Here is a 375,192-nt window from a genome sequence, read left to right as displayed (position 1 = left end):
ACCCATGGCAATGCCCTCCAACCGGCACCCATAGATTCAGACATTCATCGCTTTGGGAATCCCCAACGTGAGTCAGGATCATTGGAGGTTGGTATTAGGTCAGAGTGCGAAGCATAGGCCCATGAGCAAGCTGACCCTCCGCTATCAATACGATGCCAGTTTCTTCGACCCTAAGCGGCTGACAGACGATTTCGGTCGCCTGTCCATCGACGTTGAAAACGATCGCTTTTCAGGCAAAGGAGGATTCTGGGTTCAATGGCAGGACGTGAAGGAGTTTGGCGAGGCTTTGAGCGCCTTTCCTATCACGATAGATCATCCGATCGCAGTGCAGTGGGGTTATGAGATGCAGGAAGGGGACGACTTAATCCTGCGCCTTGAAATTGCCCCTGCGAACAATCGTGGCGACCTTGCGGTTCGCTATGAGATTGCTGATGACCATGAGCCGACCTGCCGCATACGAGGGTGGTTCAATACCAACTACCCCGACCTTGACTTATTCCGTGTCAGCATCGCGCGCTTAATCAATCGGGAGGCCGAAGAAGCAGTTTTGATTGGGCGGTAATGCCAGCTTCGCAGAATTTTTCTCTGATAGCTGCCAGTCCGCTTGCCACCCACCCCGGCGATTCCTTGAATGGGTCGGTGTCAGGTCTTTTGCGTGCCGAGGAACCCGGCGACGCTCCTTTCCCCACGGGGTTGGGCTACGCCGACCGCGCCGCCGGGCAGCGGTGCCAGATTGACAGCGCCGGTCGCCGGTCCTAGCGCGGCGCGACCATGGCCAGCGTCCCGATCCCCGATGACAGCCGTTTCGGCCTGCGCCGGCAGACATGCCTGCCCGGCCCGCTGCCCCTGTCCAGCGGCGCGCGCCTGGGGCCGGTCGACATCGCCTATGAAACCTACGGGGCGATGAACGCGGACAAGTCCAACGTCATCCTGATCTGCCACGCGCTGACCGGCGACCAATATGTGGCGTCAGACCACCCCGTCACCGGCAAGCCGGGATGGTGGTGGCGCATGGTGGGGGAGGGCAGGCCGGTCGACCCGGCGCGGCATTTCATCGTCTGTTCCAACGTCATCGGCAGTTGCATGGGATCGTCCGGCCCGGCGAGCGTCGACCCCGCGACCGGCGACCCGTATGCGATGCGCTTTCCGGTGCTGACGATCGCCGACATGGTGCGCGCGCAGGCGGCCCTGCTCGACCATCTGGGGGTAGAGCGGCTGGCGGCGGTGATCGGCGGGTCGATGGGCGGGATGCAGGCGCTGACCTGGCCCACCCTTTTTCCCGACCGGGTGGAACGCTGCGTCGTGATCGCATCGACCGCGCGCCACAGCGCGCAGAATATCGCGTTCCACGAAGTCGGCCGGCAGGCGATCATGGCCGACCCGAACTGGCGCGGCGGCGATTATTATGCCGATGGGCAGGTGCCGAGCGCGGGGCTGGCCGTGGCGCGGATGGCGGCGCACATCACCTATCTGTCCGAGGCGGGGCTGACCGAGAAATTCGGGCGGCGGCTTCAGGGGCGCGACGCCAAGACGTTCGGATTCGACGCGGATTTCCAGGTGGAAAGCTATTTGCGGCATCAGGGGCTGAGCTTCGTCGACCGGTTCGACGCGAACAGCTACCTCTACATCACCCGGGCGATGGATTATTATGACATCGCCGAGGACCATGGCGGGTCGCTGGCGCGGGCCTTTGCCGCGACGCGCGCCCGTTTCTGCCTGGTCAGCTTCGACACCGACTGGCTGTATCCGACCGCGGAATCGCGCGTGATCGTCCATGCGCTGAACGCCGGCGGGGCGCAGGCGAGCTTCGTGGAGCTGTCCAGCCCCTTCGGCCACGACGCCTTCCTGCTGGAAAGCCCGGAACTCAATCGCGTGGTGGACGGGTTCCTGCGCGGCGGGCGGGCATGAGCGGGGCGCTGCGCCCCGACCTGGCGCTGATCGCGCGCACGGTGCGACAGGGCGCGCGGGTGCTGGACGTGGGATGCGGCGACGGCGCGCTGATGGCGGCGTTGCGCGACGACAGCGGCGTGGACGCCCGGGGGCTGGAGATTGACGGGTCCAACGTCGCCGCCGCCGTGGGACGCGGCCTGTCGGTTGTGCAGGGCGATGCCGACACCGACCTGGCCTATTATCCCGACGTCAGTTTCGACTATGCGATATTGAGCCAGACGCTCCAGACGACGCGGCGGCCCGACCGGGTGGTGGAGGAATTGCTGCGCATCGGGCGGCAGGCCTTCGTGTCCTTTCCCAATTTCGCCCATTGGCGCGGGCGGCTGTCGCTGATGTGGGGCGGGCGGATGCCGGTGACGCGGCTGTTGCCCGACACCTGGTACGACACGCTGAACATCCATCATGTGACGGTGGACGATTTCCGCGCGCTGGTGCGCGAGCGCGGCTGGCATATCGACGGGCAATGGTTCCTGAAGGGCGACCGGGAAACCACCCATGCGAACGCCAACCTGTTTGCCGAACATGCGGTGTTCCTGCTGCGCAAATGACCGCAGGACGGGGGGCGCGGCCTGCCCCTCAATAATCCTTCGAATAGCGCAGGTTGGCCGACGATCCGGCGTTGGTGCCGGTCTTTGACAGCAGGCTGAGCGTTTTCGACAGGGCGATTTCCAACTGGGTGGCGGTAAAGCCCTTGGAGTCGGTGATGACCTCCACATAGATATTGTTGGAGATATGCTGGCCGACCGCCAGCGACGTGCCGCGCCCGGTCGCTTCGTCGCCGCCGACGATGCCGATCCGGTCGATGCCCGACGCGTTCTGGAGCTTGCCCATGGGGTTGAGCCCGCCGCTGCCGCCGCGCAGGCCGTTCAGCGCGGCGGCGAGCTGGACCGCCTGGAGCGCGGACAGGTTGGCGACATTGTCGCCGAACAGGATGCGCGAAAGGATTTCGTCCTGCGGCAGGGTGGGCGTGGAGATGAAGGCGATGTCGGGGCGCTGGGCGCTGCCGGTCACCTGGATACCCGCAGTCACGGTGTCGATGCGGGTTTCCGCCTTGATCGCCAGGGTCGGGTTGGTCATCGGCCCGTTGAAGCTGATCAGCCCCTGTTCGAGGTCGAACTGATGGCCCGAGAAGCTGTAGCGGCCGCGCAGCACCTGAACCTGGCCGACGACGCGCGGGTCGGTGGCCGTTCCGGTGATCCGCATGTCCGTCTTCCATTCGGAATCGAGGCCCATGCCGGTCACGTAGATTTCATTGTCGGCGCGCACGCGAAGGTCGAGCTTCCACGGTTTGGGCGCGGCGGCGGCCTTGCGGTCCGCGATCCGCTGGTCGAGCAGGTCGGTGCCCTCGCCCTTGCGCCGCACGCCGGTAAGCTGGCGGATTTCCGTGCCGCCCTGCCAGGCAACGCGGTAGCGGGTTTCGGGCAGGCGCAGGTCGCCCTTGATCAGTCCGCCGTCGGCCGCGCTGTTGGTGATGGCGAGCGTGCCGCTGACGACGCTGGTGATCGCTTCGCTGCGGGCCAGGCGGGCACGGTCGAGCTTGATCGCGATGTTCATCGGGAAGCCGCTGTCCGCCGCCAGCCCGACATCGCCCGAAGCCTGCACCGTGCCGTCGCCCGCCCGGCCGGAAAAATAGCGGATTTCGAGGCGGTCGTTGGTGAAGCGGCCGTCGAGCCGCATCTGCGTCACGCGGGTGCCGAAGCTTTCATTCTCGTAGGTGAGGCTGTTGGCGCGCACCACGCCGGTGAGGCGCGGATCGCCCAGCCGGCCGCTGAAATCCGCCGCGACGGCAAGGCCGCCGGTCAGTTGCTGGTCGGCGAGACCCGCGAAGGAGAAGAGCACGTCGGCGGGACCGGCATAGCGGATGCCGCCGCCCAGCGGCGCGTTCTGCAACCGTTCGGTCCAGTCCGCCCCCGACCCCGGCGGCGCCAGAGTCGCGGTGAAGCGGCCAAGCGTCGTGCCGCCACGGCGGATGAGCCCGCGCATGTCGCCGCCCGCCGACGACAGCGTCCCTTCCACGTTCATCGACACCGGGTCGGACACGGCGGTGAGGCTGGACCGGCGGAAATCGTTGATGGCGAGGCGCGTCGTGGCGGTCGGGAAGGCGTTGCCGGTCTGGCTGTAGTCGAGCGTGCCGGTCGCGCGGCCGCTGATGCCAAGGCCGGGCGCGGCGATGTTGGCGATGGCGAGATCGAAATCCTTGAAGCGGGCCTGCATGGCGGTGGTGCCGCCGAAGCGGCCGGCCAGGTCGACCTTGCCCTGCGGCAGGACCAGCGTCGCAGGTTCGAGGCGGTAGCCGCCGGCTTCGGTGCGGATGATCGCGGGCCGGGCGAGGCGGAAGTCGATATTGGCCGCCTTGCCTTGCAGGGCCACGGCGTAAAGATCGGGCCGCAACGCGGCGTTCAACGCGATGGAGAAGGGTATCCCGCTCGAGCCGTCGGCGACCAGTTGCGCCCGCCCGCGCCCGCCCTGATAATTGAGCCTGGCGCGTGCCTTGCGCACGACATAGTCGCCATAGGCGGCATTGCCGATCTGCGCATCCGCGCGGATCTGCGGCTGATCGGTCAGCACCATGGACGCGGTCACGATCGCCCGGCCGATGACGACGTCGGTATCGCCGGGCAGCTTCGCATTGCTGGCCGTGGCGTTGACGTCGACACCCTGCGCCTTGCCCACGGCTGCCAGGCGCACGTCGCCGGTTATGCCGGACCCGTTCATCGCAAGCTGCCCGGTGAAGGGACCGGCCGCGCTCTGCTGGATACGGCCCTGCATGTCGACGCCGGCGAAGCGGGCCTTCGTCACGTCGATGGTCAACGGCCCCTGTGCGGAGTGGATCAGCACATTGGCGAAGAAGGGACCATAGGGCGATCCGCCGGTCGCTTCGAGGCGATAGCCGCCCGTTTCGCCGTTCAGCCGGGCGACGACGTCGGTCAGCTGCACGCCGACATTGGGACGGGCGGCGCGCAGCACCGCCTGCGGCCGCTCCGCCGTCCCGCGCACGGTCAGCGCCAGCGGGCCATATTGTTTCGAGAAGGCGCTCGCGTCGAAGGCGATCTGCCCGTCCGTGTCATAGCTGCCCGACCCTGACCGGATGGTGAAATTCGGCGCCGCTCCCTTCAGTCCGGCGAGGGTGAACTTGCCTTCGGGCGTCATGCCGATCTGCCCGGACATGACCGCATTGCCGCCCAGGAAGTCGCGCACGGACGCATTGTCCCAGCGCGCGGTGCGCACGCCGAAGCGCCCGGACAGGCCGAAGCCGCCCCTGGGCCCGGGCACCAGTTCGACATCGGTGTTCAGATTGACGATGCCGACCCCGTCGATCCGGTAGTCGTTGACCCGTCCTTTCAGCGCGCCGCGATAGACGGCATTGTCGAGGTCCGCGAGGACGATCGCAGTGGCATCCACCTTGTCGCTGTCGATCTTGAGATTGTCGCTGATCAGCTTGCCGGCGGCATAGGCGAAATCGCCCTTCACCCGCAGATTCCGGAGCAGGCCGCCCGCCGCCGCGTTGAGGCCGGTCACGCGGGTCGCGGTCGCGTTCACCGGAATGCGGATGCGGTCGGCGTCGATCACAGCGCGCCCGCCGGCCTTCAGATTTTCGATGCCGCTCGCGTCGAAGGCGAGATATTTGGCGCTGAGGTCATAGTCGATGAACGGCGTTGCCATCGGCCCGTCCAGTATGACCGACGCGCGCACGTCCCGGCCCTTCACCTTGTCCATGATCGCGCCCGGCGTCAGCAGCGCGGCATTGATCCGCAACGCGCTGAACCGGCTCTTGCCCAGGTCGACAAGGCCCTGCGCATCGGCCGACATCGCGGGCGAGCGCAGCGTGCCCTTGAGGTTCACGCGCCGTTCGTTCAGGCCCGCGAACAGGTCCACGTCCAGTTGCGGAGCGGTCAACCGGTCGACCGTGCCGGCGAAAACCAGCCCCGGGCGCAGCGGTCCCCGCGCGGTGAAATTGCCGTCGCGGGCGGCCAGCGCGATATCGGCCAGCTCGCCCTTCGGCGAGGTGGCGACGATCCGTCCGTTCCAGGCCTGCCAGCTGCCCTTGCCGTCCAGCGTCGCGGTCACGCCGTCGGTCAGGCCCGACATCGCGGCGATGACGCCGCCGCGCGGCGCGGTCAGCGTGCCGTTCATGGCAAGGCGGTTCTGCGACGGCACCGCGTCCAGTTTCGCCTGCAATCGGTCGCCGCTGTCGACGATGGCGCTCGCTTCCAGCTGGGCGCGGCCGTCGGCGATATGCGTCACGCCGTCGATGGCGATTTCCCGCTTCTGCCCGATGACCGGCTTTGCGAGCAGAAACTTGCCGATCTTCAGCCGGTCGACGTCGATGTCGAGGTCGGGCAGGATCGGGGCGTTGGGGTCGCTTTCCGTCACATTGAACTGCGGGCTGCGCGCGAGCACCACCAACGGGGTTTCGAGCAGGCTGACCGACAGATGGTTGTTGGCGTAACGAAACGGTTTCCAGATGACATGGACGCGCGGGCTGACCGCGAACACGCCCTTGGGATCGCGCAGGATCAGGTCGTGGATCACCATGTCGCTGTAGATCGAACCTTCGATCCGCCCGACCTCAATCTGCATGCCCGATTGCATCTGGAGCGCGGCGATCTGGCGGATCAGGAAGGATTTGCCCTGCTGGGTATTGAGGCCGAGCAGCAGGCCGGCGACCAGCACCAGCAGGAAAACGACCAGGCCCGCGAATCCGAAGGCGATTTTTTGCCAGAGCGGGCGTCGTTCGCGGATCACCACCGTTTCGCCCGGTGCTTCGCCGGTCGCATCGGTGGCGGGGGGCGGGGTGTCGTCCTGCGCCATCAGAAGGCCTGCCCTATGCCGATATAGACGGCGAATTTGGATTCGCCCGGTTGCCGGTTGATCGGCATGGCGATGTCGGCCCGGAACGGCCCGAAATCGGTGTAGAACCGGCCGCCGACGCCGACGCCGTACCGCATGTCGGAAAATTTGGGGATCGCGCTGTCATAGACCTGGCCCGCGTCGACAAAGGCCACGACGCCGTAATTGCCGAAGCGATAGCGTCCTTCGACCGCGAATTCGTTGACCGACCGGCCGCCGATGGGATCGTTGTTCACATCCTTCGGCCCCAGTTCCTGATAGCCGAAGCCGCGCACCGATCCGCCGCCGCCGGCATAGATGCGGCGCGACGGCGCCACGTCGTCGCGGCTGACGCCGCTGATGGTGCCCAGCCGCGTGCGCGCGGCGATGACCAGGCTGTCGGACACGGGATAATAGCCCGAAAGGTCGAAAGTGGCGCGCAGATAAGGCGAGAATTTGCCCTGGAGCGATCCTTCCGGTTCGGCCCGCAGATTGGCGCGGAACCCCTTTGTCGGGTTCAGCAGGTCGTTGGACAGATCATAGCCGATCTGCACCGGCAGGCCGGCGATGAAATAGGTGCGCCGGTCCTTTTCGCCGGTGGCGGGATCGATCACCACCTGTTCGTTCGTGCCCAGTATTTCGGCGCCGTAGCTGTAGGTCCACCGTTTCTGGAATATCGGCGTCGACTGGCGCGACCAGCCGATGTTGATGCCGGCGGTGAAGGCTTCATAGGCGTCATAGTCCTGATGGTTGAGCATCAGGCCTGTCTGGAACGTCCTGTCGCGCTTGCCCGCGTTTGACCGGCGGAAGGTCGCCGAGGCACCCTGTTCCTGCGTGCCCGCGATCAGGCCCAGGATCAGCGCGCCTTCGGGCGGGAAAAGGTTGCGGTGGGTCCATGTGCCTTCGGCGCGGAAGCCCTGACCCGTGCCATATCCCGCTTCTGCGGCCAGCGTGCGCGGCGGCCCCGCCTGCTGGTCGACATGCAGGTCGACATATTCGGTGCCGTCCGGTCCGGCTTCGCCGGTGCGCACCGGGTCGACCGCGACACTGGAAAACAGCCCGGTCGCGACCAGTGCCTTGCGCAGGTCGTCGACCTTGCGGCTGTCGTATATCTGGCCCGGCTTGTACCGCTTCATCACCTCCATATGGTCGGCGCCGAAGGCCTGCTTCTCGCCGCTGGTGGTGATGGCGCGGAACGTACCGCGCGGGCCGGTCTCGACCGGCAGCGTATAGTCGCCCGTGACGGTCGCGGGGTCGAGCAGGATGTCGCGCTGCCCGACCTGGGCGAAGGGATAGCCGTTTTCCGGCAGCTTGACCCCGATGTTCGCTTCCGCCCCTTCCACGTCGGTCGCGACGATATAGTCGCCGGTCTTGAGCGGCAGGCTGTCGCGGACCAGCCCGGTCGGCCCGGTCGGCCCGGAATTGATCACGATCGCGCCCAGCTTGTAGCGCTTGCCCGGCGTGACGGAGACGATGGCGTTCAGCGTGCCGTCGCCCGCCTGGTCCAGGCTGGCGAGCGCGGTCGCGTCATAATAGCCCTGCGAATAGAAAAGGCGCACGGCCAGCTTCTCATCCTCCTGCGCGCGGGCCTGCACCATGGCGGCGGTGTCCGCCCGGCCCTTGCCGTCGATCAGCGCGGATTCGGCGCGGAACTCGTCCTCCAGCCCGGTCTTGCCGAACCCTTCGATGCTGGTGGCATACCTGATTTCGGGCAGCTTCTCGTCAGGGTCGTCGTCCGATGCCGCATTGGCCGGCACGGTCACGCTGTCGAGCGGCGGCAGCGGCAGGGCCAGTTCCTGTTCCTCGGCCGGATCGACGGCGGGGGGAAGATCGACCGGCCCGGTCGATTGCTGCGGCATCTGCTGGTCGATCCAGTCGTCGATCGAGGGTAGCGGGGCATTCGGGTCCGTCCCCTCCACCTTCGGCAGGCGGGCTTCGAACTGGTCGTCGGGCAGGATCGGCTCCTCGGCTGCCGAAGGTTCGGCCGTCGCCGGCGGCGTCTGGGCGGCCAGGGGCAGCGGCGAGACGGAAAGCAGCAGGGCGGTCACTATGCGCCGGACATAATATCCCTGCCGTCCCGTCATTATAGTGCGCAGCCCCTTTCGCGCCGCGCCCTGTTCTTTGCCCGGCAAAGAACCCATACGCTCAACGGGTTGCGAGGGTTCCGCAGATGGCATGTTTTCCTGTGCTTTCCACCGGGCGGACCGACGTCTAGAAGCGGATCATGACATTTGCGCTCAATATCTCGCGATCCCTGTCGGGCCAGCCATGGCGGTGGCGCGGTGCCGGCGCGAACGATCCGGCCGGCCGTCCCGACGACCTGGTCGCGCAACTGCTGCTGGCGCGCGGCTGCCCGCGCGATGCGGTGGACGCGCATCGCAACCCGACGATCCGGGACTTCATGCCCGATCCCAGCCTGTTCCGCGACATGGACGCAGCCGCCGAACGGATCGCCGACGCGGTGCAGCGCGGCGAGGACGTGCGCATCTTCGGCGATTATGACGTCGACGGTGCGACCAGCGCGGCGCTGCTGATCCGGCTGCTGCGCGACCTGGGGCTGGATGCGCGGCCCTACATTCCCGACCGGCTGATGGAGGGCTATGGCCCGTCCGGCGAGGCGCTGGTGCGGCTGGCGCGGGAGGGCGCCAGCCTGATCGTGACCGTCGATTGCGGCGCGCAGGCGTTCGAGGCCCTGGCCATGGCCAGGGCGACGGGCGTCGACGTGGTGGTGGTGGACCATCATAAATGCGCGACGGAACTGCCCGATGCCTTTGCCCTGGTCAATCCCAACCGGCTGGACGAAAATGAAGAGGCCGCGGCGCACGGGCATCTGGCGGCGGTGGGTGTCGCCTTCCTGCTCGGCGCGGCGCTGGTGCGGGTGCTGCGCGGGCGCGGCTGGTTCGCGGGTCGTGCCGAACCGGCGCTGATGGCGCTGCTCGACATCGTCGCCCTGGGCACCGTGGCCGACGTGGCGCAGCTCAAGGGGCTCAATCGCGCGTTCGTGGCGCAGGGGCTGAAGGTCATGGCCAAGCGCGGCAATATCGGCCTGTCGGCGCTGATCGACGCCAGCCGGCTGACCCGTGCGCCGCTGTGCCACGACCTCGGCTTCGCGCTCGGCCCGCGCATCAATGCCGGTGGCCGGGTGGGTCAGGCGGATCTGGGCGTGCGGTTGCTGACCACGGACGATCCGGCCGAAGCGGCGCGCATCGCCGCGCAGCTCGACCAGTATAACGAGGAACGGCGCGCGATCGAAGCGACGGTGCAGGAACAGGCCGAAGCCCTGCTGGCCGCGCAGGGCAACCGCGCCGTGGCGGTGATCGCGGGGGCAGGCTGGCACCCCGGCGTGATCGGCATCGTCGCCGGGCGGATCAAGGAAAAGGCGGGCCGTCCCGCCATCGTCATCGCGCTGGACGAAGCGGGACAGGGCAAGGGGTCGGGCCGCTCCATTTCCGGCGTCGACCTGGGCGCGGCGGTGCTGGCGGCCAAGGACAGCGGGTTGCTGGTGGCGGGGGGCGGCCATGCGATGGCGGCGGGGCTGACGGTCGAAACCGACAAGGTCGATGCGCTCGCCGATTTCCTGGACGACCGGTTGTCGGCCGCGGTGGCCCGGGCGCGCGACGACCGCGCCCTGTTGATCGATGCGGTCCTGGCACCCGCCGGCGTCAATCCCGACTTCGTGGCGGCGATCGAGCAGGGTGGCCCCTATGGCGCGGGCTGGCCGGCGCCGCTGGTCGCCGCCGGTCCGATGCGGGTGGTCAAGGCCGATATCGTGGGCAATGGCCATCTGCGCGCGATCATGAGCGGCGAGGACGGCCGTTCGATCAAGACGATCGCCTTCCGCAAGGCGGAAAGCGCCATGGGACAGGCCATATTGGGGGCGCCGCGCGACCGGCGCCTGTGGGTCGCGGGCAAGGCGAAGATCGACGATTGGGGCAGCCGCCCCGCGGTCGAACTGCATCTGGAGGACGCGGCCTGGGCGGATTGAGACGACGCGCAATTTCCTTGCGCATTAGGGGTTGACCGCCACGGCGTCTGCTCCTAATGCCCGCCTCGCTTCATCGCGTCGCCCATTGGACGGCGCGTCGAGTGGCCCCTTCGTCTAGCGGTCAGGACGCGGCCCTTTCACGGCTGAAACACGGGTTCGATTCCCGTAGGGGTCACCAGCACTATCAAGGACTTACATGTACCTTGACCAGAACCATCAAATATCCGTCAAATATATCAATGCGGTCGCTGGCGGTTTGCCGCGGACAATTCGAGCGTTGGCTCCTAACATGCTCACCAACTTCATTGCTTGCTTTCCCCGATGCAATATGGTCGCCGTGTCCAATCGCGCCGTACCGTGCGCGAATGGGAGACTAATTAAAAATGTCATCGGAAGCAGACTGGATTAACGCATACGATGCCCTCAAACTTCTACGCCCGCATCATGGTGGATCGGTACTTACCAAGGCGATGTTGGCAGAAGCGCTGAAAGATGGTGAACTCACAGCCCATGCTGATCGGATTTGGGAGAGCGATATCGGGCCGCTGAACTTGGCCTGGAAACAACGCGCGGATGCTGATGCCGAGTAGCCCCTAGATTTCTGGACGCCTTTGGTCCTAATTTTGAGGACAGGAGGCGACGATGGGGAAGCCCAACGTCAGTGATGAGTTCAAGCGTGATGCGGTGGCCCAGATCACCGAGCGCGGATATCCGGTAGCCGAGGTCTCGCAGCGGCTCGGCGTCAGTCAGCACTCGCTGTATGCTTGGAAGCGGCAGTTGGGCAGGCAAGTGTTGGGCGATGCCAGCAAGGATGCTGAGATCGGCCAGTTGAAGCGTGAGCTGGCCCGGGTGACCGAGGAGCGCGACATCCTAAAAAAAGCCACCGCGTATTTCGCCAGGGATGCAAAGTGAGATACGCGTTTGTTGCCGAGCATCGGAACCAGTTCAGGGTTCGGTTGATGTGTCGGTGCCTGCGCATCCAGCCCAGCGGCTTCTATGCCTGGCAGAAGAGCCCGCTTAGTCAGCGGGCTCGAGAAGATGCACGGCAGACCGATCTGATCCGCAAAGCTTGGAACGACAGCGGCAAGGTCTATGGCTACCGCAAGCTGCATGATGACCTGCTGGATCAGGGCGAGACTTGCTGCCCGAACCGCGTTGCCCGGCTGACCAGACTGGCGGGCATCAGGGCACAGATCGGCTACAAGCGCAGGCCCGGCAGCTACGGTGGCAAGCCGTCCCTGGTGGTCGACAACACGCTGGATCGCCAGTTCGACGTGGCTGCGCCAGACCGGGCCTGGGTGACCGACATCACTTACATTCGTACCCTGGAAGGCTTTGCCTATCTGGCTGTCGTGATCGACCTGTATTCCCGCCGCGTGGTGGGTTGGTCGATGCAGAGCCGACAGACCAGCGATGTGGTGCTGCAGGCGTTGCACATGGCGGTATGGCGGCGCAAACCAAAGCACCGGGTGCTGATCCACTCGGACCAGGGCTCGCAGCTCACCAGCATGGACTGGGCTGCGTTCATCCGCGCTCACAATCTTGAGCACTCAATGAGCCGGCGCGGCAATTGCCATGACAACGCGGTTGCCGGGAGCTTCTTCTCCTCGCTCAAGCGCGAGCGCATCCGGCGTCGAACATACAAAACCCGCGAGGAAGCCCGTCAGGACGTGTTCGATTACGTCGAGATGTTCTACAACCCGGTGCGCAAGCAGGTCAGGAACGGCATGCTGTCGCCCGTCGAGTTCGAACGGCAGCAGATTTTTGAAAGTGGAAGGCGTCTAGAAAACTAGGGGCTACTCATCGCCATTAAAAAACTGGAAACGATATCAGCACCTGCAAGATGAGCAAAACGACCTACTGTATTCATGTATGACGTAGTGTCAACGTACCGCTCAATCGCATAGCCATCGAGTTGAGAAGATCGAAGTCTCTGATCTGGCGACAGTGGCATCTGCTCATCGCCATACAAGTAATTATTTATTATGTATTGATATGTTATCTGATTCATTGATAAAATCTTCCTTCAAATAATGCGTTTCCGAAATCTGGCTCAATCTTTTCAGGCATCTATTGAAGATTATTCTAGATGTTCGGACCTTTCTGCCATCTTGGCCGTCAAAAACAATCCGAGTTTGCAGAATGTATGAAGCTTGATAATATGGACGTGTGAATATCCGTGAGTAAACGCTCGATTTGAGAGGATGAACAGAGCAGCAGCCATTTACAATATGATTTTCCACATTACCATCATTTGGGGGGACCTCCGCGATTGGTAGCCATATCTCTCGGCTTTCTTGGGCCATATCTCTAACGCTCGGAAGTGCTTGTTCACTTGCTCTGCAAGTAGGATCCTTGGAAAGTCCACAACCTCCAAGCAAAAATACCACTAATATAACACTTGCTGCGAAAATATTAATTTTAACTTTTGGGTAATTTTGACAGTGCAAGGTGAATTTTGCCATGTGCATTTGCCTTTTCTTGTCAAGATAATCAGCACTATTTTATCTATCTTTCATGCACTGATTCGAGAACTGTTTCATTTATGGGACTAATAAGATAATTTAGAATGGATCGTCGGCCCGTTCGTATATCTGCCGTAGCCGCCAAGCCGGCATCCAATTTGAAATGGCCAATAACGCTCTTGGTATTAGGCGGCGTGGACAAATTCTCCTTCCATTTTTCAGCGCGTGATCGTTGCAAGGCGCACTCAGGTGCGTAAGATCGAAGGATGAGCAATTGGAACGACAGCGGCTGCGAAGCTTGTCGGCGCGGGATTTTGTCGGGTCGCAGCGACCTGCCTGAACATGTCACGACAAGTCTGAAGGCTCACGCGCATTTGCGACGATGCCAGACATGCGGGGCATGGTGGGAAGAGAATGAGCGTGAAGCGCATGTCATTTCGGACAGCGAGGCAAGAACGACTTTTTCGGCGCATTTCGAAAACGGTCTGTAATTGCCAAGCCATACGAGATCCGTTGACGTAGCATCGGGGGCTTGATTCAAGGCTGCTTTTTGGAGGCAGGTTTAAGGAGGGGCGATCTCACCGAAGCAGAATGGCGCGTTCTGAAGGGCTTGCTGCCAATTGAGCCTGCGAACCGTGGCCGAGGCAGGCGCCCCGAGCAGAACCGCTCGATCATCAACGGCATCCTCTGGCGGCTCCGCTGTGGAGCGCCGTGGCGCGACGTGCCGCCCAAATATGGCAGTTGGAATACCATCTATCGCCGGTTTCGGCGATGGAGCGAAGCCGGTGTTTGGGAGGCCGTGGCGGTAACGCTGGCCGAGATCATGGCGGACACCGGCCACTACAGCATCGACAGCACCACGGTCCGCGCCCACGTCTCGGCAGCGGGCGGAAAAGGGGGGCTCATCGACGCGCTCTTGGCCGCTCGCGGGGCGGGTTTACCAGTAAACTTCACTGCCTGGCTGACGCCCTTGGACGACCGCTCGCCTTCCACCTAACGGTTGGCGAAGCGGCAGACTGCAAGGCCCATGACGACCTGATCGACCTGCCCGAACGCGCACCGGAGGCGCTGCTTGCCGACAATGGCTATGACGCCGACGCAATCCGTGCCGACCTTGTTGAACGGAAGATCGAGGCCGTCATTCCCGGCAGATCAAACCGCCGCGTGAAGATCGAGCATGACCGAGCGCTCTACAAGCAGCGGAACCGCATCGAGCGCATGTTCGGCCATCTCAAAATCAACCGCGCCATCGCCACACGCTACGACCAACTGGCCGACAGCTTCCTCGGCATGGTCCATCTGGCCACGGCCAGATACTGGCTCAAATTTGTCCACGCGGCCTAGCGCGCTGCAACCATGGCGTCCCAACGGCTCCATTCGATGCTGCGCCCGGGATAAGCGACATTGACGAACGGCCAATCCCTTCGGACCCATTGGGTCACCCATTGATAAAGCGCCGCATCGAAGCCCGCGTCATATTCGGGCCTGGTCACCCAAAGCCTGACCACCGCATCATAGCCCTCCACGTCACTGGGGGAAATGTACATACAGCCGCGTTCCCGGCTGCCGTCGGGCGTAAGCACGGCATAGGCGAAGGAGGTGCGGTTCCTGAATCTGGCCTGTTCGGCCTCCATGTCGCGCATGGCGTCGGCGTCGGAGATGCCTTCATGCGGCCAGTCGGTGCTGCGCGTGAAGGTTTCCTGCAAATGTCTGATCGACGACATGTAAGCGGCGTAGTCTATTTTCGCCAGGTCGGGGCCGAGCGGCACAATCTTGAAATCCGCCGCTTCGACGTGCGTGGGAACTTTGAAGTCTTCCGGCACAAGGTAAGCTGCCGGTGCGGGCGCCCGGATTGCCATCGGGGCCTGTCCAGAGGACTGGGCCAACTCTTCAGATACCGCAGGCACCTGAGCGGATGCGGAACCCATCACCGTGAGCAGCAGTGTCGCCCCCAGGCGCGCGCCTTTGCATGTCAGACCCGTCATGTCAGCGGCGGCAGCTGGTTAAGATGCTTGTCGAGGGTGATCGGATAGTCGCGCACGCGGACGCCGGTGGCATTGTAGATGGCGTTGGCGATGGCCGCGGCGACACCGCACAGCCCGAGTTCCCCTACGCCCTTCGCCTTCATCGGGTTGGCCTTGTCGTCCGCCTCCTCCAGGAAGACCACGTCTTGATGCGGGATGTCGGCATGAACGGGCACTTCATAGGAAGCCAGATCGTGGTTCACGAAAAAGCCGAAACGACGGTCGACGGCCAGTTCCTCCATCAAGGCGCCGCCAACCCCCATGGTCATCGCGCCGATCACCTGACTGCGCGCCGACTTCGGGTTGATGATCCTGCCGGCTGCACAGACCGCGAGCATCCGGCGGATGCGCGTGGCGCCGGTATAGGCATCGACGCCAACCTCGACGAAATGCGCGCCGAAAGTGGAAATCTGCCACTTTTCCGCCAGTTCCCCGAATTCGATGCGGTCTTCGGCCGTCAATCTTCCTGCCGCAGCCGCCTTGCGAAGTTCCGTCGATCGGTTGCCGCTGCGCACATGGCCGTCTTCGAACAGGGCGTCCGATGCGTCGAAGCCCAGACTTTGAAGAACCGCCTCCCGCAATTTCACGCAGGCCGCATAGACGCCTGCCGTGGCATTGGCCGCACCCCATTGGCCACCCGAACCCGCAGCGACGGGAAAGGCTGAACTGCCGAGCTTCACTTTGACCGAAGCGATCGGGACGCCCATCATCTCCGCCACGGTCTGGGCAATGATAGTATAGCTGCCCGTGCCGATATCGGTCATGTCCGTTTCGACCGTCACAAGGCCATCGGGGTCGAGATGGACGCGCGCGCCACTGGTCCGATTGATGTGGTTGCGAAAGGCGGCTGCGACGCCCATGCCGACCAGCCAGCGCCCGTCGCGCACCTTGCCCGGGACGGCATTTCTGCGCGACCAGCCAAATTGTTCGGCGCCTTCCGAAAAGCAGCGGACGAGCTGGCGCTGCGAAAACCGCCGCTCGGGTCTGGCGGGGTCGACCTGGGTGTCATTCTTGATCCGGAAGGCGACGGGATCCATTCCGAGTTTTTCGGCCATTTCGTCCATGGCGACTTCAAGCGCCATCATGCCCGGCGCTTCCCCCGGAGCGCGCATGGCGTTGCCTTCGGGCAGGTCGAGCACCGCCAGCCGCAACGCCGTCAGCCGGTTCGCACCCGCATAGAGAAGTTCGGTCTGTCCGGTCGCTGTTTCCGGGCCGCCGCCGGGCTGATCGCCCGAACCGCTCTCATGCGCGATGGCGGTGATCGTACCATCGGGCGTCGCCCCGATGCGAATGCGCTGGCGCGTTGCCGGGCGGTGTGTGCTGTTGTTCGCGATGAAGGGCCGCGGCAGCGCGACCTTCACCGGGCGTGCCGCCGCCCTGGCGCCCAGCGCGGCGAGGACGGCGTCTGTTCGCAGGAACAATTTGCCGCCGAAGCCGCCGCCGATATAGGGTGACAGGAAGCGGATTTTTTCCTTCGGCATGCCGAGCGTGCGGGCAAGATCGCCCCGACCCCAGTCGATCATCTGGTTCGATGTCCAGATCGTCAGTTCATCGCCCTGCCACGCCGCGATGGACGCGAACGGCTCCATCATCGCATGGGTCTGGTCAGGCGTCGTATATTCGGCATCGATCTTCACCGGCGCGGCGGCGAAGGCGGCCCCGAAATCGCCGACCGTCGCCGGCTGGCCGCCATTGCCGACGATAGGAGCGGCCTTCAACGCCCGGTCCAGATCGAACCGCCCTTGCGCGCGGTCATAGTCGACCCGCGCCATGGCGGCGGCGGCGCGCGCCTGTTCAAATGTCTCCGCAACGACGATGGCGATGGCCTGGTGATAGTGATCGACCTCCGGCCCGCCGAGCAGCTTCACCGTGTTGAACTGTCCTTTGCCCAGCGTGCCGGCATCCTCCGCGGTGACCACCGAGATGACGCCGGGCGCTGCCCTGACAGCGTCCAGGTTCAGCCAGCGGAAACTGCCCTTGGCTATCGCCGCGCCGATCACATAGCCATAGGCGGGGTTCGCCGCTTCGCGATGTTCATAAGCGTAGGGCGCAAGACCCGTGGTCTTGAGCGGACCGTCGATGCGATCCTGCGCGCGGCCGACGACGGACATCCTGTCGATGGGATTGTTGGTGGCGGGAACATTGAACTTCATGCGATCAGGCCTTGGCTTGCGCGATGACGTAGGCCAGCGCCCGTGTCGCGAGCGGCAGCTTGAAGTCATTGTCCTTGGTCGGCGTCGCGCCTTCAAAGGCCTGCCGGGTCACGGCATCCGCCCCTTGGGGCAGCAGCGCCTCGGCGGCTTCGACGCGCCAGGGTTTTGGCGCAACCCCACCAAATGCGACGCGACCGGTGCCATCGGGCTGGATCACGGCGGCGACCGATACGAGCGCGAAGGCATAGGATGCGCGGTCGCGCACCTTTTCATAGAAATGCTGGCCGCCCAGTGGAGGGGGCAGCGTGACGGCGGTGATGAGTTCGCCGGGCGCCAACACCGTATCCTGTTGCGGCTTGTCCTCCCAAAGGCGGTGGAAACCGGCAATGGGGATGGATCGCGTCTGCCCGTGCGCGTCGATCGTTTCCACCATGGCGTCGAGCACGCGCAGGGCCACGGCCATGTCGCCGGGGAACGTCGCGATACAGGACGTGCTTACCCCCACGACGCCGAGCTGGCGGGAATAGCCGCCGATGGCAGCGCATCCCGAACCTGGCCGTCGCTTGTTGCAGGCCATGTTGGTGTCATAGAAATAGGGACAGCGGGTGCGCTGGAGCAGGTTGCCGCCGGTCGTCGCCTTATTGCGCAACTGTCCCGAAGCGCCGGCAAGGATCGCGCGTGACAAAACGGCATAGTCGCGGCGCACATGGTCGTCGGCGGCCAGATCGGTATTGGTGACGAGCGCCCCGATCCGCAGGCCGCCTTGGGGCGTCCTTTCGATCCTGGTGAAGCCCAGGTCCTGCACATCGACGAGATGTGTCGGCGTTTCCACCTCCAGCTTCATGAGGTCCAGCAGGTTTGTGCCCCCGGCGATGTACCGCGCACCCGGGCGTTGCGCCACGGCCCTTGCGGCTGCGACAGGGTCGGTCGCGCGTTCGTAGGTAAAGGCTCTCACGCATTGTCTCCAGCCACGTCCGCCATCGCCTCGGCGATATTGGAATAAGCGCCGCAGCGGCAGATATTGCCGCTCATCCGTTCCCGCATTTCTTGGGCCGTGGCGCGTGGGCTGGCGGTCAGATCGTCCTGAACGTGGCTGGGAATCCCGCGCGCAATCTCGTCCAGAACCGCGACCGCCGAACAGATCTGGCCGGGCGTGCAGTAGCCGCACTGATAGCCGTCATGCCTGATGAACGCCGCCTGCATCGGATGCAGCCTGTCCGGCGTGCCCAGTCCTTCGATCGTGGTGATTTCGTGGCCTTCGTGCATGACGGCGAGGCTGAGGCAGGAATTGATCCGCTTGCCCTGGACGATGACCGTGCAGGCGCCGCACTGGCCATGATCGCAGCCCTTCTTGGTCCCGGTCAGATGAAGATGTTCGCGCAGGGCGTCGAGCAAGGTGGTGCGCGGGTCCAGCGCCAACCGCCGCTCGCGTCCGTTGACGGAGAAGGTGACCGACGCCGTGGGAACAGGCTGGGCGGCCGGAGGTGCGGATGCTTCCGTGAAGGCGGGCGCCCCTACCGCCACAGCCGTGACCGTCGTTCCGGCGAGAACGCCGCGGCGCGATAGCTTCAGCCTGGGCCAGTCGACCATGAGTGTCAGTCCTTTCGGGCGTCTCGTCAGTTCGGTCGCGGGGCAACCGGGTAGATGATGAAATGGTCGTGAACCTGCGGCCGATCGGGGGTGTCCAGCGGCGCCCGAAGGCCCTTGTGCAGTTCGTCGATGCTGCGCTTCGGCAGTTCCAGCGGATGTTCGTCCGGGTGCGCCGGTGCCTCGTGCGGGTAATCCTGGCCATGAGTGCGCGTCATTTCGATATGGGCGCCGAGCACCGCGCGGATCGGGTGGCTTGCCGCAAAAGCAGCCACGCGATCCACGCTGGCGCGGTTTTCCGCCAGGAAGTTGACAGGGACGTAAAGCCGGCCGGGATACAGCGTGTCGCCCGACAGCAGGATATTCAGTCGGGGGTCATAGATCATGATGGCGGCGGCCTGATGCCCGGGTGTCGGTATGACGGTGAGGGATCGCCCGCCAAGGTCAAAGCGAGCCAGCTCCTCCGGCCACTTTGCTATGCCGAAGAACCGAGCCACATCCTGCGCCTCCAGGCCGATGACGGTGGTATCGGGCCGATCCCGAAATGCTGCGTCGCCAGCGACATGATCGCCATGGCTGTGACTGTGCGCCACCACGAGCGGAATTCGCGTGCGCCCTTTCGCTGAGAGCCATTGCGCGACCAGGCGGTCGATTACCGGCCTGATTTGACCGCCCTGCGCGCCCGTGTCGACCAGCAACGCCTTGTCCCGCCCGAAAAGAAGATAGAGGAAGGGGGCTTCGAAGTTGGTCTTGATCGACTGCCGTATGACGAAGGTGTCGCCGTCGAGCGCCTGAACCTGGACTTCAGGCTCCTGCGCCAGCGTGCCGTCGATCCAGCGCTCGGGGAAAAGTCCGGGAGGCTTTGCCGTTGCAGCCGTGACCGTTGGCGTACCACAAAGCAGCGTGGCTGCCACGACCGCTCTGGCAATCTCCACCAACATGAATTTTCGTCTCCATCGATGCGTTGCGCTTCCGTCATCCTTGAAATCAAGTGCGGAATGAGGAGGGCTGTTTCGACAGAAGGGGCGCAATCCTTCGAAGAATGCGCCCCGCCCTTTCGTCAGCTTCAGTATTTGATCCGCGCTTCGATGCCGAATGTGCGCGGATTGATGACGGTTTGCCTGTAGTAACGGAGCAGAACGCCATCATTGAGGCCCACCCGCGACCGGTCATTGGCGACTGAAGCCACCGCATATTTGTCGAAGATATTGTTCGCGAACAGGCCGACGCTGTATTTGTCGGTTTCGTAATTCAACGACGCCCGATGCAGGACATAGCTGGGCAGCTTGTCGCCGTAAGCGCGATCCCAACCCAGCCGGGTCACGACATTGCCGCGATAAGTCGCCGTCCAGTTGGCGACTATGCTGCCGTCCCTGACAGGATAGGCGTAGGTCGCGCCCAGGCTGCCGCTGTTCTTGGCCGATCCGGGGAGGCGATCGCCGGACAAGGCATCCAACTGAATGGGGTCGCTGGGATAAATACCGGCGGGATCGTTGACCGCGATGACTTTCGATACGTCCTCGGTCAGCTTGGCATTGACGTAGGAATAGGTTCCCTGGATCGACAAACCGGGAACGGGGTGAAGCTGGAATGACGCTTCAAACCCTTCGGACTTCGCCTTGCCCCCGTTGACCGTAATGCCGACGATGCCGTTCAGAGTCGCGGAATCGACCTGGATGCCATCCCATTTGATCTGGAACACGTTGAAGTTGAAGGTCAGCTTGCGATCGAACAGCTGGGTGCGGATGCCTATTTCCGCATTCTTGGTGGTGTCCGGCCCATATTGAAGCTCGTTTGGCAAGGCGCAGACATTCTGCGCAGGAGGCGGGTTCAGAACAGGCGGGCAGGGCGCGACCGAGTTCGGACCACCGATGCGATATCCCTTGCTGTAAGTAGCGTAGAGCATGACGTCGTCGGTGAAGTTGTAGGACGTGTTGAACTTCCACACGGTGCCGCTTTTCTTTGCTGAGCCGCCCGCCGGTTCGGCATCATAGGGGCTGAGCGGATCGCCCAGCAGCGGGATGACCGCGCGTCCCTTGATGTTCGATTTATACTGGAACCAGCGGCCGCCCGCCGTTACCTGCCATTCCGGCGTGATGCGGAACGTGCCTTCCCCGAACACCGCCTTTTCGGTGACCTTCGAAGTTGTGTAGGACGCATATTCGATCTCTTGGGGATTCGTCGTCAGATCGACCCAGGGATGGCCGGGAAGTATCTCGTGGTAGTCGTTCTGCAGCTTCTGTTCGTTGTAGAAGCCGCCGATCACCCAACTGAAAGGACCGCCATGGTGTGAGACGAAGCGGACTTCCTGGTTGAACTGCTTCCGACTGTTCACGCTTTCATTGTAGCTCGAGAAAGCCGGGAAGCTTTCATAGCCATAGTCGAGGTCCAGAAGAAGGTCCGTGTTGTCCGAACTGCGGACATTGCGAACATCGGTATAGGCGGTCGTCGCCACCAGGTCGGCAAAGTCTGCAATATTCGCATTGACTTCCATGCTGCCCAGATGGGCCCGGCGGTTCACCGGTTCGATATAGCGAGCACCATTTTCGTACTTGCCGGTCCCCAGTACACCGGCGCTGTTATACTGGCCGCCGTCGGTTTTCGTCCGCTGGAATGCGTAAGTAAAATTGACCGAGAGATCCGGGCTGAACTGGACGAGCAGCTGATTGCGCGTGGTGAATGTCTTTTCGAAGTTGACGTCCTTGCGCTTGGTCAGGTTCGCGGCATAATCCGCATCCGTGACGCCGCCCGGCCCGCTGGGCTGCGGTAGCGAGACGCCGGGTTCCTGCAGCAGCAGAGGCGAGTCAATGAAGCCGGGATCATAATAATAGCCGGTGGCCGAACGGAACGCGACATGATCGCGGATGATCGGGATGTTGATGACCCCGTCCATCTGGAAGCCCGCCTTTTCGCCATGGTTTTTGGCATAGAGGCGGCTATGTACTTCGCCGCTGATGTCCGTCAGGTCGGGGCGATTGGGTATGTTGCGGATGGCGCCGGCCAGCGTGCCGAGGCCATAGAGCGTGCCTTGCGGCCCGAGCAACGTTTCTACCCGCGCGATGTCGAGCAGCTTGAAATCGTAATAGAGCGGAACCTCGCCCAGATAGACGCCAAGCGCATCGTCATAGGATGCGCCGGTCGCATCGCCATCCGACGCGTTGAGGCCGCGCAGCACGATTGTCCCCGTGGAGCCGGGGCCGGTATCGGAAATCGTCATGCCGGGCGTGAAGTCCGCGAGATCGCGAACGTCGTCGATCCGTTGCCTCGACAATTGTTCAGCGCCGATCGCGGTGATATTGATCGGCACGTCTTGAATGGTGACTTCGCGGCGTGTGCCCGTCACCACAATTTCGTTGGCGTCGCCGCCATCTTGCGTAGCGCCTTGCGCGAAAGCCGGAGTGGTTCCGACGCCCATGAGAATGGTCGCGCCTAACAGCGTGTTCCGAAATAATTGCATAGTCACTCCGACCCCCTTGCCGTTAAGCCTTAAGTGACATCTCTCCTATTGACGCTCTCGCTAGGCGGGCGCCTTGTCATATTCGCCATCGGTTGACGGGCCGTGGTCCCGGCTATTCCCGCACCCGCCGTTTTCCGGCTGGCATGCTGTCCATTCCGATGAACCGGCGAGGCAGAAGACGCCGGGCATGTCGCCCGACATTGCTGCATCGCTGACTCGACGTCGATCCACTTGCCCTCGCTTAGAATCATTCGTCCCAGGGGATTCTTTCCCCGTTCCGGCGCAACGCCGTTTCAACCCTTGATACGGTATGGATATTACCCAACGCGTCAAGCGTAATATTTCCGCACCTGCTCAGTATGAGCGCATGTTATGCTGCACTGCGTAAATCCGTTGGTTTTTCGCCGCTGATCGGTGACCCGGGCAGCGCCATAGCGGTGGCAATCCTGTGTCGCCGGCGATCCGCCGCCGTGATGGAGTGATTGAACTGATTCGCGACTGCGCCGGCTCGGCAGCCGCAAGCGAGGTAAACGGAAAGCTCCGATTCGCTGGCCGATCGCCATGGCCGCGCCGTCTGAAGGAGCGGGCGGCAGCCCCGGAACAGGGCGCGATTATCAGGTCGGCGCCATATCGGTCGTTATTACTGTTCTTTTCACTTGTAATATTTTTGCATGGACATCAGAATTGAAGCCTGTGATGCTGCGATGCGAAAGGGGATCGAATCATGGTAAGGCTGATTGGCAAGGCTGGCAGGATCGCAATGCTTGCCGGTGCCCTATTGCTCATGTCCTGTTCGAAGGGGCCGGACACCGGCGCGGAGCAGCGGAAGGAGTTCAGCATCGGCTGGTCGATCTATGCCGGCTGGATGCCATGGCCCTATGCGCAGCAGGCAGGCATCGTGAAGAAGTGGGCCGACAAATACGGGATCAAGATCAACGTCGTGCAGGTGAACGACTATGTTGAATCGGTCAATCAATATACGGCGGGCAGATTTGACGGCGTGACCGTCACCAATATGGACGCGCTGACCATTCCCGCCGCCGGCGGCAAGGACAGCAGCGCCATCATCGTGGGCGACTATTCCAACGGCAATGACGGCATTTTGCTGAAAGGCGCCAACCAGCTGAGCGCGATCAAGGGGCAGCAGGTCTATCTCGTCGAGCTGTCCGTCTCTCACTATCTGCTGGCGCGGGGGCTTCAGACCGCGGGCCTCAAGCCGACCGACGTCAGAACCGTGAATACGTCGGATGCGGATATCGTGGGCGCGTTCGGGAGCCCGCAAGCCAAGGCGGCGGTTGCCTGGAACCCGCAGCTTTCCGTGATGAAGGATCAACCGGGGGTCGCCCAGGTTTTCAGTTCCGCCCAGATCCCGGGCGAGATACTCGACCTGATGGTCGTCGATACGGCAACGCTGAAGGCCAATCCAAATCTGGGCAAGGCGCTGACGGGCATCTGGTACGAGACTGTTTCGCTGATGCAGCGGCAGGACGCCGAAGGAAAGGCGGCCCGCGCCGCGATGGCGAAGCTGGCCGGCGCGACGCCTGACAGTTTCGATAGCCAGCTGTCGACCACGCACCTCTATGCCGATCCCAAGTCGGCGCTGACCGCCACGACGGCTCCGGCGCTGGTCAAGACCATGACGCAGGTGCGGGATTTCAGCTTTTCCATGGGGTTGTTCAAGGGTGCATCATCCGCCGACGCCGTGGGCATTGCCTTCCCCGGAGGCAAGACGCTGGGCGATCCGCAACGCGTGACGCTGCGGTTCGACGACAGCTTCATGAAGTTGGCGGCCGACGGGAAGCTCTGACCGGTTCGTTTCGATCCAATCGAAAGTGATGTGAAGATGCGTTGGGTAAACCGCCATCCGCGCCAGGGTAACCGGATACTACTGGGCGCGCTGCCTATATTGTTGCTGCTCTTGCTCTATCTTGTGCTGGCAGCGCAGCGCCATGCCGAAAATCCCATGGACAAGATCCTGCCGCTGCCCGGCAGCATGCGCGATGCCATGGCGGCGCTGCTGTTTCAGGCGGATCAGTTGACGGGCCAGTTCGTCTTCTGGGCCGATACGGTGGCAAGCCTTCAGCGGCTTGGCATCGGACTGGGCATCGCGACGCTCACCGCTCTGGTCGCCGGTCTGGTGCTGGGCGTGCTTCCGCCCGCGCGCGCCACCTTCGGCCCCCTGGTGACGGCGATCGCCGTCATCCCGCCCATCGCCCTGCTGCCCATTTTGTTCATCGCATTGGGCTTGGGCGAAACGGCGAAGGTTGCCCTGATCGTCATAGGCATAGCGCCGGTCATGATGCGCGACATCGCGGCGCATGTTTCGGACCTGCCGCGCGAGCAGATCGTCAAGGCGCAGACGCTGGGGGCGAGTTCCTGGCAGATCATGATCCGGGTTGCGCTGCCGCAGGCGATGCCCCGGCTGCTGCACGCGATGCGCCTGGCGCTGGGTCCTGCCTGGGTCTTCCTGATTTCTGCCGAAGCCATCGCGTCCGACGTCGGCCTTGGCTACCGGATTTTCCTGGTCCGCCGCTATCTGTCGATGGACGTGATCATCCCCTATGTTGCCTGGATCGCGATCCTGGCCATCCTGATGGACGGAGCGTTGACCCTCGCCAGCCGACGGGCGTTCCCCTGGGCGCATGGAGCCGGCCGTTGAGCGCGCTCCTCTCCCTCCGCAACATCTGGGTCGAATATGGCGACAAGATCGTGCTCGAAAAGGTCGACCTGGACATTGAGGCCGGTTCCTTCGTGTCGATCATCGGGCCATCCGGCGCGGGAAAGAGCAGCCTGCTGCGCGTCGTGCTGGGCCAGGAAGTGCCCACCCGGGGAACCATCCTGCTCGACGGGGAGCCGCTGACGCCGGAATGCGGCCCCGATCGCGGCGTGGTGTTCCAGCGATATTCGGTTTTCCCGCACCTTTCGGCGCTGCGCAACACGATCTTCGGCCTGGAATGCGCCAAGGCGCCGCTGACCGCGCGCCTGTTCGGCGGCGCGCGCCGGGCGGCCGCTGCGGAGGCGGAGGAGATGCTGCGAGCGGTGGGGCTGGGCGACGCGCTGCACCTGTATCCTGCACAGATGTCAGGGGGCATGCAGCAGCGGCTGGCCATTGCCCAGGCGTTGATCAAACGGCCACGCATCCTGCTGCTGGACGAGCCGTTCGGTGCGCTGGATCCGGGCATCCGGGCAGATATGCATGCGCTGATCACGCGGCTGTGGCGCGACTATGCACTGACGATCATCATGGTGACGCACGATATTCGGGAAGCCTTCACATTGGGAACGCGGGTGCTGACGCTCGACAAGCGGCGCCACGATCCCCACGCCCCCCACCGTTTCGGCGCCACTGCGGTCTATGATCTGCCGCTCCGCCGCACTGAACCCGCGGCCGGCGAAGATGTCGCAGACGACGCGAGCCCGCAGGATGATGAGGAGGCAATTGGCAATGGCTAGCGAAGGCGCAAGCCTGGCGAGGCTCAGCATGAGCTTGCCCAGCGATCTGTTCCGCCAGCTCGACGCGATGGTGACGGAGCGTGGGCTACCCTCGCGCTCGCAACTCATCGCCGAGTTGATCCGCCACGCGTTGGCGGAACATGAGGCGCTGACCCGGCCTGACGAGATGCTGGCAGGCACGATCACCCTGGTCTACCGGGGTGACAGGGGCCGGGTCCGGCATCAGCTTGCCCAGACCCAGGCCGACTATCTCAAGGAGGTGATCTCCTCCCAGCATGTGTTCCTTGAGGGGGATCAGTCGCTCGAAGTGCTGCTGGTCCAAGGCCCTGCGACATTGCTGAAGGAGTTATGCGACGCGCTGCGCCGGGTGCGCGGCGTCCAGCAACTCCAACTCGTCACGACCACCGCGCTGCTTCCGCCGCTGTATGAGCAGGAAGAAAACGGCTGCAAGGAGAATGCCGCATGACCGAAATTCTGGCCAGTCCATCGGACGCCCGCGATCATGCCCGTGCCATGGCGGGCAGGGTGGTCGAAGCCATGCCGGTGTTGCCGCCGGTGGCGGATGACCTTCCGCCCGGTGTCGCCGCGGCCGACCTGCTGTGGGAAGAAACCGTCGCGGCCGGCGGCTATGCCACCAGGCGGCTACCGCGCGGCGCGCGCCTGCGGCTGATCGACCCGGCGGGCGACGCTTGCGCGTCGATCCTGCTGTTCAACGCGGACATGCCGACCGAACGGCTGAACGTGGCCGATACCGTGAAGGTGCAATGGAACGCCTATCTGGGCGAGGGCAAGCTTCTCCTTTCGGACATGGGCCGGGTGCTCATGAGCATATCGGAAGATGGCGCCGGCACGCACGACACATTCTGCGGAACGTCGAACGCGGCGACCAACGCCGCCAAATATGGCTCCGGCGCGAACAGCGGACCTTATCCGAACGGGCGCGACCGCTTCCTGCTCGGCGTGGCGAAGCATGGGCTCCAGCGGCGCGACGTTCACCCCTGCATCAATTTGTTCAAGGGCGCGAAGATCGAAGCCGACGGCGCGATAACGCCGCTCGTCGGGCCCTTTCCTGCGGGCCGCAGCGTCCTGCTGCGGGCGGAGATGGAGGTGATCATGGTTATCGCCAACTGCCCGCACGTCCTGGACCCGAGGGATGCCTACACGGTCACTCCGCTGCGGGCGACGGCCTGGCGCGGGCCGGTGACGTCCGAGGACGATCCCATACGCAACGCGACGCCGGAAGGACTGCGCGCCTTCCTGAATGTCGAAGACTATTACCGCTGACAGGAAGGAACAGCTTCCCACATGAGCATCGATCCCCATTTGTCGGGCCTTTCGGGCCCGGTCGTCCACGATGTCATCGTGCCTGCGCGGGCGCCATGGCTGCACCATGTCGCTGCCGGCCAGACGCTGCGCATCGTCGATCTGGAGGGCAATCAGGCGGTCGACTTTCTCCTCTATGCCGCGGAGGACGATGCCGAACGCTACAGCGCGCAGGACACCGTGTCGGCGCAGGGGAACCTGTTCCTGCGCGAGGGAACGGTGCTGCGGTCGAACGAGGGGAGACCGATGATGACCATCGTGTCCACGTCGGTCGATTATCATGACACGATCGGCGGCGCCTGTTCGTGCGAATCCAATACCCTGCGCTATGGCCACCACACCAAGGCGGAACATGCGTGCGTCGAGAATTTTCTGGAGGCGAACCTGCGGGAGGGGCGCGGCAAGCGCGACATCGTCTCCAACATCAACTTTTTCATGAACGTGCCGGTCGAGGAGGACGGATCCCTGGGGATCGTCGATGGCATCTCCGCGCCCGGCCTTACGGTGGATCTGAAAGCGGAAATGAACGTCATCGTCGTCGTGTCGAATTGCCCGCAGATCAACAATCCGTGCAACGGCTTCAATCCCACCCCCGTCCGCATGATCGTGACCGCATGAGCGTCGACACGGTTCTGATCGCCAACCGCGGGGCGATTGCCACCCGCATCATTCGCACATTGCGGCGCATGGGCCTGCGTTCCGTCGCGGTCTATTCCGAAGCGGATGAAGGCTCGCTGCACGTGGCGCAGGCGGACGAGGCGGTCTGCATCGGCGCGGCGCGGGCGTCCGACAGCTATCTCAACATCGCCGCCATTATCGAAGCCGCCCGCGCAACCGGCGCGGGGGCGATTCATCCCGGCTACGGCTTCCTTGCCGAAAATGTGGAGTTTGCGGAGGCCTGCGCGGCTGCCGGCATTATCTTCATCGGACCCACGCCGGACAATATCCGCACCTTCGGCCTCAAGCACAGCGCACGCGCTCTGGCCGCCGCGCATGGCGTTCCGCTGGCGCCGGGCACCGGACTGCTGACCGGCGAGGAAGAGGCGGTCGCCGCCGCCTGCGAAATCGGTTTTCCCGTGATATTGAAGGCGACGGCCGGGGGCGGCGGCATCGGCATGCGCATTTGCGAGGACGAGGCCGCGGTCCGCGAAGGTTTCGCCGCCGTTGCCCGGCAGGGGCAAAGCAATTTCGGCGACGCCGGCATCTTCCTTGAACGCTACATCCGCCGCGCGCGCCACATCGAAGTGCAGCTGTTCGGTGACGGGCAGGGCCGGATCATGCCGCTCGGCGAGCGCGACTGTTCGCTTCAGCGCCGTAACCAGAAGGTGGTCGAAGAAGCGCCCGCCCCGTTGCTGCCCGACGTCGTGCGCCACGATCTGATCGCGGCCGCAACGCGCCTTGGTCAGGCTGCGAACTACAGATCGGCGGGAACGGTCGAGTTTCTCTATGATGCGGAGCGCGAGGAGTTCTTCTTCCTCGAGATGAACACGCGGCTTCAGGTCGAACATGGCGTTACCGAAGAGGTGATGGGGATCGATCTTGTCGAATGGATGATCCGGGGCGGCGCGGGCGATTACGCCTTTCTCGATGCCGATCCGCCCGTGCCGCAGGGACATTCGGTTCAGGTGCGGCTCTATGCCGAAGACCCCGCGCTGGACTACCGGCCCACTTCGGGGGCGCTGACCGCAGTCGAGTTTCCGGCGGGCATACGCGCCGAGACATGGTGCATGGCGGGCAGCGAGGTCAGCAGCTGGTACGATCCCATGCTCGCCAAGCTGATCGTCCATGCACCGACCCGTGCCGAAGCCATCGAAAGGATGCAGTCCGCGCTTGATCAGAGCCGGGTGGACGGAATCGAGACGAACCTGCGCTGGCTGCGCGATGTGGTCCGCGCCCCCGCCTTTGTCAGCGGAGAGGTGTCGACGCGTCTGTTGGAGGGTATCGCCTCCAACAGCCGCAGCGTTCGCGTCATCAGCGGCGGCACCGCTACCACCGTGCAGGACTGGCCCGGACGCCAGAAGCTCTGGGCGGTCGGCGTGCCCCCGTCGGGACCGATGGACGACCAGTCTTTCCGCCTGGGGAACAGGCTGCTGGGCAACCCAGAAGGGACGGCGGGCCTGGAAGTCACGGTCACCGGCCCGACGCTGGTCTTCACGGCGGATGCGCGCATCTGCCTGATGGGCGCCGATTTCGGCGCGACGCTCGACGGTGAACCGGCTCCGCGCGGCGTGGCGATCGCCGTGCGCGCGGGTCAGACACTGGCGCTCGGTCGCGCTTCGGGCGGGGGGTTGCGTGGCTATATCCTGTTCGCCGGCGGCCTCGACATCGCGCCCTATCTGGGCAGCCGCAGCACCTTTGAACTCGGTCAGTTCGGGGGGCATGCCGCGCGCCGCTTGCTGGCGGGCGATACGTTGCACCTGGCAGATGGCGAGACGGATGGGCCGCTGCCTTCGATCACGCTGCCCGACCTTCCCACCGAATGGGCGGTGCGTGTGCTCTATGGCCCGCACGGCGCGCCCGACTTCTTCACCCAAGCCGACATAGCGGCAATCGTGTCCGCTGAATGGCAGGTCCATTACAACAGCAATCGCACGGGCGTGCGCCTGGTCGGCCCCAAGCCGGAGTGGGCGCGGGCAGATGGTGGGGAGGCGGGCCTTCATCCGTCCAATATCCACGACAACCCCTACGCGATCGGCGCCGTCGACTTTACCGGCGACATGCCGATCATCCTGGGTCCCGATGGACCGTCGCTGGGAGGCTTCGTCTGCCCCTTCGTCGTGATTGCCGCTGACCGCTGGAAAATCGGCCAGCTTGCGCCCGGTGACAAGCTCCGGTTCGTGCCGGTCAACATTGGTGACGCTGCCGCGGCGGACAGGCTGCAGAAGCGCCGGATAGCCTGGGGAACGGCGGACGATCTGGGTCCGGCTCGGCCGATCGACGTGCTCTCGCCCATTCTCGCCGATATCCCGGAGGTGCCGGGCCGTCCTCGCACCGTTTATCGACAGCAGGGCGACCGTAATATCCTGGTCGAATATGGCCCCATCGTCCTCGACATCGAGCTGCGGATCCGGGTCCATGCGCTGATGATCGAGCTGGAGCGGCTCGCGCTCCCCGGCGTGGTCGACGTGGTGCCGGGCATCCGGTCGCTACAGCTTCATTTTGACGGCGAGAGGCTGGAGCAGCGCGCCGCGCTGGCCGCTCTCATCGCTGCCGAAGAGCGGCTGGGCGACCTTCAGGATTTCACCATACCGTCCCGCATCGTGCATCTCCCGCTGAGCTGGCGCGACCCGGCCACGATCAAAACCATCGAGAAATATATGAGCGGCGTCCGCGCCGACGCGCCGTGGTGTCCCGATAATATCGAGTTCATCCGCCGGGTGAACGGCCTGCCCGACGTCGATGCGGTAGAGAAGCTGATCTTCGATTCCAACTATCTGGTCCTGGGGCTGGGCGACGTCTATCTCGGCGCGCCGGTTGCGACCCCGGTCGATCCGCGGCACCGGCTGGTCACCACAAAATATAATCCCGCGCGGACATGGACTCCGCCCAATGTCGTGGGCATCGGCGGCGCCTATATGTGCATCTACGGGATGGAGGGGCCGGGCGGCTATCAGCTATTCGGCCGGACCATTCAGGTGTGGAATACGCATCGCCAGACCGATGCGTTCGTCGAGGGTAAGCCCTGGCTGCTGCGCTTCTTTGATCAGATTCGCTTTTATCCGGTCAGTGCGGAAGAGCTGGTGGAATGGCGTCGCGACTTCCCCAGCGGACGGCGCTCCATCAGGATCGAGCAATCGGAATTTCGCCTGGCCGACTACCGCGCCTTCCTCGCGGACAATGCCTCGTCCATCGCGGAGTTCGAGGCGCGTCGACAGGCGGCTTTTGATGAGGAACGCGCCGAATGGCAGCGGAGCGGCGAGTTCGACCGCATCACCGACCTTTCAGAAGCCGATGCGCCCGGATCGCAAACGATCGCGATTCCGGACGGGGCCGCGCTGGTCGAAACACCCTTTGGCGGGAGTATCTGGAAATTGCTGGTCGCTGTCGGGGACGAAGTGAAGGCCGGCGACACCATCGCCATCATTGAGGCAATGAAAATGGAATGCGCAGTGCAAAGCCCCGGCACGGGGACGGTGGTGGCTCTCTACGTGCAGGAACGGCAGTCGTTGCAGCCGGGCGCGCCGATGCTGGCGCTGGGGGCTTCGGCATGACCGCGCTCGACCGCCGCAGCGCGACCGCCATCGTGCGGGACATCAGGACCGGGCGGACCAGCGCCCTTGCCGTGATGGAGGAAACGCTTGGGCGGCTCATCGCCTATGACGCCGTCCAGCCGCAGATATGGATCAGCAGGCCGAGCGCCGACGATCTGATTGTCGCGGCCAAAGCCATCGACGCTCGGCTGGCAGACGGCGAAGATCTGCCGCTGGCCGGCGTTCCATTCGCGGTGAAGGACAATATCGATGTGGCCTGGGCGGAAACCACCGCTGCCTGTCCCGCCTTCGCATACAGCCCCGTTGCATCCGCAGCTGTCGTCGATCGCCTCGTCTCAGCCGGGGCGATCTGTATCGGGAAGACCAATCTCGATCAGTTCGCGACCGGGCTGAACGGGACGCGCAGCCCCTATGGCAGTCCCCGGAACGCCTATAACCTCGCCTATGTGAGCGGGGGATCGAGCTCGGGGTCTTCAGTAGCGGTAGCGGCCGGGCTGGTCGCGTTCGCACTGGGAACGGACACAGCCGGGTCGGGCCGGGTGCCTGCCGCGTTCCAGCATTTGATAGGCTTCAAGCCGACAAAGGGGCGGTGGAGCAATTCGGGACTGGTGCCGGCCTGCCGCACGCTCGACTGCATTACCGTCTTCGCCAATGATAGCGGCGACGCGCGCCTGCTGGACGGGATCATCGCCGGCTTCGATCCTGCGGATGCCTATTCAAAGCCGTTGGCGGACCGACTGCTCGCTTGCAAGCGGATCGGCGTGCCGCGGCGCGACCAGCGGGTCTGGTTCGGTGACGCGGAGTCGGAATATCTGTATGATCGCGCGCTGGAGCGACTTGGCGGTCTGGCAGAACTGGTCGAGATCGACATCGCGCCGCTGCTGGAAGCCGCGCAGCTCCTCTATGGCGGGCCGTGGGTCGCGGAGCGCGCCGCCGCTCTGTCCGGCCTTCTGGCCGACAATCCCGACGCCATCGATCCGACCGTGCGGGCGGTGGTGGAGCCTGGCCTGGGGATCAGCGCGGTCGATCTGTTCAATGGCATCTATCGCCTGGCCGAACTCAAGCGCCATGCCGACACGCAATGGTCGGAGATCGACCTGCTGGCGTTCCCGACCACGGGCACGACTTTCCGGATCGCCGAATTGCTCGCCGCGCCTGTTGCGCTCAACAGCGCCCTCGGGCTCTACACCAATTTCGTCAACCTGCTCGACATGGCGGCTGTCGCCATTCCTGCGGGCAGTCGTGCCAATGGCACGGGCTTTGGCATCACCCTGATCGGGCCGGCCGACACGGACCGTGCCCTGCTCGATGTGGCGGACGCCTATTTCGCCGCCGCCGATCTTCCTTCCCCACCGCCACTAGACCTGGAGGGCAAAATGCAGACCGTGAAACTCGCCGTCGTGGGCGCACACCTGAAAGACATGCCGCTGCACTGGCAGCTTACGTCGCGAGAGGCGCGCTTCGTCGGCGCCTTCGAGACCGCGCCCAATTACAGGCTTTACGCGATGGCGGACAGCGTGCCGCCCAAGCCCGCGCTGGTGCATAGCGACGAAGGCGGTCCCATCGCGCTGGAAGTCTATGAGCTGGGCGTTGCCGAATTCGGCAGCTTCGTCGCCGAAGTGCCCGCGCCGCTTGCCATCGGCACGGTAACGCTGTCGGACGGCAGCAGCGTCAAGGGTTTCGTGGCCGAACCACGCGCGATGACGGGGGCGGAAGACATCACGGCCCTTGGCGGCTGGCGCGCCTATATCAACCGGGAAGGATGATCATGGCAAAGCTTCCCATCATAGGGGCCATGCTGGTGGCGGGCTGTGCCACGGCGGCTGCCGCATCGCCTGCTCACGGCGAACAGGTGATCCAGGTGCCGGGCTTTGCCGATTTTCTGGCGGTCGATGGCGACAGCGTCTGGGCGACCAATGACGCCCGCGTCGAACGCTGGTCGCGCAAGGGCCGGATCGCTTCTGTGCCGATGGCCAAACCCTGCGGCGCGATGGCGATACTGGGCGATGCTTTGTGGGTGGCTGACTGCAAGGAAATGGCGCTCGTCAGGATCGACAGAATCAAGGCGGAAAAAAGCGCCACCATCCCCACTGGCATCGCCAATCCCATGGGCGAGCTCAATGTCGTCGCGGGGGCGGGATCGGTCTGGGTCGCAAGCGATCACAAGGGCGTGGTCTCACGCGTCGATCCTGACAGCAACCAGGTCACGGCCACCATCCCGGTCAGCGCGGGAACCCATTATCTCGCCTTCGGCTTCGGTTCTCTGTGGGCGGTCAGCAGCGAGGCGGGCACGATCCAGCGCATCGATCCCGCGACCAATATGGTGGCCAATACCACGGCGCTCGGCAAAGAGCCGGCCTTTCTGGCCGCCGGAGAAGGGGCCGTATGGGTTCAGGAGCAGGGTGACGGAACCGTCGCGCGCATCGATCCGGTAACGGGCGACGTCACCGGTCGCGTCAAGGTCGGCGAAGTGCTGAAATATGGCGACATCGACACCGGGGCAGGCATGGTGTGGCTGCGGACCACGGAAGACCAGACCTTCGTTGCGATCGACCCCGATACGCTTACGGTCAAGGCACGCGTCGGCGAGGCAGAAGGCAGCGGGGCGCTGCGCTTTACGAAAAAGGGATTGTGGACGTCAGCGCATGATGTGCACACGCTGACATGGTGGCCCAACCCTAAGAAGCTGGCAAAATAACCAGGCTTTTCCTCCGTCGCCCCAGCAGACCGGGGCGGCGGAGGTGAACCAGCCAAGCCATTAGCGGGCGGCGACGCGCACCGGCTTTGCGTTCATGGCCAGGCGTGCTTCGATCTGGGAGCGGATATCGGCCAGTACGGCGGCACGGCACCCCTGGGCTTTTGCTTCGGCTGCGAGATGCACGCCGGCGAGGCGGTCGCCACATACGGCGCCGGCGGCCTGATTCATGCGGATGGCAAGGCGCTGCTGCCCGTCGGCCGAAGCAAGGTCGAGACCCTTGAGGTCGAGAGTCGCCTGATCCTGAGCGAATGGGTTGTCGGCGGCGAAGGCCGAAGCGGGGATCGCGCATGCGAAAGTGGCGAGAGCCACGAGGCCAATCTTCATCATTGTCTCCTGTGCGTCAGACGAGCGCCGCTCTCCGGCGGCTGCGGATCACATAGAAGCAGGCAATGATTATTTCAAGACGGCAATAAAGTTTGTTCGATTATTACTGACTTATTATCTCAATATTACTTGGGCCTGATGACGAGCATCGTCAATTCCTCCGGCCGGACAAACATGCCGACGGGCAGCCTGGCCTCCGCCTCCCTGCCGTCCACGGAGACTGTCACCGTGCGTGCATTGGGTGCGGACCATGCGCGGAATGTTTCGACCGGCAACCGCGTCTGCCAGCGCAAAGCGCCTTTGACCGCAACCTTGTGGCCATTGATGCTGACCGGGGCGTGCCGGTCGTCGCGGCGGCCGGTCACAAGCAGGCAATCTCCCGTTGAACATTCCACCAGCCGCGTGCTCGGCTCCGACGCGGCGAAGGCCGGTGTGGCCGAACCGAGGAGCATGGGGATCAACATCCATCTGGCGGCTGGCGGCATGACCCGGTTCCTTTCTGTCATGATATGCCGACCCCGGCCTGCTCGAAAAAGCGGCGCACCGGTTCCAGAACGTCGGCATGCCGCTTCCATCGCCCGACCGAGTCGGCATAGATGGGGCGGCGCACCTGGGCGGCGCTGGGCGTGGAAACGGGGGCATGGTTGGTGTGGAAGGACAGGCAGCTGTCCGACCAGTCGAGCCCGCAATGGGCGAGCAGCCGACGGCTCTCCCCTTCCTGATCGGCAACCAGATCCTCATAGCGCAATTCGATCAGGCGGCCCGGCAGCGCTTCGCGCCACAGGCCCATCAGCCGGTCGAAGCGGGCATAATAAGCGGCGATGTCCAGCAGGTCGTAGCTATAGTCATAATAGCGGGAGCTGACCGCGAAGAGGTTGCGGAAGTTGCTGAGCACCGTGTCCATGGGATGCCTGCGCAGGCAGACGATCCTCGCGCCGGGCAGCGCCCGGGCGATGAATCCGGCATAGAAGAAGTTGCCCGGAAACTTGTCGATAAAACGCAATCGGGGCTGCCGGCGGTGATGGGCCGCGCGCTCCAGATAGTGGCGTCCGATCATCCCCATGTCAGCGCGTGCGGCCGCCGCAATGGTGTCGGCGTCCATGACCGTGGGGGTCTTCGTTCCGGCCGCCTTCTTCACGGCAAGCGGCATGGCCTGCAATTCGCCGGCGCTTTCGACCAGGGGATGGGAAGAAAGGATGCGGTCGACCAGCGTGGTGCCGGTGCGCGGCATGCCGATGATGAAGATGGGCGCGTCCTCCGGAGCGTCGGACGCGGCGGCAATCGGCCACGCGCCTTCCACGGCGTCGAACAGCGCCGCATCGCGGGCGAAGGCATAAGGCAGGTTTCGACGATGCTCTGCATTGGTCGCGCAAAGCTGCTTCAGCGCCTCGTCCGGCCGCCCGATATCCTCCAGTTCCTTGGTCAACGCATAGCCGACAAGCAGCCTGCTGCGGCCGTCCTTCGCGTCGGCAAGCGTGCCGGCCAGGCGATCTACATGATTATTGTCCGGCCTTTGTTTGCGAAGCGCCGAGAGAAGGTGATGCGCCCGCGCGTCCTGCGGGGCGAGTGCTATCAACGCCTCCAATACTGTCTCTGCCTCGTCGCCGCGACCGAGAAAATTGAGCGTCGTTGCCAGATTGTAGCGGTAATTGATATTTGGCGGATCGAGCCGGACCGCCTCTTCGAAATGGGTTAGCGCGGCGCCATGGTCGCCCAGGCGCGCATAGACGCAGCCAATCGTATCGCGGCTCAGTGCGTCCGAGGGCGGGGCCTTTTCGGCATCGTGCAGGATCGCCGCGGCATCGCCGTCGCGGCGCATCATGACGAGCAGCCGGGCGAGTTGAGCCCGGTATTCCCCTTGAGGGTCCAGCGTCACGGCCCGATCCAGATGCTGGATACCCGCGCCAATCCGGCCATCAGTGGATTCCGCGAGGCCGAAGATAAAGTGGCCTTCGGCATCGCGGGGATCGTTGGCCATCATCCTGGCAGCGAACTGCCGCGCCGCCTGGACGTCGCCTCGCGCCAGCGCATTGCGTGCCGGACTGACCCGCAAGGCGCATGTGGCCGTCATGCCGTGACCGGACTCTCTACGGATTCCGGCACGGGCCGTTCGACCGCTGCCTTGGCTGGGGCGCTGCTGTCTCCGCCCGTTTCCGCCGAACCCTTGCGCGCCCTATATCGGGCGATCAGCGGCTCGAACGGGAAGATCGTCTGTTCCCAGATCGACAGGCGGCGGCGTTCGTCCTGGCCTACCAGTTCCGCTTCGCCCTCACGATAGGTGCCAAAGATGCGGTCGAGGAAGATCAGCGAATTACCGTAGTTGCAGCGGGTGCTTTGATAATCGGTCGAATGATGGAGGCTGTGGTGCCGGATCGTCGTGAAGACGTAGGAATAGAAGATCGGAGGATCGGACCGCACATTGGCGTGCGCAAAGGTCGAAATGACGCCAAGGACATTGATGGCCGCAAATATTGCCGTTGTCTGCAGGTCGAACAGCGCGACGATGCTGAGGCTGATCAGCACCAGCTCGATCGGATTTCCGACTGCGCCTTTTGCGGCATTCAGCTGCGTCAGATGGTGATGCGGGGCGTGAGTGAGCCAGAACGGCGTCACATTGTGCATCAGCCGATGCATCCAATATTGGCCGAATTCGATCAGAAACACGACGAGGGCGACTTGTGCCAGCCAAGGCATGCGCATGGCCCATTGCGTCGTGATGCCAAGCGAAGCCTTGGCCGCTACCAGCGGGTCATCGCCGATCTTGCGCGACACCCATGCGATGACGGTGGCGCTGAGGATCGAGTAGAAGAGGTCGGTGACAAATTCCTGCCGGTTCATGCGCCAACCGGCATGGCGCTCATGGACCTGTTCGAGCAGGAGCACGCTGATCGTGATGAGCGCGGACATTACCGCCAGGGTCGCTTCATGGTTCAGCAGCGCCGTCGGGCCATAGGCCCAGAAACACAGGACCGCTGCAATCATGGCTGGCGGCAGGTAGTTGAAGATGGTGTCCTTCATGCTGCCTGCCGATCCGGTGGTCATGGCCGCGTCGATCATGGCTTTTGACGGCCCGACGCTGACGCGAGGATGACCTGCCCCCTGGCCGCGACCCATGCGAGCGGCAGACGGTCAAGCGCTGCCGCGACCCCGCCAAGATAATTTCCTGCATTCCGGCGGCCTGAAGGCGCCGTGCACCGTTGTTTCGCCCACATGATTCAGCTCCATGGTCTGGCATGAAGCTGTGCTGCGGCGCGTCATTGGGGGAGGGGTAAAATTCCGATGCAAGTCATTTATGAAATCTATGCCCTGCCCTTTGCGCGCAAACGCCGGATCACCTCATCCCAGAATAGCTGGGTCGCGGTGTCTCTTGCGGGCTCGGAACGCGACAGGAGGAAAATGTCGTAGGACGGCTCCATATCCGTATCCAGGATAGGCCACAGCCGCTCCTTGGCCACATCCTGCTCAGCCGCCAGGACGGGCAGGAAGCCGATGCCCACCCCCTGGACTATCAGACGCTTCGCCTCGTTGATGTCTTCGGCCAGGCCACTGACCCTGGTGCCGAGGCGGTAGCGGCGGCGCAGATGCGTGATCGCTTCGATCTCATCATCGCCCGTCAGGACGAAGGCTTTATCCTTCAGGTCATGCAGGCGGCTGAGGCGATAGCCGAAATAAGGACTGTAGCGGGAGCAGTAAAGTTGCTGTCGTTCCACCAGCAACGGCTCGTACATCAGGCTTCCCCGAACGCTGCTGTCATAACCCACGCCGATTTCGACCTCGCCCTGTTCCAGCGCGTCAAGCACCTGACGCCATGGGGACACGCGGATTTCGATATGGATCGCGGGGTTGCGTCGATGGAAGCTGGCGATCGCCTCGTCAAACTCGGGCGACATCAGGCCGGATATGATCTGGATGCGAACGAAACCTTCAACGCGCTTGGTCGCCTGCGCGATCTGATGCGGCACCATCTGCGCGGATTCGAGCATGTCTTCGCAAAGCACCATCAACGCCTTGCCCGCCGTTGTCATCTCGACGCCGGTGGCGGTGCGGTGAAGGAGCGTGGCGCCGACATGATCCTCCAGCCGCTTGAGTGCGGCGCTGATGCTGGGCTGCTGGCGATTGAGTTGCCGGGCCGCCGCGCCAATGCCTCCGGCCCGGACGATGTCGACGAAAGTGCGCATCAGGTTCCAGTCCACCCGGCTTGCGAACTTCCGATCTATCAACTGTCCCCTGTCCGTCATGGGCCGCCTTTCCATCACTGTTCATCGCCCCCGGCATAGATCAAATCAATGTAAATCATCGCCATGTCGCAGCTTACCCTTATGACCTGTGTTTCATAACAGGGTGGCATGCGTTCGCTGCCCATCATCGACATATCCGATTTGGTAAGCCCCTCGCGCGATGACCGGATCGCCGTAGCGCATGCTCTCGATCGCGCCTGCGCGGAGTCGGGCTTTCTTTATATCTGCGGCAAACAGCTCGACTGGGCGTTGTTTCGCAGATTGCATTCCCGGGCGATAGCGTATTTTGCGCTGGAGCAGGCCGACAAGATGAAGAGCTATATCGGCCTTTCGCAAAACCATAGCGGATATGTGCCGGTCGGAGAGGAGTGTTTCGGCGAAGGCGTCGGCGACCTCAAGGAAGCCTATGACGTCAATTGCGACTATCGTCCTGCCGAGGGTCGGCGGCCGCTGCTCGGCCCCAATCTCTGGCCGGAGATGGCGGGCTTCCGGGACGATGTCATGGCCTATTATGCCCACGTCATGGACATCGGCCGTCAGTTGTTCGGAGCCTTTGCGCTGGCGCTGGGCCTGGATGAAGATCATTTCGACGCAAATCGTTTAAATCCGCCCAGCCAGTTGCGCCTCATCCACTATCCCCGTGACGACAGTGCGCAGGACCGACCGGGCATCGGCGCGCATACCGACTATGAATGCTTCACCTTGCTCTTCGCGACGGCGCCCGGATTGCAGATCGTCAGCAGGCAAGGGGGATGGATCGATGTGCCGCTGGTTGAAGGCACGATGATCATGAACATTGGCGACATGATGGAAATCCTGTCCAACGGGCGATATCTGGCGACCAGACACCGCGTGAAGAAGGTCCGGCAGGAACGCTATTCTTTCGCCATGTTCCACACCTGCGATTATGATTATGTCGTCGCGCCGTTGACGAAGGGCGAAAATCCCCGCTACGCGCCGCTCAAAGGCGGCGAGCATCTTTTCAACCAGACCGCGCAGACATTCGCTTATCTGAAGCGCCGCATCGCGGCCGGCGATCTTGCCCTGACCGATGCGATGCCGCTTCATTCTTTCGGGCAGCGGGACGTCTAGAGCATTTTCGAAGCGGACGGCATCATCTGCTGGCTAGGAAAATGCGGAAAACAAAAGAAAAAAGAGCGTAAACCGGTTCAGCATGAACGGATTACGCTCTAGAAGGACACGCGGCCCGCGCGTTCACACGCCCAGAAGCTTCCTGCGGAACAGCGACTTGACCAGCCGCGCTTCAAGGATGCGCCCGACAACGTAGAGAGTGGCGAACAAGGCTGCGAACACATAGGCCGCCGTCGGCGAAGGCTTGTCTTCGTCCTCGGCGTTTTTCTCCTTGTCCTTCTTCGGCTTTTCGGGGGCCGGTGCGCCCAGGAAAGCGTCAATGGGATGCTGCGGCAGCGCCACGTCCTTCTTCTTCTCCGGCTTTTTCTCCGTCGATTGCGCCGAAGCCTTTTCCCACTGGCCGATCATCACCGTTGCCTGAGCAAAGCCCAGGAACAGCAAGGGGGCAAGAAAGCAGAAGAGCAGCGCACGGCTTTTCAGGCGATAGTGGAGCACCGGGCCGGCTGCATCCTCCCTGACCTGGAGGATGCCGGCATCGAAGACCGCCATCTTGTCCTGAGCTGCCTGATTCTTCTTGCGGAAGGTCAGCGTGTCGGCCGACCGTTCATGCCTGGTGCCCGCTTCCTGGAATAGCGGATCGAGCCGGCGAAAGGCATCGTCGCTGGACTGTCCCGGAACGAGCGTCAGGCTACCCCGGATGTTCCAGATCCAGTCGATGAAGCGCCGGTTCATCGCATTCCCCCATTCCCGCGCCACTGTCATTCCGCGGGCACTATCGTCGGCCCGTCGAAACGATCCCCGCGCAGCTTTGCCTTCAGCGATTTCCAGGCTTCCGTGAAGGGGAAGGTCATGGTTTCACCGACCGACATCCTGCGGCCGCCCTCCATGCCCAACAGTTCCGCTTCGCCGTCCACGCAGGTGCCGAACATGCGGTCGATGATGATCCAGGTGCTGGAATAGTTGCTGCGGCTGCCCTCATAGTCCTGGGAATGGTGCACGCTGTGATGCTCGGTGGTGTTGAACAGGAAGCGCCACCAGCGAGGGGAGTTGAAGCGGACATTGATGTGCTGGTAGGTCCCGACGGCAAGCCCCAGCGTGCCCGCAAGCAAGGCCGCGCGGGGCAGGAAGTCAAAGAAGCCGCCGATACCGAGCCCGATCAGGAAGAGTTCGACCGGGTTTCCGACCGCTCCCTTGTTGATATTGAGCTGCGTGATGTAGTGGTGCGGCGCGTGCGTCAGCCAAAGCGGATGCCAGTTATGCATGCCGCGATGCATCCAATATTGCCCGAAATCGAAGATGAACGATATCAGCAATGCCTGGAGGAGCAGCGGCAGGCCCATGAACCAGGCGATCTTTTCCCAGTTGAAATTCTGCTGCACGGCATCGATCACCACGTCGGCGCCGATATAATGTTCGACAATGTTCAGCAGCGTGTAGCCAAGCCCTACATAGAAGAGATCGGTGATCAGCTCCTTCCAGGTCAGCCGCCAGCTTTCGTGACGCGGATTGACCCATTCCAGGGCGAGCAGCAGCACTCTTAAGCCAATGCCGATACCGATGGCGGTAGATGCCTTTGCGATCGAATTGGGCGCATAATACCAGAATGCGATGAGCGCGAGCAGCACCGCCGGCTGGAACCAGGTGAAGACGAAGCGCTTCGTCGGCCCGCCCTCCACGCGCGGGATGTTTTCCCACCCTACCGTTACCGGCGATTGCGCGCCTATCAATCGTTTACCTACGCGGACTCCGTCCATACCGTCCTCGTCTTGCTTACCCGTTTCACGGGCCCCTGAAGCGCGCCCGGAAAGACGACGTCGTTGACGTCAATCAGGCGTCCGGTCGGTTCAACATCGCGAAACCCCGTCACCGCGCCAGCCGCTATTGCGCTATTGATGTCATAGATGCGATCTATGTGGAGGGTGGCTCCTCGTATGCCCGTCCCGACATAGCATCGGTGCCGCCCTTCGCCTTCCTTTCCTGCCCTAGCCGCCGGTCATCCTTCCCCGGTCGCTCTGGACCCCGGCCTACGTCGTCAAAGTGACCGGCGTAGGTCGGGGCTTCGCCGTTGAACTATATACCTTCGCCGTATTGAGGTGACGGAATGTGGGCAATATCAACGATGAAATGACGCAAAATCAACGACGTATTTCACCACCAAGATTTCGGTGTAAGGTTGAGCAGGGGGTGGACAGGTTTCGAAAGCTGAAGTAGCACAAAGCAAGAACACTTGCATGCGCGGAGTTCGCACGATACGAACCAATACGAAACTGAAAAGCGGGAACTCGTCGATGTGGATAGAGGTGCGATGAGCTATCGAATGATTGATCTGTTCGCCGGAGCCGGTGGCATGACACTCGGCTTTACCGATCGGCGGTTTTGTGGCGGCTTTGAAAGCGTTTGGGCGCTGGATAATGATAAATCAGCAGTCGCAACACACCGTCGAAATTTCGGCGAACATGCCGTTTGCGGTGACATAGAAGAATGGGTTTCATCGGGTCGTCCTATTCCATCGGCAGACGTTGTGGTCGGTGGACCGCCCTGCCAAGGCTTTAGTCTTCTCAACAAACGTCGCGATGGCGACGCGCGTCGCGCCTTGTGGCAGCCATTTCTCGACATTGTTGAGCGTAGCGGTGCTTCTGTTTTCGTTATCGAAAATGTGGCGGAACTTCGATCTTCGCCGGAATATGATGCGATCCGCGAATATGCCACGTCCCTTGGCTTTGACGTTACGTGCGAAGTTTTGATGGCGGCTGACTACGGCGCACCGCAAACGCGCCGTAGAACCGTAATTGTTGGCTACAAGCGCGATCTGGCGTCGGCGGTTAGCTTCCCTCCGCTGCGGACCAATGCTGCTCCGGGGTCGCTTAACAATCTTCCGGTTTGGAAAACTGTTCGTGATGCGATCGGCGATCTTCCTCCGCCTGTGGGCACGGAGATTCGGATTAAGAAAGCGCCGCTCAATCTGCACTTCGGGCGAAATCCAACGGCAAAAAGCGCGCTGCGCTATCGCGCAGTTCCGCCCGGTGGCAATCGGTTCGACCTTCAACGCAATGCTCCAGAAATCACGCCTGACTGCTGGATTCGAAAGACCTCTGGCGGGACCGATCTGTTCGGCCGCCTTTGGTGGGACCGTCCGTCGGTTACAATTCGAACCGAATTTTTTAAGCCGGAAAAGGGGCGTTATCTGCACCCGGACCAACATCGGCCAATCACCCACCGCGAAGCCGCGCGGTTGATGGGCTTTCCTGATGACTTCACTTTTGAGGGTTCAAAGGTCGAGATTGCTCGGCAAATCGGGAATGCAGTTCCGCCGCACTTGGCAGGCGCGATTGGGAACGTCGTTCGGCAGATATTAGATGCACGGATGCGTGCTGCCGCTTAATCGACGTGGAGTTCGCCGGTTCGATGAACTTCATCGTGGTGAAGGTTGCAAAGCGTTACCAAGTTATCGACGGTGTTGTTGCCGCCTTGTGCATGATGTTCGATGTGATGCGCTTCGAGAAAGCGATGATCTTGTTCGGGGAAACCGTGCGGCCAGCCACACCCACGCCACCGGCAGGACCAATTATCTCTTCGCATCACTTCACGGCGCACGATTTCAGGAATTTGGCGATCATGTTGCGGCGCTTGTTCGTCCCTCTCTAAGACGTAAGTTCCTACCGGAAGCGTCGGATCGCCCGTGTTTCTCGTGATGACTGGCCAGCCGAACTCTGTTCGCAATTCACGAGTTCGCCGCGCCCATTCGGTTTTGTCACCCGCGACATATCGAAGTTCTTCCGACGTAATACGCTGGCCAACATTTTCTCGAAAATAGCGAATGATTTTGTCTCTAACTCCCGCATCACTACGGCGAATTTGATTTGCCCGATTCCAACGATATGCGGCGTCTCGATCCTGCCGATCTTCCAACAATAGATACTGCGATGGCCGCATCGCGGGGAACGGTTCTTCATTTTCACCTTGCATACGACCTTCGTCGTTCGTCTCACGCATTTCGTTCGCCGTTATCCCCGATAAGATCGGCCAACCTTCCTCTTTCCGCAGTTCGCGTATCCGGCGCGCGTATTCGCTAATACCGGCAACGATCATCAATTCGTCGCCGTCAATTACAATGCCGGGAAATCGCCGAAGATAAGACAGGATGCGTTCGCGCGCGGAAAGGCGCGCGCCTTCGGGTAGGAGCGAACTGCCTAAATCGCGAAGTAGGTGGTTGGCTGGAATGAGCGCGCGGACCTGCTCGCGCAGTTCAGATTCCAACAAATGCTGTTCAAAATTGGTGAGTAGTTCGATCAAGCTACGACGAAGGGAGTCGGGTTCAAGCTGCCTTGGTCGCCTCGCCATCTTTTGCGTTGTCCCTTTTTGTCGCTTCAACGACCTGCTGCATTATCGTGGTATCGTCTTTAAGCTGACATTCCCACAGTGTCACGACTTCCACGCCCGCTGCCTGAAGGAGTGTTGTCGCTTTGACGTCTCGCGCGCGGTTTGTCTCAATCTTGTTCGACCAAAATTCCGTGCGCGTTTCTGGCAATTTCGATCGCTTACATCCTTCGTGGCCGTGCCAAAAGCATCCATGGACGAAGATCGCAACCTTGTATTTCGGCAAATAAATGTCTGGCCGTCCGGGCAAATCGGTCCGTTGTAAACGGAAGCGATACCCTTCGCGATGCAACAGCTTGCGAACGCGAAGTTCAGGGCCAGTGTCCCGATTGCGAACCCGGCGCATATTGGCGCTACGCGCTTCAGGTGTGATTCGATCTGCCACAGAGGGAATATAAGGCGGGATCGCTAGGCGCGCGATCGGAACTGCAACGCCGCCTGTCCATGAGCTACCCGCGCCGCAATTCGCAGCGGGTAGGTGTGGCTAAGTCATTGAAATATTGGTCGGGACGAGAGGATTCGAACCTCCGACCCCCACACCCCCAGCCCGCCTTTTTGATGGTTCCTAATGCACCGAAATTAAACGATAAACCTTGAAAAATGGGGCCTTTTCTGCCAGTCTGTTGACATCTCTGGTGGTGCAGATTGTCCCGTTATGTTCCGCTCTGTTGCAGCAAGTTGCACCATCAGCGCACCACCAGAACGATGCGATTCGGGATTTAATTTTTGGCAGGCGAGGCCGGAATAATGCGAACTCCTTTGACACAATCCATGGTCGATAGATTTCCCATATCCGTTAAAGTCAAAGATTATAGGGATGCCCGGCTGAAAGGCTTGATCCTGCGCGTAACGCCCGCCGGCGTGAAGTCGTTCTATTGCGAATATGCGCGGGGCAAGCGGGTGTGGCTGGGCAGGGCCGATGCGGTGGGTTTGTCCGAGGCCCGCGAAAGCGCCCGCGTCATACTCTCTGAAGTCTATCGCGGGATTGATCCTATCGAAGCGCGCAAGCCCAAGCGGGAGGTGCCGACTTTCCGCTCCTTTCTCGATGGCGACTATGGGCTTTGGGCCAAGGCCAATCAAAAAGCGCATAAGCAAAACCTCAACCGGCTTGCGACCGCGTTCAAGGTCCTGCTGGACAAGCGCCTCGATGCAATCACGGCTCTGGATGTCGAACGCTGGCGTGCAGGCGAGGTCGAACGCGGGTTGAGCCTCGAAACCATCAACCGGGATATTTCCTCAATCAAGGCCGCGTTCAACCGCGCGGTGGAATGGGAATTGCTCGGGACCAATCCGCTCGCCAAGGTCAAGAAGTCGCGTACCGACGATTGCCCGAAGGTCCGCTATCTCTCCTACGACGAAGAGGCCCGCTTGCGTGCGGCGCTCGATGTTCGCGAGGAGCGCCGCCGCGCCGAGCGCGATTCGGCTAACCGTTGGCGGAGCGAGCGCGGGTATGAATTGCTGCCGAGCTTGCGGCAGTTGGCCTTTACCGACCATGTAAAGCCGCTGATCCTGCTTTCGATCAACACGGGCTGCCGTCGCGGTGAACTTTTCGATCTCACCTGGGCTAATGTCGATCTCGACCGGCGTATTCTGACCGTGACGGGTGCGACCGCGAAGTCGCGGCGAACGCGCCATATCCCGCTCAATCTGGAGGCCATGTTCGTTTTGCAGGGCTGGCGGGCGCAAGCGGAAAGCACCGACGGGCTGGTTTTTGTGAACGACGCGGGCCAGCGGTTTGATCGCGTCAATTTCTCGTGGCGGCATTTGCTCAAGGATGCGGGCATCACCGCGTTCCGCTGGCATGACATGCGCCACCATTTCGCCTCGCGGCTGGTAATGGGCGGGGTCGATCTCAACACCGTGCGCGAACTGCTTGGGCATAGCGATTATGCGATGACGCTGCGCTATGCCCATCTCGCGCCCGAACATAAGCTGAAAGCCGTAGAAGTGCTGGTCAGCACCTCGCCATTTGCAGCGGCGGCATGATGCTGCACGCGGATTGACCTTGTTGGCAGATTTGACTACATATGGCGAAATCACGTAACACGCTCGGCACTGTCTCTTGGATCAAGGCGGCGCGAAGAGATTTTGAGGCGTTCCCTGCGCGTGCCATGGATCGGGCATTGGATGCCCTGACGGTGGTCGCCGATGGCGGAACGCCGGACATTGCCAAGCCGCTTGCCGGTCTGGGTGCCGGTGTATGGGAATTGGCGATCAAAGAGCGCGGCGATGCCTTTCGGGTCGTCTATGCGCTGCAAATGGGCGATGACATTTGGGTGGTTCATGCCTTCCAGAAGAAATCGACCAAGGGAATTGCGACGCCGCGCCACGAGATGGATCTCGTGCGCGAGCGGATCAAGCGGCTGAAGGAGATGCTCGATGGCTGACCATGATGACGATTTCGAACTGGTTCGCGGTTCGGGCAATGTCTTTGCCGACTTCGATCAGCCCGATGCCAGCATTCGCCAGTTTCGGGCGATCCTTGCCGCTGAAATCGTCAAAACGCTCGATGCCGAGCGGCTGACGGTTCGGGATGCCGAAGCGCGCACCGGCATATCGGCCGCCGATTTTTCGCGCATCCGCCAGGTCAAACTGGAGCGATTCACCATCGACCGGCTGTTACGGCTTCTCGACCGGCTCAACCGGGACGTTCGGGTGAAGATTTCCGTCGCGCCGCGTGCGGGTGGAAAGCGGGCTTCGGTTTCGCCGCTCGCTGCCTGAAACGAAATGGCCGCGATCGAAGGGAGCGGCCCACGCGCGGGGCCGGTGGGTGGGAAAAACGAAGGGGCCGCCCTGCTTGGGGCGGCCTCATCACAATTAGTCTAAGCCGCTTCTTTGACCGCGTCGGGGGCCGCCACTTGGTGCAGATAGGCCACCGCGCGTTCGGCATGGGCGGCTGCTTGCACGATGGCGCGGGTGTCGTTTTGCAGCACCTTGATCCAGCTTGCGATATAACTGGCGTGATCGGGGCGTGGCTCGATGCAAAGTCCGAGATCAGCGGCAAGGAAGGCAGCCCCTAACTCCGCCACCAATTCCTCACGTGCGTAGCCTTCATCACCCCATTTCTCGCGCCCGAATGAGCGATCAAGGCGGCTCTCGTGCCGAGTCCAATGCAGGGTTTCATGGCCCCTGGTGGCGTAATATCCGTGGGCATCATGGAAGGCGGCGAAAGGTGGAAGCTGGATGCGGTCGGCTGACGGGATGTAATAGGCCTTGTCACCGCCGTGGTTCACTGTTGCGGGGATGCTGGCAAAGAATGCCTCGGCGGCTTCGATGCGCTCCACCTCCGGCGCAGGCTCCGGTATGATATGGAACCGTTCGGGCAAGCCGTCAATCTGCCCCACGTTGAATACGGTATAGGTCTTCAGAAAACGGAAACCCTGTTCTCGATCCTCGCCGCTGACATCGTCATGCACGGTCTTGGTGCTGTCGCCATAATAGACGACTGTCGCACCATGCTCCCCCTTGCGCACCTGCGCGCCCAAGGCTTGCGCCTGCTTGTAGGTCATCCATGATGGGCTGACGAAACCGGACGCCTGTGCCTCGATCCACAAGAGAAGCACGTTGATCCCGCGATAGGGCTGGCCGGTGGCGCGCAAGGGGCGAACCTGGCCGGACTTGGCCATGTCGCCGCCGCTCCACGGCTTCAGCCAGGGGCGGGTGCCTTGCTCAAGCTCGGCCAGGATGCGGTTGGTAATACGGCTGTGAGGGTCTTGCTTGCCGGTGTTCTTGATCATTGCTGTTACTCCCTTCCAATCCGCGCAGCGGGTCATGCCGCGCATGACCCCTGCCGACCCGGCGAGGGGCGGAGAGAGTGGGGGCAAGGTCCGGTGCCGGGGGTGGTGCGGGCGCAGCGCAGCGAGCCACGGCCCCAAAGCGGCACCTTGCAGGGAGAGAGAGGCAGAGCCTCTTTCTCCTTCAAGAACTGTGGCAATATCGCGCCGCTGGCGGCGCTCAATCGCGAGCCTAGGAAGCCATTCTACAATCGATGCACAGAAGCCGTCCTGCGGCACCGTGCCAGGGCACGCGTCATATGATATTCGACGCCAGCGTAGCCGATGCCGACCTGCTCGGAGATCTCCGCATAGGTCATGCATTTCAGGCGGTGCATGAGGAAGATGCGGCGGGTCTTGCGTGGCATGGCCAGCAGTGTCCGTCGATAGACCCTCCGGATGTCTCCCTCCTCGATTCTCCAGGTCTGCTCGGGAGGCGCCGGTGCATCCCGGCCTTCGTCGATGGGACAGGTGACGATGTGTGCCGACGCCCTGCGACGCGCACGGCTGATGAGAAGGTTGCGCGCGCATCGGGTGAGATAGGCTGGCGGATTGTCGATATGTTCGACAACGCCCGCAGCGAACAGCTTCACAAAAACCTCCTGCGCGAGGTCGGAGGCATCGTCTCCGCCCACCCGCTTTCGGAAGAAACGCAGAACCCGCGAATACTCTGCTCGGTAAAGTGCCTCGAAGGCTGCCGTAGAACGGGAGGGGGTCATTGCCTTGCCTCCCGACGTTCGCGTTCATTCAGTGGCGCGTCGCGCGAGGCGCGGTAGAGCGTGATGCCCGCCTCGATGCGATCGAGGACGAAGGTGTCGCGCTCGATCCCGGCGATGCGGATGTCGGCCTTGGAGTAGATGTCGAAATCGACCGCGCAACGGTTGCCCAGTTCGCTGTCGATGACCTCGTGCACCCGCCGCCAGCAGCGCTCGTCCTTGAAGGCGGGGTGGTTGACGACGATCCAGAATTCATAGTCCGAGAACTGGATTGTGTGCCGGTCCTCGTACCATGATCGGCGCGCATAGGGGCCGATCAGGATGATCCGCCTGATCTTCCCCGGTCGGGGTGCTTGGACCTTTTCGGGCTCGAAGCAGGCGCGAATGATCCGCGCGATGCGCTCGATCTCATTCTGTTTGCGCCGGACCAAATGATTGACGCGCGCCATCACCACTTCGCGCGCGTAAACGTCGGTAGAGGGTGTCATTTGCAGCTCGCACACCAGCGGTCCGCGCATTCGGGCGCGGATGGTGCAAGCGGTGTCCACTGTGAGCCGCCATCGCGGCTTGCAGCAACTGCCCGACCTTGGCGGCCGGACCTACATGATGCCTGGCAGGGTTATCCGCGAGATGGCCGCCAGTCTTTCCATCCCGTGCCGCCGAATATGCCAGACAGGAAGAGTCCGGGCAAGCTGTCTAGCGGGATCGCTATTTCTCGGCGGCGGCTTCCAGTTCGGCGATCCGTTCCAAGCAGACCTGATGGACTACGCGGCCCAGTTCCTCGACCCGTTCACCGAGCCATGCCAGTTCTTCGGCACTTATCCGGTAGTGCTTGGAATAACGGGCTTTGGTGTAGGCTTCCTTCAGCTTCTGGAATTTGGCGCGTTCGGCGTGTGTGGTTTCCGGCCAGATGCCGTAGAGGCGGCGGTCCAGCCCTTCTGCCAGCGAGCGGAGAAAGGCGATGTTGTGGTTGTGGGGCGCATAAAACGTCAACGTGAGCAGCAAGGCGGAGTATAGACGTTCAGTCGCTTGGTGCAGCATGAAGGCTGCATCCCGATGCTCATGCTGAGAAAGAAAAAACAAGAAGCCTTTTTGCGCACTGGCGGCTTGCGGCATCCAGTCCTCGAAATACTCCCGCGCGGCGTCCAGCGCTTGCTGCGGTGTTTTCGGTTTCGGCGTCGTTAGTTCGCGGTCGTCCGCCTCGTAGAGGGCGATCCCATCCTTTGCGACTTCCATGAAGAAGACGCGGCCATGCGCCAGGCCGTCATTCACCTCGTGCAACGAATGGACGATGAAATTGACCGGCGTGCGCAGCGTTTTCTCGATTGTGTAGGCGCGAATTAGCCGTTCCTCGGCCTTTGCCCAGTGCGCCGCCCGATCAGTCAGTGCCTTCTGGCTGACAATGATGAGGAGATCGTAGTCGGACTTGTACTGGTTCGCCGACAGCGGCGCATCGACCCAGTTGCCCCGCGCGTGGCTGCCAAACAGCACGATCTTGAGGATCCGCGCGCCCTTGCGAGGCCCGGTGGCATTCCCGATCGCGTCACGAAATTCCTCGAAAATGACCTGGACAATGCGCTCAAGCTCGCGCTGCTTGGCCGCAGGAAGATGGTCGATGTCGGTGCGCATTGCCAAGATTCTTTCGGCATTCGCGGTTGTTTGGCAAGCGCAATCGTTGCAAGGCTATGGCTTAATGATCAGGCCGTTCGAAACCCCTGTCCGCAGTCCATTCATCGGGACGGCGGAGTATGAACGCCTGGGGCTGGGACTTTGCCGCCGTTCGGCCCTGCGACTGGGAACGTCCGGTCACGCTGGTACCAGTCATTCGTGGATCCGCTTGACACTGTCCAGAAAACGGACTCCACCTCATAGGCCACGCGGAGCGATGCGCGGGCTTGCCCGTGGAGCGACATGATATTGGCTATGTCTGGACTGACTCGCTAGAAGCAATCATGCATCGGACCTCTCTTCGTCGCCTGGAAGTTTTCGTTGCGGCTGTGGAGGCAGGTAGCTTTCAGGCTGCAGCGGAGCGGCTTGGTATCTCGCAAGCATCGGTCAGCAAGCAGATTCGCGCCCTTGAGGAGCAGATGAGCAAGCAGCTGTTTACCCGCAGGCGCGGCTCCACGGGCAATCTGACCAGCGATGGCGGCATTACGTTCGAACTCGCCAAGGAATTGATCGAGAAGGCCGAGCGGCTCGCCGGCGGCGCGCTTGGCGATCGTCTGATCAAGGGGCGCCAACGGATCGTGCTGGCCAGCCACCCTTTCCTCGCATGGGCCATTGCCCGACCACTTGCCAGTTACGCCGCAGATCATCCCGACACGTATTTAAGCGTTCGGGCGATGAATTATGAGCAGCTTGTAACCGCTTACGCGCAGCAGCGCGTGGATGTAGGCATTTTTCTTGCGCCCTCGCATACGCCTGAGCTTCCGTCATCGCATCTCTGGACCGAGCCGGTAGGTCTATATGCTTCGGCGTCCCACCCGCTGTCGGCATTGGACAAAGTAGGGTCTTCCGACTTGTTGAAATTCGGGTTCATTCCCGCCCATTCCGACAGGCTTTTCCAAGATTTGGTGGATCGCTCGCTCGCGCAGATCGGCATCCAGGATTACCCGGTTGCCCTGGAGTCGGAACATCCCGCGCTTACCATCGAAGCCTTGCGCCGGGGGCTGGGTTACACCGGCAGCTTTCCGCGCGTCGTCGCTGGCGAAGGCATTCAAGAAAGCGACGTGAAGCGTTTGCCGGTTCAAATGAGCGGCTTTGAAGTTCGTCTGTGTGTTCAGGACACTTTACGTCACGATCCTAAGATCCAGCGGCTCATCGACTTCATCACGCATCAATGTGCTCCAGCGGACGATTTCAGGGCGATATGACCGGCCCATCGACGACAACCATTTAACCAAAAGGTTATAACCTCGAGGCCGGCTGGGGTCTTGCTTGCGCGACCAGATTCGCGGTTGATAGCGGCATGTCTCGCGTTCAAGCGAACTGGTCAAACAAGTGGAGAGGATTAGCGATGTTCTTGAAGAGCGCCTGGTATGTAGCCGGCTGGACATCGGAATTTGAAACGGGAAAGTTATACACCCGTCGGATCATCGACGAACCGCTTGTGATGATGCGGCGGGAGGATGGCACGCTCGTCGCGCTGGAGGATCGCTGCCCGCATCGTTGGGCGCCCTTGTCGCTCGGACGGATCGAAGACGACACGATCCGCTGCATGTACCATGGCGTACGCTTTGGAACGAACGGCCGCTGCGTGGAGGTGCCCGGTCAGGCAAGCGCGCCGGGGGCGCTCAAGGCGCGCACCTACCCGGTGGTTGAGCGTCACCAATGGGCCTGGATATGGATGGGCGAGCCTGAACAGGCGGATATGTCGCTCATTCCCGATGTAAGTCTGCTCGATCGCGAGGATGTCTATATGCATCGCGGCGAACTGAACTATGCCGCGAACTACAACCTCATCAACGACAATCTACTCGATCTGTCGCACGTCGCCTTCGTGCATGAGAAGACGATCGGGCGTAAGGTTGAAGGGGACGACGAGCCCAATGTGGTGACCGGCGCCGGCGCTCAGCCCTTGCCGCGCGGTGTGAGCAACAACAACTGGTCGATCGGGCGCACCGCAATGCAGGCGCCGGACGCGCCCATCACCGACCAGTGGATGTGGTTTTCGTATCTGGTGCCCGGCATCTTCATCAATCATTTCCGGACCTATCCGGCCGGCACCGCGGAGCGGCTGAACTTTACCGAGCCGTCCAAGGATCTGGAATGTATCAGCGACACGTTCAGTATCCAGGCGGTCACTCCCCTGACGGAGCGATCGACACGATACATCTATTCGGGTGCGCACCGGAAAACCGACATGAGTCCGGAAGCTGCCGCGGCCATATTCGGGATGGTCGACGAGGCCTTCCGGGAGGATACCGCCATGATCGAAGCGCAACAGCGCATGATCGACACCGGGCCGCCGGGCACGATGGGCTGGATCCAGGCGGATCGGGGCCTGTCGTTGTTCCGCAAGGTCTTGGATCAGCTGAGCGCGGAGGAACGAGGGGCCACTGCCGCCAGGCAGACCGAGTCCGCCTGACCCAAGCTCAGAGATAAGGCGATACCATCATGTTCAAGGTCACATTTCTGTATCCCCGTCCAGACGATCCTCAGGCGTTCAGGAAGCATTATATCGAACGGCATGTGCCGTTATGCCGGGCCATCCCCAACGGGGGTCGTGCTTCCTACGCGTTTGAGCCGCAGACACCCGCCGGACCGAGCGAGTGGTTCTGCATCTTCGAGGTCGAATGCGATTCTCGTGCGCAGTGGGAGGCTTCGATGAAGTCGCCAGAAGCGGTCGCAGCGCAGGCGGATGCGAGCAATCTACCGGTGCAGCCCGCCATCATGTTTTACGAAGCCGAGGTGCTACAGGACAGTCGCTATGGAACGAGCCAGGCTTAGGGCCTGTTAAATCGCTTGCGGTCTTGCGGGTGGATCAATTCAACGGTCGCGCAAGGCGAGGTTGTGCTCTGCCACGGCAAGTCGCGCGCCTCTTTATCATTGCGGGGGAATGAGATTGGCGGCGCCGAGAAGGGCTGCTGGTAGCCGGATGGCTAGCCGTTTGTCATCGTTTTGCGCCGGAAGCGCATCATGTGGCCGCTCTCCGGCGTTTCTTACAGCGCTTCGTCATGGTGCAGCGTGCAAGCCGCGTCGCTCCCGGAAAAGGGCAGGCACGTGCGCGCCCTGCGGCCGGGCCGGATCATCGTCGCCCGCAGGATCGTCCGTCACGCCCTTTCCGCGCGGCGAGGCGTCGGGCGCGACAAAAACGAGGCGAGGTCGGCGCACGCCTGCCGCCGAAAGCGTCGTTGGCGCTGATCTGCTCTGTCAGTAGAGAACGACCGAGCGGATGCTTTCGCCTGCGTGCATCAGGTCGAAGCCCTTGTTGATCTCCTCCAGGGTCAGGACATGGGTGATCATGGGGTCGATCTCTATCTTGCCGTTCATATACCAGTCGACGATCTTTGGGACGTCGGTCCGGCCCTTCGCGCCGCCGAAGGCCGTGCCCTTCCACACGCGGCCGGTCACGAGCTGAAACGGACGGGTGGCAATCTCCTTGCCGGCTTCGGCGACGCCGATGATGATGCTCTCGCCCCAGCCGCGATGGCAGCATTCGAGCGCGGTGCGCATGACTTCGGTATTGCCGGTGGCGTCGAAACTGTAATCCGCACCGCCGTCCGTCACTTCGACGATTTTGGCGACAGTCTCCTCGCGCGACAGATCCTTGCTGTTGATGAAGTGGGTCATGCCGAAACGGCGACCCCATTCCTCGCGTTCGGGGTTGATGTCGATACCAATGATCTTGTCCGCGCCCACCATCTTGGCGCCCTGGATCACGTTGAGGCCGATGCCGCCGAGGCCGAAGACGACGACATTCTCGCCCACCTGCACCTTGGCGGTATTGACCACCGCCCCGACACCGGTGGTGACGCCGCAGCCGACATAGCAGCTCGACTGGAAAGGCGCGTCCTCCCGGATCTTCGCCACCGCGATTTCGGGCAGTACGGTGAAGTTGGAGAAGGTCGAGCAGCCCATGTAATGATAGATGGGCTGGCCCCTGTAGGAGAAGCGGGTCGTGCCGTCGGGCATCAGCCCCTTGCCTTGCGTCGCGCGAATGGCGGTGCACAGGTTGGTCTTGCCCGACAGGCAGCTTTTGCACTGGCGGCATTCCGGCGTGTAGAGCGGGATGACATGGTCGCCTGGCTTCACCGACGTGACGCCCGCGCCGACCTCCCGCACGATGCCCGCGCCTTCATGGCCGAGGATCGAAGGGAAGATGCCCTCGCTGTCGAAACCTTCGAGCGTATAGGCGTCGGTATGGCAGATGCCCGTTGCCATGATCTCGATCAGTACCTCGCCGGACTTCGGCCCTTCCAGGTCGAGTTCGACGATTTCCAAAGGCTTCTTGGCTTCAAAAGCGACGGCAGCACGGGTTTTCATTTTGTCTCCAGCTCTTTGCGGGACCGGGCGTGAGGCCTCGACGGGCTGACTGGATACTCGTATAGCTTTCCGGGGATAATATAGTTTTTCTGAAAACCATTTTTTTCTATGTGGGATAATCATGTCGAAGTGGGACGGCATAGATGAGTTTCTGAGCGTCGCGGTCACCGGCTCTTTCACCAAGGGAGCGCGGGCGCTCGGCATGTCCACTACCCATGTCAGCCGCGCGATCATGGCGCTGGAGCGGCGGGTCGAAGCGCAGCTGTTTCATCGCACCACCCGCAACGTTCGGCTCACCGATACCGGACAGGCCTTTTTTGAGCGGTGCGAGAGGATCGCGCAGGAACGGGACGAAGCGATCGCGCTGATTTGCGAACGCGGCGAACCGCAGGGTGAATTGCGGGTGACCTGCTCGACGGCCATGGGCGAGCGGTTTGTCGCGCCGATCCTGCGCCGCTTCGCGGGACAGCATCCGCGCCTGTCGGTGTCGATCGACCTGTCTAACCGGGTCGTCGACCTGGCGAGCGAAGGCTATGATCTCGCGATCCGCACCGGGACGGTCGCCGACCCCCGTCTGATCGCGACCCGGGTTGCGTCGCGTACGCTCTACACCTGTGCCGCGCCCAGCTATCTGAGCAGCGCCGGCCGCCCCGATGGGGTCGAAGCTTTGGCTGACCATGATTGCATCGTCGGCACGGCGACGACCTGGCACTTCAGGCATGGCAACCGGGAGATCGTCCACCAGGCCAAGGGGCGGTTCCGCTGCAACAGCGGCCATGCGGTGATCGAGGCGTGCGTCGCGGGGTTCGGCGTCTGCCAACTGCCCGACTTCTACATATTGCCCTATCTCAAGCATGGCATGGTGGAGTTGCTGCTGGAGGATGCGCAGCCTGACGACGAGCCGATATGGGCCGTCTATCCCCAGCGCCGGCATCTGCTGCCCAAGGTGGCGCAAGCGGTCGAACTGTTGCAGCGCGAGCTGGGACGGGCGATGAACCGACCAAGCGCGTCGTAGCGCGTCGGTAAAACGGCGAGCACCAAGTACGCGAAGCTAATCAGTCCAGTAAAGCGTGGTGGGGTTCGTTATGAGAAGGCGATGCTGGAGGTCGGCGGTGGGCGCGATCTGCGGGATCATGTCGACGAGATGTCCGTCATCAGGAATTTCGGTCTCCATGTTTGGATGCGGCCAATCCGTTCCCCACAGACAGCGATCCGGATAATCGGCAACAAGCGGCGCGACCGAGCGTGCAAAATCGGACCAGGGAAATCCCTTGCCGCCTTCCTTTCTGGCATCCAGCCGGTCGGGACAGGTCGCCTTGAACCAGATGTCCGGCCGCGAGTCGAGCAGGCGCCGGAACGCCGTCATATCGGCCCCATCCGGGCCCTGGCGCACGTCGGGCCGGCCCATATGGTCGATGACCAGCGGCACCGGGACCGCGTCGATGAATGGCCGGAGTTCACCGAGTATATCCGCCTCGAAATAGATCACCACGTGCCATCCGGGCGGCAGACGGCGAGCTACCTCAAGGAACTTGTCCTTGGGCGCATCATCGACGAGGCGCTTGAGGAAATTGAAGCGGACACCGCGGATGCCGCCTTCATGCAGCCGGGACAGTTCGTCTTCCGATATGGCCGGATCGACGACGGCAACGCCGCGAGCGAGGGGAATGCCATCCGGGTCTCGCGATCGCGCGATGGCGTCGAGCATGGCTGAATTGTCGGTGCCATGGCAACTCGCCTGGACGATCACATTGCGCGAGAATCCGAGACGATCGCGCAAGGCGAACAGCATTTCCGGTCCGGCATCCTCCGGAAGATATTTTGCCTTGGCGCTGAACGGGAACTGCGCCATCGGTCCGAACACGTGGCAATGGGCATCCACCGCGCCCGGCGGAGGAGCGAAAGCGGGCCTTGAGGGGCTTGGGTGCCATGAGACGATGCGTCGGGTCATGTGGGTCATCCGATCAGACAGTGGTTCAACGATGGTCGGACTGATGATCGGGCCGGCCAAACACCCGGCCATCCATCAACTTACGGGCGGTGCGGAGCAGCGCGGCGCTCACGACATCTCCTATGTCGTTGGTTTCCAGCACGCAGCTCATTTCGCCGGTGGGATGCTCGACCGAAATTGTCTTGCGGGAACCTTTGGGCACCACCGCCACGTCTGCTGCGGGTGAACCGGGAACCAGGCAAGCCGTGGCCACGGAAACGGCGCCAAGAACCCCGATGGTCGCGTGCGCTCTGTGTGGAATGAAGCTGCGCACGCAGACTGCGCCGCCATCTTTCGGCGGCGCGACCAGCATCATCTTGGGCACGGACTTTTCGCGCACGTCGCCGAGGTTCATCCGCTCGCCCACTGCAAGGCGGATCGCCTCTATCCTTGCCTTGAGTGCACTGTCCGCGTCGAGCGTTTCACGGTCCTCATAGCCGGTGATCCCGAGATCCGCCGCCTTCATCACCACGCAGGGCATGCCATTGTCGATCAAGGTTACCGGAACGCCGTTCACCACCTCGACCGGGCGATCGCTCGGCAACAAGGCGCCGCAGGATGATCCGGCGGTATCGCGAAACTCGATAGGGATCGGTGCGTGCGTGCCAGGAACGCCATCGATCGCCGCGTTCCCGTCATATGTGACCACCGCTCCGGGGGTCTGGACCGTCGCCACTGCAACTTGCCCGGTGTTCTCCATGAAGATGACGACGCGGGTTTCGTCATCTTGTGCCGAGACAAGCCCGCGCTCGATAGCGAACGGGCCCACGCCGGCCAGGATGTTGCCGCAATTCTGAGCGTCGGTAACGATCGCCTGATCGACGAAAACCTGAAGGAACAGGTAATCGACATCGATCCCCGGACGCGTCGACCGGCTGACGACGGCGACCTTGCTGGTCAGCGGATCGGCGCCGCCCATGCCATCGATCTGGCGAGGGTCGGGGCTGCCCATGACAGCCAGCAGAAACGCGTCGCGCGCCGCTTTGTCCTGAGGCAGATCGGCCTTGAGGAAATAACCGCCCTTGGATGTGCCGCCGCGCATCCACATGCAGGGGACGCCGTCTGCCATCATGAAAGCTCGCGAGCGTAGGGGACATCACACATACTTCAAACCCTGGTCGGCAAGCCTCTCGCGCATCTTGTAGATGTCCAGCCCGAGCACGCCGGAGGTGAGCTTGGTTCGCTTCTCTACTTCCTTGGCCTCCCGCTTCCGCGCTGCCTCAAGGACGGCTTCGGTCTTTTCCCGAGGAACGACGCAGACGCCGTCATCGTCGGCGACGAGCACGTCTCCGGGATTGACCAGCGCGTTGGCGCAAACGACCGGCACGTTCACCGAACCCAGCGTGTTCTTGACCGTGCCCTGCGCGAAGATGGCTTTCGACCAGACCGGGAATTTCATCTCGGTCAGATCCCGAATGTCGCGAACCCCGGCGTCGATGATGAGGCCGCGGCAGCCGCGGGATTGCGCACTGGTGGCGAGCAAGTCGCCGAAATAGCCGTCTTCGCAAGGGCTGGTGGGGGCGAGAAGGAGGATGTCGCCCGCCTGAAGCTGTTCGATCGCGACATGGACCATCCAGTTGTCGCCGGGCGGGGCGCTGATCGTAACGGCGCTGCCGGCGATGCGAGCACCCGTATAGATCGGCCGAATATAGCTCGCGAGCAGGCCCGTGCGGCCTTGCGCCTCGTGAACCGTGGCGACCCCGCAGGCGGCGAGGCCATCTATCACTTCGGGATCGGCTCGCGCTATGTTCTGAACGACGATACCGCTCATGGACCTGCCTCCAAATGAAAGTCTTGGAACAGCCGCCTGTGTGAAGGCATGCGTTCGAAGGGGGAATACCGAACCTTGGCCAGGCGATTAGTTTTCGCTAAACGTGGCGGCATGCGGCTCTGGGATTTGAATCTGCGACATCTTCGGGGGGTCGTCAAAATCGCCGAACTCGGCAGAATGAGCGCGGCCGCACAGGCCGTCAACCTGACCCAGCCCGCGATGACGCAGGCTCTCGCGAGGATCGAGGGGGTGCTGGGCACGCCGTTGTTTGACCGGTGCCAAGATGGCATGGTGCTGACCGATGCAGGCTTGCTGTTAGTGCCGCGCATCCGTGCCGCGCTGGAATATATCGCCAACCCGCACGTTACGATGTCACGAATGCGCGCCGTGCTCGCGCTGGCCGATAGCGGAAGCTACACTGGGGCGGAGGTTCTCACCGGACTGTCCGTGCCATCCCTCCATCGCGCGGTCAGCGACTTGTCGCTGTCGTTGCGACGCAAGCTTGTCGACCGGCGCGGCAGGATCGTCGTCATGACCGAAGCAGGAGCGGCGCTGGCGCGATCGTTTCGCCTCGCACGCGTTGAAATCGAGGCGGGTCTGGCCGAACTCGACGCCTTAAAGGGATATGAGACGCGGCGGATCGTGGTTGCCGCGATGCCCCTTTCACGCGCCAAAATTGTCCCGGCCGCCGTCGCCCGATTTTTGCGGCGTCATCCGCAAGTGCAGATTTCGATTGTCGAAGGCTCGCGCGCGGAACTGGTCGAGCCGCTGCGTAATGGGGCGGTCGACCTGATGGTCGGCGCGCTGCGCGAGCCGTTGATAGAGCCCGACCTCGTACAGGAGCCGTTATTTCACGACCGGCCGGCGGTCATCGCACGTAAGGGGCATCCGCTTGAGGGGGGGGCGCCAACGCTGGAACGGCTTGCAGAGCACCCCTGGGTCATAGCGGCGCCGGGCGCGCCCCTGCGCGAAAGCTGGCGACGGATGTTCGAGGATGCCGGAGTGGCCGTGCCGCCGGTGCCGATCGAATCCGGTTCGGTGATGGCGATCCGGCAATTGCTGATCGAAAGCGATCTGCTGACCATGCTCTCGCCAGATCAGGTGGCTGTCGAGCTGGAGGCTGGATGGCTGGTCACGCTCGGGAACGCGCCCACTGCGCAGGAGCGAACGGTCGGCGTGACCAGCCGCGCATCTTGGCGACCGACCACGATACAGGCAGAATTTCTCGCGGATCTTAGAGCTGTGTCTGGTTGAGAAATCCGCGAGGATTGAGTGTCCTGGCGCGCTCTTGGCGCAACAGCCGATCATCATACTAAAATGCGGCCGGGATGCTTAACGCAATATCAGGTTTAGCCTGAGCTTATCACCGGGCGCGCTTTTCGATTTGTGGTTCAAGCGCTGGAGAGCCACCCTCCAGCCATGCAGCGCACCCACGCCTTGATTGGATATGGAGAGGCCGGATCGACCTTCGCTACGGCGGGCCGATGGCTGGATGGGGTGGCAGTTTGGGACCATATCCCTGAACGGCGGGAGGCCGCAGCGTCGTCAGGTCTCCATACTTCGGCCGCACCGGCAGAAGTTCTCGCTAGCGCGCCGCTGGTGCTCTCTCTGGTCACCGCCGACCAGTCGCTGCACGCTGCGGAGACCTATGCGCCGCTGTTGGCGCCGGGTGCCCTGTGGTGTGACATGAACTCGGTAGCGCCCGAAACCAAGCGGGCAGCCGCCAGTGCAATCGAAGCGGCAGGGGGGCGCTACATCGACGTAGCGGTTCTGGCCCCGGTCGAGCCGGCACGTTTGGGCGTACCGCTGCTGATTTCCGGCGACGCTGCGGAGGAGGCTCTCCGGATGTTGCGCGGCATCGGTTTCGAAAATCTGCGCGTGGTGGGGGCGGAAGTGGGGCGCGCCAGCGCCATAAAGATGATCCGGTCGGTGATGGTCAAAGGGGTCGAGGCGCTGACCGACGAAATGATGGCCGCTGCGGAGCGCGCCGGGGTCACCGAGGAGGTCCTGGCCTCGCTCGACGCCAGCGAGAAACCCAGACCGTGGGCCGAGCGGGCCGCGTACAATCTGGAGCGCATGGCAACGCACGGTCTGCGGCGCGCCGCGGAAATGGAAGAAGCGGCGAAGACGCTGACGGCGCTGGGCGTTGCGCCGCTGATGACGAACGGCACCGTGCTGCGCCAGCGCGCCGCAGCGTGCAAAGGACAAGAGCAAGAGCCATGATCATCGACTGTCACGGTCACTACACGGTCCTGCCAGCGGCGCACGACGCCTGGCGCGAGCAGCAGAAGGCAGGCTTCAAGGCAGGCGAGGCGGCGCCTGCCTACCCGACGATTTCGGATGCCGAAATCCGCGAGACGATAGAGGCCAACCAGTTGCGCCTGATCAAGGAGCGTGGCGCCGACCTGACGATCTTCTCGCCCCGTGCCAGCGCGATGGCGCCGCACGTCGGCGACCAGACCGTCGCGGTCAAGTGGGCGCAAGTGTGCAACGACCTGATCGCGCGGGTGGTCGGCCTGTTTCCCGAGACATTCGTGGGGGTTTGCATGCTGCCGCAATCGCCCGAAGCAAGCATGGCGAGCTCCATCGCCGAATTGCGGCGCTGCGTCGACATGGGCTTTATCGGGTGCAATCTCAATCCGGATCCGGGCGGCGGCTATTTCAGACACCCGCCGCTGACCGATGCTTACTGGTTTCCGTTTTACGAGGCGATGTGCGAGCTAGACGTTCCGGCGATGATCCATGTGTCGGGCTCCTGCAATCCGGCGATGCACGCGACCGGCGGCTATTACATCGCCGCCGACACCATCGCGTTCATGCAATTGCTGGAAGGGGATCTGTTCAGCCGCTTTCCAACCCTGCGCTTCATCATCCCGCATGGAGGCGGCGCGGTGCCTTACCATTGGGGACGGTATCGGGGCCTGGCCGACATGCTGAAGAAGCCGGACCTGCAGACCCACCTGATGAACAACGTGTTTTTCGATACGTGCGTCTACCACCAGCCGGGCGTCGATCTGCTGGCGGATGTGATCGACGCCAAGAACATCCTGTTCGGCAGCGAGATGATCGGCGCGGTGCGCGGAATCGATCCGACAACGGGGCACTATTTCGACGATACCAAGCGCTATGTCGATGCGCTGGATATTTCCGAGGCCGAGCGGCACGCGATCTTCGAGGGGAACGCGCGCAGGGTTTTCCCGCGGCTCGATCGGCAGCTCAAAGCGCGAGGGCTTTAGAAAATGGCGGTGGAACCAACCTGGATCTCAAATGCCTGGTATGTTGCCGGATGGGACGCGGAGATCGACACCGCGCCGCTCGCGCGGACGATCTGCGGCGTGCCAATGGTCTTTTACCGCCGGCTCGATCGATCGGTGGTGGCAATGCGCGACGCCTGCCCCCATCGGCTGTTGCCGCTGTCGATGGGGCTGCGCGAAGGCGATTCAATCCGTTGCAAATATCACGGGCTCAAGATTGGGCCCGACGGTGTGGCCGAGGAGATGCCGCTCAAATCCGAGGCGGTCAACCGCAGGATTTGCGTGGAAACATATGTCGTGGCGGAAAAGCACCGCTTCGTGTGGGTTTGGATCGGCGACAGGGCGCAGGCGGACCCCGCACTTATTCCTGACCTTTGGCCTTGTTCCGCCGAAGGCTGGGTGTTCGACGGGGGTTATTACCATGTCGCTTGCGATTATCGCCTGATGGTCGACAACCTCATGGATCTGACCCACGAAACCCACGTCCACGCAGGATCGATAGGTCAGCCCGAAATAATGGAGGCACCGATCGCGACCCGCGTCGATGGAGACGAGGTCGTGGTCGAACGATGGATGCCGGGAATCGAGGCGCCGCCTTTCTGGAAGGAAGCGCTCAAGCGTGAAGGGCCGGTCGATCGCTGGCAGATATGCCGCTTCCTCCTTCCGAGCGCGGTCATGATCGACGTGGGTGTGGCGCCATCGGGAGCCGGGGCAACCCTCGCGGACCATGACCATGGCGTGCGCGGCATGGTGGTCGACTTCATGACGCCGGAAAGCGCTGATACGCACCATTATTTCTGGGGCATGGCCCGGAATTTCGATATTGGCGACGCGGGCTTCACCGCCCGCTTCAAGGCCCAGCAGGGCGGCGTCTTCGCGCAGGATAAGGTGGTCCTGGAAGCACAGCAGCGGGCGATCAAAGCCAACCCCGAACTCAAACTCTCGGCTTATCGTATCGACGAAGGTGGAACCCGGTCCCGCCAGATGATCACCCGAGCGATCAAGCGCACAACCACCGGCTTCGAGCGGGAACTGGCATGATCACGCATGGGCGCGCCCACACGGCATCGGCTGATCGGTATATCCGGCAGCTCGTGAAGCACTGGGGGCACAAATTCGCGACGAGCTATGCGGATGGTCGCGGCACGGTGCCGTTCAGCGCGGAGACCCAAGCGACTTTCGATGCCAAGGATGGCGGGATCGCGATTACCCTGGTGACCGCCGACACGGCGAGCGCGGAACAGATGAAGGAGGTGATCGCCAGTCATCTCAATCGTTTCGCCTTCCGGGAAGGCGAGCTGGCGTTCGAATGGAGCGGGGCATGAGCGAGAAGGCCGACATCCACGACTATCTGGCCGAGTTCGACGATATACCCGGAACGCGGGTCTACACTGCGAAGCGGGCCAGGCAGGGCTATCATCTCAACCAGTTTGCCATGAGCCTGATGAAGGCGGAAAACCGCGAGGTGTGGAAAGCCGATGAGGCGGCCTATCTCGACCAGTGGCCGATGAGCGACGAGCAGAAGCAGGCTGTGCTGGCCCGCGACTACAACCGGCTTCTCGATCTTGGCGGCAACATCTACTTCCTCGCGAAGGTATTTTCGACCGATGGCCTCAGCTTCGTCCAGGCGGTGAGCACGATGACCGGCATGAGCGTCGAAGATTATCAGGCGATGATGAATACAGGGGGGCGCTCGCCCGATGGTGCCCGCTCGATCAAGGATTCGCGCTGACATGGCCCGCATCAGCGCCGGAATCGCCACCAGCCATGTTCCCCTCCTTGGCGTCGCCGTGGATCAGGACAAGACGCGGAATCCTTACTTCGATCCCATTTTTGCCGGCTATGAATGGACGAAACGCTGGGAAGCGGAACGGAAGCCGGATGTCATCCTGCTGGTCTACAATGATCACGCCTCCGCATTCGACGCCAATATCATCCCGACCTTCGCGATTGGCACCGGCGAGCATTTCAAACCTGCGGATGAGGGCTGGGGCCCTCGCGCCGTGCCGGACGTGTTCGGGCATCCGGACCTCGCCTGGCACATCGCGCAAAGCCTGATTCTCGAAGAGTTCGACATGACCATCATCAACCAGATGGATGTCGATCACGGGCTGACCGTTCCGCTGTCCATGATGTTCGGGACGCCCGCCGCTTGGCCGGCGAAGGTCATTCCGCTCGCCGTAAACGTCGTCACCTATCCCGTTCCTTCGGGCAACCGCTGCTGGATGCTGGGTGAGGCGATCCGGCGGGCAGTCGAAAGTTTCCCGGAGGAACTCGATGTCCAGATCTGGGGCACTGGCGGCATGAGCCACCAGCTTCAGGGGCAGCGTGCCGGCCTGATCAACGCCGCGTGGGACAACAAGTTCATGGACAGCCTCATCGGCGAGAGCGAGGCCGCTCGCCACATCCCACACATCGAATATCTGCGCGAGACGGGATCCGAGGGGATCGAGATGGTGATGTGGCTGATCATGCGGGGCGCGCTGGGCCCCCGGACCCGGCTGCTCCATCGTCATTATCATGTTCCGTGCAGCAACACCGCTATCGGGCATCTTGTGCTCGAACCATGCTGAGAGACTAAGCCCGGCGAGCCGGAGGATTTGCGTCTGGCCCGCTTTTGCAAACACTCTTGAAGATAAGGATTGAACGGACATGCGTATCGCTCTGGTCGGCGCCGGTGCATTCGGCGAGAAACACCTCGACGCGCTGAAAGCCATAGAGGGCGCGGAAGTCGCGGTGGTCGTCAGCGCTTCGCACGAGGAAGCCCAAAGGCTGGCCGCGAAACACGGTATCGCCGATGTAAGCGACAGCTACGACGAGGTGCTGAAACGCGATGACATCGATGCCGTGATCCTCACGACACCTACGCCGCTGCATGGGCGGCAGGCGATCCAGGCAATGGATGCCGGCAAGCATGTAGAGGTGGAAATTCCTGTAGCGGACTCTTGGGACGAAGCGCAGGCGGTCCTGGCCAAGCAGCAGGAAACCGGGCTCGTCTGCATGGTCGGCCACACGCGCCGCTTCAATCCCAGCCACCAGTGGGTGAAAAAGAAGATCGACGCCGGCGAGTTCACGATCCAGGCGATGGACATCGAGACATTCTTCTTCCGTCGCAAGAACATCAACGCCAAGGGCGAGCCGCGCAGCTGGACCGACCATCTACTGTGGCACCATTCGGCGCATTCAATCGACATCTTCCAGTATATGACCGGCGCCAAAGTGGTAAAGGCCAATATCCTGCAAGGTCCTCGCCATCCGGAACTCGGGATTGCAATGGACCAATCGATCCAGCTGAAAACCGACAGGCGCCAGATCCTGACCCTGGCGCTGTCGTTCAACAATGACGGTCCGCTGGGCACCTTCTTCCGCTATATCGGCGACACCGGAACCTACATCGCGCGCTACGACGATCTCGTGAATGGCAAGGAAGAGCCGATCGACGTGTCGCAGGTCGATGTCAGCATGAACGGCATCGAATTACAGGATCGCGAGTTCATCGCCGCAATCCGCGAAGGTCGCGAGCCGATCGGCTCCGTCGCCAGCGTGATCGAATGTTATCGCGTGATCGGCGAACTCGCCGCCAGCTTGGATGAGCAAGATGGCTGGTCCTGAGCCGTGAGCATTACGGCGACCTGCCACCAACAATGATTATCCAGTTGAGGAGCAGTGGCTACCCGCAAGGCTGATTAGGAGCATGAGGCGAGGATCGGCGTATGCGTGATGAATATACCGGGCGGCGGCAGGGCGCATGACCTCGCCCAAGGCGCCCTCAGGCTGGGCGCAGACCGGGCTGGCGCGAATTGCGCGGGGGGATCGCGCACGTAAAGCTCATGTCATGCGCGACACGAAAGCGCCTTTCGTTCTTCTAGACGATGCGCGCAGCGATGCCCGCGGCGATGCACACGCCTTTCTGTTCACCGAACCACAGGGGATCATTCAGGCTGAGCGGATGGATGATGTCGCGCCCTGTTTGGATCGGATGCGTTTCGCGCTCTCGCGAGGCCGATATCTCGCTGGTTATCTTGCCTATGAGGCAGGAATGGCGTTCGAACCGAAAATGTCTCAGTTGGCTGTGCAATCGGACACCCCCTTATTGTGGTTCGGAGAGTTCGATACGCCAAGGGTGTACGAGCCGCACACTTTTCGGCGGCGCCCCCGCTATGAACCGCCATTGTTTCGTCCCCTCACCGACGCTGCGCGCTACAACCAAGAGCTGAAAAGGATTGCGACCTATATCTCTGCAGGCGACATTTATCAGGCCAATTTCACCTTCGATGCGGTCGTGGATGTTCCACCCGACGCCCTGGCGGAACTATATTGGCAACTTCGACCCAGGCAGCGGGCAGGCTGGGGCGCACTGGTTGAAACCGCGTCTCAGACGATCGTAAGCTTGTCGCCCGAGAACTTCTTCACCTTGGATCAAGGCAGGGTTTGCGTCAGGCCGATGAAAGGCACGGCTGCACGGCAACGTGAGGTTGTAGCCGACATGGCGGCTGCCCGGCTTCTCGCCGCAAACCCGAAAGATCGGGCAGAGAACCTGATGATCGTGGATTTGTTGCGAAACGACCTGTCGCGGGTGTCAACGCCGGGAAGTGTGAAGGTGACATCGCTGTTTGACGTCGAAACTTATCCGACGGTTCACCAGATGACTTCCACCATCACTTCACGTCTTGCAGGCGATTGCGACGCGGTCAGGTTGTTGACGTCGATGTTTCCCTGCGGATCGGTGACAGGTGCCCCAAAAATCCGCGCCATGGAGATCATCGCCGAGACCGAGCGCAGGTCGCGCGGAATTTATACAGGTTCGATTGGATATCTGGCGCCGGACGGCTCGTCCGCCTTCAACGTCGCTATACGGACCATCGATTCCAGCTTTGGCCGACCACCCCACATGGGAATTGGTTCGGCCATCGTCGTAGATTCAGTCGCCGAGGATGAGTTGGCCGAATGCCTGGCGAAAGCGCGTTTCCTCACGGATGCGAGGAGCGGCACAGGCGCTTGACACAGCACGACCCTTCGCTCGTTCCGCCGTCATACAGTCACGCCCGCGTGAAGGTCTGCTCGGCCAACCGGAGAGCATCACGCACGTCTTGAAACCGGAGCGCCGTTCGCCGGGTCATTCGACGAATTTCCAATGGCAATATCGGCGTCTCGCAGCGTACGATCGACAGGCCCGTCGCTTGCTTTTCCTCCCCTTGGATGCTCTCGAACATGCAGGTGAAGCCCAGGTTGCGATGCAGACTGCTCAGGATCAGCCCGAACTCCGATGTTTCGACGACATGATTTGAATGGACGACGCCGTGCCGACGGAGCGCTTCGTCGACCATGTGCCGCAGCGGCTTTTCGGGTGCCAAGCCGATGATTGGCGTCGCGTTCAACTGCGCTGCGGTTACGTTGATCTCAGCAGCCAGAGGATGACCCTCACCGACATAGATCGCCAATTGCTCATGACCGACGGTCTGGCCAAGGCCATATGCGCCTTCGACCGCGTAAAAATAGGCCGCGTCCAATTGGCCCGCGATGACGCGGCGGTGCAGATCCTCCGGTGCGCCATCGTCACTGATAAAACTCAGCTGGCGCTCATGCACCGCATCGAATGCAGCCACCGCGCTCGCCAGATTGCGCATCATGAAGCCGTGCATTGCGATGCGGATAGGCTCCTGCCGTGCGCTGTCGCCCACCACGAAGCTGATAAAGTCCTGAACGTCGGCCAAAAGCTCGTGAACTGAGTCGAACGCCCGCGCGCCCGCCGCCGTGGGCGTAACCGCGCCGCCGGGGGACCGGACGAACAGCTCGACGCCCAACTGCGTTTCAAGCGCCCGCATATGCTCGCTTACCGATACCGGCGAAATATTCAGCTTCTGCCCGCATCGCCGGAAGCTACCATGCTCGATCACGGCGGCGAGAATCTCGAGCTGACGTACGGTGATCATCTTTTCTTGACGCCTGGTATTCGGAATTTCCGTACACCCAATAGCCCGCAGCCGTATTCCCGACAAGGGCTGTACCAGCCTATGCCTGTTTTGCTGACGAGACGAGCAAGTCGTACCGCAGTTTGGAGAGGCATAGTGCGTTTTTCGCCCGTCTTTTACTTTGGCAAAGGTCGCTGAGGCGATGCGTCGTCCTGACGTGATCGTGATCGGTGCTGGTAGTGCCGGCTGCGCCTTGGCGGGTCGGCTTGCAGCATCGGGCGAGCGGCGCGTGTTGCTGCTCGAAGCGGGCAGCGGCAACCGCCACCCGCTGATCACGGCTCCTGTCGCCTGGCCGATGGCATCGATCGATCCGCGCTTCGGCTGGGGCTATCAGGGGGAATCAGAGCAGCAACTGGGCGGACGCGGTCTGGATATGCCGCGCGGGCGGCTGATGGGCGGCACCGCTTCGATCAACGGCATGATGTATTCTCGCGGCCAGCGTGAAGATTATGACGGCTGGCACGCGCAGGGTCTCGATGGCTGGAGCTATGCCGATGTTCTGCCCTATTTTCGGCGCAGCGAAGCGAATTGGCGCGGCTCAACGCAGTGGCATGGCGGCGGCGGCCCGGTGGCTGTCACGTCGAACCGCCGCGTTCCTCGGCTCTACGACTCCCTGCTCGCCGCTGCGCGCGAACTAGGCTTCGACGAAAATCAGGATTTCAACGGCGCTAGCCAAGCCGGCTTTGGCATTCCGGACTTCACCGTGCGCCGCACGCGCCGTGAAAGTTCGGCGACCGCTTATCTGAAGCTGCCGCAGGTCGAGCGCCACCTCGCGATCCGCCGTCAGGCACAGGTTTCGCGCATCATTGTGGACCATGGCAGGGCAACTGGCGTTGAATTGCTTCAGCCTCAGGGACCGGAAGTCTTGCAGGCGGATGAGATCGTGCTTGCGGCCGGAACATTCAATTCGCCCCATCTTTTGCTGCTGTCAGGGATCGGCGCGGCTGATGCCTTGCGTCGCCATGGTCTCGGCGTCGTAGCCGATCTGCCCGCGGTCGGATGCAATCTGCAGGATCATCCCATGGTGCAGATGGGCTATGCCGCATCCGCGCCACTGGGGTTCGAGCAACGGCTGCGGCTCGATCGGCTCGCGGGATCGGCGTTGGCCTGGCTGCTGCGCATCGGTGGATTATTGGATGAGGCGCCGCTTGGCATCCAGGGCTTCATCAACCGCAATGATCCGGCCGCGCGTCCGGACACGCAGTTTCAGGTTTCATTCGGCTCGCCGATGAGCCGGCCCTGGCTACCGGGATGGCGCAAGGCATCACCGGACACGATCGGGGTAGGCATCCTGCAGCTTGATCCGCAGGGGCGCGGCGTGGTCGAGCTCAAATCCAGCGATCCGCTGCAGTCGCCGGCAGTAAAATCCAACTTCCTGCTGGATGCTCGTGACCGCCAGGCGGCCCGTGAAATGTTCGCGTTCGTCCGGCGCTTTTTCGGCAGCGCCGCCATGCAGACGCTGGTCGGCCCAGAGTTGATGCCCGGCGCCAACGTTGCGGACGAAGCGGAAATCGACCGGTTCATTGCGAACTCGCTGGTGTCGAGCGCCCATCCGGTCGGCACGTGCGCGATGGGGAACGACCCGGCCTCGAGCGTAGTCGATAGCACGTTGCGGGTTCACGGTATCGACGGCCTTCGGATCGCCGACGCCTCGATCATGCCGACCATCATCCGTGGCAACACCAGCGCACCTGCCATGATGATCGGCGAAAAGGCTGCCGACATGATGCTCGGGCGAAATCTGCCCCGCGCCGAACTGCCACCGTCGCGGAGTCCCGCAGACATACAATCGCATCTGGAGACCTTCTCGTGACCACCCGCATCGATATAGCCCACCCCGACAAGTTGTTTATCGGCGGCGAATGGGTATCTGCCACCGGCGGCACGATAGACGTCGTCTCCGCGCACAGCGAAGCGGTCATCGCGCGAATAGCCGAAGCCAGTGAGGACGACGTGGACCGAGCGGCGATCGCTGCGCGCAAGGCATTCGACGACGGTCCCTGGCCGCGCCTCAGTCCGCAGGAGCGCGGCGAATATCTTCGGCGTCTGTCAAAGGCTCTTGAGCCGCGTATGCCGGAGGTGGCACGTGCCTGGGTCGATCAGATCGGCGCACTCGCATCGGCCGCGCCCTTCGTCACGGGCGGCGGCAAATTCTGGTTCGATTATTACGCCGGTCTGGGCGACGACTTCGACTGGGTCCGTGAAACTACCCGGATCGACGGCAGCGCCAAGGCCATGGTGGTGCGCGAGCCGGCCGGCGTCGTCGCGGCGATCGCGCCTTGGAATAACCCCTTCGGTATCCTCGCCGGCAAAGTCGCACCTGCGTTGATGGCCGGCTGCACGGTCGTCATGAAGCCGGCGCCGGAGACGCCGCTCGAAGCGTATATACTTGCCGAGGCCGCCGAAGCGGCCGGCCTGCCGCCGGGCGTCGTCAATCTGGTCTGCGCCAATCGCACCGCATCCGACCGGCTGGTGCGGCATCGGGCGATCGACAAGGTGAGCTTCACCGGCAGCGTGGCGGCCGGCCGAACGATCGGCGTGGCTTGCGCTGAGCGGTTCGCGCGCTGCACGCTGGAGCTTGGCGGCAAATCTGCAGCCATAGTGCTCGAAGATGCGGACATCGCCCTCACGGCCGCCACGCTGGCGCAGGTCATCACGCTTTCGGCCGGGCAGGTCTGCGCTACGCTGAGCCGCGTGGTGGCGGTCCGCAGCATTCACGAACGACTGGTCGAGGCGTTGCAAGCCGAGCTTGCCAAGGTGACGGTCGGCCACCCCGACGATCCGGCGGCGCGCATGGGGCCGCTGGCGATGCGGCGCCAACGCGATCGCGTCGAACAGTTTGTCAGCGACGCTCAAACCGAGGGCGCCACACTGGCGCTTGGCGGCAGCCGCACCAGAGGCATGGACGCAGGCTGGTATTTCGATCCGACGTTGTTCGTGCGGGTCGATCCATCGATGCGGATTGCCCGGGAGGAAATATTCGGCCCGGTGTTGACGGTGCTGGAGGCTGATGACGAGGCGGCGGCGATCGCCATCGCCAATGACAGCGACTTCGGATTGTACGGCGCTGTGTTCTGCGCCGATCCGGATCGCGGCTATCGCGTCGCCCGCGCGGTGCGCACGGGCACGGTGGCGCATAACGGCTTCCTGTTCGATCCGTCCCTGCCATTTGGCGGATTCAAGATGTCCGGAATCGGACGCGAAGGGGGGCGTGAAGGCATGGCAGCATTTACGGAGCTGAAATCACTCATCTTCTGACCGACTGACAACAACACGAAAAATAAGGGAGAGGGCAATGTTCATAAAAATCACGAAGGCCGCGCTGGCGGCGGGCACGATGCTGGTTCCGGCTGTAGCGAGCGCACAAACGGCGCCCGCCGATCCTGCCCCGGCAACGCAAGGACCCGACGATCAACTGGCCGACATCATCGTTACCGCCCAGCGTCGTCAGCAGACGCTGCAGGACGTGCCTGTCGCGGTCGCGGTGCTTGGCGCCGACCAGCTCGCGGCGCAGAAAATCAACAGTGTCGAGACGCTTGGCTCAGCCGTGCCGAACCTCGTGGTGCAGCGCTCGCCATTCCAGCCGTTCGTTGCCATCCGTGGCCTTGGCTCGGGCGCCGGCGGCCGCGCGTTCGAACAGTCCGTCGCGACTTATGTCGACGGCATCTATGCCGGTCGCGCCAATCAGTTCCTCAACCCCTTCTTCGACGTCGAGCGTGTCGAAGTAGTGCGCGGCCCCCAATCGGTGCTGTTTGGAGTCAACGCGAACGCCGGCGCGATCAATATCGTCAACAAGCGCCCGGGTCGCGAGTTTGAGGGCTACGTCACCGCCGGATACGAAGCGGCTTATGACGGGTATAATTTCGAGGGCGGCATCAGCGTACCGCTCGGCGACACGTTCAGCGTGCGCTTCGCCGGCAAGCTCAACCGCGATGGCGGATATGTCTACAATACCGTCACCGATAAGGATGATGGCCGCGCCGACAGCGGCCTCGGCCGGGTGATCGCCAGTTGGACGCCGAACAGCGACCTGCGTTTCGATCTGTCTTACGAGCATGGGCACAAGCGGGTGCATGGGACCACGTTCCAGTTGACATCGCTCGGTGCCGTGACCTTTCCCCCTGCTATTGAGGACGGTGTCTTCGACTTCCGTAAATCGACGCCCGACGATCGCGCCTTCACGCGGATCACCTCCGACAATGTCGCGCTTAACATCAATTATGATCTGGGCAGCGTGACGCTGGCGTCATCGACCGGTTACTCGACGTTTGACTTCTCTCAGTATGTGCAGGGATCGAACCATCCGGTGCAGATCGGCGGCACGTTCGCGAACGAAGACTTCAAGCAATTCTATCAGGAAGTACGGCTGGTTTCGAACGGCTCCAACTTCATCGACTACATCGTCGGCCTTACTTATTATCATCAAAAGGACAAGATCGACCAGGGAACCGACATCGATTTCGCCGGGTTCGGCGTACCCGGGCTGACTGCCGGGGCACGCAATGGTCTCGACCAGACCACCAACGGCTATTCCGCGTTCGCGCAAGGCACGATCAACCTCACCGACAAGTTCAACGCTGTGATCGGTGGTCGCTACTCGTCGATCCGCAAGCAGGGCGACTATGTGATCGCGCCGACATCGTTCGGGCAGCCGCTGAGAGGCTATAACTTCGACCCGGCGAGCCTGTTCATCCTCGCTGGACCGCCGTTCGGCTTTTTCCAGTGGTTCAACCCCGCCGACACCACCACGTATCGTCCCACCAGCATCTCGCGTTCGCGCACGTTCAAGTCGTTCAATCCCTCGGTCAGCCTCAACTACAAGTTCGATCGCGGATTGTCCGTCTATGGTTCATACACCACTGGGACCAAGGCAGGGGGGTTCAACGACCAAGACAAGTCGGGCGTCGTGCCTGAGAACGGCTTTGCGACCGACATTTTCGAATATTCCGCCGAACGCGCGTATAATTTCGAAGTCGGCCTGAAATATAGCAGCCCGACGCTGCGGCTCAACCTTGCTGCGTTCCGCACCAAATACAAGAACCTGCAGGCAACGATATCGCTGCCGAGCGGCGCGCTGCAAACGACGAACGCGGCTGAAGCGACATCGAAGGGCATTGAAGGCGACCTGACCTGGATCGTCGCACCGGGCCTGACGTTCAGCGCCAACGCGGCGTACCTGCATGCACGCTATGGCGACTATCCGGGCGCCTGCCCGATCGGCAGCACGTTCTGCGCGGACCCGGCTACCGGCAATGCGCGGGGCGGACGCCTCGATGCCGTTCCCGATTTCTCGGGCAGCGCTTCACTCGCATACAATGTGCCGTTGAACGATGATTGGGCGTTGCGTTTCAGCGGGCGTGTCTATCACCAGAGCAGTGCGCAATATCAGTCGGCACAAAATCCGCTCGACCGCACGCCGGGCTACGAACTGTTCGACGCATCGATCGCGCTGGCGCAGACCAAGGGGCTGACATTTTCGGTGTCAGGCAAGAACCTCGCGAACAAGGCCGTGCGCGGCTTCAGCGGCCCTTCGGTGGGCGACGCATTCTACGGCCATTATTCGGCGACACTGCCCGGCCGTCAGGTCTTCTTTGACCTGCGCTACGACTTCTGAACCCTCAATCTAAGGAACGGCTTGTGAGTGATCTCTTCGAAAAAGGCATGCAGGTGCGCCGCGACATGTTCGGTCCGGAACTTGCCGAGTTGGCGGTTGCAAACGCGAGTGATTTCGCCAAGCCGTTCCATGACATCATGACCCGCTACTGTTTTGGCGAAACCTGGAACCGCGAGGGAATGGGCAGGCGAGACCGGAGCTTGGCGACCCTGTCCATGCTGATCGCGATGGGCAAGGAAGTCGAGATCAAGATGCACGTCAAAGGCGGGATCGCCAACGGCCTTACCGTCGATGAAATCCGCGAGCTTGTCCTGCACGCGATGATCTATTGCGGTGTGCCGGCATCCTTCACGGCCCTTAGGGCTGCCGAAGCGGCACTGGCCGAGCTCGATGCGGCGAAACCAGCATGAGGATCGCCTTTATCGGATTGGGCGCGATGGGCCGGCCGATGGCCACCCATTTGCTGGCGCAGGGGTTCGATCTTCGAGTCAATGACGCCAACACCGACCTTGCCGACACGTTCGGCGATGCATGGGCGTCAAGCCCGGCCGAGGCGGCGCGCGGCGCGGCGGTCGTCGTCACGATGCTTCCGAACGGGCATATCGTACGCGACGTGATCCTTGGGTCGGGCGGGGTCGCCGATGCGCTGGGGGAGGGCGGCATCGTCGTCGATACCAGTTCGTCCGACGCCGGAGGCACCGTTGCACTTGGCGAAGCACTCAAGGAGCATGGCATTTCGCTGATCGACGCGCCCGTTTCTGGCGGTGTGCCGCTCGCGGCTGAGGGGAAGTTGACCTTGATGGTCGGCGGGACGGACGAGGCGGCATTTGCGACCGCGCAACCCTTGCTTGAAGCACTCAGTGGGAAGCTGATGCGGGTGGGCGGCCTGGGCGCTGGCCATGCGGCAAAGGCGATCAACAATGCGATCGCCGCAGCGATCTTCGCCGTCACGTCGGAGGGTGTCGACATGGGCGCCCGCTTCGGGCTCGATCCGGCGGCGTTGCTGGAAGTCATCAACGCATCGAGCGGTCGCAGCGGTATTTCCGAGGGCCTGTTCCCGAGCCAGGTGCTGCCGGGCAAGTTTGCGCTTGGCTTCGGCCTCCCGCTGATGGCCAAGGATGTGGCGCTCGCTGACAAGCTGCGCGATGAACTTGGTCTCAAGCTGCCAATGATCGAGGCGACGCATCGTCAGATGCAGGCTGCACTCGCCGCGCTGGGCCAGCAGGCCGACTTCACCGACTATTTCCGCTTCAACGAGCAGGCCGCAAACGCGGGCTGATGGAGAGTTTCGTGACCGTCCAGCCCACATATCCCGACACGGTGCACTACACCGGCTTGAACCGCCCGACCCATCTCGAGGCGACCGCCCACGACCTCTATGTCGAGGGCGAGATACCGGCGGAGATCGACGGCGCCTTTTTCCGCGCACTTCACGACCCCGCCTATGTCCCCCTGCGCGCGGACGATGTCGTGCTGTCGCGCGACGGGGTGATCGGCAAGGTCGAGTTCAAGGACGGCCGCGTGAGCTGCGGCGTCCGCTACGTCCAGACCGAACGGTTTCTGGCTGAGCGTAAGGCGGGGCGCAGTCTGTTCGGCGTGTATCGCAATCCGTTCACCGATGATCCCAGCGTTGCGGGCGTCGATCGCACCGTGGCCAATACGACACCCTATTACCATGCCGGCCGCCTGTTCATGTCGAAGGAAGACGGCCTGCCCTATCGTATCGACCCGACGACACTGGAGACGATCGGCCGATGGGACTATCGCGGCCGGCTCCGTTCTCAGACGCTGACGGCGCACCCCAAGATCGATCCCGTGACGGGCGAGCTGTTCCTGTTCGGATACGAAGCGGCCGGGCTGGCGACACCGACGATCGCCTATTGCATCGTCTCGCCAGAGGGTGAGCTTGTGTCCGAGCAATGGTTCGATGCGCCCTATTGCTCGATGATGCATGATTTCGCGATCACCGAGGAACATGCGATCTTCATGGTCTATCCGACCAAGTCCGATCTTGAGCGGCTGCGCGCTGGCGGCCCGCACTGGGTGCACGATCAGCAAGGCGAGAGCTTTATCGGCGTGATGCCGCGCTACGGCCGCGTCGAGGATATGCAGTGGTTCAGCGGTCCTCCGGGGGTCCACAGCTACCATGTGATGAACGCCTATGCCGAAGGAACCAAGATCCATCTGGATCAGGCAATGGCCGTCACCAACCTCATCCCCTTCATCGCCGAGCATTCCGGCATCAATCTGCCTGTCGATGGCGGACTGACGCGGTGGACCCTCGATCTTGCCAATCCCGGAGCAGGCATTGCCGAAACCAAGATCGGTCCGTTCGGCGAGATGCCGGTCATCGCGCCGGGCGATCTGGGCCGCGAATATACACGCGGATGGTATCTTTCGGTTGATCCCACAAAGCTGACACTGGTCGCCAACGGCCCGGTCGGCGTGCTGTTCAATTCGCTGATACGGGTCGACTGGCGCGATGGATCGCTGACAAACTTTTCCGACGGGCCAGGGCTCGGCTTCAACGAGCCGGTGCATGTTTCGGCGAATGATCCGACGCATGGCGGTTGGCTGCTGATGATGGTCGATCGGGTCATCGCGGAAGGTCATTTCGCGCAGGAGCTATGGGTGGTCGAGGCCGATCGTGTGGAAGCCGGGCCGATCGCGAAGGTGTTCATGCCGTTCGTCACCTGTGAGCAGGTGCACGGCAGCTGGGTGCCGCGGGCACTGCTCGATGCGGCAAAAGGGGACATCTGAAATGAAGAAAATCGTGATCACCGGCGCGTCGGGTCAGTTTGGCCGTGAAGCGACCCGTCTTCTGATCGAAGGCGGCGTCTCGCCCGATCGCTTGATCCTCGTGACGCGCAGCCCGGATAAGCTGGCCGACCGCGCCGCGCAGGGCGTCGATGTGCGGCGGGGCGATTTCGACGACGCGGATGGGCTGATAGAGGCGCTGGCCGGCGCGGAACGAATGCTGATGATCAGCGGTACGCGGGTGGGCTTTCGCGAACCGCAGCACCGCGCCGCAATCGACGCGGCGAAACGCGCCGGTGTGCAGCACATCGTCTACACATCCTTCATCGGTGCGGTGGAGAGCAATCCCTCGCTCGCGGTCAAGGATCACGTCATCACCGAACGGATGCTGCGGGACTCGGGCCTTGCCTGGACGGTGCTGCGCGACGCGCAATATGCCGAGGCTGTGGTTGAGGCGATGGCGCCGCTGATGCTCGCGAGCGGCGAAATGACGAGCCTCGCCGGCGATGGCCACATGGCGTTTGTCTGCCGGGACGATTGCGTGGCGGCGGCCGTGGCCGTGCTGCAAGGCGATGGCCACGAAAACCAGGTCTATCAAATCACCGGCCCCGAGCTCGTCAGCTACCGAGAAGTGGCGGCGCTTGTCTCCGAACTCACCGCGATCCCGGTCAGGTTCACGCCGACCGACGAGGCCGGGCTCTACGCGATGTTTGATGGGCTGGGCATACCGCGACAGCCGGTTGACGATCTTTCGGTCAACAATTTCCCCTGGAATTCCGACGACATGGTCAGCTTCGAGGTTGCGGTGCGCGACGGCGATTTCGCCGTCATCAGCGACGATTTTGAGCAGCTGACCGGCCGCCGGCCCAAGGCGCTCCGCGCGCTGCTCGAGCAACATTTGGAGACCATTCGCACGGCGGCAACTCGGATCAGCCTGCCGCCTGCCGCAGACATGGAGGATGTTTCAGATGCTTGAGAATGTGAACGAGGGCGTATCGACGTTTCTCAACGCGGGCGGTCTGTATGTCGCGCCGCTGGAATATCAGGGCTACCGGAACGAAATCCTTGCTTCGAAGACGAGCGCCTGGATCGGGACGCCGCTCAACGAATCCCCGATCTATGACGTGCAGGGGCCGGATGCCGCCCGCTTCCTGACATCGCTGTGCATCAACAACTTCATGAAGATGAAGGTCGGCTCGATCCGCCATGCTGTCATGTGCAACGACAAGGGCCAGATGCTGGCCGATGGCGTGGTCATGAAGATCGGCGAGGATCATTTCCGGACCTATTGGCTCATGCCGATCATCGATTTCCATGTGTCGCGAACAGACATGGACGTCTCGGGTACGAACCTTTCCGGCACCGAATTCTTCATCCAGATCGCCGGCCCCAAATCGCTGGAGATTCTGGAGCGGGCTTCCGGCAGCGACATGCACGACATCAAATTCGCCGCGCACAGGGTGGTGGATTTCGGCGGCATCGAGGTGCGCGTCCTGCGCCTCGGCATGGCCGGGTCGCTCGCCTATGAACTGCACGGCCCGATGGACCAGCTGGACACGGTGTTCAAGAAGCTGTGGGACGTCGGCGCACCGCTGGGCGCCAGCAAGCTCGGGCGGATGGCCTATCTGCTGAACCACACCGAAGCCGGCTTCGCCAACATCTTCATCCACTTCCCGATGCCGTGGTTCGAGGAGCCGGAACTCGCGGCCTATTGCATGACTCAGCCGATGGCGATGTTCTTCAATTATAATCGACAGCTGGTCGGCAGCATGGGTGACGAACTGGAGGCGCGGTTCAAGACGCCTTACGATGTCGACTGGGGATCGCTCGTCCGGTTCGATCATGACTTTCCCGGCCGCGCCGCGCTCGAGCGGATTGCCGACAATCCGCCGAACGCGATGGTGACCTTGGAATGGAATGCCGAGGATGTCGCCGATATCGTCGCCTCGCAATATCGCGGGCGCGATGCCGTGGCTTACGAGCCAATCGACGACCGTCCGTCCGACAATTACTTCGTGAACCCCAACGGCTTCCACTATCATGCGGACAAGGTCTTGTTCGATGGGGCTGCGATCGGCTCATCGGCCGGGCGGATCCGCAGCGTATACTACAAGCGGATGATCTCGCTCGGTTTCATCCAGCGCGAGCACGCCGTCGAGGGCAAGCAACTGACCCTGCTATGGGGAGCGCCGGGCGGACCGCAAAAGGAGGTTCGCGTCACTGTCGCGCGCACGCCCTATATGGACCTCGCCAACAACAAGGACATCGATGTCAACGCGATCCCGCGGCTGTCAGTCGATGCGTGAGGAAGCGCCATTCGTCCGTTCGCAGACGCCTGGAGCGAACGGCGTGAAGAATTATACGCCGATCGAACGGGCCAATCTGGCCCTCGTCCGAACCGTTTATGACGAGGTGCTGGAACCGCTCGACCCGGCGCATGTCGATCGCTATTTCCGCCCCGACTATATCCAGCACAGCCCGATGGCGGAAACCGGCGCTGCGGGGCTGAAGGCGTTCCTGGTGTGGGCCAACTCTGTTTCGCCCGACGCCCACCATGACGTGAAACGAATGTTCGCCGATGGCGATCATGTCATCGCGCATGTGCATGTGGTCATAACACCCGGCACGCCCGGCGTCGCCGTGATCGACATCTTCAGGGTTGAGGACGGCCTGATCGCCGAGCACTGGGATGCGTCGCAGGAACTGACTGGCCGCTCCGCAAATAATAACGGAGTGTTCTGAAATGGAGCCCGTCTCGAGCGGTTGTAAACGGTTCGCAGGGCGAACGGTTGTTGTCCTCGGCGGCAGCAGCGGTATTGGCCGCGCCAGTGCGCTGGCCTTCGCGCAGGAAGGTGCCTTCGTGATCGTCACGGGCCGCGATCCCGATACATTGGCACAGGTCCGGTCCGATCTTGGCGACGACGGCCAGGTCTTTCGTTCCGACATATCCGACATCGCCGCCACGCAGGCGCTGATGCAGCAGATCAAGGCCGAACATGGCCGCATCGATGTGCTGTTCGTCAACGCCGGCATCGGCGCGTTCCGCACCATCGAACAGGTCGATGAAGCCTTCTACGACCAGATGTTCGCCGTCAATCTGAAGGGGCCGTACTTCGCGGTCAAACACGCGATCGAACTGATGGGGGAGGGCGGATCGATCGTGCTCACCTCCTCGATGGGACATTGCACGGGGATACCCGGCAACAGCGTCTATGGCGCGAGCAAGGCCGGGCTGCGCGCGCTCGCCCGTACCTTCGGGGCTGAACTGGTCAAGCGCGGCATCCGGGTCAATTGCTTCAGCCCGGGTCCGATCGATACGCCGCTGATTACGCGCGGAGAAATGAGCGAGGCGGAGATAGCGGACTTCCGGCAGATGATCTGCGAACAAGTCCCGATGGGTCGTTTCGGCACGGCGCAGGAGGCGGCGCGAAGCGTACTTTATCTCGCCTCCGATGACTCCTCCTACGTCACCGGCATCGACCTGCTCGTCGACGGCGGTGCGGTGAGCTTTTGAAGAGATAATTGGAGACATCGCTTGGCCTATTTCGCTGAAACCTCGCTGCCGGACGCGCCGCGTTTCGAGTTCCTCTTTGAGATCGCGCTGACCTGGCGCGACGTCCAGACCATTCATGATACGCCGGCCGGGTTCGGTCGCGGCGCAACCTATGTCGACGCCGGCATCATCCGCGGACCGCATCTCAATGGCCGCATCGTGCCGCAAAGCGGCGCGGACTGGGCGCAGTTCCGCCCCGACAAGGTGCTTGGGCTCGACGCCCGCTATATGCTCGAAGCCGATGACGGGACGCTGATCCTGATGCGCAACGTCGGCTATCTCGCCGGTCGTGCGCCGGACGTCCTGCCGCGCATTCAGAAGTGGATGTTCGAGGACGGGCCGGAAGTGCCGTTCGAGGACTATTATCTGCGCACGACGCCAACCTTCGAGGTGAGCGCCGGCCCTTATGACTGGCTGACCCGCACCGTCGTCGTGGGCATCGGCTCACGCCAGAAAACCGGCAACACCATCCGCTATTTTGCTCTTCTTTGATTGACAGGAAGGTCCCAATGACCCGCGATTTCATCCTATCGCTTTCGTGCATCGACCGCCCCGGCATCGTGGCGGCCGTGGCCGTGGCGCTGCGCAACTCGGGCGGCAACATCCGCAGTGCGCAGCAGTTCGACGACCCGGAAACGGGCAACTTCTTCATGCGCGTTGAATTTCGCATCGACGCTCGCCAGGAGGATGAATGCCGCGCGCTCATCGCCGCGGTCGGCGCCGATTTCGGACTGCAATGGACGATGCGGCCGAGCGACGCGCGCAAGAAAGTGCTGCTGCTCGTCAGCAAGTTCGATCATTGCCTTGGCGATTTGCTGTATCGCCAGCGCATCGGCGAACTGCCAATGGATATCGTCGGCATCGTCTGCAATCACCCGCGCGAGGCGTTGAGCCTGTCGATCATCGAAGGCATCCCGTTCCATTATCTTCCCGTGACGCGTGACACCAAGGCGAAGCAGGAAGCGCAGATCAAGCAGATCGTCGACGAAACTGGCGCCGACCTGATCGTGCTGGCGCGCTACATGCAGATCCTGTCAGACGATCTGGCGGGATTTTTGTCGGGGCGCTGCATCAATATCCACCACAGCTTCCTGCCCGGGTTCAAGGGGGCCAAGCCCTATCACCAGGCCCATGCGCGCGGGGTCAAGATGATCGGCGCGACGGCGCACTTCGTTACTTCCGATCTCGATGAGGGGCCGATCATTCATCAGGATGTCGAGCCGATCAGCCATGCCGACAGCCCGGACGAACTGGTGCGCAAGGGCCGGGATATCGAGCGGCGCGTGCTCGCCCGCGCGGTCAGGGCCTATCTGGAGGATCGCGTGCTGATCAACGGCCACAAGACCGTTGTGTTCGAGCAATAGCGCCATGGAACTGATCGACGGCAAGGCGATAGCCGCTCAGCTCGTCGCCGAGGTCGGCGCGGGCGTGGCGGCATTGCGCTCGCGCAGCGGCATCGTGCCGGGCCTCGCGGTCGTGCTGGTCGGCGACGATCCGGCCAGCGGCATCTATGTGCGCCGCAAGCTGGCGGCGACGGCGGCAGCCGGCATACGCTCGTTCGAATACCGGCTGGCTGTCGACACGCCGCAGGCCGCGCTGCTCGTCCTGATCGACGAGCTTAACGCGAACGCCGATGTGCACGGCATCCTCGTCCAACTGCCGTTGCCGGCGCAGATCGATCCGCTGCTCGTGCTGGATCGCATCGCGCCGGAAAAGGATGTCGACGGATTTCATCCCGTCAACGTCGGTCGCTTGTCGTCGGGCGGCGGCGGGTTGGTGCCCTGCACCCCGCTTGGCTGCATGAAGCTGCTCGATCGCGTGATCGACGACTATCACGGGCTGAACGCCGTCGTGATCGGCAAATCCAATATCGTCGGCAAGCCGGTCGCGCTGCTGTTGCTCGAACGCGAGGCGACGGTGACGGTGACGCACATCCATACGCGCGGGCTACCCGACATCGTGCGCGCCGCCGACATCCTGGTGGTGGCCGCCGGCAGCCCGGGGCTGGTTCGCGGCGACTGGGTGAAGCCCGGCGCGGTCGTGATCGATGTCGGCATCAATCGCATCATCGGACCAGACGGCCGTCCGATCATAGTTGGCGACTCGGTGATGGACGCGCTTGGCCATGCCCGCGCGGTCACCCCCGTGCCGGGGGGCGTCGGGCCGATGACGATTGCCTGTCTCCTGGAAAACACGTTGCGCGCTGCGCGCTCTATCATCGGAGAGGAATAACCATGGAATTCAAGCTACTGATCGATGGTGATCTGGTGGACGGCGCCGATAGCCTGGCGGTGATCAACCCGGCGACGGGCGAGCCTTTTGCGACGTGCGCGCGCGCCGATGCAGCGCAGCTGGAACGCGCGATCGCGGCGGCGAAACGTGCCTTTCCGACCTGGCGCGACGGCGGTCAGCCGCGGCGGCAGGAATTGCTGCACAAATTGGCCGATGCGATGGAAGCGCGTTTCGAGGACTTTGCGCGACTGCTGACGCAGGAGCAGGGCAAGCCACTCGCCGAAGCCCAGTTCGAGGTCGGCGGCGCCATCGCGGCGTTCCGCCATTTCGGCGCGCAGGTGCTGCATCCCGAAACACTGGTCGATGAACCCAACGCGCTGGTCGTCGAACATTATGCGCCGCTCGGCGTGGTCGGCTGTATCGTGCCGTGGAATTTCCCGATGATCCTGCTGGCGATCAAGGTATCGATCGCACTCAGCACGGGCAATACCGTCGTCGCCAAGCCCGCCCCGACCACTCCGCTCACTGCCGCGTTGCTCGGCGAGGTGGCTGTCGGCATCCTGCCGCCGGGCGTGTTCAACGTCATCGTCGATGCGAACGATCTGGGCGGCATGCTGTCCTCGCATCCCGATGTCGCCAAAATCAGCTTCACCGGATCGACCGCCACCGGGCGCAAGGTAATGGCGAGTGCTGCGTCGACGCTCAAGCGGCTGACGCTGGAACTGGGTGGAAACGACGTCGCCATCGTGCTTGACGACGCCGATCCGGCCGAGGTCGCTGCCAAGATCTATGGCGCCGCCACGTTCAACGCGGGGCAGACCTGCATGGCGGCTAAGCGGCTCTACGTGCCTAACGCGATGCTCGATGACATTGGCGAGCGACTGGCGGCGCTGGCTTCGGCGACCGTGCTTGGTGACGGGCTTGAGCCCGGCACGAAGATGGGGCCGATCCAGAACAAGATGCAGTTCGACAAGCTGCAGGATCTGATGGCAGCGACGCAAAGCGAAGGCACCGTCCTGACCGGCGGCGCGCGGCTCAACCGGCCGGGCTATTTCATTCAGCCGGCGATCGTGCGCGACTTGGCTGACGACGCGCGGCTGGTGACCGAGGAGCAGTTCGGGCCGCTGGTGCCGCTGCTCAGCTATGACACGATCGAGGACGTGATCGCACGCGCTAACGCCAGCGACTATGGGCTGGGCGGGACGGTTTGGGGCAAGGATCTGGACAAGGCTGCGGCCGTCGCGCGCGGGATCGAAACCGGCACGGTGTGGATCAACAAGCATCTCGACCTGCGGTTCGACGTGCCGTTCGGCGGGGTCAAGCAATCGGGGCTGGGCCGCGAGCAGGGCCAGGCCGGACTCAAGGAGTTCGTCGACGCCCGCATCGTCAACATGGCGCGCTGATCCGACCATGCGTGCGCACCTGCCCCATTTCGATCTTTCGCAAAGCGCCGAGCAGTTGCGCGCTTCCTTTCGCTTCGACGAGGTCGTGCGCCTGCGGGAAAGCTATGCCGTGCTCGACGAGGGGACCATCGTCGCCATCCTAGAACAGGCGGCGGCGTTCGCCACCGATACGCTGGAACCGCTCAATCGCGCGATGGACGCCCAAGGTGCGCAGCTTCGGGGCGGGCGCGTCCACACGGCGCCAGGCCATCGCGAGGCCTGGGCGGCATTCGTCGCCAATGGCTGGTCCTCGATCGATCATGAGGCGGGCTATGGCGGCCAGCAACTGCCGCTGCCGCTCTGCCTTGCGGTGCAGGAGATTTTCGACCGCGCTTGCCCCGCCTTCGGCATGCTTCCCGTTCCGCAGCGTTCCGCCGCCCGGCTGATCGCGGCCTTCGCCGCGCCGGACGTCAAACAAGCCTTGCTCCCTGCTCTGGCCTCGGGCGAGTTGGGCGCGACGATCTGCATTTCGGAAGCGGGGGCGGGAAGCGATGTCCTTCAGATGCGCACCCGTGCGCGCGCGGCGCCGGATGGTTGGCGCATCTCGGGTGAAAAATGCTGGATCAGCTATGGCGATCACGACCTGACCGACGCCATTGTGCATTGCGTGCTGGCACGCAGCGACGATGGGACGGCGACGCGGCCGGAGATCAGCCTGTTTCTGGTAGATACGCGCGTGGCCGGGCAGGACGGCGTGCAAGTGCTGCGCATCGAGGACAAGCTCGGCCTGCATGGCTCCCCAACCTGCACGCTGGCGTTCGACGAGGCGCCAGCGACCTTGATCGGCGAGCGTGGGCGCGGGCTCGCGCAGATGTTCGTGATGATCACGCAGATGCGCCTGGCGGTCAGTGCGATGGGGCTGGGTATCGCTTGTTCCGCGTCGGACGTGGCGCTCTCCTATGCGCGCGAGCGGCGGCAGGGCGGCAAACCCGGCGATCCGCAGCCGATCGTCGCCCACGCCGACGTTCGCCGGCAACTGCTCGAACTGACCGCGCACACGCAATTGCTTCGCGGCTTGATGCTGAACATCGCCAATCTTGCCGAGCTGGCCGCCCATAGCGAGGATCCGGCCGATCGCGAGCGCTGTGCCGCGCTGGTCCAATGGTTCCTGCCGATCGCCAAGACGTTCGGTGCGGACTGCGCGTTCGCCAATGCGAGCGGCGCGATCCAAGTGCTGGGCGGCGCGGGCTACACCGCTGAATGGCCGGTCGAGCAGGCGCTGCGAGACGCCCGCGTGCTGTCCGTGTTCGAAGGCACCTCCGGCATCCAGGCGATCGACCTGCTGCAGCGCCGCGTGATCCGCGACGACGCCGGGCTACAGGCGTTTCTGGCGGTGGCCCGCGCCGATGGCGCAGAAACGCCGTTGGCACGCTGTCTTGACTTGCTGGAGGGTGCGGCATCGACCTTGAAGGCGGCTGACCCCGCTGACCAGGACGCTGGCGCTGCCGCGTTCCTTGACCTCGCCATGCTGGCCAGCGCCGGATGGATCGCGGCGCGCTTCGTAGCGCAACTGGGAGATCATGAGGCCTCAGCCCGTATGCGTGCCGCGGGCCGCTATTGGCTGGACCGGATCGAGGGACGAGCCGTATTGCACCATGCCGAGGCGGTGCAGGGCGCCGGGCCTATCGCCCATTTCGCGGCCTTCGCGTGAACGTGCAGGTTCCCCGATTGGCTCAGGATCCCGTCGAGATCCTCAAGCGCTCGCCCATGTCGCGCATGCAGTGGGCGGTGGTGGCGGTGATGTTCGGCCTGAATGCGCTCGATGGCTTCGATGCGCTGGCGATCAGTTTCGCGGCACCCGGTATCCTTGCGGAATGGGGCCTCACACGCGCCGAACTCGGGGTCGTCATGTCGCTGGAGCTGGTCGGCATGACGCTCGGCTCGCTGTTGCTCGGCGGCCTGGCGGATGCGCGTGGCCGCCGCTGGACGATCCTGCTTTGCCTTGCCTGCATGAGTATAGGGATGTTCGGATCGGCGTTCGCGCCTGACGTGGCTGTGCTGTCGATCGGCCGCTTGCTCACTGGCTTCGGCATCGGCGGGATGCTCGCCGCAACCAACGCGGGCGTTGCCGAAGCGGCCAATGAACGGCGGCGACCGCTCGTCGTCGTCCTGATGGCGGTCGGCTTTCCGATCGGAAGCGTGCTGGGCGGCATGGTCGCGGTCCAGCTGCTCCGCGCCTATGGCTGGCACGAGGTGTTTCTGTTCGGTGCGCTCTGTACGACGCTCATGGCGCCGCTCGTGCTCTGGCTGGCGCCGGATTCGATCGAGTTCGAGGTTCACAAGCGCGGCCATGCTGCCTTGCCGCGCGTCAATCGGCTGCTCGCCCGCATGGGGCATGAGCCGCTTGCAGCGTTGCACATCCCTGAACGTCCAGCCGGTGCGCGCAAAACGGGGTTTGCGGAGATTTTTGCGCCGGCGTTTCGCTGGACCACGATATTGCTGACGATCGCCTATCTTACCAATATCACCACCTTCATCTTCCTGTTCAAGTGGACGGCGCCCGTCATCGTCGACATGGGCTTCAGCGCGCCGCAGGCCGCTTCGGTGCTCGTCTGGGCAAGCAGCGGCGGCATTGTGGGTTGTCTGCTGTTCGGTCTGTTGACGGAACGCCTATCGGTGCTTGGCTTGACGATCGCCATTGCGGCGCTTGCATCGATGGCGATGGCAGGCTTCGGTTCCATGCCGGCGGACCTGACGATCCTCTCGGCCGGGGCGTTTGTAGCGGGTCTATGTGCCAACGCGGCAGTTGTCGGCCACTATAGCCTCGTCGCGACGCTGTTCCCGACCCACCTGCGTGCCGGCGCGACGGGGGCCGTGATCGGCGTGGGCCGGGGAATCTCGGCCGCCGCGCCGGCGCTTGCCGGTCTGTTGTTCACGGCTGGATACGGCTTCCCGATCGTCGCGCTCGTCATGGGTTCGGGCTCGGCGATTTGCGCCGTGACGCTGACCGTGCTGCGAGCGCGGCTACGCGAGCAGCACGAATGACCGGCGCCGTCCATGACGAGGGTATCGAAGTCAGGGTCCACGACCTGCGACTGGCGGCGCGTATCGGCGCGCATGCCCATGAAATGGATCGCCGCCAGATGTTGCGGGTGATGGTTTCGCTCCGGCTGAAGCGCGCGCCCACCGATCAGCTCAGCGCGACGATCGACTATGAAGGCGTGGTCGCCTTGGCCGAAGCCCTGGCGAATGAGCATATCGTGCTCATCGAAACCTTCTGCGCGCGCCTTGCGGGCGGCTGCCTCGCCGCCGGATCGGTCGATCGAGTCGAGGTCATCGTCGAAAAGCCCGGCGCATTGGTGAACGGCGTCGCCAGTGCGCGTGCGGTGTACCGCGCCGGCTGATCCCCCCATCAAGCCCGGAACGCGAACCCCGCACCAGCGCGCTGAGCCCTGCGTCGAAACCAGCGTCGAAATCGAACAATTGCGATAGCGAGTGGTTTGGAGGTCGCACGATCTTGCCAAGGTGGGACCCCGGCTGCCACTGTCCGCCTGAAAGGTCAGGCAGACAGTGCCGAGCCTGGTTACGCCTCGTTGTTCCGTTTCTCGTCAAGATAGGGGAACCGGTCGACCGTCACGCGCACATCCTTGATGCGCTTGCCGTAATCGCCCCACTGCACGATCAATTCCGTGCCTGGCTCCGAGTGGCTGACATCGACGCAGCCCATCGAGAGATTTTCTCTGAAATAGTAGCTGTAGATCGAGCCTGAGGACATACCCACCAGTTTGTCCCCGGCGAGCAGACGATCGGCATGTTCGAGCATGCCATGCCCCCAGGTGGGCGTTGTCGGCAGATCCATCGTCCGATACTCCTCGCCCGGACGATAGAGCGAGGCATAGATGTCTATCACGTCATCAGCATTCCAGCGGAGCGTCACCGTGCGCCGCTGATCGGGGGAAGCCGCGACCTGTTCGAGCGCCTTGCGGCCGATGAATTCGTGATCGAACCGCACCGCCTTGTCCCAGTTCACCTCGAACGGATTGCGCTGGCGTGCGCGAAGGTCGGCGGGATCGTAACTGCCCGTTCGCTGGGAGTGGAGCGCGAAATGGTCCTCGCCTACCCAGTCGCGGAAGCCCTGATCGTTGACCACGGCCATGCCGAAGGTCCAGTTGGCCTGCGGAAAACCGCCTTCGACATGATTGACGAGATAGGTGCGCCAGCCAAGGCGCTCGATCCCGATATCCTTGTTTGCCTGATAGATGGCGTCGTACACCGCCGGACCATCCGCGATCGGCCCGCGCACCTCATAGGCCAGGTTGCCCGACATACCGATGCGGCCCACCTCGACCGTCTTGCCCGCGATCTGCGTCTTGCGATAGCGCAGGAACTTGATGTCGCTGAGATCTTCGCCGGTGGCCCGTTGCAGCGCCTCCAGCGACCGCGGCCCGGCAATCTGCGTCAGATAGCTGTCCTCCATCCAGACCCGCACGTCGAACTTGCCCTGAAGACCTTGGTAGAGTGCCCATGGTCCGCCCGCGAAGTGGCGGTAATGCCCGTCGTCATAGCGCTGCAAGATTCCGTGCGCGGCGATCAGTCCTTCCTCGGTGCACATCACCGCGTGTCGCATCGTCCCTTCCGGGAAGGTCGCCAGGTTGTTGGTGCAAAGCTGTGCCACGAAGGCGTCGGCGTCCGGGCCGTCCACGCATACGACGGGGCCCGAGAGACCGGTGTGGATATAGCAGCTCTGCTTCCAGGACAGGCTCTCGGGCTTCCAACCGTTATATTCCCATGGCCGCAGCACATCACCAACGGCCACGTACAACGTCGGCTCGGCGTAATAGGGGAATGCAAGTATCTGGTTGAAGGGTGTGGTCATGCTTCTCTCCTGAATTTTATGGGGCACCGAGTCGAAAAACTTGTGAAGTTGGGGCCCTGACTCGTTAACCGAGCGCTTTTTATGCGCCTCCGACGCCGACACGATGCCGTGTCAGTCAATTGAGCCCTTACATCCTTTCATCTGAGCAAGGCCTGCAGCGCGGGGACCAGGTGCGGCCGGTGATCCGCGGGAATGCGGGCAAGCAGATCATTCTCGAACTCCCGCGTGATGGTGTCTACCCGGGCGCGGCAGGTTCGGCCTTCATCGGTAAGCAGGATCGCCAGCGACTTCCGATCGAGCGGTTCGCGCCGTATCAATCCCGCGCCTTCAAGACGTGCGAGCAGCGGCACCATGTTGGCGCGCTGGATGTCGAGTATCTTCCCTATATCCGCAGAGGTCAGGTCCGTTCGGGCATCCAGCAGCAGCAGCACGGTCGCCTCTGAAATCCGCAGGTCCAGGGCGGCAAGGCGGGCGGCGAGTTCCGTCATCATAGTATTTGCCGCGCGGCGGAGCAGGTAGCCGGGCAGGGTCGACAATGGATCGACCAGCGACGCGGCAGCCCCGCCCTCCGACAATTCATTCACCGCATCATTCTTTTCCATGGCCTTGCCTAACTCCAGATATCGCTATTGACTATAGCAAAATTAAAGTTATGCAACATAGCAATTCAGATTTGCATGAGAGAGTGAGATGACCGAGCGCGCAGAAGAGGATACTGTCGCCGTCCACGTCGAGGCGCGGGTTGCGTGGGTCTCGTACAATCGGCCGGAAAAGCGCAATTGCATGAGCCCGAAGCTCAATCGGCAGATGATGCGCGTGCTGGAGAGCCTTGAGTTCCGCGAAGATGTGGGCGTGCTCGTACTGACCGGCGAGGGCGACGCCTTCTCGGCCGGTATGGACCTCCAAGAGTATTTCCGCGAGAATGAGGCGCTCGGGATCGGCGCGATCCGCAAGAGCCAGCGCGAGGCCTATTCCTGGTGGGACCGGCTGCGCTGGTATGAAAAGCCAACCATCGGCATGGTCAATGGCTGGGCCTTTGGTGGCGCCTACGGTCCGCTCCACGCGCTGGACATCGTGGTCGCCGCCGATGATGCGACTTTCGGTCTTTCCGAGATCAACTGGGGCATTTTGCCGGGCGGCGGCGCCAGCAAGGTGGCGCAGGAACTGATGCCGTTTCGCAAGGCGATCTACCACGCCATGATGGGCGAGAATCTGACCGGGAAACAAGCGGCCGAGCAGGGTCTGGTGACTGAAAGCGTGCCCGCGGATCAACTGCGCGCGCGCGTGGAGGAGATCGCCGGCGTCCTGCTCAAGAAAGATCCCAACGCGCTGCGCGCCACCAAATGGGCGATGCGCCGCATGACCGAGATGACCTTCGACAACGCGATGGACTATCTGATCCGCGCGCAAGAGGCACTGAACGGCATGGGCGGGCTGGAGGCACGCAAGGAGGCGACCCGCCAGTTCCTCGATGCAAAGACCTTCAAGCCGGGGCTGGGTGCGTTCGACGCATCGAAGGTGGCCAAGTAAGCAGGAGCGGGGAGAAGGGCATATGGGAGAAACGCTCAGCGCTGCGATGATAACGCGCCTGCTGCGGCCGCGATCCATCGCGGTTGTCGGCGCCAGCGACAAGCCCGGGGCTCTGGGTGCGTCCTTATTGGGGAATCTCGACCGTCACGGTTTTTCAGGCCCAATCTATCCGATCAACCCGAACCGGGACACGATCGGCGGGCGCGCGTGCCTTAGTTCGATCGACGATCTGCCCGAGGGAGTGGATGCGGCCGTGCTTGCCATCCCGCGTGTGGCTGTGCTCGACGCGATCCGCAGGCTTGCCGAACGCAAATGCGGCGCCGCGATCGTCTTTTCCGCCGGTTTCGCGGAAGGCGGCGAGGAAGGGCTGATCGAACAGGCGGAGATCGCCCGGATTGCGTCGGAATCGGGCATGGTGCTGGAGGGCCCCAATTGCCTTGGCATGGTCAACCATGTCGACAGCGTTCCGCTGACCTTCGTCGAAACACGCTGCCTCGCTCCGGCAGGGCGCAAGGCGATCGGGATCGTGTCGCAATCCGGCGCGATGGCGGCCGTGCTGGGCACGACGTTGCAGGCGCGCGACGTTGCCCTCAGCTATTCGGTGTCCACCGGCAATGAGGCGGCGTCGACGGTCGAGGATTATGTCGACTGGCTGGTAGACGAACCCAACACCGACGTGGTGGCGATGATCGTCGAGCAATTCCGCGATCCTCGCCGCTTCCTGGAGGTGGCGAAGAAAATTCGCGCTGCGGGCAAGCAGATCGTGCTGCTCCATCCGGGCAAGTCGAGCGCGGCGCGCGAAAGCGCCGCGACCCACACCGGCGCCATGGCTGGCGACTATCCGCTGATGCGGGCAAAGGTGCGGCGTGCCGGCGTGATCTTCGCCGAGACGATCGAGGAACTGGGCGACATCGCCGAACTGTTGGTGCGCTGCCCTGCGCTGACCCGCCCTGACCTTGCCGTGCTCGGAGAGTCCGGCGCCTTCAAGGCGCTGACGCTCGACCTCGCCGAAGAGCTTGGCTTGCCGCTTGCCGCGCTGGGCGACGACGACAGCCCCGCGCTGCGCGCCGCACTGCCGCCCTTCGTCCCGGTCAGCAATCCGCTCGACATAACCGCGCAGGGGCTTAGCGAACCCGCGATCTACACCCGGGCGCTGTCTGCCTTGTTCGATGATCCTCGCGTCGGTGCGATCATATGCGGGATTATCCAGGGCGATCCGGTGACCAGCGGGATCAAGGTTCCGGCAATCCTGGCATCGCTTGGTGGCGACGAGTTGGCCAAACCTTTGGTCTTTGCCGGCCTGGACGAGGGAGCGGCTATTCCCCCTGATTTCATCGCCGACCTGCGCGCGCGCGGCATTCCGTGTTTTCCGTCGAACGAACGCGCTTTTCGCGCACTCGCCCGGCTGGGGCGGCAGGTCGGGCGGATCGACGTCGATAACAGCCCGACACCGACAGCTTTGCCGGGGTTCGATGCCTATCAAGGCGTCATTCCCGAATATCGCGCCAAATCCCTGTTGGCGCAGGTGGGCGTGCCTTTCCCTCAGGGACGGTTTGCGGCCGATGCTGACGCAGCGGTAAGCGCGGCCGAGGCGCTGGGCTTTCCGGTTGCGATGAAGGCGCAGGCGGCCGCGCTCAGCCATAAGAGCGATGCTGGCGGCGTGGCCCTTAACCTGCTCGATGCAGCCGCTGTGCGCGCGGCCTGGGCTCGGATGCACGACGCCGTGGCAGCTTACGACGCCTCAGTCGTTCTGGACGGTGTTCTGATCGAGGCGATGGGGCTGCGCGGGGTCGAGATGATCGTGGGCGGGCGCAATGATCCCGAGTGGGGGCCGGTAGTTTTGGCCGGGTTCGGCGGAGTAACCGCCGAAATCCTGCATGACGTGCGGCTGATCACGCCTGATCTGTCGGAAGCGGAGATCGAGAGCGAGCTCATGCAGCTCAAGAGCGCGGCCCTGCTGAGCGGCTATCGCGGCGCGCCTGCGCTCGACGTTCTGGCGCTGGCTCGGCTGATCCGCACGGTTAGCGCCGTCCTGCTCGCGGAGCCCGACCTTCAAGAGCTCGATCTCAATCCCGTCATAATCGGCCCGGTCGGCCAAGGCGTGACCGCGCTGGACGCGCTGATCGTGCGAGGGTGATCGCGGACAACTGCCGAACGGCACAGTGGGGCTGAACCTTCGGGTCGATCCCTTCCGTCCCGTCCATAATCGATCTTGGGAGAGTGTCATGGAATTCAACCGCATCAATCCGATCACCGGCGAAGTCGCCTCTTCCGCGCCCGCGCTGAAGGCCGCCGACGTGCCGCCGATCGCCGCGCGCGCGGCGGCGGCGTTTCCCGCCTGGGCGGCGCAGGGCCCCAATGCCCGCCGCGCCGTGCTGATGAAGGCGGCCGATGCGCTGGCGGCGCGCAAGGACGATTTCGTCGCGGCGATGATGGCGGAGACCGGCTCGACGGCGGGCTGGGCGATGTTCAACCTGACGCTGGCGACCGGCATGGTGCGCGAGGCCGCCGCTATCACCACGCAGATCGCAGGCGAGGTAATCCCCAGCGACAAGCCGGGTTGCCTCGCCATGGCGCTGAAGGAGCCGGTCGGTGTGATCTTGGGCATCGCGCCCTGGAATGCCCCGATCATCCTGGGCGTGCGGGCGATCGCCGTGCCGCTGGCCTGCGGCAACTGCGTGATCCTCAAGGCCAGCGAACTATGCCCGCGCACCCATGCGCTCATTATCGAGGCTTTTGCCGAAGCCGGGTTCCCGGAGGGCGTCGTCAATGTGGTGACGAATGCGCCCGAGGACGCCGCCGACGTGGTCGGCGCGCTGATCGATGCGCCCGAAGTGAAGCGGATCAACTTCACCGGGTCCACCAATGTCGGCCGGATCATTGCCAAGCGAGCCGCGGAACATCTGAAGCCCTGTCTGCTCGAACTGGGCGGCAAGGCGCCTCTGCTGGTGCTGGAGGATGCCGACCTTGAAGAAGCGGTGAAAGCAGCAGCCTTCGGCGCCTTCATGAATCAAGGTCAGATTTGCATGAGCACGGAACGGATCATCGTCGTCGAGGCGGTGGCCGACGCCTTCATCGAAAAGTTCGCGGCGAAGGCGGGCAGCATGCCCTCCGGTGACCCGCGCGAGGGCACGACCCCGCTGGGCGCGGTGATCGACCGCAAGACCGTCGATCACGTCAACGGCCTGATCGAGGACGCCGTCGCCAAGGGAGCGACCGTCGCTGCCGGCGGCAAAGCGGACAGCGTGTTGATGCCCGCTACCGTGGTGGCCGGGGTTACGGCAGACATGAAGCTGTACGGAGAAGAGAGTTTCGGTCCAGTCGTGGCAGTGATCCGCGCGCGGGACGAGGCCCATGCCATCGAACTCGCCAACGACAGCGACTATGGCCTGTCGGCGGCCGTGTTCACGCGCGACACCGCGCGCGGCCTGAGCGTGGCACGCCAGATCCATTCGGGCATCTGCCATGTCAACGGGCCGACCGTCCACGACGAGGCGCAAATGCCCTTTGGCGGCGTCGGCGCCTCGGGTTACGGCCGCTTCGGCGGGCGCCAGGGCATCGACAGCTTCACTGAAACGCGCTGGATCACGGTCGAAACCAAGGCCGGACACTTCCCGATCTGATTTCCGTCAAAAGCGGCGTTTGAGGCTATCGTCGCTTGAACCGTTTTTGCACCGGACCAGTACGGCATAGCTTTTCAATAAGCGCCTTCTTCCGAGGAATCCCGCTCGACTTGTGGACCGAACGGAACGACAACGAACTCATCAAATCGCGCCGCCCGAGTTGAACGCTTGGCGCCTAGCCCGACCAACTATTGATCAGGGCTCCAGGCGGTGGGGGCGGCATAGGGCCGCTCCACCACGGAGCATCGTCCGTTGCCGAGCGATCCCACCTTCAGTCGGATCGCTCGGCAATCATTCTTCTCTCGACCTCTTCGGCATTCGACAGCGACAGCCTCTATCCCTCCCCCGACGGCTCCGCTCGCGACGGCCGCTTCTGATAAGCGCATCCGAATCTTGACCACAAAGTGGCGGGCGCACATCTGGTCCGGCCGCTCGATTGAAGTGAATGACCGGTTTCGACGCGGACAGACTTTTAAAAGCGGACCGCGGATTGTCTCAAGCTGGTCGCGAGCCGCCGAGCAGGTCCGCGGCGGCTAGTGCCCAAATTCCGGACGCTGAATCGGCTCACGCTCTTCCAGGCGCCGGCCATTCGTACATCGCGAGGGTGCAGAACTTTCGGTGGGTGCTATGGTCGCTGAATGGCGGCGGCACATCTTGGCGAGATCTTCATAGGCGATGCCATCGACGAATGGTCCGAACGGCGCGCGCTCGCACAAATCCATACCGCACTGACAGCGGCAGGAGAGCCGTTCATCCTCCTTGCCAATTTTCAACTCGCCGGCCGACAGATCGACAGCGTTGTCATTACAACGCGCCATGCCGTGGTGGTCGAAGTGAAAACGTCCCGCCTCCCGGTACGTGGTGGCCTCGATGGAGATTGGGAACGGCTTCATGTCTCCGGCGAATGGCGACGCTATACCAACGGATATCAGCAAGCGCTCGGGCAAAAGAACCGCCTGCGGGACGCCATGCGCGAAAGCGCAGACGTCGCCGACTTCTACCCGGACGCAGCCGTGGTCTTCGCGACGCCGCTGCCGCAAGGCTCAGCGCTCACGGACGGCGATTTCAAAGTCGTGATCACCGACCTTGACCGGTTCGATCCGACAGCCTCTGGCAAGCCGCAAAATCCCTGGACTCTTGACGATTGGCGCGCCTTCGCGACACGCCGGTCGCTGCGGGCCGCAACGCTCGCAGAGGTGATGGGCGGTCAAGCGCTCGGCCCCGCTTTCGCCGTGATGCGAGACTATCGCGACAGGATCGCGAGCGAGCTCGCGCGCGACGGCGAGGCCTGGCTGCCGGAGAGCGAGGAACAGCGCGCAACGCTCCTGGCCGCTCTCGACCAGGCACCGGGATGCTATATCGAGGGCCCGTCGGGCTGTGGAAAAACATTGGCGGCACGGTGGCTGGGAAGCCAGGCCGCCCGAGCGGGCCAATGCGTCCTCTACCTCGTGGCGAAAGACTTCGACGGGGCCTGGTCGAGATTGATCAAGCGCGAATTGGCCCTCGTCATCGACGTGCGCGCTGCAGCCATCTTTAAAGCGGTCCGCGTGACTGGCACGCCGGTTCTGATCGTACTCGACGGGATCAACGAACTCGCAGCGCCGCGCGACGCGGCGCTGCGCGGGCTCCGCGCAATCGCTCGGCAACTCGATGCCCGCGTCATCGTCACGGGGCAGGCGTCAGTGCCGCCACAGCTGTCGGGGCTGAAGGCAATCGCGATCCGCGCGCCAACCCTCGCCCTCAAGGAACGGATTGCCAAGGCGCACCTTGGATCGCTCGGCGCGAATCTTGGTGCGTTGCTGAATGCCGTCGTCAGCGGGTTCGAGGCGACGATCGTTGCCGAAATCGGCGCTTCTGTGTCCGCCGACGCGTCGCGCCAGCTTCTGGTCGAACAGTTCATCCGGTATCGTTTGGGCAACGCGCAGCGATCGGGTTCGGCAGGTATGCGCCTCCTCGCGCAGACGTTGATCGAAAGCACCAGCTTCTCGATCAATGAGACTGCCTTCGACGAGCTTTTGGCGGCGAAGGGCGTCGGGCACGCGGAGATCGACGCGATTTTTGCCGCCAACCTCCTCGTCAGGCGCGGCGGCCGCGTCTCATTCGCGCACGAGATCCTTCTCAATGCCTGCGCTGCCTTCGCCTATGCTCAATTCGCCGCCACAGCGGGCGAGAAATTCTCGCTCATGCTGGCATTGCCCGCGCTCGAAGCGATCGCGGCCGATATCGTGTCGGTGATCGAGGATACGGCGATCGTGAAGACGGTGCTCGAAACGACGAGCGATTCAGCGCTTCTGTACGACGCTGCCCGTGGCTTGGCAGGACCGATCGCGGCGCAGGTCGCGGACAATCTGCTCACCCAGACGGAGAGCGAGATCGACGCGGAGATCGCCGGTCTGCGTTTGATGCTTGTCGCCGGCGACAATCCATCGGTCGACTGGGAAGACGGTTCGGTCCGACTACGCTCGGCGCCCGAGGAAGCGCGGATTAATGCGCTCGCGCGGGAGGTGGGCACCGGGCATCGGATCGAGCGCTTCTTCGACCTGTGCGCGTCCATGGATGCCGTGCTCCTCGATGAGCGACGGCGCCTGTCCGATGCCGCGACCGCAGCCGGGATAACCGCGCTGAAGAGCAACGCGTTCCGGCTGGCCTATTCCGGGTTCGGCAAACAAAGTGGCCTTGCCCAGATTAGCCAGATGGCCGGAAGCGGAGTTTTCGACATCGTCGATTCGCCACTGCACAACACACCCCATGACATGATGCGCCTCACGTCAGGGCAGCTGCATTTTTATCTCGAGCGACGGCGCCTGTTTCTCGATCACTTGGATGTCGACGACGTTGCCGACGGGCTTGCGCGACTGGTCATCGAGCGGTTCCGATGGGAGCCGGCCCAGGTGAAACTCGCGATCCTTCACGCCGCGACATTCGTGCGGCAGGCAAGTCCCACCCGGCTCAGCGCCCTCATCGAAGCGATAGAGACGATCGATGCCAACCGCGAAGGCATCTGGATCAGCACGGCGGTCATTGACGCGCTGAAATTTCTAGGAGGGCTCGAGGATTCGGCTGAGGGGGCCAGGGAGGGCATTCGAGACGAGTTCGAACGGGCAACCGGACCGTACGAGGATGAATTTATTCTCGGCCTCGCCCTGACCGTCGCCGTAGCGATGTTCGATCACCCTTATGATCATATCTATGGCGACGAATTCGAGGCTCTGACCACGGAAAAGCGTCGCCTGCTGCTCCGCCGGGCCGCGCGCTGCGAGAATGCCCGAAAGTGCGTCAACCTGTCCTGGGTCATCCGAGAAATCGCATCGTTCGATGACCCGATCGATGGCGTGATCATGCAGGAGTTCGCCCGCTTGCCGGACTCGCAAAATGTATTCCCGCAAGAAGAGTGGAGCGCCTTCACGGTGGCGACGCGCTTCCTGGGCCGCCATCAGCTAGCACTGCCGGCGCAGGACGGGCATACGGATACGCGACACGCCTTGATTCTGCTGCGCGCCCTGCTTTACGCGACATCCGGTGGCGTGGGACGCGAACCGCCTGCGCAAATCTGGGTAACGCTGAATCGGTTGCCCCCGGGCGTAGTCATGGGGTGTTTCTGCGAACTCGAGCAAAGCCTCATCGAACATCATTGGAGCGAACCGCCCGCTACGCCCCGACCGAGCCTGCTCCGCGCCTATACGCCACAATGGCTGGCAGTCGCGAGACGCTTTCTCGACGAGGGCGGGGAGCCGCAACATTTTCGCTTTGCGCAAGCGCGCGACAGCGCGCCTGGCTACGCGTTCCAAATCTTAGAGACGTTCGGCGATCGCAGCGACGTCGCCCGCCTGCAACGGCTCGCAGATGACCCCCGCCATGCACGGCGCGCGCTCGAGGCGCTGCGGAGGCTCGATTCGGCCTGAGCGCTCGGGTTTAGATGCCGACTTCATGCCACAGCGCCGCATCGCGTTCGGCTTCGAGCACCTCCAACTCGACCGGAATCTTACCGAACTGAAGATTGTACATCGGCAACTGCCAGTGGCTGTTGAGCTGCCAGACATGATCGTCGGTCGCATCGTCGGACGGCAGTTTCGCGGCGAGCAGCTTATCGAGCATTTCCCGAAACAGACGGCGATGGTCGTCGAAATGCTGGATGTCGATGAAATCGAGCGCCTGCCAAGTCTGGTGGACGATGCGCACGCCCTTCACCGTGAACATGCCAAGCGCCGCCATTGCTTCGGTTAGCAGCAGCGGAAGCGGTGGTCCGCCAAACATCTGCAGCGAGCACCCATCGCCGCGCGGTGCAGACCATTGTGGCTTGCCGTCCTCATGGACCTCGATGTCGGCGTACATCGTGGACTCGCGGCTGTAGAGCCTCCAGTTTGGAACGATATATTCGCCGACATAGCCTTCAAGATAGTGCCCCTGCCGCTCCTGATCGACATAGGTCTGAAGCTGGGTGACATCGACCGGCCGCCAGCCTTGGGCGTCGGCGTAGATCATTCGGCTGAGATGGTCGTAGAACGTCTTCACGATCCCCTTGACTCGCCGCGCGATGTGCTTCGATGGGCAGCGCACCAAGTCCACCAGGATCAGCACTTTGGCGGCTTCCTCGACCGCGAAGCCTTCGAGGACATTCTGCTCGCGTGAGCCTTGTTCGAGCAGCTGCGCCGCATCCCAGAAACTTCGCGCGCTGGCCGCGATGATCGGCAGGCCTTCAGCGATAAACACCAGCCTTTCCCTCTGGGAGAGCTGGGTGAGGATGTCAGCGCGGCGGTTGCCATAGGGAATGTCGGCCATTGTCGTTGTCCCTTTCCCGGCCTCAATAGTCCATGTTCACGTGCCGCTCCCAGAGCCGGCCGAGATGGTCGACCAGCGCCTCGACTGCTGCACTGCCCTGGCTGATCGCCTCGCCATATTCGGCGATACTCTTCGCGTCGAATTGCGGGTCGATGCCCCAAAGCACGAACTCGTTGGGCAATGCGAACGGGCCGCTGGTCAGCATCGCGTCAACATCATCAAAAAGCCGACAGGTCTGTTCATGCGTGCTAGCGGCAATCGGAAAGAAGCTCATCTCCAGCCGCCCGCGATAGCGCGACAGATTGGCAGGGATCGCACCGATCTTGGGAAGATGGAAATAGAAAGCGCCGCCATCATTTTCGACGCCGCCGTGCGCGAGTGGGTTGCGGATCACGGCCTTTACATCGCGGAGCTTGCCGAGCAGGCTCCCGGCGAGGGCGTCGACCCCGCCGGCGAACAGCATTGCGAACCGTTCGTCCCATTTCGCGGAGAGGAAAGCCGGAAACGCACCATTTGCGAGCGGCTGGCCGAGGAACGCGCGCAGTAACAGCATGCGGTGCTCGAGCCCGCTGAACCAGGCGTCGACCATCGCACCGGAGGCGTAGAAGCCGTGGCTGTCCGCTTTACCCTTCCGGTTGATACTCGCCACCGCGGCCTGAAGGTGGCCGACGTCGTTCGCCTTGTTCCCTGCTACCGTTGCGATCTCTGGCGGTTCGAAAGCGAAGGCCTCGTCCGCCAGGGCGCGGAAATAGCGATACCGATCCTCGTACATTCGCCAGCGGTTCTGTAGCGTCAGATTGCCTTCGGCGATCTGTGCCGTTGCATAGAGTTTGAGTAGCGGTTCCAGTAGCTTCAATGAGCCCGACAATTGCCCCGACACACGCGCCAGAAGTTTGGGGGTCACATCGCGGGGTGCGAGGATGCGGAAGCCGAATTTCCGAAGCGTGAAGCCGAACGGCTCTCCATCGACCGTCGCGAAGACGGTCCAGCGCACCTTTTCCCAGGGCCCGCTCGCGCGAAAGCCCATGATCGTGTGCAGCCCGAAAAGCACCAGCTCGGGAACCGGAAACAGCGCGCGATCGGGTGAATGGGCCATCATGGCGCGTTCATTGGCCCCTTTCGGATATTCGCTGCTGAAGCCCTTCAGGGCCTTGGCCATTCGACGCTTGATCGTAGCCAATTGCTGCTGGATATCGGGGACGGGCGTCTCGGTCATTCCGGCTCTCTATCCGATGCGATCTCTCGTGGTCGCCGTGCCCAGGTCGCCGAAAGTTCGAACGGCGGAAACGGCCCCGTCGAGCTCAGCACAACTCGCTTCGCTTTCCAAGGAGCCCAGCGGTCTGCACAGCAGCGACGATGGCTAGGACAACAAGTAGCGCCTAGGTTAGCACGAACAGTGCCTTCACATCATCGAATGGTCTGTCGGCATGAAGCTCGTATATACGCCGCGCTTCCCATTCACGAGCCGGGTTCAAGCGTGATAAATGAAGGACAGCTTGAGCCAATCGGCGCCTGGAAGGGGACAAACCGGATTGTCCGACAACCTCGCCGAAATCAGCCCCTCAACAATTGCGCGCGCCAGCCCTGGTCACACCGTCCCCACGCCGTACCCACACCCGCCCCATTGGCATGAGAACCCGGCTCTTTCGTCCGCAGCCCCGGTCATTCCTTCGATGAAGCAAACAAACGGTGGGTTAGAAAAACGGGATAAGACAACTGATTTACGGCGCCCCTTTAGGCTTGTGGGCGTAACCCAAGCCTCACACAAGACCAGCTCCCTTCGCGTTGCCCGCCGCCAGCCCGGATGCCGCCGCCTGAGCGATGGCAGTTTGCACCTGCCCGGCCCGTTCACCAATCGCGGCAACCAGCTTGCCACGATCGTTGGTGAAGATAGTGGCGGTTTCCTTCGCCCGGGATATCCCGACGTAAAAGGACTTCTGGTCCACCAGATTGGCCGCCTTACTGTCGGCATGGATGATGACATGATCGGCGGTGCGCCCCTGCGCGGCAAAGGCGGTATCGACATAGCCATGGGCAATATGCCGATCGCGGGCGGAATCGAGACGGAGCGTTTCGGTCGCTCCTCGCCAGGTCTGGATGGTGGCTGTGCGAGCCTGCTGATCCACGGCGATCACTTCGGCACGCGCGCCATTAATTCGCCCCGCCTCACGGTCGTTGCGGGTGAAGCGGATGGCATCACCGGCTTTCAGGTCGATCGGTTGGGCCGAGAAGGCCTGGGCATGACCCGCACCCCATTGCCGCAAGCGCCAGTCCACCTCACGCCCGTCCTCCGCCTTGAGCGCTATGGCGGCCGTGGCCGGGTCGATGAGCTCGACGCGATAGGCTTCACCCCGCACAACGCCCTTGTCGGCATAGCCACGGGTGAAGCGGACCACATCGCCCTTGTCGTAACTCAAGGGATCGCGCGCCTCCGCGCGGGTCAGCCCCTTGTTGACGAGGGCTTCCGCCGGTACGGCTGGCCCGGTCAGCGCACCCGATCGGGTAAGCGCCGCGCGAATGTCGGCTGTCAGCGCATCGCGCCCCTCACGGGATGGCTCGATCACGATCGTGCGGGCACGTCCTGCCTTGTCCAGCGCCGCAAACCGCTCTGCGATAGCGGCGAAGCGTGCAGCCCGATCGACACTCTCGATGATCTGCCCACCACTCCGGTCCAGCGCGGCCAGCGCCTTCCTGGCATCCCCCTCGATCGACGCCAGCACAGCCTCCTTGGTGGCGAGATTGGTTTGCCGCACGATCTCGGCCAGCCTGGCGGTTTCCATGCCAGCGCCTTGCAACTGGGCAAAGGCAGCACCCGCCTCGACCGACCCCAGCTGCTTCACGTCTCCGACCAGCACGATGCGGGCATCATGCTTCGCGGCGAGGTCGAACAGCCGCGCGGTATCGCGCGCCGACAACAGGGACGCCTCGTCCACGATCCACGCAGTGGGCCGGGTGGGATCGCCACGCTCTGGCGACAGCAGGTGCCCGGCAACGGTATCGCCGCGCGTGCCCAGCGCCTCGCCCAATACCATCGCCGCCGACGCGGTCGGAGCCAGGGCCGTCACGGCTATCCCGCGCGCTTCGGCCTCGCGGGCGAAAGTCGCCAGCACGGTCGTGGTCTTGGCGGTGCCGGCATAGCCCTGAACGGCGGTGATCCGGTTGCGGCTGGTCAGCAACTGCGTGGTAGCGGCCCGCTGATCAGGATTCCAGCCATGACCTGTACGCTCGGCCTGCGCCGCTGTGCTGGCAACCGCCCTGGCGGCGGCAAGCGGCGAGGCGATAGCGGCAAGCGCATTGCGCCCCTCCGCCTCGATCCTGATCATCCTGGCTTCGGTCTCGACGTTCTGCCGCGTGGTAAACCCGGCGAACTCCGCCCCGCGCCGGTCGATATGGATGCGGTCGATCAAGTCACCCTGTTTCGTCGCGGCATCGATGGCCGCCCCGATCTGGGCGTACCCGATCCGCCCCAGTCCGATCCGTCCCGCTTCCTCCTGCAAGGCGGCAGCGGAAAATACCGACTGCCGCTCACCCAGCTTGTCGGCGGCATGGGCGACAGCACGGGCTGCGGCGCTGTTGTCCTGCAATTCCATGGTTGCGCGATAAGCCGGATCGGCGGCCCTGGCTTCGGCCTCCCGAACCATCGCCAATCTCGCTTCGATACCGAACCCTACTTTGGCCGCTGTCTCCCGCCACTCCGCCACAAGGGCGGCAGGATCGGCAGCAATCTTGGCCTCACGGGTGTCGAGCGTGGCAACCTGCTTCTCGATGGCGCTGGCGGTCTCGCGGGACGTACCACGCTCCGCCAGCGCCGCCGCGATCTCGGCGCTGCGGGTGCTGAACGCCTCGATGACTTGGTTGGAGACACCCCTGACCTCGAACATGGACTGCTTGTCCACCTCGATCTCATAGCCCAGTTCCCGGACCTTTAAGGCCAGTTCCTGCCGGTAGATCGCCCCGATCTGCTTCTGAAGCTGATAGATCGCGCGCGGTTCGAGGCTGCGCCAGGCACCGTCCTCGCCCTGCGTCGCGTTCATGATGACATTGTGGGTATGAAGCTGCGGGTCCTGGGCGCGGCTGGTGCCGTGCTGGAAGCTGGCGATCACCAGATTGCCGGTCGCCTCGCGGGCGACCGTGCCGCCATCGCGGATACGCGTGGCGGCCATATGGCGTTCGACATGGGCCATGGCGGTTTTTACGGCCTCACCATGCGCCTCGATCAAGCGCCGGTCACCCGCGACCTCGGCCATGATCGACACCGACTTGGGCGCGCTCAAGGTCACGTCCCAACCGGGACGATGCTCCAACTGCCCGTCGCGGAAGGTGCCAAGCTGCTGGTCGCCGATCCTGCCGTCGAGCAGAGCGCGGAACTCATCGCGATCCACTTCGCCCGACAGGCCCAGCGCCTCCGCGCCAGCCCCCTGCCATTGGGAGGGCGATAGTCCGCCCTCGGCATAATAGTCGTCGGCCTCGTAATAGCTGCTGGCCTGCGCCGAACTGGTGAGGGCAGAGGCGGAAGCCACCATCACACCGGTCCCTGACTGTCAGGCTTCGGGGAGGGTGAGGACGGCGCTGGTGACGGCGGCGCTGGGTGCGCAGCCTGTCCCCAGAGCATGGTCGCCGGATCGGCGGCGATAAACCCCGGCTGGTGGGGTTTGCCCCGCCTCGCGATATGATCGGCGGTCAGCCTGATCCTCGCCACCGGCAATCCGTCGGGGAGCAGGAGATATCCCTCGTGCCGCGCAAGGCGGAGCTGGCTCTCCATGACGGCAGGCCGCACCTCGCGCATCCGCCCCAGATTGATGCGGTGGCCTTCGTCGCCATCGCCTAGCATGTCGGTCTTGGTCCGGATTTCCATCTCTGAAGTACCGATGGTCTGGCTAGCCCATTGGCGGGTGTCACTGTCGATGGTCTGCAGGAACAGCTTGGTGTTGCAGCAGCCCAGCATGGATTCCGCAATCTGCGGTCCATAGCGATGCTGCATCTGCCCCAGTGCCTGGAAGGTCAGCACGACCGCCGCGCCGAACTTGCGCCCCTCGGGCAGAAGCCGCGCCAGATTGTCGACACGGGGCAGGTCGGCAAGCTCGTCCAGCACGAACCAGATGCGCCGGTCCTCGGAAGGGCGGAGGCCCAGCACCGCGCTGGCCGCGCATTCCAGCCAGCAGGCGAGCAGGGGTTTCGAGGCCTCGAAATAGTCCTCCTTCCTCGGCACGAATATCCAGGGTCGCGCACCGGGATGCCGGTCGAGCGCTTCAATGAAGCTGCGGAAGGCAAAAGGCTTCGCCTTGCCGTCCTCGGCACGCAGGAATTGAATCAGGTCCGCTGCCTTTGCCAACATGAACAGCACGCTGCCCGTGGCCCGGTCGGCATCGTCGGCAAAGGTGCGGGCCGACGAACTGGTGGCGAGCCATTCCTTGAGGTCGTCCTTGGGCCGGTTCTTCAGGGCATGGAGCAGGTCGGGGAGGGTGCGCCTGTTCTCCAGCCACAGAGCCCGGATCATATTGGCGACCAGGATGCGGCTGGTATCGAGCCACACATCGCTGTCATGTTGCCCGGTCTCGGTGATCAGCTGGTGGGCGATGCGGTCGGCGTCCGCCGGATGTGCGATCTCGGCAAAGGGCGACCAGAAGGCGCAGCGGGCATCGAACGGGTTGAGGATCACGTCGCCGCGCGCCGGATCATAATAGTGCGCAATGAACTCGCCGCTGGTGTCGTAGACAAGGGCGGCTTCGCCGCGCGCCTCGATGCGATCGAGCAATTGCCGCAAAGCCGTGGTCTTGCCACTGCCGGTCGTGCCGATCATCGCCATGTGGCGTGTTTCCAGACGAGCGGGGATCGGAACCTTGCCGATCGACAGGGTGCGGGCGTCAGCTTGCCTGCCGGTCAGCTTGGCAAGCTGCTTCTCGTCCACCACTTGCGTTCCGCCGATCCAGCGATCGGCCAGCAGGCGCTCGCGCCGCCGCGCCAACGCGCCGCGCAAGGCGATCAGGCCCACAAGCCAGGTGCCGAAGCCAAGCCAACATCCCCGCCTGGCCCAGGCCCAGACCAAATCGACGCGCCGCCGGAAATAGGGATGGGCAATGATCTGGCGCGCTGATCGTCCTTCTTCGATATGGTCGGGATAGTGAACGTCGATCCCTGTGTCCGCCTCCCAGCCGGACACGGCCCAGAGCTTGGTCCTGGCCCAGTAGTAGGTGCTGGTGGCGAGCATCGCGTCGCGGCCCAGCATCACGTGGGGCACTGCCAGTCCCCCGAGTGCAACGGAGGCCAGCATGACAAGCGCCTGCCGCTTGAGGCGGGCGCCTTGGGTGCTGAGATGATGCTTGTGCAGGGCATCGGCATGGTTGCGGCGATCGTCGGGGCGGGTCACGGCCGGCTCTCCCGCGCAAGGCCCCGCTGGCGATTGTAGGCGGCCGTGATCTCCTCGGTGAGGATCGCGTCGCTCTTGCGCGCGCCACTGGCGGCGCTGCGGGCGTAGCAATAGGCCGCGCAGGCGGTGAACAGCGTGCGGTCCAGCATCCGTTCCACGTCCACGATGCGGGTGCTGACCGATGCCAGTTCGGTCACGATCTCGCGGGTGTCGATTGTGCTGCCCGTCCCCTGGACGAGCGCCGCGAGTCCAGTGTCCACCACGCGGGCGAGCATGGCATATTCGCTGAGGCCACGTTGCCTCGCGAAGCCGGCAAGGGTGCGGTGCTGGGCCGGAGAGAGCCGCACGGTCTGGGCGCGGGCGCTCATCGCGCCGCTCCAGCCGAGATGCTATTAGCCATCGCGTGAAATGGCGGATTTGCGCTGTTTTGGCCAAGCCGCGTTTGGCGAGATGCTATCCGCATCCCGTCAAACTCGCAGAAAAGCTGGATGCACCCGTGCGTGAGGTGTGTATCTGAATTGTCGGCTCGATGCGTAGCATCGCAGCCCTGCAACCTTGTCCTTTGGGCGACCGGATCAGGCATGGTCCGATCCTTCCCGGCAGGCTTCGCCTGTGGCGTCAGCGGTAGCGTCGGACACCCAGGCGGCGATGATCCGCTTGGCTTCGCGGTCGGCCCTGGGGCGATCGATCTCCCGGCGGTGACGCGGTTGGTCGTAAAGGCCGTGTTCGATTATCCAATTCTGGATCACTTCGTCGATGGCATCCTGCAACCGGCTGTCGAGCTGCCTTGCCGCGATGGGATCGAGATGCGCGGTGACATGCGGGGCTTCGATCAGCCCACCCAGTGGGAGACAGATCCTGCCTGCATCCTGCAGGGGGCCATCCACCCGCAGGGTTGATATGACGCCCCGGTGGGTGTGCAGAACGGGACGTTTGCTGAGCGTCCAGTGGCTGATCGAACAGCGGTAGGTTTCACCATCGTCATCGAAGGTTAGCAGCCGCTCGATCAGCGGTTCGACGATGGGCGCTAGCCGCTGATGGACCGTGAAGCGCAGCGTGACATGGGACCGGCTCCGCAGCCGTGCGGCCAGCCGATCGATGCTGTTGCGGATTGAAGGCATGATTCATCCTTTCGTGAAACCACGATTGCGGTGGTTGATCGTTCGCGAGATGCAGACGCGACGGGCCCGCCCAGCCATTAGACCGGAGCCGGGAAGCGACTGCGGTTTAGTTCAGTAGCGGCGGGGCTGAAGGCTGTTCAGCCAATCCTCGACATCGCCGGATCGCCATCGAATTTTGCCAGAGCCAATGTGGCAGGGACTGGGAAAGCTGCCGTTGCGGGCACGGCGATAGAGGGTGGTCCGAGATTTGAAGCCGGTGACGTTGAGCACGTCCACGACAGTCAGAAGTTGGTTGCGATCAGGGGGCATGAAGGCGTCCTTTCCACTGGTTGGAGTGCAGGACGTGGCTCCGGGAGGCGCTGGACGCTATTCAGTTCCGCATTCACGGGAATTCATGCATGGGCAATTGGCGCAGATAATTGTTGAAGGCTGGATAGACGCCAGCATGGATTTTCTCCAGCCGGCTATCGCTAATCCTCTCTTTGCCAAGGATTTCCTTCTTTCGTTCGAACGTCAGTCCGTCGAGTTCGGGGCGTCGCAAAGCTATGATGATCTGGATCGCCTCGCGGAAGGAGTTCGCGCGTGGGTCTGCTTCGCAATGGGCAAGAAGCCACTTCATGCGGCGGTCGAATAAGTCGCGGTCGGTGGTGTCGAGCAATGTTCTGGAGGTGACGAGGGCAGGGGCAACGCGACCGCCCAGCTTGACCAGCAATTCGCTCATGGGAATGGGACGGTGCGGGATGCATTGCCAAAGATTTTGATCCCGGCTGACAATAAGAAGCGTACCATGATCGGCAAGAAATGCGCGAAGGGCGCTCTTCGTAAGGGGCTTAAGGTGCCCATCGGGTAGTCGCTCGACGCATGGGATGTCGCCGCTGGCGATCTGTTTTCGAAAGTCGTCAAGCGCCCGCAGATTACGCGCCAGCGTTTCATCCGGCTCGGTGAGGATTTCCTCGATTTCCGGTTCATCGCGCACCTTGGCGCGTTTACGCGCCCATATAAAGGTGCAGCCTCCGGCAAAAAGCAGAACCCAGCCGCCGCCGTGTGTGATCCGATCCTGAGCGGCGATCAAGACCACGGCTAGCAGTACGACGACCACCGAGGCCAATTGCGCAAAGTGGAGTCCGTTGCGACGTTTGCGTCCGCGCTTCGCCGCCAATGCCATCGCGCCAAGCACAGTTGTCGGAATGATGGCAGTCAGGGCCGTTCCTGCTGGCCGTTTCAGAAACCCAACATAGCCATCCCGAATTTTGACGAACTCGGCGGGGCGAAGAGGCATCAGCTCTCGCATCTACCGACTGGCATAAGCAGAGGGAGGCGAATCTTCAACCCGAAGGGTGCCGGACGCCTGCGATATCGACGCGTTGCGTTGCATTGCGCGGCCATCGCCAAAATTAAATTTTGCACCACCAGCGCACCACCAGAGCGAATTTGGTGGCCCCTGGCGGGGTGAAAATATCGGCTAAGGCATTGAAATATTGGTCGGGACGAGAGGATTCGAACCTCCGACCCCCACACCCCCAGTGTGATGCGCTACCAGGCTGCGCTACGTCCCGACCGGAGCGCGCCCTTTAGAAGCAGCCGCGCGAAGTTGCAAGGCCCCTTGCCGACCTTTTGCCGCGGTTGCGCTCAACCTATTCATATTGCCTCCCGCCCCTTATCTGTGTTAGCCGCCCGGCCTTGATCGGCGGGCGGGCGCGATGTTCCGCTTCGCACAGAAACCAAGGCGAAAGTCCCACCCATGTTCATTTCCCCAGCCTTTGCCCAGACCGCGGGCGGGCAAGCCTCCGGTGCCAGCGTCCTGGTGCAGATGGCGCCGCTGGTCCTCATCTTCGTCGTCTTCTATTTCCTGCTGATCCGTCCGCAGCAGAAGAAGATGAAGGAGCACAAGGCCAAGATCGACGCGGTCAAGAAGGGCGATCAGGTCGTCACCGGCGGCGGCCTGGTCGGCAAGGTGACGCGCGTCGACGACCTGTATGTCGACGTCGAACTGGCGCCGGGCATGAAGGTGAAGGCGGTCCGCACGACGCTGACCGACGTCATCGATCCGATGACCGCCAAGCCCGCGAACGACTGAGCCCGCGCGATGCTGAACTTTTCGCGCTGGACGGTCGCCGCGATCCTCCTGCCGCTCCTGATCGGCGTGCTGTGCGCGGTGCCGAGTTTCCTGCCCGACGCGACCGTGGCGCACCTGCCGCGCTTCATGCAGACGCGGGTCAACCTGGGGCTCGACCTGTCGGGCGGCAGCCACCTGCTGCTGGAAGCATCGACGCAGGATGTCGCCAAGCAGCGGCTCACCAATATGGAGGAGCAGGTCCGCACCGAACTGCGCCGGGGCGATCCGCGCATCGCCATCGGCGATATTTCGGCCCGCGACGGCAGGCTGAGCTTCATGGTCCGCGATCCCAGCCAGGTCGACGCCGCCGTCGAACGCATCCGCCCGCTGACGCAGGGCGCGGGCCTGACCGGGCAGCGCGACTTCAATGTCGAGGTGGTCAACAGTTCCTCCATCGTCATCACGCCGACGCAGGCGGGCATCGACAATGCGGTCAAAAGCGCGATGGAAGTCGCGACCGAGGTGATCCGCAAGCGCATCGACGAAATGGGCACGCGCGAACCCACGATCCAGCAGCAGGGCGGCAACCGCATCGTCGTGCAGGTGCCGGGGCTGCAAAATCCCAAGGCGCTGAAAGACCTGCTCGGCCAGACCGCGAAGCTGGAATTCAAGCTGGTCGACGCGACCGCCAATCCGTCCGAAGTGGCGCAGGGCCGCGCCCCGGTCGGCAGCGAGGTGCTGCCCTATCCCGACAATCCGTCGGGCGTGCCGGCGATCGCGGTCAAGCGGCAGGTCATGGTGTCGGGCGAGGACCTGACCGACGCCACGCAGGGCTATGACCAGCAGTCCAACGCGCCGGTCGTCAATATCCGTTTCAACGGATCGGGCGGCCGCAAGTTCGGGCAGGTGACGTCGCAGAATGTGAACCGCCCCTTCGCCATCATCCTGGACGGCAAGGTGCTGTCCGCACCCAATATCAACGAACCGATCCTGGGCGGCAGCGCCCAGATCAGCGGCAATTTCACCGTCGAAAGCGCCAACCAGCTCGCCATCGCGCTGCGGTCGGGCAAGCTGCCGGTGGCGCTGACCGTGGTGGAGGAACGCACGGTCGGACCCGGGCTGGGCGCCGATTCGATCCGCGCCGGCCTGATCGCATCGATCATCGCCGTGGTCGCCGTCGCTGCCTTCATGTTCGCGAGCTACGGCCGGTTCGGCATGTATGCGAACATCGCCGTCACCATCAACGTGCTGGTGATCCTGGGGGTCATGGGCATATTGGGCGCGACGCTGACGTTGCCGGGCATTGCCGGTTTCGTGCTGACGATCGGCACCGCGGTCGACGCCAACGTGCTGATCTACGAACGCATCCGCGAGGAACGGCGGCGCGGCCGCAACGTGGTGCAGGCGATCGAACATGGCTACAAGGAAGCGAGCCGCACCATTTTTGAAGCGAACGTGACCCATGCCATTGCCGGCGGCATCATGCTGGCGCTCGGGTCCGGGCCGGTGAAGGGCTTTGCGATCGTGCTGCTGATCGGCATCGCCACCAGCGTCTACACGGCCGTCACCTTCACGCGTCTGCTGGTCGCGCGCTGGGTCCGCACCCATCGCCCGACCGAGATCCACATCTGACGGGGCGGGAGAGAGAAGACATGAAACTGCTCAAGCTTGTCCCCGACAACACCAATATCGGCTTCGTCGCGCTGCGCAAATGGGCGTTCGCGCTCACCGCCCTGCTGACCCTGCTGGCGGTCGGCGCGACCGCCTACAAGGGGTTGAACCTTGGCGTCGATTTCGTCGGCGGCCTGATGATCGAGGCGAAGTTCACCCAGCCGGTGGAAACCGACAAGGTGCGCGCGACCATCGCCGCGCTGGGGGTGGGCGAAAGCTCGCTGCAACAGTTCGGGGACGCCGACACGGTGCAGATCCGCCTGCCGCTGCCCGAACAGGGCGGCGCCGGCGCGGCCAACGCGGTGGTGGAAAAGACGCGCAAGGCGATGGAAGCCAAATTTCCCGGCGTCACCTTCTCCCGCTACGACACGGTGTCCGGCAAGGTGTCGGGCGAACTGATCCAGAACGGCGTGCTGGCGGTGCTGCTCGCGGTGGTCGGCATCGCGATCTTTTCCTGGTTCCGCTACGAATGGCAGTTCGGCGTATCGACCTTCATTTCGATCATGCATGACGTGCTGATCACGCTCGGCTTCTTCGCGGTCACGCAACTGGAATTCGACCTCAACATCGTCGCGGCGGTGCTCACCATCGTGGGCTATTCCATCAACGACAAGATGGTGATCGACGACCGCATCCGCGAAAATATGCGCAAATATCGCAAGATGGACATGAAGGCGCTGATCGACCTGTCGGTCAACGAAACGCTGCCGCGCACGGTCATGACGTCGCTGACCATCCTGCTGGCGCTCGGGTCGCTGCTGCTGTTCGGCGGCCATGTGCTGCGCGGCTTCACCGCCGCGATGATGCTGGGCGTGGTGGTGGGCACCTATTCGTCCATCTACGTTTCCTCCTCGCTGCTGATCACGCTGGGCCTGACCCCGCAGGCATCGGAAAAGCGGGCGAAGAAGAGCAGCAGCTATGCCGGACAGGCCGAACGCGTCGGTCCGCGCGACGAGGGAGCGCGACCCTGAGCGATACCGGCATCCGCCTGCGCCGCGACGACAGCGGGCAGGGGCCTGTCGTCACCGGGTTTCAGGGGCGGGGCTTCCGGGTACGGGACGATGTCTTTCCCGAAGGCCTGCTACTCAGCCCCGTCCGTGCGCTGGCCTGGGCCGATGCGCCGGCGGTGGGCGCGCTGACGCCGGCCGTGCTGGGCGACCTGATCGACCTGGACCCGCTTCCCGAATTCCTGCTGCTGGGCACCGGGCCCGGCCTGCGCCAGCCGCCGCGCGCCTTCGTTCGCGCGCTGGAGGCGCGGGGGGTCGGCGTGGAGGCGATGGACAGTCGCGCCGCCGCGCGCGCCTGGGGCGTGCTGCGTGCCGAGGAACGGTGGATCGTCGCGGCGCTGCTGCCGCTCTAGGGCTTGCCCTCCCGTCCCGGCTTCGCCACTCTGCCCCCCTTCGATAAAGTGAGGGGCCATTCATGTCATTTCGCCGTCCCGCCGCCGCCGCCGCGCTTTCCATCGCGCTGTTCGCGACCGCCAGCGTCCACGCCGCTGCGCCCGACCAGCAGGCGCGCAGCGGGGAAGCCGAATTTCGCGGCCTCTACAAGGAACTGGTCGAAACCGATACGAGTTGGCCGGACGGCAGCTGCACGCTGGCGGCCCAGCGCATGGGCGCGCGGCTGAAGGCGGCGGGCTTCGCCGATGGCGACATGGCCGTGATCGTCGATCCGGCACACCCCCGGGAAGGCAATCTGACCGCGATATTGCGGGGCACCGACGCGAAGCTGCCGCCGCTGCTGCTGCTCGCCCATATCGACGTGGTGGCGGCCAAGCGTGCCGACTGGGCGCGCGACCCCTTCACGCTGGTCGAGGAAGGCGGCTATTTTTACGGCCGCGGAACGTCCGACGACAAGGCGATGGCCGCGGCCTTCACCGACGCGATGGTCCGCTACCGGGCCGAAGGCTACAAGCCCCGGCGCACGATCAAGCTGGCCCTGACCTGCGGCGAGGAAACCGAAAAGGCGCTGAACGGCGTCGAATATCTGCTGAAGAACCACCCGGACGCGTTGTCGGCGGGCTGGGCGCTGAACGAAGGCGGCGGCGGGTCGCTCGACGAAAGCGGCAAGCCGGTGGCGCAGGGCGTGCAGGCGGGCGAGAAAGTCTATCAGGACTTCACCTTCACCGCGACGGCGCCCGGTGGCCACAGTTCGCGCCAGACGCCCCGTGTCAACGCGATCGGCTGGATGGCGGCCGCCCTGTCGCGCATCAACGATTATGATTTCCCGGTCGACCTGACCCCGGCGGCCCGGGCCTATTTCGGCGCATCGGCGCCGCTCTATCCGGGCAAGGTGTCGGCCGCGATGGCGGCGATCGGCGCGGGCAAGGCGACCGATGCCGACTATGCCGCCGTATCGGCCGAAAATGCGAGCTGGAACGCCACGCTGCGCACCACCTGCATTCCCACGCTGATCAGCGGCGGCCACGCCCCCAATGCCCAGCCGCAATCGGTAACGGCCAATGTCAATTGCCGCATCATTCCGGGGGAAAGCGTCGAGTCCGTCCTGGCGAGGCTCGCCGAGATAGCGGCCGATCCGAAGGTCAAGGTGACGCTGGCCGATCCGCCGCAGCCCAAATCGTCCGCGCCCGAACTGACGCCGCAGATCATGGGACCGATCGAGACGCTGACCAGGGAAATGTGGCCCGGCGTGCCGGTGATCCCGCGCCTTGCCACCGGCGCGACCGACGGGCGTTTCACCAATGCGGCCGGCATCCCGACCTATGGCGTGTCCGGCATGTTCGCCGATCCCGACGGGCAGGGCGTCCATGGCCTGAACGAGCGCATCCGCGTCAAATCGCTGATGGACGGGCGGGCGTTTCTCTACCGCTTGGTCAAGGCCTATACGCGGTGACCCGTTACGGGAACGCCCCTGCCCGGAGCGTTCCCGCCTTCGCCTTGCGTAACGCGCCTGATCCGCTTAAGCAGGAAGGCAAGTTCCGCGCCCGTCATGGGATCGGCGATCAAAGTGAGTAACGGCCCTGGTGCAGCACAGCCGCCCATCGCCGCAGAGTTCCGGCCCGACCGGCCGTCCCGCGGGTCAGAATGCCCGCCCCGGTCCGGGCAATGGGAGCAAGGCTGCGGCCATTCCTCCCCCGTCGAAGCAGCGGGGCCTTTCCGCCCATGGTACGCGTGGCCGCAAATCCTATGCCGCGATCGACCTGGGCACGAACAATTGCCGGTTGCTGATCGCCAAGCCGTCGGCGGACGGGTTTATCGTGGTGGATGCTTTTTCGCGCATCGTGCGCCTTGGCGAAGGGCTGGCTTCGACCGGGCGGATCAGCGACGCCGCGATCGATCGCGCCATCGCCGCGCTGTCCGTGTGCGCGGACAAGCTGCGCCGTCGCCATGTGACGCTTGCCCGCTCGGTCGCGACCGAGGCCTGTCGCCGCGCAGCCAACGGCGCGGAATTCATCCAGCGCGTCTACCGCGAGACGGGCATCGCCCTCGATATCATCAGCGCGCAGGAAGAGGCGCGGCTGGCGGTGATGGGATGCCATGCGCTGCTGGAGCCGGGCGACGGCCCCGCGCTCATCTTCGACATTGGCGGCGGGTCGACCGAACTGGTGCTGGTCGATTCCCACGGCGACGGCCCGCCGCGCATCGTCGACTGGGTCAGCGCGCCCTGGGGCGTGGTGTCGCTGACCGAAAGCGAGGCTTTCGACCATGCCGATCCGGGGCAGCGGCTCGCCGCCTACGGGCGGATGCGCGAACGGGTTAGCGGTGCATTCGCAGGGCTGGCGCGCCGTCTGCCGCGCGGCGCGGACGGCATCCGCCTGCTCGGCACGTCGGGCACGGTGACGACGCTCGCCAGCCTGCACCTCAACCTGCCGCGCTACGACCGGCAGGCGATCGACGGGCTGATCGTGCCGTGCGAATCGATGCGCGCCATCTCCGCGAGCCTGTCCGCCATGCCGCTGGCCGAACGGCAGACATTGCCCTGCATCGGCACGGAACGGGCCGACCTGGTGGTGGCGGGTTGCGCAATCCTGGAATCGATCCTCGACATCTGGCCGGCCGAGCGCCTTGGCGTGGCCGACCGGGGCATCCGCGAAGGCATATTGCGCGGCCTGATGGACCGTGACGGAGTGGTGATGTGAGGGGCTCGGGCGTCGGCAAGATCCGGGTCAAGACCGCGAAAGGCCGCACCGCGCAATCGGTGCGCTGGCTGGAGCGGCATCTGAACGACCCCTATGTCCGCCAGGCGAAGGCCGAGGGATGGCGCAGCAGGGCCGCCTTCAAGCTGATCGAGCTGGACGAGAAATTCCATTTCGTGAAGGGATCGCGCGCCGTCGTCGACCTGGGCGTCGCGCCGGGCGGCTGGGCGCAGGTGGTGCGCAAGATGGCGCCCAAGGCCGCCGTGGTCGGCATCGACCTGCTGCCGACCGATCCCATTCCCGGCGTCACGCTGTTCGAAATGGATTTCATGGACGACAAGGCGCCCGACCTGTTGCGCCAGGCGCTGGGGCAGGAACCCGATCTCGTCATTTCCGACATGGCGGCCAATACCGTGGGGCATGCGCGGACGGACCATCTGCGCACCATGGGGCTGGTGGAGGCGGCGGCGCTGTTCGCGGTCGAAAACCTGCGCAAGGGCGGGACGTTCGTGGCCAAGGTCTTCGCAGGCGGCACGGACGGCGACCTCCTGGTCATGCTCAAGAAGAATTTCACGACCATCAAGCACGCCAAGCCCCCGGCCAGCCGCAAGGGCAGCGTCGAATGGTATGTCGTGGCGCAGGGGTTCAAGGGCAGGCCGGACGAACAGGCCTGACCGGCCGGAAATGGGGGGCATTTGGTCGCAACGGTTTCGACGGTCGCCTATCTGGGGCTGGAGGCGCGCGGCGTGGAGGTCCAGTGCCAGCTCGTCCCCGGCCTGCCCAACTTCATCCTGGTCGGTTTGCCGGACAAGGCCGTGGCGGAAAGCCGCGAGCGGGTGCGCAACGCCATTGCCGCGATCGGCCTGTCGCTGCCGCCCAAGCGCATCACGGTGAACCTGTCGCCCGCCGACCTGCCCAAGGAAGGATCACATTTCGACCTGCCCATCGCGCTCGCGCTCCTGGGCGCGATGGGGGTCATCGATGCCGAAACCCTGTCGGGCTATGTCGTGGTCGGCGAACTGGGACTGGACGGGCGCACCGCGCCGTCGCCCGGCGTGCTGCTCGCCGCGCTCCATGCCGGGGAACGGGACATGGGGCTGGTCTGCCCGGCGGCGCAGGGCGCCGAAGCCGCCTGGGCCGGGCAGGTGGAGGTGATCGCCGCGCCCGACCTGCTGGGCCTGCTCAACCATTTCAAGGGGACCGCCGCGCTCTCGCCGCCGCAGCCCGGCGCGGTGGACGCGGCCGTCCGCGCCGCCGACCTGCGGCAGGTGAAGGGACAGGAAGTCGCCAGGCGCGCGCTCGAAATAGCGGCGGCCGGCGGGCATAATCTGCTGATGATCGGTCCGCCCGGCGCGGGCAAGTCGCTGATGGCGAGTTGCATGCCGGGCATCCTGCCGGAACTCACCCCGGCCGAAGCCCTGGAAACATCGATGGTGGCAAGCGTCGCGGGAACGCTGGAGAGCGGCCGGATCAGCCGCGCCCGACCGTTCCGCGCGCCGCATCACAGCGCGTCCATGGCCGCGCTGGTCGGCGGCGGTTTGAAGGCCCGGCCGGGCGAGGTCAGCATGGCGCATCTGGGCGTATTGTTTCTAGACGAACTGCCCGAATTCCAGCGCGCGGTACTTGATTCGTTGCGCCAGCCGCTGGAAACGGGCGAAGTGACGGTGGCGCGGGCGAACGCCCATGTCACCTTCCCTGCGCGGGTCCAGCTGGTGGCCGCCATGAACCCGTGCCGCTGCGGCCATCTGGGCGATCCGGCGCTCGCCTGTTCCCGTGCGCCGCGCTGCGCGGCGGACTATCAAGCCAAGGTGTCGGGGCCGCTGCTCGACCGCATCGACCTGCATGTGGAGGTGCAGGCGGTGACCGCCGCCGACCTGGTGCTGCCGCCGCCGGCGGAAGGATCGGCCGAGGTCGCGGCGCGGGTCGCTGCGGCACGGGCGGTGCAGACGGCGCGCTATGCCGGCACCGGCACGCGCACCAATGCGGAAGTGGACGGCGACGCGCTGGAAGCGGCAGCCGGGCCGGACGATGCGGGACGGCAGTTGCTGGCGCAGGCCGCGACCGCGATGAAGCTGTCCGCGCGCGGCTACACCCGCGTGCTGCGGGTCGCGCGCACGATTGCGGATCTGGCGGGCGCGCAGAAGGTGGGGCGCGTCCATGTGGCGGAAGCGCTCAGCTATCGCCGCCGGCCGCCGGTGAATTGATCGATCCGGCGCGATGAAGACTCAGGGCATGGGCTCAGGGCAGGGGCCGGACGCTGACCAGCGTGTAGAGACCGAGCATGACGCCGCCGCCGGCGAAGCCGATCAGGAAGCGGCGTATGTCGGGCCAGAAATCTGAACGTTTCATCGCGCACCTTTCCCGGTTGGGGTGAGGTGCGCCCGATACGGGCCGTGCCTGCGGACGACCAGTGACAAATATCGTTAGGCCGCGCCCTCATTGGCGATCAGCTTCAATTCGCCGCCTCCGGCTGCCGCGTCCTTGGGTGTGAAATGTCCCTCGATACGGCTGCCCGGCTCTATGGTGATCCGTTCGTAGCGCACGTCGCCGGTGATGCGGGCGGTGCTTTCCACCACCAGCTCGTCGGCGCTGATGGAGCCGTCCACCAGCCCGGCGAGCCGCGCGCTCCTGGCCGTCACATGGCCGCTGATCCGGCTGTCCGCGCCCTGCACCAGCGACGCGCAGCTGATGTCGCCGTCGACAACGCCGTCGACATGCAGGTCGACCGACGCCGCGATATTGCCCGTGATGGTGACGTCGGTGCCGATCAGCGAGAAGGGCGTATGCCTAGCTCCGGTTGCCGATGTCGGCGAAGCGGGCCTTGGCGAGCTGCTGGACTTCGAGAACATCTTCGCGGGCCTCCAGGAAACGACGGGGGTTGATGGCCTGGCCGTTCAGCCGGACCTCGAAATGCAGGTGGGTGCCGGTCGACCGGCCGGTCGATCCCATCCGGCCGATCGTCTCGCCGCGCAACACCTTCTGGCCGACGCGGGCGCCGAAGCCCGACAGATGGGCGTAACGGGTCATGATGCCGTTGCCATGTTCCACCTCGACGACATTGCCATAGCCCTGGCGCTGGCCGACGAAGCTGACGCGGCCCCGCGCGGCGGCCTCGATCGGCTGGCCGTAGCGGCCGGGGAAATCGATACCCGCGTGGAACGCGGCGCGTCCGTTGAAAGGGTCCCGCCGATAGCCGTAGGAACTGGTTTCCATCGGCGCCGCCGTGGGCTTGCCCGACGGGATGGCGATCAGGCTGCGCTCCAGATATTCCATCCGGTCGAGCGCGTCGGCCAGTTTTTCCAGCTCCCCGGTCAGGGCGCTCTTTTCGCCCTTCCACGGCAGGAAGGGACCACCCTGCGCCCGCGCGGCGCCGCGCATCAGCGTATCGGGATTGAGGCCGAAGCTGCGGATCGCGGCCGCTGCCTTGTCAGCGCGGCGGTCGACCGCGGCGGTCAGGCGCTGCGCGAACTGGCGCTGGCGCTGTTCCAGCCGGATCAGCGGCGCGGCTTCGGGCGCCATGCTGATCTTGGTCTTGAGTTCGGGGCCCTTGTCCGCCTTGGCATCGCCAACCAGCCCCGTGGCCGTCGCCTTGCCGCCATCCGACCCGAAATGGGTGCGATAGACGTCTTCCATGAAATCCTGGCGCGCTTCCAGGTCCTCGGCCAGATCCTCGACCGACCGGCGATAATCGGCGACCTTGCTGGCGGCCTTCGCGACCGTTTCGCCCCGTTTGGCCAGGGCCGCCCGTTCGACCGCAACCGACGCGCTGTTGACGGCCATGGCCAGCGTCGCGCCGCCCCAGCCCAGCAGGGCGGCGCCCAGCGCGGCGACGCCCAGCATCTGCGCCCGGCGCGATACGCGGATGAACTTCACCCGTCCGCCCGATCGCAGGAATATTTCGCGCTCGGCGAACAGCGCGTTCATGCGCGTTCGAAGAGCCGCCGCTCTCGACCCGTTTTTCTGCGACAATGCTGACCCCATGCTCTTTTCGACTCGGGCGCGTAGCAAAGGCGGCCCTGCGGGGCGAATCCATCGTTGCGAAGACGTGACGAGTCGAGCGGGTGGCGGGACGAAATGAGCAAGCGTCGATTTTGTTCCGTGGCCTTGAAATTATTTTATGGCTATCCCGCCGGCGCGTCGATGCCTGCGCGCGGCCGGCCCCGGCCTCGCTTGACCGCCCGGCCGCGCATCGCTATAGGCGCGCCAGCCCAGCGGCCTGCCGTGCGAAGACTCGTCTCCTCGCGTCAATTTTCTGGGCGAACATTAGAGCTGAACATTGCCGGGTGCTCTTGCGGCTCCAGGGGGCTTTCGCCCACCGGGGCCTTTGCCGTTTGGAGGAATGTCCTCCGTGCGGCATGGAACACGGGAATGCCCAGGTAAAGTAACTGAAAAGGTGAAGGGCTTCATGCCAACGATCAACCAGCTGGTCCGCAAGGGCCGCGAACCGCAGAAGGCCAAGTCGAAGGTCCCTGCGATGGAAGCGAACCCGCAGAAGCGCGGCGTTTGCACCCGCGTCTACACGACGACCCCGAAGAAGCCGAACTCGGCGCTTCGCAAGGTGGCGAAGGTTCGCCTCGTCAACCAGCGCGAAGTCATCACCTATATCCCGGGTGAGGGCCACAATCTTCAGGAGCACTCGGTCGTGCTGATCCGTGGCGGCCGCGTGCGCGACCTTCCCGGTGTGCGCTATCACGTGCTGCGCGGCGTTCTGGATACCCAGGGCGTCAAGGACCGCAAGCAGAGCCGTTCCAAGTACGGCGCGAAGCGTCCGAAGTAAGAAGGGGAGACCAGTAAAATGTCACGTCGTCGTCGCCCCGAAAAGCGCATCATCCTTCCCGATCCCAAGTTCGGGGATGTCGTGCTTTCGAAGTTCATGAACAGCATCATGCAGGACGGCAAGAAGGCCGTCGCCGAACAGATCGTCTATGGCGCTCTCGACACCGTCGAGGCCCGTGCCAAGAAGGATCCGATCGGCATGTTCCACGATGCGCTGAACAATGTGAAGCCGGGCATCGAGGTCCGCAGCCGCCGCGTCGGCGGTGCGACCTATCAGGTCCCTGTCGAAGTGCGCCCCGAGCGCGCCCAGGCGCTGGCCATCCGCTGGCTGATCACCGCCGCGCGCAACCGCAGCGAAACCACGATGGCCGCGCGCCTGTCGGGTGAGCTGCTGGACGCCGCCAACAACCGCGGCAATGCCGTCAAGAAGCGCGAAGACACGCACCGCATGGCGGAAGCGAACCGCGCCTTCTCGCACTACCGTTGGTAAAGAGGGGCGCGGGCGCCTATATGCCCGCTGTCTCCAACAGGTTCTGAAGATCGGTCCGTTCGTCAGGGGTGCTACCCATGGCGAACGGATTGGTTTAGGGGCCACGCGCAGAACAACCGAATCCCCAACCGCCGGTGCGCCGGCAACGGAGAAGCATCATGGCCCGCAGCCATCCGCTTGAACGCTACCGCAATTTCGGCATCATGGCCCACATCGACGCCGGCAAGACCACCACGACCGAGCGTATCCTTTACTACACCGGCAAGTCCTACAAGATCGGCGAAGTCCATGACGGCGCCGCCACCATGGACTGGATGGAGCAGGAGCAGGAGCGTGGCATCACCATCACGTCGGCTGCGACCACCTGTTTCTGGAACGACCACCGGCTGAACATCATCGACACGCCCGGTCACGTCGACTTCACGATCGAGGTCGAGCGCTCGCTGCGCGTGCTCGACGGCGCGGTCGCCGCGTTCGACGGCGTTGCGGGCGTCGAGCCCCAGTCGGAAACCGTGTGGCGCCAGGCGGACAAGTACAAGGTGCCGCGGATGTGCTTCATCAACAAGCTCGACCGCACCGGCGCCGACTTCTATTATTGCGTGCAGACGATCATCGATCGCCTGGGTGCGACCCCGGCTGTCCTGTACCTGCCCATCGGCGCCGAGTCGGACTTCAAGGGTCTGGTCGACCTGGTCGAAAACCGCGCGATCATCTGGAAGGACGAGAATCTGGGTGCCGAGTTCACCTATGAGGAAATCCCCGCCGATCTCGCCGACAAGGCCGCCGAATATCGCGAAAAGCTGATCGAACTCGCCGTCGAACAGGACGACGAGGCGATGGAAGCCTATCTCGAAGGCAACCTGCCCGACACCGCCACGCTGAAGAAGCTGATCCGCAAGGGCACGCTGGACCAGGCGTTCACGCCGGTGCTGTGCGGCAGCGCGTTCAAGAACAAGGGCGTCCAGCCGCTGCTCGACGCGGTCGTCGACTATCTGCCTTCGCCGCTCGACATTCCCGACGTGCAGGGCATCAACCCCGACACGGACCAGCCCGACAGCCGCGCGACCGCCGACGATGCGCCCTTCTCCGGCCTGGCGTTCAAGATCATGAACGATCCCTTCGTCGGATCGCTCACCTTCCTGCGCGTCTATTCGGGCACGCTGACCAAGGGCACCTATCTGAACTCGGTCAAGGACAAGAAGGAAAAGATCGGCCGCATGCTGCTGATGCATGCCAACAGCCGTGAAGACGTCGATACGGCCTATGCCGGCGACATCGTCGCGCTGGCCGGCATGAAGGAAACCACCACGGGCGATACGCTGTGCGCCGAACGCCAGCCGATCATCCTGGAGCGCATGGAATTCCCCGAGCCGGTCATCGAGCTGTCGGTCGAACCCAAGACCAAGGCCGACCAGGAAAAGATGGGCATCGCGCTCAACCGCCTGGCCGCGGAGGACCCGTCCTTCCGCGTATCGACCGATCACGAATCGGGCCAGACCATCATCAAGGGCATGGGCGAACTTCACCTTGAAATCCTGGTCGACCGCATGAAGCGCGAGTTCAAGGTCGAGGCGAATGTCGGCGCGCCGCAGGTCGCCTATCGCGAATATCTGAGCAAGAAGGTCGACATCGACTACACCCACAAGAAGCAGTCGGGTGGTTCGGGCCAGTTCGGTCGCGTCAAGGCGACCGTGGTCCCCGGCGAGCGCGGCAGCGGCTTCCAGTTTTTCGACGAGATCAAGGGCGGCAACATCCCGCGCGAATATATCCCGTCGGTGGAAAAGGGCTTCCGCGAGACGGCCGAGACCGGCCATCTCATCGGCTTTCCGATCATCGACTTCGAAGTCCATCTGACGGACGGCGCCTACCATGACGTCGACTCGTCGGCCCTGGCCTTCGAAATCTGTGCCCGCGGCGCCATGCGCGAAGCGGCCGGGAAGTCGGGCATCAAGCTGCTCGAGCCGGTCATGAAGGTCGAGGTCGTGACCCCGGAGGAATATCTGGGCGACGTCATCGGCGACATGAACAGCCGTCGCGGCCAGATCCAGGGCACCGACACCCGCGGCAACGCGCAGGTGGTGGAGGCCATGGTGCCGCTGGCCAACATGTTCGGCTATGTGAACACGCTGCGGTCCTTCACCCAGGGGCGTGCGAACTATTCGATGATCTTCTCGCACTATGACGAAGTGCCGCAGAATGTGGCGGACGAAGTGAAGGCGAAGATGGCCTGACGATTTTCCCGGTCCGGCCCGCGCAAATGGGTCGGATTGGGGCTGGTATTCTCGAAATTTGCTGCTATGGACGCGCCTTCGCAAGGCGCGGCCGAGCGGTCAAACCCCATCGGATTTGATTAGAAGGTAGGAAAAAATGGCTAAGGCTAAGTTTGAGCGGAACAAGCCGCACTGCAACATCGGCACGATCGGTCACGTCGACCATGGCAAGACCTCGCTGACCGCCGCCATCACCAAGGTCCTCGCCGAAACCGGCGGCGCGACCTTCGTCGACTATGCCAACATCGACAAGGCGCCCGAAGAGCGCGAACGCGGTATCACCATTTCGACCGCCCACGTCGAATATGAAACCGAAGCGCGTCACTATGCACACGTCGACTGCCCCGGCCACGCTGACTATGTGAAGAACATGATCACCGGCGCCGCGCAGATGGACGGTGCGATCCTGGTCGTGTCGGCCACCGACGGCCCGATGCCGCAGACCCGCGAGCACATCCTGCTCGCCCGCCAGGTCGGCGTGCCGCAGCTCGTCGTGTTCATGAACAAGGTCGACCTGGTCGACGACGCCGAAATCCTCGAGCTGGTCGAGCTGGAAATCCGCGAGCTGCTGAGCAGCTACGATTTCGACGGCGACAACATTCCCGTCATCCCCGGCTCGGCCAAGGCTGCCCTGGACGGCGTCAACGAAGAGCTCGGCCGCGGCGCCGTGCTGAAGCTGATGGCGGCCGTTGACTCGTTCATTCCGCAGCCCGAGCGCCCGGTCGACAAGCCGTTCCTGATGCCGATCGAAGACGTGTTCTCGATCTCGGGCCGCGGCACCGTCGTCACCGGCCGCGTCGAAACCGGCATCGTCAAGGTTGGCGAGGAAGTCGAGATCGTCGGCCTCAAGGACACGCAGAAGACCACCGTCACCGGCGTCGAAATGTTCCGCAAGCTGCTCGACCAGGGTGAAGCCGGCGACAACATCGGCGCGCTGATCCGTGGCGTGAAGCGTGAGGAAGTCGAGCGCGGTCAGGTTCTGGCCAAGCCCGGCACGATCACCCCGCACACCGAATTCGACGCCGAAGTCTACGTGCTGTCGAAGGAAGAAGGCGGCCGTCACACCCCGTTCTTCGCGAACTATCGTCCGCAGTTCTACTTCCGCACCACCGACGTGACCGGCGAAGTGATCCTGCCCGAAGGCACCGAGATGGTCATGCCCGGCGACAATGTGAAGCTCGGCGTCAAGCTGATCGCCCCGATCGCCATGGACCAGGGCCTGCGCTTCGCGATCCGCGAAGGCGGCCGCACCGTGGGTGCAGGGGTTGTCGGTACGATCTCGAAGTAATATAGGACCGCAGCGGCGCGAATCGCCTGATTCGCGCCGCTCGGCTTTTTCGCCGCCCCGGATCGCCTTTCTCCGGCTCGCATGAGCTAGAAGGGCCAGAAACGGGGCGGTAAATTTTTGTTGGCGCATTTTCACAAATCATCGGCTGCTCCGGCTGGTTTTTGAAAATGCTCCGGGTTTTTGGCTCTTTCGCATCGGTACAGGAACAATGGACAGCAACATCCGCATTCGCCTCAAGGCGTTCGATCATCGCGTGCTCGATCAGGCGACCGGCGACATCGCCGACACCGCCCGCCGCACCGGCGCCCTTATCCGCGGTCCCATTCCCCTGCCGACGCGCATCGAAAAGTTCACGGTCAACCGCGGCCCGCACATCGACAAGAAGTCGCGCGAGCAGTTCGAGGTCCGCACCTACAAGCGCATGCTTGACATTGTGCAGCCGACGCCGCAGACGGTCGACGCGTTGATGAAGCTGGACCTCGCGGCCGGCGTGAACGTCGAGATCAAGCTGGCCTGATAGCCGGCAAGTCCCTGCCTTCCTGACCGGAGGCAGGGTATCGGGTATTTCGTCCCCGGACGAAAACTCAAACGACACAAGGGATACCGCACGGCCCCACCGGTGAACCGGGACGGCGCGTGGTCCTGGTCCCCCGTCGCCTTTCCCGGGAGGGATCGGCATCCAACCCGGACGGGGTGATCTATATTTTGGGTTGGGCCGCGAAGGAGTGATCCTGAGCGGTTTTTTCGTTGGATACGCCCGCTGCCCATTTTCTGGAAAAGAGGTGGGGCGGGCCTCTATGGGAGTAATCGGTGATGCGCACAGGCGTGATCGCTAAGAAAGTCGGGATGACCCGTCTGTTCCAGGAGGACGGACGTCATGTTCCCGTTACGGTTCTGGCCCTTGAGGGCAATCAGGTCGTGGCCCGCAAGGAAACCGATCGTGACGGCTATGTCGCCGTCCAGCTCGGTGCCGGCGTTGCCAAGGTCAAGAATGTCGCCAAGCCGCAGCGCGGCCACTTCGCGAAGGCCGAAGTCGAGCCCAAGGCCCGTCTGGTCGAATTTCGTGTCGCCGAGGACGCGCTCCTCGATGTCGGCGCCGAAATCGCCGCGGACCATTTCGTTGCCGGCCAGCTGGTCGACGTCGCCGGCCATACCCAGGGTAAGGGTTTCGCCGGTGCGATGAAGCGCTGGGGTTTCGGCGGCATGCGCGCCACCCACGGCGTCTCGATCAGCCACCGTGCCCATGGTTCGACCGGTAACCGCCAGGATCCCGGCCGCGTCTTCAAGAACAAGAAGATGGCCGGTCACATGGGTGATCGCGAGCGGACCCAGCAGAATCTCGAGATCGTGCGCACCGACGTCGAGCGCGGCCTCCTGTTCGTCAAGGGCAGCGTTCCGGGTGCCAAGGGCACCTGGCTGACGGTCAGCGACGCGGTGAAGGTGCCGCGCCATGCCGACGCGCCCTATCCGGCCAGCCTGAAGGCGGCCGCCAACAGCAATAACGCTCCGGCCGAGACGCCCGCGGAAGACGCGGCCGCTCCCGAAGCGACCGAAGGCCAGGAGGGCTAAACCATGAAGGTCAATGTACAGACCCTCGACGCGCAGGCCGCCGGCGAGCTGGAGCTGAACGATGCCGTGTTCGGCGTCGAGCCCCGCACCGACATCCTGCACCGCGTCGTCACCTGGCAGCTGGAAAAGCGTCGCGCTCCGGCCCGCGCCACCCGCGAACGTTCGGACGTTGCCCGCACCGGCAAGAAGTTCGGCCGTCAGAAGGGTGGCGGCACCGCCCGTCACGGCGACCGCAAGGCGCCGATCTTCATCGGCGGTGGTAAGGCGCACGGCGCCCGCGCCCGCGATTTCGGTCACGACCTCAACAAGAAGGTCCGTGCCCTGGGCCTGAAGATGGCGCTGTCGGCCAAGGCCAAGGACGGTTCGCTGATCGTTCTGGACAGCTTCGACGTGGCGGAAGGCAAGACGAAGAACCTCGTCGCGCACCTCGCCAAGCTGAACGTGTCGAAGGCGCTGTTCATCGACGGCGACGCGGTGAACGTCAGCTTCGCGAAGGCATCGGCCAACATCATCGGCGTGAACCTGCTGCCGGCCGTCGGCGCCAACGTCTACGACATCCTGAAGGCCGATTCGCTGGTGCTCACCCGCGCCGCGGTCGAAAAGCTGGAGGCCCGTTTCAATGGCTAAGAAAGAAGCCGCGACCGTGGACAACCGTCATTTCGACGTCGTTGTCGCGCCGGTCATCACCGAGAAGTCGACCCTTCTCTCCGAAAACAACGCCGTTGTTTTCAAGGTCGCCAACAATGCGTCCAAGCCGGAGATCAAGGCGGCTGTCGAAGCCCTGTTCGGCGTGACCGTGAAGGCGGTCAACACGCTGGTCCAGAAGGGCAAGGTCAAGCGCTGGAAGGGCAAGCCCTACAAGCGCAACGACGTGAAGAAGGCGATCGTGACGCTGGCCGAAGGCCAGTCCATCGACGTCACCACCGGAATCTGAGGCGGGATAGATGGCACTCAAGCACTATAATCCGACCAGTCCCGCGCAGCGCGGCCTGATCCTCGTCGACAAGTCGAGCCTGCACAAGGGCAAGCCCGTCAAGGCGCTGACCGAAGGCAAGCGCAAGACCGGTGGCCGCAACAACAAGGGCCATGTGACTTCGCGCGGTATCGCCGGCGGTCACAAGCAGCGCTATCGCATCATCGACTTCAAGCGTCGCCTGTGGGACGTGGAAGGCACGGTCGAGCGTCTGGAATATGACCCCAACCGCACGGCCTTCATCGCGCTGGTCAACTATCCCGACGGCACCCAGGCCTATATCCTGGCGCCGCAGCGTCTGGCGCCGGGCGACAAGATCGTCGCGGGCAAGAAGACCGACGTGAAGCCGGGCAACGCGATGGAGCTGGGCCAGATGCCGGTCGGCACCATTATCCACAATATCGAGATGAAGCCGGGCAAGGGCGGCCAGCTCTGCCGTTCGGCGGGCACCTATGCCCAGCTCGTCGGTCGCGATCGCGGCATGGTGATGGTCCGCCTGTCGTCGGGCGAGCAGCGCTACATCCGTTCGGACTGCATGGGCACCGTGGGCGCCGTGTCGAACCCCGACAACGCCAACACGAACCTCGCCAAGGCCGGCCGTAACCGCTGGCTGGGCAAGCGCCCGCTGACGCGCGGCGTTGCGAAGAACCCGGTCGACCACCCGCACGGTGGTGGCGAAGGCCGGACCTCGGGCGGCCGTCACCCGGTTACCCCCTGGGGCAAGCCGACGAAGGGTGCGCGCACCCGTCACAACAAGGCAACGGACAAGTTCATCATCCGTAGCCGCCACGCGAAGAAGAAGAGGTAAGCGAGATGGCTCGTTCCGTCTGGAAAGGTCCGTTCGTGGACCTCAGCCTTCTGAAGAAGGCGGAAGCCGCGCAGGACGTTGGTTCGAAGGCCGGCCCGATCAAGACCTGGTCGCGTCGGTCCACCATCCTGCCGCAGTTCGTCGGTCTGACGTTCAACGTCTATAACGGCCGCAAGCATGTTCCGGTGTCCGTCAACGAGGATATGGTGGGTCACAAGCTGGGCGAATTCGCCCCGACCCGCTACTTCCCCGGCCACGCCGCCGACAAGAAGGGCAAGCGCTAATGAGCAAGGAAAAGGCTCCCCGTCGCGTCGCCGACAACGAGGCGCTGGCCGTCGGCACGCAGATCCGCGGTTCGGCGCAGAAGCTGAACCTGGTCGCCACGCTCATCCGCGGCCGCAAGGTCGAGGACGCGCTGAACATCCTCGCCTTCTCGAAGAAGGCGATGGCGGTCGACGTGCGCAAGGTGCTGGCTTCGGCCATCGCCAATGCGGAAAACAATCACAATCTGGACGTCGACGCGCTGGTCGTCGCGGAAGCATCGGTGGGCAAGAGCTTCACCATGAAGCGCTTCCACGCCCGCGGCCGCGGCAAGTCGACCCGGATCCTCAAGCCCTTCAGCCGCGTGCGCATCGTCGTGCGTGAAGCTGGCGAAGAAGCGGAGGCGTAAGCACATGGGTCACAAGAGCAACCCGATCGGTCTGCGCCTGCAGATCAACCGCACCTGGGACAGCCGCTGGTTCGCGGAAGGCCAGGATTATGGCCGTCTTCTGCTGGAGGATCTGAAGATCCGCCAGTATATCATGAAGACCCTGCCGCAGGCCGCGATCTCCAAGGTCGTGATCGAACGCCCGGCCAAGCTGTGCCGCGTTTCGATCTACGCCGCCCGCCCCGGTGTCATCATCGGCAAGAAGGGCGCCGACATCGAAAAGCTTCGCAAGAAGCTGGGCGCGCTGACCTCGTCCGACGTGTCGCTGAACATCGTCGAAATCCGCAAGCCGGAAGTCGATTCGAAGCTGGTGGCGCAGGGCATCGCGGATCAGCTGGAACGCCGTGTCGCGTTCCGCCGTGCGATGAAGCGCGCGGTGCAGTCGGCCCTGCGTCTGGGTGCCGAAGGCATCAAGATCACCTGCGGCGGCCGTCTGGGCGGCGCGGAGATCGCCCGTGTCGAATGGTATCGCGAAGGCCGCGTTCCGCTGCACACGCTGCGCGCGAACGTCGACTATGCCGAAGCCGAAGCCCACACCGCCTATGGCGTCTGCGGCATCAAGGTCTGGATCTTCAAGGGTGAAATCCTTGGTCATGATCCGATGGCTACCGACCGGCTGATGCTGGAGGCTCAGACCTCCGGCGTGCGCCCGGCGCGCTGAAGATAAGAAGGTAATAGCGTCATGCTGCAACCGAAAAAAATGAAGTTCCGCAAGACCTTCAAGGGCCGGATCAAGGGCGACGCCAAGGGCGGTTCGGCTCTGAACTTCGGCGCCTATGGTCTCAAGGCCCTGGAACCCGAGCGCGTCACCGCCCGCCAGATCGAGGCGGCCCGCCGCGCGATCCAGCGCCACCTTCGCCGTCAGGGCCGTCTGTGGATCCGCGTCTTCCCCGACGTGCCGGTGTCCAAGAAGCCGGCCGAAGTCCGTCAGGGCAAGGGCAAGGGTTCGGTCGAATATTGGGCGGCCCGGGTGAAGCCCGGCCGCATCCTGTTCGAACTGGACGGCGTGCCTGGCCCGCTGGCAGCAGAGGCTTTCTCGCGCGCCGCGATGAAGCTGCCCATCAAGACCAAGGTCGTCGCCCGCCTCGGCGACACCTCGCACCTGGAGGGTTAAGCCGTGGCGAACGTCGCAGACCTCAAGACCAAGACGGACGACGAACTGTCGACCGAACTCAACAACCTGAAGCGCGAGCAGTTCAACCTGCGTTTCCAGGCGGCCACCAACCAGCTGGAAAAGCCCAGCCGGGTGCGTGAAGTCCGCCGGTCGATCGCTCAGATCATGACGCTGCAGGGCGAACGCGCCCGCGCCGCGAAATAAGGAAGGAAACACGATGCCCAAGCGCGTGCTGACGGGAACGGTCGTTTCCGACAAGACCGACAAGACGGTGGTGGTTCGCGTGGAGCGCAAGGTAAAGCACGCGCTCTACGGCAAGATCATCCGTCGTTCGAAGAAATATCATGCCCATGACGAGGGCAACGCCTACAAGGAAGGCGAGACGGTCCGCATCGAGGAGACCGCCCCGATTTCCAAGCTCAAGACCTGGAAGGTCATCGAGCGGGTGGACACGCACAAGTCGCCCGAAACGGCGGCCTGAGGCCAGTCACCGCCGGAAGGCGTGAAATTTCGGACGCGGGGCTGGCCTTTTCGGTAGGAAAGGGTTACAGGCCCGCGCTTCGTGTTTCGAATCTTCCGGTCGAACACGAAATTCGGAACCGCCGGGAATGACCTCGGTAGGCCAAATGAGAAGGAACCGGATCCATGATCCAGATGCAATCCAATCTTGACGTCGCTGACAATAGCGGCGCCAAGCGCGTCCAGTGCATCAAGGTGCTGGGCGGCTCGAAGCGGCGCTTCGCGGGCGTGGGCGACATCATCGTCGTCTCGATCAAGGAAGCCCAGCCGCGCGGCAAGGTGAAGAAGGGTGACGTGCACCGCGCCGTCATCGTGCGCACCGCCAAGGATGTCCGTCGCGCCGATGGCAGCGTCATTCGTTTCGACGGCAACGCCGCCGTGCTCATCAACAAGAACGAGGAGCCGATCGGCACCCGTATCTTCGGCCCGGTCGTTCGCGAACTGCGCGCCAAGAAGCACATGAAGATCATCAGCCTTGCTCCTGAGGTGCTGTAATGAGCGCTGCTAGAATCAAGAAGGGCGACAAGGTCGTTGTGCTGGCCGGCAAGGACAAGGGCCGTACCGGTTCCGTCCTGCAGGTGATGCCCAAGGACGACAAGGTGCTCGTCGAGGGCATCAACGTCCACGCGCGTCATCGCAAGCCCGACCAGTCGAACCCGCAGGGTGGCATCGACCGCAAGCCGGCGCCGCTGCACATTTCGAACGTCGCTGTCGCCGACAAGGATGGCAAGCCGACCCGCGTCCGTTTCGAGGATCGCGACGGCAAGAAGGTCCGCGTCGCCGTCAAGTCCGGTGAGGTGCTGTAATGGCCGACAAATATATTCCCCGCTCGAAGGCGCTGTACGACGCCGAGATCGCCAAGGCGCTGACCGAGAAGTTCGGTTACAAGAACGTCATGGAAGTCCCCCGGATCGAGAAGATCACGCTCAACATGGGCGTGGGCGAGGCGACTCAGGACAAGAAGAAGGTCACGTCCGCCGCGGAAGAGATGGAACTGATCGCCGGCCAGAAGCCGGTCATCACCAAGGCGAAGAAGTCGATCGCGCAGTTCAAGCTGCGTGAAGGCATGCCGATCGGTGCCAAGGTCACGCTGCGCCGCGAGCGCATGTATGAATTCCTGGACCGGCTGATCAACATCGCGCTCCCCCGCGTGCGCGACTTCCGGGGCCTGAACCCGAAGAGCTTCGACGGCCGTGGCAACTATGCCTTCGGCATCAAGGAGCAGATCATCTTCCCGGAGATCAACTATGACCGCATCGACAAGGTGCGCGGCATGGACATCATCGTGACCACCACGGCGAAGACGGACGATGAAGCGCGCGAACTGCTGCGCCTCTTCGGCTTCCCCTTCCCGATCGAAGAGAAGCAGGCGGCCTGAACGGGTCCCGCTTCTCTCCCGAAACGCTTAAGCTAAGGAAGAGAACTTAAGTCATGGCGAAACTGAGTTCGATCAACAAGAATGAGCGCCGCAAGAAGCTGGTGAAGAAATATGCCGGCCGCTATGCGAAGCTCAAGGCGATCGCGAACGACACGTCGGCGGACGATACCGACCGGCTGATCGCGCGCCTGAAGATGGCGGAAATTCCCCGCAACGGCAATCCGACCCGCGTGCGCAACCGCTGCGAGCTGACGGGCCGTCCCCGGGCTTATTACCGCAAGTTCCGTCTCTGCCGCGTGCAGCTGCGCGATCTGGCCAACAAGGGCCTGATCCCCGGCGTCACGAAGTCGAGCTGGTAAGGATATCATCAGATGGCATTGACCGATCCCCTGGGTGATATGCTCACCCGCATCCGTAACGGGCAGCAGGCGAAGAAGGACAGCGTGGTCACCCCCGCCTCCAAGCTTCGCGCCCGCGTCCTCGACGTGCTTCAGCGCGAAGGTTATATCCGCGGCTATTCGGAAGAAGCCGTGGGCAGCCATCCCGGCCTGCGCATCGAGCTGAAATATTTCGAGGGCCAGCCGGCGATCAAGCATGTCGCCCGCGTGTCCAAGCCCGGTCGCCGCGTCTATTCGGGGTCGAAGGACCTGCCGATCGTGCGCAACGGCCTGGGCATCACCATTGTTTCGACGCCCCGCGGCGTTCTGTCCGACGCCGAGGCGCGCGACCAGAATGTCGGCGGCGAAGTGCTGGCGGAGGTGTTCTGATGAGCCGGACTGGCAAGAAACCGGTCACCATGCCGTCGGGCGTGACCGCACAGATCGCCGATGGACAGCTGTCGGTGAAGGGGCCCAAGGGCACCCTCGCCATGCCGCTGTCCGACGAGGTGAGCTACAGCATCGAGGATGGCGTCATCGCGGTGAAGCCCGCCAATGACGGCAAGCGCGCCCGTGCCTTCTGGGGCATGCAGCGCACCCTGATCCAGAATCTGATCACCGGCGTCACCGACGGCTTCTCCAAGAAGCTGCTGATCACCGGTGTCGGCTACCGCGCCAATGCCCAGGGCAAGACCCTGAAGCTTCAGCTCGGCTACAGCCACGACGTCGATTTCCCGGTGCCCGAGGGCATCGAGATCAAGACGCCGGACAACACCACGGTCGAGATCAGTGGTATCGACAAGCAGAAGGTTGGCCAGGTGGCCGCCGAGATCCGTCGCTGGCGCAAGCCCGAGCCCTATAAGGGCAAGGGCATCAAGTATGACGGCGAGTTCATCTTCCGCAAGGAAGGGAAGAAGAAGTAAGATGGCCAAGCTTTCCCTCTTCGAGCGGCGTCGTCGCCGCGTTCGCACCACGCTCAAGGCGCGTTCGGGCGCTAAGCCCCGTCTCAGCGTCCATCGCTCGGGCCGTCACATCTACGCCCAGGTCATCGACGACGCGGCCGGCAAGACCGTCGCCGCCGCCTCGACCCTGGACAAGGATGTCGGCGCCAAGGCTCTGGGCAAGACCGGCGCTACCGCCGAAGCCGCTGCCGATGTCGGCAAGCGCGTCGCCGCCGCGGCGACCGCTGCGGGCGTGACCAGGGTCGTGTTCGACCGTGGCGGCTTCCTTTTCCATGGCCGCGTCAAGGCGCTGGCCGATGCCGCCCGCGAGGGCGGGCTGGAGTTCTGATATGGCTGACGAAAACGAAATCCAGGCCCAGCCGGGCGCACCCGCCGCCGTCGAAGGTGGCGAGCAGCAGCAGCAGACTGAAGGTCGTGGTCGTGGCCGTGGCCGTGGCGGTGATCGCAACCGTGGCGAACGCGGCGGCCGTGGCCGTCGCGACGATCGTCGCGGCAACCGCGACGAGGAGCAGGGCGAGGAACTGATCGAGAAGCTGGTGCACATCAACCGCGTCTCGAAGACCGTCAAGGGCGGCAAGCGCTTCGGTTTCGCCGCGCTGGTCGTCGTGGGCGACGGCAAGGGTCGTGCCGGCTTCGGCCATGGCAAGGCCCGCGAAGTGCCCGAAGCCATCAGCAAGGCGACCGCTGCGGCCAAGAAGGCGATGGTTCGCGTTCCGCTGAAGGAAGGGCGCACCCTGCACCATGACGGCAAGGGCCATTTCGGCGCCGGCAAGGTGACCGTGCGGTCGGCTCCGGCCGGTACGGGCATCATCGCGGGCGGCCCGATGCGCGCCGTCTTCGAAAGCCTGGGCGTCGCGGACGTGGTGACCAAGTCGGTCGGTACGTCGAACCCCTACAACATGATCCGGGCGACCTTCCAGGCGCTGGGCGAACAGACCAGCCCCAAGTCGGTGGCGCAGCGTCGCGGCAAGAAGGTCGCCGATCTTCTGCGTCGCGGTGGCGCCTCGGCCGAAGTCGCGCAGGCCGACGCCGAAGCGATTGCGGAGTAAGACAGCATGGCGAAGATCAAGATCAAGCAGATCGGTTCGCCGATCCGTCGCCCCGCCGACCAGAAGAAGATTCTGATCGGTCTGGGCCTGGGCAAGATGCATCGTGTGGTGGAACTGGAAGACACGGCGGAAGTCCGCGGTGCGATCCGCAAGCTGCCGCACATGGTGGAAGTGGTCGAGTAAAGACCGTCATCCCGGCGAAGGCCGGGATCTTAAACCGCCGGGTGTGACCCTGACAGGATGCGCCCGGCCTCACGAGGCCCCAGCCTTCGCTGGGGCTCCGGCCCGATCCGTAAGGATCGGGCCTTCGCGCGACAAAAGCGAAAGCGAGTGCAAGACATGAAACTGAACGAAATCAATGACAATGCCGGTGCCCGCAAGGGCCGGATGCGCGTCGGCCGTGGTATCGGCTCGGGCAAGGGCAAGACCGCCGGTCGCGGCCAGAAGGGTGCCAAGGCACGTTCGGGCGTCAGCATCAACGGCTTCGAAGGCGGCCAGATGCCGCTCCACATGCGCCTGCCGAAGCGCGGCTTCAACAACATCTTCGCCAAGGATTACGCGATCGTGAACCTGGGTGAAGTGCAGAAGGCGATCGACGCCGGCAAGCTGGATGCTGCCGCCACCGTCGATCACGCCGCGCTCAAGGCCGCCAATCTTGCCCGCGGCGGCAAGGACGGTGTGCGTCTGCTGGGCAAGGGCGAACTGACCGCGAAGATCGGTTTCCTGGTTGCCGGCGCGTCGAAGGGGGCTGTCGAGGCCGTCGAGAAGGCGGGCGGCAAGGTCGAGGTGATCGCCGTCGTTCCCGCCGCCGAGAAGGCCGCAGCCAAGAAGGGCACCGCCAAGGCCGCCAAGAAGGCCTGATAGGCGCCTTTGCAGTCTTGCAAGCTTGACCCCGCTGCCCGATATGGGTCGGCGGGGTCATGCGCATCGGGGGACGCTGTTTGTCGCACAGGCGGCAATAACCGGTTCGACAGCGCCCCGTCCCCCCGTTAAGGGATAGTCGATTCCGCGCCGGACCCGATCCGGCTAGAGTGATTTGAAGGGCAGCCACATGGCATCGAGAGCCGACCAGCTCGCATCCAATCTCAGCCTCGCGAAGTTCAGCCAGGCGACCGACCTCAAGAAGCGCCTGTGGTTCACGCTCGGCGCGCTGATCGTTTTCCGGTTCCTCAGCTTCGTGCCGCTGCCCGGCGTCGACCCGACCGCCCTGTCTCAGCTCTACAGCCAGACCAACGGCGGCATTCTCGATATCTTCAACACCTTCTCGGGCGGCAGCCTGTCGCGCATGAGCCTGATCGCGCTGGGCGTGATGCCCTATATCACCGCGTCGATCGTGGTGCAGCTGGGCGCATCGCTGTCGCCGCAGCTCGCCGCGCTGAAAAAGGAAGGCGAGAGCGGACGCAAGAAGCTCAACCAATATACGCGCTACGGCACTGTCGGCCTGACCGCGGTGCAGGGCTATTTCATCGCCGTGGGCCTCGAAAGCTTCGGCGCGCAGTCGGGCGTGCAGGCGGTTGTCGACCCCGGCCTGCTGTTTCGCCTGACCGCCGTCGTGTCGCTGATCGGCGGCACCATGTTCCTGATGTGGCTGGGTGAACAGATCACCTCGCGCGGCATCGGCAACGGCGTGTCGCTCATCATCATGGCGGGCATCGTCGCGCAGCTTCCGGTGACGCTGGGCAATCTGTTCAAATCGGGCAGCGAAGGCTCGATCTCGGGTCTGCTGATCATGCTCGTCGTCGTGCTCGCGCTCGGCCTCATCCTGCTGATCTGCTACATGGAACGCGCGCAGCGCCGGGTGCTGATCCAGTATCCCAAGCGCCAGACGCGGCAGGGCCTGATGCAGGCGGACCGCAGCCACCTGCCGCTGAAGGTCAACACCGCCGGCGTCATCCCGCCGATCTTCGCCAGCTCGCTGCTGCTGATGCCGCTCACGGTGTCGCAGTTCGCCGGCCAGACCGTCGCGGGCGAAAGCAAATGGGGCGACTTCGTTCTGACGCTCAACCAGTATCTGTCGCACGGCAGCCCGGTCTATATGGGCCTGTACGGCCTGGGTATCGTCTTCTTCTGCTTCTTCTACACCGCCGTGGTGTTCAATCCGGAAGAAACGGCCGATAACCTCAAACGCAATGGCGGGTTCATCCCCGGCATTCGTCCGGGGAAGAATACCGAAAATTACCTGGATTATGTGTTGACGCGCATCACCGTCATCGGCGCGGCCTATCTGGCCTTCATCTGCCTGGTGCCGGAATTCGCCATCGCGCGGGCGGGCATTCCCTTCTACCTTGGTGGGACTAGCCTGCTGATCGTGGTCAATGTTACGGTCGATACCGTGACCCAGATCCAGAGCCATCTGCTCGCCCATCAATATGGCGATCTCATCAAGAAGGCGAAGCTCAAGGGCCGCCTGCGCTGATCGGCGCCTGACGCCATAGCGCACAACAGGGGAGAATGCGCGCAATGAACATCATTCTGCTTGGTCCGCCGGGCGCGGGAAAGGGTACGCAGGCCACGCGTCTGGTCGACAGCCGCGGCATGGTGCAATTGTCCACCGGGGACATGCTGCGCGCCGCGGTCAAGGCGGGCACGCCGATCGGGCTCAAGGCCAAGGCGGTGATGGAAGCGGGCGAACTGGTGTCGGACGAGATCGTGTCGGGCATCATCGGCGAGGCGCTGGACGCGCTGGCGCCGGAAACCGGCGTGATCTTCGACGGCTATCCCCGCACCGAAGCGCAGGCCCATTCGCTCGACACCATCCTGTCCGAGCGCAGCCGCACGCTCGATCATGTGATCGAACTGGAAGTGGACGAGGACGCGCTGGTCGAACGCATCACCGGCCGCTTTACCTGCGCCACCTGCGGCGAAGGCTATCATGACAGTTTCAAGCAGCCCAAGGTGGAGGGGACCTGCGACAAGTGCGGCGGCCACGATTTCAAGCGCCGGCCGGACGACAATGAGGAAACCGTGCGCACCCGCATGGCCGAATATCGTGCCAAGACCGCGCCGATCCTGCCCATCTATGAAGCGCGCGGCATCGTCAGCCGCGTCGACGGCATGGCCGACATGAACGATGTGACCGCCGCCGTCGCCGCCGTCTTGGACGGGACGGCCGGCTGAGCTACGCTGTAGCCTCCGGCAAGAGGGGGCGAACCATGCTTTGGTACGGGATAATGGCGGGAATAGGCATGGCGATGGTCATGCCGGCGCAGGCGACCGTGGAGGCCAGCGGTGAACAGGGGTTCGTGACGCTGCAAAGCGTCGTGATCGACGCCGACGCGTCCACGGTTTACGGCCTGCTCGCAAGTCCCGGGCGATGGTGGAGCGACAGTCACACCTTCAGCGGCGATTCCGCCAATATGACGATGGACCTGCGGGCCGGCGGCTGCTTCTGCGAGACGCTTCCCGGTGCTGGCGGACCGGCCGGCAGCGTCGAACATGCGCGTGTCGTCTTCGTCCAGTCCGGCAAGAGGCTGCGCCTGACTGGCGCGCTGGGCCCGCTCCAGACGGAAGCTGTGACCGGCGCGCTGGACCTGGCCCTGGAACCTGTCGGCAAATCGGTGCGTGTCTCCATGACCTATGTGGTCGGCGGCTATTTCCGGAGCGATGCGCGGGCGCTGGCACCGCTCGTCGACCATGTGCTGGGCGAACAACTGGCGGGGCTGAAGCGGGCGGCGGAGGCGCCCCCGTCCTGATCCCGGCGCGGAGCAGGCAACCGGGCGATTATCGTGGTTAATGCCGCGTTGTTAACCACGAACTTAACGGATTTGTTGCTGCGGCGTTGCTATGACGTGGCATGACCGGACTCGCGTCGCCCAAAAAAAGGTTAACGGAACTGGACGCGCTGCGCGGCATCGGCGCGCTGTGCGTGCTGGTTTTCCATTATTCGACGCGCTTTCACGAGCTGTTTCCGCAGGCCAGCCATGTGCCTTTCAGCTTTCCCGGCGGCAATTACCGTGTCTTGCTGTTCTTCACCATTTCCGGCTTCGCGATCTTCTTCACGCTCGACCGGATCGGGTCGGTCGCCGATTTCATCGTCAATCGCTTCGCCCGCCTTTACCCCGCCTATCTGGTGGCGATGCTGGTCACCCTGTCGATCGAATATATTGCGCAGGCGACGCAGTTGCTGGTCGGTCCCTTCGCGATCCTGGCCAATCTCACCATGCTCCAGGGCTTCGCCTTCCTGCCGGAAGTGGACGGTGCCTACTGGACGCTGACGGTCGAGATCGCCTTTTATGTCTGCATGATCACGCTGTGGCGCTTCGCCGGACTGAAGCGACTGGAGCCATGGCTGGCGGGCTGGCTCGCGGTGCGTTGGCTATACTGGGTCTGGCCGGACATGCCCGAGCGGGTGATCATGCTGCTGGTGCTGCGCTACGTGCCCTTCTTCATCCTGGGGATGCTGTCCTATCGGGTATGGCGGGGATTGCGTAGCTGGCGCCAGCAGGCACCCTATGCCCTGCTTGCCCTGATGTCGGTAGCGACGATGGAAACATGGGATGTCCTGCTCGTCGCCTGCGTGCTGCTGGCGTCCTTTGCCGCGCTGATCGCGGGACGGATGCGCTTCCTGGCCTGGCGTCCGCTCGTCTGGCTGGGCGGGATCAGCTATTCCTTCTACCTCATTCACCAGCATGTCGGGTTCGTCATCATGCTGGAGGCGGCGCGGGCGGGGTATAGCCCGTGGGTCGGTTTCTTCTCGGCCTTCTTGACCGCGCTGCTGCTGGGCACGCTGATCAATCGCGTCGTGGAGCGGCCCGCGGGCGAGGCCATCCTGGCCTGGTGGAAACGGCGGCGGATCCCGGTGGGGGCCGCCGCCGCGACCTGACCCAACGGAAAGGGCGCCGCCGGACAAACCGGCGACGCCCCTTATTCCTTCGGTCGCCTATGCCTATTGCGCGACGGGCGCCGCCGCCGCCGCATTGTCGGGCAGGCCGCCCAGTTGCGTCACCAGCTTGGTGTAGGCGTCCAGATAGGCCAGCACGATCACCTGGCCGATTTCGGTATTCTGGTAGCCGCCACCGCCGGCCGCGGCGAAACCGCCCCACCAGCCGCCGCCCCCGCCACCGCCGAAGCCGATGTCGGTCTTGCGCGCATAGCCTTCGGTCAGCGCCTCTTCCTCGGTCGTGCGGGCGTTGACGATCGACAGGGTGACATTGGCTTCCTTCTTCTTGATATTGAGGCCGCCGATGATCGCACCGCCGAAACCGCCCATCAGGCCGCCCAGCATCCCGCCGACGCCGCCGCCGCCCGAATTGCGGTTGGACGACACGATGTCGGGCTCCAGATAATAGTCCGCGGCCTTGACCTGGCCCTTGCCCAGATTGCTGCCCGCCTGCAATTCACCGGAATCCGCCATGGCGCGTTCCATGGCGCGGCTCTGCATCGACCGGCCGCGATTGACCATGCGGAAACAGCCCGACTGCTGGACGAAAACCTTCAGGATCGCCTCCGGGCTGCCCAGGTTCAGTTCGCGCCACCACTGATTGTCCGGCTCGACGATGGCGACCGTGCCGAGCAGCCGGGTGCAGTGCGGAATGTCGCGCTGGCCCTTTTCCTGTGCGCGCCGGCCCGAGGAGGCGCCCTTGGTCGTACCGTCCTTATATGTCTTGCCCGACGAACTCATGTTCGTCTGCGCGCCGGCCGTCACGGGCATCGCGACGAGAGCTGCGGTGGCGAGCAGCGCGGAAACTTTTTTCAACATTGCCCCAATTTCCTCTTAAGCGGTTAGGTTCAGCCGTTTCTGGTTCTGGTGCGACCCCGCAAAGGTGGCGGCGTCTTAGCATAGAGCAAGCCCCTTGCCTACAGATGCCGGTCACACCGTTTGTCGTGCTGACAGGCGCGTTCAGCCCTGCTATCGGCGCGCAATCATGACCGATCTCTCCCACATCCGTAACTTTTCGATCATCGCGCATATCGACCATGGGAAATCGACCCTGGCCGACCGGCTGATCCAGCGCACCGGCGGCCTGACCGACCGCGAGATGAGCGCGCAAGTCCTCGACAATATGGACATCGAGAAGGAGCGCGGGATCACCATCAAGGCGCAGACGGTGCGTCTCGATTACACCGCCAAAAACGGCGAAACCTATGCGCTGAACCTGATGGACACGCCGGGCCATGTCGACTTCGCCTATGAGGTGAGCCGCAGCCTCGCGGCGTGCGAGGGCGCGCTGCTGGTGGTCGACGCCGCGCAGGGGGTGGAGGCGCAGACGCTGGCCAATGTCTACCAGTCGATCGAGCATGATCATGAGATCGTGCCGGTCATCAACAAGATCGACCTGCCCGCCGCCGAACCGGAAAAGGTGAAGGCGGAAATCGAGGAAGTGATCGGCCTCGACGCGTCCGAAGCGGTGCTGGCCAGCGCGAAGTCCGGCATCGGTATCGACGACATATTGGAAGCGATCGTCGCCAAGATACCGGCCCCCAGGGGGGATCGCGACGCCCCGCTGGAGGCGATGCTGGTCGACAGCTGGTACGACCCCTATCTGGGCGTGGTCATTCTGGTGCGCGTCATGAACGGCGTCATCAGGAAGGGGCAGCAGATCAAGTTCATGATCGGCGGGACCGAACATCTGATCGACCGGGTCGGCTGTTTCCGTCCCAAGATCGAGCAGCTGGCCGAGCTGGGGCCGGGCGAGATCGGTTTCATCACCGCGCAGATCAAGGACATCAGCCAGACCCGCGTCGGCGATACTATCACCACGGTCAAGAACGGCGCGACGAAGGCACTGCCGGGCTTCAAGGAAGTCCAGTCGGTCGTTTTCTGCGGCCTGTTTCCGGTCGATGCCAATGATTTCGAAAAGCTGCGCGACAGCATTTCCAAGCTGCGGCTGAACGACGCCAGCTTTTCCTTCGAGATGGAGACATCGGCGGCCTTGGGCTTCGGCTTCCGCTGCGGCTTCCTGGGCTTGCTGCACCTGGAAATCATCCAGGAACGGCTGACCCGCGAATATGATCTCGACCTCATCACCACCGCGCCGTCGGTGGTCTATGAAATGCACATGAAGGACGGGGAGGTGAAGCATCTTCACAACCCCGCCGACATGCCCGATCCCAATCATATAGAGGTGATCGAGGAACCATGGATCGAGGCGGTGATCTATTGCCCCGACGAATATCTCGGCTCGATCCTCAAGCTGTGCCAGGACCGGCGCGGCATCCAGAAGAACCTGACCTATGTCGGCGGCCGTGCCCAGGTCACCTATGAACTGCCGCTCAACGAGGTGGTGTTCGACTTCTACGACCGGCTGAAATCGATCAGCAGGGGCTATGCCAGCTTCGACTATCACCAGATCGGCACGCGCGAGGGCGATCTGGTCAAGATGAGCATCCTGGTCAACAACGAACCCGTCGACGCGCTGTCGATGATCGTTCACCGCAGCGCGGCGGAATCGCGCGGGCGGCACATGTGCGAGCGGCTGAAGGACCTCATCCCCCGCCACCTGTTCAAGATCCCGATCCAGGCGGCGATCGGCGGCAAGGTGATCGCGCGCGAAACCATCGCCGCGATGCGCAAGGACGTGACCGCCAAATGCTATGGCGGCGACATTACCCGCAAGAAAAAGCTGCTGGAAAAGCAGAAGGAAGGCAAGAAGCGGATGCGCGAATATGGCAGCGTGCAGATTCCGCAGGAAGCCTTCATCGCGGCGCTGCGCATGGGCGACGAAAGCTGACCATCGCGGCGGGCATCGGCGCGGTCGATGCCGGTTTCGTGATGACCGCGCTCGCGCTGGAACTGACGCCGGGCGTCAACATGACATGGCTGGCGCTGCTCAGCGCGGCGGAGGGGCGGCGTGCCGGCCTGGCCGCGGTGGCGGGCATCGCCATCGGCTTGTCCCTGCTGGGACTGGTGGCAGGGGTCGGCGCATCCACCTTGCTGACCGGCCATTCCTGGGTCCTTGCCGTCCTGCGCGGTGCGGGGATCGCCTATTTGCTGTGGATGGCATGGGATGCCTGGCCGCGCGGGGACGGCGGCGTGCCGGTGCGCGCGGGCGTGGCGGCCGGGTTCCGGCGCGGGTTGCTGATGAACATGCTGAACGCCAAGTCCGCGCTGGTCTTCGTCACGCTGTTGCCCGGCTTCGTCCATGGCGCGGCGGCGGTGCGATCGCAGCTCGCGGCGCTGACGATCGCCTATGTCGTGATCGCCACGACGGTGCATCTGGGCATCGTCGCATTGGCCGGCGGCGCCCATGCGCTGCTGGCGGACGCCCGGCGGGTCCGCCGGGTGCGCACGCTCTTCGCACTGGCGCTGGTGGTGCTGGCCATCATGTTGGCACTGCGGCGGGGGTAAGCCCGGTCAGCGCACCGGCGCTTCCCGCCATGTGCCCGGGGCGATGCCGTCCAGCGTCCAGTCGCCGATGCGCCAGCGTACCAGCCGCAGGGTCGAGTGGCCGACCGCCGCCGTCATCCTGCGAACCTGCCGGTTGCGGCCTTCGCGGATCGTGAGGCGGATCCAGCAGTCGGGCACGCTCTTGCGGTAACGCACCGGCGGGTCGCGCGGCCATAGGGCGGGATCGTCGATCCGCTCCGCCTGCGCGGGCAGGGTCGGGCCGTCCTTCAGCGTGACGCCGCGCCGCAGCGCGTCCATCGCGGCGGCATCCGGCTCGCCCTCCACCTGGACCAGATAGGTTTTGGGCATCTTGAACCGGGGATCGGCAATGCGTGCCTGCAAGCGGCCGTCGTCGGTCAGGAGCAACAGGCCCTCGCTGTCGAGGTCCAGCCGCCCGGCGGGATAGACGCCGGGCCGGTCGACAAAGGCGGCCAGCGTCGGGCGCGGCGGGCCGGTGCGTTCGGCGCTGAACTGGCACAGCACGCCATGGGGTTTGTTGAAGAGCAACAGGGTCACGCCACCGCCTCGTCGATCGCGATCGCGCCGGAATTGATGAGCGCGGCCAGCAAGGCGCTGACCGGTGCCGATCCCGCCAGCGCCGGCGGCAACGCCAGTGTCGCTGTTGCGCAAAGCCGTTCGGCCAGTCGCGCGGTATCGCCGGTGCAATCGAAACAGGCCCCGTCGACGAACAGCATCAGGCCGTCCGCCTGCCGGATGAAGGCGAAACGGCAGGCCGGATTGCGGACGATGGGCGCGCCGCGCGCCAGCAGGGCACCGACCGCCCCTTCGTCGACCGGCAGGTCCGGCCGCCAGTCGGCATCGGGATATTTGGAGCGGCTGTTGCTGGTGCCGAACCAGCGGGCGAAAGCCGCCCGGTCGGACAGGGCATCGATCATCATGGCGTGCAACCGGTCGACAGCGGCGGCGCCGATTTCGCCCGGATTGGCCTGCGGCATCAGGTCGGGGTCGGCGTAGCGGTCCTCCTCCGGCAGGATGTCGACACAATGCTCGCTCCACCCCTCGACCAGTTCCGCGCGCGACGGTGCGCGAAATCCGATCGAATAGGTCATGCAGTCGTCGCCGGTCGCCACGCCGTCATGGGCGTAGCCGGGCGGAACATAAAGGATGTCGCCCGGTTCCAGCACCCACTCGCCGGTGGCGTCGAAATCGGCGATCAGGCGCAGTTCCTCATGCGGCAGCAGCGGCGTGGTCGAATCGCATTTCGGTCCGACGCGCCAGCGTCTTGTGCCCAGCCCCTGTATGAGAAACACGTCATATTGGTCATAATGCGGCCCGACACCGCCGCCGTCCGTCGCATAGCTGACCATGATATCGTCGATGCGCCAGTCGGGCACGAAGCGAAAGGGCGCGATCAGCGCCGCGACGTCGGGCGCGTGATGATCGACCGCCTGCACCAGCAACGTCCAGGGCGTGCTGCCCAGCGCGCCGAAACGCGCTTCCGGCAGGGGGCCGTTCTCCACCGTCAGCCTGTCGTCCTTGCGGACCACCAGGCGGGACTCGACTCCTTCCTCGCAGGCCAGACCGGCCAGTTCGTCCGGCTCCAGCGGGTTGACCCAGTCCGCCCATGGATTGCGAATCAGCAGCGGCCGCTTCTGCCAATGGTCGCGCAGGAAGGATTCGACGTCGAAAGTGGCGAAATGCATGCGGCGCCCATGCGCCCGTGCGCGGGCGCTGTCAAAGTTGCCGGGGCCTTGTCAGCTTTCCTTGCACCAGTCGACCGGAGTCGGCGACCAGGCAACGGCGTAGCCCTTCAGCACCATCAGCTGGCCCAACGACACGCCGTCGCGGATCAGCAGGCGGGCGGCCGGATCGTGGTCGGCCGGATCGGGGCGCGCGTCGAACGCGCCGCCGTTCATCATCGCCAGCAGGCTCGCGCGGCCGCGCCGCGCCAGATCCGCTTCCGTCGGGCATTGCGCGCCGGGTTCGCGCGGCACGCTGATGTCGGACAGATGATAGGCGCGGCCGCGCCAGGCATAGCTGTTGGCGGACAGGACGCAGGCATCGCCCCGGACATCGTCGCATGCCCAGAACTGGTCCGAAATGCGGGTGGGGCTGTTCTTCGCCTGACCGTCGCCCCCCATCGGCAGGGCGTCTTTCATGATCAGCAGCACGGCCGCGCCGAGCGCGAGCGCGACGAGCACGGCACCGATCGGCACGATCCGACCCTGTCGATCTTCCTTTTCGTTGAGCCACGCTCCAGAAACGTCCGGGTGGCGATCACCGACATCGTAGAGATTGCGTGCCATCAGAAAACCTCGAATATGCGTAAAACCATAGCGGCGGTATGGAAATTTTCCGTTAACCAGGCGCGCTTGACGGCCATCGGGCCGCATGGTGAAAACAGGCGCGACCCCTTGAAACGGAGGCTGGCATGAGCGAAACCTGGCTGTATGACGAGCATCCCGCGATGTTTCGCGCCCATCCCTTCCTGTTCCTCCTGCTGCTGATCTCGGTCGTCGGCATTCTTGCGATCGGGATCTGGTGGATACGCATAAAGGGGGAAAGGCTGGCCCTGTCCGACCGCGAAGTGCTGCTGGAGCGCGGCCTGCTGTCGCGCCAGCGCACGGAGATCGCCCTGTCCTCGATTCGGTCGGTGCGCATCACGCAGACGCTGGGACAGCGCATTTTCGGGGTCGGCCATGTCGAGTTGTTCAGCGCGGGGGACCTGGCGGAAATCGCCATCAAGAACATGCCGCGCCCCGATCGCATCCGTGCCCTGGCGGCTTCCCGGCAGCTCGACCTTTTGCCCCAGCGCTAGCTTGTTGCACGCAGCCCCTTGACTTCATCGCGTATATTCCAACGATAAGGGAAAGGGCACGGCAAGATAGCCCGCACGCAAGAGGACGTCTGATCGTGACGCCATCCGCAACGGGGCGGGGGGCGAGCCAAGGGGGCGTGGCGCGTGGTGGGCTTACGAGTAATGCCGTCATTGCCGGACATGACCGCTGAGCAGAAGGCGACGGTTCGCCACGCCTGCGGTTTTGCCTGCGTCCGGTGCGGGGTCACCATCTACCGCTATCTCGGCTTGCCCGATGCGCCTGGGGCGACGCTGCTCTGCCCGACGTGCCACGGGCTGGTGGAGGAAGGGCGGCTGACGCCCAGCCAGGTCCATAGTTTCCATGCCAACCCGGTCGTGCGCCAGCGGCATTTCGCGCGCGACCGGCTGCCCTTTTCCGCCGAACTGCCCCATCTGGTCGTGGGCGGTTCGCGGATGCTGCGCGATACGCCGATTCCGTTCACGCTGGAAGGCGAGCCCGTCCTGATCTTCGCGCCGCCGCGCCGGACCAACGGCGCGACGCGGATCAGCGTGCGGCTGGGCGGCGCCGATGGGGAGGCGACCCAGGTGATCGACGGCAATGAATGGAAACCGGCCGATGGAAGCTGGCATTTCCTGCTGCGCGGCGACCGCTATTCGATGATGGCGGCGCGCGGTGACGGGCTGTGCGTGCTGCGCATCGTGGCGCGCAACCGCATCGCCGTGGAACATCTGCGCACCACCATTGGCGGGCGGCGGCTGGAAGTTACGCCCGACTGGCTGGAAATCGACGGCAAGCGCTATATCGACCGGATCAGCAGCGGCACGCTGATCGGGCTGGAACTGTAGCGCGTCAGTCCGGATCGAGCGGGACCGGCCGGAACGCGGCCTTTTCCTCCACCCCGTCCGTTTCCATGATCGCAAAGCCGGCGGCCGCCAGCCGCTCGCACAGATGGCGCACCGCGCGTTCCGGGGTGGAGGCGGCGGCGGTCACGCCGATGGTGCGGGCATCGACCAGCATCGCCGGGTCGACGTCATCCCCGTCGCGCACCAGCATGGACCGGGCGCATCCCGCCGCGCGGGCGACCTCGACCAGCCGGCCGGCGTTGGAGGAGAGCGGATCGCCCACCACCAGCACAGCATCGCTCCGCGCGGCAATGGCTTCGATCGCGGCCTGCCTGTTGGTCGTGGCGTAGCAGATATTGCCGGCGCGCGGCCCGGCCATGTCGGGGAAACGGGCAACGATCGCCGCAACGATTGCCGCGCTGTCGCGGACCGAAAAGGTGGTCTGCACCGCATAGGCGACGGGCGTCGCGGCGGCGAGCGGCAGCGCCGCGACATCGTCGGCGCGTGTGACCAGGCTGATCGCGCCGGTGGGCACCTGTCCCAATGTCCCGGTGATTTCGGGATGGCCGGCATGGCCGATCAGGATGACATGGCGCCCTGCCGCATGATGTGCCGCCACATCGCCATGCACCTTCGCCACCAGCGGACAGGTCGCGTCGATCAGGCGCAGGCCCCGCGCCCGCGCGTCGCGCCGGACCGACGGCGCGACGCCATGTGCCGACAATATCGCGATATCGCCCGGCGGAATGTCGCCCACCTCCTCCACGAAACGGGCGCCCAGACGTTCCAGCCGGTCGATGACGGCCTGGTTATGGACGATGCGATGGCGGACATGCACGGGTGCGCCGTGGCGCGCGATGGTCTGTTCCACGGCCTCGATTGCGCGCACGACCCCGGCGCAGAAACCGCGCGGATTGGCCAGCAGCACGCGCCGGGCGGGCAGGGGGTCGCGCGTCATGGTCTTTCCGCCTGGGCTGCGGCCATGTCCGCGGCGATCTGGATGGCCAGCCGCCGGCCCGACAGCCAGGCCAGCTCGACCCGCGGTCCCAGCAGCCAGTCGCCGCAGGCGCCCAGCGCCAGACGGTCGTTCCACAGCGGTCCGTGATCGATCCCGCGTGTCATCGCGAAGCGCCAGCGATGCGCGGACAGATGGGCCAGCGGCGGCAGCAGGCCCGAATCGCTATGGTCGCGCAGCGCCTCCAGCAGCAGCGGCGCGACATCCGCCGCGTCCTGTTCCAGCCGGTCGGCCGACCATCCGCCCGTAGCCTGGATCACCCAGGATTCCGGACCGCTGCGTTGGGGCTTGGCATTGTTGCGCGCGGCCCATCCGATCACCGGGCCGCTCGGCAGATGATCCGGGCGGATGTCCACCCTCTGGGTGAAGGCGGCCATGGCGGTCCAGCAGGGCAGCGACCGGGCCGTCGTCGCCGTGCGGGCCATGTCCAGATCGTGCAGCGCCAGCAGGGCGGACGCCTGTTCGGCGGGTATGGCCAGCACGGCAACGTCGAAAGGCCCTTCGACGACGCTATCGTGCCGGACCCACCATCCCGTATCGTTGCGCTGGATTCCCGCGACATGGCATCCGAAGCGGACGTCATGCGCCGCCGCCATGGCGCGGATGGGGGCGTTCATGGAAGGAACGCCGACCCAGGCATCCTTGCCCGCCTCCGGCCAGGGCGCAACGATGCCGGCCATCGCCCATTCGGCGACGCGGGCCCGGAACTGGGGATCGCGGGCGGTGAAATATTGCGCCCCATGGTCGAAACTGGCCGTCCCCGCCGGTGTCTCCACCCGGCGGGTGGACATGCGACCGCCCGGCCCGCGACCCTTGTCGAACAGGGTCACCGAACACCCGTTCCCGACCAGCCTGTCGGCGCAGGCCAGTCCCGCCATGCCGGCACCGATGATGGCCAGCTGCATGCAGATTCTCCCTTGTACAGCTGTGACTTGCGGCAAGCGGCTGCTTTGGGGCAACATGGCCCAAGGGGCACCGGCTGATCGGGTCGCCCGTCCAGTCAGGTTGTCACTCCATGTCCCTAGCCGATATGATCGCCAACAGCGCCATCGCGGCGGTCATCAGCAATCCTCGCCTGCCCGACAACCCCATCGTCGACTGCAACCCGGCTTTCGTCGCGTTGACCGGTTATGACCGGGGGGACATCATCGGTCACAATTGCCGTTTCCTGGCGGGCGCCGATACCGAGCCGTGGCTGAGCGATGCGCTGCGTCAGGGCATTCGCGAGCGGCGCCCGGTGATGGTGGAACTGCTCAATTATCGCAAGGACGGGACGCCGTTCCGCAACGCCGTGATGGTCGCGCCCATTTTCGGCCCGGACGGTACGCTGGAATATTTCCTGGGATCGCAGATGGCGATCGAGGACGGCGATGGCCAGGCCGGGCGGCGGTCCAGCGAAGCGCGCGGCCGGGTCGACGCGCTGACGCCGCGCCAGCGCGAGGTGCTGGTCGCCATGGCGAAGGGGCGGCTGAACAAGCAGATCGCCTACGATCTGGGGCTGACCGAACGCACGGTGAAGATGCACCGCTCCGCCATGCTGCGCGGGCTGGGCGTGCGGACCGCGGCGGAAGGCATCAGGCTGGCGATCGAGGCCGGCTATTAGGACGCAACGCTGATGTGGGTGCTGCTGGGCATCGCGGCGATCGTGGCGGGCTTCCTGCTGCGCTTCCATCCGTTGCTCGTCATCCTCGTTTCTGCGGCGGTGACGGGGGTGGCCGCCGGGCTGGACCCGGTCGCGATCCTGGCCGCGCTGGGCAGGGCGTTCAACGACGCGCGCTATGTCAGCATCATCTGGATCGTTCTGCCGGTCGTCGGCCTGCTGGAGGCGAACGGCCTTCAGGAAAGGGCGCGGGGCCTGATCGGGCGGATGCGCGGCGCGACCGTGGGGCGGTTCCTGATCTTCTATCTGCTGGTGCGGCAGGGGCTGGCGGCGGTGGGCCTGACATCGATCGCGGGCCATGCGCAAACCGTGCGCCCGCTGGTCGCGCCAATCGCAGAAGCGGCGGCGGAAGCGCAGGGCGGCGCGCTGGACGAGGCGGATCGCGAGGAGATCAGGGCCTGGGCGGCGGCGACCGACAATATCGGCCTGTTCTTCGGCGAGGACATATTCCTGGCCATCGGCTCGATCCTGCTGATCAAGGGATTGCTGGAACAATATGGCATCATGCTGGAGCCGCTCCAACTGTCCGTCTGGGCTATCCCGACGGCGATCGCGGCGCTGGTCATCCACGGATTTCGCCTGTGGCGACTGGACCGGCGATTGAAACGGCGGGGCGCGGGGCCATGATCACCCTGCACTGGGTCTATGCACTGACAGGTGCCGTGTTCGCCGCCTTCGCCCTGCTGGGCGTGACCGACCGGCGCCTGGCCAATGCCGCCTTCTGGGCGCTGCTGGCGCTCAGCATGTGGGCGGGCGACGCACTGGGCGACGTGGGCAACGGCGTGCTGGTTTTGGGCCTCGTCGGGCTTGGCGCCTTCGGTCGCATGGGCCGGGGCGGTTCCGAAGTCCCTGCGGCAGAGCGTCAGGACCGCGCCGCGCGCTTCGGCAACCGCCTGTTCGCCATCGCCCTGATCATCCCGGCGGTGGCGCTGATCGGCACTTTTCTCTTCAAGCAGGCGCCGGGATGGTTCGACGGGAAGCAGGCCACGCTGATCGCGCTGGCGCTGGGTGTGCTCGTCGCGCTGGCCGCCGGATGCGCGCTGCTGCGCGCGGGGCCGCTGGTGCCGTTGCAACAGGGGCGGCGATTGATGGACAGCGTGGGCTGGGCCGCCATCCTGCCGCAGATGCTGGCCAGCCTGGGCGCCGTGTTCGCGCTGGCCGGGGTGGGCGATGCGGTCGGGTTGCTGGTGCGGCAGACGATCCCGCAGGGCAGCCTGCTGGGCGCGGTCGCTGCCTATGGCGTGGGCATGGCGCTGTTCACCATGGTCATGGGCAACGCCTTTGCCGCCTTTCCGGTGATGACCGCCGCGATCGGCGTGCCGCTGCTGATCCGCGCCTATGGCGGAGATCCCGCGATCGTGTGCGCGGTGGGCATGCTGGCGGGCTTCTGCGGCACGCTGCTGACGCCGATGGCCGCCAATTTCAACCTGGTGCCCGCCGCGCTGCTGGAACTCAAGGACAGGCATGGCGTCATCCGGCGCCAGGTGGGCACCGCCATACCGTTGCTTGTCGTCAACATCCTGCTGATCTACTGGCTGGCCTTTCCATGACGCTGCTGACCGCCGACATCGCCGCCCGTTTCGCCGGGCTGACCCTGTCCCACATCGGGCGCGAATATCCCTTCAAGATGGACCTCGTGCTGAACGGCCCGCACGACGCCCGCCCTCCGCGCGATCATCATCCGGTCTTTCACGGCAGCTTCGACTGGCACAGCTGCGTTCATGGCTGGTGGCAGGTGATGCGGCTGGCGCGGCTGTTTCCCGACATGGCGCCCGCCGCCGCCATCCGCGCGCGCGCCGACGCGATGCTGGTGCCCGGCAAGGTGGCGGGGGAACTGGCCTATCTGGACCGGCCGCTTTCCGCCGGGTTCGAACGCCCCTATGGCTGGGCCTGGGCGTTGGCGCTGCACGACGAACTGGCGCGCCACGACGCACCCTGGGCGGCGGCGATCACGCCGCTGGCGGATGCGTTCGCGGCCCGGTTTCACGGCTTCCTTCCCAAACTCACCTATCCGTTGCGCGTGGGGACGCATTTCAACATCGCCTTCGCGCTGGTGCTGGCCGGCGACTGGGCAAAGGCGCGCGATCCCGCGCTTGTCGCCCTGATCCGCGACCGGGCACTGGACTGGTTCGGGCAGGACCGGGGCTGCCAGGCGTGGGAACCGGGGGGCGACGAGTTTCTTTCGTCCGCGCTGACCGAGGCGCTGCTGATGAGCCGCGTGCTGGACCGGGCGGCCTTTGCCGACTGGTTCCATGCCTTCCTGCCGGACCTGGCCGAAGGGCGGCCGGCGACCCTGTTCACGCCCGCCATCGTGTCCGACCGCAGCGACGGGAAGATCGCGCATCTCGACGGACTGAACCTCAGCCGCGCCTGGTGCTGGCGCGCCATCGCGGCGGCCCTGGGGCCGGACGATCCCGTGGCGGCCCGGGCGCAGGCGGCGGCGCAAACCCATGTCGCCGCCAGCCTGCCCCATGTCGCGGGCGACTATATGGGTGAACACTGGCTCGCCACCTTCGCCCTGCTCGCGCTGGAATGACGGGGAAGGATCGGCGGATCGCCTTCCCCGGCCGCTTCAGTCGCGCAGCAATTCGTTGATGCCGGTCTTGGACCGGGTCTGCGCGTCCACCCGCTTGACGATCACCGCGCAATAGAGGCTGGGGCCGGGCGTGCCGTCGGGCAGCGGCTTGCCGGGCAGCGATCCGGGCACGACCACCGAATAGGGCGGCACCTCGCCGATGAAGACCTCACCTGTGGTGCGGTCGACGATCTTGGTCGACATGCCGATGAAGACGCCCATCGACAGCACCGATCCCTTGCCGATGCGCACGCCTTCCACCACTTCGGACCGCGCACCGATGAAGCAGTCATCCTCGATGATCACCGGGTCGGCCTGAAGCGGCTCCAGCACGCCGCCGATGCCGACGCCGCCCGACAGGTGGACATTCTTGCCGATCTGCGCGCAGCTTCCCACCGTCACCCAGGTGTCGACCATCGTGCCTTCGTCGACGAACGCGCCGATGTTGACGAAGCTGGGCATCAGGATCACATTCTTCGCGATATGCGATCCGGCGCGGGCAAAGCTGCCCGGCACCGCGCGGAAGCCGGCGGCGCGGAACGCGGCCTCGTCCCATCCGGCGAACTTGCCGGGCACCTTGTCCCACCAGTGGCTGGCACCCGGGCCATTGTCGATCAACGCGTTGTCGTTCAGGCGGAAGGACAGAAGGACGGCCTTCTTGGCCCACTGGTTGACCTTCCAGCCCGCTTCGGCCGGCTCGGCGACGCGCAGTTCGCCCGTGTCCAGCATCGCCAGCGCCCGGTCCACCGCCTGGCGGACGTCGCCCTGCGTCTGAAGCGAGATGTTCGCCCGGTCTTCCCAGGCGGCGTCGATGGTGGCGATTAGGTCTTGGCTCATGGTCAGGTCCCCAGAATGTCGGCCAGAAATGGCGTCAGATGGTCGGTTTCGAAATCGATGAAGTCGGGATGATGATCGTGATTGCCCGCTTCCGATCCGTTGTTGACCCATATGGTCGTCATGCCGATCGCCTTGGCGGGGCGCAGGTTGCGGGCCATGTCCTCGAAAAAGGCGGCGCGGGACGGGTCTATGCCGTGGACGCGGCACAGCAGGTCATAACCCGACGGATCGGGCTTGGGCACATATTGGCAGGCATGGATGTCGTGGATCAATTCGAACGCATCGGCCAGGCCCAGCCGGTCGAGCACGCGCGCTGCATAGTCCGCGTCGCCGTTGGTGAAGATCAGGCGGCGGCCCGGCAATGCGGCGATGTGCCGGTTCAGCGCCTCGTCCACCTTCAGCCGGTCCATGGATATGTCGTGGACATAGGTCAGATAGTCGGCCGGCTCGATGCCATGATGATGCATCAGGCCCGCCAGCGTCGTGCCATGCTCCATGAAATAGCGCTTCTGCGTGTCGCGCGCGATCCGGGCGTCGCATCCCAGCAGCCCCTGGATGAACTCGCCCATCTTCACGTCCATCAGCGCGAACAGGTCCGCTTTCGCCGGATACAGCGTGTTGTCCAGATCGAAGATCCAGGTGTCGACATGGGCCAGATCGCCAAGCATGGCCGCGCCCTAGAGCGGGACGACAGGGAGGGCAAGGGTGCGTGGCCCTATGATCCGTCCTGCGCTCAGTCGCAGCCGGGCATGTCGTCGTCGGCGTAGAAGCGCTGCACCGCGGACCATCCTTCCTCGGCCGTCTCCACCCAGGTGATCAGGTCGAGGTCTGCCGGCGAAATGACGCCTTCCTCGGCCAGCGCCTCGAAATCGATCACGCGGGTCCAGAAGTCGCGGCCGAACAACAGGACCGGGATCGGCTTCATCTTGCCGGTCTGGATCAGCGTGAGCAGCTCGAAAAATTCGTCAAACGTGCCGAAACCGCCCGGGAACACCGCCAGCGCCCGGGCGCGCAGCAGGAAATGCATCTTGCGCAGCGCGAAATAATGGAACTGGAAACTCAGATCCGGCGTGACGAACCGGTTGGGGGCCTGTTCGTGCGGCAGGACGATGTTCATGCCGATGGTGGTTTGTCCCACATCGTCGGCGCCGCGATTGGCGGCTTCCATGATCGACGGGCCGCCGCCCGAACAGACCACGAAATGGCGGCACCCCGCCGGCGTCACCGGATATTCGGCGGCGATCCGGGCCAGGCGGCGGGCTTCCTCATAATAACGCGCCTTGCGGCCCAGATTCTCGGCGATGCGCCGTTGCTGCGGCGTGACCGCCGCGTCGATGCGGGCCTGCACCTGGTCGGGTTCGGGAATGCGGGCCGACCCGTAGAAGACGAAGGTCGATTCGATCCGCGCTTCGTCCATCAGCAGTTGCGGCTTCAGCAGCTCGAGCTGGAAGCGTACCGGGCGCAGATCCTCCCGCAGCAGAAATTCGGTGTCCTGGAAGGCGAGCCGGTATGCGGCACTCTGGGTCTGCGCCGTTCCGGTCTGCCGGGCTGCGTCGCCGGCTTCCTCGCGCGCCGGGCGAAATTTGCGTTCTTCGATCTCTTTCTTTGTCATCAGGGCCAATTAGGCATCGGCGATGACAATGCCAAGACGCGTCAGCGACAGAAGCCGCCGTTGCCGCCCATGTCGAAATGGAAATGATCATGGTGGGCGGCATTATAGTCGGGGCTCAGCACGGTCTTGAACCGCTTGCAGGCGCTGGCATGGATCAGCGTCAGGAACTGGCGGGTCTGCCGGTCGCCGTGCCAGCCCTGTTCCACGGTGATGCGACGGCCGTCGGACAGGACGAAGGCGGCGACGTCGATGGCGTTGCTGTGCCCATGTTCGGACAATTTGCCGCTGCCTGCGATCGGGCGGCAATTATAGGTGCCGAACGTTTCGACCTTTTCCAGTTCTGCGCCGAAGATCAGTCGCGCCGCGGGTTCCACGCCATAGCGCGTCCATGCCGCGAAATTGGCGGCGAGGTTGCACGTCATCGCGCCCAGATTGGTCGCCGGAACGCCGATGTCGAGCAGCTTGACGCTGCCGATCGCGCTGCATCCGCCGCCGAACGTGCGATCGGGCAGCGCGGTGAAAGATACCGATTGCGATTGCAGCCGCGCGAAGCACTGGCGCGTCTCCAGCGCCGGTTGCGCGGGCAGGGGTTGCACCACCGGCCGGGACATGCGCGCCACCTTGCCGCGCGGCACCAGGTCGCCGCCGCATGCCGCCAATGCCATCGTACCCGCCAACAGCGCGGCGCGGGCCGCGCCGCGTCGAAATCTCGTCGCCCGCTCTTCCATGAATCGAAGGTCTAGCAGCACAAATTAGCCTGATGGTTAACGGCCCGCTCGGTTCGTCGCGTTTCGCCTTTCGCCTTGACAGGCACGGCAAAATCTCTAGGGCGGCCGACGGGCCACGCGGTCCCAACGCCGCGCGTGCTCTCTGCAAGGAGACGCATTACATGACTGATCTGACTGCCGTTGACGCCACCATTGCGCCCGCTGAAAAGCCGGCAAGCCGTCCGGCCCGCCCCTTTTTCTCTTCGGGTCCCTGTGCCAAGCCTCCGGGCTGGAGCGCCGACAAGCTGGCCACCGACTCGCTCGGCCGCTCGCACCGCGCCAAGATCGGCAAGACCCGCTTGGCCTATTGCATCGACCTGATGCGCGAACTGCTCGGCCTGCCTGATACGCATCGCATCGGCATCGTGCCCGGCTCCGACACCGGCGCTTTCGAAATGGCGATGTGGACGATGCTGGGCGCGCGCCCGGTCACCACGCTTGCCTGGGAAAGCTTCGGCGAAGGCTGGGTGACGGACGCCGCCAAGCAGCTCAAGCTCGATCCCACCGTGATCCGCGCCGACTATGGCCAACTGCCCGACCTGGATGCCGTCGATTTCAGCACCGACGTGCTGTTCACCTGGAACGGCACCACGTCGGGCGTGCGCGTGCCGAACGCCGACTGGATCCCGGCCGACCGCGAAGGGCTGACCTTCGCCGACGCGACCAGCGCCGTGTTCGCCTATGACATCGACTGGGCGAAGATCGACGTCGCCACCTTCTCCTGGCAGAAGGTGCTGGGCGGGGAGGGCGGCCATGGCGTGCTGATCCTCGGTCCGCGCGCCGTCGAGCGTCTGGAAACCCACACGCCGTCCTGGCCGCTGCCCAAGGTGTTCCGCCTGATGGCCAAGGGCAAGCTGGCCGAAGGTATTTTCAAGGGCGAGACGATCAACACCCCGTCCATGCTCGCGGTCGAAGACGCGATCTTCGCGCTGGAATGGGGCAAGTCGATCGGCGGCGGTTGGGGCATGATTGCCCGCTGCGCAGCGAATGCTGAAGCGTTGGACAAGATCGTTTCGGAACGGGACTGGCTCGGTCATCTCGCCGTCGATCCCGCCTCGCGCTCGAACACCAGCGTCTGCCTGACCGTCGCGGGTGCTGACGAAGCCTTCATCAAGGCGTTCGCCGCTCTCCTCGAAAAGGAAGGCGCGGCCTATGACATTGCGGGCTATCGCGATGCCCCGGCGGGCCTGCGCATCTGGTGCGGCGCGACCGTCGACACCGCGGATATCGAGGCGCTGGGTCCATGGCTCGACTGGGCCTATGCCCAGACCAAGGCCGCTTAAACTTCTTTTCCCCGATATACCCGTCATCCCGGCGAAGGCTGGGATCTCGGGCCTCCAGGTCCGACCTGGCCGCCTGAGATCCTGACCTTCGTCAGGATGACGCATTGCAAAGAAAGGCAATTCGTCATGCCCAAAGTCCTTATTTCCGACAAGATGGACCCCCGCGCCGCCGCGATCTTCAAGGACCGGGGCGTCGATGTCGACGTCATCACCGGCAAGACCCCCGATGAGCTGAAGGCGATCATCGGCGACTATGACGGCCTCGCCATCCGCTCCTCGACCAAGGTGACGAAGGACATTCTCGACGCCGCGACCAATTTGAAGGTCATCGGTCGTGCCGGCATCGGCGTCGACAATGTCGACATCCCCTATGCCTCCGCCAAGGGCGTGATCGTCATGAACACCCCGTTCGGCAACAGCATCACCACCGCCGAACATGCCATCGCCCTGATGTTCGCGCTCGCGCGCCAGTTGCCGGAAGCGAACGCCCAGACGCAGCAGGGCCTGTGGCCGAAAAACGGCTTCATGGGCGTGGAAGTCACCGGCAAGACGCTGGGCCTCATCGGCGCGGGCAATATCGGTTCCATCGTCGCCAGCCGCGCGCTGGGCCTGAAGATGAAGGTCGTCGCCTTCGATCCGTTCCTGACGCCTGAACGCGCGGTCGAGATGGGCGTGGAAAAGGCCGATCTCGATACCTTGCTCGCGCGGGCGGATTTCATCACGCTGCACACGCCGCTGACCGACCAGACGCGCAATATCCTCAGCAAGGAAAACCTCGCCAAGACCAAGAAGGGGGTGCGCATCATCAACTGCGCGCGCGGCGGCCTGATCGATGAGGCGGCGCTGAAGGAAGCCCTGGATTCGGGTCATGTCGCGGGCGCGGCGCTCGATGTGTTCCAGGCCGAGCCGGCCAAGGAATCGCCGCTGTTCGGCACGCCGGGCTTCATCTGCACGCCGCATCTGGGCGCGTCGACCGACGAGGCGCAGGTGAATGTGGCGCTTCAGGTGGCCGAACAGCTCAGCGACTATCTGCTGGACGGCGGCATCACCAACGCGCTGAACGTGCCTTCGCTCAGCGCCGAGGAAGCGCCCAAGCTCAAGCCCTATATGGCGCTGGCCGAAAAGCTGGGCTCGCTGGTCGGCCAGCTTGAAGGCGACGCCATCACCGGCGTCGCGGTCGAGGTGGAGGGCCATGCCGCCGAACTGAACCAGAAGCCGATCACCGCCGCCGTCCTCGCCGGCCTGATGCGCGTCTATTCCGACACGGTGAACATGGTCAACGCGCCCTTCCTGGCGAAGGAACGCGGCCTCGACGTGCGCGAAGTGCGCCATGACCGCGAAGGCGACTACCAGACGCTGGTGCGCGTCACCGTTTCCACCGAAAATGGCGACAAGTCGGTGGCGGGCACGCTGTTCGGCCACGCCCAGCCGCGCCTTGTCGAACTGTTCGGCATCAAGGTGGAAGCCGACATCGGCGGCACCATGCTCTACATCGTCAATCAGGATGCGCCCGGTTTCATCGGTCGCCTGGGCTCGACGCTGGGGCAGGCGGAGGTCAATATCGGCACCTTCCACCTGGGCCGCCGCAACCAGGGCGGCGAGGCCGTGCTGCTGCTGTCGGTCGACGGCACGGTGACGGAGCCGCTGCGCTGGGAAATCTGCAACCTTGCCGGCGTCAAGCAGGTGAAACTGCTGCGCTTCGCCTGATGTCTTGAAAGCCCTCTCCCCGCCGGGGAGAGGGTTGGGAGAGGGGGGCAGCGATGCGGATCGATCCGACGTTGAAACAGCGCGCCGGACAGATGCGCGCCAACCCCACGCCCGCCGAACAGAAGCTCTGGTTCGCCCTGCGCGCCAATCGCTTCGAAAATCAGCAATTCACGCGCCAGACGATCATCGCGCCCCATATCGTCGATTTCGCGTCAAAGGCCGCGCGCCTCATCATAGAAACAGATGGGGATACACATTCCGCCCAGGATCGCTATGACGCGCGGCGAACAGGGTTTCTGGAATCGCTGGGCTATCATGTGATCCGTTTCGGCAATCCCGATGTGATGGGAAATATCGAAGGGGTGCTGGGCATGATTGCGCAGGCGTTGCATGAAACCCCTTCTCCCCAACCCTCCCCCCATGGGGGGAGGGAGTCATAAGGTGCCTGCCATGATCCCGCCAAGCCTCCTGCCGGAAGGCCTATCCGACCGCCTGCCGCCGCAGGCCGAATCGTCAGCGCGGCTGGTTCGCCGCGTGCTCGATACGGTCGCGACCCATGGCTATGAACGGGTCATGCCGCCGCTCGCGGAGTTCGAGGATACGCTGACCCGGCGATTGAAATCCATGCGCCCGCAGGATCTGGTGCGGGCGGTCGATCCGGTGTCGCAGCGCAACCTGGCCTTCCGCCCGGACATGACCGCACAGGTCGGCCGCATCGCCGCCACCCGCCTGTCCGCCGCGCCGCGCCCGCTGCGCCTCTCCTATGCCGGGCCGGTCATCCGCCTGAAGGCGAGCCAGCTCCGCCCCGAGCGCGAGAAACTGCAACTGGGCGCCGAACTGATCGGCAGCGACAGCGCGGCCGCCGCGGTCGAGATCGTCAATGTCGCGATCGAGGCGTTGCAGGCGGCGGGCGTCACCGGCATCACCATCGATTTCACCCTGCCCGATCTGGTCGACATGCTCGCGGCGGGGCCATTGCCGCTCGATCCGAGCCAGATCGAGGCGGTGCGCGCCGAACTGGACGCCAAGGACGCCGGCGCGCTGGTGGCGATCGGCCCGGAAGCGGCCGCCTACCTGCCGCTGATCGAAGCGACCGGCCCGTTCCACGCCGCCATGACCCGGCTGGAGGCGTTCAGTGCCAGCGTCGGCGGCGCGATCGACAGCCGCATCGCGGGCCTGCGCGCCATCGCGAAACCGATCGGCTGGGACATCACCCTGACGCTCGACCCCACCGAACGGCACGGCTTCGAATTCCAGAACTGGTTCGGCTTCTCGATCTTCGCCGAAGGCTTCATCGGCGAAATCGGCCGCGGCGGCAGCTACGCCATTGCCAGCGCCGACGGCGCGGATGAACCGGCGATGGGCTTTTCCCTCTATCCCGACCCGCTGATCGACGCGGGTTTCGGCGGCGACAGCCCGAAACGCCTGTTCCTGCCCTTGGGCCACGACCCCGCCCGCGCGGCGGAACTACGCGGCGAAGGCTGGCACACCATCGCCGCGCTCAGCGAAGGCGAAGACGGCGCCGCCCACCGCTGTTCCCACTGGCTCGATGGCAGCGAACCGCGCGCCTATTGATCGCAAGGATGGGCGGCACGAAGGCTCAGGCCAAACCGCCGCCTGACCGGCCACGGGCCGCCATGAAGATTGCCTACCCCATCCCGTCATGCCAGCGAAGGCTGGCATCTCAGGCGGAGGCGCAGAGCAAGAGGGCATGGTGCGCCGCGGCGACCCCTCCATCATGACGCTTGCGCTCAAGAGCACGCTCCATCGTCAGCCCCGCGCAAGCGGGGACCCATTTCGCCAGCGTAGCGTCGGGCATTGCCGTCAGGAAATGGGTTCCCGCGTTGGCCTGCGGCCGCCTTCGGGTCGTGGGAATGACGGAAATGGGTGGATAGCGGACCGGCAGTTTTGGGTTGATTTGTGAGGGTTAGTTGCCACTTGCGCTATTGATGATGATACGGACTATCATCCTGTCGCCCTGATCGCGGATGCTCATCCATTTGTTGCCGATCTTTCCTTGGCAAAGGCTTTCCTTGCTGCATTTGACATGCGCTCTTCGCTCAAATTCCACTCGAAGTTGGTTTAGGCATTGTCGGTCTCCGAAGGCTTCGGCACCATAGCTGAAACCGCCCAGCATCCCTGTTTCTGTCGTGATGCTAGGATTGCCTCCTATCTTAGCAGTAGGGCAAACTGGAAGATCGAACATTTCGGTAAAACGATCTGAGTCGGTTGGCGCGTGGCATGCCGATGCCAGCCCAAGAAATACCCATGAATGACGTATCACCTGTTTCATCAGGTGACTGTGAGCGATCCAAGCAACGTCTGTAAATGGGCAATCTGACAAGGCGCTTGAGCGGCAGAAACTGGTCGATTGCCGATAGGCAGCTTCGACTGGATTATTCGTGTCCACCGTCCGGTTCTAATACGCCGTGATGATCTAGGCCTTTTTGGCGGTTGCGGCTGTCAAAAATGATGTGGAGGAGAACGCATAGTGCGAAAGCGCCGACGGCCCAAAGCGCCAAAGTATCCTTGGCTCTGCCCGATACTATGCAATACAAGGTTAAAGCCCAAGCCGGATAAGCGATCAAAACCGTTGCGAGTTTTAGCCACAGCGGCAGCGGCTTCCACCAGATCGCAAAGGAGCCTTTCCTCTTCATCCGCGCGATTTAGCCGTCTCACAGCTATGTCTGCAATGGGGAAACTCATTTGCTGCCGCTAACGGCAAAAGCTGGTCGCTCCCAGACCATCCTCCTCTGCAAGGGGAGGTGGCTGGCCGTAGGCCAGACGGAGGGGTGTCCCCCTCTCGATAAGCCGCTCCCGGCCCTTCCCACATAAATCCCGTTCGCCCTGAGCCCGTCGAAGGGCCGCCCAGCTTCTCCGACCCGTGGCCGGGCCGCCGGGCGACCGCTAAATCCCTCCATCCCCCTTCCAATGTAGGATTTTCTCTGATCTACCGAAGGGGATGACGCCCGCGTCCTTCCCCTGCGGCCCCGCCGCCACCCCCTGCCCGCAACGCGCCGCTTCCCCGCGCCGCGCGCCCATCGTCGGGCCGTCGACGCTGTCTTTGCCAGGTGTCGCTTCGTGGTCGCCTTATGGTCGCGTCGCGGTCGCTTCATGGGCGCATAGGCCCTGCCACACTGTGAACTTCGGCCGAAGGCGACACGTTCTTGCGCCCCACTATCCCGACGCTCCGGCGCGGCCAGCCTTGACGCGGCGGCCCCACGCGGCTAACCCGCGCCCCGCATTCGGACGCCCCCGCGTCCCTCATCCCACCGGCATGTCGAGTCCCGTCGAAGGGCATGGCCGGTCACCGCGGCGGGCGGAAGGATTGTATCCATGGCAAATGTGACCGTGATCGGCGCCCAATGGGGTGACGAGGGCAAGGGCAAGATCGTCGACTGGCTGTCCGAACGCGCCGATGTCGTCGCCCGCTTCCAGGGCGGTCATAATGCCGGCCACACTCTGGTCGTGGGGGACAAGGTCTACAAGCTTTCGCTGCTCCCTTCGGGCATCGTGCGCGGCACGCTGTCGGTCATCGGCAATGGCGTGGTGCTCGACCCCTGGCATTTCCGGGACGAGGTCGCCAAATTGAAGGGGCAGGGGGTGGAGATCACGCCCGACAATCTCCAGATCGCTGAAACCTGCCCGCTGATCCTGCCCTTCCACCGCGACCTTGATGGTCTGCGTGAGGATGCAAGCGGCGCGGGCAAGATCGGCACCACCCGGCGCGGCATTGGCCCCGCCTATGAGGACAAGGTCGGTCGCCGCGCCATCCGCGTGTGCGATCTCGCCCATCTCGATGACCTCGGCCCGCAGATCGACCGGCTGACCGCGCATCATGACGCGCTGCGGGCGGGCTTCAATGAAGCGCCGATCGACCGCGCCGCGCTGATCGCCGAGCTCACGGAAATCGCATCCTTCATCCTGCCCTTCGTCAAGCCAGTCTGGCTGACGCTCAACAAGGCCAAGAGCGAGGGCAAGCGCATCCTGTTCGAAGGGGCGCAGGGCACCTTGCTCGACATCGATCATGGCACCTATCCCTTCGTCACCTCGTCCAACACGGTGGCGGGCACGGCGGCGAGCGGCACCGGCCTTGGCCCCAGCGGCGCGGGCTTCGTGCTCGGCATTACAAAGGCCTACACCACCCGCGTCGGCTCCGGCCCTTTCCCCAGCGAACAGGATAATGACATTGGCCAGCGCCTGGGCGAGCGGGGCCATGAATTCGGCACCGTCACGGGCCGCAAGCGCCGCTGCGGCTGGTTCGACGCCGTGCTGGTGCGCCAGTCGGTCGCCGTGTCGGGCGTCACCGGCATCGCGCTCACCAAGCTCGACGTGCTCGACGGGTTTGAGGAACTGCAAATCTGTGTCGGCTACAAGATCGGCGAGAGGACATTCGACTATCTCCCCGCCCATGCGCAGGACCAGGCGCGCGCGGAGCCGATCTACGAAACGATCGGCGGCTGGAGCGACACCACGGCGGGCGCGCGCAGCTGGGCGGACCTGCCGGCGCAGGCGATCAAATATATCCGCCGGATCGAGGAGCTGATCGGCTGCCCGGTCACGCTCGTCTCCACCAGCCCCGAGCGCGAGGACACGATCCTCGTGCGCGATCCCTTCGCGGACTGATCGCCATGGCCGGAGATCGCTTCGAGCGCCACAAGCAGCCCTGGACCCAGGACGAGATTCAGAAGCTGCACACGCTGGCGAAGAAGGGCATGGCGCTCAAAGCCATCGCCAAGGCGCTGACCCGCAGCGAGGAATCGACCAAGGCGCGGGCGAAACAGGATGGGCTGAACATCGCGAAGCTGCGATAAGGTGAGGATATGGTTCGGGGATTTCTGCTATTTTGGTTAGCGGATTTTCCTGTTTTCCTCCCATTTCATAGACGTGTCGTTCCCGATGGACGGCAAGCGAGATTTTCCTGTCCTACAGATGACCGGACGGGCTAGGTTTTCGCACATCGCCGGAAGTCCGGATGGGGATGCCGCGGGCATCGGTCCGGGCTTCGTGCAAGGATGCAGTCGCGCCGCGGTCGGGCTGGGTTCGGATGGAACGGGGCGCGGATATTGTCGAGGGGATGGCAGGGAACGACCAAAGATTGCCATTGGAAGTCGCACAGTTGGTATCTGGAAGCGGCCACTCCCCTGCCGTCACCCCAGCGAACGCTGGGGTCTCAGGCGGTCAGAGGATAACGCCTGACATATCGCGCCAATCTGGATTATTTTCTTCGGCCAGCCGGATTTTCCATTCCCGCTTCCAGGCCTTGAGCGCCTTTTCGCGGACATCTTTCATGTGCTTCCGGCGCGCGCTGGACGTCACCGTGCCGACCTGCGACAAGCCCTCCCATGGCACTCGACATCCTCGTCCTTTACGGCTCCTATCGCAGCCACCGCATGGGCATCCGCCTGGCCGACTATCTGATCGGGGGCTTCGAAGCGCTTGGTCATCGGGCCGAGCTGGTCGACGCGAAGGCGGTCGATCTGCCGATGCTCGACCTGCGCCACAGCGACTATCCGCCCGGACAGGCGCCCGGGGCGATGGCGAAACTGGCGCAGCGGCTGTCCGCCGCCGACGCCTTCGTCTTCGTCGCCGGGGAATATAATCGCGGCCTCCAGCCCGGCCTCAAGAATCTGGTCGATCATTATCTGACCGAGTTCGACAGGCGGCCCGCCGGCATCGCCAGCTATTCCGCCGGCCGCTTCGCCGGGGTGAACAGCCATGCCGCCTGGACGGTGACGCTGAACGCCATGGGGATGGTGGTGATCCCCGAACGGCTGTCGGTCGGCCAGATCGGCGACACGCTGGACGAAGCCGCGACGCCGCAGGGTCCGGCCGGCGCGGCGCTGGAGCGCGGGTTCAAGGCTTTTGCCGAAAGCCTGACCTTCTGGGCGGAGGCGGCGAAGGCGCGGCGCTGAGGCGTCGGGGCGATTACCCCTTGCGGTCGTCGTCCACCATGTCCGACGCCAGTTCCAGCCCCGCGCGGCCATGCGCGGCACCATGGGCGGGCGCCTTGGGATGCGGCACGTCGATCGGCTCCTCCACCTCCAGCATTCCTTCCCACTTGGTGATGACGGACGTGGCGATGGCGTTGCCCAGCACGTTGGTGGCGGTGCGGCCCATGTCCATGAAATGATCGACCGCCAGGATGAAGGCGATGCCCTCGACCGGCAGGTCGAACTGCGCCAGCGTCGCGGCGACCACCACCAGCGACGCGCGCGGCACGGCGGCGATCCCCTTGCTGGTCACCATCAGCACCAGCAATATGGTGATCTGCTGTGCGATCGTCAGGTCGATATTATAGGCTTGCGCAATGAACAGCGTGGCGAAGGTCGCATACATCATCGACCCGTCGAGGTTGAAGCTGTAGCCCAGCGGCAGCACGAAGCTGTAGATCCGGCGGGGCACGCCGAAACGGTCCAGTTGCTCCAGCATCTTGGGGTAGGCCGCTTCCGACGATGCGGTGGAAAAGGCGATCAGGATCGGTTCGCGCACATAACGGATCAGCTTGACCATCCGCTTGCCCAGGAAGATCGACCCCGCCAGGACCAGCAGCGCCCACAGGCACAGCAGGGCGATGTAGAATTCGCCGACCAGTTCGCCATAGGTCTGGAGCACGCCCAGCCCCTGCACCGTCACCGACGACGCCAGCGCGCCGAACACCGCGAGCGGGGCGACGCGCATCACATAGCCCGTCACTTGCAGCATCAGTTCCACCATCGCCTCGATGACGGTGACGATGGGCTTGCCCTTTTCGCCGATCGCGGTCAGCGCGACGCCCACGAACAGCGAGAATACGACGATCTGGAGGATGGAATTTTCCGCCATCGCGCCGACCATCGACGTCGGGAAGACGTGCAGCACGAAATCGCGGAAATTCAGGGCTTCGGTGCTGACGCCCGAATCCGCACCCGACCGCACGAGGTTCAGGCCCTCGCCCGGCGCGAAGAAATTGACGAAAATGACGCCCAGCGTCAGCGAGATCAGGCTGGCGATGATGAACCAGGCCAGCGCGCGGCCGCCGATCCGCCCCAGCGCCGCGCTGTCGCCCATATGGGCGATGCCCGCCACCAGCGTGGAAAAGACCAGCGGCGCGATGATCATCTTGATCAGATGCAGGAAGATGTCGGCGAGCAGATGGAAATAGCCGGCGACATCCTTGGCCAGCGCCTCGTCACCCCCCACCCACAGGTTGGCGGCAAAGCCCACGATCACCCCCAGGACCATGCCGATGAGGATGAAGGCCGTCAGTCTGTTTCGCATCAAATCCCTCTAAGGGCGCGCCAGCGCACCCCCCACCGATATTGTACATTTGTCAGGCGAATACCTAACAGGCGCATGACCACCCCGCAATGCGCACGGTCACGCTCAAGGGAGAAGACGAAGCAGCCGGCGGTATCCACGCCCCGTCTGCCGCATTCAGGGGTAGAGCAGGCCTTCGCGCCAGCCTTGTCCCGCAAGTTCGAACAGCCGGCGTTCGTGCAGCCGGTGCTCGCGATCCTGCCAGAATTCGATGCGTTCGGGCGTCAGCCGAAATCCCGACCAGTGGGGCGGGCGGGGCACTGGCCCCCCTTCGAAACGGGCGCGCACCTGTTCGAAGCGATCCATGAACACGTCCCGTGACGGCAGCGTGCGCGACTGGTCGGAAGCCCACGCCCCGAGCTGGCTGTCGCGGCTGCGGGACGCGAAATAGGCGTCGGCGGTCGCGTCGTCCACGGGGCCGACCGGCCCTTCGATACGGATCTGGCGCCGCAGCGATTTCCAGTGGAACAGCAGGGCGGCATGGGGATTGGCCAGCAGGTCGCCCGCCTTGCGCCCTTCGAAATTGGTGTAGAAGACGAACCCGTCGGGACCATGGCCCTTCAGCAGCACCATGCGGACCGACGGGCGCCCGCGCGCGTCGGCGGTCGCCAGGGCCATCGCGTTGCTGTCGTTGATTTCGGTCTGGCGGGCTTCGGCATACCAGATGTCGAACAGGGGGAACGGGTCGGTCATCCGCCTGTTCTTAGGGTTCGGCCCGGCGCCTGTCGATACGGACAAGCCGCGATGGACAGGAACGACATCCCCGTCTTGAATGTCGGCGCCGCTTCCGCCACATAGGGCGCAAGTGATGCTTTTTTGCAACAGGTAGAATGAATGGCCGATCCCTATTCCACTCTGGGCGTGGCGCGCGGCGCTAGCGAGGCGGAGATCAAGTCCGCCTATCGCACGCTGGCCAAGGAACTGCATCCCGACCGGAACAAGGACAATCCCAACGCGGCGGACAGGTTTTCCGCCGTGACCAACGCCTATGACCTGCTGTCGGACAAGGACAAGCGGGCGAAATTCGACCGGGGTGAAATCGACGCGGACGGCAATCCCACCGCGCCATTCGGCTTTGGCGGCGGCGGCGGCTTTCGCGGGCGGCCGGGCGGCGGTCAGTCGGGCCAGTTCGACTTCAACGAAGGCGGTGCGGATTTCGGCGATATCTTCGAAGGGCTGTTCGGCGGCGCGGGCCGGCGCGCAGGCGGGGGCGGGGCCGGCGGCGGTTTCGGCGGTTTCGGGCGGCAGGCGCCGCCGCCCAAGGGCGCGAATGTCGCCTATCGTCTCACGGTGCAATTCACCGATGCCGCCACGCTCGCGCCCCAGCGCATCACGCTTCAGGACGGCAAGACCATCGACCTGAAACTGCCCGCCGGGGTCGAAACGGGCACGCAGATGCGCGTGTCGGGCAAGGGGCAGCCGGGGCCGGGCGGCGCGGGCGACGCGATCATCACGATAGAGATTAATTCCCACGGCTTCTTCACGCGGGACGGCGACAATGTGCTGCTCGACCTGCCGATCACGCTGGACGAGGCGGTAAGGGGCGCCAAGGTCAAGGTGCCGACCGTCGACGGGCCGGTGATGTTGGGCGTGCCCGCCGGCGCGACATCGGGCAAGACGCTGCGGCTGCGGGGCAAGGGGTTCACCGGCAAGGACGGCGCGCGCGGGGACCAGCTGGTGACGCTGCAACTCGACGTGCCGGCCGACGATCCCGCCATCCAGGCGCTGGTGGAAAATTGGCGGGACAGCAGGAGCGTGCGCGCCCATCTGGGCGTGTGAGGCGTTGACGGGCGATGCCGATCCCCTCGCCCTACACGCCCGAGGCGCGCCGCAGGATGGCGGAGCAGGCGCGGGCGCGCTTCCACCGCCACATCGACAGCGTCCGGCCCGGGTCGCACCTGTTCGAAGTCGCCAAGAGGGTGATCGTAGGCACATACAGCGACGGCTTCATCCATGCGGGGAACCTTGCCTATCTGTCGCTGATGACGCTGTTTCCCTTCTTCATCGTCGCTGCGGCGGTGGCGAGCATCTTCGGCCGGACCGACGACGGCATCCAGGCGGTGAACGCCTTTCTCTACACCGTGCCGCGCGGCGTCGCCGACGTGGTGCGGCAACCGATCGCGGACGTGCTGACGGCACGGAGCGGGCCGCTGCTCTGGCTGGGCGGGCTGGTCGGGCTGTGGACGGTGGGCAGCCTGATCGAAACCATCCGCGACATATTGCGCCGGGCCTATGGCACGAAAAGCACCAAGCCGTTCTGGCGCTACCGGCTGGCGGCGATCGGCATCACGCTCGTCAGCGTGTTCGCCGTCATGTTCGCCTTCTCGCTCCAGGTGGCGATTACCGGCGTGGACGAATTCCTGCACCGCATCCTGCCCTGGGCGGACCAAGCGATCGGGCTGGTCGCCTCGGCGAAGCTGGTGCCGATGGCCATCACCGGCATCGCCCTGTGGTCACTGTTCGTCGCGTTGACGCCGGGCGCCTACAAGGACCGGCGTTTTCCCAAATGGCCCGGTGCGGTCGCGACCGCGCTCTGGTGGTACGGCACCACCCTCCTGTTGCCGCCCACCCTGTCCCTGCTGGGCGGATATGGCCGCACCTATGGCAGCCTGGCGGGCGTGATGATCACCCTGATTTTTTTCTTTCTCGTCGGGCTTGGCGTGGTAATTGGCGCGGAACTGAACGCGGCGCTGGCGGAATTTCCGGACGAGGAACGGGGCGCGGTAGCTGAAACGCAAGACAACGGGACAAAAGAATGAATGGCTTGATGACAGGGAAGCGCGGCCTGATCATGGGGCTGGCCAACGACAAGTCGCTGGCCTGGGGCATTTCCAAGGCGCTGCACGCGCAGGGTGCGGAACTGGCCTTTTCCTATCAGGGCGAAGCGCTGGCGAAGCGCGTGCGGCCGCTTGCCGAGCAGCTGGGATCTGATTTTCTGATCGATTGCGACGTGTCCGACATGGCGCGGCTGGACGAGGCGTTCGACGAGATGCGCACCCGCTGGGGCACGCTGGACTTCGTGGTCCATGCAATCGGCTTTTCCGACAAGAATGAACTGCGCGGCAAATATGTCGACACCAGCCTCGACAATTTCCTGATGACGATGAACATTTCCGCCTACAGCTTCGTGGCGGTGGCCCGGCGCGCGCGGGACATGATGCCCAACGGCGGCAGCCTGCTGACGCTCAGCTATTATGGCGCGGAAAAGGTCATTCCCCATTACAACGTCATGGGCGTCGCCAAGGCGGCGCTGGAAACCAGCGTCAAATATCTGGCGATGGACCTCGGCCCGGAAAATATCCGCGTGAACGCCATCTCCGCCGGTCCGATCAAGACGCTGGCCGCCAGCGGCATCGGCGATTTCCGCTACATCATGAAATGGAACGAGCTGAACAGCCCGCTGCGCCGCAACGTAACGATCGAGGATGTGGGCGGGGCGGGCCTCTACCTGCTGTCCGACCTGGCATCTGGCGTCACGGGCGAGGTCCACCATGTCGACGCGGGCTACAATGTCATCGGCATGAAAGCCGAAGACGCGCCCGACATCGCGCTCGACAAATAAGCGCCGCGCGGCCGGATCGGAATCAGCATGAGCTTCAATATCTTCGGGCGGGTCTTTCGCTTCAGCACCTGGGGCGAAAGCCACGGTCCCGCGATCGGGGCCGTGGTCGACGGCTGCCCGCCGGGACTGGCGCTCAGCGAGGCGGACATCCAGCCCTGGCTCGACCTGCGCAAGCCCGGAACGTCCAAATTCACGACCCAGCGGCGCGAGGCGGACGAAGTGCGCATCCTGTCGGGCGTATTCCAAGGGCGCACGACCGGCACCCCGATCAGCCTGATGATCGAGAATACCGACCAGCGGTCGAAGGATTATTCCGACGTCGCCAATGCCTATCGCCCGGGCCATGCCGACTATGCCTATGACGCCAAATATGGCTTTCGCGACTATCGCGGCGGCGGGCGTTCCTCGGCGCGGGAAACCGCCAGCCGCGTCGCGGCCGGCGCGGTGGCGCGGCTGGTGGTGCCCGATGTCGACATTTTCGCCTGGGTCAGCGAAATCGGCGGTGACGCCATCGATCCGCGCAATTTCGACGCCGAACAGATCGGCCGCAATCCCTTTTTCTGCCCCGATGCACGGGCCGCCGCGCGCTGGGAAGCGCTGGTCGACGGCGCGCGCAAGGACGGATCGTCGCTGGGTGCGGTGGTGGAATGCGTCGCGTCGGGCGTACCGGCCGGCTGGGGCGCCCCCCTCTATGCCAAGCTCGACAGCGAATTGGCCGCCGCGATGATGAGCATCAACGCGGTCAAGGGCGTCGAAATCGGCGACGGGTTCGCCGCCGCGCGGTTGCGGGGCGAGGACAATGCCGACCCGATGCGGCCGGGCGCGGACGGCCTGCCGCATTTCCTGGCCAATCATGCCGGCGGCATCGCGGGTGGCATCGCCACCGGCCAGCCGATCCGGCTGCGCGTCGCGTTCAAGCCGACCAGTTCCATCCTGGTCCCGGTCGATACGGTCACGCGCGAAGGCGACGCGTCGCAGATCGTCACCAAGGGTCGGCACGACCCGTGCGTCGGCATTCGCGGTGTGCCGGTGGTGGAAGCGATGATGGCGCTGGTGCTCGCCGACCAGAAACTTCTCCATCGCGCCCAGTGCGGCGGCGACTGACGCGCCGAACCGCTCCGCGCATGCGCTGAAACAGCAAGACGACTCGCCCATGTTGCGCTAGGATGGCGTTGCACCCGCGGGAGGGTGAGCGGCAGCGCGTAAGCCAGGGGAGCGTCACCACGCATCGCGCGGATTGACGGTCAAAGCGTCCCCTCAACGCCGCGACACGGGCCAGCCATGCAACCATGGCTGGCCCATTTCGTTGTCGCCCGTTACAATGCGGGTTCACGCGGATTTTCGGGGGTCACCGCCAGATGCATTTCCTGTCCGCGCTGCTGGGCGTCTATCGCGCGGAAATAGGCCTTGTCATCCTTGCGGTGATGTTCGTGGAATTTGTGCGCGAACGCTATTCGCCCACGGTGGTGTCGGTGCTGGGCGCGTGCGCCTATGCGGCACTGGGCCTGATCGATGAAAAGGGCCTGTTTTCGGTCTTTTCCAACAGCGCCCCGCTCACCATCGGGGCCATGTTCGTGCTGGCGGGCGCGCTGATCCGCACCGGCACGATCAATCGCGCGGCCGATTTCGTCATGGCCCGCGCGGAAAAGCATCCGCGCCTCGCCATCGTGGAAGTGATGCTGGGCGCGACCGTGGCGTCGGCCTTCCTCAACAACACCCCGGTCGTGGTGGTACTGATCCCCATCATCTTCAAACTGGCGCAGGTCACGGGCGTCCCGGTCAAGAAACTGATGATGCCGCTCAGCATCGTCGCCGTCCTTGGCGGGTGCATCACGCTGATCGGTACGTCCACCAACCTGATCGTCGCGGGTATCGCCGCCGACCAGGGCATGCGTCCGTTCGGTATCTTCGACATCGCGCCGTTCGGCATAGCGGGGACGCTCGCGGGGCTCGGCGCACTGGTCGGTCTCGCCTTCCTGCTGCCCAGCGACCCGCCCGCCATTTCCGGCGCGGAAGGGGGCAATGCCCAGGATTATCTGACCGAACTGGTCGTGCCGCAGGACAGCGAGCTGATCGGCGATGCGATCGGTTCGCTGCATATCTTCGGCCGCTCGGTCGTCCTGATCGGCCTGAAACGCAGCGGCGCGATACGGCGCGGCGACCTGGACGAAGAGGAATTGAAGGCGGGCGACCGGCTGATCGTGCGCGTCGACGGCACCGCGCTCATGACCCTGCGCGAACAGGGGCAGTTCGAACTGGGCATCGCCGCCGATTCCGCCACCTCCGCCCGCGAGGGCACGGTGATAGAGGCGATGATCGCACCCAGCCATCCGTCGATCGGCGACCGGCTGATGGACATACCCTTCCTGCACGCCCTGCGCGTGCGCATCATCGGCATCAACCGGTCGCGGCATCTGCCCGGCCCGGACCTGGCGGATGCCCGCATCCGGGGCGCGGACCGGTTGCTGATCGCGGGCAGCGACGATGCCATGCGATCGCTGCGCGACAATCACAACCTGATGGGTGTCGACATCAGCCGGACCCGCGCCTTCCGCCGCAACAAGGCAGGGATTGCCATCGTCGCCATGGCGGCCGTGATCGTCCTGTCGGCGCTCAACATCCTCAGCATCGGCCTGGCCGCCTTCATCGCCGTGGGCGTCATCCTGGCCGCCCGCTGCATCGACGCGGAGGAAGCGTGGGGCGCGATAGACGGCGACGTGCTGGTGCTGATCTTCGCCATGCTGGCGGTCGGCGTCGCGCTGGAACAGGCGGGCAGCGTCGCGATGATGGTGGGGTGGATCACCCCGCTCATGAAGGTGGCGCCGCCCTGGGCGCTGATCTTCATCGTCTATTTCGCCGCGCTGATTCTGTCGGAACTGCTCAGCAACAATGCGGTCGCGGCGCTGATGACGCCGATCGTCATCGCCCTGGCGCATCAGCTCGGCACCGAGGCCCGCCCGCTGGTGATCGCGCTGATGATCGGCGCGTCGGCCTGTTTCGCGACGCCGATCGGCTACCAGACCAATGCGCTGGTCTATGCCGCCGGCGACTATCGCTTCGCCGATTTCGTGCGCATCGGCGTGCCGCTGAACCTGATCGTCGGCTTGACCGTCTGCGGAGCGCTGGTGCTGCTGGGATGAACGGCCAATAGGGCGCGGCCGGCCCTTTCCGCGCCGCGGGGTCGCGGGCAGGAGGGGCGCGAAAGGATTTCCCGCCATGCCCGCTCTCCCCTTCACCCAGGTCGACGCCTTCGCCGATGCACCCTTCACCGGCAATCCGGCCGCCGTGATGCCGCTCGACGCATGGCTGGACGACGCGACGCTTCAGGCGATCGCGGCGGAAAACAACCTGTCCGAAACCGCCTTCACCGTGGCCTGCCCGGACGATCCGGACGCAGACCATGACCTGCGCTGGTTCACGCCGACGGTGGAAGTGAAGCTGTGCGGCCATGCCACGCTGGCGAGCGGCCATGTGCTGATGGGCGATGCCGGCGCGGTGCGGTTCCGCACGCGGCATGCCGGCATATTGACGGTCAGGCGCGTGGATGCCGGCTATGCCTTGTCGCTTCCGGCCTGGACCATGACGCCGCGCGCGCTGCCCGATCTGGCGGCGGGCCTTGGCGGGGCGCCCTTGGAAAGCCACTGGCGGGACGGCGGCTACAGCCTTTTCCTCTTCCCCGACGCCGCCGCCGTGCGCGCGCTGGCGCCCGATTTCGGCGCCTTGCGGGCGCTGGGCGACGTCATGCTGATCGCCACCGCCCCGGCGTCCGGACCGGGCGAGGACAGCGACATCGTCAGCCGCGTGTTCGTGCCGGGCGGCGGCGTGGACGAGGACCCGGTGACGGGGTCGGCCCACGGACTGCTGACGCCTTTCTGGGCGGAACGGCTGGGCCGCACGGAATTGAGCGCGGTGCAGGCTTCGGCGCGCGGCGGGCGGCTGGGCTGCCGGCTGGAAGGCGACCGCGTCGTCCTGACGGGCGCGTGCCGCACGGTGATAGAGGGCCGCTTCCTGCTCTGACGGGGCGAATCGGCGAAGACCGGCAGTGCGCGCCGTCCACGATCGGGGCATGACGCCGTTCTTGGATATAAGCCGATGCGCCGCCGCGCCCTGAGGCGCGAAGGGGACGGCGTTCAGCTCGGGAACAGCCCGACCAGCTTCGCCAGCGCGGCGCGGACGGCCCGGCGCTGGTCCTTGCCGGGCGACATGCCGATGCGCACGACGGTCAGCCGCTGCGACGGCGACACCAGTATATATTGCCCGCCATGCCCCACGCATCCGAACAGGCTCTGCGGCGCCCGGCCTGGTATCAGCGCGCTTTGCGCGCTGTCCCTGTTCAGCCAGATGTGCAGGCCGTAGGCCGCGTTGCGCGGCGATGGCGTCGTCATCAGGTCGATCCATTTTTCCGGCAATATCTGGTGCCCGGCGGGCGACCGGCCCCGCCGTCGCAGCAATTCGCCGAAACGGCCGTAATCGCGCGCGGTCATGTGCATCATGCTGCCGCCGATCATCGTGCCGCGGGCATCATATTCGGGCGTCAGGCTGGCAAGGCCGGCCGGCGCCTTCAGCCGCCCCTCGATGAATGTCGCCATCGCCCGCTGGCGCGCGGCGGGGTCCTCGCTGCCGGTCAGCATCCGGGTCATCAGGTCGGACAGGATCATCGTGTTGCCGGTCGAATAGGAAAAGGCGCTGCCCGGCGCCCGCGCGAGCGGCTTCGCCTCGGCATAGGCGGCCACGTCGCGCGCACCGTCGGTGAACAGCATCCGCACCGTGTCGCCGCGTTCGATCGGCTCGCCATCCTCGACATGGTCCAGGCCGCTCGTCATCTGCAACAATTGACGCAGGGTGATGCGCCCGCGCGGATCGCCCGGCTGGCTCCACGCATCGACCGGCACCGGCGTGTCGAGCGCCAGCCGCCCGTCGGACACCATCAGTCCGACCAGCACCGCCGTCACGCTCTTGGCAATCGACCAGGACAGCAATTTCGTGTCCGGCCCGAAACCGGGGGCGTAGCGTTCGGCCACCGGCTTGCCGTCGCGCAGCACCAGCAGCGCGCGGGTCTGGCCCATGGCGTCGTCGTCGAACAACGGGTCGATGGCGGCGCGCAGCGCATCCTCGCTGACCGGCGCATCGCGCGCGACACGATACAGCGGGTCGGGCGCCTGCGCCCCGCGTCCCGCGAGCGTCCCGCCCAGTGCCAGCAGGACGGCGATGCCACCGGCCAGCCCAAGACGCTTTACGATTCGGCTTTTGATCTGCATAGGCGGGCGCCCTTACACAGCGACGGGAAAAAGGGCCATGGTGCTCGCGCGGAAATGGTGGACGATGGCGGCGGTGATCGCGCTGGTCCTGCTCGGCCTGTTCGCCTGGCAGGCCCCCGGCCTTGTCGCCCGCGCGCGGCTCGGCGCCGCCTATGGCGCGCGCATCACCTGTTCCTGCCGCTATGTCGAGGGACGCGAAATGGGCAGTTGCGGGGACGACAAGGAACCGGGCATGGCGCTCGTGCGCCTGACCGACCGGCCCGACAGCCGCGCGGTCGAAGCCACCGTCCCGCTGCTCGCCACCCGCACCGCGCGGTTCCGCCCGGGCTGGGGCTGCCTGCTCGATCCGCGCTGACGCACGCGGGCTTGCGTCTGGTCGGGACGCGTTCCAGCCGCTAAGGCCGCTCGCATGACGCGCGACATTTCCACGCTTCTCCATGATATTTTCGGTTTCACCACCTTTCGCGGTGTGCAGGAACAGGTGGTCGGCCGCGTCATGGCAGGTCGGCCGACACTTGCCATCATGCCCACGGGCGCGGGCAAGTCGCTATGCTACCAGTTGCCCGCCGCCGCGCTCGACGGCTGCTGCGTCGTCGTATCGCCGCTGATCGCGCTGATGCACGACCAGTTGCGGGCCGCCAATGCCGTGGGCCTGCGCGCCGCGAGCCTCACCAGTGTCGATGCCGACTGGCGCGAAACGCAGGACCGGCTGCGCGGCGGTGACCTCGACCTGCTCTATGTCGCGCCCGAACGGGCCAGTCAGGAAAATTTCCGCAACCTGCTGCGCACCGCGAAGGTCGCGCTCCTCGCCATCGACGAAGCGCATTGCGTGTCCGAATGGGGGCATGATTTCCGCCCCGACTATCGCTTGCTGCGCCCGCTGCTCGACGAATTTCCCGACGTCCCGCGCCTTGCCCTCACCGCGACCGCCGACGCGCATACCCGCGCCGACATCCTCGTCCAGCTCGGCATTCCCGAGGACGGCCTCATCATCTCGGGCTTCGACCGGCCCAATATCCGCTACGCCGTCCACCCCCGCGAAGGGCTTACGCGCCAGCTTGCCGATCTGCTCGCCCGGCATTCCGGCCCAGGAATCGTCTATGCCCAGACCCGCGCCGCGACCGAGAAGCTGGCCGAAACGCTGGGGCGCGGCGGGCGGGCGGTGCGCGCCTATCATGCCGGCATGGACCCCGCGACCCGCGCCGCCAACCAGGCCGCCTTCATCGCCAGCGAGGATATGGTGATGGTCGCCACCGTCGCCTTCGGCATGGGCATCGACAAGCCCGACGTGCGCTTCGTGGCCCATGCGGGCCTGCCCAAGTCGATCGAGGGCTATTACCAGGAATCGGGCCGCGCGGGCCGCGACGGCGAACCGGCGGTCGCGCATCTCTTCTGGGGGGCGGAGGATTTCTCCCGTGCCCGGATGCGCATCGCCGAACTCGAACCCGCGCGCCAGCAGGGGGAGCGCACCCGCATCGCGGCATTGGGCGCGCTGGTCGAGACCGCGACCTGCCGCCGCGCCATATTGCTGCGCCACTTCGGCGAAAGCCCGCCGCCCACCTGCGGCAATTGCGACAATTGCCTTTCGCCCCCGGCCAGCATCGACGCGACCCAGACGGCGCGCAAATATCTCTCCGCCGTCTATCGCACCGGGCAGAGTTTCGGCGCAGGCCATATCGAGGCGGTGCTGACCGGCGCGCCCAACGACAAGGTGCGTGAGCGCGGGCACGACCGCATCTCGGTCCACGGCATCGTCGATGGCGAGGAAGCCGCGCTGCTCCGCCCGGTGTCGCGCGCGCTGCTGGTCCGCGACGCGCTGGAAACGACCGAGCATGGCGGCCTGATGCTCGGCCCCAACGCCCGCCCGATCCTGCGCGGGGAGGAGGAGGTGCGCATCCTCCTGCCCCCGAAACGCGAAAAGCGCAGTCGCAATGCCCGCAACGGCGCGGACGCCAACCCGGTCGGCGATCCCCTGTTCGACGCGCTGCGCGCCTGCCGCCGCGAACTGGCGCAGGAAGCGGGCGTGCCGCCCTATGTGATCTTCCACGATTCGACCCTGCGCGAAATGGCCGAGCAGCGCCCGTCCTCCATCCGCGAGATGAGCCACATTAGCGGCGTCGGCCAGAAAAAGCTCGACGCCTGGGGCGACGCCTTCCTGGCGGCGATCCGGCCGTTTCTATGAGGGATAAGTGGGGTGGTGCGGACTGTCGCCTTGGGGACCAGAACGTCAGAGAGCGGACATGAAATCCACCGTCACCCCAGCGAAGGCTGGGGTCTCAGGCGTTGACGCGCTACGGTGGGGCATGGCGCGAGGCGGCTACACTTACATCATGACCAACAAGCCGAGGGGCGTCCTGTACATCGGCGTCACAGCCGACATCGCAGCACGCGCCCAACAACATCGCAACGGCACGGGTTCGGCTTTTTGCAAACGTACGGGCTGACCCGCTTGGTTCTCGTTGAGCCACATGATGACATCACGCTCGCCATCGCCCGCGAAAAGGCGCTCAAAGCCTGGAAGCGGGAATGGAAAATCCGGCTGGTCGAAGAAAACAATCCAGATAGGCGCGATATGTCAGGCGTTATCCTCTGACCGCCTGAGACCCCAGCCTTCGCTGGGGTGACGGCAGGGGAGTGGCCGCTTCCAGGCACCAACTGTGCGACTAGCAGGCATCTCCATTGCATCTCGCGAACATGCCTGGGGCAATATTGGCCGAGGACCGGCTGCCCAATGCGCGTAAACGTCGGAGACTGCGCGCGCCCCTTGCGCTCAAACTCCCCCTTGCAACCCGGCCCGCCGCGTCGCATGGCTCTTCGCCAAAGGAGACGCCCATGTTCCGCCCGTTGACCGACCGCATCCTCGTATCCCCGCAGATCAGCGTCGCGGACGTTGCACAGGCAAAGGCGCAGGGCGTGACGATCATCGTCAACAACCGCCCCGACGACGAGGAACCGGGGCAGGTGAACGGCGCGGAGATAGAGGCTGCGGCGATGGCGGCGGGGCTGGATTATGTCGCGGTGCCCGTCGCCCATGGCGGCTTTGCTCCCTGGCAACTGGACGGCATGGCGCAGGCGCTGGAGCAGGCGGGCGGGGGCAGGATGCTGGCCTATTGCCGGTCGGGCACGCGCAGCACGCTGCTGTGGGCACTGACGCGCGCGCGGGCCGGGGACGATGCCGACGCGCTGGCGGCGCAGGCCGCGACGGCGGGTTATGACATCACCCCCGTGCGGCAGATCATGGACGCGCTCAAGCCGCAGTAGCGCAAGACGCGTCGGCCTTTTTCAGACCGGCGCGCCGTGGCTTTCCCTGTCCCGCCGGATCAGAATTTCTGGCCGAAGCGGATGCCGAAAAATTGCGGCTTGATCGGGAAGGTGCGGGACGAGCCCGAACAGAAGGCAATCGAGCAGAAGGTGTTGCGGGTCAGTTCGCCGCGCTTGTCAAATGCGTTCTGGATGAAGATGTCGACGCTCCAGTTCGCCTTCTTGATGCCCGCCGAAAAGTCGAAGGACATGAAACCCGGCGTCGCGCAGGAGACATTGGCGTCGGTCTTTTCGGCCGCCACGTCCGGGCAGACCAGCAGATTATTGTCCGATACGTTGAGGTCCTGCGTCGCGCTGCTCTGGTACAGCGCCGCGCCCTGGACATAGGCCGCATAGTCGCCGATCATGGTATCGTAACGGATTGACGTCGTGCCCTTGAACTTGGGCTGGCGCGGCAGGCGCGTGCCGTTCGCGGCGGCGACCTGCGGTGTCGGCGGGCTGGAACCCGCCACGACTTCGCCATAGGTGCAGCTTGGCAATTGCGAGATCGACATGCTCGCCGCATCGAAGGCGAAGTTGCAGAAATCGCCCTTCAGCTTCGCGTCGTTGAACGCGCCGGATGTGGAGACGGTAAAGGCGCCCAGTTTCAGATGGGCGTCGAATTCCACGCCCTTGACTTCCGCCTTGCCCGCATTGCCGGTCATGCCCGCGCCCTGCGCGCCCGACACGACGACGCTATACTGGATATTGTCCCATTTCTCGTAATAGACCGCCGCGTTGAAGCGGAAGATGTTGTTCCAGGTGGTCTTCACGCCCAGTTCGTAGTTGGTCAGCGTTTCCGATTCGAACGGCGGCACCGTCGCGATGCCGATGGAGCGGATGCGCAGCGGCCGGTTGAAGCCGCCGGGGCGGAAACCGGTGGAGTAGGTGAAATAGGCCATCTTGTCCGGCTGGAACTGCCAGTCGATCGCGACCTTGTGGGTTTCGCCATTTTCCTTGTAGCGGCCGACCTGGTCCGCCGCCGCCGCGTTGGTGTTGAGGCAGGTGAGGCGGCCGGGCAGCGGCACCGGGCAGCCGAATGTGCCGGTCGGGACATAATAGGATGTCGTGGTGTTGCGCGCCGATCCCATCACCCCGCTGAAGCCGACCGTGCTGAATTCGGTCCAGAAGAAGCGGATGCCGCCGGTCAGCTTGACCGTGGGGGTGATATTGTAATGGCCTTCGGCGAAAATCGCCTTGTCCTTCCAGCGATTGTCGCGTTCGGACAAATAGAAGGCGTCGCGCCGCACGGCGGGCGATCCCAGAACCATCGTGCCGCCATTGTCGACGGGTATGCCCCAGCCATCGGGATTTTCGTCGCTGCCGCCCGATTGGGTATAGCCCATGATGTCGTCCAGCCCGTGAATGGCGTAATCGCTGTTCGTTTCCTGCTTGCGCGATTGGTAAAAGCCGCCGACCGTGACGTCGAAGGGCCAGCTCTTGGGCGTGGTGATGCGCAATTCCTGGGTGAACTGCCGATCCTTGGTCAGGCCGCGATAATATTGCGTCGGGTTGATGAGCGTCGAACATTGCACCGTCTCGCCCGATCCGGTGCAGCCGGCCTTGTCGAAAAATTGCAGGTAATTTTCGTAATAATTGCCAAAGCCGTCATAGGTGACCGTGTAATAGGTATAGTCGTTGCGCAGCTTGACCTTGCGGCGATAATAGCCGGTCGCCGAAACGATGTCGAAATCGCCGATATGGCCGTGGATCGACAACTGCGCCTGATACCATGTGTCGACCTGTCGCGTGATGTCATAATCATGCACTTCCAGATCGCCGACTTTCGGGTCGAAACCGAAATAGCCGTTGGCGGTCTGCTTCTGGGCGGTGATCTGCGGCATGATCTCCCAGTCCGGAGTCACTTCCCACAGCAGCGCCAGGCGACCGCCGAATTCGCGGATCGTGTTGTAATCGTCCTTGGCGATGTCGCTATTGTCGAGCGCGTAGGATGTTTCGGGGTGGTCGTCATAGGGCGTTGCCAGATTGTCGTCGCCCAGCGTCAGCACCGATGGTGCCCCGTTGTTGAACATGCCGTTGTTGGGCGTGTTGTCGACATAGCCGCCGTCGCGGCGATAATAGCCCATGGCGCGGATCGCCAGCGTGTCTGTCAGCGGCACGTTGATATAGGATTCGATCTGGCCGCCGAAGTCGCCCGATCCATATTTATTGCCCTCGACATCATAGCCGAACTCGAACCTGTCGGTCGTGGGCTTGTTGGTGATGAACCGGATGGTGCCCGCCAGCGATCCCGCGCCATAGAGCGTGCCCTGCGGTCCCGACAGCGCTTCCACACGCTCGACGTCATAGACATGGATGTCGGGCAGTCCGGTCCCGGCGATCGGAATGTCGTCCAGATAATAGCCGACCGATGCGTAGGAACCGCCCGCCGGCACGATCCCGCGGAAAAAGGCGGTCTGGCGACCGGGGCCCAGGCCCTCGAAGGACACCGATGGCAGCAGCGCGGCGAAATCGCTCAGTCCCTTCACCTGCCGCTGTTGCAGTTCCTCGGCGCCCAGCGCCTGCATGGAAATCGGCACCTTCTGGATGCTTTCGGCGCTGCGGGTCGCCGTCACCACGATTTCGCCGAGCCCCTGCTCGTCGCCGGGTGGTGCGGTGGCGTCGGCCGGCGTCTGCGCCAGGGCGAGGCCGGGCATCGCCAGGCCCGCGAGCATGGTCGTCATGCCCAGTGTCTTCATCCGTTGCGACCGGCGACGAGGCTGGATTTTCATCGACTTGCGACTCCCCCTTCTTGGAAAATGACGTCTCCTTCTCCTCTCCGGGCAAGACGGTTGAACCGCTCGTTTTTGACGCGCCGCACCATGCCGCGACGCGGCACAGGTCGACCGTGCCCCGCGCGAAGATACAGCGTCTCCGCACCCGGGCACCCTTGCCGCGCCCGGTCCAGCCGCCCGAAAGCGGCGCTGATATTGCCGTTGCTACCCCGTTGACCGCACCCTATTCAGGACGCACGTCCAACTTTGATAATGCGTCAAGTATTGCAAGAGTCAACACCCTTATTCGCAATCGCAACATGGTCCGGGGCGCTATTGCGCAACTGCGAAATCCTGTCATGCTGGCTGGCCTTGGGAACGGGGGGAATATGGACGCTGCCCGCGCTGACGACCGGCCGACCAGGCGTGCGCTGTCGCTGGAACAGGCGCTGGATCATGCCGCCTGGCTGCTTGATCGCGATGCGCGCGAGGCACTGGCGCTGGCCGATGCCATTGTCGCACGCGTCCCCGGACAACCGCAGGCGGCCCTGATCGCGGGCCAGGCGCTGCGCCGGCTGGATCGGCCGCAGGAGGCGCTGGACCGGCTGGCGGCGCTGGACCGTGCCCGCCCCGGCGTGCCCGCGGTGCTCTGGGAAATGGCGCAGGCCGCCAGCGCGGCGGATGCGGGCGACCGGGCCATCGCCGCGCTGGAGGCGCTGACCCGCAGGCAGCCGGACATCGCCGATGGCTGGTTCCTGCTGGCACGCGAATTGCGCAAGACGGGGCGCGGCGAGGATGGCTGGCGCGCCGACCTGTCCGGCGTTCACGCGGCCGCGCGCGACCGCGTCCTCATCGACGCGGCGGCGGCCATGCATGCCGGGCGGCTGGACGATGCGGACGCTATGCTGGCGGCGCGGCTGGAACAGGTGCCTGACGATCCGGCGGCGACGCGCCTCGCGGGGGAGGTCCACTGGCGGCGGGGCGACATGGCGGCGGCGCTGGAGCGCGTGGAGCATGCCGTCGATCTGGCGCCCGGTTTCGACCTGGCGCGCGATTTCCTGATCCGCCTGCTGCTCCAGCTCAATCGCCTGCCCGAAGCGCTGCACCATGCCGACATCCTCGCCGCCTCCCCGGTCGGCGGGCCGGCGCACGACCTGCTGCGCGCGTCGGTGCTCGTGCGGCTGGGTGACCAGGACGGGGCGCGCGCCCTGTATGAGCGGCTGCTCGCCGCCAGGCCCGATCAGCCCAAGGTCTGGCAGAATCTGGGGCATGCGCTCAAGACGCTGGGGCATCAGGCGGATGCGATCCACGCCTATCGGCAGGCCGTCGCCCGCCAGCCGACCATGGGGGAAGCGTGGTGGAGCCTCGCCAACCTCAAGACGGTGACGCTGGACACCGCGGACATCGCCGCGATGGAACAGGCGCTCGACCGGCTCGCGCCCGACGCCGAAGCGCGGAAGGAGGATATATTCCACCTCCATTTCTCGCTCGGCAAGGCGCTGGAGGATGCCGGCGCCTGCCAGGCCGCCTTTGGCCATTATGCGCGCGGCAACGCGCTCCGGCGCACGCTGGTGGCGCATGATGCCGATGATTTCGCGGCGGAGGTGCGGGCCACCGCGGCGACCTTCACCGCGCCCTTCCTGGCGGCCATGGGCGCGGGCGGCTGCCCGGCACCCGACCCCATCTTCATCGTCGGCCTGCCGCGCGCCGGATCGACCCTGGTGGAACAGATATTGTCGAGCCACAGCCGGATCGAAGGAACGATGGAACTGCCCGACCTGATGGCGATTGCCGCGCGGTTGCAGGGGCGCGTCGACGACGGCGAATTTCCCGACTTCACGACGATGGTCGCATCGCTGACGCCTGCCGACCGGACCCGGCTGGGCGAGGAATATCTCGACCGCACCCGCATCCACCGCCGAAGCGGCAAGCCGCTGTTCATCGACAAGCTGCCCAACAACTGGCAGCATGTCGGCCTGATCCACCTGATCCTGCCCAATGCCCGGATCCTCGACGCGCGGCGGCATCCCATGGCCTGCTGCTTTTCGGGATGGAAACAGCATTTCGCCCGCGGCCAGTCGTTCAGCTACGACCTGACCGAGATCGGCCGCTATTACCGCGCCTATGCCGGCATGATGGCCGCGTTCGACGCGGCGATGCCGGGGCGGGTCCACCGCGTGCATTATGAGGATATGGTCGTCGACACGCCGGGGCAGGTCGCCCGGCTGCTCGATCATCTGGGCCTGCCGTTCGAGGAGGAATGCCTTGCCTTCTGGCGCAACAAGCGCGCCGTGCGCACCGCCAGTTCGGAACAGGTGCGCCAGCCGATCTTCACCGACGGCGTCGATCACTGGCGCCGTTTCGCGCCGTGGCTGGGGCCGCTGGAAACGGCGCTGGGACCGTTGGCGACGGTCTATCCGGACGTGCCGCCCGGCCTCTAGGCGGGTGCGAAAACGCCTCATGATCACCGGCGCGGGAAGGACTATCCACCCGGCCGGTGCGCCGGTCGGCCCATTTTATCCTTGCCCCGGCGCCAATCCCATGCACAAAGCTTGCCAAATGCCTGAGCCATGCCAATTTTATCCCGCGCGCCACAGGGGCGCAAGGAACAGTTGATGCACGACATGATCGCCCCCGACCGGCCCGCCGCGCCGCAGACACCGCACGAACTGGGCGATGGCCTGTCGGTCATCTCGATTGCCAAAAGCTACGACCGGCGCGTCGTCCTGTCGGACGTGTCGCTGACCGTGGGCAAGGGTGAGGTGGTCGGATTGCTCGGCCCCAACGGCGCGGGCAAGACGACCTGCTTCTATTCGGTGATGGGCCTCGTGCGCCCCGACCATGGCCGTATCGTGCTGGACGGGCAGGACATTACCGGCCTGCCCATGTACCGGCGCGCGATCCTGGGGCTGGGCTATCTGCCGCAGGAAACGTCCATCTTCCGCGGCATGACCGTCGCGCAGAATATCAGCGCGGTGCTGGAACTGGCCGAACCCAACCGCCCTGCGCGCGAGGCGCGACTGGAACAACTGCTGGATGAATTCGGCCTGACGCGCCTGCGCGATTCCGCCGCGATGGCGCTGTCGGGCGGTGAACGGCGCCGCTGCGAGATCGCCCGTGCGCTGGCCGCCAACCCGTCGATCGTGCTGCTGGACGAACCCTTCGCCGGCATCGACCCGCTGTCGATCGCCGACATTCGCGATCTGGTGAAGCAGCTCAAGACGCGCGGCATCGGCGTGTTGATCACCGACCATAATGTGCGCGAGACGCTGGAAATCGTGGACCGCGCCTGCATCATCTATGACGGGCAGGTGCTGTTCGCCGGCAGCCCCACCGAACTGGTCGCCAATGCGGACGTCCGCCGCCTCTATCTCGGCGAGAATTTCTCGCTGTGACATGACCCGCGCGCCTGTCCTTCGACCCCGCCGGAATGGCCGCTGATGGCATTGAGCCCGCGCCTCGACATCCGGCAGAGCCAGTCGCTGGTCATGACGCCGCAGCTTCAGCAGGCGATCAAGCTGCTGGCGCTCTCCAATCTTGAGATAGAGGCGTTCGTCGCGGGCGAACTGGAGAAAAACCCGCTGCTCGAAACCGGCGGCCCGGCCGATGCCGCCCCCGTGCCCGACGGCATCGACCGCCCCGACGATCGTCCCGCGCTCGCCGCCGAAACCGGCGCGAGCGACGATCTGATCGCGCAGGGGCGGGGCGGGGAGGACAGCCCGCTCGATGTCGATCATGGCGCCGATACCTTCATCGATGACGGGCCGGGCGACCGGATGGCGAGCGCCATGGGGACGGGCGGCGGCATGGAAGCCTATGCCGGCGGCGGCTATGGCGACGAAGCGCCCGATTTCGACAGCTTCGCCGCCCCCGACATCAGCCTTCAAGAACATCTGATGGACCAGGCGCGCGCCACCCTGTCGGGCATGGACCTGACCGTCGCGGCGCAACTGATCGGCCAGATCGACGAGGCCGGCTATCTGGAGGCCAACCTGCTCCAGACCGCCCATGCGCTCGGACTGCCGTTGCATCAGGTGGAACGGGTGCTGGGCGTGATCCACACATTCGACCCCACCGGCGTCGGTGCGCGCAGCCTGGCCGAATGTCTGGCCCTCCAGGCGAAGGAGGCGGACCGGCACGACCCCTGCATCCAGAAGCTGCTGGCTAACCTCGACCTGCTGGCCCGTGGCGCGTTGCCGCAACTGCGCCGCATCTGCGGCGTGGACGAGGAGGATCTGGCGGACATGATCGCCGAACTGCGCTCCTATGATCCCAAGCCCGGCCTGCGCTTTTCCGGGACCATGGCCGCGCCGGTGACGCCGGACCTGTTCGTGCGGCCGACCGTCGACGGCTGGGGCATAGAGGTGAACGGGGCCACTCTGCCGCGCGTCCTGATCAACCGCACTTATTATGCCGAATTGTCGAACGGGCCGCAGGACAGGGCGTCGAAGGCCTGGCTGACCGACTGCCTCGCCAGCGCCAACTGGCTGGTCAAGGCGCTGGACCAGCGGCAGAAGACGATCATCAAGGTGGCGAGCGAGATCGTCCGCTCTCAGGAGGATTTCTTTCGCAAGGGCGTCGCACATCTCAAGCCGCTGACGCTCAGGGCCGTGGCCGATGCCATCGGCATGCATGAATCGACCGTCAGCCGCGTCACCTCCAACAAATATCTCTCCTGCCCGCGCGGTCTTTACGAACTCAAATATTTCTTCACCAGCGGCGTCGCGGCGTCGGGCGGCGACGGCGCCGTCTCGGCGGAGGCGGTCAAGAGCCACATCAAGGCGCTGATCGCGGCGGAGGAGCCCCACGCCATCCTGTCCGACGACACGCTGGTCGACCTGCTGCGCGCCAAGGGCATGGACATCGCCCGCCGCACCGTGGCCAAATATCGCGAGGCGATGGGCATCGGCTCGTCGGTGCAGCGGCGCCGGCAAAAGGCGCTCAAGGGCAGGGCGGCGTAGGGCAGCCGGTTCGTGGCGCGCCGCCCGGCACCGCGGCAGGGACGGGTTTGCCGGGAATTTCCCCGGCGCTGCCTGCCTCTGCCGGTCCAGTCCGGCGTGCCAGCTTTCAATGTAGGATTTTTCCTGATCTACGCGTGGGCATGGTCCCCCGCCCGCGCCGCACCGTGCCCCGCCGGTCATGCCCCGCCGGTCATGCCCCGACGCCCATGTCGCCGCCCTGCGTCCGTGGCGCGTCGGCGTGACCCTGGACACGCGTCGGCAACGCGTGCCTGTGCCCTTCCTGCCGCGCGGATGGCGCGTCACGGGCGTGTGGGCGTCGCGCCGGCCCGCGTCCTGCACCGAAATGCGCGCATCCGCGGCGCCTGCGACACCATGAACTTTCGCGCGGTAACCAACCATGACCCTGCATCGCCGGCGTCGCGCCGCCTGCCGCATCGCGACCGGCTTGACCGGGTGCCGCCGACCGGCAAAAACTGCCTATGCCATCATCGACAAGGACCGAGCCCCCATGTCCGTCGCCTATCTGAACGGTCGTTACCTGCCGCTCGACGAAGCCCGCATCTCGCCGCTGGACCGGGGCTTTCTGTTCGCCGAAGGCATATATGAGGTCGCGGCCGTGATCGACGGCGCGCTGGTCGACAGCGCCAGCCATCTTGCCCGGCTGGAACGGTCGACCGCCGCCATCGGCATCGCCCTTCCGATCGGCCTTGACCGGGTGGAAGCGGTGCAGACGGAACTGGTGCGGCGCAACAGCCTCACCGAAGGGCTGGTCTATCTTCAGGTCACGCGCGGCGCCGACGTCACCCGCGACTTCATCGCGCCGGACGGTCTGGCGCCCACCCTGTTCCTGTTCGTGCAGGGCAGGGCCTTGCTGGACGTGCCTGCCGTCCGGGACGGCATCGCGGTCGCGACCATGCCCGACCTGCGCTGGAAACGGCGCGACATCAAGAGCACCGGCCTCCTCGCCCAGGCCATGGCCAAGCAGGCGGCCCGGAACGCGGGCGCGCAGGAAGCCTGGATGGTAGAGGATGGCTTCGTCACCGAAGGGGCTTCCTCCACCGCGTTCATCGTGACGGACGAAGGGATCGTCACGCGACCCTACAGCCAGGCGGTGCTGGCCGGCTGCACCGGCGCCGCGCTCTCGGCGCTGGCCGGGGACAGCGGGCTGGCCGTCGTGCACCGCCCCTTCACCGTCGCGGAGGCGCAGGCGGCCGGCGAAGCCTTCGTCACCAGCGCGTCAACCCTGTGCCTGCCCGTGGTACGGATCGACGGCCGGCCGGTGGGGGACGGGCGGCCCGGGCCGGTCGCCCGGCGGATGCGCGCGCTCTACATCGACTTCGCCCGCCGGACCGGGACCCGATAGACAGATCCATTATGGATCAGTTTTCGACCGACGACGACCGTAGGAAAATTCTTGTTCCCCCGTTTCGGCGGGAAGGACTACTCTGAAAAAGGGCAATAGTGGCGGATTGGCGCGCCGGGCGATCCGGCATCGGTCCGATATGGGCGAACAATATGCGCAATCCGTCCGTTCTTGCTTTATTCACGGGAACGAAGCTAGAACAGGATTCGGACCATGATCGAAGACTTTTCCTATTCCCTGCCGTTTGGCGACCCGGTCGATGCCTTTCCCGCGCGCGATGATCGTGCCGGCATGCTGGTCGTGGGCGACGGGCTCGACCCGCAGGATCTGGAACCTGTGGCGGACGCGGCCGGCCTGCGGCTGCTGGGGACGACGAGGCTTGCCGACGCGCCCGCCCGCCTCGACGCGCAGGCCCGGTGCGACGCGCTGCTGCTTGTCTGCCCGGACGCCACGCCGTTGCTCGAACGGCTGCTGGTGCATGTGGAAACCCAGGCGATCCAGACCGGCATGGCGGTGGTGATCGTTGCCGGCTGGGACACGATGGATCTGGTCTTCGCCTGTTCGCGCAACCCGCGCACCATATTGCTGTGCGATCCTGACCGCACGGAACTGGCTGCCGCGCTGATCGCCGTGGGCGACAGGACGGCGCCGGTCGGCATGGTCCAGGAAATCGACCGGGAAAGCGCGCGGCTCCAGCAACTCAGCGAAGAAGTCGGGCGCCTCGCGCGCACCATTGAAGCGTTGACTCACCGGTCCCGGCTGGCGGCCCCGTCCTTCGATCTTGGCGTGCGTATTTCCGACCGGGCGAGCGACTATGTCGGGATGCCGGCGCTGGCGCCGATGGGGGCCGGGCGGGGCGCGGACACGCCCGCGATGGCTCCCGCGCAGGTCCGCGACCTGCTCCGCGCGCGGCGCATTCGTGCCGATTTTCTGCCCGGCGACCTGTTCGCCGATCCGGCATGGGACATGCTGCTCGATCTGCTCGCCGCGCGGCTGGAGCAGGAACGCGTGTCGGTGTCCAGCCTGTGCATCGCGGCGGCCGTGCCGCCGACCACCGCGCTGCGCTGGATTCGCACGCTCACCGACCGGGGGCTGGTGGAACGGCAGGCCGATCCGCAGGATGGCCGCCGCGTGTTCATCGCGCTGACGTCCGACACGGCCGAGGCGCTGACCCGCTGGTTCATCGCCAGCCGCCGGTTCCTGACCGGTTGATTGACGGCTTGACCAACGGCGCGATTGCCTTAGATAGGCGGCTCTCCTGCAAGAGGGGCGATTAGCTCAGTTGGTAGAGCGTCTCGTTTACACCGAGAATGTCGGCGGTTCGAGCCCGTCATCGCCCACCATAAAACCCGCGGAAAAGCGCGGAACAGCTATCGGCCGCTTGGCGATTATTCTCCAGCATACCCAGCCGGCGCTGGGGCGTCTCCTGGCTGCCGTCCATCGCGATGCGGCGATCGATCGCCGGGTTCGCAAACCGCGCCAGCAGCGCATCGACACGGGCATTCAATCGGACTTGCCATAGCCGCAGCCGCCATTCCGCGCATTCAGCGTGAAAATTGCGCCGGCCCGGCTTATCCCTTCCTGTCCGGGACGAAACCAGGTGACGCTCGGGATCGAGATCGATCAAGATGTCCGCGGCATCGGCGACGCGCCGCCGTGAAAGGAGAGAGGATGACATTTAGGGTCAAGGGCGCCGTGCTGGCGGCATCGATGCTGGCCGGGGCGTGCACCACAGTGCCGGCCGGACGGTCCGGCCTTGCAAGCCTGCCGAAGGTCGCGACGGTCGACGCGCGCTTCCAATCCTATAATGTCGAGATGGTGGAGGTAACCGGCGGCCGCTTCTGGGCGCCCTATGGCGGCCCGGCCGATGAAATATATCGCTTTCGTCCTCCCGTCGATCTTCGCGATGCACGACTGATCGCGCTCGCCAGGCATCTTGGCCCTGCCTATGTGCGCGTGTCGGGAACATGGGCGAACAACACTTATCTGCCCGCAGAGGGAGAGTCCGTTTCAAAGCCCCCCAGCGGGTTTCAGCAACTTCTCACCCGCGACCAGTGGAAGGGGGTCATCGCCTTTTCCAAGGCGGTGGACGGGGCGATCGTCACCAGCTTCGCGGCAAGCATCGGAACGCGCGACCGGAACGGCGACTGGCAACCCGGGCAGGCCCAGCGCCTCTTGGACCTCACCCGCCAGGCGGGCGGGCGCATCGATGCGGCCGAATTCTTCAACGAACCGAACCTTCCCGCCGTAGCCGCCGACATGCCCGAAGGATATACGGCCCAGCGTTACGGCAAGGATTTTCGCGCATTCAAGGCCTGGGCTGAGGCAGCAGCCCCGGACATGAAGCTGATCGGTCCGGGCAGCCTGGGCGAGGGGAGCATGTTCGACGCGCCACCGCCGGTGGCGTCCGGTTTCACTTACGTGCCGACGAAGGACATGCTGGCCGCGAACCCTGGCAGCCTGGACGCCGTCAGCTATCATTTCTACGGCGGCGTTTCCCCGCGTTGCGCGAAGTCGGGTGGCGTCGTCGCGCGCAAGGAAGACGCTTTGACGCCGGGCTGGCTGGACCGCACGCTGCTGGATTATGACGCCTATGCCGGCCTGCGTGACCGGTATGAGCCCGGCAAGCCGATCTGGAATACCGAAACAGCGCAAGCGGCCTGTGGCGGCAGCCCATGGGCGTCGACCTTCCTCGACAGCTTCCGTTATCTCAACCAGTTGGGCGTCCTGGCGCAGAAGGGCGTTCAGGTCGTCATGCATAACACGCTGGTCGCCTCCGACTATGCGCTGATCGACCATGACGGCCTGACCCCCCGGCCCAATTACTGGGCAGCCCTGTTGTGGCACCGGACCATGGGTCGCACGGTGCTGGCGCCGCCGTCGACCCCATCGCCCGACCTGCGTGTGTTCGCCCATTGCCTGCCCGCGGGTAGGGGGGGCGTGGGGCTTGCGATCCTGAACCTCGGCACGGTGGCACGGTCGTTTCCGGTGGGAACGACGGCGATGACGTGGGTGCTTTCCGGGCAGCCTGTGGATACGTCCTCCATTCGTATCAACGGCTCCGTCCCTGCCGTGACCGAAGGCGGCGGACTGACCGGGCTCGCCGGCGTCCCGGCAAAGGGTGGTCTGTCGATCCCGGGACAGGCGATCGCCTTTGTCGCCGCGCCCGATGCCGGCAACGCCTATTGCCGCTGAAGACATGCGCGCGTCAGCGCCGAACATGGTCCTGAAAAGACGGTACGATTGCGTAATGTTCATGTTGCAGCAAGCATGCTTGCCGTAGATGTCATTGCATGTCCTTCGCATTATTCCTCGGCGGGTCTGTCATGCCGGTGCTGCTCATGCTCTCGCCGCTGGCGGTGATGGCGACCAGCGAATGCGACGACTGGAAACCGGCGGCCTGGACGGTCAGGGACAAGCCGGCCGAACCTTGCGCCCGCCCGCGCTGGCCGCTGATGTGAAGCGTCCCATCCGGCATATTGCGGCGCAGCGCCGCCGCTGCTAGGGCCGTTTTCCATGATCCAGCCGCCCGAAATCATCCGAGTCCCCAAACCCCGCGTCTCCTGCGACGGATCGGGCGACATACCGGCCGCGCTCGGCCACCCGCGCGTCTTCCTGGAAATAGACGAGCATGGCTATGTCGATTGCGGCTATTGCGACCGCCGCTTCGTGCTGATCGGCGGCGTGGCGGACACACCCGATGTCGCGGGCAAGCCGGACATCGCATCGGGCGCCAGCCTCTGACGCTTTTTCGTTTGGGTTGGGCCGCGCCCTCCCTATATCGGACGGCATGACCGATCTTTCCGCCCAGTTCACCGATGCCCGCGGCCTGCTTTACCGTCCGGGCCTGCTAGATCCCGACGGCGCGCGCCGCCTGACCGCCGAAGCGCTCAAGGCCTGCGACGATGGCGAGCTGTACCTGCAATATCGGGCGAGCGAGAGCTTCGGCTTCGATGACGGGCGGCTCAAGACCGCCGACTATTCGACCGACGCGGGCTTCGGCCTGCGCGGCGTGTCGGGCGAGATGACCGGCTTCGCGCACGCCAACGACATCAGCGAGGGCGCGATCCGCAAGGCGGCGCAGACGCTGGCCCTGCTCGATCCGGCGAAGGGCCGGCCCGCGCCGCCGCCGCTCGGCACCAATCGCCACCTCTATACCGATGCCAATCCGCTGGAAATCGTGCCCTTTGCCGAAAAGGTGACGCTGTGCGCCGCGGTCGATGCGGCCGCCCGCGCCCGCGACCCCCGGGTGGCGCAGGTGTCCGTCAGCCTGGCGGGAAGCTGGTCGGTGGTCGAGATCGTCCGCGCGGACGGGTTTACCGCGACCGACATTCGTCCGCTGGTACGGCTCAATGTCTCGATCATCCTGGAGGAAAATGGCCGGCGCGAAACGGGCGTGTTCGGCGTTGGCGGGCGTTATCTCTACGATCAGGTGATGGCCCCCGCGATGTGGAACCGCGCGATCGACGAGGCGCTGGCCCAGGCGCAGGTCAACCTGCGTTCGGTCGCTGCGCCCGCCGGTGAGATGACGGTGCTGCTCGGTCCCGGCTGGCCCGGCGTGCTGGTGCATGAGGCGATCGGCCACGGGCTGGAGGGCGATTTCAACCGCAAGGGCACCAGCGCCTTTTCCGGCAAGATCGGGCAACGTGTCGCCGCGCCCGGCGTCACCGTCGTCGACGACGGCAGCATCGCCGATCGCCGGGGTTCGCTGTCCATCGACGACGAAGGCACGCCGACCCGCGAGAATGTGCTGATAGAGGACGGTATCCTGCGCGGCTACATGCAGGACCGGCTGAATGCCCGGTTGATGGGCGTGGAGCCGACCGGCAATGGCCGTCGCGAAAGCTATGCCCATGCGCCGATGCCGCGCATGACCAACACCTTCATCAAGGGCGGGCAGGACGATCCCGAGGAATTGCTGTCGCGCATGAAGAGCGGGATCTTCGCCAAAAGTTTCGGCGGCGGCCAGGTCGACATCGTGTCGGGCAAGTTCGTCTTTTCCTGCACCGAAGCCTACAAGGTCGAAAATGGCCGGCTGGGCGACCCGATCAAGGGCGCGACGCTGATCGGCGACGGCCCGACCGCGCTGACGAAGGTGGCGGGCGTCGGCGACGACTGGGCCCTGGACGAAGGTATCGGCATGTGCGGAAAGGGCGGGCAGAGCGTTCCGGCGGGCGTCGGTCAGCCGACGCTGCTGCTCGAAGGGCTCACCGTGGGCGGCACGGCCGCCTGAGCCATTTGTCGGCATGAGCGGAGGAACCCATCCTACGCCCGGTCATTCTCGTTCCATGAACATGCTGACCGACAGTCATGACGCCGTGACCGCCGACTGGGCGGCGGCACTTCTCGATTTCTGGTTCAACGAGGTCGGGGAGGCGGGATGGTGGAGCCATGATCCCGCGATCGACGCGGTTTGCGTCGACCGGTTCCGCGGCGACTGGCAGGAAAAGCGCAACCGGCCGGCCGAAAGCTTCCTCGACCGTGCGGACGACGCGCTCGCCGCCATATTGCTGTTCGACCAGTTGCCGCGCAACATGTTCCGGGGAACGGCGGATGCCTTTGCTACGGACGATCTTGCGCGGGCCATCGCGCGCGGTTCGGTCGCGCAGGGCTATGACGTGCAGATCGGCGGGGCGGGACGGCCTTTCTTCTACATGCCGTTCATGCACAGCGAGGCGCTGGAGGACCAGGCCCTCTCCGTTCAATTGTTCACGGGCGCGGGCGATTCCGAATCCCTGAAATTCGCCCGCGAACATCATGCAACCATTGCCCGCTTCGGTCGTTTCCCCCATCGCAACGCCATTCTCGGCCGCCAGACCTTGCCTGAAGAGGCGGAGGCGGTTGCTGCTGGCGCCGGTTGGTAGAATTGCTGCCCAAAAAATGTGCAAATGCACGGCGCTGCCCAAAAATTTGGCTGCGTCTTTCGGCGCAGCGTGCACAAAGCCCGCATCAACCCGTCTTTAGCAATTTGGCACGCCTCTTGCTGGTAGTCGTCCGCACACCAGTAAAGGGGGCGACATGAAACTTGTCATGGCTATCATCAAGCCGTTCAAGCTTGACGATGTCCGCGAGGCACTGTCCTCGCTCGGCATCGCCGGCATGACGGTCAGCGAAGTGAAGGGCTTTGGTCGCCAGAAGGGCCAGACCGAAATCTACCGCGGCGCCGAATATTCGACCAACATGGTTCCGAAGATCAAGATCGAGGTGGTCTGCGACGACGACCTCGCGCCGCGCGTCGTGGAAGCGACCCAGGCGGCCGCCAATTCGGGCGCCATCGGCGATGGCAAGATCTTTGTCCTCGATGTCGGTCAGGCCGTGCGTATCCGCACCGGCGAAACCGGCGAAACCGCGCTGTAAGAAGGGGGGAATAATGACCTTTTTCAAGAAACTCGGCGGCGTGGCGGGGGCTGGTGCCCTGTCGCTCTTCGCCGCTTTGCCCGCCTGGGCACAGGATGCGGCCGCCGCCGCACCCACGCCCGACAAGGGCGATACGGCCTGGATGATGGTGTCGACCATCCTCGTCCTGGCGATGATCCTCCCCGGCCTCGCCCTGTTCTACGGCGGCCTGGCCCGCACCAAGAACATGCTGTCGGTGATGACGCAGATCGGCGCCGTGGCGGCTTTCGCCATGCTGATCTGGGTGATCTACGGCTACACCATGGCGTTCGGTGACGGCGGCAACGCGATCATCTCGGGCTTCGGCAAGCTGTTCCTCGCGGGTGTCACGCCCGACAGCACGGCGGCGACCTTCACCGACGGCGTCGTGATCCCCGAATATGTCTTCATCTGCTTCCAGATGACGTTCGCGGCGATTACCGTGGCGCTGGTGCTCGGTTCCGTGGTCGAGCGGATGAAATTTTCCGCCGTCATGGTCTTCGCGCTCGTCTGGCTGACGCTGGTCTATTTCCCGGTCGCGCACATGGTGTGGGCGGGCAACGGCTATTTCTTCGGCTTGGGCGCCCTGGACTTCGCGGGCGGCACCGTGGTGCACATCAACGCGGGCGTTTCCGCGCTGGTGGCCTGCCTCATCCTTGGCAAGCGCATCGGTTTCCCCAAGGAACCCATGCCGCCGCACAGCCTGACGCTGACCGCCGTGGGCACCGGCCTGCTGTGGGTCGGCTGGTTCGGCTTCAACGCCGGTTCGGCGCTGGAAGCCAATGGTTCGGCCGCTCTTGCGATGATCAACACCTTCGTCGCCACCGCGTCGGCCGGTCTGTTCTGGATGCTCGCCGAGCGTCTGAACGGCCACAAGGGTTCGGCCCTGGGCTTCTGCTCGGGTATCATCGCCGGTCTGGTCGCCGTCACGCCGGCTGCGGGCAATTCCGGTCCGTTCGGCGCGATCATCCTGGGCGCGGTTGCCTCGGTCATCTGCTTCTACGCCGTGACCCTGCTCAAGCCCAAGCTCGGCTATGACGACAGCCTGGACGCCTTCGGCATCCACGGCATCGGCGGCATGGTCGGCGCGATCGGCACCGGTATCGTCTATGCCCCGATGTTCGGCGGTCCCGGCGACGGTTCGGTCGGCATCGGTGCGCAGCTCGTCATCCAGATCGAAGCGGTCGTCGCGACCATCGTCTGGGCATCGATCGGCACCGCCATCGCCATCTTCGTCGCCAAGGCCCTGACCGGCCTGCGGGTCAGCCAGGAAGTCGAACTGGAAGGCCTGGACCTCGGCGAGCACGGCGAGCGCGCCTACAATATGTAAGATTTGGCAGGGCGGCCCGCCCGATGGGAAAGGGCCGCCCGCCTGCCGATGTTCCTCCTGCGAACATGCCTGGGGCCGGTGCGAAAGCATCGGCCTTTTTTTTGGTCGGTGCTCCCATGCCGGCGAAGGTATCGGTCCATGGTCGGGCCGCCGGACGGCGCGGGACGATGGCCTGTCCTACAGGTGCGGCGTCATGATAGTATCGCTGCCGTTCTTTCTCATTGCCGGCTTGTTTTGCCCGTGCCGCAATTCGCGCCGGCACGGGCCGACTTCGCAAAAAATCTCCTATTGCGAAATCGACGCCACAGGTCCGTCCCCGCGCTTTCGCGTCGGCCACGACCGTGTGAACTTTACAGGATTTGCATAGTTGCGGAATGCCGGTCGGGATGGCGCGTCAGCGACCCGGACGCTTCCATAGCGAAGCCGGCCGACCCTGACCCGAAGGCCAGCGGCGTGCCCGGCCCGGCACCTGAGCGCCCGCGCGCACGACCCAGCCAAGCTTTTCCCGCCTGGGCGTGACGACGCGGCGGTCCCAGGCCTTTTCCCCCCGACGCCCGACTTCGCGGGCGATGTCGCCGTAGATGCCTGCTGCCGCCAGCACCGCCCATGCGGCGCGCGGGGGCAGGGCCCCAGTGCCGTGGCGTGCACTGGCCTCGTAGGCTGCGGCCATGTCGGCCAGCCGCCGGGACAGGATGGCCAGGCGGGGACGGGCCCATGGCTTCATATGCTCGCCCGGCGGTATATCCATCTCGACCAGCCATTCGACCGGCAGATAGCATCGGTCGGCAGCTTCGTCCTCGCTGATGTCGCGCGCGATGTTGGCGAGCTGGAAGGCGAGGCCGAGGTCGCAAGCCCGGTCGAGCGTCGCCTCGTCCGCCGGATCGACGCCCATCAGCACCGCCATCATGCACCCGACCGCGCCGGCGACATGATAGCAATAACGCAGCATGTCGGCTTCGCTGCGCGGACGCCAGTCGCGGGCGTCGAGTGCGAAACCCTCGATCAGGTCCTGGGCATATTGCTCGGGAATGCGGCATTCGCGCATGACGAGGCCGAAGCCGTCGAAGGCCGGGTCGCCGGTCGGCTCGCCGCGCAGGGCGGTCGCGGTCAGCACGCGCATCGACGACAGCCGCGCCTGCGCGTCGCCCGCCGGATTGAGAGCGCCGCCATGATCCTGCCCGTCGGCGATGTCGTCGCATTTGCGGCACCAGGCATAGAGCAGCCAGGCCCGCTCGCGCGTCACGCGGTCGAAAAGGGTCGATGCCATGGCAAAGGATTTGGAACCGCGCGCTATGGCATTGCGGGCATGGGCGACAAGGGCGGGGCGGTCTGGCATCACGGGCGACATCGTTCCGACATGCCCCGCGTTACGTCGAAAGTCATCCACTGCCGTCGCGATCCGCTACAGCCGCGATGCCTTCATCGCGAATATCGTCTCATGCGGCCGATAGGCGGCCATCGCGTCGAGCAGTCCCTCTATGCTGTCGTCATGGATCAATATGCCGCGATGCTGCGGCCGGATGAAGCCCGTGTCCGCCATGTGCCGGTTGAACGCGATCAACTGGTCGTAAAAGCCGGCGACGTTCAGCAGGCCGACCGGCTTGTCATGATAGCCAAGTTGGGACCAACTGATCGCTTCCCACAGCTCGTCCATCGTTCCGACGCCACCCGGCAGGGTAACGAAGCCGTCGGACAGGTCGGTAAACAGCTGCTTGCGCTGATGCATCGTCTGGACGACGTGCAACCGGGTGCAGCCGCGATGCGCGACCTCCGCGCCGACCAACGCTTCGGGGATGACGCCGATTACCTCGCCCCCCGCCTCCAGCGCCGCGTCCGCGACGGCGCCCATCAGGCCAAGGCGCCCGCCACCGTAGACGACGCCGATGCCGCGCTGCGCCAGGGTGCGCCCGACATGGCGCGCGGCGTCGATATAGGTCAGGTCGGCGGGGGTCGCCGATCCGCAATAGACGGCCAGTTTCGTCATGGGGTCAGACCAGATCCTCTATCATCAGCGTTGCCGTCGCCTTGGCGCTGCCCACCACGCCGGGGATGCCCGCGCCCGGATGCGTGCCGGCCCCGACCAGATACAGGTTGGGGATCACATCGTCGCGATTGTGCGCACGGAACCAGGCGCTCTGGGTCAGCAGCGGCTCCAGGCTGAAGGCGCTGCCCAGATGGGCATGGAGGTCACGGCCGAAATCGCGCGGCGTATAGTGAAACCGCGTCACGATCCGCGAACGGATGTCGGGTATCAGGCGATGCTGGATTTCGTCCAATATGCGTTCGGCATAGGCTGCGCCGAACTGGTCCCAGTCGATCGGCAGCTTGCCCAGGTGCGGCACCGGGGCCAGCGCATAGAAAGTCGAATGCCCCTCCGGCGCCATCGACGGGTCGGTAACGGTCGGATGGTGCAGATAGAGGGAGAAATCCTGCGGTAGAACGCCATGGTCGTAGATGTCGGTCAGCAACCCCTCGTAGCGCGGACCGAACAGGATCATGTGGTGCGGGATGCCGGGCCAGCTGCCCTTGATGCCGAAATGCAGGACGAACAGGCTGGGCGACCAGCGCTTGCGCGCCAGGCCCTGCGCCTGCTTTTCCCCCCTGGGGTGATGGCCCAGCAGGTCGCGATAGCTGTGCATCAGGTCGGCGTTGCTGGCGATCGCGTCGGCCTCCCCGCGCCAGCCGGACGCGGTGTGCACGGCCGTCGCCTTGTCGCCATAGGTTTCGATCCGGGTGACGGCATCGCCCAGCCGCAGCGTGCCGCCCAGCCGTTCGAAATGCGCCGCCATCCCCTGCACCAGCCGATTGGTGCCGCCCTTGGCGAACCAGACGCCGCCATCCTTTTCCAGCTTATGGATCAGGGCGTAGATCGCGCTGGTCTTCATCGGATTGCCGCCGACGAGGAGCGTGTGGAAACTCAGGGCCTCGCGCAGTTTTTCGCTTTTCACGAAGGACGAGACCATCGAATAGACCGAACGCCACGCCTGATGCTTCGCCAGCGCGGGCGCTGCGCGGATCATGGACGCGAAATCGAGGAACGGGACGGCGCCCAGCTTGCGATACCCCTCCTCGAACACGCCCGCCGAATAATCGAGGAAGCGTTCGTAGCCCGCGACATCGGCCGGATCCAATTTGGCGATTTCCGCGCGCAACGCCGCTTCGTCGTTGGAATAGTCGAAATTCGTGCCGTCTCGCCAGTTGAGGCGGTAGAAGGGCATGACCGGCATCAGCGTCACATCCTGCGCCATGTCGTGGCCGGACAGGCGCCACAGTTCGGCGAGGCAGTCCGGATCGGTGACGACGGTCGGCCCGGCGTCGAACGTGAACCCGTCCCTTTCCCACATATAGGCGCGGCCGCCGGGGCGATCGCGGGCTTCCACCAGGGTCGTGTCGATGCCGGCCGATTGCAGGCGGATGGCGAGCGCGAGGCCGCCAAAGCCTGCGCCGATGACAATGGCTTTCCGGTTCATCGGAACGAAGGGTCCAGCAATGCGCGCATGGCGCTCCTTATGGGCACGGGCGGGCGTCCGCACAAGATGCGGATGCGGTCGACGATGGTGGAGCGACCGGAATAGAAGCGTTGGATGAGCGGCGCGGGAAGGCGGTAGAAGCGGGCGAAGATGCGCCAGCGCAGCGGCGGCCGCGCCGCGCCGAACAGCATCCGGCCCAGCAACCGGTAATAGCCGCCATGCCGCCAGCAGGTCCTGGCATGGGCGCGCGTGGCGGCGGGCAGATCGTCGAGCGGCCGTCCCGCCAGCCACAGGGCGAACCGCACGGCATCGGGCAGGGAATAACCGGTCATCGGCTGAAACAGGCCGGCGCGCACGCCCGCACGCGCTATCGGGTCGTCCGCCGGCCAGAAGCGGTCGAAGGCACCGCCATGGACCACCGGCAGAACGCCCTGTTCGCGATGGACGATCGTCCCGTCCCAGCCCCGTGCCGCGGCATAGGCCGCGATGCGGGCCGCGATGGCAGGGACGTCCAGGTCGGGCGTGTCGCTATAATATGTGTCCTCGATGAAGATTGTCCGGTCGTCGCGGGGAAGGAGATAGACGAAGCGGTAGCCATCCACCTGGTCCACGGTCGCGTCCATGATGACGGGGCGGTCCACGCCGTGCGGCGCGTCGAGGTGCAGGCTGTGGCCGACGAATTTCTGCCACCCGCATCGCAGGGCGGACAGATCGACCGCCCCCCTGGCGTCGATCACGGCCCCGGCCCGGATGACGCGCCCGTCGGCCAGGGTGACCTGATCAGGTGCGATGACGGCCGCGGATGCTCCGGTGAGCAGGCGCGGACCCAGAAGGGCGGCGAGAGTGGCGTGGAACCGACCCGATTCGATGCTCTGATACCCGCAATCGAGGGTCCGTTCGAAACCGGGGAAGCGCACGTCATGCCCCTGCGGCCATCGGTGGGTGATGAACGGATCGACCAGCCATCTGTCGCTGTCGGCGACGTCGCCGTCGAAGAAGGACCAGAGATGGTTGCCGCCGGCTTGCGGTCCGCTTTCGATCAGCATCAGCCGCACCTCCGGCCGCAACACGGCGAAGGCATGGGCCAGAAGGCCGCCGGCCAAGCCGCCGCCGACGATTGCCAGGTCGCATTCCATCTCGCCATTCATCCTGTCCTGTTAGGGGACGGCGCGACGCATGACCATGGGCCAAAGGGGAAGCCTTGCAACATCGACCAGGATAGTATAGGGGGGTATATTATGCATGTGGTGGTCAATCGAGACAAGTTGCTGGCGCGTGTCCGGCGGATCGCCGGGCAGGTGGCCGCCGTGGAGCGTCAGCTTTCGGGCGAGGCGGACTGTTCGGAGACGTTGCAACTCGTCGCCTCGGTGCGGGGCGCGGTCGGCAGCCTGATGGAGGAACTGATCGAACAGCATATGCGCGATCATGTCGCGCGGCCCGGCCTGTCGGACGCACAGCGCACCGCTGCTACCGAGGAAATGCTGGCGCTCATTCGTCGCTACGGGAAATGACGATGCACGATCATGACCATAGTGGCCACGACCACGTCCACGACCACGACATGGGCGCGTCCGTGCCCGACGCGGCGCCGCATCCCGTCGATGACGACGGTGAGGAAAGCCATTATTTCGATCATATCTACCTGTCGGCCGGACATGACAGCAATGCCCGCCGCACATTGTGGGTGGTATGGCTGACGGCCGCGACGATGGTCGTGGAAATCGCCTTCGGCTGGCTGACCGGTTCCATGGCCCTGCTGGCAGACGGCTTCCACATGGCGACCCACGCAGGCGCTCTGGCGGTCGCGGCCGCCGCCTATGGGTATGCCCGCAGGCATGCCCGCAATCCGCGCTTCACGTTCGGCACCGGCAAGGTGGGGGACTTGTCGGGCTTCGCTTCGGCGTTGCTGTTGCTGGTCACCGCGCTGTTCATCGCGGTCGAATCGGTGATGCGCTTCTTCGATCCTGTCCGCGTGGCCTTTGGCGAGGCGACCCTCGTCGCCGTTATCGGCCTGATCATCAACATCGTGAGCGCCTTCATGCTGGGCCATGATCACAGCCATGATCATGGCCATGGCGCGCATGCCCACGCGCATGGCCATACCGACAATAATCTGCGCGCGGCCTATGTCCATGTGCTCACGGATGCGCTGACATCCGTGCTGGCGATCGCTGCTCTGCTGGCCGGCCGCTATATGGGCTGGTCGTGGCTCGACCCGGCGGTCGGGTTGCTCGGCGCGGTCGTCATAGCGCGCTGGGCCTGGGGCCTGATGGCGGACACGGCGGCGATCCTGCTCGATACCGCCGAGCCGGCGTTGATGGCGCGAATACGCGCCCTTGCCGAAAATGAGGGCGCGACCATTCGCGACCTGCACGTATGGCGGATCGGACCGCATGCCCATGCCGCCATAGTGAGCCTGGCGCCCGGTGCCGACAGCGGTAAGGTTCGGGCTCGCATCCGGGCGTTGCCGGGAATGGCGCATATCACTGTCGAATGCGCCTAGGTCCATCGCGGCTCGGGCGCTTCGCGCTGTTGTGACCGCCTTGCTTGTGGATCGGAGAAGTCATTTTTTCCAGTATGTTATTCCGTTCACAAGAGCGCCTGTCATCACTAGAATGAGCTTCCAGCGACGCGCAACGCTGCCTCGGATCGGGGCTTGGCGATGGCCGAAACGCAGTGTGCAGACGTAAAGCAAGGATCCCGACGACGCATGAACAAGGTCAAAAGCATCCAGGTGCCGGTGGCTGAAGACATTGCGCTGACCATCGATGTCGGAGGACAGGCGGGAGCTCCGACCATCGTTCTTCTGCACGGTGGCGGGCAGACGCGTCATTCATGGGCGGATGCCGTTTCATACCTGATTGCCCGCGGGTATCGCGTGATGAACATCGATGCGCGAGGTCATGGAGAAAGCGACTGGTCGCCCGATGGCCGATATCGTCTGGAGGATCTGGCCGACGACCTGGCGGCGGTGCTCGCAACCGTGGACGGCCCTGTCGCCCTGGTCGGAGCATCGCTGGGCGGATTGACCGGGCTCTGTGCAGTCGGGCAGGGGCTGGTTCCCAATGTTCGCGCGCTGGTGCTGGTCGACATCACGCTCAGTCCGGTGGAGGCGGGCATACGGCGTATCGTGGCCTTCATGACCGCGAATGAGGGCGGATTCGCGACGCCGGAACAGGCGTCGGACGCGATCGCGACCTATAATCCTGCGCGCGGCAGGCCCGCGAGTACGAAGGGCCTTGCCAAGGTGTTGCGGAAGCGATCCGACGGCCGCTATCACTGGCATTGGGACCCGGCCTTCCTGCGCCAGCCCGCGGAAGGGCGTCCCTGGACCATGGCGGCCGTTTCCGCCGCCCCCAATGTCGGCATCCCCACGCTTGTCATCCGGGGCATGGACAGCGACATCGTCGACGATGCGGGGGTCGCTGAACTGGCCGCAACAATTCCCCAGGTGGAAGTGCGTGAGATTGCCGGTGCCGGGCATATGGTAGTGGGTGATCGCAATGATGCGTTCATGGGCGCGATGGCCGATTTTCTGGCGCAGACATTTCCGAGCGAACCGGATCGCGCCGGACACATGGACGACTGAGCCGGTGCCTTACGGAGCCGCCCGGTCGTCACGCCGGTGTGCGACGGGAGATATGCGCATCGAGCGACCAGCGGCCGCCGCCGCGGAGCAAGAGCGGCATCAGCAGTCCGGCCCAGCTCAGATGGGTCGGCCACGCATCGGGATAAACGAAGATTTCAATGATGGCGGTCATGCCCAGAAGGCCCGCCGCGGCTATACGGGTGCCAAGCCCGACGACGAGCATGGCGGAAAACAGATGTTCCGCTATCGCCGCCGCCCACGCCGCCACCAGCGGTGGCAGTAACGGGAGGGCATATTCGGTGCGGAACAGGTCGACCGTGCCTTCGGTCAGGGTGAACCATCCTTCCACCTTGGTGCGGCCGGACAGGAAGAAGATGGGCGCGATCGACAAACGCCCGAGCAGGAGAAGCAGTGCGTCCGTGCGCCGGCCAAAGGGGTCGTTCGTGGTAAGGATGCGGATCATACGGGACATGGTCGTCTCCATGCGGGTCGGCCCGGCCGGCGGGGATGTGGGAAGTCCGGCCGGGCCGGGGGCTTCAGGTGCGCGGGGTGAGGGACCCGAAGCCCTTTGGGGTCTTGATGCTGGTGCAGGTGCCGGCCTTCACCAGCTTCCAGGCGTCGCCTTGATAGTCGACCTTCGACGTTCCGGCGCAGCTCGTTCCGGCGCCCGCCTTGCAATCATTCTTGCCTGCCTTGGCCACGCCATAGCATTTTTCGGTCTTGGGCGTGTCGGCGGCGTGCGCGACGGCGGCGGTGGAAAGCGCGACGGCAACGGCCATGGCGGCGTGTCTGGCGTTCATAGGGATGTCCTCTTCGGGGTTGCGTGGATGGGCGGGCTGCGTCGGCACCCGTGTCCCCTATTCGGCCGGGAGCCGGAGCCGGTTACGCTAAAAATTTTTCCGCTCGCGACAGGGATGCTGTAACCATCCGGTCCGCTGCTTCGAATGGGGTCTTGGGGTGAGCCTATGCGACCGAGCGAAGATTTTCTGAAACAGCTGATGACAAAGGGGCTGGATGGCGACGCGGCGGCCCATGCGCAGTTGCTGCGCGCCCTGCTTCCGCTGTTGCGGGGCTTCTATCGCCGGCGCATGGCGGGCCAGGATGCCGACATCGAGGATCTGGTCCAGGACACGCTGATCGCGGTGCACCAGCGCCGCATCACCTATGACGTCGCTCGCCCCTTCACCAGTTGGCTGTTCGCGGTAGCACGCTACAAGATGATCGACCATTTCCGGACGCGGGGACGGAGCTTTTCCATAGAGGATCTGGACGAGATCCTGGTGACGGAGGGCTTCGCCGAGCGGAGCGATGCCAGTGCTGATGTCGACCGCCTGCTGCGCGCCATACCGCCCAAGCAGGCCGCGGCGATCCGCGCCACGAAGATCGAGGGGCTGTCGGTCACGGAGGCGGCAGCGCGCTTTGCCCTGGGCGAATCCGACATCAAGATATCGGTACACCGTGGCCTCAAGGCGCTCGCGAACCGGGTCAAGGACAGTTTGAAATGAAAAGCGAAGACCTGATCGAAGCCCTGGCGCATGATGTCGGCCCTGTCCGGCGGCGCGCCCTGTCCTTGCGCCTGACCATGGGCCTGATCATGGGGGCCGTCGCGACGGCGGCTGCCGTCGGCCTGGTCCTGGGCTTCCGTCCCGACCTGTGGATTGCCATGCAGGGTACGATCTTCTGGATCAAATGGCTGTACACCGGCAGCCTGGCGATCTGCGCGAGCTTGGCGACCGTCAAGCTGGCGCGTCCGGATTCGGGATCTTTCGGCTGGCTCTGGATCGCGCTGCTGCCGGTGCTGTGCCTCGCTCTGCTGAGCACGCTGGAGCTGGCATCGACGCCGTCGTCGCAATGGCTGGCCATGTGGCTCGGCGGCAGCTGGAAGGTCTGCTCGCGCAATGTCGTCCTGCTGTCGGTGCCGATTTTCGGCGGATTGCTGTGGTCTTTCCGCAGGCTTGCGCCGACGCGGCTGCGGACGGCCGGGGCGGCGGCCGGCCTGACCGCGGGCGCATGGGCCGCGACGCTCTATTGCCTTCATTGTCCCGAAACCTCGCTGATCTTCGTGCTCACCTGGTACACGCTGGGGATGGCGCTGGCGGCCTTGGCGGGCGCGGCGCTCGGACCCAGGCTGCTGCGCTGGTAAATCACGATGGAGATGTAACCGGCTGAGGCCGCCATCCGAATGCAGAAGGCCAACAAGGCACCTCATTTGGAGACTATCATGACCATCCTCACCAAACATGCCGGTTTTGCCGCCGCCGCCGCGCTGATCGCCGTCACGTCCGCCGCGACCAGTACGCCGGTCTTCGCAAAACATGCCGCCGCCGAAAAGGTTGCCTGCTATGGCGTCAACGCATGCAAGGGCCAATCGGACTGCAAGTCGGGCAATCATGATTGCAAGGGCCAGAATGATTGCAAGGGCCAGGGATTTAAGGACCTGACCAAGAATGCCTGCGCCAAGGCGGGCGGCAGCCTGACCGCCCCCAACTGACGGATAGGCAGCGCGCCGGTTTGTTCCCGCGGATCGGACCAGCGCGTTGCCCCCAGCATCAGGATCTTTATCCAATGACACGTCATGCCCATCTTTTTGGCCTGGGTTTGCGCAAACCGCATTATCGGGATTTCCTGGCCGGATCGGTCGCCGTCGATTTCGTGGAAGTGATTTCGGAGAACTTCATGGTTCCCGGAGGGCGGCCGCGCGACATCCTGCGGCGGGTGCGGCGCGACTATCGGGTGGCCATGCATGGCGTGTCGATGTCGGTCGGGTCGGCCGATGGGCTGGACGAGGACTATCTGCGCCGACTGAAGGCGCTGGCGGACGAGATCGAGCCTTTCCTTCTGTCCGACCATCTGTGCTGGACCCGCCTGGGCGCGCATAATGCCCATGACCTGCTGCCGATGCCTTATGACGACGAGGCGCTCGACCTGATATGCGACAATGTCGATCGCGCCCAGGAAGTGCTTGGCCGCACGCTGCTGATCGAAAACCCTTCCAGCTACGTCACTTTCGCGACGTCCCGGATGACGGAGTGGGAATTTCTCGCGGCACTGTGCCGCCGCACCGGATGCGTGCTGCTGATCGACGTCAACAATATCCATGTCAGTGCGATCAATCATGGCTTTTCGGGCGCCGATTATCTCGCCGGCATTCCCATGACGCATGTCCGGCAGGTTCATCTCGCCGGGCACATGGCTGGGCGCGACCTGTTGATCGACACGCATGACCAGCCCGTATCCGCGCCGGTATGGCAGCTTTTGCAGGCCCTGCTCGGTCAGGTGCAGGATGTGGCGGTGATGATCGAGCGCGACGACAATATCCCGCCGCTGGACATATTGCTGGCGGAATTGGACTTGGCGCGTGACATTGCGGCGCGCGTCGAGGCGGAACGGTCGGTACCATGCGCCTGAAGCGGATGCAGCGCGATTTCCTGAGCTGGCTCGCTGGCGAGGAGTCGGAATCGGCCGCGATGCTGCCGCTGGCCGACCGGCGCGGCCTGGCCGTCTACCGCAACAATTACAGGGGAGCGTTGATGGCCTGCCTGGCCGAGAGTTTTCCGATAACCCGCGCCTGGCTGGGGGAAACGGCGTTCGATGCTGCCGCCGCGCGCCATGTCGACCGCGTTCCGCCGTCCAGTTGGACGCTGGATGCCTATGCGCGGGATTTTCCGGCCGGCCTGGCCGACGACTATCCCCGGGATATGGAGGTCGCCGAACTGGCGCGGCTGGAACTGACGCTCTCCGATGTCTTTACGGCCGCCGATTCCAGCCCCGTCACGGTCGGGGACCTGAGCATGATCGATTGGGACGGCGCCCGGCTGTCGCTGGTCCCGGCCGCCAGCATCCTGTCGCTGCGGTCGAATGCGCCCGACATCTGGAGCGCGCTCGCGGATGACGAAGCCGATCCGCCCGCCGGGAGTTGGGGAGCGGAGCCGCGACAACTGTTGGTCTGGCGACAGGAATGGCTGTGCCATTTCCGACCGGTCGACGATGACGAAGCGAGCGCGCTCGCGATGATGGGCGCTGGCGGACTGGATTTCGCCATGCTGTGCGAGCGCCTTGTGCGGCGCCTGGGTGAAGCGGCCGGCGTCGCGCAGGCGGGCGAATGGCTCGGGCGTTGGGCGCAGGAAGGCCTGCTATGCCATTCCCTACCCTCCGGTCCCGGCGGTTGCCCGGCTCATACGCCCGACGAGGGATAGGGGAACGCAGCCGCTGGGGTGCCGCCTGACAGGACATGGCCTCGAACCGCAGCGTCGCACGCCGCATAGCCCCAATTGATCAGCCTCTCCTGAAGTTCGGACGAAAGGCGCTTCAGACGCGTCGGCGTTGCCGCCAGCTGCCGTGTGCGTTCCAGCGGCGCGGGAAGCGGAGACGTGGCGCCCAGGTTGGCGATATCGCTTCTGATGCCCCAATAGGCTCCCTTTCTATCTCCACGGTCGAACGCCTGGATCAACTGGCGAACGCGTACGCTGGATACCTGGCCGTGAATGATGTCGAGTACACGCTTGGCATGTTGTGCCCAGTCGGCAGGCGGCGACGGATCGGGTTGCAGCGCGCCGCCGGCGTCGGCCACCAGCAAGGTGCGATAGCGCTTGTACACGGTTTCCAGGCCGAGATTGTCATAGACGCCGCCGTCGGTAAGGGAGACATCCTCCAGCAGGCGCTCATCCACGCCGGGCTCGATCTGGGTGAAATCATCGGCGCCGACGCGCAGCACATAGGGGGAAAGCACGGGCGGGAAGGCCGAAGAGGCCGTCACCGCCTCGGCGAGGGGAACGGTTGGGCGTTCCACGGTTCCGACCCGCCAGTCGCGCATATAGGGTTTGGAAAAGCGCCATAGCGATCCGGTTTCGACATTGGTCGCGTTGATCACGAAGCGCGGCGCGTCAGGCAGGTCCTGTAATGTCGCGTCGCCGAAGAGGTGGCGTCTATATTGTTCCGCGACCCTGTCGGCCACGCTGCCGGGCAGCAACAGCCCGCCGACGATGGAGGGGATGTCGATGGTGATCGCCGTGAGCTTGCGGATCGGCGCAACGACATGGGTCATGAAGGCGTCCCGATCCGTCAGGCGCGGCCATTCGAGCGCGACCTTGGCCGATGTGATCGATCCGCCCGATACGCTGGAGATGCGCGCGGCCTTCATCAGCAGGCCGGCTTCGAACAGGCGCAGAAGCCCGCCCAGATGGAACAGGGTCGCCCGGTATCCGCCGCCCGACAGGGCGATGCCGATACCGTCCTCCAACTGTTCGCCGCGATCCTCGGTCGATACCGGCTCTTCGATATTGCTGCTCATGTCATGGCCTCCCTGCCGATGGCGTAACGGTCCGGCGGTGCGCCGGTCCTAGCGTTGGGTGATGGGGCGCAGCGCGATCCAGGGGGCCGGAAGGGCGGCCTTGCTCTTTCCGAAATCGCGCAGGCAAGCCATGAAGCCGGGGTCGAACATCGCGTCCGGATTAGCTTTATGGCAAAATTGACCGGGTGCGGCGGGGTCGGGATGGTTGTTCCAGCCCTGGGCGGTGATCAGCGATATCGGTTCGCTCGGCCGTTCCAGCCGCAAGGCGGCGATCGATCCCACCTCCAGTTGGTTGACGATGATCGCCTCCGCACGCAGCGCGTTGGTCAGGGCATCGGCCGCGTCATTGGCCTTGGCATCGGATGCCAGGGTCGTGGGGCCGTTGCGCACGACATAAAGACGGCCTGCCGGTATGCCGCCACGATCGCGCGCCACGGCGCGCTCGGCGCGGCCGATCCCCTCGGCAATACGCGATTCGAAGACGGACTGGCGGACGCCGCCGTCATAATAGGTGACGCCGTTGATACGCACTTGCTGGAAAAAGACCGGCATCGCCGCCGATGCCAGCGCGGCGGCGGTGAGGCACGCGCGGGCTTCCCGTCGGTCCGGCAACCGGGCGATGCGGACCGCGTCGACATAATAGAAGCTGCCTGAATCCGCCTCCACGAACCCTATCAGTATCTGCTTTCCCGACTGCGCCAGCGCATCGATGAAACAGGGGCGCGAGGGATCGGCGCAGATGCGCTGCTCGATCCTGCGCTTGAGTGGTTTCAGGCCCGCGATCGCCCCGCGGATCGCCGCTTGCCATTGCGGATGACGGTCGACGATTTCGGCCTCGCCGGACGGACTGTAAGCGGCAACGAGCTGGTCGAATGCCTCGTCGGTTCCGACGCCCAGGAACAGGGACTGGAGGCCGCCGGTGCTGACCCCGGTGATGATCTTGAACGGCGGCAATGCTCCCTGGCGATGCTGTTCCGCCAGAAATTGCGCGCCGAAGGCACCCCACTGACCGCCCCCGGACAGCAACAGGTAACTCGGTTTGCGCGGTGTGCTTTCGGCGCCGCTGGTTGCTGCCGGCATCAGTGCGGCTTCCAGTGCCGCATCCAGCGGCGCCCGGGCGGGAGCCGCTTCGGCTCCGCCGCTCTGTATCTGCTGTTCCAGTGCGCTGGGCGGCAGCTTCTGTCGCAGGCTGCGCTGCGGGTCAGGATTGTCGAAATCCCGGCAGGCAATGTCCAGCGCACCCGATGTGGCGCACGCCGCGAGCGGCATTGCCAGCATCGCGACCAGGGCGTTCCTCAATCCGCGTCCCATGCCTGTCCCCCTTCAATCCTTCACCACCAGCCTGACCGGCGTCATTTCGCCTTCGACATCAATGGTGACCCGGCCATGCGCATCGCGATGATGCGCCTCCAGCGTGAAATGACCATCGGGCAGCGCCAGCCGGAAACAGCCCGTCCGATCCGTTCGCGCGGCAATGTCGGGCGACGGACTTGTCCCGCCGGTCACCATGACGAACGCGCCCGCCACCGGCGCGCCATTTCCCGATAGGACCTGTCCGACAACCGCATGGCGCGTCATGGGATCACCCCGCGTCGGCCGCGATCCAGCCGGCAATGCATTCCGTCAGCTCCGGGATCATCCGGGGCCCTGAATTCAAATCCTGACCTGCGGCCGCGGAGCCGCCGACGCCATAGGCATGGACGCCGATCACCACGGGCGGCGTGCGCGCGTCCGGCAGTACATAGACCGGGGCGCCGCTTTGTCCGCCCATCGTGTCGACATCGTAGAATATCCGGCGCGGCGCCAGGCGGTGGATGCGGTTGCGCGCCCACCATTGTTCGGTGCCGTCGCCCCGGTCGCCGGGATAACCGCTGACGTTCACGCTCATTCCCGTCAATTTGTCGTTGGGATAGGCAGCCACGCCGAACCAGCCGATGTCCGCCGGCACTGCCGCGTCGGCAGGCAGGTGGATGGCGGCCACATCGAAATCGGGGTCCTGTCGCTCGATCCAGGCATCGGTGCTTGAAAATTTGGTGGCGCGCATCTGGCCAAAGGGCTTTTCGGCGCCGTCGCGGCCGGGGGTGACCGTGATCGTGCTGGCCCATCCGCCCATCTGTGCGCGGTCGAATACGCAATGTCCGGCGGTGATGATCGTGCGCGGACCCGCGAACCAGCCGGTCCCGATGAAATCGCCCCAGGGGCTGGCGATCTCCAGCGCGCAGATCATCCGCCAGGGCGCCTCTTCCGTGGCATGGATGCGCGTGCGTTCGTCCGAGCCGATAATCGAGCGGATGCCAAAACCCATGCCGCGTGCCGCCGATACGGGCGATCTGGCAAGGGTCGCCAGCCGTCGCACCGTGCCCGGTTTGGATGGCAGGGCGGCCGGTGCGCCTGGCAGGATGATTTCCTCGGTCAAGGCCCGGGGAAGCGGCGTCGCCGCTTCTCCCCCCATTTTCGTGATGGACGTCAACCGCATCGATACCGCCCCGCTTCTGAAATAATGCCTGTATACACGATTTGGTTTTCCATCACCAGTTCATTACGATGCCAGATGGTATGACATCCGAAACGGAATCAACTGGTCATGCCTAAAGTCGTCAATTGATTTGACTATATGCGCTACTTCGATCAAGGTTAAAGCAAGTTACATTTTCATTGTTTCTATGGACGATTCGGGCGGGGAAGGCATTTTTGCCAACCTTTCCGTGACTTCGTTGCTTTGCGGTAGAGGGGTGCCATGGGGGGCTTCCGATCCTGGGGAAATGGCAAGGCGACGGCATCCATGTATATGGTGCCGGCGCAGGGAGCCGTTGGCTGGCGTGCCCGTGGCGGGAAGCCCGCGATCGTCTGCATGACCCTGCTGCTTTCCGTTCTGATGGCGGGTTGCGGCATGAATCGGGTGCGTGTCGAAACGGCGGGCAATGTCAGTGCCGCCTCGTCTGCCGTGGTAGCCAAAGCCAGGTCGGCAATCGACGATGCCGAGGCGCGTCGCGCCCGTGCCTATCTTACCTTGATCGCCAGCGACCCGCATTGTTCGCCGGTGGACCCCGTCTATATCTTCGTGCCCTTGCGTCCGCCGGTGCCGAATGATCCCAGGGCGCCGTTGTGCGCCAATGGCGCGGACGCCGTCCTGGCAAATTACAGGGTCAAGTCGGTCAGCTTCAGTCCTGCCAGTTCGGAGGCGTTGAAGCCTACCGTGCTGCTGATCGGCGCGATCGGCGATTATGGCGCCGCGCTGGCCCGTATTGTCGCGGAGCCCAAACCCGACATCCGTAAGCAGATGGACGACATCGCCGCCAAGGCGGCCGAGGCCAAGACCATCGCCGAAGGGTTGACGGGCACCTCCTTGCCCGCGCTGCCCGACCTCAAGTCCAAGCAGGTCGAAGCCGCGGTGGCGCTGCTCGATTTCGTGGCGGCGCTGTCGCACGAAGCCGGACAGGTGCGCGATATCAGGGCTGCCCTGCGCGCGCATGGCGACAAGGTTGAACAGGCGATCGCCAGCCTGCCCGTGCAGATCCGGCAATGGCAGGAAGTGGCCACCGCGGGATATTCGCAGGTCACGGTCGATAATTTGCGCACCGCCTATGAGAATGAACGCGGCAAGCTGGATTTCGACGGACGCCTCGCGTTGCTCACGCTGTATCGCCAGTCTGTCAGCGACCGCGAGAAGGTGAAGCCGACCACGGACGCATTCCTGAAATCGGTCGAACAACTCGACAGGGAGCAGGCGGACCTGCGCCACGCTCTGGACAATCCGACGGATGCACAACGCGCGAAGGCGGCGGACGAGTCCGGCAAGCGCATCATCGACGCGCTGGGCCTGGTCGCGAAGGCCGTTTCTGCATGGGGGGTGATCTGATGGCGAGCAAATCCGATCTGATCGACGCGGCTGTGGCATTCCGCGACGCTCTGCACGCGCTGGCCGGCGACGGGCGCTTTTCGGATGCGGAACGCGGGGCGTTTTCGGCTTTGCATCTTTTTTACAACGGCCAGCTCAACGCCTTCATGACCGCGCCGCGTTTCGGTGACAATTCGGCCTATTATGATCTGCCGCTGGCACATGCGCGAAAAGGGCTGGCCGCCATCGCCCAGATGGTGCCGGGCAGCGCTGCCAGCCAGCAACCGGTCTATGACCACTCCAATCAGGGTGGCGATGCGCTGGAGGCGGTGACCTCCGCGCTCCGCGAAAGCAGCTTCCTGCGATTTTCCGGACAATTGCGGACAAAAAGCACCAGGACATATGTGGCAATGCCTTTTCCCCGCGTGCCACCTGCGCTGACCGGTGCGGAAAGCGGTGGCGCCCCGACGCCCCCCCCGCCGCCCAAGCCGGCTGCGGATCCGCCCTGGTTCGCCAAGCTGATGACGATGTTCCCGGCCGAGGCAGTGACGGTCTATCTGGCCGCGGTCCAGATCGCCGGGGGCGGTGCGCTGTGGCTGGTGGCCGTCGTGCTGCTTGCGGTCATCGTGGTGCGCGTCGCAGCGCTGCGCAGCGCGCAGGGTACGGTCAACAAGGCCGCCGTGGCGGTATCCGCCATGTCTTTCCTGCTGTGGGTCGGTGCGACGCTGGACCTGTCGCTGGCCGAAAACATCAAATATGTCCTGCACACCGACATCGACGCCAGGATGCAGCAGCAACAGATTCAGAAGGTTGCCAGCATATTGGTGCTGCTGTGGACCTGGATATTGCCGCAATTGGTCAGGCTGGAACCGGCACCGGACCCGGCGCCGCACGATCCGCCGCCATCCACCTGATCGCCGGCCTATATGTCGATGACCAACGGTTGCCTTTCCTGGTCGGGGAACCGACACTCATAATCCCAGCGCTGTTTCAGCGCTCCGTCGTTCCACGGCGTGGTCCGGTCGCTGGCATAGTTGAAATAGAACAGCTTGTGACCGGCGCTGCCGAAACGCAGGATCCGGCTGATGGCCTCCGGATCGGGGTGGCCGAAAACCGCGCCGCTGGTCGAGATGGCGAAACGATGGCAGTCCATCCTTTCCAGCAGGGCGCGGGTCACGTTGGCACGACTGCCATGATGCGGCAGCTTGACGAGGTCGAACCGGGGAAGCGCGCCATCGACGGCAAGCTTGTCCAGCATGTCTGTCAGAATGTCGGGATGAGCGTCCGCACCGAGCAGCACCGACCGGCCGCCATATTCGATGATCATCGCGATGCTGGAGCCGTTGGGAACGGTCGAATCCTCGGGGCTGGCCGCGCTGAGCCGCTCGACATCCAGTACCGCCGGCATCGGCCGCTTGCCCAGGGGCTGCAAGCCGCCCGCCTGCGCGTCGTGCCAGGTTCGCCAGCCCGACCAGAGCTGGCGCAGTTTGGACACGGTGGGTGACAGCAACGTCAACCGCAGGTCCGCAAAATCGAACGTCATGGGCTCATCGCCGACGACAATGGCTTTGCCGCCGAAATGATGGTTGAGCGTCCAGCCCTTGTCCGCCAGCGCCTTGCTATAGGCATCGGCGGCGGGAAAACCCATGGGTTGCAAGCCGCCGCGGGTGGCAAGTCCCTGCAACTGGACAAAGCCGTTATGCCATATTTCGATCGGGACCAGCGGCGGATGCGGATCTTCCGCAAAGGCGCGCAACCCGTCGATATGATCCGCATCGATATGGCTCAACAGCAGCAGTTCCACGGTTTCGCCATAGGCCTCGATCGTGCTGAGCGCCGGTTTCAGATGCGCCCAGCATCCCTTGCGTCCGCCATCGACCACCACATGTCGCAACGGCTGCACGCCGTCGCCATAGCTCAGGATCAGGCAGTCGCCTTCGTTGGCCGGCAGCATCGAGAGACGAAACACGCTCATGTCCTGTCCTCCTTTGGCGCGGCGTAGCGCAGAACCGTGAAGGCCTGGCCCAGGTCGGTTCGCGCGGCGAGTTGCGCCGCACGCGCCGCCAGCGGGGCAAGGTCAGGGAAATCAGGCGACAGCAGCAGCAGCATTTCCTGTAACAAGGGGACACCGGCGCTGAAATAGGGAATGCCCGCCGCGCAGGCCCGTCGCAGCGCCTCGGCGGCCTCGCCGTTGTCGTCGCTGTTCTGCGGACGCAGGATCGCGCGGCGCGCATGGACGATAGCCGCGTCCGGCACATGGGGATAGCGCATCATGCAATCATATAAGCGCGCGTCCCAGATTTCCCGCTCATACGGATCATACACCGCCAAGCCGACATAAGCGGCGGCGCAGGCGGCAAGGGAATTTTGTCCGTCGCGGATCACGCGTTCGATCACGTCGTCGCGTTCCAGCATTTCGAGCATCGGGCCAGCGGCATTGGCCTGGCCTCGATCGAGAAAGGACAGCAGGCCAGCCATGGCCGCGTCGTCCACCGCCACCCGGGTCGCCGCATCGTCGGTCCGGGCGGGGTCCACCAGCAGGGTCGCCTGTGACAGCGTGCCAGACGCAGCGCAGAGCCAGGGCAGCGGCAGGCTGGCGACCTCGACCCGGCCATTTGGCAAGGTAACATGAGCCCAATGTCGGACATGCTTGTCGGGGGAAGCGACGCGGTCGGACGCTATGCGCCACATCGCCCCGTTTCCAAGCAGTTCCGCCGGGGCAATGGCGTCGGCCTCCGAAGGGGGCGGGTCATTTTGCGTCATGTCCAGAACCGGGTCGCGCAGCAGCGACATCGTGGCATGGACAGGCGGGGCGGGCAGGGGCGACGCGGGTGCCGGCGTCCGCCAATATCGCAACCCCTTTCTGAAGCTTTGCAGCGGCGATGTCGTCGTGGAATCGATCGTGCTGGCGCGTTCCAGTGCCTTGAAATACTCATCGCTGCTGCTGTTGCCCGATGCGGACAGGGCACGCGACAGGCTGGACCGGTCCGCCTGTCCCATCGTTTCCTGAAGGCTGAAGCCGGCACCGGGCGCGAAATCCTCAAAGAAGGTGTAGCGTTCGTTGCTGTCCTCGTTGATCTGCACGTTGCGCTGGAGGATGCGCCCTGAAGGCAGGGTCAGCTGCACATTATACATGCCCTGGGGAAGGTCCTGCGATACGGTCTGCCCGGCGGGCACGACCATTTCATGACTGATCGGACGTTCTTCGTCGTCACGGGCAAAGCCGAAGACGCGCGCGACCACTGGACGACTGTCGTCGTCGCTTCCCCGGGTTCCGCCGAAGCTGATCGATATACCTGCCGGGCTTACCATCATGGCTGCTTGCTCACACGCAATTCGCACGTGACCTCGGGCGGATAGGCAATGATTTCCTCCGGGGTGGCGCTGAAACGCGATGCCGCCGCAAATCGCGCCGATACGCCATAAATGACGTCGCGCACGCGCTGGGTCGGATTGACCAGCCTGAGCGCGCATGGCGTGGCACCCGGATTGCCCGTGCCTGCCGGCGGCTTGTAAGTGAAGCTGTGCGCCAGTGCGCCACCGCGCATCGCGTCGATCCAGACCTCCTCTTTCCATATGTCGGGCTCGTTGGCGGTGATATAGAGCGGTACGGCGATACGTTCGGGCTTGCAGATCCGGAAATCCTGCGTTTGCGCGGCGGGCCGTTGCACGATGCCTTCCTGGCTGGAAATTCGGGCAAGATAGGTCGCCAGCGCCGAATGAAGGCGGCTGGTCGTCACCCACCATTCGGCCGTCTGATCCGCGCCGCCCCCCGTCAGCGCCGCCAGAAGCGCGTCGTTGAACAGGGTGGCGCCATCGGCGCGGCCCCATGCCGGGGTATAGAGGGATGTCGCGAAATGGACGCTCTGCTGAGCCGGAGCACTGTCGCGACCGGCCAGGCTGAAAATGGAGAGAAGAGGATTGCCGGGCGTGGCCTGGCCCAGAAGTTCCGCTTCCGCGTCCGGCGTTCGGCACGCATCGACCAGCAATAATTGCTGGTCTGGCTGGCGAGTGGACAGCGCAATGCGGAATTGTTCGAAATCGATCGCGCCCTTGAAGCGGTTCTGGCGGCTGCGGCCATAATCCCGGCACAGCAGGACCGGGTTGCCCGATTGCAGGCCATGTCCGCAAAAGGCGAAAACCAGCGCATTTCCACGCCTGCCGGAGGCACGCTCGACCCAGGCCTCAACCGCCTTTTCCACGTCGGCGACGGTCCCGCGCGGCACCCGCGCCGCCGGCTTGGCCCGGGGGTGATCGTACCGCGCGGGCGTCGGCTCGGACAGCAGCATCGCCAGGCTCGCGAGCGGCCGTTCCGCATTGTCGAAACCCTGGGAATCCAGAAACCAGTCTGCCAGGCGGCGGATCGATGTTGCAGGCGCCGCGAGCTGGCCCATGCCCATCGCATTGTCGTCATGCAGCGCCGGGTCATAGTCGGCGCCATCCTCCAGCCAGGGATAGTCGCCGATGCCGATCAGCAGCACATGCGTCCCGTCCCGGTCGGACGGGTCATGGAAGAGAAGAGCGGGATCCGCCATGCCAGCCTCAACCGAGCGGCGCCAGCGCGCGGCCACGGCCACGCTCGGTTTCATCGCAGTCGGCGGGCAGGCCGTCGGTCACGGCCGCGCTGAACAGTTTTTCGCGGACCCGGTCAGGGGTCGGCGTCTCGCCCCCGGCCGCGATCGCTTCCCACCACAGGGCCGCGAGGCCCGCGACATGGGGGCAGGCCTGGCTGGTGCCGCTCATGCGGGCGAGCCCCTTTTTCAGATCCGCGGAGACGATGTCCACGCCCGGGCCCGCGATCAGCGCGTCGATATTGGAAAAGGGAGCGATTCTGAAACCCCCGCCATTCTGGCCGTAGGCCGCGACCGAGACAACGCCGAGCGTCGCCGCAGGCAGCGATGTCGAGATGCGGAAGTCTGCCGCCTGATCGCGCCGGCTTTCGTTCCCCGCCGCGCTGACCACCAGCATATTGCGGCCGATGAACTCGCTGACGCGGAAATTGGCCATCAACGTGTCGAACGCCCGCAGATTCTGGCCGAACACGACCAGCGCATTGGAGGCCGCCACTTCCGGCGCCATGCCGTCCTGCGTCAATGTCGCGACCAGCCCCGGGAAGTCGAAGCCGAGCGACATGGAGACGATGTTCGCCCCCTCCCGGCTGGCCCAGGTCAAGGCATCGAACAGCATCCCGGAGTCGCCGCCGCCATCGTCTGGCAGAACCTTCCCGATCAATGCACGTTCGATGCCCGGGGCAACGCCGATCCGCGTGCCGTCGATTTCGCGGCCGAAGATCGTGCCGGCGCAATGGGTGCCGTGCCCATGCCGGTCTACCGCCGTCTTGACCTCACCATCGACGGTGAAATCGCGACAGACGAGTTCCATGCCGGCAAAGGCAGGATGTTTCTTGTTGATGCCGGTATCGAGCACCGCCACGGTCACGCCGTTTCCCGTGCGCGGGCTTCGATCCGCGCCCGTCGCGGCGATGCCCCAGCTCGCCCCCATGGCGGCCGGAACCGGTTCCCGGTCGCCATAGGCAATGAGCCGCACCGGCATGGCCCGACCGATCATGCGCACGCCTTCGCGGCGGCGCTCCGCCGATGCCTCCTTGTCCGAGAGTTCGGCCGTGGCCACCTTCACGCGGGTCGGCTGCTCGGCCGTGGGACGCGCCGGGCGGCCTCTGCCCCCCATCGGCCTCAGCGCGACCGGGACGCGACCCCGACCGGGTACGCTTTCAACGGCGGGAGGCGGCGGGAATCCGTCCGGATCCTGCTCGATGATGAAAAAGCGCCTGGTCGTCATGGACTGTCCCCTCGTCCGTTGCCGTTTGCCGCGCCCTTTTGTTATCGTTGTGTCCCCGCGCGCCCGTCATCAGCCGTCATCGGGAAGCATGTCATAGGTCACGCACGACTCAGCGGAAAGGCCGACGATCATGCGGATGGTAGAACAATATTATAAAATCCGTGTCGCCGATAGCGGATAATACTTGGAAAATGGACAAATCGGGTTGCGAATACTCCTATTTGGGGTCATCCTTGCTTGATCGGCGTCCCGCCATTTCGGTCCGGATGCGCGCGGGCTGGGGGCTCATGAATTCCGAACAACGGCTCGCCTGTCAGGTTCGTCTCGGCGATGCGGAGGGAAATCTGCTGGGCTGCGGCTTCATTTGCGGGCAGCGGCATGTGCTTGGTTGCACTCATGTCGTCGCCGCCTGTGTCGGTGGTCCGCTGAAAAAGGGCGACGTGGTTTCGGCGCGTTTCCCTATGGCGCCTTTTCATCGCGCGCAGCTGGTCGTTCGGGATTTTCATCCGTCGGACGGCACGGAGGCGATGGGACCGGCGATCCATCGTCTGCGTGACCTTTGCCTGCTTGAACTGGCGCCGGGCTTCTCCTTCCCCGTCGATTTCGTCGCCGCAACGCCGATGCGGGGCACGCTGGCCGACGATATGCCCGTCTATGCGTTGGGCATGGGCCATCTCCGGGACGAGGAAGGACGCTGGTCGGGGGATGTGGGTGGCGTCGGCCTGCGCGGCGCGCTGGGCGATTATGACGATTTGAGCCGGCGGCGCGTGCATTTCCGGGACGAGGAGATTGCCGTTCGGCGGGGTTGCTCCGGCACGGGCGCCTTCGGCCCCGGGGGGCTGATCGGCATGGTCGTCGAAAAGCAGGAGGCGCGCACTGCGTTCATCGTCCCGCTGGCGGTACTTGGCGATATGTGGAGTTTCGACCTGGAAGCGCCCACAGCGGTGCAGTCCGGTGCAGCGCCGCCCGGACCGGCGGCCGTGCCGGTCAACCGTGCCTGGCTCAATGCGTTCGAGGAATTTGACCGGAGCGATCAGGTCGCCCATTTCAGAACGGCGTTCAAGGCACGTTGGCAGGATGCGTCGGGGGCATTCATGTGCGCTATTGCCGGGCTGGACGCCGACCTGCCGCTGTCGTGCCGTGAGCGGCTGCGGCTGACCCTGCGCCCCTTTCTTGAGAAGCAGGGATTCAGTTTTCGCAAATTCCTGGCGGAAGAAATTTCCTGGCCGGTGCGCGAGCGTTTCGATGTGGCGGGCGAGTTCGACCGGATGCGCAACGTAATCGCCTATCATGTCGGCAGCGATGAGGCCGGTGCTGCCGCGATCCGCCAGGGATTGAACGATCGGCACCAGCCGTCCGCCTTTTTCAGCATGATCGACCAGCGTCACTGGGGTCGTCGCCACGCGCAATTATTGCGCCAATGGGGCGACCTGCTGCGGGAGCTGAGTTCGGAAAGGCTGGAAAAGCCCTGCATCCATTTCATCATTTTCCGGCTGGACGCCGGTCAGGTCGATCCGGCCGCACCCGAGCCCATGCATCGCCTGCGCCGTTTTTACGCGGGCGCGCTGGCCGATGTGAACGACCGGGGCGTTCCCGGCCGTCTGGCCGGTACCGAACTGCTGAACGACTTCATGTTCGACAATGTCGAAACCTGGGTGGAGCGGGTCGGGGCTGAGATGGATCTGGACGAGGACCGGATCGACGATATCAAGGCGCAGGCGCGCCGAAGCCTGCCATTGTCTGAGCGTTTCCGGCTGGACGCGATCAATGGCTGGATCCGGCAACTGGCATAGAAAGGGGACAGGGCGATGGTCGAATTCGTTGCCGTAAGGACGTCGCCGCAAGCGGAAGGCAGCGGCGCGGAGAGCTTCGCGCTATGGCCGCCATTGGTCGCCGATCATGACCGGCCGACGACCTACAAGCCCGCGCCCGGCCTGGCCGAAGCGGTCGACGTGGCGATGCTGCTCGGCGTGCCGTTGCTGCTGACCGGCGAACCGGGGACCGGCAAGACCAGGGCGGCCTTCTGGCTGGCCCACGAGCTGGGGCTGGGCAGGCCGCTGAAATCGGACGTCAAGTCCGGCACCACCGGCGTCGACCTGCTCTACAGTTTCGATGAGGTCGCGCGCTTCCGCGATGCCAGCCAGAATGAGATTCGGCCGCTGATCGACTATGTGCGGTTCAATGCCCTTGGCCTGGGCATCTTGCGCGGCGGCGGCGACAGCGCGCCCCTGACGGACCTGTTCGGCAATCCGCCGGACGAGGCGCTGCTGGTCAGGGCCTTTGGAAAATCGGCCGCGGGGGAGGCGCCCCGGGCCGGATTGCTGCTGCCGGGCGGCGGCCTTGGCGAGGCGGTGCATAGCGTGGTGCTGATCGATGAGCTGGACAAGGCGCCGCGCGATACGCCCAACGACCTGCTCGCCGAGTTCGAGACGCTGCAATTCGCTATCCCCGAACTGGGGTTGAAGCTGACGCCGGGTATCAAGCGGCCCATCGTCATCCTGACCAGCAATTCCGAACGGTCGCTGCCCGAACCTTTTTTGCGCCGCTGCGCCTATTTCGACATCCCGTTCCCCAATCCGGACCAGCTCGCCGAAATCGTCAGCGCGACGCTGGGCGGGTATCGGCCGGACGAGCAGGAGGAAGCATTAGAGGAGGGGGCGTCCGCTGCAACGGTCGACGAACGCAGGGCAAGCTTCGCCCCGGACAGCCCGTTGGTACAGGAGGCGGTGACTGCCTTCCTGCAAATCCACGACACGCCGCAATTGCGCAAGAAACCCGGCACGGCCGAATTGCTGGCCTGGTTCGACATATTGCTCAATCATGTCGGACTGGGTCCGGGCATGTCGCTCTCCACTGCCGTGCGCACGCGACCGAAGGAGATTGAACGGACGCTGTGCGCGCTGCTCAAATCGGCCGAGGATCTGGATATCGGACGCCGTATCTTGCGTCAGGCGGCGTCGGGCTGACGCCGTGTCGGCCGCGATCGATGCCCCGGATTTCTTCGCGCGCGGTCTTGAAGCGGCCCGTCTGCTGCATATGGGGCCGGGCGCGCATCTGCGTCTGGAATCGTTGCGACGCCATCTGATCGCGCGCGGTATCGGCCCGGACGACGTGCGCATCCCGATGTGGCTGGCGGCCGCCCTGTGTCGATCCAGTCACGAGCGGCAGGCGTTCCTCACGCTGTTCGCCGGGATGCAGGCCGGCGCGGCGGCTCCGCCCGCCAGGGAGCATCCCGGTGAGGCGGACGAGGCGACGGACACGGCAACAGTGCCACTGGCGCCCGATCGGCCTGTCCTCTGGTGGCGCCGGCGATGGGTCATCCTGGCGAGCGGGACATTCCTGCTGATCGCCATCGTCGTCGTGCTGGTGCATTTCGCGCCGGATCCTGGTCAATCCTCGCCGGACGGCGGCAATGACAGCGGGGGCGTGGCGAATGTTCAGCAGGCCGACAAAGGCGGTTCGACGAACCAGATCAGCCCGCCGGGCACTTCGCCCTTGCCGAACTGGCCAGCGATCGTCCCGCTGGTCGTGCTCTTGCTGATTGCGGCGGCCTATAGCGTGTCGGAGATTTTGCGTCGGCGGCAATTGTTGCGGGATCATGCGCCTGCCCCACAGCGCGCGCTGGCCCTGCGTCTGGCGGAAAATCCCAATGGCCTCATGACCGGGCGCGCCTGGCGTCTGGCGCTGCGGCGTCTGCGGCGGCACCGGCGGGAGCGGGGATATCGGCTCGACCTTCGCGCGACGGTGAAGGCCACGATCGGCGCGGGTGGATCGCCCCGGTTGCGTTTTCGCAGCCGGGCGCTCAGTCCGGAATATCTGCTGCTGTCGGAACGGGACTCGCCGCGGGATCACCTCGCCTGGCACGCGCGCCTGCTTGCGCGGCGCATGGATGCAGAACAGATTGCGCTCAGCCATTTTGAATTTGTCGGCGATCCGCGGCGCCTGCGTCCGGCCGCCGGCCGGGGTGCGCGCGAGACGGTGCCGCTTGCAGGCGCGCTCGCGCTAAACGCACGCGCCAACCCCCTTATTCTGGCCGAAAGTTTCGACTCGCTCGCGCCTGATGTGGGGACGAACTGGGTCGACACCCTGCGTCAGGCGTCCGTCCCGGCCCTGCTCGACCCGCGGCCGCCGGGCTTGTGGAACGCGGCGGAGCGCCGCGCGCGGGATGCCGGCATTCCACCCTTTGCCTTCGACGCGGACGGCCTTGGCACTTATGCCGCCTATCTCGAAAATCCGGCATCCAGCACCGCCTCGGTTGTCCCGGACGGGTTCGATCTGCCGGAAAGCCTGATAAGGGGAAGCGGGATGCTGCTTCGCGACGAGGCGCCGCCCGCTTTCGTCGTCGACGGGTTGATCGACGATCTCGATTGCTGGCTCGGCGCGGCCGGGCTGGACTGGCTGCGCGCGTTGGCGCTCTTTCCCCATGTCGAACCGGAATTGACGGTGCATATGGGATCGAGTCTTGTCGACGAGGCCGGAGCGCCGCTGCTGGCGGAAGCGCGTCTGTTGCGCTTGTCGCGCCTGCCGTGGTTCCGTACCGGACATATGCCGGATTGGTTGCGACTGGCGCTCGTTCAGGGCCTGTCACCCGACCAGCTGGCGCGCGCGACTGAGGCGATCCAGGCGTTTCTGTTGCCGCAGCAGGCAGGTGCGGTGCGGATCGACCTGGCGGCGGGCGCCGACCTGCGGCACCGGGCGAAGCTGCGCGAATGGCTGCGTCTCAGCCCGCAATCCGTCCTGGCTGACCGCATATTGGTCGATGCGCTGACCGGTCGGGTGCCCGACCGACTCGGGGTAGAGATCGCGCCGACGCTGCGCGATGCCGTCGCGCCGCTCTGGCGGAACCGGATCGCGCGCGCCTGGATAACCACGCTGGTCGTGTTGACGGCGATGCCGATGCTGCCTTTCTATCCCGCTTTGTTCACCAGCAGATCGGTCCCGCCGCAAGACTTGCCGAGCGCCGTGGAAGAGCCCTTGGCGGGCAATGAGACCGCGTCGCAGGTCCAAGATGAGACACCGCCCGCTCCGCCGGTCATGGAGAACGCAAGCGGCAACAGCGCCGGGACGAGCGATACGACAAAGCTGCCCGATACGAAAAAAGCGACCGGAGTGCGGATCGACCGGCGCAAGACCACAACGAAGGTGGATGAGGGAACCGGGCAAGCATATGCAGGGGTCAATGAACCGGGACCGGAAGTCCAGCAGCAAATCGGCGCCACGTCCCCGCAGAGCAGTATCGAAGGCAGATCGGGCGATGATGCCATCATGCGCAACGATCGGGCCCAATCCGAAATACTTCGGATGACCATTCGGGAGAAAAGCAATATCGACGCCGGGCTCAAGACCATATTTCTCGCCCGGTTCGACAGCGACGGGAACGGACAGATCGACAGCGATGAAGCGCGATCCATTTCCTGCGCCACGCTTTCCGCCGTCGCACGCGTGATCAGCAAGGCGGCGGCAGTAACCGATGTGGAGACGCTCTATTTCGCGCCGACGCCGGTGGGAGATATTGGTTTCGACGATTCCGGCCGCAAGGCGATCAGCGGGAAGCTGGCCGATTGCACCGCGGGCCAGACGGAGGCGCTATGAAAGGAGTCTGGAAAGCGGCGGTATTGTTTGCCCTTCCGACACTGATGGCGGCGTCGTCCGCATGGGCGCAGCCGCCCCGGCCCAGGCTGGTCGTGGCGATCGTCGTCGACCAGTTGTCCGCCGACCTGTTCGAACAATATCGCGACAGTTTCAGCGCGGGACTCAAGCGCCTGTCGTCGCAAGGCGTGGTGTTCGCATCCGGTTACCAGGCACATGCCGCGACCGAGACCTGCCCGGGCGCGTCGACCATATTGACCGGCATGCATCCCGCGCACAACGGCATCATCGCCAATAGCTGGATCGACGATCATGCGCGGCGCGCCGACAAGATGGTCTATTGCGCCGAGGATCCAGACGCGCCGGTGGCCGGTGACCGCGGCTATCGGGTGTCGGCCCGCAATCTGCTGGCGAAGACGCTGGGAGACCGGCTCAAGGCGGTCGATCCGGCCAGCCGCGTGGTTGCGGTGGCGGGCAAGGACCGGCTGGCGGTGCTGCTGGGTGGCCAAGCGACCGATCAGCTCTGGTTCTGGTCGGGCACGCGGTTCAGGACGGCCGCGGATGACGGCGATCCGCCGTCCGCCGTGGCGCGCGCCAATGCGCGTGCGCGTGCGGCCATCGCTGCCCCGGCGCCGCGTACCATCCCCGATAGCTGCCGCGATCATGTCGATCCGCAACCCCTGTTTCCCGATGCGGCGATGGCGTCGTCGACACCGCGTCCCGGGGACGTGCGCGGGTTCCGCGCGAGCGGCATGCTGGATGAACTTACCGCCGGACTGGCGATCGACCTCGCGCAGGAGATGAAGCTGGGCCGTGGCGCGGCCACGGACATATTGGCTATAGGGCTGGCCGCAACGGACTATATCGGCCATGCTACGGGCGCCGGCAGTGCGGACATGTGCGTCCAGATGGCCACGCTTGACCGGGTTATCGGGGAACTGACCGACCGGCTGGAACGCATGGGGACGCCGTTCGTGCTGATGCTGACGGCGGATCACGGTGCGCCCGATGCACCCGAACGCAGCCGGAGCCACGGGAACATGGCCGCCCGGCGGATCGGCATGCAACGGGTCACGCGTGCCATCAACGAAACTATCCGCGCGAAACTGGGCGTGGAGGCCGGAGCCCGGTTCATATCGACGGATAACGCAAGCGACATCTATCTTGATCCTTCGGCCACGGCGTCGCGTCCCGTCGTCGCGAAGATAGCGAAGGACGCGCTCCTCGCCCTGCCCGAGGTCGAGGCCGTCCTGACGCGTGATGAACTGGTGCGCGCGCCGAAACCGACACTGCCGGCTTCCCAATGGAGCATCGCGGACCGTGCCTGGGCCAGCTTCTATCCGACGCGATCGGGCGACCTTGTCGTGCTCTTCAAACCCTATGTCACGCCGATGGAATCCCCGCTACCGGGCAGCGTGGCAATGCACGGGTCGCCATGGGACTATGACCGGCGCATTCCGATCCTGTTCTGGTGGCCCGGTGCGGCACCGGCAAATCCCGCCACCGAAATCCAGGCGGTGGACATCATGCCGACCCTCGCCGCGATGGTGGGCCTGCCCCTGCCGGCGGGCGCGACCGACGGCACATGCGTCGCTTTGGCGCAAAGTGGGACATGGCCATGCGATCCTGCCAGGTAAATCAATAGTCCGAGATCGTTTTGGCATTTTGGCTGCCGCACACCGTCGACGGGCCCGATGCCATGACGCAGGTCGATCAGCTGACGAAATTTCCTGCAAAGGCATGACGGTCGATCGGGTTGCGCTCGCTCGGCGTTTCTCGGGCCTGTAGCGCTTCGGGCAGGATCGACTTGTCCCCCTGGCGGCCGACGGCAACTGCCGCCTCGATGCGGAAGCGATCGGGGACTGCCAACGCCGTGCGCGCGCGATCGAAATCAACGCCGGTCATGCCATGTGCCTGATAGCCAAGGCGGGTGGCCTGCAGCGCCAGCGCCATCCAGGCGGCACCCGCGTCGAAGCTATGGCTATGCGAAGGCCTGAGGGCTTCCGATCCGGGAGAGGCCATTTGCGTGTCGGATAAAATGAAGATCAGGACCGACGCATGCCGCGCCCAATTCTGGTTGGCCGGGACAAGCAGATCGAGAAAGCGATCCCAGTCGGCCCCGTCGCGATGGGCATAGAGGAAGCGCCATGGTTGATAATTGAATGCCGAAGGGGCCCAGCGCGCGGCATCGAACAGCGTATCCAGATCGGCCTGCGGCATGACGGACGCGTCGAACGCCCGGGGCGACCAGCGGTCCAGAAATAGCGGTTCGACAGGATTCGTAACGGTGCGGGACGTGGTCGGCATGAGGCGATCTCCTTGCTGGATGATCGGGCCTATGCCCGCAAAATCGGCAGGATGAGAAGATCCAAGGCGAAAACGATGCGTTACCGGGAGATGGTGTCCATGCTGAACAGCGGGGTTTCGCGCGGCCGGTGCGGATGTTCCCCTTCCTCCTCCATCAACACGATCGCCGGTTCCCGGAACAACGCCCGAGTAAGACGGCTCCACCAGCCGGCTTCTTCCGCTTGATCGTCCCGATCCATTCCCATCGCTCTCCTGCTGGCCGACTCGCGCGGCTTACTAGCGGCATGGTAGAGAAAGGGAAGGAGAATGATCAATCCCCCCAGTGGCCGTCAGCGGCATGTCAGGTCCCGGACAGCCCGTAGCGCGTGCAGTTCGCCAACGGGCTGTCCGGAGCCGCAACGCCATCTACTTGGAGAGAGATTGTGACAACGTTGTCTTGCCCAAATAGGCAAATTGCCGGGGGGATGCAACTGCCTTTTTCGGTCGTCAGCCAGTCCGCTGTCAGCATGCCACGCCACCGGCCGATGCGGGCCGCCACGATTCGCGGCATATGGTCCTGGATGTCGGCGCCACGATCTGCCCATGGCTGCGCGCGGCGCGGCTGCCGGAAACGTCATGTGGTCGCGAGCATATCCGCGCCTTTATTATAATGGTGCCAGGCCATGATGGCCGCCGCGCCGCGATGGGGGCGCCATGCTTCCGCAAGCGCGCGCGTGGCCTGCTCGGTCGGTCGGTCGGGCAGGCCCAACATGCGTCCCACGGCGATCTGTATGGCCAGGTCTCCTGCCGGCCAGATGTCGGGCCGGCCTTCCGCGAACAGAAGATATATTTCCGCCGACCATCGCCCGATGCCCTTGATCCGCACCAACTGAGCGATCGCTTCCTCGTCGTCGGCCGGCAAGGCGTGCAGGTCGAGCGCCCCGGAAATGACCAGATCGGCGAGCGAGCGGGCATAGCCCTGTTTCTGGCGCGACAGGCCGCAGGCACGCAGCGCGTCGAAGTCGCGGGCCATCAGGGCGTCGGGTGCGCATCCGGCGCCCAGTTCGGCCTCCAGCTTGCGCCATACCGACGCCGCCGCGGCGACACTGACCTGCTGTCCGACGATGGTGCGCAGCAAGGTTTCGTACCCCGGTTCCCGAACGCGCGGTTCGGGATAGCCGACGCGCGCGATGGCTGCCGCGAACGCCGGTTCCATCGCCGCGATCGCGTCAAGGCTTGTCCGCAAATGTCCTGCGGTGACCACCATTTCATCATCTCCGACCTTGATTTCCGCCTTACCCTCGGCCAGAGCGACGGAGAAATTCTAGGGGTTTGATGTGATGCCGAAACTGATTGTGGTCAACCGTGAGGGCGAAGAGAAGATTGTTGAAGGCGGCAACGGCCTGTCGGTCATGGAACTCATCCGCGACAATGGCTTCGATGAACTGCTTGCTTTGTGCGGTGGCTGCTGTTCCTGTGCGACCTGCCATGTCTATGTCGATCCGGCTCTGGGCGACGCGCTTCCGGCGATGAGCGAAGACGAGAATGATCTGCTCGACAGTTCCGAACATCGCAACGAGACGAGCCGCCTGTCTTGCCAGTTGGTGATGAGCGACGCGCTGGACGGCCTGCGCGTCACGATCGCGCCGGAAGATTGACGATGTGACCTGCCGTCAGCGTTGCAGGCGCAAGCTGGCGGCGGGTGCGTCACTGGTGGCGGGCGTGATGGTCCAGACGATTTGTCTGCCCGCCGGAACGGTCCTGGCCCCATCTTCCTGATTCTGGCTGACGATTTCGGCGTCGGTGGTCAGCGTGAAGCGGCCGTCCAGCGCCTTTGCGGCATCGTTGCCGCCAGCCATGCCTGCCGGGCCCTGGCTCTTGTCGAATCCATTTGAAAAGCCCGGCGCCTTGACCCGCACGCGATCGTCGCCGCGCAATTCCACGGCGACAAACGGCAGAATGATCTGCGCATCGGTGTTGAAGGGGAACAGGAATGCGTGGGTCAGCCTGCCGCTGACGGCATAATCGATCGCGAATTTCCGGCTGCCCAGATAGCGGACGGATCGAAACCCCTTTTCCTTGGACAAGGCATCGGCGATCGCGCGCATGTCCGTTTCATCCCCGGCCTTGCCGCTGGGAAAATCATCTTGCTTCGCGGCGATCTGCAACAGCGCGGGTCCGGCGGTCGCGCCATCCGCATCGTCTTCCCCGCCCATGCCGGGCGGAATGACGCCGTCCTTCATCGAATCCGCGGCCAATATCTCTCCCTTGTAGCTAAAGGTGAATTGACCGTCGGCGCGAATGTCGAGGCTGGAATCGAACCGGCCCGGTGTGACCAGGCAAGCGGACAGCAGCATCAGTCCGGCAAGCGCGCCGAAGCTGCGAGGCAATCGGGTCATGGCGGCCTTCCCCTCCAGTATGGCCGCCGCTGTCGGCCGCCTACCGGCTGGCGGCGGCGTACAGGGCGATCGCCGCGGCGTTGGAGACGTTGAGGCTCTCCATCCGCGGGCTGATCGGCAGTTTAGCGATAATGTCGCAATGCGCCACGCTGTTGTGGCGCAACCCTTCGCCTTCCGCGCCCAGGACAAGTGCGACACGGGAATCGCCGATCGCATCCCCCAGGGTGATGTCGGCGTCACCGTCCAGGCCGATGCGCCAATACCCCGCCTCGGCAATCTCGTCGAGGGCGCGGGCCAGGTTCACGACCCGCACCCAGGGCACGATTTCGAGCGCGCCCGATGCCGCGCGCGCCAGCACCCCCGATTCGGGCGGGGCGTGGCGATCCTGCGTCACGATGCACAGCGCGTCGAAGGCGGCCGCGGACCGCAGGATCGCGCCGACATTATGCGGATCGGTCACCTGGTCGAGTACCAGCACCGGCCGCCTGTCATCCTGTCCATCCTCCAGCACCTCGCCCAGCCAGACATCGTCCAGCGGCTCGACCTCGGCGACGATGCCCTGATGCGGCGCATCTGACGGGACCATGCGGCCGAGATCCGCGACGTCGGCATAGACGATGGGCAGAACCGGCGGCAGATCCAGCGCATTGAGCGCATCGCGCGTACCCCATATCTTGCGGACGGTACGGTCGGGATTGGCAAGAGCCGCGATAACGGCATGGCGACCGTAAAATCGCGGGAAGGCGCCCTTGGGCTTGGCGGAGCGGTGACCTTTTTTCATCATCGCGCTCTTTTCACATCCTACCATTGACAGGCAAGCCTCCATTCGCCATTGAGCCGCCTCCAGCGCGGCTAGCAAGGCTTTTCGCGTCAGGACACTGGACAGGTGGCCGAGTGGTTAAAGGCAGCAGACTGTAAATCTGCCCGGGTTTCCCGTACGCTGGTTCGAATCCAGCCCTGTCCACCACCTCTCTCTCTTTCCGATATCTACGCTGCGTTGCGACAAGAATATGCTGCAATGCGGCATTTGTCGTTGACTTGTCATATCATGCCTGCATCATGACCATGTCGAAACGAAAACCGGGGTCATGGCATGGCGATGAGTGACGATACCGCTGCCCTCGTGGCGGCACATCTAACCCAGGCCTGGGCAGTTCGGTCGGGCGTGAAGAAACCGGATCCTACAAAACCGATCGAAGATCAGGTAATGACCATCTACAGTCGCTTGCTGGCCGAAGTCCGCAAGACGAGCTGATCGAAACAGAACGCGAATAAAATCGCTGTCCGGCGCCGGTCGGACAAGATTGGTTCATCCCCAACCGGTTATGCCCGGTTCCGCATGACAATCGAACGCCGGGACCTGCTGATCCAGATAATGGCCGGAGCCATGGCCATGGGTGTGCCGCGCCGGGTGCTGGCTCAGGACCAGGTCGCGCGCGTCGACGATCTGATCGCGCGCATGACGCTGGAGGAAAAGGCGGGGCAAATGACCTGCCTCGCTGACAGCTTCCGTCCGTTCAATCCCCCCAACCCGCAGGCCGGTATTCAGGACGAACGTCGCCTGGCTGCGGAAATCCGCAAGGGAAGGGTAGGGTGCCTGTTCAACGGCATCGGCGTGGCGGGCGCGCGTCGCGCCCAGGAAATGGCCGTCGGGGAAAGCAGGTTGGGGATTCCGCTGCTGTTGGCAGGCGATGTCATCCATGGCCTGAAAACCATTTTTCCCGTCCCGATCGCCGAAGCCGCCAGCTTCGACCCGCATCTATGCGAACGGACTGCCCGGGCGATGGCGGTGGAAGCCACGGCCGCGGGTTTGCACCTGACCTTCGCGCCGATGGTCGACGTTGCGCGGGACCAGCGCTGGGGCCGGGTAGTGGAAGGGGCGGGGGAGGATGTCTATTTGACCGGACTACTGTCCGCGGCCCGGGTGCGGGGATTCCAGGGAAGGGATCTGCGCAGGTCCGACAGCCTGCTCGCCTGCCCCAAGCACTTCGCAGCCTATGGCGCGGTGGCCGGCGGGCTGGAATATGGCAGCGTCGACATTTCCGACGAGACGTTGCGCGAAACCCATCTGCCCCCTTTCGGTGCATCCTTCGCGGCCGGCGCACTCGTCACCATGGCCGCGTTCAGCGAGGTAAATGGTGTACCGGCCACCGCCGACCGCGAACTGCTGACCGACATATTGCGCGGGGAGATGGGATTTCGCGGCTTCGTCTGTTCCGATTATACGGCCGACGAGGAACTGGTCGCCCATGGTTATGCCCAGGATGCGCGCGATGCGGCGCGGCTGGCCGTGCTGGCCGGCGTGGACATGTCGATGCAGAGCGGCCTCTACACGCGTTATCTGCCCGAACTGGTCAACAGCGGCGCGGTCCCGGCGGCGACCGTCGACATCGCCGTGCGCCGCATCCTTTATGTGAAGGCGGCGATCGGCCTGTTCGACAACCCATGGCGGTCGCTCGACGAGGAAACCGAGAAGAGTCGTATCTTCACGCCGTCGCATCGCGCACTCGCGCACGAGGCGGCGACGCGATCCATCGTGCTGCTGCGCAACGAAGGCGTGCTGCCGATCGACCCGGGCAAGGTGCGCAAGATCGCCCTCATTGGTCCCTTTGCCGAGGACCGCGACAATCTCTATGGACCTTGGGCCTTCTATGGTGACCCGGGCAAGGGTGTCGACATCGCCACCGGCCTGCGGGCGGCGCTGCCCGATCCCGCCATGCTGGCCGTCACGCGTGGATGCGATGTCGGCGGCGCGATCGACGGAGGCATCGCGCAGGCGGTCGCCGCGGCAAAAACGGCGGACCTCGTACTGCTGGCCATCGGCGAATCGCAGGCCATGTCGGGCGAAGCGCAGTCCCGCACCGTGATAGAATTGCCCGCGGCCCAGCAGGCGCTGGCCGATGCGGTGGCGGCGACCGGCACGCCGATGGCGGTGCTGCTGCGCCATGGTCGCGCATTGGCCCTGCATGAAGGTGTTGCCGGCGCCGGCGCCATCCTCGCCACCTGGTTCCTGGGCAGCGAGGCCGGCCATGCGATTGCCGACGTCCTGCTTGGGAAAGTCGATCCGTCGGGGAAATTGCCGGTCAGTTTTCCGTGGGAGAGCGGGCAGGAACCCTTTTTCTACGACCGCAAGTCGACCGGACGGCCCGTGGTGGACAATGGCAGCACCGAATATAAGGCGCGCTATGCAACGACGGACAATAGCGCCCGTTTTCCCTTCGGCCATGGGTTGAGCTACACCCGCTTCACCCTGGACCGGTTGACGTTGTCCGACGAAGCCCTGCGTTGGGACGCCGCGATCGAGGTAAGGGCGCGCCTGACGAATGCCGGGCAGAGAAGGGGCAGCGAAGTCGTCCAGCTCTACATCCGCGATCGCGTGGCCAGCCGCACCCGGCCCATTCGGGAATTGAAGCGCATCGCTCGGGTCACGCTGGATGCGGGGGAAAGCCAGACGGTGCGCTTTTCCCTTTCCCGAACCGATCTCGAATTTGTCGGTGCGGGAAATCGCCGCATGGCCGAGCCGGGCGTGTTCGACCTGTGGGTAGGGCAATCGTCGGTCGGCGGCCTGCACACCCAATTCACCCTCTATGGGGCGCCGCCCGGTATGACTGCCTAGCGCGTCGCGTTGCCCAGATGGCGGGCGATCTCGACGAAATCCTCGACGGCCAGTGTCTCGGCCCGGCGCTGCGGATCGATGCCTACAGCCTCCAGCGCGTCGATCGCCCCGGGCAAGCCCTTGAGACTTTGACGCAGCATCTTGCGGCGCTGCCCGAAAGCGGCCGCGGTCAGGCGTTCCAGATGGCGGAGCGCAATACCGTCCGGGGCGGCGCGTGGCGTGATGTGGACCACGGCGGACATGACCTTGGGCGGCGGCGTGAAGGCGCTGCGATGCACCTTCATCGCGATGCGCGCGTCGGCACGCCATTGGGTCAGGACTGCCAGCCGGCCATAATGGTCGGTGCCGGGCCGTGCGACGATCCGTTCGGCAACCTCCATCTGGAACATCAGCGTCAGGCTGGCCCACCAGGGCAGAGGTTCCCATGGCGCGGAAAGCCAGCCCACCAGCAGCGGCGTACCGACATTATAGGGCAGGTTTGCGATGATGTGCGCGCCTTCGCCCGCTTCGGCACGGGCATCCACCTGCATCGCGTCACCGGAGATGATGCGCAACCGGTCAGGGAAAGCTTCCTGCAATTCCGCGAGCGCGGGCAGGCACCGCTGGTCGCGCTCTACCGCAACCAGATGCGCGCCGGTGCGCAATATGGCGCGGGTCAGCCCGCCGGGGCCGGGACCCACCTCGAACGCGCGGCCACCCTGCGGCATGCCCGGAATAGCGGCGATGCGGTCCAGCAATTGTTCGTCCAGCAGGAAATTCTGCCCCAGCGCCTTGGATGCCGCGAGCCCGTGGCGGGCGATCACGTCCCGCAGCGGCGGCAGCGCCGGGCGCGGATCAACCGGCATAGGCAAGCCGGGATCGGGCGGCCGCTTCCGCCATGCGGATCGCGGCGATCATCGCGCCCGGATTGGCCATGTCCGTGCCGGCGATGCCGAAGGCGGTTCCGTGGTCGGGCGAAGTCCGCACGATCGGCAGGCCCAGGGTGATATTGACGCCTTCGTCGAAATTCAGGGTCTTGATCGGGATCAGCGCCTGGTCGTGATACATGCACAGCGCCGCGTCATAGGTTTCACGCGCGCGGGCATGGAACAAGCCGTCGGCGGCAAGCGGCCCCTTTATGTCCAGCCCGTCCTCGCGCAACGAATCGATCGCCGGGCGGATCACCTCGATCTCTTCGCGGCCGAGCGCGCCATTTTCCCCGGCATGTGGATTGAGCCCGGCAACCACCAGCCGAGGTCGCGCGACGCCGAAATTCCGCTGCAATCCCTTGACGGTAGCCAGCGCCCGCGCGCGGATCAGGTCCTGCGTCAGCGCGGCCGATACGTCGGCGAGCGGGATATGGATCGTGACGGGGACCACCTTGAGAGCCGGCCCGGCCAGCATCATCACCGCATTGTGCGGTGCGACGCCGCAACGTTCAGCGATGAATTCGGTCTGTCCGGGGTGGGTGAAGCCAACGCCGTAAAGCTGTTCCTTGCCCACCGGCGCGGTGATCAGGCCGGCGGCCGAACCCGACCGGGCGAGGCCGACCGATACTTCCAGTGCCTGAAAGGCGCTGCGCGCGCCATCGACGCTCGGCGCGCCCGGCACGATGGCGCCAGCATCCGCGACCTTGAGGCAGGGCAGGGCCTCGTCGAACAGGCCGATGGCTTCCTCCGGGGCGTTGATCGGTGCGATCGGGCCGAGCCAGACCGCACGCAGGGCGGCCGGATCGCCCACTGCGAAGAAGGGAGCGAGGCCGCGTGCGGCACGCATGACCCAGGCCTTCGCCACGATTTCCGGGCCGATACCCGCCGGGTCGCCGAGCGGGACGGCAAAGGGAGCCACTAGAGGCTGCTCGGGCGGAGCGGGGTCAATTATATTCGATGATGGCATCGCGGCGAAGGTCGCGCAGATAAATGCGTGCCCGCTTGTTGACCCGTTCCTCCTCCAACTGCGCCATGATCTGGTCGGCATTGGGGGCACCGGCTGCCTGCGGATCGTCACGCCCGCATACCACGAGCACGCGCACGCCGTCGGTGATCGACCCGAAGGGCGGCGTGGTTTCGCCCACCTGAAGGTTGACGAGGATTTCCTGAAGCTGGGGCGGCAGGTCGCGCACCTTCACATTGTCGTTGTCGACCACATCCGCGCCGATGCGTGCCCCGACCTCATTGGCCTGGCCGCAGCCCTTGATTTCCTTCACGGCGGCTGCGAACGCTGCTGCCTTGGCGCTCGCCTGTTCCTTGGTCGTTCCGGGCGCGAAGTTGATGGCCAGCTGTTTCAGGCTGAGCAGCGAATCGCGCGGATCGGCAGCCAGTACCTTTCGCTTGTCCATGACATACAGGATGGACACGCCGCCGACCGTATCGATCGGCCCGGCGATCTGCCCGACCTGCATCTCGTTTGCCGCCTGCGCCAGTTCGTTGGGAAGCTGTTCGGGGCGCACCCAGCCCAGGTCGCCGCCGACGGCCGCGGTCGAAGCTTCGGAAAACTGGCGGGCATAGGCCTGGAAGCTGCCGCCCTGCTGAATCTGCTGGATGATATTACGGGCGTTAGCGACGATCTGCTGATGATTTTCCGGTGTCGCCGACAAGTAGATTTCACCGATGCGGACTTCCTCGCTGCCCTTTGCGGCATTGAGGCGGTCGACAACCGACTTCACTTCCTCTTCCGACACATTGATGAAGGGCTGGATGTTCCGGCGGAGCAGGCGGCTCCAGGCAAGCTCGCCTTCGATCTGCCGCTTTATGCTGGCCGCCGAACTGCCCTGTGTCCGCAGATAGGCATCGAAATCCGCAGGCGACTTGCGGAAATTGGTCGCAACCCGCTCATAGCTCTGGTTGATTTCCTCCGGCGCGATCTTGATGTCGTTGGCGGCGGCTTCCTGGATCTGCAGGGTCTCGTCGATCAGGTTGCGCAGCACCTGAACGCGCAGCCGGTCCCTTTCCTCGTCCGACACCTTCCCGCCATTGGCGGTGATGATCAGCGCCAGACGCTGGTCCACGTCGGTTCCGGTGATGACATAGCCGTTCACCCTGGCGGTGGCCTTCCGCACATTCGGATCGCTCTTGCCGAACACCGTCATCTCGCTCGGCAGGTTGAGCGGCTGGCTTGCGACATCCGTGCTGTCGTCATCGACGCTCTGCGCGACCGCGACGCCATGAACGCACAAGCTGGCCAATGCGCAGGAAAGGCCGAAGGCACGCGCCCCCGAACGGGCGCGGTCAATCAGGCGGAGCGAGGGAAAAGCAGCAGGCAGCATTGTCGGCAAACATCTCCAATTGGGCCCGTGCGTGATGTACGGGTCCGCCTTAACCGGCCCTGACGGATGGCGGGAAAGCTGTTCCTTATATGCCAATGTTGCGGAATGCTAGCCGTAGCTGGAAGCTGTTGCCCTTTCGCGCGTCGCCGTTGCTCTGATAGTCGCGTCGCCAGGTCAGCCCGAGCGTCAGGCAGTCGTCCTCATACGCGACGCCAAGGCGATGGCGCACGGGTTCATAACCATCCGCGACGCTGACCGGGTCTTCCTTCGCGTCGGTCAAGTCGATGACGGTCGATCCGAATACGGACCAGAAGCGGGCGAACTGCACCCGGCCGCCCAGGCGCAATTCCTCGCGATCCTGCAAATCCTCTAGGCTGGACAGGGCGTCCCGGTTAAGGCGCAGATACCCGACCATGGCATAGGTCTTCTTGCTGCCCACCGTCGCGTCGATCTCGTTGCGCCGGACGGACAGATTGTCCTTGTCCACCCGGAAGCGGTGCGTGAAGCTGAGGAAATCCCTGTATCTGACGGTCGTCCGGCCGACGATATCCGATGTCCGGTCGGACAGGCCGGTGCCGTCGGGCAGGATGGTTTCCCGACTGTTGATGCGATAACTCTGGCCGACGATGCTTTCCAGCGAGAAACTGGGCAGCGAAAGGCTGTATTCCAAGCCATAGGTGATACGGCTTGAATCCTCGAACCGGTCATAGCCGGCAAAGCGATTGAGCGCGAAAAGATTGCTGTCTTCCAGGTCGACGGCGCGCGCATCCTCGTTGGGCAGCGACAGGTTGGCCAGATGCGGCGCGGCGACGATCTGAACCCGCGGGGCAATCCGCTGGATGCCGCCGAACGCTTCGCCCACGAAGGGCCAGCGCATGTCGACCGCGGCGGCGGCGATGCCCCGGGCCTGCCAGCCCGGATCGCCGGCATAGCTGGCGATGGACGTGAGGTCGTTGTCGCTGCTGTGATAGACGTCGCCGCGCAGATAGCCGGTGAAGGTGATTTCCTGTCCCATGCCTGTCAGCGTGCGCAGATTCCACTGGGCGGCAGCGAAGGCGCGCTGCGTGTCCTGACCGGCGGTGCGGGTTATGGCCAGCGTGTTGGCCTGAAGTTGCAGCACGCCGCCCAGCCACGGGTCCTTCATCCGAAGCCGGTAATCGACGACCGGCAGCGCGATGGGCGTCTGGCCCTGTGAATCGCCCTGGCGCAACGTCTGCACCGCCCAGCCACGGATCGAGAAATAGCTGTTCTCACCGATGCGCTGGGCACCGATCGTGGACCGCAGTCGGTCTTCGCGACTGATGTCGTAGCGTCGCAGGAAGGTCCGGTCCGTGGCGACGCGGATTGATCCGTCGAGGCTCCATTCAGGGCTGAACTGCAATGTGCCGCTGGCGTCCAGATGGCCGCGAATATCCCGCTCTGCGTCGGCCGGTGTGGTCCCGGCCGCATCCCCTATGCCGACGCGGCGCCCATGGGTGACATAGCCGGTGATCTGATAGGCGCCGCGGTCGTAGAGATGGCGGAAATTCGTCTCCAGCATCGGCAATGCGCCGGAATAGACGTGCGGCGTGACGGTCACGTCGCGATTGGGCGCCAGCTTGAAATAATAAGGCAGCGCCATTTCGAAGCCGTTATTCCGGTCATACCGCAAATTGGGCACCAGCAGCCCGCTGCTGCCATTGTCGCCGACCGGATGGGACAGGCCGGGCAGCGGGATCAGCGGCAAGCCGAACAGTTCGATGTTCGCGCCCTTGTAGGTCACGCGCTGGCGCGTCGGATCGTAGATGACCCGCACCGCGTTGATCTGCCACGTCGGCTCCTTGGGGCAAGCTTCGCTGTCCTCCACCGCGCAGCCGGTATAGGCCGCATGGTGCAGGGTGTAGATGCCGTTGACCCGTTCGCCCTTTTTCGCGGCCAGCCGCCCGCCTTGCTGGAGCACCAGCAGCATGTTGTCGACCGCGCCGTCCTTTAGCGTGTCGGTGACGTCGAACCGGTCGCCATAGGCGACATTGCCTTCGGGATCGGTGACGGAAACATTGCCCTTCGCCTCCACCTTGCCGCTGTTGCGGTCCCACACGACGGCGTCCGCGCGCAGGCGGTTGCCTTCCCGCAGCAATTGCACATTACCGCTGGCCGTAACGACTTCTGTGTCGCTGTTATATTCCAGCGTGTCGGCGGCGAAGCCGATCTGGTCGTCATTTTCGGGCACCGGCGTGTCGGGCGCGCTGATCGGTGTCTGCGGCTCGTTCAGTTGCTGGGCGAGCGCGGCCGGGCCGGCGAAACAGGCGATCGCGCCGCCGGTGAGCAGCAACGGGCGCAGCGGCCAGCGAAGAAGGGAAGCAGAAACCAAAAGAAGCCTCGTAAAGGGGCGATGATCGCTCCCGCCTATCGCATTGCTTGGCTCGCGCCGCAATCGGCCCGGCATTCTTTTGCGGCAAAACGGTCGAACCTCTTTGCCACGGGCGGTCCGTCGCACTATTTGGTCTGCGTAAGGCCGCTCCCGGCGGACAACAGAAGAAAAGGCCCTTTGATGGAAATCGCGATCAGCTCTTCCCGCCCCAACGCCGACACCCTGGTCTTCGCGGTCGCGCGCGGCGACTTCGACGCCCTGCCGCTTGGCGCCGCGCGCACCATCGCGGGCGCCGCCGCCGCCGCCCGGTTCGCCGGGGAAGCGGGAAGCAGTTTCGAAAGTTTCGCGGAAGAAGGCGGCACGCTGGTCCGTATCCTGCTGGTCGGCATCGGCAACGGCACGGACACGGACATGGAACGCGCCGGCGGTGCGCTGGTCGCGAAGTTGCTGGTGAGCGGGGCTACCCATGCGGCGGTGGAATTTCCCGGCGGCGCCAGCGGAGAGGCGGCGGCGCGTCTCGCCTATGGTGCGTTGCTGCGCAGCTGGCGCATCGACAGCTATCGAACCAGGCTGAGCGAGAAGGCGAAGCCGACGCTGGGGACCGTCACCATCGTTTCGGCCGATGCAGGTGCGGCATGGGCGCGCCTGTCCGCCGTCGCCGCCGGCGTGGCCTTCACGCGCGAACTGGTGTCCGAACCGGCCAACATCCTGTATCCGGAAAGCTTCGTCGAACGCTGCCGTCCTCTGGAGCAGATGGGCATCAAGATCACCGTGCTCGACAGGGCGGCGATGGAAAAGCTGGGCATGGGCGCGTTGCTCGGCGTGGCGCAGGGGTCGGTGCGCGAGGCACGGTTGCTGGCGATGGAATGGGACGGTACGGGCGGCGCATCGACCAAACCGGTGGTCTTCGTCGGCAAGGGCGTGACGTTCGACACCGGCGGCATTTCCTTGAAGCCCGGCGCGGGCATGGAAGACATGAAATGGGACATGGGGGGCGCGGGTGCCGTCGCCGGGGCGATGAAGGCGCTGGCCGGGCGCAAGGCGAAGGCGCATGTCGTGGGCATTTGCGGTCTGGTCGAAAACATGCCGGACGGCAATGCGCAGCGCCCCGGCGATATCGTCACTTCCATGTCCGGCCAGACGATCGAGGTGCTCAATACCGATGCGGAAGGCCGGCTGGTCCTGTGCGACGCGCTCACCTGGGCGCAACAGACCTATCACCCCGACATTATTGTCGATCTTGCTACCCTGACCGGCGCGATGATCGTGTCGCTGGGCAGCGAATATGCGGGCATCTTCTCCAATGACGACGGCCTCGCGGACGACCTGATCGCGGCGGGCAAGGCGGCGGGCGACCCGCTGTGGCGCTTCCCGCTGTCGGATGCTTATGACAAGCTGCTCGACAGCCCGATTGCCGACATGAAGAATATCGGGCCGCGCTTCGCCGGGTCGATCACCGCAGCCCAGTTCCTCAAGCGGTTCGTCGATGACGGCGTTAAATGGGCGCATCTGGACATCGCCGGCATGGTATGGGCCGACAAGCCGGGTGCCGTCTGGGACAAGGGCGCCACGGGCTATGGCGTTCGCCTGCTAGACCGCCTGGTCGCCGATCGGTTCGAGGGGTAATGCAGGTCGATTTCTACCAGCTGAGCCGCGATCCCGTCGAACAGGTGCTGCCCGCCATCGCGAGCCGCATCCTGGACCTGGGGGAACGGCTGCTGGTGGTGGCCGACGATGCCGGACGGCTGGCGCGCATTTCCGAAGGATTATGGGCCGGTTCGCCCGAAAGCTTCCTGGCCCACGGGCGTGCCGGGGAAGGACGGGACGCCGTGCAGCCGGTGCTGCTCGCGTCCGATTGCCATGCCGCCAACGGCGCGCGCCACATCGCGATCGCCGACGGCATCTGGCGCGAGGAGGCCTTGTCCTTCGACCGTGCCTTTTACTTCTTCGATCACGACACGATCGAGGGCGCACGGGCCAGTTGGCGCGCGCTGGCAAAGCGCGAAGGCGTGACCCCGCGCTTCTGGCGGCAGGAAGGGCGTAAATGGGTGCAGGGCCCGTGATCTCGCACGCCGATGTGCCGGACAAAACATGCCAAGCTTGCCGGATGAGCGTGCGAAGGCGGAGTGCGCTGAACATAGCGGGGGCGCTTGGCCGATGGCGGTGAATGTCAGCCATGCCGCCGGGTCAACCGCCGTTGCGGCCCTGCCTTTCATGTCTATCGCTCTAGCGGGCGTTTCCGGAATCATCGCAGGGGCGATTTCGGTCGCGGTACATTTGTGGTCTGGTCGTAACCGATCGTGCGAGCGGGCATCTGACCTGGGAGGTTAATGCTCTTGCGGCCCGGCACGGCCGCGTCTAAAGGCGCGCCCAGCAATCCCAACAATTCGGAGTTACGAGGGCCATGGCCGTCACGCGCACCTTTTCGATCATCAAGCCTGACGCGACCCGTCGCAACCTGACCGGCGCGGTTACCAAGAAGCTGGAGGAAGCCGGCCTGCGCGTCGTCGCGTCGCGGCGCATCCGGATGAGCCGCGAGCAGGCCGAGGGCTTCTATGCCGTTCATAAGGAACGTCCTTTCTTCGCCGATCTGGTCGCGTTCATGATTTCCGGCCCGGTCGTCGTCCAGGTCCTGGAAGGCGAGGACGCGGTGAAGCGCAACCGTGACATCATGGGTGCGACCAACCCGGCCAATGCCGACGAGGGTACGATCCGCAAGGACTATGCCGAATCGATCGAGGCCAATTCGGTCCATGGTTCGGACAGCGAGGAAAATGCCGCGATCGAGATCGCTTATTTCTTCAAGCCGGAAGACATTGTCGGCTGATCGCCGCTATCCCGTCCAATCGAAAGGCCCGGGCCTCCGCATGGAGTCCCGGGCTTTTTCATGAGCGGCCTTTTACCGTCGTCGCCCAGCGCGCATCCAGCCGGACCTGAGGATGCTGCACCGGGCCGCGCGAGACCAGCGACAGGCCGCGCAGGGTCAGTTCATGCCCCGTCAGCCATTTGCCCGCGATGCTGTAGCCGATGTCGTAGAGCGCGGTATCGACCCGTGTCTCGCCATCCGCGACGAAGCGGGTGGTGATCTCCACCGGCAGGCTTTCGTCGCCCAGGCTGTCGTCGGGCAGTTTCGCCTTGTCCCGCGCCCGCTTGAGCGCGTCGGCAAACCAGCGCGCCTCGATGCGCGGTTCCCCGGTCGTGGCCACGGGGGAGAGTTTGAGCGCCGCGGGAAAGCGGATGATCTGGCTTTGCACGATCTGGCCGGCCTGGGTGGGAGCCAGCAGCAGGCGCTTGCCGCCATCAACTCTTGCGTCGAGCACCAGGCGCGCCGCGCGATCCGATGCCCGGCGGCTCTCCGCGGCCTTGTCCGCGCGTGCATCGCGCTTGTCCGACCAGTTGAGATAGAGAGTCAGCCCCGAAATCAGCGCGGCGATCACCGCCAGCGTTTCGCCCAGCGTGACGCGACGACGGCGCGGCGGCGAAATGGTCTTCGGACCAATATCGCGGTCTTTCATAGGCCTCATACGGACTGCGGGGGCACTTCGAACTTGTCGATCACCCAATCTTCCGCCTGCGCGCCGCCAATCCATTCCTGCATCCAGGGATGCGCGACGATCGCCTGCATATAGGCCTGGGCAAAGCGGGCCACGGGCAACTGATAGGTGATGAAGCGCGTCACCACCGGTGCGAACATCACATCCGCTGCGCCGAACGTGCCGAACAGGAAATCGCCGTCGCCGCCGTGGCGCGCGCGCGCCTGCGCCCATAATTCCATGATTCGGCCGATATCCTGCAATACCGCCTCGGACGGCGGCTGCGGATCGTAAATCTGGCGGATGTTCATGCTGTGCTCGCGGCGCAGCGCCGCGAAGCTGCTGTGCATTTCCGCCGCCATCGACCGGGCCATCGCGCGCGGCGCGGTATCGGCTGGCCAGAATTTGTCGCCGCCGCTCTTTTCGTTCAGATATTCGATGATGGCCAGACTGTCCCAGACGACGATGTCCTCGCCGTCCCACAGGATGGGCACCTTGCCTGACGACGGTGCGAATTCGTCGCCCTCGCGGCGTTTCTCCCAGGCCTCGTCGTAGAGCGGGACCACCGCCTCCTCAAAAGGCAGGCCGGACAGCTTGCAGGCCAGCCAGCCGCGGAGCGACCAGCTGGAATAGGCCTTGTTGCCGATAAAGAGCTTCATCATGGCGCATCTCTTAGCCGGGCGCGCGGCGAGAAGTCGAGCGCGAACACGCGCGTCACCCCGCCATCGCCTGCGCGACCCAGCGCCGGATCGTCCCTTCGTCCATGGCGCCCGACCGGCGCGCGACTTCCCGGCCGTAGCGGAACAGGATCATCGTCGGGATGGAACGGATCGCATATCGTGCGGAAAGGTCGGGTGCCGCCTCCGCATCGACCTTGAGCAGCCGGACATCTGGTTCCAGTGATCGGGCGGCGGCGGCGAAGGCTGGCGCCATCGTCCGGCAGGGGCCGCACCAGCTTGCCCAGAAATCAGCGAGGACCGGCAAAGTGCCCTTGCCGACATGGCGGTCGAAGGCGGCGGTGTCGACGGCCAGCGGTTCCCCGCTGAAGAGGACATTTCCGCACCGTCCGCATCGTGGGGCATGGGCCAGCCTGTCGGCGGGCACGCGGTTTGCCGTGCCGCATCGCGGGCAGATGATGATGGGGCTCTGTCGGTGTGCCCGTTCGATTGTCATGGTTCCCTGCGTTTCACCCCGAAGTTCATTTCGACCCACGATGCGCGATGGAGGTATTTACGGCCGTTGTTCACCGCCCGAGCAGCGCCGCCTCCGTTTCGACCATATAATCACGGGTGATGGGCAGGGCGCGGCGGTCGCGTGCATACTGGACCTGGAAATTGACCATGCCGCCATGTTCGAACACGGTGGCTGCGCCGGCGAGATAGAAGGTCCACAGGCGAAAGAAGCGCTCGTCATACAGGGCAACGATCTCCGCCTTGTGCGCCATCGTCCGTTTGTACCATTCGCGGATGGTCAGGCCGTAATGCAGGCGCAGCACTTCGACATCGGTCACCATCAGGCGGGTGTCCTCGCTGCCCCGGATCATTTCCGACAGGGCGGGGATATATCCCCCGGGGAAGATATATTTCTGCGTGAAGGCGTCCGTGATACCGGGGCCGCCGACGCGGCCGATGGTGTGGACCAGCATGACCCCCTCGGGCGTCAGCAGGTCCCTGCACTTGTTGAAGAAGGTGCGGAAATGCGCGGTGCCGACATGTTCGAACATGCCCACGGACACGATCCGGTCGAACGGCCCCTGCATATCGCGATAATCGATCAGCTCGAACCGGACATGATCGGCGACGCCCGCGTCCTGGGCCCGCTGGCGCGCGACCTTAAGCTGTTCTTCCGACAGGGTGATGCCGGTCACGTCCACGCCGCATGTACGGTGGAGATAGAGCGCCATGCCGCCCCAGCCGCAGCCGATATCCAGCACCTTCATTCCCGGCTTCAGGTGCAGTTTGGCGGCGATATGTGCCTTCTTGTCCTCCTGCGCCTGCTCGAGGCTGATGGCCGCGTCATTGTCGGCGTCCGGGTAATAGGCGCAGCTATATTGCCGGTCACGATCCAGAAAGAGGGCATAGAGCGCCCCCGACAGGTCGTAATGATGCGCGACATTCGCCTTGGACCTTGCCCTGTGATTCAGGCGCCACAGCTTCTGCCGGGTGGTCTTGAAGCCGCGGGTGACGATGTTGTTCGAGCTGATCGACTTGCCCTGTTCCCACGGGTTGTTGGCCCGCAGCATGGAAACGAACTCCATGATGCCGCCGCCCTCTATGGTCACGCGGCCGTCGATCCACGCTTCCGCCATGCCAAGGCGCGGGTCCAGCACGATGTCCAGCGGCACCCGACGGTCGCGAAACCGCAGCGCGAGATCGGGAAATCCCGGTGTGCTTTGGCCGACGGTGAAATGCCGCCCGTCGGCATAACGGACCGTCAATGTGCCCTTGGTGACCAGGCGTCCGAGTATGCGTTCGAACATCGTCATGCAGACGCTTTGTCACGGCGTGCGGAAGCGGTCAAATGCCGGCATACCAATCATAATTGGCATGATCTTCCCAAAAGCCGCCCTTGCCCCTCCCGATCCCGGACAGCGTGTCGACGGCGTCGATCCGCATCAGATATTTCGCCTGCTTGTAGCCCAGATGCCGTTCCACCCGCAGCCGCAGCGGTGCGCCGTTCGCGACGCTGAGCGGACGATCGTTCAGCATATGGGCGAGGATGGTCTGCGGGTGAAATGCATCGACCCGGTCGATGCTTTCATAATAGCCGTTGCCGCCACCCATGTCGTCCGCGCAGCGAAATACGATGTAGCGCGCGCTATCGCGAAGCCGCGCCGCTTCCAGCACGGTTTTCAGCGGCACCCCGCGCCACTTGCCGATCGCGCTCCACCCTTCCACACAGTCATGGCGCGTGATCTGCTCTCGCTGCGGGAAGGCGCGCAACTGGGCAAGGGACAGCGCGAGCGGGCGTTCGACCAGCCCCGAAATTTCCAGCCTCCAGTCGGCAAAGCCGGTGCGCCATATCGCCTTGTAGGCTTCGGTGTTCGGGTTGGCGGTACCATTTGCGCGAAAAACAGGCGAAATCTGGTCGGGCCGGAACTCCTGCGCCAGCGCGTCGCGCGCCATCAGGCTGCGCTGTGCCCATTTGTGGAAATTCTCGGCGGAAAACAAAGTATTGCGGAATGTCTCGTTGCGCGCGATCCGGTCGCAGCCGGCCAGCGTCGCGGTCGCGCCCAACAGCAGCGTGCGGCGATTGAGGATCATGGCCGCGCCCCCGGCACCCGATAGCGGCCGGTGATCATCGATCGCACCTCGTTGATCGGGCCGGCAAGCAAAACCATCAGAATGTGAACCAGGAAAAAAGCCACCAGCGCGAAGGCGGCGATGAAATGGATCGATCGCGCCGATTGCCGCCCGCCGAACAGGTCGACCAGCCAGGGCCAGGCCGCGTTCATGCCGGGCGACATGGTGAGGCCGGTCAGAATGACCAGCGGCAGGGCGACGAAGATCACGCCGACATAGCTCGCCTTTTGCAGGATATTGTAACGCAATGCCGCCTCGCCGGTGGGAAAGCGCAGGCGGGCATGGTCCTTGATATCCTGCCAGACATGGCCGGGCGCCAGTTCTTCGCGGCGAAAGGCAAGATCCCGGCCGATATGCCGGTTGGCCAGGCTCCAGAGCATGTAGACCAGCAGCGCAAAGGCGAAGATTGGCGCGGCGGCAAGATGCCAGTGGCGTGACATCGCCAGATTATAATGGGCCGGCAGGGTGAGCCAGGCGCCGAAACGATCGAGCGTGAGCCATGCATGATCGTAATTGGCGCCATAATGGCCCCAGTAGAGGCGGGGATGAGCATTGAATATGCCAAGGCCGCTGGTGAAGAGGATATAGAGCATAAGCGCATTCAGCCAGTGCCAGAGCCGTGTCGAGAGGCGGTGGCGTCTGACGGTCCCGCGCGAAGAAGCGGTCGGTTCATCCATGCCGGCCAGTCTATCCTATTTTCATGACGGCACCACGCGCATTCATGTCACTCGCGTCTTCAGGCATGACGTTGGTCGAATGCCGGCTATGACAACGCCCCTGGCGGCGTCATTCCGGACGACAGGGAGAGGGTTTTACCATTTGAAAGAACGATGTCGGCGGCAGGGCCTTTTCAGGCCATGAACGCGTGACGGGCGTTGGGCTGCTTCCGACAGGGACGGGAGGGTGGAGCGAGAGATGAGCCGGCCGGTTCGTACCAGTGGAGCCCATGTCACAGTTTTGCAACACATGCCGGTAAATTGCCATGTCGCAATTATTATGCCTTTCCAAGTCATTATGACGATCCTACATCGCCGCTTGCATGCTGATGATGCTTGGCATGGTCTGATCCTTTAATGGAAGAGGATTGGAAGCAGGAGGATGGATAAATATATAATGCCATCTTTGCATCATGTCTGAAAATCGGCTGAAACGTCTTCAGTCGACAACAAGATAAAATTGAGGACTATATGAAGACTGTGATTTTCGCAGCGATGGCTGCTGCCGCTTTTGCAACTCCCGCCTTCGCGCAGGACGCCGCGCCCTTCACCGGCGCGCGCGCCGAAGTGCTCGCCGGATATGACAAGCTCGACACCAATGGCAGCGGCCTCGGCAACCCGGACGGTTTCCTCTACGGTATCGCCCTTGGCTATGACGCCCAGATGGGTGGCGCTGTCCTCGGCATCGAAGGCGAAATTTCCGATTCGACCGCCAATACCGAAGCTTTCGGTACCGATGTCGATGCCGCACGCGACCTCTACATCGGCGCCCGTGCCGGTTTCCTGGTCGGTCCGCAGGCGCTGGCCTATGTCAAGGCCGGCTACACCAACGCGCGCATCGAATATCAGGGCTGCTGCGCCGAAAACGGTGACGGCGTGCGCGTCGGCGCGGGCCTGGAATATAAGCTGAACGGCCAGATGTTCGTGAAGGGCGAATATCGCTATTCCAACTACGAAGCCGACGTGGAACGCCACCAGGTCGTTGCCGGCCTCGGCATTCGTTTCTGATCCCTCTCAATCGATCGGAACGGGGAAGGGCGGTCCAGCCGGGCCGCCCTTTTTCATGTCGGCAGGGGGCGGATGTCCGGGGCCACCCAGCTTCTGCGGGCTTCGACCGACATCAGCCTGTCCCGCGACCAGTAGGCCAGCGGCCAGTCCTTGTCGGCCAGCGGCGACGCCATCAGCCGCGCCAGGGCCTGGGCAGGGCTGGGATGGACATCCAGGCCGGCCAGCATATGGCGGGCCATCCGCAGGGATGCCTGCGTGATTGTTTCATGATAGCCGCTGGTGTCGCTGTTCACGCCGCCGACGCTCGCATTGTAGCGACGGATCATGTCCGGCAGGTCGCGCTCGGGATGTACGTCCGGACGCGTCAGGATCAGCCAGAGCGCGGTCGCGAAATGCGCCTGATGGGTCCAGCATTCCTTGGGCAGCGCGCAGGCCAGAAAGCCTTCGGCCAGCCGATCGATATCGTCATCGGTCATCATCTTTCCCCCGAAAAGAAAACCCCGCCGTTCCAGGCGGGGTTTCGTGTCGCGCCCCAAGGGCGCAGCCTGTCAGCCCCGGATCATCCGAGCGCGGCTTGCTTCTCTTCGGCCAGGCGCTTCATTTCCGCCTTGCTCTTCTTCTCGCTCGCGGACTTGAGTTGGCCGCACGCCGCCATGATGTCGCGCCCGCGCGGGGTGCGCACCGGCGCGCTGATGCCGCCTTCGAACACGATGTCGGAAAAGCGCCTGATCCTCTCGGGCGTCGAACATTCATAATCGGTGCCCGGCCATGGGTTGAACGGGATCAGGTTGACCTTGGCCGGCAGCTTGTAATGGCGCAGCAGGCGGACCAGTTCGCGCGCGTCATCGTCGCTGTCATTCTTGTCCCTGATCATCACATATTCGAACGTGATGCGGCGGGCATTGTTGGCGCCGGGATAGGCGGCGCAGGCGGCCAGCAATTCGTCGATGCCGAACTTCCTGTTGAGCGGCACCAGCTCGTCGCGCACATCCTTGGTCACGGCATGGAGCGAAACGGCCAGGTTCACGCCGATCTCCTCGCCCGCGCGCGCCATCATCGGGATGACGCCGCTGGTCGACAGGGTGATGCGGCGCTTGGACAGAGCCAGGCCGTCGCCGTCCATCACGACCTTCAGCGCGTCGCGCACATGGTTGAAATTATAGAGCGGCTCGCCCATCCCCATCATCACGATGTTGGTCAGCATCCGGCCGTCCGGGGTGTAGTGGGATGCCTCGTCCGACTCATCGTCATTGGCGCTGGCCATGTTGCCGCGCGGCCATTCGCCCAGCGCGTCGCGCGCCAGCATGACCTGGCCCACAATCTCGCCCGGCGTCAGGTTGCGCACCAGCCGCATCGTGCCGGTGTGGCAGAAGCTGCAGTTGAGCGTGCAGCCGACCTGGCTGGAAACGCACAGCGTGCCGCGGTCGGCGTCGGGGATGAAGACCATTTCATAATCCTGCCCGTCGTCCGAACGGAGCAGCCATTTGCGGGTGCCGTCACTCGACACTTGCGCCTCCACCACCTGCGGGCGGCCGACGACGAAGCGCTCGGCCATCCAGCCGCGCATCGGCTTGGCCAGGTCGGTCATTGCATCGAAATCGGTTACGCCGCGATGGTAGAGCCAATGAAATACCTGCTTCGATCGCAGCTTGGAGGCCTTTGCATCCAGTCCGGCGTCCGAGAAAATATCGCGGATTTGCGGGCGCGACAGGCCCATCAGGTCGATGCGGCCGTCTTCGCGCGGCGTCACCGCGCGCGGCACGGGCACAGGATCGATGGCGCCGGGAATCGGCATGAGGGGGCTGGTCGCTGACTGCATGGCCCGCCCCTAGCCGATTTGCGCCGATTTTGGAAGATGTGCCGCGTCAGCGCAGCTTCGCGCACCCCAGCGCGGCCGCATCCATGGCGGTCGCCGCGCCGCGCAGGGCATAGCTGTCGGCAAAACCCCGCCCGTCGGCCCCGACGGTGGAAACACTCATGCTGGTAGCCGACCGCATGGCAGCGACAATCGCGGCGTCGGCCCGCGCGTCCGTTGCCCAGGCATCCACCTGCCCGGCGACCAGCGCGAACCGGCGGTCGCCGACGCCAAGCGTGACCTTCGCATCGTCCGCACGCGGGCGGCTAAGGCGAAAATGGACCTGTCCCCGCACACGTTTGCGCGGCCAGGTGCCCACGGCAGCGAAGCCTTTCGGCTGTTGTCCGCGACGGACCCGCGGCTGGGCGATGGCATAGCAGCGCGGCGTGGCCGGATCGCGGAACGCCCCCCAGCTTTCGAACATGCCCAGCGAATCCCGGGCCATTGCGGTTGCGGGAACCGCGATCAGGGCAAGGGTGAGGGCAATGCTGCGGCGCATGGAACGGCCAAAGCGCAACCCGTCCCGCTTTGCAAGCCCGCGCCTGCCGCAAAAGCGCGCGCTGGCGCTTGCCCACGCCGTCATAGCGGTTATGAAGAAGCATCCATCAGTGCCGCCGGATTCGACCGGGTGCCGGCCATCACGAAAACAGAAACGGACACAACAGGGACATGAAGGCCACCATCGAACGCGCAACGCTCCTCAAGAGCCTGAGCCACGTCCAGTCGGTGGTCGAGCGGCGCAATACCATCCCGATCCTGTCCAACGTCCTGATCGAGGCATCGATGGACGGTGCGATCAAGCTGATGGCGACGGACCTCGATCTCCAGATCGTCGAGAGCGTGTCGGCTCAGGTAGAGCAGGCAGGCGCCACCACCATTTCCGCCCACACCCTGTTCGACATCGCCCGCAAACTGCCTGAAGGCAGCCAGGTCTCGCTCCACGCCGCCGAAGGCAAGATGCTGATCCAGGCCGGGCGCGCGCGCTTCAACCTGTCGACCCTGCCGCGGGACGATTTTCCCGTGATCGCGGAAGGCGACCTGCCGACCCATTTCGAACTGCCGGCAGAAACGCTGAAGCAGATCGTCGACAAGACGCGGTTCGCTATCTCGACCGAAGAGACGCGCTATTATCTGAACGGCATCTATTTCCATGTGTCCGACGATGGCCAGCCCGTGCTGAAGGCCGCGGCGACCGACGGCCACCGCCTTGCGCGCGTCACCGTGACCCGCCCCGATGGCGCCGACGGCATGCCGGGCATCATCGTGCCGCGCAAATGCATCGGCGAACTGCGCAAGCTGCTCGATGAGGTTGACGGTTCGGTCGAAGTTTCGCTTTCGGCGAGCAAGATCCGCTTCGGTCTGGGAAACGCGATCCTGACGAGCAAGCTGATCGACGGCACCTTCCCCGATTACAGCCGCGTCATACCCACGGCCAACGACAAGCTGCTGAAGATTGATCCCCGCAGTTTCGAGGAGGGCGTCGACCGCGTTGCGACCATCGCGACCGAAAAGACGCGTGCCGTCAAGATGAGCCTGGATCGGGACCGGATCACCCTGTCGGTCACGAGCCCGGAAAATGGCACCGCAGCAGAAGAGGTTCCCGGTGCGTTTCAGGGCGAAGGGTTCGACATCGGTTTCAACGCGCGTTATCTGCTCGACATATTGGGTCAGATCGACAGTGATACGGTCGACCTGCATCTGGCGGATGCGGCGGCGCCGACGCTGATCCGGGAAAATGACGAGAGTTCGGCGCTGTATGTTCTGATGCCGATGCGTGTCTGACGATCCTCGCGATTTAGTTGAACGTGACTGCCCGTTTATTTGACGGGCTTTCGAGGTAATCCTCTGTCAACGACTAGGCGTTATACGCGGCCCATGGCTATTCAGCGCAATGCCTTGGCGGACAGCATCGCGGGTTCCAACTCGGTCATGGTCGCACTAGGCCTTGCGCCCAGCGGGACGGAAGTGTCCGCATCCTGGATTTCCGGGGCATTCGTCTATATCGCCCGTCTCTGGCCCTTGATCCTGCTGGCAAAGATTTGCCTGTTGTCGCTTCTCGACCTGTCGTCCCTGATGCCGCAAACCGCCCGACAGATGCTGTTGATGGCAACCACGCTGCTGGTCGATGGCGTGATCGTGATCGCCCCTCGACGGGCCTTGTTCCAGCGCTTGCTGCCGCATGTCCAGAACTGGCTCATGCTGCCGCTGGTCTTTCTGTCGGGTCTGACATTCAGCCTCTGGCTTGGTGCCGACCGTCTGGAGATGTCAACCGGCGTATTGCTGATGGCGCGCCCGCAGACGGCGATGACGCTGTTGGCGGTATGCATTTTCGGGGATCGCCGTCTTCTGGGTATCAGCTATTTCGTCGGCGCTTTCCTAGTCCCGGTCATGACCAGTCCGGACCTGGTCAAGGTGGGGCTGCTGGTGTCTTGCATCGGTGTCATGGCTTTGGCCACTGTTCGCCAGGCGATGGCGGATCGCGAACGCGCGATTGAGATGCATCGGCGGGACTTGCGGGCGCAAAGGTCCGACCGCCTGTTGCAGGAGCATGAACGCACCGGACGCGGCTGGTTCTGGGAAACCGATCGCAACGGCATGCTCACCTATATTTCCGATACGCTGGTCGAAACGCTCAAGACGACGACGGGGGGGCTCATCGGACGCCCGATTACCGAGATCGTCCGTCATGGCGACCGGCAGCAGGGCGATGGCGAACGCACGCTGGGTTTCCATTTGTCGGCCCGGACCGGCTTTTCCGACATCGCCGTCTGCGCCGCGCTGGCGGCCGAGGAGCGATGGTGGTCCATATCGGGTCAGCCGGTGTTCAATGAATATGGTCAGTTCCACGGCTTTCGCGGCAGCGGCACGGACCTGACGGAAATGCGTCGCAGCCAGGCGGAAGTGAACCGGCTGGCGCAGTTCGATTCGCTGACCGGTCTTGCCAATCGCATCCAGATGCTGCGGTCTCTCGAGCAGGCGGTGGCCGACCGTAACGGCAAGCCCGGCGAATGTTCGCTGTTGATGCTCGATCTCGATCGGTTCAAGTCAGTGAACGACACGCTCGGTCATCCCGCCGGCGATGCGCTGTTGCGCCAGGTGAGCCAGCGCCTGCAGCGTGTGGTCGGCAATCGCGCGTTGGTGGGGCGCCAGGGTGGCGACGAATTCAAGATCCTGGTGCCTGGCCGGGTCGATCCGGCCCAGCTGTCGCAACTGGCCGAAGCCATTATCGGGCAGGTGTCGCAGCCCTATTCTATCGAAGGGAACGCCGTCGTCATCGGCGTGTCGATCGGCATTTCCCTGTGCCCGCAGGATGGCGTCACCGCCGATGCATTGATCCGCAACGCCGACCTTGCCCTCTACGCCGCCAAGGGCGACGGGCGCGGGGTGCACCGTTTCTATTCGGCAGACATGCATGCCGATGCCGAGGACCGCCGCAAGCTGGAAGAGGATTTGCGCCATGCGCTCGCCGCGGACGGCCTGCATCTCGTCTATCAGCCGGTGGTGTCGTCCAAGACGGAGAAAATTGCCGGTTATGAGGCTTTGCTGCGCTGGAACCATCCCACGCGCGGCGCAATTTCTCCGGCCATATTCATTCCCATTGCCGAGGATACCGGCCTGATCGCGCAGATCGGCGAGTGGGTGATGCGCACGGCCTGCCGGGACGCGGTGCAATGGCGCGAAGGTATCCGCGTCGCGGTCAACGTGTCGCCGACCCAATTCGCCAATCCGAACTTTCCCTCTACCGTCATGAGCGCCCTTGCCGGGGCTCAACTTGCGCCCGAACGGCTGGAACTGGAAATCACCGAAAGCGTGTTCCTGAACGACGATGCGGGCACCGACGCGATGTTCTCGCGATTGAAGGCGCTGGGTGTGCGGCTCGCGCTCGACGATTTCGGCACGGGCTATTCATCGCTGGGCTATCTGAAGAAGGCGCCTTTCGACAAGATCAAGATCGACCAGAGCTTCGTCCGTGGCGCGGCGATCAAGGGCAGCCGCAACAGCGCGATCATCAAGGCGATCGTCAGCCTGGCGGAAGCGCTGGGTATGGACACTACCGCCGAAGGGGCTGAGACGCAGGACGAACTGGCGCTGATCCGCCAGCTGGGGTGCAGTCACATCCAGGGCTATATTTATGGCCGGCCCATGCCGTTCGAAGATGTTATGGTCAGCCAGCGCAAGGGGACCGACGCGGCGCCGATCGGTTTCCAGTCGAGCCGGCCGGAGCGCAAGACGATGCTGCGAACCGTTGCCGTCCACCACGACGGCCATGTCTACACTGGCCGGGTGCGCAACATTTCATCCACCGGCGCGCTGATCGAGGGGCTCTGGAACGTGCCGGCCGGCACTGCATTCTCCATTGAACTGACAGATCGCACGCTGGTCAAGGCGATGGCACGCTGGTCGAAGGAAGACCGGATGGGCGTGGAGTTTGAAAACGAAGTCGACATCAACGCCCTGCGCAACGCCCCAAGATCGCTGGCATCCTGACCGGCAGGAATTCCGACGCCCATGACCAGGCAGGGGCCGTGCCGGCCGGCGCATAGCAAATTCATCCAGCAGCAAGGGCGCGCCCGAACGGCGTCAGGCCCGTCATCCCGTCTGGATGGCGGGCCTGCGAAAGCATCGGTTGGACGCGCTCAGGCGGCGAGGGCGACCGGTTCCTGATCGGCCATGATCAGCCCTTGCGCCACGTTGCGGATCAGGCTGACAAAGCGTGTTGCCTCACGCACGATCATCGCCTTGTTGAAACAGGCGGCAGCGCCGCGGTTTATCGCCTCATCGACGATCGGCGCACCGTCGCGCATCAGGCTGGACAGCATGATGACGGGGCGCGGTTCCATATCCATGATCTCGTCGAGAATGGCCATGCCGTCGCGTCCCGGCATCGCGATGTCCAGCGTCACCACATCGGGCCGTTCCAGCCGGATGAGGTCGATGGCTTCCTCGCCATTGCGCGCGATGCCGACGATTTCGATATGCCGGTCGCGCTCCAGAAGCGTCTCGATCATCGCGCGGATGGTCAGAGAATCGTCGACCACCACAATTCTGACAGGGTTCATGAAATTGGCTCCCCAAGGTCTATGAACATCATAACGACCCGAAGGCGGAGGGGTTTAGGCGTGGCTAACATGCATTTAACCACGCCTCGGGAATGCCGGTGAAAACAGCTTGCGAAAGCTGACCGAAATGCTCCTGCCCAGCGGATCGAGATAGCCCTGCTGATAGCGAAGCGGGGTCGATCCGCTGGCGTCGCGCACCTCGCGCCGCGTATTGAAGATATTGTCGATACCGATTGATACCCGCGATCCACGCAGGAACGGCACATTCTTCACCAGGCTGGGCATCTGCCCCAGATTCGCGAACACGCGCAGATTTGCGGTGGCAAGGCTGCCGAAGTCCAGCCGCGATGCGCCACCCAGCGCACCGTCCACATGGGTGCCGCTTTCCCAGTCGATGCCCAGCCTCGCGCCGATCCCGTTGTTCATATAGCCGAACCGCGCCTTGATCTCATGGCGGGGCTGGCCTCCCGACGATCCGGTTGCGTCGCCATCCAGCAGGTCCAGTTCCGGCACGCCGGGCGCGATCAGGATGGTCTCGGCCAAATGCCACATATGGTAGAGGCTGACCGTTATACGGCCGCCGCCCTGTCCTCCGCGCCCGCCGCCAAAGCCACCGCCGCGCGGGCGTCCACCGCCCCGTTCGCCGCGCCTGGCGTCATCGCCCCCTCCGGCGGCGCGGGGTCCGCCTTCCTGTCCGTCGCGTGGCCGGTTGCGGGCGAAGGCGGCCCGGATGTCGTCCAGTTCCCTGGGTCGCTCCTCCGGCTTCGCACCGGCCGCGCGCCACGCCTCTATCACCTTCTGGATATGCGACTTGATCGGGATCGACAGGTCGAACCCCCAGCGCAGTTCCTCGCTTTGCGATCGCAGGAAATTGACCGGCCGCGCATCAATCTGGATCAAGTTGCCGTCCTCGTCGCGCAGGAAGCGCTGGGGAAAGGCGGCCTCCAGGTCGGGCGTCGGCGTCGGGAAGGCGGCGATCGGGTTGCGTGTCCGGCTGTTCAGATAATTGGCGGTCAGCGTCAGGTTCGGTTTGTCGAACGGCTTGATCGTCGCGCCCAGCCGGAACTGGTCGCGCACGCTTTCGCGCAGGTCCGCATTGCCGCCGGACAATTGCGTCACGAACACGCTCTGCCCGGTCGCATAATCGAACACCGACATATTCGGCGTCGCCACCAGAGGATCGGTGATTTGCGCGCCGGTCGGCGCCGCGCGGTCCTGATTGGCGGACACAAGTATCTGCACCGCCGTCACCGGTTGCCATCGTAGCCCGTATCCCAGCGTGGAAAGCATGCCGAAATCCGAATAATGCTGGGCCGCCGCGTTCAGGTTTACGCCAATGTCCCCGACCGCGCCCAGCACCCCCTTGGACCGGCTGGTCAGCGGCAGGTCCAGGCTGACCTGTCCGCTTGCGATCTCGCGATTATAATGGCTGCGGCTATCCACGCCGGATCGGGTCGAGCGGCTCTCGAAACCGTTGGCGGACGCGCCGACGCGCACCGAAGTAGTGACCGCGCCTGCCGGCAGGTCGAACAGCGATCCGCTGACCAGCAGGTCGCCGCCGATCGCTTGCGATCTGGCGCGGGCGCTGTCGATGGTCCTGACGCCGGTCAGCCCGCCATCGAAGATCCCATAGGGATTGATGCCCGGATCGCCCGCGTCCAGCGCCGCCTGGATCGCGCCGATGTCGATGCCGCGATCCGTGCGGGTGCGCGTGATCGAAATATCGCCATTGCCGGTGAACGACCATTGCCAGGTCCTGCTGATCTGGCCGTTCAGCGTCACGCCGATATGGCCGGTCGTGCCGCGCACCTGTTGTCCCAATGCCCCGCCCTGCGCCAGATAGCGGTAAAGCGTGACGTTGTCGGCAAAGGGGGAAAAGGGGCTGCCTTCAGGAAGGGTGAAGGCGGCGGCCGACAGGCCTTGCAGCGAATCGCTGTCGGACAATGCCAGCCGCCCGTTGATGGTCGCCGACACGCCGACACGCCGCCCAGCGCGCGGGCGAGGGTGGCGTTGGCGACGAAATTTTCGGTCGCGGGACTGAGCGTGCGATAGTCCGTCAGATCGCTGACATCCGTCCTGTTCGCACCGGCGACGAAATCCGACAAGGCCGGCAGGTTGGCGGCGGCACTTGCCGGCACGGATGCAACCGTTACCGTCTGCCCCGCCAAGGCGGACAGGGCTGGATCGATCTCTGTGCCGCGTTGTGCGGCGGTGATATTGCCGCCCAAGGCGTAGGGGCGGTTAGGGCCGGTAGGGATGATCGAGCGCTGGCTTTCCAGCAGATGCGCGGCGCGGCCATATTCCAGGTTCACCGTGAAGCGATTGTCGCCACGGATGCGCAGCAGACCGGCTTCCGCCTGACCGTTCTCGCGGCCGCCTTCGGTGGTCGTGCCCAGCTTCAGCTCGCCCGTTTCGGCGCGGAAACGCTGACGCAGGACGATGTTCATCACCTTCTGCGTCGGCGCATAGCCATAGCTGAGCGCGACCTGCTCGGGCAGGATGTCGACGCGCGCGATCGCTTCCGACGGGATGTCCTGAATTTCCGAGAAGCTCGATATGCGCTTGCCGTTCAACAGCAGGATCGGCGTGCCGTTGGTCTGGGGCGACAATTCGCTGACTAGTTCGGCGATTGATGTCACGCCCAACGCGCGCACGTCGGCCGGCGAAAGCATCTGTTCGGGCTGGACGTTCCCGATCACCGCGCCGCGCAAGGGCTGGCCGGTGACGATGATCTCGTCACCTTCCTCCGTTTGCACGGGCGGGGCCTCTCGCCGGTCTTCCTGGGCAAAAAGGGCGCCGGGCGCGGCTCCCGCCAACAGAGGCAACAATATGATGAATGCGGATCGGCGCACGAAAACCCCCTGAGACCCTATCGATGATGCGGAACGGACTAGCGGCCATATGTCGCAAGTTTTTGGCACGCGCAGCGCCAATTTGTCGCAAGATGTAGCGGGCGGGGCTGAACCGGGCCTTGCCGGGTCAGGCGGCGTCGTGAAAAATCAGTCCCAGCACGAAGCGCGTGCCGGACAGCAGGCGGCTGACGCCGTGGCGCAACTGCACGCGATGCACGCCGCGCGTGCCTCTGGCGGGACGCTCGCGTACCGGGAACAGCACGGCATCGCCGCGTTCCAGCGGAACCACTTCCGGCCGGGACTGCATGCGCGGCCGCTGCTCTGTCAGGACGAAGGCGCCGCCGGTGAAATCCTCGCCCGGCTGCGACAGCAGGATGGCGGCCTGAAGCGGAAAGACATGGGGGCCGTAGACGTCCTGGTGCAGCGCGTTCCAGTCCCCGGCCTCGTACCGCAGCAGCAGCGGGGTGGGCTTGTCCTGCCCGCCCAGCGCGCATCGCGCCAGGAAATCGGCATGGCGTTCCGGATAGATGTTGTCGGTGCCCAGCATCGCTGCCCAGCGATTGGCGACGGCGGCCAGTTCCGGATAGAGCGTCGCGCGCAATGCCGCCACGGGCTCCGGCAACGGATAGGCGAAATAGCGATAGCGCCCGCTGCCATAGCCATGGCGCGCCATCACCACTTCCTTGCGGAACAGGGCAGGATCGTCCCACAGGGCGGTCATCGCAGCGCATTGATCGGGCGTCAGCAAGGCGGGCAGGCGCATGGCGCCGTGGCGGTCCAGATCATCCAGGGTCATGGGAGTGACGATGGCAGCGGACAGGGCGCGCGTCATCCCGCGCCTTGCGCTCAAATCCCGCGACCGGCGCTCATTCCAGCGGCTTGCGGAAGCGGTAGAGGAAACGGTCGGTCTTGCCGCGAATTGCGGGGTCGAACACCAGCTTGCTGTGATCGTCCGCCGGATTGGCGAGGAGCGGGCTTTCCGCTTCCAGCACGAATCCGGCGGCGGCGAAATCGGCCTTCACGACGGCGGGGTCGATGCGATGCAAGGCGTCGACGATCGCGCGGGTGTCCCCCGGTGCGCCGACATGGTCGATGATGCCGACAATGCCGCCCGGCCGGGTGGCGGCGTAGAGCGCCGCGACGAAAGCAGCCGGATCGCTGCGGGGAATACCGAACTTGTCCGACTGCCAGTAGATGTCATGGTAGCTCAGGTTGATGATGGTGAAGTCGAAGCTGCTGGCCGGGGCGCTGAATGCCTCGAACGGATAGCGGACCCAGTCGATGTCGGGATGGCTGGCGACGATTGCTTTCCACTTTTCCTGTTCGTCCGGCTTGGTGTAGAACTGGTCGGGTTCGAACGCCGTGACCTTGCCCGCCGGCCCGACCGCATCGGCCATGATTTCCGCCCAATAGCCCGATCCGGTCATGATGTCGGCCGCTTTCATGCCGCTTGCCAGGCCCAGGAAAGCGAGAGTTTCGGCCGGTTTGCGGCTTTCGTCCAGTGCTTTCGCCTCGTTCGGGCGCCTGGGATCGGCGAGCGCCGCGGCATAATCCGGTCTGGGTGGCGGCGGGGTGGTCGCGAGTGCCGGGGTCGACAGGATCAGGCCGGCGAGGCCGATGGCATGGACGAAGCGCATATAGGAAGTCCCCCCTTGGCGAAGGCGCCGATGGTGCGCCACCCGCGCGCAAGGTTCAATGCCGATCATCGATCCGCCAAGTCGCTGGTCGAAAGCATGGGGGCTGCTAGAAGGAGGCGATGCGCACGCTGTACCCACCGATCGAATCCTTCGCGTCCGGCCATCTCAACGTGGAGGACGGCCACCATATCTATTGGGAACGTGCCGGAACGCCGGGCGCCAAGCCGGCGGTATTCCTGCATGGCGGCCCCGGTGGCGGCATTGCGCCCGACCATCGGCGCCTGTTCGACCCGGCGCGCTATGACGTGTTGCTGTTCGACCAGCGCGGTTGCGGTCGCTCCACGCCACATGCCGGGCTGGAGGCGAACACCACCTGGCATCTGGTCGCCGACATCGAACGGCTGCGGGAGATGATGGGCGTCGAGCAGTGGCTGGTGTTCGGCGGCAGCTGGGGCTCGACCCTCGCACTTGCCTATGCCCAGACCCATCCCGATCGGGTGACCGAACTGGTGTTGCGCGGCATCTTCACCATCCGCGCCAGGGAGATCGACTGGTATTATCAGCAAGGTGCGAGCCGGATCTATCCCGACAAGTGGGAACGCTTCGTCGCCCCGATAGCCGAAGCGGAGCGCGCCGACCTGCTCCATGCCTATCGCCGCATCCTGACCGGCGACGACCGCGCCAAGCAGATCGCCGCCGCCAAGGCATGGAGCCTGTGGGAGGGCGAAACCATCCGCCTGCTGCCGGACGAAGGGCTTTCCGCGACCCACGAAGCCGATGATTTCGCGCTGGCCTTCGCCCGCATCGAAAATCATTATTTCGTTCATGGCGGCTGGCTGGACGAAGGGCAATTGATCCGCGACGCGGGCAAGCTGGCGGCCATTCCCGGCGTCATCGTGCAGGGCCGCTATGACATGGCCTGTCCGGCGGAAACCGCGTGGGAACTGCACCGGGCATGGCCGCAGGCGCGGTTCGAAATGATCGAAGGTGCGGGCCATGCGTTCAACGAACCGGGCATATTGGACGCACTCATCCGGGCGACGGACGGGTTTGCGGTGAAGGCGAAAGGATAGGGATGCGCAAATTGATGGTGCTGGCCGGGGTGTTCGCCCTGATGGCCTGCGGGGACAGCGGCGAGCAGATCAGCGCGGTCGACAATCGGGCGGTTCCCGAAACAGGCGCAGCGGCCAAGGTCGCCAAGCTGGATGAAGGGCAGCGCAACGGGGTGTTGGAACGTGCCGTGCGGGCGTCGGGGGCAGCGTGTCCGGAAGTGATCCGATCGGAACGGATCGAGATACGCCCCGGCGTCAGCGGCTGGAAAGCAGAGTGCAGCAACAGCAGCGCGCATCTGGTGGAGATTCAGGCGGACGGGACGGCGAACGTCACCAGCCGGACCCACTGATCAAGGAAGAAGCGGGGCACGGAAACGGGGGTTTTCCGCCGAAGTTCATACCATATGCGCGCGCGCGCCCGCCTGCGCGTAAGCTATCGGGTGGACGGTTCAAGGAATGGCGAGGGATAGGCTCGCCGGGGTCGAATAGGACAGGTTTTGTTGCAGGAATAGGATGCTTTTCGGGAAGCCTGTGGCCCTTGGGTTACGCGTGGTTCGCGGACAGCTCGGCTGGAAACGATCAGTTTGGGACATTTAGGTGAGTCCCCAGCGGGTCACCATCTCGCCCAAAACATGCCGTTGGCTATCGCAACATTGCTTCCATGCCCGACGAGCTTTTAATTGACCGAATGCGTGCGATTATGATTTACTGGCAATCAAGGTAGGTCACCACAAAGATCGCATGGGTGCCCAGAATAGCAATGTGCCGGCATCCGCCGGTTACTCGGAGAGATCGCTTGAATCGAACGGACAAACTGACCCGTCGTGAGTTCGCGGCCTTGAGCGGCGCTTTGGGGGCAGCGGCAATCGTACCCGGTGCGCTGGCTCAAACCGAAACCGAACGGGTCGACATCGACGTTCGCAAGGTCAGCGGGTCGCTGAATCATATCTGGTCCGAGACGATGGGATCGGACAGGGCCGCGATCACGTTGCGCGAGGCCTGGCGCAAGGATCTGGAGCGTTGCAAAAACGAAATCGGCCTCAAGCGGGTCCGCTTCCACGGCATCTTCAACGACGAACTGGGGGTGGGTTTCAACGGCAATTTCCAGAACGTCAATGCCGTCTATGACGGGCTGCTGGACCGGGGCGTGCAGCCTTTCGTCGAACTCAGCTTCATGCCGCGCAGTATCGCTAGTGGGACGAAGGAGTTCGGCTTCTATCGAGCGAATGTGACCCCGCCCAAATCCATGGAAAATTGGACCGGGCTCGTGGATAAGTTCGTCCGCAACCTCATCCAGCGCTACGGCGCCGCCGAAGTGCGGCAATGGTATTTCGAGGTGTGGAACGAGCCCAATCTCAACCCGCCGTTCTGGACCGGCACGCAGGAGGACTATTTTGCGCTTTACAAGGCCACTGCGGCAACGGTGAAGAGCGTCGATCCGAGCCTCAGAACGGGTGGCCCGGCAAGCTCCGCGGTGCAATGGCTGCCGCAGTTCCTCGATTACTGCGCGCGCAACGACGCGCCTGTCGATTTCGTATCGACCCACATCTATCCGGGCGACGATCAGGCGATGATTTTCGGGCAGGCGAACAAGTTCAAACAATATGATGTCGTGCCTGCCGCCGTGGCACAGGCGCGCGCGCAGATTGATGCGTCCAGGTTCAAGGGCACCGAACTGTGGCTCAATGAGTGGTCGTCAGACAGCCCTGCGATGATCGCGCACGCCATCGTCAACAGCCTTCCGCATTGCCAGGCGATGGGCCAGTGGCAAATCAGCGGCGAGTATGAGGAAATCATGGTGGCGCCCTGGATCTTCAAGGAAGGGCAGAACGGGTGGGGCATTCTCGCTCGCGGCAGTGTGGCCAAGCCGGAGTTCAATACTTACAAGCTCCTCAATCGTCTCGGCAATCGCCGTCTGGCCGCCACCGGGCCGGCCCTCGCTTCGCAGCGCGATGGCGGCGGGTTCGCGGCACTTGTGTGGAACCTGGCCGATGTCCAGCAGGCGCCGGGCATTCCCGGAGCGAGCAGCAAGCGTTTAGTCTTAGGCACCCGGAAGGTGATCACGGTTCGTTTGCGCGGCGCGCAGCCAGGTCAACAGGTCAAAGTCAGCTACGTGGACCTGGAGCGCGGGTCACCCTATCCGATCTGGCGGTCGATGGGCTCGCCCAAATACCCGACGAGGGAACAAATGGACATGATCCGCAAGGCCGCAGAGATCGCTGCCCCCGAAAACCGTACGCTCAATGCGCGGGCTGAACTCCAGCTTGATCTGCCCGCAGAGGGCGTGGCGTTAGTTGAATCGGCATAAGACCGGACGTCTGGGCTCCCGACCTCTCGGCTGCATTGAATTGCAGAAAGTGGGCCTCACCGCCGCAGATGGTGCATAGATGCGGCAGGACCGCTTCCCACCCATCCCCGACCATAAGGGGTAAGGTGGACCGCTATCGCCCAAACTTCTTCTGCACCTTGCCGTAGCGCAATTTTCGGGTTCCGGGCTTGCCCTCGGTGGCCCGCCCCCTTGGCGCTGCGACCTGCTGGTCGGCGGGCAGGCCCAGTTCTTCGGCCTCCAGCTTGCGGATTTCGTCGCGGATGCGGCCGGCTTCCTCGAACTCCAGATCCGCCGCCGCGGCGCGCATCTTCTTTTCCAGATCCTCGATATAGGCGCGCAGGTTGTGGCCCACGAGGTGGGGCCGATCTTCCAGTCCGGTTTCGACCGTGACCTGATCCTTCGACGCGACATGGGCGATGATGTCGCCGATATTCTTCTTCACCGTTTGCGGCGTGATGCCATGTTCTTCATTATAGGCCATCTGTTTTTCGCGACGGCGCGAGGTTTCGTTGAGCGCCCGTTCCATGCTTCCCGTCACCCGGTCGGCATAGAGGATGACGCGGCCATCGACGTTACGCGCCGCGCGCCCAATCGTCTGGATCAGCGAGGTTTCGGAGCGCAGAAAACCCTCCTTGTCCGCATCCAATATCGCCACCAGTCCGCATTCGGGAATGTCCAGCCCTTCGCGCAGCAGGTTGATGCCGATCAGCACGTCATAGACGCCCAGCCGCAAATCGCGGATCAGCTCGATACGCTCCAGCGTCTCGACGTCGCTGTGCATGTAGCGGACCTTGATCCCCGCCTCATGCATGAACTCGGTCAGATCCTCCGCCATTCGCTTGGTGAGCGTGGTGACGAGCGTGCGGTATCCCTGCGCCGCGACCTTGCGGCATTCGTTGATGAGGTCGTCGACCTGATCCTCCACCGGCTTGATCTCGACCGGCGGGTCGATGAGTCCGGTGGGACGGATCACCTGTTCGGAGAAGGTGCCGCCGGTCTGCTCCATTTCCCACGTTCCCGGCGTCGCGGAGACGCTTACCGTCTGCGGCCGCATCGCGTCCCACTCGTTGAAGCGCAGCGGCCGGTTGTCGATGCAGCTTGGCAGGCGGAAGCCATATTCGGCGAGCGTGATCTTGCGCCGGTGGTCGCCCCGCGCCATCGCGCCGATCTGCGGCACGGTCTGGTGGCTTTCGTCCACGAACAGCAAGGCGTTTTCGGGGAGATATTCGAACAAGGTCGGCGGCGGTTCGCCCGGCAGACGGCCGGTCAGGAAGCGCGAATAATTCTCGATCCCTGCGCACGATCCCGTCGCCGCGATCATCTCCAGGTCGAAGTTGGTGCGCTGCTCCAGCCGCTGCGCCTCCAGCAGCTTGCCCTCGCTCGTCAGTTCCTTCAGCCGTTCGGCCAGCTCGAAGCGGATCGCCTCCATCGCCTGCTTGAGCGTCGGTCCCGGCGTCACATGGTGCGAATTGGGAAAGACCTTCACATAATCGAGGCTCGCAATCTTCTTGCCGGTCAGCGGGTCGAACTCGACGATCTCCTCGATCTCGTTGCCGAAGAAGCTGACCCGCCACGCCGTATCTTCATAGTGGGAGGGGAAAATCTCCAGATTATCCCCCTTCACCCGGAAATTGCCGCGGGCAAAGGCGGCGTCGTTGCGCTTATACTGGAGCGCCACCAGCTTGCGGATGATCTCCCGCTGGTCTTCGATCTGCCCCTTCTTCATCGCGAAGGTCATCGCCGAATAGGTTTCGACCGACCCGATGCCATAGAGGCAGGAGACGGATGCGACGATGATGACATCGTCCCGTTCCAGCAACGCGCGGGTGGCCGAGTGGCGCATCCGGTCGATGCTCTCGTTTACGCTCGATTCCTTTTCGATATAGGTGTCGGAGCGCGCCACATAGGCTTCGGGCTGATAATAGTCATAATAGCTGACGAAATATTCGACGGCATTTTCGGGAAAGAAGCTCTTGAACTCCCCGTAAAGCTGCGCGGCAAGAATCTTGTTGGGTGCCAGCACCAGGGCGGGCCGCTGCAACGCCTCTATCACCTTCGCCATGGTGAAGGTCTTGCCGGAGCCGGTGACGCCCAGCAGCACCTGATCCTTCTCGCCCTGCAACGCGGCATCCACCAGTTCGGCAATGGCGGCAGGCTGGTCGCCCGAGGGTTCATAGTCGCTGACTAGCCCGAACGGCCTGCCGCCCTCGCTCTTTTCCGGCCGCGCGGGGCGGTGGGGGACGAAGAATTCGCCGGTTTCCGGCTCATCGAGCGTGGTGCGGATTTGAATTGTCATCGCGCCTTGATATGGTCCTCGCAAAGACAGGTCGCAACCGTTGCATGCTCAAACAGGGGAAACACATCGGTCATGAGGACTGCCGCCACGATAATGATCGCCGCCACCATCATGCTCGCAGCCTGCGACAACACGCCCGACGCGACAAAGGGAGAAATCGCCGCGACCGACGCCATGAGCAAGGACGAGGTGAAGGCCGCCGTCGACAAGGTAAAACTGAAGCCTGGCCAGTGGGAAGGCCGTTTCACCGTTCAGGACATCGACCTGTCGAACATGCCCGGCGCGCCTGCCGGCATGGAAGAGCAGATGAAGCGCATGATGAGTCACGCATCGGTCACCTATTGCGTCACGCCGGAGGAGGCGGCCAATCCCGGCGCCGACATGTTCTCCGGACAGGATAACAAGAATTGCAAGTTCGCCGATTTTGCCGCCACAGGCGGCACGGTAAAGGGGCGTGTGTCGTGCAAGGGCGACGGCGGCAGCGTAATGAACGCCGCCATGTCGGGCAGCTACGCGCCTGACAGCTACACGATGGACATGGATATGAAGATGGAAGGCGGTCCGCAGGCGATGGCGATGAAGGCCCGGTCCGAAGGTAAATGGATCGGCGCGGAGTGCACGGCGGAACAATGATGCGGAGCGCGCATGGCCGAGCCTGATCGCTGCTGGCTGTGCGAACGGATATTGGGCGGGCGGGTGGAAAGGCATCATCCGCTGCCCCGCAGCCGGGGCGGACGCGACACCGTGCAGGTGCATCCCATCTGCCATCGCACCATCCACGCGACGCTGACCAATGCGCAGTTGGCGCACGGCTTTGCGGATGTGGCGAAAATACGGGCAGAGCCAGTCATCGCCCGTTTCCTTTCCTGGATCGCCGACAAACCGCCCGATTTCCATGCGCCGACGCGGAGCAGGCGATGAACGGGGCATTTCTTCCTTGCGCTTTTCCGTCCGGCGGTAGAGCCTTGCGTGGTTCCTTCGAGAGAACAGGGGAGAGGATATGCGACGGATGATATGTGCGGCCCTGCCGCTGCCGATGATGCTTGGCCTGGCTGCCTGCGGCGGTGAAACGGCTCCCGCGCCGCAGGAGGAAAAGCCGATCCTGCTCCAGGGCGGTCAGTGGGAAATCACCCGGAAGACGACCGGATACAATACGCCCGCTGTGACGCCCGAGGAATATCAGGAGGCCCTCAAGCAGGTCGGCGAGGACAAGGTCTGCCTGGCCGTCGACAAGGACGGCGTGCCCGACGCGACGACGCTCGCCGGGGACGAGGGCAAGGACTGCGTCTACAAGGACAAGATGTTGCGCAAGGGCCGGTTGATCGCCACGCTGTCATGCAAGGCGGGGAAGGGCACGTCGGAACTCGTGCTGGAGGGTAATTATACCGACGACACGATGACGCTGGGCACCACCATGACGAAGATGGTGGGCGGTCAGGCGGTGCTGCGCACCACCCATGACATGACGGCGCGGCGCGTGGGCGACTGTCCGGCGTAACAGGCCGGAGGCGGGGCTGACGACGGGTCGTCGGCCGCGCTTCTGCATATTGCTTCGGCGGTCGCGGCCGGCCCTTAATTCAGGGCGCGGATCGCGCGCTCGTCGCACCGTTTCGCCCCCGGCGTGACAGGGCTGACAGCGGGCACCGCCAGCGACTGGCCAATGCGCAGGGGGGCGAAGCGCTTGCGGTCTATCCCCTGGCAGCGTAGCGCCAGTTCCAGCATTTTCGGCGGCGTGTCCCATTGTTCGTAGGACAGTCGGAACGTGCCCCAATGGATCGGGATCGCGGTCGACGCGCCCAACCGCTTGAAAATCTCCACCGCCTGCAAGGGGCCGATGTGCGAATCCGACTGCATCTGCCCTTTCCAGAAGCGGAATGCACCGATCGGGATCAGCGCCAGCCGGATCGGCCCGAACCGGCGCGCTTCATAGGGCCAGCCCAGATCGCCGGCGCCTGTATCGCCTGCAAAGAAGATGTTGCCGGCGCGCGTCTCGATAAGGAAGCTGGACCATAATGCGCGGTTGCGATCGGTGCCCCAGCGGCTGCCCCAATGATGGTTGCGGGTCACATGGACGCGATAATCGGGGCAATGTTCATAATTGCCGCACTGGACCACCGCCTGAGGCGCCAGGCCGTTGAGCGCCGCGCCGGTGACGGACCCGCCCCAGTCGAGTGCGGTCGCGGGGATGCCGTGCGCCTTCAATATCGTGTCATTGCCCAGGCTGGTGACGATCTTTGGCCGGTCGCGCGCCCACAGGCGTTCCAGCGTCGGGATGTCCATATGGTCGTAGTGATTGTGGCTGATCACCACCAGGTCGATCTTCGGCAGGTCGTCGAAACGGATACCGGGCTCCGCGACGCGCCGCGGCCCCAGGGGCGGGAAGGGACTGGCATAGTCGGACCAGATCGGATCGGTCAGGATATTGAGCCCGGCGGCCTGCACCAGCACGGTTGCGTGGCCTACCCATGTCGCCGTCATGCCCCGCGGCGCGGCAAAGGGGGCGGGGCGGGCGGGCTTGACGGCGATCGCTTCGGGCCATGGGGGACGGTCGTCCGACCCCAGCAGCCATCGGGCGATGAAACCCTGCCTGCTGACGCCCGGAGGCGCGGGAAAATCGATCACGCCGTCAGGATTACGGAAATGGGCGCCGTCAAAATGGTCGCTGACAGATCCGCGATAATAGACGCGGTCGAGGAATGGCGGCACAATGGTGATCGCCAGGCAAAGAGCAATAACGAGGAACAGCAGGGTGACGAGGACGCCCCGGACGACAATGATGAGGCGGCCCATGCCTGCTCCCGCGAAAATGATGCCCCGGACATAGCGAGGATCGGCTTGTGGGCAAGGGTCGTTCGATCAGGAGTAGCGTCAGCCCTGGTCCCTGTAGGCCATTTGCAGGACGCCCCAGTGGCGGTTGCGTACGTGGATTGATGCTATCACTTGCTTCAGCAGGACGATGTCCCCTTGCGCGGTTGGCCGGCGATAGGCCTTGATGCAGAAAGGCTGGGTGATCTTGCACTGCTCGCGCGTGTCGGGGAAATCGAAGATAAGTCCCTGACGCGAATGTTCCGCATTCCAGTTATCGTCGCCTGGCCGTTGGGGCTTGGCGCGTTCCGGCATGGCAATCGCCCCATAAGCGTTGCGGTCGGTGAAGGTCATGCCGAACAGACCCTCGAAACTCCGCGCCATTTCCTGCCGCTCCCGCGCGATGGGCAGCATGACCGCCTGGATCGGATGGGTAAACTGCGCGGGGCTGCTGCCGGGAATGGGCGCATAATATTCGCTGAACACTTCCGCTTCGCTGATGCGCCCCTGTTCAATCGCGCGTTCGATGGCATTGGCGACGCATTCGGCGGTTTCCAGGCTGAAGCGGATGTAAGGGGAATCGGGAATGTCGACGCCGCTCTCCGCAAGATATTGCAGCAACAGGTTGGTGTCTTCGCTGGCGCTGGCGATCCGGCCGGACAGGCGTTGCAGCCCCCCGGCATTGTCGGTCGACGTGCTGGCCAGCGCCGCCAGCCCGGAGCGGATTTCGCCGGCCGATCCGACCATCGACGCGATCCGGTGAGCGACCGTTTCGCTGTTGTCGGACAGATCGTGCATCAGCGCTGCAAGCCGTTCGACCAGCGCCTCTATGTCGCGTGTGTCGGATTGGGCGGTGCGTGCCGTCTGCGCCCCCCGGGTGATGCTGTCGAGCATGCCGTCGGCTTCGCCGGTCAGCGCGGCGATGGACTTTTCGATTGTCTGGGTCGCGGCCGCAGTTTCCTGCGCCAGCTTTTTGACTTCGGCAGCGACGACCGCGAACCCGCGTCCGGCGTCGCCCGCGCGCGCGGCCTCGATGGTGGCATTTAGCGCAAGCAGGTTCGTCTGGCTGGCGATGCCGCTGATGACGCTGGTCACGTGCGCGACGGTCTTGAGCGCCTCTCCAAATCCGTCCAGCCGGTCATGGATGCGGCTGACCTGGGCGATAAGGTCGACAAAATTATGATTGGCCGCGGACAGCTGCCGGCCCGAATCATCGATGATGCCGCGGGCCGCGACCGCTTTGGCGCGCGCATCCTGACCGGCCAGAGATACGCTTTCGCCATCCTGCGACATCTGGGTTGCGGCGCCGCTGATCGCTTCGATCGTATGGGCCTGATGGGTCACGCGGTCGGCAAGTTCGCTGATGTCGGCCTGAAGGTCGAGCGTGCGGATGCCCAGGTCGCCCGAAAGGCGGGCAACTTTCATCACAGCTTTGGCGATCATGTCGTTTTGCGCGTCCCTCATGACGAGTGAGCGTTATCCACACGTGGTAAATTATGCGTTAGCGGCGCGCCCCGCTTGCCTCAAAATGCGCCGAGCAGCGCCAATATGACGCCGGTCACGACCAGCATCAGGCCAACGGCCTCGCTGCGTTGCATCATTTCTTTCAGGTAGAAATGGCCGAATGCCATCGTGAAGGCGACTTCGACCTGTCCCACGATTCGCACCAGTGCCACCGGCGCGGTCGCGAATCCGGTGAACCAGCAGGCCGAACCCAGCGCCGAAAGCAGCCCGACCTGCCCGGAAATGCGCCAGCTCGCCAGCACGCGCCGCATTTCCGTCGGTTCGCGCCACAACAGCCAACCGCCCTGCATCGCCGTCTGCATCGGCACCGTCGCCGCCAGCACGATCAACGCCGCCAGCACGTGATCGCTCGTGTCGACAGACTGGGTCGCGCGGCGGATGGCGACGGCGGTCAGGGCAAAGAAGAATCCCGAAGCGATGCCGGTGATGGCCGCAGGCTGTCCCAGGGCGCGCAGGAAATCCGCCGGTGCCATGCGCCGCCCCCCGGTAGACAGCAACATGACGCCGGCCACGCCGCATCCGATACCGGCCCAGGCCAGCGGCGTCAGCCGTTCGCCCAGCAGCAGGAAGGACAATATCGCACCCTGCACCGCCTCCGTCTTGGAATAGGCAGTGCCGACGACGAAATTGCGGTGCCGGAATGCGCTGATCAACAGGTTGGTGGCGATGATCTGCGCCAGTCCGCCGGCGGCGCAAAACAGCGGGAAGAGCGGCCCGATGCCCGGCCATGGTGCGGGCAAGGCCAGCCGGTACCCCGCCAGCAGGGCCAAAGTGAAGGGCAGGCCGTAGAGATAACGCACCAGCCCCGCGCCGTTCAGGGACAGGCTGTCGCTGACCCTGCGCTGAATCGCCGTGCGCCACGCCTGAACCGCGCCGGCGATCAGTGTCGCGGGCAACCAGATGGGGGACGTGATCATGGGCGCCCTCTTAACGGGCGATCGCCGCGCGTCACCCCAACATGGCGATCAGGGTGAAGAAAAGCGACAGCGACACGCACGCGAAGCCGTAAAGCAGCGGCAGTCGCAGCAGCGCGCCCGCGCGTGAGAGGGAATAGGCGTCCTTGAACTGGCGATACATGTGCCAGGCCGCGAACAGCAACAGGGCCAGCGTTACCAGACCGCTCGTGACATGCGCTGCGGTGAGCACCATCGACAGTGAAAACAGCAAGGACATGAATGCGATCGAATAGGTCACGTAAATGGCGTGATCATACATCTTGAACCGGCGACTGAAGGGAAAGAGCAGCCACAGGAAGGGCAGCGAGATCAGGATCAGCGCCCAGGAGAATTTATAGGCATTGGCCTTCAGCTTGTAATAGGCGAATTCGGGATTTTCCGCCGCCGCGCTCACCGCCTTGCCCACGGATTTGGCGATGCCGTCGTTGACACCCTCCCCGGTCAGTGACTCCGCAAGGCCGCTGGCAAGGCTCAGGCCTTTGCGATCGTCGCGCGCATCTGCCAGCCTTTCGGTCAGCTTCTCCTTGCGGTTGCCGGACAGGCCGGGTGCCGCCAGTTCCGCCTCGATCTTGCGGATTCGCGCATCGGCCTTGTCCTGTTCCTTTTTCAGTTCGGCGCGGGCCTCGGCATTCATGGCGGGCCCGGCCGCCGCGTCCGCGCCATGATGGCTGGTCAGCGAAAAGATCGCGTACATCAGGAACGCGGAAAAGAGGAACAGGGCGAAGGGGGAGATGAATTTCGCCCTTTCCCCGTGGACGTAGCGACGGGTCAGCTTGCCCGGCCGCAACGCCAGTTCGGGCAGCGTGGTAAACAGCTTCCCTTCGAAGTGCAGCACGCCATGGGCAAGGTCATGGCCGATCGCGGCGAAGCTGCGATGCAGGTGAGCGGCCTGCCCGCATTGCGCGCAATAATGGCCGGCCAGCGCCGCGCCGCAATTAAGGCAGTCGCCATGGCCGGCCGCCTGCGCCTCGCCATGACTCGGCTCGACCGCCCGCGCCATCATGGCTCCCGTGATGGCGTCCCCCGCCGCGTCCATTTCCCCTGACATGGCAGGCAGGATAACAGCGGTGTATGACGCTTACCAGACAGTGATTGCCGGTCAGCTCGGTTTGGTCCCGGGCGGCACGGGCGGCGCCCATCCGGCGCGGCCCATGCTCCAGTTTGCCTGCAACCGCACCAGCGGATTGGGTGCGCACCAGATTTCGCCTGTCGCGTCGATGCCGGTGACCCAGATCAGATTATGCTCCTGTCCATAATCGATGACGGCGAAGGCAAAGCCTTTTCCCTTGCCCTCGACGGAAACGGGCAGGGGCGGGTCAAGTTGGGTGAAGGCCATGGGTTGCTCCGGCTGAAGGTACGGAGACAATGCCGTGCAATGACGCAGGTTCCTGCGGGTTGATCAGGGTTAGGGCGATTCTTCATTCTTCCCTTTGCCGCCGGTACTCGTCGGGCGGCAAAGGGCTGTACAGGTTGACGCAAGTGCCGAATGGCTGGAAGGTCATGCGCCTTCCAGCAGCTTTTCCTTGCGGATCTTTTCCTGCCACACCAGCGGGGCGAGGCGGTGGACATTCTGGCCCTCGCTGTCGACGGCGACGGTGACGGGCATGTCCTCGACGGTGAATTCGTAGATCGCCTCCATGCCCAGATCTTCGAAGCCCACGACCTTGGCTTCCTTGATCGCGCGGGCGACGAGGTAGGCCGCGCCGCCGACTGCCATCAGATAGGCGCTCTTGTGCGTCTTGATGCTCTCCGTCGCCGCCGGGCCGCGCTCGGCCTTGCCGACACAGGCCGCCAGGCCCTGTTCCAGCATCATATCCATGAACTTGTCCATGCGCGTGGCGGTGGTGGGGCCGGCCGGGCCGACCACTTCGTCGCGGACCGGATCGACCGGGCCGACATAATAGATGACGCGACCCTTGAAATCGACGGGCAGTTGCTCGCCCTTTTCCAGCATGTCGGCGATGCGCTTATGCGCGGCGTCGCGGCCGGTGAGCATCTTGCCATTCAGCAGCAGGCGGTCGCCATGCTTCCAGCCCTGCACCTGTTCCGGCGTCAGCGTATCGAGGTCGACGCGGATCGCCTCCTTGCTGGGCTTCCAGTCGACCTGCGGCCATTCGCTGAGCTTTGGCGCTTCCAGATAGGCCGGACCGGACCCGTCGAGCGTGAAATGCGCGTGGCGGGTCGCGGCGCAATTGGGGATCATCGCCACCGGCTTGCCCGCCGCATGGCAGGGATAATCATGGATCTTGATGTCGAGCACGGTGGAAAGGCCGCCCAGGCCCTGCGCGCCGATGCCGAGCGCATTAACCTTGTCATAGAGCTCGATGCGCAGTTCCTCGATCTTGTTCTGCGGCCCGCGCGCCTTGAGTTCGCCCATGTCGATCGGGTCCATCAGGCTTTCCTTGGCCAGCGCCACGGCCTTTTCCGCCGTGCCGCCGATGCCGATGCCCAACATGCCCGGCGGGCACCAGCCCGCGCCCATTTGCGGCACCATTTCCAGCACCCAGTCGACGATCGAATCGCTGGGGTTCATCATCTTGAACTTGGTCTTGTTCTCGCTGCCGCCGCCCTTGGCCGCGACGTCGACGATCACCTTGTTGCCCGGCACCATCTCGACATTCAGCACGCAGGGCGTGTTGTCCTTCGTGTTCTGACGCGCAAAGGCCGGATCGCGCAGGATCGAGGCGCGCAGGCGGTTTTCGGGGTTGAGATAGGCGCGGCGCACGCCTTCGTCCACGACCTCCTGCATCGACCGGCTATTGTCGTCGAGCCGGCAATCCATGCCCCATTTGATGAAGACATTGACGATGCCGGTGTCCTGGCAGATCGGGCGATGGCCTTCGGCGCACATGCGGCTGTTGGTCAGGATCTGGGCGATGGCGTCCTTGGCCGCCGGATTGGCCTCCGCCTCATAGGCTTTGCCCAGCGCGCGGATATAATCCATCGGGTGATAGTAGCTGATGAACTGGAGTGCGTCGGCGACGCTCTCGATCAGGTCGGCGGTCTTGATGATCGTCATCTTGCCAGGGTCCCTTGTCCTGCCCGCCTCCGCGCGGGTCTTCGTCAAGGCGGGGCTATAGGACTTTACCGGCGCAAGTCCAGCGGGTGCCCGACCGGTTGCGCCATGGGCTCAATCTTTGTCCAGGACCATGGCGCGCAGGCGTTCGGCCACGGCGGCGATGCGCGCCTGGGCACGGGGCGCGCGGAGTATGATATGATGATCGCCCGGATCGGACAGTTCGTCCTGGATCAATCCGTCTTCGCCGAGCAGGGCGTCGAATTCTTCCAGATAGTCCAGCCCCATCCGCGCGCACATGTCGGCGATCCGTTCGTTCCAGTGGCGGGCGACGGCGGTGCGCTCGACCTGATCGGGGTGGTCCAGTGCCGCAAGCTGGGCCTTCAGGCGGTCGGCGTCGTCCTCCTCGTTGAGGAACGCGATATGGGCGTTGACATAGCCGGCACGGATCGTGGCATCGCCAAGTGTCGGGGGGAATACCGACATGACGATCAGCCGGCCCCGGCACACGGCCCGGCAGTCGGCGAGGAATCCGGCATAGCGCTCGACCGTGTCGTCGATGAAGGCGCGCATCCGTTCGGGGTCGTACCGGGTCTTCCCGTCGCGCACGCGCATAAGGTCGAACAGAAATTCTATATCCACCTGGCCGAATTTCATGACGACCGGGCGATGGGCGATCATCTGCCCGAGCCGCTTCAGCCGGTCCAGTATATAGGTGCGGTAGCCCGCGCGGGAATGGGAGTTGGAAAGGCCGCGCGCCGATCCGCCCGAACAGATCATCGGCGCGGGCATGATCCCGGCCGCCAGCATCGGGGTCGCCTGCGCCAGGAACGCGCTATGGCTGTCGCCGATGACGATCGCGGTGACATGGTCGGGCGACGGCGTGAGAAGGTCGATGAACCGTCTGAGGTCGCGCCCGCTCGGATCAAGGGTCCAAAGCGCGGCGTGCGTCGCCCGCCGCCCCATTTCCGCCCGCCATCCATCTGTCCATTCGGTCAGCCGCAGCGCCTGCACCGTCGACATGGACAGGCTGAAAGGCGCCTTGCGGCCTTCGCGAAATCCGTGTCGCGCATAATGATCGAGCGCGGCTCCGGCGTCGAGGCGGGCAAGGTCCTTGTAATAATGGATATAGGCGGTGCTGTCGAAATCATGGGAGCGCAGGAAGTCGGCCAGGGCGTCCGGATTCGGATCGAGGGCAGGTCCATCTGGTCCGGTTGCGCCCGATGGGGAATTCTCGTCCTGCCTTGTGCCGCGCATAGCCGCCTTGTCCATCCCGTCTTTCATCGCGCCCCTGCGCGCCGGCGTCTGATAGGAAGCGCACGGCAGCCAGGCAATGCATGACATGGACGACCGCCAGGGTCGGCCCTGACTGGCGGTGCGGCGAATCACCTCTATCGCCGGGCGGGGCGTGCCTATGGACCGGCGCTTCGGCGGGCGCATCCATGGCCGATCGGTCGCCGGGGATTGTGCCGATCGTTCCACGCAAACCCGCAGTCCATGATCGAAATTCGCGCATTGCACGGGGCGCCACTCCCCGCCGAGCAGGAACGGCTTTTTGAACCGCAAAATATGGATCAAATTTTCCTCGCCGGCGCGGCCGTCCGGGTCAGCCGGAGGCATCCGCGCTTTCACGTGGCAAGGCGAATTTATTTTTCTTTTTTGTGACGACCTCTTGTCTTTTTCCGGAGCGGGGAAAGTCCGCGCGTCGCTGCGGCGCGGCACTGTCCGGGAGCGACGAAGTGAATCGGTTCAGCGACGAACCGAGTCCCTAACATGTCATTTACCCTCTTGCGTGACGCCAAGGCTATGGCACTATCCCTTGTATCGGGTAAACGGGGGTCACCCAACAGGTTGTGATTGCACTGCGGGGCACGGGTCCGCGGAAGGGATGTTTTGTCCTTGCGATCCGCTCGGTTGGGGCATTTCCGCGCCCGGACGGGGACGGTTCGTGCTAGACTGTCGGTCTCCAGCATATCTGGCTTGACCGAATCGAACGAAACGAGAACATTCGGGGGCTCGCAAAATGGACTTTCGGGACAGTGGACAAGGTGGCGGTGACGTGGCGACGGTGATGGACGAAATGCTGGAAACGCGGACCGAGGAAAAGGCGCCGGCCATGAAGGCGGCCCAGTCGGCGGCATCCTCCTCGACGGTGCAGGAGCGCCGTTTCGCCGTGGTGACGGACGCGACGCGCGATGCGCTGCTGACGGAATTCGGCAAGGAGACGCTGAACGACCGCTATCTGCTGCCCGGCGAATCCTATCAGGATCTGTTCGCCCGCGTCGCGGCCGCCTATGCCGACGACGCCGATCATGCCCAGCGCGTCTATGACTATATTTCGAAGCTGTGGTTCATGCCGGCGACTCCGGTCCTGTCGAACGGCGGCACCGGCCGCGGTCTGCCGATCAGCTGCTATCTCAACAGCGTGGACGACAGCCTGGAAGGCATCGTCAACACCTGGAACGAAAATGTGTGGCTCGCCTCGCGCGGCGGCGGCATCGGCACCTACTGGGGTAATGTGCGCGGCATCGGCGAGCCGGTGGGCCTCAACGGCAAGACCAGCGGCATCATCCCGTTCGTGCGCGTGATGGACAGCCTGACCCTCGCGATCAGCCAGGGTTCGCTGCGCCGCGGATCGGCCGCCTGCTATCTCGACATCTCGCACCCGGAAATCGAGGAATTCCTTGAAATCCGCAAGACGTCCGGCGACTTCAACCGCAAGGCGCTGAACCTTCACCATGGCGTGCTGCTGACCGACGAGTTCATGGAAGCGGTGCGCGACGGCGCCGAATTCAACCTGCGCAGCCCCAAGGACGGGTCGGTGCGCGGCAGTGTCAACGCCCGCGCCCTGTTCCAGAAGCTGGTCGAGGTGCGCCTGGCCACCGGCGAGCCCTATATCGTCTTCAACGACACTGTGAACCGGATGATGCCCAAGCATCATCGCGATCTGGGGCTGAAGGTTTCGACGTCCAACCTCTGCTCGGAAATCACCCTGCCGACCGGCCGCGACCATCTCGGCCAGGATCGCACTGCCGTCTGCTGCCTGTCCTCGATGAATCTGGAAACATGGGACGAGTGGAAGGATCATCCGAGCTTTGCGGAAGATATCATGCGCTTCCTCGACAATGTGCTTCAGGACTATATCGACCGCGCACCGCCTGAAATGGCGCGCGCCAAGTACAGCGCCAGCCGCGAACGCTCGGTGGGTCTGGGCGTCATGGGCTTCCACAGCTTCCTTCAGGCGCGCCGCATTCCGTTCGAAGGTGCCATGGCCAAATCGTGGAACCTGCGCATCTTCAAGCATATCAACGCCAAGGTGAACGAGGCGTCGATGCTGCTGGCTCATGAACGCGGCCCGTGCCCCGACGCCGCCGATCAGGGCGTGATGGAACGCTTTTCGTGCAAGATGGCGATCGCGCCTACTGCATCGATCAGCATCATCTGCGGCGGCGCGTCGGCGTGCATCGAACCGATCCCGGCGAACATCTACACCCACAAGACGCTTTCGGGCAGCTTTGCGGTCAAGAATCCTTATCTGGAAAAGCTGCTGGTGACCAAGTCGAAGGACAGCACGGCTGTCTGGAACTCGATCCTCGAACGCGGTGGCTCGGTCCAGCATCTCGACTTCCTGACCCAGGAAGAAAAGGATGTGTTCAAGACCAGTTTCGAGATTGACCAGCGCTGGCTGCTCGAACTGGCCGCCGACCGCACGCCCTATATCGATCAGGCGCAGTCCTTGAACCTGTTCATTCCGGCGGACGTGGAGAAATGGGATCTGCTGATGCTCCATTTCCGCGCGTGGGAACTGGGCATCAAGTCGCTTTACTATCTGCGGTCCAAGTCGGTGCAGCGCGCCGGCTTCGCCGGCGGGGTGGAAGCGGACAATACGATCGACGCCCCCAAGTTCGAAATCGGCGAGACCACCGACTATGATGAATGTCTCGCCTGTCAGTAACGGGTGTAAGGCGCGCCCGGTAAGCCGGGCACGCCTTGCCGGCGCAGTCCTGTTGTTCATGTTCCTGTCCGGCTGTGCCCGCCAGGTTTCGACAACGGTGGAGCCTGCGGCCCCCGGTTTCTGGCTCGGCATCTTTCATGGCTTCATCTTTCCGGTCGCTTGGGTGATTTCACTCTTCGTGCCGGATGTCGCCATCTACGCTGTCCCCAACAATGGTGGATGGTATGATTTCGGATATTTCATCGGCATCTGTTTTCTGGGTGTCGGTGCGCGCAGTTCTACCCGAGGATAACTCCCATGCCCCTTCTCCAAGCCTCCAAGGTCTACAAGCCGTTCGAATATCCCTGGGCCTATGAATATTGGAAACGCCAGCAGCAGCTGCACTGGCTCCCTGAGGAAGTGCCTCTGGGCGAGGATTGCCGCGACTGGGCGCAGAAGCTCAGCGACCATGAGCGCAACCTGCTGACGCAGATTTTCCGCTTCTTCACCCAGGCGGATGTCGAGGTGCAGGATTGCTACCACGAAAAATATGGACGCGTGTTCAAGCCGACCGAGGTCAAGATGATGCTGACCGCGTTCAGCAACATGGAAACCGTCCACATCGCCGCCTACAGCCATCTGCTAGACACGATCGGGATGCCCGAAAGCGAGTACAGCGCCTTCATGCAATATAAGGAAATGAAGGACAAACACGACTATCTGCAACAGTTCGGCGTCGACACGGACGAGGATATCGCCCGCACGCTCGCCATGTTCGGCGGCTTTACCGAAGGCTTGCAGCTCTTTGCGTCCTTCGCGATGCTGATGAACTTTCCGCGCTTCAACAAGATGAAGGGCATGGGCCAGATCGTCACCTGGTCGATCCGCGACGAAACGCTCCACTGCGAGGGTATCATCAAGCTGTTCCACGCCTTCTGCGCGGAACGCGGTTGCCTGACCCCGGCGGTCAAGGACGACATATTGGACATGTGCCACAAGACCGTCCGCATCGAGGATGCGTTCGTCGACCTTGTCTTCGAAATGGGGCCGGTGCCCGGCATGACGCCCAAGGACATCAAGAAATATGTCCGCTACATCGCCGACTGGCGGCTGGGGCAACTGGGTTTGAAGCCCATCTACATGATCGATGAGCATCCGCTCCCCTGGCTCACCCCGCTCCTGAACGGCGTCGAACACGCCAACTTCTTCGAGACCCGCGCCACCGAATATTCGAAGGGCGCGACCCGCGGCCAGTGGAACGACGTCTGGGACGCCTTCGACCGTCGCCAGAAGCTCAAGGGCGGAGAAGCCGCGAACGCCGACGACGCCGATCCCGATATGTTCAAGGCAGCGGGCATAGCGGCAGAGTGAAAGAGGGCAGGGCCATCCGCATCATCGTGCGGACGGCCCCCTCGGCCATCATAGTTAGCGCTTCAGGCACTGCATGAGCAGCGTGCGATAAAGGCGCCCCTCGGGCCAGGTCTTGCTGTACGGGAAAAAGCTCCGGAACGGACCCTTCTTCGCCCAAAATGGCGCAAAACGCGCTTATGTTCGCGCCATGCCCGAACCCTTCTCCCCCACCCATGCTTATATCTGCCATGTTTGCGGCAGCGATCATGTCGTGCGCGACGCCTGGGCTACATGGGATGTGCAGGCGCAGCTATGGGTGCTGGATACGCTCTTCGACCATGCGCATTGCCATCAATGCCTGGGCGCGACCCGGATGGAGCGGGTATTGCTGACCAGCCCGGTCACCTTTGCCGCGCCGGATCGGCACCCGTCGGACGAACGGCCGCAGTGACGCTTCTTTAATCCGGCGCTCTTATGGTGGACCCATGCTGTTCGGCGTCCGCCTCCGCTCACTCTTCACCAGCCGCTGGCTGGCGCTGCTCTGGGCGGTGCTGGTGATGCTCACCGCCATTCAGTTCGTCGGAGTCGGCGGGGATGAGACGGCCGGTAACGGCACGGACGGCACGGCGCTCGCCAATGCGCAGCAGGACGCCATCTCCAACGCCTTGTGACCGCCGGCCCGCGCTGCACGTTCGCCGTTGCGACGGCTTGCGTGGGAAAGGGCGCATGGCCTTCCCCGGGACCTGCATCGCGAAATCGGGACCGGCCTGTCGCCGGACTGAACGGGCAGTTTTGTTCCGTTCATGCAACATAGGTTCAGTTGCAGGGTTCTAGCGTGCATGTCGGAATCATTGAAAGGAACTGGAGCCATGCAATTTTCCGTAAAAGGCATGATCGCCGCCCTCTCGCTCGGCGCCATGACGCTGACCGCCGTGCCTGCGCTGGCCCAGCCGGGCCATGGCAAGCCGCCCCCGGGTCATGGTCGCGGCGATTGGAAACATGGCGGCAAGCATGCGCATAAGGAATGGCGCAAGGATCGCCGGGCCTATCGGGTGCCTGGCCGGGTGGTCTATCGCTACGACTATAACCGGCCCGACCCGCGCTACGGCCGCTATTATCGCGCTGACCGCTATTATCGTTCGGGCTATGCACCGATCCGCGTGACGCGCGGAACCCGCATCTATCGCGGCTATGACGATCGCTATTATTGCCGCCGCTCGGACGGCACGACCGGCCTGATCGTGGGCGCAGCTCTGGGCGGTCTGCTGGGCAGCCAGCTTGATCGCGGGCGGTCGAATACGACCGGCATCCTCATCGGCGCGGGCGCCGGAGCGCTGCTTGGACGGGAAGTCGATCGTGGCAGCCTGAGCTGCCGTTAAGGTTCAGCTGGTGGGACGGCGCTCATGTGCCGAGCCGTCAGCACCAGGGATGGCGGCTGCCGTCCCAGTTTCGGGCCAGTCCTTCGGCAACCAGAACGGTGCCGATCGACTGGCCTTGCCGCGTAACCACGCGCAGCGACCGACCGTAGCGATCGGTGTCGCGATCGATGCTTTCCAGCGAAAAGGGGCCGGCGTTCATCAGCGTCTGCAATCGCATCGTTGCCCGCATCCCCAGTTCGTTTTCCGCCGTGCAGCGCGGGCCGTGGGTTTCGGGCGTGTCGATGTCGGCGATGCGATATTTGTCGCCACGGAACCAGAATGTGTCGCCATCGACGACGCAATTGGTGCCGCCGCCGCTATGGCAATATCCGAATTGCGCCGACAGCGTATCGGGCATCGCATGGAGAGGCGCCTGCCGGACGGGCACTTGCCGGATCATCCGCTCCGTCCGCTCGATCCAGCCCGGCCCGTACCAGCCCAGAAGCAGGCCCAGGCACATCATGTAGACCAGTGCGGGCATATTCAGGCCGTCGCGTCGCCTTCTAAACCGCCGCTCGCCGCCGGCACGTCGCGCGTCGGCCAGCCAGGCCTGCTGCACCATGCTCCGTCGCGCCCGCGCTTCCTGTCCAGAACTTCGTTTCGCCATGCCGGAATCTTACCGGGCGGAGAGCAAACAGGATGTTAAAGCCGCTCCACCTTCATGCCGATCCCGAGGCTGTTCGATTTGACGATCGTCAATGTCATGCCGGGCCGCGCTGCCAGGCTGGCCGTCTCTATCCGAATCGGAGCCGATCGATGAACGCCGCCGCCCCGCCCAGTCCCTATGTCCGTATCGGTGGTGAGCCTGTTGTCCGGGCGATCGTCGATCGTTTCTACGACCTTATCGAACGGGATGCCGCCTATGCCGGCCTGCGCGCGCTGCACGGGGCGGATCTGGGGCCGGTTCGCCACGGCCTGACCCGCTTCCTGGCGGGCTGGCTGGGGGGACCGCGCGACTGGTTCGAGCGCGGCCAATGCGTGATGTCGCTGCATCGCGCCTTCCCGATCAGTTCTGACCTTGCCGATCAATGGGCGTCGGCCATGACATGCACCATCGCCGGCGACGCAACGCTCGACCCGAAGCTGGGTGATGCCATGGCGGAGGCACTGGGCCACATGGCACGCGGCATGATAAACTTCGGCCTGGCGAAAAGCGCCGTCGCCTAAGGCAGGTCGTCGTCGGCCGTTTCGGTCGGACCGAGTGCATCCTCCTCGTCGTCCATTTGCGGCTCGCCGGCGAAAGCGTCATTGTCGATGCGGCCTGAACGGTTCATCGCGTTCATCTTGTCGACCAGATCCTCTACATCGTCGGGCACGATCTGCGCGGGGTTGGGGCGCCCGCCATGTTCGCTGTCCTCGCTAAGGTCCGTCGATCGGTGCGCAGCATCTTCCGTCACCGTCTGGGCCTGGGCGTCCGCATCGGCCTGTTCGCTGTTCTCGTCAAATTCCCGGTCGGGCATCCTGCCGTCCATGGCATGTCTCCTTAGAAACCTGCCGGCTCAACGGCTGGGGACAGGGCCTGTTCCGGCGAAAGCGCTGGACAGTGCATCGTCGAAGGGGCAAAGGCGCACCCGATCCTTTCGCATCGCAGCAGGAATCCGCATGTCCCGCCAGCTTATTTCCTCCGGCTCGCCTTTCGAGGCGCAGGTCGGCTATTCCCGTGCCGTCGTTCAGGGCGACTGGTGCTTCGTCGCCGGTACGACAGGAACCGATCCTGAAACCAAGGCCATGCCCGACGACGTCGTGGAACAGGGCCGAAACGCGCTCAAGGTCATCGGCGCGGCGTTGGAACAGGCCGGTTTTTCCTTTGCCGATGTCGTGCGCGTCACCTATTATATCACCGATCCGGCCTATTGGGACGTCCTGGGCCAAGCGACCGCCCCTGTTTTCGGTGACATCCGCCCGGCGGCCAGCTGCGTCGTCGCCAGCCTCATCAAGCCGGAAATGAAGATCGAAATTGAGGTCACCGCCTTCAAAGGGTAACCGGCCAAGGCTATCAGGAACACAGCATCATGATCACCATGTACGGCATCAAGAATTGCGACACGATCAAGAAGGCCCGCAACTGGCTGGATAACGAACGCGTCGCATACGGCTTTCATGATTATAAGGTGTCGGGCGTGGACAAGGACCGGCTGGAGGAATGGGTGATGGAACATGGCTGGGAAACCATCCTCAACCGTTCCGGCACCACCTTCAAGGCGCTGGACGCGGGGGACAAGGCGCATATCGACGCCGACAAGGCGATCCTGCTGATGATGGCCAACCCGTCCATGATCAAGCGTCCGATCCTCGATACGGGCAAGGGCACGATCGTCGGGTTCAAGGCGACGACCTATGAAAATGCGCTGCGGGGCGTGACGGCGTGATCGGGCGGGGACTGCTGCGCATCGGATTGATCCTGCTGATGAGCATCGTCCCTCTCTCCACCGCATCGGCCACGCCGATCATCATCGCGCATCGTGGCGCGAGCGGCGAGCGTCCCGAACACACGCTTGCCGCCTATGAACGCGCGATCGACCAGGGTGCCGACTATATCGAGCCCGATCTTGTCCTGACAAAGGACGGCGTGCTCGTTGCCCGGCATGAAAACGAGATTGGCGGCACGACCGATGTCGCCGGCCATCCCGAATTCGCCGACCGCCGCACGACCAAGGTCATCGATGGCGTCGAAATGACCGGCTGGTTCACGGAGGATTTCACGCTGGCCGAATTGCGGACATTGCGTGCCCGCGAACGGCTGCCCGATGTACGCCCGGCCAACAAACGGTTCGACGCGCTGTACCAGATTCCCACATTTGAAGAGATTTTGAAGCTGGTGCAGGCCAAGGAGGCGGAACAGCATCGGCGTATCGGCATATATCCCGAAACCAAGCATCCGACCTATTTCGCCACGATCGGCCTGCCGCATCAGGCGCCGCTGCTCGAATTGCTGGGCCGCTACGGATACCAGACGGAGGCCGACCCGGTTTTCATCCAGTCCTTCGAGGTCGGCAATCTGAAGGCGCTGCGCGCGGTCACACGCCTGCGGCTGATCCAGCTCGTCGATGCTCAGGGTGGTCCGGCCGATCTGCCGGGCACCAGCTATTTCGACATGCTCACGGTGCAGGGTCTGTCCGACATCGCCGCCTATGCGGACGGTATCGGTCCGTCGGCCGCGATGGTGCTGGCGCCCGAAGGCGCGACCGCGCTGGTGGGACGTGCGCATGATGCCGGGCTTCAGGTCCATGCCTGGACACTGCGGATGGAAAATATCTTCCTGCCCGCGTCGTACCAGCGCCCCGACGACGTGGCCGGGCATGGCGACTTCGACGCTTATGTCCGCGCCATCGCGGCAACGGGCGTCGACGGAATTTTCAGCGACTTTCCCCTGCAGGCGCGCGCGGCGTTGACGCCCGCCCCTTAAGCGGGTTGTCAAACCCGGGCCGCGAGCGAATAACGGACCCATGCTGTCCCAGAAGACCCGTTACGCTATCCGCGCCCTCCAGCATCTTGCCGATCGTTACCGCCAGGGCCCCGTCCCGCTGAACGAGATCGCCACACGACAGAATATCCCGTCCAAATTCCTGACCGTCATTCTTTCCGAGATGGCGCGCGAGGGTCTGGTGGCGACGCAACGGGGCAGGGACGGGGGCTATTGGCTGGCGCTGGCGCCGGTGGACATCAGCTATGGCGACATTGTCCGCCTGACGCGCGGGTCGCTGGCGCTCACCCCCTGCGCCAGCCGGTTCGCCCATGAAAGCTGCACCAATTGCCTGCCCGAATCGGAATGTCGTCTCCATCGGATCATGCTTCGGGTACGCGACGAAACCGCCAAGGTGCTTGACGGTATCAGCCTGGGCGAACCGATCCCGCTGCCGGTCGGCGACTGACCCTTGCGCGGGACGCGCGGTCGCGCCACATCGGGGGCATGACGATACCGCCGCTCAAAGCCGCCCTCATTCCCGTGACGCCCTTGCAGCAGAACTGCACGCTCTTCTGGTGTACGCAGACGATGCGCGGTGCCTTCGTCGATCCGGGTGGCGATCTGCCGGTGCTCAGGCGCGCGGCGGAGCAGCAGGGCGTGACGATAGAGAAGCTGCTCGTGACCCATGGGCATATCGACCATTGCGGGCAGGCGGGCCTTCTGGCGAAGGAACTGGATGTTCCTATCGAGGGGCCGCACGAGGCCGACCGTTTCTGGATCGACAAGCTGGACACGGACGGTGCCAAATACGGCATCGACGGCCAGGTGTTCGAACCCGACCGCTGGCTGGTCGACGGCGACCGGGTGACGGTCGGCAATCTGGTGCTCGACGTGCTCCATTGCCCCGGCCACACGCCGGGCCATGTGGTCTTTCACCACGCGCCCAGCAAGCTTGCGATCGTCGGCGACGTGCTGTTTCAAGGGTCGATCGGCCGTACCGATTTCCCCAGGGGCAATCATCAGGACCTGATCGACGCCATCACCGGCAAACTGTGGCCGCTGGGCGGCGATACCGCGTTCGTCCCCGGCCACGGCCCGATGAGCAATTTCGCGCATGAACGCCGCAGCAATCCGTTCGTCGCCGATTCGGTTCTCGCGCGCTGAGCCTCAGCCTCCGCTTGCGAGAGCCGGCGGGGCGGGGATCGCGCGGGTGGCGGTGTAGGCGACGGTCAGCGCGGCAATCGCCAGGCCGACAAGCACCAGAAATGTGACGATCATGCCGCCTGCCCGCCAGGGATTGGGCTTGTCCGAATCCATGCCGATCCCGTGGGCGATCCGGGCCATCAGGAAGGCCGCGGCGCACAGCCAAAGCCATTGCGAGGCGCCCACGGCCAATTCGACGAGTGCGAAGAGAATCAGTATGATGGGCGTATATTCTATGAAATTGCCTTGCGCACGCATGCGGTGCGCCAGCAGTGGGTCGCCGCCATCGCCATGGATCGCCTGTGCGGCGAACCGGCGCTGGACACAGCGTATGGCGAGCCACAGGTTGATGAAGGCGCAGCCGGCGGCGAAGGTGAGTGTGACGGGCAGCAGCATGGGCGTGTTTCCCCCCCTTTGATGATGGACCGCAGCCTAGGCAATCCGGCCCACGTGGCAAGGAAGGACTTGCGCCCGCGTCAGAAAACGCTATAGGCGCATGGCTTCGCGATCACCCGGGCCGCATGGGTCTGCGGCGCCGTTGGCGTCGGCATCCATCGGGGAAAACCGGCCAGTCGCATAACCAGATTGATTTACGGAACAAGGTGCCGACATGGCTGTCCCCAAGCGCAAGACTTCTCCTTCCCGTCGCGGCATGCGCCGTAGCCACGATGCGCTGCGCGTCGAGGCGTATCAGGAATGCTCCAACTGCGGCGAACTGAAGCGTCCGCACAACCTGTGCGACGCCTGCGGTCATTATAACGGTCGCGAAATCCTCGCCGTCGGGGCGTAATTTCCCGATCTCCGCAAAGGGGTAAAGCCAGAGTGTCCAGCCAGCCGCGAATCGCAATTGACGCGATGGGCGGGGATGAAGGCGTGCGTGTGATGATGGCGGGCGTAGCGCTCGCCCGTCACCGCCATGAGGGATTGCGCTTCACCCTGTTCGGCGATGAAGCGCGGATCAAGGCTGCGCTCGACCATCACCCCAATTTGCGGGCGGCGTCAGACGTGGTGCATGCCGCCTCCGTCGTCGACGGGTCGGACAAGCCCAGCGTCGCGATCCGGAAGAAGGACAGCTCGATGAGCATGGCCATCGCCGCCGTGAAGGCGGGCGATGCCGGCGCGGCTGTTTCGGCCGGCAATACCGGCGCGCTGATGGCGATGGCGAAACTGGCCCTGCGCACCATGCCCGGTGTCGACAGGCCGGCGCTCGCGGCGATGCTGCCGACGCTGGGCGACAATGATGTCATCATGCTCGACCTGGGCGCCAACACCGAATGCGACGCCCGCAACCTTGTGCAGTTTGCGGTCATGGGCGCTGCCTATTCGCGAATCGCGTTCGACCTCGATCGTCCGCGCGTGCGCCTGCTGAACATCGGCACCGAAGATCTCAAGGGCACCGACCAGATTCGCGATGCCGCGGCCCTTCTGCGCGCCGCCGATTCGCTGCCGCTGCGGTTCGAAGGCTTCACCGAGGGGGACAAGATCGCGAAGGGCGAGGCCGACGTGATCGTGTGCGACGGTTTTTCCGGCAATGTTGCGCTCAAGACGGCCGAAGGGACGGCCCGCTTCGTGACGGATGTGCTGCGTAACGCCTTCACCAGTTCGATCCGCTCGAAGATCGGTTTCCTGATCTCCAAGCCCGCGATGCACCTGCTCAAGCATCATCTCGATCCCAATAACCACAACGGGGCAGTGTTTCTCGGCCTGAACGGCGTGGTGGTGAAAAGTCACGGCAGTGCCGACGCCAAGGGCGTCGCCAATGCGGTCCATGTCGCGGCCCGCCTGCTGGAAGAGGATATTACCCGACGCATCGCCGCCGACATGGCGGGGGTGGAACGCCTCTCGACCGTCGCGGCCAAAATGGAGCAGCCCGCCAAGTGATCCGCCGTTCCATTCTTCTGGGGACGGGCTCGGCCCTTCCCGCCCGCGTCGTCACCAACGCGGAACTGGCGCAGACCGTCGACACGAGCGACGAATGGATCGTGGAGCGGACCGGTATCCGCGCCCGGTACATAGCGGGCGAGGGCGAAACCACGGCCACGCTGGCGACCGATGCGGCACGCGCGGCGCTGGATGCGGCAGGCCTGGCGCCTGATGACATCGATCTCATCATCCTGGCGACCGCCACGCCCGACCAGACCTTTCCGGCCACCGCGACCAAGGTGCAGGCCGCGCTCGGCATCGACGACTGCGTCGCATTCGACGTTGCGGCGGTATGCTCGGGATTCCTTTACGCCGTCACCGTGGCCGACAGCATGATCCGGTCCGGCGCGGCCGGTCGCGCGCTTGTGATCGGTGCGGAAACCTTCAGTCGCATTCTGGACTGGGAAGATCGCACGACCTGCGTATTGTTCGGCGACGGCGCCGGCGCGGTCATCCTGGGCGCCGAGGAAGGCGATGCGCGCGTCACCGAGGGCACACGCGGCATATTGGCGTCGAAGCTGCACGCTGACGGACGCCACAACCAGCTGCTCTATGTCGACGGTGGACCATCGACGACGCAGACCGTCGGCAAGCTGCGGATGAAGGGTCAGGAAGTATTCCGCCACGCCGTCGTCAACCTCGCCGCCGTGTTGAACGAGGTCATGGCCATGGTCGGATTGTCAGCCGCCGACATCGACTGGCTGGTGCCGCATCAGGCCAATGCCCGCATTCTCGATGCGACCGCGCGCAAGCTCAAGCTGTCGCCTGACCGTGTGATCATGACGGTCGATCGCCATGCCAATACATCCGCCGCGTCGGTGCCACTCGCTCTCGATCTTGCGATACGCGACGGACGGATCAGGCCGGGTGATCTGGTCGTACTGGAAGCAATGGGCGGGGGCTTCACCTGGGGTGCCTGCGTACTGCGGATCTGATTGGCGACCTGTTCTTTAGAACGCTTGCCGAATCGCTGTAAATCGGTCACTTTTGTCTTATGGTCACTGGGGGGTGGCTGCGCGCAAGGCGGGATAGAGGGGTCAGGTATGAGCGGCAACGGGACTTTGACGCGAGCGGATCTCGCGGAGAGCCTTAATCGCCATGTCGGTCTGTCGCGGGCGGAAGCCGCGACCCTGGTCGAATCCATCCTGGACCATATGTCGGCGGCGCTGGAACGCGGGGAAAATGTCAAAATCTCCAGTTTCGGGACCTTCGTCCTGAGAGACAAGACCCAGCGCATGGGCCGCAACCCCAAGACGGGCGTCGAAGTGCCTATCGAACCGCGTCGCGTTCTGACCTTCCGGGCGAGCCAGACTCTGCGTGACCGGGTCGCCTGACGGATGCGCATCTTTTTGAGATAGATCGCCTTTTACCAAGGTTGACCTTCTCGCCTGCTGGTGCAACATCTTTGTCATGAAAAAGGTCGAGGGGGCATTTCTGACCATCAGCGAGCTCGCCGATGAGCTTGGGCTTCCTCAACATATCCTGCGCTATTGGGAAACCCGCTTCCCGCAATTGCGGCCTTTGCAGCGGGCGGGAAATCGTCGTTACTATCGGCCCGCCGATGTCGCACTGGCCCGGCGCATTCACGAACTTCTCCATGTTCAGGGCTTCACCGTAAAAGGCGCGCAAAAATCGCTGGGCGACAAGAGTGTCACTACGTCGTCGGAGGAGGACCGCCCCGTTCCCGGTCCGGACAAGGACATATTGGCGCAGCTCGAGCGCGTTCGCGCCGATCTGGCTGCCGCGCTCGGCGCCTGACATCCTGCCCGATCAAAGCGGCCGGGCGTATATCAGGTCGCGAAACGGCACGTCTCCCACCATGAAAGTCAGTTCGCCGATATGGCTGAAACCGTGGCGCGCGTAGAATCGCCGGGCCCGGTCGTTCTGCGGATATACCGCCAGCAGCAACCGCCTTGCCCCGCGCTCTCGCGCCTCGCCCAATATCCGGGCGATGATTTCGTCGCCGTGCCCGCTGCCCTGCCAGCCATGCAGCAGGTAGATGCGCTTCAATTCCACGTCGCTGCCGGCGTCGATGGCGACAGGCAGGTCCGGCCTTGTCAGCATCGCATAGCCGACGGGCGCGCCCATCGGCGTTTCCCCGATCAGGATCGACGTTTCCGGTTCGGCAAGGGCGGCCTCATAATAGGCCTCGCCATGCGCCCCGCGGATATGATCGATCAGCGCGGCGCCGGGATGGTCATGCGCGAAACTCGCCAGGAATGTCGCGCCGCCGAGGATTGACAGGGCGCGCGCATCCTTCGCTTCCGCATGCCGCCAACGGATCGGCGTCATCAGCGCGAACCGGGGCCGAGCGCCGGGTCCAGGTCGCGGGGCCGGGTGAAGCTGGCGAGCGTGGCGGCATTTTCGCGCACCTCGCTCCAGTGATCGATGCCCAGTTCCATGACCGCGATGCTGGCGGTCGGGAATTTGACCTCCACATCCTCGCGCAGCGAACTCGCGCCGTCATCGGGGACGAGATCGAGGATCAGTTCCTCCAGCCCCGGATTGTGCCCGGCCATCAAAACGCTGTCCGCGCTGTCGGGCAGGTCGCGCAGGACGTCGAACAGGGTCGGGGAGGAAGCGAGATAGATGCGCCGGTCCCAGCGGGGCTCCAGCGTCGTACCGAAGCCATCGAAAAACGTTTCCAGCGTCTGCACCACCCGCACCGCCGGCGAAGCGATCAGCGCGTCGAAGCGCATCTGCTTGCGTGCCGCGAATTCGCCCATCGTGCGCGCGGCTTTCTCACCGCGCCGGTTCAGCGGACGGTCGAAATCCCGGGCGACGGGATCGTCCCAGTCCGATTTGGCGTGACGCAGCAGGGTCAGGCGCTTCATTCTCTCTCCCGTTGGCGGTTTGCGGGTTCATCGCCCTGATGCCCTAACGGCATGACTTCGCCAAGACGTTCGCTGCGCGCTGCCGTGCTGACGGCGATGATCGCCTCGTCCAGTGTCATCCGCCTGACGGGGGTGCCGGGCGGAAATGCGGTCAGCAGCCGGCTCGGCATCGCCGCCGACAGGATGACGAACGTTCCGCGGTCCTCCGCCCGGCGGATCAGCCGCCCGAACGCCTGAGCGAGGCGCGCGCGGATCAGTCGGTCGTCATAAGCATTGCCGCCGCCATGCAGCTTGCGTGCGGCATGCAGGACCGAAGGTTTTGACCATGGCACGCCTTCCATCACAACCAGCCGCAGGGAATGGCCCGGCACGTCGACGCCGTCCCGTAATGCGTCCGTTCCCAGCAGGGAAGCGCGCGGATCGTCGCGGAAAATGTCGACCAGGGTGCCCGTATCCATGGGGTCGACATGCTGGGCGTAAAGCGGAAGGCCGCTGCGCGCCAGGCGGTCGGCTATTCGAGCATGAACCGCACGCAGCCGCCGGATCGCCGTGAACAGGCCCAGCGTGCCCCCTCCCGCGGCCTCGATCAGCCTGGCATAGGCGCCCGAAAGCCCGGCAATGTCACCGCGTTTTATGTCGGTGACGATCACTACCTGCGCGCGGCCGGGATAGTCGAACGGGCTCTGCGCCTCGAACCGGGTGGCGCCATGGGGCAGGTGGGCCGCGCCGCTGCGTGCCTCGGCATTCTCCCATTCACCGCCGCCTTTCAGCGTCGCGGAGGTGACGAGCACGCCCTGGGCAGGCTTGAGCACCGTTTCTGTCAGCGGCCGGGTCGGGTCGAGCCAGCGGCGGTGGATGCCGATGTCGAATTCGCGACCCTCGATCCGGTCGACCGCCAGCCAGTCCACGAAATCCGGATCGGCCGGACCGCCGACCCGCGCCAGCAGAGCCAGCCACGCGGCGATCAGGTCGCGGCGCCATCCCAGCGACGCCACTGCGCCCTCTATCCGCGCGCGCGCCGCACCGTCCAGCCAATCGGGCGCGTCCTCGATCACCGCCTCCAGCCGCCGCCCCAGCCGCACCAGTGGCTTGATCAGCGCGTCGAGCGCCAGCGCGGCTTCCTGGGCGGCCTCTACCAGCGCGCCGTCGGGTTCGGCCAATTCTGTTTCCAGGCCATAGCCGGCGTCCGCCTCGCCCGTGTCGGCAGCGCGCGTATAAACGGTGCCGCGTACCGCCGTCAGCAATGCCTCCAGCGGGCCGAACGGCTCACCGGCGACGACGCGCTTCAGCCAGTCGTCGGCTGGGAGCGCCATGGCGGCGTCTATCGCCGCGCGAATCGCCTGCCCCCCTTCCTCGTCGTAGCTGGCAAGGTCGGACAGGCGCGCTGCCAGGCCACGCCGCCTGCCGCGAGATCCGCTTTCCGGCCCCATGATCCATCGCCGCAGCTCGATCGCCTCCTGTCCCGAAAGGGCGACGGCGAATGTCGAATCCGCCGCGTCGAAGAGGTGATGCCCCTCGTCAAAGACGATGCGCTGCGGTCGCTGCCCGGTTTCGCGCCCGCGCGCGGCGTTGATCATCACCAGCGCATGATTGGCGATGACGATGTCGGCATCGGCGCTGGCCCTGGCCGACCGTTCGATGAAGCATTTGCGATAATGCGGACAGCCGGCATAGATGCATTCGCCGCGCCGGTCCGTCAGCGCGGTGGACCCGTTGCGCCGGAACAGCGTGGGCAGCCACCCCGGCAGGTCGCCGCCGACCATGTCGCCATCCTTGCTGAACGCCGCCCATCTCGCCACAAGATGCGCCAATATCGCCGCTCGACCGGAAAAACCGCCCTGCAGGGCGTCTTCCAGATTGAGCAGGCAAAGATAATTTTCCCGCCCCTTGCGCACTACGATACGCTGCGCCGCGACCGCGGGATCGGGGAAGAGGCGAAGGCATTCCCGGTCTAGCTGCCGCTGCAACGCCTTGGTATAGGTCGATACCCATACGGTGCCCTGCGCTTCTGCCGCCCACAGGGACGCGGGGGCCAGATAACCGAGTGTCTTGCCGATTCCCGTTCCCGCCTCGGCCAGCAGCATATTGGGCTGGTCGCGATGGCCGCGGGGCGCGAAGGCGGCGGCCGCCGCCGCGGCATAGGCGCGCTGTCCGGGCCGTGCCTCCGCCCCGTCTCCGGTCAGCGCGTCCAGCCTGTCGAGCACGCGATCCTCGCCCAGAATGATCGTTCGCGCCGCGGGGCGGGCGGGTTTCTCCTCCCATTCGGGCAGCCGGGAAAAAAGCCAGCGTTCCGCTTCCTTCGGCCGGGCGATATGGGGGGCCGCGAGCGGAGCCCACGGCCACCGCAGCCGATGCAGCGCCTGAAGAGCGGTCCATGCGCCTTCCCGTTCGGCCCAGTCGGGCGCATGGAAACGGCCCAGCATCGTGCGCGCGGCATCCTGCAACAGGCCGGGAATGTCCGCCTCGGTGCGCGGCAGCGGCAAATCAAGCGCCTGGGCAAGTCCCTTGGGCGTCGGCACCAGAAAACGAGCAGGATGCAGGAAGGCCCATAGTTCCAGCAGGTCGAGACCATTAAGGTCGGGATAGCCCAGCCTTTGCCCGGCCAGGGGCGCGCCCAGCAGCAAGACCGGGGTTTCGGCGGCCCGTGCGATGGCCTGCCCCTTGGCGACCGCGAGCGTGCGCCCTTCTTCGCGCAGCCATGTACCGCCATGGCTGGCGTGCAGGGCGGGGAGGTCGGCAGGGTCGATCACCCGCTTCGCTTAGGCGAACGGGAACAAAAGGAAAACCTGATTCAGCCCACGCGGCGACCGAACCCGCCGCCACCGGTTGCCGCAGCATGGCGCGGCTGGAATGTCGCGGGCGAGAAACGGGCTGCCCGAGCGATGGTCAACCGGTCGTAGAGCGGCCCTTCGACCAGTTCGAAGGGAAAGCGGATGCCCATCCTGTCCTCTTCCGACCAGCGCACCGTCCCGAATGTGGTAAATCCGTCCAGGTCGATCTGGCATTGGGTGCCTGCTGGCAGGGCGCATCCAATGACCTGAGCACCACCTTCGCTCAGGTCGATGATGTTGCCTTCCAGACTGTCGAGCACGGTCGTAACGACAATGGGAATGTCGACGACGATGCGTTCACGTTTGCGCATGATCTGCATGGGGCCTCCAGACGGCTTTTTATCGGTCATCAGAGTTAACGGAACCTAAATGCGCGGCATTTCCCGCAGCATTTGTCATCAAATCCGTTTTCTTTCCTGCCTCCTGCGGTTAGGGGCGAAACATCATGACCGTTTCCGACATTCTTCGCGCCGCCGCTGTGGCGTCCAAGGCCTGGCCCTATGAAGAGGCCCGCAAGATAGTGAAGCGCTATTCCGGCGCAGTCCCGGACAAGGGCCATATCCTGTTCGAAACCGGCTACGGTCCTTCGGGTTTGCCGCATATCGGCACTTTCAACGAGGTCCTGCGTACCACCATGGTGCGCAACGCCTATCACGCGCTGTCGGATATTCCGACGCGGCTGGTTGCGTTCAGCGACGACATGGACGGGCTGCGCAAGGTGCCGGACAATGTGCCCAACCAGGCGATGCTGGCCGAGCATCTAGGCAAGCCGCTGACGCAAGTGCCCGATCCGTTCGGAAAATATGAAAGTTTCGCGCATCATAACAATGCGATGCTGCGTGCATTCCTGGACCGTTTCGGTTTCGATTATGAATTTGTGTCGGCGACCGATCAGTATCGTGCCGGCGCTTTCGATGAAGCACTCCGTCAGGTTTTGCGCCGCTATCGGGCTATCATGGACATCATGTTGCCCACCTTGCGCAAGGAACGGCAGGCAACCTATTCTCCCGTGCTGCCCGTTTCCCCCAAGAGCGGGGTCGTGCTTCAGGTTCCCGTTCAGGTACTGGACGCCGAGGCCGGTCTCGTCCGGTTCGAGGACGACGGAGAAATGATCGAACACTCGATCCTGTCCGGCGGCGCCAAGCTGCAATGGAAGGTCGACTGGGCGATGCGCTGGTATGCCCTGGGCGTCGATTACGAAATGGCGGGCAAGGATCTGATCGATTCGGTGACCCAGTCTTCGAAAATCTGCCGCGCCTTGGGAGGCCGACCGCCCGAAGGTTTCAATTATGAGATGTTCCTCGACGAAAAGGGCGAGAAAATCTCGAAATCCAAGGGCAATGGCCTGAGCCTCGATCAGTGGCTGACCTATGGTCCGCAGGAAAGCCTGGCCTTCTACGCCTATCGCGAACCCAAGAAGGCGAAGCAGCTGCACATGGGCGTCATTCCGCGCGCGGTCGACGAATATTGGCAGTTTCGCGTCAATTACCCCAAGCAGGCGATCGAGCAGCAACTGGGCAACCCGGTCCACCATATTCATGACGGAGCGCTGCCGCAGGGGGAATTGCCCGTGACCTTCGGTCTGCTGCTCAACCTGGTCGGCGTGATGGGCGACGCCAGCCGGGAGCAGGTTTGGGGCTATCTGCAAAATTATGTCCCCGGTGCGAGCGCGGACACCTATCCTGAACTGGATGCGCTGATCGGCCACGCCCTTGCCTATCATCGGGATTTCGTCGCGCCGACGCTACGTCGCCGCGCGCCCACCCCTGACGAAGCGGCGGCGTTGCGGCGTTTGGACGAGGAACTCGCGGCCCTCCCGGCCGACGCCTCGGCGGAGGACATTCAGAATATCGTCTATGCGATCGGCAAGGACGAAAGCTTCGGCTTCGCCGAGCTTCGCGACTGGTTCAAGGCGCTGTACCAGACCCTGCTCGGCGCCGACCAGGGCCCGCGCATGGGCAGTTTCATCGCTCTCTACGGTGTCGGCAACAGCCGTCGATTGATCGCCGATGCGCTGGCTGCGGAGACCGCTGGCTGAACATCCCCGGAACGGAACATTCACCTGAGATACACGTTGGTGATGCGGTCCACCCCCCTTTCGGACTGGTGATATGCCCTCAGCATGTCATCGGCCGCGTGCGCCCGGAAACGGGCGGCGCGGCCAAGGGGCGGGGTCTAAAAAAGGCCCCGGTCGCGAGACCGGAGCCTTTTTCGTCAGAAGGGGTGCAGCTTACCAGAAGAAGCCCCGGTGCACGTCCACCACGCGGCCGGTCCGCACGTTGACCAGCAGCACGTCGTTATAATGCCGGACCCAGCGCAGATTGGCGCCGGCGCGCGGCAGGCGATAGCGGTAGGGGTCCGCGATATAGTAGCGCGAGCTGTAATAAGCAGGGCGCATCGTCATACCGCGATTCCAGCTTGTGTAGCGGAACGGCGCATTCCAGCGACCGCTGCGATACACGTTGCGGTGGCTGCGGCGATAATCGCGCCAATCTTCCCTCGCTTCGCGCTGGGCATGCCGGACATCGCGACGCTGCTCGCGCACGTCGCGCCGATCGCCGTAGCGCTGCGCCTGGCGAAGTTCGCGGCGTTCTTCGCGCACGCGCTGCTCGCTGCGCCGGGCTTCGCCATAGGACTGGGCCGACGCGACGCTTGGAGCGACGGTGGCTGCCAGCAGGCCCAGGATGATCAGTTTACGCATCTCATATCTCCTGTTCACATGTGGCGGTTGAACCCTTGATGTCGATAATGGGTCCGGCGCCAACAGAAGGAGATATGAACCCGTCTGGCTGAACTGGCCGGGAACGATCCTGTCAGAGTTCAGTCATTTATGTCGCAGAATGTAACCGTGTGCGAGCCCGCTGCCGCGCCTTCAGGACGACCAGGAGCGTTCGCGAAACCATTTGGTGACGACATATTTGACGCCATGTTCGACCGGTCGCGCCGCGTGCAGGCTGAACCGGTTGGGCGCGCCATCGCGATCCATATTGTTCCAGACCAGAATCATGCCTTCGACCGGCGGCACCATGAATTCGCATTGCGGGAAATGCGTTTCTCCTCCGGCCTCGACGGGAGACAGGTAGATCATGGCTGTCCAGGTCCGTTGTCCGCCCTGTACGCGCATCGCTTGCCAATAATCGGCGGCTACCGGGAAATAGTCGCAATGCGCCCTATATTCCTGCCCTTCCGTGTAGCGTTGTCCCTGCAATGTTTCGCCATTGGGCGGGGCCAAGCCGGTAAGTCCGCAGATGCGCTTGGTTATGTCTTCGACCAAAGGCTCCCAGGGCGAAAGGTTGCCGCTGTCGCTGGTGCGATATTGCGCATTGGCGCTGCCGGAAAACAGCGTCGACGGTTTGGCGTTGGCGTCGATCAGCGCGCGCAGGTCCCGGCATTCCTCCTTGCTCAGGAAGCCGTGCCGGCCGTAGATTTCCAGATGCGGTGTGTCGATCCGCCGGACCATCGGGTTGCGATCCAGCCGGGCGCGAACCATATCGCCGATCTGCGCCCGCGTCGCAGAAGGCACGCCACCATCGTCGGGAAAGTCGATCATGAAGGCTGTCCTGCCACAGGCGGCCCGACAAAGAAAAGACCCCGGCGCATCGAAGCGCCGGGGCCAGTGCTCCTGAAGGCCAGTTCAGGGAGCGGGTGGTCCCGACCCGGAGGCCGGGACAAGGATCACCAGAAAAAGTCGTGGATCACATCGACGACATAACCATCGCGAATGTCCACCAGCAGCGCGTCGTCATAATAGCGCACCCAGCGCAGCGATCCGTAGGCGGGCGGAAGGCGGTAAGAATAGGGATCGTCGATCCAGTAGTTGTTGTTGAACAACAAGCCGTTCAGGAAAATCCCGACCGAAAAGCGCCGGTAGCCATAGTCCCAGCCGCGCGGTGCATAATAGCGTCCCACGCGATACCGGTCACTGTAGCGATTGCGATAGCTGTGCCAGTCGTAGCGGCGATCCTGCCGCCAGCCATTGTCCCAGCGCCGCTGGCTGCTCCAGCGGGTCCGATCGTCATAGCGGCGACCGTTGTTCCAGCGGGTTTCGTTCCACCCCCTGTTGTCGGTCCAGCGACGATCATCGCGCCGGTCGTCCCGTCGGTCCGCGCGCCCGTCGCGGCGGTCATCGCGCCTGTCCTGCACATTGTCGCGCCGGTCGTTGCGCCAGTCCCGCCGGTCCGCGCGCTGATCCTGGCGCCATCCCTGACGCTGCTGGGCCCGCTCGCGCGCCGCATTTTCGGCCTGCCGATTGGCGGGCAGTTGCGGATCGCCGCGCCAGCGTGCATCCGGGCGAGGCGGTGCCATCTGGCCCGCAGGACGCTCGCCGCCGCGTTGCTGCCAGCGCTGCGCTTCGGTTTGGGCGCGCGGACGTTCTGCCGCGCGTGAATCGTTGCCACGCTGGAACCGCTCGGCGCGCTGGGGGCGCTCACCACGCTGGGGGCGTTCGCCACGCTGGAATCGTTCACTACTCTGGTTGCGATCCGAATTCTGCGCCTGCGCATAGGCCGGCGCCACACCGGCCAGCATCGTGACGCCCATCAAACCCGCCAGCATCATCTTTTTGAACATGGTCCTGACTTTCCTTCTCCGGGGACGAAACGTCCCGCCATGTTGCTGCGTTATGACATTCGGTTTGTCGCAAGGCTGAACCTGCTTGTCAGCGAACAGAAAGATTCCAAGTTTGGCTTATGGACAAAAAGTCATATTGATCTACCGTCAAAATAATATCGCGCGCGCCTGAAAGGATCATGTGACGCGGAAAAGCTGATGCAGATCAGTGCAGCGGCCTGTGTCTCATCCTAGGACTAACGTGTGAATCAAACCCCCGATGCCGGACATGTGCGCAGGCGGCTGCGCGATGCGACGATGGAAAGCCATGGTCGCGTCGATTCGCTTTTCGCCGAATTCACGCTTGGGTCTGCCGACGGCTACCGCGCATTTCTGACGGCGCACGCCCGTGCCGTAGGCGCATTGGAACCTGTTGCCCGGCCGATGTTGCCGCGCCTGGCTTTGCTCGCACGAGACTTCGCGGAAATGGATGCGGCCTTGCCGGCACCCTTGCCCATGTCACTGCCGGACGGCGATGCGCAGCGCTGGGGCATGCTCTACGCCCTGGAGGGATCCCGTCTCGGCGGGGCGGTGCTGAACCGTGCGGTCGGACCGGGTCTGCCGAATGCCTATCTTTCCGCCACGCATGGCAAGGGTGAATGGGCCGCCTTTCAGCAAACGCTCGACGATGAGGCGGCAAAAGGCGACGAATCGTGGCTGGCCGGCGCGGTGGAAGGGGCTTTGGCAGCCTTCGCGGCGTTTGAATGCGCTGCAAGGGACGAAAGGGTTTCCCATGGCTGACGGCAGTCATGACCAAATTTCGGATTTCGCGGTCGATCTGTCCAACTGTGATCGCGAACCGATCCATGTGCTGGGCAAGGTTCAGCCCTTCGGCTTCCTGATCGCGCTGACTGCCGACTGGCTGGTGTCGCGCGCATCGGCCAATATCCGGGATTTTGTCGGTGTGTCCGCTCCGGACCTGCTGGGCCGTCCGGTCGCCGACATATTCGGGGGCGAGGCGATCCATGCGCTGCGTAACCGGATCACCTTGCTGCGCGGGCCGGATTCGGTGGAACGGCTTTTCTCGCTCGAGCTGGTGCCCGGCTATCCGCCTTTCGATGTCGCCGTTCATTTTTCCGGCCCTCATGTCGTGGTGGAGGCGGAACCCGCCAGCCATGACGAGATGGAAGCCAGCAGCACCGTGCGGTCCATGGTCGCGCGGCTTGCCCAGGCAGAGGGCATGACGGCTTTCCTGCGCGATGGCGCCCGACAGGTACGTGCGCTCACCGGCTTCGACCGGGTGATGGTCTATCGTTTTGCGGGGGAAGGCGATGGCGAAGTCGTCGCCGAAGCGCTGCGTCCGGGCATAGACAGCTTTTTCGGGCTGCATTATCCGGCCTCGGATATTCCGACGCAGGCGCGCGCGCTGTATATGCGGAACATCTTTCGCATCATCGCCGATGTGCAATCGGAACCGGTGCCGGTCCTGCCCGCGCTCGATCCCAGTGGCGCCGCGCTGGACATGTCCCTGTGCCTCACGCGCGCCGTGTCCCCGATACATGTCGAATATCTGAAGAACATGGGCGTCGGGGCGTCGCTGTCCATTTCGATCATTGTCGAAGGCAAGTTGTGGGGCCTGTTCGCCTGCCATCATTACGGCCCGCGCCTTCCGACCTTTGCCCAGCGCAGCGCTGCCGAATTGTTCGGACAGATATTCTCGATGATGCTCGAGGGTCGCGAACGCGCCGAAACCGCGGCCTATGAGGGCAAGGCACGGCAAGTGGCGGACCGCCTGCTGTCGGCAGTCGCGCAGGATCATGACCTGCTGTCCAACGCCCGATGGCTGGGCGACATCATCTTCGACACCGTCCCGGCGGACGGCGTTGGCGTTTACATCGACGGACAGATGACCCTGTCGGGCCTGACACCGGACGCACCGGCTTTTTCAGCCATCGTAACCATGCTCAATCGTGCTGCGGCCAGCCAGGTCTATACTACGGACAATCTGTCGCATCTCCTGCCCGAGGCTGCCGCTTATGCGGACCGCGCGTCAGGCCTGCTCGCCATTCCCCTGTCGCGTCGGCCGCGCGACTATGTCGTCCTCTTCCGCGCGGAACAGCTTCGTTCGGTGCGCTGGGCCGGCAAGCAGGAAAAGCATATCGAATATGGCCCCAATGGCCCGCGCCTTACCCCGCGCAAGAGTTTCGAAGAATGGTCGGAACTGGTGAAGGGGCGGGCACTGCCGTTCGCGCCGGCCGAACTGCGCGTGGCGGAGGCGTTGCGCACGGCCCTGCTCGAAGTCATCCTTCGCCTGTCCGATTCGGCCGACGCAGAGCGGCAAAGGGCGCATGAGAAGCAGGAACTGCTGATCGCTGAACTCAACCACCGCGTGCGCAACATCCTGGCGCTGATCCGTGGCCTGTTGTCGCAGACCCGTGAAAATGCGGGATCGGTCGAGGAGTTTATCGGCACGCTGGAAAGCCGCATCCACGCACTGGCCCGCGCGCATGACCAGATCACGGCTGATCGCTGGAGCCCGGCCCGCCTGCACGACCTGATCGAAATCGAGGCCGGTGCCTATCTTGGCGAACGGCGGGACAAGGTGCGCTTGACCGGCCCCAATGTGCTGCTGACGCCCGGCTGTTTCACGGTGCTGGCGCTCGTCGTGCATGAAATGCTCACCAATGCGGCCAAATATGGCGCCTTGTCGGATAACGGCACCGTGGCGATCGACTGGCGGGTGGATGAAGACGGCAGCCTGTTGCTCGACTGGATCGAAAGCGGTGGACCGCCGGTTGTCGCCCCGACGCGGCGCGGCTTCGGATCGACCGTCGTCGAGCGTTCGATTCCCTACGATCTGGATGGACATGCCGAGATTAATTACCGGTTGGCGGGCATAGAGGCGCATTTCTGCATCCCGTCGCGCCACGTCGTTTCCGTGCTGCCGGATGCGGCGCCGGGCGAGCGGGCCAAGCCGGCTCCGACCGTCGTGCCTGGCCTGCTGAAGGGACGCAATGTCTTGCTGGTCGAAGACAATATGATCATCGCCATGGATGGCGAGGATGCGTTGCGCGATCTTGGGGCGGATGTCATGACCGCAGCGAGCGTCGGCCGCGCGCATGAGGCGATCGCCGTCCATCCCGTCGATCTGGCGGTGCTCGACTTCAATCTGGGACATGAGACCAGCCTGCCGATCGCGGACCTGCTTGTTGAACGCGGAATACCGTTCCTGTTTGCCACCGGCTACGGCGATGGACTGGAACTGCCGCCACGGTTCGAACACATCACCTTGGTCAAGAAGCCCTACTCCGGCGCCACTCTGGCTCAGGCGCTGGCGCCGATGATCAACGCCGAATCCTGACCGGCGGCCGGCACGGAAACGGAAGGTTTCGTGTCCGCGTCTTGCCGCAAGGTCTCGCGGCACCGATGTTGCGATCATGAAACAACCGACATTCTTCATCCCCCATGGCGGAGGTCCCTGCTTTTTCATGGACCCCGATGATCCCGACCGGGTGCATAGCGATCCGATGTGGCATCCGATGCAGGAGTATCTTGCCGGGCTGGTCGCCGGATTGCCGGAGCGGCCGACCGCCATATTGCTGGTATCCGGTCATTGGGAAGCACCGGTGTTCACCGTGCACGACGGGGCGCGTCCGCCTTTGCTGTTCGACTATTACGGTTTTCCCGCCCACACCTATGCATTGCGCTGGGCCGCCCCCGGCGCGCCGGATGTCGCGCACCGGGCGGAGGTGCTCCTTGCCGGCGCAGGTTTTGAAATGGGCAGGGAAAACGCCCGTGGTTGGGACCACGGCGTTTTCATTCCGATGAAAGTGGCGGTGCCCGAAGCGGATATACCGCTGGCCCAGCTTTCGCTGCGCGGCGATCTGGATCCCGCCGCGCATGTGGCTGCCGGACGCGCGCTGGCGCCGCTGCGCGACGAGGGCGTCCTGATCGTCGGTTCTGGCATGAGCGTGCATAATCTGCGCGTCCGCGGTGAGCAGGCGGTCGTGCCCGCCACCGCATGGGACGAAGCGCTGACGGCAGCGGTCACGGATGCCGACCCGCAACGTCGCGCCGAGCGCATCATCGGCTGGGACAGGCTGCCCCATGCCGGGTTTGCCCACCCGCGCGAGGAGCATCTGCTGCCGCTGATGGTCGCTCTGGGTGCGGGCGGAGACGATCCGGCGACCCTGGATCATCGCAGCCGGATGATGGGCTGGACCGTGTCGGGCTACCGCTTCGGCTGAGGCGCGGGGTTGCCCAGCGCCGGCACGCTGCGTGCGGCATCTTCCGGCGTGATGCCGGGCGGCGGCGCGGCGGCCACCTGTTCCTCACCGCGCATGATCCGGCCGGCGCGCCTGATCGCCCCGCGCAGCCGGGGATAGATGCCGCAGCGACAGATGTTGGTGATCGCCGCGTCGATGACTTCGTCGCTGGGGTCGCTGACGCGTTTCAGCAGAACGGACGCGGCCATGATCATGCCGGGAATGCAATAGCCGCATTGCGAGACATTCTCCGCCGCGAACGCCTGTTGCACGGGATGACCGCGATCGGGCGACAATGCCTCGATCGTGGTAACGAAGCGGCCTTCGGTCTTGCCGATGGTCACCTGACAGGACCGCACGGCTTCCCCGTCGATGTCGACGGTGCAGGCGCCGCAGTCGCCGGTGCCGCAACCATATTTGGTGCCTGTCAGGTTGGAAGCATCGCGCAGCGCCCAGAGCAGGGGCGTTTCCGGGTCCATGCGATAGTGCACCGGACGGTCGTTGACGGTGAACTTGGTCACGCGCCGTCCTCCTCGTCGGCCTGATGGTATAACACGTCGTTGCGGATATGGATGGTGCGCGAGGCGAGCCGGATTTCCTGGATGAAGGTGGCGAAGGCGGCGGTCTGGAGCAACATTGCGAAGATGAAGATGAGGGCGATCGCGGTGCCCAGATGCGCATCGAACAGTTCCGCCGCAAACAGCAGCATGACGACCAGGCATATGGAGCAGCCCGATGCGACGGACAGGAATATCGCGCCGTTGACCACGCTCATTCTTTTGTCGAGTACCCGGATTTCCGCGACCAGCCGGTCATGTTCGCCCCCGCGCGAAGCGAGCACCCGTTCCTCGACCTTCCGTGCCCGGTCGATCACGCGCGCCAGCCGCCCGGCACACACGTTTAGGAAGGCGCCCAGTCCCGCAAGCATGAACACAGGGGCGACGGCCAGCTGGATAGTCTGCGCGACCTGGCTGACCTGCGGCAGGGCAAGGATGTCGCTCATGCCGGCGATCCGTTCAGGCGGCGCCCTTGGCCGGGGTGTTGACGCCCATGGACTTGAGATAGGCCTTGATGTTGCGCGCGGCCTGCCGCAATCGCTGCTCGTTTTCGACCATGGCGATGCGGACGAACCCCTCGCCATCCTCGCCATAGCCGACCCCGGGGGCGACCGCGACCTTGGCATGGGTCAGCAACTGCTTGGAAAATTCGAGGCTCCCCATATCCTTGAGCGCGGGGGGCAGCGGCGCCCAGCAGAACATGGAGGCGCGCGCCGGCGGAATGTCCCAGCCTGCTCGGCCGAAGCTTTCGACCAGGATGTCGCGGCGCTTGTGGTAGAGCAGGCGGTTCTTCTCGACAATGTCCTGCGGGCCGTTGAGCGCAGCGCAGGCAGCAGCCTGAATAGGCGTAAACGCGCCATAGTCGAGATAGGATTTCACGCGCGTCATCGCGGCGATCAGCGACTTGTTGCCGACCGCGAAGCCCATGCGCCATCCCGCCATGGAATAGGTCTTGGACAGCGAGGTGAATTCGATGGCCACATCCTTCGCGCCGGGAACCTGAAGGATGGAGGGCGTCGGGTTACCGTCATAATATAGCTCGGAATAGGCGAGGTCGGACAATATCCAGACCTTGTTTTCCTTCGCCCACGCGACCAGTCGCTTGTAAAAGGCCAGATCGACCGTTTCCGCCGTGGGATTGGACGGGTAATTGACGACCAGGATCGACGGACGCGGCACGGTGAAGGCCATGGCGCGATCGAGCGAACGGAAATAATTTTCATCCGGCGTCGTCGGCACCGACCGGATGGTCGCCCCGGCGATGATGAAGCCGAATGTGTGGATGGGGTAGGAAGGGTTCGGGGCCAGCACGACGTCCCCCGGCGCGGTGATCGCGGTGGCGAGGCTGGCGAGTCCTTCCTTCGAACCCATGGTCACGACGACTTCGCTTTCCGGGTCGACCTCCACGCCGAAACGGCGCGCGTAATAATTGGCCTGCGCGCGGCGCAGGCCGGGAATTCCCTTCGATTGGGAATAGCCGTGGGCGCCGGGCTTGCGCGCAACCTCGATCAGCTTTTCGATCACATGATCGGGCGGCGGCAGGTCGGGATTGCCCATGCCCAGGTCGATAATGTCCTCGCCCGCAGCCCGCGCGGCGGCCCGCATCGCGTTCACTTCAGCGATGACATAGGGCGGCAGGCGCTTCATGCGGTAAAATTCTTCGGACATTTCGGGGCTTTCCTGAAAGCTCTGGCTATGAATAATGCGTGACGCGCAGTTTTCGTGTCACAATGCGGCTATAGCCCGCCCAATGGCGCCTTGCCAGCGAAAGCAGGTTGTGGTGACAATGCCGGGAAGAGGAAATTGGCCATGGAAAAGACCGACGTCATTGAACCTCGCCTTCCGACGCTGGGCGAAATGCAGCAATGGACGGAGGTCATCGGTCGCGCGCAGCAACTGATGCTCGAACATGCGGCCGGGGTGTCGGGGCAGATGCTGCCGTTCGATCCCGCGACCGTCGCCCATATCCAGACCCGTTTCGCGGACGAGGGACTGGCCTTGTGGCAGCGTTTCCTCGATTCGGGGGGGCTGCTGCGCGACTCGCCCGAACCGCCGCCATCGCAAAGTCCGGCGGCGCGCAAGGACCGGCGCTTCGCCGACCCGGCCTGGACGCAGAATCCCTTCTACGACCTTATCCGCCAGAGCTATTTGCTGGTGTCGGATTATATGATGGGACTGGCCGACGCGGTCGACGGGGTCGATCCCAAGCAGAAGGCAAAGCTGCGCTTCGCGACCGGCGGCATGCTGGATGCGCTGGCGCCGTCCAATTTTGCCTTCACCAATCCGACCGTGATGCAAAAGACGATCGAGAGCGGCGGCGAGAATCTGGTCAAGGGGCTCAAGCACATGCTGGCCGACCTGGAAAAAGGACAGTTGACGCACACCGACGGGACGGACTTCGAACTGGGCCGCAATATCGCGGCGACGCCGGGCAAGGTGGTCAAGGAAACGCCGCTTTACCAGCTGATCCATTACGAACCGACGACGGAAAAGGTGCTGCGGACACCGCTCCTCATCTTTCCTCCCTGGATCAACCGTTTCTATATCCTCGACCTTTCCCCCGAAAAAAGCTTTGTGAAATGGGCTGTGGATCAGGGCATCAGCGTTTTCCTGGTGTCATGGAAATCGGCCGATGCCTCGATGAAGGACCTGGTCTGGGACGATTATATCGTGGACGGCCAGATCGATGCCATCGACACGGTGCGCGACCTGCTCAAGGTGCCGAGCGTTCACACCATCGGCTATTGCGTTGCCGGGACGACATTGGCGGCCACGCTCGCACTGCTGGCGGCGCGGGGAGAAGGGGACAAGGTGGCGAGCGCCACCTTCTTCACCGCCCAGGTCGACTTCAGCCAGGCCGGGGACCTGTCCCTGTTCGTCGACGACGATCAGATGAAGCTGGTGGAGCAGCTTTCCTCCGGCGGATTCCTGGACGGACGCTATATGGCCGCCACGTTCAACCTTTTGCGCGGGCGTGACCTGATCTGGAATTACGTGGTCAACAACTATCTGTTGGGACAGGATTACCCGCCGTTCGACCTGCTCTACTGGAACGGCGACACGACCAATCTGCCCGCGCGGTGGCACAGGGACTATCTGACCCAGCTCTATCGCGACAATCTGCTTGTGGTGCCAGGCGCGATCAGCGTGGCGGGAACGCCCATCGACCTCACCCGCATCGAGACGCCGGCCTATGTCCAGGCGGGCAGGGAAGACCATATCGCGCCGCTGGAAAGCGTGTGGAAGCTCACGGAGCAACTTGGCGGACCAGTGCGGTTCCTGCTCGCCGGTTCGGGCCATATCGCCGGCGTCATCAATCCGCCTTCTGCGATGAAATACCAATATTGGGCCTGTCCCGACCGCAAGGCGTCACTGGATGCGTTCATGGAAGATGCGGTAGAAACAAAGGGTAGCTGGTGGCCTGACTGGCGACACTGGATCGACGGTCTCGACCAGAAAACGGTGGCGGTCAGAGGGGCGCGGCGACCGGGCGGGGGGAAGCTGAAGGCGATTGAGGATGCGCCCGGCCGCTATGTGAAGACGCGCTGAAATCCGCCGATTTCGCTGGAAAGCGCTATGTCGCCGCACAGGTGCGACAAACAGTATGTGGCGATTTTGTTGCACTGCACAAAAATGCTTGCGCGACTCGCCCGCATTGATTATTGTGCACCGCAGCAAAGGGAGAATGGTTATGGCTCAAGCATCCAAGCCCCGCCGGCCGGCATCGCCCGCCAAGGGCAGAGCCACCGCACTGTCGGCAAGTGAAGCGCTTAAAGCGGCGGAGGCTGCCATCGGGGCGGACACGCTGCCCAAGAAGCGGGCACCCCGCAAGGTTGCGGCGTCGGCAGCGAAGCCGACCGTTTCCACACCGGCGCAGGTGCAGGCCGCGGTGAAGCCGATCGACACCAACCCGCAGTCTGCGCCGCCCGCGCCGGCACCCGATCCGGCCCCGGCACCAACGCCGCCGCCGCCTGCTGAAGAAACACCGACCAAAGATGTTTTGGTCGAACCCGAAACCACCAAGAGCCTGAACCAAGAGGCCGTGACCGAGATACAGACGCTGCTGCCCGCCACGGAAGGAACCCAGATGATGAATGATATGATCGAAACCGGAAAGAAATTTGCCGAGGACGCCAAGGCGAAGCTCGAAACCGTCTATGCCGACCTGAACGAAAAGGCCAAGGCCGGCGTCGAAAAGTCGACCAAGGCTGTCGAGGAACTGAGCGACCTTGCCAAGGGCAACGTCGAAGCCTTCGTCGAATCGGGCAAGATTGCCGCCAAGGGCATGGAAACGATGGGGCAGGAAGCCGTCGATTTCACGCGCAAGAATTTCGAGAAGGCGACTGCTTCGTTCAAGAGCTTCTCGACCGTCAAGACGCCGACCGAATTCTTCCAGCTGCAAAGCCAGCTGATGTCGTCGAGCTTCGACGATTTTGCGAAGGAAGCGGCCAAGAGCAGCGAAGCGATGATGAAGCTGGCCGGCGACGTCGCCCAGCCGCTGACTGCCCGCGTCACCATCGTGACCGACAAGATCAAGGCGATCGCCGCCTGAAATCGCTAGTTTCTGCGGAAACACGAATGCCGGGGCGTCCTTCCCATCGCGGGGAAGGACGCCCTTGGCTTATGGCCATGGTCGCATGCAAGGCATTTCTCCCTCCGTTGGACCCCTTGCCATGATGCGGCAAATCGCCATATCCTGCTGACCATGACCAGCTTCATCACAACATATTCAGGGTCCGTGAAGATGGCGGGCCGGGATCAGGATGACCAGGGCGAGGGACCGGGTAGTCCCAGTGTCGGCATCGCGACCCGCACGCGTACCCGGACGAAAAAACCTTCCCTGTACAAGGTGTTGATGCTGAACGACGATTACACGCCCATGGAGTTCGTCGTCCATGTGCTTCAGCAGTTTTTCCGCATGGATATGGAGGAAGCGACACGGGTGATGCTGCACGTCCATCAGCGCGGCGTCGGCGTCTGCGGCATATTCAGCTATGAGGTCGCGGAGACAAAGGTGAACCAGGTGATGGATTTCGCCCGGCAGAACCAGCATCCCTTGCAGTGCACGCTGGAAAAGGCCTGACGGCCCGGCGGTCCCGGCCGTCACCGTCCCTTTCCAACATCGTCTCGACTCCCTAGACCGGAGGATGTGAGCGAGGAGAGCGCCAGCATCTTATATGACATTGCCGTCATCGGCGGCGGTGTGAACGGATGCGGCATTGCCCGCGACGCGGCGGGACGCGGTGCGCGGGTCTTGCTGCTCGAACGCGGCGACCTGGCGCACGGGACCTCCTCCGCATCGACCAAATTGATCCATGGCGGCCTGCGCTATCTGGAGCATTTCGAATTTTCCCTGGTGCGCGAGGCGCTGGCCGAACGGGAAAGGCTGTGGGGAATCGCGCCGCACATCATTCACCCGATGCGCTTCGTGCTGCCGTGGACCCGGGGGCTGCGACCCCGCTGGATGCTCCGCCTGGGCCTGTTTCTGTACGATCATCTAGGGGGCCGTCGCGCGCTTCCGGCAACGGAAACCGTCGATTTGCGCCGCCATCCCGCCGGCGTGCCGCTCCGCCCGGGCTTTCGCACCGGTTTCTGCTATTCGGACGGCTGGGTCGACGACGCGCGCCTCGTGGTGCTCAATGCGCGCGATGCGGCCGACCGGGGGGCGGAAGTCCGCCCCCGCGTCGAAGTGACGGCTCTAGCCCGCGGCGACGACGACTGGACGATCACGGCATGCGGCCAGGGCGGTGCGCCCCGCGAATGGCGCGCTCGCATCGTCGTCAACGCCACCGGCCCGTCAGTGCTTGACGTCATGCGGCGTGCCCGGAGCCAGGCCGAACGGTCGATGCGGCTGGTGCGGGGATCGCACATCGTCGTGCGCCGCCTCTTCACGCACGACCATGCCTATTTTCTTCAATTGCCCGACGGGCGCATCTTCTTCGCCATCCCCTATGAACGCGATTTCACGCTCATCGGTACGACGGACCGGGACCATCGGGGAAGTCTGGACCATGTCCGGCCCAGCGGGGAAGAGATCGACTATCTGTGCGATGCGGCCAATCGCTATTTCGCGCGGCCGATCCATCCCAGCGATGTCATTTGGTCCTACGCCGGCGTGCGGCCGCTGGTGGACGACGGCTCGGGACGGCCGGAGGCGGCGACCCGCGGCTACCGGCTGGAACTGGACGGCGGTGACGGGCAACCGCCGATGCTCAACATTTTCGGTGGCAAGATCACGACCTACCGCCATCTGGCGGCGGAGGCGGTCGACCGCATCCGACCCTTCCTGCCGGGCATGGGGAATGAAGACTGGACGGCCGGCGCGGCCTTGCCCGGCGGCGATTTCGCACCAATGGAATTGCCCTCACTCCTGGCCGGAATCGCCCGGACCTATCCCTTTCTGGACGCGCACACGGTCGACCGCATCGGGCGCGCTTATGGAACGCGGGCGCGCGTCTGGCTGGGGCAGGCGGAGTCGCGGGCGGCGCTGGGCCGCGATTTCGGTCATGGGCTGACCGAAGCGGAAGTCGTATATCTGGTCGACCGGGAATGGGCGCATAACGCCGAGGACATTCTCTGGCGTCGGACCAAGCTTGGCCTGCGGTTCGATGCGACTCAGCGTGCGGGTCTCGCCGCGTGGCTGGACGACAGGGTGGGAGTAGGCAGATGATCCTGGTGCTGGACGCGGGAACGACGTCGACGCGGGCCATGCTTTACGGGTTGGACGGGACGCGGCTGGCGACGGCACAGCGCGAAATCACCCAATATTATCCGCGGCCGGGCTGGGTTGAACATGACGCGGACGAGATATGGACGCGCAGCATCGCCTGCGCCCGCGACATGGTGGCGCAGGCCGGCGGCGCGGACAGGATCGCGGCGATCGGCGTCACGAACCAGCGCGAAACCGTTATTGCCTGGGATCGCCGCACCGGCCAGGCGCTGGCCCGGGCGATTGTCTGGCAGGACCGGCGCACCGCCGGGCGATGCGACGCACTGCGTGCCGAGGGACAGGAGGCCTGGATACAGCAGCGGACGGGACTGGTCATGGATCCCTATTTCTCCGCCACCAAGATGCGCTGGTTGATGGACCATGTCGCCGACGTGGCGGCGGCCGGGGACGCGCTGGCGCTGGGCACGGTGGAAAGCTGGCTGGTCTGGAAACTGACCGGAGGCCTGCATGTGAGCGATGCCGGCAATGCCAGCCGCACGCAATTGATGGCCCTCGACGGCCTGGCTTGGGACGATGACTTGTGCGCCCTGTTCGGCGTTCCGGCGACGGCCTTGCCCATCATCGTCGACAATGCCGGCGATTTCGGCGCGACCCTGCCGGAGTTGCTGGGCGGCGCGATCCCGATCCGGGGCCTGGCCGGTGACCAGCAGGCCGCGACGATCGGGCAGGGATGCCTGGAACCAGGCGCGGCCAAGGCTACGTTGGGGACGGGCGCATTCATGCTCGCACCGGCGGGCGTGCGGCCACCGCGCTCGACGCATCGCCTGCTCGCTACCGTGCTGTGCCAACTGGCAGGGCGTCGAACCTACGCGCTGGAGGGCGCGGTGTTCGTCGCGGGCAGTCTGGTCCAGTGGCTACGTGACGGTCTCGGCCTCATCGCACAGGCTGCCGACACCGAAGCGATCGCGCGATCCGTGCCCGATAATGGCGGCGTCGTGATGCTGCCTGCTTTGTCGGGCCTCGGCGCGCCCTATTGGCGCCCGGCGGCAACGGGCGTCATCACGGGCCTGACCCATGCGACCGGCCGGGGCCATATTGTTCGCGCCGCGCTGGAATCGATCGCGCATCAGGTTCACGACCTGGCACGGGCCTTCGCCGCCGATGGCGTGCCCTGGAACACATTGCGGCTGGACGGGGGCATGAGTGCGAACGACTGGATCGCCCAGGACATGGCGGACATCCTGGACTTGCCGGTGCAGCGGTCCGATGATGTCGAGACGACTGCCCGTGGCGCCGCGATGCTGGCGGGCGTGGGCGCCGGGCTGTTCGACGACTTGACGCAGGCGGCCGCTGCGATGAAGACACACCGCCGGCACTTTGAACCCGCCATGCCCGCCAATGTCCGCGACGTCAGGCTCGACGCCTGGCACACCCTGCTGGCGACCCAGGGGTGCGACGCGGCAATGAAGGAATAATCGATCAGATAGGGCGGTTTAATCAATTTCGCCGGAACGGCTCGGGGGCTTAGTGCGTAGCGATGAAGAGCATAGGAGGATGACATGGCCGACAAACCGATCATGACGACCAGCGCCGGCGCGCCGATCGCCGACAATCAGAACAGTCTTTCCGCCGGACCCCGTGGTCCCCTGCTGTTGCAGGACTATCAGCTGATCGAGAAGCTGGCGCACCAGAATCGCGAACGAATTCCGGAACGCGTCGTCCATGCGAAGGGGTGGGGGGCACATGGCGTTCTCAGGATCACCGGCGACATCAGCCGCTATACCAAGGCAAAGCTGCTGCAACCCGGTGCGGAAACGCCCATGATCGCCCGTTTCTCGACGGTGGCCGGCGAGCAGGGCGCGGCCGATGCGGAGCGGGACGTGCGGGGTTTCGCCCTCAAATTCTACACGGAAGAGGGCAACTGGGACCTGGTCGGCAACAATACGCCGGTCTTCTTCGTGCGCGATCCCCTGAAATTCCCCGATTTCATCCACACGCAAAAGCGCCATCCGCGCACCAATCTGCGCTCGCCCACGGCAATGTGGGATTTCTGGTCGCTCAGCCCCGAATCGCTGCATCAGGTGACGATCCTGATGTCCGATCGCGGGTTGCCGACCGACGTCCGGCACATGAACGGCTATGGCAGCCACACGTTCAGCTTCATCAACGAGGCGGGCGAGCGTTTCTGGGTGAAATTCCACTTCAAGACGATGCAGGGCCATCGCCACTGGACGAACGAGGAGGCGGCGGAAGTCGTTGGCCGCACGCGCGAATCGACTCAGGAGGATCTGTTCGAATCGATCGAAAAGGGTGATTTCCCGCGCTGGAAGGTGCAGGTGCAGGTCATGCCGGAGGAAGATGCCGACAAGGCCGGCTATAATCCGTTCGACCTCACCAAGGTCTGGCCGCACGGGGACTATCCGCCGATCGACGTCGGCGTGCTCGAACTGAACCGTAACGCCGACAATTATTTCGCCGAGATCGAACAGGCGGCATTTTCTCCGTCGAACATCGTGCCGGGAATCGGCTTCTCGCCCGACAAGATGCTTCAGGCCCGTATCTTCAGCTATGCCGACGCCCATCGTCATCGCATCGGCACCCATTATGAAGCGCTGCCGGTCAATGCGCCCAAATGTCCCGTGCACCATTATCACAAGGACGGGGCGATGCGGTTTTTCCCCAACAATCCCAATCCGGCGGCCTATTACGAGCCCAATAGCTTTGGCGGACCGGTGGAGGATAACCGCTTCCTGGAACCGCCGCTGAAGATTTCGGGCGATGCGGATCGATGGAACCATCGCGACGGCAATGACGATTTTGGTCAGCCGCGTGCGCTGTTCAACCTGTTCGACGATGGGGAGAAGGCGCGCCTGTTTGCCAATATCGCGGCTGCCATGGGCGATATTCCTGCCGAAATAGAGGAACGGCAATGTCGTCTTTTCGATCAGGTGCACCCGGATTACGGCGCGGGCGTGCGGTCGGCACGTGCCCGTATCAAGGACCGCAATCCCGCCATATCGGCGCCCACCGACCAGAATCTGGCGGACGCCTCGGCCTGATCACACCGCACGGGCCCCGGTGCGGACCGCACCGGGGCGACAGGCCTGAAATCGGCCGACAAACATCATGACTATTTGTTAACCGCACGGCGCTATCAGACCCTGACCATGCCAAGGGTCGCACTCCGACATTTCGCCTCTCCATATGCGCCGCCAATCGCCGGGTGCATTTACTTTGCGACCGCGACCGCGTCGGTTCTCGCGTCGCGGTTCGAGGGTGGCCTTGCCTTCATCTGGGTCGCCAATGCGTTCGTGATGGCAGGCCTGTTGACGTCGCCGACGGCGCACTGGCCCAGGCTGATCGCGGCATGTGCCGTGGGCAGTATCGCCGCCACCGCCTTCTTCGGCATGGGCCCTGCCGCCGCCCTGCCGATGGCGATCATCAACATGGGCGAAGCGCTGATTGTCGCGGTGATTTGCCGGCGAGTCCTGTCGGATCATGTCGTGACGGGCTCCTTCAAGCCGCTGGTTGTGTTCATTCTGGCCCTGTGCGGCGTCGCCGATGTCGTGACGGGCCTGGGCGCGGCACTGGTCGCGTCCCAGGTGACTCCGGTCGGGTTCGGCGCCTCGTGGCTGCAATTCTACACCGGACATGTCCTGGGCGGTCTTACCTGCACGCCGATCCTGGTCATGGTGCGCCAGGGCGAGTGTCGGCGCTGGTGGCGCGAGACACCCCGTGCCGCCAAGGTGGAGGCTGCGATCCTGCTGCTGCTGTTCGCCCTGACCACGGTGCACATCTTTTACTTCGCCCGCTATCCGATGCTGTTCGCCCCGATGCTGCCGCTCGTGCTGATCGCGTTTCGCGTCGGTCATCTGGGCGCAGCCGCATCCATCGTCATCCTGGCTTTGATCGGCGGAGTGGCCACTCTTTCGGGAATCGGGCCGCTCATGATCATCCCCGCATCGCCGGGTGAACGGATGCAGGCCTTTCAATTTTACCTGGCCTTGAGCTTCCTGCTGTCGATGCCGGTTGCCGCCGAACTGAACGGACGACGCCGGCTGTTCAAGATGCTTCAGGACAGCGAGTCCCGCTTTCGCGCCATGGCCGAACATAGCGGAGACGTCATCCTGACCATCGGCGTCGACGGGGTCATCGAATATGCCTCTCCGTCAGCCGCGGAACAGATCGGTTGTGCGCCGGGTCTTCTGGTCGGCCAGTCGGTAGCGAATCTCGTCGATCCTCAGGACCGCGACGCCGTCATCGCCACGCATCGGCGGGCGCTCGTCGATCTGGCCGAAGCGCACAAGGTAGAATTTCAGCCGCTCGCGGCGGCGGCGGGCCATGACTGGTGCGAAATGGTGACCCGTGCCGTCGTCGACGAATGCGGGCGGGCCCGCGGCGTTGTCAGCGCCATTCGCGACATGTCGCGGCACAAGGCCCGGCAACGCGCCCTGCAACAGGTCGCCGATCGCGATTCGCTGACCGGTGCGGACAGCCGCCGCACATTCCTGGAAAAACTGGATGCGGAGATAGTGCGCGCCAGCACCGGCGTCCGGTCGAGCCTGCTGTTCATCGACATCGATCATTTCAAGTCGGTCAACGACACCTATGGGCATGGTGCAGGCGACCGGGTGCTGAGCGCGTTCGTGGACCGTCTGCGCCCCGGGCTCCGGGCGGCGGACAGTATCGGCCGGCTGGGCGGGGAGGAATTCGCCATCCTGCTGGTCGACAGCGACATCGACCGGGCGAGCATGGTTTGCGAACGGTTGCGACAGCGCGTCGCCGCGCCTGTCGCGCTGGATGACGCCGGCCAGTTTGTCGCGGTTACATTCAGCGCCGGACTGGTCGAACTGGACAGCTTGATGTCGCGGTCGGCCTTGATGGAGGCGGCGGACAAGGCGCTGTATCGCGCGAAACATAGCGGGCGCAACTGCCTGCGTCTGGCGGCGTGATCCTGCGGCCGACCGCCGAAAATATGTCGAATGATATGTTGTAACTTATAGCGCGCTGCCTTATGTACCGCGCACCATGTCGATCAGCTTTCGCGAGGCCCTGCATAACGGACGGATCGATCGTATCGCGATCGCGCTGTCGGGCCTGTGCGTGGCGCATTGTTTCGCGACGGCGGTGCTGCTGGGCGTGCTGGCATCCGTGGGCGGCATTTTCGAAAGCCCGATTTTTCATGAAGCCGGGCTCGTGCTCGCAATCCTTCTCGGTGCAGTGGCGCTCGGGCATGGCGCGGTCAGGCATGGCTATATGATGCCAGCGGCGATCGGATCGCTCGGCCTGGGTGTGATGGCCGGGGCCCTCACCATGGATCATGGGTGGCAGGAAAGCATTTACACGCTTATCGGCGTGGGGATCCTCTCGCTCGGCCATGACCTGAACCACAGGGCCGGGCGGTAGGCCTTCGGCGGCGCAGGCCGGTCACTCTTTTTTCGGCGTGGCGCGATGTTCGCCCTTCACCCAGCGAACGGTGCCGGTGCTGGCGCGCATGACCACGCTTTCGGTGGTCAGGCGGCCGCCTGGCAGGCGCTTGACCCCGTCCAGCAGGGAACCGTCGGTCACCCCGGTCGCGGCGAAGATGCAATCGCCCTTGGCCAATTCCTTCAGGTCGTAGATCCGGTTGAGGTCGGTGATGCCCCATTTTCGGGCGCGCGCCTTCTCATCCTCGTTGCGGAAGATAAGGCGCCCCTTGAACTGGCCGCCCACGCAGCGCAGGGCCGCGCAGGCGAGCACGCCTTCGGGCGCTCCGCCCGATCCCATGTAAATGTCGATAGTGGTTTCCGGATCGCTCGTGGCGATCACCCCGGCAACATCCCCGTCGGGGATCAGCATGATCCCGCAACCGATGGCGCGCAATTCGGCAATCAGCTTTTCGTGGCGCGGGCGATCGAGGACGCAGACGATGATGTCGTCGGGATCCACACCCTTGGCGCTGGCAACCGCCTCCACATTTTCCCGGACCGACCGGTTCAGGTCGATGACGTCATCGGGATAGCCCGGACCGACCGCCAGTTTTTCCATATAGACGTCGGGTGCGTTCAGCAGGCCGCCTTCCTCGGATATGGCCAGCACGGCAAGCGCATTCGGCCCTGCCTTTGCGGTGATGGTGGTTCCTTCCAGCGGGTCCAGCGCGATATCTATTCTCGGGCCAGTGCCGATCGCATTGCCGACCTTCTCGCCGATGTACAGCATGGGGGCTTCGTCGCGCTCACCCTCACCGATGACGACCGTGCCGTCCATGTAAAGGTCATTGAAGGCCAGGCGCATCGCTTCGACGGCGGCGGCATCCGCCGCCTTCTCGTCGCCCCGTCCCACGAGCCTGGACGCGGCGATCGCCGCGGCTTCGGTGACGCGCACCATTTCGAGGACCAGCACGCGATCGAGTATCGAGCTTGGCTGCATCACATCGTTCCTCCGCCTGTCCCTATTGGCCTCGCGATAGGAGGTCGGACCGTCCTTGTCGAGCGAGTCGGCCGGGCGCGTTGCCAGGGTGGCGAACGATGACGCGCGCGCCGGCACTCGTTCAATCGAGAATGTGTATCACCATCGGCGTGTCCAGCAGGCTGTCCGAACCCGAAAGCCGCCGCAGCGTCTCCCGCACGCAGCGTTCCTCGCCGGCATGGGTGACGATGGCGACCAGCACGCCGTCGCTCTGGCTGGCGCCGCGCTGGATCATGCTTTCGATCGAAACGCCGGCATCGCGCATGGCGGCCGCGATTTCCGCCAGCACCCCCGGCTGGTCCTTGACCTTGAACCGAAGATAGGCCCGGCCCACGCGCATGCCCGCGTCCGCTGTCTTTTGCGGGGTGAGCGCCGCCACCGGCATGGCGAAGGCATCGCCATATTCGTCGCGGGCGACGTCGATCAGGTCGGCGACGACGGCCGAAGCGGTCGGTCCTTCGCCCGCGCCCCGCCCCTGAAAGAACAGGCGGCCGACGAAATTGCCTTCCGCCACCACGGCGTTGAGCGAGCCGTCGACATGGGCGAGGGGATGGTCGAGCGGCACCAGCATCGGATGAACGCGCTGGAACAGGCCATCCGTTCCGTTTTCCGCCATGCCGACCAGCCGAATGCGGTAACCCAGTGCTGCGGCCTCGGCGATGTCGGCGGCGATGACATGGCGGACGCCCGTGACGGCGACCGCATCGAAATCCAGTTCGGTCCCGAAAGCGAGGCTGGCCAGAATCGTCAGCTTGTGGGCCGCGTCCACGCCGTCGATGTCGAAGCTGGGGTCGGTTTCGGCATAGCCCAGTTCCTGTGCTTCCTTCAGCACCTCGTCGAAACCGCGCCCTTCCTTCTCCATGGTGGTCAGGATGTAATTGCAGGTGCCGTTCAGTATGCCGTAGACGCGGCTGATCTCGTTTGCCGCCGCACCTTCGCGCATGCCCTTGATGACCGGGATGCCGCCCGCGACCGCGGCTTCATATTTGAGCGCGATGCCGCCCTGTTCGGCGAGGCGGGCGAGGTCGAGGCCGTGATGGGCCAGCATCGCCTTGTTCGCGGTGACGAAGGGCTTTCCGACGGCCAGGCACTGGCGGGCCAGCGTCAGCGCCGGGCCATCCGCGCCGCCGATCAGCTCGACGATCACGTCGACATCCTCGCGGGTCGCAAGCGTCGTCATGTCGTCGACCCATTCATAGGGAGCGAGGTCGACGCCGCGATCCTTGTTCCGGTCCCGCGCGGAAATGGCGACGACCTGGATCGGGCAGCCCGCGCGCCGGGCGATGAGGTCGCGATTCGTTTCGAGCAGGCGAATGACGCCGCCGCCCACCGTGCCGAGACCGACGAGCGCTACGCGCAGCGGGGCATGGCGGTGCAGATTGGTCATGGCGGCTCTTTTCCCTTTCGATCCTTCGCAACGCCGCGCTGATAGCGGCAGGGGCGCGCCTGTCCAAGGAAAAGCGCGCCGGAATTCAGATCATTCGGGCGTGCGGGTACGACCGCACGGGCCAAGTGCGTCGATCACGAATCGATAGTCGGCCCTTGCCGCCTCCGCATCCTGTATCGGCAATGTCCGCACCGAAGGCGCCGGCAGTGCAGCCGGCAAGTCGCAGGCCAGGCGGTACCAGAGGAGCGTTCCCGGCTCGGGCGGGCGCGCGGCCTCATCCACGATCTCCCCCAGCGCGACGGCCCAGCGGGGCGCCTGGCCCGGTCGCCGCAGGACGGACAGGGACACCGGGTCGCCGCTTTCGGTGCGCAGGAATATCTGCGTCTCGCTTTCGCCGGCAATGGTACCCGCAACGTGGAAACTGTCGCCCAGTCCCAGGATCCGCGGCGGAGCGTCGCGGGCCATGAGCGATGAAACGACCGCCTTTGCCCGCGCGGTCTCCTCGGGTGTCGCCGGCAGCTGTGCGTCGCGCGCGATCAGCTGGATCTGCCCCGGTCGCGATCCGGGGCGTGCAAACAGCAGGACGTCGCGCTTTTTGAGCTTGGGCAGCTTTCCGCGCGCATCGACGGGCGCGTCGTAAAGATAGCCAATAGTGGGGCTGATCCCTCCATCGCCGCGAATCAGGGCAGTCACATCGGCCTCGATGAACAGCCTTCGATGCCCCGGGGGCGGCGATCCGGCCTGCTCGGGCTTCAGGACGATGCTGTTGCGAATGCGCACGATTGCAACCATAGGTGCATTATCGGCAAGGTCGACGATGTCGGCATAGGAGAGGCCGGTACCGGCTGGCGTGGATACAGCATTTGGTCTCGGCATCTGTCCATATGCCGGGGAAACCGTCAGACATGCGGCTGAAATGAGGCAGGGGATGCCGCGTTGCAAAAAGGCGGTGGCGGATTTCATCGAGCGCTTCGTCCTATATTTTCGGCTAGTGGCAAGGATGTCACAGGCAAGTCATTCTGATAGGAAATGGTATACGCGAATGAGCATATCGATAAAGCGTTTGCGTGCCACGATATGCCGCGATAGGAGTTCGCTCGGTAGCAAATGAACGGACATGGGCCAAAGGTGGCCGGGAACGCCCCGGGCAGCTTCGGTCGTTTTTGGCTGATTTGTATAAACCACTGGTAAGATGAGTTAAGGAGTGTCGTTGCCGAATGGCCTATGCTGACCACTCGCAAGGATCGAGTCGCACGATATCGATCGTCATCGTCGCCCTGATTCACGCTGTTCTCGGCTATGCCTTCGTCACCGGTCTTGGCATGAAATATGTCAAAAAGGCGGCGGAACAGCTGAACGTGATCGACGTGAAGGAAGAGCCGCCGCCGCCGGACGAGGAGCCGCCGCCGCCGCCGCCGGACAAGCCGGTCGAACCGCCGCCGGTCGTAGCGCCGCCGCCGATCGTCCAGACGCCGGCTCCCGCGCCGCCGATCCAGACAGTTCGGACTCCGCCGCCGGTGTTTAACCCGGTGCCGGTTGCTGCACCGCCACCGCCGCCGGCTCCGCCGCCGCCGCCTCAGCCCGCGTCGCGTGCATCGCCGCGCAGCGCGCCGGGGTCCTGGCTCAGCGACGCCGACTATCCTAGTCGTGCGCAACGTGAAGAGCGTTCGGGTACCGCCGGGTTCCGGCTTGAAATCGGGGCCGACGGCCGCGTGACCAGCTGCACCATCACGTCGTCGACCGGTCATGCGGACCTCGACGAGGCGACCTGCCGCCTGCTGCCGAGGCGTGCGCGCTTCAAGCCGGCAAAGGATCCCAGCGGAAGAGAAATCGCGGACACCTACAGTGGTCGCATCACCTGGCGTCTGCCGGAATAATCCATACCGGGAAGGCGGGCGCGCCGCGCCGCCTTCCCCCTGCATGATCCTATTGAGAGGGAAGTCTTGAACATGTTGATGTATCTCGCAGCAGCGGCTCCCAAAGCCGAAAACCCCTATGGCCTTATGGAAGCCCTCGAACAGGGCGGCACCATTGCCTGGACCGTCTTCCTCATTCTTTGCGCGATGTCGGTCGGCACTTTCTACATCCTGTTCACCAAGCTGATCGAGCAGCAGAAGGTGATCAACCAGGGCAAGAAGGTCCGCGCCACCTTCTGGCGCGCCGGTTCGCTCAAGGAAGCGTCGGCCAAGCTGGAGAAGAATTCGGCGTACAAGCAGATCGTCGACGACGGTATCAAGGCTCAGGACGAGCACAGCAAGCTGAAGGACCCGGTCGAAGCGCATGACTGGCTGCACGGCTCGCTGGCGCGTTCGGAAGGCGCGATCAACTCGTCGCTCGGAGGTGGTCTGGCGTTCCTCGCGACCGTCGGTTCGACCTCGCCGTTCATCGGTCTGTTCGGTACCGTTATCGGCATCTATCGCGCGCTCATCAAGATCGGCGCTGCCGGTCAGGCTTCGATCGACGCCGTCGCCGGCCCGGTCGGTGAAGCGCTCATCATGACCGCGCTGGGTCTGGCCGTGGCCGTTCCCGCGGTGCTTGCCTACAACTTCCTGCAGCGCCGCAACAAGGCGATCGCCGAGCAGCTGAACGGGTTTACCGTCGATCTGCTGGCCTATCTGGTTTCGGATGGCGCCGTGAAGCCGGCCGTTGCTGCGGCTCCGGTTTCCCCGGCCGCAAAGCCGGCGGCTGCGCCGACCAAGGCCTGATCGGTTTCTGGACCGGCGGGAATATGGGTCGACGGCTGCGACGACCTGCATTCCCGCCGCACATGGACCTCGTTCGGCCTCGCGCGTGACGAGGCGCCATCGACACCAAGGTTAGGATAATATCAATGGCAATGAGTGTTGGCTCCGACGGCGGTGACGACAAGCCGATGTCCGACATCAACACGACGCCGCTCGTCGACGTCATGCTGGTGTTGCTCATCATCTTTCTTATCGCGGTCCCGGTCGTTGTGCAGACGGTCGATCTTCAGCTTCCCAAGGTGGCGTTCGAGCCGACCACTACGAAGCCGGAAAATGTATCGCTGTCAGTTACGTCGACGTCCGACGGCAGTTGCGCTGTCTTCTGGGGGATGAGCCCGGTCAGCTCTAGCGAGTTGCTTGACCGTGCGGTTGCGAAGCTCGAGGCGGATATCAAGAAGGCAGGCGGCGTTGAGAACATGACGCCCGAAGATCTGCCCGAAGTGCATATCCGCGGCGACATCAATGTCCCCTATCGGTGCATCGGCGGCACCATCTACACGATGCAGCGCGCCGGTTTCCCGAAGGTGGGCTTCATCTCCGAGCCGGAACCCGGCACGACCACGACCCGCCTCTGACCGGCTGAATAAGGAGATTTCGCTATGGCAATGAGTGCCGGCTCCGAAGATGGCGAACCGATGGTGGAAATGAACACGACGCCGCTGATCGACGTCATGCTCGTTCTGCTCATCATGTTCATCATTACCATCCCGATCCAGACCCACGCGGTGAAGATCGACCTGCCGCAGAGCGCGCCGCCCACCGACAGCGTGATCGACCCGGTCAAGAACAAGGTCGCGATCGACGCCGGTGGTGTCATCACCTGGAACGGATCGCCGATCGATCTGCTGACCCTGCGTCAGTATCTGCAGCAGTCGCTGCGCCTGCCGGTTGAACCGGAACTTCAGTTCCAGCCGGATGCGCAGACCCGCTATGTGATCGTCGATCAGGTACTGGCGGAGATCAAGCGCGCGGGCGTGACGAAGCTCGGCTTCGTCGGCAATGAGCAATATGGCAGCTTCTGACCTTCACCTCTGATCCGTTCAGGCCCGGATTTCCCTCTTTTAAAGGGCCGTGGACGGATTGAAGGCAAGAAGGTCGGCAGCGCAGCCGATGAGATGGGGGCCGCGTTTGCGGTCCCCATTTTTGCATCTTGCGACCGCGTTTAACCCTTTGGTTACGTCGATCCGGGAAAATGACGGCGTACAGGGGTTTATGGACCGATGGGCGCCGAACGACCGAATATGATGAACCGCGAAGGGCGGACGGCGGAACGGCGTCACGCGCAGATAGGGGTGCGCGTGCGTCGACCGGGAGAATCCTGGTTCACCAGCCGGATCGCCGATCTGTCTGGCACAGGGTTCCGGCTTCAAAGCTTCATGAAACTCAAGGCGGGCGCCGAACTTTGGATCATGCTGCCCGGCTTCGAGGGGCGACGCGCCAGGGTCGTGTGGACCAAGGGGCATGAGGCGGGATGCAGCTTCGAGCGGCCGCTTCATCCTGCGATCCTGGACCATATCGTCCGCCGCGCCCGGTCGAACCTGACGGACTGACCGCGCGTATTCCGCCCTTATACGGCTGCAATGTCCTGAAACTGGAGATTGGCGAGACGGGCATAAAGGCCGCCCTGGGCGACCAGCGATGTGTGGTTGCCCTGCTCGACGATCTGCCCTTCGTCCAGAACGACGATCCGGTCGGCGGCGCGTATGGTGGCCAGCCGGTGCGCGATGACGATCGTCGTGCGATGGCGCATCAGGCGACCCAGCGCGTCCTGCACCAGCCTCTCCGATTCGGCGTCCAGCGCAGAAGTGGCTTCGTCCAGCAGTAGCAGCGGAGCGTCCCGCAACAGCGCCCGCGCGATCGAGACGCGCTGTCGCTGGCCGCCCGACAGACGTGCGCCGCCCTCGCCCAGATAGGTGTCGAGACCGTCGGGCAGGGCGCGCAGAAATGCCTCGGCATTGGCCGCGCGCGCGGCCGCCCAGATGTCCGCGTCGGTGGCGTTCCAGCGGCCATAGCGCAGATTGTCGCGCGCGGACGCGGCGAAGATGATGCTGTCCTGCGGCACTATCGCCATCATCCCGCGCAGTTGGGCGGGCGACGCATCGGGCAGGGCGACGCCGTTCAGGCGCACGCTGCCGCTGTCGGGGTCGTAGAAGCGCAGCGCGAGCTGGATGAGGGTCGACTTGCCGGCGCCCGACGGCCCGACCACGGCGACGGTTTCTCCCGGCTGCACGTCGAGCGTCACGCCGTTCAGCGCCGCCTGATCGGGGCGGGTGGGATAATGGAAATGGACATTGTCGAACGTCAGGCGGACGCCCTCGACGCCCTCGACGAGCGGCTGGGGGCGGGCGGGCGGGACGATTTCCGCCCGGGCGTTCATCAGTTCGTGGAGGCGGCTGGCCGCGCCGGCGCCGCGCAGCAGGTCGCCCCAGCTTTCCGACAGCGATCCGAAGGCGCCCGCCACCAGACCGCCGGTCAGGACGAAGGCTGCGATGCTGCCGCCCGACAGCCGTCCGGCCGCGACATCGATGGCGCCCAGCCACATGACGCCGGTGATGGACCCGAACACCAGGGTGAAGGCGAGCGCCGTCATCAGCGCGCGCAGGCGGATGCGTTGCCGCGCAGTCGCGAAACCGCGTTCCACCGTCGCGTCGAATCTGGCCGCCTCGCGCGCTTCCTGACCGAATGCCTGAACGATCTTCATGGCACCGAGCACTTCGGCGGTGGTGCTGCCGATGTCGGCCAGCCGGTCCTGACTGGCGCGTGAATATTTGCGGACCTGCCGCCCCAGGCTGACCAGCGCGAGGAGGATGACGGGGATGCCCAGCAGCAACAGTCCCGCCAGCTTGGGCGCCAGCGCGAAGAGGTAGATCAGGCCGCCAAGGCCCGTCACCATGTTGCGCAGCGCGACCGATACGGTCGATCCTACCACCTGTTCGACGATGGCGGTGTCGGCGGTCATGCGCGACGCGATTTCGGACGGGCGGTTGTCCTCGAAGAAGCGGGGGGCCTGCTGGAGCAGATTGGCCTGCGTCGCGCTGCGAATGTCGGCGACGACCCGTTCCCCGAGCCAGGACACGAAGTAGAAGCGGAACGCGCTCGCCACGGCGAGAACGATGACGATCAGCAGCAGATATTCGAACCAGCGGCCGATGTCGCCGCCGCCCATGAACCCCTTGTCGATCACGAGCCGGAACCCGTTGGGAATGGCCAGCGTCGCGCCGGACGACAGGATCAGGGCCAGCAGCGCGGCGGCGATCCGTGCCGGATACCGGCGCGCGAAGCGCCACAACATCGTCAGGCTGCCCAGCGCCGGCCGGGCCGGGGCGGGAGTCGGGGTCTGGGTCGGCGCCTCCATGCGGGCGCGCTTAGCAGGCTGTCGCGCGCGCCTCAATGGGCGGTTCAGCCCCCCGGCGCGATCGCTCCGGCCAATTGGAGGATACGGCGCGGTTCAGCCTGTCCGGTCAGGGCATAGGCCATTTCCCCGTCCTCCCAATAGGCGATGACGTCGCGCGCCTGCCGGGCGAGCAGCGGGCGCGCGCCCGCCGGTGTTTCGGCCCGGTCCGCAAACAGCGTCAGCCGTTCATGCCGGTCGGTCTCCAGCGCCATGGCGACGGCCGGCCCGTCGGCGGACGGGAACAGTTGGACATCGATGATGCGCCAGGCCCGGGGCAGGGCGGGCAGGACGATGCCGGTCGCTTTTTCGATTTCCGGCCGGTTGAAGGTCACGCTTTCCAGTTGCGAAGACATGGATTGCCGCAACAGCGCGGTGCGGCGGGACTGGGCCGCTTCCGACAGGAAGGTGCCGGCTTGCGCAGCCTGCGGAAATTCGCCCAGTTCGCCGCGCGCGATCCAGCCGGTGGCGATCAATGCCGCGAGACCGGCAGCGCGGGCCAGATGACGGCGTCCCCGCCCGTTTTCATTGTCGTTGGCGATCGGCACGCGGGTGTCGCGCGGCCGGCCTACCAATGTTCCCTTGGTGCCGTCGCGGGCAAGGCGAAAATCGATGTGCGGCCATCTCTGCCGCCAGCGCCGCGCGACGAGACGCTCGCCGGGCCGGGCGGCATCGTCCAGCAACACGACGGCGCCGGGCGACAGGCGACCGAACAGCCGTTCGGCATGGCCCCGCACCATCGGATGAACCGACCAGGGCGGTCCGTCGATGATCAGCATGTCGATATGTGCCGGCAGGTCGTCGAGTGCATACCAGCTGCCCGGCCAGGCGCCGTTCCCGGGCACGAGCGGGGCGTGGCGGATGTCCACGGACAATTGATGGTCGGCGAGCCACGCGCGGGTCGCATCGACGAAGCCGTCATGCTGGTCGAAACTGATCAGGCGGCCGCCGCCATGGAGTTGCAGGGCGCGTGCGGCAATCAGCGAGGATGCGCCCGCCCCGAGTTCGACCACATGCGCGGGCCGGATGCGCGCGATTTCACGCACGATATGCCGCAGGAAGCCGACATCGGCCTTCCAGCTTCCAAGATGGGGCAGGGCATCGTGGGGCAGGCCCAGTTCATCCAGCAGCGCGCGCTTGTCCGCCTTTCTCCCGCCCGACAGGCTGGCGAGCAGCCATGGCCAGCCGATCGCGCCGAAGGCCAGCCGCCACGACCAGTCGGACAGGCTGTTCAGGAAACCCGACCGCGCCGGCCGTGATAGTCCAAGGGGCAGGAAACCGGTCACTTCGCGCGACGTCATCGATCATGGGCCTTCCGTGGGGGCATTGTTCCGGTCAATGGCGGACGCCCGTCATGGGTAACGAATGACGGGTCGAACGACTCAATAGCCCAGTGTCAGGCCCAGCGTATAATATTTCGGACCGGCATTGGCCTTGGCGCGCAATTTGGGAAGGAGCGGCAGGGCCACGGTTGCATAGGGGCGCGGATCGTCGCCGCTGAAGCGCACGCCCGCACCGATCGTCGCCGACAGCGGGATTGTATAGGCGGCCTCGATCCGGCCGTAGATCGACGTGTCGCCATCGTGCAGATAGACGCCGCCGCCCGGCGTCAGGCTGAACCCCGCGATGCCGATGGCGTAGCCGGCGCCGATTTCGGTCCCCCAGTCGCCGCTCGCGCGGCCATATTGCGCCTCCGCCCCCAATCCTTCGGCATGGGCGGCCATCGGCGCGGACAGGGGAGCGGCCAGCAGCGCGGCAGCGACGGTCAGGGGGCGGATCTTTGTCATGGTATCGGCCGCTAGGCGGGCGCCGCCACGGCGGCAAGGGGCGCAAGGACGAGCCGAGTCGATGCTGCGGCAAAGGGTGATTCAGGGTCATGACGGGGTGTTCACTCCGAAATTCACACCGTGGCAGTACCGGCTATCCGGCAAAAAGGGCCGTTCGCGTCCCGCAAGCGTCGGCAAGGTTCCGGGCAGGTGCCGGTGACGCGCGTCCCGCGCACCGGCAATGCACGCCCTACGTCATGGCGCGGTCACGGGAAGGTCACTGCGCCGCACCGGTCGGGGACAGCGCGCAGGCGCGGGGTGCGGGTGCGGGTGTGGGGAGGGCGGGCAGGGGCGAGGTGGTTCATCGGAAGGATGGACCAGAAATTCCCCTACATTGGAAGGGACCGACGTGCGTGCCGATTGCGATGTCGATCCCGCGTCATCCCGGCGCCGGGCACGTCATGACCGTCGCCGGGCCTTCCGCGCCCGGCACGCCCCCCCGTCCCATCATTGCGTGAGGACGGGGGCGGGGGGTTACTGGTCCACGGGCCTGACCGGCTGCACTTCGGCATAGGGCATGATCATGCGACCGTCCGGGGCCGAGGTGAAGGTGGTCTGGGTCGGGTAGGCGAATTCGATGCCCCGATCGTTGAACTGGCGCAGGATCGCGAGCCCGATCTTGTGCCGGATCACGTAGATCGCATCCCAGTCGGGCAGATAGACCTCGAATTCCAGCTCGAAATTCAGGCTTGAATCGCCGAAACCGACGAAGCCCGAACGAATGAACTTGCCGCCCAGATCGTCGACGATGGCCTTCAATATGCCGGGTATCTGGTCGGCGACATCGGGCGGCGTCTGGTAGATGACGCCGATCGCGAATTTCAGGCGGCGATGGTCCAGCGTGAGGTAGGAGGTGATTTCCTTTTGCAGCAGGTTGGCGTTGGAAATGACCTTCTTTTCGCCGGTCAGCGCGCGCAGGCGCGTGGATTTCAGGCCGATCCGTTCCACCGTCGCGGTGGTATTGTCGTAGGAGATCGCCTCTCCCCGACGGAAGGGCTTGTCGAAGATGATCGACAGGGCGGCGAACAGGTCGGAGAAGATGCCCTGCGCGGCCAGGCCGATGGCGATGCCGCCGATGCCGAGGCCCGCGACAAGCCCGGTGACGTTGACGCCCAGATTGTCGAGCACGACGATCGTCGCAATCGCGAACAGCGCGACCGTGACCAGCACGCGGATGAGGCCCATCGCGTTGGCGAGCGTTTCGCCTTGCCCGTCTTCGGCCAGGGTGCGGCGCTCGATCAGGCCCAATATGACCTCCCGCGCCCAGACCGCGGCCTGAAGCGCGGTGGCGATGGTGAAGAGGAACACGACCGTGCGCAGCAGCAGCGGCGGCGCGTCGGCATAGCCGACCACCAGCCGTGCGGCGACCATGATCATGAAGAAATGGGTCGTCTTCGCGACCGTCCGGCCCAGCACATTGGTGTAGCCGATCGACGATCCGCGACGGCCCTTGTGCCGTTTGCCCACTTCCTTCAGCGTCGCCAGCAGCAGGTAGAGAAGCGCGCCGGCGCCCAGGGCGATCAGGATCTGGAGATAGTGGACCGCGAACCATTCGGTCGTGGATCGCCACATTTCCGCGAGATTGGGCGCGTGTACGGTAACGGTGGGTAGGGCGGGGTCTTTTGTATCGGCCATGCCTGTCCTTGCTGGTTGTGGGCGCGGATCAGGCTGCTTCGGCGAGCGGCGCGCGATCCGACAGGGTGTCGAGGAACGCGATCAGGCCGCGTTCCGCCCGGGTTAGATAGCGGGTCCGGCGCGGCAAGCGAAGCCCCTCGCGCCATTCCCGCTGCTGCGTCCGGTCCTTGCCCAGGTCGATCAGGGCCGGATGGATGTAGGATTTGCGGCTGATCGCCGGGGTGTTACCCAGCGCCTCGGCCACCGGCGCGATCATTTCCGCGAGCGAAACCGCGCCGCTCGCCAGCGTTTCGAAAGCGATGGCGGAGGCGCCCCAGGTGCGGAAATGCTTGGCGGTGAAGGGCGCGCCCATCGCCGCCGCGATATAATCGTTGACGTCGCCCGAACAGATGGGCCGGGCTTCCCCATCCTCGTCCAGATACTGGAACAGATGCTGGCCCGGCAGGTCCTGCACCTGGCGCACGAAGCGCAGCAGGCGGTTGTCGGTGATGGTGAGCTGGTGCTGCTTGCCCGACTTGGCCCGGTAGCGCAGCGTCAGCGATCGGCCGCCGAGATCGAGATGCCGGCGCCGCAGGGTGGTTGCGCCGAAACTTTTGTTCGCGATCGCATATTGTTCGTTGCCCACGCGCAGCTTGCCGAGGTCGAGCAGCCGCACCACCGCCGCGATCGTACGGTCCTTGCGCAGGCCGCGGCGGGACAGGTCGGCGTCGAGCCGTTCGCGCAGCGCCGGGAGGGCGCGGCCGAAATCGAGGCAGCCGGCATATTTTTCCGCCTCGCGTGCGGCGCGAAAGGCCGCGTGATAGCGATATTGCTTGCGGCCGCGGTCGTCATAGCCGGTCGCCTGGATATGGCCGTCCGCCAGGGGGCAGAACCAGCAGTCGCGATAGGCGGGCGGCAGGGCGACGGCGTTGAGCCGGTCGATTTCGGTCCGGTCCGTGATGCGGGCGCCGTCCGGCCCGTGATAGGCCCATCCGCGCTTCAGCCTGCGCCGCGTGATCCCGGGAATGCTGTCGTCCGCATGGACGAGGGTATCAGGTGCCATGTCATCCTTCTCGCGGAAGAAAACCCACCGTTCATCGCTTCGTTCCGCAACCTGAACGGGGGCGCGGCCGTTGCAGGGCCATCCACAAACCAAAGAAGGAGAGGGCCGATGCCCAGCCTGTCCCAAAGCCACATCCTGATCGTCGCCACCGACGGATTCGAGCAGTCCGAACTGTTCGAGCCGCGCCAGGCGATGATCGACGCGCGCGCGCGCGTGACGCTCGCATCGCTGGAAACCGACCCTATCCAGGGAATGAAGCATGACGAAAAGGGCGACCGGATCACGCCAGACATGCGGATCGGCGATGTGCGGATCGCCGATTATGATGGCCTGATCCTGCCGGGCGGGGTGGCCAATCCCGACACTTTGCGCACGCATGAAGAGGCGGTCGCGATCGTGCGGGACTTCATGCGGTCGGGCAAGCCGGTCGCGGCGATCTGTCACGGGCCGTGGTTGCTGGCGGAGGCCGATTGCCTGGCCGGGCGCACGGTGACCGCATGGCCGTCCGTCCGCACCGACCTGACCAATGCGGGCGCGACGGTGGTCGATCAGGCCGTCGTGGTGGACGGCAACCTGATCACCAGCCGCAAGCCCGACGATATTCCGGCCTTCGTTGACGCCTTTTCGAAAGCGGTCATGGAAGCGGCTTCGCAGACCGCCTGACCGGGGATGCGGGCCTGCCATCCTCCGGTTGCCAGGGCACCGGGCGGCGGCGCAACAGCGACATGTGGGCGAGCGTCAGCATGAGCGCGGTGGTTGCCGTGAGGAAGGCGGGCGCCTTGACCCCGGGCGCGATCCAGAACGCGGCGAGCGCCACGACCATGGTCGTGGCGGCGACCGCTATGGCGCGCGGATCGCCGTCCGGCCCGCGCAGCCAGAAAACGCAGGCGGTCACGCCGGTGAGGAAGCCGACCGCATACAGCATGGCCTGGCTCGCGCTTGCCGCCGAGATGGCGATCAGCAGGAGGAGGATGGCGCCCACGGCCCTGTGCGAGGGCTGGCCGAGCAGGTGGGCGCACACGGGATAGACCAGCATTTCGCACAGCAGGGCGGCGCCGCCGATCGATGCCGCCTGTTCCGGCTGCCCCGCTATCAGCGCGGACACGGCTGCCGCGGCCCAGGGAATGAGCCGGCGCGGGGCCATGCGGATATGGCTGACCCAGCCGCCCAGCCCGCCGCGCAGGTCCCAGCGCCGGTCGGTCAGCCGCAACTGGAAGCCGGCGAGCACGAACAGCGCCTGTGCCCACCATGCCAGCAGCCCGGGCGCCACCATCGGCGAGGCGAGCAGCATCCCCAGAATCAGGCCGTGGGCCAGCCCCAATATGCGCAGTTCACCGTTCATGCCGGCAATCCTTGTCCATGGCGCAGCGAGAGATCGTGCACCTGACGCGCCGCTGCCTTGCGCTTGCGGCTGAGATAGGTGTCCAGCCCGATTTGCAGGGCGAGCATCATGAAGATGAAGGGTTGGTATGCGATGCCCACGAACAGCGACCCGATCATGTAGATGATATGTCCTTGTTGCAGCGCCACGGCGAAGGGCGCGATCCAGGCTTCGTCCGGTCCGTCGCGCCGGCGATACAGGCGGCGGATCGATTCGGTCCGGATGAAGCAGATGAGGTGCAGCAGCGCCCAGACGGCGAAGCCGAAATAGCCCTGTTCGCCCAGCAGTTCGAAATAGGCGCTGTGATAGGCGCGGCCCTTGTCCGTGACGAGCCGGCGCTCGACGCGCGGGCCGGTGCCGTCATTGACGGTGCTCTGGGCGAAATAGGTAAAGCTGTTCTGGAGATAATTGTCGAAGCCGCCGCCGCCCGGATGCGCCTTCACATAATCGAGCGTCCACATCCACACCGCGACGCGGGTCGATGCGCTTTCGTCGCCCTGATGGTTTTCGATCGTCTGCATCCGCTGCGTGAAGCTGGCCGGCAGGAACGGGATGGAGGCGAGCGCGGCCACGGCCATCAGCGGCCCGTAGATGAATTTGCGTTTCGAGCGCATCAGCATCATCCCCGCCAGGATGACGATGCAGACAAGGCCGGTGCGCGCTTCGGTGCCGACCGGCATCAGCAGGCAGGCGAGGCACAGAGCATAGCAGAAGCCCTTGACCTTCCAGTCGGACGGGAAAATCGTGCCGTGCTTCGATACCCAGAGGATGAGCGGGATCAGGGAAATGGCGACGCAACTGATGATGCTGCCTTCGTAAAGTCCGCTGTTATTTTCCACCATCAGGTTGAGCACGCCGTAGCCGCCGCCCGACAGCGCGGTCTTCATGCCGCCGTTGATGATGATGGTGCTGGCGCACAGGATCATGAAGACGGTCAGCGCCTCTATCCGCAGGCGCGTGCGCAGGGTCAGCGGCAGGAACACGCCGGCGATGATCGCTTTCCATACCCAGTTCCACTTGGTGAGCGCTTCGGCCGGGAAATCGGCGGTCATGGTCGTGTAGCCGCACCAGGCGACAAGCAGGAGCATCAGGCCCTGGCGCACGGAGAAGCGGCAGTCCCGCTTGTCGTCGACCAGCAGCCACGCGCCGACCATGGCGGCGAAGGCCATGGCGGAAATGGGAATGGAGTTGAGCAGGAAATAGGACAGGCGCTGGGGCGATACGATGTCGATATAGGCATAGACCGCGACCAGCAGGAACGGCCGCCGCAGACCCATGAGGCCGAACAGTCCCAGAAAGGCGATGAAGAACAGGTCACGCATGGCCGCGCGGTTCCTCCACCCTGTCGGCGCCGGGATCATGCGGCGGGGGATCCCGGTCCAGATCGGCGCGCGGCAGCAGCCGCCAGGCGGCGAGCAGGATCACGCCATGGCTGACCAGCAGGGACAAGGTGTCTATCATCGCGAAGGGTCGACCGGGTTGCGCACGGCCCCGTCCTATCGCGACAGGGTTGATGGGCCGTTAAGCGGCGCGCCATTCGTCATTCCCGCCTTGCGGCATCGCACCATCGCTCTAGAACGGTCGCGCAGACAGGGGCCGGAGAATGTTGTTGCCGCAGGAAATTGTACGCGCAAGGCCGGGGCACCTTCCGCACGATCTGTCGGACATCGGCCCCGTGATGGAAGGCCTGCCCGCGACCTTCGACGCGCTGATGGCGCGGATCAGCGGGGGCATAACGGTCGAGGAAGCGCGGTTCCTGCATCGCATGGCAGCCGAACTGCGGCACGGATGCATCGTCGAGGTCGGCAGTTTCCGGGGCAAGTCGGCCGTGGCGATGGCGCTGGGCGCACAGGCCAGTGCCCAGGCCGGCGAACCGGCGACGCATCTTTACTGCATCGAGCCGCACATGCCCTTCACCGGCATCTATGCGGGCACGTTCGGCCCGGAGGATCGCAAGGAATTTTATCGCGCCATGCTGGCGACCGGCGCCTATCGCACGACATCGCTGGTCAACCTGTCGAGCGAGGATGTCGCCGATCGCTGGCAGCGGCCGGTCGGCATGGCGTTCATCGACGGCGATCACAGCTATGAAGGGGTCAAACGGGATTTCGACTGCTGGCACCGCCATATCCTGCCCGGCGGCTTGCTGATCTTCGACGATGCCCGTGACCCGGAGGGCGGCCCGGCCCGGTTGATCGCCGAACTGCTGCCGTCCGACCAGTGGCGCAAGGTACCCGCAACGGGCAAGTTCGTCGCGCTGCGCAAGGCGGGAGGCGCGCGGGAGGAGCCGGCGTCGCTGGAGATATTGGTGCCCTGCAACCGGTTGACCATGGCCGGCGGCATCCTGCGTTTCGACCGGCTGGCGCGGGCGATCGCGCGGCGCGGGCACAGGCTGTCCTTCCTGCCATTGTCGCCGTCGCGCGGGGCGTTTCGCCCGTTCGCCGGCATGGTGACAGAGGAACAGGCGCGCGAACGCCGCTGGGATGCGGTGATGATACCGGGCGCGGGCTTTCCGGCCGAGGCCGTCGAGCGCTTCAGCCAATTTCGCGACCCGCGCTACGGCGTGCGGGTCCAGCATGTGCTGAACGACCAGACTCGCCGGTCGATGTTCGAAGCGGTCAATGCGGCGTTGGACCCGGACCTGGTGATCTTCAACAACGCCGCCTGGCCGGCGGGCAGCTACACCAAATGGCGCGGCAGGCAGTTCCATGTGCTGGAGGGGGCGGTCGACATCGACCTGTTTTCGCCGCCCAGCCATGACCGGCCCTTCGCCCGCCGTGACCGCGCGCCCGGCCGGGTAGTCGTGGGCGGGCAGGCGTCCAAGAATGCGGCGCCGTTGATCGAGGCGCTGTCGCTGCTGCCCGAGCATGTGTGCCTGAGCCTGTTCGGCCCGGACCCGCAGAAGCTGGCCGCCGCCCACGCCGACCTGATAGCCGCGGGGCGGCTGACGCTGACCGGATCGCTGGCCGACGGTCCGCTGCGCCAATATTATCACGGGCTGGACGTGGCGATCGCCACGGAAACCTATGCCGGCTGGTCCAACCTGTCGGCGGAGGCGGCCGCGTGCGGCGTGCCGCTGATCTGCACGCGGCCCGGAACCCATGCCTTCGCGCGCGACGGCGAGACCGCGCTGCTGCTGGACGATGCCACGCCGGCCGCCATCGCCGACGCGGTCCGGGCGGTAATCGACGATCCGGACGCGGCGCTGGCCCGGGCGGCGCGGGCGCGGAGCGTTATCACCGGATTCGACTGGGACGGGTATGGCGAGCGCCTGCTGGGCCTGATCGCGGCCCCGGTGCAAAGCCATTATTTCCGGTCGGAGGAGATCGGCCTGTTCGGCAAGTGGGATGCGGGTGGGCGCCTCGACGGCCTGGACCGGCTGTTCGCGGAGTGCGCGGGGCTGGACATCGTGGACCTGGGCGCGGCCGAAGGGTTGGTGTCGCTGCAATGCCTGGCCCATGGCGCGCGATCGGTCACCGGGTTCGAACTGGACCCCGGACGCGTGGCGCTGGCGCAGGCGCTGGTGGAGCAGCGCGGCCATGCCGACCGGGCCAGCTTTCATGCGGGCGACCTGAGCGACTGGCGCCTGTTCCGTGCGACGCAGGGAGACCGGCTGAAGGACAGATATGACGCGGTGCTGTATCTGGGCATCCACCAGCATCTGCATGAGGCGCAGGACCGCATGGCGTCACTGGCAGGTGCCCTGTCGCTGGCGGGCCGATGGTTCGTCATCCGCACGCCGGACCGTTTCTGGCGCCTGGACCGGATCGATGCCCATATCCGCGCGGCAGGCTGGGTACCGCGCGCCGCCCGCGCGCAGGAGGGGCCGGGCGCCGGTCAGGTCGGCGAACTGCGCATCTACGAGCGGACAGACCGGACATGAGCGCGCATTTCATTTCCTATCCCAAATCGGGCCGGTCCTGGGTGCGCTATGCGCTGGACCAGTTGGGCGCGGCGCAGGACATCACGTTCCAGCATGACGGTTTCGAGTTCAACAATGGCGCGCGGCCGCCGCTGAGCTTCAACGTCGCGCGCCGGATCGAGCGCTATCGCGAGGTGGATCATGTCGTCTATCTGGAACGCGACCCGCGCGACGTGATGTGCAGCCTGTTTCACCAGGTCACCGGGCGCTTTCAGGATTTCTTCGGTTATCGGGGCAGTATCAGCGATTTCCTGCGCGATCCCTATTTCGGGGCGGAAAATCTGAAGCGGTTTCGCGCAATGTGGGCCGAGGTCGCGACGCGGCGCAGCGTCCATCGCCTGAGCTACGAGCAGATGACGCGCGACAGCGCCGGGACGCTGCGCGGGCTGGCCGACTATCTGGGCCTGGTCGTTGACGACGCGATGCTGGAACGGGCGGTCGACGCCGCGTCCTTCGCCAACATGCAGGCGGTCGAGCGGGAAGGCAGCTATCAGCAACCCTGGCTGCGGCTGCGCAACGGCCACCCCAAGGTGCGGCAGGGCCGCGTCCATGGCTACAAGGCCGAACTGGACGCGGGCGACATCGCCTATCTGAATGCGCTGTTCGAGCTCGACTGAACGGTGCGGGTGCGCCCCGCCACAGAGTTGACGGGGCGTTAAACCTTTTCCGGCAAAGAGGTGCGGCTATGACTCGCATTCTCCACGTGCTGGACCACAGCCTTCCGATGCACAGCGGCTATACGTTCCGCACCCGGGCCATATTGCGCGCGCAGATCGCCCGGGGGTGGCAGGTGCGCGGCGTGACCGGCCGGCGCCACAGCGTGACCGGGCCGCGGGAGGAAGTGATCGACGGCCTGACCTTTCACCGCACGGCGGGCGCACCCGCGACCGGCAATGCGCTGGTACGCGAATGGCGCGACATCGCCGCCCATGCCGACGCGATCGAGGACGTCGTCCGGCAATGGCGGCCGGATGTCATCCATGCCCATTCGCCGGTGCTCAACGCCATTGCCGCGCAACGCGTCGCGCGACGTCACGGCATCCCGCTGATCTACGAGATCCGCGCCTTCTGGGAAGACGCGGCGGTCGGCAACGGTACGGGGACGGAGGGCAGCCCGCGCTACTGGCTGACCCGGCAACTGGAAACCCACGCGGTACGCGCGGCCGATGCGGTCGCCGTGATCTGCGAAGGATTGCGCGGCGACCTGATCGCCCGCGGGATCGATGCGGGCAAGATCATCGTGTCGCCCAACGGCGTCGACATGGACCAGTTCGGCGCGCCGGTGGCGCGCGACCCGACGCTGACGGCGCGGCTGGGGCTGGAGGGGGCCGACGTGGTCGGCTTCATCGGCAGTTTCTACGATTATGAGGGGCTGGACGACCTGATCGCCGCGATGCCCCGGCTGGTCCGGGCGCGACCCCGGGCAAAGCTGTTGCTGGTCGGCGGTGGGCCGATGGCGCAGGCGCTGCGCGACCAGGCAATGGCATCGCCTTTCGCCGATCATATCGTCTTCGTGGGGCGCGTGCCCCATGATCAGGTCGAACATTATTATGCGCAGGTCGACATATTGGCCTATCCGCGCAAGGCGATGCGGCTCACCGACCTGGTGACGCCACTCAAGCCGCTGGAAGCGATGGCGCAGGGACGGCTGGTCGCGGCGTCGGATGTGGGCGGCCATCGCGAACTGATTGAGGATGGCGTGACCGGCACGCTGTTCGCGCCCGACGACCCCGCCGCGCTGGCCGCCGCGCTGGCCGACCTGTTTTCCGGGCGTGGCGCGTGGGATGCGCGGCGGTCGGTCGCGCGCGCCTTTGTCGAGCGGGAGCGGAACTGGGCATCCAATATAGGACGCTACGAACCCGTCTACGACCGCCTGCTCGGGCGAGCGGGCAAAGTCAGCGAGGCGGCCTGACGGCCGGGTGATGGAACGGCGCTGGAACAGCGGCGGATCGCGGCGCGCATGGCGCATGGCGCTGGCCGGCCTGGCGGCGGCGGCGGCGGTGCTGATGACGCCGGTCGGCCTGATCGAACTGGTCGTCGCGTCGAGCGGTTTCAGCGAGGCGGTGCCCGCCGCCGCGCCGCCGCTGGGATGGACGGCACGGCTGATGGCCGCATTGTTCGCGGCCATGATGGGTGCCGGTCTGGCGGCGATGACGGCTCGCGACCGCGGCACCGTCGTCGCGCCGAAGGATGAAGAACGGCATGGTGACCATGCCCGAGGAGTAAGAAGCATGGGTTTCGCATTTTCCAAGCTCGCCGCCTTTGCCCGCGGCCGCGTAGCGCCGACCGGGGATCGGGACGCGCCGGCGCTGCGCCGCGCGGACGCGCATCCGGACGCTCCGGCCCGTCCGCCCATCTTCGCCAGCCGCGATTTTGGCGGGGCCGATATCTTCGCCCGCCCCGAATCGGGCCGGCGTTCGCTGGTCAGCCAGGCCGAACCCGAGCCGCGGTCGATCCTGCCGTCTCCCAATTTCGCTATGCCCAGTGCGCCGCTGCCCTTCGCGGAGGAGGAATTGCCGACGCCGTCGTTTCGACGGTTCGACGGTGCAGGGGCACGGCCGGCATCCCTGACCCCCGCGCATATCGAGGATGTGCCGGAAGACGCCCCCGCAGCGGCGCCCTTCGCCGCGCCCTTCGCCGCGCCCGTGGAGGATATGGCAGCGCCCGACGCGTTGGCGTCGCCCGAACCCGTGCCCGCTGCGCCGCCGGTCGAGCCGGAAGAGGCGCGCAACGACGAGACGGTGGACGCCTGTGACGTGGAGATCGCCTCCGAAACGGATGTAGCGGCCGAACCTTTGCGGGCGGGCATGAGCATCGGCGAACTGACCGAGCGCCTGGAACGCGGCCTGGCCGCGCGCCGTCGCGCGGGGCCGGTGCGCGTTCTGGCGGACATGCCGGTCGCCGCGCCCGTCCCCGTGCGCGACGCGGTCGCGCCCGATGCGGATGCGGCGCTGCGCGAGGCGCTTGGCGCCCTGCGGTCCATCGCCGGCCGGGCGCACTGATCCTACCAGTCCTCGATGGTCAGGATCGACAGGTCCAGCCATTGGCCACCCTCGTCGCAGCCCTGATTGTCGAGGCTGATGTCGGCGACGAACTGTCCCGACAACGCCCATTCGACCGACCCCAGGCCGTCGGCGAAACGGGCAGCGCGCGCCGCCGAATCAGGACCGCCCAGCAACAGCCGGACGACATGGCGCCGGCCTTCGAACAGCGCGCTCGCCCAGGGGCGGCTGGTCGCGCGGTCGACCGTGGCGGGCGCGCCGGCGCGCGCCAGCAACTGGACCAGCAGCCGGGGCAGCGGATCGGACCGGCGCCGTCCGATTGGTTGGCTTTGGAGCAGGTTTTCCCGTGCCGCGGATGGATGCAGGCTTGTCATCGGCATGAGCTCCTGCAATAAGTGTTCATGAAATGTTCTATCCTCCTGCTCACGCGCTCCCCCGGCTCGCGTCCATTGCGCATGTCGAAGACCAATCGGGGATCGCGCGTGGAGCGACGGCCGAAAGTGGTGGGTGGCATGTCATGTTGGCGCAGGAATTTCTCGATCGCACGAAGCAGCATCGGGCCTCTTCTCCCCATGGTCGCCGACTCGCCGGATGCGGGTCGGCCGCTGGGACCCTGTTTCAAATCCAATTTCCTACTTGTCTAGGAAAAATCTTATCGATAGTGGATGAGTCATGATCGACAATGGATCATCAGGAGACGATGTGCGGGATGCACGGGTGATTCTCGACCGGCTGATCGCCGAGCGGGGCGAGAATTATGCCGACCTTTCGCGGCTGATCGGCCGTAATCCCGCTTATATCCAGCAGTTCATCAAGCGCGGCACGCCGCGCAAGCTGGACGAAGATGACCGGCGGATACTGGCCCGCTATTTCGGCGTGCCGGAACAGGTTCTGGGCGGTGCGGCGGCGGCCCAGGCGCCCGCTTTGCCGTCGGGCATCCGGGCGCGGGGCTTTCCCGCCGTGGTGGCGGTGCCGCGCCTGTCGCTCGGTGCGTCGGCCGGGGGCGGCACATTGGACGAGGATGAGCGCGCGGCAGGGGTCATGGCCTTCGACGCGCGCTGGCTGCGACATCTGGGCGTGCGTCCGCAGCGCATCGCGATCATCCGCGTCGACGGCGAATCCATGGCGCCCACCCTGAGCGACGGCGACGACATCATGGTCGATCATGAGGACGGCGCCGACCGGTTGCGCGACGGCGTCTATGTGCTGCGGCTCGACGGGGTGCTGATGGTGAAGCGTGTCGCCATGGGCCCGTTGCGCGGTCGCTTCAGCGTGGTAAGCGACAATTCCCATTACCCCGACTGGATCGATATAGACCCGGCGCTGGTGGATATTGTCGGCCGCGTCGTGTGGACGGGCAGGCGGTTGGGGTGACATATGCCCGCCGGCCTGCGGGCCGAGGAGCAGAAGCATGAACGACAATGGCGCGGTGATCCGTAGAGCGATTGAATGGCGCGGCGCCCCCATGGCACTGGCGACGGTCATTTCCACCTGGGGGTCGGCGCCCCGGCCGCGCGGAAGCCATATGCTGGTGCATGAGGACGGGCGGCTGGAAGGCAGCATTTCGGGGGGGTGCGTCGAAAGCGACGTGCTCCAGCGCGCAGCGGAGGTGATCGGTGGCCGACCGGCGCATGTGCAGCGTTACGGCGTTGCGGACGGCGACGCCTGGGAAGCGGGCCTGCCCTGCGGCGGAGAGATCGCCGTGCTGGTGCAGCCGGTGGCGCAGGACGGATTCCCGTCGCATCTGTTCGACCGCATCGCCGCGGAGAGCACGCAGGGACGCACGGTGACCCTGGCCACCGACATAGAGAGCGGGCGGACATGCGAGGGGGATGCCGAAGGTGCGTTCGTCAACCGCTACGATCCGCCGCGCCGCCTGCTGGTCGTCGGCGCGGTGCAGATCGCCCAGTCGCTGGTGCCGCTGGCGCAGGCGATCGGGGTCACGCCGGTGGTCATCGATCCGCGCGGGCGGTTTTTGACGGAGGAGCGTTTCCCGGGTGTCGAACTGGACGATCGCTGGCCGGACGAGGCGATAGAGGCACGCGCGCCGGGGGAGGCGACGGCAATCGTGACGCTGAGCCACGACATCAAGATCGACGATCCGGCGCTGGCGACGGCACTGCGGGCGCCGACCGGCTATGTCGCCGCGCTGGGTTCGCGCCGGAGCCACGCCGCACGACGCGAGCGGCTGGCGGCGCTGGGCTTTGGCGACGACGATCTTGCGCGGATAGACGGTCCGGCGGGCCTGGACATCGGCGCGGTCGGCCCGGCGGAGATCGCACTGTCGATCGCGGCGGGGATGATCGCGGGCTTCAACAGCCGACGCTGAAAAGATCGTCCCCCACCGCAAGGGATGGGTGGGGGACGCATCCCTTACGCTGTCGGGCACAAAGGACGCGTGCGTCCTAGCAAAGCGGGACGACAGATCAATAGCACGGATGACAATTTCGCGAAATTATCTGTCTTAAAATGATATTGTACAATCGTGATATTCCAATTTGCGACTATCGGCGTTAGTGGGCCCGGTCGTAACCCCCTGTTTACTATTGCTTAGCAGCATCTTCCGCCGTTGCGGCCGCCATAGCGCGCCTGTTGGCGGTCGCGAAAAAATTGCGTGCGGTTCATGACCGGATCGCCCGGATGATGGGCGGCCATGTGGCGCACATAGCTATCATAGTCGGGCAGGCCGACCATGAGTCGCGCGGTGCGCCGCGCCAGGTCGAACAGGCGCCTCATTCCGCCGGCACCGGCTGCGCCGGAATTTCCCGCGCGGTCGGTACGTCGGCCGACCGCGCGGCGAGGCAGGTGCGGACGGTGAAGAAGAGCAGGGCAAGGACGATCGCCAGGAAGGTCGCCACCAGCGCGGCATCGACCCGGTCGTTGAACAGGATGCGTTCCATGTCCGCCATGGACCTGGCCGGGCCAAGCAGTTGGCCGGCGTCGGCCGCCGCGCCGAATTTGGCCGCATGGGAGAGGAAGCCGACTTTCGGGTCGGCCGAAAACAGCTTGAGCCAGCCCGCCGACAGGGTGCAGGCCAGCAGCCAGCCTGTCGGGACCATCGTCACCCAGGCATAACGGTCGCGCTTCATGCGGAACAGGACCGCCGTTCCCAGCATCAGCGCGATGGCCGCCAGCATCTGGTTGGAAATGCCGAATACCGGCCATAGCGTGTTCACGCCGCCGAGCGGGTCCGTGACGCCCTGATGGAGGAAGAAGCCCCATGCGGCGACGGTGAGGCCGGTCGCGACGATGCCGGGGGCATGGCTGGCCGTGTCCTTGAAGGCGGGGACGGCCAGCGCGATCAGGTCCTGAAGCATGAAGCGGCCGGCACGGGTGCCTGCGTCCACGGCGGTCAGGATGAACAGCGCCTCGAACAGGATCGCGAAATGATACCAGAAGGCCTTCATCGCCGGACCGCCGACGACATGGCTGAAGATTTCCGCCATTGCCACGGCCAGTGTCGGGGCGCCGCCCGCGCGGCTGATGATCGTGTGTTCGCCCACGTCCCGGGCGGTCTGCACGATGCTGTCGGGCGAGATGGGGAAGCCCATGGCGGTGACGGCGGCGGACGCGCTGGCCGGGTCGGTCCCGATGACCGCGGCCGGGCTGTTCATGGCGAAATAGACGCCCGGGTCGAGTATCGACGCGCCGACCAGCGCCATGATGGCGACGAAGGCTTCCATCAGCATGGCGCCATAGCCGATGAGCGGAGCATGGGCTTCGCTGGCGATCAGCTTGGGCGTGGTGCCGCTGGAAATGAGGGCGTGGAAACCCGATACCGCGCCGCAGGCGATGGTGATGAAAAGGAAGGGAAAGAGGCCGCCCGCCCAGACCGGGCCGCTGCCGTCGACGAAGCGGGTGACGGCGTGCATCTTAAGGGGCGGGGCCATGATGACGATGCCGATGGCGAGCGCGGCGATCGCCCCGATCTTCAGGAAGGTGGACAGATAATCGCGCGGCGCGAGCAGCAGCCAGACCGGCAGCACGGACGCGACCGCGCCATAGCCGATGAGCAGCCAGCAAAGCTGCACCGGCGTCAGGGTGAATAGCGGACCCCAGACGGGCGATTGCGCCACCGCCTGACCGTAGACGATCGCCGCGACGAGGCCGATCAGGCCCAGCAGCGACACTTCGCCGACGCGACCGGGCCGGATCCAGCGCGTATAGGCACCCATGGCGATGGCGAGCGGCACGGTCGCTGCGACGGTGAACAGGCCCCAGGGACTTTCCGCCAGTGCCTTCACGACGATCAGCGCCAGGACCGCCAGGATGATGACCATGATCATGAAGGCGCCGAACAGGGCAATGGTGCCCGCGACCTGGCCCATTTCCATGCGGATCAGTTCGCCCAGAGACTTGCCGTCACGGCGCATCGAGATGAACAGGACCATGAAATCCTGCACCGCGCCGGCGAGTACCACACCGAAGATGATCCAGAGCGTGCCGGGCAGATAGCCCATCTGCGCCGCCAGCACCGGGCCCACCAGCGGTCCCGCGCCCGCGATCGCGGCGAAATGATGGCCGAAAAGTACGGTTCGGTCGGTCGCGACATAGTCGAGTCCGTCGGCCCGGCGGAACGCCGGGGTCGGGCGGGCCGGGTCCAGCCGCATCACATGGCGCGCGATGAACAGCGCGTAATAGCGATAGGCGACCATGAAACAGCAAATCGCCGCGACGACGATCCATAATGCATTGACCGCTTCGCCGCGCGATACGGCCACCACCCAGAGCGCGACCGCCCCGACGATGGCCGTCGCTATCCAGGGAAGGTGCCGGGTCATCGCTCTCTTTCTCGCTTGTGCACGTGTCGGGACGGGCCACCCTAAAGGCGGATGCGCGAAACACAATCGCGATGGCGGGTCGGCGCGATGCGCTCATTGACCGTGACGGGGCTGTCATCGGGCGGAGCGGGACCATGAGCGATAGGGGAAATGGCGTGTCGCGCCGGGTGATGACGTCGCGGCAATCCGCGAGATGTTGTGGACGAAGGGGCGGGTGGTCGTCGCGGGATCGCAGGCGGACGGCCAGCCCACCATCCGTTTTTCGCCGCACATCTACAATGACCGGGACGACATTGCGGGGGTGGCGGACCTGCTCAGGAGGGCCTGGCCGGGCGGGCCTTGCGAAAGGGCCAGTCAGTGACGCCCGCGGCCCATAGCGCCCACCATATGATCACCGGTTGCAGCGCCAGCCGCGGCCCGTGATACCACCAGCTAAGATGCGTGCCGCCGATCGGAATGTCCGCCAGCGCGTGATGGACATTGGCCGGCCAGACGCACAGCGCATAAAGGGCAAGGCCGATACCGGCCGCGCGGCGCAGGGGGGGTATCAGCAGTCCGGCAGCGCCGGCGAGTTCGGCGACGCCGGTCAGGGCGACAACCATGGCCGGCGCCGGCACCCAGTCGGGGGTGATCGCCACGAAACCGGCCGGGCGGGTCAGATGCGCGACCCCCGCCACCATATAGGCCGCCGTCAGCAGCCACCGCGCTGCCGTTCGCGCGCGCTCGCGTCGCCGCCGGGGTCCGCCGCCCGCGGTCAGAGTTCCAGCTCGCCTTCGTCGGCGCCGTCCCAATAATGAGCGCGTTCGGCATGAACGCGGATCATGACCAGCCCCGGCGTATCGGCGCCCTGCACGAACCATTGTTCCAGATCGGGCGTCCAGTGCTCCCTAAATTCATGTTGGTCGCGGATCAGGTCGGCGCGCCCTTCGACCGCGATGAACAGCTGGCTGCCGTTCCCCTCGCTCCCCTTGCCGTGAAAGGACAGGTTGACGCGCGGATCGCGTTCGATGTCCTTGACCATCAGCGTGTCTTCGGTGGTGAAATAATAGCTGTCGCCGCCATAGGCGACATCCTGGTTGTTGCTCATCGGACGTGCGCCGATCTGACCATCCTCGGTATGGGTGGACAGCATCGCGAAATCGATCTGCTGCATCTTTTCCGCAAGGCTGGCCATGGTGTGCATCGTCATGACCCATCTCCCTTCGTTGATGGGAGCATAACGCGGCAAAAGTCGATTCGGGTCCGTTACCCGCGCGCAGGCGTCAGTAGATGCCGCCCTGGTCCTGGAGGAAATCGGCATCGGTGCGCTGGCGGCGCTGTACCCCAGCCTTGGTCTCGGCCGCCTTCGCCTGCGCTTCCGCCTCTTCCTTGCGGATGGAGCGGCGCGGTTCGGTCTCGGGCTTGAATGCTTCCCAGATGACGGCGGGCTTGGGCTCGTTGGTCGGCCATACGCCATAGACGCGCTTGCCCGAGCGGCGGTCGATGGTGACCATGCGGATGCCGGCCGGTGCGACGAAGGGCGTTTTCGGCATCGTTTCCAATATGGGCGACATCGCCGCTTTCCAGATCGGCGCGGCGATGCGGCCGCCCTGTGCCCAGCCGCCCAGGCTGCGCGGCTTGTCATAGCCGATATATACGCCCGCGACGAGATCGGGCGAGCCGCCGACGAACCATACATTGGTGGGGCCGTTGGTCGTGCCGGTCTTGCCGAAGAGCGGACGGTCGAGGTCCGCCAGCACGGTGGCGGTGCCGCGCAGGACCACGCCTTCGGCGATGTGCACAACCTGATAGGCGGTCATCGGGTTCAGCACCTGCTTGCCCTCGAAACCGAAGCGGGGCATCGGCTTGCCGTCCCAGTTGGCCATGTTGCACCCGTCGCACGCGCGCCAGCGTTCCGGCCAGATCACCTTGCCGCGCCGGTCCTGCACATAGTCCATTACCCTGGACGGCAGCTGCTTGCCCTGGTTGGCGAGCGTCGCATAGGCATTGACCATGCGTTCAACGGTGGTTTCGCCAGCGCCCAGCGCGAACGAGAGATAGGGCTGGTAATCCCCGATGCCCATCGCCTTGATGGTGCGCACCACGCGTTCCATGCCGGTCTGCGACGCGGCGCGCACCGTCATCAGGTTGCGCGACTGTTCCACGCCCCAGCGCATGGTCTGAGGCCCGGCGCTGCCACCGGAAAAGTTGCGGAAGCATTTCTGGCCGAGGCTGGCGGTCTGATAGACGCAGAGCGGCCCGTCGACGATGATCGATGCGGGGGTCATGCCGTTGTCCAGCGCGGCGGCATAGACGAACGGCTTGATGGTCGAACCGGGCTGACGCATCGCCTGCGTCGCGCGGTTGTAGGAGGACAGGCGGGCATCGAAACCGCCCTGCATCGCGCGGATGCGGCCGGAATGGACTTCTTCCACCACCATGCCGCCCGACACTTCGGGGATGTTGCGCAGCGCCCAGTTCGCGCCATTTTGCGCGACGACGATCAGGTCGCCGGGCTGGAGCGCGGAAAAGGCGGGGCCGCCGGTGCGGCGATAGGGCATCTGCGCCATGCCGGCGGGCAATTGGCCGGTGGTGCCGTCGGAAAAGCCGATCCGTGCCTCACCCGCCGACCGGTCGACGACCACCGCCACCCGCCAGGTGGCATAGTCCACGCCGATATAGCTGGCGGCCAGTTCGCGTTCCCAGCCATTGGCGATGTCGAGATGGCCGACCGGGCCGGACCATCCGCGCCCCGCGTCGAACCGCAGCAGGCCGTTGCGCAACGCCGTTGCCGCATTGTCCTGCACCACAGGATCATAGGGACTGCGCACCCACAGGCCGCCGGCATAGACGCTGTTGGGGCCGTCCTCCGCCTTTTCGCCGAAGCGTTCGATCAGGCGGCGGCGTACCTCCTCCATATAATAGCCGCCTGCGCGGGCGTCGAAGCTGGAACCGCGCACGCTGACCGTGCCCAATGGCTCCGCCTGCGCCTGCGCCCGTTGCGCCGCGCTGATCCAGCCATTTCTTTCCATTTCGCCCAGCGCCCAGTTGCGCCGTTCGACCGCGCGGTCGTGGCCCGTGCTGCTTTCCGGACGATAATTGGCCGGTCCCTTGGGCAGGATGGCAAGATAGGCCATCTCGCTGAGTTTCAGATCGGCGACATCCTTGTCGAAATAGGCGCGCGCCGCCGCCTGCACGCCATAGGCGTTGCGGCCGAGGAAAATCTGGTTGAGGTAGAGTTCGAGGATCTGCTGCTTGGACAGGACATTTTCCATGCGCCAGGCCAGGATCATCTCCTTCACCTTGCGCGTGGGCGAATATTCATCGCCGATCAGCAGGTTCTTGGCCACCTGCTGGGTGATGGTGGAGCCGCCCTTGGCGCGCTGGCCCGACCCCAGCTTGCTGACATAGTCGACGACCGCGCCGGCGAAGCCGGGAATGTCGACGCCATGATGTTCGAAGAAGGTCTTGTCCTCCGCCGCCAGATAAGCGCGGATCAGGAGCGGGGGATAGTCGCTATATTGCAACTGGACACGGCGTTCGCGCGCATAGCTGTGCACCGGCGCGCCGTTGATGTCGCGGACCATGGTGGGCAGCGGCGGTTCATATTCCAGCAGCGTTGCGGCATCGGGCAGGCCGCGCGCGAAGATCAGCCAGAACAGCGTCATGGCGACCAGCAGCGCACCGAGCAGGATCGCACCCCACCGGACCAGACGACGTTGCCACAGGGCGGCGAGGCCGCTCGTCAGGCCGCCCGCGTCGCGGCGCAGGCGATAGGCGAAGGATGACGGTGCAGATTCCGGACGAGCCTCTTCCATGGAGAAGAGGCTCTAGGGTCAAATTGTCGCCAAGGCCAGAGCCGTTTCGCCCACCCGAATCTTCACCCGCCCGAGGCGTTGCCGGTCATCGCCAGCTTGCGCGCGAAATGGACCTCGATCGCGCGGGCGACCCCGCTCGCGATCTTCTGCTGCCCCTCGCGCGAGGAGAGGAAGGCGGAATCGGCGGCATTGCTGATATAGCCGGTTTCGAACAGAACCGACGGGGTGTCGGGCGCCTTGAGCACCATCAGCGAGGCGAAGCGGTGATAGGTGCTGCGGAACGGCACGAAGGGTGCCGCCTCGCGCTGGAGCAGGCGCGCGAAATTCGCCGATATGTTGAGTGATTCGCGCTGGGTGAGGTCGATCAGGATCGACGACACGTCGCCCGACTGGTTGCCCAGGTTGACGCCGTTGATGATGTCGGCCTTGTTCTCTCGCGCCGCCAGCCGCGCGGCTTCGCGGTCGGACGCCGTTTCCGACAGGGTGTAGACCGTCGCGCCATGGGCGTCGGCATTTTCCGCCGCGTCGGCATGAATGGAGATGAAGAGGTCCGCGCCCAGCTTGCGGGCGATGCCGTACCGTTCCTGAAGCACCAGGAAGCGGTCGTCGTCGCGGGTCAACGCCACCCGCACCCGGCCGGTCTTTACCAGCCGGTCGCGGATCGCCTGCGCGATCGCCAGCGTGACGTCCTTTTCCTGCTTGCCGTTTTCCTTGTTGATGGCGCCCGGATCATGGCCGCCATGGCCGGCATCGATGACGATCAGCGGGCGGGCGCCGTCATGCGCGCCTTCCACCGGCGGCAGCGCGACGCCGCGCGCGACCGGCGGAATCGGCACCGTGATCGAGTGGATGCGCTTTTGCGGGCGGGCGGCCATGTCGGCCGGCGCGTCGAAACGCGTGCGTCCCTTGCCCACTTCGCCGCGGAAGCGCGTGTCGCTGATGGACTGAAGCGAGAAGCTGAGCGACTTGCCGTCGGAGGCGATCCGCGGTTCGCCCAGCGTGGCCGGTCCGGACAGGTCAAGGACGACGCGCGCGGTATCGCCGTCGATCTGGCCCTGGCGGACGCCGGCGACGGTGCTGCCGCCCGGCCCGACATAGGCCCTTCCCACCTGCGCGCCGTGAATGTCGAGCGCGATGCGGCGCGGGGCGTCCAGCAGGAAGGCGGAAGCGCCGTCCACCGCGCCGTCGAAGCGCACGACCACGCGGTTGCCCGTCACATCCACGCCGGAAATGCCGCCCGCGCTGCCGGGCGCCGACAGTGCAACGGTGCTTGCCAGGGCAAGGCCAAAGAACATACGCCGCTTGTGTAGCCCGCGATTGTCGGCCGTCCAGCCAAATTTCATGCCGATTATCCGTCCAGCGTCCCCACGCTGAATGCCGGATTAATCATGCCGCCCTTTTCGGGCCGTAAAATGACAGAGTTAACGGCATTTTCAGGATATTTGGCGACATGACCGGGCGTATGCCGTCAAATGCGCGTCACATTATTTCGGGTAGCCGTTGCTCCTTCCGTATTTGACTGCTACCCATTCACAATCCCTCGCAGAATGCCCGGATCGCGGCTGTTCTGCAGGGACCTTATATGATGTGCCGGCGCGAACGCCGGTAACAGAGAACAGGTTGACGCTGCATGAGGCATGAATTTCCTTCCACGCTTGCCCCGGAAACGGGCGAGGCGGCGTGGATGGTACGAGCCGGCGCAATGAACGGCCCTGCCGATGCAGCAGACGCAAAACTTTCCTTTCAAACCCGGACGCCGCCGCGTTTCGCGCCCCCAGGGGCGCGCGGCCGGTCGTCCTTTCACTATCGCGTGGCGGCCAGCGCCGATTGGGCGTGCCGCCGACGCCGGAGAAGTATAAATGACAATGCGTATGCTAATCGATGCGCGCCACCGGGAAGAAACCCGGGTCGCGGTCGTCAAGGGTAACCGGATCGAGGAATTCGACTTCGAATCCGCCGAGCACAAGCAGCTCAAAGGGAATATCTATCTTGCCAAGGTGACCCGGGTCGAACCGTCGTTGCAGGCGGCTTTCGTCGACTATGGCGGCAATCGCCACGGCTTCCTGGCCTTTTCGGAAATCCATCCCGACTATTACCAGATCCCGCGCGAGGACCGGGAGGCGTTGCTGCGCGAGGAACGCGCGCATGCCGAGGAAGAGGCCGCGTTGCGCGCCGATTTCGAGGATGAGGACGACGATGGCGTCGCCGGCGACGATGGCGTCGAAATCGTCGAGGCGACCCATCATCACGAAGATGAGGACGGCGAGGCGGAGAACGCCGAGGTCGATCAAGGCCGCCGTGGCAAGCGCGAGAAGAACGGCGACAATGCCGCCGACGAACTGCGCCGCAAGCGCATGGCGCTGCGCCGCCGCTACAAGATTCAGGACGTCATCAAGCGGCGCCAGGTGATGCTGGTGCAGGTGGTCAAGGAAGAGCGCGGCAACAAGGGCGCGGCGCTGACCACCTATTTGTCGCTGGCCGGTCGCTACTGCGTGCTGATGCCCAACACCAGCCATGGCGGCGGCATTTCGCGCAAGATCAGCAACGCCGCCGATCGCAAGCGTCTGAAGTCGATCGTTTCGGAAATGAGCCTGCCCTCCACCATGGGTTGCATCGTCCGTACCGCCGGCCTTCAGCGCACAAAGCCCGAGATCAAGCGGGACTTCGATTATCTGGCCCGCCTGTGGGACGAGATTCGCGAACGGACGCTGCGCGCGTCCGCGCCCGAACTGATCCATAATGACAGCGACCTGATCAAGCGCGCCATCCGCGACATCTACAACAAGGATATCGAGGAAGTCATCGTCGAGGGCGAGGACGGCTATCGCGCGGCCAAGGATTTCATGAAGCTGCTGATGCCCAGCCATGCGCGCCGGGTGAAGCAATATGCCGACGCCGTGTCGCTGTTCCAGCGCGCCAGCGTCGAGGACCAGCTCGCGGCGATGTACAATCCGGTCGTGCAGCTGAAATCGGGCGGCTATCTGGTCATCAACCCGACCGAGGCACTGGTGTCCATCGACATCAACTCGGGCCGGTCGACCCGCGAACACGGCATCGAGCAGACCGCCGTCGCCACCAACCTGGAGGCGGCCCGGGAAATCGCGCGCCAGCTGCGCCTGCGCGACATGGCGGGCCTGGTCGTCATCGACTTCATCGACATGGAAGTGAATTCCAACATCCGCAAGGTCGAGAAGGCGATGAAGGAGGCGCTGAAGGACGATCGCGCCCGCATCCAGGTCGGCCGCATCTCCGGCTTCGGCCTGATGGAGATGAGCCGCCAGCGCCTGCGTACCGGCGTGCTGGAAGCGTCCACCCGCCAGTGTCCGCATTGCGAGGGCACCGGCCTGGTCCGCACCGCGTCGTCGGCGGGCCTGAGTGCGCTGCGCATGCTGGAAGAGGAAGCGGCACGCGGGCGCGGCAGCATCGTCACGCTGCGGGCGAGCCAGGAGGCGGCCTTCTACGTGCTCAATAACAAGCGCCGCGAACTGGACGAGATCGAGCAGCGCTACGGCGTCACCATCGTCATCCTGCCCGATGGCGAGGTGGAAGGCGCGCGCATGTCGGTCGAGGCCAGCGGTCCCCGCCCCGAGCGCGTCGTCGACTACACGCCGCTGGTGGTCGAGGAAGATGAACTCGACATCGTTGAAGAGGATGACGAGGAAGAGGCCGAGGAGGTCGAGGAATCGTCCGAACGCGAGGACCGTGGCGAGCAGGGCGAAGACCGCGAGGGCGGTCGTCGCCGTCGCCGTCGCCGTCGTCGTCGCGGCGGCCAGCGCGAGGAGAATCGCGAGGCCGGAGCCGAAGAGGACGCAGGCGAGGGCGAAGCCGACGCGGCCGAGAGCGAAGAGACCGAGGCGGACGCCGCCGAGGCTGGCGAACCGGTTGCCGCCGATGGCGAGGACGGCGGCGCGCGCCGTCGCGGCCGTCGTGGTCGCCGGGGCGGACGCCGCCGGCGCGAGGGTGGCGACATGGAGGCCGAGGGCCAGGCCGATGCCGCCGAGTCGGTTGAGCCGAACGCCGAACCCGTCGACGCGGAAGTGCCCGCGCTCGAAGCGCCGGGCGTCGAAGCGGTAGCCGAGGAAGTGGCCGAGGAGGCCGCGCCCAAGACCCGGCGCCGCCCGCGCGCCCGCAAGAAGGCAGAGCCCGAAGCGGCAGCCGAGGCGGCTGCCCCGGCGGATGCCGTCGACGCGCAGGCGGACGGCGCGGCGGAAGCGCCCGCGCCCGAGGCGCCGGCCAAGCCCAAGCGCACCCGCAAGAAGAAGGTCGAAGCCGAGGCCGCGCCCGTTGCCGAGGAAGCGGCCGCGCCGGCCAAGCCCAAGCGCACGCGCAAGAAGAAGGCCGAGCCGGTCGCGGAAGCAGAGCCGGCACCTGTTGCCGAGCCTGCGGTTGCCGAACCCGCGGCGGCGGCAGAGGTCGAGGCCGCGCCCGCGCCGGACGCGAGCCCTGCCGCCGATGCGCCCGTCGCCGAGCCCGCCGAGGCCTTCGGCGCCGAGGATGGCGCGGCCGATGAAGAAGGTGACGGCACGCCGCGTCGCGGCTGGTGGCAGCGCACCTTCGGTCAGTAAGGCCGCGATTCCTTGCCCATGATCAGGCGCCGTCGCCCGTCCGGTTTCTTCCGGCGTGCGGCGGCGCCTTTTTCATGTGCGGGCTTAACGACAGGTTCAGGCCGGGCATGGCAGGCGCGGGGGTCCATGGGTCGCTTCTGTCAATTCGGCATGCTGCTGCTGGCGTCGCTGGCGCTGATGGCGCGTCCCGCGATGGCGCAGCAGGTGCTGCGCGACGCCGAGACCGAAGCGTTCATGGCGGACATGTCCGGACCGCTGGTCAAGGCGGCCGGGATGGAGCCGAACAATGTCCAGGTCATGGTCATCAACGATCCGGAGATCAACGCCTTCGTCGCGGGCGGCCAATATGTCTGGGTGCATAGCGGGCTGATCGCGCAGGCCGACAATGTGAACCAGTTGCAGGGCGTGGTTGCGCACGAACTGGGCCATATCGAAGGCGGCCATATCATCCGGTCGGGCGAGGGGATCAAGGAAGCCACCGGCGTTACGCTGTTGAGCCTGGTGCTGGGCGCGGCGGCGATCGCGGCGGGCGGCGCGGAAGCGGGCATGGGCATCATGGGCCTGGGCCAGCAGGCGGCGCTGAGCAAATATCTGGCGTTCAGCCGCGCGCAGGAAAGCTCGGCGGATCTGGCCGGCGCCCGCTACCTGCATATCGCGGGCATCAGCGGCAAGGGCAGCCTGGATTTCTTCAAGAAGCTCCAGAACCAGGAATATCGGCTCGCCATTCCGCAGGACAACAGCTACGGGCGCACCCATCCGCTGTCGGGCGAACGCATCAACGTGCTGCGCGAGGTCTATGAGGCCGATCCTGCCTGGAGCAGGCCGGTCGATCCGAAGCTGGAGGCGCGGTTCGAGCGGATCAAGGCGAAGCTGATCGGCTTCGTGTCGGAACCCACCCAAACACTCATCAAATATCCCGAGACCGACCAGTCGATCCCCGCCCATTATGCGCGCGCCTATGCCTGGCACAAGAGCGCCTATCCGCAGAAGGCGCTGGAAGAGGCGGACGCGTTGCTCGCGGCCATGCCGCACGATCCCTATTTCCTGGAGCTGAAAGGGCAGATCCTGCTGGAAAGCGGCAAGCCGGCCGAGGCGATCGCGCCGCTGCGCGAGGCGGTGAAGCTGACCAACCAGCCGCTGATTTCGGTGCTGCTGTCGCATGCGCTGATCGCGACGGAGGACAGCGCCAATTTCGCCGAGGCCGAGCAGGTGCTGCGCGTGGCGGTGCAGCGCGACCGCGAAAACCCCTTCGCCTGGTATCAGCTGGGCGTCGTCTACGAACGGCGCGGCGACGTGCCGCGCGCGGCGCTCGCGACCGCCGAACGCTATGCGATGATGGGCGAAAACGCCATGGCGCTGCGCAGCGCCGACGCCGCGATGCAGGGGTTGAAGCCCGGCACGGTTGACTATCTGCGGGCACAGGATATCGCGATGGTCTCACGCGCGGCGATCGAGCAGCAGCGGAAGAAAAAATAGCGATGACCAACGACACACGGCCGGGCTTTCGCGCGGCGCTATCCAACAGGACCATGCAGATGACCCTTGGCGCTTTCGCCTTCGTCGCGGCCGCCGCCGGCACCGCCCTTGCCATGCAGGCCGGCGGATCCGTCAGCGCGTCCGACAAGGCGGCGATAGAACAGATCGTCCACGACTATATCCTCGACCATCCCGAGATCATTCCCCAGGCGGTCGAGAAGTTGCAGGCCAAGCGGATGGAAAGCGTGATCGACGCCAGTCGCAGCACGCTGGAAACGCCCTACGCCGGTGCCTGGGAAGGGGCGAAGGACGCCGACGTCACCGTGGTCGAATTTTTCGACTATGCCTGCGGCTATTGCCGCGCGTCGCTGCCCGATCTTGCAAAGCTGGTGGGCGAGGACAGGAAGCTGAAGATCGTCTATCGCGAACTGCCGATCCTGTCGGAAGAAAGCAGCAATGCGGCCAAGGTGTCGCTGCTGGCGGCCGAACGCGGCCAGTATATGCCGTTCCACAAGGCGCTCTATGCAGCGGGCCGGGTGACGCGCGACACGATCGTGGCAGCGGCGGCAAAGGCCGGCATCGGCAAGGCGGACGCGGAAAGCGCGATGGCGTCGAGCAAATATGATGCCGAAATCCAGTCCAACATCGCCCTTGCCCAGAAATTGCAGGCGGCCGGGACGCCGACCTTCGTCATCGGTGGCCAGGTGCTGAGCGGCGCGGTGGGCTATGACGCGTTGAAGGAAGGCGTCGCGACCGCGCGGGGGAAATAGGCCAGAGGGCCGACGGGCTTCGCCGCTTCTCCCATTGACTTCCCGCCCCCCTTTCCCTATCGGACGCTCCCTGACCGGCGGCCGCCCCTTTGGCGGCCCTTTTTTGTCACGCCCGATTCTTTTTGTTTGAGGAATGAACGATGAAGCGCACCTTTCAGCCGAGCAATCTGGTTCGGAAGCGCCGTCACGGTTTCCGCGCCCGCATGGCGACGCCCGGTGGCCGCAACGTGATTCGCGCCCGCCGCGCGCGCGGCCGCAAGAACCTCTGCGCCTGAGCGATACGCCGGAAAACGCCCAGCCGGCCGTGATGGCCCGGCGCGCGGACTTTCTGGCGGCCAATCGCGGTCGACGCGCGCCCATGCCGGGCTTTGTCCTGCTGGTGCGGGAACGCGGCGACGGCGATCCTGCGATGCGATACGGCATCACGGTTACGAAGAAGATTGGCGGCGCTGTCATCCGCAACCGGATGAAGCGCCGTTTTCGTGTCCTGGCGCGGGCATTGCTGCCCGCCCATGGCATTGCCGGCGCGGACCATGTGCTGATCGGCCGCGATGGCGGGGTAGAGCGCGATTTCGCGCTGCTGCATGCCGAACTTGCGAAGGCGCTGGGCAAGATCATGACCCGGCCGGTGGACGCGCCGCGCGACCCGCGGCGGCGTGAGCCCCGGCGATGATCGCGCGCATCCTGATCCTGATCGCGCGCGGCTGGCAGCTTGGTCCCTCGCGCGTCCTGCCGCCCACATGCCGCTATGCGCCCAGCTGTTCGGAATATGCGATTCAGGCGGTGCGCAAATATGGCGCGATCAAGGGTAGCTGGCTGGGGTTCAAGCGGCTAATGCGATGCCACCCCTGGGGCGGGTCGGGCTACGACCCTGTCTCGTGAGACAGTGACTCAGACGGCGGAGCCGAAAAGCGTGGACGACAAGAAGAATATCATCCTGGCGGTATTGCTGACCGCGGCGATCCTGTTCGGATGGCCCTATATAGCCCAGCATTTCTTCCCGGCCGCCAATCCGCCCGCCACGAAGATCGAGAACGGCAAGCAGGTCGCCGTCGCCAATCCCGCCGCCGATCCGGCCGCCGACGGCCCCGCCGCGATTCGCGACCGCACCCTGGTGATGAAGGAAAGTCCGCGCGTGCCCATCCGCACGCCCAAGCTGAACGGTTCCATCAACCTGAAGGGCGCGCGCATCGACGATATCGTGCTGCCGACCTACAAGGAAACCATCGCCAAGGATTCGCCCGCCGTGCGGCTGTTCAGCCCGTCGGGCACGCAGGACGCCTATTTCGCCGGTTTCGGCTGGCAGGGCGAAGGGCTGAAGACTCCGGACCGCAACACGTTGTGGACCGCGCGGGGCAGTGCGCTGACCCCGACCAGCCCGGTCACGCTGACATGGAATAACGGCGCGGGCCAGACGTTCGAAATCCGCCTGTCGGTCGACGACAACTACATGATCACCGCCGCGCAGAAGGTATCGAACACCGGCGCCGGCACGGTCGGGGTGAAGCCCTATGGCTATGTCAGCCGCATGGGTATTCCCAAGGACCCCGATACCTGGACCATCCATGTCGGACCGATGGGCGTGTTCAACGGCGCGGCCAATTATGACGTGAACTACAAGGACCTGGACAAGGGGCCGTCGACGCAGAGCTTCTCGTCCAAGGGCGGCTGGGTCGGCTTCACCGACAAATACTGGCTGTCCGCGATGATTCCGGACCAGCAGGCCGATTTCGCCGGACAGTTCCGCAAGGGCGCAGGCACGCAATATCAGGCCGACGCCGCGCTGCCCGCCACGATGCTGGCCCCCGGCAAGGCGGTGACGCAGACGATGCGGCTGTTCGTCGGCGCCAAGGAAGTGAAGACGCTGGAGGCCTATCAGGACGCTGGCGTGCCGCTGTTCGATCGGGCGATCGACTGGGGCTGGTTCTACTGGTTCGAAAAGCCGATCTTTGCTCTCCTCCACTGGCTGTTCGAACATATCGGCAATTTCGGCGTCGCCATCATCTGCCTGACGCTGTGCGTGCGCGCGCTGATGTTCCCGGTCGCCCAGCGCCAGTTCTCCAGCATGGCGTCGATGCGCGCGGTGCAGCCCAAGATGAAGGCGTTGCAGGAGAAGTATAAGGACGACAAGCCGCGCCTTCAGCAGGAGATGATGGAGCTGTACAAGAAGGAGAAGGTCAATCCGCTGGCGGGGTGCCTTCCCATCTTCATCCAGATCCCGATCTTCTTCGCGCTCTACAAGGTGTTGCAGTTGACGATCGAGATGCGGCACCAGCCCTTCGTGCTGTGGATCAAGGATCTGTCTGCGCCCGATCCGGCGCACATCCTCAATCTGTTCGGCTATCTCGACTTCCAGCCGCCGTCCTTCCTGGCCATCGGCGTGCTGGCGTTGCTGCTCGGCATTTCCATGTATTTCCAGTTCAAGCTGAACCCGGCCCAGATGGACCCGATGCAGCAGCAGATCTTTTCGATCATGCCGTGGATGATGATGTTCATCATGGCGCCGTTCGCGGCGGGCCTGCTGGTCTACTGGATCACCAACAACTGCCTGTCGATGGCGCAGCAATGGTGGCTCTACAAGCGGCACCCGCAACTGAACACGCCGGCCGCGGCGGCGAAATAGGCCGGGACAGCACGCCCGTTCGCTTCCGGCCTGTCGGGAACGGCGCGCCATGATTCGACAGGCCAGACGCGAACGGAGTGAGGGAATGACCGGCGAAGACGATGCCGCGCTGATCGAGGAGGCGCGCAAGCTGTTCGCGGGGCCGATCGCATTCCTGAAGTCGGCGCCGGACCTCAAATTCCTGCCCGACATGGCGGTGAACGAAGTGGCCTTCGCCGGGCGTTCCAATGTGGGCAAGTCGTCGCTGCTGAACGCGCTGACCAACCGCAACGGCCTGGCGCGAACGTCGAACACGCCCGGGCGGACGCAGGAACTCAATTTCTTCGACGTGGGTGATCCGCTGCGGCTGCGGCTGGTCGACATGCCCGGCTATGGCTATGCCAAGGCGCCCAAGGACATGGTGCGCAAATGGCGGTTCCTGGTGAACGACTATCTGCGCGGACGGGCGTGCCTGAAGCGCACGCTGGTGCTGATCGACAGCCGCCACGGCATCAAGGACGTCGACACCGACATGCTGGACATGCTGGACGGCGCGGCGGTCAGCTATCGCATCGTGCTGACCAAGGCGGACAAGATCAAGGCGAGCGAACTGGCGGCCGTCATGCAGCGGGCCGCGGACGCGATCCGCAAGCGCCCCGCTGCCCATCCGGACATCATCGCGACGTCGAGCGAAAAGGGCATGGGGATCCCGGAGCTGCGTGCGGCCGTTCTGGACAGCGTGACCCACGGCTAGACGCTTGACGAAGGCCCCCTTCATCGGGAAGGACGCGCCTTTCGACAAGTCCGTCCCGGCGGGCTAGACCAACGAACCTGGCCCTCGCCAGTTGGAGAAGAGACCATGCGCGCCGAAGCGCAGCAATATATCGACCGCATCGACGCCGCGCTGGCCCTGCTGCGCCAGTCGCTGGACTGGGACCGTGCGCTGCGCCGGCTGGACGAGCTGAACGCCCGCGTCGAGGACCCGACCCTGTGGGACAACCAGAAGATGGCGCAGGAGGTGATGCGCGAGCGCACCCGGCTGGACAGCGCCATCGGTGCGACCCGGGCGATCGAGACGGAAAAGACCGACACCGCCGACCTGATCGACATGGCCGAGGCCGAGGGCGACGAGGATATGGTGACGGAGGCGATCGCCGCGCTGAAGGCGCTGGCCGAGCGCGCCGACGAGGACAAGATCCGGGCGCTGCTGTCGGGCGAGGCCGATGCGAGCGACACCTATCTGGAAATCCATGCCGGCGCGGGCGGCACCGAAAGCCAGGACTGGGCCGAGATGCTGAGCCGCATGTATCGCCGCTGGGCCGAACGGCGCGGCTACAAGGTGGAACTGGTCGACTATCAGGCCGGCGACCAGGCGGGAATCAAGTCCGCGACCTTCCTGTTCAAGGGCGAGAATGCCTATGGCTATGCCAAGACGGAGAGCGGGGTCCACCGGCTGGTGCGCATTTCGCCCTATGACAGTTCGGCACGGCGCCACACCAGCTTCTCGTCCGTGTGGGTCTATCCGGTGATCGATGACGACATCGACATCGAGGTCAAGGAAAGCGACCTGAAGATCGACACCTATCGCGCGTCCGGCGCGGGTGGCCAGCACGTCAACACGACCGATTCCGCCGTTCGCATCACCCACGTGCCCAGCGGCATCATCGTCGCGTCCCAGAATGACCGGTCGCAGCACAAGAACCGCGCGACCGCGATGAACATGCTGAAGGCGCGCCTGTATGAAGCCGAGCTGCGGCGGCGCGAGGAAGCGGCGTCAAGCGATTATCAGGCCAAGACCGAGATCGGCTGGGGCCACCAGATCCGGTCCTATGTGCTCCAGCCCTATCAGCTGGTGAAGGACCTGCGTACCGGTGTCACGTCGACGTCGCCGGACGATGTGCTGGACGGTGCGCTCGACCCGTTCATGGCGGCGGCGCTGAGCCAGAAGGTGACGGGCGAAACCGTCGATGTGGAGGATGTGGACTGATGCCGGCGCGGGCGGCACTGGCGGGCGCGCTGTGCCTGCTCGCCGCCTGCGACCCGCTGACGGGCGGTAACGAGGCCGAGCGCGCGGCCGGTGCGCGCGATTTTCCCCGCGCCGACCGCCCGGTCGCCCCTATCGTGTCGACCCGCTGGTCCAGCGAGGAAGCGCGCGACCGCGTCAACGAAGCCGAGGACATCATGGACCGGGCCGGCATCGCGCCGGGCATGAGCGTGGCCGACATCGGCGCGGGCGAGGGCTATTATACCGTCCGTCTGGCGCGGCGCGTCGGTTCGCGCGGCCGGGTGCTGGCGGAAGACATCATGCCCGAGGTGATCGAGGCGCTGTCGCGGCGCATAACCCGCGAAAAATGGGACAATGTCAGCGTGCGGCTGGGCGCGCCGGAGGACCCCAAGCTGCCCGACAACAGTTTCGACCGCATCCTGATGATCCACATGTATCATGAAATTGCCGAACCCTATGCCTTTCTCTGGCATCTCAGCCCAGCGCTGCGACCGGACGGGCAGGTGATCGTGGTCGACGCGGATCGGCCGACCGGCCAGCATGGAACCCCGCCCCGGTTGCTGGCATGCGAAATGGCGGCGATGGGATTCCGCATGGACGAACTGGTCCCCAAGCCGACCGCGGGCGGATATTTTGCGCGTTTCCGTCGTATTGCCGCACGTCCGGCGCCTGAAAGCATCGTTCCTTGTGCACTCGCGGAATAAAAAGAAGGTTAGTGCCCGGTTAACGTCGAATGATGCGAACCTAATCTTAAAAGCTGGGTTATGAAGGGCAAGTCGGGGAGGCAGCGATGCAGGATCGATATTTCCCTACCGTGTCGTTCGAACAGACGCGGAGGGCGACGCGACACAAGTTGTTCGAGCCCGTTACGCTGCGCATGCACGGTTTTTCAGTGCGTGCGCATCTTCTCGACCTGTCGGAAACCGGCGCGCTAGGCCATAGCGACCAGCCGCCCTACGATGGCGATCATGTCATCATCGAAGGCGGAATATTGTGCGCAACCGGCCATATCGTGTGGGTCCGGGGGAAAAAATTCGGCGTTCGGTTCGACACCCCGCTCGCGCCGCAGAAGGTGCTCGGCATTCTGGACGATCTCTAGGGTCTGCGACACCAGCGCCGCAGCAGGGCAAGGCCGGCGAGGCCACCCAAGACCAGTGCCGCAATCGCGCCGCCCGCCATGACCAGCGCCCAGGCGCCCGCCGCAAGCAGTCCGGTCAGGAAATCCACGATGATGAGCGTGAGATGGATCATGCGAAAGGGAAGCCGGGGTCAGGCGCCGAGTTCCTTCGCCTCCTGATATTTCAGTTCCAGAAACCGGTTCTGGGTCGCCAGCTTGTCCAGATCGCCGCTGGCCAGCGTCTCGGTCATGCGGGCGATTTCATTGTCGATCACCGACAATCCTTCGATCAGCTGTTTTTCGGGCACGCGGCCGTTGCGGTCTTCGCGGCGTAGCGGTTCCGGGATCGACCGATAGCCGGTCAACAGTTCGGGCAGATGGTCCGAGAGCAGCCGGCGAATTTCCAGCGCGGCCGGATCCTGCTCGCCGATCCGTTCCAGTTGCGGTGCCAGCGTTTCGAGCCTGACGCCGATGCTGTCGACCAGCGTGACCGCCGGAGCCGGCAAGGCCTTTCGCTGGCTTTCCAGCCAGATCTCTGTCTTGAGCGGGAGCGCGGGCAGGGCCGTGTGCGCCAGCGCTTCGGTACCCACCGCGCTTTCCGTCGGCAGCAGGCCGATCAGCAGCACCGCGGCGATCATGACGCCCAGCGCGATCATCACGCCGGTCACGCCCAGCGGCACGACGAATCCCGCCACGGCGCTGCCCAGCAGGACGGCGACCACCGCCCAGAAGGCATATTTCAGCTTTCGCATCAGGCCGGCGTTGCGTCGCCGGCGCGCCCGTGCCGAAAGGCTGCGGCCGCGATCGCTGTGACGGCGCAATACCGCCTCCGCATCCGACAGCACGCGTTCCGACCGGCTCATGCCGTCACTCCTCGATCGCGCTCAACAGCGGATTGTCGATGCGCGCTTCCTGCGCCGCCTGCGCCTGGCCCTGCGCCCGCGCGATATAGCCCCTGGATTTTTCCACCTCGTTCGACAGCGTGTTCACTGTCGTCTTCATATTCTCCAGCGCCTTGAGCTTGAACGTGTCGATATTGTCCATCGTGTCGTAGATATTCTGGAAGGCGCGCTGGAGCGTTTCGATGGGGATGGTGCTGGACGCCGCCTGTTCGTGGATCTGCGCGGTCTGGGTCTTGAGCAACTCCCCGGTGCGGTCGATCATGTTGGCGGTGGTGGTGTTGAGCGCGGTGATCTGTTCGAGCACCAGCTTCTGCCCGACCAGCGCCTGCGCCACGGTCACCGCCGTGCGCAGCGCAGCGACAGTGGTGGTGCTGGCACGGTCCACGCCCTTGACCAGTTCGACATTGTTCTTCTTGACCAGATCCAGCGCCAGATAGCCCTGCACCGTCACCGCCATCTGCGTCAGCAGGTCCTGCGTGCGTTGCCGGATGTAGAAGAGCGCGCTTTCCCGGATCGCCTTGGCCTTGGCCGGATCGGTCGAATCCAGTTCCAGCGCCCGGGATTCCAGTCGCGCGTCCATCGTCTTGCTGATGTGGATCATCTGTTCCAGGCGACCCATGGTGGCCCACATATTCTGCCGCTCGACGTCGATCGCGGCATTGTCCTTGATCAGCGTGTCCTTGCCGCTGGCCAGGCTGCCCAGGATCGAATTGATATGCCCCTGCGCGCTTTTATAGCCGTCGAAATAGTCGCGCATCTTGTTGCCGAAGGGGATGATGCCGAACAGTTTTTTGGGCGCCAGCAGGCTGCCGCGCTTGCCGGGGTCCAGATCCTCGACCGTGCGGCGCAGTTCGGCCAGGTCCGCCCCGACCTTCGTGTCGCTGTCCATCGCGCGGACCGGCCGGTCCAGGAAGCGGTTGGAATGGCCCGCGGCCTCGGCGATTTCCTTGCGGCCCATGTTGGTAAGCTGGTCGACGCGCTTGCCGAATTCGGGCGAATTGGCGTCCTGTGCGATCAGATCGTCGATAAAGGCATCGACCTTCTCGTCCAGCTTCGACTTCTTGTCCTCGTCGATCGGCACCAGCCCCGCCGCCTTGTCGGGCGCGACCGCCGGCACCGGATCGGGCGGCGTCAGGTTGAGCGGATCGGCGGTAGCGGTCGGCGCGGTCGAAGCCATGTCATCTCCCAATAGCCCAAATCGGCACTTCGACTGTCATATGTGCATAAAACAGTCAGGCCGCAAGTCTGCGCGTTTGCTATAAAGCCTCCGCCCATGCCATTGCAATCGCTCGACGGCCGGTTAGCATGGCCGGACACAGGGGGAGGAGGCGGGATGACGCGGCAAGAGGAAGATGCACGGATCGCGGCGGTGGCGGCCGATCCGCGCTACGTCGCGCTGGTGGCGCGGCGCGCGCGGCTGGGCTGGTGGCTGTCGGCTGCCATCTTCTGCGCCTTTGTCGGCTATCTGCTGCTGATCGCCTTCGACAAGGCGTTGCTGGGCGCGCCGATCGGGGCGGGCGTGACGTCGATCGGCATCCCCATCGGCCTTGGCCTCATCCTGCTCGCGATCGCGTTGACCGGCCTCTATGTCGCCTATGCCAACCGCCATCATGATGCGCAAATGGCGCAAATTCTGAAGGATAATGGTGCATGAGGGCGTGGCTCGTCGCGCTCGCGCTGATCCCGTCCCCCGCCTTCGCCGCCGCGCTGGAGGGGGAGGCGGAGCGCCAGCCGATCAACTGGGTGGCAATCGCCATGTTCGTCGCCTTTGTCGGGCTGACGCTATGGATCACCAAGGCGGCGTCGGCGCGAACGCGCACCGCGTCTGATTTCTACACGGCGGGCGGCGGCATCACTGGTTTCCAGAACGGTCTGGCCATGGCGGGCGACTATATGTCCGCGGCCTCCTTCCTCGGCATTTCAGCGCAGATTTTCAACGACGGCTATGACGGCCTCATCTACTCTACCGGCTTTCTGGTCGGCTGGCCGATCCTGCTGTTCCTGATGGCGGAGCGGCTGCGCAACCTCGGCCGCTTCACCTTCGCCGATGTCGCCTCCTACCGCTTCGCCCAGCCGCCGGTGCGCAGCTTCGCGGCGGTCAGCACGCTGCTGGTGGTCAGCTTCTACCTCATCGCACAGATGGTGGGGGCGGGGCAGCTCATCAAATTGCTGTTCGGCCTGCCTTATGCGCTGGCGGTGGTGATCGTCGGCGCGCTGATGATGCTCTATGTCCTGTTCGGGGGGATGCGCGCCACGACCTGGGTGCAGATCATCAAGGCGGTGCTGCTGCTGGGCGGGGCCAGCTTCATGGCGCTGATGGTGCTGGCGCAGATGGGCTTCTCACTGGAGACGTTGTTCGCGCGCGCGGTCGAGGTGAAGACGCAGGCGGCATTGGCCCACGGCGCGAATGCGGGCGAAGCGGCGGAGCGCGGCCGCTCCATCATGGCGCCGGGCAATTTCATCAAGGATCCGGTGTCGGCCATCTCCTTCGGTCTGGCGCTGATGCTGGGGACGGCGGGCCTGCCGCACATATTGATGCGCTTCTTCACCGTCCCGGACGCGAAGGAGGCGCGCAAGTCGGTGCTGTGGGCGACCGGCTGGATCGGCTATTTCTACATCCTGACCTTCATCATCGGTTTCGGCGCGATCGTGCTGGTCGGGACGGATGCCGGTTATCTGGACGCGCAGGGCGCGCTGCGCGAAGGCGGCAACATGGCGGCGATCCACCTCGCCCACGCCATCGGCGGCAATGCGTTTCTCGGCTTCATCTCGGCGGTGGCCTTCGCAACCATCCTCGCGGTCGTCGCTGGACTGACGCTTTCCGCCGCCTCGGCGGTCAGCCATGACCTCTATGCTACCATATTCAAACATGGGCAGGCCAGTTCGGTTGACGAACTGCGCGTGTCGCGGCTGACGACGTTGGCGCTGGGTGCGCTGGCGGTGCTGCTCGGGCTGGTGTTCGAAAAGCAGAATGTCGCCTTCATGGTCAGTCTGGCCTTTGCGCTGGCCGCGTCCGGCAATTTCCCGGTGCTGATCCTCTCGCTGCTGTGGAGCGGCTGCACAACGCGCGGCGCGGCCTGGGGCGGGACGATCGGACTGCTGACCGCCTTCGTCCTGACCTTGCTGTCGCCGGCGGTCTGGACCACGACCTTTGGCCTGGGCGTCGCGCCCTTTCCCTATAGTTCGGCAGCGATCTTCTCGGTCCCGGCGGGCTTCATCGCCATCTGGCTGATCTCGCGCCTCGATGCCTCGCCCCGCGCGGCGGTCGACAAGGCGGGCTATCCCGCCCAGCGGGTCCGCGCCGAAACCGGCATCGGCGCGTTCGCCGCGAGCGACCATTGAACCATCCTGGCTTTCCTCGCGTTCGACGCGCGAGGAGAGCCAGGATGGACCAGCAACTGAAACCCGCAGAGACATTGGCGGCAGGCCGCAAACCAGTCTTCCCCGGCGAAAGCGATGCCTATCGCGACGCGCGCACCGCTTTGCTGGCGGAGGAAATAGAATTTCGCCGCCACATGACGCGCCTCGTCGAGCAGCGTCAGGCGCTGCCGCCGGGTCCGCTGATCGAAAAGGATTATCGCTTCAGGGACGAACAGGGCTTCGAAGTCGGCCTGTCCGATCTGTTCGGCGACAAGGATACCCTGGTCGCCTATTTCTGGATGTACGGCCCCGAGCGCGAGCGACCCTGCCCGATGTGCACCAACTGGATCGGATCGGTCGACGGCAACGCGGCCGACATCAAGCAGCGCGTCGCCTACAAGATATTGGGCCGCAGCCCGGTGGAACGGCAATTCGCCTTCGCGCAGGAGCGGGGCTGGCGCAACACCGACTTCGTCCAGGCGATCGGCGACGATTATGCCAATGATCTGGGGCTGTTGACGCCGGACGGCGAAAATCCCGCGCTAGTCGTGTTTCGCAGGGACGGGGCGGGCATCCGTCTGTTCTGGATGAGCGAGATGCGGGGGGAAATGGCCGATCCGGGGCAGGATCCCCGTGACGCGCCGGACATTGCCTCGCTCTGGTCGATCCTGGACCTGACGCCGGAGGGGCGCCCGGCGGACTGGTATCCCAGGCTGCGCTATTGAAAAGGGGCGGTGTTGCCGCCCCTTTCCGCTTTCACCGCGCCCCTTCCGCGTAATAGCGTTCCATGTCGAGCCGCATCTGGTGCAGTGCCTCCGGGTTCAGATACACCATGTGTCCGGCCGGATAGTAGCGGAACTGAAGGTTCTGGCGCAGTGCCGGTTCCAGCATCATGTGCTTCAGATCCCGTTCGGTCGAGAAGAAGGGCGTCGCCATGTCGTAATAGCCGTTCAGCGACAGCACGCGCAGATGCGGATTGGTGCGCATCGCGGCGCTGAGGTCGGCGGTCACGTCAGCGACATTCTGCCGGCCGCCCTCCGGCGGTTCGTGACCCCAGTCCCATTTGAAGTCGCCGCCTTCCCGCGCGCTCAGGCGATAGCTGAGATTGGTTTCGTAGCCGATCTGGCGCGTCACCTGATCCAGAAAGCTGCCGACATAAAGGCCGGTGATGCCGGTGCTGGACGGATCATATTCCGGTTCCTCGCCCGCCGTGTCGGCGTCTATGCCGGTATAGCGGCTGTCGAACCGGCCGATGGTCTCATGCTCGTCGCGCAGCAATTCCTTGCGGAAGCGCGACAGGTTCACGCGCAGGTTCGCGCGTTTCAGATAGTCGACCGACAGTCCGGTGAAACGGCTCATCTGCAGCGCGATCCGATCCGTTTCTTCCGCGCTGATGTCGGACCCCTTGAGCAGTGCGGTAGCATAGGGACCGTTGGCAAAGACCCGCGCTTCCTCGACAAATGCCTCCAGGCTGGCGGGGCGGCCGCCGGGCACCTTGTCATGATACCAGGCGGTGGCGGCATAGCTGGGCAGATAGCCGACATGGATGGTGTCGAAACCCGACTGGCGAATGCCGTAATTCATGATGGAGGACAGCAGTACGACGCCGTTGAGCGCCAGTCCGCGATCTTCGAGCTGATAGGCAAGCGCCCCCGACCGGGTCGTGCCATAGCTTTCGCCGAAGATATATTTGGGCGATGCCCAGCGGCCGAACTTGGTCGTGTAGCGGATGATCGCCTTGGCAAAGGCGTCCACATCCTGATCGACGCCGTAGAATTGCGATCCCTTGGCATCACCGATGGGCCGGGAATAGCCCGCACCGATGGCGTCCAGGAACACCATGTCGGTGCTGCCGATCAGGCTGTCATTATTGGGGCCGACGTCGAACGGGGCGGGCCGGACCGCTTCGGGATTGCCTGTGCGCACATGCATCGGCGCGAAGCTGCCCATGCGCAACCAAAGCGTCGAGGAACCGGGGCCGCCATTGTAGAAGAAGGTCACGGGCCGGTTCCTGCCCTGCGCGGTATAGGCGGTGTAGAACATGCTCGCGATGGGCTTTCCCTTTTCGTCGCGGATCGTGAGCGTGCCGGCGGTCTGGGTGTAGGGGATCGACTTGCCGTCGACCCGCGCGGTGCCTTTGTCGCTGCGCGTCACTTCCTCGACCGGCGCGGCGGCCCAGTTTGCCGCGACATCGTCGGCGACCTTTTCCGCATGTTGCTTCGCCGCATCGGGCGCGTCCTTCTGCGCAAGGGCGGGCATGGCGGCGGCAAGGACGATCAACGAGGCGCAGGCGAAGGGGGCAGTCAGCCGCATGGGTTTCTATCCTTTATCCGGGGGTGCGAACCTGTGGTGCCTCCATAAGGCAGTTATACGATCGTGCAAGAGTAGGGGTGAACACCACCGCTCCCCGTGTAAGCGGGACCACCGCCCTTGCCGCAACGCATCATTTCCTGTAGGGGCGCGCGCGATAGTCCTGGGCAGGCGCTGTGCCGGCCGGGGGGAACCCATATCCCAAAGGCAACACATGTCCCTGCGTAATATCGCGATCATCGCGCACGTCGACCATGGCAAGACCACCCTTGTCGATCAGCTTTTCCGTCAGTCCGGCACGTTCCGCGACAATCAGCGCATCGAGGAACGCGCGATGGACAGCAACGACCTGGAAAAGGAGCGCGGCATCACCATTCTGGCGAAGCCGACGTCGATCGAGTGGAGCGACCCGAACGGCGTCGCCACGCGCATCAATATCGTCGATACGCCCGGCCACGCCGACTTCGGCGGCGAGGTGGAGCGCATCCTGTCCATGGTCGACGGCGTCATCCTGCTGGTCGATTCATCCGAAGGCGCGATGCCGCAGACCAAGTTCGTGACCGGCAAGGCGCTGGCGCTGGGCCTGCGCCCGATCGTCGTCGTCAACAAGGTCGATCGCCCCGACCAGCGCATCCAGGAAGTGCTGGACGAGGTGTTCGACCTGTTCGTGACGCTCGACGCCACGGACGAGCAGCTCGATTTCCCGGTGCTCTACGCGTCGGGCCGCAACGGCTATGCCAGCGACGACCCGGATCGCCGCGAAGGCACGCTGGAGCCGCTGTTCCACAAGATCGTCGAGCATGTGCCGCCGCCGGCGCTGAACCAGGACGCGCCCTTCACCTTCCTGGTGACGCTGCTGGATCGCGATAATTTCATGGGCCGCGTGCTCACCGGCCGGGTCAATTCCGGCGTTGTGAAGGTGAACCAGCCGATCCACGCGCTGGATGCCGAGGGCAAGGTGATCGAGAGCGGCCGCGCGTCGAAGCTGATGTCCTTCCGCGGGCTGGAACGGGTGCCGGTGGAGGAAGCGCGCGCGGGCGACATCATCTCGCTGGCCGGGCTGGCCGTCGCGACCGTCGCCAACACCATCGCCGACCCGTCGGTCAGCACGCCGCTTCAGGCCCAGCCGATCGACCCGCCGACCCTGTCGATGCGCTTTGCCGTCAACGACAGCCCGATGGCGGGCCGTGAAGGCAGCAAGGTGACGAGCCGCATGATCCGGGATCGCCTGTTCCGCGAGGCGGAATCGAACGTCGCGATCAAGATCACCGAAAGCGCCGACAAGGACAGTTTCGAGGTGGCAGGTCGCGGCGAGCTTCAGCTTGGCGTGCTGATCGAAACGATGCGCCGCGAAGGCTTCGAACTCGGCATTTCGCGTCCGCGCGTGCTGTTCGGCACCGATGAGGACGGCAACCGTACCGAGCCCTATGAAACGGTCGTCATCGATGTCGACGATGAATTTTCCGGCACGGTCGTCGACAAGATGAACATGCGCAAGGCGGAAATGACCGACATGCGCCCGTCGGGCGGCGGCAAGACCCGCATCACCTTCTCCGCCCCGTCGCGCGGGCTGATCGGATACCATGGCGAATTCCTGTCGGACACGCGCGGCACGGGGATCATGAACCGCCTGTTCGAGAAATACGGCCCCTACAAGGGCAAGATCGAAGGCCGGAAGAACGGCGTCCTGATCTCCAACGGTTCGGGCGAGGCCAATGCCTATGCGCTCGGCCCGCTGGAAGAGCGCGGCATCCTGTTCGTGGGCGTGGGCGAGACGCTCTACGAGGGCATGATCATCGGCGAGAACGCCAAGCCCGAGGATCTGGAAGTCAATCCGATGAAGTCCAAGGCGCTGACCAACTTCCGTGCCAGCGGCAAGGATGACAGCGTCCGCCTCACCCCGCCCAAGAAGATGACGCTGGAACAGGCGATCGCCTATATCGACGATGACGAAATGGTCGAGGTGACGCCCAAGACCATCCGGCTGCGCAAGACCCATCTCGATCCGCACGACCGCAAGCGCGCCAAGCGCGTGAGCGAAGTGGCCTGACGGAAAGGGGCGGACGATCGAACGTCCGCCCCTTTCCATATTTACAAGGCCGGTCCAACGGCCACCGTCCCGGCATAGGCGCTGGAGCGTCGGTGTCGGCGAGGCGGTCGTCGTCTCCGTGCCCGATGCGCTGTCGCCGCCGGATCGGCCGGCCGGACGGTCGTTTCATCTGTTCCAGGGCGTGAAACAGGCCATGGTCCTGATCGTCGTGAAAAGCTTGCATGTCTGTCCAGCCGATTCGTGTTCGACGCTGGCCGGACGGCGGGACATGGAACAAACCTTGCCAGAGCGTGCGTTTCGTTCCCGATTGAAGGTCGACGCGGGCGGAAGGGAACCCGAATTCGGCATGACCCGTTTCGGGACCGTGCCAATTCGGCTCTGGGCACCAACGGAATCGCAACCTATGGTTGGCAGGCAGGGTCCGATCGCGCATCGCGATGTAATGACTGGCCCGCAACGTGTCGCGCAGGAGGAATGATGGAGTGGCGGATACCCTTCCACCATTAAGCGAGGGGGAAAAGCAGTGCCTGCGCCTGGTCGCGCAGGGCTTCAATTCCAAGGAAATCGCGCGTCAGCTCCATATTTCGGAGCATACGGTGGACCAGCGCGTGCGCACCAGCCTGCGTAAATTCGGCGTGCCGTCCCGCAAGGAAGCGGCGCGCCTGTTCGTCTTGTCCGGGGACCGCCAGCCCCAAAACGGCACATATCAGCCTTTGATATATCAGCCAAAGCCGCTTGCGCCGGACCCCGATCCCGCGTCATCCCTAGTGCAGCCAGACGAGAGAAACGAACAGTCGGAGCATAAATCGCTCCTGCGTCGCATTCTCGCCTTTGGCCCGCCACTAGGGGGATCGATCAATGAACTGAGTATCGATGGCCGCATATTGGCGATGATCCGCGCTGCGGTCCTGACCGGCGTGGGAGTCGTCACTCTGCTGCTGCTGATAGCCGGCGCGTTCCACGTTCTGGCCTGATCCTTCCGAACATCGCTGTTCTGACAACGTACGGGCGTATCGCGCCGTGCGAGGGAGATGACTTGTGCTTAACCTTGACCCGACCAAGACCCAGGCCGTCGCCGACCAGACGAAGCAGGCCTTTGCCGCGCTTGATACCGCGCTCGTGGATGCGGTCCATCTGACCAGCGCCTTCCTCACCGCCGCGCAGGGTTCCGGCCTGACCGCCAGCGAAAGCCAGCGCATCATCCAGCGCATCCATGAAAGCGCCGGCAAGATCATCGAGGGCCGCAGCGACATGGTCCGTGCGACAGCGCTGTTGACGCGCTGCCTGGAACATAGCCAGATGGAAGTCACCGCCGTGGGCTGCCCGATCGGCATGACGCTCAAAGAGCAGGAAAACGACCAAACGCCGCGCCATCTGACGCTGGTTGCCTGAACGGTACAGGGCGTATCACGGCGCGTGCCGCGATACGCCCTTGGCTGACCTCTTGTCCGGGGCGCAAGATGATAACGGTTACTTTCTGGCTGCTGACCCTGTTCACCTGCGCATTCGCCGTGGGGTTCGGGGGAAGGGACGGCAGGCTCTTTTCGGTCCTGCTGCTGGCCAGTGTGCTGCTGACCATTCCTGCTTGGATGGCGGGATCGTGGCATGCGACGCAATTTTGGCTGCTGATCGTCGACAGCCTGTTTTTCGTCGGCCTGTTCTGGTTGATGCTCAACAGCGCCAGCTATTGGCCGATCTGGGCCGCGGCCAGCCAGTTGATCACCGTCATCACGCATGTCGTTACGCTGTTGCTACAGAATTTTTCGGACCGGATTTACGAGGGGCTGAGCACCATCTGGGTCATTCCCCTGCTGCTCTTCACCATCATCGGCGTCGAACTCGATCGGAAATCGCTTCATGACCGCGTATACCCCGCCTGATCGCGAATTGCCGAATCAAGAGGCCGTCGACCTGGTGCTTGCGCTCCAGCGATGCCTGACCAGTTTCCATGCCCGGCATGACGAACCGGCCATTCTCGACGATCCCGACGACGAAAGGCTGGGGCTGCTGTCCCGCTATGTCGAAGCCCGGAAAATGCGGGCGACGATATTCGGGCAGAATCTGTTTTCCGATCCGTCCTGGGATATATTGCTGATGCTGTTCCAGACGGAACTGGAAGGGAGCGCGACCACGCTCGACCAGCTCAGCGAGAAGCTTCGCATTTCCATGAACATCGTGCTCAAGCATGTCGCGACGCTGGAACGGCGCGGCCTGGTGGTTGAGGATGAAGATTCGCCGGCAGGCGGGCGCCGGAGGATGCGGCCGTCGCCGCTGGCCACCGATGCCATGTCGTCCTGGCTTTCCATCGCGCTGGCCGCCCGGCCATAGGGCGCGCGGGCGCAAAGCGGCTGGCCATGGCTGTGCGCCGCCCATATAGTCGCGCGGTTTATCCGTCCTTCCGCGAAAGCGCTTCATGCATCTTGTCATCGGCCTAGCCGGCATCCTGCTCATCCTCCTCATTGCCGTTGCACTGTCGTCCGACCGGCGCGCCATCCGGCCGCGGGTCGTCGGCGCGGCTTTCCTGTTGCAGGCGGGCATCGCGCTGCTGGTCCTGTATGTCCCGGCCGGGCGGGCGATCATCGCCGGCATGTCCAGGGGCGTCTCGAACCTGCTCGGCTACGCGCAGGCGGGCACGGATTTCATCTTCGGTCCGCTCGCGCGGCCCGACATCGGCGGCGCCAGCTTCGCCATCGCGGCGCTGCCCGTGATCATCTTCTTCGCCAGCCTCGTGTCGATCCTCTATTATCTGGGGATCATGCAGTTCATCGTGCGCTGGGTCGGCGGCGCGATCGAAAAGGTGACAGGGGTGTCCAAGGTCGAAAGCCTGTGCGCGGCGGCCAACATCTTCGTCGGGCAGAGCGAAAGCCCGCTGGTCATCCGTCCCTATCTGGCCGCCCTGACGCCATCGCAACTGTTTGCCGTCATGAGCAGCGGCATGGCGGGCGTCGCCGGCACCATCCTGGCCGCCTATGCGTCGATGGGAATCAAGATCGACTATCTGCTCGCAGCCAGCTTCATGGCCGCGCCGGGCGGGCTGCTGATGGCCAAGATCATGATGCCCGATCCGCTGCGACCGGTGCAGACCGAACTGCCGCTGGGCGATCATCCCGACATGCCGCTGCCCGACACGCGCATCAGCGGGGCGGGGCCGGCGGCGCTGCTGCCCGAAGGGACGCCGGGCGAACCCATGCCGCCCGCCACGCATGACGAGGAACGGCCCGCCAACCTGATCATGGCGGCCGCGCAGGGCGCGCAGACCGGTGTCAAGCTGGCGGTTGCGGTCGGGGCGATGGTGCTGGCCTTCGTCGCGCTGGTGGCGCTGGCAAACGGCATTCTGGGCGGTATCGGCGCCTGGTTCGGCTATCCCGACCTCAGTTTCCAGATGCTGCTGGGCACCTTGTTTTCGCCGGTCATGTACCTGCTCAACATCCCCTGGGAGGAGGCGCAGGTCGCCGGCGGCCTGTTCGGGACGAAGGTCGTGCTCAACGAATTCGTCGCCTATATCAACCTTGGGCAGGTGCAGGGCACCCTGTCGCCCGCGACCATTGCCATCGTCACCTTCGCGCTGTGCGGTTTCGCCAATTTCAGTTCGATCGCGATCCAGATGGCGGTGACCGGCAATCTGGCGCCGAACCAGCGACCGATGATCGCGCGGCTGGGGATCAAGGCACTGGTCGCCGGCAGCCTGGCCAACCTGATGAGCGCGGCGCTGGCGGGCCTGATGCTCAGCCTCCGATGAAGGTCGTTAAGCCTTTGTAATGATAGCGCTGGTCCCAAGCGGCCAAATGCGTTATGGTTAATCCATGGGGGCAAGCATCATAGCGGCGGTCATGCTGATGACCGCGTCGTCGGGTGGCGTGGGCGCGCCGCGGCCGCCCGTGCCCGGGTCGCTGGAAACATACAAGGACTGGACCATCGGTTGCGACAATCGCAATCGGTGCGAAGCGATCGCGCTGCTGCCCGAAAATGGCGACTGGCCCGATAACCCGATGATGATCGGTGTCGTGCGCGATGCCGGTCCGGATGCCGCGACCGAGGTCTGGTTCGAGCGCGACGGCAAGGGCCAGGCCGAGGTCAGTTTCATCATCGACGGCCGCAGGATCGCGTCCGCCACCGCGCGGGGCGGCACGGCGACCGTGCGCGGGCCGCAGGCTTCCGCCCTCGCCATCGGCATGGCGCGCGGCACGGCGATGGAGGTACGGCTGGGCGGCAAGCCGGTCGGACGGCCCTCGCTCAGCGGATCGGCGGCGGCGCTACGCTACATGGATGCGCGGCAGGGACGGGCGGGGACCACCACGGCCCTGATCGCGAGCGGCCCGCTGGGCGTGCTGGCGGTGAAGGCGGCGCCAGCCGCGCCACGCATCCAGCGCGCGCCCGTTCCGGCCGGACCGGAGCCGGCCGCCCTGTGGCGCGACGAACGCACCCGGATCGGCAGCATGACCGGCTGCACCGAAGAGATGAACAGCGGCCCTCCGATGGAGCAGCACCGGCTGTCGAAGACGGAGACGCTGATCCTGGTGCCCTGCGGGGCGGGCGCCTATAATTTCAGCAGCGTGCCGGTGATCGCGTCCGGCGTGCCGGGACGGCGGGTGTTCCGCCTCGCATCCTTCGACTACAAGCCGGGCTGGACCGAAAATCCCGCGCAGCCGATGCTGGTCAACGCCGGCTGGGACGCCGGCAAGTCCCGTCTGGACAGTTTCGCCAAGGGGCGCGGGCTGGGCGATTGCGGCGGCAGCGAATCCTATGTCTGGGACGGCAGCCTGTTCCGTCTGGTCGAAGCGACGGCGATGGGCGAGTGCCGGGGTGCCTGGCACTGGATCACCACATGGTCGGCAAGCGTCGACAATTAGGCCGGTTCGTTGCAAGGCGCGGCCCGGTAATTAGGACGCGCGCGCCAGCATCAGCGAAAACAGCCCCTCCGCGTCGGTCCATTCCTCCACCGGATTCCACCCGCCCGCGCGCAACAGCAGCCGGGCGTCGCGCGGGCCGTATTTGTGGCTGCTTTCGGTGTGGATGGTCTCGCCCGCTGCCATGGTGAAGCAATGGCCGGCGACATGGAAATGCAGGGGGCGGATCGCTTCCAGATGCATTTCCACGCGGGCCTTGTCATCATTCCATATGGCACGATGGGCCAGGCCGTCGACCGGAAGATCGCCTTCCAGTTCGCGATTGATGCGCTTTGCCAGGTTCAGGTTGAAGGCGGCGGTCACACCTTGTGCGTCGTCATAGGCCGCGATCAGCCGGTCGCGATCCTTGATCCTGTCCATGCCGATCAGCAGCATGGCATCGTCGCCGAGCAGGTCGCGCATGGCGCGCAGCAGGTCGACGGCGGCGCTCGGTTCCATATTCCCGATGGTCGATCCGGGGAAGAAGCCCAGGCGGGGCAACCCGTCCACCTGCGCCGGCAACGTCAGCGGGCCGTTGAAATCGCCAACCAGCGGCAACACCGGCAGCGCGGGGAAGCTGCGCGCGAGCACGGAGCTGCTGGCGCGCAGGAAATCGCCGCTGATGTCGATCGGCACATAGGCGGCAGGGTCGATCGCGCGCAGCAGGTGGGGCGTCTTGCGTGCGCTGCCCGCACCGAATTCAACCACCGCGCGGCCGCGCCCGATCGCACGGGCGAAATCCGCTCCATGCCGTTGCAGCAGCGCGGTTTCCGTGCGGGTGGGATAATATTCGGGCAGGTTGGTTATGTCCTCGAACAATTCCGATCCGCGCCGGTCGTAGAACCAGATGGGCGGCGTCGCCTTGCGGGCGGCGGACAGGCCCTGGACGATGTCGCGAAGAAAGGCGGGATCGGCAGGCCGGGTTGCGGTCGGGGCATCTTGTGTCAGCAGCATCGTGTCACAGATCCTTTGCTAGTCGCAGCCCGGTGAACTGCCAGCGTTGGTGGGGATAAAAGAAGTTGCGGTAGCTTGCCCGGACATGGCCGCGCGGGGTTGCGCAACTGCCGCCCTTCAGCACGAACTGGCCCGACATGAACTTGCCGTTATATTCGCCGACCGCGCCCTTGGCGGCCCGGAAGCCGGGGTGGGGACGATAGGCGCTGCCGGTCCATTCCCACACGTCGCCGAACATCCGGGTCAGGCCGGTGGTGCCGGTCGCGGGACGGGGCCGGGGGCACATGGCGCCGTCCAGCAGGGTGCCGCTGCCCGGTGCGATGTTGAGCGCGGCGCTTTCCCATTCGGCTTCGGTCGGCAGGCGCGCACCGGCCCATGTCGCGAAGGCGTCCGCTTCGAACAGGCTGATATGGGTGACCGGTTCCGCCGGATTGACCGGATGCCGGCCGTCCAGAGCGAACCGGCTCCAGCCCTGATCGCTGCGTCGCCAGTAGAGCGGAGCGGTCACGTCATTGGCCTGCACCCATGCCCAGCCGTCCGACAGCCAGAGCGATGCCGTGGCGTAGCCGCCATCTTCCATGAACGCGACCCATTCGCCGTTGGTGATGGGACGGTGGCCCAGAGCATGGGGGTGCAGCAGGGCGCGGTGGCGCGGCCCTTCGCAGTCGAAGGCGAAGCCGTGCCTGCCGTCATCGCCGATTTCCACCAGTCCTTCGCGCCCCTCCACCCAGTGCAGCGGGCCGGGCAGATCCAGCGCGCTGGCGCTCGGCGCATCGAACAGGGCCGGCTCCAGCGGGTTCTGAGCGAAAAGATGCTGGATGTCGGTCAACAGCAATTCCTGATGCTGCTGCTCATGATGCAGGCCGAGCGCAAGCAGGGGCCGCGCGGGCGCGCGCAGCATGGGCAGGGCGCGCAGCAGTGCATCGTCGACATGCGCCCGATAGGCGCAGACCTCTTCCAGCGAAGGCCGGGTCAGCAGGCCGCGCATCGGCCGGGCATGGCGCGGTCCTTCCGCCTCGTAATAGCTGTTGAACAGATAGGCATAGCCGGGATCGAAGGCGCGGTAGCCGGGCACATGGTCGCGCAATATGAAGGTTTCGAAAAACCAGGTCACATGCGCCAGGTGCCATTTGGCGGGCGACGCGTCGGCCATCGACTGGACGGTGGCATCGGCGTCCGACAGGGGGGCGGCAAGGGCAAGCGTCAGCGCGCGGACGTCGCGATATTGTGTGGACAGACTGTCGTGTCCGGCTTCACTCCGGCTTTTCGCCATGCCCGCCCTTTCGAAAATGCGCCGCTCCGCGGAGGAAAGCGCACGAAGGGCGGGTACGGTTCCCGGCCAAAATCAGGAACAGGCGACGGCAGCTTCCAGCGTTGCGCGACATACCCGGTCACGCCCTGCTTCCTTGGCCTGGTAGAGCGCGCCGTCCGCGGCCGCCAACGCGTCCTCCAACTGTCCGTCGGACCAGTGACTGAGCCCGGCGGAAAAGCTGATCGGCCGGCCGTCGAGATGGCCGATCGGGTCGATCCGCATCTGCCGCGCGATACGTGCCAGCGACCAGCTCGCCTCGTCCTCGATCACATTCTGGAAGAAGATGACGAATTCCTCGCCGCCCCAGCGGGCGACCAGGTCCGCCCGGCGAACCTGCGCGGCCAGGCGACCGGCGAAAGCCTGCAACACCCTGTCGCCTTCGTCATGGCCCAGTTGGTCGTTGACCTGCTTGAAATGATCGAGGTCGATCAGCGCCACTGTGCCCCGCCGCAACTCCGCAGGCAGGGCGTCGATCTGCGCGTGGAAGCCGCGGCGATTGCCGATTCCTGTCAGCGGGTCTTCGTGCGCGGCGACGTGCAGGTCGTCCAGATGCGCCCGGGTGGCCGATGCGGCCCGATGGACGCCGGCATAGAGCGTGTGGATCACATCCCCGACATCGGGCAGCCCGGTTCCGGTTTCCTCACGCTGGTCCAGCGTTTCGGCAAGGGCATGGATCGGATTGAGCAAGGCGCCGATGCCGATCAGCGCAAGGCCCGTGCCGACGACCGTCGCCAGCGTAAGCGCCAGAAATTCCGGCAGCGCGATGCGGGCGGTTGCCAGTCCCCAGCCGATATAGCCGAGCAAGGGCAGGTGGGTGGCGAGGAAGCAGAGCGTGAAAAGGCGCAGGCGCAGCGACCGAGGGAAAATGAACGAGGTGGCGAGGTAGAAATGCATGAGAGCCCCTTTGCGAAGTCGGGGCGGAAATTCGGGCTCGTCTCTAAATCCGATATGAAGAAACAGGGTTAATTCCGCGTCGCGAGACAGACCGTGCCTGGCCTGAGTCGGACGGATGGCGGAAGGTCAGCGCGACGCGCCGGGAACCCATTTGACGTCGGCCGCGCCATTGTCGTTCAACCGGCGCGCCAGCACGAACAGCAGATCGGAAAGGCGGTTGAGATAGGCGAGGGCCGGGGCATTGAGCGTCACGTCGGCCGCGGCCGCCGTCGCGCTGCGTTCGGCCCTGCGCGTGACCGCGCGGGCCAGATGCACGGCGGCGGCGGCAGGCGAGCCGCCGGGCAGGATAAAGCTGTCCAGCGGCGCGAGATCGGCGTTGAGCGCATCGATCTGGTCTTCCAGACGGCGTACCTGACCGGCGGTGATGCGCAATGCCCAGGGTTCGTCGGCACCGTCCGGAACGGGGGTGGCAAGGTCGGCGCCAAGGTCGAACAGGTCGTTCTGGATCACGGTCAGCCAGCCCGTCTCCGGCCGCTCGCCCATCGCCACGATGGCCAGGCCGATGGCGCTGTTGGCCTCATCCACATCACCGACCGCCTGCATGCGCGGGGCATGTTTGGGCAGGCGCGAGCCATCGACGAGTCCGGTGGTGCCGTCGTCGCCGGTCCGCGTATAGATCTTGTTGAGCTTGACCATCCGGCCCTAGCCATTGCCCTTCATCAGCAGCAGCAGGGCGACGATGATGACCGCCGCAGCCTGGAACAGGATACGGTTCATCATCATCTTGTTCTGCTTCAGCCGGGCGGGGCTGGGACCGCTGCCCTCCGGCGCGTTCAGGTCTTCCTTGGTGGTCTGGAGGAAGGCGACGATGCCCCGGATCAGCGCGAACAGGGTCGCGGCCATGGCGAGGACGAGGGCGATGACGAGAAAAACGGTCATATGCCGGTCCTAGGCCCTTCCGGCGGTGATTCCAACCGGAAAGCGTCCCTGCCGAAGGTCGGCGGCCAGTGCGGCCGGGTCCGCGCCCTGGGCCCGCAGGTCCGCCAGCGCGATCGACCCGTTGCGCTTGGCGAGGCGGCGGCCGGTCGCGTCGACCAGCAGGGGATGGTGGACATAGACGGGGGCGGGAAGGTCCAGCAACGCCTGGATCAGCCGGTGGATGCCCGTCGCATCGCGCAGGTCGTCGCCGCGAAGGACGTGGGTGATGCCCATCGCGGCATCGTCGAGCGTGCAGGACAGATGATAGCTGGCCGGCGCGTCCTTGCGCGCCAGCACCACGTCGCCGTGGCGCAGCGCATCGGCAGCGACCGCCCGTGTCGGCGCGCTATCGTCCGGCGGGAAGGGGCGTTCGGTCCAGTCGAGCCTTCCCGCAAGCGCGGCCGCCCGCGCCACGTCGAGGCGCCAGGCATGGGCATCGCCCCGCGCCATCCGGGCGGCCCGGTCGACCGGCGGCAGGACACGGCAGGTGCCGGGATAGACCGGGCCTTCCGGTCCGTGCGGTGCGCTTGCGCTCGCGGCGATGTCTGCGCGGGTGCAGAAACAGGGATAGAGCAGCCCCATCGCGCGCAGCCGGTCCAGCGCGGCATCATAGAGCGCCAGCCGATGCGACTGGAAGACGATGGCGCCGTCCCAGTCAATTCCCAACCAGCGCAGATCCTCCGTGATCGCCGCCACATGGTCCGGTCGGCTGCGGGTGCCGTCGATGTCCTCGATCCGCAGGCGGAACGTGCCGCCTGTCCGGCGGGCCATGTCCATCGCCATCAGCGCGGACCACCCATGGCCGACATGCAGGCGGCCGGTAGGGCTGGGCGCGAAGCGGGTCACCATATAATGGGGTGCGGCGGATCGAGTCATACAGGGTCTTGACGAGGGATAAAGGTTAATGCTGTCATGCGCTTGTCACGTTGCTGGTGGATCAGCGGCGTCGGCAAGGGGGTAGAGATATTCCATGTACCATCCCGATATCATACGGCATCCGGAAAATTGTCCGGCGCTGGTTCTGAATGCCGACTATACGCCCCTGAGCTATTATCCCCTGAGCCTGTGGCCCTGGCAAACCGCCATCAAGGCCGTCTTTCTGGAGCGGGTGGATATCGTCGCCAGTTACGAGCGGGAGGTCCACAGTCCCAGCGTCGAAATGAAGATCCCGTCGGTCATCGCGCTCAAACAATATGTGAAGCCGTCGGAACATCCTGCCTTCACCCGGTTCAACCTGTTTCTGCGCGACCGTTTCGCCTGCCAATATTGTGGGTCCACCAGCGACCTGACGTTCGACCATGTCATTCCCCGCCGGGCGGGCGGACGGACGACGTGGGAGAATGTCGCGACCGCCTGTTCTCCGTGCAACCTCAAGAAAGGCGGGCGGACGCCGAAGGAAGCGCACATGCAACTGCACGTTCAGCCGATCCGGCCGACGAGCTGGCAGTTGCAGGAACATGGTCGCGCCTTTCCGCCGGGCTATCTGCATGAAAGCTGGCACGACTGGCTGTACTGGGACGTCGAACTGCTGGCGTGACGGGACCCGTCAGCCGACCGGCAACCACTCAAGGTCAATGTCCTTGTGCCGGTTGGTATAGTGGCCGATGTCCTCCAGCCGGCGCAGGTCGAGCAGGGTGATGCGCCCGTTCGACCGACTGATCAGCCCTTCCTGCTCCATCTGCCGGATCATGCGGTTCACATGGACCGATGTCAGCCCGATGGAATCGCCGATCTCCTCCTGCGTCAGCCTCAGGTCGAAACTGTCGGTGATATTCTCGTCCGTGACCCGCAGGCGATCGAACATGTCGAGCAGGAACGCGGCCACCCGGGCTTTGGCCGAGGTGCGGCCCAGCGAGGCCAGCCGGTCGGTCATCGACACCCGTTCCGCGTTGGACATCAGGAACAGCAGGGCCGCGACGCGCGGATATTCCTCAAGCAGGCGGCGCAAGGCGTGTTTGTCGAACGGGCACACCACCGCGTCCGACAGCGCCACCAGCGATTCCGGCGAACGATTGTAGATGGTGCTGGCCGATCCGATGAAGTCGCCGGGGAAGTAAACCCGCAATATCTGGCGGCTGCCGTCGGGCAGGATGACGAAGCTCATGACGCGGCCTTCGCGCAGCACGAACAATTCGGTCACCGTATCATTGACACGCTGGATCATCGCCCCGCGCTTGATCTTGCGGGGGTTCTCCTCAAGCCTGGCCAGAGCGGTCTTTTCCGCGTCGGATAACGGCACATGCCGGCTCAACCTTTCCGCGAAACAGCTTGTCGCCACCAATAAAACCTTCTTGTCTATGGTTGTCGTTACGATGGCAAAACGCCCCAAGCGCCTTTTGGCTGCATTTTCAGGAATCGCACTAAACTCGATCAATCTCCGCAGAGGGCGGATAATATTGTTTTCGACCTGCCCGAACGGACCGAATTGAGCGCCTTGCGTCGCCCGCCGGAAGCGCTATGAACCCTGAGCAATGGACCGCATTCATATCCGCGGCGGCAAAGTGCTGAACGGCCGCCTAACTATTTCCGGCGCGAAAAATGCGGCGTTGACGCTGCTTCCGTGCGCGCTGCTCACGGACGAGCCGGTGACGCTGCGCAACCTGCCGCGACTGGCCGATGTCGACAGTTTCGGGCATCTGCTCAACCAGCTGGGCGTGTCCACCATGATCGAAGGCGCGCGGCCCGAGGATTTCGGTCGCGTCATGACCTTGCGGGCCGGGCGCGTCACCTCGACCGAGGCACCCTATGACATCGTTCGCAAGATGCGCGCCTCCATCCTCGTACTGGGTCCGTTGCTCGCGCGGGCGGGGGAAGCGCGCGTATCGCTGCCCGGCGGCTGTGCGATCGGCAACCGTCCGATCGACCTGCATCTCAAGGCGCTGGAAGCGCTCGGGGCGAAGATCGAACTTACGGCGGGCTATGTCCGTGCCAGCGCGCCCGACGGCGGCCTGCCGGGCGGCGTCTATACTTTCCCTGTAGTGTCGGTCGGCGCGACCGAGAATGCGGTGATGGCAGCCGTGCTCGCCAAAGGCACCTGCACGCTGGAAAATGCCGCACGCGAACCGGAAATCGTCGACCTTTGCAACCTGCTGGTCGCCATGGGCGCGGACATCGAAGGCATTGGCAGCGACAAGCTGGTAATTCACGGGCGCGACCGACTGCACGGCGCGACCTACAGCGTCATGCCCGATCGGATCGAGGCCGGCAGCTATGCCTGTGCGGCAGCGATCACCGGCGGATCTCTGGACCTGGTCGGTGCCAGCGCAGACGACATGCATGCGATACTGGCTGCGCTGCGGGACTGCGGGGTACAGGTCGACGCGTACAGGGGCGGTATCCGGGTCGTGTCGGACGGCCGGCTGAAGCCGCTGACACTGTCGACCGCGCCCTTTCCCGCCTTCCCCACCGACATGCAGGCGCAGTTCATGGCGATGCTGACGCTGGCCGACGGGGCGTCGGTGCTAACCGAAACCATCTTCGAGAATCGCTACATGCATGTGCCCGAACTGGCGCGCATGGGTGCCGATATTGCCGTCAACGGCAGGACTGCGGTCGTTCGCGGGGTGAGCCGGCTCGTCGGTGCTCCGGTGATGGCGACCGACCTGCGCGCTTCCATGAGCCTGATCCTGGCCGGGCTGGCGGCGGAAGGCGAAACGCAGGTCAATCGCGTTTACCATCTCGATCGCGGCTATGAGCGGCTTGAGGAAAAACTGTCTGCGGTCGGCGCCGACATCGAACGGGTCAGCGATGGCTGACGGCCGCGGACTGGAAACGGACCGGACCGCGCTGCTGGCGCTGTATGATCTTGATTCCGGCGGGTTTCGCACTCTGGACGAGATTTGCGCCTTCGCGGCCGCCCTTTGCGAGGCGCCGATCGCACTGGTGAGCATCGTCGAGGATGTGCGTCAGCGGTTTCTGGCGCGCACCGGCCTGGATGCCGAAGAAACGCCGCGCGACGTGTCCTTTTGCGCGCAGGCGATGCTGGGTGACGAGATTTTCCTGGTGCCGGACGCCAGCCGCGACCCGCGTTTCTCCGACAACCGGCTGGTCACGGACGCGCCCTTCATCCGTTTTTACGCGGGCGCGCCGTTGTCGAGCGCGGAAAGCGGCCCGCTGGGCGCGCTCTGCGTCATCGACACGAAGCCCCGCGACGCGCTGACGCCGGTCCAGCGGCAGGGGCTGACCCTGATGGCGCGGCAGGTGATGATCGAACTGGAGGCGCGCCGGCGCAATCGCGACGTGCTCGCCCGGCAGCGGATGGAAGCCGCGGCCGTGGCCGACAGCGAGCGATTGTTCCGCACCCTGGCGGACACCATGCCGCAGATGGTCTGGTCGACGCTGGCCGATGGCTATCACGACTATTATAATGCCCGGTGGTACGAATTCACCGGCGTGCCCGTGGGATCCACCGATGGCGAAGCGTGGAACGGCATGTTCCACCCGGATGACCAGCCGCTGGCGTGGGAACGCTGGCGGCACAGTCTGGCGACCGGCGAGCCCTATGAAATCGAATATCGCCTGCGGCATCGTAGCGGCGACTATCGCTGGACGCTCGGCCGGGCGTTGCCGATCCGGGATTCCCACGGCGTCATCGTCCGGTGGATCGGCACATGCACCGACATTCACGAACAGCGGCTGATGATGGAAGAGCGCGAAATGATCGCGCATGAACTGTCGCATCGCATAAAGAACATCTTTTCCGTGATCGGCGGACTAGTTGCCCTGTCCGCCCGCCAAAGACCGGAAATGCGTGATGGGGCGGACGATCTGCGGGATCGCATCCTGGCATTGGGGCGTGCCCACGACTTCGTGCGGCCGCACAGCGCGGAATCCGCGCCGCGCGCGGGTGGCGGCATTGGCATGTTGCGGGGATTGCTGGAACAGATTTTCGCGCCATATGGCGGACCGGAGCATCGTCGGATCAACCTGGTGGGAGCCGACGTGCAGATCGATGACCGGTCGGCGACGCCGCTGGCGCTTATCTTTCACGAACTGGCAACCAACGCCGCCAAATATGGCGCCCTGTCGACTCCGAACGGCGTGGTCACGCTGGATGTCAGCAGCGATGGACCGGATGTGCGGATCGACTGGCGGGAAGAGGGCGGGCCCGCCGTGCCATCGGACCGGACGGAAGGGTTCGGCAGCCGGCTGATGGCGCTGAGCGTGGAACGGCAATTGGGCGGCCGGATGATCAGGGAGTGGCAGACGAGCGGACTTTGCGTCAGCCTCTGGATTCCATCCCGCTCCATGAGTCGCGTGGAGAAAAAGGCGTAAAACCGCTTATGTTCGCGGCTTGGACTTCGGGTTCGTCGGCGGCGGCAAGATGCAGCGCGGCAGCGATGCTGTGGGCACGGAATGGTTTGGTGATGAAACCCAGCGCCGCCACCGATGCCTCGCCGATCTGGGCGGGGTTGGCCGTCACGTAAATCACGCGGATACCATGGTTGCCCGCCAGTTCCATGCCGATCATGGGGCCTGTCGGTCCGTCCCGCAGGTTGAGATCGACCAGCGCTATGTCGCAATCTTCCGCGCAGGCAAGGGCGGCTTCGCGGTCCGCGGCAATGGCGCCCACCGCGAAACCGGCATCTTCAACAATCTGTTCGATTTCCAACGCGACGAAAATTTCGTCCTCGACGATCAGAATCTTCTTGCTCATTCCCTCGACCCGCCAATTCGGACTGTAGGAATGTTTATCGTGCGATTTTGTTCCCGGGCTGTCCGGGAAAGTCGTCGACTTTTTTAGCCTGCTTCGTCGACGCTGCTCCACAGCGTGTCGAACTGCGTTCCCCGCATCAGCAGGACAGACGCGGGATGGCCGGCCCTGCTTGCCTCGCGCGCGGTGTCCGTGGCGCTGTCCACCGCAGCGGCCTGCGTGTCGAAGGGGCCGTAATATTTATTGTTCAGGTTGATTTTCCAGGCCCCGTCATGGTGCAGGACGATATAGCGGGCGTGCGGTAGCGGCATGGGGCATCCTTGCATGATGAGGGACCGCCATAGGCGACAGATGGTGCGATGACCATTGGGCAGCCCTTGATTTGGCGCCCGATATTTTTCCCGGCCATCGCGGATCCATACCTAGAACGCGGCATGGATTCTGCCCCGGCGCTGACTATGGCTAGCGCTGGTCGCAGGCTGGCCGGTTTGCGCAGCGGCATGATGTGCCGCGCGCGGGGAGGATCGTGATGGCGAATATCATAGGAGACGGAACCGCTAACATCCTGAACGGGACGGACGATCCCGATCAGATCTATGGCGGTGGCGGCGATGATAGCATCTCAGGCGGCCTGGGCGACGACAGCCTGTACGGCGAGGACGGCAATGACACCATCCACGGCGACGATGGCAATGACTGGATCAGCGGGGGTTTCGGCAACGACATCCTCTACGGCGGCGTCGGCGACGATACGATCTATGGCGACGATGGCGCCGACACCATCAGTGGTGAGGACGGCAACGACCTGATCGACGGCGGGGCCGGCAACGACATATTGAACGGCGGCAACGGCGATGACGAAATCGTCACCGGAACCGGCAACGATACCGTCACAGGCGGCGCGGGCGCGGATTACATTACCGTGGGCGCATCGCTCAACACTGCCGACCGGATCGACGGCAGCGCCGCCGACGGGGCGATCGACATCCTGTCCATATATGGCAACTACGCCAGCTATGTTGTGTTCGATGCCGATACCGTGCGCAATGTCGAGCGCTTCGCCATCGGCAACGGCCAGGTGAAGCTGACGCTGAACGCCGCGACGAACGTGACCTGGATCGATGCCGGCAGCCAGCTCCAGACCGATCTCCTCTACCTGAACGGCGCGGCCGCCACCAACGCCATGATCGTCAGCGGGGGCGCGGGCAACGACATCATCACCGGCGGCAGCGGCGCGGACTCGATTTCGGGCGGTGCGGGACAGGACATTCTGAACGGTGGCGCGGGCAATGATATCATCATCGGCGGGCTGGACGGCGACACGCTGACCGGCGGCGCGGGCAACGACATCTTTGCCTTTACCTATAATACCCCGCGATCCGACAGTTCGCCCTCCACGATCGACGTCATCATGGATTTCGAGGGTGCGGGCGTGGCCGGCGGCGACAAGATCGACCTGCCATCCTACGCCTATGGTCGCGGCATCGTGTTCAACGCCGCGCCGATCGACTTTACCTTCGTCATCACCGGCGATGCGTCGGGCGTGCAATTGCCCGCCGAACTGGTGGGCGACGGCTTCGCCGATGTGGTCTGGAAGCATGACGCGACCAACAACCGGGTCGAACTGTGGGTCGACGTCGATGACAACGGCCAGTTTTCGGAACTGGATATCTATACCTACATCAACGGCATTTCGTCGCTGACGCAGGATGATTTCACCGACACTTTCCCGGTTTGGCGCGGTACGGTGGGCAATGATACGCTGGCGGCGACCGCGGGCAATATCGTCGCCTATGGCCTGGGCGGCAGCGACACGATGCGCGGCGGCAACGGCAACGACACGCTGTACGGCGGCGAAGGCGACGATGTTGTGCGCGGCGGCAACGACAATGACACGCTGTACGGCGATGCGGGCAACGACAGCATGTATGGCGATGCCGGCAATGACAGCATGTGGGGCGGCGCGGGGAACGACATGATGGTCGGCGGCGCGGGCAGCGACTATATGCTGGGCGAGGATGGCGACGACATCATGACCGCCGGGACGGCGGGCAGCTGGATGGACGGCGGGTCGGGAGCGGACCAGCTGACCGGCAGTTCGGCCATCGACAATCTCTATGGCAGCAGCGGCGCGGACATCATCAACGCGGGCGCGGGCGACGACCATGTCGACGGCGGCGACGACAATGACGTGTTGAGCGGCGATGCCGGTAACGACACGGTCAATGGCGGCTATGGCGACGACACGATCAATGGCGGCGACGGCAATGATGTGCTGAACGGCGGCTATGGCATCAACACGCTGAACGGCGGCGCGGGCGACGATGTCGTCGGCCTGGGCCAGGGGGTCAACAGCCGTGACACGGCGACCGGCGGGACGGGTGCGGACATATTCCGGATCGGCGACGGCGGCTATGGCTATGGCAGCTTCGGCGGGGCGCACGTCATCACCGATTTCAG

The 375,192-nt window shown here is 64.5% G+C and carries 365 protein-coding genes, 4 tRNA genes and 5 pseudogenes; 229 read left to right on the top strand and 145 right to left on the bottom strand.

Annotated elements, in window-relative coordinates; genetic code table 11:
* Nucleotides 1–121 precede the first annotated feature (121 nt).
* From J3E64_RS04520 to metW, 3 genes are all read left to right on the top strand, one after another.
* Nucleotides 122–562, top strand: a complete 441-nt coding sequence (locus J3E64_RS04520) for a hypothetical protein (protein ID WP_253340235.1) — start codon at nt 122–124, stop codon at nt 560–562.
* 209 nt (nt 563–771) lie between these two features.
* The gene (locus J3E64_RS04515) at nt 772–1,908 is read left to right on the top strand and encodes a homoserine O-acetyltransferase (RefSeq protein ID WP_253340233.1); all 1,137 of its coding nucleotides are present in this window, start codon (nt 772–774) and stop codon (nt 1,906–1,908) included.
* A complete protein-coding gene (gene metW / locus J3E64_RS04510) occupies nt 1,905–2,498 on the top strand; it encodes a methionine biosynthesis protein MetW (protein WP_253340231.1) in 594 nt (197 codons plus the stop codon). The genes J3E64_RS04515 and metW overlap by 4 nt, the downstream gene beginning before the upstream one ends.
* Nucleotides 2,499–2,526: 28 nt before the next feature.
* Here the strand turns inward: metW and J3E64_RS04505 are convergent, their stop codons facing one another.
* Complete coding sequence (locus J3E64_RS04505) at nt 2,527–6,762, bottom strand: translocation/assembly module TamB domain-containing protein (protein ID WP_253340229.1); 4,236 nt, start codon at nt 6,760–6,762, stop codon at nt 2,527–2,529.
* A complete protein-coding gene (locus J3E64_RS04500) occupies nt 6,762–8,864 on the bottom strand; it encodes an autotransporter assembly complex family protein (RefSeq protein ID WP_253340227.1) in 2,103 nt (700 codons plus the stop codon). The genes J3E64_RS04505 and J3E64_RS04500 overlap by 1 nt, the downstream gene beginning before the upstream one ends.
* A 140-nt stretch (nt 8,865–9,004) precedes the next feature.
* On the opposite strand from J3E64_RS04500, the gene recJ reads away from it, so the two are divergent.
* From recJ to J3E64_RS04470, 5 genes and pseudogenes are all read left to right on the top strand, one after another.
* Nucleotides 9,005–10,765: a single-stranded-DNA-specific exonuclease RecJ gene (gene recJ / locus J3E64_RS04495; RefSeq protein ID WP_253340225.1), complete on the top strand. Its 1,761-nt coding sequence runs from the start codon at nt 9,005–9,007 to the stop codon at nt 10,763–10,765.
* A gap of 103 nt (nt 10,766–10,868) precedes the next feature.
* Nucleotides 10,869–10,943, top strand: a tRNA-Glu gene (locus J3E64_RS04490).
* 205 nt (nt 10,944–11,148) lie between these two features.
* On the top strand, nt 11,149–11,355 hold the full coding sequence (locus J3E64_RS04485; protein ID WP_253340223.1) for a hypothetical protein: 207 nt from the start codon (nt 11,149–11,151) through the stop codon (nt 11,353–11,355).
* Nucleotides 11,356–11,407: 52 nt separating this feature from the next.
* Nucleotides 11,408–12,558 (top strand): IS3 family transposase gene (locus J3E64_RS04480; RefSeq protein WP_253340221.1). Its coding sequence is split into 2 segments (ribosomal slippage): nt 11,408–11,645 and nt 11,645–12,558, totalling 1,152 coding nucleotides; the frame shifts between segments, so codons are not numbered across the junction.
* A gap of 1,204 nt (nt 12,559–13,762) precedes the next feature.
* Nucleotides 13,763–14,574 (top strand): annotated as a pseudogene (locus J3E64_RS04470) (IS5 family transposase).
* Here J3E64_RS04470 and J3E64_RS04465 read toward each other — a convergent pair.
* From J3E64_RS04465 to J3E64_RS04440, 6 genes are all read right to left on the bottom strand, one after another.
* Nucleotides 14,571–15,158 (bottom strand): twin-arginine translocation pathway signal protein, encoded by a 588-nt coding sequence (locus J3E64_RS04465; protein WP_253340211.1) that lies wholly within the window; start codon nt 15,156–15,158, stop codon nt 14,571–14,573. The pseudogene J3E64_RS04470 and the gene J3E64_RS04465 overlap by 4 nt on opposite strands.
* Before the next feature lie 53 nt (nt 15,159–15,211).
* Complete coding sequence (gene paoC / locus J3E64_RS04460; protein WP_253340205.1) at nt 15,212–17,407, bottom strand: aldehyde oxidoreductase molybdenum-binding subunit PaoC; 2,196 nt, start codon at nt 17,405–17,407, stop codon at nt 15,212–15,214.
* Nucleotides 17,408–17,411: 4 nt separating this feature from the next.
* Nucleotides 17,412–18,362, bottom strand: a complete 951-nt coding sequence (locus J3E64_RS04455) for a xanthine dehydrogenase family protein subunit M (protein WP_253340203.1) — start codon at nt 18,360–18,362, stop codon at nt 17,412–17,414.
* Nucleotides 18,359–18,997, bottom strand: coding sequence for an aldehyde dehydrogenase iron-sulfur subunit PaoA (paoA, locus tag J3E64_RS04450; RefSeq protein WP_253340201.1), 639 nt, complete (start codon nt 18,995–18,997; stop codon nt 18,359–18,361). The genes J3E64_RS04455 and paoA overlap by 4 nt, the downstream gene beginning before the upstream one ends.
* A 26-nt stretch (nt 18,998–19,023) precedes the next feature.
* Nucleotides 19,024–19,935: an MBL fold metallo-hydrolase gene (locus tag J3E64_RS04445; protein ID WP_253340199.1), complete on the bottom strand. Its 912-nt coding sequence runs from the start codon at nt 19,933–19,935 to the stop codon at nt 19,024–19,026.
* A 125-nt stretch (nt 19,936–20,060) separates the two neighbouring features.
* Complete coding sequence (locus J3E64_RS04440; RefSeq protein ID WP_253340197.1) at nt 20,061–22,451, bottom strand: TonB-dependent receptor; 2,391 nt, start codon at nt 22,449–22,451, stop codon at nt 20,061–20,063.
* Between the two features lie 724 nt (nt 22,452–23,175).
* Here J3E64_RS04440 and J3E64_RS04435 point away from each other — a divergent pair.
* Genes J3E64_RS04435 through J3E64_RS04395 form a run of 9 tightly spaced genes read left to right on the top strand, consistent with a single transcriptional unit; the run spans nt 23,176 to nt 34,136 of the window.
* Nucleotides 23,176–24,258 (top strand): putative urea ABC transporter substrate-binding protein, encoded by a 1,083-nt coding sequence (locus J3E64_RS04435; protein WP_253340195.1) that lies wholly within the window; start codon nt 23,176–23,178, stop codon nt 24,256–24,258.
* A gap of 36 nt (nt 24,259–24,294) precedes the next feature.
* Nucleotides 24,295–25,110, top strand: coding sequence for an ABC transporter permease (locus J3E64_RS04430; RefSeq protein ID WP_253340193.1), 816 nt, complete (start codon nt 24,295–24,297; stop codon nt 25,108–25,110).
* Nucleotides 25,107–25,904, top strand: coding sequence for an ATP-binding cassette domain-containing protein (locus J3E64_RS04425; RefSeq protein WP_253340191.1), 798 nt, complete (start codon nt 25,107–25,109; stop codon nt 25,902–25,904). The genes J3E64_RS04430 and J3E64_RS04425 overlap by 4 nt, the downstream gene beginning before the upstream one ends.
* Nucleotides 25,897–26,370 carry a CopG family ribbon-helix-helix protein gene (locus tag J3E64_RS04420; RefSeq protein ID WP_253340189.1) on the top strand — a complete coding sequence of 158 codons (474 nt, stop codon included), beginning with the start codon at nt 25,897–25,899 and terminating at the stop codon, nt 26,368–26,370. Before J3E64_RS04425 ends, J3E64_RS04420 begins: the two co-directional genes overlap by 8 nt.
* Complete coding sequence (locus J3E64_RS04415; protein ID WP_253340187.1) at nt 26,367–27,188, top strand: urea amidolyase associated protein UAAP1; 822 nt, start codon at nt 26,367–26,369, stop codon at nt 27,186–27,188. The genes J3E64_RS04420 and J3E64_RS04415 overlap by 4 nt, the downstream gene beginning before the upstream one ends.
* Nucleotides 27,189–27,209: 21 nt before the next feature.
* Nucleotides 27,210–27,845, top strand: coding sequence for an urea amidolyase associated protein UAAP2 (locus J3E64_RS04410; RefSeq protein WP_253340185.1), 636 nt, complete (start codon nt 27,210–27,212; stop codon nt 27,843–27,845).
* On the top strand, nt 27,842–31,438 hold the full coding sequence (gene uca, locus J3E64_RS04405) for an urea carboxylase (RefSeq protein ID WP_253340183.1): 3,597 nt from the start codon (nt 27,842–27,844) through the stop codon (nt 31,436–31,438). The genes J3E64_RS04410 and uca overlap by 4 nt, the downstream gene beginning before the upstream one ends.
* Entirely contained in the window at nt 31,435–33,204 is a 1,770-nt protein-coding gene (atzF, locus tag J3E64_RS04400; protein WP_253340181.1) for an allophanate hydrolase, read from the top strand. Before uca ends, atzF begins: the two co-directional genes overlap by 4 nt.
* A 2-nt stretch (nt 33,205–33,206) precedes the next feature.
* A complete protein-coding gene (locus J3E64_RS04395; protein ID WP_253340179.1) occupies nt 33,207–34,136 on the top strand; it encodes a YncE family protein in 930 nt (309 codons plus the stop codon).
* A 60-nt stretch (nt 34,137–34,196) separates the two neighbouring features.
* On the opposite strand, the gene J3E64_RS04390 is transcribed toward J3E64_RS04395, so the two are convergent.
* The 5 genes from J3E64_RS04390 to J3E64_RS04370 form a co-directional block, all read right to left on the bottom strand.
* Entirely contained in the window at nt 34,197–34,523 is a 327-nt protein-coding gene (locus J3E64_RS04390) for a UrcA family protein (RefSeq protein WP_367398598.1), read from the bottom strand.
* Between the two features lie 122 nt (nt 34,524–34,645).
* Nucleotides 34,646–34,972, bottom strand: coding sequence for a hypothetical protein (locus J3E64_RS04385; RefSeq protein ID WP_253340177.1), 327 nt, complete (start codon nt 34,970–34,972; stop codon nt 34,646–34,648).
* 50 nt (nt 34,973–35,022) lie between these two features.
* Nucleotides 35,023–36,591, bottom strand: coding sequence for a tetratricopeptide repeat-containing sulfotransferase family protein (locus J3E64_RS04380; RefSeq protein ID WP_253340175.1), 1,569 nt, complete (start codon nt 36,589–36,591; stop codon nt 35,023–35,025).
* Nucleotides 36,588–37,577, bottom strand: a complete 990-nt coding sequence (locus J3E64_RS04375) for a sterol desaturase family protein (RefSeq protein ID WP_253340173.1) — start codon at nt 37,575–37,577, stop codon at nt 36,588–36,590. The genes J3E64_RS04380 and J3E64_RS04375 overlap by 4 nt, the downstream gene beginning before the upstream one ends.
* Nucleotides 37,578–37,819: 242 nt before the next feature.
* The gene (locus tag J3E64_RS04370; RefSeq protein WP_253340171.1) at nt 37,820–38,758 is read right to left on the bottom strand and encodes a LysR family transcriptional regulator; all 939 of its coding nucleotides are present in this window, start codon (nt 38,756–38,758) and stop codon (nt 37,820–37,822) included.
* Between the two features lie 108 nt (nt 38,759–38,866).
* Between J3E64_RS04370 and J3E64_RS04365 the strand changes: the two genes are divergently transcribed.
* Nucleotides 38,867–39,850 carry an isopenicillin N synthase family oxygenase gene (locus J3E64_RS04365; RefSeq protein WP_253340170.1) on the top strand — a complete coding sequence of 328 codons (984 nt, stop codon included), beginning with the start codon at nt 38,867–38,869 and terminating at the stop codon, nt 39,848–39,850.
* Between the two features lie 123 nt (nt 39,851–39,973).
* Here the strand turns inward: J3E64_RS04365 and J3E64_RS04360 are convergent, their stop codons facing one another.
* The gene (locus J3E64_RS04360; protein WP_253340168.1) at nt 39,974–40,582 is read right to left on the bottom strand and encodes a hypothetical protein; all 609 of its coding nucleotides are present in this window, start codon (nt 40,580–40,582) and stop codon (nt 39,974–39,976) included.
* Nucleotides 40,583–40,608: 26 nt separating this feature from the next.
* Nucleotides 40,609–41,604 carry a sterol desaturase family protein gene (locus tag J3E64_RS04355; RefSeq protein WP_253340166.1) on the bottom strand — a complete coding sequence of 332 codons (996 nt, stop codon included), beginning with the start codon at nt 41,602–41,604 and terminating at the stop codon, nt 40,609–40,611.
* Nucleotides 41,605–42,167: 563 nt separating this feature from the next.
* On the opposite strand from J3E64_RS04355, the gene J3E64_RS04350 reads away from it, so the two are divergent.
* Entirely contained in the window at nt 42,168–43,232 is a 1,065-nt protein-coding gene (locus tag J3E64_RS04350; protein ID WP_253340158.1) for a DNA cytosine methyltransferase, read from the top strand.
* On the opposite strand, the gene J3E64_RS04345 is transcribed toward J3E64_RS04350, so the two are convergent.
* Together J3E64_RS04345 and J3E64_RS04340 are read right to left on the bottom strand one after the other, a co-directional pair.
* Nucleotides 43,229–44,143, bottom strand: coding sequence for an HNH endonuclease (locus J3E64_RS04345; protein WP_253340156.1), 915 nt, complete (start codon nt 44,141–44,143; stop codon nt 43,229–43,231). The genes J3E64_RS04350 and J3E64_RS04345 overlap by 4 nt on opposite strands.
* A 22-nt stretch (nt 44,144–44,165) precedes the next feature.
* Nucleotides 44,166–44,612, bottom strand: coding sequence for a very short patch repair endonuclease (locus J3E64_RS04340; RefSeq protein WP_367398597.1), 447 nt, complete (start codon nt 44,610–44,612; stop codon nt 44,166–44,168).
* A gap of 362 nt (nt 44,613–44,974) precedes the next feature.
* Between J3E64_RS04340 and J3E64_RS04335 the strand changes: the two genes are divergently transcribed.
* Genes J3E64_RS04335 through J3E64_RS04325 form a run of 3 tightly spaced genes read left to right on the top strand, consistent with a single transcriptional unit; the run spans nt 44,975 to nt 46,948 of the window.
* Entirely contained in the window at nt 44,975–46,213 is a 1,239-nt protein-coding gene (locus tag J3E64_RS04335) for a tyrosine-type recombinase/integrase (RefSeq protein ID WP_367398596.1), read from the top strand.
* Between the two features lie 41 nt (nt 46,214–46,254).
* Entirely contained in the window at nt 46,255–46,614 is a 360-nt protein-coding gene (locus tag J3E64_RS04330; protein ID WP_301287089.1) for a type II toxin-antitoxin system RelE/ParE family toxin, read from the top strand.
* Nucleotides 46,607–46,948 (top strand): XRE family transcriptional regulator, encoded by a 342-nt coding sequence (locus J3E64_RS04325; protein ID WP_253340139.1) that lies wholly within the window; start codon nt 46,607–46,609, stop codon nt 46,946–46,948. The genes J3E64_RS04330 and J3E64_RS04325 overlap by 8 nt, the downstream gene beginning before the upstream one ends.
* Nucleotides 46,949–47,049: 101 nt before the next feature.
* Here J3E64_RS04325 and J3E64_RS04320 read toward each other — a convergent pair whose 3' ends face one another.
* The 4 genes from J3E64_RS04320 to J3E64_RS04305 all read right to left on the bottom strand — a co-directional run bounded on the left by J3E64_RS04320 (nt 47,050) and on the right by J3E64_RS04305 (nt 50,345).
* A complete protein-coding gene (locus J3E64_RS04320; RefSeq protein ID WP_253340137.1) occupies nt 47,050–47,964 on the bottom strand; it encodes an ArdC family protein in 915 nt (304 codons plus the stop codon).
* 242 nt (nt 47,965–48,206) lie between these two features.
* Nucleotides 48,207–48,719 (bottom strand): sigma-70 family RNA polymerase sigma factor, encoded by a 513-nt coding sequence (locus J3E64_RS04315; RefSeq protein WP_253340128.1) that lies wholly within the window; start codon nt 48,717–48,719, stop codon nt 48,207–48,209.
* A complete protein-coding gene (locus J3E64_RS04310) occupies nt 48,716–49,264 on the bottom strand; it encodes a hypothetical protein (protein WP_253340126.1) in 549 nt (182 codons plus the stop codon). The genes J3E64_RS04315 and J3E64_RS04310 overlap by 4 nt, the downstream gene beginning before the upstream one ends.
* A 160-nt stretch (nt 49,265–49,424) precedes the next feature.
* Nucleotides 49,425–50,345: a nucleotidyltransferase and HEPN domain-containing protein gene (locus tag J3E64_RS04305; RefSeq protein ID WP_253340124.1), complete on the bottom strand. Its 921-nt coding sequence runs from the start codon at nt 50,343–50,345 to the stop codon at nt 49,425–49,427.
* 323 nt (nt 50,346–50,668) lie between these two features.
* Here J3E64_RS04305 and J3E64_RS04300 point away from each other — a divergent pair, with 323 nt between their 5' ends.
* From J3E64_RS04300 to J3E64_RS04290, 3 genes are all read left to right on the top strand, one after another.
* Nucleotides 50,669–51,589 (top strand): LysR family transcriptional regulator, encoded by a 921-nt coding sequence (locus J3E64_RS04300; protein ID WP_253340122.1) that lies wholly within the window; start codon nt 50,669–50,671, stop codon nt 51,587–51,589.
* 143 nt (nt 51,590–51,732) lie between these two features.
* Nucleotides 51,733–52,803, top strand: coding sequence for an aromatic ring-hydroxylating dioxygenase subunit alpha (locus J3E64_RS04295; RefSeq protein ID WP_253340114.1), 1,071 nt, complete (start codon nt 51,733–51,735; stop codon nt 52,801–52,803).
* Between the two features lie 29 nt (nt 52,804–52,832).
* Nucleotides 52,833–53,165, top strand: coding sequence for an EthD family reductase (locus tag J3E64_RS04290; RefSeq protein ID WP_253340112.1), 333 nt, complete (start codon nt 52,833–52,835; stop codon nt 53,163–53,165).
* A 423-nt stretch (nt 53,166–53,588) separates the two neighbouring features.
* On the opposite strand, the gene J3E64_RS04285 is transcribed toward J3E64_RS04290, so the two are convergent.
* Complete coding sequence (locus J3E64_RS04285; protein WP_253340110.1) at nt 53,589–54,701, bottom strand: S-(hydroxymethyl)glutathione dehydrogenase/class III alcohol dehydrogenase; 1,113 nt, start codon at nt 54,699–54,701, stop codon at nt 53,589–53,591.
* A gap of 121 nt (nt 54,702–54,822) precedes the next feature.
* On the opposite strand from J3E64_RS04285, the gene J3E64_RS04280 reads away from it, so the two are divergent.
* Entirely contained in the window at nt 54,823–55,716 is an 894-nt protein-coding gene (locus tag J3E64_RS04280; RefSeq protein ID WP_253340108.1) for a LysR family transcriptional regulator, read from the top strand.
* Nucleotides 55,717–55,752: 36 nt separating this feature from the next.
* Here J3E64_RS04280 and J3E64_RS04275 read toward each other — a convergent pair whose 3' ends face one another.
* Genes J3E64_RS04275 through ligK form a run of 3 tightly spaced genes read right to left on the bottom strand, consistent with a single transcriptional unit; the run spans nt 55,753 to nt 58,462 of the window.
* Entirely contained in the window at nt 55,753–56,652 is a 900-nt protein-coding gene (locus J3E64_RS04275; protein ID WP_301287084.1) for an amidohydrolase, read from the bottom strand.
* 25 nt (nt 56,653–56,677) lie between these two features.
* Nucleotides 56,678–57,760 (bottom strand): 4-oxalomesaconate tautomerase, encoded by a 1,083-nt coding sequence (locus J3E64_RS04270; RefSeq protein ID WP_253340291.1) that lies wholly within the window; start codon nt 57,758–57,760, stop codon nt 56,678–56,680.
* A 27-nt stretch (nt 57,761–57,787) separates the two neighbouring features.
* A complete protein-coding gene (gene ligK, locus J3E64_RS04265; RefSeq protein ID WP_253340104.1) occupies nt 57,788–58,462 on the bottom strand; it encodes a 4-carboxy-4-hydroxy-2-oxoadipate aldolase/oxaloacetate decarboxylase in 675 nt (224 codons plus the stop codon).
* Between the two features lie 111 nt (nt 58,463–58,573).
* Here ligK and J3E64_RS04260 point away from each other — a divergent pair, with 111 nt between their 5' ends.
* From J3E64_RS04260 to pabB, 9 genes are all read left to right on the top strand, one after another.
* Nucleotides 58,574–59,716: a LysR substrate-binding domain-containing protein gene (locus tag J3E64_RS04260; protein ID WP_253340102.1), complete on the top strand. Its 1,143-nt coding sequence runs from the start codon at nt 58,574–58,576 to the stop codon at nt 59,714–59,716.
* A gap of 165 nt (nt 59,717–59,881) precedes the next feature.
* A complete protein-coding gene (locus tag J3E64_RS04255; RefSeq protein ID WP_253340100.1) occupies nt 59,882–60,685 on the top strand; it encodes an NAD(P)-dependent oxidoreductase in 804 nt (267 codons plus the stop codon).
* Nucleotides 60,682–61,698: an amidohydrolase family protein gene (locus J3E64_RS04250; RefSeq protein ID WP_253340098.1), complete on the top strand. Its 1,017-nt coding sequence runs from the start codon at nt 60,682–60,684 to the stop codon at nt 61,696–61,698. The genes J3E64_RS04255 and J3E64_RS04250 overlap by 4 nt, the downstream gene beginning before the upstream one ends.
* A gap of 9 nt (nt 61,699–61,707) precedes the next feature.
* Nucleotides 61,708–62,757: an aromatic ring-hydroxylating dioxygenase subunit alpha gene (locus J3E64_RS04245; protein ID WP_253340096.1), complete on the top strand. Its 1,050-nt coding sequence runs from the start codon at nt 61,708–61,710 to the stop codon at nt 62,755–62,757.
* Nucleotides 62,754–63,041 (top strand): DUF2218 domain-containing protein, encoded by a 288-nt coding sequence (locus J3E64_RS04240; protein ID WP_253340094.1) that lies wholly within the window; start codon nt 62,754–62,756, stop codon nt 63,039–63,041. The genes J3E64_RS04245 and J3E64_RS04240 overlap by 4 nt, the downstream gene beginning before the upstream one ends.
* Nucleotides 63,038–63,448, top strand: coding sequence for a protocatechuate 4,5-dioxygenase subunit alpha (gene ligA / locus J3E64_RS04235; RefSeq protein WP_253340092.1), 411 nt, complete (start codon nt 63,038–63,040; stop codon nt 63,446–63,448). The genes J3E64_RS04240 and ligA overlap by 4 nt, the downstream gene beginning before the upstream one ends.
* 1 nt (nt 63,449) lies before the next feature.
* Nucleotides 63,450–64,289 carry a class III extradiol dioxygenase subunit beta gene (locus tag J3E64_RS04230; protein ID WP_253340090.1) on the top strand — a complete coding sequence of 280 codons (840 nt, stop codon included), beginning with the start codon at nt 63,450–63,452 and terminating at the stop codon, nt 64,287–64,289.
* A 79-nt stretch (nt 64,290–64,368) separates the two neighbouring features.
* Nucleotides 64,369–65,328 (top strand): Gfo/Idh/MocA family oxidoreductase, encoded by a 960-nt coding sequence (locus J3E64_RS04225; protein ID WP_253340088.1) that lies wholly within the window; start codon nt 64,369–64,371, stop codon nt 65,326–65,328.
* A 136-nt stretch (nt 65,329–65,464) separates the two neighbouring features.
* Nucleotides 65,465–66,718, top strand: coding sequence for an aminodeoxychorismate synthase component I (pabB, locus tag J3E64_RS04220; RefSeq protein WP_253340086.1), 1,254 nt, complete (start codon nt 65,465–65,467; stop codon nt 66,716–66,718).
* Between the two features lie 37 nt (nt 66,719–66,755).
* Here the strand turns inward: pabB and J3E64_RS04215 are convergent, their stop codons facing one another.
* Nucleotides 66,756–67,715 (bottom strand): LysR family transcriptional regulator, encoded by a 960-nt coding sequence (locus J3E64_RS04215; RefSeq protein ID WP_253340084.1) that lies wholly within the window; start codon nt 67,713–67,715, stop codon nt 66,756–66,758.
* A gap of 115 nt (nt 67,716–67,830) precedes the next feature.
* Between J3E64_RS04215 and J3E64_RS04210 the strand changes: the two genes are divergently transcribed.
* From J3E64_RS04210 to J3E64_RS04130, 17 genes are read left to right on the top strand one after another with little or no spacing between them, the layout of a single operon-like run.
* Nucleotides 67,831–69,501 (top strand): GMC family oxidoreductase, encoded by a 1,671-nt coding sequence (locus J3E64_RS04210; protein ID WP_253340082.1) that lies wholly within the window; start codon nt 67,831–67,833, stop codon nt 69,499–69,501.
* Complete coding sequence (locus J3E64_RS04205) at nt 69,498–70,946, top strand: aldehyde dehydrogenase (protein WP_253340080.1); 1,449 nt, start codon at nt 69,498–69,500, stop codon at nt 70,944–70,946. The genes J3E64_RS04210 and J3E64_RS04205 overlap by 4 nt, the downstream gene beginning before the upstream one ends.
* 37 nt (nt 70,947–70,983) lie before the next feature.
* Complete coding sequence (locus J3E64_RS04200) at nt 70,984–73,302, top strand: TonB-dependent receptor (RefSeq protein ID WP_253340078.1); 2,319 nt, start codon at nt 70,984–70,986, stop codon at nt 73,300–73,302.
* A gap of 23 nt (nt 73,303–73,325) precedes the next feature.
* Complete coding sequence (locus tag J3E64_RS04195; RefSeq protein ID WP_253340076.1) at nt 73,326–73,712, top strand: carboxymuconolactone decarboxylase family protein; 387 nt, start codon at nt 73,326–73,328, stop codon at nt 73,710–73,712.
* The gene (locus J3E64_RS04190; RefSeq protein ID WP_253340074.1) at nt 73,709–74,581 is read left to right on the top strand and encodes an NAD(P)-dependent oxidoreductase; all 873 of its coding nucleotides are present in this window, start codon (nt 73,709–73,711) and stop codon (nt 74,579–74,581) included. The genes J3E64_RS04195 and J3E64_RS04190 overlap by 4 nt, the downstream gene beginning before the upstream one ends.
* 11 nt (nt 74,582–74,592) lie before the next feature.
* Entirely contained in the window at nt 74,593–76,062 is a 1,470-nt protein-coding gene (locus J3E64_RS04185) for a carotenoid oxygenase family protein (RefSeq protein WP_253340072.1), read from the top strand.
* Between the two features lies 1 nt (nt 76,063).
* Nucleotides 76,064–77,035, top strand: coding sequence for an SDR family oxidoreductase (locus tag J3E64_RS04180; RefSeq protein WP_253340070.1), 972 nt, complete (start codon nt 76,064–76,066; stop codon nt 77,033–77,035).
* Entirely contained in the window at nt 77,028–78,365 is a 1,338-nt protein-coding gene (locus J3E64_RS04175; RefSeq protein WP_253340068.1) for a hypothetical protein, read from the top strand. The genes J3E64_RS04180 and J3E64_RS04175 overlap by 8 nt, the downstream gene beginning before the upstream one ends.
* 43 nt (nt 78,366–78,408) lie before the next feature.
* Nucleotides 78,409–78,801, top strand: a complete 393-nt coding sequence (locus tag J3E64_RS04170; RefSeq protein ID WP_253340066.1) for a nuclear transport factor 2 family protein — start codon at nt 78,409–78,411, stop codon at nt 78,799–78,801.
* A gap of 1 nt (nt 78,802) precedes the next feature.
* Entirely contained in the window at nt 78,803–79,573 is a 771-nt protein-coding gene (locus tag J3E64_RS04165; protein WP_253340064.1) for an SDR family oxidoreductase, read from the top strand.
* A 21-nt stretch (nt 79,574–79,594) separates the two neighbouring features.
* Nucleotides 79,595–80,104: a DUF3237 domain-containing protein gene (locus J3E64_RS04160; protein ID WP_253340062.1), complete on the top strand. Its 510-nt coding sequence runs from the start codon at nt 79,595–79,597 to the stop codon at nt 80,102–80,104.
* A 17-nt stretch (nt 80,105–80,121) separates the two neighbouring features.
* Entirely contained in the window at nt 80,122–80,976 is an 855-nt protein-coding gene (gene purU / locus J3E64_RS04155) for a formyltetrahydrofolate deformylase (protein WP_253340060.1), read from the top strand.
* 4 nt (nt 80,977–80,980) lie between these two features.
* Entirely contained in the window at nt 80,981–81,844 is an 864-nt protein-coding gene (locus J3E64_RS04150; RefSeq protein WP_253340058.1) for a bifunctional 5,10-methylenetetrahydrofolate dehydrogenase/5,10-methenyltetrahydrofolate cyclohydrolase, read from the top strand.
* Nucleotides 81,841–83,247, top strand: coding sequence for an aldehyde dehydrogenase family protein (locus J3E64_RS04145; protein WP_253340289.1), 1,407 nt, complete (start codon nt 81,841–81,843; stop codon nt 83,245–83,247). Before J3E64_RS04150 ends, J3E64_RS04145 begins: the two co-directional genes overlap by 4 nt.
* Nucleotides 83,248–83,254: 7 nt before the next feature.
* On the top strand, nt 83,255–84,937 hold the full coding sequence (locus J3E64_RS04140; protein ID WP_253340056.1) for an acyl-CoA dehydrogenase family protein: 1,683 nt from the start codon (nt 83,255–83,257) through the stop codon (nt 84,935–84,937).
* Between the two features lie 56 nt (nt 84,938–84,993).
* Nucleotides 84,994–86,271, top strand: a complete 1,278-nt coding sequence (locus tag J3E64_RS04135; RefSeq protein WP_253340054.1) for an MFS transporter — start codon at nt 84,994–84,996, stop codon at nt 86,269–86,271.
* Nucleotides 86,268–86,630: a dihydroneopterin aldolase gene (locus J3E64_RS04130; protein ID WP_253340052.1), complete on the top strand. Its 363-nt coding sequence runs from the start codon at nt 86,268–86,270 to the stop codon at nt 86,628–86,630. The genes J3E64_RS04135 and J3E64_RS04130 overlap by 4 nt, the downstream gene beginning before the upstream one ends.
* Before the next feature lie 179 nt (nt 86,631–86,809).
* Here the strand turns inward: J3E64_RS04130 and J3E64_RS04125 are convergent, their stop codons facing one another.
* Nucleotides 86,810–88,102, bottom strand: coding sequence for a hypothetical protein (locus J3E64_RS04125; RefSeq protein ID WP_253340051.1), 1,293 nt, complete (start codon nt 88,100–88,102; stop codon nt 86,810–86,812).
* Between the two features lie 137 nt (nt 88,103–88,239).
* Nucleotides 88,240–88,704: a MarR family winged helix-turn-helix transcriptional regulator gene (locus J3E64_RS04120; RefSeq protein ID WP_253340049.1), complete on the bottom strand. Its 465-nt coding sequence runs from the start codon at nt 88,702–88,704 to the stop codon at nt 88,240–88,242.
* Nucleotides 88,705–88,792: 88 nt separating this feature from the next.
* Between J3E64_RS04120 and J3E64_RS04115 the strand changes: the two genes are divergently transcribed.
* From J3E64_RS04115 to J3E64_RS04100, 4 genes are all read left to right on the top strand, one after another.
* Nucleotides 88,793–89,632: a p-hydroxycinnamoyl CoA hydratase/lyase gene (locus J3E64_RS04115; RefSeq protein ID WP_253340047.1), complete on the top strand. Its 840-nt coding sequence runs from the start codon at nt 88,793–88,795 to the stop codon at nt 89,630–89,632.
* A 22-nt stretch (nt 89,633–89,654) separates the two neighbouring features.
* Nucleotides 89,655–91,769, top strand: coding sequence for an acetate--CoA ligase family protein (locus tag J3E64_RS04110; RefSeq protein WP_253340045.1), 2,115 nt, complete (start codon nt 89,655–89,657; stop codon nt 91,767–91,769).
* 88 nt (nt 91,770–91,857) lie between these two features.
* Nucleotides 91,858–93,255: an aldehyde dehydrogenase gene (locus J3E64_RS04105; protein ID WP_253340043.1), complete on the top strand. Its 1,398-nt coding sequence runs from the start codon at nt 91,858–91,860 to the stop codon at nt 93,253–93,255.
* A 638-nt stretch (nt 93,256–93,893) separates the two neighbouring features.
* Nucleotides 93,894–97,157 carry an NERD domain-containing protein gene (locus J3E64_RS04100; protein ID WP_253340041.1) on the top strand — a complete coding sequence of 1,088 codons (3,264 nt, stop codon included), beginning with the start codon at nt 93,894–93,896 and terminating at the stop codon, nt 97,155–97,157.
* Nucleotides 97,158–97,167: 10 nt separating this feature from the next.
* On the opposite strand, the gene J3E64_RS04095 is transcribed toward J3E64_RS04100, so the two are convergent.
* From J3E64_RS04095 to J3E64_RS04055, 9 genes are all read right to left on the bottom strand, one after another.
* Nucleotides 97,168–98,034 (bottom strand): hypothetical protein, encoded by an 867-nt coding sequence (locus J3E64_RS04095; protein ID WP_253340039.1) that lies wholly within the window; start codon nt 98,032–98,034, stop codon nt 97,168–97,170.
* Between the two features lie 22 nt (nt 98,035–98,056).
* Nucleotides 98,057–99,250, bottom strand: coding sequence for a hypothetical protein (locus J3E64_RS04090; protein ID WP_253340037.1), 1,194 nt, complete (start codon nt 99,248–99,250; stop codon nt 98,057–98,059).
* Between the two features lie 544 nt (nt 99,251–99,794).
* Nucleotides 99,795–102,557 (bottom strand): MobF family relaxase, encoded by a 2,763-nt coding sequence (gene mobF, locus J3E64_RS04085; RefSeq protein WP_253340035.1) that lies wholly within the window; start codon nt 102,555–102,557, stop codon nt 99,795–99,797.
* Nucleotides 102,557–104,401 (bottom strand): type IV secretion system DNA-binding domain-containing protein, encoded by a 1,845-nt coding sequence (locus J3E64_RS04080; protein ID WP_253340033.1) that lies wholly within the window; start codon nt 104,399–104,401, stop codon nt 102,557–102,559. The genes mobF and J3E64_RS04080 overlap by 1 nt, the downstream gene beginning before the upstream one ends.
* Nucleotides 104,398–104,769, bottom strand: coding sequence for a hypothetical protein (locus tag J3E64_RS04075; protein ID WP_253340031.1), 372 nt, complete (start codon nt 104,767–104,769; stop codon nt 104,398–104,400). Before J3E64_RS04075 ends, J3E64_RS04080 begins: the two co-directional genes overlap by 4 nt.
* Nucleotides 104,770–104,976: 207 nt before the next feature.
* Nucleotides 104,977–105,522, bottom strand: coding sequence for a hypothetical protein (locus J3E64_RS04070; protein WP_253340029.1), 546 nt, complete (start codon nt 105,520–105,522; stop codon nt 104,977–104,979).
* Between the two features lie 111 nt (nt 105,523–105,633).
* Nucleotides 105,634–105,831: an AlpA family transcriptional regulator gene (locus J3E64_RS04065; protein WP_037464378.1), complete on the bottom strand. Its 198-nt coding sequence runs from the start codon at nt 105,829–105,831 to the stop codon at nt 105,634–105,636.
* Between the two features lie 73 nt (nt 105,832–105,904).
* Complete coding sequence (locus J3E64_RS04060) at nt 105,905–106,813, bottom strand: hypothetical protein (RefSeq protein ID WP_253340027.1); 909 nt, start codon at nt 106,811–106,813, stop codon at nt 105,905–105,907.
* A gap of 188 nt (nt 106,814–107,001) precedes the next feature.
* A tRNA-Pro gene (locus J3E64_RS04055) sits at nt 107,002–107,078 on the bottom strand.
* A 185-nt stretch (nt 107,079–107,263) separates the two neighbouring features.
* On the opposite strand from J3E64_RS04055, the gene yajC reads away from it, so the two are divergent.
* The 8 genes from yajC to J3E64_RS04015 all read left to right on the top strand — a co-directional run bounded on the left by yajC (nt 107,264) and on the right by J3E64_RS04015 (nt 115,549).
* Nucleotides 107,264–107,599 (top strand): preprotein translocase subunit YajC, encoded by a 336-nt coding sequence (yajC, locus tag J3E64_RS04050; protein ID WP_253340025.1) that lies wholly within the window; start codon nt 107,264–107,266, stop codon nt 107,597–107,599.
* A 9-nt stretch (nt 107,600–107,608) separates the two neighbouring features.
* Nucleotides 107,609–109,210, top strand: a complete 1,602-nt coding sequence (gene secD / locus J3E64_RS04045) for a protein translocase subunit SecD (RefSeq protein ID WP_253340015.1) — start codon at nt 107,609–107,611, stop codon at nt 109,208–109,210.
* A gap of 20 nt (nt 109,211–109,230) precedes the next feature.
* Nucleotides 109,231–110,220, top strand: a complete 990-nt coding sequence (gene secF, locus J3E64_RS04040) for a protein translocase subunit SecF (RefSeq protein WP_253340013.1) — start codon at nt 109,231–109,233, stop codon at nt 110,218–110,220.
* A gap of 11 nt (nt 110,221–110,231) precedes the next feature.
* The gene (locus J3E64_RS04035; protein ID WP_253340287.1) at nt 110,232–110,609 is read left to right on the top strand and encodes an MTH938/NDUFAF3 family protein; all 378 of its coding nucleotides are present in this window, start codon (nt 110,232–110,234) and stop codon (nt 110,607–110,609) included.
* Between the two features lie 62 nt (nt 110,610–110,671).
* A complete protein-coding gene (locus tag J3E64_RS04030; RefSeq protein WP_253340011.1) occupies nt 110,672–112,102 on the top strand; it encodes a M20/M25/M40 family metallo-hydrolase in 1,431 nt (476 codons plus the stop codon).
* Nucleotides 112,103–112,229: 127 nt separating this feature from the next.
* Nucleotides 112,230–113,348, top strand: a complete 1,119-nt coding sequence (locus J3E64_RS04025) for a Ppx/GppA phosphatase family protein (protein WP_253340285.1) — start codon at nt 112,230–112,232, stop codon at nt 113,346–113,348.
* Nucleotides 113,345–114,019 (top strand): RlmE family RNA methyltransferase, encoded by a 675-nt coding sequence (locus tag J3E64_RS04020; RefSeq protein ID WP_253340002.1) that lies wholly within the window; start codon nt 113,345–113,347, stop codon nt 114,017–114,019. Before J3E64_RS04025 ends, J3E64_RS04020 begins: the two co-directional genes overlap by 4 nt.
* 21 nt (nt 114,020–114,040) lie before the next feature.
* Complete coding sequence (locus J3E64_RS04015) at nt 114,041–115,549, top strand: YifB family Mg chelatase-like AAA ATPase (protein WP_253340000.1); 1,509 nt, start codon at nt 114,041–114,043, stop codon at nt 115,547–115,549.
* A gap of 219 nt (nt 115,550–115,768) precedes the next feature.
* Here J3E64_RS04015 and J3E64_RS04010 read toward each other — a convergent pair whose 3' ends face one another.
* Together J3E64_RS04010 and J3E64_RS04005 are read right to left on the bottom strand one after the other, a co-directional pair.
* The gene (locus J3E64_RS04010) at nt 115,769–116,194 is read right to left on the bottom strand and encodes a polymer-forming cytoskeletal protein (protein WP_253339998.1); all 426 of its coding nucleotides are present in this window, start codon (nt 116,192–116,194) and stop codon (nt 115,769–115,771) included.
* Nucleotides 116,133–117,269, bottom strand: a complete 1,137-nt coding sequence (locus J3E64_RS04005) for a M23 family metallopeptidase (RefSeq protein ID WP_253339996.1) — start codon at nt 117,267–117,269, stop codon at nt 116,133–116,135. Before J3E64_RS04005 ends, J3E64_RS04010 begins: the two co-directional genes overlap by 62 nt.
* A gap of 481 nt (nt 117,270–117,750) precedes the next feature.
* Between J3E64_RS04005 and rpsL the strand changes: the two genes are divergently transcribed.
* The 29 genes from rpsL (at nt 117,751) to J3E64_RS03860 (ending at nt 136,449) form a co-directional block, all read left to right on the top strand.
* Nucleotides 117,751–118,122: a 30S ribosomal protein S12 gene (rpsL, locus tag J3E64_RS04000; RefSeq protein WP_253339994.1), complete on the top strand. Its 372-nt coding sequence runs from the start codon at nt 117,751–117,753 to the stop codon at nt 118,120–118,122.
* An 18-nt stretch (nt 118,123–118,140) separates the two neighbouring features.
* The gene (gene rpsG / locus J3E64_RS03995; RefSeq protein ID WP_253339992.1) at nt 118,141–118,611 is read left to right on the top strand and encodes a 30S ribosomal protein S7; all 471 of its coding nucleotides are present in this window, start codon (nt 118,141–118,143) and stop codon (nt 118,609–118,611) included.
* Nucleotides 118,612–118,769: 158 nt separating this feature from the next.
* Nucleotides 118,770–120,842, top strand: coding sequence for an elongation factor G (gene fusA, locus J3E64_RS03990; protein ID WP_253339990.1), 2,073 nt, complete (start codon nt 118,770–118,772; stop codon nt 120,840–120,842).
* Nucleotides 120,843–120,978: 136 nt separating this feature from the next.
* Nucleotides 120,979–122,169, top strand: a complete 1,191-nt coding sequence (gene tuf / locus J3E64_RS03985; protein WP_253339988.1) for an elongation factor Tu — start codon at nt 120,979–120,981, stop codon at nt 122,167–122,169.
* A 208-nt stretch (nt 122,170–122,377) separates the two neighbouring features.
* A complete protein-coding gene (gene rpsJ / locus J3E64_RS03980) occupies nt 122,378–122,686 on the top strand; it encodes a 30S ribosomal protein S10 (protein WP_007686587.1) in 309 nt (102 codons plus the stop codon).
* A gap of 296 nt (nt 122,687–122,982) precedes the next feature.
* Nucleotides 122,983–123,738 (top strand): 50S ribosomal protein L3, encoded by a 756-nt coding sequence (gene rplC / locus J3E64_RS03975; RefSeq protein WP_253340283.1) that lies wholly within the window; start codon nt 122,983–122,985, stop codon nt 123,736–123,738.
* A gap of 3 nt (nt 123,739–123,741) precedes the next feature.
* The gene (gene rplD / locus J3E64_RS03970; protein WP_253339987.1) at nt 123,742–124,365 is read left to right on the top strand and encodes a 50S ribosomal protein L4; all 624 of its coding nucleotides are present in this window, start codon (nt 123,742–123,744) and stop codon (nt 124,363–124,365) included.
* Nucleotides 124,358–124,672 (top strand): 50S ribosomal protein L23, encoded by a 315-nt coding sequence (locus J3E64_RS03965; RefSeq protein WP_253339979.1) that lies wholly within the window; start codon nt 124,358–124,360, stop codon nt 124,670–124,672. Before rplD ends, J3E64_RS03965 begins: the two co-directional genes overlap by 8 nt.
* A gap of 10 nt (nt 124,673–124,682) precedes the next feature.
* Entirely contained in the window at nt 124,683–125,519 is an 837-nt protein-coding gene (gene rplB / locus J3E64_RS03960; protein WP_253339977.1) for a 50S ribosomal protein L2, read from the top strand.
* A gap of 5 nt (nt 125,520–125,524) precedes the next feature.
* Entirely contained in the window at nt 125,525–125,803 is a 279-nt protein-coding gene (gene rpsS / locus J3E64_RS03955) for a 30S ribosomal protein S19 (protein ID WP_253339975.1), read from the top strand.
* Entirely contained in the window at nt 125,803–126,189 is a 387-nt protein-coding gene (rplV, locus tag J3E64_RS03950; RefSeq protein WP_009820636.1) for a 50S ribosomal protein L22, read from the top strand. Before rpsS ends, rplV begins: the two co-directional genes overlap by 1 nt.
* Before the next feature lie 4 nt (nt 126,190–126,193).
* A complete protein-coding gene (rpsC, locus tag J3E64_RS03945; protein ID WP_253339973.1) occupies nt 126,194–126,889 on the top strand; it encodes a 30S ribosomal protein S3 in 696 nt (231 codons plus the stop codon).
* 21 nt (nt 126,890–126,910) lie between these two features.
* Nucleotides 126,911–127,342 carry a 50S ribosomal protein L16 gene (gene rplP, locus J3E64_RS03940; RefSeq protein ID WP_007686573.1) on the top strand — a complete coding sequence of 144 codons (432 nt, stop codon included), beginning with the start codon at nt 126,911–126,913 and terminating at the stop codon, nt 127,340–127,342.
* A 3-nt stretch (nt 127,343–127,345) separates the two neighbouring features.
* Nucleotides 127,346–127,546, top strand: a complete 201-nt coding sequence (rpmC, locus tag J3E64_RS03935; protein ID WP_253339971.1) for a 50S ribosomal protein L29 — start codon at nt 127,346–127,348, stop codon at nt 127,544–127,546.
* 13 nt (nt 127,547–127,559) lie between these two features.
* Nucleotides 127,560–127,823: a 30S ribosomal protein S17 gene (gene rpsQ / locus J3E64_RS03930; RefSeq protein ID WP_253339969.1), complete on the top strand. Its 264-nt coding sequence runs from the start codon at nt 127,560–127,562 to the stop codon at nt 127,821–127,823.
* Between the two features lie 164 nt (nt 127,824–127,987).
* Nucleotides 127,988–128,356 (top strand): 50S ribosomal protein L14, encoded by a 369-nt coding sequence (gene rplN / locus J3E64_RS03925; protein WP_009820640.1) that lies wholly within the window; start codon nt 127,988–127,990, stop codon nt 128,354–128,356.
* Nucleotides 128,356–128,667: a 50S ribosomal protein L24 gene (rplX, locus tag J3E64_RS03920; protein ID WP_253339967.1), complete on the top strand. Its 312-nt coding sequence runs from the start codon at nt 128,356–128,358 to the stop codon at nt 128,665–128,667. The genes rplN and rplX overlap by 1 nt, the downstream gene beginning before the upstream one ends.
* Complete coding sequence (gene rplE / locus J3E64_RS03915) at nt 128,667–129,239, top strand: 50S ribosomal protein L5 (RefSeq protein ID WP_253339965.1); 573 nt, start codon at nt 128,667–128,669, stop codon at nt 129,237–129,239. The genes rplX and rplE overlap by 1 nt, the downstream gene beginning before the upstream one ends.
* Before the next feature lie 53 nt (nt 129,240–129,292).
* Nucleotides 129,293–129,598, top strand: a complete 306-nt coding sequence (gene rpsN, locus J3E64_RS03910) for a 30S ribosomal protein S14 (protein WP_253339963.1) — start codon at nt 129,293–129,295, stop codon at nt 129,596–129,598.
* A 12-nt stretch (nt 129,599–129,610) separates the two neighbouring features.
* Complete coding sequence (gene rpsH, locus J3E64_RS03905; protein WP_253339961.1) at nt 129,611–130,006, top strand: 30S ribosomal protein S8; 396 nt, start codon at nt 129,611–129,613, stop codon at nt 130,004–130,006.
* Nucleotides 130,006–130,539 carry a 50S ribosomal protein L6 gene (gene rplF, locus J3E64_RS03900; protein WP_253339959.1) on the top strand — a complete coding sequence of 178 codons (534 nt, stop codon included), beginning with the start codon at nt 130,006–130,008 and terminating at the stop codon, nt 130,537–130,539. The genes rpsH and rplF overlap by 1 nt, the downstream gene beginning before the upstream one ends.
* A gap of 1 nt (nt 130,540) precedes the next feature.
* Entirely contained in the window at nt 130,541–130,906 is a 366-nt protein-coding gene (rplR, locus tag J3E64_RS03895) for a 50S ribosomal protein L18 (RefSeq protein ID WP_253339958.1), read from the top strand.
* Between the two features lies 1 nt (nt 130,907).
* On the top strand, nt 130,908–131,627 hold the full coding sequence (gene rpsE / locus J3E64_RS03890; RefSeq protein WP_253339950.1) for a 30S ribosomal protein S5: 720 nt from the start codon (nt 130,908–130,910) through the stop codon (nt 131,625–131,627).
* Nucleotides 131,628–131,633: 6 nt separating this feature from the next.
* Nucleotides 131,634–131,810: a 50S ribosomal protein L30 gene (gene rpmD, locus J3E64_RS03885; RefSeq protein WP_253339948.1), complete on the top strand. Its 177-nt coding sequence runs from the start codon at nt 131,634–131,636 to the stop codon at nt 131,808–131,810.
* A gap of 156 nt (nt 131,811–131,966) precedes the next feature.
* A complete protein-coding gene (gene rplO, locus J3E64_RS03880) occupies nt 131,967–132,488 on the top strand; it encodes a 50S ribosomal protein L15 (protein ID WP_253339946.1) in 522 nt (173 codons plus the stop codon).
* 190 nt (nt 132,489–132,678) lie between these two features.
* Entirely contained in the window at nt 132,679–134,043 is a 1,365-nt protein-coding gene (gene secY, locus J3E64_RS03875) for a preprotein translocase subunit SecY (RefSeq protein ID WP_253339944.1), read from the top strand.
* A gap of 44 nt (nt 134,044–134,087) precedes the next feature.
* The gene (locus J3E64_RS03870) at nt 134,088–134,744 is read left to right on the top strand and encodes an adenylate kinase (protein ID WP_253339942.1); all 657 of its coding nucleotides are present in this window, start codon (nt 134,088–134,090) and stop codon (nt 134,742–134,744) included.
* A gap of 68 nt (nt 134,745–134,812) precedes the next feature.
* On the top strand, nt 134,813–135,319 hold the full coding sequence (locus J3E64_RS03865; protein WP_367398595.1) for an ATPase: 507 nt from the start codon (nt 134,813–134,815) through the stop codon (nt 135,317–135,319).
* A 101-nt stretch (nt 135,320–135,420) separates the two neighbouring features.
* The gene (locus J3E64_RS03860; protein ID WP_253339940.1) at nt 135,421–136,449 is read left to right on the top strand and encodes an acyltransferase; all 1,029 of its coding nucleotides are present in this window, start codon (nt 135,421–135,423) and stop codon (nt 136,447–136,449) included.
* Between the two features lie 63 nt (nt 136,450–136,512).
* On the opposite strand, the gene J3E64_RS03855 is transcribed toward J3E64_RS03860, so the two are convergent.
* The gene (locus J3E64_RS03855) at nt 136,513–137,247 is read right to left on the bottom strand and encodes a CsgG/HfaB family protein (protein ID WP_253340279.1); all 735 of its coding nucleotides are present in this window, start codon (nt 137,245–137,247) and stop codon (nt 136,513–136,515) included.
* 244 nt (nt 137,248–137,491) lie between these two features.
* Here J3E64_RS03855 and lepA point away from each other — a divergent pair, with 244 nt between their 5' ends.
* Together lepA and J3E64_RS03845 are read left to right on the top strand one after the other, a co-directional pair.
* Nucleotides 137,492–139,297: a translation elongation factor 4 gene (lepA, locus tag J3E64_RS03850; RefSeq protein WP_253339938.1), complete on the top strand. Its 1,806-nt coding sequence runs from the start codon at nt 137,492–137,494 to the stop codon at nt 139,295–139,297.
* A gap of 41 nt (nt 139,298–139,338) precedes the next feature.
* A complete protein-coding gene (locus J3E64_RS03845; RefSeq protein ID WP_253340277.1) occupies nt 139,339–139,914 on the top strand; it encodes a LysE family translocator in 576 nt (191 codons plus the stop codon).
* A 6-nt stretch (nt 139,915–139,920) separates the two neighbouring features.
* On the opposite strand, the gene J3E64_RS03840 is transcribed toward J3E64_RS03845, so the two are convergent.
* Genes J3E64_RS03840 through J3E64_RS03830 form a run of 3 tightly spaced genes read right to left on the bottom strand, consistent with a single transcriptional unit; the run spans nt 139,921 to nt 142,220 of the window.
* On the bottom strand, nt 139,921–140,469 hold the full coding sequence (locus J3E64_RS03840) for a pseudouridine synthase (RefSeq protein ID WP_253339924.1): 549 nt from the start codon (nt 140,467–140,469) through the stop codon (nt 139,921–139,923).
* Nucleotides 140,466–141,617: a cupin domain-containing protein gene (locus J3E64_RS03835; protein ID WP_253339922.1), complete on the bottom strand. Its 1,152-nt coding sequence runs from the start codon at nt 141,615–141,617 to the stop codon at nt 140,466–140,468. Before J3E64_RS03835 ends, J3E64_RS03840 begins: the two co-directional genes overlap by 4 nt.
* Nucleotides 141,618–141,668: 51 nt before the next feature.
* The gene (locus J3E64_RS03830) at nt 141,669–142,220 is read right to left on the bottom strand and encodes a nuclease (RefSeq protein WP_253339920.1); all 552 of its coding nucleotides are present in this window, start codon (nt 142,218–142,220) and stop codon (nt 141,669–141,671) included.
* A gap of 125 nt (nt 142,221–142,345) precedes the next feature.
* Between J3E64_RS03830 and J3E64_RS03825 the strand changes: the two genes are divergently transcribed.
* Nucleotides 142,346–142,732: a PH domain-containing protein gene (locus J3E64_RS03825; RefSeq protein ID WP_253339918.1), complete on the top strand. Its 387-nt coding sequence runs from the start codon at nt 142,346–142,348 to the stop codon at nt 142,730–142,732.
* 162 nt (nt 142,733–142,894) lie between these two features.
* Entirely contained in the window at nt 142,895–143,578 is a 684-nt protein-coding gene (locus J3E64_RS03820) for a hypothetical protein (RefSeq protein WP_253339916.1), read from the top strand.
* A 4-nt stretch (nt 143,579–143,582) separates the two neighbouring features.
* On the opposite strand, the gene ispH is transcribed toward J3E64_RS03820, so the two are convergent.
* On the bottom strand, nt 143,583–144,533 hold the full coding sequence (gene ispH / locus J3E64_RS03815; RefSeq protein WP_253339914.1) for a 4-hydroxy-3-methylbut-2-enyl diphosphate reductase: 951 nt from the start codon (nt 144,531–144,533) through the stop codon (nt 143,583–143,585).
* The gene (locus J3E64_RS03810; protein ID WP_253339912.1) at nt 144,530–145,495 is read right to left on the bottom strand and encodes an NAD(P)/FAD-dependent oxidoreductase; all 966 of its coding nucleotides are present in this window, start codon (nt 145,493–145,495) and stop codon (nt 144,530–144,532) included. Before J3E64_RS03810 ends, ispH begins: the two co-directional genes overlap by 4 nt.
* A 110-nt stretch (nt 145,496–145,605) precedes the next feature.
* Between J3E64_RS03810 and J3E64_RS03805 the strand changes: the two genes are divergently transcribed.
* The 4 genes from J3E64_RS03805 to J3E64_RS03790 are packed head-to-tail and all read left to right on the top strand — an operon-like array spanning nt 145,606 to nt 148,786.
* Nucleotides 145,606–146,193: a PAS domain-containing protein gene (locus J3E64_RS03805; protein ID WP_253339910.1), complete on the top strand. Its 588-nt coding sequence runs from the start codon at nt 145,606–145,608 to the stop codon at nt 146,191–146,193.
* 12 nt (nt 146,194–146,205) lie between these two features.
* Nucleotides 146,206–146,877 carry a DUF969 domain-containing protein gene (locus J3E64_RS03800; RefSeq protein WP_253339908.1) on the top strand — a complete coding sequence of 224 codons (672 nt, stop codon included), beginning with the start codon at nt 146,206–146,208 and terminating at the stop codon, nt 146,875–146,877.
* Nucleotides 146,874–147,800, top strand: coding sequence for a DUF979 domain-containing protein (locus J3E64_RS03795; protein WP_253339906.1), 927 nt, complete (start codon nt 146,874–146,876; stop codon nt 147,798–147,800). Before J3E64_RS03800 ends, J3E64_RS03795 begins: the two co-directional genes overlap by 4 nt.
* Entirely contained in the window at nt 147,797–148,786 is a 990-nt protein-coding gene (locus tag J3E64_RS03790; protein ID WP_253339904.1) for a DUF2891 domain-containing protein, read from the top strand. Before J3E64_RS03795 ends, J3E64_RS03790 begins: the two co-directional genes overlap by 4 nt.
* 36 nt (nt 148,787–148,822) lie before the next feature.
* Here the strand turns inward: J3E64_RS03790 and dapD are convergent, their stop codons facing one another.
* The 4 genes from dapD to J3E64_RS03770 form a co-directional block, all read right to left on the bottom strand.
* Nucleotides 148,823–149,662, bottom strand: coding sequence for a 2,3,4,5-tetrahydropyridine-2,6-dicarboxylate N-succinyltransferase (gene dapD / locus J3E64_RS03785; RefSeq protein ID WP_253339902.1), 840 nt, complete (start codon nt 149,660–149,662; stop codon nt 148,823–148,825).
* 2 nt (nt 149,663–149,664) lie between these two features.
* A complete protein-coding gene (locus tag J3E64_RS03780; protein ID WP_253339900.1) occupies nt 149,665–150,330 on the bottom strand; it encodes a pyrimidine 5'-nucleotidase in 666 nt (221 codons plus the stop codon).
* A gap of 65 nt (nt 150,331–150,395) precedes the next feature.
* Nucleotides 150,396–151,274, bottom strand: a complete 879-nt coding sequence (locus J3E64_RS03775; RefSeq protein WP_253339898.1) for an LOG family protein — start codon at nt 151,272–151,274, stop codon at nt 150,396–150,398.
* Nucleotides 151,275–151,315: 41 nt separating this feature from the next.
* Nucleotides 151,316–152,002, bottom strand: a complete 687-nt coding sequence (locus tag J3E64_RS03770) for an extensin family protein (protein WP_253340275.1) — start codon at nt 152,000–152,002, stop codon at nt 151,316–151,318.
* 161 nt (nt 152,003–152,163) lie between these two features.
* Between J3E64_RS03770 and J3E64_RS03765 the strand changes: the two genes are divergently transcribed.
* From J3E64_RS03765 to J3E64_RS03750, 4 genes are all read left to right on the top strand, one after another.
* Nucleotides 152,164–153,324 carry a phosphoserine transaminase gene (locus J3E64_RS03765; protein WP_253339896.1) on the top strand — a complete coding sequence of 387 codons (1,161 nt, stop codon included), beginning with the start codon at nt 152,164–152,166 and terminating at the stop codon, nt 153,322–153,324.
* A gap of 126 nt (nt 153,325–153,450) precedes the next feature.
* Nucleotides 153,451–155,031: a phosphoglycerate dehydrogenase gene (gene serA / locus J3E64_RS03760; RefSeq protein WP_253339894.1), complete on the top strand. Its 1,581-nt coding sequence runs from the start codon at nt 153,451–153,453 to the stop codon at nt 155,029–155,031.
* Between the two features lie 53 nt (nt 155,032–155,084).
* Nucleotides 155,085–155,471 (top strand): endonuclease domain-containing protein, encoded by a 387-nt coding sequence (locus J3E64_RS03755; RefSeq protein WP_253339892.1) that lies wholly within the window; start codon nt 155,085–155,087, stop codon nt 155,469–155,471.
* A gap of 10 nt (nt 155,472–155,481) precedes the next feature.
* Complete coding sequence (locus J3E64_RS03750; RefSeq protein ID WP_253339891.1) at nt 155,482–156,606, top strand: ATP phosphoribosyltransferase regulatory subunit; 1,125 nt, start codon at nt 155,482–155,484, stop codon at nt 156,604–156,606.
* 352 nt (nt 156,607–156,958) lie between these two features.
* Here J3E64_RS03750 and J3E64_RS03745 read toward each other — a convergent pair whose 3' ends face one another.
* On the bottom strand, nt 156,959–157,441 hold the full coding sequence (locus tag J3E64_RS03745) for a hypothetical protein (RefSeq protein ID WP_253339889.1): 483 nt from the start codon (nt 157,439–157,441) through the stop codon (nt 156,959–156,961).
* A 926-nt stretch (nt 157,442–158,367) separates the two neighbouring features.
* Between J3E64_RS03745 and J3E64_RS03740 the strand changes: the two genes are divergently transcribed.
* Together J3E64_RS03740 and J3E64_RS03735 are read left to right on the top strand one after the other, a co-directional pair.
* Nucleotides 158,368–159,657 carry an adenylosuccinate synthase gene (locus tag J3E64_RS03740; RefSeq protein WP_253339887.1) on the top strand — a complete coding sequence of 430 codons (1,290 nt, stop codon included), beginning with the start codon at nt 158,368–158,370 and terminating at the stop codon, nt 159,655–159,657.
* A gap of 5 nt (nt 159,658–159,662) precedes the next feature.
* Entirely contained in the window at nt 159,663–159,845 is a 183-nt protein-coding gene (locus J3E64_RS03735) for a hypothetical protein (protein ID WP_179044793.1), read from the top strand.
* A gap of 367 nt (nt 159,846–160,212) precedes the next feature.
* Here J3E64_RS03735 and J3E64_RS03730 read toward each other — a convergent pair.
* Nucleotides 160,213–160,311, bottom strand: a pseudogene (locus J3E64_RS03730) (GIY-YIG nuclease family protein); the annotation flags it as partial.
* Nucleotides 160,312–160,376: 65 nt separating this feature from the next.
* Between J3E64_RS03730 and J3E64_RS03725 the strand changes: the two are divergent.
* Complete coding sequence (locus J3E64_RS03725) at nt 160,377–160,946, top strand: NADPH-dependent FMN reductase (RefSeq protein ID WP_253339885.1); 570 nt, start codon at nt 160,377–160,379, stop codon at nt 160,944–160,946.
* 13 nt (nt 160,947–160,959) lie between these two features.
* Here J3E64_RS03725 and J3E64_RS03720 read toward each other — a convergent pair whose 3' ends face one another.
* Both J3E64_RS03720 and pdxH read right to left on the bottom strand, forming a co-directional pair.
* Nucleotides 160,960–162,291 carry a dicarboxylate/amino acid:cation symporter gene (locus tag J3E64_RS03720; RefSeq protein WP_253339882.1) on the bottom strand — a complete coding sequence of 444 codons (1,332 nt, stop codon included), beginning with the start codon at nt 162,289–162,291 and terminating at the stop codon, nt 160,960–160,962.
* 156 nt (nt 162,292–162,447) lie between these two features.
* Nucleotides 162,448–163,023, bottom strand: coding sequence for a pyridoxamine 5'-phosphate oxidase (gene pdxH / locus J3E64_RS03715; RefSeq protein WP_253339880.1), 576 nt, complete (start codon nt 163,021–163,023; stop codon nt 162,448–162,450).
* Between the two features lie 141 nt (nt 163,024–163,164).
* Between pdxH and J3E64_RS03710 the strand changes: the two genes are divergently transcribed.
* From J3E64_RS03710 to J3E64_RS03685, 6 genes are all read left to right on the top strand, one after another.
* On the top strand, nt 163,165–164,109 hold the full coding sequence (locus tag J3E64_RS03710; protein WP_253339878.1) for a DnaJ C-terminal domain-containing protein: 945 nt from the start codon (nt 163,165–163,167) through the stop codon (nt 164,107–164,109).
* 14 nt (nt 164,110–164,123) lie between these two features.
* Nucleotides 164,124–165,089 (top strand): YihY/virulence factor BrkB family protein, encoded by a 966-nt coding sequence (locus tag J3E64_RS03705; protein WP_253339876.1) that lies wholly within the window; start codon nt 164,124–164,126, stop codon nt 165,087–165,089.
* A complete protein-coding gene (fabI, locus tag J3E64_RS03700; RefSeq protein WP_253339874.1) occupies nt 165,086–165,892 on the top strand; it encodes an enoyl-ACP reductase FabI in 807 nt (268 codons plus the stop codon). The genes J3E64_RS03705 and fabI overlap by 4 nt, the downstream gene beginning before the upstream one ends.
* Before the next feature lie 27 nt (nt 165,893–165,919).
* Nucleotides 165,920–166,996 carry a chorismate synthase gene (aroC, locus tag J3E64_RS03695; RefSeq protein WP_253339872.1) on the top strand — a complete coding sequence of 359 codons (1,077 nt, stop codon included), beginning with the start codon at nt 165,920–165,922 and terminating at the stop codon, nt 166,994–166,996.
* Nucleotides 166,997–167,250: 254 nt separating this feature from the next.
* Nucleotides 167,251–169,032: an SLC13 family permease gene (locus J3E64_RS03690; RefSeq protein WP_253339870.1), complete on the top strand. Its 1,782-nt coding sequence runs from the start codon at nt 167,251–167,253 to the stop codon at nt 169,030–169,032.
* A 76-nt stretch (nt 169,033–169,108) separates the two neighbouring features.
* The gene (locus J3E64_RS03685) at nt 169,109–169,909 is read left to right on the top strand and encodes a PhzF family phenazine biosynthesis protein (protein ID WP_253339868.1); all 801 of its coding nucleotides are present in this window, start codon (nt 169,109–169,111) and stop codon (nt 169,907–169,909) included.
* A gap of 113 nt (nt 169,910–170,022) precedes the next feature.
* Here J3E64_RS03685 and J3E64_RS03680 read toward each other — a convergent pair whose 3' ends face one another.
* Nucleotides 170,023–171,150, bottom strand: a complete 1,128-nt coding sequence (locus J3E64_RS03680) for a serine hydrolase (protein WP_253339866.1) — start codon at nt 171,148–171,150, stop codon at nt 170,023–170,025.
* Between the two features lie 37 nt (nt 171,151–171,187).
* Here J3E64_RS03680 and J3E64_RS03675 point away from each other — a divergent pair, with 37 nt between their 5' ends.
* The 4 genes and pseudogenes from J3E64_RS03675 to J3E64_RS03660 all read left to right on the top strand — a co-directional run bounded on the left by J3E64_RS03675 (nt 171,188) and on the right by J3E64_RS03660 (nt 174,411).
* A complete protein-coding gene (locus tag J3E64_RS03675; RefSeq protein WP_253339864.1) occupies nt 171,188–171,505 on the top strand; it encodes a hypothetical protein in 318 nt (105 codons plus the stop codon).
* Nucleotides 171,506–171,559: 54 nt separating this feature from the next.
* The gene (gene recQ / locus J3E64_RS03670; RefSeq protein ID WP_253339862.1) at nt 171,560–173,332 is read left to right on the top strand and encodes a DNA helicase RecQ; all 1,773 of its coding nucleotides are present in this window, start codon (nt 171,560–171,562) and stop codon (nt 173,330–173,332) included.
* A 121-nt stretch (nt 173,333–173,453) separates the two neighbouring features.
* Nucleotides 173,454–173,743, top strand: a pseudogene (locus J3E64_RS03665) (GIY-YIG nuclease family protein).
* A gap of 239 nt (nt 173,744–173,982) precedes the next feature.
* Nucleotides 173,983–174,411, top strand: a complete 429-nt coding sequence (locus J3E64_RS03660; RefSeq protein ID WP_253339859.1) for a TIGR01244 family sulfur transferase — start codon at nt 173,983–173,985, stop codon at nt 174,409–174,411.
* A gap of 59 nt (nt 174,412–174,470) precedes the next feature.
* Here J3E64_RS03660 and J3E64_RS03655 read toward each other — a convergent pair whose 3' ends face one another.
* On the bottom strand, nt 174,471–177,134 hold the full coding sequence (locus J3E64_RS03655; protein ID WP_253339857.1) for a TonB-dependent receptor: 2,664 nt from the start codon (nt 177,132–177,134) through the stop codon (nt 174,471–174,473).
* 419 nt (nt 177,135–177,553) lie between these two features.
* On the opposite strand from J3E64_RS03655, the gene J3E64_RS03650 reads away from it, so the two are divergent.
* The 6 genes from J3E64_RS03650 to J3E64_RS03625 all read left to right on the top strand — a co-directional run bounded on the left by J3E64_RS03650 (nt 177,554) and on the right by J3E64_RS03625 (nt 184,831).
* Complete coding sequence (locus J3E64_RS03650) at nt 177,554–179,605, top strand: tetratricopeptide repeat-containing sulfotransferase family protein (RefSeq protein WP_253339855.1); 2,052 nt, start codon at nt 177,554–177,556, stop codon at nt 179,603–179,605.
* A gap of 174 nt (nt 179,606–179,779) precedes the next feature.
* Complete coding sequence (gene lptB / locus J3E64_RS03645) at nt 179,780–180,559, top strand: LPS export ABC transporter ATP-binding protein (protein WP_253339853.1); 780 nt, start codon at nt 179,780–179,782, stop codon at nt 180,557–180,559.
* A gap of 45 nt (nt 180,560–180,604) precedes the next feature.
* Nucleotides 180,605–182,125 (top strand): RNA polymerase factor sigma-54, encoded by a 1,521-nt coding sequence (gene rpoN, locus J3E64_RS03640; protein WP_253339851.1) that lies wholly within the window; start codon nt 180,605–180,607, stop codon nt 182,123–182,125.
* A 508-nt stretch (nt 182,126–182,633) separates the two neighbouring features.
* Nucleotides 182,634–183,488, top strand: a complete 855-nt coding sequence (locus tag J3E64_RS03635) for a D-amino-acid transaminase (RefSeq protein WP_253340273.1) — start codon at nt 182,634–182,636, stop codon at nt 183,486–183,488.
* Nucleotides 183,489–183,701: 213 nt separating this feature from the next.
* A complete protein-coding gene (locus tag J3E64_RS03630) occupies nt 183,702–184,700 on the top strand; it encodes a winged helix DNA-binding protein (RefSeq protein ID WP_253339849.1) in 999 nt (332 codons plus the stop codon).
* A gap of 55 nt (nt 184,701–184,755) precedes the next feature.
* Nucleotides 184,756–184,831: transfer RNA gene (locus J3E64_RS03625), tRNA-Val, on the top strand.
* Here J3E64_RS03625 and J3E64_RS03620 read toward each other — a convergent pair.
* Nucleotides 184,819–185,115 (bottom strand): hypothetical protein, encoded by a 297-nt coding sequence (locus J3E64_RS03620; RefSeq protein ID WP_253340295.1) that lies wholly within the window; start codon nt 185,113–185,115, stop codon nt 184,819–184,821. The genes J3E64_RS03625 and J3E64_RS03620 overlap by 13 nt on opposite strands.
* Nucleotides 185,116–185,159: 44 nt before the next feature.
* Between J3E64_RS03620 and J3E64_RS03615 the strand changes: the two genes are divergently transcribed.
* The 7 genes from J3E64_RS03615 to J3E64_RS03585 all read left to right on the top strand — a co-directional run bounded on the left by J3E64_RS03615 (nt 185,160) and on the right by J3E64_RS03585 (nt 191,193).
* Complete coding sequence (locus J3E64_RS03615) at nt 185,160–186,683, top strand: hypothetical protein (protein WP_253339847.1); 1,524 nt, start codon at nt 185,160–185,162, stop codon at nt 186,681–186,683.
* A gap of 98 nt (nt 186,684–186,781) precedes the next feature.
* On the top strand, nt 186,782–186,949 hold the full coding sequence (locus J3E64_RS03610) for a hypothetical protein (RefSeq protein WP_253339845.1): 168 nt from the start codon (nt 186,782–186,784) through the stop codon (nt 186,947–186,949).
* Between the two features lie 55 nt (nt 186,950–187,004).
* Nucleotides 187,005–187,232: a zinc-finger domain-containing protein gene (locus J3E64_RS03605; RefSeq protein WP_253339844.1), complete on the top strand. Its 228-nt coding sequence runs from the start codon at nt 187,005–187,007 to the stop codon at nt 187,230–187,232.
* Nucleotides 187,233–187,278: 46 nt separating this feature from the next.
* Nucleotides 187,279–188,721: a metalloprotease TldD gene (tldD, locus tag J3E64_RS03600; RefSeq protein ID WP_253339841.1), complete on the top strand. Its 1,443-nt coding sequence runs from the start codon at nt 187,279–187,281 to the stop codon at nt 188,719–188,721.
* 55 nt (nt 188,722–188,776) lie between these two features.
* Nucleotides 188,777–189,352 (top strand): DUF924 family protein, encoded by a 576-nt coding sequence (locus J3E64_RS03595; protein ID WP_253339839.1) that lies wholly within the window; start codon nt 188,777–188,779, stop codon nt 189,350–189,352.
* A 154-nt stretch (nt 189,353–189,506) separates the two neighbouring features.
* Nucleotides 189,507–189,845, top strand: a complete 339-nt coding sequence (locus tag J3E64_RS03590; protein WP_004209785.1) for a P-II family nitrogen regulator — start codon at nt 189,507–189,509, stop codon at nt 189,843–189,845.
* A 13-nt stretch (nt 189,846–189,858) separates the two neighbouring features.
* The gene (locus tag J3E64_RS03585) at nt 189,859–191,193 is read left to right on the top strand and encodes an ammonium transporter (RefSeq protein ID WP_253339837.1); all 1,335 of its coding nucleotides are present in this window, start codon (nt 189,859–189,861) and stop codon (nt 191,191–191,193) included.
* Nucleotides 191,194–191,587: 394 nt separating this feature from the next.
* Here J3E64_RS03585 and J3E64_RS03580 read toward each other — a convergent pair whose 3' ends face one another.
* Genes J3E64_RS03580 through crtY form a run of 4 tightly spaced genes read right to left on the bottom strand, consistent with a single transcriptional unit; the run spans nt 191,588 to nt 195,811 of the window.
* On the bottom strand, nt 191,588–192,541 hold the full coding sequence (locus J3E64_RS03580; protein ID WP_301287032.1) for a phytoene/squalene synthase family protein: 954 nt from the start codon (nt 192,539–192,541) through the stop codon (nt 191,588–191,590).
* Between the two features lie 54 nt (nt 192,542–192,595).
* Entirely contained in the window at nt 192,596–193,177 is a 582-nt protein-coding gene (locus tag J3E64_RS03575) for a TIGR00730 family Rossman fold protein (RefSeq protein WP_253339835.1), read from the bottom strand.
* A gap of 4 nt (nt 193,178–193,181) precedes the next feature.
* Nucleotides 193,182–194,663: a phytoene desaturase gene (locus J3E64_RS03570; RefSeq protein WP_253339833.1), complete on the bottom strand. Its 1,482-nt coding sequence runs from the start codon at nt 194,661–194,663 to the stop codon at nt 193,182–193,184.
* Nucleotides 194,660–195,811: a lycopene beta-cyclase CrtY gene (crtY, locus tag J3E64_RS03565; protein WP_253339831.1), complete on the bottom strand. Its 1,152-nt coding sequence runs from the start codon at nt 195,809–195,811 to the stop codon at nt 194,660–194,662. Before crtY ends, J3E64_RS03570 begins: the two co-directional genes overlap by 4 nt.
* Nucleotides 195,812–195,901: 90 nt before the next feature.
* Here crtY and J3E64_RS03560 point away from each other — a divergent pair, with 90 nt between their 5' ends.
* The 3 genes from J3E64_RS03560 to J3E64_RS03550 all read left to right on the top strand — a co-directional run bounded on the left by J3E64_RS03560 (nt 195,902) and on the right by J3E64_RS03550 (nt 198,252).
* The gene (locus tag J3E64_RS03560) at nt 195,902–196,174 is read left to right on the top strand and encodes a metal/formaldehyde-sensitive transcriptional repressor (RefSeq protein ID WP_253339829.1); all 273 of its coding nucleotides are present in this window, start codon (nt 195,902–195,904) and stop codon (nt 196,172–196,174) included.
* Between the two features lie 50 nt (nt 196,175–196,224).
* Entirely contained in the window at nt 196,225–197,166 is a 942-nt protein-coding gene (gene dmeF / locus J3E64_RS03555; protein ID WP_253340269.1) for a CDF family Co(II)/Ni(II) efflux transporter DmeF, read from the top strand.
* 207 nt (nt 197,167–197,373) lie between these two features.
* A complete protein-coding gene (locus tag J3E64_RS03550) occupies nt 197,374–198,252 on the top strand; it encodes an alpha/beta fold hydrolase (RefSeq protein ID WP_253339827.1) in 879 nt (292 codons plus the stop codon).
* Nucleotides 198,253–198,280: 28 nt separating this feature from the next.
* Here the strand turns inward: J3E64_RS03550 and J3E64_RS03545 are convergent, their stop codons facing one another.
* Together J3E64_RS03545 and J3E64_RS03540 are read right to left on the bottom strand one after the other, a co-directional pair.
* Nucleotides 198,281–198,715: a DoxX family protein gene (locus tag J3E64_RS03545; RefSeq protein ID WP_253340261.1), complete on the bottom strand. Its 435-nt coding sequence runs from the start codon at nt 198,713–198,715 to the stop codon at nt 198,281–198,283.
* Between the two features lie 73 nt (nt 198,716–198,788).
* Complete coding sequence (locus tag J3E64_RS03540) at nt 198,789–199,052, bottom strand: DUF2282 domain-containing protein (protein WP_253339825.1); 264 nt, start codon at nt 199,050–199,052, stop codon at nt 198,789–198,791.
* Between the two features lie 165 nt (nt 199,053–199,217).
* Here J3E64_RS03540 and J3E64_RS03535 point away from each other — a divergent pair, with 165 nt between their 5' ends.
* The 5 genes from J3E64_RS03535 (at nt 199,218) to J3E64_RS03515 (ending at nt 202,448) form a co-directional block, all read left to right on the top strand.
* Nucleotides 199,218–199,757: a sigma-70 family RNA polymerase sigma factor gene (locus J3E64_RS03535; protein WP_253339823.1), complete on the top strand. Its 540-nt coding sequence runs from the start codon at nt 199,218–199,220 to the stop codon at nt 199,755–199,757.
* Nucleotides 199,754–200,395 (top strand): DUF1109 domain-containing protein, encoded by a 642-nt coding sequence (locus J3E64_RS03530; RefSeq protein WP_253339821.1) that lies wholly within the window; start codon nt 199,754–199,756, stop codon nt 200,393–200,395. The genes J3E64_RS03535 and J3E64_RS03530 overlap by 4 nt, the downstream gene beginning before the upstream one ends.
* 78 nt (nt 200,396–200,473) lie before the next feature.
* Nucleotides 200,474–200,743: a hypothetical protein gene (locus tag J3E64_RS03525; protein ID WP_253339819.1), complete on the top strand. Its 270-nt coding sequence runs from the start codon at nt 200,474–200,476 to the stop codon at nt 200,741–200,743.
* A 74-nt stretch (nt 200,744–200,817) separates the two neighbouring features.
* A complete protein-coding gene (locus J3E64_RS03520; RefSeq protein WP_253339817.1) occupies nt 200,818–201,660 on the top strand; it encodes a DUF692 domain-containing protein in 843 nt (280 codons plus the stop codon).
* Nucleotides 201,651–202,448, top strand: a complete 798-nt coding sequence (locus J3E64_RS03515) for a DNA-binding domain-containing protein (protein ID WP_253339815.1) — start codon at nt 201,651–201,653, stop codon at nt 202,446–202,448. Before J3E64_RS03520 ends, J3E64_RS03515 begins: the two co-directional genes overlap by 10 nt.
* Here the strand turns inward: J3E64_RS03515 and J3E64_RS03510 are convergent.
* From J3E64_RS03510 to J3E64_RS03495, 4 genes are read right to left on the bottom strand one after another with little or no spacing between them, the layout of a single operon-like run.
* On the bottom strand, nt 202,427–203,542 hold the full coding sequence (locus J3E64_RS03510) for a patatin-like phospholipase family protein (protein ID WP_253339813.1): 1,116 nt from the start codon (nt 203,540–203,542) through the stop codon (nt 202,427–202,429). The two genes, J3E64_RS03515 and J3E64_RS03510, sit on opposite strands and share 22 nt — an antisense overlap.
* A 48-nt stretch (nt 203,543–203,590) precedes the next feature.
* Nucleotides 203,591–204,853, bottom strand: a complete 1,263-nt coding sequence (locus tag J3E64_RS03505; protein WP_253339811.1) for a patatin-like phospholipase family protein — start codon at nt 204,851–204,853, stop codon at nt 203,591–203,593.
* 12 nt (nt 204,854–204,865) lie between these two features.
* On the bottom strand, nt 204,866–205,120 hold the full coding sequence (locus J3E64_RS03500) for a carboxypeptidase-like regulatory domain-containing protein (RefSeq protein ID WP_253339809.1): 255 nt from the start codon (nt 205,118–205,120) through the stop codon (nt 204,866–204,868).
* Between the two features lie 4 nt (nt 205,121–205,124).
* Complete coding sequence (locus tag J3E64_RS03495; protein ID WP_253339807.1) at nt 205,125–206,018, bottom strand: serine protease; 894 nt, start codon at nt 206,016–206,018, stop codon at nt 205,125–205,127.
* A gap of 306 nt (nt 206,019–206,324) precedes the next feature.
* On the opposite strand from J3E64_RS03495, the gene J3E64_RS03490 reads away from it, so the two are divergent.
* Both J3E64_RS03490 and J3E64_RS03485 read left to right on the top strand, forming a co-directional pair.
* Nucleotides 206,325–207,401 (top strand): hypothetical protein, encoded by a 1,077-nt coding sequence (locus J3E64_RS03490; RefSeq protein WP_253339805.1) that lies wholly within the window; start codon nt 206,325–206,327, stop codon nt 207,399–207,401.
* Nucleotides 207,401–208,294, top strand: a complete 894-nt coding sequence (locus J3E64_RS03485) for a hypothetical protein (RefSeq protein WP_253339803.1) — start codon at nt 207,401–207,403, stop codon at nt 208,292–208,294. Before J3E64_RS03490 ends, J3E64_RS03485 begins: the two co-directional genes overlap by 1 nt.
* A gap of 8 nt (nt 208,295–208,302) precedes the next feature.
* On the opposite strand, the gene J3E64_RS03480 is transcribed toward J3E64_RS03485, so the two are convergent.
* The 4 genes from J3E64_RS03480 to J3E64_RS03465 are packed head-to-tail and all read right to left on the bottom strand — an operon-like array spanning nt 208,303 to nt 213,179.
* On the bottom strand, nt 208,303–209,355 hold the full coding sequence (locus J3E64_RS03480) for a ComEC/Rec2 family competence protein (RefSeq protein WP_253339801.1): 1,053 nt from the start codon (nt 209,353–209,355) through the stop codon (nt 208,303–208,305).
* Nucleotides 209,352–210,695 carry a hypothetical protein gene (locus J3E64_RS03475; RefSeq protein WP_253339799.1) on the bottom strand — a complete coding sequence of 448 codons (1,344 nt, stop codon included), beginning with the start codon at nt 210,693–210,695 and terminating at the stop codon, nt 209,352–209,354. The genes J3E64_RS03480 and J3E64_RS03475 overlap by 4 nt, the downstream gene beginning before the upstream one ends.
* Nucleotides 210,692–211,957: a caspase family protein gene (locus J3E64_RS03470; RefSeq protein ID WP_253339797.1), complete on the bottom strand. Its 1,266-nt coding sequence runs from the start codon at nt 211,955–211,957 to the stop codon at nt 210,692–210,694. Before J3E64_RS03470 ends, J3E64_RS03475 begins: the two co-directional genes overlap by 4 nt.
* Nucleotides 211,923–213,179: a S8 family serine peptidase gene (locus J3E64_RS03465; protein ID WP_253339795.1), complete on the bottom strand. Its 1,257-nt coding sequence runs from the start codon at nt 213,177–213,179 to the stop codon at nt 211,923–211,925. Before J3E64_RS03465 ends, J3E64_RS03470 begins: the two co-directional genes overlap by 35 nt.
* A gap of 287 nt (nt 213,180–213,466) precedes the next feature.
* Between J3E64_RS03465 and J3E64_RS03460 the strand changes: the two genes are divergently transcribed.
* From J3E64_RS03460 to J3E64_RS03445, 4 genes are read left to right on the top strand one after another with little or no spacing between them, the layout of a single operon-like run.
* On the top strand, nt 213,467–214,972 hold the full coding sequence (locus J3E64_RS03460; RefSeq protein WP_253339793.1) for a hypothetical protein: 1,506 nt from the start codon (nt 213,467–213,469) through the stop codon (nt 214,970–214,972).
* A gap of 15 nt (nt 214,973–214,987) precedes the next feature.
* Nucleotides 214,988–216,145, top strand: a complete 1,158-nt coding sequence (locus tag J3E64_RS03455) for a MoxR family ATPase (protein ID WP_253339791.1) — start codon at nt 214,988–214,990, stop codon at nt 216,143–216,145.
* A 4-nt stretch (nt 216,146–216,149) separates the two neighbouring features.
* Nucleotides 216,150–218,771 carry a hypothetical protein gene (locus J3E64_RS03450; protein ID WP_253339789.1) on the top strand — a complete coding sequence of 874 codons (2,622 nt, stop codon included), beginning with the start codon at nt 216,150–216,152 and terminating at the stop codon, nt 218,769–218,771.
* The gene (locus J3E64_RS03445) at nt 218,768–220,405 is read left to right on the top strand and encodes an alkaline phosphatase family protein (RefSeq protein WP_253339787.1); all 1,638 of its coding nucleotides are present in this window, start codon (nt 218,768–218,770) and stop codon (nt 220,403–220,405) included. The genes J3E64_RS03450 and J3E64_RS03445 overlap by 4 nt, the downstream gene beginning before the upstream one ends.
* A 76-nt stretch (nt 220,406–220,481) precedes the next feature.
* On the opposite strand, the gene J3E64_RS03440 is transcribed toward J3E64_RS03445, so the two are convergent.
* The 3 genes from J3E64_RS03440 to J3E64_RS03430 all read right to left on the bottom strand — a co-directional run bounded on the left by J3E64_RS03440 (nt 220,482) and on the right by J3E64_RS03430 (nt 222,321).
* Nucleotides 220,482–221,075 carry a nitroreductase family protein gene (locus J3E64_RS03440; protein WP_253339785.1) on the bottom strand — a complete coding sequence of 198 codons (594 nt, stop codon included), beginning with the start codon at nt 221,073–221,075 and terminating at the stop codon, nt 220,482–220,484.
* A gap of 80 nt (nt 221,076–221,155) precedes the next feature.
* Complete coding sequence (locus tag J3E64_RS03435) at nt 221,156–221,314, bottom strand: hypothetical protein (protein WP_253339783.1); 159 nt, start codon at nt 221,312–221,314, stop codon at nt 221,156–221,158.
* A 374-nt stretch (nt 221,315–221,688) separates the two neighbouring features.
* Nucleotides 221,689–222,321 carry a DNA-3-methyladenine glycosylase gene (locus tag J3E64_RS03430; RefSeq protein WP_253339781.1) on the bottom strand — a complete coding sequence of 211 codons (633 nt, stop codon included), beginning with the start codon at nt 222,319–222,321 and terminating at the stop codon, nt 221,689–221,691.
* Nucleotides 222,322–222,394: 73 nt separating this feature from the next.
* Here J3E64_RS03430 and J3E64_RS03425 point away from each other — a divergent pair, with 73 nt between their 5' ends.
* Nucleotides 222,395–222,712 (top strand): 2Fe-2S iron-sulfur cluster-binding protein, encoded by a 318-nt coding sequence (locus J3E64_RS03425; protein WP_253339779.1) that lies wholly within the window; start codon nt 222,395–222,397, stop codon nt 222,710–222,712.
* A 15-nt stretch (nt 222,713–222,727) separates the two neighbouring features.
* Here J3E64_RS03425 and J3E64_RS03420 read toward each other — a convergent pair whose 3' ends face one another.
* Nucleotides 222,728–223,453 carry a hypothetical protein gene (locus tag J3E64_RS03420; RefSeq protein WP_253339776.1) on the bottom strand — a complete coding sequence of 242 codons (726 nt, stop codon included), beginning with the start codon at nt 223,451–223,453 and terminating at the stop codon, nt 222,728–222,730.
* A gap of 40 nt (nt 223,454–223,493) precedes the next feature.
* Nucleotides 223,494–224,234 (bottom strand): RNA methyltransferase, encoded by a 741-nt coding sequence (locus J3E64_RS03415; protein ID WP_253340259.1) that lies wholly within the window; start codon nt 224,232–224,234, stop codon nt 223,494–223,496.
* A 99-nt stretch (nt 224,235–224,333) separates the two neighbouring features.
* Between J3E64_RS03415 and J3E64_RS03410 the strand changes: the two genes are divergently transcribed.
* The 3 genes from J3E64_RS03410 (at nt 224,334) to J3E64_RS03400 (ending at nt 227,069) form a co-directional block, all read left to right on the top strand.
* Nucleotides 224,334–224,420: transfer RNA gene (locus J3E64_RS03410), tRNA-Tyr, on the top strand.
* Nucleotides 224,421–224,552: 132 nt separating this feature from the next.
* Nucleotides 224,553–224,708, top strand: coding sequence for a hypothetical protein (locus J3E64_RS03405; protein WP_253339767.1), 156 nt, complete (start codon nt 224,553–224,555; stop codon nt 224,706–224,708).
* A gap of 84 nt (nt 224,709–224,792) precedes the next feature.
* Entirely contained in the window at nt 224,793–227,069 is a 2,277-nt protein-coding gene (locus J3E64_RS03400; protein ID WP_253339765.1) for a glycoside hydrolase family 3 N-terminal domain-containing protein, read from the top strand.
* Here J3E64_RS03400 and rsmA read toward each other — a convergent pair.
* The 4 genes from rsmA to J3E64_RS03380 all read right to left on the bottom strand — a co-directional run bounded on the left by rsmA (nt 227,066) and on the right by J3E64_RS03380 (nt 232,633).
* Nucleotides 227,066–227,914: a 16S rRNA (adenine(1518)-N(6)/adenine(1519)-N(6))-dimethyltransferase RsmA gene (gene rsmA, locus J3E64_RS03395; protein ID WP_253339763.1), complete on the bottom strand. Its 849-nt coding sequence runs from the start codon at nt 227,912–227,914 to the stop codon at nt 227,066–227,068. The genes J3E64_RS03400 and rsmA overlap by 4 nt on opposite strands.
* Complete coding sequence (pdxA, locus tag J3E64_RS03390) at nt 227,904–228,944, bottom strand: 4-hydroxythreonine-4-phosphate dehydrogenase PdxA (protein ID WP_253339761.1); 1,041 nt, start codon at nt 228,942–228,944, stop codon at nt 227,904–227,906. Before pdxA ends, rsmA begins: the two co-directional genes overlap by 11 nt.
* Entirely contained in the window at nt 228,922–230,313 is a 1,392-nt protein-coding gene (locus tag J3E64_RS03385; protein WP_253339760.1) for a peptidylprolyl isomerase, read from the bottom strand. The genes pdxA and J3E64_RS03385 overlap by 23 nt, the downstream gene beginning before the upstream one ends.
* Before the next feature lie 85 nt (nt 230,314–230,398).
* Entirely contained in the window at nt 230,399–232,633 is a 2,235-nt protein-coding gene (locus J3E64_RS03380) for an LPS-assembly protein LptD (protein WP_253340257.1), read from the bottom strand.
* Nucleotides 232,634–232,843: 210 nt separating this feature from the next.
* On the opposite strand from J3E64_RS03380, the gene J3E64_RS03375 reads away from it, so the two are divergent.
* The 3 genes from J3E64_RS03375 (at nt 232,844) to ndk (ending at nt 235,490) form a co-directional block, all read left to right on the top strand.
* The gene (locus J3E64_RS03375; RefSeq protein ID WP_253339758.1) at nt 232,844–234,289 is read left to right on the top strand and encodes a leucyl aminopeptidase; all 1,446 of its coding nucleotides are present in this window, start codon (nt 232,844–232,846) and stop codon (nt 234,287–234,289) included.
* Complete coding sequence (locus tag J3E64_RS03370) at nt 234,289–234,726, top strand: DNA polymerase III subunit chi (protein ID WP_253339756.1); 438 nt, start codon at nt 234,289–234,291, stop codon at nt 234,724–234,726. Before J3E64_RS03375 ends, J3E64_RS03370 begins: the two co-directional genes overlap by 1 nt.
* Nucleotides 234,727–235,067: 341 nt before the next feature.
* On the top strand, nt 235,068–235,490 hold the full coding sequence (gene ndk, locus J3E64_RS03365) for a nucleoside-diphosphate kinase (RefSeq protein ID WP_253339753.1): 423 nt from the start codon (nt 235,068–235,070) through the stop codon (nt 235,488–235,490).
* A gap of 58 nt (nt 235,491–235,548) precedes the next feature.
* On the opposite strand, the gene J3E64_RS03360 is transcribed toward ndk, so the two are convergent.
* The 6 genes from J3E64_RS03360 to J3E64_RS03335 form a co-directional block, all read right to left on the bottom strand.
* Nucleotides 235,549–236,178 (bottom strand): hypothetical protein, encoded by a 630-nt coding sequence (locus J3E64_RS03360; protein WP_253339751.1) that lies wholly within the window; start codon nt 236,176–236,178, stop codon nt 235,549–235,551.
* 5 nt (nt 236,179–236,183) lie between these two features.
* On the bottom strand, nt 236,184–236,858 hold the full coding sequence (locus J3E64_RS03355) for a glutathione S-transferase family protein (RefSeq protein WP_253339749.1): 675 nt from the start codon (nt 236,856–236,858) through the stop codon (nt 236,184–236,186).
* A gap of 52 nt (nt 236,859–236,910) precedes the next feature.
* A complete protein-coding gene (gene trxC / locus J3E64_RS03350; RefSeq protein ID WP_253339742.1) occupies nt 236,911–237,369 on the bottom strand; it encodes a thioredoxin TrxC in 459 nt (152 codons plus the stop codon).
* A gap of 70 nt (nt 237,370–237,439) precedes the next feature.
* Entirely contained in the window at nt 237,440–238,681 is a 1,242-nt protein-coding gene (locus J3E64_RS03345; protein WP_253339740.1) for a cyclopropane-fatty-acyl-phospholipid synthase family protein, read from the bottom strand.
* 31 nt (nt 238,682–238,712) lie between these two features.
* Nucleotides 238,713–239,459, bottom strand: coding sequence for a molybdopterin-binding protein (locus tag J3E64_RS03340; RefSeq protein WP_253339739.1), 747 nt, complete (start codon nt 239,457–239,459; stop codon nt 238,713–238,715).
* Nucleotides 239,456–240,175, bottom strand: a complete 720-nt coding sequence (locus tag J3E64_RS03335; RefSeq protein ID WP_253339737.1) for a cytochrome b/b6 domain-containing protein — start codon at nt 240,173–240,175, stop codon at nt 239,456–239,458. The genes J3E64_RS03340 and J3E64_RS03335 overlap by 4 nt, the downstream gene beginning before the upstream one ends.
* Before the next feature lie 510 nt (nt 240,176–240,685).
* Here J3E64_RS03335 and J3E64_RS03330 point away from each other — a divergent pair.
* A complete protein-coding gene (locus tag J3E64_RS03330; RefSeq protein ID WP_253339735.1) occupies nt 240,686–241,222 on the top strand; it encodes an outer membrane protein in 537 nt (178 codons plus the stop codon).
* 53 nt (nt 241,223–241,275) lie between these two features.
* Here J3E64_RS03330 and J3E64_RS03325 read toward each other — a convergent pair whose 3' ends face one another.
* From J3E64_RS03325 to J3E64_RS03315, 3 genes are all read right to left on the bottom strand, one after another.
* Nucleotides 241,276–241,698: a hypothetical protein gene (locus J3E64_RS03325; protein WP_253339733.1), complete on the bottom strand. Its 423-nt coding sequence runs from the start codon at nt 241,696–241,698 to the stop codon at nt 241,276–241,278.
* An 83-nt stretch (nt 241,699–241,781) separates the two neighbouring features.
* Nucleotides 241,782–243,041, bottom strand: coding sequence for a 23S rRNA (adenine(2503)-C(2))-methyltransferase RlmN (rlmN, locus tag J3E64_RS03320; protein WP_253339731.1), 1,260 nt, complete (start codon nt 243,039–243,041; stop codon nt 241,782–241,784).
* A 46-nt stretch (nt 243,042–243,087) separates the two neighbouring features.
* Nucleotides 243,088–243,576 carry a hypothetical protein gene (locus tag J3E64_RS03315; protein ID WP_253339730.1) on the bottom strand — a complete coding sequence of 163 codons (489 nt, stop codon included), beginning with the start codon at nt 243,574–243,576 and terminating at the stop codon, nt 243,088–243,090.
* 170 nt (nt 243,577–243,746) lie between these two features.
* Here J3E64_RS03315 and dnaN point away from each other — a divergent pair, with 170 nt between their 5' ends.
* Both dnaN and J3E64_RS03305 read left to right on the top strand, forming a co-directional pair.
* Complete coding sequence (gene dnaN / locus J3E64_RS03310) at nt 243,747–244,859, top strand: DNA polymerase III subunit beta (protein ID WP_253339728.1); 1,113 nt, start codon at nt 243,747–243,749, stop codon at nt 244,857–244,859.
* 93 nt (nt 244,860–244,952) lie between these two features.
* Complete coding sequence (locus tag J3E64_RS03305) at nt 244,953–247,565, top strand: EAL domain-containing protein (protein WP_253339726.1); 2,613 nt, start codon at nt 244,953–244,955, stop codon at nt 247,563–247,565.
* Nucleotides 247,566–247,714: 149 nt separating this feature from the next.
* Here J3E64_RS03305 and J3E64_RS03300 read toward each other — a convergent pair whose 3' ends face one another.
* From J3E64_RS03300 to J3E64_RS03285, 4 genes and pseudogenes are all read right to left on the bottom strand, one after another.
* On the bottom strand, nt 247,715–248,137 hold the full coding sequence (locus tag J3E64_RS03300) for a response regulator (RefSeq protein ID WP_253339724.1): 423 nt from the start codon (nt 248,135–248,137) through the stop codon (nt 247,715–247,717).
* 75 nt (nt 248,138–248,212) lie between these two features.
* Nucleotides 248,213–250,989, bottom strand: a pseudogene (locus J3E64_RS03295) (TonB-dependent receptor).
* 127 nt (nt 250,990–251,116) lie between these two features.
* Entirely contained in the window at nt 251,117–251,821 is a 705-nt protein-coding gene (locus J3E64_RS03290; RefSeq protein ID WP_253339722.1) for a 2OG-Fe(II) oxygenase, read from the bottom strand.
* A gap of 34 nt (nt 251,822–251,855) precedes the next feature.
* Nucleotides 251,856–252,626 (bottom strand): class I SAM-dependent methyltransferase, encoded by a 771-nt coding sequence (locus J3E64_RS03285; protein WP_253339720.1) that lies wholly within the window; start codon nt 252,624–252,626, stop codon nt 251,856–251,858.
* A 119-nt stretch (nt 252,627–252,745) separates the two neighbouring features.
* Here J3E64_RS03285 and pip point away from each other — a divergent pair, with 119 nt between their 5' ends.
* From pip to J3E64_RS03270, 3 genes are all read left to right on the top strand, one after another.
* Nucleotides 252,746–253,699, top strand: coding sequence for a prolyl aminopeptidase (gene pip, locus J3E64_RS03280; protein ID WP_253339718.1), 954 nt, complete (start codon nt 252,746–252,748; stop codon nt 253,697–253,699).
* Nucleotides 253,700–253,701: 2 nt separating this feature from the next.
* Nucleotides 253,702–254,028 carry a hypothetical protein gene (locus J3E64_RS03275; RefSeq protein ID WP_253339716.1) on the top strand — a complete coding sequence of 109 codons (327 nt, stop codon included), beginning with the start codon at nt 253,702–253,704 and terminating at the stop codon, nt 254,026–254,028.
* A gap of 446 nt (nt 254,029–254,474) precedes the next feature.
* A complete protein-coding gene (locus tag J3E64_RS03270; RefSeq protein ID WP_253339714.1) occupies nt 254,475–255,986 on the top strand; it encodes a glycosyl hydrolase in 1,512 nt (503 codons plus the stop codon).
* Nucleotides 255,987–256,119: 133 nt separating this feature from the next.
* Here the strand turns inward: J3E64_RS03270 and uvrB are convergent, their stop codons facing one another.
* Nucleotides 256,120–258,303: an excinuclease ABC subunit UvrB gene (gene uvrB / locus J3E64_RS03265; protein ID WP_253339712.1), complete on the bottom strand. Its 2,184-nt coding sequence runs from the start codon at nt 258,301–258,303 to the stop codon at nt 256,120–256,122.
* A 72-nt stretch (nt 258,304–258,375) separates the two neighbouring features.
* Here uvrB and J3E64_RS03260 point away from each other — a divergent pair, with 72 nt between their 5' ends.
* From J3E64_RS03260 to J3E64_RS03250, 3 genes are all read left to right on the top strand, one after another.
* Complete coding sequence (locus J3E64_RS03260; protein WP_253339710.1) at nt 258,376–258,936, top strand: DUF3617 domain-containing protein; 561 nt, start codon at nt 258,376–258,378, stop codon at nt 258,934–258,936.
* Between the two features lie 12 nt (nt 258,937–258,948).
* Complete coding sequence (locus J3E64_RS03255) at nt 258,949–259,224, top strand: HNH endonuclease (protein WP_253339708.1); 276 nt, start codon at nt 258,949–258,951, stop codon at nt 259,222–259,224.
* A 79-nt stretch (nt 259,225–259,303) separates the two neighbouring features.
* The gene (locus tag J3E64_RS03250) at nt 259,304–259,801 is read left to right on the top strand and encodes a DUF3617 domain-containing protein (RefSeq protein ID WP_253339706.1); all 498 of its coding nucleotides are present in this window, start codon (nt 259,304–259,306) and stop codon (nt 259,799–259,801) included.
* 74 nt (nt 259,802–259,875) lie between these two features.
* Here the strand turns inward: J3E64_RS03250 and J3E64_RS03245 are convergent, their stop codons facing one another.
* The 7 genes from J3E64_RS03245 to J3E64_RS03215 form a co-directional block, all read right to left on the bottom strand.
* Entirely contained in the window at nt 259,876–261,093 is a 1,218-nt protein-coding gene (locus J3E64_RS03245; RefSeq protein ID WP_253339704.1) for an MBL fold metallo-hydrolase, read from the bottom strand.
* A gap of 78 nt (nt 261,094–261,171) precedes the next feature.
* Nucleotides 261,172–262,533 carry a methyl-accepting chemotaxis protein gene (locus J3E64_RS03240; protein ID WP_253340249.1) on the bottom strand — a complete coding sequence of 454 codons (1,362 nt, stop codon included), beginning with the start codon at nt 262,531–262,533 and terminating at the stop codon, nt 261,172–261,174.
* Between the two features lie 98 nt (nt 262,534–262,631).
* Entirely contained in the window at nt 262,632–263,549 is a 918-nt protein-coding gene (locus J3E64_RS03235; RefSeq protein ID WP_253339697.1) for a DMT family transporter, read from the bottom strand.
* Between the two features lie 31 nt (nt 263,550–263,580).
* Nucleotides 263,581–264,636: a DUF3667 domain-containing protein gene (locus tag J3E64_RS03230; protein ID WP_367398594.1), complete on the bottom strand. Its 1,056-nt coding sequence runs from the start codon at nt 264,634–264,636 to the stop codon at nt 263,581–263,583.
* A 51-nt stretch (nt 264,637–264,687) separates the two neighbouring features.
* Nucleotides 264,688–264,924 (bottom strand): hypothetical protein, encoded by a 237-nt coding sequence (locus tag J3E64_RS03225; protein ID WP_253339693.1) that lies wholly within the window; start codon nt 264,922–264,924, stop codon nt 264,688–264,690.
* A gap of 162 nt (nt 264,925–265,086) precedes the next feature.
* Nucleotides 265,087–266,607, bottom strand: a complete 1,521-nt coding sequence (locus J3E64_RS03220; RefSeq protein WP_253339691.1) for a fumarate hydratase — start codon at nt 266,605–266,607, stop codon at nt 265,087–265,089.
* Nucleotides 266,608–266,718: 111 nt separating this feature from the next.
* On the bottom strand, nt 266,719–267,876 hold the full coding sequence (locus J3E64_RS03215; protein WP_253339689.1) for a hypothetical protein: 1,158 nt from the start codon (nt 267,874–267,876) through the stop codon (nt 266,719–266,721).
* A gap of 225 nt (nt 267,877–268,101) precedes the next feature.
* Here J3E64_RS03215 and J3E64_RS03210 point away from each other — a divergent pair, with 225 nt between their 5' ends.
* From J3E64_RS03210 to J3E64_RS03180, 7 genes are all read left to right on the top strand, one after another.
* Nucleotides 268,102–268,269, top strand: coding sequence for a hypothetical protein (locus J3E64_RS03210; protein WP_253339687.1), 168 nt, complete (start codon nt 268,102–268,104; stop codon nt 268,267–268,269).
* Between the two features lie 406 nt (nt 268,270–268,675).
* Nucleotides 268,676–270,559, top strand: a complete 1,884-nt coding sequence (locus J3E64_RS03205) for a ribonucleoside-diphosphate reductase subunit alpha (protein ID WP_253340247.1) — start codon at nt 268,676–268,678, stop codon at nt 270,557–270,559.
* Entirely contained in the window at nt 270,534–270,851 is a 318-nt protein-coding gene (locus tag J3E64_RS03200; RefSeq protein ID WP_367398593.1) for a hypothetical protein, read from the top strand. The genes J3E64_RS03205 and J3E64_RS03200 overlap by 26 nt, the downstream gene beginning before the upstream one ends.
* A gap of 5 nt (nt 270,852–270,856) precedes the next feature.
* On the top strand, nt 270,857–271,909 hold the full coding sequence (locus J3E64_RS03195; protein ID WP_253339685.1) for a ribonucleotide-diphosphate reductase subunit beta: 1,053 nt from the start codon (nt 270,857–270,859) through the stop codon (nt 271,907–271,909).
* A gap of 187 nt (nt 271,910–272,096) precedes the next feature.
* Complete coding sequence (locus tag J3E64_RS03190; RefSeq protein WP_253339683.1) at nt 272,097–272,339, top strand: hypothetical protein; 243 nt, start codon at nt 272,097–272,099, stop codon at nt 272,337–272,339.
* 34 nt (nt 272,340–272,373) lie between these two features.
* Nucleotides 272,374–272,559, top strand: a complete 186-nt coding sequence (locus tag J3E64_RS03185; RefSeq protein ID WP_253339681.1) for a hypothetical protein — start codon at nt 272,374–272,376, stop codon at nt 272,557–272,559.
* Nucleotides 272,560–272,757: 198 nt separating this feature from the next.
* Entirely contained in the window at nt 272,758–273,267 is a 510-nt protein-coding gene (locus tag J3E64_RS03180) for a glycine zipper 2TM domain-containing protein (RefSeq protein ID WP_253339679.1), read from the top strand.
* Nucleotides 273,268–273,304: 37 nt separating this feature from the next.
* On the opposite strand, the gene J3E64_RS03175 is transcribed toward J3E64_RS03180, so the two are convergent.
* Nucleotides 273,305–273,868: a thermonuclease family protein gene (locus tag J3E64_RS03175; protein ID WP_253340243.1), complete on the bottom strand. Its 564-nt coding sequence runs from the start codon at nt 273,866–273,868 to the stop codon at nt 273,305–273,307.
* Between the two features lie 194 nt (nt 273,869–274,062).
* Here J3E64_RS03175 and J3E64_RS03170 point away from each other — a divergent pair, with 194 nt between their 5' ends.
* Complete coding sequence (locus tag J3E64_RS03170) at nt 274,063–274,473, top strand: globin (protein ID WP_253339677.1); 411 nt, start codon at nt 274,063–274,065, stop codon at nt 274,471–274,473.
* On the opposite strand, the gene J3E64_RS03165 is transcribed toward J3E64_RS03170, so the two are convergent.
* The gene (locus tag J3E64_RS03165) at nt 274,470–274,778 is read right to left on the bottom strand and encodes a hypothetical protein (RefSeq protein ID WP_253339675.1); all 309 of its coding nucleotides are present in this window, start codon (nt 274,776–274,778) and stop codon (nt 274,470–274,472) included. The two genes, J3E64_RS03170 and J3E64_RS03165, sit on opposite strands and share 4 nt — an antisense overlap.
* 130 nt (nt 274,779–274,908) lie before the next feature.
* On the opposite strand from J3E64_RS03165, the gene J3E64_RS03160 reads away from it, so the two are divergent.
* The 5 genes from J3E64_RS03160 to J3E64_RS03140 are packed head-to-tail and all read left to right on the top strand — an operon-like array spanning nt 274,909 to nt 277,876.
* A complete protein-coding gene (locus tag J3E64_RS03160; RefSeq protein ID WP_253339673.1) occupies nt 274,909–275,289 on the top strand; it encodes a RidA family protein in 381 nt (126 codons plus the stop codon).
* Between the two features lie 29 nt (nt 275,290–275,318).
* Nucleotides 275,319–275,675 carry an ArsC family reductase gene (locus tag J3E64_RS03155; RefSeq protein ID WP_253339671.1) on the top strand — a complete coding sequence of 119 codons (357 nt, stop codon included), beginning with the start codon at nt 275,319–275,321 and terminating at the stop codon, nt 275,673–275,675.
* A complete protein-coding gene (locus J3E64_RS03150) occupies nt 275,672–276,712 on the top strand; it encodes a glycerophosphodiester phosphodiesterase (protein WP_253339669.1) in 1,041 nt (346 codons plus the stop codon). The genes J3E64_RS03155 and J3E64_RS03150 overlap by 4 nt, the downstream gene beginning before the upstream one ends.
* A 40-nt stretch (nt 276,713–276,752) precedes the next feature.
* The gene (locus J3E64_RS03145; protein WP_253339667.1) at nt 276,753–277,178 is read left to right on the top strand and encodes an Rrf2 family transcriptional regulator; all 426 of its coding nucleotides are present in this window, start codon (nt 276,753–276,755) and stop codon (nt 277,176–277,178) included.
* A gap of 38 nt (nt 277,179–277,216) precedes the next feature.
* On the top strand, nt 277,217–277,876 hold the full coding sequence (locus J3E64_RS03140) for an MBL fold metallo-hydrolase (protein ID WP_253339665.1): 660 nt from the start codon (nt 277,217–277,219) through the stop codon (nt 277,874–277,876).
* A 3-nt stretch (nt 277,877–277,879) separates the two neighbouring features.
* Here the strand turns inward: J3E64_RS03140 and J3E64_RS03135 are convergent, their stop codons facing one another.
* Nucleotides 277,880–278,311, bottom strand: coding sequence for an MAPEG family protein (locus J3E64_RS03135; protein WP_253339663.1), 432 nt, complete (start codon nt 278,309–278,311; stop codon nt 277,880–277,882).
* Nucleotides 278,312–278,525: 214 nt separating this feature from the next.
* Between J3E64_RS03135 and rpmF the strand changes: the two genes are divergently transcribed.
* From rpmF to J3E64_RS03110, 5 genes are all read left to right on the top strand, one after another.
* Nucleotides 278,526–278,705 (top strand): 50S ribosomal protein L32, encoded by a 180-nt coding sequence (rpmF, locus tag J3E64_RS03130; RefSeq protein ID WP_253339633.1) that lies wholly within the window; start codon nt 278,526–278,528, stop codon nt 278,703–278,705.
* 65 nt (nt 278,706–278,770) lie between these two features.
* Nucleotides 278,771–279,796: a phosphate acyltransferase PlsX gene (plsX, locus tag J3E64_RS03125; protein WP_253340241.1), complete on the top strand. Its 1,026-nt coding sequence runs from the start codon at nt 278,771–278,773 to the stop codon at nt 279,794–279,796.
* Nucleotides 279,793–280,773, top strand: a complete 981-nt coding sequence (locus tag J3E64_RS03120; RefSeq protein ID WP_253339631.1) for a beta-ketoacyl-ACP synthase III — start codon at nt 279,793–279,795, stop codon at nt 280,771–280,773. The genes plsX and J3E64_RS03120 overlap by 4 nt, the downstream gene beginning before the upstream one ends.
* A 108-nt stretch (nt 280,774–280,881) precedes the next feature.
* Nucleotides 280,882–281,172, top strand: coding sequence for an integration host factor subunit alpha (locus J3E64_RS03115; RefSeq protein WP_253339628.1), 291 nt, complete (start codon nt 280,882–280,884; stop codon nt 281,170–281,172).
* 76 nt (nt 281,173–281,248) lie between these two features.
* A complete protein-coding gene (locus tag J3E64_RS03110) occupies nt 281,249–281,596 on the top strand; it encodes a MerR family transcriptional regulator (protein WP_253339626.1) in 348 nt (115 codons plus the stop codon).
* 12 nt (nt 281,597–281,608) lie between these two features.
* Here the strand turns inward: J3E64_RS03110 and J3E64_RS03105 are convergent, their stop codons facing one another.
* The 4 genes from J3E64_RS03105 to J3E64_RS03090 are packed head-to-tail and all read right to left on the bottom strand — an operon-like array spanning nt 281,609 to nt 285,823.
* The gene (locus J3E64_RS03105; protein WP_253339624.1) at nt 281,609–282,130 is read right to left on the bottom strand and encodes a GNAT family N-acetyltransferase; all 522 of its coding nucleotides are present in this window, start codon (nt 282,128–282,130) and stop codon (nt 281,609–281,611) included.
* The gene (locus J3E64_RS03100) at nt 282,130–282,672 is read right to left on the bottom strand and encodes a histidine phosphatase family protein (RefSeq protein WP_253339623.1); all 543 of its coding nucleotides are present in this window, start codon (nt 282,670–282,672) and stop codon (nt 282,130–282,132) included. The genes J3E64_RS03105 and J3E64_RS03100 overlap by 1 nt, the downstream gene beginning before the upstream one ends.
* Complete coding sequence (locus J3E64_RS03095) at nt 282,669–285,422, bottom strand: ATP-dependent DNA helicase (RefSeq protein ID WP_253339621.1); 2,754 nt, start codon at nt 285,420–285,422, stop codon at nt 282,669–282,671. Before J3E64_RS03095 ends, J3E64_RS03100 begins: the two co-directional genes overlap by 4 nt.
* Before the next feature lie 41 nt (nt 285,423–285,463).
* On the bottom strand, nt 285,464–285,823 hold the full coding sequence (locus J3E64_RS03090; RefSeq protein WP_253339619.1) for a PilZ domain-containing protein: 360 nt from the start codon (nt 285,821–285,823) through the stop codon (nt 285,464–285,466).
* A 125-nt stretch (nt 285,824–285,948) separates the two neighbouring features.
* On the opposite strand from J3E64_RS03090, the gene J3E64_RS03085 reads away from it, so the two are divergent.
* On the top strand, nt 285,949–287,541 hold the full coding sequence (locus J3E64_RS03085) for a lysine--tRNA ligase (protein WP_253339617.1): 1,593 nt from the start codon (nt 285,949–285,951) through the stop codon (nt 287,539–287,541).
* A gap of 192 nt (nt 287,542–287,733) precedes the next feature.
* Here J3E64_RS03085 and J3E64_RS03080 read toward each other — a convergent pair whose 3' ends face one another.
* From J3E64_RS03080 to J3E64_RS03070, 3 genes are all read right to left on the bottom strand, one after another.
* Nucleotides 287,734–288,204 (bottom strand): RcnB family protein, encoded by a 471-nt coding sequence (locus J3E64_RS03080; RefSeq protein WP_253339615.1) that lies wholly within the window; start codon nt 288,202–288,204, stop codon nt 287,734–287,736.
* A 171-nt stretch (nt 288,205–288,375) separates the two neighbouring features.
* Nucleotides 288,376–289,053 (bottom strand): 2OG-Fe(II) oxygenase, encoded by a 678-nt coding sequence (locus tag J3E64_RS03075; RefSeq protein WP_253339613.1) that lies wholly within the window; start codon nt 289,051–289,053, stop codon nt 288,376–288,378.
* A 125-nt stretch (nt 289,054–289,178) separates the two neighbouring features.
* Nucleotides 289,179–290,072, bottom strand: a complete 894-nt coding sequence (locus J3E64_RS03070) for an RcnB family protein (RefSeq protein ID WP_253339611.1) — start codon at nt 290,070–290,072, stop codon at nt 289,179–289,181.
* A 243-nt stretch (nt 290,073–290,315) separates the two neighbouring features.
* Here J3E64_RS03070 and J3E64_RS03065 point away from each other — a divergent pair, with 243 nt between their 5' ends.
* From J3E64_RS03065 to J3E64_RS03055, 3 genes are all read left to right on the top strand, one after another.
* A complete protein-coding gene (locus J3E64_RS03065; RefSeq protein ID WP_253339609.1) occupies nt 290,316–290,852 on the top strand; it encodes a biliverdin-producing heme oxygenase in 537 nt (178 codons plus the stop codon).
* Entirely contained in the window at nt 290,845–293,412 is a 2,568-nt protein-coding gene (locus J3E64_RS03060; RefSeq protein ID WP_253339606.1) for an HWE histidine kinase domain-containing protein, read from the top strand. The genes J3E64_RS03065 and J3E64_RS03060 overlap by 8 nt, the downstream gene beginning before the upstream one ends.
* 76 nt (nt 293,413–293,488) lie before the next feature.
* On the top strand, nt 293,489–294,298 hold the full coding sequence (locus J3E64_RS03055; RefSeq protein ID WP_253339604.1) for a class III extradiol ring-cleavage dioxygenase: 810 nt from the start codon (nt 293,489–293,491) through the stop codon (nt 294,296–294,298).
* On the opposite strand, the gene J3E64_RS03050 is transcribed toward J3E64_RS03055, so the two are convergent.
* The 3 genes from J3E64_RS03050 to J3E64_RS03040 are packed head-to-tail and all read right to left on the bottom strand — an operon-like array spanning nt 294,283 to nt 296,541.
* Nucleotides 294,283–294,837, bottom strand: coding sequence for a (2Fe-2S)-binding protein (locus tag J3E64_RS03050; protein WP_253339595.1), 555 nt, complete (start codon nt 294,835–294,837; stop codon nt 294,283–294,285). The genes J3E64_RS03055 and J3E64_RS03050 overlap by 16 nt on opposite strands.
* The gene (locus J3E64_RS03045) at nt 294,834–295,310 is read right to left on the bottom strand and encodes a DUF2721 domain-containing protein (protein WP_253340239.1); all 477 of its coding nucleotides are present in this window, start codon (nt 295,308–295,310) and stop codon (nt 294,834–294,836) included. Before J3E64_RS03045 ends, J3E64_RS03050 begins: the two co-directional genes overlap by 4 nt.
* Nucleotides 295,311–295,332: 22 nt before the next feature.
* Complete coding sequence (locus tag J3E64_RS03040) at nt 295,333–296,541, bottom strand: LL-diaminopimelate aminotransferase (protein WP_253339593.1); 1,209 nt, start codon at nt 296,539–296,541, stop codon at nt 295,333–295,335.
* Between the two features lie 141 nt (nt 296,542–296,682).
* On the opposite strand from J3E64_RS03040, the gene J3E64_RS03035 reads away from it, so the two are divergent.
* From J3E64_RS03035 to J3E64_RS03000, 8 genes are all read left to right on the top strand, one after another.
* Nucleotides 296,683–298,422, top strand: coding sequence for an alpha/beta hydrolase (locus J3E64_RS03035; RefSeq protein ID WP_253339591.1), 1,740 nt, complete (start codon nt 296,683–296,685; stop codon nt 298,420–298,422).
* Between the two features lie 142 nt (nt 298,423–298,564).
* Nucleotides 298,565–299,425: a phasin family protein gene (locus J3E64_RS03030; RefSeq protein WP_253339583.1), complete on the top strand. Its 861-nt coding sequence runs from the start codon at nt 298,565–298,567 to the stop codon at nt 299,423–299,425.
* Between the two features lie 192 nt (nt 299,426–299,617).
* Nucleotides 299,618–299,956: an ATP-dependent Clp protease adapter ClpS gene (clpS, locus tag J3E64_RS03025; protein ID WP_253339582.1), complete on the top strand. Its 339-nt coding sequence runs from the start codon at nt 299,618–299,620 to the stop codon at nt 299,954–299,956.
* A gap of 66 nt (nt 299,957–300,022) precedes the next feature.
* Complete coding sequence (locus J3E64_RS03020) at nt 300,023–301,543, top strand: glycerol-3-phosphate dehydrogenase (RefSeq protein WP_253339580.1); 1,521 nt, start codon at nt 300,023–300,025, stop codon at nt 301,541–301,543.
* Nucleotides 301,540–303,018: a glycerol kinase gene (locus J3E64_RS03015; RefSeq protein ID WP_253339578.1), complete on the top strand. Its 1,479-nt coding sequence runs from the start codon at nt 301,540–301,542 to the stop codon at nt 303,016–303,018. The genes J3E64_RS03020 and J3E64_RS03015 overlap by 4 nt, the downstream gene beginning before the upstream one ends.
* An 84-nt stretch (nt 303,019–303,102) precedes the next feature.
* Entirely contained in the window at nt 303,103–304,602 is a 1,500-nt protein-coding gene (locus J3E64_RS03010) for a catalase (protein WP_253339576.1), read from the top strand.
* Nucleotides 304,603–304,710: 108 nt separating this feature from the next.
* Nucleotides 304,711–306,495 carry a sensor domain-containing diguanylate cyclase gene (locus tag J3E64_RS03005; RefSeq protein ID WP_253339574.1) on the top strand — a complete coding sequence of 595 codons (1,785 nt, stop codon included), beginning with the start codon at nt 304,711–304,713 and terminating at the stop codon, nt 306,493–306,495.
* 76 nt (nt 306,496–306,571) lie between these two features.
* Entirely contained in the window at nt 306,572–306,949 is a 378-nt protein-coding gene (locus J3E64_RS03000) for a MerC domain-containing protein (protein WP_253339572.1), read from the top strand.
* Nucleotides 306,950–306,970: 21 nt separating this feature from the next.
* Here J3E64_RS03000 and glpX read toward each other — a convergent pair whose 3' ends face one another.
* The 3 genes from glpX to J3E64_RS02985 all read right to left on the bottom strand — a co-directional run bounded on the left by glpX (nt 306,971) and on the right by J3E64_RS02985 (nt 310,253).
* Entirely contained in the window at nt 306,971–307,954 is a 984-nt protein-coding gene (gene glpX / locus J3E64_RS02995) for a class II fructose-bisphosphatase (RefSeq protein WP_253339570.1), read from the bottom strand.
* Between the two features lie 118 nt (nt 307,955–308,072).
* Nucleotides 308,073–309,377 carry a homoserine dehydrogenase gene (locus J3E64_RS02990; protein ID WP_253339568.1) on the bottom strand — a complete coding sequence of 435 codons (1,305 nt, stop codon included), beginning with the start codon at nt 309,375–309,377 and terminating at the stop codon, nt 308,073–308,075.
* A gap of 90 nt (nt 309,378–309,467) precedes the next feature.
* Nucleotides 309,468–310,253: a hypothetical protein gene (locus J3E64_RS02985; protein ID WP_253339567.1), complete on the bottom strand. Its 786-nt coding sequence runs from the start codon at nt 310,251–310,253 to the stop codon at nt 309,468–309,470.
* 341 nt (nt 310,254–310,594) lie between these two features.
* Between J3E64_RS02985 and J3E64_RS02980 the strand changes: the two genes are divergently transcribed.
* The 5 genes from J3E64_RS02980 (at nt 310,595) to J3E64_RS02960 (ending at nt 313,671) form a co-directional block, all read left to right on the top strand.
* On the top strand, nt 310,595–311,254 hold the full coding sequence (locus J3E64_RS02980) for an energy transducer TonB (protein ID WP_253339565.1): 660 nt from the start codon (nt 310,595–310,597) through the stop codon (nt 311,252–311,254).
* Nucleotides 311,255–311,326: 72 nt separating this feature from the next.
* Nucleotides 311,327–312,082: a MotA/TolQ/ExbB proton channel family protein gene (locus J3E64_RS02975; RefSeq protein WP_253340237.1), complete on the top strand. Its 756-nt coding sequence runs from the start codon at nt 311,327–311,329 to the stop codon at nt 312,080–312,082.
* 125 nt (nt 312,083–312,207) lie between these two features.
* A complete protein-coding gene (locus tag J3E64_RS02970) occupies nt 312,208–312,696 on the top strand; it encodes a biopolymer transporter ExbD (protein WP_253339563.1) in 489 nt (162 codons plus the stop codon).
* Between the two features lie 24 nt (nt 312,697–312,720).
* Complete coding sequence (locus tag J3E64_RS02965) at nt 312,721–313,143, top strand: biopolymer transporter ExbD (RefSeq protein ID WP_253339555.1); 423 nt, start codon at nt 312,721–312,723, stop codon at nt 313,141–313,143.
* Between the two features lie 198 nt (nt 313,144–313,341).
* On the top strand, nt 313,342–313,671 hold the full coding sequence (locus J3E64_RS02960) for a PilZ domain-containing protein (RefSeq protein WP_253339553.1): 330 nt from the start codon (nt 313,342–313,344) through the stop codon (nt 313,669–313,671).
* Nucleotides 313,672–313,688: 17 nt separating this feature from the next.
* Here J3E64_RS02960 and J3E64_RS02955 read toward each other — a convergent pair whose 3' ends face one another.
* The 5 genes from J3E64_RS02955 to J3E64_RS02935 all read right to left on the bottom strand — a co-directional run bounded on the left by J3E64_RS02955 (nt 313,689) and on the right by J3E64_RS02935 (nt 320,015).
* On the bottom strand, nt 313,689–315,476 hold the full coding sequence (locus tag J3E64_RS02955) for an ABC transporter transmembrane domain-containing protein (RefSeq protein WP_253339551.1): 1,788 nt from the start codon (nt 315,474–315,476) through the stop codon (nt 313,689–313,691).
* Nucleotides 315,477–315,520: 44 nt separating this feature from the next.
* Entirely contained in the window at nt 315,521–316,813 is a 1,293-nt protein-coding gene (locus tag J3E64_RS02950; protein ID WP_253339549.1) for a class I SAM-dependent methyltransferase, read from the bottom strand.
* Between the two features lie 81 nt (nt 316,814–316,894).
* Nucleotides 316,895–317,299, bottom strand: coding sequence for a hypothetical protein (locus J3E64_RS02945; RefSeq protein WP_253339547.1), 405 nt, complete (start codon nt 317,297–317,299; stop codon nt 316,895–316,897).
* Nucleotides 317,300–317,812: 513 nt separating this feature from the next.
* The gene (locus J3E64_RS02940) at nt 317,813–318,973 is read right to left on the bottom strand and encodes a mechanosensitive ion channel family protein (RefSeq protein ID WP_253339545.1); all 1,161 of its coding nucleotides are present in this window, start codon (nt 318,971–318,973) and stop codon (nt 317,813–317,815) included.
* 28 nt (nt 318,974–319,001) lie between these two features.
* Entirely contained in the window at nt 319,002–320,015 is a 1,014-nt protein-coding gene (locus tag J3E64_RS02935; protein WP_253339543.1) for a DNA topoisomerase IB, read from the bottom strand.
* 108 nt (nt 320,016–320,123) lie between these two features.
* On the opposite strand from J3E64_RS02935, the gene J3E64_RS02930 reads away from it, so the two are divergent.
* Complete coding sequence (locus J3E64_RS02930) at nt 320,124–320,678, top strand: type 1 glutamine amidotransferase domain-containing protein (protein ID WP_253339541.1); 555 nt, start codon at nt 320,124–320,126, stop codon at nt 320,676–320,678.
* On the opposite strand, the gene J3E64_RS02925 is transcribed toward J3E64_RS02930, so the two are convergent.
* From J3E64_RS02925 to J3E64_RS20625, 3 genes are read right to left on the bottom strand one after another with little or no spacing between them, the layout of a single operon-like run.
* Nucleotides 320,650–321,357 (bottom strand): hypothetical protein, encoded by a 708-nt coding sequence (locus J3E64_RS02925; protein ID WP_253339540.1) that lies wholly within the window; start codon nt 321,355–321,357, stop codon nt 320,650–320,652. The genes J3E64_RS02930 and J3E64_RS02925 overlap by 29 nt on opposite strands.
* Nucleotides 321,354–322,718: a putative O-glycosylation ligase, exosortase A system-associated gene (locus J3E64_RS02920; protein WP_253339539.1), complete on the bottom strand. Its 1,365-nt coding sequence runs from the start codon at nt 322,716–322,718 to the stop codon at nt 321,354–321,356. Before J3E64_RS02920 ends, J3E64_RS02925 begins: the two co-directional genes overlap by 4 nt.
* Complete coding sequence (locus J3E64_RS20625; protein ID WP_301287127.1) at nt 322,711–322,845, bottom strand: hypothetical protein; 135 nt, start codon at nt 322,843–322,845, stop codon at nt 322,711–322,713. The genes J3E64_RS02920 and J3E64_RS20625 overlap by 8 nt, the downstream gene beginning before the upstream one ends.
* 154 nt (nt 322,846–322,999) lie before the next feature.
* On the opposite strand from J3E64_RS20625, the gene J3E64_RS02915 reads away from it, so the two are divergent.
* From J3E64_RS02915 to J3E64_RS02900, 4 genes are all read left to right on the top strand, one after another.
* Nucleotides 323,000–325,279 carry a class I SAM-dependent methyltransferase gene (locus J3E64_RS02915; RefSeq protein WP_253339537.1) on the top strand — a complete coding sequence of 760 codons (2,280 nt, stop codon included), beginning with the start codon at nt 323,000–323,002 and terminating at the stop codon, nt 325,277–325,279.
* Entirely contained in the window at nt 325,276–325,935 is a 660-nt protein-coding gene (locus J3E64_RS02910; protein WP_253339535.1) for a sulfotransferase domain-containing protein, read from the top strand. The genes J3E64_RS02915 and J3E64_RS02910 overlap by 4 nt, the downstream gene beginning before the upstream one ends.
* 68 nt (nt 325,936–326,003) lie before the next feature.
* Entirely contained in the window at nt 326,004–327,230 is a 1,227-nt protein-coding gene (locus tag J3E64_RS02905) for a TIGR04063 family PEP-CTERM/XrtA system glycosyltransferase (RefSeq protein WP_253339533.1), read from the top strand.
* Nucleotides 327,231–327,240: 10 nt separating this feature from the next.
* Nucleotides 327,241–328,320: a hypothetical protein gene (locus J3E64_RS02900; RefSeq protein ID WP_253339521.1), complete on the top strand. Its 1,080-nt coding sequence runs from the start codon at nt 327,241–327,243 to the stop codon at nt 328,318–328,320.
* Nucleotides 328,321–328,322: 2 nt separating this feature from the next.
* Here the strand turns inward: J3E64_RS02900 and J3E64_RS02895 are convergent, their stop codons facing one another.
* Complete coding sequence (locus J3E64_RS02895) at nt 328,323–328,694, bottom strand: hypothetical protein (protein WP_253339519.1); 372 nt, start codon at nt 328,692–328,694, stop codon at nt 328,323–328,325.
* Nucleotides 328,691–328,876: a hypothetical protein gene (locus J3E64_RS02890; protein ID WP_253339517.1), complete on the bottom strand. Its 186-nt coding sequence runs from the start codon at nt 328,874–328,876 to the stop codon at nt 328,691–328,693. Before J3E64_RS02890 ends, J3E64_RS02895 begins: the two co-directional genes overlap by 4 nt.
* 116 nt (nt 328,877–328,992) lie before the next feature.
* On the opposite strand from J3E64_RS02890, the gene J3E64_RS02885 reads away from it, so the two are divergent.
* Both J3E64_RS02885 and J3E64_RS02880 read left to right on the top strand, forming a co-directional pair.
* A complete protein-coding gene (locus J3E64_RS02885) occupies nt 328,993–329,694 on the top strand; it encodes a S24 family peptidase (protein WP_253339515.1) in 702 nt (233 codons plus the stop codon).
* A gap of 37 nt (nt 329,695–329,731) precedes the next feature.
* Nucleotides 329,732–330,649, top strand: a complete 918-nt coding sequence (locus tag J3E64_RS02880) for an XdhC family protein (protein WP_253339513.1) — start codon at nt 329,732–329,734, stop codon at nt 330,647–330,649.
* A 221-nt stretch (nt 330,650–330,870) separates the two neighbouring features.
* Here J3E64_RS02880 and J3E64_RS02875 read toward each other — a convergent pair whose 3' ends face one another.
* The 6 genes from J3E64_RS02875 to J3E64_RS02850 form a co-directional block, all read right to left on the bottom strand.
* Complete coding sequence (locus J3E64_RS02875; RefSeq protein WP_253339511.1) at nt 330,871–331,056, bottom strand: YbdD/YjiX family protein; 186 nt, start codon at nt 331,054–331,056, stop codon at nt 330,871–330,873.
* Entirely contained in the window at nt 331,053–333,101 is a 2,049-nt protein-coding gene (locus tag J3E64_RS02870) for a carbon starvation CstA family protein (protein WP_253339509.1), read from the bottom strand. Before J3E64_RS02870 ends, J3E64_RS02875 begins: the two co-directional genes overlap by 4 nt.
* Nucleotides 333,102–333,415: 314 nt before the next feature.
* Complete coding sequence (locus J3E64_RS02865; protein ID WP_367398599.1) at nt 333,416–333,799, bottom strand: DoxX family protein; 384 nt, start codon at nt 333,797–333,799, stop codon at nt 333,416–333,418.
* 56 nt (nt 333,800–333,855) lie between these two features.
* Complete coding sequence (locus tag J3E64_RS02860) at nt 333,856–334,290, bottom strand: pyridoxamine 5'-phosphate oxidase family protein (RefSeq protein WP_253339505.1); 435 nt, start codon at nt 334,288–334,290, stop codon at nt 333,856–333,858.
* A gap of 73 nt (nt 334,291–334,363) precedes the next feature.
* On the bottom strand, nt 334,364–336,898 hold the full coding sequence (locus J3E64_RS02855) for a penicillin-binding protein 1A (RefSeq protein ID WP_253339504.1): 2,535 nt from the start codon (nt 336,896–336,898) through the stop codon (nt 334,364–334,366).
* Nucleotides 336,899–336,960: 62 nt separating this feature from the next.
* Nucleotides 336,961–338,241: an N-acetylmuramoyl-L-alanine amidase gene (locus J3E64_RS02850; protein ID WP_253339502.1), complete on the bottom strand. Its 1,281-nt coding sequence runs from the start codon at nt 338,239–338,241 to the stop codon at nt 336,961–336,963.
* A gap of 516 nt (nt 338,242–338,757) precedes the next feature.
* On the opposite strand from J3E64_RS02850, the gene J3E64_RS02845 reads away from it, so the two are divergent.
* From J3E64_RS02845 to J3E64_RS02795, 11 genes are all read left to right on the top strand, one after another.
* Entirely contained in the window at nt 338,758–341,463 is a 2,706-nt protein-coding gene (locus tag J3E64_RS02845; protein ID WP_253339500.1) for a ribonuclease E/G, read from the top strand.
* A gap of 126 nt (nt 341,464–341,589) precedes the next feature.
* Nucleotides 341,590–342,939, top strand: a complete 1,350-nt coding sequence (locus J3E64_RS02840) for a M48 family metalloprotease (protein ID WP_253339498.1) — start codon at nt 341,590–341,592, stop codon at nt 342,937–342,939.
* Nucleotides 342,940–342,941: 2 nt separating this feature from the next.
* A complete protein-coding gene (locus J3E64_RS02835; RefSeq protein WP_253339496.1) occupies nt 342,942–343,709 on the top strand; it encodes a DsbA family protein in 768 nt (255 codons plus the stop codon).
* Nucleotides 343,710–343,849: 140 nt separating this feature from the next.
* Nucleotides 343,850–343,984 carry a 50S ribosomal protein L34 gene (gene rpmH, locus J3E64_RS02830; RefSeq protein WP_253339494.1) on the top strand — a complete coding sequence of 45 codons (135 nt, stop codon included), beginning with the start codon at nt 343,850–343,852 and terminating at the stop codon, nt 343,982–343,984.
* A 32-nt stretch (nt 343,985–344,016) separates the two neighbouring features.
* On the top strand, nt 344,017–344,382 hold the full coding sequence (gene rnpA / locus J3E64_RS02825; protein WP_253339492.1) for a ribonuclease P protein component: 366 nt from the start codon (nt 344,017–344,019) through the stop codon (nt 344,380–344,382).
* Nucleotides 344,379–344,591 carry a membrane protein insertion efficiency factor YidD gene (yidD, locus tag J3E64_RS02820; protein WP_253339490.1) on the top strand — a complete coding sequence of 71 codons (213 nt, stop codon included), beginning with the start codon at nt 344,379–344,381 and terminating at the stop codon, nt 344,589–344,591. The genes rnpA and yidD overlap by 4 nt, the downstream gene beginning before the upstream one ends.
* 31 nt (nt 344,592–344,622) lie before the next feature.
* Nucleotides 344,623–346,332: a membrane protein insertase YidC gene (gene yidC / locus J3E64_RS02815; RefSeq protein WP_253339488.1), complete on the top strand. Its 1,710-nt coding sequence runs from the start codon at nt 344,623–344,625 to the stop codon at nt 346,330–346,332.
* A gap of 85 nt (nt 346,333–346,417) precedes the next feature.
* The gene (gene yihA, locus J3E64_RS02810; RefSeq protein WP_253339486.1) at nt 346,418–347,065 is read left to right on the top strand and encodes a ribosome biogenesis GTP-binding protein YihA/YsxC; all 648 of its coding nucleotides are present in this window, start codon (nt 346,418–346,420) and stop codon (nt 347,063–347,065) included.
* A gap of 105 nt (nt 347,066–347,170) precedes the next feature.
* Entirely contained in the window at nt 347,171–348,298 is a 1,128-nt protein-coding gene (gene prfB, locus J3E64_RS02805) for a peptide chain release factor 2 (protein ID WP_253339480.1), read from the top strand.
* Nucleotides 348,298–349,020, top strand: coding sequence for a class I SAM-dependent methyltransferase (locus J3E64_RS02800; RefSeq protein WP_253339478.1), 723 nt, complete (start codon nt 348,298–348,300; stop codon nt 349,018–349,020). The genes prfB and J3E64_RS02800 overlap by 1 nt, the downstream gene beginning before the upstream one ends.
* A gap of 86 nt (nt 349,021–349,106) precedes the next feature.
* Nucleotides 349,107–349,415, top strand: coding sequence for a PilZ domain-containing protein (locus J3E64_RS02795; protein WP_253339476.1), 309 nt, complete (start codon nt 349,107–349,109; stop codon nt 349,413–349,415).
* Here the strand turns inward: J3E64_RS02795 and J3E64_RS02790 are convergent.
* The 3 genes from J3E64_RS02790 to J3E64_RS02780 are packed head-to-tail and all read right to left on the bottom strand — an operon-like array spanning nt 349,412 to nt 351,512.
* On the bottom strand, nt 349,412–349,567 hold the full coding sequence (locus J3E64_RS02790) for a hypothetical protein (RefSeq protein WP_253339474.1): 156 nt from the start codon (nt 349,565–349,567) through the stop codon (nt 349,412–349,414). The genes J3E64_RS02795 and J3E64_RS02790 overlap by 4 nt on opposite strands.
* 18 nt (nt 349,568–349,585) lie before the next feature.
* Nucleotides 349,586–350,296, bottom strand: a complete 711-nt coding sequence (locus J3E64_RS02785) for a hypothetical protein (RefSeq protein ID WP_253339472.1) — start codon at nt 350,294–350,296, stop codon at nt 349,586–349,588.
* 4 nt (nt 350,297–350,300) lie between these two features.
* Entirely contained in the window at nt 350,301–351,512 is a 1,212-nt protein-coding gene (locus J3E64_RS02780; protein WP_253339470.1) for a toxic anion resistance protein, read from the bottom strand.
* Nucleotides 351,513–351,668: 156 nt separating this feature from the next.
* On the opposite strand from J3E64_RS02780, the gene J3E64_RS02775 reads away from it, so the two are divergent.
* Genes J3E64_RS02775 through J3E64_RS02765 form a run of 3 tightly spaced genes read left to right on the top strand, consistent with a single transcriptional unit; the run spans nt 351,669 to nt 354,420 of the window.
* Nucleotides 351,669–351,989, top strand: coding sequence for a DUF485 domain-containing protein (locus J3E64_RS02775; RefSeq protein ID WP_253339468.1), 321 nt, complete (start codon nt 351,669–351,671; stop codon nt 351,987–351,989).
* On the top strand, nt 351,986–353,677 hold the full coding sequence (locus tag J3E64_RS02770) for a cation acetate symporter (protein WP_253339466.1): 1,692 nt from the start codon (nt 351,986–351,988) through the stop codon (nt 353,675–353,677). The genes J3E64_RS02775 and J3E64_RS02770 overlap by 4 nt, the downstream gene beginning before the upstream one ends.
* Nucleotides 353,678–353,721: 44 nt before the next feature.
* On the top strand, nt 353,722–354,420 hold the full coding sequence (locus tag J3E64_RS02765) for a DUF899 family protein (protein WP_253339464.1): 699 nt from the start codon (nt 353,722–353,724) through the stop codon (nt 354,418–354,420).
* A 31-nt stretch (nt 354,421–354,451) separates the two neighbouring features.
* Here J3E64_RS02765 and J3E64_RS02760 read toward each other — a convergent pair whose 3' ends face one another.
* Nucleotides 354,452–356,008 (bottom strand): S10 family peptidase, encoded by a 1,557-nt coding sequence (locus tag J3E64_RS02760; protein WP_253339462.1) that lies wholly within the window; start codon nt 356,006–356,008, stop codon nt 354,452–354,454.
* Nucleotides 356,009–356,219: 211 nt separating this feature from the next.
* Here J3E64_RS02760 and typA point away from each other — a divergent pair, with 211 nt between their 5' ends.
* The 8 genes from typA (at nt 356,220) to J3E64_RS02720 (ending at nt 362,905) form a co-directional block, all read left to right on the top strand.
* Nucleotides 356,220–358,055: a translational GTPase TypA gene (gene typA / locus J3E64_RS02755; RefSeq protein ID WP_253339460.1), complete on the top strand. Its 1,836-nt coding sequence runs from the start codon at nt 356,220–356,222 to the stop codon at nt 358,053–358,055.
* Between the two features lie 193 nt (nt 358,056–358,248).
* On the top strand, nt 358,249–358,533 hold the full coding sequence (locus J3E64_RS02750; protein ID WP_253339458.1) for a hypothetical protein: 285 nt from the start codon (nt 358,249–358,251) through the stop codon (nt 358,531–358,533).
* A 4-nt stretch (nt 358,534–358,537) separates the two neighbouring features.
* Nucleotides 358,538–359,029: a helix-turn-helix transcriptional regulator gene (locus J3E64_RS02745; protein WP_253339456.1), complete on the top strand. Its 492-nt coding sequence runs from the start codon at nt 358,538–358,540 to the stop codon at nt 359,027–359,029.
* Between the two features lie 64 nt (nt 359,030–359,093).
* Nucleotides 359,094–359,447 (top strand): hypothetical protein, encoded by a 354-nt coding sequence (locus J3E64_RS02740; RefSeq protein WP_253339454.1) that lies wholly within the window; start codon nt 359,094–359,096, stop codon nt 359,445–359,447.
* 68 nt (nt 359,448–359,515) lie between these two features.
* Entirely contained in the window at nt 359,516–359,935 is a 420-nt protein-coding gene (locus J3E64_RS02735) for a hypothetical protein (RefSeq protein WP_253339452.1), read from the top strand.
* Nucleotides 359,913–360,383, top strand: a complete 471-nt coding sequence (locus tag J3E64_RS02730) for an ArsR family transcriptional regulator (RefSeq protein ID WP_253339450.1) — start codon at nt 359,913–359,915, stop codon at nt 360,381–360,383. The genes J3E64_RS02735 and J3E64_RS02730 overlap by 23 nt, the downstream gene beginning before the upstream one ends.
* 85 nt (nt 360,384–360,468) lie before the next feature.
* Nucleotides 360,469–361,794: a NupC/NupG family nucleoside CNT transporter gene (locus tag J3E64_RS02725; RefSeq protein WP_253339448.1), complete on the top strand. Its 1,326-nt coding sequence runs from the start codon at nt 360,469–360,471 to the stop codon at nt 361,792–361,794.
* 64 nt (nt 361,795–361,858) lie between these two features.
* The gene (locus tag J3E64_RS02720) at nt 361,859–362,905 is read left to right on the top strand and encodes a DUF1176 domain-containing protein (protein ID WP_253339447.1); all 1,047 of its coding nucleotides are present in this window, start codon (nt 361,859–361,861) and stop codon (nt 362,903–362,905) included.
* Between the two features lie 30 nt (nt 362,906–362,935).
* On the opposite strand, the gene egtD is transcribed toward J3E64_RS02720, so the two are convergent.
* From egtD to gluQRS, 6 genes are all read right to left on the bottom strand, one after another.
* Nucleotides 362,936–363,895 carry an L-histidine N(alpha)-methyltransferase gene (gene egtD / locus J3E64_RS02715; RefSeq protein ID WP_253339445.1) on the bottom strand — a complete coding sequence of 320 codons (960 nt, stop codon included), beginning with the start codon at nt 363,893–363,895 and terminating at the stop codon, nt 362,936–362,938.
* Between the two features lie 4 nt (nt 363,896–363,899).
* Nucleotides 363,900–365,168 (bottom strand): ergothioneine biosynthesis protein EgtB, encoded by a 1,269-nt coding sequence (egtB, locus tag J3E64_RS02710; RefSeq protein ID WP_253339443.1) that lies wholly within the window; start codon nt 365,166–365,168, stop codon nt 363,900–363,902.
* Nucleotides 365,169–365,240: 72 nt separating this feature from the next.
* Nucleotides 365,241–366,101, bottom strand: a complete 861-nt coding sequence (locus tag J3E64_RS02705; RefSeq protein WP_253339441.1) for a GGDEF domain-containing protein — start codon at nt 366,099–366,101, stop codon at nt 365,241–365,243.
* Between the two features lie 126 nt (nt 366,102–366,227).
* Nucleotides 366,228–366,797: a cob(I)yrinic acid a,c-diamide adenosyltransferase gene (locus J3E64_RS02700; protein WP_253339439.1), complete on the bottom strand. Its 570-nt coding sequence runs from the start codon at nt 366,795–366,797 to the stop codon at nt 366,228–366,230.
* 6 nt (nt 366,798–366,803) lie between these two features.
* A complete protein-coding gene (locus tag J3E64_RS02695; RefSeq protein WP_253339437.1) occupies nt 366,804–367,040 on the bottom strand; it encodes a twin transmembrane helix small protein in 237 nt (78 codons plus the stop codon).
* Between the two features lie 9 nt (nt 367,041–367,049).
* Nucleotides 367,050–367,955, bottom strand: a complete 906-nt coding sequence (gene gluQRS, locus J3E64_RS02690; protein WP_253339435.1) for a tRNA glutamyl-Q(34) synthetase GluQRS — start codon at nt 367,953–367,955, stop codon at nt 367,050–367,052.
* Nucleotides 367,956–368,049: 94 nt separating this feature from the next.
* Between gluQRS and J3E64_RS02685 the strand changes: the two genes are divergently transcribed.
* Nucleotides 368,050–368,616, top strand: a complete 567-nt coding sequence (locus J3E64_RS02685; protein WP_253339433.1) for an HNH endonuclease — start codon at nt 368,050–368,052, stop codon at nt 368,614–368,616.
* Nucleotides 368,617–368,625: 9 nt separating this feature from the next.
* Here J3E64_RS02685 and J3E64_RS02680 read toward each other — a convergent pair whose 3' ends face one another.
* A complete protein-coding gene (locus J3E64_RS02680) occupies nt 368,626–369,360 on the bottom strand; it encodes a Crp/Fnr family transcriptional regulator (RefSeq protein WP_253339431.1) in 735 nt (244 codons plus the stop codon).
* Nucleotides 369,361–369,550: 190 nt separating this feature from the next.
* Here J3E64_RS02680 and murA point away from each other — a divergent pair, with 190 nt between their 5' ends.
* Entirely contained in the window at nt 369,551–370,834 is a 1,284-nt protein-coding gene (murA, locus tag J3E64_RS02675; protein ID WP_253339429.1) for a UDP-N-acetylglucosamine 1-carboxyvinyltransferase, read from the top strand.
* Nucleotides 370,827–372,353 carry a PAS domain-containing protein gene (locus tag J3E64_RS02670; RefSeq protein ID WP_253339427.1) on the top strand — a complete coding sequence of 509 codons (1,527 nt, stop codon included), beginning with the start codon at nt 370,827–370,829 and terminating at the stop codon, nt 372,351–372,353. The genes murA and J3E64_RS02670 overlap by 8 nt, the downstream gene beginning before the upstream one ends.
* Here the strand turns inward: J3E64_RS02670 and J3E64_RS02665 are convergent.
* On the bottom strand, nt 372,301–372,735 hold the full coding sequence (locus J3E64_RS02665; RefSeq protein WP_253339425.1) for a response regulator: 435 nt from the start codon (nt 372,733–372,735) through the stop codon (nt 372,301–372,303). The genes J3E64_RS02670 and J3E64_RS02665 overlap by 53 nt on opposite strands.
* A gap of 83 nt (nt 372,736–372,818) precedes the next feature.
* The gene (locus J3E64_RS02660; protein WP_253339423.1) at nt 372,819–373,043 is read right to left on the bottom strand and encodes a DUF2188 domain-containing protein; all 225 of its coding nucleotides are present in this window, start codon (nt 373,041–373,043) and stop codon (nt 372,819–372,821) included.
* 218 nt (nt 373,044–373,261) lie between these two features.
* Here J3E64_RS02660 and J3E64_RS20620 point away from each other — a divergent pair.
* Nucleotides 373,262–375,192: pseudogene (locus J3E64_RS20620) on the top strand (hypothetical protein); the annotation flags it as partial.

It is taken from the genome of Sphingobium sp. OAS761 (genome assembly GCF_024168485.1).
In the GTDB taxonomy this organism is placed as follows: Bacteria; Pseudomonadota; Alphaproteobacteria; order Sphingomonadales; family Sphingomonadaceae; genus Sphingobium.
The sequence above is the reverse complement of the archived record's forward strand: the minus strand, read 5'-3'. Positions and strand labels throughout refer to the sequence as shown.

Bases quoted from the DNA above. Each gene is read 5' to 3' on its own strand.
- J3E64_RS04520 (WP_253340235.1), top strand. From the start codon at position 122: ATGAGCAAGCTGACCCTCCGCTATCAATACGATGCCAGTTTCTTCGAC.
- J3E64_RS04515 (WP_253340233.1), top strand. From the start codon at position 772: ATGGCCAGCGTCCCGATCCCCGATGACAGCCGTTTCGGCCTGCGCCGG.
- metW (WP_253340231.1), top strand. From the start codon at position 1,905: ATGAGCGGGGCGCTGCGCCCCGACCTGGCGCTGATCGCGCGCACGGTG.
- J3E64_RS04505 (WP_253340229.1), bottom strand. From the start codon at position 6,762: ATGGCGCAGGACGACACCCCGCCCCCCGCCACCGATGCGACCGGCGAA.
- J3E64_RS04500 (WP_253340227.1), bottom strand. From the start codon at position 8,864: ATGACGGGACGGCAGGGATATTATGTCCGGCGCATAGTGACCGCCCTG.
- recJ (WP_253340225.1), top strand. From the start codon at position 9,005: ATGACATTTGCGCTCAATATCTCGCGATCCCTGTCGGGCCAGCCATGG.
- J3E64_RS04485 (WP_253340223.1), top strand. From the start codon at position 11,149: ATGTCATCGGAAGCAGACTGGATTAACGCATACGATGCCCTCAAACTT.
- J3E64_RS04465 (WP_253340211.1), bottom strand. From the start codon at position 15,158: ATGGGTTCCGCATCCGCTCAGGTGCCTGCGGTATCTGAAGAGTTGGCC.
- paoC (WP_253340205.1), bottom strand. From the start codon at position 17,407: ATGAAGTTCAATGTTCCCGCCACCAACAATCCCATCGACAGGATGTCC.
- paoA (WP_253340201.1), bottom strand. From the start codon at position 18,997: ATGGTCGACTGGCCCAGGCTGAAGCTATCGCGCCGCGGCGTTCTCGCC.
- J3E64_RS04445 (WP_253340199.1), bottom strand. From the start codon at position 19,935: ATGTTGGTGGAGATTGCCAGAGCGGTCGTGGCAGCCACGCTGCTTTGT.
- J3E64_RS04440 (WP_253340197.1), bottom strand. From the start codon at position 22,451: ATGCAATTATTTCGGAACACGCTGTTAGGCGCGACCATTCTCATGGGC.
- J3E64_RS04435 (WP_253340195.1), top strand. From the start codon at position 23,176: ATGGTAAGGCTGATTGGCAAGGCTGGCAGGATCGCAATGCTTGCCGGT.
- J3E64_RS04430 (WP_253340193.1), top strand. From the start codon at position 24,295: ATGCGTTGGGTAAACCGCCATCCGCGCCAGGGTAACCGGATACTACTG.
- J3E64_RS04420 (WP_253340189.1), top strand. From the start codon at position 25,897: ATGGCTAGCGAAGGCGCAAGCCTGGCGAGGCTCAGCATGAGCTTGCCC.
- J3E64_RS04415 (WP_253340187.1), top strand. From the start codon at position 26,367: ATGACCGAAATTCTGGCCAGTCCATCGGACGCCCGCGATCATGCCCGT.
- J3E64_RS04410 (WP_253340185.1), top strand. From the start codon at position 27,210: ATGAGCATCGATCCCCATTTGTCGGGCCTTTCGGGCCCGGTCGTCCAC.
- uca (WP_253340183.1), top strand. From the start codon at position 27,842: ATGAGCGTCGACACGGTTCTGATCGCCAACCGCGGGGCGATTGCCACC.
- atzF (WP_253340181.1), top strand. From the start codon at position 31,435: ATGACCGCGCTCGACCGCCGCAGCGCGACCGCCATCGTGCGGGACATC.
- J3E64_RS04395 (WP_253340179.1), top strand. From the start codon at position 33,207: ATGGCAAAGCTTCCCATCATAGGGGCCATGCTGGTGGCGGGCTGTGCC.
- J3E64_RS04390 (WP_367398598.1), bottom strand. From the start codon at position 34,523: ATGATGAAGATTGGCCTCGTGGCTCTCGCCACTTTCGCATGCGCGATC.
- J3E64_RS04385 (WP_253340177.1), bottom strand. From the start codon at position 34,972: ATGCTCCTCGGTTCGGCCACACCGGCCTTCGCCGCGTCGGAGCCGAGC.
- J3E64_RS04380 (WP_253340175.1), bottom strand. From the start codon at position 36,591: ATGACGGCCACATGCGCCTTGCGGGTCAGTCCGGCACGCAATGCGCTG.
- J3E64_RS04375 (WP_253340173.1), bottom strand. From the start codon at position 37,577: ATGATCGACGCGGCCATGACCACCGGATCGGCAGGCAGCATGAAGGAC.
- J3E64_RS04370 (WP_253340171.1), bottom strand. From the start codon at position 38,758: ATGACGGACAGGGGACAGTTGATAGATCGGAAGTTCGCAAGCCGGGTG.
- J3E64_RS04365 (WP_253340170.1), top strand. From the start codon at position 38,867: ATGCGTTCGCTGCCCATCATCGACATATCCGATTTGGTAAGCCCCTCG.
- J3E64_RS04360 (WP_253340168.1), bottom strand. From the start codon at position 40,582: ATGAACCGGCGCTTCATCGACTGGATCTGGAACATCCGGGGTAGCCTG.
- J3E64_RS04355 (WP_253340166.1), bottom strand. From the start codon at position 41,604: ATGGACGGAGTCCGCGTAGGTAAACGATTGATAGGCGCGCAATCGCCG.
- J3E64_RS04350 (WP_253340158.1), top strand. From the start codon at position 42,168: ATGATTGATCTGTTCGCCGGAGCCGGTGGCATGACACTCGGCTTTACC.
- J3E64_RS04335 (WP_367398596.1), top strand. From the start codon at position 44,975: ATGCGAACTCCTTTGACACAATCCATGGTCGATAGATTTCCCATATCC.
- J3E64_RS04330 (WP_301287089.1), top strand. From the start codon at position 46,255: ATGGCGAAATCACGTAACACGCTCGGCACTGTCTCTTGGATCAAGGCG.
- J3E64_RS04325 (WP_253340139.1), top strand. From the start codon at position 46,607: ATGGCTGACCATGATGACGATTTCGAACTGGTTCGCGGTTCGGGCAAT.
- J3E64_RS04320 (WP_253340137.1), bottom strand. From the start codon at position 47,964: ATGATCAAGAACACCGGCAAGCAAGACCCTCACAGCCGTATTACCAAC.
- J3E64_RS04315 (WP_253340128.1), bottom strand. From the start codon at position 48,719: ATGACCCCCTCCCGTTCTACGGCAGCCTTCGAGGCACTTTACCGAGCA.
- J3E64_RS04305 (WP_253340124.1), bottom strand. From the start codon at position 50,345: ATGCGCACCGACATCGACCATCTTCCTGCGGCCAAGCAGCGCGAGCTT.
- J3E64_RS04300 (WP_253340122.1), top strand. From the start codon at position 50,669: ATGCATCGGACCTCTCTTCGTCGCCTGGAAGTTTTCGTTGCGGCTGTG.
- J3E64_RS04295 (WP_253340114.1), top strand. From the start codon at position 51,733: ATGTTCTTGAAGAGCGCCTGGTATGTAGCCGGCTGGACATCGGAATTT.
- J3E64_RS04290 (WP_253340112.1), top strand. From the start codon at position 52,833: ATGTTCAAGGTCACATTTCTGTATCCCCGTCCAGACGATCCTCAGGCG.
- J3E64_RS04285 (WP_253340110.1), bottom strand. From the start codon at position 54,701: ATGAAAACCCGTGCTGCCGTCGCTTTTGAAGCCAAGAAGCCTTTGGAA.
- J3E64_RS04280 (WP_253340108.1), top strand. From the start codon at position 54,823: ATGTCGAAGTGGGACGGCATAGATGAGTTTCTGAGCGTCGCGGTCACC.
- J3E64_RS04275 (WP_301287084.1), bottom strand. From the start codon at position 56,652: ATGACCCGACGCATCGTCTCATGGCACCCAAGCCCCTCAAGGCCCGCT.
- J3E64_RS04270 (WP_253340291.1), bottom strand. From the start codon at position 57,760: ATGGCAGACGGCGTCCCCTGCATGTGGATGCGCGGCGGCACATCCAAG.
- ligK (WP_253340104.1), bottom strand. From the start codon at position 58,462: ATGAGCGGTATCGTCGTTCAGAACATAGCGCGAGCCGATCCCGAAGTG.
- J3E64_RS04260 (WP_253340102.1), top strand. From the start codon at position 58,574: ATGCGGCTCTGGGATTTGAATCTGCGACATCTTCGGGGGGTCGTCAAA.
- J3E64_RS04255 (WP_253340100.1), top strand. From the start codon at position 59,882: ATGCAGCGCACCCACGCCTTGATTGGATATGGAGAGGCCGGATCGACC.
- J3E64_RS04250 (WP_253340098.1), top strand. From the start codon at position 60,682: ATGATCATCGACTGTCACGGTCACTACACGGTCCTGCCAGCGGCGCAC.
- J3E64_RS04240 (WP_253340094.1), top strand. From the start codon at position 62,754: ATGATCACGCATGGGCGCGCCCACACGGCATCGGCTGATCGGTATATC.
- ligA (WP_253340092.1), top strand. From the start codon at position 63,038: ATGAGCGAGAAGGCCGACATCCACGACTATCTGGCCGAGTTCGACGAT.
- J3E64_RS04230 (WP_253340090.1), top strand. From the start codon at position 63,450: ATGGCCCGCATCAGCGCCGGAATCGCCACCAGCCATGTTCCCCTCCTT.
- J3E64_RS04225 (WP_253340088.1), top strand. From the start codon at position 64,369: ATGCGTATCGCTCTGGTCGGCGCCGGTGCATTCGGCGAGAAACACCTC.
- pabB (WP_253340086.1), top strand. From the start codon at position 65,465: ATGACCTCGCCCAAGGCGCCCTCAGGCTGGGCGCAGACCGGGCTGGCG.
- J3E64_RS04210 (WP_253340082.1), top strand. From the start codon at position 67,831: ATGCGTCGTCCTGACGTGATCGTGATCGGTGCTGGTAGTGCCGGCTGC.
- J3E64_RS04200 (WP_253340078.1), top strand. From the start codon at position 70,984: ATGTTCATAAAAATCACGAAGGCCGCGCTGGCGGCGGGCACGATGCTG.
- J3E64_RS04190 (WP_253340074.1), top strand. From the start codon at position 73,709: ATGAGGATCGCCTTTATCGGATTGGGCGCGATGGGCCGGCCGATGGCC.
- J3E64_RS04180 (WP_253340070.1), top strand. From the start codon at position 76,064: ATGAAGAAAATCGTGATCACCGGCGCGTCGGGTCAGTTTGGCCGTGAA.
- J3E64_RS04175 (WP_253340068.1), top strand. From the start codon at position 77,028: ATGCTTGAGAATGTGAACGAGGGCGTATCGACGTTTCTCAACGCGGGC.
- J3E64_RS04165 (WP_253340064.1), top strand. From the start codon at position 78,803: ATGGAGCCCGTCTCGAGCGGTTGTAAACGGTTCGCAGGGCGAACGGTT.
- purU (WP_253340060.1), top strand. From the start codon at position 80,122: ATGACCCGCGATTTCATCCTATCGCTTTCGTGCATCGACCGCCCCGGC.
- J3E64_RS04150 (WP_253340058.1), top strand. From the start codon at position 80,981: ATGGAACTGATCGACGGCAAGGCGATAGCCGCTCAGCTCGTCGCCGAG.
- J3E64_RS04140 (WP_253340056.1), top strand. From the start codon at position 83,255: ATGCGTGCGCACCTGCCCCATTTCGATCTTTCGCAAAGCGCCGAGCAG.
- J3E64_RS04135 (WP_253340054.1), top strand. From the start codon at position 84,994: ATGTCGCGCATGCAGTGGGCGGTGGTGGCGGTGATGTTCGGCCTGAAT.
- J3E64_RS04130 (WP_253340052.1), top strand. From the start codon at position 86,268: ATGACCGGCGCCGTCCATGACGAGGGTATCGAAGTCAGGGTCCACGAC.
- J3E64_RS04125 (WP_253340051.1), bottom strand. From the start codon at position 88,102: ATGACCACACCCTTCAACCAGATACTTGCATTCCCCTATTACGCCGAG.
- J3E64_RS04120 (WP_253340049.1), bottom strand. From the start codon at position 88,704: ATGGAAAAGAATGATGCGGTGAATGAATTGTCGGAGGGCGGGGCTGCC.
- J3E64_RS04115 (WP_253340047.1), top strand. From the start codon at position 88,793: ATGACCGAGCGCGCAGAAGAGGATACTGTCGCCGTCCACGTCGAGGCG.
- J3E64_RS04110 (WP_253340045.1), top strand. From the start codon at position 89,655: ATGGGAGAAACGCTCAGCGCTGCGATGATAACGCGCCTGCTGCGGCCG.
- J3E64_RS04105 (WP_253340043.1), top strand. From the start codon at position 91,858: ATGGAATTCAACCGCATCAATCCGATCACCGGCGAAGTCGCCTCTTCC.
- J3E64_RS04100 (WP_253340041.1), top strand. From the start codon at position 93,894: ATGGCGGCGGCACATCTTGGCGAGATCTTCATAGGCGATGCCATCGAC.
- J3E64_RS04095 (WP_253340039.1), bottom strand. From the start codon at position 98,034: ATGGCCGACATTCCCTATGGCAACCGCCGCGCTGACATCCTCACCCAG.
- J3E64_RS04090 (WP_253340037.1), bottom strand. From the start codon at position 99,250: ATGACCGAGACGCCCGTCCCCGATATCCAGCAGCAATTGGCTACGATC.
- mobF (WP_253340035.1), bottom strand. From the start codon at position 102,557: ATGGTGGCTTCCGCCTCTGCCCTCACCAGTTCGGCGCAGGCCAGCAGC.
- J3E64_RS04075 (WP_253340031.1), bottom strand. From the start codon at position 104,769: ATGAGCGCCCGCGCCCAGACCGTGCGGCTCTCTCCGGCCCAGCACCGC.
- J3E64_RS04070 (WP_253340029.1), bottom strand. From the start codon at position 105,522: ATGCCTTCAATCCGCAACAGCATCGATCGGCTGGCCGCACGGCTGCGG.
- J3E64_RS04065 (WP_037464378.1), bottom strand. From the start codon at position 105,831: ATGCCCCCTGATCGCAACCAACTTCTGACTGTCGTGGACGTGCTCAAC.
- J3E64_RS04060 (WP_253340027.1), bottom strand. From the start codon at position 106,813: ATGCGAGAGCTGATGCCTCTTCGCCCCGCCGAGTTCGTCAAAATTCGG.
- yajC (WP_253340025.1), top strand. From the start codon at position 107,264: ATGTTCATTTCCCCAGCCTTTGCCCAGACCGCGGGCGGGCAAGCCTCC.
- secD (WP_253340015.1), top strand. From the start codon at position 107,609: ATGCTGAACTTTTCGCGCTGGACGGTCGCCGCGATCCTCCTGCCGCTC.
- secF (WP_253340013.1), top strand. From the start codon at position 109,231: ATGAAACTGCTCAAGCTTGTCCCCGACAACACCAATATCGGCTTCGTC.
- J3E64_RS04030 (WP_253340011.1), top strand. From the start codon at position 110,672: ATGTCATTTCGCCGTCCCGCCGCCGCCGCCGCGCTTTCCATCGCGCTG.
- J3E64_RS04010 (WP_253339998.1), bottom strand. From the start codon at position 116,194: ATGTTCTCGAAGTCCAGCAGCTCGCCAAGGCCCGCTTCGCCGACATCG.
- J3E64_RS04005 (WP_253339996.1), bottom strand. From the start codon at position 117,269: ATGAACGCGCTGTTCGCCGAGCGCGAAATATTCCTGCGATCGGGCGGA.
- rpsL (WP_253339994.1), top strand. From the start codon at position 117,751: ATGCCAACGATCAACCAGCTGGTCCGCAAGGGCCGCGAACCGCAGAAG.
- rpsG (WP_253339992.1), top strand. From the start codon at position 118,141: ATGTCACGTCGTCGTCGCCCCGAAAAGCGCATCATCCTTCCCGATCCC.
- fusA (WP_253339990.1), top strand. From the start codon at position 118,770: ATGGCCCGCAGCCATCCGCTTGAACGCTACCGCAATTTCGGCATCATG.
- tuf (WP_253339988.1), top strand. From the start codon at position 120,979: ATGGCTAAGGCTAAGTTTGAGCGGAACAAGCCGCACTGCAACATCGGC.
- rpsJ (WP_007686587.1), top strand. From the start codon at position 122,378: ATGGACAGCAACATCCGCATTCGCCTCAAGGCGTTCGATCATCGCGTG.
- rplC (WP_253340283.1), top strand. From the start codon at position 122,983: ATGCGCACAGGCGTGATCGCTAAGAAAGTCGGGATGACCCGTCTGTTC.
- rplD (WP_253339987.1), top strand. From the start codon at position 123,742: ATGAAGGTCAATGTACAGACCCTCGACGCGCAGGCCGCCGGCGAGCTG.
- J3E64_RS03965 (WP_253339979.1), top strand. From the start codon at position 124,358: ATGGCTAAGAAAGAAGCCGCGACCGTGGACAACCGTCATTTCGACGTC.
- rplB (WP_253339977.1), top strand. From the start codon at position 124,683: ATGGCACTCAAGCACTATAATCCGACCAGTCCCGCGCAGCGCGGCCTG.
- rpsS (WP_253339975.1), top strand. From the start codon at position 125,525: ATGGCTCGTTCCGTCTGGAAAGGTCCGTTCGTGGACCTCAGCCTTCTG.
- rplV (WP_009820636.1), top strand. From the start codon at position 125,803: ATGAGCAAGGAAAAGGCTCCCCGTCGCGTCGCCGACAACGAGGCGCTG.
- rpsC (WP_253339973.1), top strand. From the start codon at position 126,194: ATGGGTCACAAGAGCAACCCGATCGGTCTGCGCCTGCAGATCAACCGC.
- rplP (WP_007686573.1), top strand. From the start codon at position 126,911: ATGCTGCAACCGAAAAAAATGAAGTTCCGCAAGACCTTCAAGGGCCGG.
- rpsQ (WP_253339969.1), top strand. From the start codon at position 127,560: ATGCCCAAGCGCGTGCTGACGGGAACGGTCGTTTCCGACAAGACCGAC.
- rplN (WP_009820640.1), top strand. From the start codon at position 127,988: ATGATCCAGATGCAATCCAATCTTGACGTCGCTGACAATAGCGGCGCC.
- rplX (WP_253339967.1), top strand. From the start codon at position 128,356: ATGAGCGCTGCTAGAATCAAGAAGGGCGACAAGGTCGTTGTGCTGGCC.
- rplE (WP_253339965.1), top strand. From the start codon at position 128,667: ATGGCCGACAAATATATTCCCCGCTCGAAGGCGCTGTACGACGCCGAG.
- rpsN (WP_253339963.1), top strand. From the start codon at position 129,293: ATGGCGAAACTGAGTTCGATCAACAAGAATGAGCGCCGCAAGAAGCTG.
- rpsH (WP_253339961.1), top strand. From the start codon at position 129,611: ATGGCATTGACCGATCCCCTGGGTGATATGCTCACCCGCATCCGTAAC.
- rplF (WP_253339959.1), top strand. From the start codon at position 130,006: ATGAGCCGGACTGGCAAGAAACCGGTCACCATGCCGTCGGGCGTGACC.
- rplR (WP_253339958.1), top strand. From the start codon at position 130,541: ATGGCCAAGCTTTCCCTCTTCGAGCGGCGTCGTCGCCGCGTTCGCACC.
- rpsE (WP_253339950.1), top strand. From the start codon at position 130,908: ATGGCTGACGAAAACGAAATCCAGGCCCAGCCGGGCGCACCCGCCGCC.
- rpmD (WP_253339948.1), top strand. From the start codon at position 131,634: ATGGCGAAGATCAAGATCAAGCAGATCGGTTCGCCGATCCGTCGCCCC.
- rplO (WP_253339946.1), top strand. From the start codon at position 131,967: ATGAAACTGAACGAAATCAATGACAATGCCGGTGCCCGCAAGGGCCGG.
- secY (WP_253339944.1), top strand. From the start codon at position 132,679: ATGGCATCGAGAGCCGACCAGCTCGCATCCAATCTCAGCCTCGCGAAG.
- J3E64_RS03870 (WP_253339942.1), top strand. From the start codon at position 134,088: ATGAACATCATTCTGCTTGGTCCGCCGGGCGCGGGAAAGGGTACGCAG.
- J3E64_RS03865 (WP_367398595.1), top strand. From the start codon at position 134,813: ATGGCGATGGTCATGCCGGCGCAGGCGACCGTGGAGGCCAGCGGTGAA.
- J3E64_RS03860 (WP_253339940.1), top strand. From the start codon at position 135,421: ATGACCGGACTCGCGTCGCCCAAAAAAAGGTTAACGGAACTGGACGCG.
- J3E64_RS03855 (WP_253340279.1), bottom strand. From the start codon at position 137,247: ATGAGTTCGTCGGGCAAGACATATAAGGACGGTACGACCAAGGGCGCC.
- lepA (WP_253339938.1), top strand. From the start codon at position 137,492: ATGACCGATCTCTCCCACATCCGTAACTTTTCGATCATCGCGCATATC.
- J3E64_RS03845 (WP_253340277.1), top strand. From the start codon at position 139,339: ATGACCGCGCTCGCGCTGGAACTGACGCCGGGCGTCAACATGACATGG.
- J3E64_RS03835 (WP_253339922.1), bottom strand. From the start codon at position 141,617: ATGCATTTCGCCACTTTCGACGTCGAATCCTTCCTGCGCGACCATTGG.
- J3E64_RS03830 (WP_253339920.1), bottom strand. From the start codon at position 142,220: ATGGCACGCAATCTCTACGATGTCGGTGATCGCCACCCGGACGTTTCT.
- J3E64_RS03825 (WP_253339918.1), top strand. From the start codon at position 142,346: ATGAGCGAAACCTGGCTGTATGACGAGCATCCCGCGATGTTTCGCGCC.
- J3E64_RS03820 (WP_253339916.1), top strand. From the start codon at position 142,895: ATGCCGTCATTGCCGGACATGACCGCTGAGCAGAAGGCGACGGTTCGC.
- ispH (WP_253339914.1), bottom strand. From the start codon at position 144,533: ATGACGCGCGACCCCCTGCCCGCCCGGCGCGTGCTGCTGGCCAATCCG.
- J3E64_RS03810 (WP_253339912.1), bottom strand. From the start codon at position 145,495: ATGCAGCTGGCCATCATCGGTGCCGGCATGGCGGGACTGGCCTGCGCC.
- J3E64_RS03805 (WP_253339910.1), top strand. From the start codon at position 145,606: ATGTCCCTAGCCGATATGATCGCCAACAGCGCCATCGCGGCGGTCATC.
- J3E64_RS03800 (WP_253339908.1), top strand. From the start codon at position 146,206: ATGTGGGTGCTGCTGGGCATCGCGGCGATCGTGGCGGGCTTCCTGCTG.
- J3E64_RS03795 (WP_253339906.1), top strand. From the start codon at position 146,874: ATGATCACCCTGCACTGGGTCTATGCACTGACAGGTGCCGTGTTCGCC.
- J3E64_RS03790 (WP_253339904.1), top strand. From the start codon at position 147,797: ATGACGCTGCTGACCGCCGACATCGCCGCCCGTTTCGCCGGGCTGACC.
- dapD (WP_253339902.1), bottom strand. From the start codon at position 149,662: ATGAGCCAAGACCTAATCGCCACCATCGACGCCGCCTGGGAAGACCGG.
- J3E64_RS03780 (WP_253339900.1), bottom strand. From the start codon at position 150,330: ATGCTTGGCGATCTGGCCCATGTCGACACCTGGATCTTCGATCTGGAC.
- J3E64_RS03775 (WP_253339898.1), bottom strand. From the start codon at position 151,274: ATGACAAAGAAAGAGATCGAAGAACGCAAATTTCGCCCGGCGCGCGAG.
- J3E64_RS03770 (WP_253340275.1), bottom strand. From the start codon at position 152,002: ATGGAAGAGCGGGCGACGAGATTTCGACGCGGCGCGGCCCGCGCCGCG.
- J3E64_RS03765 (WP_253339896.1), top strand. From the start codon at position 152,164: ATGACTGATCTGACTGCCGTTGACGCCACCATTGCGCCCGCTGAAAAG.
- serA (WP_253339894.1), top strand. From the start codon at position 153,451: ATGCCCAAAGTCCTTATTTCCGACAAGATGGACCCCCGCGCCGCCGCG.
- J3E64_RS03755 (WP_253339892.1), top strand. From the start codon at position 155,085: ATGCGGATCGATCCGACGTTGAAACAGCGCGCCGGACAGATGCGCGCC.
- J3E64_RS03750 (WP_253339891.1), top strand. From the start codon at position 155,482: ATGATCCCGCCAAGCCTCCTGCCGGAAGGCCTATCCGACCGCCTGCCG.
- J3E64_RS03740 (WP_253339887.1), top strand. From the start codon at position 158,368: ATGGCAAATGTGACCGTGATCGGCGCCCAATGGGGTGACGAGGGCAAG.
- J3E64_RS03735 (WP_179044793.1), top strand. From the start codon at position 159,663: ATGGCCGGAGATCGCTTCGAGCGCCACAAGCAGCCCTGGACCCAGGAC.
- J3E64_RS03725 (WP_253339885.1), top strand. From the start codon at position 160,377: ATGGCACTCGACATCCTCGTCCTTTACGGCTCCTATCGCAGCCACCGC.
- J3E64_RS03720 (WP_253339882.1), bottom strand. From the start codon at position 162,291: ATGCGAAACAGACTGACGGCCTTCATCCTCATCGGCATGGTCCTGGGG.
- pdxH (WP_253339880.1), bottom strand. From the start codon at position 163,023: ATGACCGACCCGTTCCCCCTGTTCGACATCTGGTATGCCGAAGCCCGC.
- J3E64_RS03710 (WP_253339878.1), top strand. From the start codon at position 163,165: ATGGCCGATCCCTATTCCACTCTGGGCGTGGCGCGCGGCGCTAGCGAG.
- J3E64_RS03705 (WP_253339876.1), top strand. From the start codon at position 164,124: ATGCCGATCCCCTCGCCCTACACGCCCGAGGCGCGCCGCAGGATGGCG.
- fabI (WP_253339874.1), top strand. From the start codon at position 165,086: ATGAATGGCTTGATGACAGGGAAGCGCGGCCTGATCATGGGGCTGGCC.
- aroC (WP_253339872.1), top strand. From the start codon at position 165,920: ATGAGCTTCAATATCTTCGGGCGGGTCTTTCGCTTCAGCACCTGGGGC.
- J3E64_RS03690 (WP_253339870.1), top strand. From the start codon at position 167,251: ATGCATTTCCTGTCCGCGCTGCTGGGCGTCTATCGCGCGGAAATAGGC.
- J3E64_RS03685 (WP_253339868.1), top strand. From the start codon at position 169,109: ATGCCCGCTCTCCCCTTCACCCAGGTCGACGCCTTCGCCGATGCACCC.
- J3E64_RS03680 (WP_253339866.1), bottom strand. From the start codon at position 171,150: ATGCAGATCAAAAGCCGAATCGTAAAGCGTCTTGGGCTGGCCGGTGGC.
- J3E64_RS03675 (WP_253339864.1), top strand. From the start codon at position 171,188: ATGGTGCTCGCGCGGAAATGGTGGACGATGGCGGCGGTGATCGCGCTG.
- recQ (WP_253339862.1), top strand. From the start codon at position 171,560: ATGACGCGCGACATTTCCACGCTTCTCCATGATATTTTCGGTTTCACC.
- J3E64_RS03660 (WP_253339859.1), top strand. From the start codon at position 173,983: ATGTTCCGCCCGTTGACCGACCGCATCCTCGTATCCCCGCAGATCAGC.
- J3E64_RS03655 (WP_253339857.1), bottom strand. From the start codon at position 177,134: ATGACGACCATGCTCGCGGGCCTGGCGATGCCCGGCCTCGCCCTGGCG.
- J3E64_RS03650 (WP_253339855.1), top strand. From the start codon at position 177,554: ATGGACGCTGCCCGCGCTGACGACCGGCCGACCAGGCGTGCGCTGTCG.
- lptB (WP_253339853.1), top strand. From the start codon at position 179,780: ATGCACGACATGATCGCCCCCGACCGGCCCGCCGCGCCGCAGACACCG.
- rpoN (WP_253339851.1), top strand. From the start codon at position 180,605: ATGGCATTGAGCCCGCGCCTCGACATCCGGCAGAGCCAGTCGCTGGTC.
- J3E64_RS03635 (WP_253340273.1), top strand. From the start codon at position 182,634: ATGTCCGTCGCCTATCTGAACGGTCGTTACCTGCCGCTCGACGAAGCC.
- J3E64_RS03630 (WP_253339849.1), top strand. From the start codon at position 183,702: ATGATCGAAGACTTTTCCTATTCCCTGCCGTTTGGCGACCCGGTCGAT.
- J3E64_RS03615 (WP_253339847.1), top strand. From the start codon at position 185,160: ATGACATTTAGGGTCAAGGGCGCCGTGCTGGCGGCATCGATGCTGGCC.
- J3E64_RS03610 (WP_253339845.1), top strand. From the start codon at position 186,782: ATGTCCTTCGCATTATTCCTCGGCGGGTCTGTCATGCCGGTGCTGCTC.
- J3E64_RS03605 (WP_253339844.1), top strand. From the start codon at position 187,005: ATGATCCAGCCGCCCGAAATCATCCGAGTCCCCAAACCCCGCGTCTCC.
- tldD (WP_253339841.1), top strand. From the start codon at position 187,279: ATGACCGATCTTTCCGCCCAGTTCACCGATGCCCGCGGCCTGCTTTAC.
- J3E64_RS03595 (WP_253339839.1), top strand. From the start codon at position 188,777: ATGAACATGCTGACCGACAGTCATGACGCCGTGACCGCCGACTGGGCG.
- J3E64_RS03590 (WP_004209785.1), top strand. From the start codon at position 189,507: ATGAAACTTGTCATGGCTATCATCAAGCCGTTCAAGCTTGACGATGTC.
- J3E64_RS03585 (WP_253339837.1), top strand. From the start codon at position 189,859: ATGACCTTTTTCAAGAAACTCGGCGGCGTGGCGGGGGCTGGTGCCCTG.
- J3E64_RS03580 (WP_301287032.1), bottom strand. From the start codon at position 192,541: ATGTCGCCCGTGATGCCAGACCGCCCCGCCCTTGTCGCCCATGCCCGC.
- J3E64_RS03575 (WP_253339835.1), bottom strand. From the start codon at position 193,177: ATGACGAAACTGGCCGTCTATTGCGGATCGGCGACCCCCGCCGACCTG.
- J3E64_RS03570 (WP_253339833.1), bottom strand. From the start codon at position 194,663: ATGAACCGGAAAGCCATTGTCATCGGCGCAGGCTTTGGCGGCCTCGCG.
- crtY (WP_253339831.1), bottom strand. From the start codon at position 195,811: ATGAATGGCGAGATGGAATGCGACCTGGCAATCGTCGGCGGCGGCTTG.
- J3E64_RS03560 (WP_253339829.1), top strand. From the start codon at position 195,902: ATGCATGTGGTGGTCAATCGAGACAAGTTGCTGGCGCGTGTCCGGCGG.
- dmeF (WP_253340269.1), top strand. From the start codon at position 196,225: ATGGGCGCGTCCGTGCCCGACGCGGCGCCGCATCCCGTCGATGACGAC.
- J3E64_RS03550 (WP_253339827.1), top strand. From the start codon at position 197,374: ATGAACAAGGTCAAAAGCATCCAGGTGCCGGTGGCTGAAGACATTGCG.
- J3E64_RS03545 (WP_253340261.1), bottom strand. From the start codon at position 198,715: ATGATCCGCATCCTTACCACGAACGACCCCTTTGGCCGGCGCACGGAC.
- J3E64_RS03540 (WP_253339825.1), bottom strand. From the start codon at position 199,052: ATGAACGCCAGACACGCCGCCATGGCCGTTGCCGTCGCGCTTTCCACC.
- J3E64_RS03535 (WP_253339823.1), top strand. From the start codon at position 199,218: ATGCGACCGAGCGAAGATTTTCTGAAACAGCTGATGACAAAGGGGCTG.
- J3E64_RS03530 (WP_253339821.1), top strand. From the start codon at position 199,754: ATGAAAAGCGAAGACCTGATCGAAGCCCTGGCGCATGATGTCGGCCCT.
- J3E64_RS03525 (WP_253339819.1), top strand. From the start codon at position 200,474: ATGACCATCCTCACCAAACATGCCGGTTTTGCCGCCGCCGCCGCGCTG.
- J3E64_RS03520 (WP_253339817.1), top strand. From the start codon at position 200,818: ATGACACGTCATGCCCATCTTTTTGGCCTGGGTTTGCGCAAACCGCAT.
- J3E64_RS03515 (WP_253339815.1), top strand. From the start codon at position 201,651: ATGCGCCTGAAGCGGATGCAGCGCGATTTCCTGAGCTGGCTCGCTGGC.
- J3E64_RS03510 (WP_253339813.1), bottom strand. From the start codon at position 203,542: ATGAGCAGCAATATCGAAGAGCCGGTATCGACCGAGGATCGCGGCGAA.
- J3E64_RS03505 (WP_253339811.1), bottom strand. From the start codon at position 204,853: ATGGGACGCGGATTGAGGAACGCCCTGGTCGCGATGCTGGCAATGCCG.
- J3E64_RS03500 (WP_253339809.1), bottom strand. From the start codon at position 205,120: ATGACGCGCCATGCGGTTGTCGGACAGGTCCTATCGGGAAATGGCGCG.
- J3E64_RS03495 (WP_253339807.1), bottom strand. From the start codon at position 206,018: ATGCGGTTGACGTCCATCACGAAAATGGGGGGAGAAGCGGCGACGCCG.
- J3E64_RS03490 (WP_253339805.1), top strand. From the start codon at position 206,325: ATGTATATGGTGCCGGCGCAGGGAGCCGTTGGCTGGCGTGCCCGTGGC.
- J3E64_RS03485 (WP_253339803.1), top strand. From the start codon at position 207,401: ATGGCGAGCAAATCCGATCTGATCGACGCGGCTGTGGCATTCCGCGAC.
- J3E64_RS03480 (WP_253339801.1), bottom strand. From the start codon at position 209,355: ATGAGCGTGTTTCGTCTCTCGATGCTGCCGGCCAACGAAGGCGACTGC.
- J3E64_RS03475 (WP_253339799.1), bottom strand. From the start codon at position 210,695: ATGATGGTAAGCCCGGCAGGTATATCGATCAGCTTCGGCGGAACCCGG.
- J3E64_RS03465 (WP_253339795.1), bottom strand. From the start codon at position 213,179: ATGACGACCAGGCGCTTTTTCATCATCGAGCAGGATCCGGACGGATTC.
- J3E64_RS03460 (WP_253339793.1), top strand. From the start codon at position 213,467: ATGAATTCCGAACAACGGCTCGCCTGTCAGGTTCGTCTCGGCGATGCG.
- J3E64_RS03455 (WP_253339791.1), top strand. From the start codon at position 214,988: ATGGTCGAATTCGTTGCCGTAAGGACGTCGCCGCAAGCGGAAGGCAGC.
- J3E64_RS03445 (WP_253339787.1), top strand. From the start codon at position 218,768: ATGAAAGGAGTCTGGAAAGCGGCGGTATTGTTTGCCCTTCCGACACTG.
- J3E64_RS03440 (WP_253339785.1), bottom strand. From the start codon at position 221,075: ATGCCGACCACGTCCCGCACCGTTACGAATCCTGTCGAACCGCTATTT.
- J3E64_RS03435 (WP_253339783.1), bottom strand. From the start codon at position 221,314: ATGGATCGGGACGATCAAGCGGAAGAAGCCGGCTGGTGGAGCCGTCTT.
- J3E64_RS03430 (WP_253339781.1), bottom strand. From the start codon at position 222,321: ATGGTGGTCACCGCAGGACATTTGCGGACAAGCCTTGACGCGATCGCG.
- J3E64_RS03425 (WP_253339779.1), top strand. From the start codon at position 222,395: ATGCCGAAACTGATTGTGGTCAACCGTGAGGGCGAAGAGAAGATTGTT.
- J3E64_RS03420 (WP_253339776.1), bottom strand. From the start codon at position 223,453: ATGACCCGATTGCCTCGCAGCTTCGGCGCGCTTGCCGGACTGATGCTG.
- J3E64_RS03415 (WP_253340259.1), bottom strand. From the start codon at position 224,234: ATGAAAAAAGGTCACCGCTCCGCCAAGCCCAAGGGCGCCTTCCCGCGA.
- J3E64_RS03405 (WP_253339767.1), top strand. From the start codon at position 224,553: ATGAGTGACGATACCGCTGCCCTCGTGGCGGCACATCTAACCCAGGCC.
- J3E64_RS03400 (WP_253339765.1), top strand. From the start codon at position 224,793: ATGACAATCGAACGCCGGGACCTGCTGATCCAGATAATGGCCGGAGCC.
- rsmA (WP_253339763.1), bottom strand. From the start codon at position 227,914: ATGCCGGTTGATCCGCGCCCGGCGCTGCCGCCGCTGCGGGACGTGATC.
- pdxA (WP_253339761.1), bottom strand. From the start codon at position 228,944: ATGCCATCATCGAATATAATTGACCCCGCTCCGCCCGAGCAGCCTCTA.
- J3E64_RS03385 (WP_253339760.1), bottom strand. From the start codon at position 230,313: ATGCTGCCTGCTGCTTTTCCCTCGCTCCGCCTGATTGACCGCGCCCGT.
- J3E64_RS03375 (WP_253339758.1), top strand. From the start codon at position 232,844: ATGGAAATCGCGATCAGCTCTTCCCGCCCCAACGCCGACACCCTGGTC.
- J3E64_RS03370 (WP_253339756.1), top strand. From the start codon at position 234,289: ATGCAGGTCGATTTCTACCAGCTGAGCCGCGATCCCGTCGAACAGGTG.
- ndk (WP_253339753.1), top strand. From the start codon at position 235,068: ATGGCCGTCACGCGCACCTTTTCGATCATCAAGCCTGACGCGACCCGT.
- J3E64_RS03360 (WP_253339751.1), bottom strand. From the start codon at position 236,178: ATGAAAGACCGCGATATTGGTCCGAAGACCATTTCGCCGCCGCGCCGT.
- J3E64_RS03355 (WP_253339749.1), bottom strand. From the start codon at position 236,858: ATGATGAAGCTCTTTATCGGCAACAAGGCCTATTCCAGCTGGTCGCTC.
- trxC (WP_253339742.1), bottom strand. From the start codon at position 237,369: ATGACAATCGAACGGGCACACCGACAGAGCCCCATCATCATCTGCCCG.
- J3E64_RS03345 (WP_253339740.1), bottom strand. From the start codon at position 238,681: ATGACGATGTTCGAACGCATACTCGGACGCCTGGTCACCAAGGGCACA.
- J3E64_RS03340 (WP_253339739.1), bottom strand. From the start codon at position 239,459: ATGATCCTCAATCGCCGCACGCTGCTGTTGGGCGCGACCGCGACGCTG.
- J3E64_RS03335 (WP_253339737.1), bottom strand. From the start codon at position 240,175: ATGGATGAACCGACCGCTTCTTCGCGCGGGACCGTCAGACGCCACCGC.
- J3E64_RS03330 (WP_253339735.1), top strand. From the start codon at position 240,686: ATGAAGACTGTGATTTTCGCAGCGATGGCTGCTGCCGCTTTTGCAACT.
- J3E64_RS03325 (WP_253339733.1), bottom strand. From the start codon at position 241,698: ATGACCGATGACGATATCGATCGGCTGGCCGAAGGCTTTCTGGCCTGC.
- rlmN (WP_253339731.1), bottom strand. From the start codon at position 243,041: ATGCAGTCAGCGACCAGCCCCCTCATGCCGATTCCCGGCGCCATCGAT.
- J3E64_RS03315 (WP_253339730.1), bottom strand. From the start codon at position 243,576: ATGCGCCGCAGCATTGCCCTCACCCTTGCCCTGATCGCGGTTCCCGCA.
- dnaN (WP_253339728.1), top strand. From the start codon at position 243,747: ATGAAGGCCACCATCGAACGCGCAACGCTCCTCAAGAGCCTGAGCCAC.
- J3E64_RS03305 (WP_253339726.1), top strand. From the start codon at position 244,953: ATGGCTATTCAGCGCAATGCCTTGGCGGACAGCATCGCGGGTTCCAAC.
- J3E64_RS03300 (WP_253339724.1), bottom strand. From the start codon at position 248,137: ATGAACCCTGTCAGAATTGTGGTGGTCGACGATTCTCTGACCATCCGC.
- J3E64_RS03290 (WP_253339722.1), bottom strand. From the start codon at position 251,821: ATGACGCGCGCCCTGTCCGCTGCCATCGTCACTCCCATGACCCTGGAT.
- J3E64_RS03285 (WP_253339720.1), bottom strand. From the start codon at position 252,626: ATGCGCTTCGTCCATGCCATCGGCCTCGCCGGCCTGATCCTGTCGACC.
- pip (WP_253339718.1), top strand. From the start codon at position 252,746: ATGCGCACGCTGTACCCACCGATCGAATCCTTCGCGTCCGGCCATCTC.
- J3E64_RS03275 (WP_253339716.1), top strand. From the start codon at position 253,702: ATGCGCAAATTGATGGTGCTGGCCGGGGTGTTCGCCCTGATGGCCTGC.
- uvrB (WP_253339712.1), bottom strand. From the start codon at position 258,303: ATGACAATTCAAATCCGCACCACGCTCGATGAGCCGGAAACCGGCGAA.
- J3E64_RS03260 (WP_253339710.1), top strand. From the start codon at position 258,376: ATGAGGACTGCCGCCACGATAATGATCGCCGCCACCATCATGCTCGCA.
- J3E64_RS03255 (WP_253339708.1), top strand. From the start codon at position 258,949: ATGGCCGAGCCTGATCGCTGCTGGCTGTGCGAACGGATATTGGGCGGG.
- J3E64_RS03250 (WP_253339706.1), top strand. From the start codon at position 259,304: ATGCGACGGATGATATGTGCGGCCCTGCCGCTGCCGATGATGCTTGGC.
- J3E64_RS03245 (WP_253339704.1), bottom strand. From the start codon at position 261,093: ATGGGCCGCCTCATCATTGTCGTCCGGGGCGTCCTCGTCACCCTGCTG.
- J3E64_RS03240 (WP_253340249.1), bottom strand. From the start codon at position 262,533: ATGAAAGTTGCCCGCCTTTCGGGCGACCTGGGCATCCGCACGCTCGAC.
- J3E64_RS03235 (WP_253339697.1), bottom strand. From the start codon at position 263,549: ATGATCACGTCCCCCATCTGGTTGCCCGCGACACTGATCGCCGGCGCG.
- J3E64_RS03230 (WP_367398594.1), bottom strand. From the start codon at position 264,636: ATGTCAGGGGAAATGGACGCGGCGGGGGACGCCATCACGGGAGCCATG.
- J3E64_RS03225 (WP_253339693.1), bottom strand. From the start codon at position 264,924: ATGGCCTTCACCCAACTTGACCCGCCCCTGCCCGTTTCCGTCGAGGGC.
- J3E64_RS03220 (WP_253339691.1), bottom strand. From the start codon at position 266,607: ATGACGATCATCAAGACCGCCGACCTGATCGAGAGCGTCGCCGACGCA.
- J3E64_RS03215 (WP_253339689.1), bottom strand. From the start codon at position 267,876: ATGGACAAGGCGGCTATGCGCGGCACAAGGCAGGACGAGAATTCCCCA.
- J3E64_RS03210 (WP_253339687.1), top strand. From the start codon at position 268,102: ATGATCGAAATTCGCGCATTGCACGGGGCGCCACTCCCCGCCGAGCAG.
- J3E64_RS03205 (WP_253340247.1), top strand. From the start codon at position 268,676: ATGGACGAAATGCTGGAAACGCGGACCGAGGAAAAGGCGCCGGCCATG.
- J3E64_RS03200 (WP_367398593.1), top strand. From the start codon at position 270,534: ATGATGAATGTCTCGCCTGTCAGTAACGGGTGTAAGGCGCGCCCGGTA.
- J3E64_RS03195 (WP_253339685.1), top strand. From the start codon at position 270,857: ATGCCCCTTCTCCAAGCCTCCAAGGTCTACAAGCCGTTCGAATATCCC.
- J3E64_RS03190 (WP_253339683.1), top strand. From the start codon at position 272,097: ATGCCCGAACCCTTCTCCCCCACCCATGCTTATATCTGCCATGTTTGC.
- J3E64_RS03185 (WP_253339681.1), top strand. From the start codon at position 272,374: ATGCTGTTCGGCGTCCGCCTCCGCTCACTCTTCACCAGCCGCTGGCTG.
- J3E64_RS03180 (WP_253339679.1), top strand. From the start codon at position 272,758: ATGCAATTTTCCGTAAAAGGCATGATCGCCGCCCTCTCGCTCGGCGCC.
- J3E64_RS03175 (WP_253340243.1), bottom strand. From the start codon at position 273,868: ATGGTGCAGCAGGCCTGGCTGGCCGACGCGCGACGTGCCGGCGGCGAG.
- J3E64_RS03170 (WP_253339677.1), top strand. From the start codon at position 274,063: ATGAACGCCGCCGCCCCGCCCAGTCCCTATGTCCGTATCGGTGGTGAG.
- J3E64_RS03165 (WP_253339675.1), bottom strand. From the start codon at position 274,778: ATGGACGGCAGGATGCCCGACCGGGAATTTGACGAGAACAGCGAACAG.
- J3E64_RS03160 (WP_253339673.1), top strand. From the start codon at position 274,909: ATGTCCCGCCAGCTTATTTCCTCCGGCTCGCCTTTCGAGGCGCAGGTC.
- J3E64_RS03155 (WP_253339671.1), top strand. From the start codon at position 275,319: ATGATCACCATGTACGGCATCAAGAATTGCGACACGATCAAGAAGGCC.
- J3E64_RS03145 (WP_253339667.1), top strand. From the start codon at position 276,753: ATGCTGTCCCAGAAGACCCGTTACGCTATCCGCGCCCTCCAGCATCTT.
- J3E64_RS03140 (WP_253339665.1), top strand. From the start codon at position 277,217: ATGACGATACCGCCGCTCAAAGCCGCCCTCATTCCCGTGACGCCCTTG.
- J3E64_RS03135 (WP_253339663.1), bottom strand. From the start codon at position 278,311: ATGCTGCTGCCCGTCACACTCACCTTCGCCGCCGGCTGCGCCTTCATC.
- rpmF (WP_253339633.1), top strand. From the start codon at position 278,526: ATGGCTGTCCCCAAGCGCAAGACTTCTCCTTCCCGTCGCGGCATGCGC.
- plsX (WP_253340241.1), top strand. From the start codon at position 278,771: ATGGGCGGGGATGAAGGCGTGCGTGTGATGATGGCGGGCGTAGCGCTC.
- J3E64_RS03115 (WP_253339628.1), top strand. From the start codon at position 280,882: ATGAGCGGCAACGGGACTTTGACGCGAGCGGATCTCGCGGAGAGCCTT.
- J3E64_RS03110 (WP_253339626.1), top strand. From the start codon at position 281,249: ATGAAAAAGGTCGAGGGGGCATTTCTGACCATCAGCGAGCTCGCCGAT.
- J3E64_RS03105 (WP_253339624.1), bottom strand. From the start codon at position 282,130: ATGACGCCGATCCGTTGGCGGCATGCGGAAGCGAAGGATGCGCGCGCC.
- J3E64_RS03100 (WP_253339623.1), bottom strand. From the start codon at position 282,672: ATGAAGCGCCTGACCCTGCTGCGTCACGCCAAATCGGACTGGGACGAT.
- J3E64_RS03090 (WP_253339619.1), bottom strand. From the start codon at position 285,823: ATGCAGATCATGCGCAAACGTGAACGCATCGTCGTCGACATTCCCATT.
- J3E64_RS03085 (WP_253339617.1), top strand. From the start codon at position 285,949: ATGACCGTTTCCGACATTCTTCGCGCCGCCGCTGTGGCGTCCAAGGCC.
- J3E64_RS03080 (WP_253339615.1), bottom strand. From the start codon at position 288,204: ATGCGTAAACTGATCATCCTGGGCCTGCTGGCAGCCACCGTCGCTCCA.
- J3E64_RS03075 (WP_253339613.1), bottom strand. From the start codon at position 289,053: ATGATCGACTTTCCCGACGATGGTGGCGTGCCTTCTGCGACGCGGGCG.
- J3E64_RS03070 (WP_253339611.1), bottom strand. From the start codon at position 290,072: ATGTTCAAAAAGATGATGCTGGCGGGTTTGATGGGCGTCACGATGCTG.
- J3E64_RS03060 (WP_253339606.1), top strand. From the start codon at position 290,845: ATGGCTGACGGCAGTCATGACCAAATTTCGGATTTCGCGGTCGATCTG.
- J3E64_RS03055 (WP_253339604.1), top strand. From the start codon at position 293,489: ATGAAACAACCGACATTCTTCATCCCCCATGGCGGAGGTCCCTGCTTT.
- J3E64_RS03040 (WP_253339593.1), bottom strand. From the start codon at position 296,541: ATGTCCGAAGAATTTTACCGCATGAAGCGCCTGCCGCCCTATGTCATC.
- J3E64_RS03035 (WP_253339591.1), top strand. From the start codon at position 296,683: ATGGAAAAGACCGACGTCATTGAACCTCGCCTTCCGACGCTGGGCGAA.
- J3E64_RS03030 (WP_253339583.1), top strand. From the start codon at position 298,565: ATGGCTCAAGCATCCAAGCCCCGCCGGCCGGCATCGCCCGCCAAGGGC.
- clpS (WP_253339582.1), top strand. From the start codon at position 299,618: ATGGCGGGCCGGGATCAGGATGACCAGGGCGAGGGACCGGGTAGTCCC.
- J3E64_RS03015 (WP_253339578.1), top strand. From the start codon at position 301,540: ATGATCCTGGTGCTGGACGCGGGAACGACGTCGACGCGGGCCATGCTT.
- J3E64_RS03010 (WP_253339576.1), top strand. From the start codon at position 303,103: ATGGCCGACAAACCGATCATGACGACCAGCGCCGGCGCGCCGATCGCC.
- J3E64_RS03005 (WP_253339574.1), top strand. From the start codon at position 304,711: ATGCCAAGGGTCGCACTCCGACATTTCGCCTCTCCATATGCGCCGCCA.
- J3E64_RS03000 (WP_253339572.1), top strand. From the start codon at position 306,572: ATGTCGATCAGCTTTCGCGAGGCCCTGCATAACGGACGGATCGATCGT.
- J3E64_RS02990 (WP_253339568.1), bottom strand. From the start codon at position 309,377: ATGACCAATCTGCACCGCCATGCCCCGCTGCGCGTAGCGCTCGTCGGT.
- J3E64_RS02985 (WP_253339567.1), bottom strand. From the start codon at position 310,253: ATGCCGAGACCAAATGCTGTATCCACGCCAGCCGGTACCGGCCTCTCC.
- J3E64_RS02980 (WP_253339565.1), top strand. From the start codon at position 310,595: ATGGCCTATGCTGACCACTCGCAAGGATCGAGTCGCACGATATCGATC.
- J3E64_RS02975 (WP_253340237.1), top strand. From the start codon at position 311,327: ATGTTGATGTATCTCGCAGCAGCGGCTCCCAAAGCCGAAAACCCCTAT.
- J3E64_RS02970 (WP_253339563.1), top strand. From the start codon at position 312,208: ATGGCAATGAGTGTTGGCTCCGACGGCGGTGACGACAAGCCGATGTCC.
- J3E64_RS02965 (WP_253339555.1), top strand. From the start codon at position 312,721: ATGGCAATGAGTGCCGGCTCCGAAGATGGCGAACCGATGGTGGAAATG.
- J3E64_RS02960 (WP_253339553.1), top strand. From the start codon at position 313,342: ATGGGCGCCGAACGACCGAATATGATGAACCGCGAAGGGCGGACGGCG.
- J3E64_RS02955 (WP_253339551.1), bottom strand. From the start codon at position 315,476: ATGGAGGCGCCGACCCAGACCCCGACTCCCGCCCCGGCCCGGCCGGCG.
- J3E64_RS02950 (WP_253339549.1), bottom strand. From the start codon at position 316,813: ATGACGTCGCGCGAAGTGACCGGTTTCCTGCCCCTTGGACTATCACGG.
- J3E64_RS02945 (WP_253339547.1), bottom strand. From the start codon at position 317,299: ATGACAAAGATCCGCCCCCTGACCGTCGCTGCCGCGCTGCTGGCCGCT.
- J3E64_RS02940 (WP_253339545.1), bottom strand. From the start codon at position 318,973: ATGGCCGATACAAAAGACCCCGCCCTACCCACCGTTACCGTACACGCG.
- J3E64_RS02935 (WP_253339543.1), bottom strand. From the start codon at position 320,015: ATGGCACCTGATACCCTCGTCCATGCGGACGACAGCATTCCCGGGATC.
- J3E64_RS02930 (WP_253339541.1), top strand. From the start codon at position 320,124: ATGCCCAGCCTGTCCCAAAGCCACATCCTGATCGTCGCCACCGACGGA.
- J3E64_RS02925 (WP_253339540.1), bottom strand. From the start codon at position 321,357: ATGAACGGTGAACTGCGCATATTGGGGCTGGCCCACGGCCTGATTCTG.
- J3E64_RS02920 (WP_253339539.1), bottom strand. From the start codon at position 322,718: ATGCGTGACCTGTTCTTCATCGCCTTTCTGGGACTGTTCGGCCTCATG.
- J3E64_RS02915 (WP_253339537.1), top strand. From the start codon at position 323,000: ATGTTGTTGCCGCAGGAAATTGTACGCGCAAGGCCGGGGCACCTTCCG.
- J3E64_RS02910 (WP_253339535.1), top strand. From the start codon at position 325,276: ATGAGCGCGCATTTCATTTCCTATCCCAAATCGGGCCGGTCCTGGGTG.
- J3E64_RS02905 (WP_253339533.1), top strand. From the start codon at position 326,004: ATGACTCGCATTCTCCACGTGCTGGACCACAGCCTTCCGATGCACAGC.
- J3E64_RS02900 (WP_253339521.1), top strand. From the start codon at position 327,241: ATGGAACGGCGCTGGAACAGCGGCGGATCGCGGCGCGCATGGCGCATG.
- J3E64_RS02895 (WP_253339519.1), bottom strand. From the start codon at position 328,694: ATGACAAGCCTGCATCCATCCGCGGCACGGGAAAACCTGCTCCAAAGC.
- J3E64_RS02890 (WP_253339517.1), bottom strand. From the start codon at position 328,876: ATGCTGCTTCGTGCGATCGAGAAATTCCTGCGCCAACATGACATGCCA.
- J3E64_RS02885 (WP_253339515.1), top strand. From the start codon at position 328,993: ATGATCGACAATGGATCATCAGGAGACGATGTGCGGGATGCACGGGTG.
- J3E64_RS02880 (WP_253339513.1), top strand. From the start codon at position 329,732: ATGAACGACAATGGCGCGGTGATCCGTAGAGCGATTGAATGGCGCGGC.
- J3E64_RS02875 (WP_253339511.1), bottom strand. From the start codon at position 331,056: ATGAGGCGCCTGTTCGACCTGGCGCGGCGCACCGCGCGACTCATGGTC.
- J3E64_RS02870 (WP_253339509.1), bottom strand. From the start codon at position 333,101: ATGACCCGGCACCTTCCCTGGATAGCGACGGCCATCGTCGGGGCGGTC.
- J3E64_RS02860 (WP_253339505.1), bottom strand. From the start codon at position 334,290: ATGACGATGCACACCATGGCCAGCCTTGCGGAAAAGATGCAGCAGATC.
- J3E64_RS02855 (WP_253339504.1), bottom strand. From the start codon at position 336,898: ATGGAAGAGGCTCGTCCGGAATCTGCACCGTCATCCTTCGCCTATCGC.
- J3E64_RS02850 (WP_253339502.1), bottom strand. From the start codon at position 338,241: ATGAAATTTGGCTGGACGGCCGACAATCGCGGGCTACACAAGCGGCGT.
- J3E64_RS02845 (WP_253339500.1), top strand. From the start codon at position 338,758: ATGACAATGCGTATGCTAATCGATGCGCGCCACCGGGAAGAAACCCGG.
- J3E64_RS02840 (WP_253339498.1), top strand. From the start codon at position 341,590: ATGGGTCGCTTCTGTCAATTCGGCATGCTGCTGCTGGCGTCGCTGGCG.
- J3E64_RS02835 (WP_253339496.1), top strand. From the start codon at position 342,942: ATGACCAACGACACACGGCCGGGCTTTCGCGCGGCGCTATCCAACAGG.
- rpmH (WP_253339494.1), top strand. From the start codon at position 343,850: ATGAAGCGCACCTTTCAGCCGAGCAATCTGGTTCGGAAGCGCCGTCAC.
- rnpA (WP_253339492.1), top strand. From the start codon at position 344,017: ATGGCCCGGCGCGCGGACTTTCTGGCGGCCAATCGCGGTCGACGCGCG.
- yidD (WP_253339490.1), top strand. From the start codon at position 344,379: ATGATCGCGCGCATCCTGATCCTGATCGCGCGCGGCTGGCAGCTTGGT.
- yihA (WP_253339486.1), top strand. From the start codon at position 346,418: ATGACCGGCGAAGACGATGCCGCGCTGATCGAGGAGGCGCGCAAGCTG.
- prfB (WP_253339480.1), top strand. From the start codon at position 347,171: ATGCGCGCCGAAGCGCAGCAATATATCGACCGCATCGACGCCGCGCTG.
- J3E64_RS02800 (WP_253339478.1), top strand. From the start codon at position 348,298: ATGCCGGCGCGGGCGGCACTGGCGGGCGCGCTGTGCCTGCTCGCCGCC.
- J3E64_RS02795 (WP_253339476.1), top strand. From the start codon at position 349,107: ATGCAGGATCGATATTTCCCTACCGTGTCGTTCGAACAGACGCGGAGG.
- J3E64_RS02790 (WP_253339474.1), bottom strand. From the start codon at position 349,567: ATGATCCATCTCACGCTCATCATCGTGGATTTCCTGACCGGACTGCTT.
- J3E64_RS02785 (WP_253339472.1), bottom strand. From the start codon at position 350,296: ATGAGCCGGTCGGAACGCGTGCTGTCGGATGCGGAGGCGGTATTGCGC.
- J3E64_RS02780 (WP_253339470.1), bottom strand. From the start codon at position 351,512: ATGGCTTCGACCGCGCCGACCGCTACCGCCGATCCGCTCAACCTGACG.
- J3E64_RS02775 (WP_253339468.1), top strand. From the start codon at position 351,669: ATGACGCGGCAAGAGGAAGATGCACGGATCGCGGCGGTGGCGGCCGAT.
- J3E64_RS02770 (WP_253339466.1), top strand. From the start codon at position 351,986: ATGAGGGCGTGGCTCGTCGCGCTCGCGCTGATCCCGTCCCCCGCCTTC.
- J3E64_RS02765 (WP_253339464.1), top strand. From the start codon at position 353,722: ATGGACCAGCAACTGAAACCCGCAGAGACATTGGCGGCAGGCCGCAAA.
- J3E64_RS02760 (WP_253339462.1), bottom strand. From the start codon at position 356,008: ATGCGGCTGACTGCCCCCTTCGCCTGCGCCTCGTTGATCGTCCTTGCC.
- typA (WP_253339460.1), top strand. From the start codon at position 356,220: ATGTCCCTGCGTAATATCGCGATCATCGCGCACGTCGACCATGGCAAG.
- J3E64_RS02750 (WP_253339458.1), top strand. From the start codon at position 358,249: ATGGTCCTGATCGTCGTGAAAAGCTTGCATGTCTGTCCAGCCGATTCG.
- J3E64_RS02735 (WP_253339452.1), top strand. From the start codon at position 359,516: ATGATAACGGTTACTTTCTGGCTGCTGACCCTGTTCACCTGCGCATTC.
- J3E64_RS02730 (WP_253339450.1), top strand. From the start codon at position 359,913: ATGACCGCGTATACCCCGCCTGATCGCGAATTGCCGAATCAAGAGGCC.
- J3E64_RS02725 (WP_253339448.1), top strand. From the start codon at position 360,469: ATGCATCTTGTCATCGGCCTAGCCGGCATCCTGCTCATCCTCCTCATT.
- J3E64_RS02720 (WP_253339447.1), top strand. From the start codon at position 361,859: ATGGGGGCAAGCATCATAGCGGCGGTCATGCTGATGACCGCGTCGTCG.
- egtD (WP_253339445.1), bottom strand. From the start codon at position 363,895: ATGCTGCTGACACAAGATGCCCCGACCGCAACCCGGCCTGCCGATCCC.
- egtB (WP_253339443.1), bottom strand. From the start codon at position 365,168: ATGGCGAAAAGCCGGAGTGAAGCCGGACACGACAGTCTGTCCACACAA.
- J3E64_RS02705 (WP_253339441.1), bottom strand. From the start codon at position 366,101: ATGCATTTCTACCTCGCCACCTCGTTCATTTTCCCTCGGTCGCTGCGC.
- J3E64_RS02700 (WP_253339439.1), bottom strand. From the start codon at position 366,797: ATGGTCAAGCTCAACAAGATCTATACGCGGACCGGCGACGACGGCACC.
- J3E64_RS02695 (WP_253339437.1), bottom strand. From the start codon at position 367,040: ATGACCGTTTTTCTCGTCATCGCCCTCGTCCTCGCCATGGCCGCGACC.
- gluQRS (WP_253339435.1), bottom strand. From the start codon at position 367,955: ATGACTCGATCCGCCGCACCCCATTATATGGTGACCCGCTTCGCGCCC.
- J3E64_RS02685 (WP_253339433.1), top strand. From the start codon at position 368,050: ATGTACCATCCCGATATCATACGGCATCCGGAAAATTGTCCGGCGCTG.
- murA (WP_253339429.1), top strand. From the start codon at position 369,551: ATGGACCGCATTCATATCCGCGGCGGCAAAGTGCTGAACGGCCGCCTA.
- J3E64_RS02670 (WP_253339427.1), top strand. From the start codon at position 370,827: ATGGCTGACGGCCGCGGACTGGAAACGGACCGGACCGCGCTGCTGGCG.
- J3E64_RS02665 (WP_253339425.1), bottom strand. From the start codon at position 372,735: ATGAGCAAGAAGATTCTGATCGTCGAGGACGAAATTTTCGTCGCGTTG.
- J3E64_RS02660 (WP_253339423.1), bottom strand. From the start codon at position 373,043: ATGCCGCTACCGCACGCCCGCTATATCGTCCTGCACCATGACGGGGCC.